This is a genomic window from Conexibacter sp. W3-3-2 (assembly GCF_009707605.1).
GTDB lineage: Bacteria > Actinomycetota > Thermoleophilia > Solirubrobacterales > Solirubrobacteraceae > Paraconexibacter > Paraconexibacter algicola.
In genome coordinates, this window is sequence record NZ_WLYW01000001.1 from 4103936 (window position 1) to 4552759 (window position 448824).

General features: G+C 74.1%; 427 protein-coding genes, 4 tRNA genes, 12 pseudogenes and 2 riboswitches (2 of these 445 only partly in view). Of the genes and pseudogenes, 287 read left to right on the plus strand and 156 right to left on the minus strand.

Annotated features, from left to right (window positions below; translation table 11 throughout):
* Positions 1-126: the beginning of a TetR/AcrR family transcriptional regulator gene (locus GKE82_RS19640; RefSeq protein WP_309233718.1), read on the minus strand. The gene continues 462 nt to the left of window position 1, outside the view; only the first 126 of its 588 coding nucleotides appear in the window; it begins with the start codon at positions 124-126; its stop codon lies off the left edge, out of view.
* Positions 127-199: 73 nt separating this feature from the next.
* Between GKE82_RS19640 and GKE82_RS19645 the strand changes: the two genes are divergently transcribed.
* The 3 genes from GKE82_RS19645 (at position 200) to GKE82_RS19655 (ending at position 4514) form a co-directional block, all read left to right on the plus strand.
* The gene (locus tag GKE82_RS19645; protein ID WP_154734483.1) at positions 200-1117 is read left to right on the plus strand and encodes an oxidoreductase; all 918 of its coding nucleotides are present in this window, start codon (positions 200-202) and stop codon (positions 1115-1117) included.
* Between the two features lie 39 nt (positions 1118-1156).
* Positions 1157-3310, plus strand: coding sequence for an alkaline phosphatase family protein (locus GKE82_RS19650; RefSeq protein ID WP_107568731.1), 2154 nt, complete (start codon positions 1157-1159; stop codon positions 3308-3310).
* A gap of 94 nt (positions 3311-3404) precedes the next feature.
* Complete coding sequence (locus tag GKE82_RS19655; RefSeq protein ID WP_196189345.1) at positions 3405-4514, plus strand: YibE/F family protein; 1110 nt, start codon at positions 3405-3407, stop codon at positions 4512-4514.
* Positions 4515-4517: 3 nt separating this feature from the next.
* Here GKE82_RS19655 and GKE82_RS19660 read toward each other — a convergent pair whose 3' ends face one another.
* Positions 4518-4706, minus strand: coding sequence for a hypothetical protein (locus tag GKE82_RS19660; RefSeq protein WP_107568732.1), 189 nt, complete (start codon positions 4704-4706; stop codon positions 4518-4520).
* 134 nt (positions 4707-4840) lie between these two features.
* Between GKE82_RS19660 and GKE82_RS19665 the strand changes: the two genes are divergently transcribed.
* Positions 4841-5014: a hypothetical protein gene (locus GKE82_RS19665; protein WP_154734485.1), complete on the plus strand. Its 174-nt coding sequence runs from the start codon at positions 4841-4843 to the stop codon at positions 5012-5014.
* 66 nt (positions 5015-5080) lie between these two features.
* On the opposite strand, the gene GKE82_RS27335 is transcribed toward GKE82_RS19665, so the two are convergent.
* Entirely contained in the window at positions 5081-5725 is a 645-nt protein-coding gene (locus GKE82_RS27335) for a hypothetical protein (protein WP_196189346.1), read from the minus strand.
* Positions 5653-6765 (minus strand): aldose 1-epimerase, encoded by a 1113-nt coding sequence (locus GKE82_RS19670; RefSeq protein WP_154734486.1) that lies wholly within the window; start codon positions 6763-6765, stop codon positions 5653-5655. Before GKE82_RS19670 ends, GKE82_RS27335 begins: the two co-directional genes overlap by 73 nt.
* A gap of 57 nt (positions 6766-6822) precedes the next feature.
* Here GKE82_RS19670 and GKE82_RS27340 point away from each other — a divergent pair, with 57 nt between their 5' ends.
* Genes GKE82_RS27340 through GKE82_RS19680 form a run of 3 tightly spaced genes read left to right on the plus strand, consistent with a single transcriptional unit; the run spans position 6823 to position 9496 of the window.
* Positions 6823-7215, plus strand: coding sequence for a hypothetical protein (locus GKE82_RS27340; RefSeq protein WP_107568735.1), 393 nt, complete (start codon positions 6823-6825; stop codon positions 7213-7215).
* On the plus strand, positions 7212-9242 hold the full coding sequence (locus GKE82_RS19675; protein ID WP_196189347.1) for a SpoIIE family protein phosphatase: 2031 nt from the start codon (positions 7212-7214) through the stop codon (positions 9240-9242). Before GKE82_RS27340 ends, GKE82_RS19675 begins: the two co-directional genes overlap by 4 nt.
* A gap of 59 nt (positions 9243-9301) precedes the next feature.
* Positions 9302-9496 carry a hypothetical protein gene (locus GKE82_RS19680; RefSeq protein WP_107568737.1) on the plus strand — a complete coding sequence of 65 codons (195 nt, stop codon included), beginning with the start codon at positions 9302-9304 and terminating at the stop codon, positions 9494-9496.
* Positions 9497-9503: 7 nt separating this feature from the next.
* Here GKE82_RS19680 and GKE82_RS19685 read toward each other — a convergent pair whose 3' ends face one another.
* Positions 9504-10835: a calcium-binding protein gene (locus tag GKE82_RS19685; protein ID WP_196189348.1), complete on the minus strand. Its 1332-nt coding sequence runs from the start codon at positions 10833-10835 to the stop codon at positions 9504-9506.
* Between the two features lie 249 nt (positions 10836-11084).
* Here GKE82_RS19685 and GKE82_RS19690 point away from each other — a divergent pair, with 249 nt between their 5' ends.
* Entirely contained in the window at positions 11085-12230 is a 1146-nt protein-coding gene (locus GKE82_RS19690) for an acyl-CoA desaturase (RefSeq protein WP_154734489.1), read from the plus strand.
* Positions 12231-12242: 12 nt separating this feature from the next.
* Here GKE82_RS19690 and GKE82_RS19695 read toward each other — a convergent pair whose 3' ends face one another.
* Together GKE82_RS19695 and GKE82_RS19700 are read right to left on the minus strand one after the other, a co-directional pair.
* Positions 12243-13445 (minus strand): amidohydrolase family protein, encoded by a 1203-nt coding sequence (locus tag GKE82_RS19695; protein ID WP_154734490.1) that lies wholly within the window; start codon positions 13443-13445, stop codon positions 12243-12245.
* 33 nt (positions 13446-13478) lie between these two features.
* Positions 13479-14150 carry a gamma-glutamyl-gamma-aminobutyrate hydrolase family protein gene (locus GKE82_RS19700; RefSeq protein WP_196189349.1) on the minus strand — a complete coding sequence of 224 codons (672 nt, stop codon included), beginning with the start codon at positions 14148-14150 and terminating at the stop codon, positions 13479-13481.
* Positions 14151-14178: 28 nt separating this feature from the next.
* Between GKE82_RS19700 and GKE82_RS19705 the strand changes: the two genes are divergently transcribed.
* The 6 genes from GKE82_RS19705 (at position 14179) to GKE82_RS19730 (ending at position 18635) form a co-directional block, all read left to right on the plus strand.
* The gene (locus tag GKE82_RS19705) at positions 14179-15135 is read left to right on the plus strand and encodes an aldo/keto reductase (protein WP_107568742.1); all 957 of its coding nucleotides are present in this window, start codon (positions 14179-14181) and stop codon (positions 15133-15135) included.
* 11 nt (positions 15136-15146) lie between these two features.
* On the plus strand, positions 15147-15395 hold the full coding sequence (locus GKE82_RS19710) for an Ada metal-binding domain-containing protein (protein WP_309233719.1): 249 nt from the start codon (positions 15147-15149) through the stop codon (positions 15393-15395).
* A gap of 10 nt (positions 15396-15405) precedes the next feature.
* On the plus strand, positions 15406-16065 hold the full coding sequence (locus GKE82_RS19715; RefSeq protein WP_154734492.1) for a metallophosphoesterase: 660 nt from the start codon (positions 15406-15408) through the stop codon (positions 16063-16065).
* A 772-nt stretch (positions 16066-16837) separates the two neighbouring features.
* Positions 16838-17605, plus strand: coding sequence for a hypothetical protein (locus tag GKE82_RS19720; protein WP_154734493.1), 768 nt, complete (start codon positions 16838-16840; stop codon positions 17603-17605).
* 40 nt (positions 17606-17645) lie between these two features.
* Complete coding sequence (locus GKE82_RS19725; RefSeq protein WP_107568746.1) at positions 17646-17897, plus strand: hypothetical protein; 252 nt, start codon at positions 17646-17648, stop codon at positions 17895-17897.
* 60 nt (positions 17898-17957) lie between these two features.
* On the plus strand, positions 17958-18635 hold the full coding sequence (locus GKE82_RS19730) for a hypothetical protein (protein WP_154734494.1): 678 nt from the start codon (positions 17958-17960) through the stop codon (positions 18633-18635).
* A 7-nt stretch (positions 18636-18642) separates the two neighbouring features.
* Here GKE82_RS19730 and GKE82_RS19735 read toward each other — a convergent pair whose 3' ends face one another.
* Positions 18643-19566, minus strand: a complete 924-nt coding sequence (locus GKE82_RS19735; RefSeq protein ID WP_154734495.1) for a hypothetical protein — start codon at positions 19564-19566, stop codon at positions 18643-18645.
* Here GKE82_RS19735 and hrpA point away from each other — a divergent pair.
* The gene (hrpA, locus tag GKE82_RS19740; protein ID WP_375337010.1) at positions 19454-23431 is read left to right on the plus strand and encodes an ATP-dependent RNA helicase HrpA; all 3978 of its coding nucleotides are present in this window, start codon (positions 19454-19456) and stop codon (positions 23429-23431) included. The two genes, GKE82_RS19735 and hrpA, sit on opposite strands and share 113 nt — an antisense overlap.
* A gap of 36 nt (positions 23432-23467) precedes the next feature.
* Here the strand turns inward: hrpA and GKE82_RS19745 are convergent, their stop codons facing one another.
* Positions 23468-26284 (minus strand): M14 family zinc carboxypeptidase, encoded by a 2817-nt coding sequence (locus GKE82_RS19745; protein WP_154734497.1) that lies wholly within the window; start codon positions 26282-26284, stop codon positions 23468-23470.
* 116 nt (positions 26285-26400) lie between these two features.
* Between GKE82_RS19745 and GKE82_RS19750 the strand changes: the two genes are divergently transcribed.
* Positions 26401-27873 carry a TIGR03032 family protein gene (locus GKE82_RS19750; RefSeq protein WP_154734498.1) on the plus strand — a complete coding sequence of 491 codons (1473 nt, stop codon included), beginning with the start codon at positions 26401-26403 and terminating at the stop codon, positions 27871-27873.
* A gap of 12 nt (positions 27874-27885) precedes the next feature.
* Positions 27886-30684: a right-handed parallel beta-helix repeat-containing protein gene (locus GKE82_RS19755; protein WP_154734499.1), complete on the plus strand. Its 2799-nt coding sequence runs from the start codon at positions 27886-27888 to the stop codon at positions 30682-30684.
* Positions 30685-30724: 40 nt separating this feature from the next.
* Here GKE82_RS19755 and GKE82_RS19760 read toward each other — a convergent pair whose 3' ends face one another.
* Entirely contained in the window at positions 30725-31435 is a 711-nt protein-coding gene (locus GKE82_RS19760; RefSeq protein WP_154734500.1) for a flavodoxin family protein, read from the minus strand.
* 77 nt (positions 31436-31512) lie between these two features.
* On the opposite strand from GKE82_RS19760, the gene GKE82_RS19765 reads away from it, so the two are divergent.
* The gene (locus GKE82_RS19765) at positions 31513-32337 is read left to right on the plus strand and encodes an SDR family oxidoreductase (RefSeq protein ID WP_107568753.1); all 825 of its coding nucleotides are present in this window, start codon (positions 31513-31515) and stop codon (positions 32335-32337) included.
* Positions 32338-32373: 36 nt separating this feature from the next.
* Here GKE82_RS19765 and GKE82_RS19770 read toward each other — a convergent pair whose 3' ends face one another.
* From GKE82_RS19770 to GKE82_RS19780, 3 genes are read right to left on the minus strand one after another with little or no spacing between them, the layout of a single operon-like run.
* Positions 32374-32814: a group III truncated hemoglobin gene (locus GKE82_RS19770; RefSeq protein WP_107568754.1), complete on the minus strand. Its 441-nt coding sequence runs from the start codon at positions 32812-32814 to the stop codon at positions 32374-32376.
* Complete coding sequence (locus GKE82_RS19775; RefSeq protein WP_154734501.1) at positions 32814-33881, minus strand: hypothetical protein; 1068 nt, start codon at positions 33879-33881, stop codon at positions 32814-32816. The genes GKE82_RS19770 and GKE82_RS19775 overlap by 1 nt, the downstream gene beginning before the upstream one ends.
* A gap of 58 nt (positions 33882-33939) precedes the next feature.
* Positions 33940-34629, minus strand: a complete 690-nt coding sequence (locus GKE82_RS19780; protein WP_107568756.1) for a hypothetical protein — start codon at positions 34627-34629, stop codon at positions 33940-33942.
* Between the two features lie 127 nt (positions 34630-34756).
* On the opposite strand from GKE82_RS19780, the gene GKE82_RS19785 reads away from it, so the two are divergent.
* Positions 34757-35164, plus strand: a complete 408-nt coding sequence (locus GKE82_RS19785; RefSeq protein ID WP_154734502.1) for an SRPBCC domain-containing protein — start codon at positions 34757-34759, stop codon at positions 35162-35164.
* Positions 35165-35180: 16 nt separating this feature from the next.
* On the opposite strand, the gene GKE82_RS19790 is transcribed toward GKE82_RS19785, so the two are convergent.
* Positions 35181-36215: a DUF5995 family protein gene (locus GKE82_RS19790; protein ID WP_154734503.1), complete on the minus strand. Its 1035-nt coding sequence runs from the start codon at positions 36213-36215 to the stop codon at positions 35181-35183.
* 75 nt (positions 36216-36290) lie between these two features.
* Here GKE82_RS19790 and GKE82_RS19795 point away from each other — a divergent pair, with 75 nt between their 5' ends.
* The 3 genes from GKE82_RS19795 (at position 36291) to GKE82_RS19805 (ending at position 40974) form a co-directional block, all read left to right on the plus strand.
* Entirely contained in the window at positions 36291-37286 is a 996-nt protein-coding gene (locus tag GKE82_RS19795) for an asparaginase (protein ID WP_154734504.1), read from the plus strand.
* A 55-nt stretch (positions 37287-37341) separates the two neighbouring features.
* Positions 37342-39201 (plus strand): S9 family peptidase, encoded by a 1860-nt coding sequence (locus GKE82_RS19800; RefSeq protein WP_154734505.1) that lies wholly within the window; start codon positions 37342-37344, stop codon positions 39199-39201.
* Positions 39202-39270: 69 nt separating this feature from the next.
* Positions 39271-40974: an SCP2 sterol-binding domain-containing protein gene (locus GKE82_RS19805; protein ID WP_154734506.1), complete on the plus strand. Its 1704-nt coding sequence runs from the start codon at positions 39271-39273 to the stop codon at positions 40972-40974.
* A 4-nt stretch (positions 40975-40978) separates the two neighbouring features.
* Here GKE82_RS19805 and GKE82_RS19810 read toward each other — a convergent pair whose 3' ends face one another.
* The 3 genes from GKE82_RS19810 to GKE82_RS19820 all read right to left on the minus strand — a co-directional run bounded on the left by GKE82_RS19810 (position 40979) and on the right by GKE82_RS19820 (position 43740).
* Entirely contained in the window at positions 40979-41437 is a 459-nt protein-coding gene (locus GKE82_RS19810) for a YbjN domain-containing protein (protein WP_154734507.1), read from the minus strand.
* Between the two features lie 303 nt (positions 41438-41740).
* A complete protein-coding gene (locus GKE82_RS19815; protein WP_154734508.1) occupies positions 41741-42610 on the minus strand; it encodes a DsbA family protein in 870 nt (289 codons plus the stop codon).
* Complete coding sequence (locus tag GKE82_RS19820; RefSeq protein ID WP_154734509.1) at positions 42607-43740, minus strand: aldo/keto reductase; 1134 nt, start codon at positions 43738-43740, stop codon at positions 42607-42609. Before GKE82_RS19820 ends, GKE82_RS19815 begins: the two co-directional genes overlap by 4 nt.
* A gap of 18 nt (positions 43741-43758) precedes the next feature.
* Here GKE82_RS19820 and GKE82_RS19825 point away from each other — a divergent pair, with 18 nt between their 5' ends.
* From GKE82_RS19825 to GKE82_RS19835, 3 genes are read left to right on the plus strand one after another with little or no spacing between them, the layout of a single operon-like run.
* Positions 43759-44376 (plus strand): leucyl/phenylalanyl-tRNA--protein transferase, encoded by a 618-nt coding sequence (locus GKE82_RS19825; RefSeq protein ID WP_196189350.1) that lies wholly within the window; start codon positions 43759-43761, stop codon positions 44374-44376.
* Positions 44377-44403: 27 nt separating this feature from the next.
* Positions 44404-44937: a PH domain-containing protein gene (locus tag GKE82_RS19830; RefSeq protein WP_107568766.1), complete on the plus strand. Its 534-nt coding sequence runs from the start codon at positions 44404-44406 to the stop codon at positions 44935-44937.
* A 10-nt stretch (positions 44938-44947) separates the two neighbouring features.
* Positions 44948-45925 carry an FAD-dependent oxidoreductase gene (locus tag GKE82_RS19835; RefSeq protein WP_154734511.1) on the plus strand — a complete coding sequence of 326 codons (978 nt, stop codon included), beginning with the start codon at positions 44948-44950 and terminating at the stop codon, positions 45923-45925.
* An 18-nt stretch (positions 45926-45943) separates the two neighbouring features.
* On the opposite strand, the gene GKE82_RS19840 is transcribed toward GKE82_RS19835, so the two are convergent.
* From GKE82_RS19840 to GKE82_RS19855, 4 genes are read right to left on the minus strand one after another with little or no spacing between them, the layout of a single operon-like run.
* Positions 45944-46495, minus strand: a complete 552-nt coding sequence (locus tag GKE82_RS19840) for a YqgE/AlgH family protein (RefSeq protein ID WP_154734512.1) — start codon at positions 46493-46495, stop codon at positions 45944-45946.
* Between the two features lie 33 nt (positions 46496-46528).
* Entirely contained in the window at positions 46529-48214 is a 1686-nt protein-coding gene (locus GKE82_RS19845) for an MFS transporter (protein WP_107568769.1), read from the minus strand.
* 12 nt (positions 48215-48226) lie between these two features.
* A complete protein-coding gene (locus tag GKE82_RS19850) occupies positions 48227-49528 on the minus strand; it encodes a TIM44-like domain-containing protein (RefSeq protein WP_154734513.1) in 1302 nt (433 codons plus the stop codon).
* Between the two features lie 42 nt (positions 49529-49570).
* The gene (locus GKE82_RS19855) at positions 49571-50248 is read right to left on the minus strand and encodes a PilZ domain-containing protein (protein ID WP_196189351.1); all 678 of its coding nucleotides are present in this window, start codon (positions 50246-50248) and stop codon (positions 49571-49573) included.
* 57 nt (positions 50249-50305) lie between these two features.
* Here GKE82_RS19855 and GKE82_RS19860 point away from each other — a divergent pair, with 57 nt between their 5' ends.
* Entirely contained in the window at positions 50306-50764 is a 459-nt protein-coding gene (locus GKE82_RS19860; protein WP_154734515.1) for a MaoC family dehydratase, read from the plus strand.
* 10 nt (positions 50765-50774) lie between these two features.
* Here the strand turns inward: GKE82_RS19860 and GKE82_RS19865 are convergent, their stop codons facing one another.
* Entirely contained in the window at positions 50775-52340 is a 1566-nt protein-coding gene (locus tag GKE82_RS19865) for a hypothetical protein (RefSeq protein ID WP_154734516.1), read from the minus strand.
* Positions 52341-52511: 171 nt separating this feature from the next.
* Between GKE82_RS19865 and GKE82_RS19870 the strand changes: the two genes are divergently transcribed.
* From GKE82_RS19870 to GKE82_RS19880, 3 genes are all read left to right on the plus strand, one after another.
* Positions 52512-53363: an alpha/beta fold hydrolase gene (locus GKE82_RS19870; RefSeq protein WP_158276799.1), complete on the plus strand. Its 852-nt coding sequence runs from the start codon at positions 52512-52514 to the stop codon at positions 53361-53363.
* Between the two features lie 118 nt (positions 53364-53481).
* Positions 53482-54321: a hypothetical protein gene (locus GKE82_RS19875; RefSeq protein WP_154734517.1), complete on the plus strand. Its 840-nt coding sequence runs from the start codon at positions 53482-53484 to the stop codon at positions 54319-54321.
* 17 nt (positions 54322-54338) lie between these two features.
* Positions 54339-55127, plus strand: coding sequence for a fumarylacetoacetate hydrolase family protein (locus tag GKE82_RS19880; RefSeq protein WP_107568776.1), 789 nt, complete (start codon positions 54339-54341; stop codon positions 55125-55127).
* 43 nt (positions 55128-55170) lie between these two features.
* Here the strand turns inward: GKE82_RS19880 and GKE82_RS19885 are convergent, their stop codons facing one another.
* Positions 55171-55755: an ATP-dependent Clp protease proteolytic subunit gene (locus tag GKE82_RS19885; protein ID WP_154734518.1), complete on the minus strand. Its 585-nt coding sequence runs from the start codon at positions 55753-55755 to the stop codon at positions 55171-55173.
* A 49-nt stretch (positions 55756-55804) separates the two neighbouring features.
* Positions 55805-56446 carry a TetR/AcrR family transcriptional regulator gene (locus tag GKE82_RS19890; RefSeq protein ID WP_107568778.1) on the minus strand — a complete coding sequence of 214 codons (642 nt, stop codon included), beginning with the start codon at positions 56444-56446 and terminating at the stop codon, positions 55805-55807.
* Positions 56447-56569: 123 nt separating this feature from the next.
* Between GKE82_RS19890 and GKE82_RS19895 the strand changes: the two genes are divergently transcribed.
* From GKE82_RS19895 to GKE82_RS19915, 5 genes are read left to right on the plus strand one after another with little or no spacing between them, the layout of a single operon-like run.
* The gene (locus GKE82_RS19895) at positions 56570-57100 is read left to right on the plus strand and encodes a YceI family protein (RefSeq protein ID WP_107568779.1); all 531 of its coding nucleotides are present in this window, start codon (positions 56570-56572) and stop codon (positions 57098-57100) included.
* Between the two features lie 2 nt (positions 57101-57102).
* On the plus strand, positions 57103-57660 hold the full coding sequence (locus GKE82_RS19900; RefSeq protein ID WP_154734519.1) for an NADPH-dependent FMN reductase: 558 nt from the start codon (positions 57103-57105) through the stop codon (positions 57658-57660).
* A 38-nt stretch (positions 57661-57698) separates the two neighbouring features.
* Complete coding sequence (locus GKE82_RS19905) at positions 57699-58574, plus strand: DMT family transporter (protein WP_309233721.1); 876 nt, start codon at positions 57699-57701, stop codon at positions 58572-58574.
* Positions 58575-58615: 41 nt separating this feature from the next.
* A complete protein-coding gene (gene pgsA, locus GKE82_RS19910; RefSeq protein ID WP_107569759.1) occupies positions 58616-59182 on the plus strand; it encodes a CDP-diacylglycerol--glycerol-3-phosphate 3-phosphatidyltransferase in 567 nt (188 codons plus the stop codon).
* Positions 59179-59589, plus strand: a complete 411-nt coding sequence (locus GKE82_RS19915; protein ID WP_107568781.1) for a hypothetical protein — start codon at positions 59179-59181, stop codon at positions 59587-59589. Before pgsA ends, GKE82_RS19915 begins: the two co-directional genes overlap by 4 nt.
* A 7-nt stretch (positions 59590-59596) precedes the next feature.
* Here the strand turns inward: GKE82_RS19915 and mptA are convergent, their stop codons facing one another.
* On the minus strand, positions 59597-60604 hold the full coding sequence (mptA, locus tag GKE82_RS19920) for a GTP cyclohydrolase MptA (protein ID WP_154734521.1): 1008 nt from the start codon (positions 60602-60604) through the stop codon (positions 59597-59599).
* Positions 60605-60830: 226 nt separating this feature from the next.
* On the opposite strand from mptA, the gene rpoD reads away from it, so the two are divergent.
* From rpoD to GKE82_RS19940, 4 genes are all read left to right on the plus strand, one after another.
* Complete coding sequence (gene rpoD, locus GKE82_RS19925; protein ID WP_196189352.1) at positions 60831-61991, plus strand: RNA polymerase sigma factor RpoD; 1161 nt, start codon at positions 60831-60833, stop codon at positions 61989-61991.
* A 32-nt stretch (positions 61992-62023) separates the two neighbouring features.
* Positions 62024-62641 carry a glutathione peroxidase gene (locus tag GKE82_RS19930; RefSeq protein WP_154734522.1) on the plus strand — a complete coding sequence of 206 codons (618 nt, stop codon included), beginning with the start codon at positions 62024-62026 and terminating at the stop codon, positions 62639-62641.
* Positions 62642-62675: 34 nt separating this feature from the next.
* Positions 62676-63086, plus strand: a complete 411-nt coding sequence (locus tag GKE82_RS19935; protein ID WP_154734523.1) for a group I intron-associated PD-(D/E)XK endonuclease — start codon at positions 62676-62678, stop codon at positions 63084-63086.
* A gap of 20 nt (positions 63087-63106) precedes the next feature.
* A tRNA-Tyr gene (locus GKE82_RS19940) sits at positions 63107-63188 on the plus strand.
* A gap of 42 nt (positions 63189-63230) precedes the next feature.
* On the opposite strand, the gene GKE82_RS19945 is transcribed toward GKE82_RS19940, so the two are convergent.
* Together GKE82_RS19945 and GKE82_RS19950 are read right to left on the minus strand one after the other, a co-directional pair.
* Positions 63231-63686, minus strand: a complete 456-nt coding sequence (locus GKE82_RS19945) for a nucleoside 2-deoxyribosyltransferase (RefSeq protein WP_154734524.1) — start codon at positions 63684-63686, stop codon at positions 63231-63233.
* Complete coding sequence (locus GKE82_RS19950) at positions 63683-64813, minus strand: aromatic acid exporter family protein (protein WP_146175336.1); 1131 nt, start codon at positions 64811-64813, stop codon at positions 63683-63685. The genes GKE82_RS19945 and GKE82_RS19950 overlap by 4 nt, the downstream gene beginning before the upstream one ends.
* 201 nt (positions 64814-65014) lie before the next feature.
* Between GKE82_RS19950 and GKE82_RS19955 the strand changes: the two genes are divergently transcribed.
* From GKE82_RS19955 to GKE82_RS30970, 3 genes are all read left to right on the plus strand, one after another.
* Positions 65015-65425 carry an FKBP-type peptidyl-prolyl cis-trans isomerase gene (locus GKE82_RS19955; protein WP_375337051.1) on the plus strand — a complete coding sequence of 137 codons (411 nt, stop codon included), beginning with the start codon at positions 65015-65017 and terminating at the stop codon, positions 65423-65425.
* 149 nt (positions 65426-65574) lie between these two features.
* Positions 65575-65961: a response regulator transcription factor gene (locus tag GKE82_RS19960; protein ID WP_154734525.1), complete on the plus strand. Its 387-nt coding sequence runs from the start codon at positions 65575-65577 to the stop codon at positions 65959-65961.
* Positions 65962-66015: 54 nt separating this feature from the next.
* A complete protein-coding gene (locus tag GKE82_RS30970) occupies positions 66016-66654 on the plus strand; it encodes a response regulator transcription factor (RefSeq protein ID WP_107568788.1) in 639 nt (212 codons plus the stop codon).
* 304 nt (positions 66655-66958) lie between these two features.
* On the opposite strand, the gene GKE82_RS19970 is transcribed toward GKE82_RS30970, so the two are convergent.
* Positions 66959-67285: a hypothetical protein gene (locus tag GKE82_RS19970; RefSeq protein WP_154734526.1), complete on the minus strand. Its 327-nt coding sequence runs from the start codon at positions 67283-67285 to the stop codon at positions 66959-66961.
* Between the two features lie 87 nt (positions 67286-67372).
* Here GKE82_RS19970 and GKE82_RS19975 point away from each other — a divergent pair, with 87 nt between their 5' ends.
* Both GKE82_RS19975 and GKE82_RS30975 read left to right on the plus strand, forming a co-directional pair.
* On the plus strand, positions 67373-68326 hold the full coding sequence (locus tag GKE82_RS19975; RefSeq protein WP_154734527.1) for a sensor histidine kinase: 954 nt from the start codon (positions 67373-67375) through the stop codon (positions 68324-68326).
* Entirely contained in the window at positions 68323-68982 is a 660-nt protein-coding gene (locus tag GKE82_RS30975; protein ID WP_309233722.1) for a response regulator transcription factor, read from the plus strand. Before GKE82_RS19975 ends, GKE82_RS30975 begins: the two co-directional genes overlap by 4 nt.
* Here the strand turns inward: GKE82_RS30975 and GKE82_RS19985 are convergent.
* On the minus strand, positions 68949-69497 hold the full coding sequence (locus GKE82_RS19985) for an NUDIX hydrolase (RefSeq protein ID WP_154734528.1): 549 nt from the start codon (positions 69495-69497) through the stop codon (positions 68949-68951). The genes GKE82_RS30975 and GKE82_RS19985 overlap by 34 nt on opposite strands.
* 49 nt (positions 69498-69546) lie before the next feature.
* Between GKE82_RS19985 and GKE82_RS19990 the strand changes: the two genes are divergently transcribed.
* Both GKE82_RS19990 and GKE82_RS19995 read left to right on the plus strand, forming a co-directional pair.
* Positions 69547-69619 (plus strand) — tRNA-Thr (locus tag GKE82_RS19990).
* Between the two features lie 84 nt (positions 69620-69703).
* On the plus strand, positions 69704-71110 hold the full coding sequence (locus tag GKE82_RS19995; RefSeq protein ID WP_154734529.1) for a hypothetical protein: 1407 nt from the start codon (positions 69704-69706) through the stop codon (positions 71108-71110).
* A gap of 18 nt (positions 71111-71128) precedes the next feature.
* Here the strand turns inward: GKE82_RS19995 and GKE82_RS20000 are convergent, their stop codons facing one another.
* Positions 71129-71635: a hypothetical protein gene (locus tag GKE82_RS20000; protein ID WP_196189353.1), complete on the minus strand. Its 507-nt coding sequence runs from the start codon at positions 71633-71635 to the stop codon at positions 71129-71131.
* Positions 71636-71693: 58 nt separating this feature from the next.
* On the opposite strand from GKE82_RS20000, the gene GKE82_RS20005 reads away from it, so the two are divergent.
* From GKE82_RS20005 to GKE82_RS20015, 3 genes are all read left to right on the plus strand, one after another.
* Positions 71694-72716, plus strand: a complete 1023-nt coding sequence (locus tag GKE82_RS20005; RefSeq protein WP_196189354.1) for a radical SAM protein — start codon at positions 71694-71696, stop codon at positions 72714-72716.
* Positions 72717-72813: 97 nt separating this feature from the next.
* Positions 72814-73131, plus strand: a complete 318-nt coding sequence (locus tag GKE82_RS20010) for a lipopolysaccharide assembly protein LapA domain-containing protein (RefSeq protein WP_154734532.1) — start codon at positions 72814-72816, stop codon at positions 73129-73131.
* A 27-nt stretch (positions 73132-73158) separates the two neighbouring features.
* Entirely contained in the window at positions 73159-73632 is a 474-nt protein-coding gene (locus tag GKE82_RS20015) for a hypothetical protein (RefSeq protein ID WP_154734533.1), read from the plus strand.
* A 14-nt stretch (positions 73633-73646) separates the two neighbouring features.
* On the opposite strand, the gene GKE82_RS20020 is transcribed toward GKE82_RS20015, so the two are convergent.
* From GKE82_RS20020 to GKE82_RS20030, 3 genes are all read right to left on the minus strand, one after another.
* Complete coding sequence (locus GKE82_RS20020) at positions 73647-75155, minus strand: FAD-dependent oxidoreductase (protein ID WP_309233723.1); 1509 nt, start codon at positions 75153-75155, stop codon at positions 73647-73649.
* Positions 75156-75159: 4 nt separating this feature from the next.
* Positions 75160-76134 (minus strand): diiron oxygenase, encoded by a 975-nt coding sequence (locus GKE82_RS20025; RefSeq protein WP_107569764.1) that lies wholly within the window; start codon positions 76132-76134, stop codon positions 75160-75162.
* A gap of 103 nt (positions 76135-76237) precedes the next feature.
* Positions 76238-76981, minus strand: a complete 744-nt coding sequence (locus GKE82_RS20030; RefSeq protein WP_196189355.1) for a GAF domain-containing protein — start codon at positions 76979-76981, stop codon at positions 76238-76240.
* Positions 76982-77124: 143 nt separating this feature from the next.
* Here GKE82_RS20030 and GKE82_RS20035 point away from each other — a divergent pair, with 143 nt between their 5' ends.
* Both GKE82_RS20035 and sppA read left to right on the plus strand, forming a co-directional pair.
* Positions 77125-77706: an RNA polymerase sigma factor gene (locus tag GKE82_RS20035; protein WP_154734535.1), complete on the plus strand. Its 582-nt coding sequence runs from the start codon at positions 77125-77127 to the stop codon at positions 77704-77706.
* 74 nt (positions 77707-77780) lie between these two features.
* Positions 77781-79454 carry a signal peptide peptidase SppA gene (gene sppA / locus GKE82_RS20040; RefSeq protein WP_154734536.1) on the plus strand — a complete coding sequence of 558 codons (1674 nt, stop codon included), beginning with the start codon at positions 77781-77783 and terminating at the stop codon, positions 79452-79454.
* Between the two features lie 17 nt (positions 79455-79471).
* Here sppA and GKE82_RS20045 read toward each other — a convergent pair whose 3' ends face one another.
* Positions 79472-80110, minus strand: coding sequence for a TetR/AcrR family transcriptional regulator (locus GKE82_RS20045; RefSeq protein ID WP_154734537.1), 639 nt, complete (start codon positions 80108-80110; stop codon positions 79472-79474).
* Positions 80111-80261: 151 nt separating this feature from the next.
* Complete coding sequence (locus tag GKE82_RS20050; protein WP_309233724.1) at positions 80262-80891, minus strand: TetR/AcrR family transcriptional regulator; 630 nt, start codon at positions 80889-80891, stop codon at positions 80262-80264.
* A gap of 137 nt (positions 80892-81028) precedes the next feature.
* On the opposite strand from GKE82_RS20050, the gene GKE82_RS20055 reads away from it, so the two are divergent.
* Genes GKE82_RS20055 through GKE82_RS20075 form a run of 5 tightly spaced genes read left to right on the plus strand, consistent with a single transcriptional unit; the run spans position 81029 to position 84531 of the window.
* On the plus strand, positions 81029-82711 hold the full coding sequence (locus GKE82_RS20055; protein ID WP_154734538.1) for an NAD(P)/FAD-dependent oxidoreductase: 1683 nt from the start codon (positions 81029-81031) through the stop codon (positions 82709-82711).
* A complete protein-coding gene (locus GKE82_RS20060; protein WP_154734539.1) occupies positions 82711-82974 on the plus strand; it encodes a hypothetical protein in 264 nt (87 codons plus the stop codon). The genes GKE82_RS20055 and GKE82_RS20060 overlap by 1 nt, the downstream gene beginning before the upstream one ends.
* Positions 82971-83699: a hypothetical protein gene (locus tag GKE82_RS20065; RefSeq protein ID WP_154734540.1), complete on the plus strand. Its 729-nt coding sequence runs from the start codon at positions 82971-82973 to the stop codon at positions 83697-83699. The genes GKE82_RS20060 and GKE82_RS20065 overlap by 4 nt, the downstream gene beginning before the upstream one ends.
* Entirely contained in the window at positions 83696-84259 is a 564-nt protein-coding gene (locus GKE82_RS20070) for a cytochrome c oxidase subunit 3 (RefSeq protein ID WP_154734541.1), read from the plus strand. The genes GKE82_RS20065 and GKE82_RS20070 overlap by 4 nt, the downstream gene beginning before the upstream one ends.
* Before the next feature lie 2 nt (positions 84260-84261).
* Positions 84262-84531, plus strand: a complete 270-nt coding sequence (locus tag GKE82_RS20075; protein ID WP_230316236.1) for a cytochrome C oxidase subunit IV family protein — start codon at positions 84262-84264, stop codon at positions 84529-84531.
* Between the two features lie 6 nt (positions 84532-84537).
* Here the strand turns inward: GKE82_RS20075 and GKE82_RS20080 are convergent, their stop codons facing one another.
* Genes GKE82_RS20080 through GKE82_RS20090 form a run of 4 tightly spaced genes read right to left on the minus strand, consistent with a single transcriptional unit; the run spans position 84538 to position 86558 of the window.
* Positions 84538-85086 carry a GNAT family N-acetyltransferase gene (locus tag GKE82_RS20080; RefSeq protein ID WP_158276802.1) on the minus strand — a complete coding sequence of 183 codons (549 nt, stop codon included), beginning with the start codon at positions 85084-85086 and terminating at the stop codon, positions 84538-84540.
* A 56-nt stretch (positions 85087-85142) separates the two neighbouring features.
* Positions 85143-85598 carry an SRPBCC family protein gene (locus GKE82_RS20085; protein WP_107568808.1) on the minus strand — a complete coding sequence of 152 codons (456 nt, stop codon included), beginning with the start codon at positions 85596-85598 and terminating at the stop codon, positions 85143-85145.
* Positions 85599-85647: 49 nt separating this feature from the next.
* Entirely contained in the window at positions 85648-85920 is a 273-nt protein-coding gene (locus tag GKE82_RS29095) for a hypothetical protein (protein ID WP_230316237.1), read from the minus strand.
* Positions 85917-86558 (minus strand): NAD(P)H-binding protein, encoded by a 642-nt coding sequence (locus GKE82_RS20090; RefSeq protein ID WP_230316238.1) that lies wholly within the window; start codon positions 86556-86558, stop codon positions 85917-85919. The genes GKE82_RS29095 and GKE82_RS20090 overlap by 4 nt, the downstream gene beginning before the upstream one ends.
* Before the next feature lie 63 nt (positions 86559-86621).
* Here GKE82_RS20090 and GKE82_RS20095 point away from each other — a divergent pair, with 63 nt between their 5' ends.
* From GKE82_RS20095 to GKE82_RS27345, 11 genes are all read left to right on the plus strand, one after another.
* Entirely contained in the window at positions 86622-87704 is a 1083-nt protein-coding gene (locus tag GKE82_RS20095) for an alpha-hydroxy acid oxidase (protein ID WP_154734543.1), read from the plus strand.
* 219 nt (positions 87705-87923) lie between these two features.
* The gene (locus GKE82_RS20100) at positions 87924-88154 is read left to right on the plus strand and encodes a hypothetical protein (protein ID WP_107568811.1); all 231 of its coding nucleotides are present in this window, start codon (positions 87924-87926) and stop codon (positions 88152-88154) included.
* A 41-nt stretch (positions 88155-88195) separates the two neighbouring features.
* Positions 88196-88993, plus strand: coding sequence for an MBL fold metallo-hydrolase (locus GKE82_RS20105; RefSeq protein ID WP_196189356.1), 798 nt, complete (start codon positions 88196-88198; stop codon positions 88991-88993).
* A gap of 118 nt (positions 88994-89111) precedes the next feature.
* Positions 89112-89624, plus strand: coding sequence for an Hsp20/alpha crystallin family protein (locus GKE82_RS20110; protein ID WP_107568813.1), 513 nt, complete (start codon positions 89112-89114; stop codon positions 89622-89624).
* A complete protein-coding gene (gene lon / locus GKE82_RS20115; protein WP_154734545.1) occupies positions 89621-92038 on the plus strand; it encodes an endopeptidase La in 2418 nt (805 codons plus the stop codon). The genes GKE82_RS20110 and lon overlap by 4 nt, the downstream gene beginning before the upstream one ends.
* On the plus strand, positions 92035-92235 hold the full coding sequence (locus GKE82_RS20120; RefSeq protein ID WP_154734546.1) for a hypothetical protein: 201 nt from the start codon (positions 92035-92037) through the stop codon (positions 92233-92235). Before lon ends, GKE82_RS20120 begins: the two co-directional genes overlap by 4 nt.
* A complete protein-coding gene (locus GKE82_RS20125) occupies positions 92189-92887 on the plus strand; it encodes an SMP-30/gluconolactonase/LRE family protein (protein ID WP_154734547.1) in 699 nt (232 codons plus the stop codon). The genes GKE82_RS20120 and GKE82_RS20125 overlap by 47 nt, the downstream gene beginning before the upstream one ends.
* Before the next feature lie 54 nt (positions 92888-92941).
* Positions 92942-93457, plus strand: a complete 516-nt coding sequence (locus GKE82_RS20130) for a hypothetical protein (protein ID WP_146175337.1) — start codon at positions 92942-92944, stop codon at positions 93455-93457.
* Positions 93458-93535: 78 nt separating this feature from the next.
* Positions 93536-94144 carry a TetR/AcrR family transcriptional regulator gene (locus GKE82_RS20135; protein WP_107568817.1) on the plus strand — a complete coding sequence of 203 codons (609 nt, stop codon included), beginning with the start codon at positions 93536-93538 and terminating at the stop codon, positions 94142-94144.
* Between the two features lie 139 nt (positions 94145-94283).
* A complete protein-coding gene (locus GKE82_RS20140) occupies positions 94284-96581 on the plus strand; it encodes an MMPL family transporter (protein WP_154734548.1) in 2298 nt (765 codons plus the stop codon).
* Positions 96582-96613: 32 nt separating this feature from the next.
* Positions 96614-97591 (plus strand): class I SAM-dependent methyltransferase, encoded by a 978-nt coding sequence (locus GKE82_RS27345; RefSeq protein ID WP_196189357.1) that lies wholly within the window; start codon positions 96614-96616, stop codon positions 97589-97591.
* Here the strand turns inward: GKE82_RS27345 and GKE82_RS29100 are convergent.
* Positions 97588-98385, minus strand: coding sequence for a S9 family peptidase (locus GKE82_RS29100; RefSeq protein ID WP_154734550.1), 798 nt, complete (start codon positions 98383-98385; stop codon positions 97588-97590). The genes GKE82_RS27345 and GKE82_RS29100 overlap by 4 nt on opposite strands.
* A 24-nt stretch (positions 98386-98409) precedes the next feature.
* A complete protein-coding gene (locus tag GKE82_RS20155; RefSeq protein ID WP_230316239.1) occupies positions 98410-99786 on the minus strand; it encodes a glycine--tRNA ligase in 1377 nt (458 codons plus the stop codon).
* A gap of 109 nt (positions 99787-99895) precedes the next feature.
* Between GKE82_RS20155 and GKE82_RS20160 the strand changes: the two genes are divergently transcribed.
* Positions 99896-100243: an FmdB family zinc ribbon protein gene (locus GKE82_RS20160; RefSeq protein ID WP_107568820.1), complete on the plus strand. Its 348-nt coding sequence runs from the start codon at positions 99896-99898 to the stop codon at positions 100241-100243.
* 72 nt (positions 100244-100315) lie between these two features.
* On the opposite strand, the gene GKE82_RS20165 is transcribed toward GKE82_RS20160, so the two are convergent.
* Positions 100316-101200 carry an LCP family protein gene (locus tag GKE82_RS20165; RefSeq protein WP_154734551.1) on the minus strand — a complete coding sequence of 295 codons (885 nt, stop codon included), beginning with the start codon at positions 101198-101200 and terminating at the stop codon, positions 100316-100318.
* Between the two features lie 299 nt (positions 101201-101499).
* On the opposite strand from GKE82_RS20165, the gene rsmI reads away from it, so the two are divergent.
* Positions 101500-102309: a 16S rRNA (cytidine(1402)-2'-O)-methyltransferase gene (gene rsmI / locus GKE82_RS20170; protein WP_154734552.1), complete on the plus strand. Its 810-nt coding sequence runs from the start codon at positions 101500-101502 to the stop codon at positions 102307-102309.
* Here rsmI and GKE82_RS20175 read toward each other — a convergent pair.
* Positions 102296-102667, minus strand: a complete 372-nt coding sequence (locus tag GKE82_RS20175) for a hypothetical protein (protein WP_154734553.1) — start codon at positions 102665-102667, stop codon at positions 102296-102298. The genes rsmI and GKE82_RS20175 overlap by 14 nt on opposite strands.
* Before the next feature lie 130 nt (positions 102668-102797).
* Between GKE82_RS20175 and GKE82_RS20180 the strand changes: the two genes are divergently transcribed.
* From GKE82_RS20180 to GKE82_RS20240, 14 genes and pseudogenes are all read left to right on the plus strand, one after another.
* Positions 102798-103541: a M23 family metallopeptidase gene (locus tag GKE82_RS20180; RefSeq protein ID WP_196189358.1), complete on the plus strand. Its 744-nt coding sequence runs from the start codon at positions 102798-102800 to the stop codon at positions 103539-103541.
* Between the two features lie 27 nt (positions 103542-103568).
* Complete coding sequence (gene metG / locus GKE82_RS20185; protein ID WP_154734555.1) at positions 103569-105068, plus strand: methionine--tRNA ligase; 1500 nt, start codon at positions 103569-103571, stop codon at positions 105066-105068.
* Complete coding sequence (locus GKE82_RS20190; RefSeq protein ID WP_309233725.1) at positions 105065-105814, plus strand: TatD family hydrolase; 750 nt, start codon at positions 105065-105067, stop codon at positions 105812-105814. Before metG ends, GKE82_RS20190 begins: the two co-directional genes overlap by 4 nt.
* Positions 105811-106116 (plus strand): annotated as a pseudogene (locus tag GKE82_RS30095) (rRNA adenine N-6-methyltransferase family protein); the annotation flags it as partial. The gene GKE82_RS20190 and the pseudogene GKE82_RS30095, both read left to right, overlap by 4 nt.
* A gap of 97 nt (positions 106117-106213) precedes the next feature.
* On the plus strand, positions 106214-106663 hold the full coding sequence (locus GKE82_RS30100; RefSeq protein ID WP_309233825.1) for an rRNA adenine N-6-methyltransferase family protein: 450 nt from the start codon (positions 106214-106216) through the stop codon (positions 106661-106663).
* The gene (locus tag GKE82_RS20200; protein ID WP_154734556.1) at positions 106660-107601 is read left to right on the plus strand and encodes a 4-(cytidine 5'-diphospho)-2-C-methyl-D-erythritol kinase; all 942 of its coding nucleotides are present in this window, start codon (positions 106660-106662) and stop codon (positions 107599-107601) included. Before GKE82_RS30100 ends, GKE82_RS20200 begins: the two co-directional genes overlap by 4 nt.
* Positions 107598-109142: a VTT domain-containing protein gene (locus GKE82_RS20205; RefSeq protein WP_154734557.1), complete on the plus strand. Its 1545-nt coding sequence runs from the start codon at positions 107598-107600 to the stop codon at positions 109140-109142. The genes GKE82_RS20200 and GKE82_RS20205 overlap by 4 nt, the downstream gene beginning before the upstream one ends.
* On the plus strand, positions 109139-109363 hold the full coding sequence (locus GKE82_RS20210; protein ID WP_107568830.1) for a hypothetical protein: 225 nt from the start codon (positions 109139-109141) through the stop codon (positions 109361-109363). Before GKE82_RS20205 ends, GKE82_RS20210 begins: the two co-directional genes overlap by 4 nt.
* A 64-nt stretch (positions 109364-109427) precedes the next feature.
* A complete protein-coding gene (locus GKE82_RS20215) occupies positions 109428-110672 on the plus strand; it encodes a CdaR family transcriptional regulator (RefSeq protein WP_107568831.1) in 1245 nt (414 codons plus the stop codon).
* 191 nt (positions 110673-110863) lie between these two features.
* Positions 110864-111976, plus strand: coding sequence for a thrombospondin type 3 repeat-containing protein (locus tag GKE82_RS30415; protein ID WP_154734558.1), 1113 nt, complete (start codon positions 110864-110866; stop codon positions 111974-111976).
* A gap of 11 nt (positions 111977-111987) precedes the next feature.
* Complete coding sequence (locus tag GKE82_RS20225; RefSeq protein ID WP_154734559.1) at positions 111988-112779, plus strand: MTAP family purine nucleoside phosphorylase; 792 nt, start codon at positions 111988-111990, stop codon at positions 112777-112779.
* A gap of 4 nt (positions 112780-112783) precedes the next feature.
* Positions 112784-113353, plus strand: a complete 570-nt coding sequence (locus GKE82_RS20230; RefSeq protein ID WP_154734560.1) for a DUF2064 domain-containing protein — start codon at positions 112784-112786, stop codon at positions 113351-113353.
* Between the two features lie 54 nt (positions 113354-113407).
* On the plus strand, positions 113408-114571 hold the full coding sequence (locus GKE82_RS20235; protein WP_107568834.1) for an EAL domain-containing protein: 1164 nt from the start codon (positions 113408-113410) through the stop codon (positions 114569-114571).
* 294 nt (positions 114572-114865) lie between these two features.
* Positions 114866-115405: a hypothetical protein gene (locus GKE82_RS20240; RefSeq protein WP_107568835.1), complete on the plus strand. Its 540-nt coding sequence runs from the start codon at positions 114866-114868 to the stop codon at positions 115403-115405.
* Positions 115406-115564: 159 nt separating this feature from the next.
* Here GKE82_RS20240 and GKE82_RS20245 read toward each other — a convergent pair whose 3' ends face one another.
* Positions 115565-115741, minus strand: coding sequence for a DUF1059 domain-containing protein (locus tag GKE82_RS20245; protein WP_154734561.1), 177 nt, complete (start codon positions 115739-115741; stop codon positions 115565-115567).
* A 91-nt stretch (positions 115742-115832) separates the two neighbouring features.
* On the opposite strand from GKE82_RS20245, the gene GKE82_RS20255 reads away from it, so the two are divergent.
* The 5 genes from GKE82_RS20255 (at position 115833) to GKE82_RS20275 (ending at position 119837) form a co-directional block, all read left to right on the plus strand.
* Positions 115833-115904, plus strand: a tRNA-Gln gene (locus tag GKE82_RS20255).
* Between the two features lie 62 nt (positions 115905-115966).
* On the plus strand, positions 115967-117343 hold the full coding sequence (glmU, locus tag GKE82_RS20260) for a bifunctional UDP-N-acetylglucosamine diphosphorylase/glucosamine-1-phosphate N-acetyltransferase GlmU (RefSeq protein ID WP_309233726.1): 1377 nt from the start codon (positions 115967-115969) through the stop codon (positions 117341-117343).
* A 113-nt stretch (positions 117344-117456) separates the two neighbouring features.
* Positions 117457-118434 (plus strand): ribose-phosphate pyrophosphokinase, encoded by a 978-nt coding sequence (locus GKE82_RS20265; protein ID WP_107569766.1) that lies wholly within the window; start codon positions 117457-117459, stop codon positions 118432-118434.
* Entirely contained in the window at positions 118434-118748 is a 315-nt protein-coding gene (locus tag GKE82_RS20270; protein ID WP_233243811.1) for a hypothetical protein, read from the plus strand. Before GKE82_RS20265 ends, GKE82_RS20270 begins: the two co-directional genes overlap by 1 nt.
* 66 nt (positions 118749-118814) lie before the next feature.
* Positions 118815-119837 carry a transglycosylase family protein gene (locus GKE82_RS20275; protein ID WP_154734563.1) on the plus strand — a complete coding sequence of 341 codons (1023 nt, stop codon included), beginning with the start codon at positions 118815-118817 and terminating at the stop codon, positions 119835-119837.
* Between the two features lie 30 nt (positions 119838-119867).
* On the opposite strand, the gene GKE82_RS20280 is transcribed toward GKE82_RS20275, so the two are convergent.
* A complete protein-coding gene (locus GKE82_RS20280) occupies positions 119868-120161 on the minus strand; it encodes a DUF4235 domain-containing protein (RefSeq protein WP_107568840.1) in 294 nt (97 codons plus the stop codon).
* A gap of 137 nt (positions 120162-120298) precedes the next feature.
* Between GKE82_RS20280 and GKE82_RS20285 the strand changes: the two genes are divergently transcribed.
* The 7 genes from GKE82_RS20285 (at position 120299) to GKE82_RS20315 (ending at position 127331) form a co-directional block, all read left to right on the plus strand.
* The gene (locus GKE82_RS20285) at positions 120299-121021 is read left to right on the plus strand and encodes a hypothetical protein (RefSeq protein WP_107568841.1); all 723 of its coding nucleotides are present in this window, start codon (positions 120299-120301) and stop codon (positions 121019-121021) included.
* A gap of 37 nt (positions 121022-121058) precedes the next feature.
* On the plus strand, positions 121059-121511 hold the full coding sequence (locus GKE82_RS20290) for a hypothetical protein (RefSeq protein WP_154734564.1): 453 nt from the start codon (positions 121059-121061) through the stop codon (positions 121509-121511).
* A 56-nt stretch (positions 121512-121567) separates the two neighbouring features.
* Positions 121568-123496 carry a glycoside hydrolase family 2 protein gene (locus tag GKE82_RS20295; RefSeq protein ID WP_154734565.1) on the plus strand — a complete coding sequence of 643 codons (1929 nt, stop codon included), beginning with the start codon at positions 121568-121570 and terminating at the stop codon, positions 123494-123496.
* 118 nt (positions 123497-123614) lie between these two features.
* Positions 123615-124310 carry a 50S ribosomal protein L25 gene (locus tag GKE82_RS20300; RefSeq protein WP_107568844.1) on the plus strand — a complete coding sequence of 232 codons (696 nt, stop codon included), beginning with the start codon at positions 123615-123617 and terminating at the stop codon, positions 124308-124310.
* Positions 124311-124316: 6 nt separating this feature from the next.
* On the plus strand, positions 124317-124928 hold the full coding sequence (gene pth / locus GKE82_RS20305) for an aminoacyl-tRNA hydrolase (protein WP_107568845.1): 612 nt from the start codon (positions 124317-124319) through the stop codon (positions 124926-124928).
* A 31-nt stretch (positions 124929-124959) separates the two neighbouring features.
* Positions 124960-125715, plus strand: a complete 756-nt coding sequence (locus GKE82_RS20310; RefSeq protein WP_154734566.1) for a trans-aconitate 2-methyltransferase — start codon at positions 124960-124962, stop codon at positions 125713-125715.
* Between the two features lie 53 nt (positions 125716-125768).
* A complete protein-coding gene (locus GKE82_RS20315) occupies positions 125769-127331 on the plus strand; it encodes an alkaline phosphatase (protein ID WP_107568847.1) in 1563 nt (520 codons plus the stop codon).
* Between the two features lie 33 nt (positions 127332-127364).
* Here the strand turns inward: GKE82_RS20315 and GKE82_RS20320 are convergent, their stop codons facing one another.
* Positions 127365-127739: a hypothetical protein gene (locus tag GKE82_RS20320; protein ID WP_154734567.1), complete on the minus strand. Its 375-nt coding sequence runs from the start codon at positions 127737-127739 to the stop codon at positions 127365-127367.
* Between the two features lie 155 nt (positions 127740-127894).
* On the opposite strand from GKE82_RS20320, the gene GKE82_RS20325 reads away from it, so the two are divergent.
* The 7 genes from GKE82_RS20325 to GKE82_RS20355 all read left to right on the plus strand — a co-directional run bounded on the left by GKE82_RS20325 (position 127895) and on the right by GKE82_RS20355 (position 136049).
* Entirely contained in the window at positions 127895-128287 is a 393-nt protein-coding gene (locus GKE82_RS20325; RefSeq protein ID WP_154734568.1) for a hypothetical protein, read from the plus strand.
* Positions 128288-128455: 168 nt separating this feature from the next.
* Positions 128456-131866 carry a transcription-repair coupling factor gene (gene mfd / locus GKE82_RS20330; RefSeq protein ID WP_154734569.1) on the plus strand — a complete coding sequence of 1137 codons (3411 nt, stop codon included), beginning with the start codon at positions 128456-128458 and terminating at the stop codon, positions 131864-131866.
* Positions 131867-131904: 38 nt separating this feature from the next.
* On the plus strand, positions 131905-133083 hold the full coding sequence (locus GKE82_RS20335) for a peptidyl-prolyl cis-trans isomerase (RefSeq protein WP_154734570.1): 1179 nt from the start codon (positions 131905-131907) through the stop codon (positions 133081-133083).
* Positions 133084-133162: 79 nt separating this feature from the next.
* Positions 133163-133945 (plus strand): MazG family protein, encoded by a 783-nt coding sequence (locus GKE82_RS20340; RefSeq protein ID WP_230317124.1) that lies wholly within the window; start codon positions 133163-133165, stop codon positions 133943-133945.
* Between the two features lie 55 nt (positions 133946-134000).
* Positions 134001-135278 (plus strand): phosphopyruvate hydratase, encoded by a 1278-nt coding sequence (gene eno / locus GKE82_RS20345; protein WP_107568851.1) that lies wholly within the window; start codon positions 134001-134003, stop codon positions 135276-135278.
* Between the two features lie 99 nt (positions 135279-135377).
* The gene (locus tag GKE82_RS20350) at positions 135378-135677 is read left to right on the plus strand and encodes a septum formation initiator family protein (protein WP_154734572.1); all 300 of its coding nucleotides are present in this window, start codon (positions 135378-135380) and stop codon (positions 135675-135677) included.
* 39 nt (positions 135678-135716) lie between these two features.
* On the plus strand, positions 135717-136049 hold the full coding sequence (locus GKE82_RS20355; RefSeq protein WP_107568853.1) for a hypothetical protein: 333 nt from the start codon (positions 135717-135719) through the stop codon (positions 136047-136049).
* 10 nt (positions 136050-136059) lie between these two features.
* Here the strand turns inward: GKE82_RS20355 and GKE82_RS30980 are convergent, their stop codons facing one another.
* Together GKE82_RS30980 and GKE82_RS20365 are read right to left on the minus strand one after the other, a co-directional pair.
* Positions 136060-136833: a GNAT family N-acetyltransferase gene (locus GKE82_RS30980; RefSeq protein ID WP_154734573.1), complete on the minus strand. Its 774-nt coding sequence runs from the start codon at positions 136831-136833 to the stop codon at positions 136060-136062.
* The gene (locus tag GKE82_RS20365) at positions 136830-137411 is read right to left on the minus strand and encodes a hypothetical protein (protein ID WP_154734574.1); all 582 of its coding nucleotides are present in this window, start codon (positions 137409-137411) and stop codon (positions 136830-136832) included. The genes GKE82_RS30980 and GKE82_RS20365 overlap by 4 nt, the downstream gene beginning before the upstream one ends.
* A 148-nt stretch (positions 137412-137559) precedes the next feature.
* On the opposite strand from GKE82_RS20365, the gene csrA reads away from it, so the two are divergent.
* On the plus strand, positions 137560-137799 hold the full coding sequence (gene csrA, locus GKE82_RS20370; protein WP_107568856.1) for a carbon storage regulator CsrA: 240 nt from the start codon (positions 137560-137562) through the stop codon (positions 137797-137799).
* 61 nt (positions 137800-137860) lie between these two features.
* Entirely contained in the window at positions 137861-141388 is a 3528-nt protein-coding gene (locus tag GKE82_RS20375; RefSeq protein ID WP_154734575.1) for a hypothetical protein, read from the plus strand.
* A 16-nt stretch (positions 141389-141404) separates the two neighbouring features.
* Here the strand turns inward: GKE82_RS20375 and GKE82_RS20380 are convergent, their stop codons facing one another.
* The 3 genes from GKE82_RS20380 to GKE82_RS20390 form a co-directional block, all read right to left on the minus strand.
* Complete coding sequence (locus GKE82_RS20380) at positions 141405-141638, minus strand: hypothetical protein (RefSeq protein ID WP_146175341.1); 234 nt, start codon at positions 141636-141638, stop codon at positions 141405-141407.
* 35 nt (positions 141639-141673) lie between these two features.
* Positions 141674-142162: a thermonuclease family protein gene (locus GKE82_RS30985; RefSeq protein WP_154734576.1), complete on the minus strand. Its 489-nt coding sequence runs from the start codon at positions 142160-142162 to the stop codon at positions 141674-141676.
* Positions 142163-142270: 108 nt separating this feature from the next.
* The gene (locus tag GKE82_RS20390; RefSeq protein ID WP_154734577.1) at positions 142271-143338 is read right to left on the minus strand and encodes a class I fructose-bisphosphate aldolase; all 1068 of its coding nucleotides are present in this window, start codon (positions 143336-143338) and stop codon (positions 142271-142273) included.
* Between the two features lie 43 nt (positions 143339-143381).
* Between GKE82_RS20390 and GKE82_RS20395 the strand changes: the two genes are divergently transcribed.
* Positions 143382-144506, plus strand: coding sequence for a carboxylate-amine ligase (locus GKE82_RS20395; protein WP_107568861.1), 1125 nt, complete (start codon positions 143382-143384; stop codon positions 144504-144506).
* Here the strand turns inward: GKE82_RS20395 and GKE82_RS20400 are convergent.
* Both GKE82_RS20400 and GKE82_RS20405 read right to left on the minus strand, forming a co-directional pair.
* On the minus strand, positions 144503-145741 hold the full coding sequence (locus tag GKE82_RS20400; RefSeq protein WP_154734578.1) for an ATP-binding protein: 1239 nt from the start codon (positions 145739-145741) through the stop codon (positions 144503-144505). The genes GKE82_RS20395 and GKE82_RS20400 overlap by 4 nt on opposite strands.
* Before the next feature lies 1 nt (position 145742).
* Positions 145743-146432 (minus strand): response regulator transcription factor, encoded by a 690-nt coding sequence (locus GKE82_RS20405; protein ID WP_154734579.1) that lies wholly within the window; start codon positions 146430-146432, stop codon positions 145743-145745.
* A 131-nt stretch (positions 146433-146563) separates the two neighbouring features.
* Here GKE82_RS20405 and GKE82_RS20410 point away from each other — a divergent pair, with 131 nt between their 5' ends.
* The 6 genes from GKE82_RS20410 to GKE82_RS20435 all read left to right on the plus strand — a co-directional run bounded on the left by GKE82_RS20410 (position 146564) and on the right by GKE82_RS20435 (position 151303).
* Positions 146564-146941: a hypothetical protein gene (locus GKE82_RS20410; RefSeq protein WP_107568864.1), complete on the plus strand. Its 378-nt coding sequence runs from the start codon at positions 146564-146566 to the stop codon at positions 146939-146941.
* A 69-nt stretch (positions 146942-147010) separates the two neighbouring features.
* A complete protein-coding gene (locus GKE82_RS30990; RefSeq protein WP_107568865.1) occupies positions 147011-147817 on the plus strand; it encodes a rhomboid family intramembrane serine protease in 807 nt (268 codons plus the stop codon).
* Between the two features lie 5 nt (positions 147818-147822).
* Positions 147823-150006: a hypothetical protein gene (locus GKE82_RS20420; RefSeq protein ID WP_154734580.1), complete on the plus strand. Its 2184-nt coding sequence runs from the start codon at positions 147823-147825 to the stop codon at positions 150004-150006.
* Positions 150007-150012: 6 nt separating this feature from the next.
* Positions 150013-150354 (plus strand): hypothetical protein, encoded by a 342-nt coding sequence (locus GKE82_RS20425; protein ID WP_107568867.1) that lies wholly within the window; start codon positions 150013-150015, stop codon positions 150352-150354.
* Complete coding sequence (locus GKE82_RS20430) at positions 150354-151031, plus strand: metal-dependent hydrolase (RefSeq protein ID WP_154734581.1); 678 nt, start codon at positions 150354-150356, stop codon at positions 151029-151031. Before GKE82_RS20425 ends, GKE82_RS20430 begins: the two co-directional genes overlap by 1 nt.
* Positions 151028-151303 (plus strand): Lrp/AsnC family transcriptional regulator, encoded by a 276-nt coding sequence (locus GKE82_RS20435; RefSeq protein ID WP_107568869.1) that lies wholly within the window; start codon positions 151028-151030, stop codon positions 151301-151303. The genes GKE82_RS20430 and GKE82_RS20435 overlap by 4 nt, the downstream gene beginning before the upstream one ends.
* A 42-nt stretch (positions 151304-151345) precedes the next feature.
* Here GKE82_RS20435 and GKE82_RS20440 read toward each other — a convergent pair whose 3' ends face one another.
* Entirely contained in the window at positions 151346-151657 is a 312-nt protein-coding gene (locus GKE82_RS20440; RefSeq protein ID WP_154734582.1) for a hypothetical protein, read from the minus strand.
* 15 nt (positions 151658-151672) lie between these two features.
* On the opposite strand from GKE82_RS20440, the gene GKE82_RS20445 reads away from it, so the two are divergent.
* The 4 genes from GKE82_RS20445 to GKE82_RS20460 all read left to right on the plus strand — a co-directional run bounded on the left by GKE82_RS20445 (position 151673) and on the right by GKE82_RS20460 (position 153838).
* Entirely contained in the window at positions 151673-152218 is a 546-nt protein-coding gene (locus tag GKE82_RS20445) for a hypothetical protein (RefSeq protein WP_154734583.1), read from the plus strand.
* A 126-nt stretch (positions 152219-152344) separates the two neighbouring features.
* Complete coding sequence (locus tag GKE82_RS20450) at positions 152345-152758, plus strand: hypothetical protein (RefSeq protein WP_107568871.1); 414 nt, start codon at positions 152345-152347, stop codon at positions 152756-152758.
* Positions 152759-152807: 49 nt separating this feature from the next.
* On the plus strand, positions 152808-153500 hold the full coding sequence (locus GKE82_RS20455; protein WP_107568872.1) for a hypothetical protein: 693 nt from the start codon (positions 152808-152810) through the stop codon (positions 153498-153500).
* A complete protein-coding gene (locus GKE82_RS20460; protein ID WP_309233727.1) occupies positions 153497-153838 on the plus strand; it encodes a tRNA-binding protein in 342 nt (113 codons plus the stop codon). The genes GKE82_RS20455 and GKE82_RS20460 overlap by 4 nt, the downstream gene beginning before the upstream one ends.
* Before the next feature lie 13 nt (positions 153839-153851).
* On the opposite strand, the gene GKE82_RS20465 is transcribed toward GKE82_RS20460, so the two are convergent.
* Positions 153852-155480 carry an RNA polymerase sigma factor gene (locus tag GKE82_RS20465; RefSeq protein ID WP_196189359.1) on the minus strand — a complete coding sequence of 543 codons (1629 nt, stop codon included), beginning with the start codon at positions 155478-155480 and terminating at the stop codon, positions 153852-153854.
* 264 nt (positions 155481-155744) lie between these two features.
* Here GKE82_RS20465 and GKE82_RS20470 point away from each other — a divergent pair, with 264 nt between their 5' ends.
* The 6 genes from GKE82_RS20470 to GKE82_RS20495 are packed head-to-tail and all read left to right on the plus strand — an operon-like array spanning position 155745 to position 164684.
* Positions 155745-157118 carry an MlaD family protein gene (locus tag GKE82_RS20470; RefSeq protein WP_154734585.1) on the plus strand — a complete coding sequence of 458 codons (1374 nt, stop codon included), beginning with the start codon at positions 155745-155747 and terminating at the stop codon, positions 157116-157118.
* Positions 157115-158707 carry an MlaD family protein gene (locus tag GKE82_RS20475; protein ID WP_154734586.1) on the plus strand — a complete coding sequence of 531 codons (1593 nt, stop codon included), beginning with the start codon at positions 157115-157117 and terminating at the stop codon, positions 158705-158707. The genes GKE82_RS20470 and GKE82_RS20475 overlap by 4 nt, the downstream gene beginning before the upstream one ends.
* A complete protein-coding gene (locus GKE82_RS20480; protein WP_154734587.1) occupies positions 158704-160326 on the plus strand; it encodes an MlaD family protein in 1623 nt (540 codons plus the stop codon). The genes GKE82_RS20475 and GKE82_RS20480 overlap by 4 nt, the downstream gene beginning before the upstream one ends.
* On the plus strand, positions 160323-161897 hold the full coding sequence (locus GKE82_RS20485; RefSeq protein WP_154734588.1) for an MlaD family protein: 1575 nt from the start codon (positions 160323-160325) through the stop codon (positions 161895-161897). The genes GKE82_RS20480 and GKE82_RS20485 overlap by 4 nt, the downstream gene beginning before the upstream one ends.
* Complete coding sequence (locus tag GKE82_RS20490) at positions 161894-163216, plus strand: MlaD family protein (protein ID WP_154734589.1); 1323 nt, start codon at positions 161894-161896, stop codon at positions 163214-163216. Before GKE82_RS20485 ends, GKE82_RS20490 begins: the two co-directional genes overlap by 4 nt.
* Positions 163217-163226: 10 nt before the next feature.
* Entirely contained in the window at positions 163227-164684 is a 1458-nt protein-coding gene (locus GKE82_RS20495; RefSeq protein WP_154734590.1) for an MlaD family protein, read from the plus strand.
* 87 nt (positions 164685-164771) lie between these two features.
* On the opposite strand, the gene GKE82_RS27350 is transcribed toward GKE82_RS20495, so the two are convergent.
* Positions 164772-165551, minus strand: coding sequence for a helix-turn-helix domain-containing protein (locus GKE82_RS27350; RefSeq protein ID WP_196189417.1), 780 nt, complete (start codon positions 165549-165551; stop codon positions 164772-164774).
* Between the two features lie 205 nt (positions 165552-165756).
* On the opposite strand from GKE82_RS27350, the gene GKE82_RS20505 reads away from it, so the two are divergent.
* From GKE82_RS20505 to GKE82_RS20515, 3 genes are all read left to right on the plus strand, one after another.
* A complete protein-coding gene (locus GKE82_RS20505; protein ID WP_154734591.1) occupies positions 165757-166467 on the plus strand; it encodes a DsbA family protein in 711 nt (236 codons plus the stop codon).
* Positions 166468-166546: 79 nt separating this feature from the next.
* A complete protein-coding gene (locus tag GKE82_RS20510; RefSeq protein WP_154734592.1) occupies positions 166547-168130 on the plus strand; it encodes an adenylate/guanylate cyclase domain-containing protein in 1584 nt (527 codons plus the stop codon).
* Entirely contained in the window at positions 168127-169776 is a 1650-nt protein-coding gene (locus tag GKE82_RS20515; RefSeq protein ID WP_107568883.1) for an acetolactate synthase, read from the plus strand. The genes GKE82_RS20510 and GKE82_RS20515 overlap by 4 nt, the downstream gene beginning before the upstream one ends.
* A 296-nt stretch (positions 169777-170072) precedes the next feature.
* Here the strand turns inward: GKE82_RS20515 and GKE82_RS20520 are convergent, their stop codons facing one another.
* Together GKE82_RS20520 and GKE82_RS20525 are read right to left on the minus strand one after the other, a co-directional pair.
* Positions 170073-171002, minus strand: a complete 930-nt coding sequence (locus GKE82_RS20520) for a Ppx/GppA phosphatase family protein (protein ID WP_154734593.1) — start codon at positions 171000-171002, stop codon at positions 170073-170075.
* 21 nt (positions 171003-171023) lie between these two features.
* Complete coding sequence (locus GKE82_RS20525) at positions 171024-171956, minus strand: D-glycerate dehydrogenase (protein WP_309233728.1); 933 nt, start codon at positions 171954-171956, stop codon at positions 171024-171026.
* 111 nt (positions 171957-172067) lie between these two features.
* On the opposite strand from GKE82_RS20525, the gene GKE82_RS20530 reads away from it, so the two are divergent.
* The gene (locus GKE82_RS20530; protein ID WP_154734594.1) at positions 172068-173924 is read left to right on the plus strand and encodes a methyl-accepting chemotaxis protein; all 1857 of its coding nucleotides are present in this window, start codon (positions 172068-172070) and stop codon (positions 173922-173924) included.
* A 117-nt stretch (positions 173925-174041) separates the two neighbouring features.
* Here GKE82_RS20530 and GKE82_RS29130 read toward each other — a convergent pair whose 3' ends face one another.
* A complete protein-coding gene (locus GKE82_RS29130; RefSeq protein WP_309233826.1) occupies positions 174042-174929 on the minus strand; it encodes a D-glucuronyl C5-epimerase family protein in 888 nt (295 codons plus the stop codon).
* A gap of 887 nt (positions 174930-175816) precedes the next feature.
* Between GKE82_RS29130 and GKE82_RS20540 the strand changes: the two genes are divergently transcribed.
* Positions 175817-176452 carry a hypothetical protein gene (locus tag GKE82_RS20540; RefSeq protein ID WP_154734596.1) on the plus strand — a complete coding sequence of 212 codons (636 nt, stop codon included), beginning with the start codon at positions 175817-175819 and terminating at the stop codon, positions 176450-176452.
* Here GKE82_RS20540 and GKE82_RS20545 read toward each other — a convergent pair.
* The 3 genes from GKE82_RS20545 to GKE82_RS20555 are packed head-to-tail and all read right to left on the minus strand — an operon-like array spanning position 176436 to position 178597.
* Complete coding sequence (locus tag GKE82_RS20545) at positions 176436-177089, minus strand: DsbA family oxidoreductase (RefSeq protein WP_154734597.1); 654 nt, start codon at positions 177087-177089, stop codon at positions 176436-176438. The genes GKE82_RS20540 and GKE82_RS20545 overlap by 17 nt on opposite strands.
* Before the next feature lie 4 nt (positions 177090-177093).
* Positions 177094-178122, minus strand: coding sequence for an LLM class flavin-dependent oxidoreductase (locus GKE82_RS20550; RefSeq protein WP_154734598.1), 1029 nt, complete (start codon positions 178120-178122; stop codon positions 177094-177096).
* Positions 178123-178150: 28 nt separating this feature from the next.
* A complete protein-coding gene (locus GKE82_RS20555) occupies positions 178151-178597 on the minus strand; it encodes a PaaI family thioesterase (RefSeq protein ID WP_107568890.1) in 447 nt (148 codons plus the stop codon).
* 46 nt (positions 178598-178643) lie between these two features.
* Between GKE82_RS20555 and GKE82_RS20560 the strand changes: the two genes are divergently transcribed.
* From GKE82_RS20560 to GKE82_RS20570, 3 genes and pseudogenes are all read left to right on the plus strand, one after another.
* A tRNA-Met gene (locus tag GKE82_RS20560) sits at positions 178644-178717 on the plus strand.
* 269 nt (positions 178718-178986) lie between these two features.
* A pseudogene (locus GKE82_RS20565) lies at positions 178987-180133 on the plus strand (thiolase family protein).
* A gap of 7 nt (positions 180134-180140) precedes the next feature.
* Entirely contained in the window at positions 180141-180920 is a 780-nt protein-coding gene (locus GKE82_RS20570; protein WP_154734599.1) for an SDR family NAD(P)-dependent oxidoreductase, read from the plus strand.
* Between the two features lie 135 nt (positions 180921-181055).
* Here GKE82_RS20570 and GKE82_RS20575 read toward each other — a convergent pair whose 3' ends face one another.
* The 3 genes from GKE82_RS20575 to GKE82_RS20585 form a co-directional block, all read right to left on the minus strand.
* The gene (locus tag GKE82_RS20575) at positions 181056-181475 is read right to left on the minus strand and encodes a YccF domain-containing protein (RefSeq protein ID WP_309233730.1); all 420 of its coding nucleotides are present in this window, start codon (positions 181473-181475) and stop codon (positions 181056-181058) included.
* An 11-nt stretch (positions 181476-181486) separates the two neighbouring features.
* Positions 181487-181924, minus strand: a complete 438-nt coding sequence (locus GKE82_RS20580) for a ribosomal protein L7/L12 (RefSeq protein ID WP_154734601.1) — start codon at positions 181922-181924, stop codon at positions 181487-181489.
* Positions 181925-182182: 258 nt separating this feature from the next.
* Positions 182183-182386, minus strand: coding sequence for a hypothetical protein (locus GKE82_RS20585; RefSeq protein ID WP_107568980.1), 204 nt, complete (start codon positions 182384-182386; stop codon positions 182183-182185).
* 180 nt (positions 182387-182566) lie between these two features.
* Here GKE82_RS20585 and GKE82_RS20590 point away from each other — a divergent pair, with 180 nt between their 5' ends.
* Positions 182567-183208 carry a response regulator transcription factor gene (locus GKE82_RS20590; RefSeq protein WP_154734602.1) on the plus strand — a complete coding sequence of 214 codons (642 nt, stop codon included), beginning with the start codon at positions 182567-182569 and terminating at the stop codon, positions 183206-183208.
* Positions 183205-184392, plus strand: coding sequence for a sensor histidine kinase (locus tag GKE82_RS20595; RefSeq protein WP_107568982.1), 1188 nt, complete (start codon positions 183205-183207; stop codon positions 184390-184392). The genes GKE82_RS20590 and GKE82_RS20595 overlap by 4 nt, the downstream gene beginning before the upstream one ends.
* On the opposite strand, the gene GKE82_RS20600 is transcribed toward GKE82_RS20595, so the two are convergent.
* On the minus strand, positions 184365-184550 hold the full coding sequence (locus GKE82_RS20600) for a hypothetical protein (RefSeq protein ID WP_107568983.1): 186 nt from the start codon (positions 184548-184550) through the stop codon (positions 184365-184367). The genes GKE82_RS20595 and GKE82_RS20600 overlap by 28 nt on opposite strands.
* Positions 184551-184746: 196 nt before the next feature.
* Between GKE82_RS20600 and GKE82_RS20605 the strand changes: the two genes are divergently transcribed.
* Positions 184747-186369 carry an AMP-binding protein gene (locus GKE82_RS20605; protein ID WP_154734603.1) on the plus strand — a complete coding sequence of 541 codons (1623 nt, stop codon included), beginning with the start codon at positions 184747-184749 and terminating at the stop codon, positions 186367-186369.
* Positions 186370-186373: 4 nt separating this feature from the next.
* On the opposite strand, the gene GKE82_RS20610 is transcribed toward GKE82_RS20605, so the two are convergent.
* Positions 186374-186820 carry a MarR family winged helix-turn-helix transcriptional regulator gene (locus GKE82_RS20610; protein WP_154734604.1) on the minus strand — a complete coding sequence of 149 codons (447 nt, stop codon included), beginning with the start codon at positions 186818-186820 and terminating at the stop codon, positions 186374-186376.
* Between the two features lie 96 nt (positions 186821-186916).
* On the opposite strand from GKE82_RS20610, the gene GKE82_RS20615 reads away from it, so the two are divergent.
* Together GKE82_RS20615 and GKE82_RS31630 are read left to right on the plus strand one after the other, a co-directional pair.
* Positions 186917-187750, plus strand: coding sequence for an alpha/beta fold hydrolase (locus tag GKE82_RS20615; protein ID WP_154734605.1), 834 nt, complete (start codon positions 186917-186919; stop codon positions 187748-187750).
* A gap of 273 nt (positions 187751-188023) precedes the next feature.
* Positions 188024-188440, plus strand: a pseudogene (locus tag GKE82_RS31630) (RNA polymerase sigma factor); the annotation flags it as partial.
* On the opposite strand, the gene GKE82_RS30110 reads toward GKE82_RS31630, so the two are convergent.
* Positions 188422-188544 carry a hypothetical protein gene (locus tag GKE82_RS30110; RefSeq protein ID WP_255450729.1) on the minus strand — a complete coding sequence of 41 codons (123 nt, stop codon included), beginning with the start codon at positions 188542-188544 and terminating at the stop codon, positions 188422-188424. The pseudogene GKE82_RS31630 and the gene GKE82_RS30110 sit on opposite strands and share 19 nt — an antisense overlap.
* A gap of 122 nt (positions 188545-188666) precedes the next feature.
* Between GKE82_RS30110 and GKE82_RS29135 the strand changes: the two genes are divergently transcribed.
* The 4 genes from GKE82_RS29135 to GKE82_RS20635 all read left to right on the plus strand — a co-directional run bounded on the left by GKE82_RS29135 (position 188667) and on the right by GKE82_RS20635 (position 191464).
* Entirely contained in the window at positions 188667-189284 is a 618-nt protein-coding gene (locus GKE82_RS29135) for a hypothetical protein (RefSeq protein ID WP_230316240.1), read from the plus strand.
* 340 nt (positions 189285-189624) lie between these two features.
* A complete protein-coding gene (locus GKE82_RS20625; RefSeq protein WP_154734607.1) occupies positions 189625-190575 on the plus strand; it encodes a hypothetical protein in 951 nt (316 codons plus the stop codon).
* A gap of 58 nt (positions 190576-190633) precedes the next feature.
* Positions 190634-190981, plus strand: a complete 348-nt coding sequence (locus GKE82_RS20630; protein WP_107568989.1) for a hypothetical protein — start codon at positions 190634-190636, stop codon at positions 190979-190981.
* Between the two features lie 51 nt (positions 190982-191032).
* Complete coding sequence (locus GKE82_RS20635; RefSeq protein WP_107568990.1) at positions 191033-191464, plus strand: VOC family protein; 432 nt, start codon at positions 191033-191035, stop codon at positions 191462-191464.
* A gap of 7 nt (positions 191465-191471) precedes the next feature.
* On the opposite strand, the gene GKE82_RS20640 is transcribed toward GKE82_RS20635, so the two are convergent.
* The gene (locus GKE82_RS20640) at positions 191472-192437 is read right to left on the minus strand and encodes a hypothetical protein (RefSeq protein WP_154734608.1); all 966 of its coding nucleotides are present in this window, start codon (positions 192435-192437) and stop codon (positions 191472-191474) included.
* A gap of 50 nt (positions 192438-192487) precedes the next feature.
* Positions 192488-193987: a serine protease gene (locus tag GKE82_RS20645; protein ID WP_154734609.1), complete on the minus strand. Its 1500-nt coding sequence runs from the start codon at positions 193985-193987 to the stop codon at positions 192488-192490.
* Positions 193988-194074: 87 nt separating this feature from the next.
* On the opposite strand from GKE82_RS20645, the gene GKE82_RS20650 reads away from it, so the two are divergent.
* From GKE82_RS20650 to GKE82_RS30120, 3 genes and pseudogenes are all read left to right on the plus strand, one after another.
* Positions 194075-196090 carry an FAD-dependent oxidoreductase gene (locus tag GKE82_RS20650; RefSeq protein WP_309233731.1) on the plus strand — a complete coding sequence of 672 codons (2016 nt, stop codon included), beginning with the start codon at positions 194075-194077 and terminating at the stop codon, positions 196088-196090.
* Positions 196091-196150: 60 nt separating this feature from the next.
* A pseudogene (locus tag GKE82_RS30115) lies at positions 196151-197719 on the plus strand (phosphoenolpyruvate carboxylase); the annotation flags it as partial.
* A gap of 62 nt (positions 197720-197781) precedes the next feature.
* Positions 197782-198876 carry a phosphoenolpyruvate carboxylase gene (locus GKE82_RS30120; RefSeq protein WP_255450730.1) on the plus strand — a complete coding sequence of 365 codons (1095 nt, stop codon included), beginning with the start codon at positions 197782-197784 and terminating at the stop codon, positions 198874-198876.
* Positions 198877-198995: 119 nt separating this feature from the next.
* On the opposite strand, the gene GKE82_RS20665 is transcribed toward GKE82_RS30120, so the two are convergent.
* Positions 198996-199712: an SGNH/GDSL hydrolase family protein gene (locus GKE82_RS20665; protein ID WP_154734612.1), complete on the minus strand. Its 717-nt coding sequence runs from the start codon at positions 199710-199712 to the stop codon at positions 198996-198998.
* Positions 199713-199834: 122 nt separating this feature from the next.
* On the opposite strand from GKE82_RS20665, the gene GKE82_RS20670 reads away from it, so the two are divergent.
* The gene (locus tag GKE82_RS20670; RefSeq protein ID WP_154734613.1) at positions 199835-202678 is read left to right on the plus strand and encodes an AAA family ATPase; all 2844 of its coding nucleotides are present in this window, start codon (positions 199835-199837) and stop codon (positions 202676-202678) included.
* 323 nt (positions 202679-203001) lie between these two features.
* Here GKE82_RS20670 and GKE82_RS20675 read toward each other — a convergent pair whose 3' ends face one another.
* The gene (locus GKE82_RS20675) at positions 203002-205284 is read right to left on the minus strand and encodes a 6-bladed beta-propeller (RefSeq protein WP_154734614.1); all 2283 of its coding nucleotides are present in this window, start codon (positions 205282-205284) and stop codon (positions 203002-203004) included.
* Positions 205285-205565: 281 nt separating this feature from the next.
* Here GKE82_RS20675 and GKE82_RS20680 point away from each other — a divergent pair, with 281 nt between their 5' ends.
* From GKE82_RS20680 to GKE82_RS20690, 3 genes are all read left to right on the plus strand, one after another.
* Positions 205566-206216, plus strand: coding sequence for a hypothetical protein (locus GKE82_RS20680; protein ID WP_107568999.1), 651 nt, complete (start codon positions 205566-205568; stop codon positions 206214-206216).
* Between the two features lie 9 nt (positions 206217-206225).
* Complete coding sequence (locus GKE82_RS20685) at positions 206226-207101, plus strand: FAD-dependent oxidoreductase (protein ID WP_154734615.1); 876 nt, start codon at positions 206226-206228, stop codon at positions 207099-207101.
* 94 nt (positions 207102-207195) lie between these two features.
* Positions 207196-208662: a calcium-binding protein gene (locus GKE82_RS20690; protein ID WP_154734616.1), complete on the plus strand. Its 1467-nt coding sequence runs from the start codon at positions 207196-207198 to the stop codon at positions 208660-208662.
* On the opposite strand, the gene atzF is transcribed toward GKE82_RS20690, so the two are convergent.
* The 6 genes and pseudogenes from atzF to GKE82_RS20720 all read right to left on the minus strand — a co-directional run bounded on the left by atzF (position 208641) and on the right by GKE82_RS20720 (position 215093).
* Positions 208641-210374 (minus strand): allophanate hydrolase, encoded by a 1734-nt coding sequence (atzF, locus tag GKE82_RS20695; protein ID WP_309233732.1) that lies wholly within the window; start codon positions 210372-210374, stop codon positions 208641-208643. The two genes, GKE82_RS20690 and atzF, sit on opposite strands and share 22 nt — an antisense overlap.
* Before the next feature lie 5 nt (positions 210375-210379).
* Positions 210380-211099: a cysteine hydrolase family protein gene (locus GKE82_RS20700; protein WP_107569003.1), complete on the minus strand. Its 720-nt coding sequence runs from the start codon at positions 211097-211099 to the stop codon at positions 210380-210382.
* Complete coding sequence (locus GKE82_RS27360; RefSeq protein ID WP_196189360.1) at positions 211096-211860, minus strand: alpha/beta fold hydrolase; 765 nt, start codon at positions 211858-211860, stop codon at positions 211096-211098. The genes GKE82_RS20700 and GKE82_RS27360 overlap by 4 nt, the downstream gene beginning before the upstream one ends.
* Positions 211857-213520 (minus strand): annotated as a pseudogene (locus tag GKE82_RS27365) (regulator). The gene GKE82_RS27360 and the pseudogene GKE82_RS27365 overlap by 4 nt, the downstream one beginning before the upstream one ends.
* The gene (locus tag GKE82_RS20715) at positions 213517-214221 is read right to left on the minus strand and encodes a cysteine hydrolase family protein (protein WP_107569004.1); all 705 of its coding nucleotides are present in this window, start codon (positions 214219-214221) and stop codon (positions 213517-213519) included. Before GKE82_RS20715 ends, GKE82_RS27365 begins: the two are co-directional and overlap by 4 nt.
* Positions 214222-214382: 161 nt before the next feature.
* Complete coding sequence (locus tag GKE82_RS20720; protein WP_107569005.1) at positions 214383-215093, minus strand: glutathione S-transferase N-terminal domain-containing protein; 711 nt, start codon at positions 215091-215093, stop codon at positions 214383-214385.
* A 116-nt stretch (positions 215094-215209) separates the two neighbouring features.
* Between GKE82_RS20720 and GKE82_RS20725 the strand changes: the two genes are divergently transcribed.
* Together GKE82_RS20725 and GKE82_RS20730 are read left to right on the plus strand one after the other, a co-directional pair.
* Complete coding sequence (locus GKE82_RS20725; protein WP_107569006.1) at positions 215210-215743, plus strand: hypothetical protein; 534 nt, start codon at positions 215210-215212, stop codon at positions 215741-215743.
* A gap of 48 nt (positions 215744-215791) precedes the next feature.
* Entirely contained in the window at positions 215792-216475 is a 684-nt protein-coding gene (locus GKE82_RS20730) for a GntR family transcriptional regulator (RefSeq protein WP_107569007.1), read from the plus strand.
* Between the two features lie 33 nt (positions 216476-216508).
* Here GKE82_RS20730 and GKE82_RS20735 read toward each other — a convergent pair whose 3' ends face one another.
* The gene (locus tag GKE82_RS20735) at positions 216509-216937 is read right to left on the minus strand and encodes a hypothetical protein (protein ID WP_107569008.1); all 429 of its coding nucleotides are present in this window, start codon (positions 216935-216937) and stop codon (positions 216509-216511) included.
* 127 nt (positions 216938-217064) lie between these two features.
* Here GKE82_RS20735 and GKE82_RS20740 point away from each other — a divergent pair, with 127 nt between their 5' ends.
* On the plus strand, positions 217065-219569 hold the full coding sequence (locus GKE82_RS20740) for a hypothetical protein (protein WP_154734618.1): 2505 nt from the start codon (positions 217065-217067) through the stop codon (positions 219567-219569).
* On the opposite strand, the gene GKE82_RS20745 is transcribed toward GKE82_RS20740, so the two are convergent.
* Entirely contained in the window at positions 219566-220894 is a 1329-nt protein-coding gene (locus GKE82_RS20745; protein WP_230316242.1) for a M20/M25/M40 family metallo-hydrolase, read from the minus strand. The genes GKE82_RS20740 and GKE82_RS20745 overlap by 4 nt on opposite strands.
* Before the next feature lie 104 nt (positions 220895-220998).
* Here GKE82_RS20745 and GKE82_RS20750 point away from each other — a divergent pair, with 104 nt between their 5' ends.
* Both GKE82_RS20750 and GKE82_RS20755 read left to right on the plus strand, forming a co-directional pair.
* Positions 220999-221781: an alpha/beta fold hydrolase gene (locus GKE82_RS20750; protein ID WP_154734619.1), complete on the plus strand. Its 783-nt coding sequence runs from the start codon at positions 220999-221001 to the stop codon at positions 221779-221781.
* A gap of 45 nt (positions 221782-221826) precedes the next feature.
* Positions 221827-222927 carry a 1-acyl-sn-glycerol-3-phosphate acyltransferase gene (locus tag GKE82_RS20755; RefSeq protein WP_154734620.1) on the plus strand — a complete coding sequence of 367 codons (1101 nt, stop codon included), beginning with the start codon at positions 221827-221829 and terminating at the stop codon, positions 222925-222927.
* A 16-nt stretch (positions 222928-222943) separates the two neighbouring features.
* Here GKE82_RS20755 and GKE82_RS20760 read toward each other — a convergent pair whose 3' ends face one another.
* Positions 222944-223996, minus strand: coding sequence for a hypothetical protein (locus tag GKE82_RS20760; protein WP_154734621.1), 1053 nt, complete (start codon positions 223994-223996; stop codon positions 222944-222946).
* 186 nt (positions 223997-224182) lie between these two features.
* On the opposite strand from GKE82_RS20760, the pseudogene GKE82_RS31635 reads away from it, so the two are divergent.
* The 8 genes and pseudogenes from GKE82_RS31635 to GKE82_RS20800 all read left to right on the plus strand — a co-directional run bounded on the left by GKE82_RS31635 (position 224183) and on the right by GKE82_RS20800 (position 232224).
* Positions 224183-224675, plus strand: a pseudogene (locus GKE82_RS31635) ((2Fe-2S)-binding protein).
* Entirely contained in the window at positions 224672-227053 is a 2382-nt protein-coding gene (locus GKE82_RS20770) for a xanthine dehydrogenase family protein molybdopterin-binding subunit (RefSeq protein WP_154734622.1), read from the plus strand. Before GKE82_RS31635 ends, GKE82_RS20770 begins: the two are co-directional and overlap by 4 nt.
* Positions 227050-227895, plus strand: a complete 846-nt coding sequence (locus tag GKE82_RS20775) for a xanthine dehydrogenase family protein subunit M (RefSeq protein ID WP_107569016.1) — start codon at positions 227050-227052, stop codon at positions 227893-227895. The genes GKE82_RS20770 and GKE82_RS20775 overlap by 4 nt, the downstream gene beginning before the upstream one ends.
* A gap of 11 nt (positions 227896-227906) precedes the next feature.
* Positions 227907-228734, plus strand: a complete 828-nt coding sequence (locus GKE82_RS20780) for a MoxR family ATPase (protein WP_154734623.1) — start codon at positions 227907-227909, stop codon at positions 228732-228734.
* Positions 228724-229860 (plus strand): VWA domain-containing protein, encoded by a 1137-nt coding sequence (locus GKE82_RS20785; RefSeq protein WP_154734624.1) that lies wholly within the window; start codon positions 228724-228726, stop codon positions 229858-229860. The genes GKE82_RS20780 and GKE82_RS20785 overlap by 11 nt, the downstream gene beginning before the upstream one ends.
* Positions 229857-230924: an XdhC family protein gene (locus GKE82_RS20790; RefSeq protein WP_107569019.1), complete on the plus strand. Its 1068-nt coding sequence runs from the start codon at positions 229857-229859 to the stop codon at positions 230922-230924. Before GKE82_RS20785 ends, GKE82_RS20790 begins: the two co-directional genes overlap by 4 nt.
* Positions 230921-231502, plus strand: a complete 582-nt coding sequence (locus GKE82_RS20795) for an NTP transferase domain-containing protein (RefSeq protein ID WP_154734625.1) — start codon at positions 230921-230923, stop codon at positions 231500-231502. Before GKE82_RS20790 ends, GKE82_RS20795 begins: the two co-directional genes overlap by 4 nt.
* Positions 231499-232224, plus strand: coding sequence for an SRPBCC family protein (locus GKE82_RS20800; RefSeq protein WP_154734626.1), 726 nt, complete (start codon positions 231499-231501; stop codon positions 232222-232224). The genes GKE82_RS20795 and GKE82_RS20800 overlap by 4 nt, the downstream gene beginning before the upstream one ends.
* A 15-nt stretch (positions 232225-232239) precedes the next feature.
* Here GKE82_RS20800 and GKE82_RS30995 read toward each other — a convergent pair whose 3' ends face one another.
* Together GKE82_RS30995 and GKE82_RS31000 are read right to left on the minus strand one after the other, a co-directional pair.
* On the minus strand, positions 232240-232551 hold the full coding sequence (locus GKE82_RS30995) for an AzlD domain-containing protein (RefSeq protein ID WP_107569022.1): 312 nt from the start codon (positions 232549-232551) through the stop codon (positions 232240-232242).
* Positions 232548-233288 carry an AzlC family ABC transporter permease gene (locus GKE82_RS31000; protein WP_309233733.1) on the minus strand — a complete coding sequence of 247 codons (741 nt, stop codon included), beginning with the start codon at positions 233286-233288 and terminating at the stop codon, positions 232548-232550. Before GKE82_RS31000 ends, GKE82_RS30995 begins: the two co-directional genes overlap by 4 nt.
* Before the next feature lie 237 nt (positions 233289-233525).
* On the opposite strand from GKE82_RS31000, the gene GKE82_RS20815 reads away from it, so the two are divergent.
* Positions 233526-234998: a DEAD/DEAH box helicase gene (locus GKE82_RS20815; protein WP_154734628.1), complete on the plus strand. Its 1473-nt coding sequence runs from the start codon at positions 233526-233528 to the stop codon at positions 234996-234998.
* Here GKE82_RS20815 and GKE82_RS20820 read toward each other — a convergent pair.
* Entirely contained in the window at positions 234970-236004 is a 1035-nt protein-coding gene (locus tag GKE82_RS20820) for a peptidoglycan-binding protein (protein WP_154734629.1), read from the minus strand. The two genes, GKE82_RS20815 and GKE82_RS20820, sit on opposite strands and share 29 nt — an antisense overlap.
* A 101-nt stretch (positions 236005-236105) precedes the next feature.
* Between GKE82_RS20820 and GKE82_RS20825 the strand changes: the two genes are divergently transcribed.
* Positions 236106-236414, plus strand: coding sequence for a hypothetical protein (locus tag GKE82_RS20825; protein WP_154734630.1), 309 nt, complete (start codon positions 236106-236108; stop codon positions 236412-236414).
* 8 nt (positions 236415-236422) lie between these two features.
* Here the strand turns inward: GKE82_RS20825 and GKE82_RS20830 are convergent, their stop codons facing one another.
* Positions 236423-237295: a hypothetical protein gene (locus GKE82_RS20830; protein WP_154734631.1), complete on the minus strand. Its 873-nt coding sequence runs from the start codon at positions 237293-237295 to the stop codon at positions 236423-236425.
* A gap of 51 nt (positions 237296-237346) precedes the next feature.
* Entirely contained in the window at positions 237347-239506 is a 2160-nt protein-coding gene (locus GKE82_RS20835; RefSeq protein ID WP_154734632.1) for a DEAD/DEAH box helicase, read from the minus strand.
* A gap of 182 nt (positions 239507-239688) precedes the next feature.
* Here GKE82_RS20835 and GKE82_RS20840 point away from each other — a divergent pair, with 182 nt between their 5' ends.
* A complete protein-coding gene (locus tag GKE82_RS20840) occupies positions 239689-239892 on the plus strand; it encodes a cold-shock protein (protein WP_107569029.1) in 204 nt (67 codons plus the stop codon).
* A gap of 69 nt (positions 239893-239961) precedes the next feature.
* Here GKE82_RS20840 and GKE82_RS29140 read toward each other — a convergent pair whose 3' ends face one another.
* On the minus strand, positions 239962-240636 hold the full coding sequence (locus GKE82_RS29140; protein WP_309233734.1) for a TetR family transcriptional regulator: 675 nt from the start codon (positions 240634-240636) through the stop codon (positions 239962-239964).
* 83 nt (positions 240637-240719) lie between these two features.
* Here GKE82_RS29140 and GKE82_RS20850 point away from each other — a divergent pair, with 83 nt between their 5' ends.
* Both GKE82_RS20850 and GKE82_RS20855 read left to right on the plus strand, forming a co-directional pair.
* Positions 240720-241691 carry an ATP-binding cassette domain-containing protein gene (locus tag GKE82_RS20850; RefSeq protein ID WP_107569031.1) on the plus strand — a complete coding sequence of 324 codons (972 nt, stop codon included), beginning with the start codon at positions 240720-240722 and terminating at the stop codon, positions 241689-241691.
* Positions 241688-242488, plus strand: coding sequence for an ABC transporter permease (locus GKE82_RS20855; protein ID WP_107569032.1), 801 nt, complete (start codon positions 241688-241690; stop codon positions 242486-242488). Before GKE82_RS20850 ends, GKE82_RS20855 begins: the two co-directional genes overlap by 4 nt.
* On the opposite strand, the gene GKE82_RS30130 is transcribed toward GKE82_RS20855, so the two are convergent.
* From GKE82_RS30130 to GKE82_RS20870, 3 genes and pseudogenes are all read right to left on the minus strand, one after another.
* Complete coding sequence (locus GKE82_RS30130; protein WP_309233827.1) at positions 242478-243299, minus strand: acyltransferase; 822 nt, start codon at positions 243297-243299, stop codon at positions 242478-242480. The two genes, GKE82_RS20855 and GKE82_RS30130, sit on opposite strands and share 11 nt — an antisense overlap.
* A gap of 97 nt (positions 243300-243396) precedes the next feature.
* Positions 243397-243681: pseudogene (locus GKE82_RS31640) on the minus strand (acyltransferase family protein); the annotation flags it as partial.
* Positions 243682-243716: 35 nt separating this feature from the next.
* Positions 243717-244859, minus strand: coding sequence for a PrsW family intramembrane metalloprotease (locus GKE82_RS20870; RefSeq protein ID WP_196189362.1), 1143 nt, complete (start codon positions 244857-244859; stop codon positions 243717-243719).
* A 25-nt stretch (positions 244860-244884) separates the two neighbouring features.
* On the opposite strand from GKE82_RS20870, the gene GKE82_RS20875 reads away from it, so the two are divergent.
* The 3 genes from GKE82_RS20875 (at position 244885) to GKE82_RS20885 (ending at position 247601) form a co-directional block, all read left to right on the plus strand.
* Positions 244885-246108 carry a triacylglycerol lipase gene (locus tag GKE82_RS20875; protein ID WP_154734635.1) on the plus strand — a complete coding sequence of 408 codons (1224 nt, stop codon included), beginning with the start codon at positions 244885-244887 and terminating at the stop codon, positions 246106-246108.
* 70 nt (positions 246109-246178) lie between these two features.
* Positions 246179-247417: an NAD(P)/FAD-dependent oxidoreductase gene (locus GKE82_RS20880; protein WP_154734636.1), complete on the plus strand. Its 1239-nt coding sequence runs from the start codon at positions 246179-246181 to the stop codon at positions 247415-247417.
* Positions 247418-247439: 22 nt separating this feature from the next.
* Positions 247440-247601, plus strand: a complete 162-nt coding sequence (locus GKE82_RS20885; RefSeq protein ID WP_154734637.1) for a hypothetical protein — start codon at positions 247440-247442, stop codon at positions 247599-247601.
* A 68-nt stretch (positions 247602-247669) separates the two neighbouring features.
* On the opposite strand, the gene GKE82_RS20890 is transcribed toward GKE82_RS20885, so the two are convergent.
* Positions 247670-247960, minus strand: a complete 291-nt coding sequence (locus GKE82_RS20890; RefSeq protein WP_154734638.1) for a hypothetical protein — start codon at positions 247958-247960, stop codon at positions 247670-247672.
* A 19-nt stretch (positions 247961-247979) separates the two neighbouring features.
* Here GKE82_RS20890 and GKE82_RS20895 point away from each other — a divergent pair, with 19 nt between their 5' ends.
* Positions 247980-249077: a M20/M25/M40 family metallo-hydrolase gene (locus GKE82_RS20895; RefSeq protein WP_309233735.1), complete on the plus strand. Its 1098-nt coding sequence runs from the start codon at positions 247980-247982 to the stop codon at positions 249075-249077.
* Here the strand turns inward: GKE82_RS20895 and typA are convergent.
* Positions 249074-250957, minus strand: coding sequence for a translational GTPase TypA (gene typA, locus GKE82_RS20900; RefSeq protein ID WP_154734640.1), 1884 nt, complete (start codon positions 250955-250957; stop codon positions 249074-249076). The genes GKE82_RS20895 and typA overlap by 4 nt on opposite strands.
* Positions 250958-251029: 72 nt before the next feature.
* Here typA and GKE82_RS20905 point away from each other — a divergent pair, with 72 nt between their 5' ends.
* The 5 genes from GKE82_RS20905 to GKE82_RS20925 all read left to right on the plus strand — a co-directional run bounded on the left by GKE82_RS20905 (position 251030) and on the right by GKE82_RS20925 (position 258944).
* Positions 251030-251665, plus strand: coding sequence for a class I SAM-dependent methyltransferase (locus tag GKE82_RS20905; protein ID WP_107569040.1), 636 nt, complete (start codon positions 251030-251032; stop codon positions 251663-251665).
* Between the two features lie 117 nt (positions 251666-251782).
* Positions 251783-255046 (plus strand): calcium-binding protein, encoded by a 3264-nt coding sequence (locus GKE82_RS20910; RefSeq protein WP_154734641.1) that lies wholly within the window; start codon positions 251783-251785, stop codon positions 255044-255046.
* A gap of 121 nt (positions 255047-255167) precedes the next feature.
* Entirely contained in the window at positions 255168-256094 is a 927-nt protein-coding gene (locus tag GKE82_RS20915; RefSeq protein WP_107569042.1) for a class II glutamine amidotransferase, read from the plus strand.
* Complete coding sequence (locus GKE82_RS20920; protein WP_107569043.1) at positions 256091-257062, plus strand: cyclic nucleotide-binding domain-containing protein; 972 nt, start codon at positions 256091-256093, stop codon at positions 257060-257062. The genes GKE82_RS20915 and GKE82_RS20920 overlap by 4 nt, the downstream gene beginning before the upstream one ends.
* 7 nt (positions 257063-257069) lie before the next feature.
* Positions 257070-258944, plus strand: coding sequence for a CHASE2 domain-containing protein (locus tag GKE82_RS20925; protein WP_154734642.1), 1875 nt, complete (start codon positions 257070-257072; stop codon positions 258942-258944).
* Here the strand turns inward: GKE82_RS20925 and GKE82_RS20930 are convergent.
* Entirely contained in the window at positions 258917-259903 is a 987-nt protein-coding gene (locus GKE82_RS20930) for a hypothetical protein (RefSeq protein WP_107569045.1), read from the minus strand. The genes GKE82_RS20925 and GKE82_RS20930 overlap by 28 nt on opposite strands.
* 186 nt (positions 259904-260089) lie before the next feature.
* Between GKE82_RS20930 and GKE82_RS20935 the strand changes: the two genes are divergently transcribed.
* Positions 260090-262243 carry a choice-of-anchor D domain-containing protein gene (locus GKE82_RS20935; RefSeq protein ID WP_196189363.1) on the plus strand — a complete coding sequence of 718 codons (2154 nt, stop codon included), beginning with the start codon at positions 260090-260092 and terminating at the stop codon, positions 262241-262243.
* On the plus strand, positions 262240-262866 hold the full coding sequence (locus tag GKE82_RS20940; RefSeq protein WP_154734644.1) for a LysE family transporter: 627 nt from the start codon (positions 262240-262242) through the stop codon (positions 262864-262866). The genes GKE82_RS20935 and GKE82_RS20940 overlap by 4 nt, the downstream gene beginning before the upstream one ends.
* 37 nt (positions 262867-262903) lie before the next feature.
* Here GKE82_RS20940 and GKE82_RS30430 read toward each other — a convergent pair whose 3' ends face one another.
* Complete coding sequence (locus tag GKE82_RS30430; RefSeq protein ID WP_230317223.1) at positions 262904-265798, minus strand: hypothetical protein; 2895 nt, start codon at positions 265796-265798, stop codon at positions 262904-262906.
* A 166-nt stretch (positions 265799-265964) separates the two neighbouring features.
* Between GKE82_RS30430 and GKE82_RS20950 the strand changes: the two genes are divergently transcribed.
* From GKE82_RS20950 to GKE82_RS20985, 8 genes are all read left to right on the plus strand, one after another.
* On the plus strand, positions 265965-266468 hold the full coding sequence (locus GKE82_RS20950) for an Rrf2 family transcriptional regulator (RefSeq protein WP_107569048.1): 504 nt from the start codon (positions 265965-265967) through the stop codon (positions 266466-266468).
* A 47-nt stretch (positions 266469-266515) separates the two neighbouring features.
* Complete coding sequence (sufC, locus tag GKE82_RS20955; protein WP_154734645.1) at positions 266516-267286, plus strand: Fe-S cluster assembly ATPase SufC; 771 nt, start codon at positions 266516-266518, stop codon at positions 267284-267286.
* Positions 267287-267288: 2 nt separating this feature from the next.
* Complete coding sequence (locus GKE82_RS20960) at positions 267289-268509, plus strand: SufS family cysteine desulfurase (protein WP_154734646.1); 1221 nt, start codon at positions 267289-267291, stop codon at positions 268507-268509.
* Positions 268510-268511: 2 nt separating this feature from the next.
* Entirely contained in the window at positions 268512-268946 is a 435-nt protein-coding gene (locus tag GKE82_RS20965; RefSeq protein ID WP_107569051.1) for an iron-sulfur cluster assembly scaffold protein, read from the plus strand.
* A gap of 67 nt (positions 268947-269013) precedes the next feature.
* Positions 269014-270984 carry an ATP-binding protein gene (locus GKE82_RS20970; RefSeq protein ID WP_154734647.1) on the plus strand — a complete coding sequence of 657 codons (1971 nt, stop codon included), beginning with the start codon at positions 269014-269016 and terminating at the stop codon, positions 270982-270984.
* 79 nt (positions 270985-271063) lie between these two features.
* A complete protein-coding gene (locus tag GKE82_RS27370) occupies positions 271064-271612 on the plus strand; it encodes a helix-turn-helix domain-containing protein (RefSeq protein WP_196189364.1) in 549 nt (182 codons plus the stop codon).
* A gap of 108 nt (positions 271613-271720) precedes the next feature.
* Positions 271721-272245 carry a PadR family transcriptional regulator gene (locus GKE82_RS20980; RefSeq protein WP_154734648.1) on the plus strand — a complete coding sequence of 175 codons (525 nt, stop codon included), beginning with the start codon at positions 271721-271723 and terminating at the stop codon, positions 272243-272245.
* A complete protein-coding gene (locus tag GKE82_RS20985; RefSeq protein ID WP_154734649.1) occupies positions 272238-273281 on the plus strand; it encodes a BtrH N-terminal domain-containing protein in 1044 nt (347 codons plus the stop codon). Before GKE82_RS20980 ends, GKE82_RS20985 begins: the two co-directional genes overlap by 8 nt.
* 40 nt (positions 273282-273321) lie before the next feature.
* Here GKE82_RS20985 and GKE82_RS20990 read toward each other — a convergent pair whose 3' ends face one another.
* The 5 genes from GKE82_RS20990 to GKE82_RS21010 all read right to left on the minus strand — a co-directional run bounded on the left by GKE82_RS20990 (position 273322) and on the right by GKE82_RS21010 (position 283518).
* Positions 273322-274215 carry a DNA adenine methylase gene (locus GKE82_RS20990; protein WP_309233736.1) on the minus strand — a complete coding sequence of 298 codons (894 nt, stop codon included), beginning with the start codon at positions 274213-274215 and terminating at the stop codon, positions 273322-273324.
* Positions 274212-275702 (minus strand): hypothetical protein, encoded by a 1491-nt coding sequence (locus GKE82_RS20995; protein WP_154734650.1) that lies wholly within the window; start codon positions 275700-275702, stop codon positions 274212-274214. Before GKE82_RS20995 ends, GKE82_RS20990 begins: the two co-directional genes overlap by 4 nt.
* A 164-nt stretch (positions 275703-275866) precedes the next feature.
* Positions 275867-278668 (minus strand): TrlF family AAA-like ATPase, encoded by a 2802-nt coding sequence (locus GKE82_RS21000; protein WP_154734651.1) that lies wholly within the window; start codon positions 278666-278668, stop codon positions 275867-275869.
* A complete protein-coding gene (locus GKE82_RS21005; protein ID WP_309233737.1) occupies positions 278661-281456 on the minus strand; it encodes a DEAD/DEAH box helicase family protein in 2796 nt (931 codons plus the stop codon). Before GKE82_RS21005 ends, GKE82_RS21000 begins: the two co-directional genes overlap by 8 nt.
* Positions 281440-283518 carry a site-specific DNA-methyltransferase gene (locus GKE82_RS21010; protein ID WP_309233738.1) on the minus strand — a complete coding sequence of 693 codons (2079 nt, stop codon included), beginning with the start codon at positions 283516-283518 and terminating at the stop codon, positions 281440-281442. Before GKE82_RS21010 ends, GKE82_RS21005 begins: the two co-directional genes overlap by 17 nt.
* A gap of 362 nt (positions 283519-283880) precedes the next feature.
* On the opposite strand from GKE82_RS21010, the gene GKE82_RS21015 reads away from it, so the two are divergent.
* Together GKE82_RS21015 and GKE82_RS21020 are read left to right on the plus strand one after the other, a co-directional pair.
* Complete coding sequence (locus tag GKE82_RS21015) at positions 283881-284222, plus strand: ribbon-helix-helix protein, CopG family (protein WP_154734653.1); 342 nt, start codon at positions 283881-283883, stop codon at positions 284220-284222.
* A 130-nt stretch (positions 284223-284352) separates the two neighbouring features.
* Positions 284353-284835, plus strand: coding sequence for a DUF3846 domain-containing protein (locus GKE82_RS21020; protein ID WP_196189365.1), 483 nt, complete (start codon positions 284353-284355; stop codon positions 284833-284835).
* Positions 284836-285383: 548 nt separating this feature from the next.
* Here GKE82_RS21020 and GKE82_RS21025 read toward each other — a convergent pair.
* Positions 285384-286427 (minus strand): hypothetical protein, encoded by a 1044-nt coding sequence (locus GKE82_RS21025; RefSeq protein WP_154734655.1) that lies wholly within the window; start codon positions 286425-286427, stop codon positions 285384-285386.
* Positions 286428-286492: 65 nt separating this feature from the next.
* Here GKE82_RS21025 and GKE82_RS21030 point away from each other — a divergent pair, with 65 nt between their 5' ends.
* The 18 genes from GKE82_RS21030 (at position 286493) to sufD (ending at position 304647) form a co-directional block, all read left to right on the plus strand.
* Positions 286493-286723 (plus strand): hypothetical protein, encoded by a 231-nt coding sequence (locus tag GKE82_RS21030; protein ID WP_154734656.1) that lies wholly within the window; start codon positions 286493-286495, stop codon positions 286721-286723.
* On the plus strand, positions 286720-286926 hold the full coding sequence (locus tag GKE82_RS21035) for a hypothetical protein (protein ID WP_154734657.1): 207 nt from the start codon (positions 286720-286722) through the stop codon (positions 286924-286926). Before GKE82_RS21030 ends, GKE82_RS21035 begins: the two co-directional genes overlap by 4 nt.
* Before the next feature lie 89 nt (positions 286927-287015).
* Positions 287016-287807 carry a hypothetical protein gene (locus tag GKE82_RS21040; protein WP_154734658.1) on the plus strand — a complete coding sequence of 264 codons (792 nt, stop codon included), beginning with the start codon at positions 287016-287018 and terminating at the stop codon, positions 287805-287807.
* Entirely contained in the window at positions 287807-289003 is a 1197-nt protein-coding gene (locus GKE82_RS21045) for a hypothetical protein (protein ID WP_154734659.1), read from the plus strand. Before GKE82_RS21040 ends, GKE82_RS21045 begins: the two co-directional genes overlap by 1 nt.
* Before the next feature lie 34 nt (positions 289004-289037).
* Positions 289038-289631: an MT-A70 family methyltransferase gene (locus GKE82_RS21050; protein ID WP_154734660.1), complete on the plus strand. Its 594-nt coding sequence runs from the start codon at positions 289038-289040 to the stop codon at positions 289629-289631.
* The gene (locus GKE82_RS21055; RefSeq protein ID WP_154734661.1) at positions 289631-289849 is read left to right on the plus strand and encodes a hypothetical protein; all 219 of its coding nucleotides are present in this window, start codon (positions 289631-289633) and stop codon (positions 289847-289849) included. The genes GKE82_RS21050 and GKE82_RS21055 overlap by 1 nt, the downstream gene beginning before the upstream one ends.
* Before the next feature lie 38 nt (positions 289850-289887).
* Positions 289888-290079: a hypothetical protein gene (locus tag GKE82_RS21060; RefSeq protein ID WP_154734662.1), complete on the plus strand. Its 192-nt coding sequence runs from the start codon at positions 289888-289890 to the stop codon at positions 290077-290079.
* Positions 290066-292225 carry a type IV secretory system conjugative DNA transfer family protein gene (locus tag GKE82_RS21065; protein WP_154734663.1) on the plus strand — a complete coding sequence of 720 codons (2160 nt, stop codon included), beginning with the start codon at positions 290066-290068 and terminating at the stop codon, positions 292223-292225. Before GKE82_RS21060 ends, GKE82_RS21065 begins: the two co-directional genes overlap by 14 nt.
* A gap of 178 nt (positions 292226-292403) precedes the next feature.
* Positions 292404-293237, plus strand: coding sequence for a replication-relaxation family protein (locus GKE82_RS21070; protein ID WP_154734664.1), 834 nt, complete (start codon positions 292404-292406; stop codon positions 293235-293237).
* Positions 293234-293557 (plus strand): hypothetical protein, encoded by a 324-nt coding sequence (locus GKE82_RS21075; RefSeq protein ID WP_154734665.1) that lies wholly within the window; start codon positions 293234-293236, stop codon positions 293555-293557. Before GKE82_RS21070 ends, GKE82_RS21075 begins: the two co-directional genes overlap by 4 nt.
* Positions 293544-294647 carry a recombinase family protein gene (locus GKE82_RS21080; protein WP_154734666.1) on the plus strand — a complete coding sequence of 368 codons (1104 nt, stop codon included), beginning with the start codon at positions 293544-293546 and terminating at the stop codon, positions 294645-294647. Before GKE82_RS21075 ends, GKE82_RS21080 begins: the two co-directional genes overlap by 14 nt.
* A 136-nt stretch (positions 294648-294783) precedes the next feature.
* Positions 294784-295179, plus strand: coding sequence for a helix-turn-helix transcriptional regulator (locus tag GKE82_RS21085; RefSeq protein ID WP_196189366.1), 396 nt, complete (start codon positions 294784-294786; stop codon positions 295177-295179).
* A 144-nt stretch (positions 295180-295323) separates the two neighbouring features.
* Positions 295324-295632: a hypothetical protein gene (locus tag GKE82_RS21090; protein ID WP_154734668.1), complete on the plus strand. Its 309-nt coding sequence runs from the start codon at positions 295324-295326 to the stop codon at positions 295630-295632.
* Positions 295633-295679: 47 nt separating this feature from the next.
* On the plus strand, positions 295680-299504 hold the full coding sequence (locus tag GKE82_RS21095; RefSeq protein WP_196189367.1) for a recombinase family protein: 3825 nt from the start codon (positions 295680-295682) through the stop codon (positions 299502-299504).
* 50 nt (positions 299505-299554) lie between these two features.
* Positions 299555-299872 (plus strand): non-heme iron oxygenase ferredoxin subunit, encoded by a 318-nt coding sequence (locus tag GKE82_RS21100; RefSeq protein ID WP_107569054.1) that lies wholly within the window; start codon positions 299555-299557, stop codon positions 299870-299872.
* A 4-nt stretch (positions 299873-299876) separates the two neighbouring features.
* Positions 299877-301817: a PD40 domain-containing protein gene (locus GKE82_RS21105; RefSeq protein WP_154734670.1), complete on the plus strand. Its 1941-nt coding sequence runs from the start codon at positions 299877-299879 to the stop codon at positions 301815-301817.
* A 145-nt stretch (positions 301818-301962) separates the two neighbouring features.
* Positions 301963-303411, plus strand: a complete 1449-nt coding sequence (sufB, locus tag GKE82_RS21110; protein WP_107569056.1) for a Fe-S cluster assembly protein SufB — start codon at positions 301963-301965, stop codon at positions 303409-303411.
* Positions 303412-304647, plus strand: coding sequence for a Fe-S cluster assembly protein SufD (gene sufD / locus GKE82_RS21115; protein WP_107569057.1), 1236 nt, complete (start codon positions 303412-303414; stop codon positions 304645-304647).
* Between the two features lie 492 nt (positions 304648-305139).
* On the opposite strand, the gene GKE82_RS21120 is transcribed toward sufD, so the two are convergent.
* A complete protein-coding gene (locus GKE82_RS21120) occupies positions 305140-305613 on the minus strand; it encodes a peroxiredoxin (protein ID WP_154734671.1) in 474 nt (157 codons plus the stop codon).
* Between the two features lie 22 nt (positions 305614-305635).
* Here GKE82_RS21120 and GKE82_RS29155 point away from each other — a divergent pair, with 22 nt between their 5' ends.
* The 6 genes from GKE82_RS29155 to arfB all read left to right on the plus strand — a co-directional run bounded on the left by GKE82_RS29155 (position 305636) and on the right by arfB (position 309759).
* Complete coding sequence (locus tag GKE82_RS29155; RefSeq protein WP_230316244.1) at positions 305636-305980, plus strand: hypothetical protein; 345 nt, start codon at positions 305636-305638, stop codon at positions 305978-305980.
* Positions 305977-306810: a M20/M25/M40 family metallo-hydrolase gene (locus tag GKE82_RS21125; RefSeq protein WP_230316245.1), complete on the plus strand. Its 834-nt coding sequence runs from the start codon at positions 305977-305979 to the stop codon at positions 306808-306810. The genes GKE82_RS29155 and GKE82_RS21125 overlap by 4 nt, the downstream gene beginning before the upstream one ends.
* A gap of 53 nt (positions 306811-306863) precedes the next feature.
* A riboswitch (cyclic di-AMP (ydaO/yuaA leader) is annotated at positions 306864-307013 on the plus strand.
* A gap of 7 nt (positions 307014-307020) precedes the next feature.
* On the plus strand, positions 307021-308118 hold the full coding sequence (locus GKE82_RS21130) for a peptidoglycan-binding protein (protein WP_154734672.1): 1098 nt from the start codon (positions 307021-307023) through the stop codon (positions 308116-308118).
* 40 nt (positions 308119-308158) lie between these two features.
* The gene (locus tag GKE82_RS21135; protein WP_196189368.1) at positions 308159-308605 is read left to right on the plus strand and encodes a DCC1-like thiol-disulfide oxidoreductase family protein; all 447 of its coding nucleotides are present in this window, start codon (positions 308159-308161) and stop codon (positions 308603-308605) included.
* Positions 308606-308618: 13 nt separating this feature from the next.
* Positions 308619-309341 carry a TIGR00730 family Rossman fold protein gene (locus GKE82_RS21140; RefSeq protein ID WP_154734674.1) on the plus strand — a complete coding sequence of 241 codons (723 nt, stop codon included), beginning with the start codon at positions 308619-308621 and terminating at the stop codon, positions 309339-309341.
* Between the two features lie 4 nt (positions 309342-309345).
* Positions 309346-309759 (plus strand): alternative ribosome rescue aminoacyl-tRNA hydrolase ArfB, encoded by a 414-nt coding sequence (gene arfB / locus GKE82_RS21145; RefSeq protein ID WP_309233739.1) that lies wholly within the window; start codon positions 309346-309348, stop codon positions 309757-309759.
* Here the strand turns inward: arfB and GKE82_RS21150 are convergent.
* The gene (locus GKE82_RS21150; RefSeq protein WP_154734675.1) at positions 309722-310075 is read right to left on the minus strand and encodes a hypothetical protein; all 354 of its coding nucleotides are present in this window, start codon (positions 310073-310075) and stop codon (positions 309722-309724) included. The genes arfB and GKE82_RS21150 overlap by 38 nt on opposite strands.
* A 123-nt stretch (positions 310076-310198) precedes the next feature.
* On the opposite strand from GKE82_RS21150, the pseudogene GKE82_RS31645 reads away from it, so the two are divergent.
* Positions 310199-310660, plus strand: a pseudogene (locus tag GKE82_RS31645) (response regulator transcription factor); the annotation flags it as partial.
* 73 nt (positions 310661-310733) lie between these two features.
* Entirely contained in the window at positions 310734-310856 is a 123-nt protein-coding gene (locus tag GKE82_RS31650) for a hypothetical protein (protein WP_375337052.1), read from the plus strand.
* Positions 310857-310862: 6 nt separating this feature from the next.
* On the opposite strand, the gene GKE82_RS21160 is transcribed toward GKE82_RS31650, so the two are convergent.
* Together GKE82_RS21160 and GKE82_RS21165 are read right to left on the minus strand one after the other, a co-directional pair.
* Positions 310863-311228: a response regulator transcription factor gene (locus GKE82_RS21160; RefSeq protein ID WP_107569065.1), complete on the minus strand. Its 366-nt coding sequence runs from the start codon at positions 311226-311228 to the stop codon at positions 310863-310865.
* Complete coding sequence (locus GKE82_RS21165; RefSeq protein WP_154734677.1) at positions 311225-312772, minus strand: ATP-binding protein; 1548 nt, start codon at positions 312770-312772, stop codon at positions 311225-311227. The genes GKE82_RS21160 and GKE82_RS21165 overlap by 4 nt, the downstream gene beginning before the upstream one ends.
* 299 nt (positions 312773-313071) lie before the next feature.
* Between GKE82_RS21165 and GKE82_RS21170 the strand changes: the two genes are divergently transcribed.
* From GKE82_RS21170 to GKE82_RS21180, 3 genes are read left to right on the plus strand one after another with little or no spacing between them, the layout of a single operon-like run.
* Positions 313072-314220: a trypsin-like serine protease gene (locus GKE82_RS21170; RefSeq protein ID WP_154734678.1), complete on the plus strand. Its 1149-nt coding sequence runs from the start codon at positions 313072-313074 to the stop codon at positions 314218-314220.
* 48 nt (positions 314221-314268) lie between these two features.
* A complete protein-coding gene (locus GKE82_RS21175; protein WP_154734679.1) occupies positions 314269-314532 on the plus strand; it encodes a hypothetical protein in 264 nt (87 codons plus the stop codon).
* On the plus strand, positions 314532-314864 hold the full coding sequence (locus tag GKE82_RS21180; RefSeq protein WP_107569069.1) for a translation initiation factor: 333 nt from the start codon (positions 314532-314534) through the stop codon (positions 314862-314864). Before GKE82_RS21175 ends, GKE82_RS21180 begins: the two co-directional genes overlap by 1 nt.
* Positions 314865-314921: 57 nt before the next feature.
* Here GKE82_RS21180 and GKE82_RS21185 read toward each other — a convergent pair whose 3' ends face one another.
* Positions 314922-315323 (minus strand): hypothetical protein, encoded by a 402-nt coding sequence (locus GKE82_RS21185; protein WP_107569070.1) that lies wholly within the window; start codon positions 315321-315323, stop codon positions 314922-314924.
* Between the two features lie 94 nt (positions 315324-315417).
* Here GKE82_RS21185 and GKE82_RS21190 point away from each other — a divergent pair, with 94 nt between their 5' ends.
* The 7 genes from GKE82_RS21190 to GKE82_RS21220 all read left to right on the plus strand — a co-directional run bounded on the left by GKE82_RS21190 (position 315418) and on the right by GKE82_RS21220 (position 323003).
* Positions 315418-316569 carry an ATP-binding protein gene (locus tag GKE82_RS21190; protein ID WP_154734680.1) on the plus strand — a complete coding sequence of 384 codons (1152 nt, stop codon included), beginning with the start codon at positions 315418-315420 and terminating at the stop codon, positions 316567-316569.
* The gene (locus tag GKE82_RS21195; protein WP_107569072.1) at positions 316566-317270 is read left to right on the plus strand and encodes a response regulator; all 705 of its coding nucleotides are present in this window, start codon (positions 316566-316568) and stop codon (positions 317268-317270) included. The genes GKE82_RS21190 and GKE82_RS21195 overlap by 4 nt, the downstream gene beginning before the upstream one ends.
* A gap of 172 nt (positions 317271-317442) precedes the next feature.
* On the plus strand, positions 317443-317532 hold the full coding sequence (gene kdpF, locus GKE82_RS21200) for a K(+)-transporting ATPase subunit F (protein ID WP_107569073.1): 90 nt from the start codon (positions 317443-317445) through the stop codon (positions 317530-317532).
* Positions 317529-319262, plus strand: a complete 1734-nt coding sequence (gene kdpA / locus GKE82_RS21205; protein ID WP_309233740.1) for a potassium-transporting ATPase subunit KdpA — start codon at positions 317529-317531, stop codon at positions 319260-319262. Before kdpF ends, kdpA begins: the two co-directional genes overlap by 4 nt.
* 13 nt (positions 319263-319275) lie before the next feature.
* Positions 319276-319854, plus strand: coding sequence for a potassium-transporting ATPase subunit KdpC (gene kdpC, locus GKE82_RS21210; protein WP_154734681.1), 579 nt, complete (start codon positions 319276-319278; stop codon positions 319852-319854).
* A complete protein-coding gene (gene kdpB / locus GKE82_RS21215) occupies positions 319855-321876 on the plus strand; it encodes a potassium-transporting ATPase subunit KdpB (RefSeq protein ID WP_107569076.1) in 2022 nt (673 codons plus the stop codon).
* Between the two features lie 2 nt (positions 321877-321878).
* On the plus strand, positions 321879-323003 hold the full coding sequence (locus GKE82_RS21220; protein WP_154734682.1) for a histidine kinase: 1125 nt from the start codon (positions 321879-321881) through the stop codon (positions 323001-323003).
* A gap of 445 nt (positions 323004-323448) precedes the next feature.
* On the opposite strand, the gene GKE82_RS27375 is transcribed toward GKE82_RS21220, so the two are convergent.
* Positions 323449-324621 (minus strand): glycoside hydrolase TIM-barrel-like domain-containing protein, encoded by a 1173-nt coding sequence (locus tag GKE82_RS27375; RefSeq protein WP_196189369.1) that lies wholly within the window; start codon positions 324619-324621, stop codon positions 323449-323451.
* Between the two features lie 16 nt (positions 324622-324637).
* Positions 324638-324988, minus strand: coding sequence for a rhodanese-like domain-containing protein (locus GKE82_RS21230; protein ID WP_107569079.1), 351 nt, complete (start codon positions 324986-324988; stop codon positions 324638-324640).
* 80 nt (positions 324989-325068) lie between these two features.
* Between GKE82_RS21230 and GKE82_RS21235 the strand changes: the two genes are divergently transcribed.
* Complete coding sequence (locus GKE82_RS21235; RefSeq protein WP_154734683.1) at positions 325069-326190, plus strand: glycerophosphodiester phosphodiesterase; 1122 nt, start codon at positions 325069-325071, stop codon at positions 326188-326190.
* Positions 326191-326221: 31 nt separating this feature from the next.
* Here GKE82_RS21235 and GKE82_RS21240 read toward each other — a convergent pair whose 3' ends face one another.
* Positions 326222-327433 carry an alanine racemase gene (locus tag GKE82_RS21240; protein ID WP_309233741.1) on the minus strand — a complete coding sequence of 404 codons (1212 nt, stop codon included), beginning with the start codon at positions 327431-327433 and terminating at the stop codon, positions 326222-326224.
* 22 nt (positions 327434-327455) lie between these two features.
* Here GKE82_RS21240 and GKE82_RS21245 point away from each other — a divergent pair, with 22 nt between their 5' ends.
* Positions 327456-328067: a hypothetical protein gene (locus GKE82_RS21245; RefSeq protein WP_154734684.1), complete on the plus strand. Its 612-nt coding sequence runs from the start codon at positions 327456-327458 to the stop codon at positions 328065-328067.
* A 24-nt stretch (positions 328068-328091) separates the two neighbouring features.
* Here the strand turns inward: GKE82_RS21245 and GKE82_RS21250 are convergent, their stop codons facing one another.
* Complete coding sequence (locus tag GKE82_RS21250) at positions 328092-328295, minus strand: DUF6458 family protein (protein WP_107569082.1); 204 nt, start codon at positions 328293-328295, stop codon at positions 328092-328094.
* Between the two features lie 40 nt (positions 328296-328335).
* Here GKE82_RS21250 and GKE82_RS21255 point away from each other — a divergent pair, with 40 nt between their 5' ends.
* From GKE82_RS21255 to GKE82_RS21265, 3 genes are all read left to right on the plus strand, one after another.
* Positions 328336-329490 (plus strand): acyl-CoA dehydrogenase family protein, encoded by a 1155-nt coding sequence (locus GKE82_RS21255; protein ID WP_154734685.1) that lies wholly within the window; start codon positions 328336-328338, stop codon positions 329488-329490.
* Positions 329491-329512: 22 nt separating this feature from the next.
* A complete protein-coding gene (locus tag GKE82_RS21260) occupies positions 329513-330166 on the plus strand; it encodes a metallopeptidase family protein (protein WP_309233742.1) in 654 nt (217 codons plus the stop codon).
* A 91-nt stretch (positions 330167-330257) separates the two neighbouring features.
* Positions 330258-331112, plus strand: a complete 855-nt coding sequence (locus GKE82_RS21265) for a hypothetical protein (RefSeq protein WP_154734686.1) — start codon at positions 330258-330260, stop codon at positions 331110-331112.
* Positions 331113-331183: 71 nt separating this feature from the next.
* On the opposite strand, the pseudogene GKE82_RS31655 reads toward GKE82_RS21265, so the two are convergent.
* Positions 331184-332771, minus strand: a pseudogene (locus tag GKE82_RS31655) (class II 3-deoxy-7-phosphoheptulonate synthase).
* Here GKE82_RS31655 and GKE82_RS21275 point away from each other — a divergent pair.
* The 6 genes from GKE82_RS21275 (at position 332685) to GKE82_RS21300 (ending at position 340726) form a co-directional block, all read left to right on the plus strand.
* The gene (locus GKE82_RS21275; RefSeq protein ID WP_154734687.1) at positions 332685-335390 is read left to right on the plus strand and encodes a TIM-barrel domain-containing protein; all 2706 of its coding nucleotides are present in this window, start codon (positions 332685-332687) and stop codon (positions 335388-335390) included. The pseudogene GKE82_RS31655 and the gene GKE82_RS21275 sit on opposite strands and share 87 nt — an antisense overlap.
* Before the next feature lie 126 nt (positions 335391-335516).
* Positions 335517-336683, plus strand: coding sequence for an acetyl-CoA C-acyltransferase (locus tag GKE82_RS21280; RefSeq protein ID WP_107569087.1), 1167 nt, complete (start codon positions 335517-335519; stop codon positions 336681-336683).
* A gap of 61 nt (positions 336684-336744) precedes the next feature.
* Positions 336745-337650 (plus strand): ABC transporter ATP-binding protein, encoded by a 906-nt coding sequence (locus GKE82_RS21285; RefSeq protein ID WP_107569088.1) that lies wholly within the window; start codon positions 336745-336747, stop codon positions 337648-337650.
* Between the two features lie 213 nt (positions 337651-337863).
* The gene (locus tag GKE82_RS21290; protein WP_309233743.1) at positions 337864-338421 is read left to right on the plus strand and encodes an ABC transporter permease; all 558 of its coding nucleotides are present in this window, start codon (positions 337864-337866) and stop codon (positions 338419-338421) included.
* Complete coding sequence (locus tag GKE82_RS21295; protein ID WP_309233744.1) at positions 338418-340010, plus strand: NAD(P)/FAD-dependent oxidoreductase; 1593 nt, start codon at positions 338418-338420, stop codon at positions 340008-340010. Before GKE82_RS21290 ends, GKE82_RS21295 begins: the two co-directional genes overlap by 4 nt.
* A 98-nt stretch (positions 340011-340108) precedes the next feature.
* A complete protein-coding gene (locus tag GKE82_RS21300; protein WP_146175362.1) occupies positions 340109-340726 on the plus strand; it encodes a hypothetical protein in 618 nt (205 codons plus the stop codon).
* 15 nt (positions 340727-340741) lie between these two features.
* Here the strand turns inward: GKE82_RS21300 and GKE82_RS21305 are convergent, their stop codons facing one another.
* The 5 genes from GKE82_RS21305 to GKE82_RS21325 all read right to left on the minus strand — a co-directional run bounded on the left by GKE82_RS21305 (position 340742) and on the right by GKE82_RS21325 (position 347381).
* A complete protein-coding gene (locus GKE82_RS21305) occupies positions 340742-342133 on the minus strand; it encodes a wax ester/triacylglycerol synthase family O-acyltransferase (RefSeq protein WP_107569092.1) in 1392 nt (463 codons plus the stop codon).
* Positions 342134-342194: 61 nt separating this feature from the next.
* Complete coding sequence (locus GKE82_RS21310) at positions 342195-342965, minus strand: SDR family NAD(P)-dependent oxidoreductase (RefSeq protein WP_107569093.1); 771 nt, start codon at positions 342963-342965, stop codon at positions 342195-342197.
* Positions 342966-343050: 85 nt separating this feature from the next.
* The gene (gene egtD / locus GKE82_RS21315) at positions 343051-344076 is read right to left on the minus strand and encodes an L-histidine N(alpha)-methyltransferase (RefSeq protein ID WP_230316247.1); all 1026 of its coding nucleotides are present in this window, start codon (positions 344074-344076) and stop codon (positions 343051-343053) included.
* Positions 344077-344083: 7 nt separating this feature from the next.
* Entirely contained in the window at positions 344084-345157 is a 1074-nt protein-coding gene (locus GKE82_RS21320) for an SUMF1/EgtB/PvdO family nonheme iron enzyme (RefSeq protein ID WP_309233745.1), read from the minus strand.
* Between the two features lie 289 nt (positions 345158-345446).
* Positions 345447-347381, minus strand: a complete 1935-nt coding sequence (locus GKE82_RS21325) for a glycoside hydrolase family 15 protein (RefSeq protein WP_375337054.1) — start codon at positions 347379-347381, stop codon at positions 345447-345449.
* A 174-nt stretch (positions 347382-347555) separates the two neighbouring features.
* Here GKE82_RS21325 and GKE82_RS21330 point away from each other — a divergent pair, with 174 nt between their 5' ends.
* From GKE82_RS21330 to GKE82_RS21340, 3 genes are all read left to right on the plus strand, one after another.
* Positions 347556-350378, plus strand: coding sequence for a LuxR family transcriptional regulator (locus tag GKE82_RS21330; RefSeq protein ID WP_154734689.1), 2823 nt, complete (start codon positions 347556-347558; stop codon positions 350376-350378).
* A 74-nt stretch (positions 350379-350452) separates the two neighbouring features.
* Positions 350453-350638, plus strand: a complete 186-nt coding sequence (locus GKE82_RS21335; RefSeq protein ID WP_154734690.1) for a hypothetical protein — start codon at positions 350453-350455, stop codon at positions 350636-350638.
* Positions 350635-351489 carry a hypothetical protein gene (locus GKE82_RS21340; protein WP_154734691.1) on the plus strand — a complete coding sequence of 285 codons (855 nt, stop codon included), beginning with the start codon at positions 350635-350637 and terminating at the stop codon, positions 351487-351489. Before GKE82_RS21335 ends, GKE82_RS21340 begins: the two co-directional genes overlap by 4 nt.
* A gap of 12 nt (positions 351490-351501) precedes the next feature.
* Here the strand turns inward: GKE82_RS21340 and GKE82_RS21345 are convergent, their stop codons facing one another.
* From GKE82_RS21345 to GKE82_RS21385, 11 genes and pseudogenes are all read right to left on the minus strand, one after another.
* Positions 351502-352863 carry a DUF1501 domain-containing protein gene (locus GKE82_RS21345; protein WP_154734692.1) on the minus strand — a complete coding sequence of 454 codons (1362 nt, stop codon included), beginning with the start codon at positions 352861-352863 and terminating at the stop codon, positions 351502-351504.
* Between the two features lies 1 nt (position 352864).
* Positions 352865-353998: a DUF1800 family protein gene (locus tag GKE82_RS21350; RefSeq protein WP_154734693.1), complete on the minus strand. Its 1134-nt coding sequence runs from the start codon at positions 353996-353998 to the stop codon at positions 352865-352867.
* Between the two features lie 649 nt (positions 353999-354647).
* A complete protein-coding gene (pgl, locus tag GKE82_RS21355; RefSeq protein WP_309233747.1) occupies positions 354648-355349 on the minus strand; it encodes a 6-phosphogluconolactonase in 702 nt (233 codons plus the stop codon).
* Complete coding sequence (locus GKE82_RS21360) at positions 355330-357270, minus strand: glycoside hydrolase family 15 protein (protein WP_309233748.1); 1941 nt, start codon at positions 357268-357270, stop codon at positions 355330-355332. The genes pgl and GKE82_RS21360 overlap by 20 nt, the downstream gene beginning before the upstream one ends.
* A complete protein-coding gene (locus GKE82_RS21365) occupies positions 357267-357452 on the minus strand; it encodes a hypothetical protein (protein ID WP_154734694.1) in 186 nt (61 codons plus the stop codon). Before GKE82_RS21365 ends, GKE82_RS21360 begins: the two co-directional genes overlap by 4 nt.
* Positions 357436-357669 carry an AbrB/MazE/SpoVT family DNA-binding domain-containing protein gene (locus GKE82_RS21370; RefSeq protein WP_154734695.1) on the minus strand — a complete coding sequence of 78 codons (234 nt, stop codon included), beginning with the start codon at positions 357667-357669 and terminating at the stop codon, positions 357436-357438. Before GKE82_RS21370 ends, GKE82_RS21365 begins: the two co-directional genes overlap by 17 nt.
* A gap of 24 nt (positions 357670-357693) precedes the next feature.
* Positions 357694-358761 carry a glucose-6-phosphate dehydrogenase assembly protein OpcA gene (locus tag GKE82_RS21375; protein ID WP_154734696.1) on the minus strand — a complete coding sequence of 356 codons (1068 nt, stop codon included), beginning with the start codon at positions 358759-358761 and terminating at the stop codon, positions 357694-357696.
* Positions 358762-358765: 4 nt separating this feature from the next.
* Complete coding sequence (gene zwf, locus GKE82_RS21380; RefSeq protein ID WP_309233828.1) at positions 358766-360310, minus strand: glucose-6-phosphate dehydrogenase; 1545 nt, start codon at positions 360308-360310, stop codon at positions 358766-358768.
* Positions 360307-360735 carry a hypothetical protein gene (locus tag GKE82_RS29165; protein WP_230317156.1) on the minus strand — a complete coding sequence of 143 codons (429 nt, stop codon included), beginning with the start codon at positions 360733-360735 and terminating at the stop codon, positions 360307-360309. Before GKE82_RS29165 ends, zwf begins: the two co-directional genes overlap by 4 nt.
* 100 nt (positions 360736-360835) lie before the next feature.
* Positions 360836-361240 (minus strand): annotated as a pseudogene (locus GKE82_RS29170) (NAD(P)-binding domain-containing protein); the annotation flags it as partial.
* Positions 361241-361242: 2 nt separating this feature from the next.
* The gene (locus GKE82_RS21385; RefSeq protein WP_154734697.1) at positions 361243-364011 is read right to left on the minus strand and encodes a bifunctional transaldolase/phosoglucose isomerase; all 2769 of its coding nucleotides are present in this window, start codon (positions 364009-364011) and stop codon (positions 361243-361245) included.
* Between the two features lie 69 nt (positions 364012-364080).
* Here GKE82_RS21385 and GKE82_RS21390 point away from each other — a divergent pair, with 69 nt between their 5' ends.
* The 4 genes from GKE82_RS21390 (at position 364081) to glpX (ending at position 367093) form a co-directional block, all read left to right on the plus strand.
* Positions 364081-365070 (plus strand): NADPH:quinone oxidoreductase family protein, encoded by a 990-nt coding sequence (locus GKE82_RS21390; protein ID WP_154734698.1) that lies wholly within the window; start codon positions 364081-364083, stop codon positions 365068-365070.
* A gap of 72 nt (positions 365071-365142) precedes the next feature.
* Entirely contained in the window at positions 365143-365571 is a 429-nt protein-coding gene (locus GKE82_RS21395; RefSeq protein WP_154734699.1) for a hypothetical protein, read from the plus strand.
* 40 nt (positions 365572-365611) lie between these two features.
* Entirely contained in the window at positions 365612-366070 is a 459-nt protein-coding gene (locus GKE82_RS21400) for a hypothetical protein (protein ID WP_107569106.1), read from the plus strand.
* Positions 366071-366094: 24 nt separating this feature from the next.
* Positions 366095-367093, plus strand: coding sequence for a class II fructose-bisphosphatase (gene glpX, locus GKE82_RS21405; protein WP_309233749.1), 999 nt, complete (start codon positions 366095-366097; stop codon positions 367091-367093).
* Here glpX and GKE82_RS21410 read toward each other — a convergent pair.
* Entirely contained in the window at positions 367071-367634 is a 564-nt protein-coding gene (locus tag GKE82_RS21410; RefSeq protein ID WP_230316249.1) for a hypothetical protein, read from the minus strand. The two genes, glpX and GKE82_RS21410, sit on opposite strands and share 23 nt — an antisense overlap.
* A 39-nt stretch (positions 367635-367673) precedes the next feature.
* Here GKE82_RS21410 and GKE82_RS21415 point away from each other — a divergent pair, with 39 nt between their 5' ends.
* A complete protein-coding gene (locus tag GKE82_RS21415) occupies positions 367674-368219 on the plus strand; it encodes a TetR/AcrR family transcriptional regulator (RefSeq protein WP_154734700.1) in 546 nt (181 codons plus the stop codon).
* Here GKE82_RS21415 and GKE82_RS21420 read toward each other — a convergent pair.
* Positions 368216-368971 carry a hypothetical protein gene (locus tag GKE82_RS21420; protein WP_107569110.1) on the minus strand — a complete coding sequence of 252 codons (756 nt, stop codon included), beginning with the start codon at positions 368969-368971 and terminating at the stop codon, positions 368216-368218. The two genes, GKE82_RS21415 and GKE82_RS21420, sit on opposite strands and share 4 nt — an antisense overlap.
* A 23-nt stretch (positions 368972-368994) precedes the next feature.
* Entirely contained in the window at positions 368995-369891 is an 897-nt protein-coding gene (locus GKE82_RS21425; RefSeq protein WP_309233829.1) for an NAD(P)H-binding protein, read from the minus strand.
* Between the two features lie 149 nt (positions 369892-370040).
* Between GKE82_RS21425 and GKE82_RS30145 the strand changes: the two genes are divergently transcribed.
* Complete coding sequence (locus GKE82_RS30145) at positions 370041-370931, plus strand: DICT sensory domain-containing protein (protein WP_107569114.1); 891 nt, start codon at positions 370041-370043, stop codon at positions 370929-370931.
* A gap of 5 nt (positions 370932-370936) precedes the next feature.
* Here the strand turns inward: GKE82_RS30145 and glp are convergent, their stop codons facing one another.
* Entirely contained in the window at positions 370937-372118 is a 1182-nt protein-coding gene (gene glp, locus GKE82_RS21435; RefSeq protein ID WP_154734702.1) for a gephyrin-like molybdotransferase Glp, read from the minus strand.
* A gap of 50 nt (positions 372119-372168) precedes the next feature.
* On the opposite strand from glp, the gene GKE82_RS21440 reads away from it, so the two are divergent.
* Positions 372169-373158, plus strand: a complete 990-nt coding sequence (locus GKE82_RS21440; RefSeq protein WP_154734703.1) for a diguanylate cyclase domain-containing protein — start codon at positions 372169-372171, stop codon at positions 373156-373158.
* Here the strand turns inward: GKE82_RS21440 and GKE82_RS21445 are convergent.
* Together GKE82_RS21445 and GKE82_RS21450 are read right to left on the minus strand one after the other, a co-directional pair.
* Positions 373148-373855: a septal ring lytic transglycosylase RlpA family protein gene (locus GKE82_RS21445; protein ID WP_154734704.1), complete on the minus strand. Its 708-nt coding sequence runs from the start codon at positions 373853-373855 to the stop codon at positions 373148-373150. The genes GKE82_RS21440 and GKE82_RS21445 overlap by 11 nt on opposite strands.
* Before the next feature lie 75 nt (positions 373856-373930).
* Positions 373931-374638 carry a hypothetical protein gene (locus tag GKE82_RS21450; RefSeq protein WP_154734705.1) on the minus strand — a complete coding sequence of 236 codons (708 nt, stop codon included), beginning with the start codon at positions 374636-374638 and terminating at the stop codon, positions 373931-373933.
* A gap of 306 nt (positions 374639-374944) precedes the next feature.
* Between GKE82_RS21450 and GKE82_RS21455 the strand changes: the two genes are divergently transcribed.
* The 4 genes from GKE82_RS21455 (at position 374945) to GKE82_RS21470 (ending at position 380073) form a co-directional block, all read left to right on the plus strand.
* Positions 374945-376048, plus strand: coding sequence for an RNA polymerase sigma factor RpoD/SigA (locus GKE82_RS21455; RefSeq protein ID WP_107569124.1), 1104 nt, complete (start codon positions 374945-374947; stop codon positions 376046-376048).
* A gap of 118 nt (positions 376049-376166) precedes the next feature.
* A complete protein-coding gene (locus GKE82_RS21460) occupies positions 376167-378092 on the plus strand; it encodes an alpha/beta hydrolase (RefSeq protein ID WP_154734706.1) in 1926 nt (641 codons plus the stop codon).
* Between the two features lie 136 nt (positions 378093-378228).
* Positions 378229-379305: a PilT/PilU family type 4a pilus ATPase gene (locus tag GKE82_RS21465; RefSeq protein ID WP_154734707.1), complete on the plus strand. Its 1077-nt coding sequence runs from the start codon at positions 378229-378231 to the stop codon at positions 379303-379305.
* 57 nt (positions 379306-379362) lie between these two features.
* A complete protein-coding gene (locus tag GKE82_RS21470; RefSeq protein WP_107569132.1) occupies positions 379363-380073 on the plus strand; it encodes an AIM24 family protein in 711 nt (236 codons plus the stop codon).
* A 13-nt stretch (positions 380074-380086) separates the two neighbouring features.
* On the opposite strand, the gene GKE82_RS21475 is transcribed toward GKE82_RS21470, so the two are convergent.
* Positions 380087-380455 (minus strand): helix-turn-helix domain-containing protein, encoded by a 369-nt coding sequence (locus tag GKE82_RS21475; protein ID WP_107569133.1) that lies wholly within the window; start codon positions 380453-380455, stop codon positions 380087-380089.
* A gap of 104 nt (positions 380456-380559) precedes the next feature.
* Here GKE82_RS21475 and GKE82_RS21480 point away from each other — a divergent pair, with 104 nt between their 5' ends.
* Entirely contained in the window at positions 380560-382374 is a 1815-nt protein-coding gene (locus GKE82_RS21480) for an N-acetylmuramoyl-L-alanine amidase (RefSeq protein ID WP_154734708.1), read from the plus strand.
* Here the strand turns inward: GKE82_RS21480 and GKE82_RS21485 are convergent.
* Both GKE82_RS21485 and GKE82_RS29185 read right to left on the minus strand, forming a co-directional pair.
* Complete coding sequence (locus GKE82_RS21485; protein ID WP_154734709.1) at positions 382358-382537, minus strand: hypothetical protein; 180 nt, start codon at positions 382535-382537, stop codon at positions 382358-382360. The two genes, GKE82_RS21480 and GKE82_RS21485, sit on opposite strands and share 17 nt — an antisense overlap.
* 26 nt (positions 382538-382563) lie before the next feature.
* The gene (locus GKE82_RS29185) at positions 382564-383748 is read right to left on the minus strand and encodes a YibE/F family protein (protein WP_196189370.1); all 1185 of its coding nucleotides are present in this window, start codon (positions 383746-383748) and stop codon (positions 382564-382566) included.
* Positions 383749-383824: 76 nt separating this feature from the next.
* Between GKE82_RS29185 and GKE82_RS21495 the strand changes: the two genes are divergently transcribed.
* Genes GKE82_RS21495 through GKE82_RS21515 form a run of 5 tightly spaced genes read left to right on the plus strand, consistent with a single transcriptional unit; the run spans position 383825 to position 388752 of the window.
* Positions 383825-384691, plus strand: a complete 867-nt coding sequence (locus GKE82_RS21495) for a metal ABC transporter permease (protein ID WP_196189371.1) — start codon at positions 383825-383827, stop codon at positions 384689-384691.
* Positions 384688-385515 carry a metal ABC transporter ATP-binding protein gene (locus GKE82_RS21500; protein ID WP_154734712.1) on the plus strand — a complete coding sequence of 276 codons (828 nt, stop codon included), beginning with the start codon at positions 384688-384690 and terminating at the stop codon, positions 385513-385515. Before GKE82_RS21495 ends, GKE82_RS21500 begins: the two co-directional genes overlap by 4 nt.
* Positions 385512-386339, plus strand: coding sequence for a metal ABC transporter permease (locus GKE82_RS21505; protein ID WP_233243830.1), 828 nt, complete (start codon positions 385512-385514; stop codon positions 386337-386339). Before GKE82_RS21500 ends, GKE82_RS21505 begins: the two co-directional genes overlap by 4 nt.
* Before the next feature lie 13 nt (positions 386340-386352).
* Positions 386353-387756 carry a fenitrothion hydrolase gene (locus tag GKE82_RS21510; protein WP_154734713.1) on the plus strand — a complete coding sequence of 468 codons (1404 nt, stop codon included), beginning with the start codon at positions 386353-386355 and terminating at the stop codon, positions 387754-387756.
* A 36-nt stretch (positions 387757-387792) separates the two neighbouring features.
* Positions 387793-388752: a cation diffusion facilitator family transporter gene (locus GKE82_RS21515; RefSeq protein WP_107569145.1), complete on the plus strand. Its 960-nt coding sequence runs from the start codon at positions 387793-387795 to the stop codon at positions 388750-388752.
* Between the two features lie 36 nt (positions 388753-388788).
* Here the strand turns inward: GKE82_RS21515 and GKE82_RS21520 are convergent, their stop codons facing one another.
* On the minus strand, positions 388789-389244 hold the full coding sequence (locus tag GKE82_RS21520) for a Fur family transcriptional regulator (protein WP_107569147.1): 456 nt from the start codon (positions 389242-389244) through the stop codon (positions 388789-388791).
* Positions 389245-389265: 21 nt separating this feature from the next.
* Positions 389266-390126 (minus strand): peptidoglycan-binding protein, encoded by an 861-nt coding sequence (locus tag GKE82_RS21525; protein WP_154734714.1) that lies wholly within the window; start codon positions 390124-390126, stop codon positions 389266-389268.
* Positions 390127-390292: 166 nt separating this feature from the next.
* On the opposite strand from GKE82_RS21525, the gene GKE82_RS21530 reads away from it, so the two are divergent.
* The gene (locus GKE82_RS21530) at positions 390293-391567 is read left to right on the plus strand and encodes a hypothetical protein (RefSeq protein WP_154734715.1); all 1275 of its coding nucleotides are present in this window, start codon (positions 390293-390295) and stop codon (positions 391565-391567) included.
* Between the two features lie 13 nt (positions 391568-391580).
* On the opposite strand, the gene GKE82_RS21535 is transcribed toward GKE82_RS21530, so the two are convergent.
* From GKE82_RS21535 to GKE82_RS21550, 4 genes are read right to left on the minus strand one after another with little or no spacing between them, the layout of a single operon-like run.
* Positions 391581-392738, minus strand: coding sequence for an AI-2E family transporter (locus GKE82_RS21535; protein ID WP_154734716.1), 1158 nt, complete (start codon positions 392736-392738; stop codon positions 391581-391583).
* A 29-nt stretch (positions 392739-392767) separates the two neighbouring features.
* Positions 392768-393922 (minus strand): ArsA-related P-loop ATPase, encoded by a 1155-nt coding sequence (locus GKE82_RS21540; protein ID WP_154734717.1) that lies wholly within the window; start codon positions 393920-393922, stop codon positions 392768-392770.
* Entirely contained in the window at positions 393919-394875 is a 957-nt protein-coding gene (locus GKE82_RS21545; protein WP_196189372.1) for an ArsA-related P-loop ATPase, read from the minus strand. The genes GKE82_RS21540 and GKE82_RS21545 overlap by 4 nt, the downstream gene beginning before the upstream one ends.
* The gene (locus tag GKE82_RS21550) at positions 394872-395807 is read right to left on the minus strand and encodes a cupin domain-containing protein (protein WP_154734719.1); all 936 of its coding nucleotides are present in this window, start codon (positions 395805-395807) and stop codon (positions 394872-394874) included. Before GKE82_RS21550 ends, GKE82_RS21545 begins: the two co-directional genes overlap by 4 nt.
* Before the next feature lie 126 nt (positions 395808-395933).
* Here GKE82_RS21550 and GKE82_RS21555 point away from each other — a divergent pair, with 126 nt between their 5' ends.
* The 5 genes from GKE82_RS21555 (at position 395934) to GKE82_RS21575 (ending at position 401366) form a co-directional block, all read left to right on the plus strand.
* Positions 395934-396701, plus strand: coding sequence for a ParA family protein (locus tag GKE82_RS21555; RefSeq protein ID WP_233243832.1), 768 nt, complete (start codon positions 395934-395936; stop codon positions 396699-396701).
* Complete coding sequence (gene ftsZ / locus GKE82_RS21560; protein ID WP_154734720.1) at positions 396688-398298, plus strand: cell division protein FtsZ; 1611 nt, start codon at positions 396688-396690, stop codon at positions 398296-398298. Before GKE82_RS21555 ends, ftsZ begins: the two co-directional genes overlap by 14 nt.
* A 150-nt stretch (positions 398299-398448) precedes the next feature.
* Complete coding sequence (locus GKE82_RS21565; protein ID WP_154734721.1) at positions 398449-399933, plus strand: gamma-glutamyltransferase; 1485 nt, start codon at positions 398449-398451, stop codon at positions 399931-399933.
* Entirely contained in the window at positions 399930-400370 is a 441-nt protein-coding gene (locus GKE82_RS21570; RefSeq protein WP_154734722.1) for a hypothetical protein, read from the plus strand. The genes GKE82_RS21565 and GKE82_RS21570 overlap by 4 nt, the downstream gene beginning before the upstream one ends.
* 75 nt (positions 400371-400445) lie before the next feature.
* Positions 400446-401366 carry a DMT family transporter gene (locus GKE82_RS21575; protein WP_154734723.1) on the plus strand — a complete coding sequence of 307 codons (921 nt, stop codon included), beginning with the start codon at positions 400446-400448 and terminating at the stop codon, positions 401364-401366.
* On the opposite strand, the gene GKE82_RS21580 is transcribed toward GKE82_RS21575, so the two are convergent.
* Entirely contained in the window at positions 401311-401937 is a 627-nt protein-coding gene (locus tag GKE82_RS21580) for an LON peptidase substrate-binding domain-containing protein (protein ID WP_154734724.1), read from the minus strand. The two genes, GKE82_RS21575 and GKE82_RS21580, sit on opposite strands and share 56 nt — an antisense overlap.
* Positions 401938-401971: 34 nt before the next feature.
* Between GKE82_RS21580 and GKE82_RS21585 the strand changes: the two genes are divergently transcribed.
* Genes GKE82_RS21585 through GKE82_RS21600 form a run of 4 tightly spaced genes read left to right on the plus strand, consistent with a single transcriptional unit; the run spans position 401972 to position 407319 of the window.
* Positions 401972-403393 carry a deoxyribodipyrimidine photo-lyase gene (locus GKE82_RS21585; protein WP_154734725.1) on the plus strand — a complete coding sequence of 474 codons (1422 nt, stop codon included), beginning with the start codon at positions 401972-401974 and terminating at the stop codon, positions 403391-403393.
* A gap of 20 nt (positions 403394-403413) precedes the next feature.
* Positions 403414-404517: a hypothetical protein gene (locus GKE82_RS21590; protein WP_233243834.1), complete on the plus strand. Its 1104-nt coding sequence runs from the start codon at positions 403414-403416 to the stop codon at positions 404515-404517.
* 46 nt (positions 404518-404563) lie between these two features.
* Positions 404564-406075: a cryptochrome/photolyase family protein gene (locus GKE82_RS21595; RefSeq protein ID WP_154734726.1), complete on the plus strand. Its 1512-nt coding sequence runs from the start codon at positions 404564-404566 to the stop codon at positions 406073-406075.
* An 11-nt stretch (positions 406076-406086) separates the two neighbouring features.
* Positions 406087-407319 carry a low temperature requirement protein A gene (locus GKE82_RS21600; protein ID WP_154734727.1) on the plus strand — a complete coding sequence of 411 codons (1233 nt, stop codon included), beginning with the start codon at positions 406087-406089 and terminating at the stop codon, positions 407317-407319.
* Here GKE82_RS21600 and GKE82_RS21605 read toward each other — a convergent pair.
* Entirely contained in the window at positions 407316-408233 is a 918-nt protein-coding gene (locus GKE82_RS21605) for a class I SAM-dependent methyltransferase (protein ID WP_154734728.1), read from the minus strand. The genes GKE82_RS21600 and GKE82_RS21605 overlap by 4 nt on opposite strands.
* A gap of 39 nt (positions 408234-408272) precedes the next feature.
* Here GKE82_RS21605 and GKE82_RS21610 point away from each other — a divergent pair, with 39 nt between their 5' ends.
* The 4 genes from GKE82_RS21610 to GKE82_RS29190 all read left to right on the plus strand — a co-directional run bounded on the left by GKE82_RS21610 (position 408273) and on the right by GKE82_RS29190 (position 412885).
* Entirely contained in the window at positions 408273-409073 is an 801-nt protein-coding gene (locus GKE82_RS21610) for a bifunctional 2-polyprenyl-6-hydroxyphenol methylase/3-demethylubiquinol 3-O-methyltransferase UbiG (protein WP_107569177.1), read from the plus strand.
* Positions 409070-410494, plus strand: coding sequence for a 1,4-alpha-glucan branching protein domain-containing protein (locus tag GKE82_RS21615; RefSeq protein ID WP_154734729.1), 1425 nt, complete (start codon positions 409070-409072; stop codon positions 410492-410494). Before GKE82_RS21610 ends, GKE82_RS21615 begins: the two co-directional genes overlap by 4 nt.
* Entirely contained in the window at positions 410494-411699 is a 1206-nt protein-coding gene (locus tag GKE82_RS21620) for a glycosyltransferase family 4 protein (protein WP_154734730.1), read from the plus strand. Before GKE82_RS21615 ends, GKE82_RS21620 begins: the two co-directional genes overlap by 1 nt.
* A gap of 298 nt (positions 411700-411997) precedes the next feature.
* Positions 411998-412150: riboswitch (cyclic di-AMP (ydaO/yuaA leader) on the plus strand.
* 3 nt (positions 412151-412153) lie between these two features.
* Positions 412154-412885 carry a transglycosylase family protein gene (locus GKE82_RS29190; protein ID WP_309233750.1) on the plus strand — a complete coding sequence of 244 codons (732 nt, stop codon included), beginning with the start codon at positions 412154-412156 and terminating at the stop codon, positions 412883-412885.
* 25 nt (positions 412886-412910) lie between these two features.
* On the opposite strand, the gene GKE82_RS21630 is transcribed toward GKE82_RS29190, so the two are convergent.
* Together GKE82_RS21630 and GKE82_RS30435 are read right to left on the minus strand one after the other, a co-directional pair.
* On the minus strand, positions 412911-413183 hold the full coding sequence (locus GKE82_RS21630) for a DUF3253 domain-containing protein (RefSeq protein WP_309233751.1): 273 nt from the start codon (positions 413181-413183) through the stop codon (positions 412911-412913).
* On the minus strand, positions 413180-413863 hold the full coding sequence (locus tag GKE82_RS30435; RefSeq protein WP_309233752.1) for an acyltransferase: 684 nt from the start codon (positions 413861-413863) through the stop codon (positions 413180-413182). Before GKE82_RS30435 ends, GKE82_RS21630 begins: the two co-directional genes overlap by 4 nt.
* A gap of 26 nt (positions 413864-413889) precedes the next feature.
* On the opposite strand from GKE82_RS30435, the gene meaB reads away from it, so the two are divergent.
* Positions 413890-414870 (plus strand): methylmalonyl Co-A mutase-associated GTPase MeaB, encoded by a 981-nt coding sequence (gene meaB, locus GKE82_RS21640; RefSeq protein ID WP_107569188.1) that lies wholly within the window; start codon positions 413890-413892, stop codon positions 414868-414870.
* Between the two features lie 3 nt (positions 414871-414873).
* On the opposite strand, the gene GKE82_RS31005 is transcribed toward meaB, so the two are convergent.
* From GKE82_RS31005 to GKE82_RS21660, 4 genes are all read right to left on the minus strand, one after another.
* Positions 414874-417312, minus strand: a complete 2439-nt coding sequence (locus GKE82_RS31005; protein ID WP_154734732.1) for an FTR1 family protein — start codon at positions 417310-417312, stop codon at positions 414874-414876.
* 3 nt (positions 417313-417315) lie between these two features.
* Entirely contained in the window at positions 417316-418428 is a 1113-nt protein-coding gene (locus tag GKE82_RS21650) for an imelysin family protein (RefSeq protein WP_154734733.1), read from the minus strand.
* 119 nt (positions 418429-418547) lie between these two features.
* Positions 418548-419654, minus strand: a complete 1107-nt coding sequence (locus tag GKE82_RS21655) for a hypothetical protein (RefSeq protein WP_154734734.1) — start codon at positions 419652-419654, stop codon at positions 418548-418550.
* Between the two features lie 10 nt (positions 419655-419664).
* Positions 419665-421110 carry a leucyl aminopeptidase gene (locus GKE82_RS21660; protein WP_158276842.1) on the minus strand — a complete coding sequence of 482 codons (1446 nt, stop codon included), beginning with the start codon at positions 421108-421110 and terminating at the stop codon, positions 419665-419667.
* 58 nt (positions 421111-421168) lie between these two features.
* Here GKE82_RS21660 and GKE82_RS21665 point away from each other — a divergent pair, with 58 nt between their 5' ends.
* The 9 genes and pseudogenes from GKE82_RS21665 to GKE82_RS21705 all read left to right on the plus strand — a co-directional run bounded on the left by GKE82_RS21665 (position 421169) and on the right by GKE82_RS21705 (position 429297).
* A complete protein-coding gene (locus tag GKE82_RS21665; RefSeq protein ID WP_107569793.1) occupies positions 421169-422353 on the plus strand; it encodes an acetyl-CoA C-acetyltransferase in 1185 nt (394 codons plus the stop codon).
* On the plus strand, positions 422353-423162 hold the full coding sequence (locus GKE82_RS21670; protein WP_107569198.1) for an HAD family phosphatase: 810 nt from the start codon (positions 422353-422355) through the stop codon (positions 423160-423162). The genes GKE82_RS21665 and GKE82_RS21670 overlap by 1 nt, the downstream gene beginning before the upstream one ends.
* Before the next feature lie 64 nt (positions 423163-423226).
* Positions 423227-423910, plus strand: a complete 684-nt coding sequence (locus GKE82_RS21675) for a response regulator transcription factor (protein ID WP_107569200.1) — start codon at positions 423227-423229, stop codon at positions 423908-423910.
* Entirely contained in the window at positions 423907-424851 is a 945-nt protein-coding gene (locus GKE82_RS21680; RefSeq protein ID WP_309233753.1) for an ATP-binding protein, read from the plus strand. Before GKE82_RS21675 ends, GKE82_RS21680 begins: the two co-directional genes overlap by 4 nt.
* Before the next feature lie 75 nt (positions 424852-424926).
* The gene (locus tag GKE82_RS21685; RefSeq protein WP_154734735.1) at positions 424927-426252 is read left to right on the plus strand and encodes a DUF4153 domain-containing protein; all 1326 of its coding nucleotides are present in this window, start codon (positions 424927-424929) and stop codon (positions 426250-426252) included.
* Complete coding sequence (locus tag GKE82_RS21690) at positions 426249-426647, plus strand: DUF6518 family protein (protein WP_154734736.1); 399 nt, start codon at positions 426249-426251, stop codon at positions 426645-426647. Before GKE82_RS21685 ends, GKE82_RS21690 begins: the two co-directional genes overlap by 4 nt.
* 18 nt (positions 426648-426665) lie before the next feature.
* Positions 426666-427165 (plus strand): annotated as a pseudogene (locus tag GKE82_RS21695) (MarR family winged helix-turn-helix transcriptional regulator).
* Between the two features lie 107 nt (positions 427166-427272).
* On the plus strand, positions 427273-428940 hold the full coding sequence (locus tag GKE82_RS21700; RefSeq protein ID WP_154734737.1) for a methylmalonyl-CoA mutase: 1668 nt from the start codon (positions 427273-427275) through the stop codon (positions 428938-428940).
* An 18-nt stretch (positions 428941-428958) separates the two neighbouring features.
* The gene (locus tag GKE82_RS21705; RefSeq protein WP_154734738.1) at positions 428959-429297 is read left to right on the plus strand and encodes a plastocyanin/azurin family copper-binding protein; all 339 of its coding nucleotides are present in this window, start codon (positions 428959-428961) and stop codon (positions 429295-429297) included.
* A 24-nt stretch (positions 429298-429321) separates the two neighbouring features.
* Here GKE82_RS21705 and GKE82_RS21710 read toward each other — a convergent pair whose 3' ends face one another.
* Complete coding sequence (locus GKE82_RS21710; protein WP_154734739.1) at positions 429322-430752, minus strand: wax ester/triacylglycerol synthase family O-acyltransferase; 1431 nt, start codon at positions 430750-430752, stop codon at positions 429322-429324.
* 204 nt (positions 430753-430956) lie between these two features.
* On the opposite strand from GKE82_RS21710, the gene GKE82_RS21715 reads away from it, so the two are divergent.
* The 11 genes from GKE82_RS21715 to GKE82_RS21765 all read left to right on the plus strand — a co-directional run bounded on the left by GKE82_RS21715 (position 430957) and on the right by GKE82_RS21765 (position 441989).
* A complete protein-coding gene (locus tag GKE82_RS21715; RefSeq protein ID WP_107569211.1) occupies positions 430957-431373 on the plus strand; it encodes a cobalamin B12-binding domain-containing protein in 417 nt (138 codons plus the stop codon).
* A gap of 195 nt (positions 431374-431568) precedes the next feature.
* Entirely contained in the window at positions 431569-432282 is a 714-nt protein-coding gene (locus tag GKE82_RS21720; protein WP_230316250.1) for an electron transfer flavoprotein subunit beta/FixA family protein, read from the plus strand.
* 12 nt (positions 432283-432294) lie between these two features.
* Positions 432295-433266: an electron transfer flavoprotein subunit alpha/FixB family protein gene (locus GKE82_RS21725; RefSeq protein ID WP_154734740.1), complete on the plus strand. Its 972-nt coding sequence runs from the start codon at positions 432295-432297 to the stop codon at positions 433264-433266.
* 10 nt (positions 433267-433276) lie between these two features.
* Entirely contained in the window at positions 433277-435028 is a 1752-nt protein-coding gene (locus tag GKE82_RS21730; RefSeq protein WP_107569216.1) for an electron-transfer flavoprotein:ubiquinone oxidoreductase, read from the plus strand.
* Between the two features lie 76 nt (positions 435029-435104).
* On the plus strand, positions 435105-435878 hold the full coding sequence (locus GKE82_RS21735; protein WP_154734741.1) for a CARDB domain-containing protein: 774 nt from the start codon (positions 435105-435107) through the stop codon (positions 435876-435878).
* Positions 435879-435915: 37 nt separating this feature from the next.
* Positions 435916-436143, plus strand: coding sequence for a 50S ribosomal protein L31 (gene rpmE, locus GKE82_RS21740; RefSeq protein WP_107569220.1), 228 nt, complete (start codon positions 435916-435918; stop codon positions 436141-436143).
* A 131-nt stretch (positions 436144-436274) separates the two neighbouring features.
* The gene (prfA, locus tag GKE82_RS21745) at positions 436275-437333 is read left to right on the plus strand and encodes a peptide chain release factor 1 (RefSeq protein ID WP_309233754.1); all 1059 of its coding nucleotides are present in this window, start codon (positions 436275-436277) and stop codon (positions 437331-437333) included.
* Positions 437330-438172, plus strand: coding sequence for a peptide chain release factor N(5)-glutamine methyltransferase (gene prmC, locus GKE82_RS21750; RefSeq protein WP_196189373.1), 843 nt, complete (start codon positions 437330-437332; stop codon positions 438170-438172). Before prfA ends, prmC begins: the two co-directional genes overlap by 4 nt.
* Positions 438173-438192: 20 nt before the next feature.
* Positions 438193-439266: a ribose 5-phosphate isomerase B gene (rpiB, locus tag GKE82_RS21755; RefSeq protein ID WP_154734742.1), complete on the plus strand. Its 1074-nt coding sequence runs from the start codon at positions 438193-438195 to the stop codon at positions 439264-439266.
* Between the two features lie 170 nt (positions 439267-439436).
* A complete protein-coding gene (gene glyA / locus GKE82_RS21760) occupies positions 439437-440735 on the plus strand; it encodes a serine hydroxymethyltransferase (protein ID WP_107569228.1) in 1299 nt (432 codons plus the stop codon).
* A gap of 57 nt (positions 440736-440792) precedes the next feature.
* Positions 440793-441989: a glycosyltransferase family 4 protein gene (locus GKE82_RS21765; RefSeq protein ID WP_154734743.1), complete on the plus strand. Its 1197-nt coding sequence runs from the start codon at positions 440793-440795 to the stop codon at positions 441987-441989.
* On the opposite strand, the gene GKE82_RS21770 is transcribed toward GKE82_RS21765, so the two are convergent.
* Entirely contained in the window at positions 441961-442239 is a 279-nt protein-coding gene (locus GKE82_RS21770) for a hypothetical protein (protein WP_154734744.1), read from the minus strand. The two genes, GKE82_RS21765 and GKE82_RS21770, sit on opposite strands and share 29 nt — an antisense overlap.
* 153 nt (positions 442240-442392) lie before the next feature.
* Between GKE82_RS21770 and GKE82_RS21775 the strand changes: the two genes are divergently transcribed.
* Complete coding sequence (locus GKE82_RS21775) at positions 442393-443718, plus strand: IS256 family transposase (RefSeq protein ID WP_196189050.1); 1326 nt, start codon at positions 442393-442395, stop codon at positions 443716-443718.
* Between the two features lie 48 nt (positions 443719-443766).
* Positions 443767-443940, plus strand: a complete 174-nt coding sequence (locus GKE82_RS31660; protein ID WP_154735304.1) for a helix-turn-helix transcriptional regulator — start codon at positions 443767-443769, stop codon at positions 443938-443940.
* A 17-nt stretch (positions 443941-443957) separates the two neighbouring features.
* Here the strand turns inward: GKE82_RS31660 and GKE82_RS21785 are convergent, their stop codons facing one another.
* The 5 genes and pseudogenes from GKE82_RS21785 to GKE82_RS21805 form a co-directional block, all read right to left on the minus strand.
* The gene (locus GKE82_RS21785; protein WP_154734745.1) at positions 443958-444491 is read right to left on the minus strand and encodes a hypothetical protein; all 534 of its coding nucleotides are present in this window, start codon (positions 444489-444491) and stop codon (positions 443958-443960) included.
* Positions 444484-445359 (minus strand): hypothetical protein, encoded by an 876-nt coding sequence (locus GKE82_RS21790; protein ID WP_230316251.1) that lies wholly within the window; start codon positions 445357-445359, stop codon positions 444484-444486. The genes GKE82_RS21785 and GKE82_RS21790 overlap by 8 nt, the downstream gene beginning before the upstream one ends.
* A 36-nt stretch (positions 445360-445395) precedes the next feature.
* Positions 445396-446562, minus strand: coding sequence for a DUF262 domain-containing protein (locus tag GKE82_RS21795; protein WP_309233755.1), 1167 nt, complete (start codon positions 446560-446562; stop codon positions 445396-445398).
* Positions 446559-447777, minus strand: a pseudogene (locus GKE82_RS31665) (adenine-specific methyltransferase EcoRI family protein). Before GKE82_RS31665 ends, GKE82_RS21795 begins: the two are co-directional and overlap by 4 nt.
* Before the next feature lie 267 nt (positions 447778-448044).
* Positions 448045-448824: the 3' portion of a glutamine synthetase type III gene (locus GKE82_RS21805; RefSeq protein WP_230316253.1), read on the minus strand. Its footprint extends 801 nt past the window's final position; the window shows 780 of its 1581 coding nt (coding positions 802-1581); the start codon falls outside the window, past its right edge — the gene reads right to left on this strand; the stop codon is at positions 448045-448047.

Here is a 448824-nt window from a genome sequence, read left to right on the forward strand (position 1 = left end):
GACCCCGGCGTCACGGGCGACCTCGCGCAGCGACAGCGCGGCGACCCCGCGGTCGCGCACCGTGTCCAGCGCGCGGTCGAGCAGCTCCTCGCGGAGGTTGCCGTGGTGGTAGGGGCGGGTCGCCACGTCGGGCAGTTTACCGCGCGGGGCTCTGAAGTTGTCATTGACACCATTGTTTGCAGTGGCTACATTGGCGGCCATGTCCACCTCCTCCTGGCTCTCCGCCAATCTCCCCGACCAGTCCGGCCGCACCATCGTCGTCACCGGCGCCAGCAGCGGCATCGGCGCCACCGCCGCCCGCCACCTCGCCGCCGCCGGCGCGCACGTCGTCCTCGCCGTCCGCGACGTCGCCAAGGGGCAGGCCGTCGCCGACACCCTCCCCGGCTCGACCGAGGTCCGCCGGCTCGACCTCGCCGACCTCGCCTCCGTCCGCGCGTTCGCCGAGGGCTTCGGGGACGGCGACACGATCGACGTGCTCGTCAACAACGCCGGCGTCATGGCGCTGCCCGAGCAGCGCACCGCCGACGGCTTCGAGATGCAGATCGGCACCAACCACCTCGGGCACTTCGCGCTGACGAACCTGCTGCTGGGACGCGTGACCGCCCGCGTCGTCTCCGTCGCCTCCTCCGCCCACCGCGCCGGGCGCATCCGCCTCGACGACCTCAACTGGGAGGAGCCGGGCAGCTACGACCGCTGGCGCGCCTACGGCCAGTCGAAGCTCGCCAACCTGCTGTTCACCAGCGAGCTGCAGCGCCGCCTCGCCGCCGCGGGCTCGCCCGTCATCGCGACCGCCGCGCACCCGGGCTACAGCGCGACGCACCTGCAGGGCCACACCGGCAGCCGCCTGCAGGGCGCGCTGATGGCGATCGGCAACCGCATCGTCGCCCAGGACGACGCCGCCGGCGCCCTGCCCACCGTGCACGCCGCCGTCGCCGACATCCCCGGCGACAGCTACGTCGGCCCCAACGGCCCGTTCGAGCTGCGCGGCACGCCGAAGCTCGTCGGCCGCACCGACGCCGCCAAGGACGCCGACGTCGCCGCGCGCCTGTGGACGCTGTCGGAGGAGCTGACCGGCGTGCGCTGGCCGCTGGACGCGGCGTCCCGGATCACGGTGTGATCACCACGTGAGCCTGCCGGGGCGGGATACTCCCGTCCCGTGGCCCGTCTCCTGCTCCCGCTCCTGGCCGTCCTGGCCCTCGTGGCGCTCGCCGTCGGCGTGCCGCCGGACCGCTCCGGCCCGCGCAGCGCCGACGCGCAGGGCCAGGGCCCGCAGGACGACGCGACCCGCCCGCTCGTCTACGTCTTCTCCTTCGACGCCACCGACGGCGACCGCGCGATCGACCAGGGCCGCGCCCCGTTCCTCGCCTCGATGGTCCGCGGCGAGGAGGGCGCCCGCTCGACCTACTACCGCGACTCGCGCGGGATCATGGTCTCGGAGACGAACCCCAACCACACCGCCATGGCCACCGGCGCCTACGGCGAGCGGTCCGGCATCCCCGGCAACACGTTCGCCGTCTACGACGAGGCCGCGCGCCGGACCTGCCCGGCGGAGGGCGGCGACCCGAACGGCCCGATGGTCACCAGCGGCGAGGCGTCCACCTGCCTGCTGGCCGAGACGTTCTTCGCGGCGCTCAAGCGCCAGGCGCCCGACGTCGTCACCGCCGGGATCTTCGGCAAGCCCAAGCTCGGCCGGATCTTCTCGACCCGCACCGTCGACCCGCAGGCCTACGACGCCGACCACCTGTGGGCGCCCTGCGAGGGCTCATCCGACGATCCCCCGTACTGCCGCAGCGTCGCCGTCGACCCGGTGCAGCGCTACACCAACGACGTCGTCGTCATGGACGAGGTCCTGCGCACCGTCCGCGAGGGCGTCCCCGCCGACGGCGCCACGCGCCGCCCGAACCTCACGTTCGTGAACTTCCCCACGATCGACCAGCTCGGCCACTTCACCGGTGCGGGCCCCGTGTACGAGACCGCGATCGGCAACGCCGACCAGCAGCTGCGCCGCTTCGTCGCCCAGCAGAAGCAGCTCGGCCTGTGGGACCGCACGACGATCTTCGTCGTCTCCGACCACTCGATGGACACGACCACGAAGCTCGCGCCCAACGCGATCGCCTCGTCGTTCGGCGCCGACGCCGACGCCGTCGAGATCGTCCTCAACGGCAGCGTCAACATGGTCTACCTCAAGGACCGCAACCGGCCCGACCGCGACGCGCTGCTCGCCCGCCTGCGCGCCGCCGCCCTGACCAACCCGCGCGTCGACGAGGCGCTGTACCGGCTGCCCAACGCCGCCGACGGGGACACCCGCCACACCCTCGACGGCGTCCACCCGGGCTGGAAGATCGCCGGCGAGCGGACCGGTGACCTGCTCGTCACCGCCAAGCCCACCGAGAAGTTCGGGGACGGGATCCCGGGCGGCATCAACCCGCTCAGCGGCAACCACGGCGCGCCGCAGACGCTCGACCACATGTTCGCGATCGTCGGCGGCGACCCGCGCATCCGCCAGCAGGCGATCGCCTCCGAGAAGGTCGACCCCGTCCGCTTCAGCGACACGGTCGAGAACCCTGGGTCCTCCGAGCAGGTCGACGTCGCCCCGACCGTCATGGCCCTGTTCGGCAGCCGCCCGCCCGCGCAGGCGCAGGGCCGCGTGCTCGACGAGGCGTTCTCGTCGCTGCCGCGCGTCGCCGGCTCGTGCACGGTGCCGACCGCGCTGCGCGGCTTCGCCGTCCTGCCCGACGGGCGCGGCGTCCGCGTCACGCTGCCGCGCACCGCCGGGACCACCTTCGCGGTCGACGTGTTCCGCCAGTCCGCGGGCCGTCGCGCGATCGCCAACGCCCCCGCGGCCCGCTTCCGGCGCAGCGCGAGCTTCCGCTGGGACGGGCGCGGCGCGCTCGACGGCTCCTACCTCGTGCGCGTGCGCGCGCTGCGCGGGACGACGACGGTCGACACCCGACGGATCGCGCTCGTGCGCCGCGCCGGGCGGTTCGTCGGCGCCGCCGCCCCCGAGGCGCCGCGCTCGTGCGGCACGATCGCCAAGGCGAAGCTCGACCGCACCGCGTTCGGCGGGACGCGCGGCACCGCCCTGCGGGTGAGCCTGCGCCTCAACCGCGACGCGCGCGTGCGCGTCGAGCTGCGCGACGCACGCGACCGCGTCGTGCGCACGCTCGGCGACCGCACCCGCCGGGCCGGCGCCACGCAGCGCCTGACGGTCCGCGCCGCCGGGCTGCGCCCCGGGACCTACCTGGTCCGGATCCGGGCGACCGCCGGCGGGCGCACCGTCACGCGCAATCTCGGCGCGACCCGCCTGTGATCGCCCGCCTGCGGCGCGCGCTCGACGCGCGCGCCGGGCGCTGCGCGCGCTGTGGGCGATCCCGGCCGGCCGGCTCGCGCTCACCGCGGTCGGGGTGATCGCCGCCGCCACCGCCCTCGGGCTGTTCGTCCTGTGGCCCGGTGACGGCGCGGTCGCGGGCTCGAGCCCCGGGGCGGACGCGCGCGGCGCGGAGGTGGTGGCGGTCGGCACCGACGGCTGCCGTCCGGAGCTCGGCCCGGGCTGCCGCACGCTGCGCATCGAGCTCGACGGGCGCGCGAGCACCGCGACGTTCGCGGGCGACGCGCTGACCCCGCTGCCCGAGCCGGGCGCGCGGATCCGCGTCGTGCCCGCCGTCCCCGTCGGGGCGGGGGAGGGGGCGACGCCGCCCTGGGTGTTCCTCGACTACGACCGGCGCGCGCCGCTGCTGCTGCTGTCGCTGCTGTTCGCCGTCGTGATCGTCCTGCTCGCGCGCCGCCGCGGGCTGCTCGCGCTGATCGGCCTGGGGGCGAGCCTCGCGCTGCTCGCGACCTTCGTCGTCCCCGCGATCCTCGACGGGCGGCCGCCGATCGCGGTCGCGCTCGTCGGGGCGGTGGCGATCCTGCTCGTCACGCTCGCGCTCGCGCACGGCGCCAGCTCGATGACGCTCGCGGCGATCATCGGCTCGGCCTGCACGCTGGTGCTGACCGCGCTGCTCGCGACGCTCGCGGTCGACGCCGTGCAGCTCACCGGCCTGGTCTCCGAGCAGGCGTTCGTGCTGCGCGTCGCCTCCGACGGGGAGATCGAGCCGCAGGGGCTGCTGCTCGCCGGCATGGTCATCGGGGCGCTCGGCGTGCTCGACGACGTCACCGTCAGCCAGGCGTCCGTCGTCGCGGCGCTGCGCCGGGCCGCCCCGTCGATGCCCGCGCGCACCCTCTACGCCGAGGCGCTGCGCGTCGGCCGCGACCACCTCGCCGCGACGGTCAACACGCTCGCGCTGGCCTACGCGGGGGCGGCGCTGCCGATCCTGCTCGTGTTCTCCACGGTCGGCACGAGCCTCGGCGACGCGGTGAACCGCGAGATCGTGGCCCAGGAGGTCACGGCGCTGCTCGTCGGCTCGATCGGGCTGGCGTGCGCCGTGCCGCTGACGACCGCGGTCGCGGTCGCGCTCGCACGGCGCGTGCCGACCGAGCTGCTGGGCGACGCCCACGCCGGGCACGCCCATTGACGGTCAGCTGCGGCGCCCCCGGCGCTTCTTCTCGCCCTCGGGACGCGGCTCGGGCTTGGGGTACTTCGCCCGCTCCTCGGGGGTCATCTGACGGACGGTGAGGGAGCCGCTCTCGATCTGCGCCTCCATCTCCTCGAGCTTCTTGGCCCGGGCGTCCGCCTGTCGCTGCTGCTGGGGGCTGAGCTTCGTCATGATCCGCACAATCCTAGCGCGTCGCCGCGGTGTTCCCGAACCGCTTTTCGGCGCGTCGGGCGGCCACCGGGGGTCTTGAGGTGGGTGGACGGACGTCCGATGCACCGTTCACCACTTCTGACGATCAACGGGGCATGCCCCCCGAAGAGCCGTTCCCCCTCACCCCCGACGAGGAGCTCGCCGCCGACCGACTGCTCGTCGAGCTGCTCGCCGAGCGCCTCAACACCGTCGACCTCGGAGCCGGTACGGCGGCCCGCGACGACGCACCGGCGCACGAGCTGCGGCCTCCGGCCGCGGCCGCCGGCTGACGACGCACGGCGGCGCCGCGCCGGACCGCCTGGGGGCAGGCAGGTCCGGCGTGGCGCCGCACGGCGTCAGAGCCCGGCGGGATGGCGGCTCGTGAAACCGCCGCGCCGCCCGATGACCGGGCGCCAGCGCACGCCCTTGCGCCCGCCGCGGTCCCCGACCGCGCTCGTGTCCAGGCGCAGCCCGGCGACCTCGAGGTACACGTGCCCGCGGTTGGCGTGCACCGACACCCAGCGGCCCGCGCCCCGGCTGCCCCAGCGCGCCAGCGACCCGCTCACCAGCGGCGCGCGCAACAGCCCGGTGCGGATCAGCGCGTAGCTCACCGCGCCGCTGCAGTCGTAGCCGCGGTCCCTCAGCTTCGCGTGGCCGCCGCCCCACTTGTACGGCTTGCCGACGATCTCGTTGGCCGCCGCGATCAGCTGCCGCACGCGCTTCGGGGCGCCGCGCGGGATCGCCGCCTTCCCGTCCCGGCGCACGTACGCGACCGTCCCGGGGATGGTCTTCGTCGTCGGCACCGGGATCGTCGGCAGCAGCGGCTCGGGGTCGACCTCCGGCTCGTCGTCGACCGGCAGGTCGCCGTCGGTGACGCCGGGCAGCGGCAGGTCGTCCAGGCCCGTCCCCGGGTCGCTCTGCGGGGGCGTCACGTCCTGGACGGGCGCGTCGGGGTCGTCCTCCTCCCACCACGGGATCTCCGCGCCGGGATCGTCGGGCACGTGCCGCTGCGCAGAGGCGACGGCGGCCGGACCGAGCAGGCCGAGCAGGAGAACGGCGACGAGCAGCGCGGTTGCGCGGGAGAGCATGAGGAGGTCCTCGGCACGAGGCGCCCGTGGCTGGAGTCGCGGTCCAGGCGGCCTGGACGCGTTCTTCGCCCGCGCTTCAGGAGATCGAGCGCACCGCGACCGAGAAGGTGGCGGTGTACCGCTCGCCGGGCGCCGCGTGCTGCAGCCCGACGCCGCTGACGAGCGCGTTCGTCGGCGCGGTCATCGGCTCCCAGGCGAGGAAGTCCTCGCCGCGGGGGGGCCCACAGGTGGCCGATCGGGTAGCCGTCCGCCGCCGCGAACCGCACCCGCAGCTCGCGGCCGCCACCGCGCAGCACGACGTCCCCGTCCCAGCCGTCGTACTCGGCGTCCAGGTCGCGGCCGTCCAGCGGCCCCGGGGCGATCACGACGGTCTGCCGGTCGCCGGTCGGGATCCCGCGGTCGTCCAGGACCAGCTCGCGACTCAGCGGCAGCCGGACCTGCAGCGCGCCGCGCGGCACGCCGGGCAGCGTGAACAGCGGGTGCCAGCCGAAGGCCACCGGCACCGGCACGTCCCCCGTCGCGGTCAGCACGGTGATCACCTCGAGGCCCGTGCCGCGCAGCTCGACCGTCACCTCGAGCTCGTGCGGGAACGGGAACACCGCCAGCAGCGCCTGGTCCGCGGTCACGGCGGCACGCAGCCGCTGCTCGCTGCGCTCCCGCACCGTCCACTCCTGGCCGACGAGCACCCCGCCGCCGTCCTTGGGCAGCCCGACGTCCCCGCCCTTGACGGTCGCCGCGTCGAGCGCCACGTCCCCGTAGCGCAGCCCGTCGAGCCGGTTGGCCCACGGGGCCAGCAGCGGGATCCCGAACGCCGACCCCTTCGCCAGGTACGCGTCGAGGCCGCCGCGCTGGCCGAGCAGCTCGCCGCCCCGGTGGCGCAGCGAGGCGCCGACCATCCCGTGCTCCGGCAGCCAGGTGGTCTCGAGGTCGCCGCAGCGCAGGGTGACGGGCACGCCGCGAGTCTCGCGTACGCGCGCGCAGATCGACAACCCCGGTAGCCTCGATGCAGCATGGGTTGGAGAGCCGACCTCACGCGCGACCTGTTCCGCGTCTACGAGACCGAGGGCGCGTCCGCCTTCTTCGACCGGGTCCCGGAGGACGTCGTGTGGACGCCGATGGTCCCCGGCCGCAGCTTCGTCGGCCGCGAGTTCATGGAGTTCCTCCAGGAGGAGGGCCGCCGCGGCGAGGCCCGCGAGCACCAGGTCCTCGAGATCGACGAGCTCGGCGAGCACCACGTGCTCGTCAGCGGCGCCCTGCAGGTCCGCTCCCGCGACCTGCACGTCGACGTCCAGCCCTGCTGGCTGTTCCGCTTCGCCGACCGCCGGCTGCGCGCCATGACCTCCTACCCGACGCGCGGCGCGGCGCTCGCGGCGTTCGACGCCCTCCCGCCCCAGGAGCGATGAGCACGCGGGAGCGGTTCGGCGTCCTCGCCGAGCTCACGACGATCTTCACCTGGTCGGGGACGGCCGACGGGCACCTCGAGTTCTGCAACGAGGCGTGGCTCGCGTTCCGCGGTCGCACGCTCGAGCAGGAGCTCGGCCTCGGCTGGATGGAGGGCGTGCACCCCGACGAGGTGCAGCGCGTGCGGGCGCTCGCGCTCGAGGCCTACCGGCGCGAGCTGCCGTTCGACCACGAGTACCGGATCCTCGACGCGACCGGCCGCTACCGCTGGATCCTCGACCGCGGCGAGCCCCGCCGGGATGCCGACGGCACCGTCATCGGCTACCACGGCACCGCGCTGTCGATCGACGACCGGGTCCGCGCCGAGCAGGCCACCTCGATCCTCTCCGAGGTCGGGCGCCTCGCCGCCGCCGCCGAGCACCCGACCGACGCGCTCGAGGAGATCGCCCGCGCGACGATCCCGTGGCTCGGCGACGTCTGCGTCATCGACCTGCTCGACGGGAAGGGGGGCCTGGACCGTGCCGTGCTCGCGCACCGCGACCCCGAGCGCGAGAAGGTCGCCCGGCGCCTGGCCGGCCCGCAGCAGCACTCGCCGCTGTTCGACGTGCTCCGCGCCGGGCAGGCCGTCCTGCTGCGCCACGACGCCGAGACGTTCGCCGACGCGGGCGCCCCCGAGGACCGGGAGTCCCGGCTGGGCTTCGCGCTGCGCAGCAGCATCGTCGCTCCGATCAGCGCGCGCGGTCATGACCACGGGGTGATGACGTTCGGCTCCCACGAGCCCGACTTCCACGAGGGCACCGACGACCTCGCGCTCGCCGAGGAGGTCGCGCGCCGCGTCGCGCTGGCGCTCGACCACGCCGCCTCGCTGCAGGCCGCGGTCGCGGCGCGGGAGACGGGGGAGGCCACCCGCGTGGACCTCCAGACCGCCCTGGACCGCGCGAGCCTGCTCGCCGACATCAGCGGCGTCCTGGAGTCCTCGCTGACGCTCGACCCGACGCTCGACCACGTCGCCGAGCTCGTCGCGGGCCGGCTCGCCGACGCGGTCGCCATCGACGTCGTCGACCTCGCCGGGCGCACCGCCCGGCGCGGGGCAGCGTCCGTCCTCCCGCACCTGCTCGACCCCGCCCGCGAGGCGGCCCGCGACGGCCGGCGGCTGCTGACGCTGCCGCTCGCGCGCTCCGAGCGCGCGCTCGGGGCCATGACGTTCGTCTGGCGGCCCGGCCGCGGGCCGCGCAGCGGCGACCTCGCCCTGCTCGACGAGATCGCGCGCCGCGTCGCGCTGGCCGTCGACGCCGCGCTGCTGTTCGCCGACCGCGTCCAGGCCGCCCGCACGCTCCAGAAGTCGCTGCTGCCCGAGCGGCTGCCGCGGATCCCCGACGTCGCGCTCGCGGTCCGCTACCTGCCCGCCGCCGGCGGCGAGGTCAGCGGCGACTTCTACGACGTGTTCGCGCTGCCGGACGGCACCTGGCTGCTCGTCGTCGGCGACGTCTGCGGCAAGGGCGTCGAGGCGGCCGCGCTGACCGCCCAGGCCCGCTACACGGTGCGGGCGCTCGCCCCCTGGCTGATCGACCCGGCGGCCGTGCTGATCGGCCTCAACGCGTCGCTGCGCCAGCAGCGTGACGACGACCGCTTCGTCACGCTCGCGATCCTGCGCCTGGACCCGCGTGACGGGACGCTCACCCACTCGACCGCGGGGCATCCCGCCCCGTTCGTGCTGCGCGCCGACGGCGTGGAGGTGCTCGAGCACACGGGGCCGGTCGTGGGCGTGCTCGACGAGATCGAGCCCGAGCAGGGCCGCACCACGCTCGCTCCCGGGGACGTGGTGGCGATCTTCACCGACGGGATCACCGAGGCCAGCCGCTCCGCGGTCCGCGGCAGCGCCGGGCTCGCCCAGGACGTGCTGTCCGCCCGCTCCGGCGGACCGCACGGCGTCACCCGGGCGCTCGAGGAGATCGCCCGTCTCGCCGCGGCGGGCGCGCCGCGCGACGACGTCGCGATCCTCGCGGCCGCGCTCGACCCGCGCCGCTGACCGGGCCGGGCGCACGGCCGGTCGAGGCGGCGGGCGCGGTGGCGTAGCCTCCGTGGACCATGGCCAACATCACCCGTCGCCAGCGCGAGAAGCGCGCCTACCAGCTGACGCTCGCCTCGGGCGGCTTCAGTCTCGCCTCCGTCGTGCTGTTCGTCACCTCGCTCGTCGGCGTGACGGGCTTCGGGCTGTTCGTGCTCGCGCTCGTCGGCGCCGCGCTGTCGGTGCTCGCGCTGCGTCGCACGATGGGCAGCTGAGCCGCCCCTACTTGCGGCGCAGGACCTTCTTGCGCGACCGCGCGGTGATCTCGCAGTTGCGCACCCGGTCGGTCGAGTCGACGTAGGCCTTGTCGCGACCCGGGCCGCAGTCGACCACGTCGGCGCCGCCGCCCATCGCCACGACGATGTCGTCGCCGCGGCCGCCGTAGATGCGGTCGCCGTGGATGCCGCCGTTCAGCCGGTCGCGCCCGTCGCCACCGCGGAGGATGTCGTGGCCGCGTCCGCCCTCGAGCAGGTCGTCGCCCGGGCCGCCGTCGAGCCGGTCGTTGCCGGTGCGCCCGTAGAGGAGGTCGTCCCCGAGGCCGCCGAGCAGCAGGTCGTTGCCCGGCTCGCCCTCGAGGTGGTCGTTGCCGCCGAGCCCCTCGAGGATGTCGTCGCCGCCGCCGCCCAGCAGCAGGTCGGCGCTCGGCAGCAGGTCGGTCTCGCGGTCGGTGCCGATGATGTGGTCGCGGTTCGGGCCGCCGGGGAGGATGTTCTGCGTCAGCCCGCCCGACAGCGACCCGGAGCTGCCGGCCTGCGGGCCGCCCGTGTCGAAGCCCGCGTTGCGGGGGCCGAACAGCAGCGGGTCGGTCGGCAGGTCGACCCGCGCCGGGTGGAAGACCGTCTCGCAGTCGACGAGCTCCGCGCGCGACCCGGCCTGCAGCGTGACGCGGTCGGCCCCCGGGCCGCAGTCGATCCGCAGCGCGTCGGTGGCGAGGATCTCGTCGTCGCCCGTCCCGCCGAGGACGACGTCGCCCTCCCCGGAGGCGAAGAGGTGGTCGTCGCCGTCCCCGCCGTCGACGAGGTCCGGGGCGCTGCCGCCGTCCAGCCGGTCGGCGCCCGGGCCGCCGTAGAGCTTGTCGGCGCCGCGCCCGCCGCGCAGGACGTCGTCGCCCTCGCCCCCGAGGATCAGCGGGTCGTCGCCGCGGTGGCCATCGATGTAGTCGTCGCCCGGGCCGCCGTCCAGGAGCTTGTCGTTGCCCTGGCCCTGCTCGACCACGAAGTCGTCCCCGAAGCCCGCCCGCAGGACGTCGTCCCCGTCGCCGCCGTCGAGGATGTCGTTGCCGTGGCCGCCCTCGACGCGGTCGTTGCCGGACCCGCCGTTGAGCCGGTCGGCACCGGAGCTGCCCGACAGCCGGTCGTTGCCGGAGTCCCCGTAGAGCTCGTCGTCGCCGCGCAGGCCGAACAGCCGGTCGTCGTTGAAGCCGCCCGCGAGCACGTCCGCGAGGTCGGTCCCGTACAGGAGATCGGGCCGCTCGGAGCCGGCCGAGACGCGGCCGCCGAGCGCCGGTCCGCCGATCGCGAGGGCGGGCGCGAGCAGGGCCAGCACGGCCAGCACGACCGCCGTCCCTGACGCCCCTCTCGAGAACCCCCGACCCACGGGGCGCATGCTCCCACAGCGGAGCGGCCAGGTGAAGCGGTTCTCGTGCGAGGTGCCGGGCATCGGTCGCTCACCGCTGCAACGCGGGAGCGCGCCAGAACCGGCGGGAATCCGCGCCAACCGTCGCGGAGGGGGTCCGACGGTCGGGGGAGACCGGGGGTCAGCCCCAGCGCGCGCGAGCGTCCTCGTCGCTAGCGTCCGGCCGCGATGCGCCACCTGAGCCCTGAGGACCTCGACCAGATCGCCCGCGAGCTCGACGCCATCGGCGACGCCGTCCGCGCCGATCTCGGCACGCGCGACGCGACGTACATCCGCCGCGTCGTCGCCACCCAGCGCGGCCTCGAGGTCGCCGGCCGCGCGCTCGTGCTCGGGGCCCGCTGGCGGCCCGCCGCGGTCGCCGGGGCCGCCGTCCTGGCCGTCGCCAAGGCGCTGGAGAACATGGAGATCGGCCACAACGTGATGCACGGCCAGTACGACTTCATGAACGACCCGGCGATCCACTCGACCACCTGGGAGTGGGACGCCGCCTCGACCGCGGAGTCGTGGAAGCACAGCCACAACTTCCAGCACCACACGTACACGAACGTCCTCGGCAAGGACCGCGACCTCGGCTACAGCGCGATGCGCGTCGACCCCGAGCAGCCGTGGCACCCGGTCTACCTGCTCCAGCCGCTGTACGGGATCGGCATGGCGCTGACGTTCCAGTGGGGCATCGCCCTGTACGACATGGAGCTCGACGCCGTCCGCGACGGGCGCAAGACGCGCGAGCGCGCCCGCGAGGAGATCCGCGCGTTCGTGCGCAAGGCCGCCGCGCAGGTCGCCAAGGACTACGTCGTCTTCCCCGCGCTCGCCGGCCGCCGCGGGTTCCGGCGCGCGGTCGCCGCCAACCTCGCCGCCAACGCGGCCCGCAACGTGTGGGTCCACACGATCGTGTTCATGGGGCACATCCCCGAGCCCGCCTCGACGTTCACGTTCACCGAGGAGGAGTTCGAGACCGAGTCGCGCGGCGGCTGGTACGTGCGGCAGCTGCTGGGCTCCTGCAACCTCGAGGGCAGCCCGCTCTTCCACGTGATGACCGGCAACCTCTCCCACCAGATCGAGCACCACCTGTTCCCGGACATCCCCGCGTCCCGCTACGCGTCGATGGCCCCCCAGGTCCGCGCGGTCTGCGAGCGGTGGGGGCTGCCGTACCACTCGGGGCGGCTCGGGCCGCAGTACCGGTCGGTCGGGAAGAAGATCCTGCGCCTGTCGTTCCCCGGGGGCGGTGGCGTCGCGGCCCGGTCGGGGCAGCCGCGTCCCGGCACCGCGCCGGACGGCGCGGCCCCCGCGCCGCGCGAGCCCGCCCTGGCGTAGGTCGGGTCGCGGTCAGGCCCCGGCGCGCGGCGTGCCGGCGACGATGCCCGCCGCGAGCAGCGCGGCGATCCCGGGCGCGTGGCCCGGCAGGTGCGGGCGGGCCTGCTCGCCGACCGGCTCGGGCGTCGGCCCGGCGGCGGCGATCCGCTCCTGCGCGCGCTCGCACAGGGCGTCGACGAGGGCGAGGACCGGATCCCCGGTGTCGGTGGCGCACGCCAATCGCGCGAGCGACAGCGGCTCCTCGACCGGACCGCCGTGGAACGAGCCCAGCGACGCGATCCCCAGGTAGGAGATCGCGCGCCGCGACGCGAGCCGGGCGATCAGCGGCCGGTCGTCGGCGAGGACCGCCTCGCCCGGCGCGGGCCCGAGGTCCAGCGGCGGCTCGCCGTCGAGGACCCGCTGCAGCTGCGCGCCCGCCATCGCGGCGACCACGTCCGGGCCGTGCCCGGCCTGCACGGCGCAGCGCATCAGCGCCAGCGACGCGAACACGCCACCGCCGTAGGGCATGTCGGACGCGTAGTGGATCTGCCCGGGCGGGATCGTCGCGTACATCTGCAGCATGTCGTCGACCTGCCACCAGGAGGTGTCGAAGCAGAGGTTCGGCAGCCGCGACGCGGGCTCGGCGACGAGTCCGAGGTCGGACACGCCCGTGTGGGCGAGGATCAGCCGCACGTTCGGGTGGCGCTCCGCCAGCGCCACCGCCGACGGGCCGAGCGCCGGGATCCCGCGGCCCGCGTGGAACAGCAGGATCGGGTCGCGGCCGCTGCGCACGCCCCATTCGCCGAGCAGGTCGCCGAGCGCGTCGACCGTCGGGTGCGGCAGGCCGAAGGCGTCCGAGCGCGGGTGGAGCTTCACGCCCACCGCGCCCGCCTCCAGCCCGGCGCGGGCCTCCTCGACGGCGTCCGGGTGGCCGGGATCGACGCGGACGAGCGTGCGCAGCCGGCCGCCGGAGGCCGCGGCGTCCGCGCGGACCGCGGCGTTGAACGCCGCGTAGCCGTCCGGCTCGTGCGTGGGGAAGACGACGGCGCCCGCGTGCCCGGCGCGGTCCAGGCCGGCCAGCAGCTCCGCGCGCGTGCAGGTCACGCCGTCCGGGTCGTTCTGGCCGATGTGCGTGTGCGCGTCCAGCCAGACCGTGCCCTCCGGCACGCTCGCCGCCAGCGTCCGGGCGTGCAGCTCGAGGAGGTCGTCGTCCTGCGGGGCGCCGGGGATGAGCATCGCCCGGACGCTACCGGGCGCCCGGTCCCGCCCTCAGCCGACCGGGCCGAGCCAGCGCGAGAACAGCCGCAGCGCGGCGCGCGCCGCGGCCGGGCCGTGCGTCGCGAACCCGGCGCGCACCCGGTCCGGGTCGTACGGGCGAGGGTCACGACGGTCGGCCGCGATCCAGCCGTCGAGGATCTCCGCGGTCGCCTCGGGGTGGAACTGCACGCCCAGGTGCGGTCCCGCCGCGAACGCCTGCACGCCGCCCGCGTCCTGCGCGAGCACGCGGGCGCGCGGCGGCGGGGTCACCGCGTCCTCGTGGAACGCGAGCCACGGGCCCGGCGGCACCGCCTGCGGGTCGGCGCTGGCCAGCGTCACCCAGTCGACCTGCGGGCGGTCGAGCCGGTGCACGGCACCGCCGAGCGCGGCGGCGAGCGCCTGGTGGCCGAAGCAGATGCCGAGGATCGGCACCCCGGCCAGCGCGGCGCGGCGCAGGAACAGGACCTCGTCGGCGACCCACGGCTGCGAGCCTTTCCCGACCGCGGAGGCGTAGGAGCCCAGCACGACGATCCGCTCCCCGGCGGTGGGGGAGGGCAGCGGCTCGGCGTCGACGCGAACCGTCCGCACGCGCGCGCCGCCCGCCGCCTCGCGCGCGGCGAGGACGCCGCCGAGCAGTCCGGGCGGGACGTCGTCCTGGTGCTGGAGGAGGAGCAGGTCGGGCACGTGCAGCGCGCACGGTAGCGTCCGCGGCATGCCCGCACTCGCCTCCACCGGTCTCGACGTCCATCCGCTGTGCCTCGGCGGCAACGTGTTCGGCTGGACCGCCGACGAGGACGCGTCGTTCGCCGTCCTGGACCGCTACGTCGCCGCGGGCGGCACGTTCGTCGACACCGCCGACGTCTACTCCTCGTGGGTGCCCGACCATCCGGGCGGCGAGTCCGAGGCGGTCCTCGGCCGCTGGCTGGCCGCGCGCGGCGGCCGCGAGGACCTCGTCATCGCCACGAAGGTCGGCATGCACTTCAAGGCCGACCTCGCGAACCTGCGGCCGGAGTCGATCCTGCGCGCCTGCGACGCGTCGCTGGAGCGGCTCGGGGTCGAGACGATCGACCTCTACTACCAGCACCGCGACGACGAGGACGTGCCGCTGCAGGAGAGCCTCGGCGCGTTCGACGAGCTCGTCCGCGCCGGGAAGATCAAGCACGTCGGCCTCTCGAACTTCAGCGCCGCGCGACTGCGCGAGGCGGTCGCCGTCACGCAGGAGCACGGGTACGCGCCGATCAGCGTGCTGCAGCCCCAGTACAACCTCCTGGACCGGGCCGGGTTCGAGGGCGAGCTGCAGGACGTCTGCGTCGAGCACGGCATCGCCGTCGTGCCCTTCTACGGCCTGGCGATGGGGTTCCTCACCGGCAAGTACACGCGCGAGAGCGAGGCCGCGGACATGGGCACGCCGCGCGCGAAGGGCGCGATCAAGACCTACGGCGGGCAGGAGCGCTCGTGGGCCACGCTGGACGCGCTGCGCGCGGTCGCCGCCGAGCACGGCACGAGCGTCAGCGCGGTCGCGCTCGCCTGGCTGCGCGCCCGCGACGCGGTCGTCGCCCCGATCGCCAGCGCCCGCACCGTCGAGCAGCTCGAGGAGCTCCTGCCGATGGCCGAGCTGCAGCTGCGCGACGAGGACCTCGCGGCCCTGGACGCCGCCTCCGCCGGCTGACCGGCCGGGCCGTGTACACGCTGCTGGGACCCGACGGCCCGTACCGCAGCGCCACCCCGGGGACGCTCGGCGGCACCCGTCGCGGGCGCCTCTACGGCCGCCTGGACTGCCCGAGCGCGCTGCGCGCCCTCGCCCGCGGCGACACGTACGCGGCGGGCCGCGTCTTCTTCGCCGACGAGGCCGCGGCAATCGCCTGCGGGTACCGGCCGTGCGCCCGCTGCCTGCCGCAGGCGTACGCCGCCTGGAAGGCGGGCGGGTAGCGTGGCCTCCATGCGCCTCGCGGTGACCGCTGACCTCCACGGCTTCCTGCCCGACGTCCCCCCGTGCGACGTGCTCGTGATCGCCGGGGACCTCACGCCCGCCCACGACCACGACGTCGGCTTCCAGGCCCGGTGGCTCGACACGACCTTCCGCGCCTGGCTGCAGGCGGTCCCCGCCGAGCACGTCGTCGCGATCGCCGGCAACCACGACTTCGTCTTCGAGCGCGCCCCGGAGACGGTGCCGACCGACCTGCCCTGGACGTACCTGCAGGACACGGGGACGACGATCGACGGCGTGCGGTTCTGGGGCTCGCCGTGGCAGCCGTGGTTCTTCGACTGGGCGTTCAACGCCCCCAAGGGCGACACCGACGAGACGTTCCTGCGCGAGCGCTTCGCCGTCGTGCCCGACGACACCGACGTGCTCGTCGTCCACGGGCCGCCCGCCGGGTACGGGGACCGCACGAGCACCGGGATGAGCGTCGGCTCCGCCGCGCAGCTCGACCTCGTCCGGCGGACCGCCGCGCAGCTGTGCGTCTTCGGGCACATCCACGAGGGCCGCGGCGACTGGCAGCTCGGCCCCACGCGGCTGATCAACGCCAGCGCGGTGACGCTCGAGTACGCGCTCGTCGACGAGCCGGTCCAGCTCGTCGAGCTCTCCCGGCCGGACTGAGACCGACCTGAGACGGACCTGCGACGCCCGGCGTGCATGCTGGCGGGCATGCGTCCCACGTCCCGCACGCTCGGCCTCGCCACCACCCTCCTGGCCGCCGGGCTCCTGACCCTCCCGACCACCGCCGGGGCCGCCGCCTCGGTCGCCTACGTCGACGACGGCGCGGTCTGGGTCGCGGCGCTGGACGGCACGAGCAAGACCCGGATCGGCCCGCAGTTCACGTTCACCGACAGCTCCGGCGCCCCGGTCACCCAGAAGTACCTCGACGTCGCGATGGCCGACGGCGGCCGGATCGTCGGCGTGCGCAACGAGCCCGGCAAGATCGCGAACCTCAGCCGTTTCCGCGTGTGGGAGCCCAACGGCCAGGTCGCCCGGGGCAGCGGCGGGCAGGAGCTCGACGGCGCGCTGGGCAACGACGGCGCCGGACCGTTCTACGTGTATCCGCTGTCGCTCGACCTCACCCCGGACGGCGCGCTGATCCTCAACAGCTTCCAGAAGACCGCGTTCAACTTCAGCTCGCAGACCTACGGCTACTACGCCCAGCCCGTCACGAACCTCACGGGCCTGCAGCCGGTCAGCGTCACCGGGAACAAGTACGCGACGCTGTTCGGCCGGCGCACCCTCGTGCTCGCGTCCTCCACGCAGATCGCGCTGCAGCAGAACGTCCCGTCGGCGCCCGTCAGCCAGTCCGGCGAGTTCGACCCGTTCCTGACGCTCCAGGCGCCCGCCGGGGGAGGACCTCACCCGCAGCGAGCTGTCCGCCGACGGCAAGGTGCTCGCCGTCGCGCGGCAGCGGTTCGACGGCGGCACGCTCGTCTCGCAGGCGATCGACGTCCTGCCGATCAGCGTGTTCGGCCCGCCCGCCACCGGGGACTTCGCCGCCGGCTGCACGATCCCCGCGACCGGGAAGGCCGACCACGTGTCGATCTCGCCGGATTCGACGCGCATCGCCTGGCACGACGAGGGCGGCGTGAAGGTCGCGCCGATCCCGACGTTCACCGGGGCGGACGCCTGCCAGTTCAGCTCCCCGCCGGTCGTGATCTCCCCGACCGGCAGCGCACCCTCGATCGGCGGTGCCGACGCCGCGGTGATCAGCGCGACGATCGACCCGCGGCCCGCGCCGACCACCCCGACGACGCCCGGGACGCCGACCACTCCGACCCCGATCCCGGGCGGCGGCGGGCCCACGACGACCCCGACGCCGACCTCGACCGCGCCGACCGTCACGGTGCCGTCGGCCGGCCTCAGCGCCGCGACGCTCACCTCGGGGCGCGGGCTGCCGCTCACCGTCACCGTCCGGCGCGCCGGGCGCGTCACCGCGCGCCTCGCCGTCCCGGCCCGCGTCCTCGGCCGGTCGGGCCGCCGTGCGGTCACCATCGCCACCGGCAGCGCGACCGCGCGCGCGGCGGGCCGCCTCACCGTGCGGCTGACCCGCACCGCCGCCGCGAAGGGCAAGGCGCGGCGCCTGCGCCGGGCGCGCGCGACGCTCACCGTCACCCAGGCGGGCCGGACCACCACGCGGACGGTCACGCTGCGGTAGGCCGCCGGTTCGCGGCGTGCGCCCCGGGTAGCCGCAGGACATGTCTGCTCCCGCGCCTGTCCCGCCCCCGGAGCGCGCGTCGCGATTCCCGTTCCACTTCGCGCTCCTCCTCCTCGCCGTCCCGGCGACCGTCACGCTGCTCGGCGCCCTCCTGGGCGGCGGCCCGGTCGTCGCGGTCGGCCTCGCGCTGCTCGTGCTCGCGCTCGTGTTCCTCGGCGTCGGCGGCCTGCTGCGCCGCCGCGGCTTCGAGGAGCGCCCCGGCCGCCACCCCGTGCGGCCACCGTCGGCCTGAGCGGTCTCGACCCGGTCTCGGGGCGTGGCACCGGGCGAACCTGCACCGTAGGTTCGCCCGATGGGCATCCTCGCGGACGTCGTCGACAGCGTCTTTTTCGACGTCTTCACGCCCGGGGGCCGCGACCGCGGGCTGGCGCGGCTCGTCGCCCACGGCGAGGCCCGCCCCGCGACGGTGGACGGATACCGCGTGCGCTCCGGAGGCGACAGCACCGACGAGCACTGGATCTCGCTCACGGTCCACGGGGACGCCGGCCCGTTCCGCGCCACCGTCCGCCAGCAGCTGCTGCCTTACCCCGAGCGCGCGCCGCTCGGCACGCCCGTCACGGCCCTGCACCTCCGCGACCGCGTCGCCGTCGACTGGGGCGCGACGCTGCGCGCCCAGGGCGTCGACCCGGGCGACCGGGCGACCGTGCTGGCCGGTCGCACGCTGCGCCAACCGCTGCCCCAGGGGATCGACGACGCGCGGATCGATCGACGGCGCCTCGAGCGCGGCACGGCCGCGGAGGCCGCCGTCGTCGCGGTCGAGCCCGTCGAGGTGTTCGGCATGCCGACCGAGAACGTCGACCTGCACCTGCAGCTCGAAGGCCGTGCGGTCACGGTGCGCCGCGCGGTGCTGCCGCACTACGCCGTCGCGCTGACCGTCCCCGGCGCGATCCTCCCGGTCGCCGTCGACCGCAAGGACCCCACCCGGGTCACGGTCGACTGGGCGGCGGCCGCGGAGCGCGCGGCCGCCTGAGTCCCGGTCAGTCGCAGCCCTGGATCGCCTTCGCGGTCCGCTGCGAGAGCTCGGTCAGCACGGCCTTGTCCTGGCCGACCGCCGCGACGATCTCGTCCTCGCTGATCGTCGAGCGCAGCTCCTTGAGCACGCAGTCGATCTGCTCGGCGCTCGCGCCGTCGCGCTCGGCCGACTGCCGGATGCCCGACTCGAACTGGCTGCGCAGCAGCGACACGTCCTCGTCGGAGGAGCCCGAGGCGTCCTCGGACGATGCGGACGAGTCCTCCTCGGCGCCCGAGGCGCCGGTGCTCGCGCCCGAGCCGCCCGCCTGCGCCGCGCAGTCGGTGATGACCTTCACGAAGTTCGCGTCCGGCTCCTTGTCGCCGATCGCCGCGTAGGCCAGCTTCTTGAACGCGGCGTCGTCGAGCTTCTGGAACCCGGCGCCGACGCAGTCGCGCACGGACTTCTCCGCCAGCGGCCCGTCGCTCGCGTCGAAGCTGCCCTGCTCGATCGAGGTCGTCAGCTGGGACCGCAGGAACGAGACGCCGAGGTCGCTGACCTTCCAGTCCCCGTCGGCCTTCTCGAAGCTGATCTCGCCCTTCGCGCCGTCGCTGTCGCCGCCCTGCACCGTCACCTGCGCGGTGGCCTTGTCGCCGTCGACCTGCACGTCCGAGACCGACGCGCCGGTCGGGCGCGGATCGTCGTCGGGCTTCGGGGTCTCCGCCGTGCGGCAGGCGTCGACCGACCCGTACACGGCCGTGACGAAGCCGCTCGTCACCGTCTCGACGCACTTGACCTCGGGGTCGGTCGTGCTCAGCGCCTTGCTGACGACCGCCTCGATGTCCTGCTCGTCCCCGCCTCCGCCGCTCTCGCCGTCGTCGCCGCAGCCGGCGATCGCCAGGGCCGCGGTCCCGGCGAGCAGTGCCGCCGTCCTCGTGAAGTTCCTGTTCATGCCCGCATCCTCGCTGGTCGGGCGGCGGCGCGCCAGCCCGGCTCGCCGGACCGGCTTTTCTATCCTCGGTGCAGTGCCCGCGTCGTCCACCGCCGCCCGGGCGGCCCGGCGGGCCGCATCGGTGCCCCCGATCACCTATCCGCCGCAGCTGCCGGTCAGTGCCCGGCACGACGAGCTGCTCGAGGCCATCCGCGACCACCAGGTCGTCATCGTCGCGGGGGAGACCGGCTCGGGCAAGACGACGCAGCTGCCGAAGATCTGCCTCGAGCTCGGGCGCGGGGTGGAGGGCACGATCGCCCACACGCAGCCGCGGCGGATCGCCGCGCGCACCGTCGCCGCCCGCATCGCCGAGGAGCTCGGCACCCCGCTGGGCGGGGTCGTCGGCTACGCGGTGCGGTTCGAGCGCAAGGCCACCGACGAGACGCTCGTGCGGCTCATGACCGACGGCCTGCTGCTCGCCGAGATCGAGCACGACCGGCTGCTGCGCCGCTACGACACGATCATCGTCGACGAGGCGCACGAGCGGTCGCTGAACATCGACTTCCTCCTCGGCTACCTCGCGCGGATCCTGCCGCAGCGCCCCGACCTCAAGCTCATCATCACCAGCGCCACGATCGACGCGGACCGCTTCGGCGCGCACTTCGGCGGCGCCCCGGTGATCGAGGTGTCGGGCCGCACCTACCCCGTCGAGGTCCGCTACCGCCCGCTGGGGGAGGACGAGGACCCGTCGCCCGACGGCGACGAGGACGACGAGGACGCCGGGCGCACCCGCGACCGCGACCAGACCGAGGCGATCGGCGACGCGATCGAGGAGCTCCCCCGCCAGGGCGACGTGCTCGTGTTCCTCTCCGGGGAGCGCGAGATCCGCGACACCGCCGACTACCTCGCCGGCCGGCTCGGGGACCGCGTCGACCTGCTGCCGCTCTACGCGCGGCTCTCGACCGCCGAGCAGCAGCGCGTCTTCCGCCGCGGCCCGCAGGAGACCAACCGCCGGGTCGTGCTCGCCACCAACGTCGCCGAGACCTCGCTGACCGTGCCGGGCATCCGCTACGTCGTCGACACCGGCACCGCGCGGATCAGCCGCTACAGCTCGCGGCTGAAGGTCCAGCGGCTGCCGATCGAGCCGATCAGCCAGGCGTCCGCCAAGCAGCGCGCCGGCCGCTGCGGCCGCGTCGCGGACGGCATCGCGATCCGCCTCTACAGCGAGCGCGACCACGACGCGCGGCCCGCCTACACCGACCCGGAGATCCTGCGGACCTCGCTCGCCGCGGTGATCCTGCAGATGGCGGCGCTCGGGCTCGGGCAGGTCGCCGACTTCCCGTTCCTCGACCCGCCCGACGCCCGCCGGGTCCGCGACGGCGTGCTGCTGCTCGAGGAGCTCGGCGCGCTCGTCCCGCGCGGCCGCGACGAGCGCGCACCGCTGCAGCTCACCCCGCTGGGCCGCCGCCTCGCGCAGCTCCCGGTCGACCCGCGGATGGGCCGCATGGTCCTGGAGGCCGACCGGCTCGACGCGCTCGACGAGGTCATCGTCATCGTCGCCGCCCTGTCGATCCAGGACCCGCGCGTGCGTCCCGCCGATCTGCGCGCCCAGGCCGACCAGCAGCACGCCCGCTTCAAGGACGAGGACTCCGACTTCCTCGCGTTCCTCAACCTCTGGCGCTACCTCGAGGACCTCCAGCGCGAGGTCTCCCGCAGCGCCTTCCGCCGCCGCTGCCGCGACGAGTACCTGCACTTCCTGCGGGTGCGCGAGTGGCAGGACCTCGTCGCCCGCCTGCGCCAGGCCACCCGGCAGATGAAGCTGCGCATCAACGCGACGCCCGCGCACCGCAACCACGTGCACCAGGCGCTGCTCGCCGGCCTGCTCTCCCACGTCGGCATGCGCGACGCGGCCCGTCGCGAGTACGCCGGGGCGCGCGGCGCGCGCTTCGCGGTCTTCCCCGGCAGCGCCCTGTCACGCCGCCAGCCCGACTGGGTCATGGCCGCCGAGCTCGTCGAGACCTCGCGGCTGTTCGCGCGCGAGGTCGCCCGGATCGACCCGAAGTGGATCGAGCCGCTCGCCGACCACCTCGTCAAGCGCACGTACTCCGAGCCGCGCTGGGACCGTCGTCGCGGCGGCGCGGTCGCCACCGAGCGCGTGACGCTCTACGGCCTGCCGATCGTCGCCGGCCGCACCGTCCCCTACGGTGGCGTCGACCCGGAGGTCGCGCGCCAGCTGTTCATCCAGCACGCGCTCGTGCAGGGCGAGTGGGACACCCACCACGCGTTCGTCGCGGCGAACGCCGCCGCCGTCGAGCAGGTGGAGCGCCTGGAGGACCGCTCCCGCCGCCGCGGCCTGCTCGTCGGCGACGACGTCCGCTACGCGTTCTTCGCCTCCCGGATCCCGCTGGAGGTCCACTCCGCCCGTCACTTCGACCGCTGGTGGAAGGACGCCCGGCGCACCGACCCCGACCGGCTCACGCTCACCACCGAGGAGCTGATCGACCCCGCCGCGCGGGCCGCGCTGGACCCGCAGGCGTTCCCGACCGGCTGGAAGCAGGGTGAGCACGTCCTGCGGCTGAGCTACCGCTTCGAGCCCGGCGCGGCCGACGACGGCATCACCGTGCACGTGCCGCTGGACGCGGTCGGCCAGATCCGTCCGCGCGAGTTCGAGTGGCTCGTCCCCGGCCTGCGGGAGGAGCTCGTCACGACGCTCCTGCGCGGCCTGCCGAAGGAGCTGCGCCGCCCGCTCGTCCCGATCCCGGAGAGCGCGACCGCGGTCCTCGACGGCCTGCGCCCGCGGCGCGAGCCGCTGCACGCCGCGGTCCGTCGCGAGCTCGAGGCGCGCCGCGGGGTGCGCGTGCCCGACGGGGTGCTCGAGGCGATCGCGCTCCCCGACCACCTGCGCGTCACGTTCCTCGTGCAGGACGCCGACGGGAAGATCGTCGCGGGCGGCAAGGACCTCGACGCGCTGCGCGAGCGCGCCCGGCCGAAGCTCGCCGACGAGATCGCCGCGCAGACCCCGGCGCTCCAGCGCAGCGGCCTGAAGGCCTGGACGATCGGGACGCTCCCCCGGGAGGTCCCGGTCCGCGACGGAGCGGCGACCGCCTACCCGGCGCTGGTCGACGAGGGCGCGACCGCCGGCGTGCGCGTGTTCGACAGCCGCGACGCGCAGGCCCAGGCGATGCGCGCGGGCACGCGCCGGCTGCTGCTGCTCAGCGCGCCGTCCCCGGTGCGCTGGGTCAAGGACCAGCTCGACCTCTGGCAGCAGGTCACGCTCGCCGACGCCCCGCTGGGCGGCACCGACGCGGTCCTCGCCGACGCGGCGGGCGCCGCCGTCGACGCGCTCGTGGCGACCGGCGGCGGCCCCGCCTGGGACGAGGCGTCGTTCGCGCGCCTGCGCGGCCACGTCGCCGGGTCGCTCGCCGAGGAGACCGCCGCGATCGTCACCGTGCTCGTCGACCTGCTCGCCCGCCGCGGCGAGGTGATCGAGCGCGCGGCCCGCCTGGAGTCCCCGGCGGTCGCGCCGCTGCGCGCCGACGTGCTGGCGCAGCTCGGGTTCCTCGTGCATCCGGGCTTCCTCACCGCCGCGGGCGCGGCCCGCCTGGGGGACATCGATCGCTACCTGCGCGCGATCCTGCACCGCCTCGCGCGGCTGGCGCAGTCCGACGCCCGCCACCGCGAGCTCGTGCAGGGGCTCGAGGCGGAGATCGCCGCCGTGCGGGCCGGATGGCCGGCCGGGCGGCCCGTCCCGACCGCGCTGCTGGAGCTGCCGTGGCTGGTGCAGGAGCTGCGCGTCAGCCTGTTCGCGCAGTCGATCGGCACCCGCGCCCCGGTCTCGGAGAAGCGGATCCGCGCGGTGCTCGCGCAGGTCACCGCGCAGCGCTGAGCGTCCCTGCTCCCGCCCGGCCGCGCGGCGCGGCGCTCAGAGCGCGAGGAGCTGCGGGCGCACGCCCTGGCGGCGCAGCGCGTCGAGCAGCCGCACGAGGCGCTCGTCGGGATGCCCGTCACCGCGGCGGGCACCGGGGACGCGCAGCTCCGCGCCTCCGCGCAGCTGGGCCGTCACGCGCGCGGCCGGGCCGAGGTCGAGCGTGCGGACCGCGGCGCGCAGCCGGGCCTCGTCCGCGGGACCGACGCGCACGACCGCGTCGGTGGCCCCGGCGGCCGCCCCGAGCGTCCGCGCGACGAGCTCCGGGCGGACCGGCACGGGCGGCGTCGCCGTCCGGGGACGGGCGCGGGCGCCGAGCCCCGGCGGGGCGAGCACGGCGTTCGCGAGCATCCGCTCGGTGCCCTCGACCGACCCGCGGAACGCGGCGTCGACCGTGAAGATCACCGCGCGGCCCGCGCCGAACCGCTCGTCGAGCACGACCGGGGTGCCCGCGAGCACCTCGGTGCCCTCCGCGTACCCGGAGATCACCAGCGCGCCGGCCGGCGCGTAGGCGACCGCCTCGCTGCCGCGCGAGCTGCCGCGCTCGACGATCGGGTCGCCGGTGTTGAACACCCAGCTGCGCCCGCCCAGACCCCAGGTGACGGGGGAGCGGTCGTCGACCCGGACCGCGATCGAGACGCCGGGCACCTGGAAGCCGCGCGGCGCCGCGACGGTGCGCGCACTGGTCAGGCCCGCCGCCTGCGCGACCCCGAGACCCTGCGCGCGCAGCCCCACGTAGGTGCCGCCCGCACGGACGAAGTCCTGCACCGCGCGCAGCCCGAGCGCCGTCAGCGTCGGTGCTCGGAGCGCCGCGTCGGGGACGACGAGCGTCGTGATCCCGCGAGAGGCGAGCGTGCCCAGCTCGGTCTCGGCGACGCGCACGACCTCGACGCCGAGCTCGCGCTCCAGCAGCCAGCGGACCCAGCCCTCGCTCGGGGCCAGGGCGGCCGCCGCCCCCGGGCCGCCGAGCGGCAGCCCGACGTCCGGGACGGTCGTGTCCCCGACGGTCCCCGTCGGATCGCGCAGGACCGCGACCTTCGGCGCGGGCACGGTGACCGGCGCCGCACCGGCCGGGGACGCGGTCGAGAGCGCGGTCACCGCCGTGTGGTGCCGGCCCGCGCCGCGGCGCAGCAGCGCCCGCGTCGTGCTGCCGCCCGCCACGATCGCGGTGCCGCGCCGGTGGCGACGCCCGCGGTCGCGAAACGGGGCGCTCGCGCGCCGGACCGTCACGCCGGCGCGCTGCAGGGCGAGCACGAGCCGCAGGCTCTCCAGCGCGTCGGCGTCGACCGCGTAGGCCGGGGCGGCGGGCAGCGACGGTGCGGGCGACGCCCCGACGCCGACGGGGCGCAGCAGCCGCCGGTCGGCCGCGCGCAGCGGGGCGTGCAGGACCCCGCCGTCGAGGCCCATCAGCAGCGGGTTGGACCAGCCGCTGACGTCGTAGAAGTACGGGAACGGCACGTGCGCGTCGTCGGCCAGGAGCGCCTGCACCCAGTGCTTGCGCGACTGGTCCATCGGCACGACGTACGTGCCGGCGGGCAGCGTCACCGTGGTGGCGCGCGGGGCGCCGAGTGCCCGCATCCGCGTGCGCAGCGGGCCGCGCAGGCGCAGGACCTCGACCCCGACGGTCCGCAGGCGCCGGGCGAGCACCGCGACGTCGGCGGCGTGCCGGCCGGCGCGCAGCACGTGCGCGTACACGCGCTCCCGGGGCACCGGGAACCGCACCGTGTTGGTCGGCTGCACCACGACGTTCGGCTCCAGGACGCCGCGCGCGCCCTGCCGCCGCGCCGCCGTCCACTGCGCCGCCCATTCGCGCAGCAGCGCGGTCCGGCCCTGTGCGGCGACCGCCAGGACGGTGTCGGCGAGCAGGCCGTGCTCCTGCACCTTGGCGGGGTAGACGTCCTGCCCGCCCTTCTCGAACGTCATGCCCGCCGCGCCGTAGAGCGTCGTGGGCACCGTGTCCCCGAAGCCCATGAAGAACAGGTCGTAGGTCGTGTAGTTCGTGTAGTCGCGGCCCGCCGCGTCCATCGCCGCACGCAGCGCCGGCCCGTACACCGCGTTGATCTGGCGCAGCGGGCCGTCGGGGATCTCGTGGTGGATCGGGTCCGCGTTGGGCGGGAAGAACGCGCCGTCCCCGGCCTGCTCGTGCCCGTCGACGAACGCGATCGGCGGGTAGCGCTCCAGCAGGTCGATCTTCACCCGCGTCTCGGGCTGCGTGCGCGCGAACCAGTCGCGGTTGAGGTCGAAGCGGTAGCCGTTCGTGCGCTGCCCGAGCACGCGGCCGTCCGGGTTCTGCAGCGGGAACAGGACCGTCAGCAGCCGGTCCAGCCGCACGGTCCGCGCGCAGTCCGTCGTCGACGCGAGGTCGTACAGGATCCGCATGTGCGCGTCGGTCGCGCTCGGCTCGTTGCCGTGGACCCCGGCGGCGATCCAGACGATCGCGGTGTCGTCCGGTCGCACGCGCGGCGTACCGGGCCGCGCGTCGCGCAGCGCCCGGGCCCGCGCCCCGATCCGCCGGCGCCCGGCGGGCGTCACGTGCTCGGGCGCGCCGACGTGGACGACCGGCAGCGCGCGCCCGTCGACCGAGCGGCCGGCGATCCCGGCGTCCACCCGGTCGCTGGCGGCGTCGACCGCGGCGACGTACCGCTCGATCTCGGCGTTCGTCGCCTGCCGCTCGCCGAGCGGGAAGCCGTTGACGGCCTCCCAGGTCGGGACCGCGGGGAGCGGCGCCCCGCCGGGCGTGCAGGGCACGGCGGCGGCCGCGACACCGGGGAGCGCGAGGGCGAGCAGGAGAGCGAGGAGGAGCCACCGGCGCATCGTCAGGGGCCGAACGGTATCCGGCGGAGGCCGGTACGCGGCGGCCTCACGAGCGCGTGCGACGGCCGTCGCCGTTTCGGCGGCGACCCGTCGCGAACGGCGCTAGGGTGGCGCGGATGGCGTTGCACGCGGTGTTCCTCGTCGGCGCGGGCGCACCGCGGCTCCTCGCGGCCCTGCGCCGCGGCCGATCGGTCTGGACGGCCGATCTCGCGGGCCACGACGACAGCGACCCGGAGGTCCGCGAGCGCTTCGCCGCGGCGCTCCGCGACCGGGAGGGCCGCCCGCCGGACGCGCACGCGGCCGGGCTCGCGCTCGCGACGGCCCCCGCCGCGCTGGTCCCGGCACTCGCGAGCGCGTTCCCGGGCGCGCGGTTCGTGCTGCTCGACGGGCTCCGCGACGACCTCGCGCCCGCGCGACAGGTCGCGGTGGACGGCGAGGCGCTGCTGGCCCGACCCCGCGCGGTGCTCATCGAGCTGTGCGCCTGGCTCGGCACCGACTACGACCAGGCCCTGCTGGGCCCGCTCGAGCAGGCGGCGCGCGAGGTCCGCGCCGGGCAGCCGCTTGCCAGCGGTGCCACCGACAGCGTGCCGGAGACGCTCACGCGCCTGGGCGGCTCGCTGCTCGTCTCGACGTACCAGGCGGGCAAGCTCGTCTGCGCGCGGGCGCAGCCGGACGGCACGCTCAACACGCACTTCCGCGACCACGACAAGCCGATGGGTCTCGCGCTCGGCCCCGACGGGCGCCTCGCGCTCGGCACGCGGACGGAGGTCTGGGACTACCGCGACGTCCCCGACGCCGCCGCGAAGCTCGAGCCGCCCGACGTCCACGACGCGTGCTTCGTCCTGCGCAACCGTCACGTCACCGGGGATGTCGCCATCCACGAGATGGGCTTCGCGGGGGACGAGCTGTGGATCGTCGCGACGGGCTTCTCGTGCCTGGCGACGCTCGACGCGGACCACAGCTTCGTGCCGCGCTGGCACCCGTCGTGGATCACCGAGCTGGCACCGGGCGACCGCTGTCACCTCAACGGCCTGGAGATCGTCGACGGCGTGCCGCGCTACGTGACCGCGCTGGGCACCGGGGACACCCCCGGCAGCTGGCGCGCAGGGAAGGCCACCGGCGGCGTCCTGCTCGACGTGCCCAGCGGCGAGGTCGTGGCGTCCGGCCTGTCGATGCCGCACTCGCCGCGCTGGCACGACGGCGAGCTGCTGGTGCTTGAGTCCGGGCGCGGGCACCTCTCGCGGGTGGACCCGGCGACCGGCGAGACGACCTGCGTGGCCGAGCTGCCCGGGTTCACCCGCGGGCTCGCGCTCGTCGGCCGGACCGCGTTCGTCGGGCTGTCGCAGATCCGGGAGTCGTCCACCTTCGGCGACCTGCCGCTCACGCAGCGGCTGCGAGAGCGCCAGTGCGGCGTCTGGATGGTCGACCTCGACAGTGGCGAGACGACCGGGCTGCTGCGGTTCGCGGATCTCGTCCAGGAGGTCTTCGACGTGCTCTGGCTCCCGGATCGCCGCTTCCCGGAGATCGCCGAGGTCGGGTCGGTGTCCACTTCGGACACTTATGTGCTCAAAGCCGGAGGATTGAGGTAGAAGTGCGCCCTCATGTCGCAATCGCGTGCCTTCCTCCGTGCCCAGCAGCGTCGTCGTGACGCCGAGCAGCGCCGCGAGGTGCGACTGCGCCGCGCCGCGCTCGGCGCCCTGGTCGTCGCCGGCGCCGCCGCGCCGTCCGCGTCCGCCGCGACGTTCCCGGTCTCCAACCTCGCCGATGCCGGAGCGGGCTCGCTGCGCCAGGCGATCCTCGACGCCAACGCGGCCCCCGGCGCCGACGAGGTCACGTTCGCGGCCGGGCTCACCGGGCAGATCTCGCTCGCGTCGCAGATCCCGGTCGCGGACGCGCTGACGATCACCGGCCCGTCCGCGGGCGGCATCGTCCTGGACGGGGGCGGGACGACGCGGCTGCTCGACGCCACGGCAGCGCTCACCGTGTCGGACCTGACGCTGCGCAACGGCGACGCAGGTGGCGGCAGCGGCGGCGCGATCGCGGTCTCCGGCGGCGCGCTGCGCCTGACGGACGTGACCGTCACCGGCAGCACCGCCTCGCGCGGTGGCGGCGTCTACGTGAGCGGCAACTCCGTGGAGATCTCCGGCACGACGATGACCGGGAACACCGCCACCTACAGCGGTGGCGCGCTCACCACCGACGGCAACTCGTCCGCGGTCGCCTCGGACCGCCTGACGATCTCCGACAGCGTCTTCAGCGGCAACACCTCCGCCACCAACGGCGGCGGCGTCGCGCTGTACGACAACTACGTCGACACGCTCGTCCAGCGGACGACCATCGACGGCAACACCGTCACGGGCAGCGGCTCGAGCTTCGAGGACGGCGGCGGCATCTGGATCGAGGACACCTACAACGGCCGCTCGACGACCGTCCGCGACTCGACGATCACGGGGAACACGACGCCGGACGCCGGCGGCGGGATCGCCTTCGGGGAGAACTTCTACGGCCCCACCGAGGTCGTCGGCAGCACCATCACCGGCAACACCGCGGCCGTGGGCGGCGGCGTCAGCATGGCCGACGACGAGCCGCTCGCAGGACTGACGGCCTTCGCCGTCCGGAGCTCCACGATCACGGGCAACACGGCGACCCAGACCGGCGGCGGCCTCTCCATCGGCTACGCGTCCGGGGGGTCCGACGGGGACACGGCCGTGGTCGGCACCGTGCTCGCCGGCAACACCGCGTCCGGCGGCGCGCCCGACCTCGTCCGCCAGCCGGGGCACACCGGCACCATCACGGTCGGCAACAGCCTCCTCCAGGACCCGACGGGTGCGACCTTCACCGAGGCCCCGGCGGGCACGGTCATCACCGGTGTCGACCCGCGGCTCGGCGCACTCGCGGACAACGGCGGGCCGACGCGCACGCGCCTGCCCCTGGCGGGCAGCCCGCTTCGCGACGCGGGCGTCGCGAGCGGCCTGACGGCCGACCAGCGCGGACGGGCCCGCACGGTGGACATCCCCGGGGTCACCGACGCGACCGGATCGGACGGGACCGACATCGGCGCGGCCGAGCTGCAGGTCAACGCGATCCCGACGATCGCCGGGCCGGCGAGCGCGGCGGTCGACGAGGACACCCCCGTCACGATCGCCGGCCTCTCGGTCACCGACCCCGACGACACGGGCGCCGCGGGGACCGCGACGTTCGCCGTCGACCGCGGGACCGTGTCGCTCGCGCTGGCGGGTGCGACCGGCAACGGGACCGGGACGGTCACGGTCAGCGCGACCCGCGCGGCCCTGAACGCCGCGCTCGCCAGCGGCGCGCTCACGTACGCCCCGGCACCGGACAGCACGGCCGGCGCGACCCTCACGGTCACCTACGACGACGGCGTCACCGACGAGACGGGGACCCGCGGCACCGCGGTCCCCCGCACGGTGACCCTCGACGTGCGGGCGATCAACGACGCCCCGACGCTCGCCGTCCCGGGAGCGCAGCGCACCGTCGCCGGGGGCTCGTTCGCGTTCGGCACCCTCGGCGGCAACGCGATCCGGGTCGCCGACGTCGACGCCACCGCCGTCTCGGTCACCCTGGTGACCGGTGGCGGCACGCTGCGGCTCCCGACGGCCGACGGTCTCGCCTTCCAGGAGGGCGCGCCGTCCGGCGCGACGCGGCTGCGGTTCACCGGTGCCGTCGCCGCCGTCAACGCCGCACTCGACGGCCTCGCGTACACCGCGCCCGCCGGCCGCAGCGCGCCGGACCGGGTGGACGTGACGGTCGACGACCAGGGTGGGACCGGGGCCGGCGGTGTGCTCTCCGCGGCGGCCGCCGTCCCGGTCACGATCGCCCCGACCGTGACCCCGGCGGGCTCGCCGGTCCTCTGCGGCGAACCGGTGGTGCTCCGTCCCGTCCTCACCGGCACCCGCGTGCAGTTCACCGGCGTGACCCTGCCGGCGTACGCGGGCCGCCAGGTCGAGGTGCGCTCCGGCTCGACGGTCGTCGCCCGGACCACGGTCGCGGCCGACGGCACGTTCAGCCGGACGATCAAGGCGCCGCCGAAGCGCCGCCAGGCGTCCGTGACCTACAAGGCCGTCGTGGCGAACACCGGCTCGCCGACCTACCGGCTCGTGCGCCGCGTCACGATGACCCAGGAGGGCACGAGGCTCACCGGGCGCCTGCGGCTCTCGCGGCAGATCCGCCGGGGCACGACCGGCATCCTCTACGTCGACACCTCGTGCGGGGGACGCAAGCGCGCGGCGAAGATCACGCTCGCGCGCGACGGCCGCTTCACGGCCACGGTGAGTCGCCCCTCGCAGGGCTTCGCGGTCTACCGCGTGCGCATTCGCGTGTCCCGCACCCTCGTGACCTGGACGGCGCCGCTGATCGTGCTGCCCGGGCCCGCGCGGTAGCGGTCGGCGCCGCGCGCCGCCCGCGCTCGCGGGCGGCGCCTCAGCGGTACTCCGGGTTGGGATGCCCGAAGTCGCAGCCGGCGTCCCACTGCTCGCGCTGGTTGCCGTAGGCGGGCATGCCGCCGGCCCGCTTGAGCAGCGCGGCGAGGTGCATGAGGTTCCAGGCCATGAAGACCGTGTTGCGCTGGGTGAACTCGTTCTGGGGGCCGCCCGACCCCTCGTCGGAGTACGACGGTCCGGGGCCGGCCTCGCCCAGCCAGCAGCTGTCGGCCTGGGGCGGCACCGCGTAGCCGAGGTGCTGCAGCGAGTACAGGGTCTCCATCGCGCAGTGCTTGGCGCCGTCCTCGTTGCCGGTGACGATGCAGCCGCCCGCGCGCCCGTAGTAGATCCACTGTCCCTGCTCGTTGAGCTGCCCGCTGTTGCCGTACAGCCGCTCGATCACGCGCGTGGCGACGCTCGACTTCTGCCCGAGCCAGATCGGCGTGCCGAGCACGAGGATGTCGGCGGCGAGGACCTGCTCGAAGAAGGCGGGCCAGCCGTCGGTCGCGGCGCCGTGCTCGCGCATGTCGGGGTAGACGCCGGGCGGCAGGTCGAGGTCGACCGCGCGGGCCACCTCGACGGTCACGCCGGCGCTGCGCATCACGGCGATCGCCACGTCCATGAGCGCCTGGGTGTGCGAGTGCGCCGGGGCGGGCTTGAGCGTGCAGTTGACGAACAGCGCGCGGAGGTCGGAGTAGTCGGGCCGGTCCATGGCGCGACGCTACCGCGCGGCCGGTGACGGGTCGGTGAACATGCACGTCGACCGGCCGGTCAGTAGCCTGCCGCGCCATGGCTACACCTGTGAAGCTTTCCGGCCGGACGGCCGTCGTGACCGGCGCCGCCTCGGGGATCGGCCGGGCCAGCGCCCGCCTGCTGGCGCAGCGCGGCTGCCCGCTCGTGCTCGTGGACAAGGACGAGGAGGGCCTCGCGGGCACCGCCGAGGGCCTGCGCGTCCCCGTGATGACCAAGGTCATGGACGTCAGCGACCGCTGGGCTCACCAGCAGCTCGCCGCCGAGGTCAAGGACTGGAACGGCCCGATCGGCCTCGTGCTGAACAACGCCGGGGTCACCGTCTCGCAGACGATCGCCGAGTCCTCCCCGGAGGACCTCGAGTGGCTCATGGGGATCAACTTCTGGGGCGTCGTCCACGGCACCCAGGCCTACCTGCCGATCCTGCTCGAGCAGGACTCCGGCGTCATCGCCAACGTCTCGAGCATCTTCGGGATCATCGCCTGGCCGACCCAGGGCATCTACAACGCGTCGAAGTTCGCGGTCAAGGGCTTCACGGAGTCGCTGCGCCACGAGCTGCACGGGACGAACGTGTCGGCGGTCTGCATCCACCCGGGCGGCATCGACACGAACATCGTCAACAACGCGCGCATCCACGTCGACGACCTCGGTCGCACCGACCCGGAGGCGCTCAAGCGCGACTTCAAGAAGGTCGCCCGCACTTCCCCCGACAAGGCCGCGAAGACGATCGTCGAGGGGATCGAGAAGGGCAAGGTCAAGATCCTCATCGGCCCCGACGCGGTCGCCACCGACTGGCTGCAGCGCACGGTGCCGGTGAACTACTACAGCGTGATCCGGCGCCTGCAGCCGCTGCTGCGCCGCTAGCGCGACGCCCCGGACCGGTGGGCCCGCCGCGTCGCGTCAGCCGCGCGGCGGGATGATGTCCAGCAGGCCGCCGGGCGCCACGTCGCGCTCCACCGGCACGCCCTGCAGCCGCCGGTGGAACGCGGCGGCCACGCGCGTGGCGTGCCGCTTGGCCTCGTCGGCGCGCTCCCCGGCGAACAGCTCGTCGACGGTCTGGGTCCACAGCGTCAGCCAGCGGTTGAAGTGCCCGCCGCGCAGCGGCGAGCGCGCGTGCAGCTGCGCGTGCACGGCGAACGCCCCGCCGCGGTACGCCTCGCCGCCGAGCAGGATCGTCTCCCAGAAGTCGGTGATGTCCGGGAGGTGCGCCTCGAGGTCGAGCTGCGCGACGTCGGTGAACAGGTAGCCGATCATCGTGTCCGCCAGCGCCTTCTCGTAGAACGCGCGCGTGAGTCGCTCGATGTCGGCGCGGGTGGCGATGTCGGTGGCCGGGGCGGGCACTAGAAGACAAGGTACTGCTGCGTGACCGGCGCCAGCCGGCCGCCGAACAGCAGCGCCAGCAGGCCGCCCTGCAGCCGCTCGCCGAGGTCGCGGACCTCGTGCCAGAGGAGGTCGTCGCCGCGGCGCTCGCGCGTCAGCGCCTGCAGCCGGGCGCGCGCGTCGCCGTCGCCGAGGATCCCGATCCAGCGGTCGTACGCGGCGAGCGTCCGCGCCCCGGTGTCCAGCGCGCCCTGCGTGCCCGCGGCGAGGAACGCGTCGGCGATCCGGTCGGTGGGCGGGGCGGCCAGCTGCGCGACGAGCACGTCGGCCATCGCGTCGGCCGCGTGCTCGTGGCAGCGCAGCACGGGCACGAGCCCACCGGCGAACAGGAGCTTGCGCGACAGCCGCAGCTTCGCGTTGCGCATGACCCACTTGCCGGTCCCGTCGCCGTCGGGCTCGCGGTGCTTGCCCTCGAAGTCGACGGCGATCGTGCGCCAGTAGCGCACGAGGTCGTTCAGCAGGAACCGCGGCGGCCGGTGGTCGCCGCCGTCGGCGGTCGGGTCCAGGTACGCGCCGAGCACGCGGCGCACCGCGCGCGCGTGCACCTCCGGCTGCGCGACGGCGACCGACTCGAGCAGCAGCAGCATGCGGCGCGTGAGGTTGAGGTTCGTGTCCTCCTGCAGGCCGATGCGGGCCGCGAGCTTCTCGGCGCTCACGACCTCCCCGAACGTCCCGGTGGCGCCCGGGACCGCGTCACCGGTGCCGAGCGCGTCGCCGACCCAGCTGAGCAGCTGCTGGCGCTCCCCGAGGTCCTCGCCGCCGGAGTCCACGACGAGCGCCCAGTCGTCGTCGCTGTGCTCGGTGAGCTCGGCGCGTCCCCAGGAGCCGAACAGGACGACCGCCTCGCGCGGGCCGTCCTGGTCGGCCAGCAGCGAGGTGGCGGGCCCGTCCTCCAGGCGGGGGCGCAGGGCAGCGAGGCGCTCGCGCGTCAGGGCGCGTGCGGCGAGCAGGTGCGGGAAGGGCGTCCCGGTGCGCTCGGACAGCAGCTCGAGCGCGCCGGACGGCCCGTGGGCGGGATCGGCGTCCACGACGCCGCGCAGCGTATGCGATGGCGGCGGCCGGACCGCCCGTGGGCGGCGGCCCGCCTCAGACCGGACGCAGCGGCGCCTCGAGGATCCACGGCACGTCGCGGCAGCGGTCCAGGAGCGGCGCGAGGTGCGCCTCGTCCGCCGCGGTGGTCGGCCGGTGCTTGCCGCGCTCGTCGAGCGCGCTGACGTGCACGTGGCGCAGCCGCGAGCCGAAGCGGTCGAGGATCTCGTGGCCGGCGGCGAGCGTCGGGTCGACCTGGGCGGCGTGCGCGACGTCGAAGCAGAGCTGCGCCTGCGGGAGCGTCGCGAGGATCGGGGCGAGCTCGTCCGCGGTCCGGCCGGTCGGCTTGCGCAGGTCCATGTTCTCGACCGTGAGCGTCCGGCCGAGCGGGATCCACGCCCCGAGGTCCTGCATCGTGTCCGGGTGCACGACGATCGCCTCGACGCGGCCGACGAGCGGCTCGAGCAGCGCGACGAGCTCGGCCTCGGGCAGCTCGCGGTGCTTGGACGGCGCGTGCACGCTGAGGAACCGGAACGGCAGCGCCGGGGACGACCCGAGGAACGCCAGGAGGCCCGGCAGCTCCCGCTCGCTGAGCGCGGCCAGCTCGATCGCCTCCGTGCTGGTCGCGCGGGCGCGGGTGACCATGTCGGTCCAGTCGTCGCCGCCGTCGCGCAGGAAGCCCGTCGAGCACCCCAGGCGGGGATGGGCGGCGAGCGCGGAGACGTGCTGGGTGGTGGAGGTGACCATCGAGGGTGGACCACGGTAGCGGGGCGCCCCGACGGCGTGACAGCCGCCTTGCAGGATCGCGGCGACGGTCCCGCACGTTCCGGGAAACAGGTCACGCCCTGACCGCGTGGCGCGGTACACCTGGTCGATGACCTCGATCGGCAGGACTCGGGACGCGGGCTGGCAGTGCGGCGTGCGGCGCACCGTCGCGGGCGTCGACCCCACCGGCGCCTGGGCGCGGCTGGCGTCCGCCGAGGGCACCGCCATCTGGCTCGGCGGCCCCGTCGCGCTCGAGCCCGGGCCCTACGCGCTGGCCGACGGCCGGGAGGGCGAGATCCGCGTGGTGCGACCGGGCTCGCACGTGCGGCTGACCTGGCAGGCCGCCCCCGGGGACCCGGACACGACCCTGCAGCTGCGGGTGCTGCCCGCCCGGACCGGGACGACCGTCGCGGTTCACCAGGAGCGCCTCGCCGACGCCGAGCAGCGCGCGCAGATGCTCGCGCACTGGGAGGGCGTGCTCGACGCGCTGCGCCCCGTCCTCGCGGGCGGGGCCTGACGCCGCGCGCCCCGGGTCAGCGGGCGGCGCGGCGCGCCGCGGCCCGCCGGGCGGCGCTGCGGCGCGCCGCGGCCCGGGCCGCCGCGGCCTGCCGCTCCGCGCGCCGGGTCGCCGTCCGGGCGGCGGCGGCCTGCGCGCCCGCGCCCGGCCGCTGCCCGCCGTGCTCGGCGCACCAGGCGTCGCGCGCGTCCGCGCCCGCGGGTGGGATCGCCGTCGCCACCGCGATCCCGCGCCCGACGACCTCGGCGTACGCCTCGATCTGGCGCGCGACGCGCGCCTTCGCCGCCGGGGTGCGCGCCAGCAGGAGCCGCTCGGCGTTGCGCCACACGACCTCGCGCCAGGACTGCAGGATCGTCGTGGCGAGCAGGTTGTCGACGACGCCGAGCTCGACGTCGTCGGCGGTCGGGTCGAAGCGCTGGGCGACCTCGCGCAGCACCGGCTCGTAGAGCGCGGCGAGCCGCCGGTTGTAGGCGTCGTGGTCGGGCTTGCGGGTCGTGCCGTCCGGCGCGGTGATCCCGATCGCGGCCAGCAGGAACGGGAAGTCCCGGTTGATGTGGGCGTTCATCGCCATGAGGAAGTTGCCCAGCGCGCTGACCTTTCGGTCGCGGGCGGCGTCGAACGCCAGCAGCCAGGCGGGGGAGAGGCCCGCGCGGCGCCCGGCGGCCCAGTCGTCGTAGGCGGTGAAGTACATGCGCGCGAAGACCGCGTCCTCCTGCGCGAGCCAGACGCGGTCGCGGAACACCCCGGCCTTCGACGCGTCGCGCACGTCCTCGGTCACCCGCTGGTAGGCGAGCGCGAACACCGCGTTGTGCGAGCAGCGACCGACGACGTCGTCCAGGCGTCGCTGCATCTCGACGATCGTCGCGTCGATGCACGCGTCGGACCCGTCGGCGCAGTCGGGCTCCGTGTTGGCCGTGTGCGGCACGGGCAGGGCCGGCAGCAGCGCCGGCCAGTCGACGTACGGCGCCTCCTGCGCGGACGCGGCGGCGGGCGCGACGAGCGCCAGTGCCCCGGCGGCGAGCGCGGCGGCGAGGTTCCTCCCGAGACCCATCGCGCGAGCGTACTGCCGCCGTCGACGGCGGGCCAGTCCGCCCGGCGAGCGCCGGGAAGTACCCTGGGGATCGACATGGCCGCGAGCTCCCAGTCCCAGACCTACCGACGCGTGCGGATCCTGTCCGCGGGCGGCACGATCGGCATGACCGGCGGGGGTGGCGCGACGCCCGAGCTCGACGCCGACGAGCTCGTCGCCGCGGTGCCCGGCCTCGCGGGCCGCCAGGGCCTGACGGCGGAGACCGTGGCGAACAAGCCCTCCGCGCACCTGACGCTCGACGACCAGCTGCGGATCTGCCGGGCGGCGCGCGACGCCGCCCGTCGCGGCATCGGCGTCGTCGTCACCCACGGCACCGACGTGCTCGAGGAGACGGCGATGCTCGCCGACGTCATCCACGGCGGGGAGGCGCCGATCGTCTTCACCGGCGCGATCCGGCCGGCGAGCGCCCCGGGCGCCGACGGTCCCGCGAACCTCGTCGACGCGGTGGCGGTCGCGGCCTCCGAGGAGGCCGCGGGCCTCGGCGTGCTCGTCGTCTTCGGCGGCGAGATCCACCACGCGCGCTGCGCCCGCAAGACGGACACCACCTCGCTCGTCGCGTTCTCCTCCCCGCAGACCGGCCCGCTCGGCCGCGTCACCGAGGGCCATCCGACGATCTGGTCGCAGCTGCCGCGCAACCCGCCGCTGGACCCGCCCGACCTCGACCGGCGCGTGCTGATCGTGCCCGCCATGTCCGGGGACGACGGGGCGCTCGCGCGCGCGGCGCTGGACACCGACCCGCACGGCGTCGTCATCGGCACGCTCGGCGCCGGCCACCTGGCGCCGGACATCCTCGCGCTGTGGGCCGACGTCGCCACGCGCATCCCCGTGGTCGCGTACTGCCGTCCCGAGCGCGGCGTGGTCCTCAACTCGACCTACGGCTACGCGGGCTCGGAGATCGACCTGCGCGGCACCGACATCATCCCCTGCGGGTTCCTGTCGCCCCAGGCGGCGCGGATGAAGCTGCTGGCGTGCCTGGCCTCGGGCCTCTCGATCGACGAGGTCCGCTGGGCGTTCCGGCAGGACGACGGGTAGCCCCGGGCCGCGCGGGCCTTGAGTTCGCGCGGGGGAGCGCCGATAGTGGACGCGGATGCGCAGAGGTTCCCCGTCGTCGCTGTCCGCCTGGTCCTGCGGTCTGCTGGTGCTGCTCCTGATGGTGGCGGGCCCGTCGGTGGCCGCGACGCCCCGGGCGACCGCGACCGTCACGGTGGACGCGGGCGGCACCGTCCGCGCGGTCGTCGCCGTCGGTGCACGCGACGCGCGCGGCCTGCCCCGCCGCGTCGAGCTGCGCCGGGGGCGCACCGTCCTGGTGCTGACCCGCCGGGGCGCGTGGCGCCCGACCGCCGGTGGCCGCCGGTCGGCCACCTGGACCCGCACCGCGGGCGGCTCCGCGACGCGTCGCTCGACCGCGCTCGCGCTCGCCGGCACCCGCGCCGAGCTGCGGCTGCTCTGGCGGTCCGCGCGGGCCGCCCGGATCACCGTGCGCGTCGGCGGCCCGCCGCGCCCGGGCGTCGCGACGCCGAGCCCGTCCGCGTCGGTCACCGCCACCGGCACGGTCACGGCGCCGTCCCCAACCGCTCCGGCATCCGCGACCGCTCCCGCATCCGCGCCCGCCGCCGACGCCCCGGCCCCCGCGCCACCGGTCGTCGTGGTCGGGACCCGCGACCTGCCGGTCCTCGCGGGCGAGCAGCCGCTGGGCGGCGCCCGGCTGGGCAGCAGCTTCGCCGACGGCGGCGTGCGCGCCGCGATCCGCGCCGACGCCCTGACGCTCCAGCCCGGCCGCTTCTACCGGCTGACCACCTGCCTGCGGATCGAGGGCCCGTCCGTCGCCGGTGCGCGCCGCTGCACCCGGACCGTCGAGGACCGCACGACGGCCGAGACGGTCACCACCGCCGCCGCCCCCGAGGTCGCGCTCACGGTCCCGGTCGATGGCGAGCGGGCGGCGTCCCTGCTCGCGCACGGCCTCGTCACCGTCGAGGTGCCCGGACCGGCCGACTGGGAGGTCCTCGCCTCCAGCCCGACCGCGAGCGTGTCCGCGGCGGCCGTCCGCCCGGCCGACGCCACGCCGGTGCAGCCGCTGCCCGACCTGCTCGGCGTCCCGTTCGTCGCCGGGCCGCAGAAGCGCGGTGGCGTCGACACCGGCTCCCCCGACTCGTTCTGCGCCGGCTTCGACGCCGGACCCGCCCCGCCGACCGCCGAGGGCGTCACCGCCGACGGCCTCGGGCCCGGCCTCCCCGCCTACCACGAGGTCGGCGAGCCGACCGTCCCGGGGCCGGTCCGCGGCGTCATGGTGCTGCTGCACGGCAGCGGCTGGCTCGCGCACGGGCCCAACGCGGCGGCCAGCCTGCGCCCCGTCGCCGACCGCTGGCGGGCGCGCGGCTTCCGCACCGTCGCCGCGACCCACCGGCCCTGCGCCATGAGCCTGCCCGACACGCTCGCCGTCGTCGACCGGGTGCTCGGGCAGGACGGGGCGTCGCTGCCGGTCTGCGTCTCCGGCGCCTCCGCCGGCGGGCACCTGGCGCTGATGGCCGCCGCCCTGCGCCCCGCCGTGGACTGCGCGATCGGGGAGGGCGCCCCGACCGACCTGCTGACGCTGCGCGACCAGCAGCCCGACGGCTACACCAGCCCGGTCGACGGGCCGCGCTGGGCGACGAACCTCGCGATCGCCGCGTTCGGCGCCTCGCGCCTGGAGGAGCTCAGCCCCGCCCGGTACCCGATCGCCGCGCGCGTCCTGCTCGCCGTGTCGGCCGACGACTGGGCCGTGCCCTACGCGCAGCTGACCGGGCTGCGGGACGCCCAGCACGCCCGCGATCCCGCCGCGGTCGTCGACCTCGTGCGGCTGGAGACCGGCTCGGAGCCGTGGGTCCACGGCGGCGTGTCGAGCGCGGCGCTGGAGCGCCTCCACGCGCGCGAGGAGGCGCTCGTGGACGGGCTCACCGCCGGCCCCTGAGGCCCCGCCCGCGCCCGCGGCACGATCGCGCCCGCGCCGTCCGGCCCCGGCGGTACCGTGCGCGCGCCCGTGACCGTCGTCCTGCCCGCCCCGACCGCCCTCGACCTGCCCGGTCCGTCGCGCCGCGTCCGCGTCGAGCCGCTGGAGTTGCCGCTCCCTGCGCGACCGCCCGAGCCCGCGCGCGAGCGCGCCCCGAACCCGGCCCCCCGCCCCGCCCGCCCCGGCCCCCGAGCGCGAGCCCGTCCCGGCGTGACCCCGTCGGACACCCCCGACTTCCTCGAGCCGGTCGTCGGCTACCGCGCCTGGCGCCTGGCCGATGACGGCGAGCTCGTTCCCTGGACCGTCGCGCGCGCCGGCGCCTGGGTGCCGGGGGTCAACACCGCGGCCTGCCACCTGTCGCATTTCATGGTCGCGATGGGGGAGGGCGCCCGGCGCACCCCACGCCACCGGCCGCCGTCCCCGACGTGCATGTGCGGGCTCTACGCCCTGCACGACGCCGCCGACCCGCGGATCGCGCCCGGGGGCGGCAGCGCGCTCGGGGCGATCGTCGCGTGGGGCGACCTCGAGGTGCACGCCACCGGGTTCCGGGCCGAGCACGCCTGCGTCGTGGCGCTCGCGCTGCCCCACCGCTGCGGCGAGCAGGAGCGCGTCCGCCTCGAGCTCGCCGCCGCCCGCTACCGCGTGCCGCTCGTCCCGCAGGAGCAGCTCGTCGCCGCCGCGCACGAGCACGGCGCCCCGCTGCCCGACTACGACCGGCTCCCGGCGCGTCGCCGCGGCGTCGGACTGGGGGAGCGGCCTCCGTGGGCGTTCCCCGCGCCCGACCTCGCCCCGGGCGGGGAGGTCGGCTTCGACTTCAGCGCGCACGTCTGGGCGGAGACCGCGGTCGACCACGTCCTCGTCGGCGTCACGAAGCCGTTCGCCGACCTGTTCGGGGACGACCCGGACGCCGTCCACGTCGCCGTCGCCGAGCCGGGCACCGCGCTCGCGGCCGGGGACGTCCTCGCCCGCGTCACCGTGGGCGGTGAGACGTTCCTCGTCTGGACGCCGGTCGCCGGCACGGTCCGGGAGACGGCGGCGCAGCCGCAGCGGCTGCTCGGCGCCCCGGAGGGTGCGGGGTGGCTCGCGGCGGTCGTCCCGTCGGCCTGGGCGACGGATCGCGACGGGCTGCGCTGGGGCCCCGAGGCCCGCCGCGCCTACCGGGTCGACGCGGGCCGCCACCAGGACGGCGTCGACGCGTTCGCCGACGTGCGCGCCGAGCGCATCACCGCGCTGCCGCGCGTCGCCTCCTGGGGGGACGTCCTGGTCGAGCTGCGCGCCGCCCGGGCCCGCGAGCTGCCGCGGTTCGCCGACACCGCCGAGCTCTACGACCGTCTCGGCGTGGACCTCGGCTGCTCGCTGCACGACGACCCGCGGGTCGCCGACCGGCTCGGACGCCTGGACACGACGCTCGCGCTCGAGCTGCGCGAGCCCGCCGCCCGGCTGACGCTCGAGCTGCGCGGCGGCGCACCCCGCCTGCGCCTGGGCGCCACCGAGGCGGCCGCGGACGTCACGCTGGACTGCACCGCGGAGGACGCGCACCGCCTGCTGCGCGGGGACCTCGACGCCGCGGCCGCCCTGCGCTGCGGCGACCTGCGCTCCAGCGCCCCGGACGGGCGGACGCTCGCGCTCCTCAGCGTCCTCAAGGGCCTGGCCCCGGGCTACGCGCGCCGCGCCGCGCCCGATCCGGGCCCGCGCGAGCTCGCCGCGCGCCGGCTCGGTCTCGCCGCGGGCTGAGCGGTCAGTCGTCCTCGCCCGAGGACTCGCGCTCCTCGAGCAGGGTGACGTACGGCTTGCCGCCGATCCGGTCGACGAGCTCGTCGTCGAGCACCTCCGCGGAGGTCGCCACGACGCTCAGGGCGTTCATCAGCTCGTCGGCCTGCAGACGGTCGGCGAGCAGGTCGTACTCGACGATGAGCGCCCCGTCGACGAACGTGAACTTCGTGAAGAACGAGTTCGTGTTCAGCCCGTTGATCATGTTCAGGGCGGCGGCCGCACCCGGGCTGTCCTCGTCGATGCCCTGCAGGATCGGGCTGCTGAGCGTGATCACCGTGCCGTCCTTCCACGGCGAGAAGCCGATGAAGACCGCCGCGGAGTCGAAGATCATGCGGCAGCCGCGGCCGTCGTCCGCGGTCTCGAAGGCGAGCCCCTCGCGGACCAGGATCCCGGCGACCTGCTCGATGCTCGTCTCGATGTCCATGTGGCGCGGAGCCTATCTGCGCGGCGACGCGCCCACGCGACCGGACCGCGAAAAGTTTTTTCTGCGAAGAGGTGTCGCGGATGAGCGACGGGGGTATCCGACTCGTACCGGCGCACTCCACCGTGTGTGTCGGCGGGAGGCCCACCGCACAACCACCCACCGGTCCCCCGGGTGGACTGCGGTCGGGCCTTCCCTGTACCCCTGGGGCCCGGTGACCCCCACCGGGCCCGACCAGGCCGCTTCACGCCTCCGGACCGAGCACGCCCCCCACCGCCGGTCCGGAGGCGGGCCTGGTCCTCGCCGTCAGGCCGCGTGCCAGAGCGCGTCGTGCCCGAGCGGCTCGCGTCGCGCGCGCCCGGCGGCCGCCGCGCGGATCAGCGTGTCCTCGGCGCTCGCGTCGTCCGGTGCGTCGTTGTCGGCGGCGAGGACCTGCGCGACCTCGCGGGTCGTCAGACCGTGCGGGAAGGCGCGCAGCAGCTCCGTGACGTCGTCCGGGCGTGGCCGGCGCTCGAGCGTCCGGTCGAGGTTCATGACGCAGACGTCGTACACCTGCAGCGACTGGAAGCCGCCGGCCTCGAGGCCGCGCCCGTCGGCGGTCGTGAGCAGCAGCGACGGCGCCGTGTAGCGGACCGGCCCGTCGGTGGCGGCGGACTTGCCCTGCGCTTCGGTGACGCTGCCGGCAGCGGCCCGCGCCTGCGCGCGGTGCTCCTCGTAGGTCGCGACGGTCGCCTCGTCGTCCAGCGCGGCGACGACCGCCCCGACGTCCAGGCCGGGGACGCGGGCGAGCGCGTCGGCGATCGCCTCGTCGGTGTCCATCAGCCGGTCGGTCGTGAACCAGCCGAACTGCAGGGCGCGGAACGCGGCGAGCTGCAGCTGCGGCGCCTGCGCCCCGACCGCGACGACCGCCCGGCAGGCCCGCGAGGTCGCCATCACGCGCGACCGCGGACCGGTCGCGAACGGCATCCCGCGCGAGCGGAACGACCGGTAGCCCAGCGCGCCGCGCTCGGGCGTGTAGCCGTCGCGGACGTAGCGGTCCGGCGTCTCGGCCAGCCCGATCATCACCAGGCGCCAGCGCAGCTGGTCGCCGTAGCGCCACTGCAGCGCCGTCAGGTGCGGCCACGCCGAGTACGCCCACGGGCAGCCCGGGTCGCTGAAGTGGACGACGTCGATCATGCGTGCAGGTGGCGCAGGTCGCGCTCGGCGACGACGCCCCAGCGCTCACCCGCCGCGGCGAGGTCCTCGTCGACCGGCCAGCGGTCGGTCAGCACCTCGGCCTGGTCGGGGTTGGCGCCCTTCAGCGCCATGCAGCCGGCGTTGTCGCCGATCGTGCGCAGGGCGAGGATCTCCTCCGCGCTCAGCACGACCTCGCGCGGGGTCGCGGCGAGCTCGGCGCGCTTGTCCTCGACCGGTCGCGCGTCCGGGCCCGCCTCCTGGATCAGGGTCGGGACGACCATCTCGACGGCCGGATGGGCGAGGTTCCACTGCGAGGCGAGCTGGATCGGCGTGAGGCCGTGCCGGTCGGCGATCGCGCGCATCTCCTCGAGGCGCTCGACGCCGCGGTCGATCCAGCCCTCCGGCCGGAACTTGCGGTGGTCGAAGTCGCGGAACGGGTGGCCGGGGCGGACGTCGTCCCAGAAGATCCCGCCGTAGTCGACGACCCGCGTGATGACCTTCACGTCGGCGGCCGCGGCGGCGGGCAGCACGTACTCGCCCGGCCAGGGCTCCATCGGGTTGAGGATGACCATCGCCCAGTCGAGGAGCTCGCCGAAGCGCTCCAGGCACGCGAGCAGGTCGAGCGTGAAGCCGTTGGCGGGACCGGGCGCGACGCCGATCGCGTCGGTCAGGCCCGCCGCCTTCAGCGCCGCCATGCCCTCCCAGACGCGCGGGTCGTGGTAGCCGCTGCGGTCGGGGTTGTGCAGCATCAGGAGGTCGAAGCGGTCGATGCCGATCCGCTCCAGCGACCGCTCGGCCGCGGCGCGCAGGTAGTCCGCCCACGCCTCGGGGCCGCGCAGCCGCGCGTCGGTGAAGCGGGGGAAGCCCTTCGCGCCCTCCCGCTCGCCCTCGTAGAAGTCGTGGCCCACGGCGCCCGCGATCCAGACGTCGTCGCGGGTGGTCCCGGCGAGCGCGCGGCCGAGCACGCGGTCCGCCTCCCCGGTCCCGTAGGTGTCGGCGGTGATGACCGCGGGGATCGCGGCGTCGGGCCGCAGCAGGGCCTCCAGACGCGCGTCGTCGAGCGGCTCCCCGAAGTGCATGAAGCGGCCCCCGCTCCAGGTGCCGAGGGCGAGATGACCCGGATCGTCCATGCCTTCAAGATACGGGACGTGTCCGGCCGGCCCGACGACGACCTCCCGCTCGAGGACGTGCTGGGCATGTACGCCGCCGGCTGGTTCCCGATGGACGACGACGAGTCCCCGGACGAGCCGCTGCCCTGGTACTCGCCGGAGGAGCGCGGCGTGTTCGACCTCGATCCGGAGGCGCTGGCGCACACGCGCCGCGTCGTGCGCCGCAGCCTGGCGCGCCCGGAGGCGCAGGAGTGGCGGCTGGTCTTCGACGTCGCGTTCGCGCAGACGCTCGCGTGGTGCGCGCGCCCGCGCGCCGACGGCGACGGCGTCTGGCTGACGCCGCGGATGGTGCGGCTGTACGCGCGCCTGAACGCGGTGGGCCTCTGCCACACGATCGAGCTGCACGACCGCGACGGCGAGCTGATCGCGGGCTGCGTGGCGGTGACGATCCGCCGGGCGGCGTTCCTGGAGTCGATGTTCCACCGCGTCCCGCACGCGGGCAACGTCATGCTCTACCGCACGCTGGAGCTGCTGCACGACCGCGGGGCGCTGCTGTGCGACATCCAGATGACGACGCCGCACACCGAGCGGCTGGGGGCGCGCGACATCTCCCGCTGGCAGTACCTCGCGCGGCTCCAGGAGGCCGTGGCCGACTGAGCGCCGGGCCGGGTAGATTTCCCGCCCATGGACCTCAGCGCGGGCGAGTCGATCATCTACCAGGGCCACCCGTCCTGGCGGGCCACGATCGGCCTCTACATCAAGGGCGTGCTGCTCTGCGCGGTGCTCGCGGCGATCGCCGCCGGCGTCACGCGCGTCACCGGGGACGAGGTCGACGTGGCGGTCACCGTCGTCGTGTTCCTCGTCGCCTTCCTCGTGGTGCTCGCCGTCGGCTACCTCAAGCGGATGGGCACCGAGTACACGATCACCACGCGCCGCCTGCACATCCGCCGCGGGATCCTCAACCGCCAGACCGAGGAGACCCGGGTCGAGCGGATCCAGAACGCCAACACGACGCAGTCGCTGCTGCAGCGCCTGCTGAAGGTCGGGACCGTCGACTTCGACGTCGCCAGCGACGAGCGCGCCGGCCTGTTCAAGTTCGAGGGCGTCGAGGACCCGCAGTCGGTCGTCCGCGCGGTCGACCGCGCCGTGACCGGCGAGGCCCGCACGGGCGCCACGCCCGCCCCGGGCGCGCCGACCGCCGCCGACGAGGGTCTGTAGGCCGCACGCCGTGCGCGTCGCGGTCATCGGGGCCGGTGTCACCGGCCTCACGTGCGCCCGCGCGCTGGACGCGGCGGGCGTCGAGGTCGTCGTGCTGGAGAAGGCGCGGGGCGCGGGCGGGCGGCTGTCGAGCCGCCGGACCGACCACGGGGGCTTCGACCACGGCGGCGCGGTCCTGCGCCGCGACGAGGTCCGCGACGTGGCGGGGGTCGAGCTCGCCTCGTTCGCGCCGCGGCTGGCCGGCGTGGAGGCCGCGCTCGGGTGGCAGCCCGTCGGGGTCGTGCCCGTCCCCACGGCCAGCGCGCTGCCCAAGGCGCTCGCGGCCGGGCTGACGCTGCGGGCGGCCACGCACCTCGCGCCGCTGCCCGCCGACGGGCCGCTGACGTTGCGCGGTCTCGACGGGAGCACGATCGACACGGTCGACCACGTCGTGGTCACCGCCCCCGCACCCCAGGTGGCCGAGCTGCTGGCGCACCGCGCCCCCGGCCTGGCGGAGCGCGCGGCCGCCGCGGAGATGACGCCGTGCTGGACGGCGATGATCGCGCTGCACGAGCCCGCCGGCCTGCCGTTCGACGCGATCCGCGAGCGCGGCCCGGTCCACTGGGCGGTCGCCGAGAGCGCGAAGCCCGGCCGTGACGGCGGGGAGCGCTGGACAGTCCAGGCGACCGCCGCGTTCTCGGCCGAGCACCTCGAGGACCCGCCGGAGACCGTCGGCGCCGCCCTGCTGGCCGCGCTCGGCCAGATCGCGCTGGAGGAGGACGTGCCCGCCAACGCCCTGGCGCTGCGCCAGCCCGCGCTGCTGCAGGCGCACCGCTGGCGCTACGCGCGCGTCGCCCGGGCGCTGCCGGAGCCGCTGCTGCACGACGCCCCCGCCGGCGTGCTGGCCGCGGGCGACTGGTGCACCCCGCACGACGCCGGGATCACGCCCGGGACGGTCGCGGCCGCGCAGGCGGCGGGTGCCGCGCTGGCGGCGGCCCTGCTGCCCTGACCGCGGGCCGCGAGCCCGTCAGTTGACGCTCGGGTCGTCGGGCATCCGGGCGAGGACCGCGTAGGGCCCGCCCTTGCGCTCGAGCACCAGCGACCACAGGCTCTCCGGGTCGTCGCTGAAGACGTCGTCGCGGTCGGCGTCGACGACGATCCACGAGCCCTCCTCGAGCTCCCCGTCGAGCTGCCCGGGACCCCAGCCGGCGTGACCGGCGAACACGCGGGCGCGCCGCGTCGCGGTCGCGATCCGCTCGAGGTCGCTGTCGGCGGGCAGGAAGCCGAGGTCGCCGAGGATGAGGTCGGCGGCGAGCTCGGGCTCGTCGAACTCGGCGACGACCATGACGGCCTCCTCGCCGACCGGTCCGCCGCCGAAGACCGCGTCGTCCTCGTCGACGATCGGCGCGAGCTCGTCGACCGCCTCGCCGACGAGCGTGTCGGTCGGCCGGTTCAGCACGAGGCCCAGCGCACCCTCGTCCCCGTGCTCGGCGACGAGCACGACGGTCCGCACGAAGTTCGGGTCCACCAGTGCCGGGGACGCGAGGAGGAGCTTGCCCTTGAGCGAGACGGGGGCCATCGGAGAACGGATTCTACGCCTCCCGGCTGCGCGTCAACCGCCGAACAGGAGCGAGGTGATGATGTTCCCGGCGCTGGGCCGGCGCCCGTAGCGCTCCTCGAAGCGGTCCGCGTCCTGCGGGTCGGCGAGGGCGAGGACCAGCTCCTCGCGGGAGGACCCGAGCTCGCAGGCGCTGGTGTCGAGCGCCTCGAGCGCCCGGTCCTGCACGAAGCCCGAGAGGCCGCCGCTGCCCGGCAGCTGGCGCTCGGCGGTGCACGGGTCCAGCAGCGCGATCGGGGTCGGGCGGCGGTCGTCCTGCTCGCGCGCGTAGAGCGCCGGTGCGGCAGCGGTCACCACGAGCGTGACGCCGAGCAGCGCGCCGGTCCGCACGGACGGGGGCGGCGCCTTCGGCGCGAGCACGAGCGCGGCCAGCACCGCGAGGCCGCCGGTGACGAGGAACGCGACGTCGAACGACTCGCCGACCGCGGCGATCAGCGTCTCGTCGACCCGGCTGGCCATGCGGTCGTACTCGGGCAGGTCCTCAGGGTCGAGGCTCGCCCGCTCGCGATCGAGCGCCTCGAGCAGCGCGCCGCGCGGGTCGGCCGCGTCGACGCTGCCCAGCAGCGCGGGCGCCAGCGACACCTTCTGCTGCGGCGGCAGGCGCGCGTCGAGCGCGACCGCGACGCCGCGCTCCCGGGCGCGCTGGGTGGCGTCCTCGAGCCGCGTGGCGGTGATCGACCCGAGCACGGCGATGATCGCGAAGATGCCGACGTGCCGGGTGGTCAGCAGCCACGCGGCGTCGCGGCCGGTGCGCTCGGGCAGCAGCTCGCCCCCGAGGGCCGGGAGCGCGAGGCCCATGCCGAGCCCGGCGAGCACCTGCGGCGCGACGGTCCACAGCAGCCGGTCGTCGGGAAGGAAGGCGAGCGCGAGCGTGCCGGCGCCGATCAGCAGCGATCCGGCCGCCGCCCGGTGGGTCGCGTCGCCGCCGATCCGCGACCCGACGAGCGCGGCCGCGGGCAGCACCGACACGGTCAGCGCGGCCCGGAGCGGGTCGACGCTCCAGCCCGCGACGAGCAGCAGCACGAGCAGGAACAGCACCGCGGTGAGCGCCGCGGACACGAGCGCGAGCGCGACGGTCGGCTGGGCGGCCCAGCGCGGGCCGGGCGCGTCGTCGTCGGCGGCGAGCACCGCCGGGTCACGCGTCGGGGTGGTGCGGCAGACCCACGCGGCGGCGAGCGCCACCGGGGTCTGGAAGAGGAAGATCGCGCGCCAGTCGAACGCCTGCGTGAGCGCGCCGCCGAGCGCGGGGCCGACCGCGGCGGACAGCACGGCGGCGCCGAGCCACAGCCGCTTGGCGTGGGCGCGGTCGGCGCCGTGCCCGTCCTCCAGCAGCGCGAACACCGCGATCAGGGTGGCGGCGCCGCCGACCGCCTGCAGCGCCCGGCCGACGAGCAGCAGCACGACGGAGCCCGCGACGCCGCACAGCAGCGACGCGAGGCCGAACAGCGCCATGCCGGCCGCCCCGACGAGCGGTGCGCCGTGCGTGCGCTGCAGGCGCTCGACGGGCACGAGCGCGACCGCGAGCACGAGGGCGTAGACGCCGATGACGGCGGCGACCCCCTCGACGGAGGTGTCGAGCTGGACGAGGACCTCGGGCAGGGCGAGCGTCACGATCGACGCGTCGGCCAGGGCGAGTCCGGCGGCGATCGCCAGGACGATCGAGCGCGTGCGCGGGGACATGGGTCGCCCAGGCTATCCGGCGGGCGAGCCGTCGACGCCGATCAGCCGCCACGGCGTCTCGTCGTCGCCGTCCACGACCGCCATCGTCCAGCGCTCGGTGAACGAGGTCGCGCGGTCCTTGCTGCCGGCGACGACCGCGGCGGTGTCGCGGTTCTCGACGTAGCGACGGCCGGTCACCTGGACGGTGACGGTCATGCTGGCGGGCGTGTCGTCGTCGCCGGGGTCGAGGCCGTCGATGCCGATGCTCGTCACGGTGGCGCCGCGGACGACCACGCGCGTGCTGCCGCTGCCGTCACCGCCGTAGAGCAGCACCGCGGCGGCCTGCGGGTCGGCGAGGGCCAGCAGGGCGGCGTCGTCGCCGTCGACCGCCTCGATCCACGCGGCGACCGCGCGACGCGCGACGACCTCGAGCACGTCGGGCGCGAAGCGACCGTCGGCGAGCGACAGGTCGAGCGCCTGCGCGCGCGCACCGCCGGCGAGGTCGACGTCGACGAGGTCCCGGGTGGTGAAGCCGGCGAGCGCCCGGTCGGCGACGGCGGCCTCGACGAGCGTCTCGCCCTGCAGCTGTCCGGTGTCCGCCCACGGGCTGGCGATGATCGCGGCGTCGAGCTGGTGCACGCCCTCGGTGTCGGACTCGATCGAGAGCAGCTTCCAGGTGCCGTCGCGGTGCTCGAGCGTCCAGTACTCGGCGTGCTCCACGGTCGTGGAGGTCTTGCCGTCGCGGGTGAGGCGCCTGCCGCCGCCGGTCTCGACGTAGTCCAGCAGCGTCGCGGTGACGCGCACGCAGACCCGGTCCTCGGCGTCGTCCTCGCGGTTGACCAGGCCCACGTACTCGACCCGCGGGCCGGACTGCACCTCGACGACGTTGTGCCAGCCCTTGCGCTCGAAGTCGCGCAGCCGCCGCTCCCACTCGACCATCAGGTCGCGGCCGACGAGCCCGGCGAGCGTCGTGACGTCGTTGCGGCCCCAGGCGTGCTGGATCGTCGTGAAGAGCTCGGCGGCCTGCGCGGTGACGACGTCGGCGGCGAAGTACGCGTCGTCCTGGCTGGCCTCGGCGCTGGCGGTGGTGACCCGCTGCACGCGGGCGGCGCGCCGCTGGCGCAGGCGGTAGGCGCTGATCCAGCCGATGACGGTGACGATCAGGAACAGCACGACGATCACGACGATGATCCAGGGGCTGCCGCCGCCGCTGCCGCTGCTCGAGCCGCCGCCGGAGAACGAGCTGCCGCCCCCGCCGCCGCCCCCGCCGCTGAAGCCGGAGGTGCCGCCACCGGCGGCGGCGATGATCGAGAACGCGTCGAGGAGCAGCTGCACGTCGCCGATGGTCGCAGGGCGCCCCGACCGACGCCACCGCTCTTACGCGAGCGCGCGCAGTTCCGCGAGCGCGGCGGCCTGCCGGGCGCGCAGGTACCGGTCCAGGACGGCGCGGTCGCGCGCCGAGAGGCGGTCCAGGCGGACGCCGGCCCGGCCGTCCCCGTCGCGGTGCACGACCTCGCCGCCGCCGTCGAGCAGGGCCCCGGGGCCGAGCTCCAGCAGCAGGCGCAGCCGGTCGCCGGCGCGCAGCGACGGCACGTCGACGAGGGCGGCGCCCCCGGCGGAGAGGTCGGCGGTCCGCGCGTCGATCCAGCCGTTCCCGGTCCGGGTCGGCACGACGAGCACGGGCCGCTCGAGCACGATCCGCTCGGACGCGCGGCGCTGGCGCTCCGGGGCGTGGGGGCGCACGGCGGTGTACGCGGCGGCGCCCCCGGCGTAGCGGGGTGCGGCGGCCGCGACCGGGTCCAGGACGAGGTGGACGACGTCGTCGCGGACGCTGCCGTCCGGTCGCGGGGCGGCGAGCAGCGTGCCGGCCCCCGCGGGCGTGCGGCAGCGGCGCCCGGCGAGGTAGCGGCCGGGCGGGACGCCGGGAACGACCGCGGGCGCGAGCTCGGCGGCGCCGGGCACGGTGCGCAGCACGAGCGCGGCGACGGGCCCGAGGCCCGCGACCGTCAGCTCGACGGTCTGCTCCGGCCGCAGCCGCGTGTCGTCGTCCCACATCCCCCCGGTCATCGGCCGCGCCCGCGGGGACCTGAGCCGTGCGAGGATCGCACCGTGATGAGCGTCGAGGAGCTGCAGGCCCGCGTCGGGGACACGTTCGGCCCGACCGCGTGGCGGACCGTCGACCAGGACATGGTCGACACGTTCGCGACGCTCAGCGGCGACCGGCAGTGGATCCACACCGACGTCGAGCGGGCGGCGCGCGAGAGCCCGTTCGGGACGACGATCGCGCACGGCAACCTGACGCTGTCGATGATCGACGGGTTCCGCGACGAGCTCGTCGGCCTCGACGGCTTCGAGCTGGGGGTGAACCTCGGCTACGACCGGGTGCGGTTCCCGTCCCCGGTCCCGGTCGGGGCGCGGGTCCGCGCGGTGCTCGAGCTCGCGGCGGTCAGCGACCGCGGCGACGGCTGGTGGCAGGTCGTGCAGCGGTTCACCGTCGAGGTCGAGGGCGGCACCCGGCCCGCCTGCGTCGCGGACTCGGTCATCCGCGTGCGCCCGCGCCCCGACGCCTGAGCGGCCGCGCTCAGCGCACGGTGACGCGACCGCCCTCGGGCTGCCAGCCCCAGAGCGTCTGCCAGTCCGGGTCGAAGACCCCGACCTTGACGCGCCACGTCCCGGTCCGGGCGGTGCGCGGGATGCGGAACGTCGCGACGTAGCGGCGGGCGATCCCGCCGCGCAGGCGCTGCGCGCGGAAGGCGTGCTGGCGCAGCGGCGTGCGGCCGCCCGGCTGGTAGAGCTGCGCGACGACCGTCGTCAGCGCGGTCGAGGAGGCGGTTACGCGGACGTCGACCTTCAGGGTGCCCCCGCGGCGGACGGTGCGCACGCGCGGGGCGGACCGGATCCGCAGCCGCGGCCGGCTCGTGCGGACCGGCGCGGCGGCCGACGGCCGCCCGGTGGCGCCGGGCAGCGGGGTCGCGCCGCGCTGCACGTAGCCGCGCGCGAGCCGCGCGAACACGCCGCCGTCGTCCGGTCGCCCGTCGCCGTCGTCGTCGCAGGCGCACGTGGCGTCCGGGAACGCCTTGCCGAAGAGGATCGCCAGGACGCCGGCGTCGAGGTACTGGCGGCGGCGCTCCCCGCCGCCGGGTCCGAGCAGCCACTCGACGCGGTTGTCCCGGTAGCGGCCCGGCGTGTCGTCCAGCGTCGAGTTGCCCAGGGGCGTCTGCCACAGCACGGTCCGCAGCCCGGTGGCGGCGCCGACGTGCCCGATGAACCGCGCGTGGCGGCGGAAGTCGGCGTCGGTCCAGACGCTCGCGCCCCCGTCGCCGTCGCGGACCCGGCGGTAGCCGTTGTCGCGGTCGGCGAACTCGGCGAACAGGAGGTCCCAGCGGGCGCCGAGCCGGCGCAGGAAGGTCGAGGACTTCGCGGCGAGCTCGTCGACGCGCGCGTCGGAGGAGTCGCTGGCGGTGACGTCGTCGCCGCTGCCCCACACGGACAGGTGGTAGCCGAGCAGCACGTTGCGGGCGTAGCGGTCGCGCAGCCGCACGACGGCCTGCGCGAGGCCCGCAGCGGTGTCGGGCAGGCCGCGCAGCTCCGCGAGGCCCGTGCGGCCCACGGCGACGGTGACGGTCGTCGGGTCGTCGTCGCGGGCGTCGCGCTGCAGGTAGCCCCACAGGTCGGGCTCGACGTGCAGGACGGTCCGGGCCCCGGTCGAGCCCATCCGCTGCAGCGCGAGCCGCAGGTCGGTGAGCCACGAGCGCATGGTGGCGGTGCTGCCCCAGTTGGCGCGGAAGCCCGCGAGCTCCTCCATGTCGCGCCCGGGCCGCGTCTCGCGCAGCTGGTAGAGGCTGAAGACGGGCGTCATGCCGTGGTCGACGCTGTCGGCGATGAACGCGGGGACGAACGAGCCGTCCCCCTTCGTCCACGACGTCCAGCCGCTGCCGGTGTTCGCGCCGCCGGAGAGGTAGTGGTAGCGCAGCCCCAGCGGCGCCAGGTCGCGCAGTGCGCCCGCGCCACCTTCGGCGTCGCGCATCCCGAGCTGCAACGTGGCGTACGGCCACCCTCCCGGCACGGGGGCCTGCGCGGCGCGGGCGGGCGCCGCGCCGAGCGCGAGCAGGCAGAGGAGCAGGAGCAGTGCGGGGAAGCGGACCATCGACGCCGGGTACTTGTATCGGCACGGGACACGCGCTGCGCAAGTCCCTGTCGTGTGACCACGACGCACTCCGGGTAGCCCGGCGGGCAGAATCCAGGTCGGTCGCACTCAAGCTTCGGCACCCACGGTGCCGAAAGGGGGGTCATGTCGGGTCAGCAGCAGGAGCGTCAGATGACGATCGAGGAGGTGCGCCTCTCCGGAGGGCGCCGTCTGCGGGTCCGCCGCTGGGGCGGCACGGGGCGCCCGCTCGTCCTCCTGCACGGCCTGCTGGACGACAGCGAGGGCTGGAACCAGCTCGCGCGGGACACGCACCGGCCCTGCGTGGCGATCGACCTGCCGGGCTTCGGCGGCTCGGACCTGCCGACGCGCCCGCGGATCAGCGGCTACGCGGAGGCGGTCGTCGAGGGGATGGAGCAGCTCGACGTGGGCGGCTGCACGCTCGTCGGCCACTCGCTCGGCGGCGCGGTCGCGACCGCGGTGGCGGAGCGCAGCCACGACGTCCACGCGCTGGCGCTGCTGGCGCCGGCCGGCTACGGCCGCATCTACCTCAGCGAGCTCGTGACGCTCCCCTTCGTCCGGCAGGCCGCGGAGGCGGCGCTGCCGCTCGCGCTGGTCAACCCGCTGACCGTCACCGCCGCGTACACGACCTTCGTCGCCCACCACCGCCTGCCGTCGAAGGACCTGATGGACCGCGTGCGTCGCCGCGCGTTCAAGTCGGGGCCGGGCGTGAGCACCGCGTGCGAGGCGATCGCGGCCGCGGGCCGGTCGGAGAACGGCTTCCCGAAGCGCCCCGTGAAGTTCGCCGGACCGGTCGCGGCGCTGTGGGGCCAGCACGACGCGCTCGTGCCGCCCGCGCACGCGTACGCGCTCCAGCGCGCCCTCCCGCAGGCGCACGTGGAGATCTGGAAGGGCATGGGCCACCACCCGCAGCGCGAGCGGCCCGCCGACCTCGCGCGCTACATCGAGCGGCACGCCGCCCGGGGCCGCAAGGCCGCGCGCTCGCGGCACCTGCGCGCGGCCTGAGCCGCGCGTCGTCCCGCCCGCTGCCGGGTACCCTTCGCCTACGCTGAGCGCGACGCGTCCCACCCCGTCGTCGCGCCCGGCCGCCCGTCCCACGATCCCGCCCCCGGAGGCGCCCGTCATGTCCCGTCCACGGATGGTCTGCGCCGCGACCGCGTGCGCCGCGCTGCTCGCCCTGCCCACCGCCGCGTCGGGTGCCACGACCGTCCGTGGCACCGTCGTGGGGGAGCCCACGGTCAGCGGCACCACGGCCACGGTGCCGGTGCTGGTCGGGGAGACCGGCCGCCGCGCCCTGCGCGTCGCCACGCCGCTCGTGCGCGTGCGCGTGCCGCAGGCGCGCGGCATCCGCGCGAGCACCGGGGTCCTGAAGCCCGGGGGACTGCGGATCGGGGACCGCGTGCGCGCCGCGCTCGGCCGCGTCCGCGACGGGCGCGCCTCGACCGCGGTGCTGCGCGTGACCGCCCGCGGCGGCACCGCCTCCTTCGACCGCCTCGACGCGTCCCGCAGCCGCGCCCGCAGCCAGGCGCAGGCCGCCGCCGACGCGGTCGCGCGGCTCGACGCCACCGCCTCCGGGGTCGTCGGCGCCCCCGCGGAGACCCCGGCGCAGCTGCGTCGCTTCCTGCTCGACCTGCGCTACGACCTCAACGTCCTCGTCGCCGACCTGCGCGCGAGCGGGCAGCAGACCGCCGACGCCGTCGCCCGGATCGAGCGCGAGCGGCCCGCCGACGCGCGCCGGCGTGCCGCCGTCGAGCGCCGCCAGCGCCCGCTGCTCGACGCCCTGCGCCGCTCGCAGGGCGACCTCGACCGGACCCGCACCGCGCTCGAGGACGCGGTCACGCGGCTCGACGAGGCGATCCTCGACGTCGGCGGCGTCAGCGCCCCGTCGCTGCCGGTCGGCACGGTCGGAACGGTCAGCGACCTCGTCCAGGGGATCCTCGCGATCATCGGCCTGGACGGGTAGCCGCTAGCCTCGCGGGCATGAAGCTCGCGACGTTCGTGCCGCCCGGCGGCGACCCGCTGGCCGGGGAGGTCCGCGGCGAGGAGGTCATCGCCTTCGACGACGGCACCACGGTGCTGGACCGGCTCGCCAGCGGGGACCGCACCCCCGCCGCCGGTGCCGCGTTCCCGCTCGCGCAGGTGACCCTGCTGGCCCCGCACCGGCCGCGGATCCTGTTCGGGATCGGGCTGAACTACCGCGCCCACGCGGAGGAGCAGGGCCTGCAGACCCCGGAGTTCCCGATCGTCTTCACGATGTCGCCGTCGAGCGCCGCGAACCCGTCGGACACCGTGGTGTGCCCGTCGGTCGTGCGGCGGCTCGACTACGAGGGCGAGCTCGCGATCGTCATGGGCGCCGACGGCGTCGTGGCCGGCTACGCGGTCGCCGACGACGTCAGCGCGCGCGACCTGCAGCGCCGTGAGCCGCAGTGGACGCGCGCCAAGGGGTTCGACGGCGCGTGCCCGTTCGGGCCGTGGGTGACGACGGCCGACGAGATCCCGGACCCGGGCGCGCTGCGGCTGCGGACCTGGGTCAACGGCGACCTGCGGCAGGACACGAGCACCGACGACCTCGTCTTCGACGTCCCGACGCTCGTGGCGTTCCTGCAGGAGACCAACACGCTCGAGCCGGGGGACCTGATCCTCACGGGCACGCCGAGTGGCGTGGGCTCGGCGATGGACCCGCGCGTCTTCCTCGCCGACGGCGACGTCGTGCGGATCGAGATCGAGGGGCTCGGCGCGATCGAGCACCCCGTCGCCGTCCCGGGCTGACCGGGACGGGCGCGCCCCGGACGTCCCGGGGCGCCCGGCGGGGTCAGTGCTGGGAGATGACCCGGTCGATGAGGCCGTAGTCCTTGGCCTCCTCGGGCTTGAAGAAGCGGTCGCGCTCCATGTCCTCGTGGATGCGCTCGAGGCTCTGGCCGGTGTGCTTGACGTAGATCTCCTCGAGGCGCGCGCGCGTCTTGAGGATCTCCTTGGCGTGGATCTCGATGTCGGAGGCCTGGCCCTCGTAGCCCGGGGAGGACGGCTGGTGGATGAGGATGCGGCTGTTGGGCAGCGACATCCGCTTGCCGGGGGCGCCGCCCATCAGCAGCAGCGAGCCCATCGACATCGCGATGCCGCAGCAGATCGTGGCGACCTGCGGCTTGATGAAGTTCATCGTGTCGTAGATCGCGAGGCCCGCCGACACCGACCCGCCGGGCGAGTTGATGTACAGCGAGATGTCCTTGTCGGGGTCCGAGGACTCCAGGTGCAGGAGCTGCGCGACGATGAGGTTCGCGATCTGGTCGTCGACCTGCTGTCCGAGGAAGATGATCCGCTCGTTGAGCAGCCGGGAGAAGATGTCGTACTCGCGCTCGCCTCGGGCGGAGCGCTCGACCACCGTGGGTACCAGAGGCATACCGGCACCCTAGATCATCGGGTCGGCCGGTCCGGGAGCGGGCCCGGGTTCAGGCGCCGAGCAGCGCGGCGGCGTGCTGCGTCCAGCCCGCCGAGAGGCGCTCGAGCTCCATGCCGCGGTCGTCGCGCTGGTGCATCATGAACCCGGCCGAGACGGAGGCCAGCAGCACGTCGGCGTGGTAGTCGGCGTCGAGCGCGGGGGCGGCGGCGCGCAGCAGCAGCGTGAGGTGCGTGCGGTAGACCTGGTAGGGCGCGCTGCGCATCCGCATGGCGGGGTCGTGGCTGGCCTCGACCGCGGCGAGCAGCTCGGCGTAGCCCTGCAGCTCGCGCAGGTAGGCAGGCCCGAAGGCGAGCAGGCGCTCGGCGGGTGGCGCGCCCGGCCCGAGCGGTGGCTCGCCGCGGATGAGCTCCTCCTGGAACGCGGCCTCGCGGTCGCTGAGCAGGGCGCGCAGCAGCCCCGCGCGATCGCCGAAGCGGCGGAACAGGGTGCCCTTGCCGACACCGGCGGCGGCGGCGATGCGATCCATCGAGACGGCCGCGGCGCCCTCGCGGGCGACGAGCTGCTCGGCCGCGGCGAGGATCCGCCGCCGGTTGCGGGCGGCGTCGCAGCGCTCGCGGACCTCGCCCCCGGCGAGGGGGAGGTCGCGCTCGTCGCGCAGGGGCAGCGGGGTGACGACGGGGAGGTCGGACATGGGCTTCACAGCTCCTTCACCGCAGGAGCTTGACAAACGGACTGCGGTCCGCCTACTCTACCGCAAGAACGGACCACGGTCCACTTTCTGAAACCCCGTCTGAGCCCCCGAGAGGAACCCCCAATGAGCACCGCCACCACCCCGATCACCGGCACCTGGACGATCGACGCCGTCCACTCGTCCGTCGGCTTCTCCGTGAAGCACATCGTCAGCCGGTTCCGGGCCGGCTTCGAGCAGGTCGAGGGCAGCTTCGACGCCGACGCGGGCGTCCTCGTCGGCCGCGCGCCGGTCGAGTCCATCGACGTCACCCAGCCGGACTTCCGCGGCCACCTGCTGTCGCCCGACTTCTTCGACGTCGCCAACCACCCGACGATCGACTTCGTCTCCCGCGAGCTGACCCTCTCGCCCGACGGCACCGCGACCGCCACCGGCGAGCTCACGCTCCTGGGCGTCACGAAGCCCGTCGTCGCGACCGGCGAGTACACCGAGACCACCGAGGGCCCGGCCGGCACGATCTTCGGCCTCGAGCTCGAGGCCAAGGTCGACCGCCACGACTTCGGCCTCAGCTGGAACATGGAGGCTCCCGGCGGCCGCAAGGTCGTCGGCGACGAGGTCACGATCACGGTCTCCCTCGAGCTGCTCCAGCAGGCCTAGTCATGCGCGTCCTCGGCCTCGCCGGCAGCCTCCGCGCCGGCTCCCACAGCGCTCGGCTCCTCGCCCTCGCCGGCTCGGCCCTGCCGGCGGGTGCCGAGCTCGTCACCTGGTCGCGGCTCGGCGAGCTGCCGCTCTACGACCCCGACGTCGACGCTCGCGAGACCCACCCCGTCGTCGAGTCCCTCCGGGACGCGATCCGCGAGGCGGACGCGCTGGTGATCGTCACCCCCGAGTACAACGCGTCGGTCTCCGGCGTCCTGAAGAACGCGATCGACTGGGCCTCCCGGCCGCGCGCCACGACGGCGCTGCAGTCCAAGCCCGTGGCCGTCGTGTCGCAGAGCCCCGGCCAGTTCGGCGGGCTCTGGGCCGCCGACGACCTCAAGCGGATCCTCAAGATCACCGGCGCCCGCCCGCTCGAGGAGGCCGTCAGCGTCGCGCAGATCGACACGGTCCTGCCCGACGGTGCGCCCGCGCTCCAGGACGAGGAGCTCCACGACGCGCTCGTCGCCCAGCTCGCGGCGCTCGTGCAGGCGGCGCAGACCGCCACCGTCGCGGCCTGAGCGCCGGCCCACCCTGACGTGGCATCGTGCGGTGCGCCGTGAGCGCGCCGCACGACAGCCCGTTCGACCGGGTGCCCCCGGTCACGCTCGTCCTCTTCGCCGTCTCGTCGATCCAGTTCGGGGCCGCGCTCGCCGCGACCGTCTTCGACGAGATCGGCCCGGGCGGCACGTCGTTCCTGCGGCTCGGCCTGGCCGCGCTCATCATGGCCGTGATCTGGCGGCCCGACCCACGCCGGCACAGCCGCGAGGAGCTGCGCCTCGTGCTCGTGCTCGGCCTGATGCTCGGCGGCATGAACTACAGCTTCTACGAGGCGCTCGACCGGATCCCGCTCGGGATCGCGGTCACGATCGAGTTCCTCGGCCCGCTCGGCGTCGCGGTCCGCACGTCGCGCCGGCGCCTAGACCTCGTGTGGGCCGCGGTGGCGGGCGCCGGGATCGTCCTGCTCGCCCGGCCGGGCGGTGACGGGATCGACCCCGTCGGTCTCGTCCTCGTGCTGATCGCGGCCGCGTGCTGGGCCGCCTACATCCTCGCCGCGCGCCGCGCGGGCGAGCTCTTCGGCGGTGCGCGCGGCCTCGCGATGGCCATGGGGGTCGCCTTCCTCGTACCGCTGGTGCCCGGCCTGCACCAGGGCGGCACGCAGCTGCTCGAGCCGGGGTTCCTGCTCATCGGGCTCGGCGTCGCGGTGCTCTCGAGCGTCATCCCGTACACGCTCGAGACCGAGGCGCTGCGCCGCATCCCGACGAACGTCTTCGGGGTCCTCATGTCGCTCGAGCCGGCCGTCGCGGCCCTCGCGGGCTTCCTCGTCCTGGACCAGGCGCTCGACGCGGTCGAGCTGTCCGCGATCGCGCTCGTGGTCGCCGCGTCGATCGGCGTGACGCGGACCCGCGCCGTCCCGATGGTCGCCGAGGGGTAACCGGGATGCGGCGCAGGGGATACTCCAGGGACGTGTTCCCCGTGAACCTCCCCAACGTCCTGACCGTCGTCCGGATCCTGCTGGTCCCGGTGCTCGTCGTCGCCCTGCTCGCCGAGGCCGAGGGGGGCGACTACATCGCGGCCGCCGTGTTCGCGCTCGCGTCGCTCACCGACATGATGGACGGCTACCTCGCGCGCTCGCGCGGCCAGATCACGACGTTCGGCAAGCTCATGGACCCGATCGCCGACAAGCTGCTCGTCGTCGCGGCGCTCGTCTCGCTCGTGTCGCTGGACCGGCTCGCCGCCTGGGTCGCGATGGTCATCATCGCCCGCGAGTTCGCGGTCACCGCCACGCGCATGGCCGCGACCCAGCAGGGCGTCGTCATCGCCGCCAACTGGTGGGGCAAGGCCAAGACGATCGTGCAGGTGCAGGCGATCTTCTTCCTCATCGCCATGGGCACGCCCACGCCGCTGTGGGTGGACATCTGGGTCTACGCGGCCGTCGCGATCACCGTGGCCAGCGGCATCGACTACTTCTTCGGGCTGCGCCGCCACCTCGGCGAGGCCGAGCGGCGCGCCACGGGCCCCGCTGGCAGGGCGGCGGCGTGAAGGGCATCGCCGCCCTGGTCGCGATCGGCGTCGCGGTGACGATCACCGTGCTCGTCCTCGCGATCATCCGCACGCACGACGACGTCAGCGACGACCTCGCCCGCTGCATCGAGCAGGGCGACGCCGCGATCGTCCGCGGCCCGGACCTGCTGGGGCCGCTGCGCGCCGACCTCGCCAACGGCTTCGCGCCGCGGGTGCTGCGGCGCTACCGGCTGGGCGAGAACGGGGCGGTGCTGCTCGAGGGCACCGGCTACCGCGTCCTCGCCCTCGACGGGCGCAACGGCCCGTCGCTGGAGGGCGAGGTCGCGCTGCGGATCTTCCGCGACCCCAGCGAGTTCGCCGTCGTCGGGGTCGAGCGCGACCCGATGAAGGGCGTCCTCGCCGGCTGCGCGTCGCTGCAGGAGTAGCGGTCGCTCAGACCGTCGGGCGCCCGGCGCCGTCGAGCCACTCGCGCATCGACGTGTGGTGCGGCAGGTGGTCGCCCGACCCGATCTCCTGGCGCAGCTCGCCGAGGAGGCCGAAGCGCTCCGCGACGACGTTGTGCTGGTGGATCGACTCGAGGTTCTCCTGGCGCGAGGAGACGAACACGTCGGCGGGCAGGTCCGGGTAGCGGTCGATGACGCCGCGGATCGCCTCGCGCACGCAGTCCTCGACGAAGCGGGGCCGGCGGTGCGCCTTCTCGACGACGGTGCCCTCGTCGCTGCGCTTCATCAGCTCGTAGATCTCCGAGCTCATCGACTCCTCGACGATCGCGACGAGGTCCGTCGCGTCGAGCTCGACGTCCGAGCCCTCGGGCAGGCCGATGTGCAGCGTGCCGAGGCCGCGCTGGTTGTGCGTGGCGACCGGGACCGCGGCGAAGATCTTCTCGATCTCCTCCTCGTTGAAGTCCGCGCCGAGCCGCTCACGGGCCTTCGCGGCGACGAGCTCCTGCGCGCACGGGCAGGCGGTCATCCCCTGGGCGGTGACGCCGATCATCCGGCGGGTGCCGTGCTCGCTGGCCACCGCGGCGCCGAGCATCGTGTAGATCTCCTGCGTGCGGATCCCGGAGACCGGCGCCGGCTTCTCCTCCGGGTAGCGCGCCTTGATCGTGACCTCCGCGCGTAGCGCCTGCTGGCGCTCGCGGACGATCTCGGCGATCCGCTCGGCGAGGGTCTCGGCCCGGAAGGCGGCGTCGCCGAGGATGACCTCGCCGATCGCGCCGTTGACGTCCTCCTCGAACCGGCTCATGTGCGCGCCCTTCTGGCGCGGGCCGAGGTCGACGAAGCACTCGAGCTCCGCGGAGAACAGCTGCTGCCCGCCCTCGCGCTCCAGTCGGATGATCTTCTCGACGCCCGTCACGCCGACGCGCGAGAGGCTGACGTGGAGGGTGGGCACCCGGTTCTGGACGTCGGGTCCGGGGCTGGTTGCGCTGGCGTGGTTCATGGGATGTGCCTTGAACGGTAGAGGGTCTGGGTGTCCGGCCCGAGCCTGTGCTATCACTCGGGGCCTGGCGAGCCACCCCCTCTACGAGGACGGGACCCAGAAGGCTCAGCCCCTCGCGGCACACGTCGCGGCCCGCACCACGGTGCACTGCTGGTCATGAGGTGAGAGAGGGAGGGACTCCGGCGACGGAGGTCCTCCGGAGTGCCTGACAGCGAGGGCAAGAGGGTTGAGCACCAAGACTGAAGGACTGCTGGCGGACGAGGCTCCGATCCACGAGTTGGACGAGCTGCAGCCGCTCATCAAGGAGGGCCAGGAGAAGGGACTCCTGACCTTCGCGCAGATCGCGAGCTGCCTCGAGGAGGTCGAGGTCACGAAGGAGCAGGTGGTGGAGCTCCACCACTGGATGGAGGAGCACGGCATCGCCGTCGTCGGGAACGACGGCAAGCTGGCGACCTCCGAGAACGGCAAGCTCGAGGCCGCCGCCGAGGCGCGCCGCGAGCAGAAGGCCGGTGGCGGGGACGGCGGCGCGGCGAAGAAGCCGCAGATCGACCTGACGGTCGAGCCGTCGCTCGACTCGCTGCGGCTGTACCTGCGCTCGATCGGGCGCGTGTCGCTGCTGACCGCCGAGCAGGAGGTGTCGCTCGCCAAGCGCATCGAGCGCGGCGACATGGACGCCAAGCAGCAGATGGTCGAGGCGAACCTGCGCCTCGTCGTGTCGATCGCCAAGGGCTACCTGGGCCGCGGCCTCACGTTCCTGGACCTGATCCAGGAGGGCTCGCTCGGGCTCATCCGCGCGGTCGAGAAGTTCGACTACCGCCGGGGCTACAAGTTCTCCACCTACGCCACGTGGTGGATCCGGCAGGCGGTCACCCGCGCGATCGCGGACAAGGGCCGGACGATCCGGATCCCCGTCCACATGGTCGAGAAGCTCAACAAGGTCGTGCACGTCGAGCGCCAGCTCGTGCAGTCGCTCGGCCGCGAGCCCTCGCCGGAGGAGATCGCCAAGGAGCTCGAGTGCACCGCGCGCGAGGTCCGCGACATCCTGCGGATGAGCCAGCAGCCGATCTCGCTGGAGAAGCCGATCGGCGAGGAGGAGGAGTCCGAGCTCGGCGACTTCGTCGAGGACCAGAACGCGGAGTCCCCGTTCGAGCTCGCGTCGGAGAACCTCCGCAAGGAGAACGTGCACCGCGCGCTCGCGGCGCTGCCGCAGCGGGAGCGCGAGGTCATCGAGATGCGGTTCGGCCTCACCGGTGGCCGGCCGCGCACGCTGGAGGAGGTCGGCCGGGCGTTCAACGTGACGCGCGAGCGGATCCGCCAGATCGAGAACCACACGCTGAAGAAGCTCGAGTCGCTGCCCGAGGCGCAGCGGCTGCGCGACGCCTCCTGAGCCATTCCTGACGCGCCTGCGTAGAACGGGACATGCGTTCCCGTCTCTGCGCAGGCGCCGTCGTGCTGCTCGGCCTCGCCGGCTGTGGCTCGTCCGAGGACACGACGACCGAGCGGTCGTCCTCGCCGACGGTCGTCGCGACGCCGGCGGCCGGCACCGCGCCGGAGCGGTCCGCGCCCGCCGCGAAGGGGTCGTCGGTCCTCACCGGGACGGCCGAGCGCCTGACCGGCGGCCGCGACGACCTCGCCGACTACCGTGGCGACGTCGTCCTCGTGGTGAACACGGCGTCGCAGTGCGGCTTCACCGGGCAGTTCGCGGACCTGCAGGAGCTCTACGCGGCGCGCAAGGACCGGGGGTTCACGATCCTCGGCTTCCCGTCGGACTCCTTCGACCAGGAGCTCGACGACGCGCAGGCCATCAGGGAGGTCTGCGAGAAGAACTTCGGCGTCGAGTTCCCGATGTTCGCGAAGACCGCGGTGACCGGGGACGACGCGGCGCCGCTGTTCAAGCGCCTGGCGGCCGCCACCGGCGAGCAGCCGTCCTGGAACTTCAACAAGTACCTGCTGGACCGCGAAGGCCGCGTGGTCGGCAAGTTCGACTCGGGCGACATCCCGACCGATCAGATCGACGAGCTGCTCGCAGCCACCTAGACGTCCCGTCCGGGGTCGAACGTATGTTCTCCCCATGGGGCCCCGGCAGCAGGGAGACATCGGCGAGGTGTCGGCCATCGAGTGGTTCACGCACCGCGGTCAGACGGTCTTCGTCCCGATCACCCACAGCCCCGACGTCGACCTGATCGTCCTCGCGGACGGTGTGCCGCTCCGTGTCCAGGTGAAGACGTCGACGCAGATCGTCGATGGCCGTCACGTGGTGACGGTCTGCACCCGCGGGGGGAATCAGAGCTGGAACCGGATCACGTCGCGATTCGATCCGACGCGATGCGACCTGCTGTTCGTCCTGGTCGGGACGGGACGGCGCTGGTGCATCCCGGCGTCGCGCGTCGGTGGCGCGACGTCGATCGTCGTGAGCGCGGACAAGTACGCCGAGTTCGAGATCGACCCTGGGCGCCCCTTCGCTGCCGCCTCCGGCGCGTAGTCGCTAGACTCCGCAGCCCCGGCGGGATAGCGAAGCGGTCAAACGCACAGCGCTGTAAACGCTGCCTCTCTGAGTTCCCAGGTTCGAATCCTGGTCCCGCCACCTGCACACGGCCCGCGCTGCACAGCGCGGGCCGTCGTCGTCCTAGACCCCGTCTCGCAGGAGCGCCACGAGGGCGTCGAGCGAGTCGGCGATCCGGCCACCGGAGGCCTCGACGAAGTACTGGACCTGCAGGTTCACGGTCGCGCCGGCCTCGCCGGCCTCGCGCCAGTCGGTCCGCAGCCCGTCGATGCGCAGGCCCAGGCCGGCGGCGTACCCGATCTCCGCGCACGTGCCCGCGTCGGGCTCCTGCCCGTCGAGGACGGCGACGAGCCGCGTGCACGAGCGGATCGCCTCGGCGTTGCGCGCCCCGATGAGGGTGTTGAGCTCGGCGTGGCGGCCGGCGGCCTGCAGGCGCTCGACCTCCTCGGGGGCGGTGAGGGCCCACGGGTCGACGACCTCGACGACGGTCGCGAGGGTCGGCAGCAGGGTCTGCGCGTAGTAGGCGCGGCCGGCCTCGGTGAACCCCAGCGGCGAGGCCACGTAGGTCCTCGGGGTCATCGGTGGGCCTCGGCGGCGGCCGCTCCGGCGGCGGCCTGTCGGATGGCGTCGGCGGCGGCGTCCTGGGTGGTGCCCAGCGCGCGCAGGAGGTCGGTCGCGATCGATCGCACCTGCCCGATGATGACGCTCACGCTGAGGTTCGAGGTCCGTTCGAGCGCGAGGGTCGCCCCGGCGGCGGCCTGCAGTGCGGTGCCGCGCGCATCGACGACGAGCGCCGGGTCCTCGAGCGCCGCGCGCAGCGCACGGACCGCAGCGGCGAGGTCGCGCACTCCGCCGGGCGCCTCCGGCGGGATGTGCGCCTCGAGGTCGGCTGCGCGCACGACGCCGCGGGCGAGCACGCGCGCGTTGCGCACCGCCAGGTCGATCTCCGGGGCGGCGATCGCGTAGCGCTTCACGACGGTCCGCTCGCGTCGCCGCAGCGGCGAGTAGCGCGCGGTCTCGACCCCGCTCACCGTCGCCTCGCCGAACGCGGTGACGGCCCCCTCGAGGTCCCGCATCGCGACGAGCGCCTCGACGGCGGCGTCGTGGTCGGCGCGATCGAGCGCGGCGGCGACCTCGTCCAGCGCGAGCGCGAAGCGGTCGAGCAGTGGTCCGGCGTGCCGCCGCGCCAGGCGCACCGGGTCGATCGGGAGCAGGTAGTGCACGAGCACCGCGACGCCGCCCCCGACCAGCGCGTCGATCGGCCGCGCGACGTCGAACGAGGTCGGCACGTCGATCGTGGCGACGAGCACGGCGCTCGAGGCGGCCTGGCCCACGACCAGGCGCGTGCCGCCGAGCGCGACCGCGCTGAGCATCGCGATCGCCACGACCAGCGCGATCTGCAGGGTGCCGGAGCCGAGCAGGATCACGAGGGCGTCGGCCACCGCGACCCCGACGGCGACGCCGAGCGTCAGCTCGGCCGCGCGCCGCGCGCGCTGCCCCACGACGATCCCGAGCGCGATGATCGCGGAGACCGGCGCGAAGAACGGCGCGGGGTGCCCGACCAGCTCGGTGGCCGCGAACCAGGCGAGCGCGGCCGCGATCGCGGTCTGCGCGATGGCGGGCGCGGTCGCGCGCAGGCGCCGCCCGCGCGAGAGCCCGGCGGCGCGGATCGCGGCGGCGGTGGGGTGGGCGTCGGGCGTGGACACGGCTCGGCGCAGCATCGCACGCGCTAGATTGCCGCCTCTATGACGCCGACCAAGCTGAGCGCCCTGCTCGCCGCCGCGCTGATGACGTTCGCGCTGGCCGCCTGCGGGGAGGAGCGCACGAACGAGGACATCAGCGACGAGCCCGTCGCGGGGGAGACCACCGAGGCCGCGGCGCCCGCCGCGGACGTCGACGTCGGGGAGATCTCGACCGACACCTCGAAGAAGCCGGAGATCGCCAAGCCGAAGGGCGACCCGCCGCCGGCCCTGGTGCAGAAGGACATCGTCGTCGGCAAGGGCGAGGCCGCCAAGGCGGGCGACACGCTCTCGATGCAGTACGTCGGCGTGTCGTTCTCCACCGGCAAGCAGTTCGACGCGAGCTGGGACCGCGGCGGTGAGCCGTTCACGTTCCCGCTCGGCCAGGGCCAGGTCATCCAGGGCTGGGACCAGGGGATCGTCGGGATGAAGCCGGGCGGCCGCCGCCTGCTCGTCATCCCGCCCGCGCAGGGCTACGGCGAGGCGGGGTCCCCGCCGGACATCCTCCCGAACGAGACGCTCGTGTTCGTCGTCGACCTCGAGAAGGTCGAGCCGGGGAGCGGGGCGCTCGGCGGCTGACCGTCGTACGGGGCGCCCGGCGCTCCGACGTAGGCGCGCCCTCGTCCGATCGGACAGGGGCGCTCCTCCGATCGTGGCGGAGGTCCGGCGGGCCGCTCGTCCGCCGCGATGATGGAGCCGGGAACCGCCCGGGCGCATCCTCGGGAGGGATGCGCCCCGGTCGCCCGTACACCGTCGTGCTCGTCGACGACTCGACGCCCTACCGCCGCGGCATCGCCCGCGCGATCGACGCCCACGACGAGCTCGTGCTCGTGGGGGAGTGCGACGGCGGCGAGGCCGGCCTCGCGGCGATCGAGGCCCTGCGCCCGGACGTCGCGGTCCTGGACGTGCGGATGCCCGGCGTCGACGGCCTCACGATCTGCCGGCGCCTGCGTGACGAGCCCGGGACGCGGACGCGGGCGGTCGTGATCAGCGCCGGGATGGACGACGTCGTCCGCGGGCTGGCGCTGGCCGCCGGCGCGGCCGCCACGCTGAGCAAGACCGCCACCCGGCGGGAGATCTGCTCGGCCGCGGTTCGCGTGGCGCGCGCGGGATAGACTGCGCTGATCCGACAAATGCCCCGCCTGCTGCGGGGCTGAGGGGAACGCGCAGTGAGTCAACGGACCACCGTCTACGTCGCCGACGACCATCCCGTGTACCGGGAGGGGGTGGCCCGTGCGGTGAAGGCGCGGCCGGAGTTCGAGCTCGTGGGCGAGGGGGCCGACGGGCGCGAGGCGCTCGCCGCGATCCAGGAGATCCTCCCGACCGTCGCGGTCCTCGACGTGCACATGCCGGGCCTCCAGGGGCCGGAGATCCTCAACGCGATCAAGCGCGACGGGCTGCCGACGCGCGTGGTGCTGCTCAGCGCGCACCTCGACAGCGAGACCGTGTACCGCGCGGTCGCGGCGGGTGCGGGCGCGTACCTCTCCAAGGAGTCCTCGCGCGAGCGGATCTGCGACGCGGTCGCCGCCGTCGCCCGCGGCGAGGTCGTCCTCAGCGCCGAGGTGCAGGCCGGCCTGGCGACCGAGATCGTCATGCGCGAGCGCGAGGAGCGCCCCGCGCTGACGCCGCGAGAGCACGAGATCCTCGTCCTCACCGCCGGGGGCTACAGCGCCCCCGCGATCGGCGAGCAGCTGCACCTGAGCCAGAGCACGGTCAAGACGCACCTCAAGAGCCTCTACGAGAAGCTCGGCGTCTCCGACCGGGCGGCCGCCGTGGCCGAGGCGATGCGCCGCGGCCTCCTCGAGTAGCCCCGCCGTTCCCCTCCGGCCCGGCTCCGTCGGTGGCGCGTCGGCGCCACTGGCGATGCACCGGATTCTCGGATAGGGTCCTCCCGTCGGGGGAGATGGACCTCCTCCGATCGAGGAGTCGCAGCTCATCCTGCGGACCGCACTCCCGTCCGGTGTCTGACGTGGGGGAGAGTGGGCAGGATGGTCTGTGCGTGACCGGACGAACCCTGCCCCCGGGCGACTGAAACCCCCTCGGTCGCCCCGTCCGGGATCGTGAGGGCCCGCCGGTCGGATGCGCAAGCACCCGGCCGGTGGGACCCTCACGCTACGCCGCACTCCTGGAGCGCTCGTGCAGCTCCTCGGCGGCCAGCTCCGCCGCGAGGTCCGCGGCACGCTGGGGCTCGCGTCGCGCACCGCTCCACCACGACGCCGCGAGCGCGAGCAGCGATCCAGGGATCGCGTACAGCGCCTCGTCGACCCCGGGCGGGTTGTCGGCCGGCAGTCCCGGCGTGGGCAGCAGCAGCCCGGAGGCGATCGCGCCGGCGATCGCGGTGAAGAACGCGCCGATGATGCCGCCCCGGAAGCGGTCGGGCACGAGGACCGCGAAGTGCCAGAAGCCGATGCCCATCATCGTCCAGACCAGGATGCTCATGCCGACGAGGCTCCCGGGACGCGGGCGCCACCGGTATGGGGGCGCGCTCCCATCCCGCCGGCGGGCCGGCCTCGCGATGATGCACCCATGTCGCTGCTGCAGCGCGTCGTGCTCGTCGACGCCGCCCTCGTGTTCCTCGCGGTGGCGCTGCTGGTCGTGTCCCCGGCGACCGTCAGTCGCAGCACGACCACGGCCGAGGTCGCGATCCTGCTGCTCGGCGCGACCGCCCTGCTGACGCTGACCACGGTGATGACGCGCCGGGCGCTCGCGCCGCTGCGGCTGCTCGCGGAGCTGATGGGGCGCGCCGACCCGGCCAGCGGCACCCACGCCCCGGTGCCCGGTGCCGGTCCCGGCACCGCTCGGGAGGTCGCGGACCTCGCCGCCGCGTTCGACGCGATGCTCACCCGCCTGGAGGACGAACGGCGACGGGCGACCCGCCTGGCGATCGACGCGCAGGAGGCCGAGCGCGCGCGGCTCGCCCGCGAGCTGCACGACGAGGTCGCGCAGCTCCTCACCGCGATGACCCTGCAGCTGCAGGGCGCCGAGCGGCTCGACGGCCCCGCGCTTGAGGCCCGCGTGACGGCGCTGCGGGAGGCCGCCCACGGCGGATCCGACGCCGTGCGGGAGATCATGCGCGGCCTGCGCCCCGAGGCGCTCGAGGACTTCGGACTGCGGGCCGCGCTCGTCGCGTTGGCCTCCGGGGTCACCGAGCGCACCGGTGTCCCCGTGCGGCGCGCGCTCGCCGCCCAGCTCCCCCCGCTCACGCCGGAGGTCGAGCTCGTCGTCTACCGCGTCGCGCAGGAGGCGCTCGCCAACGTGGTGCGCCACGCCGACGCGGCCACGGTCGACCTCGTCCTCGCGGTCGATCCGGGCCGCCTCGTCCTCGAGGTCCGCGACGACGGGCGCGGCGTCGGCGACGCGCCGGCGGGCAGCGGCCGCCAGGGGATGCGCGAGCGCGCGCTGCTCGTCGGCGGCCGCCTCGCCGTCGGACGCGGCCCGCAGGGCGTGGGTACCACCGTCCGGCTGGAGGTCCCGCGGTGACCGTGCCGCTCGTGGCGGGCGTGCTCGTCGCCGACGACCACCGGCTCATGCGCGACGGGCTGCGGCTGATGCTCGACGCGGCGCCCGATCTGCGCGTGGTCGCCGAGGCGGACGACGGCGTCGAGGCGGTGACGGCCGCGCGTGCGGCCACGGTCGACCTCGCGATCCTCGACGTCTCGATGCCCCGCCGCACCGGCCTGCACGCCGCGCGCGAGATCCTGGCCCACCGGCCGGGCCTGCCGATCCTCATGCTGTCGATGCACGAGGACGACCAGTACTTCTTCCAGGCGCTGCGGATCGGGGCCGCGGGCTACGTCCTGAAGTCCGCGGCGGACCGCGACCTGCTCGACGCGTGCCGCAGCGCGCTGCGCGGCGAGCCGTTCCTCTATCCGCCCGCCGTCCGGGCGCTGCTGCGCGAGCACCTCGCCGCCGTGGCGGCGGGCGAGCGCGACGACGCCGAGGTCCTCACGCCGCGCGAGCAGGAGGTCGTGAAGCTCGTCGCCGAGGCGCACACGAACGAGCAGATCGCGGCGGCCCTGACGATCAGCGTGCGGACGGTCGAGCGCCATCGCGAGAACGTGCTCGCGAAGCTCGGGATGCGGGACCGGGTCGAGCTGACGCGCTACGCGATCCGGCGCGGGCTCGTCGAGCCCTGAGGGCCGTCGAGGAGGTCGCGCAGCGCCTGCTCGGTCGACCAGAACGCGAGGTCCTCCCACGGGACCTCGTCGGGCGCGAAGGCGCGGACCTCGGTCGCCTCGGGCGTCGTGCGCGGCGTCTCGTCCGTGCGCGCGGCGTAGACGATCAGGATCACCCGGTCGGTCGGCTGCGAGTAGATCCCCACGAGCGGGCCGAGCGTGATCGCCACGTCGAGCTCCTCGCGCGTCTCGCGGTGCGCCGCGTCCTCGACGGACTCGCCGAGGTCGACGAACCCGCCGGGGAACGTCCAGCGCCCCCGGCCCGGGTCGAAGCCCCGCTTCAGCAGCCAGATCCGCCCGTCCGCGGTCCGCGGGATCGCGGACGCGACCGGCTTGGGGTTGTAGTACGCCAGGTAGCCGCAGGCGCCGCAGCGGATCGAGCGGGGATGGTCCACCTGCGGATCGGGCGCGCCGCACCGGGGGCAGTGGTGGACGTCGTCCAGCGCGGGGTTGAGCGAGGTCGGATCGAACGGCACGGTCGACCAAGCATGCCCGACCGGCCCGCTGCTACGCTCCCTCGCGCACGCCCTCTTAGCTCAGCTGGTAGAGCACTTCCATGGTAAGGAAGGGGTCAGCGGTTCGAGTCCGCTAGAGGGCTTGCTCGGGACCCCGCGGCGCGGGGTCCTCGTCGTTGCGGGGGCGATGCGCCGTAACTCGGGCCGGGCTGCGCCGTTGGGGGAGCATGCGCACACCGTCCGCCGTCCTGTCGGCCGCCACCCTCCTCGCCGCCGCTCCCGCGGTGCACGCCGCCCCGATCACCTCGGTCGCGGCCGACCAGCAGATCCTCGACGGGCCGGTCTTCGCCGGCGACACCGTCGCCTGGGCGGCGGGCACGCGACCGCAGCGGCTGCGGGCCGTCGTCGCGGGCGGCGCGCCGCGCACCCTCGCCCGCACGCCCGCGTTCCCGGAGGGCGGCGAGGCGTTCACGTTCGGCCTGGAGGGCTCGCCGACGCGCCTGGCCTGGGGCTTCGGCGAGGGGGTCGCCGTCGACCCCGACGGCTACACGACCCGCGAGCAGGTCGTCGCCGGGCCGCCCGGCGGGCCGCTCGTGCGCGTCGCGGGCGACGGAGCCGACGCGGTCCGCGCGACCGCGATGGACCTCGACGGGGACCGGCTCGTGACCTCGGAGGACCTCGTCGCGGAAGGTCAGCGACCGACCTCGGTGCGCGGCTACGACCTCGCGGCCGGCGGCGACCCGACGGCGCTCGCGCCACAGGGCAGCGCCGAGCTCGCGACGGCGGGCCCGTACGTCGCCTACCGCTCGGCGAGCACCACCGGTGGCGCACTGGCCCGCATCGTCGTCGCCGACGCGGCGACCGGCACGCCCGTCTACGGGGTCGACGTGCCCACGGTGCCGCCGATCGGCTACGGCTTCGGCTTCGACCTGCAGGCCGACGGCACCCTCGCGGTCCTCACCGCCAACCCGGCCGCGACCGGCAGCGACCCCGTCCTGGACCTCGCCTGGGCGTCGGTCGCCGACCCGACCCTGCACGTGATCGTGCCGGACGTGACGCCGTTCAACCTGCGCATCGCCGCCGACCGGATCGTCTACGGCCGCGAGCTCGACCGCCGCAGCAGCCGGCTGTTCGTCACCGACCTGGCCGGTGTCGGCCATCCGGTGACGCCGGTCGTCGACTCCGTCACCGGCGTCGACTTCGACGGCACGCGCCTGGGCTGGTCGACCGAGGGCTGCGTGTACGCGGGCGACCTGCCCGCCGTCGCGGTCGACACCCTGCCCGGCGGTCGCTGCGCCGGGCAGGACTACCGGCTCGTCACCGGGACGCTGAACCGCCGCGCCGCCCGCGCGCTCGTGCGCTGCGTCGCCGGTCCGGCCGCCGGCTGCACCGGGACCGCGAAGCTGACGCGCGCCGGCGGCGGCCCGACGCTCGCCCGGACGACGTTCACGGTGGGCGCCCGCAAGCAGACCTCGATCGTGCTGCCGCTGCGGCCCGCGGTCCTGCGCGCCCTGCAGCGCAGCGCGCGCCGCAAGAAGGCCCGCTTCGCGACGCTGCGGATCGTGACGTCGGTGACCGACGGCGCGGGGAACGTCAACACCCGGTCGATCCCGGCGACCGGCCGGGTGCGCTGAGCCGGGCGCGCCGCGCGCTCAGCCGCCGACGAACCCGCCCTCGATCTCCTCGTCCTGCACGTAGGGGACCTCGACGGTGCGGCGCCGGCCCTCGGGGTCCACGACGACGAGCGTCGCGACGTCGCCGGGCGCCTTCGTCGTGTCGGCGCCGGCGAGCAGCTCCTCGGTCGCAGGGCGGCCGTCGACCGAGACGACGATGTCGCTGTCGGTCACCGCGTTGCGCGTGCGGCTCGCAGAGTCGCGCAGGCCGGCGTCGTCGGCGACGGAGCGCCCGGTGAAGTCCATGACCGCCACGCCGCTGTCCGGGACACCGGGTCGCCCGACGGTCCGGGCGACCGCGCGGAAGGACTCGTCGATCGCCTCGCCGACGATGCCGAGCCGCACCGGTGCGGTGCTGCCCTGCTCGCCGTCCCCGCCGCCGCCACCGCACGCGGCGAGCGCGAGCGCGCAGGCCGCCGCGGCGAGCCCGGCTCCCGCGCGTGCCCACGGGCGATCGAGGGTGGCGGCGGTCCCCGGCGCGCTCATGGCCCGCAGGGTGCCCGAACCGTCCGGCGCCGTCAACCGCGTATGCGAACATGTGTTCGTGCGCTGGTCCGCTCTCCGCCTCGACGTCGACGCCGCCCGCCCCACGCTCCCAGGGACGCTCGACGATGCCGTCGTGCGCCGGTTCGACGCGCCCGAGGCGCTCGACACGCGCTTCCACGAGGTGCGGGCCCGCTCGGCGCTCAACCGCGTGCCCGCCGGGTCGCGGATGCCGTTCCGCTGGACGGTCAACCCGTACCGCGGCTGCGCGCACGCGTGCGTCTACTGCTTCGCCCGCCCGACGCACACCTACCTGGGCTTCGACGCCGGACGCGACTTCGACCGCGAGATCGTCGTGAAGGTGAACGTCCCCGAGCTCGTCCGGGCGGAGCTCGCGCGCCCGTCGTGGGCGCGGGAGCACGTCGCGCTGGGCACGAACACCGACCCGTACCAGTGGGTCGAGGGCCGCTATCGGCTGACGCGCGACGTGCTCGCCGCCCTCGGGGCGTCACGGACGCCGTGCTCGGTGCTGACGAAGTCGCCGCTCGTGCTCCGTGACCTCGACCTGCTCGCGCCGATGGCGGCCGACGGGCGGTTCTCCGCGAACCTGTCGGTGCCGACGCTCGACGAGCGCGCCTGGCGGGCGACCGAGCCGCGGACCCCGAACCCGCGCGCCCGTCTGGAGGCGATCGCCGCGCTCAACGCCGCCGGGGTGCCGTGCGGCATCCTCGTCGCGCCGCTGATGCCGGGGATCAACGACGACCCGCGCCAGGTCGAGGCGATCCTCGACGCCGCGACGGCTGCGGGCGCGGTGAGCGTCGGCGGGATCGCGCTGTACCTGCGCGGCGAGACGCGCGGCGTCTTCCTCGACTGGCTGCGCACCGCCCGCCCGGACCTCGTGGACCGCTACGAGGAGCTCTACGCCCGCTCGGCCCACGTCCCCGAGGTCGAGCAGCGGCGGGTCGCCGGGCTGCTGCACCGTCCCGGTGGTCCGCCGCCGTCGCGGTTCGACGAGGCCGCGCGCGCCGCGCGGGCCGAGCGTGCGCGCCCGGCAGGGCCGCCGGCGCAGATCGCGTTGTTCTGACGCCCGCGACCCGACGGGAGTGTTCCCGCGCCGAGACCGGCTGGCGCGCCGCCGCCCGCGGTTGCTTGCGGGTGCAACCGGGAACCACTCTGGTGTCATGAGCACCGAGACGATCCCCACTCCCCGAGCCGACGCGGACACCCCGGACCAGCCGGTCCTGGAGAAGCCGACGGGCTCGCGGACGAGCGCCGCGATGTGGTTCGCCGTCCTGGGCGGCGTCGTGCTCGCGTTCCTGCTCGTCTTCATCCTGCAGAACCTCGACCGCGTCCCCGTCCAGTTCCTCTGGATGGAGACCGACCTGCCGGTCGGCGTCGCGCTGCTCGGCGCCGCCATCGCCGGCGGAGCGATCGTCGCGATCGCCGCCGGGGCGCGCATCCTGCAGCTGCGCCGCCGCGCCACCGGCTGGAAGCGCTGACCGCCAGCAGGTCGTACCGTGCCGGGGATGCCGTCCCCGGCCACCGACCTGCGCCGCGTCTGCCGTCTCCTGCTGCCCGCGCTCGCGACGGCGCTCGTGGCGGCCGGGTGCGGGGACGAGGAGCCGACGGCTCCCGCCTCGCTGGAGCGCGACGCGCTCGTCGTGCTCGACTGGGCACGCGCCGATCCGCCCGCCCTGTGCGACACGCCCGAGCGCGCCGCCGACCGGGAGCCGGGGCGTCGCGTCCTGCGGACCGTCGGGCGGATCGGCGGGCGGCCCTGCCACGTCGCGGTCCGCGCCGACCGGCCCGTGGCGACCGGTGCCGACGTGACCGCGATCGAGACGACCGCCGACGGGCGCGTCGAGCTGCGCCTCGGACCCGCGGCCCGCGCCCGGCTGCGGGCGCTCGGGCCGGACGCCCACGTCGGCGTCGTCCACGACGACCGGCTGCTCGACGTCGTCTTCCCGGCGGACGGGCGCATCGCGATCGACGCGCCCTGACCGCCGGGCGGCGCTCAGCGGCCGCGGGCGACGCGCAGCAGCCCGCGCGGCCGCGTCCCGGCCGCGCCGCGGCCCGGACCCGCGCCGCGGGGCGCGTCGGGCGGCGGGACGAGCCGGCCCGCGTTGTAGTCGGCGACGAGCGCGGCGACGGTGTCCTGCGAGCACCCGCGGTTGGTGCCGATGAAGCCGCTCGGGCCGCGCTTGATCCAGCCCGCGACGTACGTGCCGGGGACGGCCGCGCCGGTCGCCGGGTCGACGACCCGACCGTCCTCGTTGGGCACGACGCCGCGCGCGTCGTCGAACGGCAGCTGGCCCAGCGGCGTGCCGCGGTAGCCGATCGAGGTCACGAGCAGGCCCGCGTCGATCGTCTCCGTGCCGCCACCGCCGGTGCGGTCGAAGTTCACGGCCGACACGCTCCCGGCGTCCCCACGGACCGCGACGGGGGTGAGGCCGTAGCGCAGCGTCACCCGGCGACCGGACGCGTCGGGCGCGAGGTCGCGCAGCAGCTCGATCTTCGGGTCGCCGTCGGGGGCGCCGGCGAGGTCCTCGGGCAGGACGTGCAGCGCGACGCCGGGGGTGCCGCGCAGGCCGACGAGCTCGGGCAGCGTGAACGCGCTGCGCTCCGGGCCCCGCCGTGCGACCACGACGACCTCCTCGATGCGGCTGGCGCGCAGCGCCCGCAGCGCCGCGGGGGCGACCTCGCTGTCGACGAGCGCCTCGGGGTCCATCGTGAGGATCCGGGCGATGTCGAGCGCCACGTTGCCGTTGCCGATCACCACGGCGCGCCGGGCGGACAGGTCGACCGCGCGCTCGGCGTGGTCGGGATGGCCGGTGTACCAGCCGACGATCTGCGTCGCGGTCATCGCGCCCGGCAGGTCCGCGCCGGGGATGTCGAGCCGCCGGTCGACCGCGGCGCCGACGGCGTAGATCACGGCGTGGTGGGTGCGCAGGAGCGCCTCGTGCGTGACGTCGCGGCCGATCTCGACCCCGAGGTGCATCGTGAGACCGGGGTGGCGGCGCACGGCGTCGAGCTGGCGGCTGACCCGGCGGGTGCGCCGGTGGTCCGGCGCGACGCCGGTGCGGACGAGGCCGTACGGGGTGGGCATCCGCTCGTAGACGGACACCTGCGCGCCCGGCACCGTGAGGACCTCCTCGGCCGCGTACATCGCGGCCGGCCCCGAGCCGACGATCGCGACCCGCAGCGCCTCGCCGCGGTCGCGCACCTCGAGCACCGGGCGGACCGGGGCCATCTTCGCGCGCGGCCCGCGGGCCTGCGCGTGGTAGGAGGCGTTGATGACCTCGAAGGCCCGCTCCTCCTCGGTCAGCCGCGTGTGCGGCTTGATCGCGTCGACGGGGCACGCGGTCGTGCACGCCCCGCAGTCGACGCACGTCGTCGGGTCGACGTGGAGCATCTCGGCGAGCTCGAACGCAGGATCGTCCGGGGTCGGCTGGATGCAGTTGACCGGGCAGGCGTAGACGCACGAGCCGTCGCCCACGCAGGACTGGGTGACGACGTGCGGCACGGCGCTACCCCAGGACCCGCGCGGTGCGGTCGGGCTCGCCGCGGAAGCGGGACGGCTCGCCGTCGATGCCGCACCACTTCCACACGCGCCGACCCAGCGGCGTCATCAGCCCCGTGTCGGTCGCGAGCGCGCGCATGTCGCCGAAGTAGGAGGCCATGATCTCCTGGGACTTCGGGCTCTTCCAGAACGCCTCGCGCCAGACGTCGTCGGGGATGTCGAAGCGGCGCTTCAGCTCCTTCGGCGAGGTCATGATCTCGCCCGCGAGCCACCGCATCGTGATCGGGAAGATCACCGACAGGGCGCGGCGCTCCCAGCGCTTCACGCGCGGGATCCGCAGGCGCAGCCACTCGCCCGCGAAGGAGATGTGGCGGGCCTCCTCGGCGATGTGGATCTCCATGGTGCGGAGCACGGCCGGGGGCATGTCGATGCCCTCGCGCATGATCGCCTTCTGGTAGTGGTCGATCGGCTCCTCGCCGGCGAGGATCCCGATCATGAGGATCATCGGGGTGTAGCCGCCCGCGACGCCGATCAGCGGGGAGGTGACGCGGAAGAGCTTGCGCATGCCCGGCACGTCGGTGCCGCTGCGGTTCACGAGCTCCTGGAACATCTGGATGTGGTTGCACTCCTCGGTCATCTCGTGGAGGCAGTAGCGGAACTCGGGGGAGCCGTTGGGCAGCGCCATCGCGTACTGCATCAGGCCGCGGATGAGGATGCTCTCGAAGGCGCCGCCGACCTTCATCGCGTTCATCATGCGCCAGCGGCCGATCTCGATCTGGCGGTCGAGCGGCTGGGCCTGGTACCAGGCGGTGGCGCCGAGCGGGTCGAGCGTGGGGGAGAGGACCCAGCGCGGGTCCTTCGGGTCGACCGCCATCTCGGGGGCGTCCCACTCGATGTCCTCGTAGGGATCGAAGTGGACGTGCACCGACCCCTCGGAGAGGGTGCGCAGCATGGCCTCGTAGGCCTCGTCCTGCAGGGGCATCGTCGGGGTGCTCACAACCTTCTCCTCGCGTCGGTTCAACCTGACCAGTCGGTAAGGTACACAACTGTAGGTACACCAACGTTACATCGGCGTGTGCGACCCGTCACACGGCGGCGGTGGCCTCGATGATCCGACGGTCCAGGTGCAGGGCCGCGGCCTCGGCGAGGTCCGTGATCGCGAGCACGTCGCTGCGGCTCCACACGCGCGGGACGTGGTCGATGACGCAGAGCGAGCCGAGCACGATGCCCTCGGAGGTCGTCAGCGGGATGCCGAGGTAGGCGATCACCCCGAGGTCGTGGATCGAGGGGTTGTCGCGCAGGTCCGGATGGCGGCGCGCATCCTCGACCACCAGTGGGGCGCGTCGGGCGACGACGTGCCGGCAGAAGCTCTGGTCCGACGGGGTCTGGCCGAGCTCGGCCCAGGGGGACGGCAGGCCGATCGAGCACGCGAACACCTGCCGCTCGTGGTCGACGAGGGAGACGAGCGCCATCGGGGCGTCGAGCAGCTTCCCGGCGGTCCGCGCGAGGCGGTCGAGCGTCGCGTCCTTCTGCCCGTCCATCAGGCCGGTGTGCGCGAGGGCGGCGAGGCGCCGCGGCTCGGCGAGCACCGGGTCGGGGACGGCGGGGTCCGGCACGGGGCGGCCGTTCGCGCGCAGGGCTCCCCGGGCGACCTCCTCGAGCTCGGCCATCTCGTCCCCGTGGCCGCGGCGACCGATCAGCACCGCCGCGCGCAGGAGCGCCGCGTCGCGGATGAACTGGGCGGCCGAGATGCCCTGCGCGGTGGCCTCGTGCTCCACGAGGTTCCACACGTCGTCGCTGAACCGGACCGTCGTCGCTCGCATCCCCATGGCGCGCATGCTACCCGCTCCGCGCGACCGCGGCCCGAGATGCGATTGCGGAACCGATATCGAATGGCCGCGTAGCGAGTAGTTGTGCGCCAGGATATGACGCTGCGCGTGCGTAAGCGACACCGTTCAGGCACGATCCCGCTATGCCGTTGCCCGAGGTTCCACCCCCGTCCGTCGACCACGACGTGCTGCTCGTGCGGCGGGCGCTCGACGGCGACGACGCCGCCTTCACCGCCCTCGTCACCCGACACCGCGCGCTCGTCGAGCGCGTCATCCGCCCGCTCGTCCCCCACGGCGTCTCCGACGTCGCCCAGACGACCTTCCTGAGCGCCTGGCTCGGCCTGCCGCGCTTCGACCCGGCCGCCGGGACGTTCGCCAACTGGGTCTGCGCGATCGCCCGCAACCGCGCGCTCGACGCGCTGCGCGCCGAGCGCCGTCACCGCGCGCTGCGCCCCGTCCCGCTGGAGGCCGTCCACGCGGACCTGCTCGTCGATCCCGCCGCGCGCCCGCACGCGGTCGCCGAGCGGCACAGCGACGCGCGCGACCTCCGCGTCGCGCTGCGTGCGCTGGACGCCGACCAGCGCACCGTCATCGGCCTCTCCTACGTCGGTGGCCTGTCCCAGGGAGAGATCCAGCGCCACCTCGGCGTCCCGCTCGGCACGGTCAAGGGGCGGACCCGCCGCGGCCTGGCGGTGCTTCGGCGCGAGCTCGCCGCGCACGCCTGAGCGCCCGGACCGCACGGTGTGACACCGTGCGGTGATGGATCCCCGCTCGCTCCCGCTGCTCCGCAAGCTCCCCGGTGGCGCCCCCGCGTCGCCGCTCGTCCTCGAGGTCGACCTCACCGGCGGGGTCCTCACCGAGGCGCCGGGCGATCCCCCTCACCGCGCTGCGGCAGCGCAACACCCCGAACCTCGACGCGCTGCTGGGCGGCCTGCGGGAGGCAGCGGGCGACGACGCGGTCGTCGCCGTGGTCCTGCTCGGCGGCGAGGGCCTGACCGCCGCGCAGGCCGACGAGCTCGGCGCCGGGATCGACGCGGTCCGCGCAGCCGGCAAGGCCACCTACGCGTACGCGAGCACCTACGGCGAGCTCGCGGCGGGCACCGTGCCGTACGCGCTGGCGGCGCGCTGCGAGCACGTCTGGCTGCAGCCCTCGGGCCAGATCGGGCTGACCGGCGTCAGTCTCGGGCTGACCCTCGTCCGCGGGGCGCTGGAGAAGCTCGGCGTGGAGCCGCAGTTCGGGCAGCGCCACGAGTACAAGACCGCCGCCGACCTCTTCAGCGCGCGCGAGGTCAGCGAGCCGAGCCGCGAGATGGCCCAGCGGCTCGCAGCGTCGGTGATGGAGCGGCTGACCGGCCTGGTCGCCACCCACCGCGGCCTCGACGCCGAGACCGTCACGGCGCTCGTGGACCGCGCGCCCCTCTCGGCGGCGGAGGCGCTCGACGCCGGCCTCGTCGACCGGCTCGGCTTCCGCGACGAGCTCGACGCGGCGCTGCGGGACGCCCACGGCGAGCACGAGCTCCGCTACCTGCACCGCTACGTCCGCGGCCGCCCGGAGCGCACGCCGGTCGAGCAGCTGCGCCGCCGCGGCGCCCGGCAGATCGCCGTCGTGCCGGTCCACGGCGCGATCGTCGACGGGCGCGGCCGGCCCGGCGGACCGGGGCCCGGATCCGGTCCGCGCGCCGGGGCCGATGCCGTGGTCCGCGCGCTACTCAGCGCCGGCGAGAGCGACCGCGTCGCCGCGGTGGTCCTGCACGTCGACTCGCCCGGCGGGTCCTACATCGCCTCCGACGCGATCCGTCACGCGGTGCTGCAGCTGCGTGCCGCCGGTCGGCCGGTCGTCGCGTCGATGGGCAGCGTCGCGGCCTCCGGCGGCTACTTCGCCGCGATGCCGACCGCGCGGATCTTCGCGCTGCCGACGACGATCACCGGCTCGATCGGCGTGCTGGCCGGCAAGTTCGTCGTCGGCGGCCTCGTCGAGCGGCTCGGCATCGTGCGCGAGCTCGTCGACGTCGGCGCCAACGCCTCGATGTTCGCGCCCGACACGCCGTTCACCGATGCGCAGCGCGCGCGCCTCGAGGCGTGGCTCGACGAGGTCTACGAGGACTTCACGCGCAAGGCGGCCGAGGACCGCGGAATGCCGTGGGAGCAGCTCGAGCCCCTCGCCCGCGGCCGGGTCTGGACCGGCGCCGACGCGCTCGAGCGCGGGCTCGTGGACGAGCTCGGCGGTCGCGGCGCGGCGATCGACCACGCCTGCGAGCTCGCCGGGGTCCGGCGCGCGGACGTCGACGTCGTCGGCTGGCCGCAGGTCCCGTTCCTGGAGCGGCTGAAGCCGGCGGAGTCCAGTCGCAGCGCGGTGTCCGCCCTCGTGCCCGCCGGGCTCGGCCTGCCGACGACCCCCGAGGACCTGCTCGCGCTCGTCGCGGGCACGCCCGCGGGCGTGCTGTCGCTGCCCGGGGACTGGCGCGTGCGCTGACCCTCCCCGCGGCCGGGTCAGTCGTGGAAGCCGGCGTACAGCGTGCGCCACACGAGGTCGACCATCGCGTCGAGGAGCTTGTGCACCTCGCGCGCGGACGCGCTCGGGACCATCTGGTAGAGGCCACGCTCGTGCATCCAGGTCAGCCAGAGGGCGGTCCGCTGCGCGTCGAGCTCGGCCGGGGCGCCGCCGGCCCGCTGCTGCAGCTCGATCTGCGCCTTCAGCCCGTCGACCGCCTGGCCCACCAGCGCGAGGTGCTGCTCGCGCACGCGCGGGTCGTAGGCGGCCGCCTCCGTGATCGCGCCGAGCAGCAGCTGGTGGCGGCGGTAGGTCTCGAACAGCGGCCGGATGGCCTCGCGCAGGTCGTCCTTCGTGGCGTCGACGGGGAACTCGAACCAGCCGGAGCCGGCCTGCGCGAGATCGCGGGTGACGTCCTGGGCCATCGCCCCGAGCAGGTCGCCCTTGTCGTCGAAGTAGACGTAGAACGTCGACCGCGAGATGTCGACCGCCTTGATCAGCCGCTCGACGCTGATGTCCGCGTAGGTCTCCCCGGCCTCCAGCAGTGGCTCGACGGCCTCGACGAAGTGGCGGGCCAGCAGCGTCCGCCGCTCGGCCCTGGGGGGCTGCTGGAGGGGGCGCGGGGAGCCGGCGGGCATCACGCCAGTCTACAAGTCGTCCGACCGGCGAACGGCGTGTCCGATCAGCGGCCGGAGTCGTCGCCGACGAGCGGCGCGACCTCGGCCTCACCGGCGACTCGGTCGCCGACCTGCCGTCGTACGTGCTGCCCGGCGACTGACGCCCCGGGGGTCAGCTGCGGCCGGGGGCGCCCTCGTAGAGCGTGTACCAGACGATCGCGCTCTGGGCCTTGGCGAGCTTCGTGAGCTCGGCCTTCGTGGCGCCGGCGGCGAGCTGGTGGTGCCCGCGCTCGGTCATCCACGTCAGCCAGTCGGCCGTGCGCCGGGGGTCGAGATCGGGGCGGACCGACCCGGCCTTCTGGCCCTCGCGGATGTGCCGGGCGAGCTGGCTGCTGGCCAGGCCGACGATCTCGTGGAACGACGCGCGCACGTTGGGGTCGTAGGCCGCCGCGTCGACGAGGGCCTGCCACATCGCGTCGTGCGCGCGATAGACCTCCATGATCTGCCGCAGCGCCTGCTCGACGTCCTGGCGCGTCGCGTCCGGCGGCAGCTCCCACCAGCCGCTCGCGGTGTCGACGAGCTTGGCGACGACGTCCTCCGCGAGGGCGAGCAGGAGCGCGCCCTTGTCCTCGAAGTACACGTAGAAGGTGGAGCGCGAGATGCCGGCCGCGGTGATGAGCCGCTCGACGCTGATGTCGGTGTAGAGCTCGCCGGCGTCGAGCAGCTCCTCGACGACCTCGAGCAGGCCGGCGACGACCGCTGCGCGACGGGCGCTGCGGCGTTTGGAGGGGTTGCGGGTCACGGACGGCACGGTGGTGCGGGGCAGTCTACGAGGCGCGGCGCCACGGATCGAACATCCCGTTTGCACGCCAATCGAACACTGTGTACGATCGACCTGTTCGGCGCTGGTCACGGCGCGATCGCAGAGGAGGAGCCGCAATGACCGAGACCGTCGACGTCATCGTGGTGGGGGCGGGCCACAACGGCCTGATCTCCGCCGCGTACCTCGCCAAGGCCGGGCTGAAGGTCAAGGTCGTCGAGGCCTACCCGACGCCGGGGGGGATGACCTCCACGACCGAGGTCGAGGAGATGCCCGGCCACAAGGTCAACGACGCCTCGATCCAGCCGTCGCTCTTCCGGACGACCACGATCATGAAGGACCTCCAGCTCGAGGAGCGCTACGGGCTGAAGATGAAGGTGATCGACCCGGTCCACCTGCAGCTCAACTACGACGGCTCGTCGCTGGGCCTGTGGCGCGACGCGCAGAAGACCGCCGACGAGCTCGCGCACTGGTCCCGCAAGGACGCCCGCGAGCTGCTCGAGCTCTACCGCGTCGTGCACGCCGCGGTCGAGATCGGCGTGCCGATGATGCAGACCAACCCGGTGCGGCCGGACATCAAGCAGATCCTCAAGGCGACGAAGGCGACGCTCAAGCACCGCGGCGAGCTGCTGGCGATCGGCCGCTGGATGCGCTGCACCCAGATCGAGGCGCTCGAGGACTCCTTCGAGAGCGACCCGATCAAGGCCTGCCTGCTCATCGGGCTGCCGTTCATGTCCTACGACTCCGACCTCTCCGGCTGGTCGATGATCTACATGGGGATCATCACCAAGTACGGGGTCGCGATGTTCGAGGGCGGCACCGGCGAGCTGCCGGCGGCGCTGATCCGGCTGATCGAGGACCACGGCGGGAGCGTGCAGTGCGGCACGCCCGTCGAGGAGCTCGTCGTGCGCGGCGGCCGCGTCGTCGGCGTGCGGACCGACGACGGCGAGGAGCTGTACGCCCGCCGCGGGGTGCTCACCGCCTTCAGCCCGAAGAAGGTCCTGCGCGACCTGCTGCCCGCGGGCACGCTGCCCCCGGCGCTCGAGCGTCGCGTCCGGCACATCCCGACGCGCTCGCGCGGGTTCGCCGACATGAAGCTCGACGTCCTCTGCCGCGGCCGGATCCGCATGGACCGGATCGAGAAGTGGCGCGGCGACGGGCTGGACTGCCGGCTGCCCGCCAACGGCTACCACGCCTACGAGGAGGTCGTCGCCGCACAGGCCGCGTGCAAGCGCGGCGAGGTGCCCGCGCACGTGCCGGGCCTCATGCAGATCTCCACGGCGCTGCCCTCCAACCGGCACTTCGCCCCGGAGGGCCACGACGTCGCCTGGTTCTGGTCGGGCCTGACGCCCAGCGACCCCAAGGTCGGGTGGGACGCCGCCCGCGCGGAGATCGCCCGGACGGTCATCAGCCAGAGCGACCACTTCTACGAGGGGATCGAGGAGCTCGACGTCTACCACCGCGTGCGGCTCCTGCCCGACATCGAGGAGCGGCACTTCGCGCTGGACGGCAGCGTCTACCACGTCGACCCGCTGATCACCCGCTTCGGGCCGCTGAAGCCTGCCGCCGGGTTCGCGGGCTACTCGACGCCCGTCCCGGGCCTCTTCCTCACGGGCTCCGGGACCCACCCGGTCGCCGGGATCAGCGGGATGCCCGGCCAGAACGCGGCGCGCACGATGCTGAAGCTCTTCCGCCGCGAGGACAAGAAGGGCACCGCCGCGCACGCGGTCGAGGAGGCCCGCCACTGGGACCGCGTCGTCGAGGCCGACGAGTCCGGTGCGCTGCCGGAGCCGGTGCGCTGATGGCCCCCGTCGTCAGGCCGGCGCTCGACAGCGCCGTCGACGAGACCGGCCAGCTGATCTCTGCGGGCGGCGCCCGGCTCGGCTTCGACGAGGCGTGGCCGGCCTGGCGACGCCAGATGTTCCACGGCTTCGTCTTCTGGACGGACACGATCGGCGTGCAGCGGATCGCGCCCGAGCTGCAGCCCGACGCGCACTGCCGCCTGCTCATCGGGCGGATCGCTCAGGCGATGATCGACCTCGACTCCGTGGGAAGCCTGCGATGACCTCCACCCGTGTCCAGCTGTGGTGCGCCTGGAGCGGCCCGGCGTTCATCGTCCTGTTCTTCAGCGGCATGCTCGTCGCGTCGCTGCTGCCGCCGCCCGAGCCCGACTGGACCGCGCAGCGGACCGCCGAGTTCTGGCGCAGCGACCCGGACCTCAAGCGTCTGGGCCTGTCGCTGATGATGGCCTCGACGACGTTCCTCGCCCCGTTCGGCGTCGCGATCTTCCTGCAGCTGCGACGGATCCCCGGCGCGATCGCACCGGCCTACACCGCGCTCGCCGGGGCGGCCGTCGGCATGGTCGCGGTCGTCGTGCCGACGATCATGATGCTGTCGATCGCGCTGCGCCCCGAACGCGACCCGGAGATCACGCAGGCGCTGACCGACCTCGCGTTCGTCCCGTTCGTCGTCAACTGGCCGCCCGCGCTCGTCCAGGCCCTCGGGCTGGGCGTCGGGGTGCTCATGGACCGCCGCCGGGAGGATCCGGTGCTGCCGCGCTGGCTCGGCTACTACGCCCTGTGGACCGGCTTCCTGTTCCTGCCCGGCACGCTGCTCGTCTTCTTCCTCGACGGCGTGTGGGCGTGGAACGGCATCCTCAGCTTCTGGGTCGTCGCGGTGCTGTTCGGGATGTTCCAGCTCGTCGTGTTCGTCCAGGTCCGCGCGGCGATCCTGCGCGCCGCCGCCACGCCGGCGTCCGCGGAGCCCGCGCCCGAGGCGGTGCCCGCATGAGGGCCGAGCGACGGATGCCCGGCGAGGCCGGGATCTGGCTGTTCATCCTCGGCGACATGGTCGTGTTCGCGGTCGTCTTCGGCGTGCTCGTCCACAGCCGCGGGCAGGACCCGGCCGCCTACGAGCTCGGGCAGGGCCGGCTGCACATCGGGCTCGGGATCGTCAACACCGTGCTGCTGCTGACGAGCTCGCTGCTGGTCGCGGCCGGGGTCCGGGCCTCGCGCGGCCTCGACGCGCGGCAGGCGCGGCCGTTCTTCCTCGGCGCGATCGGCTGCGCGCTGGCCTTCGTCGCGCTCAAGGCGGTCGAGTACACCGACCTGGCGTCGAGCGGGCACGGTCCGGCGACCAGCGAGTTCTCGCAGCTGTTCTTCACCTTCACGGGCCTGCACCTGCTGCACGTGGCGATCGGTCTCGCGGTCCTCGGCGGCGTGGTGCGCCTGGTCCGCCGTCCGGCGCTCGACGAGCACGACGCGATGATGCTCGAGACGGGTGCCAGCTACTGGCACATGGTCGACCTGCTGTGGATCGTCCTGTTCGCCCTCCTCTACCTGCTGGGATGACGATGAGCTCCGCGATCACCCGTCCGCTCGCGATCGTCTGGGTCGTGCTCGTCGCCTCGACCGCCGTGTCGTGGCTCGTCGGGGACGACCACGGGTTCGGGAGCGGGGACGCCGCGGCGTTCACCGTCATCGCGATCGCGTTCGCGAAGGTCTGGCTCGTCGGCCTGCACTTCATGGAGCTGCGCCACGCGCCGCCGCGGCTGCGGCGGCTGTTCGAGGCGTGGGTCGTCGTCGTGCCGGTGGTGCTCGCCGCGATGTACGCAGCGGGCTGAGCGGCGTCAGGCGCGGGCGGAGCCGGCCGCCGGGCCGACCACCCGCGGCGAGGCCTCGGCGGCCCAGCGCATCGCACTGAGCTCGCGGCCCGAGCAGAGCTCGTCGACCGGGATCGTCACGACGATCGTGTCGTCGACGTCGCAGACGCGCCCGCCCTGGAGCGTGTGGTCCTCGATCTCCTGCAGCAGCTTCGGCGACCGCGCGACGCGCAGCTCGAGCTTCTTGACGCCCGCCTTGTGCGCCTCGCGGCGCAGTCCGCCGAGCAGCGCGGTGCCCAGGCCGCGGTTCTCGTACTCCTTGGCGACGACGACGGCCATGTCCGCGCGCGGCGCGGTCGTCGTCGGGCGGACCCAGTGGGCGTACCCGACCACGCGCTCGTCGACCACCGCCACGACGCCGCGGTGGGTGAAGTCGCAGCGGCACAGCCGCGGCGATCCCTCCTGCGGGATCGCGGGGTCGGCGGACCGCTCCTCCAGACGGGCGAGCAGCTGGACGACCTGGTCGAGGTCCTCCTCGGTGACCCGGCGGATGACGTGCGACTGAAGACTCGTCATGCCCATACCGGGAGGTGTACAGCACCGGCGCGTCGGACGCGCCGCGGGGCGGCGCGTCAGCGTTCGAGCAGCGCCTTCAGCGCGTCGAGCGAGGCGAGCGCCTCGCGCTCCGGCACGCCGCCAACGAGCGCGCGGCTGGCGACCGAGCCGAGCGGTCCCAGCGGGGCCTTGAAGTCGTTGCGGTAGTCGAAGCGGGTCGCCGCGCCGCCGTCGATCGGCGTCAGCACGTACTCGGTCTCCGCGTGCGAGCGGGCCGGGCCGCGCCCGTGCCACTCGGCGCGGGCCGCGTCCTCGCAGGCGACGAGCTCCCACTTCACGGTGAACGGAGCGCCGCGCAGCACGAGCACCTGCTCCATCGTCGCGCCGGTGCGCGGCGGGACCGCGTCGTGGCCCTTCAGCTTCTTGTGGATCGAGACCCAGTCGGCGAGCCGCTCCGGGTCCATCACCACGTCCCAGACCGCCCGGGGCGGCGCCGGGAGATCGATCGAGACGCGGACCTCGCTGCTGCTCATGCGCCCGATCCTCGCAGGACGGGGCGCCCGGCGCGGGCCCGGCGGCCGGTCAGCGCGCCGCGAGGGCCTCGACGGCCTCCCACTCGCGCAGCGCGCGCTCGACCGCCGCGTCGAAGCCGTGCAGCGGCACGTCGAACAGCTCCTGCGCGCGCTCGTCGCGGGGCAGCAGGGTGCTGTCGAGGCTCTCCATCAGCGGCTGGATCAGACCGACGTCCTCGCCGGCGATCGCGGCAGCGACGGGGGCCGCGATCGGGGTCAGCGAGAACGGCAGGTGCAGCGCCGGACGCGCGACCATCATGAGGTCGCGGATGCGCTCGATCATCCCCCCGTAGGTGAGCGTGTCGGGGCCGGGGATGTCGAGCGACAGCGGCCCGGTGACCGCGTCGCTGGTGCCCGCCTCGCGCAGGTAGGCGAGGACGTCGCGCTCGTCGATCGGCCGCGTGCGGCCCGAGTGCCAGGCCGGCAGCGGCAGCAGGGGGAGCGCTCCACCAGCCGCACGAGGAAGCGGAACGAGCGGCTGCCGCGGCCGATCACGAGGCTCGCGCGGAACGCGACCGACTCCGGGGCGGCCTCCAGCAGGATCTCCTCGACCGCGACGCGGCTGGCCAGGTGCCGGGAGGCCTCCTTGCCCTCGGGCACCGGACCGCCCATGTAGACGATGCGCCGCACCCCGGCCCGCCGGGCCGCGTCCGCGAAGTTCTCCGCGCTGCGCCGCTCCAGGGCGTCGAAGTCGGCGCTGCCGCCCTCCATCGAGTGCACGAGGTAGTAGGCGACCTCGATCCCGTCGAGCGCGGCGTCGAGCCCCTCGCCGGTCACCACGTCGCCCTGCACGATCGGGATGTCGTGACGGACCTTGGCGGGGGTCCGCGCGAACGCGCGCACGTCGTGGTCGTCCTGCTGCAGGACGGGGACGAGCACGTCGCCGAGGTAGCCGGAGGCGCCGGTGACGAGGGTCTGCATACCTCCACGGTACGGGCGGGACGGCCGCGGGGACCTTCCGGCCCGGCCCGTAGGGTGGCCCGCATGCTGCTCCTGCGCGAGCTCGAGGACCGGACGCGCGCCCGCGTCCCGGCGGCCGTCTACGACTACTACGCGGGGGCCGCGGGCGACGAGCGGACGGTCGCCGAGAACGCCGAGGCCTGGCAGCACGTCTGGCTGCGCCCGCGGGCGCTCGTGGACGTCGGCGCGGTCGACCCGTCGGTCGAGCTGCTCGGCACGCGCCTGCGCGCGCCGGTCCTGCTCGCCCCGGTCGCCGCCCAGCGCCTGCTGCACCCCGACGGCGAGCTGGCGAGCGCCCGGGCCGCCGCGGCCGCAGGCAGCCTCTACTGCCTCTCGACCCGCGCCACGGCGGACCTCGCGGAGGTCGCGCAGGCCGCCGACGCGGCCGGGCCGCCGGCCCGCTGGTTCCAGCTCTACGTGCAGCCCGACCGGGAGCGCACCGTGGCGGTGCTGCGCCGCGTCGCCGCCCACGGCTACTCGCGCGTCGTCGTCACGGTCGACGTGGCGGTGCCCGGACGCCGCGAGCGCGAGCTTGCGCACGGTCCGGTCCCGCTGCCCGAGGGCGTGACGATGACCACGCACCTGGACGGCGACGACGGCCCGACGGCCAAGCCGATGGTCGGCGGCTGGGACGCACGGCTGCGCTGGGAGGACCTCGCGTGGATCCGCGAGGCGTCGGGGCTCGGCGTCGTCGTCAAGGGCGTGCTCGACCCCGCCGACGCGCTGCTGGCGATCGAGCACGGGGCCGACGCCGTCGTCGTGTCCAACCACGGGGGCCGCCAGCTCGACGGCGCGATCCCGACGGCGGTCGCGCTGCGCGAGGTCGCGGCCGCGGTCGCCGGGCGCATCCCCGTCCTCGTCGACGGCGGCGTGCGCTGCGGCGCCGACGTCGTGCGAGCGCTCGCGCTCGGCGCCGACGCGGTGCTCGTCGGGCGGCCGTACGTCTGGGGGCTCGCCGCGGGCGGGCCGGACGGTCGGGGCGGTCAGGCGGGGGTCGCCGAGGTGCTCGAGGCGCTGATCGACGACACCGCCCGGGCGCTCGCCCTCGTGGGGGCGACGCGGTGCGCCGACCTCGGGCCGGGCCACGTGCACCTGCGGGGCTGGTGAGCCGCCGCGGTTTTCTGCGGAGAGAGCGGGATCTTCGTCGGCGAAGGGAGAGAAACCCCAGGATCTGCCGCCTATTCGTCGAAGGGTCCGGGAAAACCCGGCATTTGCGGGATCCGTTTTCGGGAACCCTGCTCCTAGCGGAAAACCGTCGTTGCACGGCCTCGCCACGCGTGGTTCCATGCCGCCTCCACACGACGACCGGGGAGGTCTGGGCGGCACATGAAGAAGGGTCGGACGACAGCGAAGAACGTGTCCTGCGAGGACTGCTTCTTCAAGAACAACCTGCTGTGCGCGCTGTCGTGCGACGAGCCGTGTGCCACGTTCCGCCCCGACTCGCCGGAGGGCCTGCGGCCCCCGCGGCAGATGCGGTTCCACTTCCGCTCGCAGGAGCGCACGCACGCCTCGTGGGCGTTCCCCACGGCGCAGGAGCAGGCCGCGCTGCACGCCTGAGCGGCCGTCCCGTTAGGCTCCTCGACGGAGAGGAGGCGCCGGTGCGGATCACCGTGTTGGGCAAGTCGCCGTCGTGGCAGGACGCCGACGGAGCGTGCAGTGGGTACCTGGTCGAGGAGGGCGACACCGCCCTCCTGCTGGACTGCGGCAACGGGGTCTTCTCGAAGCTGCGCCGCTACCGCGACTACGTCGCGCTCGACGCGGTCGTGATCAGCCACCTGCACGCCGACCACTTCCTCGACCTCGTGCCGTTCAGCTACGCGCTGACGTACGCGCCCCGGCAGCAGCCCGTCCCGGTCGACCGCTGGCCGGGCACGGACACGCCGTCGCGCCCGAGGCTCTACGCGCCCGACGGCGCCACCGAGACGTTCCGCCGGGTCGTCGGCGCGTGGGGGAACGACGACCTGATCGAGAACGCGTTCGACCTCGTCGAGTACGAGCCCGCCGACGAGCTCGAGGTCGGGCCGCTGCGCGTGCGCTTCCACCCGGTGCCGCACTATCTCCCGACCTGCGCGATCGACGTGCGCTCCACGGTCCCCGGCTCCGGTCGCTTCACCTACGGCGCCGACTGCGCGCCCAACGACGCGCTGATCGAGTTCGCCGACGGCACCGACCTGCTGATGGTCGAGGCGACGCTGCCGCGGCCCGAGCGCGGCGGCCTGCGCGGCCACCTCACCCCGCAGGAGGCGGCCGAGCACGGCGCGAAGGCGAACGTCGGCCGGCTCGTGCTCACGCACATCTCCGACGAGCTCGACGTCCTCTGGGCCCGGGGCGAGGCCGAGAAGGCGTTCGGCGGCCCGGTCTCGGTCGCGCGCGAGGGCGCCGTCTACACGGTCTGACCCGGCCCGGCGCGACCGCCGTGCGAACACCGCGCCGGATGCGGGGGTTCGTACGGCGGTCACGCCGGTCGCCGCCGCGTCGGCGGTCCCGCGGGCAGCGCCGGGCTACGATCGGCCCATGCGACCCGACCGGGACCTCTTCGCGAACTTCGAGCGCATGCGCCGCGAGATGGACGAGCTGTTCGGCGACGTCATCGGCGGGGTGAGCCCGCGCCGGCGCGGCGGCTTCACCCCCGCCGTCGACGTGTTCTACGAGACGCCCGGCGGCGGCGAGCCGTCCCGCGCCGTCGTGCACGCCGAGCTCGCCGGCATCGACATCGAGGAGATCGGCCTCGAGATCCAGGGTCGCGAGCTCGTGCTCGCCGGGCACCGGCGTCCCGCCGACAGCCCCGACCGCGTCTACCAGCAGCTCGAGATCGACTTCGGCCCGTTCCGGCGCGTCATCCCGCTGGGCGCCGACGTCGTCGCCGACGCCGCCCGCGCCACCTACAAGGACGGCATCCTGCGCGTCGAGCTGCCGCTCGTGCGACCGGTCAAGCGGACCGTGAAGATCGAGACCGAGACGACGATCGAGGTGCTCGAGCACGACGAGGACGACGATCTCCCGCCGCTCCCCGGGGGCCGCGCATGATCGAGATCGCCACGGACCCGGCGCACCAGGACGTCACGGTCGGCGTGTCGGCGCGCGACCTCCCCGACCGGCTGCCGGTGCTGCCGCTGCGCGAGACCGTGCCGCTGCCGGACTCGCTGACACCGCTGGCGATCGGCCAGGAGCGCAGCGTCCAGCTCGTCAACGACGTGCTCGCCGGGGACCGGACGCTCGTCATGGTCGCCAGCCGCAAGCCCGAGCTCGACACGCCCGGTCCCGAGGACCTCTACGAGGTGGGCGTCGTCGGCCAGGTCGCGCGGATGCTCAAGGTGCCCGACGGCACGCTGCGGATCCTCGTGCAGGGCCAGCAGCGCGTCCGCATCGACGAGTGGGTCCGCGAGACCCCCTACCTCGTCGGCGCGATCAGCCCGCTGCCGGACCAGGTCGAGGAGACCCCCCAGCTCACGGCGCTCACCCGCAACGTCCAGGAGACGTTCAACACGATCGTCGAGGAGGTCCCGTACCTCCCGGAGGAGCTGCAGCTCGCGGTCGCCAACATCGAGGACCCGAGCGCGCTGACGCACCTGATCACCGGGTCGCTGCGGCTGAAGACCGAGGAGAAGCAGGAGCTGCTCGAGGAGCCCGACGTCGCCAAGCGGCTGCGGCGCCTGTCCGAGATCCTCGCCCGCGAGCTCGAGGTCATCTCGATCGGGTCGGAGATCCAGTCGCAGGTGCAGTCCGAGCTCGACAAGAACCAGCGCGAGTACGTGCTGCGCCAGCAGCTCGAGGCGATCCGCAAGGAGCTCGGCGAGTTCGACGAGTCGGCGGCGGAGGCCGGGCAGCTGCGCGAGCGGCTCGCCGCGCTGAGGCTCCCCGACGACGTCCGCAAGCAGGCCGAGCGGGAGCTGAAGCGCCTCGAGGCGCTGCCCCCGCAGGCGGCCGAGCACGGCGTCATCCGCACCTACCTGGAGTGGATCGCCGAGCTGCCGTGGGACACCTCCACCGAGGACAACCTCGACCTCGTCCACGCGCGCGAGATCCTCGACGCCGACCACTACGACATCGAGCAGGTCAAGGACCGCATCCTCGAGTTCCTCGCGGTGCGCAAGCTCATGGGGGACAAGGCGGCGACGAACCCCAGCGGCTCGATCATCTGCTTCGTCGGCCCGCCCGGCGTCGGCAAGACCTCGCTGGGCCGGTCGATCGCCCGCGCGCTCGGGCGGTCGTTCCAGCGCGTCAGCGCCGGCGGCATGCGCGACGAGTCCGAGATCCGCGGCCACCGGCGCACGTACATCGGCGCGATGCCCGGCACGATCATCCGCTCGGTCCGCGACGCGGGGTCCAACAACCCGCTGCTGATGATCGACGAGATCGACAAGATGGGCTCGGACTGGCGAGGGGACCCGTCCAGCGCGATGCTCGAGGTCCTCGACCCCGAGCAGAACGCCTCGTTCCGCGACCACTACCTCGACGTGCCGTTCGACCTCTCGAAGGTCATGTTCATCACGACGGCCAACACGCTGGACACGATCCCGGGGCCGCTGCGCGACCGCATGGAGGTCATCCAGCTCGCCGGCTACACCGAGGACGAGAAGCTCCAGATCGCCAAGCGCTACCTCGTCCCGCGCCAGATCGAGCGCAACGGCCTGAAGAAGTCGTGGATCGCGATCAGCGACGCGGCGCTGCGTGCGGTGATCGCCGACTACACGCGCGAGGCCGGCGTCCGCAACCTCGAGCGCGAGATCGGCACGATCTGCCGCAAGGTCGCGCGGCAGATCGCGGAGGCCGACGGGGACGGCAAGGTCAAGAAGGTCAGCGTCGGCGAGGACCGCGCCCGCGAGCTGCTCGGCCGCCAGCGGTTCTTCAGCGAGCAGCAGCGCCGCACCCGCGTGCCGGGCGTGGCGACCGGGCTCGCCTGGACGCCGGTCGGCGGCGACGTGCTGTTCGTCGAGTGGCGGGCGATGGAGGGCAGCGGCAAGCTCGTCATCACCGGGCAGCTCGGCGACGTCATGCGTGAGAGCGCGCAGGCGGCGCTCAGCCACGTCCGCGGTCGCCGCGCGGAGCTCGCGCCCGACCTCGCCGACGACTGGTTCGCCACCCACGACCTGCACGTCCACGTCCCCGCGGGCGCGATCCCCAAGGACGGACCGAGCGCCGGCATCACGATGGCGACCGCGCTCGTGTCGCTGCTCACCGGCCGGCCGGTCCGCGACGACGTCGCGATGACCGGCGAGGTCACCCTGACCGGGCAGGTGCTGCCGATCGGGGGCCTGAAGGAGAAGGCGCTCGCCGCGCAGCGCCACGGCGTGAGGACCGTCGTCGCGCCGCTGCGCAACGAGGCGGACACCGAGGAGATCGCCGAGCACCTGCGCAAGCAGCTGGACTTCCGCTTCGTCGGCGAGCTCGACGAGGTGCTGGAGATCGCGCTCGAGCCCGCGAAGGCGACCCGGCGGTGAGCGATCCGTTCGGCCTCGAGCCGCTGGCCTCGGGCGGCTACGGCCTGACCGAGGCGCCCCGCATCGGCCGCGACGGCACCGTCTGGTTCAGCGACGTCACCGGGGGCGGCGTCCACCGCATCGCCCCGGGCGGCGAGGGAGGTCGAGGTGGTGCTCGAGCGCCGCCGCGGGATCGGCGGCCTCGTCCTGCACCGTGACGGGATCGTCGTCAGCGGCCGGGACCTGCTGCAGATCCGCGCGGACGGCAGCCAGCACGTGCTGTTCGCCCCTGACGAGGAGCTCGGGATCACCGGCTTCAACGACCTCCACGTCGACCGGAACGGCTGGCTCCTGGCCGGGGCGCTGCGGTTCCGCCCGATGGCGGGGGAGGAGCCGCAGGCCGGCCGGCTCGTCGTCGTCGGGCCGCGGTTCGTCGCGGCCGCGGTCGAGGACGGCCTGACCTGGCCCAACGGCATCGGCCTGGCGCCGGACGGACGCACCGCGTACGTCTGCGACCACCAGCACCACCGGGTGCTCGCCACCGCGGTCGACCGGGACGGGGCGCTGCACCACGAGGTCCGGACGTTCGCCCAGGCCCCCGAGGGGCACGGGGTCGACGGCCTCGCGGTCGACGCCGAGGGCGGGATCTGGGTCGCCACCGCCCACGGCGGCGGGCTCGTGCGCTTCGCGCCCGACGGGACCGTCGACCGGGTCGTCGAGGGCCTCGCCCCGTTCGTCGCCAGCCTCGCGTTCGGCGGGCCCGACGGGCGCGACGTCGTGGTCTGCGCGGTCCGCGGCGAGGAGGGCGGCGCGGTCCTGCGCGGGCGCAGCGACGTGCCCGGGCTGCCGACCCCGCCGTGCCTCGTGTGAGGACACGGGGGCCTGGGTATGCTCGGAGCCCCGACCCAGAATCGACGGAGGACCATGGCTTCGAAGAGAAAGGCCGCCAAGCAGGCGGCGAAGGCAGCGCCGGTGACGGTCGCCGAGGCCGTCGAGGCCGTGAAGGACAACGCCTACGTGCAGCGCGTCGCCACCGACGACGAGCTCCGCGACAACGCCCGGGTCGCCTTCGAGGCCGCCCGTGACGCGTACGACCGCGTCAGCAAGGCGAAGAAGGGCAAGGTCACGAAGACCCTCACCGGCGACAAGCAGCTGCACCACTCCCTCCAGGAGGCGGCGGCGGCGCTCAAGGACGTCGGCAGCGCGCTGAAGGAGCCCGCGCCGGTCCAGAAGGGCAAGGCGAAGGTCGCCAAGGCGAAGAAGCAGGGTGGCGGCGGGCGAAAGCTCGTGGTCCTGCTCGTCGGCGCCGGCCTCGCGCTCGCGCTCTCCAGCGACCTGCGCGACAAGGTGCTCGACCTGCTGTTCGGCGCCGAGGAGGAGTTCGACTACACCTCCTCGACCGCGCCGTCCACGCCCGCGCCGTCGCCCGCCGCGGCGTAGCGCCGGCCGACACGACCGACTCGTCCGACGGGCGCCCTCCGGGGCGCCCGTCCTCGTGTGGGCCTAGGCTTGTCGGTGATGCCGACGCCCGCCACGCCCCGAGCCATCGACGGAGAGAAGGCGCAGCGCATCGTCGAGGCCATGCGGCGCAGCGTGGCCCAGCGCGGCGTCGCCGGGTCGACGTTCGACCACGTCGCGGGGGAGGCGGGGGTCAGCCGTGGGCTGCTGCACTACTACTTCGGCACCAAGGAGGCGCTCCTCGCCGAGGTGGTGCGGCGCGAGTGCGACCTGCGGATGACGTTGCTCGAGGCGCAGCTCCAGGGCGCGGGGAGCCCGGACGACTTCGTCGAGCTCCTGCGGCTGACGCTGCAGCAGCTCCACGACGAGGACCCGGACTTCGTGGCGCTGCTGTTCGAGCTGTTCACGATGGCCCGCCGCAACGACGAGCTGGCCGAGGGCTTCCGCGCGGTGCTGCAGCGCACGCGCGAGCACGTCGCCGCCGTGCTGCAGGCCAAGCACGACGAGGGCGTGCTGACGATCCACGCGCCGGCGGAGGCGATCGTGGACGTGATCTTCGCGGTCGGCGACGGGCTGGCGCTGCGGATGCTGTCCGAGCCCGAGCGGGACTTCGGGGCGTCGATCGGCGCGGCCGCGCAGGCCGTCCGGTCGCTCATCGCGGCACCCTGATCCCGACGGACCCGCATCCTGTGTGATGCGTCTCACACGGGTGCGATCCCGGAGGCGGCACAGTCCCGCGCAGTCCTGACTGGCCAGCCAGCCAGGACGCTGCTCCGCTCCTCAGCGCACCCTCGGAAGGACGACCGCCATGCAGGCCTTCATGCTCCGCCTCGACGCCGCCGTCCACCGGCACCGGCGCGCGGTCCTCGCGCTCTGGGCGATCGCGCTGGTCGCCGCCGTCCCGTTCGCGCTGCGGCAGTCCGAGAACCTCACCGGCGGCGGCTTCGCCGTCCCGGGATCGCAGTCCCGCGCCGTCGAGGAGGCGCTCGCCCGCGACCTGCCGCAGGCCGGGCACGCCACGCTCGCCGCGGTCCTCGCGCCGCAGCCCGGCGCCACCCGCGCGCAGGGCCGCGCCGCGCTGGACCGCGTCGACCGCGCCGCCGCCACCGTCGCGGACGTCTCGCTCGCCCCGGCCGCGCGCGCCGCCGCGCTACGCCGCATCGACGCCGCCCCCGGCCGGCCGCTGCTCGTCCCCCTGGCGGCGACCGTCGACGACCTCGAGTCCTCCGACGTCGCCGCCGACCTCCGCGACGAGCTCGGCCTCGCCGACGAGCGCGCGGGGGAGCCCGTCCGCGTCGGCCTCGTCGGTCAGGGCGCCCTCTGGGCCGGACTGCAGGACGTCTCCAAGGAGGGCCTCGAGAAGGCCGAGGCCACCGGCTTCCCGATCGTCCTGCTGATCCTGCTCGTCGTCTTCGGCTCGCTCGCCGCCGCGACGCTGCCGCTCGCGCTCGGCGTGTTCAGCGTGCTCATCACCGGTGGCCTGATCTACGGGATCTCGCTGCAGCTCCAGATGAGCGTGTTCGTCACGAACATGGCCTCGATGATCGGCATCGGCGTCGCCGTCGACTACTCGCTGTTCGTCCTCGCGCGCTACCGCGAGGAGGTCCGCGGCGGCGCGACGCCCGAGGCCGCGCGCGCCACCGCGATGGCCACCTCCGGGATCGCGGTCCTGTTCTCCGGCCTGACCGTGATCGTCTCGCTGGCGGGCCTCTACATGGTCGACACGACCGCGATCCGCTCGATGGCCCTCGGGGCGATCCTCGTCGTCGCCGTCTCGATGCTCGCCTCGGCGACGCTGCTCCCCGCGCTCATCGGCGCGCTCGGCCGCCGCGCCTACGCGCGTGGCCGCCTGTTCACCGCCGCCCCGCTCGTGCTGCGCTCGTGGCGGCGCCGGGCGCCCGGCTCCACGCACCCCGACGCGCCGGCCCCGGTCCCGTTCTGGGAGCGCTGGACCGCGCGCGTGACCCGCCGGCCCGTGCTGTCGCTCGTCGCCGCCACCGGCGTGCTGCTCGCCCTCGCGGTCCCGGCGCTCTCGCTGCAGACCGGCAACGGCGCGCTGCGCCAGTTCCCCGACGGCGACCCGACCCGGGCGGCGTTCGAGGTCGCCGCGTCGCTCTCGAGCCCGGGGGCCAGCGCCCCGGTCCGCGTGCTCACCCGGTTCGAGCAGGGCACCGCCCGCGACCCGCAGAACGCCGCGCTGGTGCGCCGCGCCGCCGCGACACTGCGCGAGGACCCGCGCGTCGCCGCCGTCGCCGACCCGCTGTCCACCCGCGACGGGCGCGGCGTGCTGCTCGTCGCCACCCCGCGGGCCGACGGGGAGTCCGAGACGACCAAGGGGCTCGTCGAGGACCTCCGGCGCGAGCTGCCCGCCGTCGCCCGGACCGCGGACGTGCAGGTCGGCGGGACCACCGCGGCGCTCGTGGACTTCCGCGACGAGGTCTCCTCGTCGATGTGGAAGGTCGTCCTCTTCGTCCTCGGCCTCAGCTACCTCGTGCTGATGGTGCTGCTGCGCTCGGTGCTGCTGCCGCTGAAGGCGGTGATCGCCAACCTGCTCAGCGTCGGTGCCGCGTACGGCGTCCTCGTCGCGGTCTTCCAGTGGGGCTGGGTCGACGGGTTCCTCGGCTTCCAGAGCCCCGGGTACATCGACACGATCACGCCGCCGCTGATCCTCGCGGTCGTCTTCGGCCTCTCGATGGACTACGAGGTGTTCCTGCTCAGCCGCATCCGCGAGCGCTTCGACGCCACCGGGGACACCCGCCGCGCGGTCGCCGAGGGCATCGCCACCAGCGCCCGGACGATCACCAGCGCGGCGCTGATCATGGTCGCCGTGTTCCTCGTGTTCGTCGGCACCGGCGTCCCCTCGATCACGCAGCTCGGCCTCGGCAACGCGGTCGCCATCGCGGTCGACGCGACGCTCGTGCGGCTCGTGCTCGTGCCCGCCGTCATGGAGCTGCTCGGCCGCTGGAGCTGGTGGCTGCCGCGGCCGCTGGACCGGCTGCTGCCCGCCGTCGACATGGAGCAGCTGCACGTCCCGGCCGAGGCGCAGACCCCGCTCGGGGCGCGGCGCGTGGGCGAGGAGGACCGCGAGCCCGCCGGGGTCGCGTAGCTGCGCCGCCGCGCGCAGGTAGCGTTCGGCGGGTGCCACTGTCCGCCGCCCTCGTCGACCGCTACGCCACCTTGCTCGCGGCGCCCGACGCCCCGCCCCAGTGGCAGGCGTCCGCGCCCGCGGCGGGGTCGCTGCTGCGGCTGGCCGACGACCTGCTGGGGCTCGGGCCGTGGCGCGAGCCGCCGGCCGTGGCGCTCGACGCGGGCTGCGGCGACGGCTCGCCGCTCCTGGGGCTCGTGCTGCTCGGCGTCGGGGCCGGGGTCGGCGTCGACCTCGATCCGCAGCGCGTCGGCCACGGTCGCGCGGGCCTCGCGAGCCTGCCGTCCGAGCTGGCCGCGCGGATCGACCTGCAGGTCGGGGACGTCGGCGCGCTGCCCGTGGCCGACGGGTCGGTCGATCTGCTGCTGTCGCTGGAGGGCGTCGGCGTCTACCTCGACCTCGACGCGTTCCTGCGCGAGGCCGCGCGCGTCGTGCGCCCGGGCGGGGCGGTGGTGATCTCCGAGCTGAACAACGCGCGCAACCCGCGACTGCGGCAGAGCACCCACGACCTGTGGGAGGCCTACGAGCAGGGCCCGGTGCCCGTGGACCTGCACGGGCACCGGATCGAGACGAGCTACCGCGACCGTCGGGCCGCGCTCGTCGCCGAGCTGCTCCCCGACACCGACCCGGCGACCGTCGACCGCCTCGCCGCGGCGACCACCGGCCTGCAGGCCGACGCGATCCGGGCGGCGTGCGCCGCCCACGCGGCCGACGGCACGGTGCCCCCGGGCGCCTACCGGCGCGGCACGATGCCGATCGCCCCCGACGGCATGGTCGTCGAGCGGCCGGTCGACCCGCTGGAGCTCGTCGCCCGGCTCGGGGAGCTCGGGTTCGCCGCGCGTGCCCGCGGCTACTGGGGTGGCGCCGGCGGCGGGCGCGCCGTGCGGACCGCGAACGCGGTGCTCGCCGCGGGCGGACGACTGACCCTCGGGCGCGCCCCGAGCTTCCGCGTCGTCGGCGTGCGTCGCTAGACCGTCGCGCGCAGCCGGTCGAGCCGCTCGCCCGCGGCACGCCAGGCTGCGTGGCCGGGGTCGATCACCTCGCGGTGCCCGCCGGTGGCGGGCTCGAGCAGCTCGACGTCCGCTCCCGCCGCGCGAGCCGCGGTGACGTACTCGCGGGAGCGCGCGACCGGCACGGTCGCGTCGGCGACCGGGTGCACGATCGTCACCGGCACCCCGAGCGGGAGCCGGCGCATCGGGTCGGCCTGGGCGAAGTGGTCGGGCACGTCCTGCACCGTCCCGCCGAGCACCGCGGCCGCCGGGGCGCCCGCGCGGACCATGTCGGTCACGGGAGAGAGCGCGACGACGTGCGCGACCGTGAGCGCCGGGTCGGCGCCGACCGCCCCGACCGGCAGCCCGGCCCGCCCGCCGATCCACAGCGCCAGCTGGCCGCCGGCGCTGTGCCCCACCACGACGACCCGGGAGAGGTCCAGGCGCTCGTCCGCGAGCCGGGTCAGGTGGTCGACCATCGCGGCGACGTCGGTGAACGTCGTCGGCCAGCCGCCGCGGCCGCCCCGCCCGATCCGGCCGTACTCGATGTTCCAGGTCGCCCAGCCGCGCCGGCGCAGGTCCGCGCACAGCGGCCGCATGATGAGGCTCCCGTACTGGGTGCGCCAGTAGCCGCCGTGGACGACGATCGCCACCGGGTGCGGTCCGGGACCGGTCGGCACGAGCAGCTCGGCCCGCCCGTCCTTGTGGTCGGCGATGCGGCGGCGCTGCGGGTGCTGCAGCAGCGCGTGGCGGACGACCTGCGTGGTGATCGACACGACGGGCCCGGTCGGCGCGGCGGCTCAGCCGAGCTTCGGCGTCGTCCACGGCGCCGCGAGCCGGCCCGCCAGCAGCGCCGGGAGGTCGTCGATGGCGACGCGCTCCTGCTCCAGCGAGTCGCGGTCGCGCAGCGTGACGGTGCGGTCCTCGAGCGTCTGGTGGTCGACGGTGACGCACCAGGGGGTGCCGATCTCGTCCTGACGGCGGTAGCGCTTGCCGATCGAGCCGCCCTCGTCGTACTCGGCCTGCATCTGGCCGCGGAGCGTGGTGAAGATCTCGCGGGCGAGCTCGGGCTGGCCGTCCTTCTTCACCAGCGGGCAGACCGCGACCTTCACGGGCGCCAGGCGCGGATGGAGCTTCAGGACGGTGCGCACGTCGCCCTCGGCGACCTCCTCCTCCTCGTAGGCGTCGACGAGGAACGCGAGCGTCGCGCGGTCGGCGCCGGCCGCCGGCTCGATCACGTGCGGGACGTAGCGCTCCTTGGTCTGCGGGTCGAAGTACTCGAGCTTCTCGCCGGAGTGCGAGGCGTGCTGGGTGAGGTCGAAGCTGCCGCGGTTGGCGATGCCCTCGAGCTCCTTCCAGCCGATCGGGAAGAGGTACTCGACGTCCGCGGTGCCGGAGGAGTAGTGGGAGAGCTCGTCGGCGTCGTGGTCGCGCATCCGCAGGTGGTCGGGGCGGATGCCGAGCTTCACGTACCAGTCGAACCGTGCGTCGCGCCACTCCTGGTAGAAGCGATCGACCTCGTCCGGCGGGCAGAAGAACTCCATCTCCATCTGCTCGAACTCGCGCGTGCGGAAGATGAAGTTGCCGGGGGTGATCTCATTGCGGAACGACTTGCCGACCTGGGCGATGCCGAACGGCGGCTTCTTGCGCGCGAACTGCAGGACGTTCTTGAAGTTGATGAAGATGCCCTGCGCGGTCTCGGGCCGCAGGTAGGCGACCGAGCCCGAGTCCTTGACCGGGCCGACCGTCGTCTCGAACATGAGGTTGAAGTCGCGCGCCTCGGTGAGGTCGCACTCGCCGCCCTCGCCGGGCAGCTTCGACGGCTTGCGCGGGCACGCCAGCGACGCGTCGCGCTCCTCGATGTGGTCGGCGCGGAAGCGGCCCTTGCAGACGCGGCAGTCGACCATCGGGTCGCTGAAGCCCGCGAGGTGGCCGCTGGCCTCCCACACCTTGGGGTGCTGGAGGATCGCGCTGTCGAGCGCCACGACGTCGTCGCGCTCCTGCAGCATCGCGCGCCACCACTCGTTCTTGACGTTGGTCTTCAGCAGGACGCCGTAGTGGCCGTAGTCGTAGGTCGAGCCGACGCCACCGTAGATCTCCGAGGAGGCGAAGATGAAGCCGCGGCGCTTGCACAGCGCCACGATCTTGTCCATGGTCACGACGTCCTCGGCGGGCATGACCGCAGGGTATTCGCCGCGCGTCGCCGTCGTCGCCCGCCGTCGGCTGGCACTCTCGGGTCGAGAGTGCCAGTAACCGCCGGCCGGGCGTGACATACTTCCTCTCGATATGCCGATCTACGAGTACCGCCGCCCCGACGGGTCCACGTTCGAGGTGATCCAGAAGTTCAGCGACGACGCGCTGACCAAGGATCCGGAGACCGGCGTCCCCGTCGAGCGCGTCCTCCACGCGCCGGCCATCCACTTCAAGGGCAAGGGCTTCCACAACACCGACTACGGCACGCGGCGCCGCAACCGCGAGCTGGAGAAGTCGGCGGAGAAGGGGGCCGACGACCACACGGGCAAGATGCAGGACAAGCGCGAGGCGAAGGCCAAGGAGTCCAAGCCCGCCGCCGAGAAGAAGTCCTCGTCGTCGTCCTCGAAGTCCGAGGGCAAGAAGAAGCCGAAGGCCGCGTAGCGCGCCGCGCGCGACACGCACCGTCCGTCGAGGGGCTTCGGGAGACCGGGGCCCCTCGTCGTTCGCGGCGGCTCAGCCGCCGAGGAACCGCTCGACGGCGCGGCGCTTGGCCTCGTCGTTGACGACGAGGCCGGCGCCCCCGTCGGGCAGCGTCTCGGCGCCGGTGGGCTTGAGGATCCGGGTGGGCGGCGAGCCGCCGGCGACCGTCGCGGCCGCGAAGCCCATCAGCGTCGGGCCGCTCATGTCGGTCACCAGCGCGCTCGGGGCCTTCCACGCGATCCACGGCAGCCGCACGAACCCGGTCGGGGAGAGGACGCGGGAGCGCATCGCCTGCGTGATCTTCTGCTGGCGCGACGCGCGCGTGAGGTCCGACTCCTTGGGGTTGCAGTCGTTCTTGCGCGTCCGCGCCAGCGCGAGGGCCTGCTTGCCGTCGATCGTCGTCTTGCCGGCCCGCAGCCGCAGCGTGTAGCCGCCGTTGCGGAAGCCGCCGTTGATGCGGCTGACGACGCAGCCGCCGCGGTAGACGACGCCGCCCATGGCGTCGATGAGCTCCGGGAAGTTCTCGAAGCTCACCTCGATCACGTGGTTGACCTCGATCCCGAGGAACGACTCGATCGTCTCCGCCATCTTCCCGGCGCCGCCGATCGCGTAGGCCGCGTTGATCTTCTGGCGCCCTGCGCCGGGGATGTCGACGACGGTGTCGCGCGGGATGCTCAGGCGCGCGGCCTTCCCGCCGCCGAAGCGCATCAGGACGATCGAGTCCGCGCGCGACGGGCCGCTCGTGGAGCCGCCGGGCTCCTTCGTGTCGGCGCTGCGCTTGTCCGAGCCGAGCACGAGCACGTTCGTGGCCCCGAACGGCGGCACGCCCCCGCCACCGAGGACCGCGTCGGCGCCGTCGTCGACGCCACCGCCGTGGATGGTGGCGCTGACGACGAACAGCACGACCGACAGGGCCACCCACGCGACCGCGGCGAGCAGCAGCCGCCAGGCGATCCGTCCGGGGAGAGGCGCCGTCCGCCGCGGCGGCGGCGTCCGGGCAGGCCGGGCAGCCCGCGACGCGGCCCGTCCGGCGCCGGGCCCGGCTCGCCACTGCGCACGGCAGGTCCCGGGTCGAGCCGGTCGAGGAACCGCGGGCGGGCGCGGAACACGGGGTAGTCGGGCGGACCCTGCTGCGGGTCGCGCGGGCGGGGATCTCTCGGCGTGCGCTGCCGGGGGCGGTCGTGGGGATCGTCCATCCGCGGGATATGGTGGCTCAGATGCCCGTCGGCCGCCTCGTCGTCTGTCCCACGCCCATCGGGAACCTCGAGGACGTGACGCTGCGCGTGCTCAGCGCCCTGCGGGACGCGCACGTCGTCGCGTGCGAGGACACGCGCCGCACGCGCGTGCTCCTGGACCGCTACGGGGTCGACGCGCAGCTCGTCAGCTATCACGAGCACAACGAGCAGTCCCGGGCCGCGGAGCTGGTGCGCCGGATGGCCGACGGCGAGACCGTGGCGCTGTGCTCCGACGCGGGGATGCCGCTGGTCTCCGATCCCGGCTTCGTGCTCGTCCAGGCGTGCGTCGGGGCCGGGCTCGCCGTCGAGGTCCTGCCGGGGCCGTCCGCGGCGCTCGCGGCGCTGGTGGCGAGCGCGCTGCCCGCCGAGACGTGGCGGTTCGTCGGCTTCCTGCCGCGCAAGAAGGGGGAGCAGACCGCGCTCTTCGCGGCGACCGAGACGCTCGTCGGGTTCGAGTCCCCGCGACGGGTCGGCGCGACCCTCGCGGTGCTCGCCGCGGTCGACCCGGACCGCCCCGTCGCGGTCTGCCGGGAGCTGACGAAGGTCCACGAGGAGGTCGTGCGCGGAACCGCCGGGGAGCTCGCGGCGCGCTACGCGGACGCGGAGGTCAAGGGGGAGGTCGTCCTCGTCGTCGGCGGGGCGCCCCCGGTCGACGGCGACCTCCAGGCCGGCGTGCGCGCGCTGCGCGAGCTCGTCGCCGCCGGGGCGAAGGCCCGGCCCGCCGCCGCGGTCGTCGCGGAGCTGACGGGCACGAGCGCCAACGCGCTCTACGCCGCGCTCACGGCGCGCTGAGGCCGCTCGCGGGGAGCTGCTCGCGCAGCCGCCGGACCTCCGCCTCGATCTGGCGCTGCGCGCGGGCGACCTCGTCCTCGATGTCCTGCTGGATCGTCGAGATCTCCGAGTTGATCTCGCGGTCGACCTCGTCGGCGGTCGCGGCGAGCAGGGCGGTGACCGAGCCGACGGTCGCGACCGCCCCGAGCGCGATCGCGACGACGATCGCCGCCGTGTTGGAGCGGCGGTGGAACGAGCGGCGGCAGAACGGGCAGTCGCGCGCGGTCGTCTGCGAGACGGTCGAGCAGTGCGGGCAGACCCGCTGCGGCTGCGGCGGGGCGCCGGGGGGGCCCGGAACGGGAGGGAGATCGGTCGCCATCGTCGGGCGAGCCTAGGTGGCGGGCCGTCACGTCCGCGTCAGTCCGAGGGGGGAGAGTCCGCGCCGGTGCGCCCTAGTGGGAGCGATGCCGCGCCGCCCGCCCACCGCGACCGCCGCTCCCCGTCCCCGGGTGCTCCGGCGATCGGGGCCGATCGCGTTCCTCAGCGCGCTGGTCCTGCTCTCGCCGGTCCCCACCGCCCGGGCCGGAGTCGGCTGGCGCCTGCCCGTCGACGAGCCCCGGCTCGTCGGCGGGTTCCGGGTGACGCCGGGCGCCCCCTACGCCGCGGGCCAGCGGCGCGGCATCGACCTGCTCGCGCGACCCGGCACGGCGGTCCGCGCCGCGTGCACGGGGCGCGTCACGTTCGCGGGGCCGCTGCCCGGCCGCGGCGCCGGCCACGGCGTCTCCGTCCGCTGCGGTCGCCTGGTGGCGACCCACCTCGGGCTCCGGTCGCTCGCGGTGCGCCGCGGGGGCACCGTCGCCCGGGGCGCCGTGCTGGGCCGGGTCACCGCGCGCGGCGTCGTGCGCCTGGGCGCCCGCCGGGCGGCCGACCGCGACGGGTACCTCGACCCGCTCGCGCTGCTGGAGCGCGCGGCGCCCGCGGCACCGGTGGCGCCGGGCCCGCCCGCCGCCGTCCGCGCCCCCGGGCGCCCCGCCGCGCCCGGGCGGCCCGCCGGCCCCAGGGGTCGACCCGTCCGTCCGCCCGTCCGCGCGCTGGTCCGGCCCGCCGTCCGTCCGGCGCCCGCGACGGTCCCGGCCGTCGTCTGGGGCGGGTTGGCGCTCGCAGCGGCCGCGGTGCCGGTCGGCGCGCTGGCCCAGCGGCGGCGCCGTCGCCGCGACGCGGCCACCCGCGCGCGGGCGCTCGCCGCGGGCTGAGCCCGGTCGCGTAGCCTGCCGGGGAGGATGTCCTTCTACGTCACCACCCCGATCTACTACGTCAACGCGGCCCCGCACCTGGGTCACGCGTACACCACGATCGCGGCCGACGTCATGGCGCGCCACCACCGCCAGCGCGCCGAGGACGTGTTCTTCCTCACCGGCACCGACGAGCACGGCGAGCCCGTCGCCCTCGCCGCCGAGGCGGCCGGCCGGACCCCGAAGGAGCACGCCGACCTCAACGCCGCGCACTTCGAGGCGCTGACCCCGCGGCTCAACGCGACGAACGACTTCTTCATCCGCACCTCCGACCCGCGCCACGTGCGCGCCGTCCAGGACGTCCTGCAGCGCGTCAAGGACAACGGCTACGTCTACGAGGGCGAGTACGAGGGCTGGTACTGCCCTCGCTGCGCCGACTTCAAGAACGACACCGAGATCGCCGATGGCAACCGCTGCCCGATCCACGAGATCGAGCTGACGCGCGAGAAGGAGACCAACTGGTTCTTCGCGCTCAGCCGCTTCCAGGAGCAGCTCGAGGAGCTGTTCGCGGAGCGCGAGGACTTCGTGCTGCCGACGAGCCGCCGCAACGAGGCGCTCGCGTTCATCCGCAGCGGCCTGCACGACGTGTCGCTCAGCCGCAGCACGCTCACCTGGGGCGTGCCGGTCCCTTGGGACCCCGAGCAGGTCTTCTACGTCTGGTTCGACGCGCTCCTGAACTACGTGACCGCGCTGCAGTTCGCCGACCCCGGCCAGGACCTGACCGAGCGCTTCTGGCCCGCCGACGTGCACATCGTCGGCAAGGACATCCTGAAGTTCCACACCGTCTACTGGCCCGCGCTGCTGCTGGCCGCCGGCCTGCCGGTCCCGCGGCGCGTCTTCGTCCACGGGTTCCTCCTGGGCAGCGACGGCCGCAAGATGAGCAAGTCGCTGGGCAACGGCCTGGACCCGTTCGAGGTCATGGACCTCTACGGCGTCGACGCGCTGCGCTACTACCTCCTGCGCGACGTCGCGTTCGGCGCCGACGGCTCCGTGTCGATGGACGGCGTCAAGGCCCGCTTCGAGGGCGAGCTCGCCAACGAGTTCGGCAACCTCGCCAGCCGCACGATCGCGATGGTCCTGAAGTACCGCGACGGGGCGGTCCCCGGCGTCGACGTCGATCCCGCGCTGCTCGACGCGTTCGCGTCGCTGCCGCAGACCGTCGCCGACCGCGTCGACGCGCTCGAGCTCACGCCCGCGCTCGACGCGATCTGGGAGCTCGTGAAGCGCCTGAACCGCTACGTCGAGGAGACCACGCCCTGGGTGCTCGCCAAGGACGAGGCCCGCGCCGGCGAGCTCGACACCGCGCTCGCGTCGCTCGTCGCCGGCGTCCGGTCGCTCGCCGTGCTGCTGCACCCGTGGCTGCCCGAGGCGACCGAGAAGCTCCGCGGCGCCCTCGGCGCCCCGTCGACCGCCTACGCCGACGCCGCGCTCGTCGCCGGCCGCGTCACCCAGGTCGAGAAGCTCGCCCCGCTCTTCCCGAAGCAGTGATCGACTCCCACACGCACCTCGACTCCTGCGCGCCGCCCAACGCGGAGCTCGTGCAGGCCGCGCGCGACGCGGGCATCACGCGGATCCTCACCGTCGGCATGGACGAGGAGACCAACCGCGCCGCGCTGCGCGCCGCCGAGGAGTTCCCCGAGGTGTGGGCCGCGGTCGGCCGCCACCCCAACGCCGCCGAGGGCTTCGACGAGGCCGCCTTCGAGGACCTGGTGGAGCTCGCGCGGCACCCGCGCTGCGCGGCGATCGGCGAGACCGGCCTCGACGACTACCGGGAGTACGCGCCCCGCGCCGACCAGGAGCGCGCCTTCGTCGCGCAGATGGAGCTCGCGCACGAGGTCGACAAGCCGCTGGTCATCCACACCCGCGCCGCCGAGGACGACACGATCCGGATGCTGCGCGCCCACGCGGGCGGGCTCGACGTCGTCCTCCACTGCTTCTCGATGCCCGACCGCTGGGAGGAGTGCGCCGCCGAGGGCTGGTGGTTCAGCTTCGCGGGCAACGTCACCTACCCGAAGGCGCTCGACCTCGCGCACGCCGCCGCGCGGGTCCCCGCCGACCGCCTGCTGGTGGAGACCGACGCCCCGTACCTGTCCCCGCAGGCCGTGCGCAAGCACCGCAACCGGCCCGACCACGTCGTCCACACCGCCCGGTTCGTCGCCGAGTGCCGCGGCGTGTCCTACGAGGAGCTCGACGCCCTCGTCACCGCCAACGCCGCCACCCTGTTCCGCTGGTGACCGACGCGCTCCCCGCCCAGCCGACGCTGCGACGCGTCAAGGCGTTCGGCATCCGTCCCAAGCGGGACCTCGGCCAGAACTTCCTGATCGACTCGAACATCCTCGGGGTCATCGAGCGGGCCGCCGAGCTCACCGGCGACGACGTCGTGCTGGAGGTCGGCGGGGGCGTCGGCGTCCTCACCGAGCACCTCGCGCCGCTCGTCGCGCACACGCACGTCGTCGAGCTCGACCGCTCCCTGGAGCCCGCGCTGCGCGACGCGCTCGCCCCGTACGAGGACCGCAGCACCCTGCACCTCGCGGACGCCATGGCACTCGACCTCGTCGCGCTGGATCCCGCCCCGACGAAGGTCGTCGCGAACCTCCCCGTACGGGATCGCGGCCGGCGCGATCCTGCGGACGATCGAGGACCTCCCGCACGTCACGCGCTGGGTCGCGATGGTGCAGAAGGAGGTGGGGGAGCGGTTCGCCGCCGGCGCGGGCACGCCCGCCTACGGCGTCCCGAGCGTGCTCGCGCAGCTGGCCTGCGACGTGCGCGTGCACCGGGCGGTCGCCCGCACCGTCTTCTATCCCGTGCCGAACGTCGACAGCGTCCTCGTGCTGCTGGAGCGCACCGGGCCGGCCCCGGCGCGCGGCCTGCGCGAGCTGGTCCAGCGCGGCTTCGCGCACCGGCGCAAGACGCTCGTGAAGTCCGTGTCGATGGCCGGCGGCCTGCCGGCGGGGGCGTCGGCCGACGGCGATCCGCGCGAGCGGCTGCGCGCGGCGGTCGTCGCGCTGGGTCACCCCGCCGACGTGCGTGCCGAGCGGCTCGCGCCCGCCGAGTTCCGCGCGCTCTGGGAGGCGCTGACGTGAGCCGCGGCCTGCAGACGATCGCGCCGTCGAAGGTCAACGTCTGCCTGCTGCTCGGCCCGACCCGCGCGGACGGCCGGCACGAGCTCGTCACCGTCTTCCAGGCGCTCGACCTCGCCGACGACGTCCACCTGCTCGAGACGCTCGACGTCCGCGACGACGAGGTCGTCTGCGACCCGCCCGTCGAGGGGGAGAACCTGGCGCTGCGCGCGATCCGGGCGTTCCGTGCGGCGACCGGCTGGAACGGCCCGCCGGTCCGCGTGACGATCACCAAGCGCATCCCCGTCGCGGGCGGGATGGCCGGGGGCTCCTCCGACGCCGCCGCCACCCTGCGGCTGCTCGCCACGCACGCCGCACCGCACCTCGGTCGCACCGGGCGGACCGTCCCGGACGCCGACGACCTGCGCGCGATCGCCGCGACGCTCGGGGCGGACGTCCCGGCGCTCGTGGAGCCGGGCCGCTGGCTCGGGACCGCGGCGGGCGAGCGCGTCGAGCGCCTCCCGCTGCTGGCCGACGGCCGCACCGCCTACGTCGTCGTGACCAGCCCCACCGGTCTGTCGACCCCGGACGTCTTCCGCGAGGCCGACCGCCTGGGCCTGCCGCGCAGCAGCTCGCAGCTCGCGCTCGGTGGCCGTGACGTGCGCGCCCGCGCCGGCGACCTGCCGCGGGTCCTGTGCGTCAACGAGCTCGAGCCCGCCGCCCTGTCGCTGCGCCCCGACCTGCGCGACACGCTCGCCGCGCTGCGCGCCGTCGGCGCCGAGGTCGCGATGGTCAGCGGCAGCGGCCCGACCTGCGTCGGCCTGTACGACAACCCGGCGCGCGCCCGCCAGGCCGCGCCCGTGCTCGCCGAGCGGTTCGGGGCGGAGCACGTCCGGCTGGCCGGGGCGCTCCCGCGCGAGCAGGTCGCCGCGCTCGAGCTGCCGCGGGTGGCCGGCGCGTGAAGCCGGCGTTCTTCGTCGGGGCGGCGGCCGCCGCCACCCTCGCGTGGGTGCGCCGCCGCCACCTCGAGCCGCCGCTGCTCGTCGGGCTGGCGATCATCGCCATCGGCAGCGCCGTCTACGGGACCGGGCTGATCCACCCGCCCGACCTCGAGCAGCTGCTCGAGGACCTCGGTGAGCGCCTGGGGAAGTGGACCTACCTCGTCGTCGGGCTCCTCGCGTTCCTGGAGACCGGCGCGTTCGTCGGCCTGCTCGCCCCCGGCGAGACCGCGATCATGGTCGGCGGCCTCGTCGCCGGGCAGGGCCGGATCGACATCGTCACGCTGATCGCGATCGTCTGGACGGCCGCGATCGCCGGGGACGTCACGAGCTTCTTCATCGGCCGCAAGCTCGGACGCGACTTCCTCGTCAAGCACGGCCCGCGCGTGCAGATCACCCCGGCCCGCCTGGAGCAGGTCGAGGGCTTCTTCGAGCGTCACGGCGGCAAGGCGGTCCTGATCGGGCGCTTCGTCGGGCTCGTCCGCGCGGTCGCGCCGTTCCTGGCCGGGTCCTCGGGGATGAGCCTCAAGCGGTTCCTGCCCTACGACGTGATCGGCGCCGGGATCTGGGCCGCGACCTTCTCGATCCTCGGCTACGTCTTCTGGCAGTCCTTCGACCAGCTCGTGAGCGCCGCCAAGCAGGGGGCGTTCGCGCTCGGCACGACGATCACGGTCATCGTGGGCGTGGTCGTCGCGTACCGCTGGCTGAAGGTCGAGGCCAACCGCGCGCGGCTGCGTGCGTTCGTGCACGAGCAGGAGCGCCGGCCCGTCGTCGGTCCGGTCGTGCGGCTCGCCGTCCGGGCGTGGCACCGGGTCCGCGGCCCCGTCCGCTTCCTCTGGGACCGCGTCACCCCTGGCCAGCTGGGGCTCGAGCTCACGACGCTGCTCGCGATCACGGTCGTCGGCGTCTTCAACCTCGTCGGCCCGCTGCTGACGCTCGGCGACGACCGCGCGCTCGTCGCGGGGGACGCCCGCAGCTTCGAGATCGCCGAGAACCTGCGTCGCGCCTGGCTCGACGACGCCGCGATGATCGTCAGCGACGTCGGGCAGCTCGCGGTGACCGGGACGCTCCTGGTCGTCGTGGCGCTCGTGCTGCTGGCGCGGCGGCGGGTCGTCGACGCGGTGGTGCTGCTCAGCGGGATGGCGGCCACGGTGCTCGTCGTGAACGTCGTCAAGGACGCCCAGGAGCGGGCGCGGCCGCTCGGGGCGCTCGTCGACACCGGCGACTCGTTCGCGTACCCGAGCGGGCACGCCGCGTACGGGGTCGCGTTCGTCGCGATCGCGGTCGCGGTCTCCCGGGCGCTCCCGGGCGTCGTGTCGCGGGCGGCGCTCGTGGCGGTCTCCGTGGTGCTGGCGGCCGCGGTCGCCCTGTCGCGGGTCTACCTGCGCGCCCACTACCTCAGCGACGTGCTCGGCGGGGTGGGCACGGCGCTCGCCTGCTTCGGCCTCTGCGGCATGGTCGGGCTCGTCGTCGCCTTCGTGCGGCAGAATGGGCGGACCCCATGAGCAACGAGGCGGTCACCTATCTCGTCGGCGGCATCTGCGGCGTCTTCGCGCTCGCCGCGTACGTCGGCCTGATCCTGGTCCCGGCGTGGGGGTCGTACACCCGCACGTGGGAGCGCATCGCGGCGTCGTTCCTGTCCCTCTACGTGCTGGCGGCCTTCGTGCTCGTCGGGCTCGGCGGCGGGGCGGCGATCGTCTACTTCTGGGACCGCATCAGCACCTGATGGCGCTGACGTCGTCCCGCCGACGTGCAACCCGCACGCCTGCGCGTCGTACTCTTCACCGCTGATGTCGACGCCGCCCGACACCGAGGCCCCCGAGGGACTCGACCTCTCCGCCCTGGACGCGGTGACCGACGCGGTCGAATCCGGCGCCGGGCTGCCCGAGGTCGTCCGTGCCGCCGCCCGGGCGCTCGGGGCGAGCCTCGTCCTCGCCGACCGCGCCGGTGCGACGCTCGCGGTCGCGGCCCGCTCGACCGCGGACGAGCGCGCCCTGGTGGCCGGGGCGTCGGGGGTCGAGATCGTCGACCTGCGCGTCGCGGACGAGGCCGTCGGCACGCTGCGCCTGCGCGTGCGCGGCAGCGAGGACCCGATGCGCCCCGCGGTCGTGCGGCTGGTGACGACGCTGATCGCCGGCGAGGTCGAGCGCCTGCGCGCACCCGAGCGCGCCTCCCAGGAGGCCGCGAGCCTGTTCCTGCGCGACGTCCTGGACCGCACGCTCACCGAGCCGGACGAGATCAGCGAGCGCGCCGCCGAGCTGGGCGTCGATCTGGTCGCGGGCGCCACCGTGCTCGTGGCCCGGGCGCGCCCGCACGTCACGACCGAGGACGGCTGGCGCGCCCGCGTGCTGGCGATCGCCGAGCGCGGCGCGCGCGCCGTCAGCGCCGGGACGCTCGCCGCCCTGAACGAGGCGCGCGACGCCCCCGGGGCGGAGGTCGTCCTGCTGCTGCCGGGACTCGAGGAGGCGGACGCCCAGCGGGCCGCCGACGGGGTCCTGCGGGAGCTGCAGGCGTCGCTGCAGGGCCACAGCTTCGCGGTCGGGCGCAGCCGTCCGGCGGTCGAGCCGGGAGACCTGCACCGGGCGGGCAGCGAGGCGCTGCTGGCGGCCAACGTCGCGGAGGGCGGCGAGCAGCCGCTGCTGGCGTTCGAGGAGACCGGCGCCTACCGGCTGCTGCTGAGCGCGATGAGCGAGGACCCGGCCGAGCTGCAGCGCTTCTACGCCGAGACCGTCGAGCCGCTGGTGGCCTACGACGAGCAGTACGAGACCGACCTGGTGCAGACGGTCGAGGCGTTCCTCGAGGCCGACGGCAACGTCGCGGGGACCGCGCAGCGGCTGTTCACGCACCGCCACACGATCCGGTACCGGCTCGAGCGGGTGCGGGACCTGTCGGGCCTGGACGTCGGCTCCACCGACGGGCGCGAGAAGCTCTCGCTCGGCCTGAAGGCGATGCGCGTGCTGGGCATCGCGCACCGTGGCGGGCCGGCCAGCGAGGCCGGCAGCAGCGGGGGTCGGGTCCCGCGGCGCGGCGCCTGAACGTCCACCTTTAGACCGCAGACGCGCCAGCTTCAACACGCCGTCGTACAGCGTGTCCGATGTCGACGCGACCGACCGGAAAGCGGTCGCTCCTGCGTGACGGCCATCACTCAAGGCACGGCGCCGCTCACCCGATGCCCGGACGGATGGACGCCGCGCCACCACCCCGGTCCCGTCGCGACGCAGCGCTGATGCTCCTCGGCGCGCTCTGCGCCCTGGGACTCATCGCCTCGAGCCTCGCCTCGCTGAACACGCACGCGCTGGTCTTCCGCGACTGGCCGATGGGCGGGGTCTCGCAGCCGCGCACGGCGGTCATCCCGGACGCCCCGGCGGTCCCGCTGCCCGAGACGGCGAGCGCGCTGGCGGTCTCGACCCCGCCGCGCGGGACCGTCCCCGCAACGGCGACGTCGCCGGGCGACCCCGCGGACGACGCGGAGCTCGCCACCGTGCGCCTGGGCGTCTCGTCCGGACTCGGGTCCGGGGCGGTCTCGGTCGGTGCCGCCGGCCCGGCGATCGCCTCCCGGCGCGACACCGACGGCGACGGCATCACCGACGAGGACGAGCGGCTCCTCGGCACGGACCCGCGGGCCACCGACTCCGACAGCGACGGCACCCCGGACGGCTGGGAGCAGGAGAACGGCCTCGACCCGCTCCAGGCGGCCGACGCGCTCCAGGACGGGGACGGGGACGGGCTCGTCAACGCGGTGGAGTTCCAGGCGCAGTCCCGGCCCGGCGAGCGCGACAGCAACGCCGACGGCCGGCTCGACGGCGCCGACGACGCGGACGGCGACGGGGTCCCGAACCTCGTCGAGCAGGCGCTCGACAGCGACGTCGCCAAGGGGGACAGCAACGACGACGGGGTCCCGGACGGCGCCGACGACCCCGACCGCGACGGGACCAGCACCGCCGACGAGCTCGCGGCCGGCACGAACCCGGCGGTGCCCGACACCCCCGCGGAGCCGACGCCCGAGCCGACGCCCACGCCCGAGCCGACGCCGACGCCCGAGCCGACGCCCACCCCGGAGCCGACGCCCTCACCCGAGCCCACCCCGGGTGACACGGTCGACGGCGCCACCGTGCCCACGCCCGAGCCGACCCCGACCCCCGAGCCGACCCCGACCCCCGAGCCGACGGCCAGCCCGGAGTCGGAACCGACCGCGCAGCCCGATCCCGCGGCGTCCGCGCCGGTCGACGCGACGCCCGGGCAGCCCACGCCGCCCGTCCCGCTGCCCGAGCCGTCCGCCGCCGCCGTCCCGACCCCGGTCGTGCCGCCGCACGAGGTGCCTGCGCCCGACGCCCCGTAGCATCCGCGCACATGCGGATCGGGATCATCACGGGGTCGGGCACCTACGCCCTGGCCGATCAGGAACGCGAGCCGACCGAGGTCGCCACCCCGTTCGGTCCCGCCCAGGTCACCGTCGGCGCCTTCGCGGGGGCCGAGGTCCTGCACATCGCCCGCCACGGCGACGGCCACGCGCGGCTCTCCAGCGGCGTCACCCACCAGGCCAACCTCTGGGCCCTGCGCGAGCTCGGCGCCCAGGCGATCCTCGGCGTCACCGTCTGCGGAGCGACCGACCTCACCGTGCCGCTCGGCTCGCTGATCGTCTTCGACGACCTGCACTTCCTCGCCAACCGGCTGCCCGACGGCTCCCTCTGCACGCTGCACACCGAGCCCGGTCAGCCGGGGCGCGGCCACTGGATCTTCGACGGGCCCTTCCACCCCGAGCTCCGCACGATCCTGCTCGACGCGGCCCGCGAGGTCGGTCACGAGGTCCGGGACGGCGGCTGCTACGGCCACGTCGACGGCCCCCGCTTCAACACGCGCACCGAGATCCGCCAGCTGCAGCAGGCCGGGGTCACCGCCGTCTCGCAGACCGCCGGGCCGGAGACGACGCTCGCCGGCGAGGCGAAGATCCCGTACGCGCTGCTCGGCTACGCGACCGACTACGCCAACGGCGTCGCGCCGGACCCGACGCCGGTGGAGGAGCTGATCCGGCTGGTGGGGGAGAGCAGCGGCACGTTCGGGCGCACGCTCGCCGCCGCCGTGCCGCGGCTGCTCGCCCACGGCGCGCCCGCCCAGAACGGGACGCACTTCGAGTGGGACTGACCGCGTGAGCGGCGTCGCCGCCGTCGTCCTCTACGCGCTCGCGGCGCCCCGCGACCGCGGCCTCGACGACCTGCTCGGCGCCCCCGGGGCGACGGCCCTGCGCGAGGAGCTCGCGCTCGGCGCACGGCGCTGGGCGAGCCGCGTCTCGCCCGACGTCGCGTTCGAGGCGACGACGATCGGCGCCGCCAGCATGGCGCTGCACGACCACGACGGCCCGGTGCTGCTCGTCGCGCCGGACGTCCCGCGCCTCGACGAGGCCCTCGCCCGCGCGGCGCTCGCCGACCTCGAGGACGGCGCGCTCGTCGTGATGGCGCCGACCGCCGACGGGACCCCGTACCTCGTCGGGGTCCCGCGCGCCGATCCGGAGCTGCTCGACCGTGTCGGCGCGCCGTTCGAGGGGTTCGCCGACGACCCCGCGCTGCGCGACGCGGGAGTCGGCATGCTGCGCAGCGAACGGCGCCTCGTCACCCCCGACGACGCCCGCGCGTACGCGGCCGATCCGTGCGCGCACGAGGACCTCCTGCGCCATCTGCAACCGCTGCTTCAGTTTCCGGGGTCGGCCGCCGATAGGTGAGGCAGCCCGGTCCGGTCGCCTCCCGGCACCGCCCCTCCCCGGGTCTCCCCACCGATGACCGATCTCCGCGTTCCGACCGGGCCCGCGCCCGCCACCCTCGACCCGCACGACGAGGAGTGGGCGGCCGCGCTCGCGCGCATCCTCGACGACCCGCGACGCGTCCGCGTCCACTACCAGCCGATCGTCGACCTCCAGCGCGGCGTCGTCCGCGGCTACGAGGCGCTCGCCCGGTTCCCGGAGGCGCCCGAGGTGCCGACCGCCGCGTGGTTCGAGGCCGCTGCGCGGCTCGGCTGCGCCGGCGAGCTGGAGGCGCAGGTGGTGACCGCCGCGCTCGTCGCGCGGCCGCTGCTGGTCCGCAACCGCTTCATCGCCGTCAACCTGTCGGCGGGCGCCCTGCTCAGCGACGAGGTCGCCGCCGCCCTGCGTGACGCACCGCGCCTGGACAGCATCGTCGTCGAGCTCGGCGACCGCCCGGGCGGCCCGGACACGGCGGAGCTGCGCGTGGCGGTCGACGCCCTGCGCGCCCGCGGCGCGGGGCTGGCCGTCGACGACGGCGGCGCCGGCTACGACAACCTCGACCGCATCGCCGGGCTGCGGCCGCAGTTCCTGAAGCTCGACGGCGCGCTGACGCTCGGGATGCCCGACGACGAGTCCCGCACGGCGCTCGTGCGGACCTTCTGCGACCTCGCGGCCCGCTTCGACGCGTGGATCGTCGCCGAGGGGATCGAGCGCGCGGAGCAGCTCGACGCCCTCGCGCGCCTCGGCGTGCCGCTCGGTCAGGGCTACGCGCTCGGCCGTCCCGCCCCCGCGATGGCGGAGATCGACCGCGACCTCGTGCGTCGCCTGCGCCAGCGCGCCCTGGTCGGCGTGCGCGGCACGGGCGTCGAGGGGCTGGTCGAGCGCCTCCCCGCCGTCGCCGCCGACCCGACGGCGGTCCGCGTGGTCCTCGACGCGCAGCCGCACCTGGAGCACGTCGTCACCGTCGACGCGGCCGGGCGCCCCCTCGGCGTCCTGGACCGTGCCGCGTTCGAGCGCGGCGAGGCCCCGCGCGAGCCGCTGTGCCTGCGCGCCCAGGCGACGCCGGGGGACCTCGCGCGGCGCGCGATGACCCGGCCGCTGGCCCAGCGCTGGGACCCCGTGGTGTGCGTCGACGACGCCGGCGCCTACGTCGGGGTCGTGCCGCTGGAGCGCGTCGTGGGCGTCCTCGCGGGCGCCTGAGCGCGCCGTCGTCGGCGGACGCCCCGGCGTCGCCCGAACACCCGTCCACGGGGCTTGCACCCGGGGGCGCGGTGACCGATCCTTCAGCTTGCCCAGCGACCGATCACGGAAGATCAGGAGGGCGCACGGATGCATGTTGCAGCGACCGACCTGGCCGCGTTCGGCGGGTCGACAACCTTCACCTTTCACGGCACCCTCGGCGGGGCGCCGTCCGCCCGCGACGGATCGCGGCCGGGCGACGAACGGCCGGCGGCCACCGCGACCCCCGTCCAGGCTCCCGAGCAGGGAGGCCGGATGGATCTCGTCCGGGCGGTCGTCGAGCAGATCGTCGGCCGGACGCTCGGAGCGGCGGAGATCGACGCGATCGCCGCGTCCGCCCAGCCGATCGCGCTCGCGTTCGACCGTGCCCGCCAGGGCCGGGCCGAGCAGGCCCGCGTGCAGGCCGCCCGCGAGGCGGTCTCCTGGGGCGCGACGCTCGACCTGCGCGAGACCGCGTCGGGCGAGGGCGTCTTCGCGGTCAGCGGCTCGTTCGTCGCCGACGGGCGCGAGATCGCCGTCGAGGTCCGGCTGCTCGGCGACGGGACCGCCGGCGTGATGCCGCTGCGGCTCGACGTCGACGTCGACGCGCAGGGCCGCACGACCCGGCTCGGCTTCGCCGGACGCGCCACCGCGTCCGACGGGGCGGCGGGCACCGGCGCGGCGGCGTCCGCGGCCGCGTGGGCGGGCCTGCCGGTCCGCGTGCACGGACCCGACGGACGCATGGACGTCACCACGCTCGCGGACGCGCGCGGAGCGCGCCCGGGCGGCGGCCACCTGGTGGATCTCGTGGCCTAGAGACTTGGCTGCCGGTTGAGGGACCGGTCGGACAGGACCGGGCACGGTGGAGGAGGGTCCACCGGCCCGACGGGAAGGGCGGAGGAGGGTCCGCCCGCCCCACACGGACGGTAGAGCTCGCGGGTGCGGTTGAGGGACCGCCCCGCGAGCCGTCCGTCGCTACGCCGCCTCGGAGATGTTCGCGCGGACCTGCGCGACGACCTCGTCGGGGACCGCGTCCATGCCGTGGTCCTCACGGGCGTGGGCGGCGACCTGGGTCAGGATGCCGTGCTCGTCCTCGGCCTCGAACGTGGCGGTGCAGCCGGGCACCACGGCGCCACAGGAGAACTGCTTCATGTCGGAACGCTCCTCGGGTGGGGAAAGGGGATCGGGGACACCATCGGCAGGTTGGGACGTGAGCGCAAGTGCGGCATGATGATCGGGCCACTGGGGAGTGATGTAATGGTCAGCATTCGGGCCTTTGAAGCCTGCCGTCCCGGTTCGAGTCCGGGCTCCCCAGCTGACCGCCGGGTCAGCGTCCCGCAGGCACGGAGGGGGGCCTTGCGCGTAGCATCCACCCACGTGAGCGCACCCGTCGTCGTGGTGATGGCCGCTGGGAAGGGCACCCGCATGCGGTCGAAGACGCCGAAGGTCCTGCACGACCTCTGTGGCCGGCCGATGGTGTCGTGGCCGATCGCGGCCGCGCTGCAGGCCGGTGCCGCCCGCGTCGTCGTCGTCGACGGGCCCGACCGCCGCCTCGCCGACCACCTGCCGCCGGGCGTGCAGCACGCCGTGCAGGAGGTCGCCGACGGGACCGGCGGCGCGGTCCTGGCCGCCGCCGACCACCTCGATCCCGACGCCCCCGTCGTCGTGCTCTCCGGCGACGTGCCGCTCGTGCGGCCGGAGGTCGTCGCCGAGCTCGTCGCCGCCCACGCCGCGGCGGGCGCCGCCGCCACGATGGCCACGACCGTGCTGCCGGACGCGAGCGGCTACGGACGCGTCGTCCGCGACGCCGACGGGCGCTTCGAGCGCGTGGTGGAGACGAAGACCGCGGGCGACGCGCTGCCCGAGCACCTCGCCATCCGCGAGATCAACACGGGCATCTTCGTCTTCTCCGGTGCCGCGCTGCTCGACGCGCTCCCCCGGATCGGGACCGACAACGCGCAGGGCGAGAAGTACCTGCCCGAGGCGCTGCCGCTGATCGCCGCGGCGGGCGGCACCGTGCTCGCGCACGTCGTGGAGGACCACGACGTCGTGCTCGGCGTCAACGACCTGGTCGACCTCGACCGCGTCCGCGCGATCGCGCAGCGGCGGATCCTCGAGGACCTGATGCGCTCCGGCGTGACGATCGTCGACCCCGGCTCCACGGTCGTCGACGTCGGCGTGACGCTCGGCCGCGACACGCGCGTCGAGCCGTCCTGCGTGCTGCGCGGGGCCACGAGTGCCGGCGAGGACTGCGTCATCGGGCCCGCCACGACGCTCGTGGACGTCACGCTCGGCGACGGCGCGCGCGTCGTCCACTCCTACGCGACCGACTGCACCGTCCACGACGGCGTCAGCGTCGGCCCGTTCGGCTACCTGCGGCCTGGCACGGTGCTGCGCGAGAACAGCAAGGTCGGCACGTTCGTCGAGATCAAGAACTCCGACATCGGCCCGGGGGCGAAGGTCCCGCACCTCTCCTACATCGGGGACGCCGACGTGGGGGAGGCCTCGAACCTCGGGGCGGGCACGATCACCGCCAACTACGACGGCACCTCCAAGCACCGCACGACGATCGGCAAGCGGGTGAAGGGGAGCGTCGACACGTCGTTCGTCGCGCCCGTCACCGTCGGGGACGACGCCTGGACGGCGGCCGGCTCCGTGATCACGAAGGACATCCCGCCGGGCGCCCTGGGCGTCGCGCGGGCCCGGCAGACCAACATCGACGGCTTCTCCCAGCGCCAGGACGAAGGAGCGTAGGACCCATGACGATCCAGCAGACCATGGACCTTGCGGGAAACATCGTGCCCGTCCCCGGCACGCAGCAGGCGCCGGGCCGTAGACTCGCGCCCTCCGTGAGCACGAGCCTGCCGATCGACTACGACAAGAAGCTGATGCTCTTCAGCGGCCGCTCCAACCCGGAGCTCGCCGCGAAGATCGCCGACAAGCTCGGCGTGGACCTCGGTCCCGTCACGCTGAAGACCTTCAGCAACGGCGAGGTCTACTGCCGCTACGAGGAGTCGATCCGCGGTGCGGACGTCTTCATCGTGCAGCCGACCTGCGGCAACCCGGAGACCGGGGTGACCGCCAACGACGCGCTGATGGAGCTGCTGTGCATGATCGACGCGGCCGTCGGCGCGTCCGCGCACCGCGTCATCGCCGTCACCCCGTGGTTCGGCTACAGCCGCCAGGACAAGAAGAGCGCGCCGCGCGAGCCGATCACCGCGCGGCTCGTCGCCCGCATGCTCGAGGCCGCCGGTGCGGACCGCGTCCTGACCATGGACCTGCACGCCGGCCAGGTGCAGGGCTTCTTCAGCGTCCCGGTCGACCACATGACCGCGCTGATGATGCTCAGCAACTACTTCAACGACATGCAGCTGCAGGACCTCGTGGTCGTCGCCCCCGACGCGGGCCGCGTGAAGCTCAACAAGAAGTTCGCGGTGAAGCTCGGCGCCGAGCTCGCGATCCTCGACAAGGAGCGTCCCGCCCAGCAGGTCGCGGAGATCGGCTACGTCATCGGTGACGTGAAGGACAAGACCGCGATCATCCTCGACGACATGATCGACACGGCGGGCACGCTGCGCGCCGCCGGGCAGACCGTGCTCGACGCGGGCGCCTCGCGCGTCTTCGCGGCGGCGACGCACCCGGTGCTGTCGGGGCGCGCGTTCGACAACCTCGCCGAGAGCGGCTTCGAGCAGATCGTCGTCACCGACACGATCCCGCTGCGCGCGGGCGCCCCGGACACGATCCGGGTGCTGAGCTGCGCCGAGCTGCTGACCGACTCGATCCGGCGGATCTTCACCGACGACTCGGTCTCCGAGGTCTTCGGCGGCGAGAACCAGCTGTTCTAGTGACGGCGACCGCCGCAGCGGTCCTCATGGACCGCCTCGGCCTCACCGACGAGGAGCTCTGCACGACGCTCGGCGTCGCGCCGCTGGAGGTCATCGGCGGGGCGCTGGAGCACAAGCCGCAGCTGCCGCTGCTGCTGACGCTGACCGCCGAGGCGGCCGAGCGCGTGCACCCCGACGCGCTGCGGCGCTGGGTCCGCACCGCGGGCCCCGCCGGCCGGCCGCTGGACGCCCTGCTGCGCCAGGACTACGCCGCGTTCGAGGACGCGCTCGAGGCGCTGGGCAGCCGCGGGTTCGTCGTGCGCGCCGCACGCTGAGTTGCAGCCGCGACCGCGGTCGTGTCCTACCGTGGGGACCCGCCGTGCGTCCGCGCGGCCGCCGTCATGCTCCGCCGTCTGCGCCTGCCATCCCTCGCCGTGCTGCTGCTCGCCCTCGCGGCCGTGGCGATCGTCGTCCCCGCGGGCTCGGCCCAGCAGGACACCGGTCAGCTGGAGCGGGAGATCGAGCAGCGCGAGGCCCGTGAGGCGCAGCTGGGCAGCCAGGCCGAGCGTCTGGGCCGCCTGGAGCGCAAGATCGACCGGCAGGTCGCGCTGCTGCAGGCGCGGCTCACCGAGGCGCAGATCGAGCTGAACGGGGCGCAGACCCGCCTCGCCCGCACCCAGGGCCAGGTCAAGGCCGAGCGGGCCCGCGCGCTGCGGCTGCGCAAGCGGCTCGCCCAGGCCCGCAAGGCGCTCGCCGACCACCTCGAGGCGCAGTACAAGGCGGCCCGCCCGGACCTCGTGAGCGTCGTGCTGAACGCCAAGGGGTTCGAGGACCTGCTGGAGCGCAGCGAGTTCCTGCGCCGCGCCCAGGACGCGGGCACCGAGGTCGTGGACGTCATGCGCGACGCGCGCGCCGACGCGAAGGCCGAGGTCCGCCGTCTCGCGCGGCTGGAGCGCCGCCGCGAGGAGGAGGCCGTCGCCGTGCAGCGCCGCCGCGACGCGATCGCCTCGATCGCCTCCGCCGTCGCGCGCCGCCGCGAGGCGGTCGCGCAGGCGCGGGCGGCGCGGCTGGCGCTCAAGCGCTCGAGCGCCCGTGCCCGCACGCGCGCGGCCCGCACGCTGAAGAAGCTGCAGGCCGAGCAGGCGAAGGCGCGCGTGTCCTCCGCCGGTCCCGGCGGCCCGTGGGCGATCCCGTGGGCGATCGTCCAGTGCGAGTCCGGCGGCCAGAACCTGCCGCCCAACGCGGGCGCGCGGGCGTCCGGCTACTACCAGTTCATCCCGTCGACCTGGAAGGGCCTGGGCGGCAGCACGCCGCACGCGTACCTCGCGCCGAAGGCCGAGCAGGACCGGCTGGCCGCGAAGCTCTGGGCCGGCGGTGCGGGCGCCCGCAACTGGGACTGCGCCGCGATCGTCGGCATCCTCTGACCGGCCGCCGCGGCGCCACCGTGGCGACGGTCAGCGCTTGGACTTCGGGGGCTTCGGGCCCGCCCAGACCCCGGTGAGGTAGTGGAAGGTCCGCACGCCCGCCCGGTCGAATGCCGCGCGCGTGCCCGCGTAGGTCGCGGCCTCGATCGCGGTCGCGGCGATCGCCTTGCCGACGGGGGCGTTCGGCTCGGTCGGACGCGGCGGCCTGCCGTCGCTGGCGTCCTTGTCGAGCGCGGCCCAGATCGCCGTGAAGAGCTTCGCGGCGATCTTCCCCGCGAGGACGCTGAAGACGATGCCGAACGGCTTGTAGAGGAGACGGCCCATGGCCCGGAGCCTACCCGGCGCGCCCGCCGGTCCACCGGGGACTGCGGCGAACCGTCCTGTCGGTCGATAACCATGGGGCAGGCTCGTCGCCAGGATCCGGGGCGACGGCACGCATCACCGGAGGAAGGAGTTCCGACATGGACCAGCAGCACGATCCGCACGACGGCGCCGAGGAGCTCCTGCGGCGCGCGCTGATCGACCCGGACACGTCGGCGGCGCTCGCGCTGCGCGTGGACGGCCTGTCGCTCGCCGAGGCGCTCACCGTGATCTTCCACGGGCGGCTGGATCTCGGCACCGTCCAGACCTATGTCGCGCCCGGCGGCTTCGGCGCCGGTGCCGCGGTCGCGCCGTCGGCGCTGCTGCGCGTGCCGTGCGACCTGGACCTCGCCGACGCCCCCGACGCCGAGGGCGCGCACGACCTGTACGCCGAGCAGGCCCGTGCGCTGCGTGACGCGCTGCTCGCCGCCGACACGGTGCTCGCGCTGTGGAAGGACGCGCTGGAGGCGCTCGCGGACGCCCCGGTCGGGGTCGACCGCTCGATCGAGCTCGGGGTGCGGCTGCCCGCCCACCGGCTGATGCCCGTCGCGCTCGTCGCGCCGGAGCAGCGGCTGACCGTCGTGCCGGTCTGCGGCGCGCGGACGCTGGCCGAGGGGCGGCCGCCGCTGGGCATCGCCTGCGCCCAGCAGGACGTCGCGCACGTCTACCCGCTCCCCGACGACCCGGAGCGCTGCCTCGAGGACTTCCGCGAGCGCGCGGCCGACCACGCCCGGCGGCTCGCCGACCAGCTCGAGCACCAGGAGCAGTCCGTGCGCCGGTTCCTGGAGATCTCCGGCGTCGACGACCTGCCCGAGGCCTGCTGACCCGCGGGGACCGCCCGGGCGCGTAGGCTCGCGCCCGATGCGCCGTCCCCGCCCGCTCGTGCTCGTGCTGGTCCTCGTGGCGTTCGTCGCCGTCTCGGTCGGCCTCGCGCGCTTCCTCACCGCCGAGAGCCGCGAGCGCGACGCGCTCGTCGACGTGCTCACCGCGCAGGCGGCGGGTGACCCCGGGGCGATGCTCGACGCGATGGACCCGTCGTGCCGGCGGGCGCCGGCGTGCGTCGCGCAGGTGCGGCGCAACGCGCGCGCCCAGCGCCTGCCGGGCGAGGTGAAGATCATCAACGTGCAGTCGCAGACCGCGTACGCGCTCGGGGCCGCGACGGGGACCACCCGCGTGGTCTGGGCGGTCGTCGACCGCGGGCTGCCGACCGTCCAGTGCGTGGAGATCCGGCGCAAGGGGAGCGCGCTGGCCGGTCGATCGATTAGCGTTCTGCGGGTCAGCGCGCCGATCGACCGCGAGTCGTCGTGTCCCTGACGGCGTCGTCCGCCCGCAACTCGGCGCCGTCTCCCGTGTCCTTCAGCCCCGGAACCATGCGCCGAATCCTGTCCGTCCTCACCCTTGCCCTCGTGGCCGCCGCCCCGGCCGCCGCGCAGACCACCGACCCCGCGGTGACGACCCCGCCGGCGCCCGCGCCGACGCCGAAGGTCGAGACCCCGAAGAAGGGCGCGCTCTACACGCAGGGCCCGTCCGGGCGCTACCTGCTGGCCGGCACGTGGCTGTTCCGCCTCGACAAGGCGGAGGTCGGGCTGACCCAGGGCTTCCAGCGCCAGACGACGACGGACGGCTGGACGACCACGACCGTGCCGAACGCGTGGAACGCGACCGACGAGTCCGTCGAGTCGATGCAGGGCACCGTCGGCTGGTATCGCAAGGACTTCCGGCTGCCGAGCGCGTCGAAGCGGTTCGGCTACGTCGTGCGCTTCGAGTCCGTGAACTACCGGTCGCGGATCTGGCTCAACGGGCGGCCGATCGGCAAGAACACCGGCGCGTACCTGCCGTTCGAGGTCCGGCTCCCGGCCGGGCTGCTGAAGCGCAGCGGCACGAACCGCCTCGTCGTGCGCGTCGACAACCGCCGCTACCCGACGGACTTCCCGCCCTCCGGCCTGTCGGTCACCGGCAACCCCACGGGCGGCTGGTGGAACTACGGCGGCCTGCTGCGCGAGGTGTACCTGCGCCGGGTCGACCGGATCGACTTCTCGACCGTGCAGGTCCGCCCGGTCCTTCCCTGCGCGACCTGCGCGGCGGACGTCCAGTACAAGGTCGTCGTCCGCAACGACAGCACCTCGGCCGCGCGCGTGCGCGTCACCAGCCGCTTCGGCGCGCGGGCGGTGAACCTCGGCACGCAGCTGGTCGGGCCGAAGAAGTTCGCGGCGTTCACGCGCACGATCCGGATCGCCCGGCCGCGCCTGTGGTCGCCGTCCAGCCCGACGCTCTACGACGCGCCGATCACCGTGCGCGTCGGCAAGCGCACGGTCGCGCGCTACGCGTTGCGCACCGGCGTGCGCTCGATCAAGGTCGTCGGTGGCCGCTGGCTGCTGAACGGGCGGCCGCTGAACTTCCGCGGCGTCGGCCTGCACGAGGACTCCAAGGACCGCGGCTTCGCGATCGACGACGCCGACCGCCGGCGGATCGTCGCCGAGACGAAGGAGCTCGGCGCGACGGTCATGCGCTCGCACTACCCGCTGCACCCGCGGATGCACGAGCTCGCCGACGAGCAGGGCCTGATGATCTGGTCGGAGATCCCCGTCTACGCGGTGAAGACCGAGCACCTCGCCAAGAAGGTCGTGCGCGAGCTGGCGGCGCGCGAGCTCGAGTCGAACATCCTCACCAACCAGAACCACCCGTCGGTGATCGTCTGGTCGGTCGGCAACGAGCTCAGCTCGCGACCCGGCCAGGTGCAGGGCTTCTACCTCGCCAACGCGGCCCGGCGCGCGAAGGCGCTCGACCCGACCCGACCGGTCGGCTACGCGGTCGCCGGCTATCCGGCGGCGGGCTGCCAGCCCGAGTACGCGCCGCTCGACGTCATCGGGGTGAACGAGTACTTCGGCTGGTACCCCGGCCCCAACGGGCAGATCGCCGACCGCACGCTCCTCTCCCAGTACCTCGACTCGGTGCACCAGTGCTACCCCGAGAAGGCGGTGCTCGTGAGCGAGTTCGGCGCCGAGGCGAACCGCAGCGGCCCGGTCGAGGAGAAGGGCACGTTCGAGTTCCAGTCGGACTTCGTGAACTACCACCTCGGCGTGTACGCGACGAAGCCGTGGCTGGCGGGCGCGATCTACTGGGCGCTGGAGGAGTTCCGCGTGCGGCCGAACTGGGACGGCGGCAACCCGCGGCCCAACTCGCCGATCCACGAGAAGGGCCTGATCTCCTTCAGCGGCGTGCGCAAGCCGGCGTTCTTCGACGTCCAGCGCCTGTTCCGCGCGACGAAGCAGATCGGCGGGCCGACCGGCGGTCGCTGACGGCGGGCGGTCCCGGGCTGCCGGGACCGCAACGCGCCGGACGCGGCCCGTCCGCTACCCTTCCTCGCCGCTGTTGGGCCCGCCTGCGCGTGCCCGGACCCGACCGAGATCGACGATCATGGCCAAGACCGAAGCAACCAAGCTCGACGTTTCCTCCCGCACCCCGGGGCACTCCCGCGAGACGCGCCGTCTGCGTCGCGAGGGGCTCGTGCCCGGCGTCGTCTACGGCGGCGGCGAGGACCCCGTCTCCTTCCAGATCGGTGCCCGCGACCTGCGCCTGGCGCTCGCGACCACCGGCGCGGTCTTCGAGGTCGTCGTCGACGGCGGCTCCGCGGTCCCGGCGATCCTCAAGGACGCCCAGCGCCACCCGGTCCGCGGCGAGATCATGCACGTCGACTTCCTGCGCGTCGACCTCAACAAGCCGATCCAGGCGCCGGTGCTCGTCGAGCTCGTCGGTGGCGACGACGCCCCCGGCGTGGTCGAGGGCGGCATCCTGACCCAGGTCGTCTCGGAGCTCAACGTCGAGGCGCGCCCGGCGGACATCCCGGACGTCATCACCGTCGACGTGTCGGCGATGGTCGAGGGCGACACGCTGCTGCTGTCGGCGATCGAGGCGCCCGCGGGCGTCACGCTGCTCGACGATCCCGAGGAGACCGTCCTGGCGACCATCGTCGCGCCGGCCGTCGTCGAGACCGACGACGAGATCGAGGGCGAGACCGAGGTCATCGGCGAGGGCGGCGACGACGCCGAGGGGTCCGAGGAGGACGGCGAGGACGCCGGCTCCGAGGACGGCGGCGACGACGCCGGCGAGTAGCTCCCGGTGCGCCTGCGCGGCGCATCGTCCACGCCGGTCGACTGGCTCATCGTCGCCCTGGGCAACCCGGGCGACCGCTACGCCCGGACCCCGCACAACGTGGGGTTCGAGGTCGCCGAGCACCTGATCGAGCGCTGGGGGCTGTCGAAGCCCAAGGCGAAGTTCTCCGGCCTGTACACCGACGGCCGGGTCGGGACGCCGGGCGGGGTGACCGCCCGGGTCGGCCTGCTGCTGCCGCAGACGTACATGAACGAGTCGGGGCGCGCTGCGGGCCCGGCGCGCGGCGCGCTGAAGGTCGAGCTCGATCGCGTGCTCGTGCTGCACGACGAGATCGACCTGCGCTTCGGGGACGTCCGCTCCCGCTTCGGCGGCGGGCTGGCGGGGCACAACGGGCTGAAGTCGCTGAAGGCGCACTTCGGCTCCCCGGACTTCCATCGCGTGCGGATCGGCGTCGGCCGGCCGGACTCGACGGACCCCGACATCGTCGCGGGCTACGTGCTGGGGCGGTGGAAGCAGACCGCCCGGGAGGTCGAGGAGCTCGTGTACGAGGCCGCCGACCAGGCCGAGCGGCTGATCCTCGCCCCACCGCCCGACGAGCAAGAACAGACAAGCGTTTGAAATAACGTACAAGGCGCGCTAGGCTGCTCCCATGACCAATCGAGCATGGGACGGGACGAGCTACGACCGCATCAGCGCGCCGATGGAGGTCATGGGCCTCAAGGTCCTCGAGCGCCTCGAGCTCCGCGGCGACGAGACCGTCGTCGACGCGGGCTGCGGCAGCGGTCGCGTGACGCAGGCGCTCGTCGCGCAGCTGCCCGACGGCCACGTCGTCGGCGTCGACGGGTCGGCGGACATGATCGAGGCCGCCCACACCCGCCTCGGTCCGCAGGCCGACCTCCGCGTCCAGGACCTGCTGGAGCTCGACGTCGCCGACGTCGGTCCGGTCGACGCGATCCTCTCGACCGCGACCTTCCACTGGATCAGCGACCACGACGCGCTGTTCCGCGCGCTGCGCGCCCAGCTGAAGCCCGGCGGCGTGCTCGTCGCGCAGTGCGGCGGCGTGGGCAACGTGTCGCGCGTGCACGCCGCCGCGCAGGCCGTGGGGGAGATGCCGCCGTTCGCGCAGTACCTCGACGGCTGGGACGACCCGACGAACTTCTACGGGCCCGAGGAGACCGAGGAGCGGCTGCTGGCGGCGGGCTTCTCCGACGCGCGCTGCTGGCTCGTCCCGCAGCCGGTGCGGCCGCCGGACCCGGTCGAGTACCTCTCGACGATCGTGCTCGGCGCGTTCCTGCAGCGGATGCCGCAGGAGCTGCGGCGGCCGTTCGTCGAGTCGACGATCGCCGGGCTCGGCGAGCCGGTCACGATCGACTACGTGCGGCTGAACATCGACGCCACCGCGTAGCACTTCACGCCGCCTTCACCACGCGGTCACGCCGATCGGCGAGACTCCGGTGCATGGCCGCGTTCCGCCCCGACGACCCCGCGCTGACCCGTCGCGAGCTGCTGCTCGCCGGGGGCGCGGCGGCGACCACCACGATCGCGCTCGGCGCGCTGAACCCGGCGCAGACCGCGGCCGCCAAGCGGCTCGCGCGCGAGGCGGCGCTCCCCGCCGGCACGTTCCCCTCCGGCGTCGCCTCCGGGCAGCCGTTCGAGCACGGCATCACGCTCTGGACCCGGGTCGGCGACGTCGAGCGCTCCGGCCGCCTGCGGCTGGAGATCGCGCGCGACGCCGACTTCGCTCGCGTCGTGCACCGCCAGGACGTCCGTGCCGCCGCGGTGCGCGACCACACCGCGCGCGCCCGCGTCCTGCAGCCACGGGTCCTGGAGCCCGGCGAGCAGTACTTCTACCGCTTCGCCACCCGGTCCACGAGCAGCCCGGTCGGCCGCTTCCGCACCGCGCTGCCCGCCGACAGCCGCGAGCCCGTCCGGATCGGGTTCTTCTCCTGCCAGAACTGGCGGGCCGGCTACTACAACGCGCACGCCGGACTGGCGGCCGAGCCCGATCTCGACCTCGTCGTCAGCCTCGGCGACTACATGTACGAGACCTGCGGCGCCTCCGCGGTCCCCGGCCGGGACGACCGCACGAGCTCGGGCGAGAACAACCAGACCGAGACGCTCGCCGACTACCGCGCGAAGTACCGGCTCTACCGCTCGGACCCCAACCTCCAGGCCGTCCACGCCAACCACCCGTTCGTGGCGATCTGGGACGACCACGAGTTCGAGAACGACCAGGAGGGACCCAAGGGGGAGGGGACCACCGCGGTGCGGCGCATCCCCTACGCCGAGCGGCGCCGCAACGCCTACCTGGGCTTCTTCGAGAACATGCCGCTGCAGCGCATCGGCTCCGACCGCGACCGGATCTACCGCAAGCTGCGGCTTGGCGCCAACGCCGACCTGTTCCTGCTCGACACGCGCACCTACCGGGAGCCGGACAACTCGACGATCCTCGGCGCCGCGCAGAAGCAGTGGCTGAAGGCGGGACTCGAGCGCTCCCGCGCGGCCTGGAAGGTGCTCGGCAACCAGGTCATGCTCATGTCCCTGGACGTCCCGACCGGCAACCCGGTCAACCCCGACGCCTGGGACGGCTACGAGGCCGAGCGGCGCGAGGTCGTCCAGCACGTCCTCGACAAGGGCATCCGCGACGTCACCGTCATCACCGGGGACATCCACACCTTCTTCGCCGGGACGGTCACGACCACCGGTCGCACCGGCGGGCGGCCCGGGATGACCGAGTTCGTCGGCGGCTCGATCACCAGCGACAGCCTCGACGGCGACCTGGGCGGCGAGGACGCCCGCCCGATCACCGAGCCCGTGTTCCAGGCCGCGCAGCTGCTGAACCCCCACTACGCGTTCGCGAACTTCAACCGCCGCGGCTACGGCGTCATGGAGTGCCGTCCCGGCGAGCTGACGGTCGACTTCAAGGCCGTCGACTCGGTGCGCCGGCGCGACCGCCCGGTCACGACGCTCGCGAGCTTCCGCGTCGAGGCGGGCTCGACCGCGGTCCAGCGCACGCGCTGAGCCGGGTCGAGAGCCCGCCTGGACGGGCGACCGCTAGGCGATCGCGATGGTGTTGACGTCCGGGTCCTTCGGGGTCCGGGCCGCGACCTCGTCGTAGTTGTAGGCGGTGCCCGGCACGCTGCCCGGCTTGCCGAAGCCGAAGCCGACCGACTCGAGCGTGGCGACCGCGTCGAGGATCCGGAAGAAGCCCGGCTTGCCCGTCGTCGGCAGGCCCGGGACGTCCTCGCGCTGGCTGAACTTCGCGTAGACGCGGTCGTTGCCCAGCCGACCCAGCGACTGGAGCGCGAGCGCGCGGTGCACGGCCTCGGTGGCCATGATCTCCGCGGTGTAGCGGGCGAACTTCGAGCCCGAGAGCGTCCCCTGCCGCGCGAACACCGTCGTCGCCAGGAGGTACGCGTTGATGAACACCTGGTCGCCGACGACCAGCGCGCCGAGCAGGTTCTCCGGGGAGGCGAAGATCGAGTCCGGGACGTAGATCGTCTTCGTGACCTCCCTTGCCGCCGACGGCGGAGGAGGTGAGCAGCTCGTAGTGGTTCTTCTCCTGCTGCGCGGCCGCGGCCACGTTGCGCCGCGTCGTCGCGTCCATCCGCGAGCCGAGCTTCTCGACGCCGACCGTGTTGACGATCGTCGCGAGCACCTCGGCGGTCGCGGCGACGGCCGCGATCGTCTCGATGTTGTTGGCCTCGCCGGTGCGGACCGCGGCGTCGGCGTCGCGGCTGGTCGCGAAGCCGAGCAGGCCCATCGTGCCCATCGCCGCCGCCGTGCCCTTGACGAGCTGGCGGCGCGTGGAGGCGGGCAGCTCGCGGTTCTGGCGGTCGATCGTGTCGAAGAGGTGGGTGTTGACGTCCGACATGGGGTGTCCTTCCTGGTGGGGATCTCCCTGCTACTACGCAGCGTGGCCGTCGGTGAACGTGTCTTCGGCGCCGATGCGCTCGGTGCCCACAACTGCGCCATAGGTCGTCGATCCGCGATTGGGACGGGCGGATCCCGGGAACGCGCGCGAAGAACTCCCGGCGTCCCGGCGCGCCCGCACCCGAACGGAGGTTCGCCGCTCGCTAAGGTGGGGCGCCCGGCCGCGCGACCCCTCGCGCGGCCGTCCTGCGTCCCCCGCCGCCGAGAAGAGCATGTCGTCGCTTCGCCCCCTCCTGCACCACCTGAACACCTCCGACGACGCGGTGCGGCTCGCCGGCGCGGGCGGCAGCGCGTTCGTCTCGCAGTCGCTGCGCCCGTACCTGCTCGCCGGCCTGCTCGACGGGGTCGACGGGTCGGCCGCCGCCGGCCGGCCCGCGGTCGTCGTCGCCGGGGACGACCGGCAGGCCAAGGAGCTCGCCGCCGACCTGCGCGCGTGGCTGCACCCGCGCCCGGTGCGGTTCTGCCCCTCGCGCGGCGTCGCGTACGAGTCGCACCTCGCCCCGCCCGCGCACCTCGTGGGCCTGCGGGTCGCCGCGATGGACGCGCTCGTCTCCTGGGACCCGGACGCCGACGCCGAGCCGCCCGTCGTGGTCGTCAGCGCGGTCGCGCTCAGCGAGAAGGTCCCGGATCCGGCGCTGCGGCCGACGAGCTTCACGCTCCGCGTCGGCGACCTCGTCGACCTCGACGAGCTCGCGCAGGACCTCGTCGACGCCGGCTACGAGCGGGTCGACCAGGTCGACGACCGCGGCCAGTTCGCGGTCCGCGGCGGCATCCTCGACGTCTACCCGGCGACCGAGGACCGGGCGGTGCGCGTCGACCTCTTCGACATCGAGATCGAGTCCCTGCGCGGCTTCAGCACCTTCACCCAGCGCAGCCTCGACGACCTCACCGAGATCGAGATCGCCCCCGCCGCCGAGCTCGCCGCCGAGCACCGCGCCGACGCCGAGACCGCGACCGTCCTGGACGGCGACGAGCGGCCCGACATCGCGCAGCTGCTGCCCGTCGACCGCTTCCACGCCTTCCTCGACCTCGCCCCGCAGGACACCGTCGTGCTGCTCGCCGCCGAGGAGGAGGTCGCGCCGGCGCTCGCCGACCACTGGCAGGACGTCTGCGCCGCCTTCCACGACACCGACGCCCACCACCTCTACGTCGCGCCCGACCCGATCGTCGCGACGCTCGCCCAGCGCGCCCACGTGCGCCTGTCGAGCATCAGCACCGACCACGACATGGAGTTCCGCGCCCAGGCCGCGGACACCGCGGCGCGCACGCTCAAGGAGGCCGAGCCCGAGCTCGAGAAGCTCGTGCGCTCCGGCTACCGGACCGTCGTGGCGTTCCCGCGGCGTGGCGACGGCGAGCGCTCCGCCTACAACTTCGCGCGGCTGAAGGCCGAGTGGATCGTGCCCGGCGACACCGACCTGCGCGACCGCGGCGACACCGGCGCCGAGCGGGCCCCGACCGTGCACTTCGTGCAGGCCCGCCTGCGCGACGGGTTCGTCGCCCCCGGGATCAACCTCGCCGTCATCCCCGACCACCGGCTGTTCCGCCGGCGCAAGCAGCAGCGCGAGGACGCCGCCCGCGGCGGCGGCAAGGGGATCGTCAAGCGCGGCGCGCTGCGTTCGTTCGCGGACCTGCGCACCGGCGACATCGTCGTGCACGAGGACCACGGCCTCGCCCGCTTCGCCGGCTTCGACACCAAGACGGTCGCCGGGGTCACCCGCGACTACCTCGAGCTCGAGTACGCCGGCAGCGACAAGGTCTTCCTCCCCGTCGACCAGCTCGCCAAGATCAGCCGCTACGTCGGCGCGGGCGGCAGCCACCCGCCGCTGTCCAAGCTCGGCGGCAAGAGCTGGGAGACGCTGAAGTCGCGCGCCCGCCGCGCCGCGCAGGAGCTCGCGGGCGAGCTGCTGAACCTCTACGCCGAGCGCCGCCGCCGCACCGGGCACGCGTTCCCCGAGGACTCGCAGTGGATGCGCGAGTTCGAGGACAAGTTCCCCTGGACCGAGACCGCCGACCAGAAGGACGCGATCGAGGCGGTCAAGGGCGACATGGAGGCGCCGCGGCCGATGGACCGCCTGATCTGCGGCGACGTCGGCTACGGCAAGACCGAGGTCGCGTTGCGCGCCGCGTTCAAGTGCGCCGACGACGGCAAGCAGGTCCTCATGCTCGCCCCGACGACGATCCTCGCCCAGCAGCACTACGGCAGCTTCGCCGAGCGCATGAAGGACTACCCGTTCACCGTCGCGCACGTCAGCCGCTTCCGCACCCCGGCCGAGCAGAAGGAGGCGATCGCCGGGTTCAACGAGGGCCGCGTCGACGTCCTCATCGGCACGCACCGCCTGCTCGGCCGCGACGTCCGCGGCAAGGACCTCGGCCTGCTCGTCGTCGACGAGGAGCAGCGCTTCGGGGTCAAGCAGAAGGAGCTGCTGCGCCAGCTGAAGCTCAAGGTCGACGTCATCGCGATGAGCGCGACGCCGATCCCGCGGACGCTGCAGATGTCGCTGGCGGGCCTGCGCGACATCACCGTCATCGAGACGCCGCCGGAGGGACGGCGTCCGGTCAAGACCTACGTGGGCGAGTACGACGAGGAGCTCGTCAAGCAGGCGCTCACGCGCGAGAAGGACCGCGGCGGCCAGGCGTTCTTCCTGCACAACCGCGTCGAGACGATCGACGAGACCGCCGAGCGGCTGCGCGGCCTGTGCCCCGGCATGACCTTCGAGGTCGCGCACGGGCAGCTCGACGAGCAGGAGCTCGAGCGGCGCATGGTCTCGTTCCTGCGCGGCGAGGCGGACGTCCTCGTCGCCACGAGCATCATCGAGAGCGGCATCGACATCCCGCAGGCCAACACGCTGATCGTCGAGCGGGCCGACATGTTCGGCCTGTCGCAGCTCTACCAGATCCGCGGGCGCGTCGGACGCTCCAGCCAGCGCGCCTACGCCTACCTCCTGTACCCGGCGGCCGCCGCGCTGACCGAGGAGGCGACCAAGCGCCTCAGCGCCCTCTCCGACTACACCGAGCTCGGCGCCGGCTTCAAGGTCGCGATGCGCGACCTCGAGCTGCGCGGCGCCGGCAACCTGCTCGGCGACGAGCAGTCCGGTCACGTCGCGGCGCTCGGCTTCGAGCTCTACATGTCGATGCTCGAGGAGGCCGTCGAGGCCGCGGGCGGCGGCGACCCGGACGACGCGTTCGAGCCCGTGCGCCTCGACGTCAGCGTCGACGCGTACATCCCCGCGAACTACATCCCCTACGAGCAGGCGAAGATCGACGTGCACCGGCGGATCGCCGGCGCGCGCGAGGTCGCGGACCTCGGCATGCTCCAGGACGAGCTCGCCGACCGCTTCGGCGAGGTGCCCGAGCCGCTGTCGAACCTCATCGCGCTGCAGATCGCGCGCGTGAAGCTCGGACAGGCGGGCGCGCGCAACGTGTCGTTCCGCGGTGGCCTGCTGACCGTCACGCCGATCGACCTCGAGGACGACCAGCAGGCCCAGCTGCGCGAGCGCGCCGACGACGTGAAGATCGAGCCGGGCCGCTCCCAGGTCAGCTTCCGGGTGCCGACCGCCCCCGCCGAGCGGTTCCCCGCCGTGCTGAAGGCGGCGGACGACCTCCTGGCGGTGACGCGGGGGTGACGCGGGCGTGACGGCGTAGGGGCTACCATGCGCGCCACATGAGCTCTGTCAAGGCCCGTCTCATCGCCGCGCCCGCGGCCATCGCGCTGTCGGCCTTCGCCCTCGCCGCCTGCGGGGACGACGCCGTCCCCGGCAACGCCGTCGCGAAGGTCGGGGACGCGTCGATCTCCAAGACGAACTTCAACCACTGGATGGAGGTCGCCGCGATCTCCTCGCAGGGCGCCGCGAACCCGCAGCTGGCCGCCCAGGGCAAGAAGCCTGCCGTGTCGATCCCGCAGCCCCCGGACTTCACCGCGTGCATCGCGAAGAAGACCAAGGAGGCGCCCAAGCCGGCCAAGGGGCAGCCGAAGCCCACCGCCGCGCAGTTCAAGACGCAGTGCAAGCAGGAGTACGAGGGCCTGCGCGACCAGGTGCTGCAGTTCCTGATCTCCTCGGAGTGGATCCAGGGCGAGGCCAAGGACCGCGACGTCAAGGTCTCCGACGCCGAGGTCAAGAAGCAGTTCGAGACGACGAAGAAGCAGTCGTTCCCGAAGGAGAAGGACTTCCAGAACTTCCTGAAGTCGTCCGGCATGACCATGGACGACCTGCTGTTCCGCGTCGAGCTCGACACGCTCTCCAACAAGCTGCGCGAGAGCGTCACCAAGGGCAAGGACAAGGTCACCGACAAGGAGATCTCCGACTACTACGCCAAGAACAAGGCGCGCTTCGCGCAGCCCGAGCGGCGTGACCTGCGGATCGTCCTGACGAAGACCGAGGCGAAGGCGAACGAGGCCCGCGCGGCGATCGCCTCCGGCCAGTCGTTCAAGACGGTCGCGAAGAAGTTCTCGATCGACCAGGCCTCCAAGGACCAGGGCGGCGTGCTGCTCGCGGTCGCCAAGGGCCAGCAGGAGAAGGCGTTCGACGACGCGATCTTCTCGGCCAAGACCGGCGCGCTCGAGGGCCCCGTCAAGACGCAGTTCGGCTTCTACGTCTTCCGCGTCCAGAAGGTCACCAAGGCCTCGCAGCAGACGCTCGCCCAGGCGAAGGAGACGATCAAGCAGCTGCTGGCCTCCCAGAACCAGCAGAAGGCGCTCGACGACTTCGTCAAGGACTTCCGCGACAAGTGGAAGGGCAAGACCGACTGCCGCGACGGCTTCGTGATCCAGGACTGCAAGAACGCCCCGAAGCCCAAGACGAACACCGGCCAGCAGGGCGTCGCCACGACGCCCGCCAACTAGCCGGCGGACGCCCCGGCCGGGTGGCCTCCCCCAGGAGATCCAGGAGGCCCTCGGCCGGCTCGACGCGCTGACCCGCGAACTGCGGGTCGCGTGTCCGTGGGACCGCGAGCAGGACGCCCGCTCGATCGTGCCGCACACGGTCGAGGAGGCGTTCGAGCTCGCCGACGCCGCGAACGCGAGCGACGACGCCAAGCAGGTCGACGAGCTCGGCGACGTCCTCTTCCAGGTCCACTTCCTGTCGCTCCTGCTGGAGGAGCGCGGGGTCGCGTCGCTCGCCGACGTCGCGGAGGCGTGCCGGCAGAAGCTCATCCGCCGCCATCCGCACGTCTACCCCGACCCGGACTCGGCGATCGCCGGGCCCGACGGCACCGTGCAGGCCTCGACCGCGGGCGAGGTCCTCGCCAACTGGGACGAGATCAAGAAGTCCGAGGCGGGCCGCGCACCGGGGATCTTCGGGGAGGTCCCGGAGAACCTGCCGGGCACGCTCTACGCCCGCAAGGTGCAGCGCCGCACCGCCTCCACCGGCTTCGACTTCGACGGCGTCCCGCTGGAGGCGGTCGCGGGCGAGCTGCAGGAGCTCGCCGAGGCCGTCGAGCAGGCCGACGGGGACCTCTCGCCGACGGGTCCGGCCCGCGACGCGCTCTTCCACGAGGTCGGCGACGTGCTCTTCGCGGCGGTGAACGTCGCGCGCAAGCTGAAGGTCGACCCGGAGCTCGCGCTGCGGGCCGCCGCCGAGCGCTTCCGCGGCCGGATCGAGGCCGCCGAGGCGCAGGCGACCGCCGCCGGCGAGGAGTGGGCGTCGCTGACGCCCGACCGGCAGCTGCAGCACTACGCGCAGGCACGCCTGCGCGAGCACGGCTGAGCCGCGCCGCCACCCGCACGACACGTCGCGCGCGGGCGCGCGAGAATCCCGGGCCATGAGCGCGATCCAGTCCGTCCACGCCCGCCAGATCCTCGACAGCCGCGGCAACCCGACCGTGGAGGTCGAGCTGACGCTCGCGTCCGGCGCGCACGGCCGCGCCGCGGTCCCGTCCGGCGCCTCCACCGGCGAGTTCGAGGCGACCGAGCTGCGCGACGGCGGCGACGCCTACCTCGGCAAGGGCGTCACGAACGCGGTCGCCAACGTCAACGGCGAGATCGCCGGCGCGATCACCGGCCGCGACGGTGGCGACCAGGCGGGCCTCGACGGCGCGCTGATCGAGCTCGACGGCACCCCGAACAAGTCGCGCCTGGGCGCCAACGCGATCCTCGGCGTGTCGCTCGCCGCCGCGCACGCGGCCGCGGCCGAGGCCGGCGAGCCGCTCTGGCGGCACCTCGGCGGCCCGTCGGCGAACGTCCTGCCGGTCCCGATGATGAACGTGCTCAACGGCGGCGCGCACGCCGACAACTCGGTCGACTTCCAGGAGTTCATGGTCGTCCCGTGCGGCGCGGCCTCGTTCTCGGAGGGCCTGCGCACCGGCGCCGAGGTCTTCCACAGCCTCAAGAAGATCCTGCACCAGCGCGGCCTCGCGACCGCGGTCGGCGACGAGGGCGGCTTCGCGCCGAACCTCGGCTCCAACGAGGAGGCGCTGCAGGTCCTCGTCGACGGCATCGAGGCCGCGGGCTACACCCCGGGCACCGACGTCGCGATCGCCCTGGACCCCGCCACCAGCGAGATCCACGGCGACGACGGCCTCTACGACCTCGAGCACGAGGGCCGCAAGCTCACCGCGCAGCAGCTCGCCGAGTACTGGGCCGAGATGGCGGGCAAGTACCCGATCCTCTCGATCGAGGACGGCATGAACGAGGAGGACTGGGACGGCTGGAAGGTCCTGACCGACCTCGTCGGCGACACGGTCCAGCTCGTCGGCGACGACCTCTTCGTCACGAACCCGGCGCGCCTGACGCGCGGCATCGAGGCCGGCGTCGGCAACTCGATCCTCATCAAGGTCAACCAGATCGGCACGCTGACCGAGACGCTGGAGGCGATCCGCATCGCCACCGAGGCCGGGTACACCGCGGTCATGTCGCACCGCTCGGGCGAGACCGAGGACGTCACGATCGCCGACCTCGCCGTCGCCACCGGCTGCGGCCAGATCAAGACCGGTGCCCCGTCCCGCTCGGACCGCGTCGCGAAGTACAACCAGCTGCTGCGCATCGAGGAGGCCCTCGGCGCCGCCGCCACGTACCCGGGCCGCTCGGTCTTCCGCTCCTAGCGTCCGGGCCGCGGCACGCGGCCACCCGGTGCGTGGTGGCCGCGTTGCACGTCCGTCCAGCGGGCAGGAACCGTCGGGTCGGGGGCGAACCTTCGCGGTGTGAGCTCCCACCGCCGCCCGGGAATCCGCCTCGACCGCGTCTCGCGTCTCGCCTTCCTCGTCGTCACCGTCGGGGTGCTCGCGCTGTACGTCGGGCCGCTGCACTCCTACGTCACCACGCGCGGCGAGGCCGCGCAGAAGCGCCAGGACGTCGCGGGGCTGCGCAAGGAGAACCGCGAGCTGCGCGCCCGCCGCGCGGCGCTGAAGGACCGCGGGGCGCTCGAGCAGGAGGCCCGCAAGCTCGGCATGGTCCGGCCCGGCGAGCGCTCCTACGTGCTGCGCGGCCTGCCGTCGGAGTAGTCCGGGGCCCGCGGTGCGCGGGTGCTAGCGTCGGGACGGATGTCGACGTTCGAGACCGCCGTGCAGCAGTGGCGCGAGGGACAGCGCCGGATCGACCAGCTCGAGGACGCGCAGCAGATCGCCGCCGAGCGCGTCGTCGAGCGCACGGTGCAGGAGCTGCGCCGCCGCCTGGGGTCCTCGTTCACCACCGAGGAGCTCGTCGACCTCTACGACCGGGGCACCTCCTGGGTGCTCGATCTCGCGGTCGCGACCGCGCCGGGCGCGCCGTGGGCGTGGGAGCAGCGGCTCGTCGCCGACGCCGCCTTCCACCGCTACGTGCGCGAGGCCAGCGACTACGCGGGCGGCCGGCGGCTCGACCTCGACGCCGACTGACGCGCCGGGGTTACAGCACCTCGCGCTGCACGACCCAGAGCTGGGCGACCGGGGCGAACCCCATCCGCGCGTAGAGCTCGCGCGGGGAGTCGTCGGCGTCGGCGACGATCACGACGAGCTCGGCCCCCTGCGCGCGGGCCTCCCGAACGCACGAGGCGATGACGCGGCGGGCGAGGCCACGGCCGCGGTACGGCGGGAGCGTCACGACGTCCTCGATCTGGAAGACCGGACCGGTGCGGTGCAGCGTGGCGTGGGCGGCGTCCTGCCCGTCGACCGCGACGACGACGCCCCGGGCGCCCCGGGCGGCGCGCTCGCGGGCCCGGACGCGCGCGAGCTGCTCGGCGACCGCGGGCTCGAGCCCCGACGCGACGTCGGAGCGCAGCCCGACCGCCCGGACGCGGGCCTCCGGAGCGACCGGCACGTCGGCGACGCCGATCGCGGCCGGCGGCGCATCGGGCGCGAGCACCATCACGACCTGGGCCCCGCCGCCCCAGCCGTGGGGGAGCAGCGCCGCGTGCAGGCGCGCGCCCTCCGCGTCGTCGGTGATCACCGCGCGGCGATGCCCGAAGCCGTCCAGCGCCTCGTCGAGGACCGCGATCAGCCCGCGGGCGTCGAGGTCGGCGCTGCGGTCCAGCAGCAGCTGGTTGGCGACGAACGCCCGCGGCTCGTCAGGGCTGCGCAGCAGCGTGCCGCGCGGGTGGGGGAGCGCCTGTGCGGCGCCGCCGATCGTGAGGGCGCGGACCGCGTCCAGGGCCCGGGCGGCGGCGTCCGCCGCCGCGCTCACTCCTCGGTGTCGCCGCCGACGCGGCGGATGACGATCTGGTCCTCCTCGACGGTGACCTCGATCGCGCGGTGCCCGGCCCAGTGCTCGGCGTACACCGCGTTGTCCTGCACGCTGGGATCGAGCCACAGGCCGTAGCCCTCGTCGCCGTGGTCGAACGTGCCCTCGTACGGGCCGGTCGACGCCCCGCGCCGGCGGCCGCGGCCACCGCGACGGCCGCGACGACGCGCGGGCTTGTCGTCCTCGTCGTCCTCGTCGCCGGCCTCGGCCTTGCGCTTGGCCTCCTCGGCGGCGCGCTCGGCCTCCTCCGCCTCGCGCTTGAGCCGCTCGGCCTCGGCGGCCTCCAGCTCCTCGGCGATGCGCGCGTCGTCCTGCGCGCGCAGATCGAACTCGTCCTCGAGGATGTCGGCGCCCTCGGTCTCGGGGGCGGGCTCGGCCGGGGCGAGGTCGTTGTCGCGCTTGAACGCGGCGATCTGCTGGACCGTGACCTCGAGCTGGTGGGCGATCCACGCGTCGGTACGGCCCTGCTGCACCCACGTGCGGATCTGGTTGAGCTGCGGACGGAGCGATCGGCGTGCCATAGTCGCGGACAACCTATCGGAAGGCCACGTCAGGAGCCCGGGTGGCGGCTCTTCTGGAGAATCGCTGCGTACACCGGGTTGCGGCGCTTCGGCGAGCCTGGCAAAGTGCGCGGCACCGGCAGGGGAACCACGGAGGCCACAGAGCGTCATGCTCGTACTGACACGCAAGTCCAACCAGAGCATCATGATCGGCGACGACATCGAGGTGTCCGTCCTGTCGATCATGGGCGAGAAGGTCCGCATCGGCATCCAGGCGCCGCGGGACATCCCGGTGTTCCGCAAGGAGGTCTACCTGGAGATCCAGGAGGAGCGCGCGATCGAGGCGGGGGCCGGTCAGTCGTTCCGCGCCGAGGTCGACGACGCCCTCAGCAAGCTCGGCGAGAGCTGAGCGACCGCGCCGTCCGCGGCGCGCAGGTGGCACATCGTGTCGCACATCCCTAGGGTCGGGGGTGCGCACAACCCGAATCCTGCTCGTCGCCGTCGCGACGAGCGTCGCCGTGTCGGCCGCCGGGCCGGCGGTGGTCACGGCGAAACCACGGGTCGCGAGCACCCCGGCGTTCACCGGGCCCGCCAAGAAGGTCCGCACCGGGACGCCCACGGGCACGACCCCGGCACGCCCCGTCCGCCCGTCGCTGAAGCTCGCCGACGCCGTCGGGCGCCCGACCCCGCACGTCGCCGTCGACGACGCCGGCACCGCGTACGTCACCTGGCTGCTGGCGACCGACCCGACGAGCGGCACCGAGGGCGGCATCGGCTTCTGCCGCCTGCCGCGCGGGGCGACCGCGTGCGACAACCCGCCCGGCAGCCGCGTCCTGCGCCCGCAGAAGGCCGCCTACGGGCCCGGCGACGACCCCGCCTTCAACCAGGACGCCGGCGGCGGCGCCTACCCGCTCGTGCTCGGCGACCAGCTGTTCGTCCTCAGCACGCGGTCCGTCACGACGTACGCGACCCCGGCCGGGGACTCCACGACCACGACGATCGCGTTCGCCTCCACCGACGGCGGCGCCACCTTCAGCGGCGGCCTGCCGGTCGCCGCCGACCTGGCCCTGGCGACGCGGCCCGTCCAGTTCGGGCCGGGCGACAACCCGCTCATCGGCCTGCTCGGCGCGACCGGCGGGTCGCTGGCGGGCGGCGGCAGCGTCGCGTTCACGTCGCTGCAGGGCGGCAGCTTCTCCACCGACCGCATCGTTTTCCCGACCGCGACCGCCGGGGTCCTCGCCCCGCTGCCGGGCGGCGGCATCGCCGTCGGCTACCCGAGCGCGGGCGGCGCCGCCGTCCAGCGCGCCGCGGCGGCCACACGCCCGTCCGGCCCCGAGAGCTTCTCCGCCCCGCAGCGCGTGCCGGGCACCGCGCTCACCGGGCTCGGCGCCGGACCCGCCGGGCTGACCGCCTTCGCGCTGGGCGGCGCCACCGCCGCGCTGAACGAGCGCGTCGTCGCGACGCCGCTGGACGGGGGAGGGGCGCCGGTCGCCCTGACCGCCGACAGCGCGCAGGAGCCGATCGCGACCACCGCGGGCGCGGCGCCGGGCGCGCAGCTCGTCACCGCCTACAAGGACGTCGGCGATCCGGTGAGCGCGAACGGCCTCTACGTCCGGCGCAGCCCCGACGGGCGCAGCTTCACCGCCCCGGAGCGCCTCACGGCGGCGAGCGAGGGGGTCTTCCTCCCGGACGTCGCGGCCGCGCCGGACGGCGGCGGCGTCGCGGTCTGGCAGAGCGGCGAGACCGACGGCGAGGTGCGCGCGGCGACGTTCGGGCCACAGGGCCGCCTGACCGCCCCCGGCCTGCCCGGGACCACCCCGGGGGCGGGGAGCGCCACCGGCGACGGCGGCGTCACGCGCGAGTGCCAGCGGATCGCGGTCGCCGCCGTCCAGGTCACGACGGCCGACGGCGTCGGCTGCTTCCTGCCGGGGATCGGCGCCGACAAGGGCTCCTCGGTCTCCAACGGTCCCGTGCTCTACAACGGGCTGCGCATCACGCCGCTGGGCGGATCGCAGATCGTGCTGCGCACCGACCGCGCCGCGAAGTCCGTGACGCTGTACTCCACCGGGACCGTCACGGTCGACATCCCCGGCAACGAGGCCGGCGACATCCGCATCTTCCAGGGCCAGCTCAAGCAGAAGCTGACCGCCAAGGTCGGCCAGCCCGTCCTGGACCTCCCGAAGTTCCCGACGCAGGTCCGCGGGTTCCGGGTCGCCAACGCGCTCGCGCCGCTCGCGACCGCGGGCTTCGGCGTCTCGATCCCCGTCGACGTCGACCTCGGTCCCCAGTTCTTCGGGCTGACCGGCCACGCCGACCTCGTCGTCACCCCGACGGGCGGCCTGCGGCTCGACACGCTGCGCATCCGCCAGGGGACGCTGCCGCTCGGCCCGGTCGTCGTCGAGGGGCTCGACGTCACCTGGACCCGCGACGGGAACCGCTGGTCGGGCACCGGCGCGGTCACGATCCCCGGCGGCGCGCGGCTCGCCCTGCAGGCGCAGTTCGACGGCACCTCGTTCGCCGCGACCGCCACCTACGACCTGCCCTTCCCCGGGGTGCAGCTGTTCCCCAGCCCGCCGGTGTTCCTGCACCGGGTCGCCGCGGGGCTCGAGGTCAACCGCAACAACCGCCCGCTCGTCGTCAACGGGGGTGTGGGCGTCGGCGCCGTCCCGGTCTCGCCGGGCCGCTACCTGCTGGACCTCGACGGCACGATCGCGCTGACGTTCGCGAACCCGTTCGTGGTCCAGGTCCGCGGCAGCCTCGCGGTCCTCGGGCTGTTCGACGTCGCGAACGCCTCGCTGCGGGCGGGCTCCGACGGCGTCGTGCTCGCCGACCTCGAGGTCGGCGCGATCGACAAGAACTTCCTCTACGTCGGCGCGAAGGTCCGGGCCGGGGTCTCCGCCGCCGGCTTCGAGGGCAAGGGCCAAGGCGAGGTCTGCATCGGGATCTTCGTCGTCGGTGCGTGCAAGGACCTGCCCGAGGGCTACGTCTCCAGCCGCGGCATCGCCGGCTGCGCCTCCTTCGACGACGAGGCGTACACCGTCACCTACCGGTGGGGCGGCCCGATCCGCAAGCACGCCGGACCGACCTGCTTCTACGACGACATCTCCGTCGGCCTGATCAGCCGCACCGCGCTGCGGCAGGCGGGCGGCGGACTGACCGTGCCCGCCGGGGCCAGGTCGGTGTCGATCGACGTCCAGTCCGCGACGGGGGCGCCGCAGGTCGACGTGCTCGACCCCGCCGGCGTCCCCGTGCCGCTGGACGCGGCGTTCGTCGAGGTCGGCTCCTCGGAGACCGTCCACGCCACGACGATCCAGATCAACCAGGCCGCCCCGGGGCTCTACCGCGTCGTGCCACGCCCGGGGACGCCCGCGCTCACCGGCGTCCAGGCCAGCGTCCCCGCGCCCGCGCCGACGGTCACCGGCAGCGTCTCCCGGGCCCGCGGCAGCCGGCGGACCGTGTCCTTCCGGGTGCGCGGCAACGCCGACGCGACCGTGGCGCTCGTCGAGCGCACCCGCACCGGCGACGTGCCGCTGAAGGCCGGGGGCCGGGGCGGCACGGTGTCCTTCACGCCCAACGCGCTCGTCGCCGGACGTCACCAGATCGTCGCGCGCGTCAGCAGCGGCGACGGCTTCGTGCTGCAGGAGAAGGTCATCGCGAGCTTCATGCAGCCCACGCCGCGCGGTCCGGCGACGCCGCGGCGCGTGCGCGTGCGCCGTGCCGGGACGGCGGTCCAGGTGCGCGTCACGCGCGGCCGGGGACCGGCGACGCGGCTGATCGTCACCGGCCGCTACGGAGACGGTGCGCGCGCCTCCGCGGTCGTCCCGCCCGGTCGGAGCACCGCACGGCTGCCCGCCCCGGCACGGAGCCTCGACGCCCCCGGCCCGCTGCGGGTGACCGTCGTCGCGATCAGCACCGCGGGCGTGCGCAGCGGCACGCGGTCGGGCTCGCTGACCGTGCGGGGCTCGCAGCGCGCTCCCCGCACGCAGCGGCGGCGCTGACGCGCCGCCCGCGGACTCAGCCCATCACGAGGTAGAGCGTCTCGAACATCGCGACCGTCACCAGGGCGGCGGTCGCGAACAGCACGAGGCAGAGGCTCACGAAGCGCAGCTTGCCGTTGCGGTGGATGCGGTCGACCTCACGGCGACGGGCACGGATCTCCGTGCTCCGGGCTAGCGCCTCACGGCGCTGACGGTCCGCTTCGGCCTCCTCGAAGAACTGCCGCTCGAGGTCCGCGATGGTCTGTCGCATGCGCATGGACGCTCCATAGCCTAGCTCAGAACCGGTTATGGACACCGACCCCACAGCCCCGCGGCCGCTCGTCTGGCGGCCGCGAGGAGCGCGTCGAAGCGGCCGTCGAACGCGACGTTCGGCGGGATCCGCAGCCGCCGCGCGTACCCCCGGCGCAGCAGCTCGCCGTTGAACAGGACGGTGCCCGGGCGGCGCAGGTAGACCAGGGCGCGGCCGTAGCGGTCCCGCGGCTCGACGCCGGCGCGCACCAGCACCGCGCGGCCCCGCAGCGACCGCGTCGTGAACGCGGCCGCCGCCGGCCCGAAGCACTCGACGCCGCCGTGCGTCTCGGGCGTGTCGACGCCGATCAGCCGCGCGGGACCCAGGCCGCGCAGCACGACGGTGTCCCCGTCGACCACGCGCTCCACCCGTGTGCGCTGCCAGCCCGCCGCGGCGTCCGGGCCGCGCGGGGCGAGCTGCGCGCCCGCGGCGCCGGCGAGCACGGCGACGAGCAGCAGCAGGGGCAGGAGGGTGGCGCGGGACACGACCCCGACGCTAGGGCCGCCGGCGGCCCGCGGCCCGGTCCGTGACACGAGACGGGGCGGCCCGTGGCCGCCCCGTGACGAAGTGCGTGTCGGCGGTGACGCCGGGCGCTACGCGATCGTGATCGCGTCGTCCAGGTACACGTCCTGGATCGCGTGCAGCAGCTCGACGCCCTCGGCGCGCGGACGCTGGAACGCCTTGCGGCCGGAGATCAGGCCCGTGCCGCCCGCGCGCTTGTTGATGACCGCGGTGCGGACCGCCTCGGCGAGGTCGGTCGCGCCCGAGGACGCGCCACCGGAGTTGATCAGCCCGGCGCGACCCATGTAGCAGTTCGCCAGCTGGTAGCGGGTGAGGTCGATCGGGTTGTCGGTCGTCAGCTCGTCGTAGACCTTCTTGTGGGTCTTGCCGTACGAGCCGCTCTGGTTGAGCGCCGTGTAGCCGCCGTTCACCTCGGGCAGCTTCTGCTTGATGATGTCCGCCTCGATCGTCGTGCCGAGGTGGTTGGCCTGGCCCGTGAGGTCCGCGGCCGTGTGGTAGTCGACCCCGTCGACCTTGAAGCCGCTGTTGCGCAGGTAGCACCACAGGACCGTGAACATGCCGAGGCGGTGCGCCTCCTCGAAGGCCGCGGCGACCTCGACGATCTGACGGCGCGACTCGTCGGAGCCGAAGTAGATCGTCGCGCCGACGCCGGCCGCGCCGAGCTCGTAGGCCTTGCGCACCGACGAGAACATGATCTGGTCGAACGCGTTCGGGTAGCCCAGGAACTCGTTGTGGTTGATCTTCACGATGAACGGGATCTTGTGCGCGTACTTGCGCGACGTCGCCCCGAGGACGCCGACGGTCGACGCGACCGCGTTGCAGCCGCCCTCGATCGCGAGCTCGACGATGTTCGACGGATCGAAGTAGTCCGGGTTCGGCGCGAAGCTCGCACCACCCGAGTGCTCGATGCCCTGGTCGACCGGGAGGATCGACACGTAGCCCGTGCCGGAGAGCCGACCCGACTGCTGCAGCCACGAGAGGTTCTGCAGGACCTGCGGGGTGCGGTCGCTGTCCAGCCAGACGCGATCGATGAAGTCGGGACCGGGCAGGTGCAGCTTGGACTTGTCGATCGTGGTCGACGTGTGCGTCAGCAGGCCGGCGTCGTCGCCGAGGAGCTCTTCGATTCGCGAGGTGGACATGGCGCGCACGATACCGGCGATGGGTCCCGTAGGCTGCTGCGGAATGGACCACGCGTTTCGCAGGGCGAACGGGTCGCAGTACACGATCGGGCTCGAGGAGGAGCTGATGATCGTGGACCGGGAGAGCTACGACCTGGTCAACGCGATCGAGTCGCTGCTCGAGGACGCGGCCGACGGCGAGATCAAGCCCGAGCTCATGGAGTCGGTCCTCGAGATCGCCACCAAGCCCTGCGCGAACACGCGCGAGGCCGGGGTGCAGCTGCGCGCGCTGCGCGCCCAGGTCGCCCGGACGGCGGCGGCCCACGACCTGCTCATCGGGTCCGCGGGCACCCACCCGTTCGCGATGTGGGAGGACCAGCGGATCGTCGCGCGGCCCCGCTACCGCGACCTCATCAGCGCGCTGCGGTTCGTCGCCCGGCAGGAGCTGATCTTCGGCCTGCACGTGCACGTCGCGGTCGACGACCCGGACAAGGCGATCCACGTCGCCAACGGCATGCGGGTGCACGTCCCGGTCCTGCAGGCGCTGTCGTGCAACTCGCCGTTCTGGCGGGCGGACCGCTCGGGCCTGATGAGCACGCGGGTCCCGATCTTCCGCGCCTTCCCGCGCGTGGGCATCCCCCCGGCCTACGACGACTGGGACCACTACTGCCGCGAGATCGACTTCATGGTCCGCAGCGGGGTGATGGAGGACTACACCTACCTCTGGTACGACGTGCGCCCCCACGCGCGGTTCGGCACCGTCGAGATCCGCGCCTGCGACGCGCAGACGCGCGTCGAGCACACGCTCGCGCTCGCCGCCCTGATCCAGGCGATGGTCAAGGAGCTCGCCGAGCATCACGACGCCGGCAAGCAGCTCACGCCCTACCCGTGGCAGATGCTCGACGAGAACAAGTGGCTGGCCTCCCGCCACGGCCTCGACGGTGAGCTCGTCGACCTGCCGTCCAGCGAGCGGATCCCGACCAAGGCGCTCGCCCGGCGGCTGCTCGACCGGCTGCGCGAGCACGCGCAGGACCTCGGGTCCGCCGACGACCTCGAGGGCATCGAGGACCTGCTCGCGCGCGGCAACGGCGCCAGCCGCCAGGTCGTCGTCTACGAGGCCAACCATGACCTCCGCGAGGTCATGGCGGAGATCGTCGACGCGACCGTCCCGGGCCTCCAGGCCTCCTAGGCCACCCCGCCCGCCGGGGTGAGGACGAGCTCGAAGCGCGCCGGGCGCGGGACGGCGAGCACCAGCCGGCCCCCCTGCGCCTCGACGAGCGCGCGGGCGAGCGGGAGTCCCAGCCCCGAGCCGTGCGGCCCCGGCGCCCCGGCGGCGATGCGCGCCGCGGTCGGCTCGTCCACGCCGTCCCCGTGGTCCTCGACGGCGATCACCGGCCGGTCGTTGCGGCGCAGCAGCTGCACCCGGACCGCGCCGCCGCCGTGGGCCAGCGCGTTGTCGAGCAGCACCCCGAGCGCCTGCAGCAGCGCGCCGCGGTCGACACGGGCGACGAGGCCCGGCGCGTCGTCCTGCACCGTCGCGGTCCGGCCGGCGGCCGCGAACGCCGCCGCACGGACGGCGAGCGCCTCGTCCACCAGCGGCGCCAGCGGCAGGTCCTGGGCACGCGCGGCGCGGCCCTCGCGGGCGATCGCCAGCAGGTCGGTGATCGTCGTCTCGAGCCGGTCGGCCTGCGTCAGCGCCGCCGCGATCTCCGCCTCCACCTCCGGGGTGGTGCCGCGCAGCTGGAGGTCCTCCAGGCGCAGGCGCAGCGCGGTCAGCGGCGTGCGCAGCTGGTGGCTGGCCGCGGCCGAGAACGCGCGCTCGCGCTGGACGATCTCCGCCAGGCGCGCCGCGCCGTCCTCGAGGCTCAGCCGCACCGCGTCGACCTCCGGCAGGTCCGACGGCCGGGCGCGGGCGTCGAGGTCCCCGTCGCCCATCCGGCGCGCCACCGCGGCGAGGTCCTCCAGCGGGGCGGCGAACCGCCGGGCCTCCCGGCGGGCGAGCGCGAGCGCCCCGCCGAGCCCGACGAGCGCGGCGAGCACGATCGTCAGCCACACGCCGCCGATCCGCTCCGAGGTCTCCTCGCCCTCCTCGAGCACCGTCACGCGCGCACCGTCGGCCGCCTCGACCGTGACCCGGCGGCCGTCACCCGGCAGCGGGCCCGAGGTGCTGCGGCGGCCGCGCCGGTCGACCACCTCGATCGCCTGGTGGTCGCCCGCCAGCGCGCGCAGCTGCCGGGCGCCGATCGGGCGGCCCGCCTCGAGGTCGTCGTCGAGCGTGCGCGCCACGCGGTCCGCGGTCGCCGCGACCCGCCGGTCGGCCTCCGCCCCGAGCAGCCGGGTGGCGACGATCCCCAGCGGCACGCCGAGCACGAGCACGGCCAGCGCGGCGACGAGGAACGACGAGACGAGCAGGCGGCGGCGCACGTCAGGCGGGCTCGTCGGACTCGAACCGCAACCCGACGCCGCGGACCGTCGTGAGCAGGCGGGGGGCCTGCCCGTCGTCGCCGAGCTTGCGGCGCAACGCGGCGACGTGCACGTCCAGCGTCTTCGTCGACCCGAACCAGTTGACGTCCCAGACCTCGTCCATGATCTGCTGGCGCGGGACCGCGTCCCCGGTGCGCGCGACGAGGTAGGCGAGCAGGTCGAACTCCTTCGGGGTCAGCGCGAGCTCCTCCTCGCCGACCCACGCGCGACGCGCCGCCGGATCGACCCGCACGCCACCCGCGGGCGCCCGCGCGGGCGCCGCCTGCGGCGCGCCGCGACGCAGCAGCGCGCGGATCCGCGCGAGCAGCTCCGCCAGCCGGAACGGCTTGGCCACGTAGTCGTCGGCGCCCGCGTCGAGTCCGACCACCGCGTCGATCTCCTCGCTGCGGGCGGTGAGCATCAGCAGCGGCACGTCCGGGCGCGCCACCCGGATCCGGCGGCAGACCTCCAGGCCGTCGAGCCCCGGCAGCCCGAGGTCCAGCAGCACGAGCTCGTGGCGGCCGTGCGTCCCCGCCGCCGCGCCGGCCAGCCCGTCGGCCGCGTGCTCGACGACGTGGCCCTCGCGCTCCAGCGCCCGCGTCAGCGGCTCCGCGATCGCGGCGTCGTCCTCGACCAGCAGCACCAGGGCCATACGCCGATCCTAGGCGTCCGCGCGCCCGTCCCGACGGTCTTTGCCGAACCTTTGCCCGACGCTTCCGGGACCCTCGCCGGCCCCCGCCTACGGTGGAGCCACCTCATCCCCCACCCCCTGCGGAGGTCACCATGATCACCGACTCCACCCGGCGCATCGGCGCCGGCGCCCTCATCGCCACCGGCGTCCTGCACCTCGTCCTCGCCCCCGAGTACCTCGGCGAGCAGGCCTACATCGGCGTCCTCTTCATCCTCGGCGGCCTCACCGCCGCCGCGATCGGCGCGCGCCTGTGGACGCGCGACGACGCGAGCGCCTGGATCGCCGGAGCGCTCGTCGCCGTCGGCATGGCCGTCGGGTTCGTGCTCAGCCGCACCGTCGGCCTGCCGGGCTTCCACGAGAGCGAGTGGGAGCTCAGCGGCCTGATCTCGGTCGTCCTCGAGCTCGGGGTCGCCGGGATCGCGGCAGCGGCCCTTCGCGCCCCGCGCCACCACGGCGCCGTCACCGCCTGAGCGCCCACACCGGAGGTTCCGCCCCGGGCCGTCGCCGCCGACGGTCCGGGGCATCTAGACTCGTGGGCAGTGTCCACCGGCGGTCCCGATCTGTTCGTCGTCTGCAAGAGCTGCGGCTCGGAGGTCAGCCCGTACATCACGGAGTGCCCGTACTGCGGGCAGCGCCTGCGCAAGCGGGCCCCGAAGATCGAGCGGGACATCAGCGGCGACGCGAAGCCCCCGAAGGCCCCGCGGTCGGCGAAGGTCCGCAAGCCCCCCGCGCCGCCGTCGCTGCCCAAGCCCCGCAAGGAGCGGCGCAGCGGCGGCCTCTTCCACGGCGACGAGTTCCGCCGGCCCACCGCCACGATCGCGCTCGTCGTCCTGTCGGCGATCGGCGCGATCGTCCTGGCGATCGCCGGCCGCACCGACACCGCCGTGATCGGCCCCGTGGGCGACGAGTACTGGCGCCTCGCCTCGACGGTCTTCCTCTACGGGAACGGCTGGTACCAGTTCGTCGCGTTGCTCGCGGTCGGCCTCTACGGCTGGCGGCTGGAGCTGCGCCACGGGCCCGTCCTCGTCGTGTCCCTGTTCCTCGCCTGCGCCATCGGCGGCACCGCCGTCGCCGCTCAGCTCGAGGACGTCCCGATCGCCCTCGGCGCGATCGGCGGCGGGCTCGGCCTGCTCGCCGCCTGGGCGGTCCCCGTCCTGCGCGCCCGCAAGCGCACCGGGGACGACGACGACGACACCGACATGCTCGGCACGTTCGTCATCGGCGCCGTGCTCGCCCTGATGCCGATCGCGACCGTCGACGCCAACCCGATCGCCGCCGCCGTCGGACTCGTCCTCGGCGGCCTCGTCGGCCTGATGCTCGACCGCGTCGCCCCGCGCGACGCCTGACGGCCGTGGCCGGTGGTCCCGGCCGTCCCGCCGCCCGCGCGGTCCTGTCCCGGATCCTCGCGGTCCTCGGCGCGGTCGTGCTCGTCGCGGGCGTCCTGGCGACCTACCTGCGCGAGGAGGTCGTCGACCAGCGCGCCTTCGTCGCGCACGCGGTCGACGCCCTCGACGAGCCGGCGGTCCGCGACCTGGTCTCCGGGCAGGTCGTCCAGCAGCTCGTCGACGAGGGCGGCACCGACCTCATCGCCGCCCGCCCGCTCGTGCGCCCGCTCGTCGACGCGCTCGTCTCCACCGAGGCGTTCGGGGAGCTCTTCGAGGTCGCCGCGCGCGACACGCACCGGCTGCTGTTCACCCGCGACGACGACGTCTCCTTCGCGGTCGCCGACGCCGGCACGCTGGCGATCGAAGCGGTCAGGGCCGCCGCGCCCGGCCTCGCCGAGAGCCTTCCGGCGACCGTCGACGTCGATGTCGTCGCGCTGCGCGACGAGGACCTGCTGGCGGGCCTCGCGCGTGCGGGCGAGCGCGCCCGCACGCTCGCGCTCGTCCTGCCCCCGCTCGGGCTCCTGCTGGTGCTCGCGGGCGTCGCCGTCGCGCGCGACCGGCGGGCCGCACTCGTGCGCGGCGGCCTCAGCGTCGCCGTCGCGTGCGGGCTGCTCGTCGCCGCGCTCACCGTCTGGCGCGCCCGGCTCGGGGCCGGCGCGGTCGCCCCGTCGGACCTGCGCGACGAGGACGTGCGCGCCGCGGTCGACGCCGCCTGGGGCGTCTACTTCGCCGGACTGCGCGACTGGCTCGTCGCGATCGGCCTCGCCGGGGTCATGACCGCGGCGCTCGCCGCCGGACGCGTGACCGCCGCGACCGCCACGCAGCGGCTGCGCGCGCTCGTCGCGCGGGCCGGCGGCACGCCGGCGGGAGCGCCCGCCCGCACGCTGCGCGGCGTCGCGCTCGTGGCGCTCGGCGGCCTGCTGCTGTGGCAGCCCGCGGGCGTCGTGGCGGCGGTCGCGCTGTTGCTCGGCGGCACGCTCGTCTACGTCGGGGTGGGGGAGCTGGCCGCGCTGCTGCCCGACCGCCTGACCCGCGACGAGCCCGCCCGCACCGGCGGCGCGGGCGGCCGCGGGACGGGGCCGCTGCCGTGGCTCGCGGCGGTCGGCGTGCTGCTGCTCGGCGCGGTCGTGGCCGGGGCGGCGGTCGGCGGGGACGGGCCCGCGCCCGAGCGCGCCTCCCTGAGCCCCCCGACCCCCGAGCAGGCGACCTCGACCGGGTGCAACGGCTCGCGGGCGCTGTGCGACCGGCGGCTGGACGAGGTCGTCTTCCCCGGCACCCACAACTCGTTCTCCGCGGCGCTCGAGCCGGGCTGGCTGTTCGCCAACCAGCGGACCGGGATCCGCCGCCAGCTGCAGGACGGCATCCGGCTGCTGCTGCTCGACCCCCACCACGGGATCCGGGACGGCTCCCGCGTGCGGACCGACCTCGAGGCCGACGGCTCGGACCGCAACCGCGTCGCCGCGCAGCTCAGCCCCGGCGCGGTCCGGGCGGCCGAGCGGCTCGGCGGCCGCGTCGGCCTCGGCGACCTCAAGGGCCGCCGTGACGTGTTCCTCTGCCACAGCCTCTGCGAGCTCGGGGCGGAGTCGTTCGTCGCCGAGCTCGGCGTCGTCCGCGACTTCCTCGCCGCCAACCGCGGGGAGGTCGTCGTGCTGCTGATCGAGCCGAGCGTCTCGCCGCAGCTCGTCGCGGGGGCGCTGCGCCGCGCCCGGCTGCTCGACGCGCTCGCGGTGCTCGACCGCGACGAGCCGCTGCCGACGCTCGGCCAGCTGCTGCGCCGCGGCGACCGGCTCGTCGTGCTCACCGAGCGCGACGGCGGCGCCTACGACTGGTACCACCCGGCGTTCTCGTTCGTGCAGGACACGCCGCTGGGCGCCCGCAAGGCGTCGGAGTTCTCCTGCGCGCCCAACCGCGGCGACGAGGACAGCCCGCTGCTGATGCTCAACCACTGGATCGACCGCTTCCCGCCCCCGTTCTCCGCCAACCGGCGCGCCTCGACCGCGGCGGCGCTGCGCGAGCGCGTCGCCCGCTGCGAGCAGGAGCGCGGCCGCCCCGTGAACCTCATCGCCGTGGACTTCGGCGACGCGAGCGGGGTCGTGGAGGTCGCGCGCGAGCTGAACGCCCGGGCCGACGATCCCGGTGACGTAGGCTGACGGACGATGCCCGCCGACCGCACGTTCACCGCCGAGGAGGTCGACGCCGCCGTCGCCGCCCTGTCCCAGGAGGGACGGCTCGACCACGCCCAGGACGTCATCACGCACGCCGCGCCCTCGCTCCAGCGCATCCTCAACGCCGCGCTCGAGGAGGGCGGCTGGTTCGGCGGCGCCCACGAGCAGGAGGTGGCGCGGGTGGCGGCGATCGAGGACCCGCAGCAGCGGGTACTCGAACTGCGCACGCTGCTCGCCGAGGAGACCCGGATCGGGATGCTCGTCGGCGCCGCGGTGGGCTTCCAGCTCGCCCGTGAGCTCGACACGACCCCCGACACCCCAGGAGACACCTGATGGAGATCCGCTGGCTCGGCCACTCGGCCTTCGCCCTGACCCACGACGGCACGACCGTCCTGGTCGACCCGTTCCTCACCGGCAACCCGAAGGGCGTCGTGTCCGCCGAGGAGGTGGAGGCCGACGCGATCCTGCTGACCCACGGGCACCAGGACCACGGCCCCGAGGACGCGGTGGCGATCGCCAAGCGGACCGGCGCGACGATCCAGGCGATCACCGAGATCGCCGGGGAGCTCGGGGAGGAGGGCGTCACGACGATCGACACGAACGTCGGCGGCACCGCCACCTACGACTGGGGCAGCTGCCGCCTGACGCCGGCCTTCCACACGTCCACGACGCCGAAGGGCACCGTCACCCCCGCGGCCGGTCTCGTCATCGAGCTCGGCGGCGTCCGCGTCTACCACCTCGGGGACACGGCGCTGTTCAGCGATCTCGCCCTGCCGTCGCAGCGCGATCCGATCGACGTCGCGATCATCCCGGTCGGCGGCCACTACACGATGGACCGCACCGACGCGGTCGTCGCGGCGAAGCTCGTCGGCGCCAAGGTCGTCATCCCCTGCCACTACGGCACGTTCCCGCCGATCGAGACCGACGTGGCCGCGTACAAGTCCGAGGTCGAGGCCGCGGGCCACGCCGAGGTCGTCGTGCTCGAGCCCGGGGAGAGCTGGTCGGCGTGAACCACGCGATCGTCCTCATCAAGGCCGACCGGGACGCGATGGCCACGCTCGGCTCCGCCCTGGTCGAGCTCGAGGGCGTCGCCGAGGCGTACACGGTCACCGGCGAGTGGGACTTCGTCGCCGTCGTGCGCGTGCGGCGCCACGAGCAGCTCGCCGAGACGATCACCGGCAAGCTCCTGCAGCTCCCCGGTGTGGCGGTGACCCAGACGATGGTGGCCTTCGAGGCGTTCTCCCGCCACGACCTCGAGGCGATGTTCAGCGTCGGCAGCTAGGTCCGGCGGACGTCGGCGGCCTGCGGGTCGCCGACGCCCCGGTCACGGCTGGTTCTGCCAGCCGCGCTCGAACCAGATCGGGCGGTCGTGCCAGTCGTCGGCCATCAGCACGCAGCCCGTGGCCGCGAGCGCGAGCAGGCCGGTGGGCCGCAGCCTCGCGGCGAGGAGGCCGACGGTGGCGGCGGCGGTCAGGAGCGCGCCCGTCGCGCCGTGGTGGCAGCGCTGGCCCGCGATCCACAGACGGCGGCGGTCCGCGTCATAGTGAATGAGGTGAGCATGCGTGGACATGGTGATCGTGGTGGTCGGTGGACGGTGCCCTGCATCCCGGGTATCGGCAGGACGTTCGTGCGACATCACACGATCTTCGTCTTGATCGGCTGTTCGTCGATCGGCCTCGCGGCCTGCGGGGACGACGGCGACCGGGCGGGCGCGACGACTCCGGCGGGCGCCGGCACCGGGACGACCGCGACGTCGGTCGCGACCCCGCCGCCCGCCGCGACGGCGGCGCCGACCGCGACCGCCACGCCGGGACCGACCGGCCCGGCGGGCGCCGGGACGACCGGTCCCGCGGGCACGACGACCACCGAGATCGGTCCCGCGCCCGGGGAGGAGGAGGGCCCCGGGAACGACGAGGCCGCCCGCACCCCGGCGGACTTCCGGGTCGGCGCGGGCCTCGAGCCGTCGCGCATCACCGTCGCCGCGTTCCTCACCGTCGAGCTCGCCGCGACGTCGACCGACGGGCGCGCGCACACGCTGCGGCTGACGACGCCGGCGGGCCCGGTGACGCTGAACGTCCCGGCGGGCGGCCGCGCCACCGTCGACGTGCCCGGGATGCCGGAGGGCGAGTACGCGATCACGCTCGACGGCCGCTCGGGCGCGGGGACGCTCGTCGTGGGCGGAGAGCCGGGGCCCTAGCGAACGGCGACGATCCTGAGGGTCTCTCACGCTCCATGAGGACTCCGTGAGGGCGGGGGGCGGCCCGGTGCGCGGCGGGGCAGGACCGACCCAGATCAGCCAACGAGCCCCCCACGGAGGAGCCCAATGTCGCGCAGCACCCGCACCCGCAGGACCATCGCCGCCTCGCTCGCCGCCGTCGCCGGTGTCGGTGCCCTGGGCGGTGCCGTCGGGGTCGGGCCGGCGACCGCCCGCCCGACCTGCGACGACCTCAACGTCCTCTGCCCGCCGCCGCCGTCGCCGCCCAAGAGCGCGCCCGGCACGGTCAACGTCGCCGCCGGCTACACCCTGTCGGTCCGCGCGCGGCCGACGAGCGCCTCGGCGAAGGTCCGCTCGCTGCCCGACGGCGCGCGCGTGCGCATCGTCTGCCAGACCATCGGCAGGAAGATGACCGGGACCTACGGCACGTCGCGCCTGTGGAACAAGCTCTCCAAGGGCGGCTACGTCGCCGACGTCTACGTCTACACCGGCTCGGACGGTCGCGTCGCGCGCACCTGCTGACGCACGCGCCACACCACGCCGGACCGGGGAGGGCACCTACACTGCGTGGGTGTCCTCTCCCGTTCGTGAGGGGCTCGGGCCGACGCTGCCGGAGCTCCTCTCCGCCCGCACCGGCCGCCCGGCGCGCACCTGGACCCGGCTGCTGATCGGCGCGGCCGTCGTGCTGCTCCTCGTCGCGGTCGGCGTGCGGCTCGCCCAGCGCGAGGCCGCGGAGAAGACCGGGGTCGTCGTCACCGGCGGCCTGTTCCCGTTCAACCTCGCCTACGACGAGACGCGCCTGGAGCGCGTCGACCCGCAGCGCGGCGAGCGGCTGCGCCTCGTCTCCCCGCCGGACGCCCCGACGCTGCTGGAGTTCACCGTCGCGCAGCGGCGCCTGGACGCGTATCCCGGTGACGCGGCCGGCTACGTGCCGGTGCTCGCCAGCGTCGTCGCCGACGAGCTCGCCGCCGCCGACCCGGACTTCCGCCTGCGCGGCGAGGGACGCGCCCGCATCAACGACAACCCGGGCTACCAGATCACCTTCCAGACCAAGCGCGACGGCCGCACGGTCTACGGCAAGCGGTTCCTGCTCTACGACGATCCCGACGACGACGAGGCCACGGTCAACCGGCCGACCGTCGTCGCGGTCGTGACGCTCCTCAACGGCCGCTCGGACGCCGTGCCGCGGGCGGACGCGGTCGGCGGCAACGGGCCCCTCAAGACGCCGCTGCGGTCGTTCCGCTTCGGCGCGTCGCGGCCGTGAGCGGCACCCCGCTCGCCTGGGAGGAGTTCACCCGCGTCGACATGCGGGTCGGCCGCATCGTCGAGGTCGAGGCGTTCCCGCAGGCGCGCCGGCCGGCCTGGAAGCTGCGGGTCGACTTCGGCGCGGAGATCGGCGTGCGCCGCTCGAGCGCCCAGATCACGAACTACGCGGCCTCCGAGCTGCAGGACCGCCTCGTCGTCGGCGTCGTGAACTTCCCGCCCAAGCAGATCGGCCCGGTGCGCTCCGAGTGCCTGGTGCTGGGCACGTACACGGCCGACGGGACCGTGCTGCTGCTGAACCCCGAGCCGGACGCGCGGCCGGGCGACCGCGTCGGCTGACGCGGGACGGCGCTCAGCCCGCCGGGGCGGCGGGCGGCGTGGCGACCGGATCGGCCGGCACGGACGGGGCCGGGACGGGCGCCGGGTCCGCGGCGGGCGCGGGGTCCGGGGCGGGCGCAGGGTCCGGGGCGGGCGTGGCGGCCGGGGCGGGCGCGGGCTCGGGGGCGGGGACCGGCGCAGGTGCAGGCGCCGGAGCCGGGGAGGGAGCCGCGGGAGCGGGGGCCGGCGCCGAGGAGGCCGGGGCCGGGACGGGCCGCGTCTCGTCGGGGCCGACGAGCCCGCCGGTGCCCTGCGGCAGCGGCTGGCCCGGCAGGCGCACGGTGTCGGACCCCTGTTGGGTCGGGAGCACGGCCGGGGCGCCGGCGACGCCGGTCGGGCCGGTCGGCGCGGCGGCGCCGGGGACGGGCGTCGTCCCGGGCGGGACGACCGGCGCGGCGTCGTCGGCGGGCGCGTCGTCGTCGCGCGCGGCGCCGGCGGTCGGACCGGCCTCGTCGCCGGGCTCGGTCTCGGCGAGCAGGCCGCCCGCGTCCGACGGCGAGGTGGCGCTCTCCTCCTGGGCGGAGCTCGAGACGACGACCGGCGGCGCGGCGGGCGCGGCCACGGCGGGCGCGGGCGGCGCGATCGCCGCGACGGCGGGCGCGCGCTCGACCGTGGAGCGGCGGTGGTGGTCGACCTCGACGGCGCCCGCGGCGACGATCGCGGCGGCGGTGAGCCCGGCGGCGGCCTTCGTTCCGATCGCGGTGATCCCGGCGCCCAGCGCCGAGCCGGCCGCGGCGGAGCCCGCCGCCCCGCCCGCGACGGCCGCACCGCCGGCCGCCGCCCCGGCGGCGGACGTGCCGGCCGCGCCCTGGGCGATGAGGAACTTCTTCAGCAGCAGCAGCGGGCCGACCGGGAAGACCGCGGCGAGCGTGCGGTCGGTCTGGCGCAGGTGCTTCTTGAACGCGGCGCAGCGCTCGCACTGGCGCACGTGCCGCCGGACCGGCGGCGTCGAGCGCTTCAGCCCCTCGGCGACCTCGGCGAGCTCGTCCCGCGCCTCCTCGCAGGTGAGCAGGCGCGCCTCGGCCGCCTCGGCGAGCGAGACCCGGGCCCGCACGAGCAGCGACTTCACCGACGGGATCGTCGTCTCCATCGCCTCGGCGATCTGGTCGTAGGAGAGCGCGTCGATCTCGCGCAGCAGCAAGGCCGTGCGCTGCGTCTCCGGCAGGTCCTGGACGTCGGCGACGAGCTGGCGGAACTCCTCGCGCTTGTGGACCTTGTCGGCCGTCGTCGTGCCGTGCTCGGCGAGGTGCACGTCCATCGAGTCCACGCCGATCGCCGTCTGGCGGCGCAGGTGGTTCAGGCAGCGGTTGCGGGCGATCCGGTAGAGCCACGGGCGGGCGTTGATCGGCCGCTCGTCGGCGAGCATCGCGTTGTAGGCGGCAGCGAACACCTCCTGCAGCACGTCCTCGGCGTCCTCGCGCGAGGACAGCATGTGGCGGCAGAAGGCCAGCAGCCGTGCCTGGTAGCGGCCCACGAGCGCCTCGTACGCGCCCTGGTTGCCGCGGCGGGTGAGCGCGATCAGGCGGTCGTCGCTCTGCAGGCGCAGCAGCGGCGTGGGGCCCCGGAGCCCGGGGGCGTGATCGAGCGTCGTGGAGAAGTCCATGGACGAGGCGGTCCCAGAAGACCGAACACCAGGGTCGCACGGAAGTTGTCCTGCGCGACAGGGTGCTCTCACGATCCCCTCACGTTCGGGTCCGGAAACCTCGTGGCGAACACCGCAAGTTTCCGCGCACATCGTCGTTGGCTCCCTCAGGAGCCGGTTCGCGCTTGACGGACCGGAACGCGGGGCATTAGCGTGCGCCGCCGTGCCGGGTCTGGGGAGGCCGGGCGGAGCGGGTCGGAGCAGGGAGAGGGAGCGCAGCGAGCAGTGCGGCACTCGAGGACCATCGGCAGGGCAGTCGCGCTCGGCGCCGGCGTCGTCGTGCTCGCCGCCGTGGCCGTCGCCCTGCTCGCCGGCGGCGGGTCCGACTACACCGTCACCGCCCGCTTCATCAACGCCGGGCAGCTCGTGAAGGGCAACCTCGTCCAGGTCGCCGGACGGCCGGTCGGCGAGGTCACCGAGATCGACCTCTCCGACGACGGCCAGGCCGAGGTGACCCTCGCGATCACCGACGACGGCTACGCGCCGCTGCGCCGCGGGACCACCGCGACCGTCCGGCAGGCCTCGCTCTCCGGGGTCGCCAACCGCTACGTCGACCTGCGCCTCGGTCCCGCCGACGGCGCCGAGGTCGCCGACGGGGCCGTCCTGCGGACCGACGAGACCACCACCGCCGTCGACCTCGACCAGCTCTTCGACACCTTCGACGCCGACACCCGCAAGGGCCTGCAGCGCGTCGTCCAGGGCTTCGGCACCAGCAACGAGGGCCGCAGCCGCGAGATCAACCGCGGCTTCCTCTACCTCAACCCCTCGCTGGCCGCGTCCAGCCGCCTGTTCAGCGAGCTGAACCGCGACACCCCGTTCCTGCGCCGCTTCGTCGTCGACAGCAGCCGGCTCGTCACCGACCTCGCCGACCGCCGCGACGACCTCGCCGGCCTCGTCGACCGCCTCGCGGTCACCACTCGGGCGATCGGCAGCCGCAAGACCGAGCTGCGCGACGCGATCGGGCAGCTGCCCGACTTCATGCGGCGCTCCAACACGACGTTCGTGAACCTCCGCCAGGCGCTCGACGACCTCGCGCCGCTCGTCGACGAGAGCACGCCGGTCGCCCGCAAGCTGCGGCCGTTCCTCGCCGAGCTGCGCCCGCTCGCCCGCGACGCCCGCCCGACGCTGCGCGACCTCAGCCGCCTGCTGCGCCGCGACGGCGCCGGCAACGACCTGATCGAGCTGACGCGCGCCGCCATCCCGCTCGACGCGGCCGCCACCCGCGACACGCAGCGCAACGGCGCGACCCGGCAGGGTGCGTTCCCCGCCACCGTCGACGCGCTGAAGGTCGCCACCCCCGAGCTCGCCTACGCCCGCCCGTACGCGCCCGAGCTGACCGGCTGGTTCGACGACTTCGGGCACTCCGGCATCTACGACGCGCTCGGCGGCGCCAGCCGCGCCGCCCTGCACGTCAACGCGTTCACGCTCGTCGGCGGCCAGCTGCAGCCGATCCCGCCCGAGCTGCGCCAGCAGGCCTTCGCCGCCGGCGCGCAGACGCGGCAGCTCAACCGCTGCCCCGGCTCGATCGAGCGCGGCGCGGTCTGGAAGCCGACGCCCGACTACAACTGCGACGAGACGATGGTGCCCCCGGGGCCATGAGGCGCATCGCGGCCACCCTCCTCGTCTGCTGCGCCGGTGCGCTCGCGCTCCTCGCCACCGGTGCCGGTGACGGCGACGCCCCCGACACGCGCTCCTACAGCGCGGTGCTCGACAACGCCTTCGGGCTCGTCGAGGGCGGCGACCTGAAGATCGCCGGCGTGCGCGCCGGCAAGATCACCGACCTGCGGCTGGACCTGCGCACCAACCGCGCGGTCGTCGACTTCGACGTCACCGAGAACGGCTTCGGCTCACTGCGCACCGACGTGCGCTGCGAGGCCCGCCCGCAGTCGCTCATCGGCGAGTACTTCCTCGACTGCCTCCCGGGCACCGCGCCGCGGGAGCTGCCGGTCGGGTCGACGATCCCGGTCGAGCGGACCACCTCGACGATCGCCGGCGACCTCGTCAACAACGTGCTGCGCCGGCCGTACCGGGAGCGCCTCGCGATCATCCTCGGCGAGCTCGGCGCCGGGGTGGCGGGCAACGGCGAGAACCTCAACGCGGCGATCCGCCGGGCCAGCCCCGCGCTGCGCCAGACCAACCGCGTCCTGCGGACGCTCGCCGGCCAGAACCGGATCCTCGCCGACCTCGTCGTCAACGCCGACGAGGTGCTCACCGACCTCGCCGCCAACCGCGACGACGTCGGCCGCTTCGTCACCGAGGCGGGGGAGACCGCCACCGCGTCCGCCGAACGCCGCGACGACATCGCCGCCGGGCTGCGCAAGCTCCCGGGCTTCCTCGCGCAGCTCGAGCCGACGATGGCCGCGCTCGGCCGCACCGCCGACGCGCAGACCCCGGCGCTGCGCAACCTCCAGGCCTCGGCCGGCCAGCTCGAGCGCCTGCTCGACAACCTCGGGCCGCTCGCCCAGGCGTCCCGGCCCGCGGTCCGCAGCCTCGCCGCGGCCGCCGTCCCCGGCCGCGAGGCGGTCCTCTCCGCGCGCCCCTCCGTGCGGCAGCTGTCGACGTTCACCGACACCGCTCCCGAGGTCGGCACGAACCTCCGCTTCGTCCTCGAGCACCTCAACGACCGCGACAAGGCCGTCGAGGACGACCCGCGCAGCCCCGGCGGCAAGGGCTACACCGGCTTCGAGGCGCTGCTGCAGTACGTCTACGACCAGGTCCTCTCGGTCAACATCTACGACCAGAACGCGCACGTCCTGAACATCTCGGCGATCCCGCCGACCGACCCGTGCGCCAGCTACGCCGACGTCAAGCGCGCGAAGGACCCCGCGACCAAGGACTGCCAGAGCGCCCTGGGCCCCAACCAGCCCGGCATCAACTTCGTCGACCCCAGCGCCGGCGACGCGCCCGCCCTCGCGCAGGTGCGCAAGCGCACCGACGGCCAGCAGGCCCCCGCGCCCGGCGAGACCGTCCCCGCGCACAGCCTGCCGAGCACCGACCAGGCCCCGGCGCCCGCGCCCGCCCAGACCCCGCAGACGCCGCTGCTGCCGGGCCTGCCGAAGATCGAGCTGCCGTCGCTGCCCGGCCTGCCCGGCCTCACCATCGGCGGCGGCCGGACCGACGGCCTGCTCGGCCGCGCGCAGACGCCGCAGGCACGCACCGCCCTCCTCGACTACCTCCTGGGCCGATGACCCCGCGCCGGCGCAACCGCTCCTCGATCGTCGCGAACCCCGTCCTCGTCGGAGCGGTCACCACGCTCATCGTCGTCGTCGCCGTGTTCCTCGCCTACAACGCGAACAACGGCCTGCCGTTCGTGCCGACCCGCGCGCTGGAGGTCCAGCTCCCCAACGGCGCGAACCTCGTGCCCGGCAACGAGGTCCGCTCGGGCGGCTTCCGCGTCGGCGTCGTCGAGGAGATGGAGCCGGTCGCGCTCCCCGGCGGCCGCACCGGCGCGCTGCTGCGGCTGAAGCTCGACGAGAAGCTCGGCGCGGTCCCCGTCGACTCCACCGTCGTCGTGCGGCCGCGCTCCGCGCTGGGCCTGAAGTACGTGGAGCTGACCCTCGGCCGCAGCGCCCGCACGATCGCCGACGGCGGCACGCTGCCCGCCAGCCAGTCCTCCGCCTCGACCGAGCTCGACGAGGTCCTCAGCACCTTCGACGAGCCGACCCGCGCCGCCAGCCAGGTGAACCTCGAGGAGTTCGGGGACGCGTTCACGGGGCGGGGCGCCGGGCTCAACGAGACGATCCGCATCGCCCCCGAGCTGCTCGGCCGCCTCGAGCGCGTCGCGGGCAACCTCGCCGACCCGCGCAGCCGCCTGCCGCGCCTCTTCGCCGAGCTCGGTGACGCCGCCCGCGTCGTGGCCCCGCTGTCGGCGGTCAACGCGCAGACGTTCACGTTCCTGGCGAACACCTTCGAGGCGATCGGCCGCGATCCGCAGGCGCTGAAGGAGACGATCACGAAGTCGGTCGGCACGCTCGAGGTCGGCACCCGCTCGCTGCGCGCCCAGCGCCCGTTCCTCGTGCGGTTCGCCGGCCTCTCCGAGGACCTCGACGCGGCGAGCGCCGAGCTGCGCGCGTCGCTGCCGACGATCAACCGCGCGGTCGAGACCGGCACCCCGGTGCTGCGCCGCTCCGTGCCGCTGAACGAGGACCTCGGGGCCACGATGGTCGCCCTGCGCGACCTCGCGCGCACCCCGACCACGCTCGGTGCGCTGCGCGGCCTCACCGCCACCGTGCAGACGCTGAACCCGACGCTGCGGTTCCTCGGCCCGTACGTGACCGTCTGCAACAGCTGGAACGTGTTCTGGACCTTCGCCGCCGAGCACCTCAGCTCCCCGACCGCCACCGGCGGCCAGCAGCGCGCGCTGCTCAACCAGGCCCCGCAGAACCTCCCGGGCGGCGACGGCGTCGGCCAGATGGGCGCCAACGAGTTCGCGCACGGCAAGGAGAGCCCCGAGCCCGGCTCGACCAAGACCTACCTGCACAACGCGTTCTTCGGCCCGGCGATCACGAAGGACGGCCTGGCCAACTGCGGCACCGGTCAGCAGGGCTACGCCCAGAGCCAGAACCCGTACCGCGACCGCACGATCCCCGGGGACCCGTACCGCGACGTGTTCGTCGACACGCCCGACGTCGACGACGTCCCGCGCGTCGGCCCGAGCTACGCGAAGTACAACCGCGAGGGCCGCGGCATCGCGCTCAACCCCGACCGGGTCCCGAGCGGGCAGACCTTCAGCTACCGCCCAGAGGGCCGCGGCGTCGACGTGCCGCGCGCGAAGCCCGAGAAGGCCGCGGGGGTGCCGGCCAAGTGAGACGCAACCAGCAGCCGCGCCTGAGCTACTTCGCCACCGGCCTGCTCGTCCTGGCGCTCGTCGGGATCGGCACCTACCTGGGCTTCAGCAAGGACATCCCGCTGGTCAACCAGCCCTACGAGGTGCGGGCCGTGTTCTCCAGCGCGAACAACATCCGCACGAACTCGCCGGTCCGCGTGGCGGGCGTCAACGTCGGCAAGGTCACCGCGATCGAGCGCGTGCGGCCCGGGGCGGAGGCGGCGCGCGTGGTCATGGCGATCGAGCGCAAGGGGCTGCCGCTGCACACCGACGCGCGGATGACGATCCGGCCGCGGATCTTCCTCGAGGGCAACTTCTTCGTCGACGTGAAGCCCGGGTCCCCGTCGGCCCCGGAGCTCCGGGACGGCGACACGATCCCGATCAACCAGACCGCGACGCCCGTGCAGCTCGACCAGATCCTCACGGCGCTGCAGGACGACACCCGCGAGGACCTCCGCTCGCTCCTGCAGCAGCTCGGCGACGGCTTCGCCGACGGCGGCGCCGCCGCGAACAACCGCACCACCCGGTGGTGGGAGCCCGCCTACCGGGACTCGGCAATCGTCAACGACGCGACGCTCGGGCAGGCCCAGCGCGACCTCAGCGACTACGTCCGCGACGCCGGCGCCACCGCCGCCGCCCTCGACGCGGACCGCGACGCGCTCAAGTCGCTGATCACCGACTTCAACGGCACCGCGCGGGCGTTCGCCGCCCGGGACACGGCGCTGCAGCAGGCGGTCGCCGAGCTGCCGCGCACCCTGCGCGCCGCGCTCCCCGCGTTCGCCGCGCTCAACCGCGCGTTCCCGCCGCTGCGGCGCTTCATCGCCGACGCCCGCCCGGGCGTGCGGTCCTCCGGGCCCGCGCTCGACGCCGGCCTGCCGTTCGTGCGGCAGGTCCGCGGGCTCGTGCAGCCCGCCGAGCTGCGCGGCCTGAGCGCCGACCTGCGGACGGTCGTCCCGTCGCTGACGCGGCTGTCGCAGCGCACCGTCCCGCTGCTGACCCAGACCGCGCTCGCCTCGAGCTGCCAGAACGAGGTCATCCTGCCCTGGTCCAAGGACACCATCCAGGACAAGGACTTCCCCGCGGTCGGCCCGGTCTTCCAGGACTCGCTCAAGGCGCTGCCGGGCCTGGCGGGCGAGAGCCGCTCGGGCGACGCCAACGGCCAGTGGTTCCGCGTCCTGGTGTCCGGCGGCAGCTACGTCACCCCGCTCGGGCAGGGCCAGCTGCTGCTCACCGACACGCCCGTCGGCGGCGTCAACCCGATGCCGCCCACCGGCGGCCGCTCGCCGCTGCGCGCCGACGTGCCCTGCGAGACGCAGGAGGCGCCCGACCTGCGCTCGACCCCCGGCCGGCTGCAGAGCCGCAAGGTCACCGTCCCCGCGTCCGGGCCCGGCCGCGAGCTCTACGACCGCTACGTCGCAAAGGCCGTGAAAAGCCTGCGCGGCGAGGCGAAGGCCCGCAAGCTGCCGCTGACCGTCACCGCCCGCGAGGCGACCACCGAGACCATCGCGAAGGTCCGCGCCGCCGCGCAGCGGGCCCGGAAGGGCGGACGATGAAGCGCGCGATCCGCAAGTCGTTCAAGGACTTCGCCGCGGTCATCGGCCTGATGGTCATCGCGGCCGTCGTCGGCGGCTACATCCTCAGCCAGCAGCGGCTGCGCTTCCCGCTCGTCGAGGACGCGCCGTTCACGCTGAAGGCCGAGTTCTCCACCGCGCAGGCCGTGACCCCCGGCCAGGGGCAGACCGTCCGCGTCTCCGGGGTGCGCATCGGCGACATCGGCAAGGTCGAGCTGCGTGACGGCGTCGCCGTCGTCTCGATGGACATCGACCAGCAGTACCGCGAGGTCGTCCACACCGACGCGAAGGCGCTGCTGCGGCCCAAGACCGGGCTGAAGGACATGTTCATCGAGCTCGACCCGGGCAGCCGCTCCGCCCCGGTCGCGCGCGAGGGCTGGACGATGCCGGTCGCCAACACGCTCCCGGACGTCAACCCGGACGAGATCTTCGCCGCGCTGGACGCCGACACCCGCGACTACCTCACGCTGCTGGTCGACGGCGCGGGCAAGGGGCTGGCCGACCGCGGCGACGACCTGCGCGAGGTCTTCCGCCGCTTCGAGCCGACCCACCGCGACCTCGCGAAGGTCACGGGCCTCGTCGCGCAGCGCGACGAGCACCTGCGGCGGCTCGTCAACCGGCTCGCGCGCCTCAACGGCGCGCTCGCCGACAAGGACGACGAGCTCACCCGGCTGGTCTCCTCCAGCGCCTCGGTCCTGCGCGCGTTCTCCAGCGAGCAGGCCGGGATCACGCAGGCGGTCGGACGCCTGCCCGGCACGCTGCGGCAGACCACCGCGACGCTCGGGAAGGTGCAGCGGCTCGCCGACACGCTCGGCCCGGCGACCAACGCGCTGCGACCCGCCGTCCGCCGGCTCGACGACGCCAACCGCGCGGTCACCCCGTTCGTGACCGAGGCGGCGCCGCTGCTGCGCACCCGCGTGCGGCCGTTCGTGCGGGCCGCGCGCCCCACGGTCGCCGACCTGGCGGTGCCCGCCCGGCGCCTGGCCGAGACGACCCCCGACCTGACCCGCGCGTTCACCGCCCTGAACGCGCTGCTGAACCTCGCCGCCTACAACCAGAACGGCAAGGAGGGCCCGGGCGTCAAGGACCGCGACGAGGGCTACCTGTTCTGGGCGGCGTGGCTGCAGCACGTCGGCAACGCCCTGTTCTCCACCGGGGACGCCAACGGCCCGTTCCGCCCGGTGTCGGTCGGCGGCAGCTGCGGCACGATCTCGCAGGTCGCGAACTCCACGCCGCTGCTCGGCATGGTCCTCGCGCCGGTCCTCGCCGATCCGACCGTCTGCAAGGGCGTCCTGGGGTGATGCGCGCGTGGTGAAGCAGGCCCCGACCTTCGGCCGCCTCATGACGATGGTGCTGTTCGCGCTGTCGTGCTTCGGGCTGCTCCTGTTCCTCTGGGTGAGCTTCGGCGGCTCGACGCCGCTGAAGCCCGAGGGCTACCGCTTCCGGGTCGCGCTCCCGGAGGCCACCCAGCTGGGCCTCGAGGCGGACGTGCGCACCGCGGGCGTCTCGATCGGCAAGGTCCGCAAGAAGGACATCGACGTCGCCGGGCACCCCAACGCGACCGTCGCGACCGTCGAGGTCGACCCGCGGTTCGCGCCGATCGCCTCCGACGCCCGCGTCGTGCTGCGCCAGAAGACGCTGCTCGGGGAGACCTACCTGGAGATCACCCCCGGCACGCGGCGTGCGCCGCGCGTGCCCGAGGGCGGCTGGCTGCCCGACGCGCAGGTGCAGGACAGCACCCAGCTCGACGAGATCTTCGACGCCCTGGACCCGAAGACCCGCCAGGCGTTCAAGACCTGGCAGCAGGACCTCGCCGGCGGGGCGGCGGGCCGCGGACGCGACCTCAACGACGCGCTCGGCAACCTGCCCGCGTTCGCCGCGGACGCCGACGACGTGCTCGGGGTGCTGGACACCCAGGCCGGGGTCGTGCGGCGCCTCGTGCGCAACACCGGCGTCGTGTTCGGCGCGCTGACCGAGCGCGAGGACCAGCTCGCCACCCTGATCCGCTCGAGCAACGACGTGTTCTCGGCCACGAGCGCCCAGCAGGAGGCGCTGGCCACGAGCTTCCGGATCTTCCCGACGTTCCTGGACGAGTCCAAGGCGACCTTCGCGCGCCTGGAGCGGTTCGCCGACGACACCGGCCCGCTGGTGCGCGAGCTGGCGCCCGCCCTGCGCGACCTGCGGCCCGCCGTCGCGGACCTGCGCGCCGCGAGCCCCGACCTCGAGCGCTTCTTCCGGGACCTGTCGCCGCTCATCACCGTCGCGCGGCGCGGACTGCCCGCGACGCGCAACGTCCTCGCCGGGACCACGCCGCTGCTCGGCGAGCTGCAGCCGTTCCTGGAGGAGCTCAACCCGATCCTCGAGTGGCTCGAGTACCACCAGATCACGATCGGGGACTTCATCTCCAACGGGGCGGGCGCGCTCGCGGACACGATCCCGACGCGCAACGCGTTCGAGCGCGGCCACTACCTGCGGCAGTTCGGCCCCGTCGGCGCCGAGACCGCGGCGATGTACACGACGCGGCCGCCGGCCTCGCGCGGCAACGCGTACCTGAACCCGGGCGCGATCCAGGGGATCGAGCGCGGCAAGCGGATGATCTTCGGGAACTTCGACTGCGCGAACACCGGCAAGGGCGGTGACGGCACCTACCAGACGAAGGTGCCCGACACGAACGACATGCCGTCCTGCTGGGTGCAGCCCGCCCCGCAGGTGCCCGCGGGCAACACCCGCAAGTACCCGCGGATCGTCAAGGCCGACTACTCGCGCTGAGCGGGGCCCGCGCGGGACCCCGCCGACGACAACGGCCGCCGGGGTGGGCGGCCGCTCTGGACGTGTCGGATGGGGCGGGGGGAGGGGTCAGGCGACCTGCGCCTCGGCGACCGCGACCGGGCTCAGCACGTCGAGCAGGGCGTTCGCGAGCCGGGCGTCACCGCTGAGCTCGAGCTCGCCGCGGTCCTGGTCGGGGCCGAGCGCCTCGACCCAGGCGCGCTCGGCGCCGGCGATGCGCGCGTCCGCGTCGGGCGCGGACCGCTCCTCGTAGGTGAGCGTGCCGCCCGCCGCCGTGAGCACGTAGCGCTTCAGCTGGCCGTCACGGCGCTCCGCGGTGATCTCCACGACGCCGGAGACCGACGCGGGGACCGCGAGGCCGGGGCTCGAGCGGAACACGGCGCCGATGTCGATCGCCTCGTCGGGACGCGGCGGGCTCCACGCCCACTGCGAGCCCCAACGGGCGAGCGCGCCGATGACGGGCAGGAGGTCCCGCGCGCGCTCGGTCAGCTCGTAGTCGACGCGCGGCGGCACCTCGCGGTAGCGCTGGCGGGTGAGCAGGCCGTCGGCGACCATGCGGTTCAGCCGCGACCGCAGCTGCTCGGTCGAGATGCCGGGCAGGACGCGCTGGAGCTCGACGAAGCGGCGGGGACCGCCGACGAGATCACGGACGATCAGCAGCGTCCACTTGTCCCCGACCAGGTCGAGCGCGCGTGCATCGGGCGCCCACTGGTCGTAGGGGTGACGCTTGGGTGGGGGTACGGTGGGAATGGGGGTGCTCCTCGGAAATCGTGGGACGAAGTGCGACCTGACGGTGGACCTTAGCGGGGGTGGCCGACCGACGCGCCGGTTTTTCGGGCAAGACGGCAGCGCGTCCCGTCCTACGTGCGCCGTTCCGGTGTATCCCGTTCGCGTCGGCCTGAATCATCGTCGCCGCGCCACGCGGACGAGTGTTTGATCAATCGCCGCCAGTTTCCGCCCGATCCTGCGTTTCAGCGCCTCAGGGACCCCGTGACCGGCAGGTGTCGCGGTGGGGGTAGCAGCGATCGGTTCCAGGAGGCAGACAGTGGGTGACGTGATCAACTTGGCGGAGCGACGGGCACGGCGCGGCAGCGAGCCGCTCGCCGCGGTCCCGGAGTACGTGGCGGAGGCGGACGTCGTGCTGCCCGCGATCGGGCGCTTCGACGGACACGCGACCGGCCCGTACGGCACCGCCGCCCGCCGCCCGGTGACCTTCTACTTCGACCCGGCGTCGCCCGAGGCCTACCTCGCCGCCGAGCGCGTGGACCGCGCCGGCCCGGCCGTGACCTGGGTGCCCGTGGGCGCGCTGGGCGTCGCGGCCCCCGCCGCGCAGGAGGCGCGCCGCCGCACGATCGCCGCGCGCGCCGCCGCGCTGCGCCTGCCGCTGGTGTGGCCGGACCCGAGCCCGGGTCCCGTCCGCGCGATCCGCGTCGCGACGCTCGCGGCCGAGCACGGTGCGCTGCCCGCGTTCGCGCTCGCCGCCGGGCGGCTCGCCTACTGCGGCGGCTACGACCTCGACGACCCCGAGATCCTCGCCGAGGCGGCCGCGGCCGCCGGCCTGGGCGTCGATGCGGTCCTGCGGGCCGCCGGGGACGCGCTGCGCGACATCGCGCCGCAGCGCACCGCCGCCGCGCTCGCATCGCGCGGGGCCGACGTGCTGCCGTGCTTCGAGGTCGGCGGCACGCTGTTCCACGGCGAGGCGCGCCTGCCCGAGGCGCTCGCCGCCGCGCGGACGCCCGCGCGCCCGCGTCCGCGCAGCCACTAGGACGGTCCGGGGGACAGCCCCGGGCGCCCGGCGGGCCGCCCGCCTGTACGGCGGGGGCCCGTGCCGTCACCATTCCTCCATGTTCCGGGCGCCCCTGCGCTTCGCGTTCCGCCGGCTGGGACGCCGCTACCCGCGCATCGCGATGGTCGTGCAGTTCCAGTTCGCCCACGCGATCGTCATGGGCGGCGTCGGCCTGCTGCTCCTGTACGTGCCGATGAGCGGCGGCGAGTTCGGGCGGATCGTCGCGGTCTCGCAGGGCCTGCTGCTGCTGGAGAACGTGCTCGCCGTCCGGGCTGCGTGGGCGCTCGTGCGGCCCGCCGACCCGTGGCTGCGCGGCGACCGCTCCCCGTCCGCGGCGGTCGCGGCGTTCCGGGCGCTCGCCGGGCTGCCGGTCGCGTTCCTGCGCTCGCGCCGCTGGTGGCTCGTGTGGAGCCTGCTGCCGGTCAGCGCCTACATCACCTGGGAGATCGACGAGGGCTGGTGGCCGACGCTGCCGATCATCGTGGCGGGCGCCGCGGTGGTCCTGCTCTACGGCGCGCTGCTGCGGCTGCTGGCGCTCGAGCTGATGCTGCGGCCCGTGCTGGAGCGGCTCTCGCGGGACCTGCCCGACGACGCGCCGCTGGGCCGCGCGACGCTGCCGCTGCAGCGCCGGCTGCTGCTCGTCCTCCCGGCGATCAACATCATCACCGGGGTCGTGGTGAGCGGGCTCGCGTCGCCCGGACAGGACGGGCTGCTCGCGCTGGGCTTCGGCGTGGTGCTCGCCGTCGGCGTCGCGTTCACGCTGAGCTTCGAGCTGTCGCTGCTGCTCGCCCGCTCGATCGTCGAGCCGCTGAGCGACCTGCGGGCCGGGGCCGACGCGGTGGCGCGCGGGGACCTCGACGTGCACGTCCCGGTGCTCGGCACCGACGAGGCGGGTGCGCTGGCGATGTCGTTCAACCGGATGGTCGCGGGCCTGCGGGAGCGGGAGCGGCTGCACGGGGCGCTGGCGGCGTTCGTGGACCCGCAGCTGACCGACCGCGTCCTCGCGGAGGGGCACGAGCTGCCGGGGGAGGAGGTCGAGGTCAGCGTCCTGTTCCTCGACATCCGCGGCTTCACGCAGTTCGCGGAGCGGGCCAGCGCCGCCGAGGTCGTCGCGCGGCTGAACGACTTCTACGGGGTGGTCGTGCCCGAGCTGCTCGCCCACGGCGGGCACGTCAACGCGTTCATGGGTGACGGGCTGCTCGCCGTCTTCGGGGCGCCCACGCCGCTGCCGGACCACGCCGACCGGGCCGTGGCGGCGGCCCTGCGCGTCGCGGAGCTCGTGCGCGACCGCTACGGCGAGGAGCTGCGCATCGGGGTGGGCGTCAACAGCGGGCCGGTCGTGGCGGGCACGATCGGCGGCGGGGGACGCGTCGACTTCACCGTCATCGGCGACCCCGTCAACACGGCGGCGCGCGTGGAGGAGGCGACCCGGACGACCGGGGACGACGTGCTGCTCACCGCGGGGACACGGGCCCTGCTGACCCGTGACCACGGCCCGTTCGTCGCGCGGGAGGAGATCGCGCTGAAGGGCAAGCGCGATCCGGTCACGCTCTACGCGCCGTCCGAGGACCTCACGGCTGAACGAGAGCGTTCAATGGGGCGCCATGGCGTCGCTGACCCCGCTAGGGTGGCCCGACCATGAGCACGGACACCGAGCCCACCACCCAGCTGCACGGAGGCCGGCTCGTCGCGCGCCGCCTCAAGGCCCACGGCGTGACGAAGCTGTTCACCCTCTCGGGTGGCCATCTCTTCTCGATCTACGACGGCTGCCGCGAGGAGGGCATCGACCTCGTCGACGTCCGCCACGAGCAGGCCGCCGCGTTCGCCGCCGAGGGCTGGGCGAAGGTCACCCGGCAGCCCGGCGTCGCCGCGCTGACCGCCGGTCCCGGCGTCACCAACGGCATGAGCGCGCTCGGCTCCGCGCAGATGAACAACTCCCCGATGGTCGTGCTCGGCGGCCGTGCGCCCGCGCTGCGCTGGGGGCAGGGCTCGCTGCAGGAGATCGACCACGTGCCGTTCGTCGCGCCGCTGACGAAGTTCGCGGCGACCCCGCAGTCGACGGCCGAGATCCCCGGGCTCGTCGACCGCGCGCTCGCGACCGCGGTGGCGCCGCACAGCGGTCCGACGTTCGTGGACTTCCCGCTCGACTACGTGTTCATGGAGGGCGACGACGCCGGCGTCGAGCCCGTCACGCTGTCGATGGCCGACGGCCCGCAGCCGGACGGCGACGCGATGGAGCGCGCGATCGCGCTGCTGCGCGGCGCCGAGCGCCCGGTCGTCATGGCCGGCACCAACCTCTACTGGGGGCACGGGGAGCAGGCGCTGCTCGCGCTCATCGAGGAGCTGCGGATCCCGACGTTCGTCAACGGCCTCGGCCGCGGCTGCGTGCCCGCCGACCACGAGCTGTACTTCTCGCGGGCCCGTGGCACCGGCCTCAAGGGCGCGGACGTCGCGCTGGTGATCGGCGTGCCGATGGACTTCCGGCTGGGCTTCGGCGGCTCGTTCGGGGAGGACACGAAGCTCGTCGTGGTCGACCGCGCCGAGCCCGTCCGTCCGCACCCGCGGCCGGTCGAGGCCGAGCTGTACGGCGGCATCCCGGCGATCCTCGAGGGGCTGCGCACCGGCGCGACCGGCGGCCCGGACCGCTCCGCCTGGGTGTCGACCGTCCGCGCCGACGAGACGGAGAAGCGCGCCGCCGAGGACGAGGAGCGCAACGACCCGCGCGGGCCGCTGCACCCGATGCGCCTCTACAAGGAGCTCTCCGAGGTCCTGGACCGCAACGCGATCATCATCGGCGACGGCGGCGACTTCGTCTCCTACGCGGGCCGCGTCATCGACTCCTACGAGCCCGGCTGCTGGCTGGACCCGGGCCCGTTCGGCTGCCTGGGCTGCGGCCCCGGCTACGCGATCGCCGCGAAGGTCGCGCACCCCGACCGGCAGGTCGTGCTGCTCCAGGGCGACGGCGCGTTCGGCTTCAGCGCCATGGAGTACGACACGATGGCGCGCCTGGGGATCAACGTCGTGGGCGTGATGGGCAACAACGGCATCTGGGCGCTGGAGAAGCACCCGATGGAGTTCCTCTACGGCTACTCGGTCGCCGCCGACCTGCGGCCCGAGACCCGGTACGACCAGGTCATCGAGGCGCTCGGCGGCCACGGCGAGTTCGTCACGACCCCCGAGGAGGTCAAGCCGGCGCTGGCCCGCGCGTTCGCGGCCGGCAGGCCCGCGATGGTGAACATCTCCACGGACCCGACCGTCGTCTACCCGCGCAAGTCGAACCTCGCCTGACCCGGAAAGGTTGAGAGCCACCCGAAGGTGGCTCTCAAAGGGTGGCCCCGACAGGACGGGCAGGGGTACGTGCCATGCAGGGCCGATTCGGGTGATCCGAGCGGCGGGAGGCGCCGTTTGGGTACGGCTACGCCCGGATCTATGAGGCCGGTTGGACGGTGTTCGTCTGTTCGACGGACACCAGGTTGGACCCGGCTCGAGAAGTATCGGGCGTGGACGGTCTCCGGACAATCAGACACCTGTCCACGTCCGTCCCCCGGAACTGGGGAGGGGCGGCTGCGCCAGAACGCCGCGGCTCACCCGCCGCGCGTCGCGAGCTCCAGCGCCGCCCCGCGCAGGATGTCGTGCTCGCTGACCTCGATCTCGTCGAGGTCGTAGGCGCGCATCGCCTCGAGCAGCAGCAGCACGCCCTGGACGATCGTGGGCGCCCGGTCGGGGTGCAGGCCGGGCACGTCGCGGCGCTCCTGCACGTCCATCGTCGCCAGGCGCGCGAGCAGCAGCTCGCACGTCGCGCGGGCGAGCCGGTGCCCGTGCACGCGGTCCGGGTCGTACGGCTCGAGCTCGAGTTCCATCGCCGCGCACGACGTCGCCGTGCCGGCCACGCCGATCCCGGCGGCGACCGCCGCCCGCAGCTCGGCGGGGACCGCGCCCGCGAAGATGCCGCGCACCTCCTCGGCGACGGTCGCGAGCTCCTCGGGCTGCGGCGGGTCGTGACGGATGTGGCGCTCGCCCTGCCGCACGACGCCCGCCTGGGTGGAGACGTGGAAGCGCAGGCCGTCGCGGTCGCCGACGACGAACTCGGTGGAGCCGCCGCCGATGTCGATCACCACGACCGGGCCGGGGGCGTCGCCGGGGCGCTCGCTCGTCGCGCCGAGGTAGGTCATGCGGGCCTCCTCGTCGCCGCTGAGCGTCCGGGCGTCGAGGCCGAACCGCTCGCGCACGGTCGCGGTGAACGCGGCGCCGTTGGTCGCGTCCCGGACGGCGCTGGTGAGCACGGCGAGGTTCGCGGTGACGCCGTGGTCGTCCGTCGCCCGCCGGTAGTCGGCCAGGCAGTCGACGACCCGGGCGATCGCGTCCGGGTGCAGCTCCCCAGTGGCGTCGACGCCCTGGCCCAGGCGCGTCACGGTGGAGCGGCGGTCCAGCTCGGTGACCCGGCCCGCGGCGGTGACGTCGGCGACGAGCAGCCGGGTCGAGTTCGTGCCGATGTCGATGATCGCGACGCGCATCGCGCGGACTGTAGTCCGTCGTCAGCGGCGGTCGGCCGGGTAGGGCATCGGCCGCCCGTCGAGCGCGGCGAGGAGGTTGTCGACGGCCCGGTCGGCCATCCGGCCGCGCGCGGCGTGGGTCGCCGAGCCGACGTGGGGGAGGACGAGCAGGTTCGGGGCGTCGAGCAATGGGTGGTCGTGGGGGAGCGGCTCGGGGTCGGTCACGTCCAGCGCGGCGGCGCCGAGCTGCCCGTCGTGCAGCGCCGCGGCCAGCGCGTCCTGGTCGACGAGCGCGCCGCGGGCGGTGTTGACGAGCAGGGCGCCCTGCGGCAGCCGGCGCAGCAGGGCGGCGTCGACGAGCCCGCGGGTGCGCTCCGTGAGCGGGCAGTGGAGGCTCACGACGTCGGCCCGGGCCGCGGCGGCGTGCAGGTCGTCGCCGCGGCCGACCGGGAGCACGTCCATGCCGAAGGCGGCGGCCCGCTCGTGCACGGCGCGCCCGATGCGGCCCGCGCCCCCGACGAGCACGAGCCGCGCGCCGCGGAGCTCCAGGCCCAGCCAGCCGGCGGGCTCCCACGTGCGCCAGCCGCCGGGACGGCGGACGGCCGCCGCAGCGTCGGGCAGCCCGCGGGCCGCGGCGAGCAGCAGCGCCATCGTCAGGTCCGCGGTCGCGTCGGTGAGCACGTCGGGCGTGTTGCCGACCGGGATCCCGCGACGGGCGGTCGCGTCCAGGTCGACGTTGTCGACCCCGACCGCGTAGTTCGCGACGGCGCGAAGCCCCGGGGCGGCGTCCAGCAGCGCGTCGTCGACGCGATCGGTGAGCAGGCACAGCAGGCCCTCCGCGCCCGCCACGAGGGCGCGCAGCTCCGTGGCGGAGGGCGGCAGCGGGCCCGGCCAGACGCGCAGCTCGTGCCCGGCGGCGACGAGCCGGTCGAGTGCGTCACCGGGCAGGCGGCGGGTCACGGCGACGAGGGCCACGCGGCCGATGCTCGCAGTTCAAGCGCGTCGGCGCCCGGCCGACTATCGCGTGGGACGCGCATTCCGCCGGCGGCGGCCCGCGCACATGAGACCACCGCAGAAGGGAACGAATTGTTCAACAGGAAGAAGGCCGGAAGCGACCCCGCCTTCCGTGACCTCAAGGCCCGGCTCGAGAGCCTCGACCAGAACTGCCTGTCCGGGCTGCAGCGCGGCCTGGCGGCGATGAGCACCGGTGACCTCACGGTCGAGGTGACCCCGGTGACGACCCCGATCGAGACGCGGTCGTCCGACCCCGACGTGCAGGCGCTCGTCGACCTCTTCAACACGATGCTGTCGCGCGCCCAGTCGACGCTCGGCTCCTACAACGCGACCCGCGGCGAGCTGCGCGAGGCGCTGGGCGACCAGTCGTGCCTCGGCGACCTGCGGGCACGGCTGCGCTCGCTCAACGACAACTGCCTGACCGACCTCGAGGCGGGCGTGCGCGCGATGCAGTCCGGTGACCTGACCGTCCAGGTCGACCCGGTCACCACGCCGATCACGGCGGCGGACGGCGCCGCCGTGGGCGAGCTCGCCGTCGTGTTCAACTCGATGCTCAGCCGCGCGCAGAGCGCCCTCGTCGCCTACAACGCCACCCGCGAGGACCTGCGCGGCGCGCTCGGCGACCACTCGGTCCTCGAGCAGCTGCGCAGCCGCCTGGCGAGCCTCAACAGCAACTGCCTGACGAACCTCCAGGTCGGCCTGCAGGCGATGAGCGAGCACGGCGACCTGTCGATCGAGGTCCACCCGGTCACCACCCCGGTGGAGAGCGAGACCGGCGCCCCGATCGGGGAGCTCGGCGAGATCTTCAACGGCATGCTCGGCCGCGCGCAGAGCTCGCTGGAGGCCTACAACGTCATGCGGTCGCAGCTGTCCGGCTTCGCGGACTCGGTCGCGCTCGTCGCCGACGGCGACCTGTCGGTGAGCGTCGCCACGAAGGGCGAGGCGGACGTGCTCGGCCACGCCTTCCACGACATGACCGACCGGCTCGGGGAGCTCGTCGGCGAGCTGACCGAGATGGCCGCCGAGCTCGGCGGCGCGTCGCAGCGGATGGCGCAGACCAGCGACGAGGCCGGCCGGGCGATCGGTGAGATCGCGCAGGCGGTCGGCGAGGTCGCGCACGGTGCCGAGCGGCAGGTCCGCACGGTCGAGAGCGCGCAGCGGATGACCGAGGAGATGGTCACGGCGACGCAGTCCAGCGCCGAGAGCGCCGACGAGGCGACGAGCGCGGCCCGCGCGGCGCGCGACGTCGCGCACGAGGGTGCGCAGGCGGTCACGCAGGCGACCGAGGCGATGAGCGCGGTGCGCGAGTCCTCGGAGGCGGTGAGCGGCGTGATGGGCGATCTGGCGAAGAAGAGCGACCAGATCGGTGGGATCGTCGACACGATCACGAACATCGCGGAGCAGACGAACCTGCTGGCGCTGAACGCGGCGATCGAGGCCGCGCGGGCCGGGGACATGGGTCGCGGGTTCGCGGTCGTCGCCGAGGAGGTCCGCAAGCTCGCCGAGGAGTCCCAGCGGGCGGCCGCGTCGATCGGCGGGCTGATCACCGAGATCCAGGGCGAGACCCAGCGGGCGATCACCGCGGTGCGCGACGGTGCGCAGGCGACGGCGTCGGGGGCCTCGACGGTCGAGCAGGCGCGCGAGTCGTTCCTGCGGATCGGCGGGTCGGTCGACGACATGAACGACCGCGTCACGCAGATCGCCGCGGCGATCAAGCAGATCGCGGACGCCTCCAGCCGGATGCAGGCGGACATGAGCGACGTCGCGAGCGTCGCCGAGCAGTCCTCCGCCAGCGCCCAGCAGGTCTCGGCGTCCACCCAGCAGACGAGCGCCTCCGCCCAGGAGATCGCGACGAGCGCCGCCGAGCTTGCGGGGCGCGCGACCACCCTGGAGCAGCTCGTCGGCCGCTTCAAGCTCGCGTCGGTCTAGCCACCGACGCGCGGGGGAGTACCGCGTTCCTCGGGTGGTCCAGGCGCGTCCCCCGGTCCCATCGGGCCCGTCCTCTCCTCGTGAGGGCGGGCCCGACGCGTGCCTGCGCCCGGCGCCTCAGCGGCCGGCGCGCAGGGCGGCGCGGCGCTGGCGCGCGGCGCGGCGGTCGTCGGCCGCGCGGCGCTGCTCCTGCGCGCGCCTGACGGCCGCCCGGCGGCGGGCCAGTGCGCGCCGGCGGGCCGCGGCGCGGCGGCGCTCGACGGCCCGTGCGATCTCCGCGCGCGAGCGCAGCACCCGGACCGTCCGCGCGCCACGGCCGACGGGGGGCGAGCCCGGCCCGGTCGCGGCGGCCCGCACCGTGTAGCGGCCGCGACGCGCCGGCGTCCAGGCGATGCGGTGCCGGCCGCGCGGCAGCGTGGTGCGGCGCGACAGCACCACCCGTCCGCGCGCGTCGCGGACGGTCACCGACACGGCGGAGACCTTCGAGATCCACACCGCGACCCCGGTCGCGTCGCGCGCCCGTGGCCGCGACGGGACGCGCACCGTCACGCGGGTCGGCTCGCGCTCGTAGCGGCGGAACCGCCGTGCCGCGCTGCAGTAGCGTCGTCCGGCGTCGCGCTCGCAGAGATCGGCGAGGAAGCCGGTGACGAGCCGGTGGTAGCCGAGGCTCGCCTCGCGACCCCCGTCGCTGTAGCGCGACCATGCCCCCGTGTCCGCCTCGCGCAGCTCGACGCGCGCGGCCCGCTCCCCGCGCCGGTACAGGCGCAGCGCCTCCCCGGACTCGGCGAGCGAGGCGAGGTCCCGCAGCCCGGTCAGGGCGCGCAGGTGCCCGTTGAGGATCCGCAGGCTCGGCTCGGTCGAGTACATGACGAAGTGCGACCCGCCCGGTGCGCGCGTGGAGACGCCGAACGGCGCGCGGCGGTCGAACGCCCGCAGCGCCGCGCGCGCCCGCCGGGTGTCCGGGCGCGAGCGCAGGACCGTGCCGGTGCGGGTGAGCGCCTGGATGGCGGTCCCCCTGCGTCATCGCGCTGATCCACGGGGCGCGCGCGCCGCCCCAGCGGAAGTAGCTCTCGAACCGCAGCACGCCGTCACGCCGCACGCCGAGCGCGAGCAGCCGGTCGACCGCGGCGCGCAACCGCCGGCGCGGGCAGTGCGCGCGGTCGCGCAGGCAGTGGCCGGAGAGCGCCGCGACGCGCCCCCAGCTGGCGAGCTGGTGCAGGACGAGGCCGCGGCCGGGCACGTAGCGCATCGTCACCGGGTCGCCGCCGCGCACGAGCGAGCGGCCGACGGCGGGGGCGCCACGGCGGGTCCACCAGTCCGTGTTGCGGCGCAGCGTCAGCAGCACGGCGGGCAGCCGGTCGGTGGTCAGGACCCCGTCGGCCGCGAGGTCTTGCGCGACCCGCAGCGCGGCACGCTGCTCGGCGCCGCGCGGCCCGCCGAGCCACCGGGCCGCGGCGCGGGCGTCGGCGAGCACGCGGCGCTGGGCTGCGTACCCGGCGCGGTCGGTGCGGCGGGTCAGCCAGGCGCGGCGGATCACCGCGTCGACGGTCGCCGACCCGCGCAGCCGTCGCAACTCGGTGCGACGCACGCGCCGGTCGACCGCGCGCGCCGCGGTGGCGACGTCGCGCAGCGCCTCGGTCGTCGCGGTCACGGTGGCGGGCAGCAGCGGCAGCGGCAGCGGCCGGGGCGCGTCGGGGGACGGCTCGGGGCCCGCGCCGAGAAGCGCGAGCGAGCACAGGGCCAGGAGGAGCAGGTGGAGCGGGCGCCGACGGGACACGACGATCTGCGAGTCCTATCGGCAGGTGCGACGTGGTGCGCCAGTCCGTCCCCGTTCGTGAGAGGACTCTCATGGAAGAGGCGTGACCTCCGGGGCCCGAGCCCGTCTCAGGGACATGCCCCACGTGCGAACCACCCTCACCTCCGCCGCCGCGATCGCCGCGGTCGGCCTCGCCGGCGCCGGCGTCACCGGCGCACTCGGCGCGTCCTCGACCCAGTCCCCCCGCTCCGCCCCGATCTCCGCGACCGTCGACGGCTTCGCCGCGGTCAAGGGACAGGGATCGGTCCGGCTGATCTTCCCCACCCGCTGGACGGCGAAAGCGTCGAAGACCGCCCTGACCGTCACGAAGGCCAGCGACACCTGCACGTACACGGTGACCGCGAAGGCCGACTTCGTGCTCGTCGACCGCGGCGCCGACGCGCAGGCGCTCGTGCAGGCGGCCACTCCCGGCACCGGCCCCTACGTGCTCGACGCGGGCACGCGCGGCACCAGCGCCTGGCGGGTCGTCCGGCGGCCCCGGACCGACGGCCGGACCGAGCTGCAGGCGATGCGGATCACCCCGACGGGCGTGACCGCCGGGCGCCAGACCCCGACGCCGGCGGGCAAGCAGGTCTACCTGCGCACGACCGTCCGCGCGCTCGACCGCCCGTCCGACGAGTGCCACACCGGGACCTACCGGGAGTCGCTCGGTCCCGCGATCGGGGACGCGCTGGCGACCCAGACGTACCAGGGCTTCATCCAGAAGCGCTAGCGCCCGCGCGCTCGTGCGCGGTGCGCAGCCCCTGGAGCAGCACCTCCGGGGGCTGGGCGCCCGTGAGGCCCATGCGCCGGTCCAGCACGAACGCGGGCACGCCCTGCAGGCCGAACTCGACGGCCTGCTCGATGTCCGCGTCGACGGCGGCGGCGAACTCGTCGGAGCCGAGCACCGCGTCGACGCGCTCGGGCGGGAGCCCGGCGTCGACCGCGAGGCGCCGCAGCGTCGCCGGGTCGCCGAGGTGCTCGCCGTCGGCGTGGTAGGCCTGCAGGAACGCCTCCTTGAGCGCGTCCTGCCGACCGCTCTCGTGGGCGAGCTGCAGCAGGCGGTGCGCGTCGCGCGTGTTGGTCATGCGCACGCGGTCGGGGTGCATCTCGATGCCGGCCTCGGCGGCCATGGCGACCATCCGCTCCTGCATCTGGCCGGCCTCCTCGAGCGACCGGCCGTACTTGCGGGCGAGGTACTCGGTCGAGGTCGCCTGCGTCGTCAGCGGCGCGTCGGGCGCGAGCTGGAAGCTGCGCCAGCGCACCTCCACCTGGTCGGCGTGCTCGAACTGCGCGAGCGCGGCCTCGAGGTTGCGCTTGCCGACGAAGCAGAACGGGCAGGCGACGTCCGACCAGATCTCCAGGAGCATCGGCTCATCGTGACAGCTGCCCGACCTCGCCCTGGGCGATCGCGCGGCGCACCGCGGGCAGCACCTCGTCGCCGTAGAGCTCGATCGTCCCGAGCGGGTCGGCGCCTGCGACGTTCTGCAGGCAGACGATGTCCGCCCCGAGCTCGACGAGCTGCAGGACGCGCTCGACGTGCACGGTCGGATCCGTGCTGAGGATCAGCTTCTCGCGCAGGTCGTCGTCGCCGATCTGCGGGGCGGCGACCGCCTGGATCTCCTCCGGGGTGCCGACCGCGTCGCGGTAGACCTCGGGCGGCTGCGGGCCGCGCCAGCCGCGCGACCCGTCCAGCAGCGCCGTCTCGTCCCGGGCGTAGGCGATGAGGCCCTGGAGGATGAGCTTCCCGGGGTCGCGGCCGTGGCGCTGCGCGGACTCGCGGTGGGCGGCGAGGATCTCCGGCACCCGGTCGGGATCCCCCAGCGTCCACAGCCCGTCGCCGTGACGGCCGGAGATCTCCGCCGCCTGCGGCCCGAACGCGGAGACGTAGAGGTCCGGCCGGCGGTCGGCGCGCGAGTAGAGCTTCGCGTCGCGGACGGCGAACCAGCCGTGGTCGGCGGTGACCCGCTCCCCGGCCCACAGGCGGCGGATGACGTCGAGCGCCTGGTCCATGCGCTCGATCTGCTCGGCGGGGGAGGGCCAGTCCGCGCCGCAGGGGATCTCGTTGAGCGCCTCGCCGGACCCGACCCCGAGGAACACGCGACCGGGGAAGAGGTCCTCGAGCGTCATGAACGTCTGCGCGACGACCGCCGGGTGGTAGCGGTGCACGAGCGCGGTCACGCCCGTGCCGAGCCGCCGGGACGACGTCGCCTGGCCTGCGGCGCCGAGCCACGCCCACGCCTGACCGGACTCCCCCTCCGGCCACCACGGGGCGAAGTGGTCCGAGCAGCCGATGCCGTCGAAGCCGGCGGCGTCCGCGGCGATCGCCTGCTGCAGCAGCTGGGACGGGGTGAACTGCTCGTGGGACGCGGCGAAGACGAACTCTGGGGTGGAGGGGGTCATGTCCCGGGGGTGCCCGGGCACGCACCGCCTACGCGTCGCGCGCGCTGCCGTCGGGGAGCGGGACGATCGACTTCACCAGCGTGCCGGTGGCCACGAGCCGGTCGCCGTCGTAGGCGCGCGCGCCGCAGAACGCGAGCGTGCGCCCGATGCGGTCCAGGTGCCCGACGAACCGCACGGTCGCCCCCTCCGGCACCGCGCGGGCCAGTGACGCCTGCGCCGTGTGCGTGACCGCGTTGGTCCCCGGTCGCAGGTGCGGCACCACGGTCAGGTACGCGGCGACGTCCAGCAGCGTCGGCACGAGCCCGCCGTGCAGCACCCGCTGCGGGTTCAGGGCCAGGCCGCGCACCGGCAGCAGCAGCCCCTGCGTCGGATCGTCCGGGTCGGCGAACCGCACCTCGAGCGCCCGGTGGACGGGGACCTCGAGCACGGTCGCGAAGCGCGCGGCGAGCGCCGCCGGGTCGGGACGATCGGTCATCCGGGCATCCTCGCCGATCCCGGCTTTGCTATCGTCCTCTGTCCGCCGCGGGGTGGAGCAGTCTGGTAGCTCGTCGGGCTCATAACCCGAAGGTCGCAGGTTCGAATCCTGCCCCCGCTACTTGGTTCGTTCCTCAGAACGAACCAGCACGGAAGCCGCCTCTCGCCGGGCGGCTTTCGCCGTTCTGGGGTCTGCCCGGGGCTGTGAGGGCTGCTGCGATCGGATCCATCCGCCGCCGACCGCGAGGGTCGCGCCCCTGCTGTCGTCGTCCGTCGCGCGCGTACCCGCCGAACTTCGGACGATGTGTACGAGGTGCGCTACGCTGGGTCCATGACTGAGGCAACATGCTGTCCGGACGGACTGTCCTGCCGCGCGCTCGGGGGCCGTCCATGAGGGACGCGGTGATCGTGGAGGCGGTTCGCACGCCGGTCGGCAAGCGTGGCGGTGGCCTGTCCACCGTCCACCCCGTCGACCTGTCGGCGCACCTCCTCGGTGCGCTCGTCGATCGCACGGGGGTGGATCCGGCCGTGGTCGACGACGTCATCTGGGGGGTCGGGGCGCAGGTCGGTGACCAGTCCTTCAACGTCGCGCGGAGCGCGGTCCCTCGCGGCGGGCTGGCCGGAGGAGGTGCCGGGCGTGTCGCTGGACCGGCAGTGCGGCTCCTCGCAGCAGGCGGTGCACTTCGCCGCCGCCGGGCTCGTGAGCGGCCAGTACGACGTGGTCGTCGCGGGTGGGATGGAGTCGATGTCGCGGGTGCCGATGGGTGTCTCGGCGGAGGGCGGCGAGCCGTACGGGCCCGGTCTCCTCGCGCGCTACGACGGCATCGTCCCCAACCAGGGCGTCGGCGCCGAGATGATCGCCGAGCGCTGGTCGCTCTCGCGCACGCAGCTCGACGAGTACGCGCTGTCCTCCCATGAGCGCGCGGCCGCGGCGATCGACGCGGGGCGCTTCGCGGCCCAGATCGCGCCCGTGACGCTGGGCGACGGGACGGTCATCGACACCGACGAGGGCGTGCGCCGCGGCGGCACGGTCGAGAAGCTCGCCCAGATCCGCTCCGCCTTCACGGAGGACGGCACGGTGACGGCGGGGAACGCCTCGCAGATCAGCGACGGGGGCGGCGCGCTGCTGATGACGACGAGCGAGCGCGCGCGCGAGCTCGGGCTGACGCCGCTGGCGCGCGTCCACACCGCGGTGATGGCCGCCACCGACCCGGTGATCATGCTCACGGCGCCGATCCCGGCGACGGCGAAGGCGCTCGCGAAGGCCGGGCTGGGTCTCGAGGACATCGACGTCTTCGAGGTCAACGAGGCCTTCGCGTCCGTCGCGCTGGCGTGGCTCGCCGAGACCGGCGCCGACCGCGAGAAGCTCAACCCCAACGGCGGCGCGATCGCGCTCGGGCATCCGATCGGCGGCTCGGGCGCGCGGATCATGACGACGCTGATCCACCACCTGCGGGACACCGGCGGCCGCTACGGGCTGCAGACCATGTGCGAGGGCGGCGGCATGGCCAACGCCACCATCATCGAGATCCTCTAGGAGGGGCATGTCCCAGGAACTGCAGGGCAAGGTCGCGATCGTCACCGGCGCCGGACGCGGCATCGGCGAGCAGGCCGCGCTGAAGCTGGCCGCCGCCGGGGCGCACGTCGTGGTGAGCGACCGCGACGGGGACGAGGCGGGCGCGGTCGCCGCGGCGCTGGCGACGCCGGGGAGCGCGCACGTCGGGGACCTCACCGCCGACGGCGTCTGCGACGCCCTCGTGCAGCACGCGGTCGACACGTTCGGCCGTCTCGACATCGTCGTCAACAACGCGGGCTACGCGTGGGACGGTCCGATCCACAAGGTCACCGACGAGCAGTTCCAGGCGATGCTCGACATCCACACGGTCGTGCCGTTCCGGATCCTGCGGGCGGCGGCGCCGCATCTGCGCGAGCCGGCGAAGCAGGAGCGCGCGGAAGGGATCGAGGTCTTCCGCAAGGTCGTCAACGTCGTGTCCCTCGCCGGCGTGATGGGCAACGCCGGCCAGGTCGCGTACGCGGCGGCCAAGGGCGGGGCGGTCGGCCTCACCCGGGCGCTGGCCAAGGAGTGGGGCGGCCACAAGATCAACGTCAACGCGATCGCGTTCGGGCTCATCGAGACCCGGCTGACCGCCGACCTCCCCGAGGCCGCGCGCCAGGGGCTCGCGACGCACATCCCGCTCGGTCGCGGAGCCACCGCCGACGAGGCCGCGCGCGGGATCTACTACCTGTGCTCCCCGGCCTCCGACTACGTCCACGGGCAGACCCTGAACGTGTCCGGCGGCCTGAGCGTGGGCATGACCGGCTGACCGCCGGTATCGACGCTGCGTCCTCGCGGGTGTCCCCGCGGAGACCGGACGACGGAGCGCGTCGGCGAGCACTGCGCTCCCGTGTGTCCGGGACGGTCGAGACGATCTGAGGCAGGTCCGGGCGCCCCGGGGGAGTCAGGTGCCGAACCCTGCCTCGCCGGTCAGTCCGCGCGCGCGGGCCTCCTCGATGCTGACGATCTCCCGGCCGAACGGCCGCAGGCTGACCGTCAGCAGCTTGAGGTTCGCGACGCCGAGCGGGATCCCGATGACCGTGAGGCACAGGAGCAGGCCGGTCAGGAGGTGGACCAGGGCGAGCCACCAGCCGCCGAGGGCGAACCAGAGCAGGTTGCCGGCCGTCGAGCCGGCCGTCTTCCCGGGTTGGGGGACGACGGTGCGGCCGAAGGGCCAGAGGGCGTAGAAGGCCATACGGAAGGACGCGACCCCGAACGGGATCGTGATGATGAAGACGAAGCAGACGAGTCCCGCGAAGGCGTAGCCCACGAACAGCCAGAAGCCGGCGAGGACCAGCCAGATGAGGTTGAGGGCCAGGCGCACGGCGGTTCGGTTCAGGCGCCGAGGATGCGCTGCTTCTCCCGGGCGAACTCCTCTTCGGTCAGCGCGCCGCGATCGCGAAGGGCGACGAGGCGCTCCAGCAGCTCGACGGTGTCGGCAGCGGCCGGCTCGGGCGTGCTGCCGCCGGTCGCCCGCCTGACGCTTGCGCGGCCGCCGGCGGCGACGATCTGCGCCCGCAGCCGTTCGGCGTCGGCCGCGGAGAAGGAGCCGAGCGAGGACGGGGCACGGTCAGCCAGGTCCTTGGCCTCCTTCAGCCCGAGTCCGGTGGCCTCACGGCAGACCTTGATGATCCGGATCTGCTGCTCGCCCGCGGCCTCGAGGACCAGCTCGTGGTCCCCCCGCGCCGGAAGGAACGCCGCCGAGGGCGTGGGGACGACCATTGCGCCGCCGCCGAAGGGATCGTCGCTCCGCTGCTTCCTGCGCCAGAACACGGCCCTGACCTTAGCCTGCGGGCACCAGCGATCGTGGACGTCGGCGAACCGCGCGGGAAACTCGGTCGGCGGCCGGGCTGGTCGGCCAGCATCTGCACGAGCTGCCACCAGGTTTGCGGCAATGTCCGAGGACGCGTCTTCCGACGCGACGAGACGGTCCCGGCGAGTACGTGCCGGACATCCCCGCCCCGAGGTCGTGAGGGACCGGCACCGCACCTGGATGGCTTCTCGCGACGAGCCGCTCCGCGGGGCCCGGGCCTACCGGTGCGCGGACAGCCGGTGGCGCGTGCCCGGCCGGCGGGCCCGGTGGCGCAGCTCGACGAGCCCGTCGCGCAGGCGCCGCATCGGCGGCGTCGCGCGGCGGCGGCGCTCGGCGTCGAGATCGGCGCCGCAGTAGGCGCAGCCCGCGGCGAACGGAGTGACGCGGCCCCCGCAGTGCGGGCAGGTGTAGGCGTCGTGCACGGAACGGCCCTCCAAGGGTGGGGTGACAGGACGGTGCCCGCAGCGTCGCGCGCCGCGCCCGGCCGCGGAAGGGGCCCATCGGGGTGCGTGGGGGACCGTCCGCGGTCGGCCGATCGACCGACGCTCGCGCGCCGACCGGCGGCGTCGTCCACGGCCGCGGTCGGTGGTAGACATCCGCGGATGAGCCAGCGCGTCCGGGTCGTGGTCGCCGACGACCATCCGCTGTTCCGCGACGGGATGGTCCGCGCGATCGAGCTGCGCCCGTCACTGGAGCTCGTCGGCGAGGCGACCGACGGCCGCCAGGCGCTCGAGCTCGCCCGCGAGCTGGCGCCCGACGTGCTGCTGCTCGATGCGCGGATGCCGGAGCTCGACGGCCTCCAGGTCCTGCAGGCCCTGCGCCGCGAGCAGCGGCCGGTGCGCGTCGTCATGTTCTCCGCCTTCGTCGACGGCCCCGTGGTGCACCAGGCGCTGGCGGGCGGTGCGGTCGGCTACCTGCCCAAGAGCGCCGAGCGCGACGAGGTCTGCGAGGCGATCGAGGCGGCCGCCCGGGGCGACTCGACGCTGCACCCGAGCCTCCAGGGCGTCCTGCTCGAGCAGCTGCGCGCCCAGGGCGTCGACGACGACCGTCCCGTCCTGACCGACCGCGAGCAGGAGATCCTCGTGCTGATCGCCGAGGGCCTCAGCGCCCCGGGGGTCGCGGCGCGGCTGCACCTCGCGCCCGGCACGGTGAAGACCCATCTGGGCCACCTCTACGAGAAGCTCGGCGTCTCCGACCGCGCGGCGTGCGTCGCCGAGGCGATGCGTCGCGGCCTGCTGGAATGACCGCCGACCGGGCCTCCGAGGTCCGCGGGATCGCGCTGCTGCGGCTCGCGCTCGTGCCGGTCGCGCTGCTGGGGACCGCCACCGCCGAGCCCGACGCCACCACGGGCGCGTATCCGTGGGTGATGGCGGCGTTCGCGCTCTACGCCCTCGCCGGCCTCGTGGTCGTCCTCGCCCGGCGCGGGGCGGCGTTCACCGGGACCGGTCAGGCGTTCCTCGACCTCGTGCTGCTGGCGCTCGTCGTCTACACCAGCGGCGGTCCCGCCTCGCCCCTCACCTACGTGTTCTTCGTGCTGCCGATCGCCGCGGCGCTGCGGCTGTCCCCGCGGCTGACCGCCGCCTGGTCGGGGCTCGCCGTCCTCGCCTACCTCGCGGTGACGCTGCCGCATCCGCGCACGACCCTGCCGGGGGACTGGCAGCTCGTCGCCGCCGACAGCGCCGCGCTGCTCTGGGTCGCGGGCGCGGCCGTGATGCTCTCGGTGCTCGTCGGGCTGCGCCAGCGGGCGCTCGCCGAGCTCGCCGCCACCCGCCGCGCGCTCGTGCAGCAGACCCTCGACGCCGAGGCCCGCGAGCGCCGCCGCCTCGCCGAGCAGCTGCACGACCACGCGATCCAGAACGTGCTGCTCGCCCGCCAGGAGGTCACCGACCTCGCGCGCGGCGTGCCCGGCGCGCAGGAGCGCCTGCGCGCGGCGCTCGACGAGACCGACCGGCAGCTGCGCCGGGAGGTCTTCCAGATGCACCCGCTCGGGCTCGAGCGGGCGGGGTTGACCGCGGTGCTCGAGAGCCTCGCCGACGAGGCCGCCGAGCGCGGGAGCTTCGCGGCGACCGTGACGGTCGCGCCGGAGGTCGAGCGCACGGGAGCGTCGGAGCTGCTCGTCAGCGCCGCGCGCGAGCTGCTCGGCAACGCGGCCAAGCACGCGCACGCGACCGCCGTCCGCGTGACCGTGGCGCCGGAGGGGGAGGACCTGGCGCTGACGGTGGCGGACGACGGTCGCGGCATCCCGGACGGCCGCCTGGAGTCGGCGGTCCGGGACCGGCACATCGGCGTGGCCGCGTTGATCGAACGGGTGCGGGCCGCGGGCGGGGAGCTGCGGATCGTCACCGCCGAGGAGACCGGGACGACGGTGCAGGTCCGGGTGCCACCCGGTGGCCCGGACGCTCAGGCGGGACGGCGGCGCGGCGGATAGACCGCGTCGTGGGCCCGCCGGGCCTGCTGGATGTGCGAGCCGAGCTCCGCGAGCCGCTGCTGCAGCGGCCGGGCGCCGGAGACGAGCGCGCGACCGTCGCGACGGATCGCGAGGCGGTTGCGGTCGAGGCGATCGGCGATGGCGTCGGGGAGGGGCATGGGGGGCGTCCTTTCGGGAGGAGGTGGACGGTCACAGCCTCCCGCCGGCGCACCCGGTCCGGCATCCGCCGATCGGCAGATCCTCCGGGGTGCGCGGCGTCGGTCGATCGGCCGACGATCGTCGCGTCCGGGGCGGGCCGGGCGGCCCGGTCGGCCTCGTGCGGGGCGAGGACCGGTGCGTGATACTCGCCCGACGATGCGCCTGACCCCGCCCACCGGCCCGCTCGGTCCCCTGCTCGGCGCGGGCGGCACGGTCGCGCGCAGCGGGGCGCTGCGCCCCGTGCGACCGGACCGCCCGCTGCGCGCCGCGCTCGCCGTCCGCGGGGCCGGCGGGGCGCTGGCGTCCGCCGCCGCGCTCGGCGCGGCGCTGTGGGCGCCGCGTGCCGCGCTGCACGACGAGCGTGGGACGCTCACGCAGGAGGAGCTCGACGCCGACGTGCGCGCGCTGGCCGCCGCGCTGGCGGTCCGGCTGCCCGCCGCCGACGCCCGCGTGGGCGTGCTGTGTCGCAACCACCGGGGCTTCGTCGTCGCGGCGCTCGCCGCGTCCCGGGTCGGTGCCGACCTCGTGCCGCTGAACACCGACTTCGCCGGCCCGCAGCTGCGCGCCGTGCTCGATCGGGAGGGCGTGCAGCTCGTCGTCCACGACGAGGAGTTCGCCGGACTGCTGGACGGCTTCGCCGGCGCGCGGGTCGTCGCCTGGCACGACGGCCCGGTCGCGGGGGAGACCGTCGACGACCTGCTCGTCGAGGGCGCGGGCCTCCCGGCGCCGCGGGGCGCGCGCGGGAGCGGCCGCGTCGTGCTCTTGACCTCGGGCACGACCGGGGTGCCCAAGGGGGCGCCGCGCACCTCGTCGGCGACCCCGCTCGCGCTGCTCGCCGCGGCGCCCGCCGCGGTCGACCTGCTGGCCCGGATCCGGCCGGTGCCCCGGGCCGGCGCGCCGCTGCTCGTCGCGCCGCCGCTGAACCACATGTTCGGGCTCGCGGCGATGGTGGCCGGGCTCGCCGCCGGGTCCCCGCTGGTGCTGCAGCGGCGCTTCGACCCCGCCGCGGTGCTGGCGGCGCTCGCCGACCACCGTGTCGGGGTGCTGTGCGCCGTGCCGACGATGCTGCGCCGGCTCGTCGACGTCGACGACGCGCGGCCGCTGCCCGAGCTGCGGGTCGTCGCGTCGGGGGCGGCGCCGCTCTCCCCGGACCTCGCCGGCCGGGTCATGGACCGCTTCGGGGCGGTCCTCTACAACGGCTACGGCTCCAGCGAGGTCGGGGGCGTGTCGCTCGCGACCCCGTCGGACCTGCGCGCGGCGCCCGGCACGGTGGGGCGACCGGTCCCCGGCGTGCGGGTGCGGATCCTCGACGCGGACGGTCGCGCGGTCCCGCCCGGGACGACGGGCCGGATCTTCGTCGGCAGCACGCAGCTCTTCGAGGGGTACACCGGGGGCGGAGGACGACCGGTGGTCGACGGCCTGATGGGCATCGGCGACCTCGGCCACCTCGACGACGAGGGCCGCCTGTTCGTCGACGGCCGCGACGACGAGATGATCGTGTCCGGCGGCGAGAACGTCTTCCCGCAGGAGGTCGAGGCGACGCTCGCCGCGCATCCGGCGGTCGCGGACGCCGCGGCGGTCGGCGTGGCCGACGAGGAGTTCGGCCAGCGGCTCGTCGCGTTCGTCGTCCTGCGCGGCCCGGTCACGGAGGAGGCGCTGAAGGACCACGTCCGCGCGCACCTCGCGCGCTACAAGGTGCCGCGCGCGATCACCGTCGTGGAGGCGCTGCCGCGCACCGCGACCGGGAAGATCCGGCGGGCGGCGCTCCCGCGCGACTGAGCGCTCAGGCGGCGGGGGGCTCGCGCACCGCGCGCGCGAGGTCCTGGAGCGTGCCGCGCAGCCGCTCGAAGTCACCCGGCGTGAGCCCCATCGCGGTCGCGACGCGATCGGGGACGCACGCCGCGGACTCCCGCAGCTCCTGCCCGGCGGCGGTGAGCTGCACGAGCACCGAGCGCTCGTCCTCGGGGCGGCGGTGGCGCTCCACCAGGCCCGTCGCCTCGAGCCGCTTGAGGAGCGGGGACAGCGTGCCGTAGTCGAGCTGCAGCGCGTCGGCGAGCTCCCGCACCGTGCGCGCGTCGCGCTCCCAGAGCGCGAGCATCACGAGGTACTGCGGGTAGGTCAGGCCCAGCGGGTCCAGCAGTGGCCGATACAGCGTCGTGACCGCGCGTGAGGCGGAGTAGAGCGCGAAGCACAGGGCCTCGTCGAGGGTGAGCGGTGGCGGGGCGGCCATCCCCGTATGGTACCTCCACGATTACATCGTGCACGATTGGATCGTGTGATAGGTTCTGACCCGCGCACCACCCACCCCCACGAAAGGCCTTCCCCGATGTCCGCACTCCAGATCCCCGGCTCCGACGTCGAGCTCCACTACGAGGTCGTCGGCGCCGGCAAGCCCGTCGTCCTGATCCACGGCTGGCCGCTGAGCGGCCGCTCGTGGGAGCCGCAGATCGCCCCGCTCGTCGACGCCGGCTTCCAGGTCATCACCTACGACCGCCGCGGCTTCGGCGACTCCTCCCAGCCGTGGGACGGCTACGACTACGACACCTTCGCCGGGGACCTCGACGCGCTGCTCACGCACCTCGACGTCCGCGACGCCGCGCTCGTCGGCTTCTCGATGGGCGGCGGCGAGGTCGCCCGCTACCTCGGCACCCGCGGCAGCGAGCGCGTCCGTGCCGCCGTGTTCGCCGCCGCGGTCCCGCCGTACCTCTACAAGAGCGACGACAACCCCGACGGTGGCCTCGACGACGCGACGATCGCCGAGTTCGAGGGCGGCGTCACCGGGGACCGGCTCGCGTTCCTCGAGGGTTTCGTGTCGAACTTCTTCGCCGTCGGCGACCGCACCGATCTCGTCTCCGAGCCGCTGAAGCACTACCTCTGGCGGATCGCCTCCGGCGCCTCGCCCAAGGGCACGCTCGACTGCATCGCCGCGTTCGGCCGCACCGACTTCCGCGACGACATCGCGAAGATCGACGTGCCGACGCTCGTCATCCACGGCGACAGCGACGCCATCGTCCCGTTCGAGGTCTCCGGCAAGCGCACCCACGAGACGATCGACGGCGCGCAGCTCGCGCTGATCGAGGGCGGCCCGCACGGGCTCAACGCCACGCACGCCGACGCGTTCAACGAGGCGCTGATCTCGTTCCTGCGCACGCTCGGCTGAGCCCGCGCGGCGAGTCGGCCGGCGCGCGTGCCCGCTCGCCCGGGCTCGGACCGGGCAGGCCGCCGTGCCCGCTGCTCGCGGGACCACGTCTGCGACGAGCTGGCGCAGCAACTGGCGGAGACGGTCAGCGCGCCATAGCGCGCAATCCACGGTTGCTTTCTCAAAAATTCCCCCCGTATATTCGTCCGTATGGGGGAGATGACCTACTCTGGAGAGGGATGCGGTCGGCTCGGCAAGGCGCTCCGCGCCCTCCCGGACGAGACGCTGGCACGGATGGTCGCCGCCGGGAACGACGACGCCTTCGCCGCCATCTACGCGCGCTACCTGCCGCGGCTGGAGCGCTACTGCCGAACGCTGCTGCGTGACGCCGAGGAGTCCCGCGACGTCGCGCAGGACGCGATGCTCTCGGCCTACCGGGCGCTGCCCGGCGCCTCGCGCGACATGACCTTGCGGCCCTGGCTCTACCGGATCGCGCACAACGCGGCCGTCGACGTGCTGCGGCGCCGCCGCGACGCGGTCTCCGTCGACCTCGTCGTGGACGAGATCGCGGTCACCGCCGTCGAGGAGACGGCGGACGTGCGCGACCGCCTGCGCGAGCTCGTCGGCGACCTGCGCCGGCTGCCGACGCAGCAGCGGGGCGCGCTCGTCATGCGCGAGCTCGACGGGCTCGGCTACACCGACATCGGCGACGTGCTCGGCGTCTCGCCGTCGGCCGCCCGCCGCGCGGTCGCCGACGGCCGCGCCGCGCTCGTCGACTTCCGCGAGGCGCGGTCGGCGAGCTGCGACGTCGTCATGTCGCGGATCAGCTCCGACGGGCGCACCGCGCACGGCCGCGTGATCCGCGCCCACCTCACCGGCTGCACCGACTGTCGCGACGCCGCGCGTCGCCCTCGCGACGCGGCGGCGCGACCTGCGGGTGCTCTTCCCGCTCGGCCCCGCGCTGGCCCTGCCCGTCCTGCTCGGGGCGGGCGCGGGCGGCGGCGCCGTCGCCACCGGCGGGGCGCTCACGCTCGGCACCGGGCTCAGCGCGAAGCTCGCCGCGGTCGTCGCGGTCACCGCCGGGGTCGGCGTCGGCGTCAACGCGCTGGAGTCCGAGCGCTTCGCGCCGCCCGTGCCGAAGGCCGCGGCCCCCGCCGCCACGCCGCGACCGGCGCCCGCCGTCCCGCGGAGCATCCTCGCGACCGCCACCCCGCTGGACAGCTCCTCGCACGAGCGCGCATCCGTCGCCCCGGCGCAGCACCGGGCGAAGGCGCGCACGCGACGCCGCGCGGTCGCCAAGCAGCGGACGGCCGCGAAGGCCCGGCGGGTGCGCGCCGTCGCGCGTCCGCGCTCCGCGCCGCGTCAGCCGGCGGTCACCGCCGTGCGCAGCGCCCGGCAGATCACGCGATCGAGCCTCCAGACCGCCCGCAAGGCGGCGGCCGCGACCGGCAACCCGACCGCCCGCAAGGCGACCGACTTCGGCACGCAGATCGCCGAGAAGGCCAGCGGCGACGCGCTGAAGCTCGTCGAGTCGATCCTCGGCGGCAGGCCCTAGAAGGCGGGCGGCGCAGGACGCCGCCCCCTCCGACGTTCGTCCAGCACGGGCGCGCCCACGGCGCGCCCGTCGTCGTCGTGTGGCCGGGGCGTCGGGGTGCGGAGGCCCACCACCACTGGACGTTCCCCGGGGACCTGCGACAGCCATCGCGGGTCCCGGCTCGGCGGTCGTGCGGCACCGTGAAGTACGGACTCCGAGCATCGGAGTCCGCAGGTGCCAAGTGCCACAAACCCCCTCACAGCGGGCGTGGCCGTTCGTGGTGGAAGGCAGTCGACCCCGCCCAAGGGTCGGCGGAACCCGCGGACCGCAGGATGCGGTCCAGTCCCAACGGAGGTCCACCATGAGGTCCAAGTCCCTGATCGCCGCGCTCAGCATCGGCGCAGCGCTCGTCCCGGCCGCCACGGCGCACGCGGCGACCCCGTCGACGTCCAGCCGGTCGGACGTCGCGAGCATCACCACGGCGCTGGAGCGCGCCGACCAGCAGGCGACCGCGCTGCGCCGCGCGGTGCGCCTCGGCGCCACCGCGCGCATCCGCATCACCCTGCGCGCCACCCAGGCCGCCGCCGCCCGCGCCGAGCAGGAGGTCCGCCGCCTGTCCGTCGCCCGTGACGGAGCCGACGCACCCGCCGCGGCCGACCTCGCGGTCGGCGCTCTCCTCGTCGTCGAGCAGCACACCGACGACGCGGTCCTGTTCACCGACCTCCTCGACGACGTCCGCGGCCGGCTGTCCGCGTCCTTCGCCGACGCGGTCGCGACCGCGATCGCCCGGCGGGAGGCGCTGCTCGCGCTCGTCGCCGAGCTCCAGCGGTCCGCCCCGCAGGACGTCCGCCCGCAGATCGCCGAGGCGGTCGTCGGGCTCACCGTCCGCGTGAAGGACCTGGCCGCCGCGCTCGCGCGCGTCATGCCCCGCACCGACCTCCCGACGCGGGTCAGCGCCAAGATCCAGGCGATCATCACCGGCCTGCCCGCCCGCGTGGACCGCGAGGCCCAGGTCTGGGGGAAGGTCATGGTCGACGTCCGCGCCGACCTGAAGACCCGCGTCTGGACGGTCATGGACGACCTCGCCCGCGCCATGGAGCGCCTCGGCGACCGCATGGACCGCATGGTCCGCACGGGCGCCAAGGCCACCGCCACCCTCCTGACGGGGCTCACCGCCTCGCTGGCGAAGGTCTCGGCGCTCCTCACCACCCCGCCCGCCCCGGCGGTCACACCGGCGCCCGCCACGGAGGGCGCGCCGGTGTCCGACGCCACCCTGGAGCTGCTGGCCTCGCTCCTGGTCCGCGTCGGCTGAGATGCGCACCGTGCCGGGCGGCCCCCGCCGCCCGGCACCGCGCAGGGGAGAGCACGTCGTGTCCATCCAACTCGTCGTCATCGACCGGGCCCAGCTCCTGTCCCACGCGCTCGGACGCGTGCTGCGGGACTGCCCCGACATCACGCTCGCGGGAAGCTGGCGTTCCGTCGCCGAAGCCCGGGCCGGGCTCACCTACCGGCCCGACGCCGTCGTCCTGATCGGCGCCGACCTGCTGGACCAGGAGCTGCCGGCGGCCCTCGAGGGCCGCACCGTCATCGCCTGGGTCAGCGAGCACGGCCCCGCCCCGGCGGCCCGGACCGTCTCCGCGGTCGCCCACAAGCGCGACGGCCCGGGAGCGGTGCCGTGCGCCGTCGCCCGCGCCGTCGGGCGCCGCCGTCCCTGGTAGGCCGGGACGGCACGTCGCAGGGCGAGGATCGCGATTTGCGATCCTCGCTGCATGTCCCCCCTCAAGCTCGTCCACACCTGCGTTCGCGTCCGCGACATCGACGCGTCGGTCCGCTTCTACGAGACGCTCGGCTTCGAGCGCCGCGGCCAGCTGAACTTCGACAGCGCCTACAACGTCTACCTCGGCCTCCCCGGGGAGGGGGACCAGCTCGAGCTCACCGTGAACGTCGGCCGCGAGGAGCCCTACGACCTCGGCGAGGGCTACAACCACGTCGCGCTGACCGTCGACGACCTCGACGCGACGCTCGCCACGCTGCGCGAGCAGCTCGGCGTCGAGCCCGAGAAGCCCGCCTACCGGCCGGGGGACCGCGACGACCTGCCGCGCATCGCGTTCGTCGCCGACCCCGACGGGTACCGGATCGAGCTCATCGACGGCGGCGCGTTCGCGACCCCGCAGGACGGGCCGCACCCCTCGGCGGGGTGACGGCGGCTCAGTCGCCGGAGCGGGCGCCGGCGAGCTTCGCGCTCGGGGCGCCCGCCAGGCGGATCCGGCCGACCTCGTCGCGGTCGAACAGGCCGCCGCCGTCGAGCGTCGACCCGGGCAGCTCCACGGCGCCCTGCTGCAGCGCGGTCCGCGCGGCGTCCTGCGGGATGTCGTAGAGGAGCGTCAGCGTCGCGCTGCCCCCGGGCTGCAGCGGGTAGATGTCGCGGTCGCCGTAGCGGAAGCCGGCGGAGCTCTCGGCGTAGGTGTTCTGGCCGATGACGAGGCTCGAGCGCACGGAGTTGACCGGCCGCGTCGTCTGGTTGGTCACGGTCACGCGGGCGACCACGAAGCGGCCGCGGGCGCGCTCGGGCTCGAGGAAGGACTCCGCCCGCGGCAGCACCTGGCGCGTCGACGCGCCCTCGAGCTTCGCGCGCAGCGCCGAGGTCTGCAGCACGGTGCCCGCGTTGGCCACCGTGATCCGGCGGCCGTCCTGCCAGCACGAGCCCTCGCGCGCACCGGTGAGGTCCAGGCGCTGCTGGGCGCACGTGCGGTCGCCGACGGGCACCTGCCGTCCGGCCAGCGCGGCGCGCACCGCACGGTCCAGGCGCTCGAGCACCTCCGGGTTGCGCGGGCCGGAGTAGGAGGACAGCTCGACCCCCTTCGGATACGTGCGCGTGCTCGCGCCGCCGGTGGCGACGGCGATCGCGCGGTCGTCGTCGTCCTCGTCGGTGATCCGGATCGCGAACGAGCCGTAGCGGGCGTCGGGGCGGTCGTCGACCCGTCGCAGGTTCGTCGTGCCGCCGTAGCTGCTGGAGACCGAGAGCTGCACGCCGGTCGCCTGCTCGAACGCGCGGCTGAAGGCCGCCGGGTCCACGGTCGACGGCGGGTCGTCCCCGTCGTCGCCGCAGCCGGCGACGGCGAGCGAGGCCCCGAGGAGGGCGAGCAGGAACGGGCGGTGCAGCGACGTGCGCATGCGGGCCGGAATTCCCTGGTGGAGGGGCGGGGAAACCCGCCCGGCGGGGCTCAGCGCGTGGCGCGACCGGTCACCGCGGCGGTCCGGGAGAGCGTCCGGCCGTCCGCGCGGACCCGGATGCGCAGCTCGCCGCGCAGGACGCGCGGCGCCAGGAGCTTCCGCCGCACCGCGGTCGGCACGCGCACGGTGACGTCCGCGACCCGGGCACCGGCGAGCTTCGCGGTGCCGGTGCCGATCGTGCGGGAACGCAGCCCCAGCGACCGGGCGGTCGCGGCGCTCACGACGAGCGTCGCGCGCGCGGAGCACGCCGTCGCGCAGGCGATCGTCGCGCGCAGCCGGCTGCCGCGCAGGCGCGGCAGCGCGAAGGTCCGGGCCGGGCGCGCGATCTGCGTGCGCAGGAGTGCGGCGCCGCCCGCCGGGGCGGCGAACGGGTCCGGGATCGCGGCGAGCGTGCGGCCGTTCGCGGCGACGCCCGCGGGCACGGTGCGGGCCGGGCGGACCTCGATCGTGGTGCGCGCGACGGCGCGGTCCCCGTCGGGCAGCGCGACCGCGGCGCGGACGGTCCGCCGGCCGGCGGCGAACAGCACCGGCGCGGTGGCCCCGGTGGCGTCGTCGAAGGCGCCGTCGCCGTCGAGGTCCCAGACGATCTGGCCGGCGGCCGCGGTGGCCGCACCGGAGGCGTCGGCGGTGAGCGTCACCGCGGTGCCCGCGCGCGGGCCGGCGACCGACGGGCGGATGCGCAACGTCGGGACGCGCGCGCGGATCCACTGGTTCAGGGCGGGGGCGCCGATGCGCGTGTAGACGCTCGGGATGCCCGGCGTCGCGCAGCCCTCGGAGGTGCCGTAGGAGACGATGCCGACGGTCGCGAAGCCGTCGCCCCGCGGGACGAGCAGCGGTCCGCCCGAGTCGCCCTGGCAGCTGTCGGTGCTGCCGCCGCCCGCGCAGACCTGGTTGGCGGGCTTGAACGTGTCGTTCCACGCGCGCGCGCACTCGTCGTCGGAGACCATCGGCAGCGGCGCCTCGAGCAGGACGTCGGAGCCCTGTCCGTTGGTCGAGGTGAGGCCCCAGCCGATGACCTTCGCGGCGGTCCCGGGCGCCCACAGGGCGGTCTCGTCCTCGGCGATGAGCGTCTGCGGCTCCTGCGGGGCGGGCGGGGCGAGGTGCAGCAGCGCGAGGTCGTTCTCGGTCGTGCTGGAGGTCCAGCCCTCGTGGCGGGTGACCGCGTCGACCGCGTAGGTCTGCCCGCCGCGGTCGGCCATGTCGCTGCCGAGCCGCACGGTGAACGCCGACGGGGCGAGGACCGCCCCGAACGCGTTGCCGACGCAGTGCGCGGCGGTGAGCACGTAGCGCGCGCTCACGAGCGTGCCGCCGCAGCCCGTGGCGACGAGCCCCTGGTCGCCGGTGACGTGGGCCTGCGCCGGCCAGGCTCCCGACGCGGACGGCGTGCCGCCGACGATCCGTGCGCTGTGGTCGGCCGCGCGTGCGTCCGTCGCGCCCAGGGCGCAGACGGCGAGCAGCGCGGCGGCGACCCGACCCGTGGTCCCGCTCATGGCCTCCCATGATGCCGGGCGCCGGCAACCGCCGCGCCGCACCGGGCACCACGACGGCCAAAGCTACATGGCCGTAACATTTGCGCGGTGAGCGACTACCCGCACCTCCTCGCCCCGCTGGACCTCGGCTTCGCCACCCTGCGCAACCGCGTCGTGATGGGCTCCATGCACACCGGCCTGGAGGACCGCCGCGCCGACCTGCCGAAGCTCGCCGCCTACCTCGCCGAGCGCGCCCGCGGCGAGGTCGGGCTCGTCGTCACCGGCGGCTACGCCCCCAACCGCCAAGGCTGGCTGCTGCCGCTGGCCTCGCGCATGACCGACAGCGCCCACGCCCGCCGGCACCGCCAGGTCACCGACGCGGTCCACGCCGAGGGCGGCCGGATCGCGCTGCAGATCCTCCACGCCGGCCGCTACGGCTACCACCCCTGGAACGTCAGCGCGTCGGCCACCAAGGCGCCGATCAGCCCGTTCCGCGCGAGCGCCCTGTCGACCGACGGCGTCCGCGACGTCGTCGAGGACTTCGCCCGCTGCGCCGCGCTCGCCCGCGAGGCCGGCTACGACGGCGTCGAGATCATGGGCTCCGAGGGCTACCTCATCAACCAGTTCCTCGCGCCGCGCACGAACCACCGCGACGACGAGTACGGCGGCGACGCGGAGGGCCGCATGCGGCTCCCGATCGAGATCCTGCTGCGCACCCGCGAGCTCGTCGGCGACGACTTCATCGTCATGTACCGCCTGTCGATGCTCGACCTCGTCCCCGACGGCCAGCGCTGGGAGGAGATCGTCGAGCTCGCCCGCGCCGTGCAGGCCGCCGGGGCCACGATCATCAACACGGGCATCGGCTGGCACGAGGCCCGCGTGCCCACGATCGTCAGCTCCGTGCCGCGCGGCGCGTTCACCTGGGTGACCCGCAAGCTGCGCGAGCACGTCGACCTGCCGCTCGTCACCTCCAACCGGATCAACATGCCCGACCTCGCCGAGCGGCTCGTCGCCGACGGCACCGCCGACCTCGTCTCGATGGCGCGCCCGCTGCTGGCCGACCCGGACTGGGTCGCCAAGGCCCGCACCGGGCGCAGCGACGAGATCAACACCTGCGTCGCGTGCAACCAGGCCTGCCTGGACCACGTCTTCCGCAAGAAGCGCGCCAGCTGCCTCGTCAACCCGCGCGCCGCCCACGAGACCGAGCTGCGGATCGAGCCCGCCGCGACCCCCGCCCGCCACGCCGTCGTGGGGGCCGGGCCCGCGGGCCTGGCCGCCGCCGTGACGCTCGCCGAGCGCGGTCACGCCGTCGACCTGTACGAGGCCGGCGAGCAGATCGGCGGCCAGTGGGACCTCGCCCGGCGCGTCCCCGGCAAGGAGGAGTTCGCGGAGACGCTGCGCTACTACGCCCGGCGCATCGAACTGCTCGCCCCACGGCTCACCCTCCACCTCGGGCACGAGGTCACCGCCGCGCAGCTGCGCGCCGCCGGCCACGCCGCGATCGTCCTCGCCACCGGCGTGCGGCCGCGCGTCCCCGCGATCCCCGGCATCGACCATTCCAGCGTGCTCGGCTACACCGACGTCCTGCGCGGGGCGCCCGTCGGCGAGCGCGTCGCCGTCGTCGGCGCGGGCGGCATCGGCGTCGACGTCACCGCCTTCCTCACCCACACCCGGTCGCCGACCCTCGACCCCGCGGCCTGGGCCGCCGAGTGGGGCGTCGCCGACCCGCAGGAGCACCCCGGCGGCCTCACCGCCGCGGCCGTCGAGCCGTCCCCCCGCCGCGTCACGCTGCTGCAGCGCACCGACGGGCGGATCGGCCGCGGCCTGGGCAAGACCTCCGGCTGGGTGCACCGCGCCGCGCTCGTGCACAAGGGCGTCGAGCAGCTCGCGGCCGTCACCTACGAGCGCATCGACGACGACGGCCTGCACGTCACCGTCGCCGGGGCGCCGCGCACGCTCGCGGTCGACCACGTCGTCGTCTGCGCCGGCCAGGAGTCCCGCACCGACCTGCTCGCGGGGCTCGACGGCCTCGAGGTCCACGTCGTCGGCGGTGCCGAGCGCGCGCAGGAGATCGACGCCAAGCGCGCGATCGACGGGGCGACACGGCTGGCCGCCCGGCTCTGAGCACCGGATCCGACCGGCGGTCCAGGGTGGCGCCCGGACCGCTCCCGTAGCCTGCGGCGGGTGACCACGAGGACGTTCTCCGACGACGAGCAGCTCATCCGTGGCGTGCTCGAGGACGTGATCCGCGAGGCCGAGGGGGAGGGCGCGCTGACGCTCCACCGGCGCGCGGTCGCGCTCGGCGACCGGCTGCGCGGCGGCGACGACGCGGCCGCCGACGAGCTCGCCGCGCTCGTCGCGGGCCTCGCGCCGGACGAGCTGCAGGTGCTGATCCGCTCGCTGACCCGGTGGTTCCAGCTCACGAACCTCGCCGAGGACAACGAGCGCGTGCGGCGCATCCGCGCCCGCGAGCTCGCCGAGGCCCCGGGCCCGCGGCGCGGGTCGCTGCGCGACGCGGTCGGCCGCCTGGCCGCCGACGGGGTCGATGCCGACGTCCTGCGGCGGCTGCTCGGCCGCGCCCAGGTGCAGCTCGTGATGACCGCACACCCGACCGAGGCGCGGCGCCGCACGACGCTCGAGAAGCTCGCCCGCGTGTTCGCCGTGCTCCGCGGACTCGACGAGCGGCGCCCGACCGTCGAGTCCGAGGCGGTCGCCGCGATGCAGCTCGCCTCCGCCGTCCAGGAGCTGTGGGGCTCCGACGAGATCCGCGCGGTCTCGCCGACCGTCCTGGACGAGGTCCGCACCGGCCTGCTGTACGTCACCTCGACGCTCGCGGACGTCGTGCCCCAGCTCTACCGCGAGCTCGAGGCCGCGATCGCCGAGACCTACCCGGACGAGGACATCGACGTGCCGCCGCTGCTGCGGTTCGGCTCCTGGATGGGCGGCGACCGCGACGGCAACCCGTTCGTGACGCCCGACGTGACCGTGCAGGCGCTCGCCGACATGCGCGAGGCGTGCCTGCGGTTCCTGCGCGACCGCGCGATGGACCTCGCCGCGCGCGTGTCGCTCAGCTCGCGGCTGGTCGGCGACCCGCCCGCGCTCGCCGACGTCCTCGCCGACGGCACCGAGCGGTTCCCGGAGCTCGCCGAGGGCCTGCGCCTGCGCAACCCCGAGGAGCCCTACCGGCGGGCGTTCACCCTGATCGCGCGGCGGCTCCGGGCCACCTGGGAGGGCGACCTCGAGGGCTACCGCGGTCCCGACGAGCTGCTCGCGGACCTCCGCGCCTGCCGCGACGCGCTCCAGGACGGCAACGGCCGCCACGTCGCCGCGGGGGAGCTGCAGGACGTCATCCGCCAGGTCGAGGTCTTCGGCTTCCACTTCATGCGCCTCGACGTCCGCGAGCACGCGGGCATCCACCGGCACGCGATCGGGGAGATCCTTGCCGAGCTCGGGCTCGAGCAGGACTACGCGCAGCGCTCGGTGGCCGACCGCTGCGCGATCCTCGAGCGCGAGATCGAGGCCCGCCGGCCCCTGATCCCCGCGGACACCTCGGGCTTCAGCGCCTCGACGCAGGAGACGGTCGAGACGTTCCGGATGCTCTACGCGCAGCGCACCGGGGAGCACGCGGACGCGCTGCTGACCTACATCGTCTCCGGCACCGAGACCCCGGCGGACCTGCTCGAGGTGCTGCTGCTGATGAAGGAGTGCCGGCTGACGAAGGCCGGGGGCGCCGGTGCGCTGATGCGCGTCGTCCCGCTGTTCGAGGCGGGGAGACGCTCGCCGCCGCGGGCGAGACGATGCGCACGCTCGTGCGGATGCCCTGCTACCGGCGGGCGCTCGCGGCGCTCGGCGACGAGCAGGAGATCATGGTCGGGTACTCCGACTCCAACAAGGACGTCGGCTACGTCGCGTCGGGCTGGGCGGTGTACCGCGCGCAGCTCCAGCTGGTCGAGGTGCTGCGCGAGCACGGGCTGCGGTGGACGTTCTTCCACGGCCGCGGCGGGGCCGTCGGCCGCGGCGGCGGGCCGAGCAACGTCGCGATCCTCGCGCAGCCGCCCGGCACGGTCGGGGGCCGGCTGAAGGTGACCGAGCAGGGCGAGGTCCTCTCGGACAAGTACTCGGTGCCGGAGATCGCCCATCGCGAGCTCGAGCTGACGACCTCGGCGGCGCTCCTGCGCGGCGCGGGACCCGGGGACGCCCAGCTGTCCGCGCAGCAGCGCGCGCGCTTCGAGCCGGTCCTCGAGGCGATGGCGGAGCGCTCGGCGGGCGTCTACCGCGACCTCGTCTACGGGGATCCCGACTTCGTGGCGTTCTTCCGCGCGGCGACGCCGGTCGACGAGATCTCGCGCCTGCGGCTCGGCTCGCGGCCGGCGAAGCGCCGGCAGACCGACCGGATCGAGGACTTCCGCGCGATCCCGTGGGTGTTCAGCTGGACGCAGGCGCGGATCGTGCTGCCCGCCTGGTTCGGGCTCGGCACCGCGTTGCGCGCCGCCCGCGAGGAGCACGGCGTCGAGCTGCTGCGCGAGATGGAGGCCGGCTGGCCGTTCTTCGCCGCGCTGCTGTCCAACGCGGAGATGGCGTGCGCGAAGGCCGATCCGGTGATCGCCGCGCGCTACGCGGCGCTCGTGCAGGACGCGGCGCTGCGGGAGCGGCTGTGGCCGCGCATCCGCGAGGAGCTGGAGCGCACGATCGCGGAGCTGCTGGCGGTGACCGGGCAGGACGCGCTGCTGTCGCGCGACCCGGTGCTGCAGCGGTCGATCGCGCGCCGCAACCCGTCGGTCGACCCGCTGTCGTTCGTGCAGGTGGAGCTGCTGCGTCGCCGCCGTGCCGGCGACGAGGACCCGGAGCTCGCGCGGGCGAGCTTCCTGGCGATCAACGGGATCGCCGGCGGGCTGCGGAACACCGGCTGATCCGGGATTCCGTCAACCGGCGAGCAACCCTCGAGCACGGGTCGAGGGTCGGGTCGCGGCGGGTCGGTGACCGCGGGATCGCCGTCCGGTGCTGGGATCTCCGGGTCGTCGCGAACCCTCTACCCATGATCGAGGGTTCCGGCGGTGGAGAACGACCGTGTCCCCTGGCGCACCGCGCGCACCAGCGGGTCCGTGAACGTCCGCGCGAGCCGCGCGTAGGCGCGGTCGTCGGGGTGGAAGCGGTCCTGCGCGACCTCGCCGCGCCCGAAGCTCAGCGGCACCGGCACGAGCGCCGGGTGCGCCTTCACGAGCGTCGCGACCTCGCCGAGCCGCCCGTACCCGGGGGTCGTCGCCACGAGCGTCCCGTGGGGGAGGGCGTCGAGCAGCTCGCGCGAGCGGTCGAGCAGCTCCGCGCGCAGGCTGCGGCGCAGCAGGTCGTTGCTGCCGATCAGCAGCGTCACGACGTCCGGCTCGACCGCGGCGTCCCGCAGCGCCGGGAGCTGGCGCTCGAGCACGTCGGCGGTCCGCGCCCCGCTGAAGGAGAGGTTCAGCACCCGCGTGTCCAGCCCGCGGTCGCGCAGCGCCACCTGCGCGCGCGGCACCCAGCCGCCCTGGACCGAGGACGCGCCGATGCCCTGCGACATCGAGTCGCCCAGCACGACCCACAGTGGCGCGGGATCCCGCTCGGCGAGCGTCTCGAGGTTCTGCGCGCGCCACCAGGCCGCGTACGGCCGCGTCTGCGCGGCGACCAGCCGCACGCCCGGCAGCGTGGCCTTCAGCGTCCGGCCCAGCAGCGTCGGGGACCGGTGGTTGAGGTTGTCGTACGCGAACTCCATCGCACGATGTTCGGGCGAGACGGCCCCGCGGCTCACCCGGCGGGCGCCCGGGCGTTCCGACACCCTGCCGCCGCGGCCCGTATCGTCAACCGCTGTCGCACCTCGTCCGGGCGACGCCGGTCATGCACGCACCGCTGCTGCTGCACCGCGACGCCGAGCTCGCGGCCCTCTCCGACGCCCTGCACCGCGCTCGACGCGGCAGCGGGGGCCTCGCCGTGGTCCGGGGCGAGCCCGGGGCGGGCAAGAGCGCGCTCGCGGCGGCCCTGGCGACCGCCGCCCGCGCCGCCGGCGTGGCCGTCGGGACCGGGCGCGCCACCGAGCTCGCCGCGCGCCGCCCCTTCGCGCCCGCGACGGCGGCGATCGGCGACGGCGCCCCCGACCTGCCTCGGCTCGCGGAGGCCCGGCGCGTGCTCGCGGCCGCCCCGCCCGGCGTCCTCGACGGCAGCGCCGACGGCGGCGACCGCGAGCTGTGGGTCGTGGACCAGCTCGGCGCCGCCGTCGAGGACCGCTGCGCCGGCGGCCCGCTGCTGCTCGTCCTCGACGACCTGCAGTGGGCGGACGCCTCCTCGCTGCGCGTGGTCGGACACCTCGCCGACGCCGCGCCGGGCCTGCCGCTGCTGCTCCTCGTGCTGACGCGACCGCCCGCGCACGACACGCCGGTCGCCCGCCTGCTGGCCGCCGGCCGCGCCCACGCGACCGTCGATCTGGCGCTCGAGCCGCTCCCGCCCCAGGGCGCGGTCGAGCTCACCGCCGCACTCACCGGCGGCGACCCCGGTCCGGCGCTCCGCGCCCACGTGGCCGGCTGCGGCGGCAACCCCCTCTACGTGCGGGAGCTCGTCGACGGGCTGCGCGCCGCCGGGCGGCTCGTCCGCGACGGCGACCGCGTCGAGCTCGCCGATGGCGACGGGCCGCTGCCCGCGACCCTCGCCGACCTCGTGCGCGCCCGGCTCGCCGCGCTCGACGGCGCGACCGTCCGCCTGCTCGAGCTCGCCGCGCTGCTGGGCACCCGGTTCTCCGCCGCGGACCTCGCGCTCCTGGCCGACCGGCCCGCCGCGCGGCTCTGGGAGGAGCTCGAGCCCGCGACCCGCGCCGGGCTGCTCACCGCCGAGGGCGAAGGGCTCGCGTTCCGCCACGACCTCGTCCGCGACGTCGTCGCCGACCAGCTCCCCGCCTCAGCGCGCGCCGCGCTGCACCTGGAGCTCGGCCGCGCGCTCGCCGCCGTCGGGGCGCCCGCGGGCCGCGTCGCCGAGCACCTCGCGCTCGGGGCCGAGCCCGGGGACCGCGAGGCGGTCGCCTGGCTGGCGCGCGCCGCCTCCGAAGCGGCCTTCGCCGGCCCGGACGTCGCCGTGGGCCTGCGCCGCACCGCCCTGCAGCTCGCGGCCCCCGGGGACCCCCTGCGGGGCCTGCTCACCGCGCAGCTCGCGTTTGACGTGATCGCCGCCGGTGACCGCGACGAGGGCGAGGCGCTCTGCCGCGCTGCGCTGGAGGAGGGCGTCCATCCCGACGGCGAGGGCGCACTGCGCCTCGGCCTGATGGAGTCGATGATGCTCCGCGGCCGGCTCCCCGAGGTGCTCGACCAGGCCCGCACCACCCTGGCGTCCCCGGGCGTCATGCCCGCCGACCGGGCGGTCGCGCTCTCCTGGCTGGCGATCGGCGCGATGTTCCTCGAGGGCGCCGACGTCGCCGACGCCGCGGCCGAGCGGGCCCGACGGGCCGCGGTGGAGAGTGGCGCGATCCCCGCCGAGATCAAGGCGCTGAACGTCCGCGGCCTGCTGGCCCGCCAGCGCGGCGACCTCGTCGCGCACGAGCGGTTCACCGCGGCCGCGGTCGCCGCGGGCGCCCGCGAGCCGACGCGGCCCGTGCTCGCGAGCCATCCGCACCTGCACCACGCGGTCGCGCTCGCCGACCTCGACCGCTTCGACGAGGCCCGCGCCCGGCTCGGGGAGGCGCACCGCGCCTACGAGCGGCTCGGCATGCGCGCCCCGGCGACTTTCCTGCACGTCTTCGGCGCCGCGGTGCTGCAGGCCGCCGGGGCCTGGGACGACGCGGTGACCGAGCACGTCGCCGCGATCGCGGCGGCGCGCGCGACCGGGGCCGGCTGGCAGCTGGACACGCTCGGTGCGCTCGCGGTCCTGCACGCCCGCCGCGACGAGCTGCCCGCGGCCCGCGAGCGCCTGGCCGAGATCGCGCGTCTGGAGGCGGCGGGCGCGGTCGCCCACGACGTCGCGGGTGCGACGCTCGCGCACGCGCTCGTGCTGGAGGCCTCCGGGAACGCAGACGCCGCGCTCGTGCTCCTCGACGCGCTGTGGGACGAGCTCGCCGCGGCGGAGCGCCCCGCGCTGCGCCGCCCGTTCGCGGTCGACCTCGTCCGCATGCTCGTCGCCCGGGGATCCACCAGCCGCGCCCTCGCGGTCGCCGAGGACGTCGCGTCGCTGGCGGCCGGGACCCCGCAGAGCGCGTCGCTGGCCGCGCTGGCGGACCACTGCGCCGCCCTGGCCCGCGGCGACGTCGACGGCCTGGTGGCCGCGGCGGCGCGCGCGAGCGCGGCCCCGCGGCCGTTCGAGGCGCTCGCCGCGTGCGCGGACGCCGTCGTCGCGCTGGCCGCGGCGGGACGCGCGGACGACGCCTCGCGGCTGGCCGACACGGGACTCGCCCACGCCGAGAGCCTCGGCGCCGCCCGTGAGGCGACCCGCATCGGCGGGGCGCTGCGCGCCGCCGGCCTGCGGCGCGGCGCGCGCGGGCCGCGGACACGGCCCGCCACCGGCTGGGAGTCGCTGACCACCGCCGAGCGGCGGGTCGCCGAGCTCGTCGCGGAGGGCCTGTCGAACCCGCAGATCGCCGACCGGCTCGTCGTCTCGCGCCGCACCGTGTCGACCCACGTCTCGAACATCCTGCGCAAGCTCGAGGTCGGCTCGCGCGTGCAGCTCGCCACGATCGCGGCCCGCCGCGACCGCCCCGCCTCCTGACCGCACCGAAAAGCGGACAGGGCGACGCCGGCCGCGTCCCCGACGGCCTGCGACGCCCCCTGGTCCGCGCCGACCCCCTGCCGGCACGGAAGCGTGTGCGCCGGGAGCCCGGACCACACGGGTGCTGACCCGCGATGGCGCCCGGGTCCCGCTGGACCACGCACTCCGGTGCGTCCGGGCACGCTCACCGGACGCCAAACTGGTCCACGGGACGCACCGAGGGGGGCCGGGCGCGTGCCGTGGAGCCGGGAGTATCGGGGCGGTCGCGCGGCGAGACATCGTACGGCTGACGTATCCGGCGGCCCCCCGGCCGCCCCGGGGCGTCAGCCGGTCGCGTCGAGGGTCTGCGGCACGGTCGTGAGCTCCCCCGAGGCGGAGGTCGCGGTGACGTTTAGGCCGACGCTCAGGCCCCGGCGGCCGGCGAGCGCGCGGCGGAGCCTCGCCGCCTGCGTGGCGCCCAGCGCGACCCGGCCGATCTGGGACTGCGCCGCGGTGAGCTCGAGCTTCAGCGGCGTGAGCGGCACCGACACGACCTTGCGGGCCTTCGCGCCCTTCTTCGTCGGTCGCGGCGCGGTCCGCTCGCGCACGGTGCCGGTGATCGCCACGGAGCAGACGGTGTCGCAGCGCAGCCGCAGCGGCAGGCTGCGGGTCCGCAGGATGCCGCTGGTCCGCAGCGCCGTGACCTGGAGGTCGGGGCCGGGGGGCGGGGGCAGCGTCGGCGCCTTCGGGGTCGGCGGGGTGCCGAGCGCCGGCAGCTGGCCGCACCCGGGCGGGGTGGCCGGGGCCGCGAGCGCGAACTGCTGGACGCGGTTGTTGCCGTTGTCGGTGACCGTCAGCAGGCCGTTGCAGTCGACGCTGACCCCGGTCGGGAAGATGAACTGCCCGGTGCCGGTCCCGCGCTCGCCGAGGGTCAGCAGCCGCTCGCCGTCCGGGCCGAACTGCTGGACGCGGTTGTTGCCGCGGTCGGCGACCCAGAGGTTGCCGGCCCCGTCGAGCGTCATCTGCGCGGGCGCGTTGAGCTTGCCGAGCTTGTTGCCGGTGCCGCCGAACTGCGCGGTCTCGGTCCCGGCCGCGTCGTAGACGGTGATCGCGTTGGCGCCGTTGGCGGCGTAGATGCGGTCCCCGGCGGGCGTCACGGCGACGCCGCGGACGGTGCCGGTCCCGGTGATCGCCCCGAGATAGGTGCCGCCGGTCGAGAACCGGGCCAGGCGGCGGTTGCCGGTGTCGGCGACGGTGATCGTGCCCTGCGCGTCGATCGCGAGCGCCGACGGGTCGAGCAGGCGGCCGGGACCGCTGCCCTGCGAGGCGATCGACCGCGACGGCTGCCCGGTCCCGCGCGGGAACACGAGGATCCGCGCCCGGCGCTGGTCGAGCACGTAGGCGTCGCCGGCGGCGTCGAACGCGACGGCGACCGGTCGCGGGAGCACGGTCGGTCCCGGGTTCGGGGAGCCCCAGCTCGTCACGACCCGACCGGTCGGGTCGAGGAACTCGACGCGGCCGTTGATGGCGTCCGTGACCGCGCGGAACCCGGCGGCGTCGGCCGCGACGCCCGACGGCTGGTTGAACTGGCCCGGCGCGCGGCCGCTGCGCCCGAAGCTCCGCAGCAGCCGCCCGCCGCGGTCGAACACGTCGATCCGGTCGTTGCCGGTGTTCGCGACGTAGACGTTCCCGGTGCCGTCGACCGCCAGGGCGCGGACGTAGGCAAGTCGCCCGGGCAGCGTGCCGAACGTGCCCCAGCGCGCGACGTAGCGGTAGTCCGGCGCGGTCCCGAACCGCACGATCCGGTGGTTGAGGTTGTCGGCGACGAACAGGCGTCCGGCGGTGTCGAGCGCGACGCCGTAGGGGAAGCTCAGCTGGCCGGGGCCGGCGCCCGAGCCGGCGCCGATCGTGGCGAGGAAGCGCCCGCCGGTGTCGTAGGCCTGGACCCGGTGGTTCTGGTCGTCGGCCACGAGCAGCCGGGTCTTGCGGACCGCGAGGCCCTTCGGGTAGGCGAGCTGGCCGGGCGGCACGATCTCGACGCCGTTGCCACCGTCGTAGGTGAAGCGCTGGACGCGGTCGTTGCCGCTGTCGGCGACGAACAGGTGCGTGGCGCTGGCCGCGAGCCCGCCGCCGGCGCCCGCGTCGTTGCCGCCGCCGCCGCCGAAGCGGAACTGGCCGACCGCGGTGCCGGAGCGGCCGAAGGAGGACAGCAGGCGGCCGTCGGGCGCGAAGCGGTCGATCCGGTTGCTGCCGTCGCCCACGAACAGCGTGCCGTCGGGGGCGGTGGCGAGCGCCCCGACCGCGGTCAGCTCGCCGGGCCGGGTGCCGGGGACGCCGATCTCGCGCTTGAACGTCCCGTCGGGGGCGAAGGCGTGGACGACGCGCGAGTGCTGGTCGCCGACGTAGACGGTGCCGTCGGGGGCGACGGCGATCGACTGCGGGAAGCGCAGCACGCCGCCGGAGCGCTGGCCGATCTCGGCGGCCGCGGTGTACGGGCACGGCGAGGCGCCCGGGCAGTCCGCGGCCCGGGCGCCCGGTGCCGCGACGGCGGGCGCCAGCAGGGCGGGGGCGGCGAGCAGCGCGAGCAGGCGCCGGCGTGACGGACGGGCGGACGGGCGGGGAGGCACGTCCTCCGCAACCCCACGGGGCCCGTCCGGTTGCGGCCCGCAACGTTCCGTGCAGCACCCGGAATCCGGAACAGCGACTGATGGTCGCGTTTTTCCAGGGACCGGTGCGGGTAGGCCACGTGCTGCCCGAGACCTCCGGTCCAGCGCCACTGGGCGGGCCGCCATGACGGCGACCCGTCGGCGGGCGGGAGGTCGGGTGGGCCCACCCCGGGCAGGCTCCCGGATCGGGTCTCGGCGGCGCGGTGACGCCGCCGAGACGGCCGATCCGTCAGGATCGGTGCATGTCCACTCCTGACGGCACCACCCGCAGCGTCCGCATCGGCGAGGACGAGCGGGGCGGATGGTCCTCGGACCGCCCGCGCCGGGACGGCAAGGCCCCCGAGGAGCGCGGACCCCAGGTCGCGGTCCGCTGCCGTGTGCTGCCCCCGTCGGACCGCCAGCGCTACACGCCCGGCAGCCTCGTCGTGGTCGTCACCGCCGGGGACCCGGCCGCGCTCGAGCGCTTCGCCGACGTCCGCATCGAGGAGAAGAACGCCGTCCTGTCGATGGCCCGCGTGCGCGAGCTCATCACCGGTCGCGTCGCCGACGACCAGCTCGAGGAGTCCGCCGCGAAGCTCCTCGACGCGGCCGTCGCCAAGCGCCTCGCCGCCGGCAACTCGACGGTCGTCCTGCTCGAGGACCTCACCCCGGAGTCGCGGCGACGATTCGTCGTGCCCGCCGCGAAGGTCCGCAAGCCCCGGCACCTGATCTTCGTCGACGTCCCGAAGGACCAGGTCGCCGAGGAGGACCGCGACACGGTCAACGCGCTGCGGCGCGCCGTCGACGGCGCCGACCTCGGCGAGGAGGGCTTCATGACCGTCCTGCGGCTCGGCGGCAGCGCGATCCACGAGCTCAACCGCATCGTCTTCCGCCCGCCGCCCAGCGACGACTGACCTGCCGCGATGGTCACGGTCCTCGGCGCCGGGGTCCTCGGCCTCAGCTGCGCCCGGGCCCTGACCGACGCCGGCCACGAGGTCCGGGTGCTGACCGACGGCGCCCCCACCGTGTCGGCGATCGCGGGCGGCCTGTGGCTCCCGTACGCGACCGGGACCGACGAGCGCGTCGCCGGCTGGGCGCTCGAGACGCTCGAGCGGCTCGTCGCCGACGGCCACCCGGTCGTCGACCACCTGCACCTCGAGCGCCGCGAGCCGTGGTGGGTCGACGTGCTGCCCGCGGACCACGTCCGGCCCGCGACCCGGTCGGAGCTGCCCGAGGGGCACGCGCGCGGCTGGGTCGCGCGGGTCCCCCTCGTGGAGATGCCCCGCCACCTCGCCGCGCTCGCCGACGGCCTGCGGATCGAGCGGGCGACCGTGACCGCGCTCGACGACCCGGTCCTCGGGGACGGCCCGGTCGTGCTCTGCACCGGCCTGGCGACCCGCCGGCTCGTCGACGACCCCGCGCTGCACGCGATCCGCGGCCAGGTCGTGCACCTCGACGCCCGCGGCCGCGACGTCCCGTGCGTCTGCGACGAGGACGCGCTCACCTACGTGCTGCCGCGCGCCGACGTCTGCGTCGTCGGCGGCACGCACGAGCCCGGCGACGAGGACGACCGCGTCCGGCCCGCGCAGACCCGCGACATCGTCGCGCGCGCGGTCGCGCTGGCGCCCGCCCTGGCCGGGGCGCCGGTGCTCGGCGCCCGCGCCGGGCTGCGGCCCGCGCGGCACGGCGGACCGCGCGTGGAGCGCGACGGACGGGTGGTGCACTGCTACGGCCACGGGGGCGGCGGACTGACGCTCTCGTGGGGGTGTGCGCGCACCGTCACCGATCTTCTGGTCTGACGACATCCGTCCGCCGTATGGCGCAGGGAAGTTCTGAATCGGGGCGAACCGGGAAGGTGCGTCCCACGTCCATCACGCATCAGGAGCACCATCAATGACCTCGGTTCCTCAGGCAGGGAGCGCCCGAACGCTGCTCGCACTCCTCGTGGGTGCGCTCTTCAGCGCCGTTCTGCTGACCCCGGCGCCCGCCGACGCCTTCACCTCGAGCCCGGTGTGGAAGTGCCGGGCCAGCGCCGTCTACGCCTCGGTCGCGGGCAACAACCGCGTCGAGCCGCTCGTCGCCAACGGCAACCCGTCCACGGCGAACAACAAGAGCCCCGACCGCGCCCAGTGCTCCAACGAGGAGGCCGGTGCCGACAACCTCGCCACCCCGCTCGGCATCCCGTCCACGGTCCTCGGCGCCCAGTCCGCGTCGGCGAAGACGACGATCGACCCGGAGCTCGGCCGCGCGATCGACCAGAAGGTCGACGCGACCGCGAAGGTCGAGAACCTCGGCCTGCCGCTCGGCACCGGCACGAACCTCCTCGGCGTCACCGCCGCGACGTCCACGACGACCGGGTCGTGCGCCAACGGCCAGCCGCAGCTGCAGGGCACGAGCCAGGTGCTCGGCCTCACCCTCGGCGGCCAGGCGATCTCGCTCGACGCGCTCCCCGCCGCGCTGCAGACGATCCTCGCGCCGCTGAGCGCGGTCGCCGACGTGAAGTTCAACGAGCAGGTCCGCGAGGGCTCGAGCCTCATCACCCGCGCGGCCCACATCAAGATCTTCCCGGCCGCCGGTGGCAGCCCGCTCGTCGACCTCGTGGTCGCCGAGACGAAGGTCGACGCCGAGCAGTTCACCTGCGACCCCGACAAGCAGATCCCCGGCTTCGACGGGAAGATCTGCCCGGACGGCTCGACCTTCGACGTGCTGCGCGGCGTCTGCGTCATCCCGGCGACGGGCCAGAGCCAGCTGATCATCGTCGGCCTGCCGTTCGCGGGCCCGAGCGGCGGCACCGTGCTGCCGCTCCCGGTCGCGATCCAGCGCTACGGCCGCCTCTTCTGCCTCACCGTCAAGGGCGGGGGCTACCGCGCCTACGCGGTGGTCGGCACCAACGGCCGCGACCGCATCACCGGCACCAACGGTCGTGACCGCATCCTCGGCCTCGGCGGCAACGACTCGCTCGACGGCGGCCGCGGCGCGGACTGCATCGACGGCGGCACCGGCGCGGACCGCGTGACCGGCGGCGTCGGCAGCGACCGGATCTACGGCCGCGACGGCAGCGACACCCTGACCGGCAACCTCGACAACGACCGCATCATCGGCGGCACGGGCAACGACAAGATCAACGGCGGCCCCGGCATCGACTACCTCGACGGCGGGACGGGCGCGGACACGATCGCGGCCGGCTACAACGCCGACCGCGTCATCGGTGGCCCGGGCAACGACGCGATCAACATCGCCCAGCAGGGTCCCGCGGCGCGCGCCAACTGCGGCACCGGCGTCGACAAGATCCGGCTCAACGGCAAGGAGCGCCGGCGGATCTTCAACTGCGAGATCCGCTACGAGCTGAAGGACAAGTAGTCCGACGCGAGGTACGCGCGCCAGCCGCCGAAGTCCGTGATGTCGCGGGCACCGGCGGCGGCGTGCGCCTCGCAGAGGAACCCGGCGACGGCGCGGCCGTCGTCCAGGACGACGGTCCCCAGTCCCAGCGGGGCGGGGATCGTCGTCAGCAGGGCGCCGACCCCCTCCAGCGAGATCCGCACGACCTCCAGCTCGATCCCGGGGCCGGTCGTGCCCGGCTCGCGGACGAGTCCCGGCCGCGCCGGCGGCCCGCCCGGCAGGGCGTAGAGCCGGTAGTCGGGGGCGGTCCGCGCCTCGCGCACGAACGTCGCGCCGAGCTCCTGCAGCTGCGGCTCGAGCGGCTGACCGCGCAGGTGCGCGCCCACGACCGCGAGCTCGACCGTCCCCGCCTGCGGCTCCGGTCCCGCGTCCGGGTGCTCCTCCCCGCACCAGGCCGCGCCGACCGCGGTCAGCACGTCCTCCGCGAAGGCGTCGGCGACGAGCGTCACGCCGAACGGCAGGCCGTCCCGGCCGAGGCCGGCGGGCACGCTCAGGGCGCAGCGGTCGAGCAGGTTGACGCCGTTGGTCCAGCGGCCGAGCCGCCGGTTGACGGTGACCGGCTCGAGCGCGACCTCGGCAGGCGTCGGCACGGTCGGGGCGGTCGGCAGCAGCAGCACGTCGACGTCGGCGGTCGCCGCGTCGGCGGCGATCCGCAGCTCCGCGAGCCGGTGCACGGCGGCGAACACGTCGGTGCCGCTGCGCTGCGCGCCCGCGCGCACGACCGCGGCGACGACCGGGTCGAGGCCCGCGACGCCGCGCTCGACGGGCTCCCGCAGGGCCAGCCAGCGCTCGGCCAGCCACGGACCCTCGTACAGCAGGGCGGCGGCCTCGAGGAACGGGGTGAGGTCGACCTCGACGAGCGGTGCCGCGCTGAGCCGGCCGGCGTGGGCGACCGCGTCGTGCCAGGCGTCGTGCAGGCGCGGGTCGAGCTCCTCGAGGACCTGCCGGGCGACGGGGACGCCGAGCCGCGGGCCGGCGGCCCTGGCGCCCGGGCGCCGCGCCCGTGCGCCCGCGCTGCGCCGCGACCACGGGTCGGCGGGGTCGTGCCCGGCGACGACGTCGAGGACGGCTCGCGCGTCGCCGACCGTCCGCGCGAACACCGACACGCAGTCCAGCGACCGCGAGGCGGGGACCACGCCGCGGGTGGGGACGAGCCCCCGGGTGGGCTTCAGCCCGACGATGCCGTTGAACGCGGCGGGCACCCGGCCGCTGCCCGCGGTGTCGGTGCCCAGCGCGAACGGCACGGTGCCGTCGGCGACCGCCACGGCCGAGCCCGAGCTGGACCCGCCGGAGACGAAGCGGTCGTCCAGCGCGCTGCGCGGCGCGCCGTACGGGCTGCGGGTGCCGACGAGGCCGGTGGCGAACTGGTCGAGGTTCGTCTTGCCGACGAGGACCGCGCCGGCGTCGAGCAGGCGCTGCACCGCCGGGGCGGTCGCGGTCGCGGTGTAGGCGAACCCCGGGCAGCCCGCGGTGGTGACGAGGCCCGCCACGTCGAGGTTGTCCTTCACGGCGAACGGGACGCCCGCCAGCGGCAGCGTCGGGTCGACCGCGGCCGCGCGCGCGAGCGCCTCGGCGCGCGGCACGACGGAGATCCACGCCGGGCCGGGCCCGCCGTCGGCCTCGAGGCGGTCGAGCGCCGCGGCGACGGCGGCCTGCGGGTCGGTCGGGCGCACCCGGATCACGCCGCGGCCGGCGGGAGGGCGGCCAGCAGCATCTCGCTGTCGGCGACCGCGCCGAAGACCCCGCCCTGCATCGTCACCATCTTCAGGGCGGCCGTGTGGTTGCCCGGGTCGGTGGCCCCGGTGCAGTCGGAGAGGATCAGGCACTCGTAGCCGAGGTCGTTGCCCTCGCGCATCGTCGTGCTGACGCAGACGTCGGTGGTGATGCCGGTGAAGACGAGGCTGTGGACGCCCTTGGAGCGCAGCACGAGGTCCAGCGAGGTCTGGCAGAACGCGCCCTTGCCGGGCTTGTCGATCACGACCTCGCCGTCGATCGGGGCGAGCTCGTCGATGATCTCCCAGCCCGGTTCGCCGCGGACGAGGATCCGCCCGCACGGCCCGGCCTGCCCGATGCCGGCCCCGATGCGCTGGGAGCGCCAGAGCTTGTTCGGCGGGCAGTCCGACAGGTCCGGGGCGTGCCCCTCGCGGGTGTGGACGACCGGGGCGCCGTGCGCGCGCCAGGCGGCGAGCACCCGCTGGGTCGCGGCGATCCCGGCCCGGGTGAGGCCGATGTCGTAGCCCATCGTGTCGACGTAGCCGCCCGGCCCGCAGAAGTCCTGCTGCCAGTCGATGAGGATCAGCGCGGTGTGGGCCATGTCGATGCAGCCCGTGTAGGGCCACGGGTACGGGTCGGCGGCGGCGACGAGTCCGGGGGTGGAGGTGACGGGCGTGGCGCTCATGCGGTGCTCCTCGGGGTCGAGGTCGGTGTGGGGGCGGGCTGGGCCGCGCGGGCGACCGCGGCGGCGAAGGTGGCGGGGGCGTCGAGCTGGGCGAGGTGCCCGCAGTCGGGCAGGACCTCGACGGGGGCGTCGAGCAGGTGCCCGAGACGGCGGGCGATGTCGTGGCGCAGCGGCGGGCTGCGGTCGCCGACGGTGCAGACGACCGGTGCGGCGAGCAGCGTGCGGCCGAGCGGCGGCTCCCAGGCGAGGAAGGCCGGGGCGTCACGCTCCACGAGCGCCGCGCGGGCGCTGACCGCGGCGCGCCGCTCCTCGTCGAGCGCCTCCCAGGTCGTCGCGCCGGCGAGGGCCCGGACGAGGCCGAGGCCGCCGCCGTCCTGCAGCGCGCCGCGGACGAGACGCCGCAGGTCGGGGGAGAGGGTGCCGACGGCCGGCTCGTGGACGACCGCGCGGGCGACCCGCCCCGGGGCCAGGAGCGCGGCGGCCAGCGCGACGGTGGCGCCGCCACTGGTCCCGGCCACGACCGCCCGGTCGACGCCGTGCGCGTCGAGCAGCTCGACGAGGTCGTCGACGTGCTCCCCGACGGTGGCGGCGGGCACGGCGGCGGCGCGCGCGCCGTAGCCGCGTCGCTCGAGTACGAGCACGCGCTCGACGCCCGCCGCCGGACCCAGGAAGGCGGCGACGGGCGCGAGCGTGTCCGGCCCGAAGCCGACGCCGTGGACGAGGACCACGGCGTCGGTCGGGAGGCTGCGGGCGTCGCTCACGCGGGCGCCGGGGCCTCCGCCGCCCCGCCGGGCGGGGTGAACCGCGCGGGCGCGGACGGTCGGGTGGGCTCGGCGCCGCCCTCGAACACCGCGTCGGCGGTGTCGAGCGGGTCGGCGGGGTCGTGCTCGCGCACCGGCGCCCGCAGGGCGTGGGCGGCGAGGCAGACGATCGCGCCGAGCCCGTAGCCGAGGGCGACGCGCGGCTCGGAGGTGAACCAGACGACCTCCTCGCCGTGGATCAGCCCGACGAGCGTGAGGACGCCGCCGACCGCGAACGCGATGGCGGCCAGGAGGAAGGTGCGGTCGATGAGGAAGACCGCGATCGCCCCGAGCACCATGCCGGAGAGCACCGCGCCCTGGCCGAGCGTCTGCAGGCCGTCGTAGATGACCCCGGCGTTGCCGAGCGCCTCGGCCCCGACCTCGCTCGCGCTGGTGCCGGCGGCGCCGAGCGCGTTGTCCACGAGCCCGTAGCCCCAGGCCGCGATGTTCGGGATCATCGCGAGCACGATCGCGGGGTAGTGCGCCTTCGGCACCGCGGTGAACGCCTGCGCGCCGATCACGAGGCCGATGAACAGGAGCACGGGGACGATCGCCGGGATCGGCAGCAGCGCCGACAGCAGCGGGAACATGCCGAGCGTGCAGAGCAGGAAGATCAGCGCGCCGGTGGCCAGCGAGTAGGAGATCCGGCCGCCGGCCTCCTTCCAGCCGGGCTGGCCGATGTACACGGCGGGCGGGAACGGGCAGCCCATCGCGGAGCCGACGACCGCGCCGGTGCCGTCGGCGAGCAGCACGTGCCGGAGGTTGTAGTCGTCCCCGGCGGAGGCGGCGCTCTCGACGTTGCTCATCGCCTCGGAGAAGTTGTAGATCCCCAACGGGATGGCGGTGGCCAGCAGTGGGCTGATGCCCTCGAGGCCGTCGAGGAGCTTGTCGAGCTCGAAGCCCGGGAGGCCGATCGCGATGTCCTTGGCGGCCTGCTCGACGTCGGGGGCGGACATGTAGCCGCCGATCCAGGCGATCGAGGTGCCGAACAGCAGGGCGACGAGCCCGACCGGGACGTTGCCCGGGAGCTTCACTCCGGCGATGAAGCCGATGATGATGATCGCCAGGACGGGCAGCGCGATCCACGCGGCCTCCCACATCTGCGCGGCGGGCCGCATCGAGATGAAGGTCAGCGAGATGCCGGCGAGCATGCCGAGCATGGCGGCCCGGGGGTGAAGCGGCGGATCGCGGGCCCGACGAACGCGCCGATGAGGATGATCACGCCGATGATGAACGCCCAGGCGATGCCCGCGGACCACGCCTGGATCGGATCCTTCGTCTGGATCGCGATCGGCAGCATGATCACGAGCGTCACGATGAACATGTGCGGGACGCTCGGGCCGTAGGGCATCGCGGTGACGTCGGTGCGGCCCTCCTTCTGGGCCAGGCGTCGGGCGAGCGTGAAGTAGAAGACGTTGCCGAGCAGCAGCTGGATGCCGAGCGCGGGGAGGATGACGCCGGTGACGTCGCCGGCGGGGATGCCGACGACCGCGATGGCGAGCCCGGTGAGCACCAGGACGTTCACCAGCATGTTGATGAAGAAGCCGAAGAAGGCGTTGAGGTCGCCGCGGGTCCACAGCGGGACGGCGACGGGGGCGGCGGGGGCGGACACGGGCCTCACGCTCCGGCCGCGGCGGTCGCGGGGACGAGGCCGTCGAGGAACGCGCCGGACGGCGCGACCCAGCCGAAGATGCCGCCCTGTGCGGCGATCATCTTCAGGCCGACCTCGTGGAACTCGGGGAAGTAGCTGCCGCAGCAGTCCTCCAGCACGAGGCACTCGAAGCCGCGGTCGTTGGCCTCGCGCACGGTGGTGTGGACGCAGACCTCGGTGGTGACGCCGGTGACGACGAGGCTGCGGATGCCCGCGTTGCGCAGGATCGCCTCGAGGTCGGTGGCGTAGAAAGCGCCCTTGCCGGGCTTGTCGAGCACGATCTCGTCGCCGACGGGGGCGAGCTCGTCGACGATGTCGTGGCCCTCCTCGCCGCGGACGAGGATGCGCCCGCGCGGGCCGGGGTCGCCGATGCGGGTGTCGCCGCCGCCGCGGACGAGCTTGGCCGGCGGGCAGTCGCTGAGGTCGGGCCGGTGTCCCTCGCGGGTGTGGATGACGAGCATCCCCGCCGCCCGGCACGCCGCGAGCGTGGCGCTCAGCGGGGCGACGACGCGCTGCAGCTGCGAGACGTCGTTGCCGAGCATCTCGCCGAAGCCCCCGGGCTCGAGGAAGTCGCGCTGCATGTCGATGACGACCAGCGCCGTGGTGGCGGGGTCGTGCGTGAAGGCGTAGGGCGTCGCCGGTACTGCTCTGGGCCCGGACGGGTACGGCATGGAACCTCCGCAGGAGAAGCCGAGTAGAAGGGTTGTACGCAACGTGGTCGACTATCTGCGCCGACGGACGACAGCTTGCGGGCCGGGGAGCCTGCGCGCATTGGACCGGCGGGAGAAAGCGAAGGGGGTTCCGGATGGACCATCTGGCCGTCGGGGCTCGGTCAGCTCGGCACGTCCGGGTAGGCGGGGGCGATCCGCTGCGCCAGCGACCAGGCGGGGCCATGGGCCCGGACGCGGTCGCGCAGGTGCGCGAACGCCCCCAGGAAGCGCAGGCTCGGCGCGATCTGGAAGTCGGCCGCGTTGGGCGTCTCGCCGCCGAGCACGCCGTCCTGCACGAGCGCGTCGACGCGGTGCAGGAGCGCGTCGAGCCCGGCCTCGTCGGCGGCCCGCTGCGCCCGGTCGGCGCCCGCCATGCGCGCGAACAGCAGGACCGTCGGGGTCAGCACCGCGCCGCTCACGCGCGGCGCCGGGAACGGCGTCGCCTCGCGCGCGAACCACTGCCGCAGCGCCAGAGAGTCCGCCATGCAGCGGCGGATCATCCGCCGCGGCACGGGCTGCAGGACCTGCTCGCCCCACAGCTCGGCCTCCTCGACCGCCGCGCGCGCGGCCGGGGCGTCCGGGTAGAGCGGCGCGCCGCCCGGCACCTCGCGGTCCAGGTGCGTCGAGATCGCCAGCGAGCCCTGCACGCGCCGGCCGTCGGCGAACCGCACGGCCGGCACCGTGGTGGGCCGGAAGCCGTGCGCGGCGAGCATCGCCGGGTGCAGGCCGGCGACCAGCTCGCGCTCGCGGACCGCGACGCCCTTGTGGGCGAGCATCAGCCGGGCGCTGATCACCGGATGGGACATCGGGATGCCGTAGAGCGTCGCGTGCACGGGGAGCGGGCGACGGCGGGGGATGCGGCGGGCGTGGGCCCGGGGTCCCGCCGAGCCCCGCAAGCGTACGCGCTGGGACCGGGGCGCGCAGCGGCTGGCGCGCTAGCCTCGGCCGGGTGCCGCTCGTCGCGCAGCACCGCTTCGTCGCGATCCTCCGCGCCCGCGGCTGGCGCGCACCGCTGATCGGCACCTGGACCCCGGACGGGCGCGGCGTCGCGCGCGGCCCGGCGGGCGCGACGTGCGCGTACGGGGCGCCGCCCGACAGCGACGACCGCAACGAGAAGGGCACCTGGAGCAGCGTCTGGGTCGCCGCGCCGGCGCTCCAGCACGCGGACGTCGCGATGGCGGTCGAGGTCGCCGGGCTCGGCGACGACGTCCTCGACGGCCCGCTCGGGCCGCAGGGCCGCTACCGCCGGCGGGGCCTCGAGATCCTCCTGCGCCGCGTCGGCCTCGAAGGCCGCGCGCAGGTCGCGGACCGCCACCTGCTCGTCGCGGGGTACCGCGTCCACCTGGGGTCCGGCGCGGTCCGCGCGCCCGACGGTCGCCTGCGCCCACGGGACGCGGATCTCGCCCCGCTGGCGGTGACCGACGATCCCGGACTGGGACGGATCCTGGCGCAGGCGGTCCGGCTCGCCGACGCGGACGTCTGACCGATCCGTCTGCGTCCCGCTGTCGCGGCTTCGTATGCTTCGGCCGCATTGCCCAGGAAACCCGCACAGACCGAGCGCGTGTACCTCGAGCTCCGCGAGCTGCTCATCCGTGGCGAGATGCCGCTGGGGGCCCGGCTCGTCGAGCAGCAGCTCGCCGAGCGGTTCGAGACGAGCCGCACCCCGATCCGCGAGGCGCTCAAGCGCCTGGAGGGCGACGGGCATCTCGCCCGCGACGACGCCGGTGGCCTGCGCCCGCGGCTGCCGAGCGTCCGCTCGATGCGCGAGCTCTACGACGTGCGGATCGTGCTCGAGGACCTCGTCATCCGCGCCGCCACCACCGGCGGCGATCGCGGCATCCTCGAGGCGCTCGAGCAGGACTGGCGCACGCTGGCGGCCGAGTTCCGCGGCAAAGCGGCGGGACCGGAGTTCGTGACCCGCGACGAGGACTTCCACCTGCGGGTCGCGGCGGCCAGCGGCAACCAGGTCGCCGCGGGCATGCTCAAGGACCTCAACGAGCGGATCCGCGTCCTGCGCGTCCACGACTTCACGCGGCAGGACCGCACCGAGGCGACGATCGCCGAGCATCTGGAGATCGTCGGTGCGGCGCTCGCCGGGGACCAGGACGCCGCCGCGAGCTTCATGCGCTCGCACGTGCAGCGCAGCGCCGGCGTGGTGCGCGAGCAGATCGGGGAGATCCTCACGAAGATGGTCGACGGCGGCGCGGCGGACTGAGCCGCGCCGACGGGCCGTCGGGAGACCGGGCGCTCAGCGGCAGACCGCGTAGACGACGCCCTCGGAGGTCGCGCCCCGCGCGGGCGTGCTGAGGACCCACACGGCCTGCTTGCCGACGTAGGAGGACGTGCCGGTCGCCTGGAACCCGGCCTGGCCGGTGGTGACGAAGGAGCGCAGGCGCTTGGAGCCGACGCAGGTGAAGCGCAGCGCGGCGCCGGCGGTGGTGGTGCCCTTCGTGATGACGACGCGGCGGCCGACCAGCTCGTAGCCGGCGGGGATCGGCTTGCCGCGGCGCAGGGCCTTGACGCCGGGGACGTCGGCAGGGGAGGTGTCTCCTGCGGTGAGGGTCTGCACGCCGTTGACGGCGACGGTGGTGGTCGTGCCGGCGGCGATCGCCCCGGCGCCGGAGGCGACGAGGACGGTGGCGGCGGCGGTGGTGAGGAGGGTGCGGGTGCGGGGCATGGGCGGACCTTCGCGCACCACGTGTCGCACGTGGGCACACCTGGGTGGACGGTTCCCACACCCGCCTGCGATCCCGACTGAACGGTCGCGTTCGCACGAGTCCGCGAATCGTGGTTTGATGCCGCCCATGGGATTCCCCGGGAGAGGCCGCGCAGGGCTGCGCGCACCGCTGCTCGCGCTCGTCGCGCTCGCCGTCGCCGGTCCGGCGGCCGGCTCCGCCGGTGCCGCCGTCGACCAGACGCCGGCCTACGAGCTCGTCCACGGCTGCTACGCCCTGCAGGCCAAGGGGGGCGGCTTCCTCGCCCAGAACGGCTCGACCTGGCGCGCCTCCGCGAAGGACGCGGCGTCCGCCGAGCCGCTGCGAATGCAGGCGACCGCGCTCGGGCGCTACCTCCTCTACGGAAAGGACCGGGACTTCCTCGCCGTCGCGGGCCGCGGGACGACCACGACGACGACCCCCGGGCCGGCCGCCGACTGGCGGGTCGTGGCGCAGGAGGGCGGCGGCTTCCGGCTCGCCACGCTCGACGGCACGAAGGGCCTCGTCGCCCCCGGCGACGGCGCGCTCGCCCTCGCCGACGGCGCGGACTCGGGCACGCCGTTCCTCGCCGTGCGCCGCGACGGCTGCGCGGTCTTCCCCGAGATCGAGACCGGCGTCACCGGCGAGCCGTCCCGCGGCAGCGCCCCACAGGCCGAGACCCGCGGGCTGATCGACGAGCACCTGCACCACATGGCCTTCCAGTTCCTCGGCGGCTCGGTCCACTGCGGCGCGCCCTGGAGCCCGTACGGCGTCACCGTCGCGCTGCCGGACTGCAGCAAGGAGCCGCTCGCCAACGCCGAGACCGGGCTCGCCGGCACCGTGCTCGGCGGCGACCCGCTCGCCGACCCGGTCGGCTGGCCGACCTTCAAGAGCTGGCCCGCCCACGACATGCTCGCCCACGAGGGCACCTACTGGAAGTGGATGGAGCGGGCCTGGCGGGCGGGCCTGCGCCACACCACCGTGCTGCTGGTCGAGAACGCCTTCCTCTGCAACGTGCTGCCGGTGAAGAAGTACGGCTGCAACGAGATGGACACCGTCAAGCGCCAGTACGACACCTTCCACGACTACGTCGACTACATCGACGCGCAGTTCGGCGGGCCCGGCAAGGGCTTCATGCGGATCGTCACCGATCCGTTCGAGGCCCGCGAGGCGATCAACGACGGCAAGCTCGCCGTGACGCTCGGCATCGAGGTCTCCAAGCTCTTCGACTGCGGCGTCTACAACGGCCAGCCCTCCTGCGACAACGGCTGGGTCGACAAGCAGCTCGACTACTGGTGGGACCGCGGCATCCGCCAGATGGAGATCGTCAACAAGTTCGACAACGGCTTCACCGGCGTCGCCGGGGACTCCGGCGAGGTCGGGCTCGCGATCAACGCCGCCAACCGGATCGAGACCGGCTCGTTCTGGGACATGAAGCCCTGCGCCGACGGGCACAACCACGACCGCGAGCAGATCGGCGTCCCCGGCACCGGCCGCGGCGAGCTGCTCGGCAGCCTCCTCGGGGCGATCGTGCCGCCCGGCCAGGTGCCGATCTACGACCCGGGCCCGATGTGCAACCAGGCCGGCCTCAGCCCGGTCGGCGCGTACCTCGTGCGCCGCATGGCGGAGAAGGGCATGATCTTCGACCCCGACCACATGAGCGTCGTCGCCCGCGACCAGGCGCTGACGATCATGGAGGCGCTCGACTACCCGGGCGTCATGTCGAGCCACAGCTGGAGCGACCCGTCGGCGCTGCCGCGGATCCTGAAGCTCGGCGGCTACGTCACGCCCTACGCGGGGAACACCACCTCGTTCGTGCGCCAGTGGCGCGAGACCAAGCGGGTCCGCAGCGACCGCTACCGCTTCGGCTTCGGCTTCGGCTCGGACATCAACGGGTTCGGCGCGCAGGGCGGACCGCGCGTGGGCGCGGCGACCGACAGCCCGGTGACGTACCCGTTCACGAGCTTCGACGGCAAGCAGCGCATCGAGCGGCAGGTCAGCGGCGAGCGCGTCTACGACATCAACCGCGACGGCCTCGCCCACTACGGCCTCTACCCCGACTGGCTCGAGGACCTGCGTCAGCTCGCCGGCCAGGAGATCATCGACGACATGGCCCGCGGCACCGAGACGCTGCTGCTCACGTGGGAGCGGGCGGTCGGGGTCCCCGCCGACGGCACGCGGCCCAAGGGCGCGACGTTCTCGCGCCGCGGCCTCGGCGCGGTGCGCCTGCACGACCGCTGGACCGACCTGCTGCGCCGCGGCGGCCAGCCGGACGCGCGCACCGGCCGCGTCTTCAGCTACCGCGTCGCGGGGGCGAAGAACCGCCGGGCCCGCGTCCGCGCGCTGTTCACCTCCCGCGGCCGCGTCGGCCTGGTCGCGTCGACCGCGGCCGGCCACACCGCCGGCGGCCTCGGGGTCGGGGACCGGGCGACCCGCCTGCAGGGACGCACCGAGGCGTTCGGCGCGAACGTCCGCGCCCGGCGCCTGCCCGGCGGCGGTCGGATCCTCTACGGGATCCGCGACGGGCGCGTCCGCTTCACCGCGGTGGCGGCCGCGTCGGTCGCCCGCACCCCGGCGCAGGCGGCGCGCGCCCTCAGGCAGGCGGGGCTGCGCTAGCGAGCTCCTGCAGCAGCAGCGCCTGCGCGAGCGTCGCGCGCTCGAGGTCCCCGAGGTCGACGGACTCGTTGGCCGCGTGGATCCGGGCGCCGTCGTCGCAGGCGCCCCAGAGGACGATGTCGGCGTCCGGCAGCGTCTTGGCGAGCGTCACGCACAGCGGGATCGCGCCGCCGCTGCCGACCGCCACCGCCTCCTTGCCGTAGGCGCCGTGCAGCGCGCGGCGGGCGGCCCGGGCGCCCGGGCCGTCCGCGGCGAGGACCGCGCCGCGGGCGATCTCCCCGGGGACGCAGGGAGACCTGCACGCCCCACGGGGCGTGCTCCATCAGGTGCGCCATCACCGTCCGCTGGGCGGCGGCCGGGTCCGTCTCGGTCGGGGCGAGCCGCACGCTCACGCGCGCGCGGGCCACGGGAACGATCGCGTTGGTCGCGCCCTCCATCGCGGGAGCGTCGATCCCGATCGCGGTGATCGACGGGCGCGTGTACAGCCGCGCGGCGATCGAGTCGGTCCCGACGAGGTCGACGCCCTCGAGCACCCGCGCGCCCTCGCGCAGGACCTCCTCCTCCACGGGCCGGCCGTCCCACGGGCCGCCGGCGAGCCCGACGACCGCGACGTCGCCGTGCTCGTCGTGCAGCGAGGCGAGCACGCGCGAGAGCGCGATCAGCGCGTCGGGGACCGCCCCGCCGTAGAGGCCGGAGTGGACCGGGCCCTCGAGCGTGCGCACCTCGACGTCGATCTGGCAGATGCCGCGCAGGGTCGTCGTCAGCGTCGGCTCGCCGACCTTCCAGTTGCCGCCGTCGGCGACCACGACGACGTCGGCCGCGAACCGCTCGGGGTGGGCGGCGACGTAGTCCATGAACGAGCCGCCGCCGGTCTCCTCCTCGCCCTCGATCACGACCTTCACGGTCACCGGGGGCGTGCCGCCGAACGCGCGCAGCGTCCCGGCGTGCAGCGCGACCCCGCACTTGTCGTCGGCGGTGCCGCGACCGTAGAGGCGGCCGTCACGCTCGGTCGGCTCGAACGGCGGCGAGTCCCAGGCGGCCTCGTCCCCCGCGGGCTGGATGTCGTAGTGGGCGTAGAGCAGCACGGTCGGGGCGCCCGGAGGACCGTCGACCTGGGCCCAGACCGCCGGCGGTGCACCCGGGATCTCCAGGAGCTCGGCCGGTGCGCCCGCGTCGCGGAGGATCTCCAGCGTGGCCTGCGCGGCCTCGTGCACGGGCGCGGCGGGAAAGCCGGGGAAGGCGACGGACGGGATCCGGACGAGCCGCTCGAGATCGGCCCGCACGATCGGCATCAGCTCGGCGACGACGGCGGCGAGGTCGGACATGCCCCGAGGCTACCGACGGTGCCCGGCCGCTCGAGGGCGACCCGACGCGCCAACTGTTCGACAGGGTGTCAAGTCGAGGCGGCGCGAGCGGTACCGTGCCAGGCATGGAGCTTCACCACATCCGTCGCGGCGCCGGCGCGCCGCTCGTCCTCGTCCACGGGATCGGCGGGACCTGGCGGTCGTGGTCCCCGGTCCTGGACGCCCTCGCCGCCGAGCGCGAGGTCGTCGCCGTCGACCTGCCCGGCTTCGGCGAGACCCCTGCGGCCCACGACGGCGGCAGCATCGCGTCGCTGGCCGACGCCCTCACCGGCTTCCTCGAGGCGCAGGGCCTGCGCGACGCCGCGCTCGTCGGCAGCTCGATGGGCGCCCGGCTCGTCATGGAGCTCGCGCGCCGCGGCGTGGGCGGCGACGTCGTCGCGCTCGACCCGGGCGGGTTCTGGACGCCCGGGCAGAAGCGCGTCTTCGGCGGCACGCTCAAGGCGTCGATCCGGCTCGTGCGCCTGTTGCAGCCCGTCGCCCCGGCGCTCAGCGCGACCCCGGTCACCCGCGCCGCGCTGCTGGCCCAGCTGTCCCGCCGTCCGTGGGCGCTCCCGCGCGAGCTCGTGCTCCAGGAGCTGCGCAGCCTCGCCGACGGCCCCGCGTTCGACGCGGTCCTTCACCAGCTCCTGCACGGTCCCGCGCAGGAGGGGGCGCCGGCCGGCAGCCTGCCCGGGCGGATGACGATCGGCTGGGGCCGCAACGACCTCGTCACGCTCCCCAGCCAGGTCGCGCGCGCCCAGGAGCTCTTCCCGGACGCCACGGTCCACTGGTTCGAGCGCTGCGGGCACTTCCCGCACTGGGACCAGCCGCGGGAGACCGTGGAGGTCGTCCTGGCCGCCACCGCCTGACGGCGCCCGGCGGCGGGGCGGTCCCGCGGATAGGGTCACGGCCCCATGCGCCTGCACCCGTCGGACACGCCCCTGCCCAAGCGCCTGCTGCGCAACGTCCGCACGATCACGATCGAGGCGCTGCTGTTCGTCGTCTGGACGGTGCTGCTGCCGCTGACGCTGCCGCTGGCGTTGCTCGTCGACCTCGTGCGCGGCCTCGTCCGCGGCACGCCGTGGACCGGGAGCCGCCTCGTGCTGATGGGCTGGTGGTTCCTGTTCGGGGAGATGCGGGGCCTCTCCGGGCTCGCCCTGACCTGGCTGCTCACCGGCGGCCCGTTCAGCCGCGACTCGCCGCGCCGCCGCGAGCGCACCTGGTTCCTGCAGTCGCAGTGGGCCGGCGGCCACATGGACGGGGTGCGCCGGATCTTCGGGCTGCGCGTCGAGATCGACGGGGCCGAGCTCATCGAGCCCGGCCCGTTCGTCGCGCTCGTGCGGCACGCGTCGATCATCGACAACGCGCTGCCCGCCGCGTTCGTGTCGCGCGGTCGCGGCCTGCAGCTGCGCTACGTGCTCAAGCACGAGCTGCAGGCGCTCCCGACGCTCGACTGGGGCGGCCACTGGGTGCCGACGTGCTTCGTGCGCCGGGCGACCGACGACGCGACGCAGGAGATCGCCAACGTCCGCTCGCTGGCCGAGGGGCTCGACGGCGAGCTCGAGGGCGCGCTGATCTTCCCCGAGGGCACGCGCTGGACGGCGCGCAAGCTCGCCGCCGTGCAGGAGAAGCTGCTGGCCTCCGACCCGGAGGTCGGCGCGCTCGCCGCCTCGCTGCGGTGGGTGCTGCCGCCGCGCCTGGGCGGGCCGATCGCGCTGCTCGACGAGGGGCGCCCGGCCGACGTGCTCGTCGTCGGCCACGTCGGCTTCGACGGCTTCGAGACGGTCGGCGACATCTGGTCCGGGCGCCTCGTCGGGCGCACCGTGCGGATCAAGATCTGGCGTCACGACGGCGCGACGGTGCCGACCGACCGCGACGGCCAGGTCCGCTGGCTCTACGCACGCTGGCAGGAGCTCGACGACTGGATCGACGAGCAGCGCCGCCTGGACCCCAGCTCGACGCTGGGCCCCAAGGCGGCGCGGGAGGCCGGCGTGGCGCAGCCCTCCAGGGGCTGAGCCACGCGGCCGGGGCTCACGGCTTGAACAGCTTCGACTTCTCGACGGTGCTCTTCACGCGGGCGTAGCCCGGGCGCAGGGAGCCGTCGAGGCGGGTCAGGCCGCTGTCGAAGCGGACCTCGTCGACGCAGCTGGTGCCGGTCCACTTGTAGATGTAGAGCCGGTCGACGTCCTTCTTGTAGTCGGTCGCCAGGCGGAACATCCAGCTGATCGCGCTGCTGGCGCGCGACTCGGCGCGCTGCACGCTCGAGGCGCTGGCGGGGTTGCAGGTGAACGAGCCGGTGTTGCCGATCTTCAGCACGCCGCCGGTCTCGGTCAGCCAGATCCGCGGGCTCTTGACGTACTTCTTGACGGTCGAGATGGCGTTCTTCGTGCCGCCGCGCTTCTTGCGGTTCGTGTCGGAGTAGTTGTGCACGCCGACGATCCGCGCGCGCTTGTCCCAGGTCGGGCTCAGGCGCGAGTAGAACCGCTTGATGAAGCTGCGCGTGTTGCCCAGCTGCGAGGAGGTCGAGCCGTCGAGGACGTCGAGCGCGACGATCCGGCAGCGGCTCGTGACCTTCGAGCCGCAGCGGTTGCTGTTGTCCAGCAGCCGCCACATCTCCTTGAAGAAGTCGGCGGTGCGGGCGGGGTTCTTGTAGGTCGGCTGGGTGCGGTCGTTGGCCTCGTTCCAGACGCCCCAGTCGCGCACGCCCTTGGGGTAGTAGCGCGAGACGAGGGCACCGACCTTCTTGCGGTAGGTCGCGGTGGAGGGCAGCTTCCCCTTGCCGATGGTGAAGTTGTCGGTCGAGATGTGCAGCAGCACCTCGACGCGGTTGGCGCGGGCCGTGTCGACGAACTGGTCGATCGCGCGGATCTGGTCGGGGTGGTCGATCGCGTCCCACTTCACGACGTGGCGGGTGCGCTTCATCTTGAGCGCCTGCCAGGCCGGGGCACCGAACATGTCGGTGTTCTGGTTGGCGATCCCGACGCGCACCGTGCTGCTGCTGGCGGACGCCGGGCCCGCGAGGGCCGTGCCGCCCGCGAGCGTCGCGAGCAGGGTGAGGATGAGGGTTCGGGAGAATCGTGGCATCACCGTTGTATCCCCGAAGTGCGCCAGAAGTAGCGCCTCGTGCCCCTTCTCACAGTCCTCTCACGGCGCGACGTTGCGGCGACGTTGCACGCAGCTGGCGCTTTGACGCTCAAGGTTGCATAGGCGTTCCGGACGGGCGTAGTGTCGCCCGCAGGGTCTGGAGAGTCTCGAACCAAGGAGTCGCGCGTGGGCACCACCACGAAGGTCGCAGTCGAGGTCACGGTCAACGGACAGCGCCGATCCCTGGAGGTGGAGCCGAGAGCGCTGCTCGTCCACGTCGTCCGCGAGGACCTCGGCCTCACCGGCACCCACGTGGGGTGCGACACCGGCAACTGCGGGGCCTGCACGCTGCACCTCGACGGGGAGTCGGTGAAGAGCTGCACGGTGCTCGCCGTCCAGGCCGACGGGGCACAGGTCACCACGATCGAGGGCCTCGGTCGCGAGGGGGGACCTCCACCCGCTGCAGGAGGCGTTCTGGGCCAAGCACGGCCTGCAGTGCGGCTACTGCACGCCCGGCATGATCATGGCCGCGGCCGACCTGCTGGAGCGCAATCCCGACCCGACCGAGGACGAGATCCGCACCGGTCTGGAGGGCAACCTCTGTCGCTGCACCGGCTACCACAACATCGTGGCCGCGGTGCAGGAGGCCGCCGCGACGAGGAACGGGGCCACGGCATGAGCCTCGTCGAGCAGTCCCACGCCGCCGGCGGGCACGTCGGCAGGCCGCTGCGCCGCAAGGAGGACCCGCGGCTCATCACCGGTCGCGCCACCTACGTCGACGACATGGTGCTCCCCGGCATGCTCCACGCCGTGCTGGTGCGCTCGCCCGAGGCGCACGCCAAGATCGTCTCGATCGACACCAGCGCCGCCGAGGCCCGTGACGACGTCGTCGCCGTGTTCACCGGCGAGGACCTCGCCGACCTCGCCTCCGCGCTGCCCTGTGCCTGGGCACCGGAGGGCGTCGAGCTGCGCCAGGTCGAGCACTGGCCGCTCGCCCGCGGCGAGGTCAAGCACGTCGGCGACCCGGTCGCGGTCGTCCTCTGCGAGGACCGCGGCGCCGCGTTCGACGCCGCCGAGGACGTGTTCGTCGAGTACGAGCCGCTCCCCGCGGTGACCGACGCGCGCGCCGCGCTGGCCGACGGCAGCCCGCTCGTCCACGAGTCCCTCGGCACGAACGAGAGCCACCAGTGGTCGCTCGGCGGCGGCGACCTCGAGGGCGGCTTCGCGGCCGCCGACGTCATCGTCGAGCGGACGGTCGAGAACCACCGCGTCTCGGGCGCGCCGATCGAGCCGCGCGGCCTGCTCGCCGACTACCGCGCCGGGCACCTGACGATCCACAGCTCCACCCAGGTGCCGCACTTCGTGCGCCTGTTCCTCGGCCTGATGCTCGGGATGAGCGAGGAGCGCATCCGGGTCGTCGCCCCCGAGGTCGGCGGCGGCTTCGGCGCGAAGCTGCAGATGACCGGGGAGGAGGCGCTCTGCTCCTGGGTCTCCCGCCGGCTGCAGCGGCCGGTCAAGTGGATCGAGACCCGCTCGGAGCACATGGCGACCTGCCACCACGGCCGCGCCCAGACCGCGGACTGCCGGATGGGCCTGACGAAGGACGGGAAGATCACCGCCTTCCACGTGAAGATCACGCAGGACCTCGGCGCGTACCTCATGCTCCTGACGCCGACGATCCCGTCGCTCGGCGCGTTCGTCATGAACGGCGTGTACGACATGCCGGCCGTCCACACGGACATCGTCGGCGCCTACACCAACACCTGCCCGACGGACGCGATCCGCGGCGCCGGGCGCCCCGAGGCCACCCACATGATCGAGGTCATGATGGACCAGGCCGCAGCCGAGCTCGGCATGGACCGGCTGGAGCTGCGCCGGAAGAACTTCATCCCCAAGGAGCGGTTCCCGGCGGAGACCGCGATCGGCATCGTCTACGACTCCGGCGACTACCACGCGTCGCTCGACAAGCTGCTCGAGCACGTCGACGTCGCCGCGATCGAGGCCGAGAAGGAGGAGCTGCGTGCGCAGGGCATCCTGCGCGGCATCGGGTTCTCCACCTACACGGAGATCTGCGGCCTCGCGCCGTCCCGCATCACCGGCCCCGCGGGCTTCGGCCTGCAGACCGGCCTGTGGGAGTCGGCGATCGTCCGCGTCACCGTCACCGGCGCCGTGACCGTCTACACCGGCACCTCCCCGCACGGACAGGGCCACGAGACGACGATGGCGCAGGTCGTCGCCGACCAGCTCGGCGTCGACCCCGAGAACGTCGAGATCCTCCACGGCGACACGGGCACCGGCGCGATGGGCCTCGGGACCTACGGCTCGCGGTCGACCGCGGTCGGCACCGAGTCGATCTCCCGGGCGGCGGCGAAGGTCGCCAAGAAGGTCCGCGAGATCGTCGCGCACACGCTCGAGGCCAGCCCCGACGACATCGTCGTCCAGGACGGCAAGTTCGTCGTGCAGGGCTCGCCCGACAAGGGCATGGCCCTCGCCGACGTGGCCGGCATGGCGCACGTCCGGCCCGAGCTACTGCCCGAGGGCATGGAGCCCGCGCTGGAGGAGTCCTCCTTCTACGACCCGGAGAACTTCGTCTTCCCGTTCGGCGCGCACGCGTGCATCGTCGACGTGGAGGCCGACACCGGGAAGGTGAAGGTCGTCCGCCACGTCGCGGTCGACGACTGCGGCCCGGCGATCAACCCGCTGCTCATCGACGGCCAGGTGCACGGCGGGATCGCGCAGGCGATCGGCCAGGCGCTCTACGAGCACGTCGCCTACGACGAGGACGGCCAGCTCGTGACGGGCACGTTCGTCGACTACGCGCTCCCGACCGCGGCGGAGCTCCCGTCGTTCGAGACCGACCGCACCGAGACGCCGTCCCCGGTCAACACGCTCGGCGTGAAGGGCATCGGGGAGGCGGGCACGATCGCTGCGACCCCGGCGATCCTCAACGCCGTCGTGGACGCCCTGCGGCCGACCGGCGTCACGTACCTGCAGATGCCGCTGTTCCCCGAGCGGATCTGGCGAGCCATGACCGACGCGAAGGGCGGTGCCGCATGATCCCCGCGGCGTTCGACTACACCCGGCCGAGCACGCTCGACGAGGCGCTCGGCGCGCTGCGCGACGGCGGCGAGGACGCGAAGCTCCTCGCGGGCGGGCACTCGCTCGTGCCGCTGATGAAGCTGCGGCTCGCCGCCCCGTCGCTGCTCGTCGACCTGCGCGACGTGCCCGGGCTCGGCGGCATCCAGCGCGAGAACGGCCACTGGCGGATCGGGGCGATGACCCGGCACGTCGAGCTCCAGAACGCCGACGAACTCGGCCTGCTGCAGCGGGTCGCGTCGCTGATCGCCGACCAGCAGGTCCGCAACCGCGGCACGATCGGCGGCTCGCTCGCCCACGGCGACTCGGCCTCGGACCTGCCGACCGCGCTCGTCGCGGCGGAGGGGACGGTCACCGCCACCGGCGCGGACGGCCCGCGGGAGATCGCCGCGGCCGACCTGTTCCAGGACTACCTCACGACCGCGCTGGACCCGGTGGAGGTGCTCACCGAGGTGCGCGTGCCCGCGCTCGACGGCTACGGCTGGGGGTACCGCAAGTTCACCCGCCGCGCCGAGGACTGGGCGATGGTCGGCGTCGTCGCCCTGGTCAAGCGCGGTGCCGACGGCAGCTGCGAGGACGTCCGCGTCGCGTTCACGAACATGGGCTCGACACCCCTGCGCGCCACCGCCACGGAGGCGGCGCTGCGCGGTGGCCCGCTCGACGAGGCGTCGATCGCCGCGGCCGCCGAGCAGGCCGCGGAGGGCACCGACCCGCCCGCCGACCGCAACGCGTCGGCCGACTACAAGCGCCACCTCGCGCGCGTGCTGACCCGGCAGGCGCTCACCGAGGCCGCGGGCCGCTGAGGGCCCCGGGCATGGACGGCGCCGACGGGGTCGCGGGCGCGCTCGCCGGCCAGGGGTACCTGGCCGACCGGGCGCTCGCGACCGCCGTCCACCTCGCCCGCACGCTGCGGCTGCCGCTGCTGCTGGAGGGCGAGGCGGGGGTCGGCAAGACCGAGGTGGCGCGGGCGCTCGCCGCCGCCACCGGCGCCGAGCTCGTGCGGCTGCAGTGCCACGAGGGCATCGACGTCCACCACGCGCTCTACGACTGGGACCACGCGCGGCAGCTGCTCGCCGTGCGCGCCGAGCAGGACGTCGACCTGTGGTCCGAGCGGTTCCTGCTGGAGCGGCCGCTGCTGCGGGCGCTGCGGGCGAGCGACGACGGGCCGGTGGTGCTGCTGGTCGACGAGGTCGACCGGGCCGACGACGCCTTCGAGGCGTTCCTGCTGGAGCTGCTCTCCGACCACGCGGTCTCGATCCCGGAGCTCGGCACCGTCCGCGCGGCGCAGCCGCCGACGGTGATCCTGACCTCCAACCGCACGCGCGAGCTGCACGACGCGCTGAAGCGCCGCTGCCTCTACCACTGGATCGACTACCCGACGCCCGAGCGGGAGCTCGAGGTCGTGCGCGTCCGGGCGCCCGAGGTCGCCGACGAGGTCGCGCAGCGGGTGTGCGCCGCGGTCGCGCGGCTGCGCGGCGAGGAGCTCTACAAGCTGCCCGGCGTGGGGGAGACGATCGCCTGGGCCCGGGCGCTCGGCGCCCTCGGGCCGGACGCGGCGCCCGACGACGCCCTGGGTGCCGTGCTGAAGGTCCGCGAGGATCTCGATCGCGTCCGCGCCCTGGGGGTGCTCGATGGGGCCTGACGGGCGCGTCGTCGCGCTCGCCGGCGCGCTGCGCGCCCGCGGCGTGCGCGTCGGCAGCGGCGAGGTCGTGACCGCGGTGCGCGCGCTCGGCGTGGTCGACGCCGGCTCCCGGGACGACGTGCGCCTGGCCCTGCGCGCCGTGCTCTGCGGCCGGCCCGGCGACCTGCCGGCCTTCGACGCCGCGTTCGCCGAGGTCTTCGGCGCCGCGGTGCCCGACGCCCGGATCGCCCCCGTCGACCTCGGCGGCGGCTCGACGCTCGCGCTGCCGCGCGTCGCGGTCCCGGACGCGCCGCCCGCGCCCCGGACCGCGGGGCTCGAGCCGGTCGTCGTGCCCGCGGCGTTCAGCGACGTCGAGCTGCTGCACGACAAGGACTTCGCCGACTACACCGACGCCGAGCGCGCCGCCGCGCGCACCGTCCTGCGCGAGCTCGCCCGGCGCGGTCCGACCCGTCTCGGACGCCGCACCCGCCCGTCCCACGGGCGCGGGCGTCCCGATCCGGCGGCGACGCTGCGGGCGGCGCTGCGCACCGGCGGGGAGCCGCTGCGGCTGGCGCGCCGCCGGCGCACCCCGGCTCCGCGGGCGCTCGTCCTCGTCCTCGACGTGTCGGGCTCGATGGCCCCGTACGCGCGGATGCTGCTCCAGTACGCGCAGGCCGCGGCGGCGGCCCGCTCGCGCGTGGAGGTGTTCGCGTTCGGCACGCGCCTGACGCGCCTGACGCTCGAGCTGCGCAGCAGCCGGGATCCCGACCGGGCGCTGGAGCGGGCCGCGGAGGCGGTCGACGACTGGGCGGGCGGCACCCGCATCGGCGCGTCCCTGGGCACGCTCAACCGCGAGCACGGCCGGCGGCTCGGGCGGGGCGCGGTCGTCGTACTGCTGTCCGACGGCTGGGACCGCGGAGAGCCCGAGCTGCTGGCCGCCGAGATGGCCCGGCTGCGCCGCAGCGCCCACCGGGTCGTGTGGCTCAACCCGCTGAAGGCGACGCCCGGCTACGCGCCGCTCGCCGCGGGGATGGCGGCCGCGCTCCCGCACACCGACCACTTCATCCCCGGGCACTCGCTCGGCTCCGTCGCGGAGCTCGCGGCGCTGCTGTCCGGCGGCCTGCACACGACCCCCGGAGGAGCATGAGGGACGTCATCGACCAGCTCGACGCCTGGACGGCGGACGGCCGCCGCAGCGCGGTCGCGACCGTGGTCAGCGTGAAGCGCTCGGCGCCACGCCCGCCCGGCGCGAAGATGGCGGTCGCCGACGACGGCGCGGTCGCCGGGGCGGTCAGCGGTGGCTGCGTCGAGGGCGCGGTCGTCGCCGTCGCCGAGGAGGTCCTGGCGGGCGGGCCGCCGCGGCTGCTGCACTTCGGGATCGCCGACGAGGAGGCGTGGGACGTCGGGCTGCCGTGCGGCGGCGAGATCGACGTCTGGGTCGGCACGCTGGACGACGCGCCCGGGCGCGCGTTCGCCCAGCTCGCCCGCGAGGACGGCCGTGGCGCGCTCGTCACCCGCCTGGACGACGGCGCCCACCTGCTCGTGCGCCCCGGGGCGCAGCGCCTCGGCGGGCTCGGCGACGCCGCGCTCGACGACGAGGCGGCGCTCGTCGCCGAGGAGCTGGCGTGGGCGGAGCGCAGCGAGCGCCGCACGCTCACGGGCGACGTCGAGGTCCTCGTCGACGTCACCGCGCCCGCGCCGCGCCTGATCATCTTCGGGGCGGTCGACCACTCCGCGGCGCTGTGCACGCTCGCCCGGGCGGCGCGCTGGCGCCCGTTCGTCGTCGACCCGCGCGGGCGCTTCGCGACCCGTGAGCGGTTCCCGGACGCGGAGGCGATCGTCGTCAAGTGGCCGGCCGAGGCGTTCGCGGAGCTCGGCGGGATCGACCGGGCGACGTCGATCGCGGTCCTCACGCACGACCCGAAGCTCGACGACGCGGCGCTGGAGATCGCGCTCGCCTCCGACGCGGGCTACATCGGGGCGATGGGCTCGCGTCGCGCGCAGGAGGCCCGGCGCGAGCGGCTGCTGGAGCGTGGCCTGACCGACGAGGACCTCGAGCGCATCAGCGCCCCGATCGGCCTGGACCTCGGGGGCGTGACCGCGGAGGAGACGGCGCTCTCGATCATGGCCGAGCTCGTCGCGGTCCGTCGCGGCCACCCGGGCGGTCGGCTGCGCGACGCGTCCGGTCGCATCCACGAGGTCGGCGCGTGAGGACCGGCGCGATCGTCCTGGCGGCGGGCGCGTCACGGCGCTTCGGCTCCCCGAAGCAGCTGGCCGAGCTCGACGGCCGGCCGCTGCTCGCCCACGTCCTCGACGCGGTCACCGCGGTCCCCGCGCTGGATCCCGTGATCCTCGTCCTCGGCGCCCATCACGAGCCGATCCGCGAGCGCGTGGATCCCGGTCGCGCGCAGGTGGCGCTGTGCCTGGGCTGGGAGGAGGGGATGGCCGCCTCGCTGCGCGCGGGGCTCGCCGCGGCGACCGCGGAGCACGACCTCGACGCCGTGCTCGTGGTGCTCGGCGACACGCCCCGCCTGGAGACCGACGTCGTCCGGGAGGTCCTCGCCGCCGCGCGCGCCGCGCCGCCCGCCGTCCCGGTCCGGGCGCTCTACGACGGGCGCCCGGGGCATCCGGTGGTCCTGCCCCGGCAGCTGTTCGCCGCGGTCGGCGAGCTCACCGGGGACGAGGGTGCCCGTGAGCTGCTGGACGGCGCGCCCGTCGTGCTGGTGGCCGCCGGAGGTCCCGGCGGCCTGGACGTCGACACCCCCGAGAGCCTGGAGGCCCTGCGATGAAGCTCGAGCAGTCGTTCACCGTGTCCGCGCCCGTCGAGACGGTCTGGGAGGCGCTCATCGACGTGGAGCGGGTCGCCCCCTGCATGCCCGGCGCGGAGGTGACCGAGGTCGTCGGCGACGGGTCGTTCAAGGGCGCGTTCGTCGTGAAGCTCGGCCCGACGACCGCGTCCTACGCCGGCACGCTGAAGATGGACGACGTCGACGCCGACGCGCACGTCGCGACGATGAGCGCGCGCGGCACCGACCGGCGCGGGCAGGGCGGGGCGAGCGCCACGATCGTGTCGCGTGTCGCGGAGGACCCGGACGGCGGCGGCACCCGCGTCGACGTGGACACCGACTTCACGATCACCGGGAAGCTCGCGCGGTTCGGGCGCGGCGGGATGATCCAGGACGTCGCGAACCGGATGCTCAAGGAGTTCGCCGCGAACCTCGAGGAGGAGGTGCAGGCGGGGACCCCGGCACCCGCGCCCGCCGCGGTCCCCGACCCCGGAGACTCCGAGCACCCAGCGACCTCGGTCGACCCGCTGGCGGTCGCGACCGATCCGGGGGCGGCTGCGGCCGCCGTCCCGGTCGGGGCGGACGCGCCGCCCGCCCCTCAGGCGCCGCCCGTCGCGGCCGCGCCGCGCGCGACGCGGGCGCCCGCGAAGCCGGTCTCGGGGTTCTCGCTCGTGCTCGGCGCGCTGCTCGACCGCCTGCGGCGCCTGTTCGGCCGGCGCGGCTGACCGGCGGCGCCGGGCTCAGCCGAGCAGCCGCAGGCCCGCGGTGATCCCGGCCGCGAGACCGACGCCGACGAGCACCGAGGCGCCACGCCAGAGCGCGACGCCGGCCACCGCCACGCCGGCCGTGTCCGCCCCGACGTGCAGGTCCCGTCCGTCGGCGAGCGCGCTCGCCACGATCAGCGCCGCGAGCAGGGCGGGGGCGAGCAGGACGACGACGCCGCGGAAGCGCGGCGGCAGGTCCCGCCCGCCGAACGCCACCGGCCCGACGCCCTTGATCAGCGCGGTGACGACGGTGCAGCCGGCGATCGTCGCCCAGGCGGTGCCGGTCACGGCCCGGCCTCCGCGGCGGTCGGGACCGGCGCCGTGCCGCGCGCGTCGCGCAGGCCGACGAGCGCGACGACGCTCGCGGCGAGCACCGGCACGCCCGGGGGCGTCAGCGGCACGAGCACCAGCGCGACGAGCGCCCCGGCCGCCGCGACGCGCGGGGCGCGCCCGCCGCCGTCGCGCTCCGCGCGCAGCTCCGCGATGAGGATCGCGAGGAAGAAGGCCGGGTAGATCGCGTCGAGCCCGAGCGCGGACGGGTCGCCCACGAGGTCGCCGCCGACGACGCCCGCGACCGCGCCCAGCGCCCAGGTCACGTACTGGACGCCGGAGCAGCCGAACAGGAACGCCCGGTCGAACGTCCCGTCGCCGCGGTTGGCCAGGGCCCACGAGGAGTCGACGACGGTCTGGCCCTGCGCCGCCCGCCACCAGGCGCGGCCGGGGAGCGAGGGGGCGAGCGCGACGCCCATCGGGAGGAATCGGGCGTTCATCAGCGCCGCCGCCCCGACCGCGGCGCCGACCCCGCCGCCCGCGGCGAGGATCGACACCGCCGCGAACTGCGCGGACCCGGCGAAGACCACGAGCGACATCACCACGGCGGCGACCGCCGGGAAGCCGGCGTCGCGGGCGAGGACCCCGAAGGACAGGGACAGCAGGAAGCCCGCGAGGGCGAACGGCACACCGGCACGGACGCCCGCCGCGAACGCGTCGTCGCGGGGAGGATCCTGGTCCGCCGGGTGGGCCACGCACGCCAGCGTTCCACCGCGACGGGGGGGCGCGCAACGAGCATCGCTGGGGACGGCCATCAGCGCCGCTGATGGTCGCCGCGGCGGCGCGCTGCTACCGTCAACGGCACGGAGGGCGCCGTCCTCCGCGAGGTTCTCCGTTCTGCGGGTGCTCCACGAGGAGCGTTTTCGGGTTCTGAGGCAGCCTCCCCGAAGACGCCGCGGCACCGACGCCGCGCGCAGAAGGAGCAGTACGACATGACCAGCTTCGCCGATCTCGGCATCTCCGAGACCGTCGCCCGCGCGCTCGACGGCGCGGGCATCACCAGCCCGTTCCCCGTCCAGGCCGCGGTCATCCCCGACGCCCTGGAGGGTGCGGACGTCCTCGTCCAGTCGCCCACCGGCTCGGGCAAGACGATCGCCTTCGGCCTGCCGCTCGTCGAGCGGATCGAGGCGACCGACCGCCGTGCCGCCGCGCTCGTGCTCGCCCCGACGCGCGAGCTCGCCACCCAGATCGTGGACGACCTGCTGCCGCTCGCGCACGCCCGTGCGCTCTCCGTCGCGGCCGTCTACGGCGGCGTCGGCATCGTCGCGCAGGCCAAGCGCGCCGCGAAGGCGCACATCATCGTCGCGACGCCGGGGCGCCTGATCGACCTGCTCGACCGCGGTGACGTCGACCTGCGCCACGTCCGCATCGCGGTGCTCGACGAGGCCGACCGGATGCTCGACATGGGCTTCAAGCCCGCGGTCGACCGGATCCTGCGCGAGGTCCCGTCCGACCGCCAGATGCTGTTCTTCAGCGCGACGCTCGACGGGGCGCCGCGCGCGTTCGCCGACGCGTTCACCCGCGACGCCCGTGAGCACAAGCTCGCGGCTCCCGTCTCGCAGCGCAGCGGGGAGATCGTGCACCGCTTCGTGGCGGTGCCGCACGAGGACAAGCTCGACCTCCTCGCGACGCTCCTGCATCGGGAGGAGCGCGGGCTGGCCGTCGTCTTCGTGCGCACCAAGCGCGGCGCCGACCGGCTCGTCAAGCGGCTCTCCCGCAGCGGCGTCAACGCGGTCGCGATGCACGGCGACAAGAGCCAGGGCCAGCGCGAGAAGGCGCTCGCGCGGTTCGAGGAGGGGACGGTCGACACGCTCGTCGCGACCGACGTCGCCGCACGCGGCCTCGACGTCCGCGACGTCACGCACGTGCTGAACTTCGACATCCCCGAGGACCGCGAGACCTACGTGCACCGCTCCGGTCGCACCGGTCGCGCCGGCCGTGAGGGCACGGCGATCACGCTCGTGTCGCCCGACCAGCACAAGGACATCGTCGCGATCGCCCGCGAGCTGCAGCTCGAGGACCAGCTGCGCGACGCCGGCATCACCGCCGCCAACGGCGGTCCGCCGCGCCCGAAGCCCCAGCGCGGCCAGCGCCCGGCGGGTGCCGGCGGCGGGCAGCGTCGCGGCGGCCAGGGCGGCGGCGGCGCGCGGCGGCCACGGCGCGGGCTCCGCGTCGGGCGGCAACGGCGGCGGCGGGGCGAAGAAGCGCTCCGGTCGCGGCGGCTCCGGTGGCGGCTCGGGCTCGGGGTCCGGTGGCGGCTCGGGGCGCAAGACGACCTTCTCGGGCGGCACGTTCGGCGCCGCCCCGGGCGGGCGCCGCGGCCGCTAGGCGCGCGTCGTCACCCGCCGACGCGCGGTCCGGCCGTCCGGGCCGCCGTCAGCGGTCGGCCCGCGCCCAGGCCTTGAGGTCCGGGAGCGGGTCGCGGGAGGCCCCGCCGGTGTACCAGCCCGGCGCGGTCCAGATCTCGAAGTGCAGGTGGCAGGCGGTCGCGTTGCCGGTGCGGCCGACCGCCCCGAACACCTCGCCGGTGGCGATCGTGTCGCCCTTGTCCTGGGTGACCGCGCGCTGCAGGTGCATGTACGCGTGGTCCTCGCCGCTCTCGGCCCCGCGGATCACGACGTAGTTGCCGGCGCGGCCGTCGGTCGCCTTGAAGACGACCTTGCCGCCCTCGGCGGCGGCCATCGGCACGCCGCAGCTCGCGAACACGTCGACGCCCTTGTGCGCCCCGCCGCGGTCGCCGTAGAAGGTGCCCTCGTCCCCGAACTTCCAGCTGCCCCGGATCGGGAACACGCGGCTGCCGGGGGCGACGGTCGCGGCGACCGGCTGCGGGTCGACCGTCGGCGCCGCGGCCCCGGTGGGGGTCGGAGCGGGCGCCAGCGTGCGGATCCGCCGGGCCTCCGAGCGCGTCACCCTGCCGTCGGCGCGGAGCTTCGCGCGGCGCTCCAGCGTTCGCACGGCCTTCACGGTCGCCGGCCCGAAGTCGCCGTCGGGCGTCACCTTCACGCCGTGGTCGATGAGGAACCGCTGCAGCCCGCGGACGTCGGTGCCGGTCAGGCCGCTGCGCAGCGTCCGCGAAGCGTAGGTGACGGTCCGCACCCGCGGGCGGGCGCGGCGGCGCATCTGCCGGGCCTGCTCGCGGTCGACGACCGCGTCCTCGGGCAGGCCCTCCTCGCGCTCGTAGCGGCGGACGGCGAGCTCGGTCTCGCGGCCGTAGCGGCCGTCACGGCCGACGGGGAGACCGAGCCGCTCGAGCCAGGCCTGCAGCTGCTCGACGTCGCGGCCCTGCGCGCCGGGGGCGAGCGGGCGCTCGCCGAGGTCGGCGGCGACGGCCGCTGAGGGGGCGAGAGCGCCCGCACAGGCGACCAGGGCGGCGGCGGGAAGGAGGGTACGAATCCGTCCGACGATGCGCATTGGATATCGCAACACGGCGTCGCGTGTCGAGCTGCGGTGCCGCGCAAGATCCTCTGCGGGGGCAGGATCTCCCGCATCGTGGGCGAAAACCGTAGGTCACCGTGCAGATCGGCGTGGCGCACATGGACCATCCCGCGGTGCACGAGATCGTGCCCTCCGCCCACTGCGTCCAGCGGTTCCGCCAGCGCATGCCCGTCCGGGCGCCGGGGATCGCGGAGGTCGCGGCGGCGCTGCTGGCGGCGCTCGAGGCGTGCGACGTGTCCGGCTGGCCGCCGGGCTGGGCGGCGACCGGCGAGTCCGCGCCCCTGTGGGCGGCCGGGCCGGACATCGCGTTCCCGCTGCAGCCGACCGGGACGCCCGGCCGCTGGCTGGCGGTGACCTGCCTGCGGCGCCCGGGACCCCGGCGCTGACCGGCGGGTCAGAGCTGCCGGACGATGCGGCCGCGGCTGTCGCCCTGGAACGTCGTGCCGTCGCGGAACGTCACGCCCCAGACGAGCCCGCCCACGAAGTCCTCGCCGTAGTAGGAGACGTAGTCGACCTCCGCGGTGGGCCGGCCCAGGCGGTTCGCCGCGGCGACCGTCAGCCGGTACGGGGCGGCGGTGTTGATCGGGGCGACCGGGATCGTCTGCGCGCCGCCGAAACCGGGAGGACCGAGGCTGACCTGCTCGACCTTCCCGCCGGGGAGGAACTCGACGTTGCGCAGGCGCCCGCCGCCGGTGAGGAACTGCGCGTCGATGCGGGCGGGGCGGAGGCTGAGGTTCTTCAGGCGCCCGAAGCGGCCGCTGCGCATCGTGGCCTTCGCGGCGGCGAAGCTCGAGCGCAGGAGCATCGAGCCGCGCTCGAGCCCGACGGGGGCCTCGCCGTCGGGGCCCGCGGGCGTCTGCGGCGTGGGGGGCACGGGTGCCGTGAACCGCGGGACGGTGACGTCGGGGCCGTCGATCGCGTCGGTGATCGACCCGACGACGGCGCTCATCACGCCGCCGAGCAGGGCGAACAGGATCCCGATCGAGACCAGCGCGCGCACGAGCCGCGCGCCCGCGGACGGGCCGGCGGCGTCGGTCGTCCCGGCCTGGCGGGCGCGGCGCTCGGGGAAGGACCGGGGCGGTGGCCCGTGCGTGCCGGGGATGCCCTCGCGCTCGGTTCCCGGCTCCATGCCGGGCAGCGTCGTCGCCGAGGCGGTCACGGCCGGCACGGCCGCCTCGCGCCGCTCGCGGGTCGGCGGCGTGGCCCAGCCCATCGCCGCCAGCGGGTCCTCGTCCTGCTCGCGGCCGAAGGCGTCGCGCTCACCCATGCGCCGAGTCCACCACGTCCCGCGGCGGAACGCCAGCGCCCGAGACCGGGTTCAGACCGCGCGTAGACGGCTGAACGCGGGTCGCTCGCGCAGCGCGCGCACGACCGCGTCGACGGTCGCCTCGCTGTCGTCCTCGAGCCCGTCGGTGACCGCGCCGACGAGGCCGCGCTTGCGCTCGAGCACCTGCGAGAGGTCCTCGTCGACGGTGTGCGCGGCCAGCAGGTACCAGGCGGTCACGGCGTCGTGCTGGCCGATGCGGTGCACGCGGTCCTCGGCCTGGTCCATCAGCGCCGGGGTCCACTCGAGCTCGAGGAACGCGACGTTCGACGCGCGCGTGAGCGTGATGCCCTGCGCCGCGACCCCGGTCGAGGCGATCAGCAGCCCGGGGCCGTCGGGGTCCTGGAAGGCGTCGACCGCCGCCTGACGGGCGCGGCTCGAGTCGCGGCCGAGCAGGTGCAGCGCGTCGGGGTTGCGGGCGACGAGGGTCTCGAGGACGTCGACGTGGTGGGCGAACACGACCAGCGCCTCGCCGGACTGCCGGAAGTCGTGGATCCACGAGATCGCGGCGGCGAGCTTGCCGTGGGCGGCGAGCATCCGCAACGTCCCGAGCTGCGCCAGGCGCTCGGCGCGCAGCGTCGCCGCGATCTTCGCCTCCAGCTCGCGCAGGTCCAGCGGCTGCTGGCGCAGCCACGCGATCACGTCCTCCTCCGCGGTCCGGTACTCGGTGCGGTTGCTCAGCTCGATCGGCACGACGACGCGCGCCTTCTGCGGCAGCTGCGGGAGCACGTCCTGCTTGAGCCGCCGCACGAAGCAGCGCCGCCGCAGGTGCCAGTGCAGCCGCGCCTCGCGCTCGCTGCCCTCGAACAGGCGGTGGAAGCGCGCGCCGCTGCCGAAGTCGCCCAGCCGCCCGAGCACCCGCAGCTGGCTGATGAGCTCGTCGGGGTGGTTGAGGACCGGGGTGCCGGAGAGCGCGAGCCGCAGCCCGGTCCGCGGCAGCGCGTCGGCCAGGCGCCGCACCGCCTTGGTGCGCTTGGCGCGCGGGTTCTTGACGTAGTGGCTCTCGTCGAGCACGAGGGCGCGCGGGCCGAGCCGCCCGAGCGACTGGGCGTGGGCCTCGACGATGTCGTAGTTGACGATCGTGATGTCGGCGGGACGGATGGCGCCCGAGCGGCCCTCGAGGACCTGCAGCGAGCGGTGGCCGACCCAGATGCCCGCCTCGCGCTCCCAGACGAGCTTCAGGCTCGCCGGGCAGACCACGACGGCGGGGTACGCGCCGTCGGCCTCGAGCGTGGCGAGCGCCTGCACGGTCTTGCCGAGGCCCTGCTCGTCCGCGAGGAACGCCTGGCGCTGGGCCAGCAAGTAACGCACGCCCGCGACCTGGAACGGGCGCAGCGTGCCGCCGAGGCGCACGTCGTCCCCCAGCGGCTCGGCGTCCTGCGCGCGGGACCGCTCGATCGCGTCGACCGCCGCGGCGTGCTCGGCCCGCATCTCCTCGAGCACCGGGATCGCGGCCGCACCCGGGGTCACGCCGTGCGCGGCGCAGAAGGCGTCGAGGTCGGCGGCGACGTACGGGTCGGCCGGCAGCGTGCCGGTGGCGACGTCGGCGCCGGGGAGGGCGAGGAACAGCGCGGCGAGGTCGGGCCGCCAGAGCACGTCGAGCCGCAGCTTCGGGCCGTCGACGCTGGGGACGAGCGTCAGCTGCGCCGGCGGCGGGTCGAGATCGACGCGCGCGTAGGTCGCGCAGCGCGTCGCCCGGCCGTCCAGGCGCGCGCCGCGTTCCTCCATCAGCGCATCGGCGACCGCCGCGGTCACCGGTGCGAGGTGGACGTCGCGGCGCAGCTCGCGGGCCAGCGCGGCGATCGCGCCGGGCAGCGTGCCGAGCCGGGTGGTGAGCTCGAACGCGGGGCCGCCCTCGTGCTCGACCGCGGTGACGGTGCCGGTCCAGCGGCTGCTGACGCCACGCAGCCACTCGGTGACGTCGCCGCTGGGGAGCAGCTCGGGGAACCGCGCGATGAGGTCGGCGACGTGGGCGCCCGCCCAGTCCCCGGCGGGGGCCGACCACTCCTTCGTGTCCCAGTCGAAGCGGCGGTCGGGGATGCGCCGGACGGCGTCGACGATCTCGGGCCGGTAGGGGAAGGCGAGCACGACCTCGAGGTCCCCGGACGGGGTCGGCCGCAGCTCGATGTTCGGGCGGCCGGGGACGAGATCCACGCCCCGCACCGTACGACACCCGGCGGCGCGGTCCGGCGTGCCGTGACGAGTTCGTGAAGTTCCTTGCAATCAGGGTGCTGAGTGCTGCTAGCGTTCGCGCCGTAACCCAAGCAGTGCCGGGCCGTCGTTGCTTCATTTGCACCTTCGCGCGCAGCACACAACATCCCGTGGAGGAACACCAAATGGCCACCGGAACCGTGAAGTGGTTCAGTGACGACAAGGGCTTCGGCTTCATCACGCCGGACGACCCGGGCAAGGATCTGTTCGTGCATCACAGCGCGATCCAGGCCGACGGCTTCCGCACCCTCGCCGAGGGCGCGAAGGTCGAGTTCGACGCCGAGCCGGGCGAGAAGGGCCCCAAGGCCGTCAACGTCCGCACCGTCTAGCGACGGAGCCGCTTCAGCACTGCGTGGGGCCCGGGAGACCGGGCCCTTCGTCGTTCTCGGCCCCGACGCTCAGGGCCGCGGTCGGTCCACGTCGGCGAAGGCGCGCGCGGCCCGGCCGAACGTCTCGTCCATGACGGCGTGGACCTGGCGGCGGACGGTGCGCGGCGCGCGGCCGGCCAGCACCGCCTGGCCGAGCGTCCGCTCGCGCGCGTCGAGCGCGGCGCCGAGCGTGGCGGCGAGGCCGACCGCCCGGGGGTCGTCGGGGCGCAGCCCGAGGTCGCGCGCGATCGTCTCCTGCAGCGCGGCGGTCCAGTCCTCGGCGATCACGAGCCGGCGGGCGCGCAGCGCGGGCGAGCCGGCGAGCGTGCGCCGGAACGCGACGAAGCGCCGCGACAGCTCCGGGTCCTCGAGCGCCGCCCAAGTGAATCCGGGGACGGGGGCGACGGTCGGGCGCAGCAGCGCGTCGACGGCGCCGAGGATCGTCTGGCCGCAGGGGCGCTCCTCGATCGTCGTGCGCAGGCGGTCGAGCAGCTCGTCCGCGCGGTCGAAGAAGAGGTCCTCCTTCGCCGGGAAGTAGTTGAAGACCGTGCCGACCGAGACCTCGGCGGCCGCGGCGATCTCGGCGACGGTGACGGCCTCGAACCCGCGCCGGGCGAACAGCTCGGTGGCGATGTCGGAGATCGCCTGACGGGTGCGGAGCTTCTTGCGCTCGCGCAGGCCGGGTGCGGGCTGGTCCTCGTCCACGGATCCGAACCCTAGCCGAACGTGAACCTGTGACAAAATTGTAGTCGTTGCAAAATTCCCGCGGATGTGATCCTCTATGCGCCATGACCGCCACCGCCATCCACGCCCGCGGACTCGTGAAGCGCTACGGCACCACCACCGCCCTGAAGGGCGTCGACCTCGACGTGCCGCAGGGCTCCGTGTGCGGCGTGCTCGGCCCCAACGGCGCCGGCAAGACGACGGCGGTGCGCATCCTCACCACCCTGACCGCCGCGACCGAGGGCACCGCCACGGTCGCCGGGTTCGACGTCGCCACCCAGGCCGACGACGTGCGCCGGCGCATCGGGCTGGCCGCGCAGGACGCCACCGTCGATCCGCTGCTCACCGGCCGGGAGAACCTCGTCATGATCGGCGAGCTGCACAAGCTCGGCCGGGCCGCCGCCCACGCGCGCGCCGACGAGCTGCTCGAGCAGTTCACCCTCACCGACGCCGGTGGGCGCCTCGCCAAGGAGTACTCCGGCGGCATGCGCCGTCGCCTCGACCTCGCGGCCACGCTCGTCGCGCGGCCCGACGTGCTGTTCCTCGACGAGCCCACCACGGGACTCGACCCGCGTGCCCGCAACGACCTCTGGGACGTCCTGGACCAGCTGGTCGGCGGCGGTGCGACGATCCTGCTGACGACCCAGTACCTCGAAGAGGCCGACCGGCTCGCCGACGAGATCGTCGTCATCGACCACGGCACCGCGATCGCCCGCGGCGACGCGCGCTCGCTGAAGCGGCAGATCGGCGGCGAGCAGCTCGAGGTCGTGCCGCTCGACGCCGCCCACCTGCCCGCGGTCGCCGCGCTGCTCGAGCGCATCGGCGGCAGCCCCGCCACCGTCGACGCCGGGACGCGCCGCGTCACCGCCCGCAGCAGCACCGGGGTCGCGGCGGTCGCCGAGGTCGCGGCGGCGCTGCGCGCCGAGGGCATCGCCGTCGAGGACCTCGGTCTGCACCAGCCGTCGCTGGACGACGTCTTCCTGACGCTCACGGGCCAGCCGGCCGAACCCACCCCCGACGAGGAGGCCGTCGCATGAGCTCCCCCCTGCTGTCCGACGTCTGGGTCATCGCCCGGCGTGGCCTGCTGCACATGCGCCGCCAGCCCGAGGTGCTCGCGGACGCCACCTTCCAGCCGATCATGTTCGTCCTGCTGTTCGCCTACGTCTTCGGCGGGGCGATCGCGGTGCCGGGCGGCGGCGACTACAAGGAGTTCCTGATGGGCGGCATCTTCGCCCAGACGCTCGTGTTCAGCTGCTTCGGCGTCGCCATGGGCCTCGCCGCCGACCGCGGCAACGGCGCGGTCGACCGCTTCCGCTCGCTGCCGATCAGCCGCGGTGCAGTGCTCGGCGGGCACGCGCTGGCGAACATGATCAAGACCGTCCTGCCGATCACGCTGATGGCGATCTGCGGCCTGATCGTCGGCTGGACGCCCAACGGGCCGCTGCTCGACACCGTGGCCGGCTTCGGCCTCATGTTCCTGTTCTCGTTCGCGATGATCTGGGTGGGGGTGCTGCTCGGCAGCACGCTCGCGACGCCCGAGGCGGTGCAGGGCGTGACGTTCACGGTCCTGTTCCCGCTGACCTTCATCGCCAGCACGTTCGTGCCGACCGACACGCTGCCGGGGGTCCTGCGGACGATCGCCGAGTGGAACCCGACGACGACGCTCGCGGACGCGCTGCGCCGGCTGTTCGACAACCCGGGCGCGGTCGCCCCCGCGGACGTGCCGTGGTCGCTGGCGCACCCGATCGCCTACACGCTCATCTGGATCGCCGCCATCGTCGCGATCTGCGCCCCGCTGGCGGTGAGCCGCTACCAGCGGTCGATCACCGACTGACCGACGCGCCGGCCATCGCCGGACGGCCGGACGTGCGCGGCGCGGCCGCGGGACGACCGGGCGCGCTGCGCGGGCGCGACGCTCCGCGGCGGCCCGCGGTGAGCAGCGGCCGCTCGACCCGCGTCCACGAGAGATGCGCGACCGGCAGCACGACGGCGAGGACCGCGAGCGTGGCCGCGGTCGTGCGGCCCTCCGGGAAGAGACCCGCCCCGCGCAGCGCGAAGATCGCGGGCATGTGCCACAGGTACACGCCGTAGCTGCGCTCCCCGAGCCACGCCAGCGGCCGCGCCTCGAGCGCCCGCAGGGGCCGCGCGGCCTGCGCGACCGCGACGAGCAGGAGCGCGAAGCCGGCGGCGGCGATCGCATCGCGCCAGATGCGGCCGGCGTCGGTGGCGCCCGCCGTGCCGCTGCCGTGCCACCAGCCGTTGAGCGCCACGAGGCCCGCCGCCGCGGTCAGGAGCGCGAGCACCGAGGGACGGCCGAGGCGGCGGCCGTGGCCGAGCGCCGCGGCCGCCATCCCCGCGGCGAAGCACGGCGCGAGTGCCGGCAGCGCCGAGGCGAGCACGAGATCGGCCGGGCGACCCGCCAGCCAGACGTTCCAGGCCGTCCCGGCGGCCGCGAGCAGCACGGCGGGCAGCAGCAGCGCGGCGCGCGACGGGCGCCGGCGCGCCGCGAGCACGGCCAGGCCGGCGAGCACCGGCAGCACGAGGTAGAAGGTCGCCTCGACCGTCAGCGTCCACATCGGCGGGTTCAGCTCCGCGACGGTCTCGGGGTGCAGCGCCTGCGCGAAGACCGCGAACAGGGGCAGCAGCTCGGCCGAGGGGGACCCCGACCCCGCGGACGTGGTCGAGCGCGAGGAGCAGCGGCACGGTCACCACCAGGCACAGCCACGCCCCCGGCACGAGCCGCCGCACGCGGGCGTCGAGGTAGCGGCGCAGGTCCGGCAGCGGCCGCCCGTCGAGGACGGCGGCCACCCAGGCGCGGTAGATGAGGAACCCGGACAGGACGAAGAACAGCGGCAGCGCGAGCCGCAGCTCGTGCAGGACGGCCGCGACGGGTCCGTCGTCGTCGGAGCGGGTGTACAGCCAGACGTGCAGGACGAGGATGGCGAGGGCCGCGAGCCCGCGCAGGGCGTCGAGGCCGGCCAGCCGCCGCGTCCCGCTCGCCGGCGGCTGGGCGCGCAGCGGGGACATCGAACAGGACGTTCCCGTCACGCCCCGCCGAAAACCTAAGGAGTTCCTGAGAGATCGCCGGGAACGGCCGGCCCGGCGGTGGCGGCACGCAGCTGCTCCAGCAGCGTCGCCTCGTGCGCCTGCCAGGCATCGTCGGTGAGGCCGCGCTCGCGGCGGTCGCGCAGGAACGCGAGCTCGGTGGCGATGAGCTGCTGGTCGGCGACGGCGCGGCGCGCGCGCCGCCCGCCCTGCGCCTTCGCGCGCTTTCGGGCACGCCGTCGGGCGGGCAGCGAGGCGAGCTCGCCGACCGCGCCGGCCGGCAGCCAGCCCGCCTGCACGTACGCGGGCAGGTGCCGCTCGATCGCCTTGCGCTCCCGGCGCCGGTCGAGCCGCGCGACCAGCAGGATCCCGAAGAAGATCGGCACCATGAACAGCAGGTAGACGCCGAAGAACGCGCCGGTCGACGCCGACGTGTTCCACAGCGAGTGCAGGCCGATCGCCACGAGCAGCCCGACGACCGGCGCGACGCGGCGCACGAACCCGCTGCGCGAGCGGGCCGCCAGGCCGAAGCCGATGCCGGTCGCCGCGGTGAAGACCGGATGGGCGAACGGGCTCATCACGCCGCGCACGACGAACGTCGCGAGCGCGCCGACGAGGCCCTCCTCGACCGCACCGCGCCCGTAGTAGAGGACGTTCTCGGTCGCCGCGAAGCCGAGGCCGACCATCGCGGCGTAGACGATGCCGTCCAGGACGCCGTCGAGCTCGGTGCGCCGGCGCCGCACGATGACCCAGATCGCGGCGGCCTTCGCGGTCTCCTCGACGACCGGCGCGGAGATCGAGCCGCCGTAGATCTCGCCCGCCTCGGCGCCGAGGCTGCTGCCGACGACCGCCTGCCCGATCGTGTTGAGCACGAGCGCGACGAAGCACGCCACGGTCGCGCCCCACGCGAACGTGAAGACGAGCATCCGCCGCGGCTCCGGCTCGTAGCGGTCGAGCCACAGGACCCCGGCCGCCAGCAGCGGCACCGGCGCGATCGCGAGCATGACCGCGAGCACGAAGATCACCGGGGTCGTCTCCAGGCCCGCCGCCGCGAGCACGAGCGCCCCGCTCAACGTCATGCCCAGGATGCCCGCGGTCCCGACCAGCCGCCGGGAGACATCGCGCGTGACCCGGGGGTCGGGAAGCGGGGGTGTGGCCATGGCGCAGCAGGGTACGCTTGCGGGCATGAGGACGCCGGGGAGAGCTCTCGCGGTCGCCGCGCTGGGCGCGGCCGCGCTCGCGTCGGCCCTCGCCGCCCCGGCCGTCGCGACCGCGCAGATCCAGGCCGTCCCGGTGCTCGGCGTCGCCCCGCCCGGCACCAACGACTTCGGCTGCCGTCCGCGCGAGGACCGGCCCCCGATCGTGCTCGTGCACGGCACCTTCCTCGACATGACGACGAGCTGGCAGGCGCTCGCCCCGCTGCTGCGCCGCGACGGCTTCTGCGTCTTCGCGCTCGACTACGGCCGCCGCGGCACCGACCCGGTCGACCGCTCCGCCGACGAGCTCGCCGCCTTCACGCGGCGTGTGCTCGACGCCACCGGCGCGCCGAAGGTGAGCTTCGTCGGGCACAGCCAGGGCGGGCTGCTGGCCCGCTGGACGGTCCGCAGCCGCGGCCTGCTCGACCGCACCGAGGAGATCGTCGGGCTCGCGCCCTCCCACCACGGCACCACGCAGGTGCTCGCCGGGCCGCTGTCGCGCGTCGGCTGCCTGTCGTGCGCCGACCAGGCCGTCGGCTCCCCGTTCCTGGCCCGCGCCAACGCCGCCCCCGAGGCCCCGGCGGAGATCGACCACACGGTCATCTCGACCCGCAACGACGTCGTCGTCACGCCGCCGTCCTCGCAGGCGCTCGACGGCCCGACCGCCACCGCGGTGATGCTCCAGGACCGCTGCCCGGGCGACCTCGCCGAGCACGTCTCGATCCTCTACGACCCGGTCGCCCTCGGCTGGGTGCGCCACGCGCTGCTGCGCGACGGGCCCGCCGACCCGGCCGCGATCGTCGACTGCACGGGCGCGACCCCGCCGCGCTCGCCCGGTGTCGCACTCCCGGACGCGTCCGAGGACCCCGCGCCGAGCCCGGCGCCGGAGCCCCGCGCGGTCCGGCTGAGCGTCCTGTCGGACGTGCTGCGCCTGTCGCGGGCCTCGACCGTCGGGCTGCTCGTGCGCTGCGACGGCCCGGAGGGCGCGCGGTGCGTGAGCCTCGTGCGGCTGCGCCGTGGCGCACGCGCGCTGGGCACGGTGCGCATCAGCGTCCCGGTCGGCGGTGACCGCCTCGTGCGGCTGCGCGTGACGAAGGAGGGCCGCGCCCTGCTGCGGTCCGCCGACGGGGCGGTGCGCGTGACCGTCCGCGCGACGACCGCCGACGGGGATCCGCGGGTCGCCACGCACGCGGCGACGCTGCAGCGCAGCTGAACCCCGTCGGCCCGGGGGCGCGCAAGCGAGGCGGACGACGCGGATCCTGACACCGTGTCAGGATCGGGCGATGGCCGACCGACACGTGGACTTCCTGCTCATCGGGGGTGGCGTCGCCTCCGCGACCGCCGCGAAGACGCTGCGCGAGGAGGGGGCCACCGGCTCGATCACGATCGTCAGCCGCGAGATCGACCCGCCCTACCACCGGCCGCCCGCGACCAAGGGCTATCTGCAGGGCGCGGAGAGCAAGGACGACGCGCTCGTCCATCCCGCCGACTGGTACGCCGAGAACGACGTCGAGCTGCTCAGCCGCGTCAGCGTCATGGGGCTCGACACCGACGCCCACACCGCGACGCTCTCGAACAAGCAGACGCTCTCCTACGGCAAGGCGCTGATCGCGACCGGCGCCATGGTCCGCCGGCTGGGCGGCGTGGACGGGGCGCAGCTCGACGGCATCCACTACGTCCGCGCACTCGGCAACAGCGACGCGATCCGCCGCGACGTCGAGGACGTCGACCGCGTCGTCTGCATCGGTGGCAGCTACATCGGCTGCGAGGTCGCCGCGTCGCTGACGGCGCTCGGCAAGCGCGTCGCGATCGTCCTGCAGGAGGCCGAGCCGCTGTCCGGGGGCTTCGGGCTGCGCGCGGGCGTCTTCTTCCGCGACGTGCTCGAGCGCCACGGCGTCGAGATCTTCGGCAGCGACGAGATCGAGGCGTTCCTCGGCGACGGGGACGCCGACGACGCGCGCGTGCGCGCGGTCACGACGCGCAACGGCCGCGAGCTGGCGGCGGGCGCGGTCGTCTGCGGCGTCGGCGCCACCCCGGACGTCATGCTCGCCCGCAAGGCGGGCCTGGCCCTGGGCGAGGCGGGCGGCGTGCTCTGCGACGCGCGGCTGAAGACCTCCGCCGACGACGTCTACGCCGCCGGCGACATGTGCGAGTACGACAGCGTCGTGCACGGCCATGCGCTGCGCATCGAGCACGAGGACGTCGCGATGACCCAGGGGGCGACCGCGGCCCGGAACATGCTCGGGCAGGACGTCCCGTACGACACGGTCCCGTACTTCTTCAGCGACCTCGCGGACTGGACCTCGCTCGAGTACGTCGGCCCGGCCCGCTCGTGGAACGAGGAGCTCGTCGTCGGCTCGATCCCCGACGGGCGCTTCACGATCTACTACGTCGACAGCGGCATCGTGCGGGGCGCGCTGACCGTCGGCGGCCACGACGACCTGGAGCGCGCGCGCCAGCTCATCCGCAGCGGCGAGCGCGTGAGCGCCGGGGACCTCGGGGCCGAGAGCTATCCGGCCTGATTCTGGATAGGATCAGCAGACGATGATCGCCATGGATGCCTTCGCCGCGACCTTCGGGCTCGTGATCGTGTTCTTCGTCGCCTTCCCGGCGCTCGCCCACGTGCTGATCGGCTTCGCCGTCGCGCAGGCGCTCGGCGAGAAGGAGCAGAACGACCGCTACGCCGCGGGCCTCGACGACGAGTAGCCCGCCGGACCGCCGCGCCCCGCGCGCGGCCGGTCCCCGGGCTCCCCGTCGAGCGGGAGCCCGTCGTCTCAGCCCAGGTCGGCGGCGAGGCCGACCGTGATGGCCACGAGCGCGACCGCCCCGAGCCCGCGGCGGAACGCGTTGACGCCGTAGCGCAGCTCGTCGTAGGCCCAGCACGCGAGCGCCACCCGGCCGAGCGCGTCGAACGCCGTGCGCGTGTCGCCGTCGCTGAGCTGCCGCCCGAGCCACGCCGCGAGGTACACGAGCAGCGGCGCGTTCGGGAACTGCGCCACGGGGTAGGACCGCGGCCAGCCGTGCTGTCCCCGGTCCCACAGCTGCCGCAGTCGCGCGCGATCCATGCCCCGTAGCGTCCCACGCGTGACCGACGAGCAGCTCCGCGCCGCCACCCTCACCCGCCTGCACGAGCTGGCGGTCGTGCCGGCGCCGCTGGAGCAGGAGGCGGCGCGCGCCGCGATCGTGCAGGGCTGGTGGCGGGCCGACGGGCTCGGCGACGTGCACGTCGACGCGGTCGGCAACGTCCTCGCGCGGCTGCGGCGCGGCACGACCGGCCGCCGGGTCCTCGTCGCCGCCCACCTCGACACCGTCTTCCCCGCCGACGTCGACCACGCGCTGCGCACCGGGACCGACGGCCGCCTGCACGGGCCGGGAGTGGGGGACAACACGGTCGCGGTCGCCGCGCTGGCCGAGCTGCGCCACCTCGTCCCCGGCGAGGGCGACGGGCACGACGTCTGGCTCGTGGCGACCGTCGGCGAGGAGGGGCTGGGCAACCTCCGCGGCGCCAAGCACCTGGTGGCGACCCACGACGACCTCGCCGCGTTCGTCGCGGTCGAGGGCGCGATGCTCGGCCGGATCAGCCTCGCCGGCAACGGCTCCGTGCGGGCCCGCGTCGACGTGCACGGTCCGGGCGGGCACTCCTGGAGCGACCGGGACCGCGACTCCGCCGTGCACGCGGCGGCGCGCGCCATCGCGCTGCTCGCCGCGGAGCGCCCGACGCGCGAGGAGGCCTGGTCCTGGCACGTCGCCTCCGTCACCGGCGGCGGCGACATCAACGTGCTCGCCGCGCACGCGTCGTTCACGCTCGAGATCCGGGCGCCCGGCACGTTCGTGCTCGCCGCGCTCGAGACCCGGGCCCGGGAGCTCGTCGCCGCCGGCGCCGCCGGGCTCGCGTGGGAGTGGACCGAGCTGGGCCGCCGGCCCGGCGGGGCGATCGCCACCGACCACCCGCTCGCCCGCGCGGCGACGGCCGCCCACGACGCGCACGGCTGCGCGTGGATCCTCGAGGACGCGGGGACCGACGCCAACGCGGCGCTGGGAGCCGGGCTGGCCGCCCTCACCGTCGGGCTCGCGGACGGCGAGGGCCTGCACACGCTCGAGGAGTGGCTGGACCCGGCGCGGATCCCGCTCGGCCTGCGGGTCCTCGCCGACCTCCTCGTCGTGGCGGCCGCCGCGGACTAGGACTTCTCGGCGTTGCGCGCCTGGCGCGCGGCGCGGACGCGGTCGGTCTGCGCGAGGTTCACCTTGCGCAGCCGCACGTGGTCGGGGGTCACCTCGACGCACTCGTCCTCACGCAGGAACTCCATCGCCCCGTCGAGCGACAGCGGCTTGGCCGGCGTCAGCCGGACGAGCTCGTCCGCGGTCGAGGAGCGGATGTTGTTCAGCTGCTTCTCGCGCACCGCGTTGACGTCGAGGTCCTCCGAGCGGGAGTTCTCGCCGACGACCATGCCCTCGTAGACCTCGTCGCCGGGCGACACGAACAGGATCCCGCGCTCCTGCAGGTTGAAGCACGAGAACGACGTGACCGTGCCGCGCCGGTCGGCGACCAGCGAGCCCGACGGCCGCGTGCGGATCTCGCCCTGCCACGGCTCGTAGCGCTCGAAGACGTGGTGCATGAGCCCGGTGCCGCGCGTCTCGGTGAGGAACTCGGTGCGGAAGCCGATCAGGCCGCGGGCGGGGACGAGGTAGTCCATGCGGACCCAGCCCGTGCCGTGGTTGATCATCTGCTCGAGGCGGCCCTTGCGCAGCGCGAGCAGCTGCGTGACGACGCCGACGTAGTCCTCGGGCACGTCGATCGTCATCCGCTCGATCGGCTCGTGGACCTTGCCGTCGATCTCGCGCGTGACGACCTGCGGCTTGCCGACCGTCAGCTCGTAGCTCTCGCGGCGCATCATCTCGACGAGCACCGCGAGCTGCAGCTCGCCGCGGCCCTGGACCTCCCAGGTGTCGGGGCGCTCGGTGTCGTTGACGCGCAGCGACACGTTGCCGATCAGCTCGCGGTCGAGGCGGTCCTTGACCTGACGGGCGGTGAGGAACTTGCCCGACTGGCCGGCCAGCGGCGAGGTGTTGATCCCGATCGTGACGCTCAGGGACGGCTCGTCGACGCTGATGACCGGCAGCGGCCGGGCGTCGGCGGCGTCGGCGAGCGTCTCGCCGATCGTGACGTCCGGCAGGCCGGCGATCGCGACGATCTCGCCCGGGCCCGCCTCGGCGGCGTCGACCCGCTCGAGCCCGTCGGTGACGTACAGCTCGGTGACCTTGGCGCGGGAGACGATCCGGTTGCCCTCGGCGTCCGTCTCGGCGCGGCACCAGGCGATGTCCTGGCCCTTGCGGACGGTGCCCTCCTTGACGCGGCAGATCGCGAGGCGACCGACGTACGGGGAGGCGGCGAGGTTCGTGACGAGGGCCTGGAACGGGTGGCCCTCCTCGTAGGTCGGTGCGGGGATCGTCTCGACCAGCAGGTCCATCAGCGGACGGAGGTCGGTGCCCGGGACCGCCTGGTCCCCGTCGAGCTCCAGCGACGCCCAGCCCTGCTTGGCGTTCGTGTAGACGATCGGGAACTCGATCTGGTCCTCGTCGGCGTCGAGGTCGAGGAACAGGTCGTAGACCTCGTCCACGACCTCCTTGATGCGGGCGTCGTCGCGGTCGACCTTGTTGATCACGAGGATCACCGGCAGGCGACCGGCGAGCGCCTTGCGCAGCACGAAGCGCGTCTGCGGCAGCGGCCCCTCGGAGGCGTCGACGAGCAGCAGCACGCCGTCGACCATCGTCAGGCCGCGCTCGACCTCGCCGCCGAAGTCCGCGTGGCCCGGGGTGTCGATGATGTTGAGCTTCACGTCCCCGTACTGGACCGAGGTGTTCTTCGCGAGGATCGTGATGCCCTTCTCGCGCTCGAGGTCCATCGAGTCCATGACCCGGTCGGCGACCTCCTGGTTCTCCCTAAAGGTGCCCGCCTGGTGCAGCATGGCGTCGACCAGCGTGGTCTTCCCGTGGTCGACGTGGGCGACGATCGCGACGTTGCGCAGATCGGAGCGGATGGCGGTGGCGGCGGCTGTGGTCATGCGGCAACGGAGGGTACGGGGTTCGGGGATCGCACCACCCGCCCCGCCCCGGGCGCCACTAGGCTCGCCCGCATGATCCTCGACCGCCTGTTCGCCGCCGGCTACGACGTCATCTTCCAGCGCGCCGAGCGCGGCGGGCTCACCGCGATGCGCGCCGAGGCGATCGGCGACCTCTCCGGCACGGTCGTCGAGCTCGGCGCGGGAACCGGGCTGAACCTCGCGCACTACCCCGCCGCGGTCGACCGGCTGATCGCCACCGAGCCCGACCCGCACATGGTCAAGCGCCTGCGCGCGAAGGTCGCGGCGGGCGAGGGTGGCGGCCCCGAGCGGGTGACCGTGGCGCAGGCGGGCGGCGAGCGCCTGCCGCTGCAGGACGGCGAGGCGGACGCGATCGTCTGCACGCTCGTGCTCTGCACCGCCCCCGACGTGCCCGGCGTGCTCGCCGAGGCGGTCCGGGTCCTGAAGCCGGGCGGCCGCTTTCGCTTCGTCGAGCACGTCCGCGCCGACGGGCACCGCCACGCCGCCTGGCAGGACCGGCTCAACCGGCCCTGGGGGGCCCTCGCCGGTGGGTGCAACGCCAACCGGGACACGCTCGCGGCGCTGCGCGCGGCCCCGGGCCTCGAGGTGCGCGGGGTGCGCGACGACAGCTTCCCGGGCGTCCCGGCGCTCGTGCGGCCGCTGATCCGCGGCGAGGCCGTGCGCGTCTGATCCGCCGGAAGCGGGGGTGTCGGCGGCGCGCGCTGCTAGCGTCGTGTGTGCACGCGCACGTCCGGTGTGCGTGCAGGTCACACAACGACCGGGCCCGGGGGCGGGATGGTGGGGGGCATGGAGAGACTGCACACGTGGCTGCTCGCGGCGAGCGCCCTCATCGTCGGCCTGACGGCCGCCGCACCGGCGTCCGCGGACGTCCTCATCGACGCGGTCCCCTCGGGGACGACCTACGGGCTCACGGTGACGGTGACCGGCGCGCCCGCGGAGGCGGTGGACCTGCGCACCCGACCGCTGCAGGCCCAGGGCGTCGACATCGACGCCGACGGTGCGGTGGCCTTCACCGCGGCCGGCGCGGACGTCTGCTCGCCGACCGGCGACGAGACGGTGGCGACCTGCTTCTTCGGCCCCGACGGGTCGGCCCGCACGTTCGACGACACGATCGCGCTGACCGGCGGACCGGGCGCCGACACGCTGCGCAACCAGTACTCCAACGCGCTGAACGTCGTCACCGTGACGTTCTCGGGCGGCCCCGGGGTCGTCGCCGACACGCTGCGCGGCGGGCTCGCCGACCGCGACGTCGTCACCTACGCCGACCGCGTCGCGCCGATCACGGCGACGCTCGCCACCCCGGCCGCCTCCGTCTCGGGCGCCGGCGAGGCGGGGGAGAACGACACGCTGAGCGGCCTCAAGCGCGTGATCGGCGGCAGCGGCGCGGACACGCTGAGCGCGACGGCCGGCGGTCGCGTCCTGGACGGCGGGCCGGGCGCGGACGTGCTCTCGGGAAACCAGAGCGAGGCCACGACGATGCTCGGCGGACCGGGCGACGACGTGCTCCACGGGCGCGGCGGCGGTGACACCGCCGACGGGGGCGCCGACACCGACCTCTACCGCTACCTCGGCACGCCGAGCACGGTCGTCGCGTCGCTCGCCACCGGCACGGGCAACGCGGGCGTCGGCTCGCCGACCGACACGTTCACGGCGATCGAGCACCTCGAGGGCAGCACGGCCTCCGACACGCTCACCGGGGACGGCGGCCCCAACCACCTGATCGGGGGCGACTCCGGCGACACCCTCGTCGGCGGAGGCGGCGCGGACGAGCTGCAGGGGGACGGCGGCAACGACAGCCTGGACGGCGGTGCGGGCGAGGACGTCCTGCGGGGCGGGGCCGACAGCGACACGCTCGTCGGCGGGCCTGACGCGGACGACCTGCAGGGGGATGCGGGCACGGACGTGGCGGGCTTCGGCGGGGCGGCGGGGCCGGTCGACGTGGACCTCGCCGCGGGGACCGCGACGGGGGAGGGGACCGACACGCTGACCGCGGTCGAGCAGGTGCTCGGCAGCGCGTTCGGGGACACGCTGCGCGGCAGCGCGGGCCCGGACACGTTGACCGGCGGCGACGGCGACGACCTCCTGCAGGGCCGCGGCGACAACGACACCCTCGCGGGGGGCCCGGGAGCGGACACCGTCTCGTTCGCCGACCGGTCGCAGGCGGTGAGCCTCGGGCTCACCGATGCCGGCACCGGGTTCGCGGTCATCGGCGGGGCGGAGTTCGACAGCGTCAGCGCGGTCGAGCACGTCACGGGCGGCAGCGGTCCCGACTCGCTGGTGGGGAACGCCGCCGCGAACGAGCTGCGCGGCGGTCCGGGCGACGACATGCTCGTCGGCAACGGCGGCGACGACCTGCTCGACGGCGGGGCGGACGCGGACACCGCGAACTTCGCCTCCGCCACGGACGCGATCACCGCGGACCTGGCGGCGGGGACCGCGATGGGCGCGGGCAGCGACCAGCTCGTGGCGATCGAGCGGCTCTTCGGGGGCGCGGGCGCCGACCGTCTGAGCGGCGACGGCGGAGCGAACCAGCTCGTGGGCGGTGCCGGTGACGACGAGCTGCAGGGCCGCGGCGGCGCGGACCTGCTCGTCGGTGGCGCCGACGCGGACACCGCGCGCTACGACGAGGCGCCCGGCCCGGTCGTCGCCAGCCTCGCGTCCGGGGCGGCCACCCTCGACGGGTACGGAGCGGAGGACCAGCTCGCGGTCGAGCACCTCGTCGGCGGGCCGCAGGCGGACACGCTCACCGGTGACGCGGCCGCCAACGACCTGGCCGGAGGCGGCGGGGACGACGTGCTCGTCGGGGCCGGCGGCGCCGACCGGCTCGACGGCGGTCCCGGCCGCGACCGGGCCTCCTACGCCGCGGCAGCCGCCCCGGTGACGGCGGATCTCGCCGCGGGCACGACGACCGACGACGGCACGGGCGCGACCGACACGCTCACCACGGTCGAGGGACTCGAGGGCGGCACGGCCGCTGACACCCTCTCCGGCAGCGACGCCGCGGACCTCCTGATCGGCGGGGACGGGCCCGACGTCCTCACCGGTCGCGCCGGCGCCGATGACCTGCGCGGCGACGCGGGCGCCGACACCCTCGACGGCGGTGCGGGCGAGGACGACCTCGACGCCGGCGCCGACGACGACACGCTGCAGGCCCGCGACGGCGGGCGCGACCGGCTGATCTGCGGCACCGGGACCGACGGCGGGCTGCGCGACACCGACGAGACGCTCGTCTCCGCCGACTGCGAAGCCGTCCGCGCCCCGGACCCGGCGCCCGCCGACCCGACGCCGGCGCCCACCGGCCCGACGCCCGCCCCGCCGGCAGAGACCACGCCGCCCTCCTCCACGCCCGACCCGGCGCCGACGACCGCGAACCTCGAGCCGACCGCGGGGACCGTCCTCGTGCGGCTGCCCGGCAGCTCCACGTTCGTGCGGATCGAGGAGGCCACCTCGATCCCGACCGGCACGATCGTCGACGCCACCCAGGGCCGCGCGACGCTCGTGCGCGTCACCGCCACCGGCGTCGTCCAGCGCATGGAGTTCTACGACGGCGTGTTCCTCGTCCGCCAGCCGACCGCGCGCAACCCGTTCGTCGACGCCGAGCTCGTCGGCGGCGACCTGTCCGGCTGCCCCCGCACGAGCCCCGGCTACAAGGACTGGATCAGCGAGCAGCGCCGGCTCTTCCCGTCCACCCGCACCCGCGCACTGGCCCCGACCGCCACCGTGGCCGCGAAGAAGCGCAAGCGCGGCAAGGTCCGCAAGCTCTGGGGATCCGGCAAGGGCGACTACCGCACGGTCGGGCGCGACGGTGCCGCCTCCGTCCGCGGGACCCGCTGGCTGACCGAGGACACCTGCACGGTCACCCGGATCACGGTCCGGGAGGGCGTCGTCAGCGTCCGCGACAGCGCGACCGGGGCGACGATCCTCGTGCGCGCCGGCCAGTCGGTGACCACGCCGTTCACGCTCGCCACGCTGCGGCGCATCGCCCGTGGCGGCCCCAGCGTCGGAACGCTCACCGCCAAGGCCAGGAAGCGGCTCGCGCGGCGCCGCTGACCCTGGACCGGGGTGACAACCGGTTTGTGGTGAATGGAGGTTTCGGGCGGCCCCGGCGCGTGACACGCTGCGCGACGGCGGCGTCACCCGACGCCGGGGGGTTCCACGATGGAGGCAGGCGATGTGCAGGGTCACGGCGTATCTCGGTGACGAGGCGGTGGTCGACGACCTCCTCTTCGGCGCGGACCGCGCGCTGGTGCGGCAGACGGTCGACTCGGAGCTCATGTCGCTCCTGAACCTCGGCGGCTTCGGGCTCGCCGCCTGGGACGCGGGCAGCCACGACCCGGCCCGGCCGTTCACCTACCGCGTGCCGACGCTGCCGAACTTCGACCGCAACCTGCGCGCGCTGACCCGCAAGGTCCGCGCCCGCGCGCTCCTCGCCCACGTCCGCGGCGTCGTCTACGACGAGCGCGAGCGGATCGGCCCGCACAACCTGCACCCGTTCTGCTTCGACGGGGCGCACGTCGCGCTCGCCCAGAACGGCGACCTCTACGACTTCGGCGCCATGCGCTACGACCTGCTCGAGCACGTCGGTCCCGACCTCGCCAACCGCATCGAGGGCACCACGGACACCGAGTGGGTCTACGCGCTCGTGCTCTCCGGCCTGCCCGACCCGCTCGGCCCGGCGACGATCGACGACGCGACCGTCGCGGTCGAGCGCGCGCTCACCGTCCTGCGGGGGATCCGCGAGCGCCGCGGGATCCGCACGCAGTCCCCGGTGAACCTCGTCCTCTCCGACGGGGAGTGGCTGCTGACGACGCGCTTCGCCTACGACTACGGCTGGTACCCCGACGACGACTCGTTCTTCGCCGGCGAGCGCGAGCACGACTTCACGACCCTCTGGTACACGACCGGTGGCGCGTTCGCCGGGCGCGACGGCACCTACGCGATGGGGGACGGACCGACTACCTCGATCGTCGTGGCCTCCGAGCCGCTCACGCGCGACCACACCGGCTGGATCGAGGTGCCGGAGTACTCGATGCTCCGTGCGTTCCCGGACCCGGCCACCGCCGAGCTGACCATCGAGACGCGGGAGCTCCCGCTGTGAGCGGCCTGGTGCAGGAGCGGATGGCGTCGCTGCGCGACGACGTCCCGAGCTTCGCCGACATGGGCGACGAGGAGGCGGCGGTCGTCGCCGCGCTCGTGCGCCCCTTCTCCGCCCCCGCCGGGCAGCTGCTGCTGCGGCAGGGCGCCGCCGCCGGGGACCTCCACGTGCTCCGCTCCGGCCGGGTCGAGATCTCCTACCGCAGCGCCGGCGGTGCCCGCGTCGCCGTCGGCGAGGTCGGCCCGGGCGGCGTGCTCGGCGAGACCTCGCTGATCGGGCGGCGCCGGCGCTTCGCCGACGCGATCGCGCTCGAGGACGTCGAGGGCTGGGTCCTGCACGGTGGCGCGTTCGAGCAGCTGCGCACCGACGTGCGGCCCGGGGCCGTCGCGTTCACGCGGCGCATCGGCGACGTCGCGGTCCGGCGGCTGCGCGAGCGCTACGCCGCGCTCCAGCTCGCGGCCGGCGGCCCGTCCTACCCCGAGCCGCAGGACGTCGCGCTCCCGTCGCCGACCGCGCCCGAGTCCGCCGAGTACCTGCGCGGGCTGCTGTGCTTCCGCTCGTTCGCGGACCCCGGCATGGTCGCCGACCTCTGCGACGGGCTGCGGCGCACCGAGCTGGCCCGCGGCACCACGCTGATCCCGCACGACCACGTGCCCGCGCACCTGCTGCTCGTCGTCCGCGGCGCGGTCGAGGTCAGCGTGCGCGGCGGCGAGGGCGCGCAGCGGGTGCGCCTCGCCGGGCCCGGGCGCTTCGTCGGCCACAACGGCGTCCTCGACGACGGGCCGAGCCCCGTCATGTGCCGGGCCCGCGAGCGGGTGGTCCTGCTCGGGCTGCCGCGCGAGCTCGTCCGGGCGGCGCTCGACTCGCCCGAGCCGCGCGACCGCGCGCTCACGCGGGCCGTGCACGAGGACGTCGTGCGCGCGCAGGCGCAGGCGGAGCGGCCGATGGCCCGCACCGCTGTGCGAAGCTGACGCGTGCGTGGGACCGCAGGGGGGCACAACCGGGGGACCGGGCCGGCTGGGCCGTGCGCGCGCGAGCCTGCGCGCGCAGCGCCTGCTCGTGCTGCCGCTGCTCGGCACGATCGCCGTCGCGGTCGTGCTCGCCGCGACCCCGGTGCTCGATGGCCTCGAGCGCGCCTCGGGGGACGTCCGCTTCGCGGTCCGCGGCGAGCAGACGCCGCGCGAGGACCTCGTCGTCGTCGCGGTCGACGACCGGACCTTCAGCGACCTCGACCAGCGCTGGCCGTTCCCGCGCTCGCTGCACGCACGGGCGATCGAGCGGATCGCCGCCGACCGGCCCCGGGCGATCGTCTACGACGTGCAGTTCAGCGAGGAGACCGATCCGGACTGCGACCCCGACGACCCGGACATCACCGACGCGTGCATCGAGGCGATCGAGTCCGACAACGCGCTGCTGCTCGCGCTGCGCGAGGCGGGCGACGTGGTGCTCGCCACCACCGAGGTCTCGGCGGCCGGGCGACCGAACCTGCTCGGCGGCGACCCGGAGGCGCTCGCGTTCTCGCGCGCCCGCCCCGGGATCGCGCTGTTCCCGATCGACCCGGGCGGCGTGTACCGGCGCGGCCGCGTGCGGCAGGCGGGCCTGCCGACGCTCGCCGTCGCGACCGCCGAGGTCGTCCGCGGCCGGCGCCTGGACCCCACGACGGTCCCGCAGGACCCGTTCCTGATCGACTACGCGGGCCCCCCGGGCACCGTCCCGCAGGTGTCGTTCTCCTCCGTCGTCGGGCCGCGCCCGGTGCCCCGCGGCACGTTCCGCGACCGGATCGTCGTCGTCGGCCCGGTCGCCACGACGCTGCAGGACGTGCACCCGACGTCGTTCGCGTCGGCCGGCGAGATGTCCGGGGCGGAGATCCAGGCCAACGCGATCGCGACCGTCCTGGACGGCTTCCCGCTGCGCACCGCGCCGCGCTGGCTCGCGGTCCTGCTCGCCGCGCTGCTCGCCGGCCTCCCCGTCGCGGCCGGGGCGCGGCTGGGCGGCGGGGCGCGCAACGCCGCGATCCTCGCGGCGGTCGCGCTCGCCGCCGCCGGGCTCCTCGTCGGCGCGGCGCTGCTCGCCTTCTCCGGCGGCTTCGTGCTGCCCGTCGCGGCGCCGCTGGTCGCGCTCGCGCTCGGCACCGTCGTGGCGCTCGTGACCGGCTCGGTCCGCGAGGCGGTCGAGCGCGAGTTCACCCGGCGCGTGTTCGCCCGGTTCGTCAGCGACGACGTCGTCGACCAGGTCCTCGCGCGCGCCGAGCGCGACGGCTCGCTGCGGCTCGGCGGCGAGCGGATGGAGACGACCGTGCTGCTCAGCGACATCCGCGGCTTCACGACCTTCAGCGAGCGCAACCGGCCCGAGGTCGTGCTCGAGCTCCTCAACCGCTACCTCTCGACGATGACCGAGGCGATCCTCGACCGCGGCGGCACCGTGACCGGCTTCCTCGGCGACGGCATCATCGCGGTCTTCGGGGCGCCCGTCCCGCACCCCGACCACGCCGACCGGGCGGTGCGGGCCGCCCAGGACATGCTCGTGCGCTGCGCCGCGTTCAACGCCGAGCTCGCCGCGGAGGGCCGCGACGTCGAGTTCCGCATGGGCATCGGGCTCAACAGCGGCCCGGTGATGGCCGGCAACGTCGGCAGCCAGCGGCGCCTCGACTACACGGTGATCGGGGACGTGGTGAACACCGCCGCCCGGCTCGAGGGCGCGACGAAGGGGACCCCGCACGACCTGTTCGTCGCCGGGGCCACGTACCAGGCGCTCCTCGAGGACCACCCCGAGCTCGTGTTCCACGACACGATCGCGCTGCGCGGCCGTGCGGCCGGCGTGCCGGTCTACGTGCCGCGGCCGACGGCGGAGTAGCCCCCGCCGTACGGGTTCTCGGGCGGCTGCACGTCGCCCTCGGTCGGCACCGGGTCGGTCGCGGTGCGCGGGGGCGCCCCGGCCCGCACCGTCGGGCAGCCGCGGCGGCCGCCGGACCCGCGCCACGGCAGCCGCACGCTGACGGCCGAGGCGTTGTTGCGCTCGTCGAGCTCGACGAAGCGGTTGGACGGGTCCGCCTTGTGGACGTACGCGAAGCAGCCCGAGAACCCGGTCACGTCGATCCAGTTCTGCGGGTAGCGCCACGGGTAGATGTCCGCCCAGCCGACCGAGGTGCCGAGCGTCACGCGGCTGATCGGCCCCTTCTGCGAGCAGGCGCCGTACTGCCGCGTCCGCGGCGAGCCGCGGTAGGGGCGGCGGGTGGCGAGCGACCGCACCCGCGTGAGGTCCCGGTAGCAGTAGAAGATCTTCGGCCCGGTGCGCACGAGACGGGTGCGGAAGCCCTGCGCGTCGAGCGCCCAGAGCTCGAAGCCCGCCGCGTCCTCGAACTTCCAGTACGTGCCGCGGGTCCGCGTGTCGAAGAAGCGGATGCTGCCGTTGGGCGGCTGCACGCGGGTCGTCGCGGCGGTCCGGCCGCGCAGCACCTGCCGGGCGGACATCCGCGTGCGGGTGATCCGCCGGCCGCGCACCTCCAGCGGCCCGTCCCCGACGTTCACGATCGCGTTGGTCGTCGCCAGCAGCGACCGGCCCTTCTTCGTGCGCAGCAGGTGGAAGCCGTAGGGCGTGCGCATCACGAGGTCCGGGCAGCGCAGCCGCAGCTCCGGGCGCCGGCACGGGTTCGGATCCACCGCGGGCGCCGGCGTCGGGGTCGGCGTGGGCGTCGCGACCGGGGTCGGCGCCGGTGTCGGAGCGGGGTCCTGGGCGACGGCGGACGCCGCCACGGAGCCGCCGAGGGCGACGAGGGCCAGGGGGAGCAGGAGCGGGCGGGACAGGCGCGACATCGAGCGCGGGAATCATGGCGGTCCGGGGTCACGGATGCGCCGCGCCCCGCGAACGTGGCACCCTGACGCGCGCCGGGACCCGGCGCTGTGTGCGGCATGTCCGGCACGCCGCCGGGGCGGACGCGTAGGCTCGTCGGTGTTCCAGGGACCGGCGGTGGCGTCGGCCCGACACGGGGGAGAGGTCTCATGCGGCGATCGATCGCGTCGTCCATCGGCGTGCTGCTGCTCGCACTCGGCGGGCTGACGGCGGCGCCCGCGTCCGCGGCGCCCGCGCTCACGGCCGCGCCGGCGACGCTCGACTTCGGGTCGGTGTCGACGACCTCCTACCTCGTCAGCCGCACGACGACCCTGACGAACACCGGGGACGCGCCCTACGCGATCGCCTCGATCACGATCCCCGACGCGGGGACGACGGGCTTCCAGCTGGGCGGGGGCACCTGCTCCGCCGGGACCAGCGTGCCCGTCGGGTCCTCGTGCACCGTGACCGCGCTGCTGCGACCGCAGGCCACGGGGCCGCTGCAGGCGACCCTGCGGGTCACCGGGACCGGCGCGCCGACCCGCGACGTCCCGCTCGCCGCGACCGGGACCCCGGCCGAGCTGGCCGTGGACCCGGCGGGATCCGTCGGACTCGACGCCGGCAACGTCCTCGTCAGCGGGACGAGCGCGCCGCTCACGCTCACCTTCAGCGCCGTCGGCGAGCGCGACCTGACCGGCGTGCGCTTCGTCAGCGCGTCGACGCGGGTCCGTCGCCTCGCCGGAGTCGACGGCGGGACGTGCGGGGCCACGCTTCCGCGCGGGGCGTCCTGCACCGTCGTCGTCGTCTTCGAGCCGACGCAGGAGGGTGGCGTGGGGGTCGGTCTCGACCTGCTCGCGGCCGAGGGGAGCGTCGGCACGAGCCTGCGCGGCGCCGGGGTCCTCGACCGACGGATCGCCGTCGACGACATCGACCTCGGGGAGTGGTCCATCGTGCGCGGAGCGAGCGCCGTGCGCACCGTCACGGTCCGCAGCACCGGGACGCTGCCGCTCACCCTCGACGGGATCGACGTGACGAGCACCGCGATCGGCGAGTTCACCCGCGCCCCGGGCGCGGACGCCGGGACGTGCACCACCGCGGTCGAGATCCCGCCCGGCGGCAGCTGCACGGTCGGCGTGCGCTTCGACCCGGGAGCCGTCGGCGCGCGGTCCGGCGCGGTGCGCGTGCGCTCGAACGCCGGGAACGTGACGCCGTTTCGCAACGGCAACGCGATCGGGGCCCTCACCGGCACGGGCATCGAGCCGGCCGCCACGCTCACGCCCTCGCCGCTGGCCTTCGGCGGACAGCCGGTCACCGCGGGCGCCTCGCCGACGCGGACCGTGACGCTCACGAGCTCCGGGACGACCCGCCTGGAGCTCACGGCGCTCGCCGTGGTGGGCGCGCGCGCCGCGGAGTACCCGCTGGCCGGGGGCACGTGCACGGCCACGACCACGCTGGACCCCGGCGCCAGCTGTACGGTGGCGATCGCGTTCGACCCGGCGGCGACCGGCAGCCGGACCGCGACGCTCGAGCTGCTCGGCAACGTGGGCCGGAGCACGGTGGCGCTCACCGGCACGGGCACCGCACCCCTGCTCGAGGCGGGGCCGGCCCGGCTCGACCTCGGCGCGCGGGCGGTCGGCAGCGGGCCGTCCGCCGGGGAGGACGTGACGATCGCCAACCGCGGTGACGCCCCGCTGGAGGTGACCGCGCTGGAGCTGTCCCCGGCCGGGGCGCCGTACGTCCTGGACCCCGGCAGCTGCCGCAGCGGCCCGGTCGCGGCGGGCGGCAGCTGCCGGGTGACGGTGGCGTTCGCACCCGTCGCCGTCGGCGACGCGCCGGCGACGCTGGTCGTCCGCACGGCCGACGCCGCGGCGGCCGTGCAGCTGACCGGGCGGGGGACGGCGCCCGCCCCGGCGCCCGTCGAGCCGACCCCGACCGCCACCCCGACCCCGACGCCCGATCCGCCGGCGCCCACGGCTCCGGCCGGCGACGCGCCGGCGCCGGCCGCTCCCGCCGCCGTCGTGCCGGTCGCGCCGCAGGCCACGGCCCCGCTGCTGCCGACGATCCGGCGCTGCGTGAGCCGCCGCAGCTTCGTCCTGCGGATCCTTCGGACCGCCGGACGGACGCCGCGGTCGATCGAGGTCCGCTACGCGGGGCGGGTGCTGCGGCGCAGCGGCCGGTCGCTGCGCAGCCGCATCGACCTGCGCGGCCTGCCGAAGGGCCGCTTCACGGTCCGGATCGTCGTCCGCTTCACCGACGGCACGACGCTGCGGGACAGCCGCCAGTACCGGACGTGCACCCCGAAGCGGTCCGGCGGTCGGGCATGAGCGACGCGCTCGTCCTCGGCTTCGGCCTCGGGTTCGTCGTGGCCGCCGCGATCGGCCCGATCTCGCTGCTGTGCATGCGCACGGTGCTGCGCGGCTCGCTGGGCGGCGGCGTGGCCATCGGTGCGGGGGCTGCCGTGGTCGACGCGACCTACGCCCTGCTCGGGGCGCTCGGCGCCGGCCAGGTGCTGCAGATCGACGCGCTGGCGCTCGCGCTCGGGCTCCTCGGCGCCGCCGTGATCGCCACGCTCGGCCTGCGGACGCTGTGGTCGGCGTTCCGCGTGCGGATGGGAGGCGAGGCGACCGAGGAGGTCGCCGGCCCGCGCGCCGCGTTCGCGACCGCCCTGGCGGCGACGGCGTCCAACCCGATGACGATCGCCTCGTGGGCGGCGGTGTTCGCCGCCGCCTCGACGGCCGGAGCGGCCGACGGCCCGGGCGCCACCGCCCTGCTCGTGGCGGGCGTGGGGCTCGGGACGCTGACGTGGTTCACGGTCCTGTCGCTCGCGCTCGCCGTGGCGCGCCGCCGGGTGGGGGAGCGGCTGCTGCGCGCGATCGACGTCGGCAGCGGCCTCGGGCTGCTGCTGTGCGCCGGCCTGCTCGGCCGACGCACGCTGCAGGACGGGTGACGCGCCCGCCGGACCGGCGGGCGCCCTCCCCGGCGGTCTAGCGGGTCAGGCGCCGCCCGGCGACGGTGACGACGAGGCGACCCGATCCCGTCGGCACCGTGAAGGTCACCGACCCGCGGCGGCCGACCGTGGCGCGGCGCACGACCTTGCCGCCGCGCTTGGCGACGACCGGGGAGGAGGCGCGGGCCCGGGTCACCGTGCACCGGACGCGGCGGCCGATGACGCGGCACGTCACGCGCGCGTCGCGCCCGGCCGGGCCGGTGGCCCCGCGCTCACCCTGCGGCCCGACGGGACCCTGCGGTCCGACGGGACCCTGCGCGCCCGCCGGGCCCTGGGCTCCGCCCGACCCCTGCGGCCCGGCGACGCCCTGCGGACCGACCGGGCCCTGCGGACCGACCGGACCCTGGGCGCCGGCCGCGCCCGTCTGACCGGTCGCGCCCGTCTGACCGGTCGCGCCGGTCTGGCCCGTCGCGCCCGTCGCGCCGGTGGCGCCCGTCGGCCCGGTCGCCCCGGTCGGGCCCTGCGCCCCGGTCGGACCGGTGGCCCCGTCGCGGACCGCGACGACCGCCTCCGAGGACGCGCTCGTCGCACCGTCCGGGCTCGTGGCGGTGACCCGGCAGGTCACCGCGCGGCCCACGTCGGCGTCGACCAGCTCGTAGCTCGTGCCCGTCGCCCCGGCGATCGCGGTGCTGCCGCGGAACCACTGGCGCGTGAACACCGGCGACCCGCTCCAGCTGCCGGTGTCGCAGGTCATCGTCGACCCGACGGACCCGGCGCCCGAGAGGCTCGGGGCGACGCTCACCGCGGGCGGTGCCAGGGTGGCGATGCGGCGCAGGTCCGAGGTCCCCAGGTGGTTGCCCGCGTCGATCGAGCCGCTCACGGCCCACAGCTCGCCGCCGGGCAGCAGCGCCAGACCGGTCATGTCCCGCGAGGAGCGGCTGTCGGCCACCGGCACCGTCGCGACGACCGAGCGGTCGCCCGCCGCGAGCGTCGTCTTCGCGGCCGGTGCGTCGAGCCGGATCACGGTCGCCGCCGAGACGCTCGCGTTCGGGTCGGTCTCGACCGCGAGGAGGTCCCCGTCGAAGGCGACCGCCAGGTCCGTCAGGCGCGCGGTCGCGGTCGAGAACGACAGCGTCACCTCGGTGAACGCGTCGGTCGCCACGTCGTAGCGGTAGAGCCGGTCGGTGTCGCTCGTCGACACGTAGACCGTGCCGCCGTCCGGGCTCGTCGCCACGCCCGACGGGGCGCCGCTCCCCGGGACCGTCTCCGTCTGGACGACGTTGCCCGCCGCGTCGAGCCGGGCGAGCCGCAGCGACGCGTTGGTGCTCACGACCCAGGCGCCGCCCGCGGCGATCGGCGCCACGTCCTCGAGCGTCGCCGCCGCCGGCGCGCCCGTCAGGTCGGTGTCGACCGACAGCGGCGCGTAGCCGCGGCCGCCCAGGCCGACGCGCAGGGTGCGCGCCGGCACCGTGCCGTCGACGAGGCTCAGCGACGAGGAGGAGGTCCCGGCACCGAGCCCGCGGACGTTGAAGTACGGCGTGCCCTGGCCGCGCGGGGTCAGGCGGTCGGCCGGCAGCGTGGCCGGGTCGACGAAGCGGTGCAGCGTGAAGAAGCCGGGCAGGCCGACCGCTCCGGCGGACTCCTCGTTGGCGACGACGACGAGCCGCCGGGCCGCGTTCACCGAGATCCCCTCCGGCGCCTCGCCGGTCGGGACGTGGGAGATCAGCCGCGGCGCGTCGGGCGACGTGATGTCCCAGGTCGACAGGGACTCCGAGCGCTCGCCGAGCACGAGCAGGTACTCGGTCCCGCCGATCGTCACGACGTCCATGCCCTCCGGCTCCGAGCCCTTGTCGGGGACGTCGTTGCGGGTGTCGTCGAGCATCCCGTAGTCCGCCGTCGCGCGGTCGAACGCCGAACCGATCCGGCTCACGAGCGTCCCGTCGGGCTGGTGGATCGAGAAGTCCCGCGTGCCGCCGATCGCGCCGTTCTCGCCCTCGTTGGCGATCGCCAGCAGCGTGCCGTTGGCCACCCACTTCACCGTGTCGGGCTGGCGCTCGCGCACCAGCGGGGTCTTGAACTGGAAGGTGGCCGGGACGTCGTTGGTGACGTCGGCCAGGAAGGAGGAGCTGCCGGCGCTGACGATCGCGGAGTCCGGCAGCGGGGAGGTTGCGGTGTCGAGGTCGAACACGGCGATCGCGTTGGCCTCCTGGATCGTGCCGGCGACCGTGTTGTCCGCGCGGACGTCGACGAACTCGGGCTGCGCGTCGACGCCCTCGGCGGCGAGGAAGCTCGCGGGCAGGGCCAGGAGGTCGGCGGTCCAGAGCGCCGGGTCGGCGGCGGACGTGTCGATGCGCACGAACCCGGGCACGCCGCCGGACGGCTCCCCGACCTCGCGGTCGTTCTCCACGGCGACGACCGCCCGGGTGCCGTCCGGGCTGACGCTCACCGAGTCCGGGACCTCCAGCAGCGGGGTCGTGCCGGGCGTGCCCGTGGGGGCGCCGGCCACCGCGCCGCCGTTGAAGGAGATGGTGCGCACGACCGCCAGGGTCGCGGCGTCGAGGACGTGGATGCCGTCGACCGGGTCGGTGCCCGTCTGGTTGTTGTCGTTGAACGGGACGAGCACGTACTGGTCGCGGACCAGGGCGACCGAGGTCGGGCCGGGCTCGTTGTCGCCCGTGCCGTCGCCGGTCACGAGGGTGGCGGACGTGGCGGCGAGCGTCGGGCTCGCGGGGTTCGCGAGATCCCACCGCACGACCGTCTTGCCCTGGGTGGCGACGAGGAACTGACCAGAGGACGCCAGGTCCACGATCTCGTTCGGTGCGGCGCCGAACCGCTCGCCGTGGGTGAGGTCGAGCGCGGCGGACGCGGAGGTCGGGGCGGCGAGGGCGGCGGCGGCGAGCACGCCGGCCGACGCGAGGGAGCGGCGGGGCACGGATGGTCCTCCTGGTGGTGACGGGAGCGGGCGACGCTAGGCCGCCGCGATGCACCGGCACCAGGGGCGTTCTCAGGATCGTCACGCCCCGGCAACACCGTCTTCACGAGCGGACGGCCCCGCGCCCGGCCGGGGCCAACTCCGACCGCGTTGGTAGGATTCGCACATGATCTTCACGACGAAGGCGGAGTACGGCGTGCGCCTGCTCGTCGAGCTGGGTCGGCACGCCGCCGAGCCGCAGCCGACCCCGACGTCGCTGAAGGCGATCGCCGAGGCCGAGGGCCTGCCGCTCGCCTACCTGGAGCGCATCGTCGCGCTGCTGAAGAAGGCCGGCCTCGTCGAGAGCACCCGGGGCGCGCACGGCGGCTACCGCCTGGCCCGCCCCGCCGACGACATCCGCATGGACGAGGCGGTGCTGGCGCTCGAGGGCGCGGTCGCCCCCATGACGTGCTTCGTCGACGACAGCGAGAGCGGTCGCGTGCTCTGCAACCACGAGGCCGACCGCGGCCACGGGTGCGCCACGAAGATCCTCTGGATGCGCGTGCAGGGCGGCGTCGTCAAGGCGCTGCAGGGCACGACCCTCGCGGATCTCGTCGCGTTCTCCGAGCGTCCCGGCCTCGCCGGGCTCGGCGAGCCGACCGGTGCCGCGCTCCCGCTCGCCGCGGGCTGACCGACCTTCCCCCTCCACCACCACGAAACCGGAAACCGCACACGCACATGGCTGACCTCGTTATCCGCAACCTCCACGTCCAGGTCGAGGACAAGCAGATCCTCAAGGGTCTGGACCTCACGGTGAACAAGGGCGAGGTCCACGCGCTCATGGGCCCCAACGGCGCCGGCAAGAGCACGCTCGCAAACGTGATCATGGGGCACCCCAGCCTCGAGGTCACCGAGGGCGAGATCCTCTACAAGGGCGAGAACATCGTCGAGGCGGATCCCGACGAGCGCGCGCGGCTCGGCCTCTTCATGGCCTTCCAGTACCCGGTCGCCATCCCGGGCGTGACGATCGCGAAGTACCTGCGCATGGTCATGAACGCCCACCGCCAGGCGCGCGGCGAGGACGACATCTCGCTGAAGGACTTCCGCAAGACCGTCGAGGCCGCGATGGCGCTCACGAACGTGCCGAAGGAGTTCTCCTCCCGCTACCTGAACGACGGCTTCTCCGGCGGCGAGAAGAAGCGCCTCGAGACGCTCCAGCTGGCGCTCCAGAAGCCCGAGATCGCGATCCTCGACGAAACCGACTCCGGCTTGGACATCGACGCCCTGAACGTCGTCGCGGGCGGCGTCAACGAGGTCGCGAAGGCCAACGGCACCGGCGTCCTGATCATCACCCACTACCAGCGCATCCTGCACCTCGTGCAGCCGAGCAAGGTGTCGATCCTCTACGGCGGCAGGATCGTCCACGAGGGCGGTCCCGAGCTCGTCGAGAAGCTCGAGTCCGAGGGCTACGGCTGGATCACCGGCACGGCCGAGGCGGCCACGGTCTGACCATGGCCCTCGCCGCCGACCGCCCCGCCGCCTCCGACTTCCCGACCCTCGACCGGGAGGGCGTCGTCTACCTCGACAGCGCCGCCACGTCGCAGACGCACCGGGCCGCGATCGCGGCGATGGACGCCTACTACGAGCAGCACCGGGCGAGCGTCCACCGGGGCGTCTACCGGATCGCCGTGGAGGCGACCGAGCTCTACGAGGGCGCCCGCGAGCGCGTCGCCGCGTGGCTCAACACGTCGGCGCGCTCCACGGTGTTCACGAAGAACGCGTCGGAGGCGATCAACCTCGTCGCCTACGCCTGGGGCGGCGCGAACGTCGGCCCCGGCGACACCGTCGTGGTGACCGAGATGGAGCACCACTCCAACCTCGTGCCGTGGCAGCTGCTGTGCGAGCGCAGCGGTGCGACGTTCGCGTACGTGCCGATCGACGACGAGGGCCGCCTGCAGCTCGACGAGCTCGATCGGCTGCTGCAGACCGGCACCGTGAAGGTCGTCGCCGTCGCGCACGTCTCCAACGTGCTGGGCACGATCAACCCGGTCGCCGACATCGTCGCCCGCGCCCACGCCGCCGGGGCGATCGCGGTCGTCGACGGGACCCAGGCCGTCCCGCAGCTGCCCGTGGACGTCGCCGCGCTCGGCGCCGACTTCTACGTCTGGACCGGGCACAAGGCGTACGGCCCGACCGGCATCGGCATCCTGCACGCCGACCCGGCGGTGCTCGAGGCCACGCCGCCGTTCCTCGGCGGCGGCCACATGATCTCCAACGTGACCCTCGACGGCTCGCGCTGGGCGGAGATCCCCGCGAAGTTCGAGGCGGGCACCTCGCCGATCGCCGAGGCCGCCGGTCTCGGCGCCGCGATCGCCTACCTGCAGGACCTCGGCATGGACACGCTGCGCGCCCACGAGCTCGACGTCACCGCCTACGCGCTCGAGCGCCTGCGGACCGTCCCGGGCCTCACGATCGACGGCCCGGCCGACGCCGCCGACCGCGGCGCGCTGGTGTCGTTCACGCTCGACTGCGCGCACCCGCACGACGTCGCCGAGATCGTCGCGCGACGCGGCGTCTGCGTGCGCGCCGGCCACCACTGCGCGCAGCCGCTGATGCAGCGCCTCGGCGTCGCCGCGACCACGCGCGCGTCGTTCGCCATCCACACCACCCGCGACGACGTCGACCAGCTCGTCACCGCCCTGGGCGACGTCGTCGACCTGTTCGGAGACTGACGATGGACGACCTCTACCGCGAGTACATCCTCGAGCACTACAAGCGCCCCCACAACTGGGGCCCGATGGAGTCGCCCGACCTCGAGGCCAGCGACAACAACCCGCTCTGCGGCGACCAGCTGACGGTCATGCTGCGCGTCGGGGACGGTGGCGTGATCGAGGACATCCGCTTCGACGGGCACGGCTGCGCGATCAGCCAGGCCAGCGCCTCGATGGCCTCCGACGAGGTCAAGGGCATGAAGGTCGACGACCTGCTGAAGCTCGACCGCGACTTCATCCTGGACCTGCTCGGCATCGACGTCTCCGCCACCCGGATGAAGTGCGCGCTGCTCTCGCTGAAGGTGCTCAAGAGCGCCGCGCTGGGCGACCACGTGGACTGGGAACCGGCCACCCCCGAGCCCGCGGCCCCGCCCGCCGGCTCCCGCGACGCCCTCTAGGGCGGTCGTTCGGGCGGACCGCGCCCGCGCCCTACCCCCGACCGGACCGTCGGCCTACGCTCGACCCATGGCCGACACGGCGGACCGCCCCCTGCCCGGGACCGAGGACCCCACCGCCCCGGAGCTCGACAGCGCTCTGCGCTACGCGCTCTCGCTCGCGGCCGCCTGGGACGGGTCCGACCAGCTCGACGGCGCGCTCACCGAGGACCTCACGCTGCGGTTCGCCGACCTCGTCAGCACCGTGGAGGACCGGTTCGCGCTCGTCGCGGAGCGCGCCGACCTGGACTGGGGCGACCAGGTCGTCCTCGGCCTGATCGCGCTCGCCGACCTCGCGCCCGAGCACGCGCTCGCCGTCGCCTCGACCGACCCGGCCGACCGCGGGCACGCCAGCGCCCGCGCGATGGCCCGCCTGCTCGTCGTCCGGGGCGCCGCCGAGGGGGAGACCTACCGCTGCGTCGCCGCCGACGGGGCGCTGCGCCGCAAGGGCCTCGTCCGGGCGCTCCCCGCCGGCCCCGAGGTGCCGCTGGCCGCGCGCGCGTTCGCGCTGACGGAGCCGACCGCCGCGTTCCTGCTGGCGGCCGACCTGCACGACCCGACCCGTGGCGGGCGGCTGCGGCGCGTCGGCCGCAGCGACCTGCCCGTCGGGCGCGCGGCGACCGTCGAGGCGCTCGAGGACGCCCTGCGCACCGCGGCGGTGACGCCGCTGTTCGTGCACGGACCCGACGCCACGCTCCTGCTCGCGGAGGCGTCCGGGGGCGGCGTGACGCTGATCCGCGCCCGCGACCTCGACGACGCCGCGCTGCTGCGTGACGCGCTCGCGGTCTGCGTCCTGGAGCACCGCGTCCTCGTCGTCGAGGGCGTCGAGGACCTCGAGCCCGAGCAGGCGCTCGCCCTGCCCGAGCAGCTGCGCGCGTACCCCGGCACCGTCGTGCTCGGCCACACGGGCCGCGAGCTGGCCGGCCTCGACGATCTCGCCGTGCGCGAGCTGCGCGTGCCCGCCCCGGGCCCCGACGACCGCCGCGCCGCGTGGACCGCCGGGCTCGGCGAGGTCCCCGGCATCGACGAGGTCGCGCAGCTGCACCGGCTGCCGGTCGCGCGGATCGCCGACGCGGTGCAGGACGTCCTCGCGGTCGTGGACCGCTCCGGCACGCTGCCGGACGCCGCGCTGCTGGCGCGCGCCGCGCGCAACGCGTCAGGGGCGCGGGTGGACGAGACGGCGCGCCGCACGCGCACCGACCTCGGCTGGGACGACCTCGTGCTGCCCGCCCGCCCGATGGGCCTGCTGCGGTCGGTGAGCGCGTTCCTGCGCCACCGCGAGCAGGTCCTCGACGACTGGGGCTTCGCCGCCGGGTCCGGTCGCGCGCACGGGGTCGTGGCGATGTTCACCGGTCCGTCCGGGACCGGCAAGACGCTCGCCGCGCGCGTGATCGCCGCCGAGCTCGGGCTCGAGCTGCTGCGCGTCGACCTGTCGACGCTCGTGTCGAAGTGGCTGGGGGAGACCGAGCGCAACCTCGACCGCATCTTCACCGCCGCCGAGGGCTCGAGCGCCGTCCTGTTCTTCGACGAGGCCGACGCGGTGTTCGGCAAGCGCGCCGGCGTGCAGGACGCGCGCGACCGCTACGCGAACCTCGAGGTCGCCTACCTGCTGCAGCGGATCGAGGCGCACGACGGACCGGTGCTGCTCGCGACGAACCTGCGCGGCAACATCGACGAGGCGTTCCTGCGCCGGCTCGACGCCGTGATCGAGTTCCCCGAGCCCGACGAGGCGGGCCGCCGTCGCCTGTGGGAGGTCCTGATCCCGCCGGGCGCCCCGCGCCACGACGACATCGACCTCGACTTCCTCGCCGCGCGCTTCGAGCTCACCGGCGGTGGCATCCGTAACGCCGCGCTCGCGGCGGCGGTGATGGCCGCCGAGGCGGGCGGGGCGATCCGCATGGAGCACCTCGTCCGCGGGGTCGCAATCGAGTACGCGAAGCTCGGCCGACTCGTGCTCGTCGCCGACTTCGAGCGCTTCCACGAGACCGTCCGCGAGCGCTGACTTCCCGTTCGCCCCGCCGTTCGGGCGGTCCTGCCGCGGGCCCTTCCCGCGCGCGCGAGGCCGCTCTACGGTGCGGCGCATGAGCGGCAAGGGCACGAAGAAGAAGGGCACCAAGAAGGCGCCGCCGAGCCGCACCCGGTTCGACGAGCTGCGCGACCAGAAGATCCAGCGGGATCTCGGGAGCGCCTCGTCCACCATGGTGGTCCTAAGTGGACAACTTTCGAACCCCCCTCGACCCCTGTTGCGGATGCTCCGGGGCGAGGGCGCCCAGGTCACGACGCATCCGAAGCAGACCGGTTCCGTCCCGCAGCGCCAACGCCAGGTTCATCTACCCGCGCAACATCAGCGCGACCTAATCGAGCGGTACAAGGCTGGCGCCACGCAGCGTGAGCTCGCCGGCCACTACGGCGTCCACCGGACCACTGTCAGCAAGATCCTGCAGCGCCACGGAGTTGAATCGCAGCGCGGCCTGCATCCCGATCTGATCGACGAAGCGGTCCGGCGCTACAACGAGGGCCAATCCCTAGCAACCGTCGGACGGGCTCTCGGCGCGGACCCCGGCACGGTCAGGGCGCGCCTGCTGGAACGCGGGGTAGCCATGCGCGACACGCATGGGCGGCAAACGTGATGGTCCAGCAACTTTCAACTCCTGAGGCACGACCAGCGCCGCTGGGGCGAATGTCCTCTCGCCCATGAGGTCTTCCGTTGGCTCTATTCTAGTGCTAGAATAGAGCCAATGGACTTGACCCCCGCAGAACTAACAATCCTCGGCCTCCTCGTTGAGCAGCCCCGGCACGGCTATGACCTGGAACAGGTCATCGAGCAGCGAGGGATCCGTCGGTGGACGGATATCGGCTTCTCGTCGATCTACTACGTGCTCGCGAAACTCGAGAAGGCGGGCCTTATCCATGGCGACAGCGATCGCCCGGGAGCCAAGTCAAGGAGGGTCTTCAAGGCCACTCCTGAAGGCGTCGAGGTCGCGACCAACGAGACATGCGCATTCATCGCCAGCCTTCGAGTACTTCCGCACCCGATCTTGGTCGGCTTGGCGAATCTGACCCTAATCGGCGATGACGACTACACCACCGCCCTGCAGAGCCGGCTTACACAACTTGAGTCTCGGCTGTCCGCAGTCAGGGCGGCCGAGCAGTCGCAAGCTCCGCTCCCACTACCCGCACGGGAGGTCTTCTCGTACACCCTCAACCATCTTGAGGCCGAAAAGGCATGGATCACGGAGCGGATCGGGGTGGCTCATGCGTAACAACGCGACGCCGGAGAGCCACGTCGTCGACGGCGTCTCCAAGGTCGGCGGCGCGCACTGCGAAACGACGGCGCTCGGCGTCCTCCTCAGCCACGCGGGGATCGCACTCTCGGAGCCGATGCGCTTCGGGCTTGGCTCCGGGTTGTCATTCGTCTATTGGGACTCGAAGCAGCAGACACTGCCGTTCCTGGGCGGCAGGGTTAAGCCGTTCGTACTCACCCAGAACTTGACGCGCCTGTTGGGCTTGGACTTGCGCGTGCATGAGACGACCTCCTCGCGACTCGCCTGGGAGCACGCACGCGAGGCGATCGATCGTGGGGTCCCCGTGGGCCTTCAACTCGACAGCTATGACCTCGAGTACTTCAACACCCGGGTGCACTTCGCTGGGCATGTCGTTGCGATGTACGGCTACGACGAGGAGCGCGCCTACCTGATTGACACCCAGCAGCAGGGCGGAGCTGTGTCCACGAGCCTTGAGAGCCTGGCACGAGCACGTGCGGCGAGAGGACCGATGGCGGCACGCCACCGGTCCTTCATCGTGGAGAAGTCGTCGGCCGAGGTGGACCACGAGCGGCTAGCAGTGGCCATCCCTCCAGCGATCACGACCTGCGCGGAAGCCTTCCTCAACCCGCCCATCGCCAACCTCGGCAACCAGGGCATCCTCACTGCCGCCAAGCGCATGCGGACTTGGTTCGACCGGGTCGATGACCCTCGCCAGGACCTGCCCGTCATCGCCTTGCTAATGGAACGGGCGGGCACCGGCGGCGCGCTCTTCCGAAACCTGTACCGCGACTTCCTCACCGAATGCTGCCAGCTACTCGAAGGGACGGCGGCCGCAGAAGTATTGACGGAGGGCCGGGATCTTTTCGCCGAGTCGGCGACGCTCTGGACGAGCGTTGCCGGGTTGGTAGAAGCAGCGGGCACGACCGGCGACACCAAGTACCTAGTCGCCGCAAGCCAACAGGTGGAGGACATTGCGGCAATTGAGACGCGCGCGATGGAGGCGCTCAGGTTGCTATCCGAAGTCTCCGCCTGAGCACGTCCGATGGAGAGCGTTGACGCGGAGGCCCGCTGCGCTACTTGGTGCTTGCGGTCCGCGCGGGAACCCAGACGCCCTCGTCGCGCATCACGTGCAAGTCCGGCACGCGGAGGCCCCGGCCGAAGAACATGAACTCACGGCCAACCTTCTGTACCTGCGCTGTGTGTGAGATGCCGAAGCGGAGGCAGCGGAAGTCTCTATATAGATCACGCGTGCGATCGTCGGCGTCGTACGACAATAGCCAGGGGTGCGGGGACTTCGTCAGGACTTGTGCGAGCTTCTGATGTTCGCTCCATGAGTGGTCGGTCATGTAGAGCTCCTCGCCGGGAACCACGTACGGCGGGTCCACGTAGAGAAGCACGGGCCGCGTGCGCCTGTTCAGCGTTCGGATCAAGTCGATCGCCCGCTCCTGTCGCACGTCGACGTGCGGTGCCAGCGTCTTGAGGGTCCGAAGTCGATTGATCAGGTCAGGCTTGTTGAAGCGCGCGTCGATCAACCAGTTGCCGGTTTGCTCGAGGCCGCCGATCGGGCGGGCACTGAGGATGCCCGACCGATTCGTTCGATTGAGGTAGAAGGTCGCGAATCCCAGGGAGAGGTCATCCTGACCGTCGGGCGCGAGATAGATGGCTCGCTGCGAGTGCCAAGTCTCAATGTCGACGGCGCAGTGCTCGACAAGCTTAATGAACCGGTCCGTGTCAAAGAAGACGGAGCGCCAGAACGCTGCGATGCCAGGGTTGAGATCGTTGATGATGAGCTTGTCCACGTGCCCATCTGCGAGCAGATGCAGACCGGCTCCTGCGCCACCAGCGTAAGGCTCGCAGTAGGTATCGACGGTCATGGTCTGGCTGGCCAGAACTCGCGCGAGATACGGGGCGAGTCGTGCCTTTCCGCCGGGATACCGCAGTGGCGATAGGTAGGCCGGCGTGCTCACTTCACCGACTCATTGATGCTGTTCAAAAGTGGGGTGTAGACCGCGCTGAAGTGTCGAGCCACGTGAGGACTCGCCTTTGCCGAAGGGTTGTGCATGTACTGATGCAGGTACACGACGCCGATGTCCTTGACGTCAAGGTTCGCCTGGACCAGATCCTTGCGTGTGCGCTTGGGCGTCTCGATGTCCGGGTCGAGCTTCAGGATGCAGCCCCGGATCTTCTTGGCAAGGGTGTCGCCCTCCTTCTTGCCCGACCACTTGAGGACCTTCTCGTCCGATACGGCCAGCTCAAGAATGACGCGCGCAAGGACACACGCTACCGCGTAGTTGTCGTTGATCGGGAACTGCTTCGCCTCCTTGAGGAGGCGCTGGATATTGGGCGACAGGTTGGTCAGCTTGACGCTGGAATAGAGGCAACGCTCGTCCTTCTGGTCACGCTTGCGACCACCGCCGTTGTCCGACTCCGATGAGCCGTCGGCGTTTGACTCGTCGTCGACGTCGTCCCTCTGATCGGGGTCGTCCTCGTCCGCGTCGGGATGCGGTGCTCCGGTCGTCGCGTCGGTCTCGTCTTCCCCGCCGGGAGCGTCCTCATCGTCCTCCGAAGCCTCGGCGTCAGGCGAATATGGGTGATCGGCGATACGTACGTGGTCGGGGAGGGATTCGCCAGCGTCTGGAACCAGATCAGCTTGTTCGTTCAGCAGGTGTCCGCGAAGGGTGTCGTTCTTGAAGGCGTCCACCGAGTTCTTCGCCAGAAAGTCGAACGCCCAGCTGAAGTAGGGATGCAATTGGTCAGCCGTGTGCTTCGCCCAGAGCGTCTGCGGCCCGGCGTCGGTGACCTGCTTCATCACGAACTGCATGCGCGTGAGCGTGACGCCACTGAAGAAGCGACCGATGTTAGTGAGCTTATCGGTGCGCACCCGCTTGATCAGCTCAACCAGCGCGGTGTCAGCTTGGTAGGCCTCAGTGAGTTCGTCAGCGATCGCGATGGAGCGCAGGGTGCCGCTATCGACGGGTGCCTTCATGCGCTTGCGATGCCGAGCGGTTTGCTCCGCACTCCATACGCGAACGCCCACACCGTCGTTCGCGCCAGTGTGCCGCAACGTCAACCATGGGTCTGCTTCTTCGCGGTCGTTCGCTACCGCGCAGTAGAGCGACTTCGGCGGTGAGCCGTTGCTCTTCTTGATCCGCTCGAAGGCGGCCTGATGCGCTTTGTCATCGGCCAACTTGGGGTCAGCCAGGAGCTTCAGTGCCGCGAACCGGCGATTCCCCTCCAGTACAACAAACTTCGAGCCGTCCTTCATGACAATTGGTAGCTCGGTGGGGTTTCCCTCCCCGCGCTCCACCAGATCGCGGGCGAGCGCAAGCATCTGACTGTAGCCATCGGCCAGGAGCCGGTTGATCGCCTCTCGGTCGTTCGAAGTACCGTCCGGGAGACGCGGGTTCTCGGGATCCAGAAGTGCCTGCGCGGGCCGGATCTGCTTGTAGTCCACGCTTCCCCTTCCTCAGGCCGACTGATCTGCAGGTAGCAGGTTAGCGTCGGGCGTCTTGTCCCGTTCCCGGTTTCATGTCACGTGGCATGAAACCGGCTGGCCCAGCACAGCACTACCAACGCCCGCGAGAGCTCCTCTGGACGGACCCGTGAATGTAGTCACCATCAGAACCCGTACTTCTCCTTCCGGAGGCGGAACGCCTTCTCGCCACCCTCCATTACGCGCGTGATCTCGTCGCGCACGGCGGGCACGTCAATAGCACCTTCCAGCTTGATCCGGCCACCGGACTGGTCGCCTTGCTTTCGGTAGTCGCACGCGATGACCAGCTCGGCGTCTCCATTGACGACAAGGTTCGCGTTGTGGCTGGCGAAGATGATCTGGCGCTTCTTCTTCGCTTCCCAGATGCGCGCGACGACGTCCTGTACGACCTGGCTGTCGAGATCTTCCTCGGGCTGATCGATGATCAGGGGCATCCCGGCCTGAGACAATAGGACGCGCAGCAGGGCGGTCGCCTGCTGGCCGGCCGAGGCAGCGCTGAAAGCGATGTACTCCTGCTCCTTGGTCTGGTATTCGAACTCGGGCTCATCCTTGATCGGTGTCAAGGCTAGATCGAGCCACCCATCCGCGGTGATCCTGCTGCGGATGCGCTGCTGGTCCGCAAGCGGGAACTCCAGGCGACTAAGCACGGGGGTCGCCTCGGTCGTGTGCTCGGCGTCCTCCTCCAGAAGCATGATTGCCTCCAGCTCGCCAAGGACCGCTTCCCACGTACCCAAGGGATCGGACTCCTTGGCGAGCATCATGAAGAGCTGCTCGACCTTGCCGCTGCGGACTCCGGAGCCCTGAATGAACCCCTTGAACTTCTGCTCGACCGCCGCGAGGCCTCGTCCGCGGTTGATCGAGGAACGAAGGAGGCCATCAGACAGGTTGGACAGCCGCTCACTCTCCTCGACCAGGAGTTGCGTTCGCTGGCGATAGAGATCGACAAGGTCCGCGCGCAGTTTGGCGTGCGTTGCGATCGGGTCTCCTAGGCCCTTTCGGTCCTCCCGGTGCCTGGCAAGCAGTTGAGCACTGTCCTCGCGTCGGCGCTCAACGCCAGCGAGCTCGTCCAACTTCGCCTGGTGGGCAGTCGACCTGCCCGTCACTTCTGCATACAGAACGTTGAATTCGGCTAGCGACGTGCGGGCCGCCTGCTCCAAACCTGCTAGCTCGGACTCAGGCTCGCGAGCCCCTTCGATCGCCTTCAGAGCGTCGGCGACGGTGCGGGTGAGGTCGTCGAGGAGCCTCTGGCGACCGGATGCGAGCGCCATGAGCACGTCCGTAAGGTCGTCCGGCGACTCCCCGGCAATGGACTGTTCCTTGGTGGACTCGATCTGGCCGAGGAAACGCTGGCCAAGTTCCTCCAGCGCATCGAGGTCACGTTGCTGGGCGTCCAGCCTCTGACGCACCGAGTCGTACATCGGCTTCAAGTCAAGGATCTTGCGATCGTCTTCGGAGAGATCGGCGAGCGAGCTACGGAGATTGGCGGCTTGCTCGGCGAGTGAGCGCTCTGCCAGACGCTGACGTTCGACAGCAAGGTCGAGGTCGCGAGCGCGCTGAACCTTTGCGTAGTTCTCCCGGAGGCGTCCGGCGAGTTCGGTGATCTTCTGTTCCAGCCCATCAAGGCTGCGCTGGATGGGGGCGGTGACGAAGCGGGTCAGTTCGTCGACTTTGAGAGCGACGCTGCTGAGCTGCTTCTGGCTGTAGGCATGGATCGGCAGCAGGGACCGAACGTGGTCTTCGCGGACCTTGGTGAATTCCTCTGGGCCCACCTTGAGGAGGATCTCGCCGCTCGCCGAGTCTCGTCGTACGACGTGGGGGATCTCGTTGATCGAGAAGTGGACCTCGACCTGGCCAGCCATGGGCTTGAGGGTGTTCTCGATCAGTCGCTCCCGACGAACGGTCGGGTTCGCGAGTTCCTCGTCGCCGGCCTGTGCCGCCTGGTCGCACAAGCCCCATCGCAAGTAGTCGAGGATCGTGGACTTGCCGGTTCCACGGCCACCGATCACGGCGTTGTACTGCGCGTTGAACGCGACATCGATCGGACCGAGGAACTTGCTGTTCGAGACCGTCAGCCGCGAGATGAGGACAGATGGGAGTTCAGGCTCGGCATGGGCGATGCGTGATTCCGGCCCGAGACAGGCTTGCCTGACCGCCTCCGCCGTCGGCTCAGCCCACTTGACCCACGTGGAGGGTGTTCCAAGAGTCGTGAAGTCGTCGCTGCGAGCATCGGAGGTCTGGAAGATTGCGATTGACTTGTTGCCCCACGACGCGTCTTTGCCCGCGAACTTGGTGGCGTTCCCCGTCCCGATCTTGTCGACGGTGCCGTCGAGATAGCCGCCAACGCAGGGCATCTCCTTGTACTTCGTCGCCATTCCGCTGCGCATGAGCGTCTGATGACCCTTATCGGTCACGTTTGGCAGGACGATGAAGTGATCCCGCAGCCAGTCACGCCGGTTGAGGATGTCGTAGAGGTCGCGGAGGCTCGTGATGTGCTCGAGCACCTTCACATCGGGAAGCTTGTCCGCAGCCGGGTCATGAGCCTCGCAGTCGAGTGCTTCAAGCACCTGTGGCAGGCGGTCGTCGGGGAGGTCCGCGTCGAGGATGAGCAACGCCTGGCACGGAACGCCGAGCGTCAGTTCTACGCCCGGGAACACCACGAGCTGCTGATCCGCCGGCAGCACGTTGCCGTCCGCATCGGTCTCCGCCCTCGCGGCCGCCCGAATGACGGGCGCCATCACAAGGTCATGATGATCCGTAATGGCCACGGCATGAAGGCCGAGGACGCGGCACTGTCGAACGAACCGCTCGGCGTACGCCTGCCTCTCAGCCTCGTTCTTGGGTCGCTGGCCCTTCCATCGCGCGTCGCGCGGAGTGTGGACTTGAAAGTCGGTGCGGTGGAAGTGGGCACCATGGTCGCGATCAGTCACCCGAGCCCTCCGCCCAGTCCTCAGCAACGCGCAGACCAGCTTCCGCCGTGGTGAAGAAGTAGTCGACCTTGCCGGCCGGCGCCGCGGCGAAATGATGGCGTGCGAACCGAATGCGCATCGCCTCGTCCCAGTCGAGATCGTCGAGGTTGATCGTGCCCTTCGTCTCGCGGACGAGGTAGAGCCGCTCGGTGCCGTTGTCGTCGTAGACGATCGCCCAGTCCGGCGAGTACTCGCCAACCGGGGTGCGAACCTTGAAACGACGGGGAAGCTTGGTGAACAGCTTGACGTTGTCGGAGCTGTTCTCGAGCTTGGCGGCGAACTCGCGTTCGACATGGCTGTCGTAGATGACGTGGTCGAACAGGTTCAGGCCGCCCTCGGGGGCCTTGACGACACCGTTCTTGGGATCGGTTCCGCCACGGGCTGGCGGCGGGTTCTGCTCTTCGGCTTCGAGGAACACGACCTCGGCATCCCACCAATCGTCTTCGTTCTCGGGTTCGTAGCCGACGTGCTTGACCATCTCCTCGATGGTGACGGTCCGGATGGCGTGCGCGACGATGCGCGCCCAGCGCTCAGGGTCGTCGATGGCCCGGGCCTTCAGCTTCGCGGGCACCTCCGCGATGATCGCCGCGATGGTCGGGCGTGTCAGGTGCAGCGGAAACTTGGTGGCCAGGAGCTGGTCCTCGACCAGGCGAACCACGTCAGGGAGCCGCTGGCCGACGATGGTGATGGAGGTTCCGGCGCTCTCGGCGACCTCTGTGTCGGTGGTGATGACCTTGCCGTCATCGTCGTACTGCAGCTCGGCCGACTGGACGATGTTGGTGCGCTTGGCGAGGAAGCGGATGTCGTCGAGGTGCTCCGAGTCCGCAACGGCGGCAGGCAGCACCGAGGGATCGATCGTGACGCGGTAGCGCGCCTTGTAGCGAATCCGGCCCCAGAGCTCCTTGAACTCGGGGCTGAGGAACTTGTCGTTGCGGCGCTTGACGGTGACGGTGTTGTCGGCGTCGTCAGGCTCGGGGCCTCCGCCGCCACCGGCTGCGGCGTACTCCTTGTTCAGGCCGTCGCGGAACTCGCTGAACGTCTCGTCGACCACGAGAGTGAGCCGGCAGACTGCCGGATCGGTGACGCGTCGCCCCGTCTCGTCGACAGGCAGACGCAGCCCGCGTCCAATCTGCTGACGCCTCTCCACCTCTGAACCGCTGTGGCGGAGGAACCCGACCTGGAAGACGTTCGGGTTGTCCCAGCCCTCCTTGAGCGCTGAGTGGCTGAAGATGAACGCCCTCGGGTTGTCCTTGGTCAGGATGAGTTCCTTGTTGGCAACGATCTCCTCATAGGCGCGAGCCTGCTGCTCCTGCGCATCCTTCGAAGCGCCGGTTGCGTCCTTGAAGATGCCCGTCTTGGTCGACGGGAAGTAGTGCACCCGAAGCGTTGCGGGGTCCGGGCACGCGGCCGGATCGTTGCCTGCCCGCTGCCACTCCTCGCGGTAGAGGGCATCGAAGATGTCCGGAAGCACTGGTGCCGGCTGGTCCTCGACCCGCCAGTAGTCAGCAACGCGCTCCACGAAGAACAGAGAGAGCACCTTGACGTCGTGGCCCGCGGCGTCGATGTGGGACTGACGCTGGATGTGGGCGCGGATCGTGTGACGGATCTGGTCCTGCCAGACGGTGAGGCGATCGACGCCCGTCTCCTCGCCCATACGGAGTTCCATACCGTTCTCGAAGATGACGCGGTCGGGCTTGCGCTCGAAGCGATCGACGACCATGCCCCGGTACTGGTCGAGGCCGTTGGAGACGTCGTAGAGATCGTCGCCGTTCTGCAGGACGGCCTCGGTGCGCTTCGGCCCGTTTGCGGAGTCGACGTCGATCATGACCTCAGCAAAGAGGCGGCGCGCTTTGGAGCGGAGCTTGTCGATGCGCAGGTATGGCTTGCCGGAGTCTCCGGCAGCGATTCCTTTGACGGAGACGCGCTTTACGAGGCCGAGCTCGGTTGCGGCCTTAGGACCGAGGCGGTGAACGAGGTTGAACTTCTCGGCGTGGGTTGCGCTGTAGCGGAGCACGACCAGGGGGTTCAGCGTCGCGATGGCCTTCTTGCGAAGGTCCGTCTTAAAGTTCTGCGGCTCATCGACGATGACGACAGGGTTCACGCCCGCGATGGACGCCATGCCTGAGCCCGACTCGCCCCAGAGCTGAGGCTGCTCGGCCTCCTGGTAGACAACACCGGTGTCGGGCTTGTCGATCGCCTGAACGCTGGCTACAAGGAACTGCACAGTGCTGCTGGGCTCGAGGAAGTCATCTAGCGCGGGGCCTTCACCAAGCACACCCCATCGGTATTGGAGCCCAGGGAACTTCGCTCGGAAGTGTTCCTCGGTCTGCTCGAAGGTTTTGATCACCCCGGCGCGAATGGCGACGGAGTGGACGAGGATTACGAACTTGCGCAGGCCGTGGGCCTGGGCCATTTGGAGCGCCGTCGCGATGTAGACGTAAGTCTTTCCCGTGCCGGTCTCCATCTCGACCGAGAAGTTCGGGAAGTCGCGCGACTCGCCCTGAAGGTCGTCGTCCACTTCGAGGAGCTGCAGCTCGGTCTGCTTGTCAACCCCGTCTTCGCGTGAAGTCACTTCTGCCAGCCGGTCGACGAGTGTCGCCCGATCGAGCTTGAACCCAGCGTGGCCACTGGCGCCCGGCGCCTGGCCGACAATGCCTCCCGCGGGTGGAGTCAGTGCTCCCTCAAAGAGATCGGTGACTGCCGCGATAGCGCTCGCCTGGTGTGGCTGATCTTCAAAGCGAAACTTCACGGGCCACCCGCTCCAGGAGCACGAGGTTCTTCTGCATGCGAGGCGCAAGAGTCAGGGTGGTGGCGTCATCGACCTTGTCGCCACGCAGGATCAGGGTGTCGTCGACACCGACCCCGAGCTTGTCAGCGGTCTCCACAGTGAACGCATCGAGAGAGACGAGGAGCCGGCCGGTGCCCTTGCCGTCGGCCTGCACGAACTCGAACACGGAAACGCCGTCGATGTCATGCTCCGTGACCTGCGAGTCGAGCTTGGACCCAGTCGACTTCAGGACAAGCTCCCACGCCACGGAAGCATCGTCCGCACCCTCAACAACGGGCGCCTGCTGAACATTGACGAGCGATGCCTGCACGTAATCCTCGCCCGTCAAACCCGCCTCGGCCACGATCGGCTTCTCAATGATCAGGTTGGTTTCGCGCGCACGGAAGATCCGGAAGCCGAGCGAGTCGTCCCCGATCGCCTTGGCTGCGCGCCTGAGACGCTCAGCAGTGATCTCAAAGATGGTCTCGTAGCCAGCCTTGATGGCGGCCTTGCCCGTCTTCTCTGTCTCGTCCGGCTTCTCTGGGGCCTGAACGAGTACCCAGTTTCGGGTCCTGCCGTCCCTGGGGTTCTGTTCCCACACAGCGTGCCCTGTTGAGCCTGATCCGGCGAAGAAGTCGATGATCAAGTCGCCGTCTCCAGTGAGCGAGTGGATGAGGCGCCCGAGCACGTCGGTGTTCTTAGGATTGTCGAAGACGGACGCGCCCATCAGGTCCTTCACCGCCCGGGATGCTGCGCGTCGGTCGCGGTAAAAGACGGACGGCGGCGCCCATTCCTCGTGCTCCTTGAGGAACCGCTTGACGGTGATCCGCTTCTCGAGCGAGTCTGGGTAGATGAGTCGGTCGTCGGCATCGAGCTCAGCCATCTTCGATTCTTGGTAACGCCATCCGTTCTCCGGAACGGCGTACCCCTTCCAGTCGAAAACGAGGTTGGGGCGAGGATTCGGGCTCGCGATGTCGCCTGCGTAGTAGACGCCGCGGCGCTCAATGAGGCAGTAGTGCTCGTGCTCCTTCGACGGATCCTCGTCCGAAAGGGTCTTGTACCAAGCCTTCATGTCTGCGGTCGCGGCCGCGTAGTCCTCGCCATGCTTCGCCATCAGCTGGTCGACCTTGGCGTAGATCGGCTCGAGTCCGTTCTTTCGCTCACGCCAGCGGGTATCGAGCTGCTTCAGATATTCACGGTCGCGGGCGTACAGGAGGATGTAGTCCTGGCCCCCACCCGTGAGTTTGGCGTCGCCCTTGCGGGCGCCTCGCCACGTCATCATGTCGACGAAGTTCGCAGCCCCGAACACTGCGTCGAGCAGCAACCTCAGGTGGTGCACCTCGTTGTCGTCGATCGAGACAAGGATGACCCCGTCACGTCGAAGGAGGTGTCTTGCCACCGCGAGTCGTGGAAACATCATGCTCAGCCACGGCGCATGCTTCTTGCCAGCCTTTTCCAGCTTGCTGGTGGTCACGTTGCCCTGCTCGTCGACCTGGCCCGTGGCCTTCAGGTACTCGCTCTCAGGGACCGAGTAGTCGTCGTTGTAAGTGAAGGTGTCGCCTGTGTTGTACGGCGGGTCGATGTAGACGAGCTTTGCCGCGCCGGAGTAGCCAGACTTCAGGAGCTTGAGCACCTGTAGGTTGTCGCCCTCGATGAGGACGTCGCGGGCTGTGTCCCAGTTCAGGGAGGCATCGGGATCAGGCACAAGCGTCGCGGTCGTTGCGGCTCGCGCATCAGCGCGCGCCTGTTCGATACCGGGCCACGTGAAGGAGAAGGACGCGGCCGACTGATCCCCGTCGCCTAGTGCGGCGAGAAGCAGGCCCGCGTCGAGATCGCCGTCCGGGAACGCAGATGGCACAAGGTCACGAAGGGCGGCGAGCAACACTTCCCGCTCGTCCGTCGTCGCACCCTGCACCTGTGAAGCGTCCGTCATGCCCCCTACCTCATCCTCGACTGGATTGAGCCAGGCCACCCCAGCACGGGTGGGCTCTGGCTCAGGCAGAACCCTACCGACCAGGGCCGACAGTCGGAGGGCGTTGTGCACACCACGGCGCTGGCAAGACGGGCGCGCGCCCCACGCGACACCAGCCACCGCGGGACGGACACCTTCGCCACAATATTCACTTTTCATACCGTTTCATTATAGCAATTTTCGCACCCAGAGTTCTGTTGTCTATTTCACTACGCCGTGCGCGATCTGTCCCACCTCTGTTAATTGCAGGCTATATGGTGTCAATGGCTGCCGAATTGACGCTATATGTGTTGACTTTTCCCAACAATCATTCATAATGATGGGCGAAATCAACAGTCAATGCGCCTCCGGCTGTTGGTTTCGCTCCTCGTCGATGTACTGCGGCTTTCAGAGCACCATCCGGTGATCGGCCGCACGCACCGAGGAGGTACGCCATGACTGGCGACATCCCGCCCACGACGGTGGGCAACGGCGGCCAGCTTCGAACGCTGGCTGTCCGGATCACGGAGGATCTGCGCGCCCAGTTGGACGTTCTCGCCCAACTCACCGGCCGCAGCACCACCGAAGAGATCCGCCTGGCGCTGGAGCACTGGATCGCGAAAAACAAAAGCGATCCGTCCGTGCTCAAGCAGGCCGAGGCGGTCAAGGCTGAGATCGAGCGTGAAGCTCAGACTCGCCGCAACGCTATCGCCGCGATCTTCGAAGGTGATGGCACCACCGGAGGAACCAAGAGTTCCCCGACCCGGTCGACTGGTACGAGCAAGCGCTCCCAGTGACCACCTTGGTGGGGCCCCGGGCAGACGTCTATGTGCGCTGCCCGGGGCCCCACTCCCTTCCGGACTTCGTAGCCGGACTCTCCAGCCAACCGCTGGCTGGAGAGCAACGCCTACGAAAGAGGTGATCGCGATGCCGACTGGCATCTACTTCCCGCTCGACGAGCGGCAACCCTTGGCCCTCCATGAGTACGACGCTCTCGAGGACTACCAAGCCGCAGTCGGCGGCCACGTCGAATCCATCGACGCCGGCGAACGGGGCATGTCCTTCTTCGCCAATGACGAGGCCAAGCTGATTGGCCTCGGGATCAACCGCAGAGCGACCATCTACTGGTGGCTGCACCTGGCCGCGTCCTACCAGCGGGATTTCCTCGCGGGCGACGTCGTCCTGGTCGGTCCGACCCACCCGAGTGGGTCAACGCTGAGCGTGCCGCGCTCGATCCAGCAACTCCTGTTTACGCCCTCCACCTTCGCGGTCGAGGTCAGAGTCATGGGATCGAACAAGTGGCACCGGAACCCGGCCGGCTTCGACGACTACTTCGAGGCAGGCAGCTGGGCACTGGACCTCAGCATCCGCCGTCAGGAAGTCGAGAAGGTCCGCGTGATCGCCGCGTAGGCAGTGGGCAACCACACCACCTCCAACACGACGGACCCACCGACTCACCGGGGGCTCAGACATCGCGAGCACCGGGAGCGGTGGGCCCGTCGAAGAAACGCACATCACGAGAAGGAGTCGCCCGAGCGACTCCTTCTTGCGTTGTCGAGGTGCGAAATGAAGAAGGCCCGGAGCCGCAGACGAATGTCTGGGCCCCGGGCCGGTCGTGACGCCTCAGGCCTCCGCGGAAGACCTCAGCCGCTCGCGGTACTCCATCAGTTCGTCAAGCAGGCCCAGGATCTCCGCGCGAGATTCGACGGGCCACTCGTCGGGACTCCGCGAAGCCATGTATACGGCTTCGACAAAGCACACCTTTCCCGGGACACCGTCGAGCGACGTGCACCCCGAGCGCTGGCGGGTTGCGCAATTCGGCTCCTTCGCCATGACAGCCCCTCTCGTTGTTGGAATTGGGCGCTGCATCCGCGAGCTGAGCTCCCAGCGGGAACGCCGAATTCCAACGAGATTGGCTAGTTCAAATATGCCATAAATGCGTCGATATTGCAAATAGGCTAGAAATCTACGTTCATTTGCATTTCCGCCCGGGCATCGCCCTGAAGGATAACCCAGCCCTGGGCTTGAGCCGTCTCGAAGCCTCGCGCAAGGAGCAGAAGCGACGCAGCCCAGACCTCGCTCGTCGCATCCGCGTCTTCCTGACCATGGGGAATGTAGGAACGGGCTGGCGCAGAGACGCGCCCATCGTGAAAGAAGTTCGCGACCACAGAGATCGGAAAGTACCGGGATCCGCCTCGCCTCTCCAACTCGTAATAGGTGTCGAGCACACGGGTGACGATTAGTGCGAAGGCGATTTCGTCGCCCATGGCGGGGCCGAAGTGGTCGAAGGCGACGGGAAACCTCTCACGAATCTGGCGAAGGATGTCGCGGTCAGCGTCCGTGAGCTGCGCCCCGCGCCGATGGAGACCCTCAAGTTGTTCGAACTTGCGGGCAAGCTCCTCAATAACGTCTCGGAGGCTCTCGTTTAGAAGACTCTGAAAAAGGGGATCGATGCCGTCCTCACAACGGGACCGGTCCCGTCGAACGAGGTCGATTGCGAGATGTCCGAAAGCATCTCGCCACTCCCCTTCCAGCCAAGTCATCGAGTTGGGTGATCGGTGCAGGGCCTTGAGCACCTCCCCCTTGCGCTTCTCGATGGTCAACGCCTGCAGCTCGTCGTTGATCTCAATCTTGAGCGCGAACTGCAACGAGACCCGCCAGACCTCTCTGGGTGCGGCCTTCACCGCGCACTCGATCACGTTCATAGCCGCAGTGATGCGCATGGCTGGTCCCCGGTAGCGAAGCCGCCGAACCTCGTTCGCCACGATCGGCAGAGCGATCAGGTTCTCTCCATGCGTCTGGACCGACCACGGGTCAAGCCCCCGGGTTTGCATCGCCATGAGCTCCGCGCGAATGGTGCCTTCGAGGCTGTCTTTGGGAACGTCGAGGGGCTTACGACCTGGCACGAGGACAACAACACCACATAGCGACATCGCACGCGGACGAACACCCCTCAATATCCGGCACACCTGCCCAAGCAAAGAGGCGTACTGCAGCCGCACGCGCGATGTCACGCTCGATCCACCGGCCGAGAACGAACCTCAGCCACGACGGTCAGGAGCTAGTGATGGAGGACATCCTCGACTATCTGCAGGAGGCAGCCTTCGGGCTGTCCGACCTGCGCCAGCGCATTAGCGCGGAAGGCCACAGCACGATCGGCATGGCGGGACTGCTTGCGAACGTGGAGCGCCTGCTTGCCGACGCCACGTTCGAGGTGTCTGCGATGCGCGCGGTTCTGGAGCCCAACCCCCAGACCACGGTCTTCGCCACGGTGCTCACGAAGGCGGCCCAAGCATGAGCACCGACGACTGGCTCTTCATCGGCCTGATCCTCGGAGTGCTCTTCAGTGCTGTCGCCGCAATCTGGCTGGGCACCGAACTGCCCGGTCAGGACGCCACCGACGGAGCCGGACCCATCGAGCGCTGGCGAACGAAGGCGCATCGCGAGTTCGCTCGCGGCGTCGCCGTCGCGAAGCAGATCGGCGAGAACGCGAAGAAGTAGCCGACCAGGGCGGGTGGCCTGCAGGTGCAACTGCAGGCCACCCCGATCACCCAAACCCCCACTCCCAGCAGAGAGATCAGGAGAACGAGATGACCAACACTCACGTTAGCCGTCTTCGGCACGCCATCAGCATGTTGCTCGGGCTCGTGCTCGCGGTTGGATCGCTGACCGCGTGCCAGCTGTCCGCCGGGTCCGAAGGTGCGGCGTACGCCGAGAACTGCCCGAAGCACTCCAAGCTCGCCACGGCGGTCCACCTCGACGTGTCGGGCAGCTTCGTCACCGACCAGGTTGATGGCCAGCGCCTGGGCATCGTTCGCGATGCGATCGGCAGGACCGCTGCCTGCGGTGGCCACCTGCAGATCCGAGCCTTCGCCGGGTCGGGCGCAGGGACTGCCGTGCTGTACGACGACGAGCTCCACCTCAAGGGCTCGACCGAGACCGCTCGACTCCGCCGCATCCCCGCGCTCATCGACTCGATCACGAAGCAGGTCTCGGAGGGCTACACCAATCTCCCCACGATGACCGGCGGCACGGACGTCGTCGGCCAGCTCCGGGGCGATCAGGAGTACGCGGCGCAGCTGGGTAGCGGCTACTCGTTGTGGTCGATCACCGCGACCGATGGCCTCCAGACGGCCGGCGTTCAGTGGCGCAAGCTCACGGAGTCCGGCACCGCGGAGGCGCAGGCGAAGGGCCTTGCCCTCGCGGACCTGTCGGGCACGAACGCCGAGGTGCTCTTCGTCGGCATCGGCAACACGACCGACAGCGACGCCCCGCCCACCGCCGTGGTTGAGGCCGTCAAGTCGTTCTACCGGGTCATCTGCGACCGCCTTGCAGCCAAGCGATGCGACGTCGCGACCGACTACACCCCGATCGGCGGCTGATGAACATGCGCATCGCAGATTGGATGACCAAGGTGTTCGGACCCCGGCCTGATCGACCGCGTCGACGCATCAAGGATCTCGGCGACCACGCCGAGAACATCCGGATCGAACGCCCCGAGAAGCCGTCCGGCATGTCGATCCGCCCGAGCAACGCGACGTCGTACGTCGAGCGCGAGTTCGACCTGTACGGCAAGGAGCAGCTGGACAAGCACCAGGCCGACGGCACCGCGGCAGCGCGCAGTTCACGAGCCCAAGCGGCCAGCCTCACGCTGCCAGCCGAGATGGCGCAGAGCCGGGCGCGCGACAACTACAAGCGGCTCCTGCAGACCGAGGCAGATCGCGACCACGCCCAGCACTGGCTCGGCCCGTTCGCTCGACGCGCTCCCGGCGCGCACCGGATGTACCTCACGTGGTTCGGCCTGCTGATGCTCGGCGACGCCGTCGGAGTGCTCGGTGCCGCTCTCATGTGGGGCGAGATCTGGCTCCTCGCCATCGGCCAAGGCGTCGCCTCCGGCGCGGCTGCTGTGGCGGCAGGCTGGGTCGGGGCCGACGTCCGTGACCGCCGAGAGGCCACCGCGCGCGCCCAGCTCGCCGAACACGCCGATCTCGCGGACGACCTGACCTTGCGCTACCCGGCGCTGTTTGCGCCGGTTCCCAGCGAACGGCACACGTACGGGCTCACGGTCGCGGTAGCGGCTGTCATCGCCGCCTCGCTGGCATCGGCGATCTTCGCGCTCCGAGCGGCCGTCGAGGGCAGCCTGCTCGCGGGCCTCGTCTTCGGAGGCCTGGCGCTGGCCACCTGCCTCGCATCCTTCGTGAACTCGTGGACCCACGCAGATCGAGTCGCGGACCTACTTGAGCGCTACGAGGTCGCCTACCGAACGGCCGAAGCCCAGCACGAGCAGCTCGCCCAGCACCCAGCACCCACCACCCGCGACGGCGCAATCCAAACCGCCGAGTCGATCGAACTGGAGCACCTGCTCCGGGGCGCTGCAGCCAAGGCAGGCGTCCACGCCCTCGCCGAGGGCGTCATGCGCCGCCACCCAGAGATCTTCGGCCACGCCGTCGACCCCCGGACCCCGACCGGCCCCGTCGGACGTCGCTGGCTTCGCACCGAGTCCTCCAACGGACACCGCCACCTCCACAGCGTGCCGCCGACGGACGACTGGCCGGCCACCGGCGAAGTGCCCTTCTGATCCCTCACCAACACCGCCAACGAAAGGAACCACCATGACCACCACCCCCTCCCCGAAGAAGAAGTTCAAGACCCTGCTGGCTGATCCGCCGTGGGACATCCAGCAGAAGGGCGCCCGCGGCGCCGAGCAGCACTACGACCTGATGACGCTCGACCGGATCAAGGCGATGCCGATCTCCGACCTCATGGAAGACGACGCCCACCTCTGGCTCTGGGTGACGAACGCGACACTGCGCGACGGATACGACGTCGCCGAGGCGTGGGGCTTCACGGTCCGCTCGCCGCTCACCTGGGTGAAATTCCGGCTCGGCCTGGGCAACTACCTGCGCAACAGCACCGAGCACCTGCTGTTCGCGACGCGGGGAAAGGCACCTGTCCAGTACCGGGCCCAGCCGACGTGGATCAACGCCCCCGTAACCGACCACAGCCACAAGCCCGAGGAGCAGTACGCCCTCATCGAGCGGGTGAGCCCCGGACCGTACCTCGAGCTGTTCGCCAGGCGCCAGCCACTCAGCACCTCCGACTGGAGCGTCTGGGGCAACCAGATCGCGTCCGGCGTCGTGATCCCCGGCTACCCCGTGCCGACCTACAGCTTCGCCGTCGCTGGCGCAAGCGATGAGGCGGCGTGATGAGCGGCCGACGTCGCGACAAGGAGGACGTCGTGAAGCGCGGGCCGTTCGAGTGGCTGTTCAACGCCGCGTTGCTCGTCCTGGGCACCGCCATCGCGCTGACCCTCGCGCTCCAGATGTTGGCCGCTATCTGGCCGTGGCTCGTCGCCGGCGCGCTCGTCATCGGAGGCGTGGCGCTGGCGATCCACATAGCGATCCTTCGCCGGCGTCAGTGGTGACCACCGAAATCAACTCTCACCCAGAAAGGACACTGATCATGGCTAAGAGCCCCCAGCGCAGGAACCTGCGCCAGAGCGACTTCCGCGTCGTGGCCCGTGGCATCCACCGCCCGCAGCCCGACATCTCGCGCCTGATGCGCGCATCGCTCGAGTACTACCTCGCCCTTCAGGAGGCGGAACAGGCGAAGACCAAGATCGTCAACGAGGAGCGAACCGATGAGGCGGCCTGAGTTCGTCTGGACGCGGCTGCATCTGCCTCGGCCGCTCGATGGCGGACGCGTCCTGGCATTGCTGACCAACCTCGCCAGCGACCGGCGCTCCCCTCCGCTCGCGTTCGAGGTCCGCGCAGACCGAGATGGCGTACAGCATCTGCTCGGCTGCGAGGCCACCGCCGTGCAGCGCATCAAGCGCGTGCTGGGTGACCACCTCCCCGGCATCGCCATGCAGGGCGTCGAGACTCGCCAACCCGTGCAGGAGGCCGGTCGCCTGATGTTGCAGCCACCCGGTATGCCGCTTCGAGTCGACGCCCCCGAGCAGAGCGTGACGTCGCTCCTGTCGGCCGTCGGCGCGCGACTGCAGGCCGACGAGGTGCAGGTCGTGCAGATCCTGCTCGGTCCGCGCCGCCCGCCTCGCACGGTCCCACACAACGCCGTCGCCCCGAACATCGGCTGGTGGGAGCTGCTCACCCGCGGAACCCGCCCGCCGACCTCTGACGAGCGCCGCCAACTACGACAGCGGGCTGAGGACGCCGGGTTCGCTGCCTGCGTGCGCGTGGGCACGACGGGTTCCGGTCGTGACCGGACACGGCACCTCACCGTCGCCCTGCAGAGCGCGCTGGCCACGACGAAGAGCACCGGCACACGCATGGAGTTCGCGCACGAGGATCCCCGGCTGATCAACTCCGCCGCACTGCCGCGCCGCTGGTCGCCGGAACTGAGTGTGACCGAACTCCTCGGCGTGCTGGCCTGGCCACTCGGCGACGGCGAGTACCCAGGCATGCCCCCGTTGCACCCCAAGCCGTTGCGGCCCACGCCCAGCGTGCACACCAAGGATCGCGTGTTCGCCGCATCGCTGGCTCCGGGCGATGACCGGCAGGTCGGCGTCGCGCCCAGTGACGCGCTGCTGCACGGGGTCGCCTACGGCCCGACGAGTTCCGGCAAGACCACCGCGATGTTGCACCTGATCGAAGCCGATATGAGAGCCGGGCGTGCCATCGCGGTCCTCGACCCCAAGCGACAGCTGATCGATGATGTGCTGGCTCGGGTTCCAGCAGAGCGCCTGGACGACGTTGTCGTGCTGGACGTGAGTGCCGACAACCCGATCGGCTTCAACCCACTCGACGTCACCGGCCGCGACGCCGATGTCGTGGTGGACGGCATCATGGCTGTCCTGGGCGGGCTGTTCACCGATGGGTGGGGACCCCGAACCCTCGACATCTTTTCCGGCACGCTCCGTACCCTTGCCCGCGCGAGCGCCGTCACCGGACAGCCTGCCACGCTGGCCGACATCCCGCGCGTGCTCACCAAGGCGCCGTTCCGTCGCGAACTGCTCTCGCACCTACGCCACGACGAGGCGCTTCTCGAGTTCTGGGCGTGGTACGAGAACCAGTCGCCCGCCGCACAGGCAGCCGCCATCGCAGCACCGCTGAACAAGCTCCGCCAACTGCTCCTTCGACCGGGCCTCGTCCGAATGCTCGATCAGCGCGAAACGCCCTTCCGGCTTCGCGACATCTGGCGGGAGAACCGCATCGTTCTGGTGCCCCTCAACGAGGCCCTGATCGGCTCCGGCACCGCCGAGATGATCGGCAGCTTGATCGTCGCCGACCTGTGGCAGGCCGTGCAGGAGCGAGCCAGCGAGCGTAGACCCGAGTCCCGGCCTGGCTTCGTCTACGTCGATGAAGCGCCGCGGTTCCTCCACCTCCCGGCCTCCATGGCCGACGCCTTGGCAGTCAGTCGGTCGATGGGCGTCGGGTGGTGGCTCGCGGCGCAGTTCGCCGGCCAGTTCCCTCGGGAGCTTCGCTCGGCCATCGACATGAACGCGCGCACGAAGCTCGTCTTCGGCACGGAGTACGACGACGCCGCCCACTTCGCTCGCGGCAGCAAAGACCTGATCGCTCAGGACTTCCTGTCGCTGGGCAAGTACCAGGCGTACGCCAACCTGGTTGCTGCCGGTCGTCCCCAAGGGTGGGCTCTGGTCCAGACGTTGCCTCCGTCGGCTCGCACGTCGCGCCCTGAGTGCGTTTCGGCGCACTCGACGGCTCGCTGGGCCACCCCGAAGCCGAGCGGCCCGAATAGCGGCCCTGAGCGGCACGGACAGGTCGAAGGCGCTGGCCGACCGGAGCGACAGGTCGTGGGCCGGAAGCGGAGGTCTCGATGAGCGCCTGGCGCCGTCGCGGACGCCGCGAAGACCCGCGGATTGCGGGTCAGTCCCATCTGGCAGGCGAACGTATGCGCCGGTCAGGGGCTGGTTTCGAGCGATTCGAGTCGATGTGGAACGAACGCCGAAACGATCGACGGAACGATCACGAGCCATCACCCACCCGAGGTGTGCTGCCATGAGGGATCTCGATCCGCTGACCCTCGCGAAGGAGCTGAACGAGCGCGATCTCCGAGTTCTTCGGACGCTCCGCGCCCATCGGCTGGCGACCACCCGGCAGCTTCAGCGGTGGCACTACACCGACGGCTTCGGGGACTCTGCAACGGCGCTGCGGAGCGCCCAACGAGCACTGCGTCGGCTGGCGGGCCACCGACTCATCGCTCGGCTCTACTACCGGATCGGCGGGCAGCAGCGCGGAGCGGACAGTGTCGTTTGGCAGCTCGATGTGGCTGGCGATCGCCTCTTGGCGGTGCTCAATGCCGAGAAGCGGCGGCGCTACATCGAGCCGCGACGGGCGTTCATCGAGCACACAGTCGGCGTGACCGAACTCGCCGTGCAGCTGATCGAGGCACAGCGTCGCGGTGCCCTCGCCGAGCTTGCGCTGACGAGTGAGCCCGCCAACTGGCAGCGCTTCCTCGGACAGCACGGACGGTCCGAGATCCTCAAGCCCGACCTGCTGGCCGTGACCGCCTCGGACGAGTTCGAAGACCACTGGATGTTCGAGTGGGACACCGGCAGCGAGCACCAAAGCGTGATCACCCGCAAGGCCCTCGTGTACGAGCGCTTCGCAGCCGCCGGGACGTACCAACAGGCGCACGGCGGAGTCCTGCCCGCCGTGCTCTGGATCGTGCCCAGCGAGGTGCGCCGCGAACAGATCGAGCAGGCGCTGCGCAACGCCCGCAACCTCACGGCCGACGTCCACCGGGTCGTCACTGCCGAGCAGTTCCTGCCCACCGTCTTAGCGGGCAGCGAACCAATGACAACTACAGAGGAAAGGAACTCACGTTCATGACAACCATCAACACGAAGGGAGCAATCACCGCCCCGGTCAACGAGCCGGAGAACGAGCGCGTTGCCCACGAACTCATCAACCGTGCGATCAAGCAGGCCGGTCCCGACGGCACGATCGGACCAGCCACCGCGCGACTGATCGCCGCCACCATCCACCGGGGCGAGACGACAGCCCTCGGGCGCTTCGCCGCTACAGGCGTCCTGAACCCGCTGGAGGCCAGCGTCGAACTCTGGGACGGCTCGATCAACGAGCTCCCGCCCGCCTGGTGGCGTGCCCTCGACATGTACCTCGATCAGGAGTCCGGCGATGGAGCGCGCTAAGCCGGTCGCAGCGGTCTACGCCCGGGTCGCCCGGAACGAGTCAGATGACGAGCAAGTGAGCATCAATCGGCAGCAGCAGGAGTGCGCCGCCGCCGCGACCCGCCTCGGCATCGACGTCGTCGCCGGGTTCGTCGACACCGACGACAGCGGCACCTCCCTCCTCCGCCCTGGGCTCGGGAAGCTCTTCGGCTGGCTGGACTGGGAAGCCAACGAGGGTCGTGTCACCGACTACGTCGCCGTGGCATCGACCGAGCGCCTCGCCCAGCGCAGCGAAGACCTCACCGAGGTCCTCCGCCAACTTGGCAAGCGTGGCATCCGTCTTCTCATCGCCGAGAACGACAGCACCGTCGAGACCAGTGCGGCCAACACCACCAACAAGGAACTGACCATCCGCGACGTGCAGGAGGAGACTCCCGCCACGGCGGAGCAACCCGAGCACGACCAACTCGACGAGAGCGAAATCGATCTGACCGGCGTCGTGGAGCAGACGGAGTCGCTGATGGACGTGATCGGTGACGCGCTCATCGAGGCTGGCGACGACGGCGAGGTCCCTGAGTGGGGAGCACGCGCGATGGCGCGTCTCCTGGCGAACCTGCTTGGTGAATCCGGGTCCGCTCTCCACCACTTCGCCGTCACTGGACAGGGCACCTTCGAACAGATCGGCCAAGACCTCGACGTCCTCTGGGAAGACCCGGATCGAACTGAGGTCACGAGCGAGGTCATCAACCGGCTTGCGACCTACCTGATCACTGTCGAGCGCAAAGCCCACCAGGAGCGCGCCGGCAACTTCTCCGAGACCACTCGGGCCCTGATCGCCGAGCACGGCCCTGCCTTCGAGGCGTTCCTCCAGCTGCCGGACGTCACCGAGAACAACGCACTGCACGGCTTCCACGAGGTCTACTACCGATCATTCGACAGCCTCGAAGCCGTCGCCCAAGACGTCGCGGAGAGCCACGAGGTCTACCAACTATTGGAAGAAGCGTCACTGAGCCACGTGGCCAGCCCAGACCAGCGTCTGCTCCTCAAGCTCGCCCGACAGCGCTGGGACATCGTCCCCCACAACAAGCGCTTATATCTGTTCGAGAAATAGGAGCATCAATATTCAAGAGTCGATATTCAGTCATATTCACAAAGTGTTGTAATAAACGCCTTTTCGCTGGCATTTCCCCTCATATTCCCGTAAAATAGGAGCGTAAACAGGAGTATTTATGACTAAAGATGAGAGCGTGAAGAATATCGAGCTTGCCCAGCTCGTCGTCCGTCACCGCCTTGCTGCGGATCTGACCCAGCGCCAGGCGGCCAAAGCGGCAGGCGTCGACAGCCACACGATGAACAAGCTCGAGCGAGGCGGCTACGCCTCGCCGAGCCCCAAGACCCTTATCGGCGTCGCTCGCGCACTCAACATCCCACTGCTGGAGATCTTCCGCGCCGCTGGCTACCTGACCCCGTACGACGTCATCGACATCGTGCGCGGCTACGAGCCCGACGCGGAGCCAGCACCAGTTCTCATCGAGGCATCGAGCTTCGACGAAGAGCGAAACCGCTACATCGAGCGGCTCATCGAGGAACACGGCCTCGACTACATCGAGCCCGACTACGAGGCGCCGAACCCAGACCATTAATGCCCTCGCGGCGGAAAGGAAGCAGATCCGATGCCAACACCCACAGCCTCCCCACCAACAGATCTGCTCTCTCTCCTTCGCGGGGTCGAGTCGGCACCCGCCGGCGACCTGGGATGGGCCGAGCACTGCACACGCCAGCAAGCCGTGATCCTGCTTCTACAGACCGGCCGACGGGTCGACCTAGAGGTGCTTGCCGAAGCCCTCGATCTCACGATCTACATCGACACCGCCATGCCAGTTGACGGCACCGCCTTCTGGACCCGCCTTGGTTGGCGGATCCATGTCTCGGACGCGCTGGAGCCCAAGGCCCAGCTGCGCACTGCCCTGCACGAGATCAAGCACGTGATCGACCACGGCATGCGTGCCCCACGACGCTCCGCAAAGGATCACATGCACTTCGAGTACCTCGCGGACCTCTTCGCCGAGCTCGTGCTCGCAGGAACAGCCACATGAACGACCTCGCACCTCGACAGAACGCACTACTAGCCCAGGAGTCGCCCATGTCCGCCTCGCCGCCGACGCCCATCCGCACCGCCGTCGCCTACCTGCGCGTGTCGACCTCCGACCAGGCGACCCGAGGCGGCCTGAGCGAGGGACTCTCGATCCCGGCTCAGCGACAGGCCATCTATACGAAGGCCCAATCAATGCGCGCCACTGTCGTCGAGGAGTTCATCGACGCCGGAGAGTCCGCAAAGACCGCAGACCGGCCGGAGCTACAGCGCATGCTCCGCTACATCCGCGAGAACCGCGTCGACACGGTCTACGTCCACAAGATCGACCGGCTCGCTCGTAACCGAGCCGACGACGTCGCTATCACCGCCGAAATCCGATCGGCAGGCGCGACACTGGTGTCAGTCAGCGAGAACGTCGACGAGACCCCGCAGGGCCAATTGATGCACGGCATCTTCAGTGCGTTCGCCGAGTTCTACTCGAAGAACCTCGCGGCCGAGGTCATGAAGGGCATGGAGGAGAAGGTTCGACGCGGCGGCGCTGTGAACCGCGCGCCCGTCGGCTACGTCAATCACCGCGGCCTCGTGAACGGCGTGGAGAGCCGCACTATCGAGATCGACGAGGAACGCGCACACCACGTGCAGTGGGCCTTCACTGAGTACGCCACCAACCCGGACATGACCGTCACGCGCATGACGGAGCTGCTGCAGGATCGCGGACTCACGGTTCGCGCAACAGCGAAGCAGCCGGAGAGGATCGTCCAGCGCTCCCAAGTCCACCGGATGCTGACCAACCCGTTCTACACGGGCGTCGTTCGCTTCAAGAGCGTCGAGTACCCCGGCGCCCACACTCCGCTCATCAGCAAGGAGACCTTCGATGCCGTGCAGGAGCGGCTCGACAAGAACCGCCACACCGGCAACCGCGAGTTCAAGCACCTGCACTACCTCGCAGGCTCTCTGTACTGCGGCCGCTGCCAGTCGCGCATGATCTACACGGCGAACACCGGCCGACGCGGCATCACCTACGAGTACTTCGTATGCGGCGGTCGCCTGTCGAAGTCCAACGACTGCCAGGCACCCTACGTCGCGATCGAGACCGTTGAGGGCGCCGTCGCGCGCACATGGAGAAGCGAACACGCGCGCTGGCACAACGAGGCATTCCAGCCGATCCGCGCCGAACTCCGTGAACGGCTCCGCGAAATCCGCAGTTCGTCGGACCGCGAAGCCAGCTCGCTACAGAAGCGAGCAGACAAGCTCCGCCGCGACCGATACAAGTGGGCCGAGCACGCCATGGAAGGCACGATCCCGGCCGATATCGCCCGCGAAAAGCAGGCACAGCTTGCCCGCCAGTTGGCGACACTTGAAGCCGAGATGGCCTCAATCTTGCGAGCCGGGATCGACACCGAAGCCACGCTCGACGCGATCCTCAATCTGATCTACGAGCCCGCCTACGCGTACCTGGGTCTGGAACCCGGCCAGCGTCGGACCTACAACCAGGCTTGGTGGAGCCGCATCTACATCGACACGATCGAGCTGCTGCCGGCCGAGGTCGTGTGCGAAACCACGCGTACCACGATCGCCGATGCGCTCGAAGCCAGCCGCCAGATCGCCGTTGAGGCTCTTGAGGCGCGGGGCGAGATCCGGGCTACCGCCCCAAGAAACGTTCGAACCCCCGCCACGGAAAGTGACGGGGGTTCGAACAATCAACCACTGGTGGACCCCGCGATCTTCGAGAGCCTCCCGAAGTCCGTCGACCTCACCAACCCGGTCGGCTACCTCTTCAGCAGCTCACCGGGCCGCCGGAAGGTCGAGCGGTCGGCCACGATCGAGGAGCTCCGCAGGGCCGGAGAGGTCGTCCAGCAGGCCGCCACGGTCGCGAACCTCGCCTACGCGCACGTGATCGAGTCCGCCGGCGTCTCGGACGAGCGGACGCTCGCGGCCACGAAGGTCGCCGCCGCGAAGGCCCGCCAGGAGGTCTGGAACCTCTCGGGCGTGCCGGAGCAGTTCCGGCCGATGCGGGCGACGGCGCTGGGCTCGCAGATCTCCGAGAACCGCCAGCAGTTCTCCGACGAGCGCACCGAGGCGCTCCAGGACATCATGGTCGCCTCGCGCAAGCGCCGCGCAGAGCTCATCACCTGGGGCAGCCTCATCGACGCGGGGCTCCTCTCGGAGGAGAAGTACCGCCGCACCAAGCAGATCTTCCGCGTCCTCTCGGGCAAGTCGAAGTTCAAGGCGATGCTCGTGATCAGCCGCGGCTCCTCGATCGGCCTGCTCGCCGACTGGCTCGTGCGCCACCCGGAGATCGGGCCGTCGGTGGGCAAGCCCGGCACCACGGTCGCGCAGTCCACCGAGACGGGCAAGGCGATCACCGAGATCATCGAGACCGTCATGGGCGTCCTCGGCGGCCTCGGCCTCGGGGTCGCCGCGCTCGGCGAGAACGGGCAGAAGCTCGCCGAGCTCCTGGACATCGACGGCATGAACTTCCAGGAGTCCCACTACACCGAGCACATCGGCAAGTTCATCGGCGGCGGGATGAAGGGCCTCGGCGGTCTGACCGGCATGACCACCGGCATCCTCGACTCGATCAACGCCGGCGAGCAGATCAAGCTCGGCGGCGTCCACCGCTCGCAGGGCATCGACCAGATGTACAACGCGGTCACGAAGACCATGCAGAGCACGGTCACCACCGGGCAGGGCGGCGTCGACATCGCGCGGACCGTGCAGTCGTTCAACCACGGCGACAAGATCCCGGCGCTCGAGCAGGCCTTCCAGGGCCTCGGCGGCACCGTCGCCGTCCTCTCGGCGATGATGCACGTGAAGGACACGGCGCGTCAGGGGGCCTACTCCCACGGGATGCTCGCCGGCATGGGCGTCAAGGAGGAGGACGAGGCCCGCTGGCTCAGCGCGCTCGGCCGCCGCGAGGTCCACGGCGGCAAGGCGACCGCGTCGGGGATCAAGGCCGCCGGCTCGGTCCTCACCGCCATCGGCACGTTCATGGGACCGACCCCCGCCGGACCGATCCTGAAGATCGTCGGCATGGCGATCACCGGCGCCGCCGACGCCGTCGAGACGATCGTCGACCTGTCGGTCGGCGGCAAGTCGCGCGCCAAGGAGCTCGAGGCGATGTACGGCGACGGCTCGCCCGAGGCGCTCGAGTACGTCCTGAAGTTCCACAGCGAGCACTCCGCCCAGACGATCGTGCAGAAGGCCCTGGACGGGGACGCGAACGCCAAGCAGGCGCTGGCCTCCTACGGCGTCACCGAGCTCGACCTCAAGACCAAGAGCGCCAAGGTCATCCGCGAGCTGATCAACAAGGCGATGCGCCGCGGCGACGGCCGCAACCTCGGCCAGAAGGTCTCCGAGGGCGTCGGCACGATCAGCCGCTACTTCGGGGCCGGCGGCCACGCGGAGAAGCAGCACAACCGCGACGAGATCGCCTGGCGCACCGCGCAGGCCAAGAACCTCGTCGGGTACAAGAAGAAGGTCCGCACGCGCGGCGAGGTGATGGCCGCCGCGCAGTTCCGTCGCGCCGACCAGGTCGAGAACGAGCGCAAGCGGATGATCGAGCTGCTCGAGCGGATGAAGAAGAAGGGCCTCGTCACCGACGAGCAGTACCGGCAGGCCAGTGAGCTGCTGATGCCCTGGCGCCAGTTCCAGGAGAAGCAGATGCAGGAGCGGCGCAACCAGCACAACGACCGCCGCAACAAGGCGTTCTTCGAGGAGAAGGGCGGAGACCTCGCCCAGGTCAACTTCGAGCGCCGGGCCGAGCAGAAGCGCCAGCAGATGCGCGAGCAGTACGAGAAGCAGTACGGGATCAAGCTCAAGCCGCTGAGCGAGGTCGTCAACGACGAGACGGTGAAGTACCGCGGCCTCTGACCGGCCGCGGCGCCGGGGCCGTCCGCCCGCCGGGTAGGGTCCGGGCGACCATGAGCCCGATCATCGACGTCTGCCCGCTCGCGGACCTCCCGCCCGGGACGTGCCGCATCGTCACCCACGACGACCTCGAGATCGGCGTCTTCAACTGCGCCGGCGAGCTGCTGGCGATCGAGGACCGCTGCTCGCACGACGACGGACCGCTGGCGGAGGGCGAGCTCGACGAGCGCGCCTGCACGGTCGAGTGCCCCCGGCACGGCTCCGTCTTCGACCTGCGCACCGGGGCGCCGAAGAACCTCCCGGCCTACGAGGCCGTCGAGCGGTTCGAGGTCCTCGTCGAGGACGGCGTCGTCAAGGTCGACGTGGACTGACGCCGTGCGCCGCGCCGTGCTCGCGGCGCTCGCCGCGCTCCTGCTCCTCGCCCCGACCGCGGTCGCGCAGGACTCCGACGCCCCGGCGGGCGCCCTGCCGCACTGGCTGCCGACCGAGCAGTGGGTCTACCAGCACTGGCTGCCCTACGACGAGGCACGGCTCTACGCGGTGCTCGGCACGACCCGGGCACGGATCTGGCGCCACCTGCGCGACGACCGCGCCCACACCCTCGGCCAGCTCGCGACCCGCCGCGGCCTCACGCTCGACCGGGCCGCCCGCGCGCTCGTCGCCCCACGCCTGCGCACCGCCTCCCCGGCGCTCGCCTCGCGGCTGCTCGCCCGGGCGCGCCGGACGCTCGACCAGGGCCATCTCAGCCAGCACCTGCTGTTCCACTCCCTGCACCAGCTCGCGATCCCGGACCGGGCCACGACCATCTTCGGCGCGCCGTCGAAGGCCCGCTACCTCGCGCTGCGCCGTGCCGAGCTCAGCCCCAACGAGATCGGGCGGCTCTATGGCCGCACGCAGGCGAGTGTCCAGCGTGCGGCCGCCCGGGCGCTCCGCGACGCCGCCGCGGCGGGGACCCGCTCCGGCGCGTTCACGTCCCGGCAGGCGGCGATCCTCCTGGACCGCCAGCTGCGCCAGCTGCCCCGCTTCCTCGGGCAGCGCCGCTACAACGGGCCGCCCCGGACCGGACCCGGGTCGCGGCCGCTGCTGCCGCCCAACGACTACGCGAACCGCCCGACGATCACCGCCGACGGCGCCACGGTCGTGTTCGACGCCTACCGCGCGACGATCCCGCAGGCCACCGCGCTCGGCGAGATCCACGTGCAGGCCGCCGCCCTCGCCGACCCCGCGTCCACGCCCGCCGAGCTGACGCCCCCGGCACGGCTGCCGCAGTCCACCTACAACAGCCAGGTCTCCGCGGACGGGAGCACGGTCGTCGCCGAGCGCGCCGCGGGCAACCTCACGTTCGCCAAGCGCTACGGCCACATGCGCGTCATCGGCATCGACCGGGTCACGAACACGCGCTTCGAAATCAGCCACCGGGACGGTCCGTCCGCCTCGCGTACGGCGTACAACCCGTCGGTCAGCGGTGACGGCCGGCGGGTCGTCTTCGAAATGTCCCAGGACGGTGGGCCGGGCGGCCGCTCCACGAACGCGCTGCTCCTGTTCGACCGGGCGACCGGGAAGACACGCCGGATCGCGGGCGGCAGCGGCTACGGGACCGTGTACGAGCCGTCGATCACCGCCGACGGCCGGTTCGTCACGCTCACGGCGGGCGACGCCGGCGCCGACGGGCGGGCCCTCGTCTACCGCCGCTCGCTCGCCACCGGGCAGACCGTGCTGGTGAGCCGGGCGGACGGCCCCGACGGGCGGGCGGCCGACGGCGACGCCCGCGAGCCGTCGGCGAGCGCCGACGGACGGCTCGTCGCGTTCGCGAGCACGGCGGGCAATCTCGGTGGCGGCCCGCGCGGCGCCTCCCGCATCTACCTGCGCGACGTCGTCGCCGGGACCACGCGTCTCGTCGCCGCGGTCGCCGGGCGCGTCGCGCTGGACCCGGCGCTCTCGGCGGACGGCCGGGCGCTCGTGTTCACCGCGCGCGAGCGCGGCGACGGGCGCCGCTCGACCGTGCTGCACGTCGATCTCCCGACGGGACGCACCACGGTCGTCTCGCGCGGGCGGACCGGCGGCGCGGGGGAGCCCGTCCTCTCGGGCGACGGCCGGGTGCTCGCCTACACGACCACCGCCGGGGTGCTCGGGAAGCCCGCCGGGGTGCCGGGCGTCGTCGTGCGCGACCTGCAGACGGGCACCGACCGGCTGCTGAGCAGCCACGCGCCGATCAGCGCCGGGCCGGGCGCGCGGCCGGCGGCGGCCGCGGCGGCCCGTCGCGCGGGGCGTGCGCGCGCCACGAGCGCGCACTACGTCTGCGACCTGGCGGGCTGAACGCGATCGCGGGCGCCGATGCGCCCGTACCAGCTGACAGAATCGCCGGGCGCGAGGGGGCCGAGAGGGACACGGCGCTACAATGAAATGCCGACTCCACGAGTCGGTATTCGCACGGAAACGACTTGCGAGGAAGCACGCACTTATGGCCACGCCCGAGATCAGCACGAAGGTCCTCACCGAGGAAGAGGCCGCGCTCAAGGGGTTCGGTGCCGACTACACCGAGCGCTACGGCTTCCGCGACGCGGAGAACTACCTCTACAAGGCCCCCAAGGGCCTGAACCGCGAGATCGTGGAGAAGATCTCCGAGTTCAAGAGCGAGCCGGAGTGGATGCGCGAGTTCCGCCTGAAGGCCTACGAGTACTTCGAGGCGCGGCCCCAGCCCACCTGGGGCTCCCCGATGCTCGCCGAGGTCGACTACGACGACATCCACTACTTCGTCCGCGCGTCCGAGCGCGCCGAGCGCTCGTGGGACGACGTGCCCGAGGACGTCAAGAACACCTTCGACCGGCTCGGCATCCCGGAGGCGGAGCGCAAGTTCCTCGCCGGTGTCGGCGCCCAGTACGAGTCCGAGGTCGTCTACCACCAGGTCAACGAGGAGCTCGAGAAGCAGGGCGTGATCTTCCTCGACATGGACACCGCGCTCCGTGAGCACGAGGACCTCGTCCGCGAGCACTTCGCGACCGTCATCCCGCCGAACGACAACAAGCTCGCTGCGCTGAACAGCTCCGTGTGGTCGGGCGGCTCGTTCGTCTACGTCCCGCCGGGCGTCCACGTCGAGATGCCGCTGCAGGCCTACTTCCGCATCAACACGGAGAACATGGGCCAGTTCGAGCGCACGCTCATCATCGCCGACGAGGGCAGCTACGTGCACTACGTCGAGGGCTGCACCGCCCCGACGTACTCCGGTGACTCGCTGCACTCCGCCGTCGTCGAGCTCATCGCCAAGCCGGGCGCGCGGATCCGGTACACGACCGTGCAGAACTGGTCGCAGAACGTCTTCAACCTCGTCACCAAGCGCGCGGTCGCCCAGAAGGACGCGACCGTCGAGTGGGTCGACTGCAACCTCGGCTCGAAGCTGACGATGAAGTACCCGGCCGTCTACCTCATGGGCGAGCGCGCCCACGGGGAGATCCTGTCGATCGCGTTCGCCGGCAAGGGCCAGCACCAGGACGCGGGCGGCAAGATCATCCACGCCGCGCCGAACACGACGTCGAACATCTTCGCCAAGTCGATCTCCAAGGACGGCGGCCGGTCCTCGTACCGCGGCCTGCTCGAGGTCGCCAAGGGCGCCCACGGCGCGAAGTCGAAGGTCGTCTGCGACGCGCTGCTGCTCGACCCGCAGTCCCGGACCGACACGTACCCGACGATCCGCATCGGCGAGGACGACGTGGACATCGGACACGAGGCCTCGGTCACGAAGGTCGGCGAGGAGCAGCTCTTCTACCTCCAGGCCCACGGGCTCGAGGAGGAGGAGGCCGCGAAGCTGATCGTCAACGGCTTCATCGAGCCGATCGTCAAGGAGCTGCCGATGGAGTACGCGGTCGAGATGAACCGCCTCATCGAGCTGCAGATGGAAGGGAGCATCGGCTAGATGGCCACCGCGATCACCGAGCCGGACTGGCTCACCGCCCGCCGGGTCGGCGCGGTGGAGCGGGCGGGCGAGCTGGAGCTCCCGAGCTTCCGCGGCGTCCCCGGCTGGGAGTTCACCCCGATCGACGGGCTCGACCTCGACGGCTTCGCTCCGGCGCGGTCGGGTGAGGCGCCGGACCGCTCCGTGTTCGACTTCGACGGCGCGGTCCGCGTCGGCGGCGGCGCCGTCGCCTCGAGCGCGGACGCCACGTCGGAGGGCCCGATCGTGCTGCCGATCGCCGAGGCGGCCGCGCGCCACCCCGAGCTCGTCGAGCGCCATCTGGGCACGCTGGTCGCGGACTCGCCGTTCGTCGCGCGCAACGACGCGCACTGGAGCGACGGGGTCTTCGTGTACGTGCCGCGCGGCGTGCAGATCGAGGCCCCGATCCTCGTCACCGCCGTGCACGAGCAGGCCGGGAGCGCGCTCTACACGCGCACGCTCGTGGTCCTCGAGGACGGCGCGGAGGCAGAGGTCTGGGACCAGCTCGTGAGCGCCGACGACGAGGCCGACGGGCTCGTCAACGGGGTCGTCGAGCTGATCGTCGGCCAGAACGCGCGGCTGCGCTACGTGTCCGCGCAGGAGCTCAACGAGAAGACCTGGGTCTTCGGCGCGCAGCGGGCGGAGGTCGCCCGCGACGGGCACGTCGACTGGGTCACGCTCGGCTTCGGCTCCAAGAACGGCAAGGTGTTCCTCGAGACGACGCTGTCGGGCCCGGGTGCGCACGCCTCGGTGACCGGCGCGTACGCGTCGCGCGGTCGCCAGCACCTCGACGTCGACACGCTGCAGGAGCACGCGGCGGAGAACACGACGTCGGACCTCGCGTTCCGCGGGATCCTCAACGACCGGTCGTCCACCGTCTGGCGCGGAATGATCAAGGTCGACGAGGGCGCCCAGCAGACCGACGCCTTCCAGGAGTCGCGCAACCTCATCGTGTCGAAGAAGGCGCACGCCGACGCGATCCCGGGCCTGGAGATCCTCGCCGACGACGTGCGCTGCACGCACGCGGCCGCGATCGCCCAGATCGACCCGGACCAGCTGTTCTACCTGCGCTCCCGCGGTCTCTCGACCGCGCAGGCCCGCCGGCTCGTCATCGAGGGCTTCCTCGAGGCGACCGTCGAGCGGCTGGAGCAGGGCCCGATCCGCGAGCAGGTCACCGGCGCGATCGAGTCCCGCCTCGCCGCCGTGCTCGGCGCCTGACCCGCGCGCCCCACCTCACGCTGCACCGTGCGCCCCGGCTCTGCCGGGGCGCACGTCGTCGTGGCCCCCGCCCGGGGGCGTTCTGGGTGATCCGAGTGCCATATCCGGGGCCCGGATCACCCAGTTCGGGCGCGGTCGGCGGGTGGGCCCGGTCTGGCGGGGCGTGCGGGGTGTGCGCACGGTCGCGCCGGGGCCGCGCCGGCCAGCACCGCCAAGCGCGGCCCGGCGCCGTCCGCGCCGCCCCGCCCCGGGCGTTCTGGGTGATCTGGATGCCATATCTGGGTCCCCGATCACCCAGTTCGGGCGTGGTGGCGGACCGGGTGGGAGGGGACCGCGGGGTTATGGCGCCCGGCGCGCCGCGCTCAACCCTCGATCAGTGCTCGAGGGTTCAGGGTGACCCGGGGATCCGAGCGGGCGTCGGCGATCCCGTGGTCACCTCGCGGCCGCGACCGACCCTCGACCCGTGGTCGAGGGTTGCTCGGTGGCCGGCGCTCAGGTTGACGGAATCCCGGGGGCCGGGAGCTGCTCGAGGATCTCGCGCAGGTCGTCGACCGTCTTGTACTTCAGGGCGAAGCGGAAGCTGTGCACGTACGCGACCGTGCCGGTCTCGTCGACGATCACCGTGCCGCGCTTGACGCCCATGACCTTCGAGTCCATGTCGTAGGCGGCGGCGACCGCGCCGTCCTCGTCCGCCAGCAGGGGGACGTTGAGGTCGTACTTGCGGTGGAACGCGTCCTTGGACGCCTTGTCGGCGCCGCTGATCCCGACGACGACCGCCGGCAGCGCCGCGAGGTCCTCCGCGTGGTCGCGGTAGTCGCAGAACTGCTTCGTGCAGACGCTCGTGTCGTCGCCGGGGTAGAAGAGCAGCACGACCCGCCGGCCGCGGTGCTCGGAGAGGGTGAAGGCGCCGTCCGTGCCGGGGAGCGTGAAGTCCGGGGCGGCGTCACCGACGGAGAGATGGCCCATGGATCTACTGTACGCCCCTCGCATGCCCGACTGGACCCGCTCGCACGCCGCCCGGATCGCCGCCACGGCCGTCCACGAACTCGAGGCGCTGGTGGGCATCAGCTCGCCCTCCGGCGACCGTGCCGGCGCGGAGCGGTGCGTCGCGGCCCTCACCGCCGACCTGCCCGCCGACGCGCTCGTCGAGCGCCTGACGTGCTCGACCGCCGGCAACGCCGACGACCTCCTGATCCGCGTGCCCGGCACCGGATCCCGCCGGATCGTGCTCGTCGGGCACGTCGACACGGTGATCTCGCACGAGCTCCACCAGCCGCTGCACCCCGACCCCGACGTCCAGGGGCGCTCCGCGGCTCGGGGGCGATCGACATGAAGGGCGGCGACGTCCTCGCGCTCGGCGTCCTGCGCGCACTTGCGCACGACCGCCGCGACGAGCTCGCCGAGGTCGCGCTGCTGCTCGTGACCGACGAGGAGTGGCGCACCGCGCCGTTCGCCCACGCCGCGCGCTTCGCGGGCTGGGACGCCTGCCTGTGCTTCGAGGCGGGCGAGCTCGACGCCGACGGCCGCGACGCGGTCGTCGTGCGGCGGAAGGCCGCCGGGACCCTCGAGATCACCGCCACCGGCGTCGCCGCCCACAGCGGCGCCCGTCCGGACGACGGCCGCAACGCCCTCCTGGCGCTCGCCGAGGCCGCCCGCGTCGTCGCCGCGCACCACGACCCGGCCGGCTCCGACCGCCTGACCGCCGTGCCGACCGTGCTGCACAGCGGCGAGGCCCTCAACGTCGTCCCCGCCGGCGGGCAGCTGCTCTGCGACGTCCGCGCCGACCGGCTCGACGCGTTCGACCCGGTGATGGCGGCGATCCCGCGCGAGGTCGGCGGCGCCACCCTCGCCGTGCGCAACCTGCGCGCCTGGCCCGGCATGGACGCCCGCGAGCCCGCCGCGCCGGTCCTCGCGCGCGCGGGCGCGGCACTGGGTCGCCCGATCGTGCCCGCGTCCCGCGGTGGCGCGAGCGACGCGAGCCACCTCGCGACCGTGATCCCGCTGACGATCGACGGTCTCGGGCCGCTCGGGGGCGGCGCGCACGCGCCGGACGAGCACGTGCTGGAGGACTCGCTGCGGTCGCGCGCGGAGGTCGCCCTGGCCGTCGCCGACGCGGTGCTGCGCCAGCAGCAGCCCGATGCTCCGGGTCCCGGAGTCGGTTGACGTAACCCCCCGCCGCGGGATTCTGTAGCCTTCCCGCCCAGCCGAACAGCAACCAGCCGAGCTCGCCCCACGCCAGTGGAGCGGGACGGGGGACCCAACGGACCGAGCGATCGGTCGGGGGCGAATCCCGGGAACCACCCGGGTAGCGCAGCACTCAGCGCGAGCCCGACAGCTAACCCCGTAGGCGTCGAGAGCAAAGGGTTACCTGCCGTGCCGAAGCCGTACCGCCGCCGTACCGGAAGTCTCCGTCAGATCGCCGTCACCGTCGTCGCGTCCTGCGTGGGCGTGGGGGCGGGCACCGCCCTCGTCGTCCCGGTCGCGCAGGCCGCGACCGCGTCGGCCGCGTCCTCCAAGCTCGGGGACCGCGCCCTGCGCGTCGGCGCCAAGGGCGCGGACGTCAAGCAGCTCCAGAAGCTGTTGGTGCAGATCGGCATCAAGACGTCGACCGACGGGGTCTTCGGCTCGGGCACGAAGTCCGCGGTGCAGAAGTTCCAGCGGGCCGCCGGCCTGGAGGCCAGCGGCACCGTCGGCCGCAAGACGGTCACCGCGCTGCGCAAGGCGACCACCGGCGGCGGCGCGAACCTCGCCTCCGGCGGCTTCGACTCGCAGGGCAACGCGAGCACCGACCGGCTCGGCGAGCGCATCCCCGTCAAGCGGGGCATGAGCGGCCGTGACGTGAAGATGCTCCAGGACTTCCTCACCCGCACCGGCACCCGCACGACGATCGACGGCGAGTTCGGCACCGGCACCTACAAGGCCGTCCGGACCTTCGAGCGCGGCAACGGCCTGACGATCGACGGAATCGTCGACGCGAACGACATCGCCGTCCTGCGCGGCCAGCTCGACGCCGGCCCGAACGCCGCCGTCGGCGCGCAGCCGCTCGAGCTCGCCCCCGGCGACCGCGCGAAGGTCGGACCGGACGGCAAGGCGATCGCCCCCGCGAACGCCCCGCAGGCGGTCAAGGACTTCATCGCCGCCGGCAACGCCATCTCGCACAAGCCGTACATCTACGGTGGCGGTCACGGCAAGTGGGAGGACAAGGGCTACGACTGCTCCGGCTCCGTGAGCTACGCGCTCTACAAGGCGGGCCTCGTGAAGTCCTCGATGCCGTCCGGCGGCTACGAGACCTGGGGCGAGGACGGCCCCGGCCAGTGGATCACGATCTACGCCAACGGCGGCCACATGTACGCGGTCGTCGCGGGCATCCGCTTCGACACGAGCGGCATGAAGGACGACGGCGGCTCGCGCTGGCACACCTCCAGCCGCCCGACGAAGGGCTACGAGGTCCGCCACCCCGAGGGTCTCTAGGCCCGAGGGCCCGCTGCGGCGGTCATCTACGCTCCGGGGCGTGAGCGATCGCGCCCTGACGGTCCTGTACGACGCCGACTGCGGCTTCTGCCGCTGGTCGGTGGCGTGGATCCTGCGCCACGTGCCGGCCGGCTCGATCGTGCCGCGCACGATCCAGTCGCCAGAGGGCCAGGCGCTGCTCGAGGCGGCGGGTGTGCCCCCGCAGGACCGCCTCCGTGCTGCGCACGCCCACCGCGCCGGCGACCCGCCACAGGCCCTGCGCAGCGGCGGCGACGTGGCGCCGATGGTGGCGCCGCTGCTGCGCGGCCGCACGGGGCGCGCAGCGGGGCTCGGCGCCCGCGCGCTCCCCGGCCCGGTGCGCCGGCTCCTCTACGGGCAGGTCGCGACGAACCGCGTCGCGATCGGCCGGCTCGTCAGCCAGCGGCGGCGCGCCGAGGCGGACGCGCTGCTCGCCGCCGCCGGCGACGGGCCGCGCCGCGACGGATAGCCTCCGCGGTCGCATGAGCCTCCCCGACGTCCCCGCCCGCGCGCCCCGCAGCCCCGACGAGGAGCTGCTCGGCGCGCAGCTGCCGACGGTCCGCGCCGACCTCGACGACGGGCAGCGGACCGCGCGCGCCACGGAGGAGCTGGAGACCGGCTTCCGCACCCTCGCCGACCTCGGGCGCGCGATCTCGATCTTCGGGTCGGCGCGCGTGCCGCAGGACGCGCCCGAGTACGCGCTGGCCCGCGAGACCGCCCGGCGGCTCGGGGAGGCCGGCTGCGCGATCATCACCGGCGGCGGCCCCGGCCTCATGGAGGCGGCCAACCGCGGCGCCCAGGACGCCGGCGCCACGTCGGTCGGCCTCAACATCGTCCTGCCGTTCGAGCAGGCCCCGAACCCCTACCAGGACATCGGGCTGCTGTTCGACTTCTTCTTCACGCGGAAGGTCATGTTCGTGCGCTACTCCAGCGCGTTCGTGGTCTTCCCCGGCGGGTACGGCACGCTCGACGAGCTGTTCGAGGCGCTCGTCCTCATCCAGACCGAGAAGATCGACAACTTCCCCGTGGTCCTCGTCGGCGTCGACTTCTGGTCGCCGCTGGTCGACTGGATCCGCGGGCGGCTCGTCGACGACGCGCTGATCTCCGCCGACGACCCCGCGCTGTTCGTCGTCACCGACGACGTCGAGGAGATCGTCCGGACCGTCGTCCACGGCTGCGCGCAGCAGTGGGCGCTGCCGGAGTGAGCCCGTGCCGGACGACCTGCGCATCAGCGGCGCGCTGACGATCCCCGCGCAGGAGATCGTCGTCCGCGTCTCGCGCTCGTCCGGGCCCGGCGGCCAGCACGCGAACGTCACCGCCTCCCGGGTCGAGGTGGCCTTCGACGTGCGCGCCTCGGCGACGCTCAGCGCCGCGCAGCGCGCGCGGCTGCTGGAGCGCGTCGGGCCGGTCGTCCGCGCGGTCGCCCAGGACGCGCGCAGTCAGGCCCGCAACCGCGAGCTCGCGCTCCAGCGGCTCGCCGCCCGGATCGCCGCCGGCCTGCACGTCCCGCGGTCGCGGACCCCGACCCGCCCGACGAAGGCGTCCAAGCGCCGTCGCGTCGAGGCGAAGGCGCGCCGCGGCGAGATCAAGCGCGGGCGCTCGCGGCCGTCGCAGGACGACTGAGCGCCACGCTGACGGCCCGCCCCAGCTGGGCGGGGGAGAACGGCTGCACCAGCAGCTCCAGCGGTGCGAGCCCGGCGACCCCGTGGGGCTGCGGCACCGGGCTGCAGGCGACGAGCGCGACGTCCGGGCGGGCGGCGCGCAGCAGCCGGGCCAGCGCGACCCCGGAGGCGCAGCCCGCCTCGAACACGAGCGCGTCGGCGTCCGCGGGGTCCAGGGCGGCGTCCGCGGTGACGGTCTCGTGGCCGTGACGGCGCAGCAGGCGCTCCAGCAGCTCCCGCGTCTCCTGCACCGGCTCGAAGATCGCGACCCTCGCCATACGGCCGTCAGCGTTCCATCCGTGGGAGGGAACGGTGCGAGCGTCTGGTATGAGACGGGTATGACCGGCGCCCGGATCCTCGTGGTCGACGACGAGCCCGACGTCCGCGGCCTCCTGCGCGAGATGCTCGAGCGGGCGGGCATGACGGTCCGGGAGGCGGCCGACGGCCGCGAGGCGCTGCGGGTCCTCTTCGACGCGCGGCCCGAGTGCATCGTGCTCGACGTGACGATGCCCGGCCTCGACGGCTGGGCGACGCTCGAGCGGATCCGCGACATGACCGACGTGCCCGTCCTGATGCTCACCGCGCGCGCCGGCGAGATGGAGAAGGTCCGGGGCCTGCAGGCGGGCGCCGACGACTACGTCACCAAGCCGTTCGGCCGCCAGGAGCTGCTCGCCCGGATCGGGGCGCTGCTGCGCCGCGCCTCGACGACCGGCCGCGCCGCCGAGGCGGCACCCCGGGAGACCTACGAGGACGCGCTCGTGCGCATCGACGTGGCCAACGCCGAGGTCCGCGTGCTCGACCAGCCGGTGTCGCTGACGCCCCTGGAGTTCCGGCTGCTGACCGCGTTCGTGCGGCACCCCGACCAGGTCCTCAGCCGCGACCAGCTGCTCGAGCTCGTGTGGGGGGGACGCGACCGGGGGCGTCGCCGGCGAGCAGGTGAAGCTCTACGTCGGCTACCTGCGCCGCAAGCTGCACGCGGTCCTCGGGGACGACGACGGGCCGATCGAGACGGTCCGCGGCTTTGGCTACCGCTGGCGGCCGTCGGCGCCCGACGCCTGAGCCGGCTCAGCGGCGCAGCAGCGCGTCGACCTGCGCGACGAGCGACTTCGGGCTGAACGGCTTGCGGACGTGCCCGTCGGCGCCGGCCTCGCGCGCGGCGCGCAGGTCGCGGTCCTGCACCGCCGCGCTGACGACGAGCACCGGGAGCGTCGCGGTCGGCGGGTGCGCCCGCAGGCGCCGGGTCAGCGCGAGGCCGTCGAGGCGCGGCATCATGACGTCGAGCACGGCGATGTCCGGGGTCCGGTCCCGGACCACCTCCCAGGCGGCCTCCCCGTCGTGGGCGACAACCACCTCGTGCCCGGCCCGCTCGAGCGCGATCTGCACGAGCAGCACGATGTCGCGGTCGTCGTCGGCGACGAGCACGAGGCTCACGACGCCCTCCCGGACGGGTCGTACGGCAGCCGGACGGTCACGGTGGTGCCGGCGCCCTCGGTGGAGCGCAGGGCGATCGTGCCGTGGTGCGCCTCGGCGATCGTGCGGCAGATCGCCAGGCCGAGCCCGGCGCCCGGCATCGCGGCGCTGACCGCGTTGGAGGACCGGTAGAAGCGCTCGAACAGGTGCACCTGGTCCCCGGCGGGGACGCCGACGCCGTCGTCGGCGACCTCGATGACCGCGGCGTCCCCGTCGTCGCGCAGCGCCACGGTGACGTGGCCGCCCTCGGGCGTGAACTTCAGCGCGTTGCTCAGCAGGTTGTCGACGAGCTGCCCGAGCCGATCGGGGTCGCCGGCGAGCGCGGGCACGTCGGCGAGGTCAGCGCCGAGCTCGATGCGGCCGCGCTCGGCCGCCGGCCGCGCCGCCTCCGCGCTCTGCGTCACGACCGCCGCGAGCGTCACGTCGGTGCGCTCCAGCGACAGTCGCCCGGCCTCGACCTGGGCGACGAACAGGAGGTCCCCGACGAGGCGCAGGAGCCGGTTGGCGTTGCGGTCGACGACCCCGAGGAACCGTCGCGCGTCCGGGGGCAGGTCGTCCTCCTCGTCGCGGACGAGCTCGAGGTAGCCGATGATCGACGTCAGCGGCGTGCGCAGCTCGTGGCTGACGAGCGCGAAGAACTCGTCCTTCAGCCGCTCGGACTCGCGCTCGGAGGTGATGTCGTGCAGCGCGACGAGGCGCCCCATGCGCTCCCCTTCGCTGTCGCGGACGGGCGCGGCGTAGCGGCGGTAGGTGCGCTCGTCGAAGACGGCCTCGTCGCGGACCTCGCGGTCGGGGTCCAGGCCGGGCGCGTCGACGCGCGCGTGGCGCTGCCAGAGCGTCGCCATCGCGGCGTTCTCGGCGACGAGCTGCCCGTCACGGTCGAGCAGGCCGATCGGGTCGGGGGTCGCGTCGAGGACGGCGCGGTTGACGCGCGAGGCGACCTCGATCCGTCGGGTCTCGGCGGCCAGCGCGGCGTTCTGCTCCTCGAGCCGGGCCTGGGTGGCCTGGAGGTTCGTGGCCATCGCGTTGAACGAGCGGGCGAGCTCGACCGGCTCGGCGTCGCCCTCCTCGGCGACGCGCGCGTCGAGGTCGCCGCCGGCGAGCGCGGACGCCGCACGGTTGACGCGCCGCAGGGGCACGACGATGTAGCGGGTCAGGTACGAGGTGAGCGCGAACAGCAGCAGCGTGGCGAGCACCATGCCCGCGACCCCGATGACCGTCGCGCGCCGGACGTCGTCCTCGGCGTCCCGGCGCAGCCGCTCGGCGTCCCGGGAGCGGGCACGGATCGCCGTGAGCGCGGCCGCCCGTGCGGCGGGCGAGCGGTCGGCGGTCGGGGAGAGCGCGCGCGACGCCTCGCGCACGACGAGCGCCTCGGCCGCCCGGACCCGGTCGGTCGCGCGGTCGGACTCGCGGACCGCCTGCAGCAGCACGCCGAAGACGAGCGCGACCAGGGCCGCGACGACGCCCGACGCCGTCCCGAGGCGCGTGATGAGGTTGCGGTTCACCGGCGGCGAGCGTAGCGCCGGGCTCGGCGACGGCGCCCGCAGGTCGGGCGGGCGACGGGCCTGCGGACGGCTCGCCCGGAGCCGACGACGGGGGCGCTCGTGGGCGCACGCGCCGTCGTCGGCCTCGGGGAGGACGCGACTGCTGCGGGTGGCGGGGCCGGGGCCCCGGGTCGCGCAACCCCCGTCGCGTCGTTGGTCACGACGGGCAGCATGCGACGTCCCGGGTGGGGGACGGGAAGGCCCGGGGAGGAATTCGGTAGGAGGCGCGCGGACGCGAGGGGCGGTGCGAGAATCGCGGGGTGCCCGCACGGATGCCCGCCCGCCCGTCCGCCCGCCGCGCGCTGCTCGCCGCGGCGCCCGTCGTGCTCGGCCTGCTGCTGCCGGCGGCCGCCTCCGCCGCCGCGACTCCGCGCGTGGTGAACGGCAGCCCGGCGGCCGTCGACCAGGCGCCGTGGACGGTCGCGCTCGTCCAGCGCGGCGTCCCCGCGACCCGCGGGCAGTTCTGCGGCGGCACGCTGATCGGTCCGGCCACGGTCGTGACCGCCGCGCACTGCGTCGCCGGGGAGGTCCCGCGCGCGATCGAGGTGCTCGCCGGCCGGCGGTTCCTCAGCGGCAGTGGCGGGCGCCGGGTCGCCGCGTCCCGGATCGCGCTGGCGCCCGGGTGGACGCCGCGACGGGAGAGCCCGGACATCGCGGTGCTGACGCTCGCCGAGCCGGTCGAGGGCGTGCCCCTCGCGACGCTCCCGGAGGCCGACGACGCCGCCGCGACCCGTCCCGGCCGGCGGCTGCAGGTCAGCGGCTGGGGCATGCGCTCCAACCGCACGGGCTCGACCGCGGACGCGCTGCAGGCCGCCGAGGTGACGGCCCGCTCCGACCGGGCCTGCCTGCGCGCCTACCTGTTCCTGTTCTCGCCACGCGAGATGGTCTGCGCCAACGACGTGCGGTCCGCCCGGGACGCCTGCCGCGGCGACAGCGGCGGCCCGCTCGTCGGCGACCCTGCCGGGACCGCCACCCTCGTCGGCGTCGTGAGCTTCGGCGGCGAGCGCTGCGCGGACCCCGACGCCCCCGGCGTGTACGCGGAGGTGGCGCCGCTCGTCCCCTGGATCCTGACGCAGGCCGCGCTCCCCGCGGGCTCCACCGACGACGGGGCGACCGCCACCGGGACGCCGGTCGCGCGGATCGAGCGGATCACCTGCCGGCGGCTGTGCCGTGTCGAGGCCGCGGTCCGCGGGCGCCGCCCCAGCACGGTCGTGCTGCGGATCGTCCGGTCGGGCGGCGCGGGGCGGCGCGCCGTCGACCGCACGGTGCGGATGGCCCGCACCTCGGTCGGGCGCTACCGCGCGCAGGTCGACCTGCCGCTGGGCTCCGTGCGCCTGTCGGTGAGCCCGCGCAGCTCGTCCGGACGCCCGACGGGCCGCGCGGACGTCGTGCGGATCCGGGTGGTCTGAGCGGGCGGCCGGCAGGGGCCCGCCGCCCGGTGTGGAAGGATCGGCCCGATGAGCGAGACGGGCGAGGTCGAGGTGCGCAGCGGGGACGTCGTCCTCGTGCGCGGGCTCGGGGCCGCGGCCCCGTACCTGGCGCAGGTGACCGGGAGCCGGCTGGGCCGGCTCGTCGTCGAGCGCGCCGACGGGCGCGCGGCAGGACCGGTCGCGCTGCGCGACGTGCTGTGCGTCTACAAGCCCGCCGGAGCGCCGTCGAGCGGCGGCCTCGCACCCACGGAGCGGCGCCGCCCGACCGCGCAGATGAAGCTGGAGCTGTGATGAGCAACCGCGTCGTGTACTCCTCCGACGACGGGGACCTGCGCAAGCGCCGGGCGCCCGACGTCGTCCGGGCGCGGGAGCTCGCCGCCGCGGGCGGCCGCGTGAAGGTGCGCCGCGAGACGGCGGGCCGCAAGGGCAAGGGCGCCACGACGATCACCGGCGTCCCGCTCGACGACGCGGGCCTGAAGCAGCTCGCCGGGAAGCTGAAGAAGCGCTGCGGCGTCGGCGGGTCCGTCAAGGACGGCGTGATCGAGCTGCAGGGCGACCACCGCGACGTGGTGGTCGAGGTCCTCCGCGCCGAGGGCCACGACGTGGTCCTCGCCGGCGGCTGAGAACGCGGCGCGCCCCGGCGGCCGCGCGGGCCGGCGGGGCACCGCCTCGGCGGGGCGCTACGGCGTCGCGCCCTCGAGCTGCTTCTGGGCCTCCTCGAGCGCCTTCTTGGCCTCCTCCTGGGAGCCGGCCGGCAGGTCCTCGATCGCGTCCTTCGCGGCCTCGGTCGCCTCGCCCGCGAGCTGGCCGGCCTCCTCCTGGAGCTTGCGGCTCTCCTCGGCGGCCTCCTCCGGCGTCAGCTCGCCGGACTGCACCTTCTTGCTGATCTCCGCCGCCTTCTCCTGCAGCGCCTGGCCCTTCTCCTGGAGGTCGGTCGCGGTGGAGTTGCCGGTCGTGGTCTGGGTCGTCTGGGTCGTCTGCCCGTCGGACTGGTCGCTGCTGCTGTCGTTGTCGTCACCGCAGGCCGAGAGGCCGAGGGCGGCGGTCGCGGCGAGGAGCGCAGCGAGGCGTCGGGTGGTCATGTGGTCTCCTGGGACGGGTGCGCGCGGTGCGCACGGGAACGGACGGGCGTGACGCTAGCGACACCGGCCTACCCACTGGTGTCATCTTGATGTCATGCCGGTCCGCGCCTTCCGCCTGCTGCTGCGTGACCGCCCGGCCGGGATCGCGTCGGGTGCGGTCGTCGCGCTGGCCTCGATCGCCGCGATCACGCTGCTGATCTACCCGGTGCGCACGGTCGCGCCCGCGGTCAGCACCGGGGTGCTCTACCTGCTGGCGGTACTCATCGTCTCCACCGGCTGGGGGCTGCCGCTGGGGCTCGCCACGGCCCTCGGCGGTGCGCTGGCCTTCAACTTCTTCCACATCGAGCCGACGGGGCGGTTCACGATCGCCGACGGGGAGAACTGGGTCGCGCTCGTCGTCTTCCTGCTCGCCGCGGTGATCGTCTCCTCGGTCGCGGACGTCGCCCGCGACCGCGCGGCGGAGGCCGAGCGCCGCCGTCGCGAGGCCGAGTTCGCGGTCCGCGCGCTGCTGCTCGCCGGACTCGAGCGCGAGCACCTGCAGGGCGAGCTCGTCGAGGCGCAGGCGCTGCGGCGCAGCGACGCGATGAAGACCGCGATCCTGCGGTCGGTGTCCCACGACCTGCGCAGCCCGCTGACCGCGATCCTCGCCGCCGGCGAGGCGCTCGGCTCCGCCACCCTGGACGACGAGGACCGCACCGCGCTGGCGGCGACCGTCGCGGGCGAGACCGACCGGCTCGCCCGCCTCGTCGACAAGCTCCTGGACCTCTCCAAGCTCGAGGCCGGCGCGGCACCGCCGCGGCCGGACTGGTGCGCCCTGGACGAGGTCGTCGACGCCGCCGTGCAGGGACAGGCCGACCCGTCGCGCTTCCAGGTGTCGGTCGCCGACGAGCTGCCGCTGCTGCGGGTCGACGGCGCGCAGCTGGAGCGGGCGCTCGCGAACCTGCTGGAGAACGCGGCGCGCCACAGCGCCCCGCACACCGTGCAGGTCCGGGCGCGCGTCGTCGGCGCGCGGATGGTCGTCCGCGTGGTCGACCGCGGCCCGGGGATCTCCCAGCGCGACCGGCGCCTGATCTTCGAGCCGTTCCATCGCGTCGGCGGGGACGGGCACCAGGGCAGCGGCCTGGGCCTGGCGATCGTCAAGGGCTTCGTCGAGGCCAACGGCGGCACCGTCGACGTCGAGTCGCTCCCCGGGCAGGGCACGACGTTCGTGCTCGAGTTCCCGCTCTCCGCGCCGGTGCCCGCATGAGCGCCCCGGCCCCCCGACGCGTGCTGATCTGCGATGACGAGCTGCAGATCCTCCGGGCGCTGAAGGTCGTGCTGCGCGACGCCGGCTACGAGCCCGTGGCGGTCGCCACCGCCACCGAGGCGCTCGACGTCGCGGCGGTCCGGCCGCCCGACGCGGCGATCGTCGACCTCGTCCTCCCCGACGGGGACGGCATCGAGGTCTGCGCCCGGCTGCGTGAGTGGAGCGCGATGCCGATCATCGTCCTGTCCGCCGTCGGCGACGAGGACGAGAAGGTCCGCGCGCTGGAGGCGGGCGCCGACGACTACGTCGTGAAGCCGTTCGGCCCGCGCGAGCTCGTCGCGCGCCTCGGCGCCGCGCTGCGCCGGGCGGGCGCGGCCGCCGCCAGCGACGAGCCGGCCGTCGTCGCCGGGGACCTCGAGGTCGACCTCGCCGCGCGGATCGTGCGGCGCGGCGGCGAGGAGGTCCACCTCACCCCGATCGAGTACGACCTGCTGCGCACGCTCGTGCTGCACCGCGGCCGCCTGCTCACGCACCGCCAGCTGCTCACCGAGGTGTGGGGTCCCGCCTACGCCGACGACACCGCGACCCTGCGCACGCACGTCGCGAACCTGCGGCGCAAGATCGAGTCCCGGGACGCCGAGGGCGGCTTCCGGCACATCCGCACGGACCCGGGCGTCGGGTACCGCTTCACGGAATCTTGATGGCGCCCGGGGGAATCCCCACGGGGACTTGACGGACGGGGACCGACAGTGTCCCCATGACCTTTCTCGCCTTCGCCGGGATCCCCGACTCGGCCGGTGACGCGATCTCCGTCGTGCTGCTGGTCCTGATGATGGGACTCCTGGGGCTCGCCCTGCGCGGACTGGACCGGGTGTGAGCGCCCTCGACCTCGTCGGGCTGCTCCTCTCGGTCGCGCTCATCGGCTACCTCTTCTACGCGCTCGTCCGCGGGGAGGACCTGTGACCGCCGCCGGCTGGATCCAGATCGCCGTCTACTGCGCGCTGCTCGTCGCGCTGACGCCCGTCCTGGGCCGCTACCTGGCCCGCGTCTACGGTGGCGAGCGCGTCGCGCTCGCCACGGTCCTCGGACCGGTGGAGCGCGGCGTCTACCGGCTGCTCGGCGTCCGCGCCGACGACGACATGCCGTGGCGCGCCTACGCGCGCGCCGCCCTCTGGTTCACCGCGACCTCGCTGGCCGCCGTGTACCTCGTGATGCGCACGCAGAGCGTGCACCCGCTCAACCACACGGACCTCACGAGCCCCACCTGGGACCTGAGCTTCAACACCGCCATCTCGTTCGTGACGAACACGAACTGGCAGTTCTACGGCGGCGAGACCACGATGACCCAGGTCACCCAGATGACCGGCCTGGCCGTGCAGAACTTCACCTCGGCCGCCGTCGGCATCGCCGTCGCGGTCGCCGTCGTGCGCGGCCTCGCCCGCCGCGGGGGCGGCACCGGCCTGGGCTCGTTCTGGGCGGACCTCGTGCGCTCGGTCCTGTACGTCCTGCTGCCGCTGGCGATCGTCGCCGCCGTCGCCCTCATGGGCCTGGGCGTCGTGCAGTCGCTCGGCGGCCCGACCACGGTCCGAACGCTCGCGGGCGCCGACCAGCTCATCACCGTCGGACCGGTCGCCTCGCAGGAGGCGATCAAGCTCCTGGGCACCAACGGCGGCGGCTACTTCAACGTCAACTCGGCGATGCCGTTCGAGAACCCGACCGCGTTCGCGAACCTGCTCGAGATGCTGCTGATCCTCGTGATCCCGGCGGCGCTCACGGCGATGTACGGGACGATGGTCGGCAGCCGCCGGCAGGGCTGGGCGATCTTCGGCGCGATGTTCGCGATGTTCGTCGTCGCGGTGGTCGTCGTCTACGCGGCGGAGGCCCAGTCCTCCCCGGCGATGCAGGCCGCCGGCCTGCACGGCGCGAACCTCGAGGGCAAGGACGTGCGCTTCGGCACCGGCTCCTCGGCGCTGTTCGCCGCGATCACCACGGTCGCCTCGTGCGGGGCGGTGAACGCCGCGATGGACTCGCTCACCGGGCTCGGCGGGGCGGTCCCGCTGGCGAACATGATGACCGGCGAGGTCATCTTCGGCGGGGTCGGCTCCGGCCTCTACGGGATGCTCATGTACGTGGTGCTCGCGGTCTTCCTCGCGGGCCTCATGGTCGGCCGCACGCCCGAGCTGCTCGGCAAGAAGATCGAGGCGCGCGAGGTCAAGCTCGTCGCCATCGGGACGCTCGCCGTGCCGCTGCTCGTGCTCGTCTGCACCGGGATCGCCGTCGCAGTGAAGTGGGGGGACCCGTCGGTCTACAACGCCGGCCCCCAGGGCTTCGCCGAGAGCCTCTACGCCTACGTCTCGCAGGCGAACAACAACGGCTCCGCGTTCGCCGGCTTCACCGGCTACCTGCAGCCCGACGGGACGAACGAGGGCGCGTTCGCGATCACGTTCGCGAACCTGCTCGGTGGAGCCGCCATGCTGTTCGGCCGCTTCCTGCCGATGCTCGTCGTGCTCGCCGTCGGCGGCGCGCTCGCCGGCAAGCGGGTGACCCCCGCGGGCCCGGGCACGATGCGCACCGACACGGCGACGTTCGCCGCGCTGCTCATCGCGACGATCGTGCTCGTCGCGCTGCTCACGTTCGTCCCCGCGCTGCTGCTCGGGCCGATCGTCCAGTCCCTCACCGACCAGCTCTTCTAGGGGGTTGCGCACCATGCTCAAGGAGCTCCGCGCCGCCGTCGTCGCGATCGTCGTCCTGACGGTCCTGCTCGGCGTCGGCTACCCGCTCGCGATGACCGCGGTCGGCCAGACCGTCTTCCCCGGCAAGGCCGACGGCTCGCTCGTGGAGCGCGACGACCGCGTCGTCGGCTCCTCGCTCATCGGGCAGGACCACGACGGCGACCCGCGGTTCTTCCAGGATCGCCCGTCGGCGACCGGCTACGCGCCGAGCGCCACGTTCTTCAACAACCTCGGCCCCAACAGCGCCGATCTCGCCGCCCAGCTGAAGGAGGCCGCGGCCGCGTACCTGAAGCGCGAGCGGCCGACCTCGCCCGGGCTGACCGTCGGGGACATCCCGCCGGACGCCGTGACGACCTCCGCCTCCGGCGTGGACCCGCACATCTCCCCGGAGAACGCGGAGATCCAGGCCCGGCGCGTCGCGGCCGCGCGCGGCCTGCCGCTGGCCACCGTCATGGACCTCGTGGCGGACGCCACCGACCAGGCGTTCCTCGGCTTCGCCGGCGAGGACGGCGTGAACGTCCTCGAGCTCAACCTGGCCTTGGAGGGCCGCTAAGTGCTGACCGACCTGCCTCTCCTGCGCGCGGCGCTGCTGCAGTCGCTGCGCAAGCTCGACCCGCGGGCGATGGTCCGCAACCCCGTCATGTTCGTCGTCGAGGTCGGGGCCGTCTTCACGACGATCCTGTGGCTCGTCGGGACCGACGGCGACCCCGGCTGGTTCACGTTCACCGTCGCGGTCTTCCTCTGGCTCACGGTCGTGTTCGGCAACCTCGCCGAGGCGATCGCCGAGGGGCGCGGCAAGGCGCAGGCCGACGCGTTGCGCTCGCTGCGCACCACGACCGACGCGACGCTGCGCGACGGGCGCACCGTCGCCGCCGCCGACCTGCGCCCCGGGGACGTCGTCGTCGTCGTCGCCGGCGAGGCGATCCCCGGGGACGGCACCGTCATCGAGGGGATCGCGTCGGTCGACGAGTCGGCGATCACCGGCGAATCGGCCCCGGTCATCCGCGAGTCCGGCGGCGACCGCAGCGCGGTCACGGGCGGCACGAAGGTGCTCTCCGACCGGATCGTCGTCGAGATCACGCAGGAGCCCGGCCAGAGCTTCCTCGACCGGATGATCTCGCTGGTGGAGGGCGCCGACCGGCGCAAGACCCCCAACGAGGTCGCGCTCGGCATCCTGCTCAGCGGCCTGACGATCGTGTTCCTCGTGGTCGTCGTGACGCTGAAGCCGTTCGCCGCCGAGGCGGGGACCGACATCTCCACCACGACCCTCGTCGCGCTGCTCGTCGCGCTGATCCCGACGACGATCGGCGCCCTGCTCAGCGCGATCGGCATCGCGGGCATGGACCGGCTCGTGCGCCGCAACGTCCTGGCGCTGTCCGGCCGCGCGGTCGAGGCGTCCGGCGACGTCGACGTCCTGCTGCTCGACAAGACCGGCACGATCACGCTCGGCAACCGGCAGGCGGCCGCGTTCCACCCGATGCCCGGGGTCGACGAGGAGGAGCTCGCGCGCGCCGCGCAGCTCTCGTCGCTGGCCGACGAGACGCCGGAGGGCCGGTCGATCGTCGTGCTCGCCAAGGAGCGCTTCGACATCCGCGAGGAGGCCGTGGCGGGCGCGCACCCCGAGTTCGTGCCGTTCACCGCCGAGACCCGCATGAGCGGTGTCGACGTCGGCGGCCACCGCATCCGCAAGGGCGCGGGTGACGCGATCCTGCGCTGGGTCGACGACGAGGGCGGCCAGGCGCCGCCGGAGCTGACCGCGACGCTCGAGGCGGTCGCCCGCGAGGGCGCCACCCCGCTGGCGGTCGCGCGCGACAGCCAGGTGCTCGGCGTCGTCGAGCTGAAGGACATCGTCAAGGACGGCATGCGCGAGCGGTTCGACCGCCTGCGGGCGATGGGCATCCGCACCGTCATGGTCACGGGCGACAACCGGCTGACCGCCGCGAAGATCGCGGAGGAGTCCGGGGTCGACGACTTCCTCGCCGAGGCGACGCCGGAGCGCAAGCTCGAGCTGATCCGCGCCGAGCAGGACGGCGGCCGGCTCGTCGCGATGACCGGGGACGGCACCAACGACGCGCCCGCGCTCGCGCAGGCCGACGTCGGCGTGGCGATGAACACGGGCACCCAGGCGGCGCGCGAGGCGGGCAACATGGTCGACCTCGACAGCGACCCGACGAAGCTCATCGAGATCGTCGAGGTCGGCAAGCAGCTGCTGATCACCCGCGGTGCGCTGACGACGTTCTCGATCGCCAACGACATCGCGAAGTACTTCGCGATCCTGCCCGCGATCTTCGCCTCGACCTACGCGGCGAACGCCGGGTCGACGGGGCCGCTCGACCAGCTGAACGTCATGTCGCTGGGCACGCCGGAGTCGGCGATCATCAGCGCGATCGTGTTCAACGCGCTGATCATCCCGGCGCTCGTCCCGCTCGCCCTGCGCGGCGTGCGCTACGTCCCCTCCGGCGCGGACGCGCTGCTGCGACGCAACCTGCTGATCTACGGCCTCGGCGGCCTGATCGCGCCGTTCGTCGGGATCAAGCTCATCGACCTCGTCGTCCACGGGCTGCTGGGAGCCTGACGATGGTGGCGGCGCCCGGCCGCGGCCGGCACAAGGTGTTCCTCGGGATGGCGGCGGGCGTCGGCAAGACCTACCGCATGCTCCAGGAGGGACACGCCGAGGCCGAGGCCGGGCGCGACGTCGTGATCGGGTACCTCGAGCCGCACGACCGGCCGGCCACCTCGGCGCAGGCTGCCGGCCTGGAGGTCGTGCCGCGCCGCCGCGTGGTGCACGGCGCGATCGAGCTGCAGGAGCTCGACGTCGACGCGGTGCTCGCCCGCGCCCCGGAGCTGTGCCTGATCGACGAGCTCGCGCACACCAACGCCGCGGGCTCGGAGCGGCCCAAGCGCCACGAGGACGTGGCGGTCGTCCTGTCCGCCGGCATCGACGTGTTCTCGACGGTGAACGTCCAGCACCTCGAGTCGCTCAACGACCAGATCGCCGACCTGACCGCGACCCGGGTGCGCGAGACGTTCCCCGACGCGGTCCTGCGCGACGCCGACGAGGTCGTGCTCGTCGACCTCACCCCCGAGGCGCTGATCGCCCGCCTGCGCCGCGGCGAGGTCTACCCGGCCGAGCGGATCGAGGCGGCGCTGCGGGGCTTCTTCAAGATCGAGCAGCTCGCGTCGCTGCGCGAGGTCGCGCTGCGGCAGGCGGCCGAGGTCGTCGAGGCGCGCCGTCGCGTGCCGGGCGCGGCCGTGCCCGACGCGCGCCGCGAGGACCGCATCGCCCGCACCGCCGGGCCGCAGTCGGTCGGCGAGCGGTGCCTGGCGCTCGTGCAGCCGCACCTCGGGGCGCAGCGGGTCGTGCGGCGCGCGTGGCGCAGCGCACGCCGCCTGGGCGCCGAGCTCGACCTCCTCTACGTGCCCGCACCCGGCCGGCCCCCGACGCCGGCCGAGCAGGAGGCGCTCGACGCGCTGCGGCGGCTGGCGAGCGTGCTCGGCGCGCACCTGCTGGTCGAGCCCGGCGACGACCTCGTGGCGGTCTGCCGCCGGGTCGCCGACGAGCGCGGCACGACCTACCTGCTGCTCGGGGTGCCGGACCCGCCGCGCGGGCTGCGACGCCTGCGACCGAGCCTGCTCGACCGGCTGGTGGTCGCGCTGCCGGGGATCGACGTCCGAGTCGTCGCGGATCGGGCGCGCCGATGATCGGGATGACCGTCGACGTCGAGATCGTCGTCCTGCTCGTCCTCGCCGCCGCGGTGGCGGGGGTCGCGGCGGGCGTGCACCGCCGCCGCACGCAGACCGCGGAGGCGCTCGGCCGCGCGCCGCGCCGGATCCTCTTCCCGTTCGTCGGGACGACGCTGTCGGAACGGGCGCTGGAGGCCGCGCTGCGGCTCGCGCACGGGGAGGGAGCGGTGCTCGTGCCCGTCTACCTCGCCGAGCTGCCCCGCCACCTCGCGCTCGACGCGCCGATCGAGCGACGCGCCGAGACGGCGGTGGCGCTGCTGGAGGCGGTGGAGATCCGCGGGAGCCGGGCCGGGGTGCCGGTCGACGGGCGGATCGTGCGCGGTCGCACCGTGCGGCACGCCTGCCGCCTGCTGTTCGAGGACGAGCGGTTCGACCGGATGCTCGTGGCGGCCGCGACCGCCGGTCAGGACGACGGGCTCGACGCCGACGACGTCGCCTGGCTGCTGCGCTGCGCGCCCGGGGAGGTGCTCGTCGTCCGGCCCGGGGACGCGCCCGCGCCCGACCGCCCGGCGGACGGCCGCGCCGCGGTCCCGGCGAACCGGCGCAGCACCGCCTCCGCGCTCGTCCCGCGCGGCGTGTAGCCGCCGGTCGCGCCGTCGCCGTGGCGGCCGTCCAGCGACCAGTCCCACCACCAGATCCCGACGAACCACGGCACGCGGCGGAAGGCGCGCAGCGCCGCCGTGTACGCGATCGACTGGATCCCGGGATCGACCGGGGCGTCGCGGTCCTCGCGCGAGGGCTCGGCGGTCGCGCCGCGGCGGGCCGCGTAGCCGAGCTCGGTGAAGCGGACGGGCTTGTCGCCGCCGACGCGGCGGCGCAGCGCGGCGAGGCGCCGTTCCCAGGGCCGCCACGCCCGGACGAGCTCCGCGGTGGTCGGCGTCCGGTCGCGGTCGGCGGTGAGCGGCATGTAGGCGTCGACGCCGATGCTGTCCAGGTCGTCCCAGAAGCCGATCCGCTCGGCGTCCTGCACCCAGTTGGCGGCGTAGGTGAGCTCGCCGTCGTAGACCCGGCGGACCGCGGCGATCAGGGTCCGGAAGCGGTCGGTCTCGCGCGCCATCGTGACGAGCTCGGTCCCGACGACGAACGTGTCGGCCCGGACCCGGTCGGCGAGCCGCGCGTAGTGGAGGACCATCCGCGTGTAGGAGGCGAACCAGGCGTCGACGTCGACCGGGGTGAGCTCGCCGCGGAAGCCCTCGTCGAGGCGGTCGACGTGCGGCTTGACGACGACGCGCAGCCCGAGCGAGCGCGCCGTCCGGGCGGCCTGCAGGAGCCCGGCGTCGTCGGGGGACTTCAGCGGGGACGGGTCGATGTCGGCGCTGAACGCGTTCTCCTGGTACCAGACCGGGACCAGCACGGCGTGGGTGGTCCCGGTGTCGCGCAGCGCCCGGAGCGCGTCGCCGGCGCGGGGGCCGGAGAAGCCGTCGGGCACGTACGCGGTGAGGTTCATGCCCTGCTCCCAGCGCGGGCCGAGCAGGGGACCCTCGCGGACGGTCACGTCGATCCGCTCGGTCGTCGTGCCGCAGCCGCCGAGCGCCACGAGCAGCACCGCCACGAGGGCGGCGGGACGCGGACGCACGCGCGGGCGCCGACGGTCAGTGGTCGGCGACCGTGCCGCCCTCGGGCTGCAGCGGCCGGCCCTCGTCGTGCCACTGCTGGATGCCGCCGGCCATCGAGTACGCCTCGAACCCGGCGCGGCGGAACGCCTGAGCGGCCATCAGCGAGCGCACGCCGCCGCGGCACTGGAACACGATCGGCGTGTCCTTGTCGAAGCTGTCGGCCGAGGAGGCCAGCCGCTCCAGCTCGACGTGCCGGGACCCCTCGATGTAGCCCGCGTCGACCTCGTACTGCTCGCGCACGTCGACGAGGACGGCGCCCTGGGCGATCTTCTCGACCGCGCCCTCGGGCGTGACCTCGATGTCCGGGTCGGAGAGGGGATGGCTCATGCGCCGAAGGATACGGGCCGCCCGCGGGACCGTCACCGGACGTTCACGAGCTGCGACTCGTCGCGCGATTGGGTTGGGGCATGACCAGGATCCCCACCCGTGTCGCCGGCCTGCTGGCCGGGGCGACCCTCATCATCACCGGCGTGACCGTCGGCTCCTCGATCGCCGCCCCCGGCGACGCCGATCGCGGCGACCGCGGCCCCGACCGCGGCGACCGCCGGCCGCTGGTCATCGGCCACCGCGGCGCCTCCGGCTACCGGCCCGAGCACACGCTCGCCGCCTACGAGCTCGCCGCGCGTCAGGGCGCCGACTACATCGAGCCCGACCTCGTCTCCACGAAGGACGGCGTGCTCGTCGCCCGGCACGAGAACGAGATCGGCGGCACCACCGACGTCGCCGACCACCCGGAGTTCGCGGACCGCCGCACGACGAAGACGATCGACGGCGTGTCGCTGACCGGCTGGTTCACCGAGGACTTCACGCTGCGTGAGCTCAAGACGCTGCGCGCGAAGGAGCGCATCCCCGCGGTCCGCCAGGAGAACACGATCTTCGACGGCCGCTTCGAGGTCCCGACGCTCCAGGAGGTGCTGACGCTGCGCGCCCGCCTGTCGCGCGAGCTCGGCCGCGAGATCGGCGTCTACCCCGAGACGAAGCACCCGACGTACTTCCGCTCGATCGGCCTGCCGCTCGAGGAGCCGCTCGTGCGCACGCTGCGCGCGAACCGCCTCGACGGCCGCCGCGCCCCGGTGTTCCTGCAGTCCTTCGAGGTCGGCAACCTGCAGCGGCTCGACCGCATGATCGACGTGCCGCTCGTCCAGCTGCTCGGTGGCGCCACGTCGCGGCCGGCGGACGTCGGCGCCGACGGCCCGACCTACGGGCAGCTCGCGACCGCCGAGGGCCTGCGCGGCGTCGCGCGCTACGCCGACGGCGTCGGCCCGTCCAAGGACTACGTGATCCCGCGGGACGCGGCCGGTCGCTCGCTCCCGGCGACCGGCTTCGTCCGCGACGCGCACCGCGCCGGCCTGCTCGTGCACCCGTACACGTTCCGCGCCGAGAACCAGTTCCTGCCGGTCGAGCTGCGCCGCGGCACCGACCCGGCGGCCTACGGGGACGTGCTCGCCGAGCTCGCCGCGTTCTACGCGGCCGGGGTCGACGGCGTGTTCGCCGACCAGCCGGACCTCGCGGTCGAGGCGCGCCCGTAGCGCGGGCTCGCCTGCGCCCGCGGCCGCGGGCTCACGCGAACGTGCGGCCCTCGCCCCGGTAGGTCGGCACGCTGCGCTCCACCACGTCCCCGCGGACGAGGTGGAGCGTGTCGAACCGCTCGCACAGCTCGCCCGCCTTCGTGTGGCGGAACCAGACCCGGTCGCCGACCGCCAGCCGGTCGGCGACCGCGCCGAGCAGCGGGGTCTGCACCTCGCCCGCGCCCTCGCGGCCGTCGAGCCGCAAGCCGGCGGGCAGCACCGGGGTGGGGAGCCGGTCGGCACCCGCCGCCCCGGAGGCGTGGTACCCGCCGCCGAGCACCGTCGCGATCCCCGGGGCGGGACGGCGCACGACCGGCAGCGCGAACAGCGCCGCGGGCCGGCCGACCCAGCCCGCGTAGGTGTCGAAGAGCGTCGGGGCGTAGAGGCCGCTGCCGGCGGCGAGCTCGGTGACGGCGGTCTCGCGCGCGGTCCGCTCCAGCGACCCGGTGCCGCCGCCGTTGACGAACTCCAGCGGGGCCACCGCCCGGACGGCGGCGACGACCGCGGCCCGGCGGCGGGCGAGCTCGCGTGCGCTGCCGCGCTGCATCAGCCGGATCGCCGCGGCGGCGAGGCGGCTCGGCGGCGCGTCGCCGACCCCGGCGATCTGCGCCTCGTAGCTCATGAGGCCGACGAGGCGCGCCCCCGGATGGGCGACGACCGCCCGGGCGAGCGCGGTCGCCGCGCCGGCGTCGTGGACGGGGGAGCGGCGCACCCCGAGGTGCACGCGCCCGCCGAGCGGCCGCCAGGACGCGTCGAGGTCCAAGGCCACCCGGATCGGGTACGCGCCGTCGACGGGCAGCAGTCCCAGCTGCGCGACGTCGTCGACCATGATCGTCACCCGGCCCGCCGCGACCGGGTCGGCGGCGAGCGCGGCGAGCGCGTGGCGGTCCGCGGTCGGGTAGGCGACGAGGACGTCCTCGTGTCCCGCGCCGGCGAGCCACAGCGCCTCGGGCAGCGTGAACGCCATGACGCCCGCGAAGCCGTCGCGGGCGAGCACGTCGTCGAGGATCGCGCGGCAGCGCACGGACTTGCTCGCCACGCGGATCGGCCGGCCGCCCGCGCGCGCGACGAGATCGCGGGCGTTGGCCTCCAGGGCGTCGAGGTCGACGATCGCCAGCGGCGGCTCGAGCTCCGCGGTCGCCCGGTCGTAGCGGGCGCGCAGCGCGTCGGGGGATGGCGCGGGGACGGTCGGGGAGGAGCTCACCGCCTGCGATCATCCCAGGGGCATGCGCCGCTCGCCCGCCCTGCTCGCCGTGGCCCTGAGCCTGACGCTCGTCGCGTGCGGCGGGGACGAGGACGACGGCGGGCGCGCCGCCGCCCCGCCCGCCGCGGCCGCGACGCCGACGCCCGACCCGGGCACCACGACACCGCGCGCGCCGCGCGGGCGCAGCCCGCTGGAGCTGCCGCCGGGCGTGCCGAGCACGCCGCGCAGGCCGCGGACCTCCCAGGAGGACCGGGACGTCATCACCGGCTGGGCGCGCGCGCTCGCCGCGGGCGACGTCGCCGGGGCCGCCCGCTTCTTCGCGCGGCCGTCGCTGGTGCAGAACGGGACGCCGGTCGTGCGGCTGGACTCGTTCCGCTCGCGCGTCGCGTTCAACCTCGCGCTGCCGTGCGGCGCCCGCCCCGTCCGCTTCGGGTCGGGGGACGGCTACAGCATCGTCGAGTTCGCGCTCTCCGACCGGCCGGGCGGGGACTGCGGGGGCGCCACCGGGCAGCGCGCCCGGTGCGCCATCAAGGTCGACGACGGGCGCATCACCGAGTGGTACCGGCTCGCCGACGACCCCGCCGACGACGCGCCGGCGCTGCCGGAGTTCGACGGGGACGTCAGCGAGGCCTGAGCGGCCACGCGCCCGGACGAGCGGTCAGTACACGTCGCGACGGTCGCGCACGACGACGGCGTCGCGGCGACGTCCCATGTCGAAGAGCGCGAGGAGGATCCCGAGCACGCCGACGGCGGTGAGGATCGTGCCGACGGTCGTCAGGTCGACGCCGTCGATCCGGTCGGTGACCGCGAAGCGCAGGATCAGGCCGGCGGTGAGGAGGAAGAGGGCGGGTCCGAGAGGCATGTGGGCGGGATTGCCCGGATCCTCCCCGTACCATGCAGGGATGACCGCCACCGCGTTCCCCGATCTCTACGACATCCCGCAGGAGCTCCTGGACTTCCGGGATCTCGTCCGGCAGCTGGCGCAGGAGCAGATCGCGCCGCGCGCGGGGGACATCGACCGCACCGGCGAGTACCCGTGGGACATCCGCAAGCTCCTGGGCGAGCAGGACGTCCTGGGCCTCCCGTTCGAGGCCGAGTACGGCGGTACCGGCACCGGCACCCTGATGCTGCAGATGGCGGTCGAGGAGATCGCGAAGGTCTGCGCGTCGAGCTCGCTGATCCTCATGATCCAGGAGCTCGGCTCGCTCCCGATCACGCTGTTCGGCAACGAGGAGCAGAAGCAGCGCTTCCTGCCGCGGCTGGCCACCGGCGAGATCTCCCCGGCGTTCGCGCTGTCGGAGCCCGAGGCGGGCTCGGACCCGGCGTCGATGCGCACGTTCGCCAAGCGCGACGGCGACGACTGGATCCTCAACGGCACGAAGAACTGGATCACCAACGCCGGGATCGCCGACTACTACATCGTGTTCGCGAAGACCGACCGCGACAACAACCGGATCAGCGCCTTCATCGTCGAGTCCGACCGCGACGGCGTCGACCCCGGCAAGAAGGAGCACAAGCTCGGCATCAAGGGCTCGCCGACCGGCTCCCCGACCTTCACCGACGTCCGCATCCCGGCCGAGAACCTGCTCGGCGTCGAGGGCAAGGGCCTGTCGGTGGCGCTCGGCACGCTGGAGCGCACGCGGCTGGGTGCGGCGGCGCAGGCGGTGGGGATCGCGCAGGGTGCGACGGACTACGCCAACGAGTACGCGAAGGAGCGGATCGCGTTCGGCAAGCCGATCAACCAGCTGCAGGGCCTGCAGTTCAAGCTCGCCGACATGGAGACCGGGACGGCCGCTGCGCGCGAGCTGCTCTACAAGGCCTGCACGATGGTCGACCGGGGCGTCCCGGGCGTGGGGAAGTACACGTCGATGGCGAAGCTGTTCGCGTCCGACAACGCGATGAAGGTCACGGTCGAGGCGATCCAGGTGCTGGGCGGCTACGGCTACGTGAACGAGTACCCCGTCGAGCGGATGATGCGAGATGCGAAGATCACGCAGATCTACGAGGGGACCAACGAGATCCAGCGCGTCGTCATCGCCCGCGCGATGGCGAAGTGACGAGCCAGGGAGCGAGAGTGCCGTGAAGTTCCGCCGACCGTCAGAGCTGTTCCCCGTCCAGCGGACGCTGCTGGCGGCCGGTGTCGCCCTGTCGCTGGGGCTGACCGCGATCGTGTTGCTCGACGGGTGGCACCCCAACGGGGCGATCCGTCTCGTCGAGGGGGTCGCGGTCGTGGTCGTCCTCGCCTCGGCGCTGTTCGGCGCGATGGGCATGATCGGCCTGAAGCTCGCCGACTGGCAGGAGCCCGCCGACGAGGACGAGTTCGAGCGGGTCGTCCAGGAGGCCGAGCGGCTGGCCCGCCAGGGCACGGCCGCCGAGCCCGACGAGTCGGAGTTCCTCGACCTCGACCCGTACGACGACCAGGACTTCGAGGAGCTCGTCCGCGACGCCCTGGACGACCTGCCGGACCTGCTGCGCCCGCTGCTGGAGAACCACAACGTCGCGGTGGTCATCTCCGACGGTGGCCGGCGCAACAAGGCGTACGGCCTCTACCACGGGGACGGGGCGACCCGTGACGAGGTCCCGGACCGCATCGTCATCTACCGCGACACGCTGCGCCGGGACTTCGGGCACGACGCGGACCTGCTGCGCGAGCAGGTGACGATCACCGTCCGGCACGAGCTCGCCCACCACGTCGGCTTCGACGAGCTCGGCGTCCGCGACCTCGGCCTCTAGCCGCCCCCGGCGCCCCCCCGCCGCCGCCGTCGAACAGGGAGTTCTTCGGCCCAGGGGGGAGCAACTCCCTGTTCGGCGGCCTAGAGGGGGCATGGATCCCCTCAGGGCTCGCGCGTCGAGGCAGCTCGGACTCGTCGCGCGCTGGCAGCTGCTCGCCGACGGCGTCCCGCGGAGCACGATCGACGGCCGGGTGGCGGAGCTGCGGGCGCTGCACGCCGGGGTCTACCTGACCGGTTGGGCGCCGGTGACCCCCGAGCAGCGCCGGTGGGCGGCGACGCTCACCGCGCCGTGGACCGTGCTCAGCCACGAGTCCGCCTGCCTGCAGTGGCGCCTGCTCGACCGTCTCCCGGGGCGGGACGTCGTCACGCGGCCGGGCGCGCACGGCGTCGAGCTCCACGACGGCCTGCGTGTCCACTACTCGACGCTGCTGCGCGGCAACGTCGCGCGGGTCGCGGGCTTCGCGATCACGACGCCGGAGCGGACGATCATCGACTGCTGGCCCCGCCTGGGGGCCTGGCAGCGCCGCACGATGCTGCGCGAGGCGCTGCGGACGCGCAGGACCACGGTCGCGCGGCTGCAGCTCGTGCTGCGCGGGCACCGGGGCCGCCGGGGCGTCGGGCAGCTGCGGCGGCTGCTGCGGGAGTGGTCGGCGCTCCCGTTCGATCGCTGCCGGTCCGACGCCGAGGCGTACGCCCTGACCGTGTTCGCCAGGCACGGGATCCCGATCCCGCTCGTCAACACCCGCGTCGCCGGGGAGGAGGCGGACTTCCACTGGCCGGACCGCAGGCTGATCCTCGAGCTCGACGGTCCGCAGTGGCACCGCTTCAAGGAGCTCGACGCCCGCAAGACCGCGGCCTGGGTCCGTGCGGGTCAGACCGTCCGCCGCCTCCCGACCGACCTCGTCTTCGCCCCCGACGAGGCTCCCCTCCTCGCCGCCGCCACCTGACCCCACCCGTCGAACAGGGAGAAGTTCGGCCTCACGGCGCAGAACTCCCTGTTCGGCGCGTGGACCGAGCGTCAGGCGCGGGCGCTCGGGCGCTCCTCGCGCAGCATCTCGGCGACGAGGAACGCGAGCTCGAGCGACTGCTGCGTGTTCAGCCGCGGGTCGCAGGCGGTCTCGTAGCGCGAGCCGAGCATCTCGTCGGAGATGTCCTGCGCGCCGCCGAGGCACTCGGTGACGTCCTCGCCGGTGTGCTCGACGTGGATGCCGCCCGGGTGCGTGCCGAGCCGGCGGTGCACCTCGAAGAACCCCTTGACCTCGTCGACCACGCGGTCGAAGCGTCGGGTCTTGTAGCCGCTGGGCGACTCCTCGGTGTTCGCGTGCATCGGGTCGCACTGCCAGACGACGAGGTGGCCGCTGTCGCGGACCGCCTCGACGATCGGGCCGAGCGTGTCCCGGACCTTGTCGTTGCCCATGCGGGAGACGAGCGTCACGCGGCCGTCGACGCGGTGCGGGTCGAGCTGCTCGACCAGCGCCACGGCGTCCTGCGGCGTCGTCGTCGGGCCGATCTTCACGCCGACCGGGTTGGCGATCAGCGACGCGAACGCGACGTGCGCGCCGTCGAGCTGGCGCGTGCGCTCCCCGATCCACAGCTGGTGGGCGGACAGGTCGTACAAGCGCCCGCCGTCGAGGCGCAGCATCGCGCGCTCGTAGTCGAGCACGAGCATCTCGTGCGAGCAGTACATCTCGACGGTGCGCAGCGAGGAGTCGTCGACCCCGCAGGCGGTCATGAACCGCAGCGACCGGTCGATGTCCTGCGCGACGCGCTCGTAGCGCTCGCCCGCCGCCGACTCGGCGACGAAGTCCATGTTCCACTCGTGGACGTGGTGGAGGTCGGCGAGGCCCGCGCCGGTGATCGCCCGGGTGAGGTTGAGCGCCGCCGACGCGTTCGCGTAGGCACGCAGCATCCGGACGGGGTCCGGGCGGCGCGCCTCGGGGGTCGCCTCGAACGCGTTGACCATGTCCCCGCGGTAGGAGGGGGAGGCCCAGCGCGTCGGTGTCGGAGGACCGCGGCTTGGCGTACTGGCCCGCGATGCGGCCGACCTTCACGACCGGCATCGACGTGCCGTAGGTGAGGACGACCGACATCTGCAGCAGCGTGCGGATCGTCCCGCGGATGTGCGGCTCGGTGTTGTCGACGAACGTCTCGGCGCAGTCCCCGCCCTGCAGCAGGAACGCCTCGCCGCGGGCGACCGACGCGAGCCGCTCCTGGAGCCGGTCCACCTCGGTCGCGACCGTGATCGGCGGGACGCTCTCGAGCAGCGCGCGGACGCGCGCCGTGTAGTCCGGGTCGGGCCACGACGGCTGCTGGAGCGCGGGCCGGGAGAGGGCGTCGTCGAGCGCGGACCGCAGGTGCGGCGGGAGCGGGGGGAGGTCCGGGAGGGTCTCGACCGGGATGTCGACGGTCCAGTTCACCCACGGGAATCTAGGGGTCCGGCCGTCCGGGCGGCTCGCCCGTCCCCCGACGGGCGTACGCCAGCGTTCATCTGAGGGGTGGGATCTGTCACGATCGCCCGCATGCTTCGGGGGACGTGGCGGGGTGGACCGGCCCGGTGGGCGTGCTGCGGCGCGCTCGCGCTGGGCCTGCTGGGCGCGGGGCCGCAGACGGCCCTCGCCGCACCGGTGATCGACGACGACCGCATCGCCGTCACCGGGCTCGGGCCCCGGCCCGCGACCCTCGTCGTCGACCGCGCCCCGCTGCGCCTGACCGTCCGCGACGCGGACGGGACCGTGCTGCTGCGCTCCACCGCCGCCGACGGCCGCGGCCCGACGCCCGTGCTCGCGCTCGCCGACCCGCAGCCGCTCGGCTCGAACCCGCTGCTGCCGACCGCCACGCGCTACGCCCCGCTCGTCGTGACGCTCGGCGCGCGACTGGGGACCGAGTGGCCCGCCGGCCCGTGGGAGGCCAACACGCTCACCGGCACGCTCGCGGGCACGCGGGTCGCCGCCACGCGCGTCGTCGCCGCCCGCGCCGAGGGCGACGGGGCCGCGCTCGAGCTCGCGACCGACGACCCCGGCGGCACGACCGTCGAGCTGCGGCTGCTGCCCGCCGCCGACGGTGCGGTGCGGATGCGCGTCCGTGCGCTCGGCCGCGCGCTGCCGGTCGCCGCGGTCGCCGCGAGCTTCGCCAGCCCCGACCGCGACGAGCGGTTCCGCGGCTTCGGCGGCCGCCACAACGCGCTGGACCAGCGCGGACAGGCGCTGCTCGGCTGGATCCAGCAGCAGAACCTCGGGGCGGGCCCGCTCGGCCCCGGGGTCGCCGCCGTCCCGGGCACCGGCGGCGACCGCTACCTCTTCCCCAACGGGCCGACCGCCGCGTACAGCGTCAGCCCGTCGTTCCTCAGCAGCCGCGGGTACGGCTTCCTGCTCGAGCGCGACGAGCTCTCCAACTGGCGGATGGCGTCCGACCGACCGGACGCCTGGCAGGTCGAGGTCGACGGCAGCGCGCTCGACGCCCGCGTCGTCCCCGGCGACGCGCCGCGCGCGATCGCCGCGCTGACGACCGTCACAGGCCGCCAGCGCGTCCCGCCGCGCTGGGCGGTCGAGCCGATGCTCGACCGCTCCACCGTCGCGTTCACCGGCAACGCCGCCCAGTACCTGCGCAGCGTCCGTGACGACCTGCGCCGGCTCGCCGAGCTCGACATCCCGATCGGCGCGTACCGCATCGAGGGCGCCGCCCAGCTGGCCCCGCAGGACCTGCGCGAGCTCGTCGCCGAGCTGCGGCGCCGCGGGATCCGGCCGATCGTCTACTTCCGCCCGTTCGTCAGCCAGGACGGGGCCGGCACCGAGCAGCCGGAGGTCTACGACGAGGCGATCCGGCGCGGCCTCGTCGTCCGCAACGGGCTCGGGCAGCCGTACCTCTTCCCCGGGAACTTCCTCGGGGTCAGCGCCCTGCTGGACTTCACCAACCCGGAGACCGTGCGGTGGTGGACCGCCCGCATCCACGCGGCGCTCGACGCGGGCGCCCAGGGGTTCATGCAGGACTTCGGCGAGCAGGTCCTCAGCGACATGGTCTTCCACGACGGCCGCCGCGGCGACGTGCTCCACAACCGCTACCCGGAGCTGTTCCACGGCGTCACCCGCCGGGCGCTCGACTCCTGGGAGCGCGCGAACCCGGACCGCGGACCCGTCTGGTTCTTCACGCGCGCCGGGTACCTCGGCCTCGACGGCAGCGCCCGGCACGAGCACGGCAGCTTCGCCGGCGACGGCAACACCGACTTCAGCCGCTCCAGCGGCCTCGCCTCGCAGGCGCCGGACATGCTCAACCGCGGCATCGCCGGCCAGTACGGCTTCACGACCGACATCGGCGGCTACTTCGACTTCGTCACCCCGGAGACGACGAAGGAGCTGCTGCTGCGCTGGGCGCAGTGGGCGGTCTTCTCGCCGTACTTCCGCCTGCACGGGTCGATCAACAGCGGCACGCACGTGCCGTGGAACTACGACGAGGAGACCGTCGCGCGCTACCGCGACCTGTCGCGGCTGCGCGTCCGCGCCGCCCCGCTGCTGCACGAGCAGTTCCGGCGCGCCGCGCGCACCGGGCGCCCGGTCGCGGCCCCGCTGTGGCTCGCGGCGCCGGACGCGCCCGGTGCGGCGACCGCCGACCAGGAGTGGATGGTCGGACCCGACCTGCTCGTCGCCCCGGTCGTGACCGAGGGCGCCACCACCCGGCAGGTGCCCGTCCCGTCCGGCTGCTGGGAGCACGGGGAGACCGGGGAGCGGCTCGACGGCCCAGCGCTGAGGACCGTCGACGCCCCGCTCGGCCGCCTGCCGTGGTTCGTGCGCTGCGGCACCGCGCCGCTGGAGGCCGCCGCCGCGCGCGAGCGCGCGGGCTGCCGCGACCGCCGCGCCCCGGCCTCGCGGATCACCACGGTGCGCCTCGCCCGCGGCCGGGTCGCCGTGCGCGGCACGGCGACCGACCCGGGCTGCGCGCGCCGTCGCGGGGTGCAGCGGGTCGCGGTCGCGGTCGCGCTCGAGACCACGGGCCGGTGTCGCTTCCTCACCGCGGCGGGACGCCTGGAGCGTCCGCGCGACTGCCGCCGGATCGCCTACCTGCCCGCGACCGGGACCGCCCGGTTCGCGCTGGACCGGCGGGTCCGGTCGCTGCCGGCGGGCCGCTACCGCGTCTGGGCGCGGGCGACCGACCGGTCGGGCAACGTCGAGCGCACGGGCGTCGGGGACGCCCGCCGCGCGCGCTTGCGTCCTTCCGCACAAGCGCTGCGCTAGCATCGGGGACGGGCCGCGATCGCAGCGACGACCGGCCCGTCGGACCCCGTGGAGTGAGACCGCCGGGGACACCAACGCCCGTGGAGTGAGACCGCCGGGCATCACCACCGAAAGGACACACCCCTCATGTCACATGCCGTCATCGTCGATGCGGTCCGGACGCCCGTCGGGCGCGCGTTCAAGGGCTCCATGGCGAGCCTGCGCCCCGACGAGACCCTCGCGTTCGTCATCGACGCGCTCCTGGAGCGCACCCCCGGCGTGGATCCGGCCTCCGTGGAGGAGGTCGTCGCGGGCTGCGGCCTGCCGCAGGGCCTGCAGGCCAACAACATCGCGCGGCTCGCCGTGCTGCTGAGCGACAAGCTCGGCCAGGAGACCAACGGCTCGACGATCAGCCGCTACTGCGCCTCCGGTCTGGACGCCATCCGCATCGCGGCCAACAACGTCGTCGCCGGTCAGGGCGACGTGTACGTCGCGGGCGGCGTGGAGTTCGTCTCGCGCTACAACGCCGCGCAGGAGGCGGCGCACCCCGAGGACCAGAACGAGAAGCTCCAGGGCCGCGAGCCCGGCCAGCCCAACGCGTACATCGCGATGGGCCTCACGGCCGAGAACGTCGCCGAGAAGTACGGCGTCACCCGCGAGCAGCAGGACGCCTACGCGAAGACCTCGCAGGACCGCGCGGTCGCCGCCCAGGAGTCCGGCTTCTTCGACCGCGAGATCGTCCCGGTGACGCTCGCCGACGGCACCGTCGTCAGCAAGGACGACGGCCCCCGTCCGGGCACGACGCTCGAGAAGCTCGGGTCGCTGAAGCCCGCGTTCCGCGAGGACGGCACCGTCACCGCGGGCAACGCCTGCCCGCTCAACGACGGGGCGGCCGCCGCGCTGATCATGAGCGAGGAGAAGGCCCGCGAGCTCGGCCTGCAGCCGCGCGCCCGGATCATCACCGCGGCCACCTGGGGCAACGAGCCCGAGCTCATGGGCGTCGCGCCGATCGGGGCGATCAAGAAGGCCCTGCAGCGCGCCGGCATGACGATCGGCGACGTCGACCTCTACGAGCTCAACGAGGCGTTCGCCGCGCAGGTCATCCCGATCGCCGACGAGGTCGGGTTCGACTACGACAAGCTCAACCCGCACGGGGGCGCGATCGCCCTCGGGCACCCGTTCGGCATGACCGGCGTCCGCATCATGACGACGCTGCTGAACGGCCTGGAGGCCACCGACGGCACGATCGGCCTCGAGACCATGTGCGTGGCGCAGGGCCAGGGCGAGGCCCTGATCGTCGAGCGCCTGCGCTGATCCGCGCCCGACCGGCCGGGCCCGGCATCGCCGGGTCCGGCCGCGGGTAGGGTGGCGGGCGGTGTCCTCCCCGTCCGCAATCCACCTCCGCGGCGTCGTCAAGACCTTCGGCCCGATCCGCGCGGTCGACGGCCTCGACCTCGACGTCCCCGCCGGCACCTGCGTCGGCCTGCTCGGCCCCAACGGCGCCGGCAAGTCCACCACGATGAAGCTGCTCACCGCGCAGGCGATCGCCGACGCGGGCGAGCTGCGGATCCTCGACCACGTGCTGCCCGGCGACTCGAAGCTCGCCCGGGCCGAGATGGGCGTCGTGCCGCAGCTCGACAACCTCGACACGACGCTCACGGTCGAGCAGAACCTCCGCGTCTTCACGCACCTCTACCGCGTCCCGCGCGGCGAGCGTCAGGCGGCGATCGCCCGGGCGCTCGAGATCGCGAACCTCACGCAGCGGGCGGGCGCGAAGGTCACCGAGCTGTCGGGCGGCATGCGCCGGCGGCTGCTCGTCGCCCGCGCGCTCGTGCACCGCCCGCGCGTCGTGCTGCTCGACGAGCCGACCGTCGGCCTGGACCCGCAGATCCGGCAGGAGCTGTGGGCGCTGATCGACCGGCTGCGGAGCGAGGGCGTCTCGATCCTCATGAGCACGCACTACATCGAGGAGGCGGAGCGGCTCGCCGACACCGTCGTGGTGATGGCCGCGGGCCGCGCCGTCGACGCCGGGATCCCGCGCGACCTCGTCGCCAAGCACGCGGGCCGCGAGGCCGTCGAGGTCTACGGCCCACCCGACCGGTTGACCGCCGTCGAGCGCGCCGCGCGCGAGGCGGGCGTCGCCACGCGCCGCACCGGCACGAGCGTGTCGCTGCTGCGCGCCGAGGACGCGCCCGCCGGGGTCGTGCCGCCGGAGGGGATCCGCCGCGCGACCGCCCTGGAGGACGTGTTCGTGATGCTGACCGGGGAGGAGGTCGAATGAGGACCCGCCGACTGGAGTGGGCGGCCCTGTCGGGCGTGCTCGTGCGCGAGACCATCAACTTCCGCTCGTACTGGCGCAGCGCGACGTTCAGCGCCACCGTCGAGCCGACCGTGTACCTGCTCGCCTTCGGGCTGGGCTTCCGGGGCGCTCGTCAACGAGGTCGGCGGCCTCGAGTACATCCAGTTCGTCGGGACCGGCTCGGTCGCCACCGCCGTGCTGTTCAGCGCCGCGTTCGGCGCGATGTACGGCTCGTTCATCAAGCGCGAGTTCCAGCGGACCTACGACGCGATCCTGTCGACGCCGGTCGACACCGAGGAGCTCGTCACCGCCGAGATCCTCTGGACGGGGGCGCGGGCCGGGATCTACGGCTGCGTGCCGGTGCTCGTCGCGATGCTGTTCGGGCTCGACCCGGCGTTCGGGATGCTGCTGATCCCGATCATCGGCATGGTCGCGGGCTTCGGCTGGGCGGCGTTCGGCACCACGATCAGCGCGTCGGCCTCGTCGATCGAGAACTTCAGCTACGTGCAGAGCGCCGTGCTCACGCCCCTGTTCCTCACCGCGGGCACGTTCTTCCCGCTCGACGAGCTGCCGCGGGGCATCGAGATCGCCGCGTACTTCAACCCGCTCTACCACTGCGTCGAGCTCGTGCGCGACGTGACCTTCGGCATCGACCTCGGCCCCGACCTCCTGCACTTCGGCGCGTTGCTGCTGTTCGGCACCGTCTGCTGGCGCCTGGCGGTCCGCCAGACCGAGAAGCGCCTCGTCTCGTGACCGCCCGCTACGACGCTGTGATCGTCGGCGGCGGGCACAACGGGCTCGTCGCCGCCGCGTACCTGGCCCGCGCCGGCCGCTCGGTGCTCGTGCTCGAGCGCGGCCGCGAGGTCGGGGGCGCCGCCGTCAGCGTGCGCGCGTTCCCCGGGCTCGACGCGCGTCTGTCGCGGTACTCCTACCTGGTCAGCCTCCTGCCCGGGCGGATCGTCGACGAGCTCGACCTCGACTTCGCGGTGCGGCGGCGGCGGATCAGCTCCTACACGCCGGTCGCGGGAACCGACCGCGGACTGCTCGTCGACGCGCAGGACGCGGCCCGCACGCGCGCGTCGATGCGCGCGCTCACCGGCGGGGACGCCGACCACGACGGCTGGACGGCGCTGGCGCGCGACACGGTCCGGCTCGCCGAGGCCGTCTGGCCGACGCTGCTCGAGCCGCTGCCGACCCGCGAGGCGGTCCGCGCGGCGGTCGGCGACGACGCCGTCTGGGACGCGTTCGTGGAGCGGCCGCTGGGCGAGACGCTCGCCGCCCGGCTGCCCCACGACCTCGTGCGCGGCGTCGCGCTCACCGACGGGCTGATCGGCACGTTCGCCACCGCCGACGAGCCGTCGCTGCGGCAGAACCGCTGCTTCCTCTACCACGTGATCGGCGGCGGGACCGGCGACTGGGACGTGCCCGTCGGCGGCATGGGCGCGCTCACCGGCGCGCTCGCGCACGCCGCCCGGCGCGCCGGCGCCGCGCTCTTCCCCGGCGCGGAGGTCACCGCGATCGCGGTCGACGACGACGGTGGCGAGGTGACCTACCGTGGCGCCGACGGCACCGTGCGGACCGTCGCGGCGGGGGCGGTGCTCGGTGGCTGTGCGCCCGCGGTCCTGGACCGGCTCCTGGAGGCCGGTGGCACGGCGGTGCGCGCGACGCGGGCCGGGGACCCGGCGCCCGAGGGCGCCCAGCTGAAGATCAACCTGCTGCTGTCGCGCCTTCCCCGGCTGCGCGACACCGCGGTCGACCCGCGCGACGCGTTCTCCGGCACGTTCCACGTCGGCGAGTCCGCGAGCGCGCTGCAGACCGCCTACGAGGAGGCCGCACGCGGCGCGGTGCCGACGCGGCCGCCGAGCGAGATCTACTGCCACTCGCTGACCGACCCGTCGATCCTCGGGCCCGAGCTGCTCGCCTCCGGCGCGCAGACGCTGACGCTGTTCGGCCTGCACCTGCCCGCCCGCCTGTTCGCCGATCCGGCGACGCACGACGAGCGCAAGGCCCTGGCCGTCCGGCGCACGCTCGACGAGCTCGACCGCCACCTCGCCGAGCCGCTCGCCGACTGCCTGCTCACCGACGCCGACGGCGCCCCGTGCGTCGAGGCGAAGACCCCGCAGGAGCTCGACCGCGACCTCGGCCTGCCCGCCGGCAACATCTTCCACCGCGACCTGCAGTGGCCGTGGGCCGACCCCGGTCGCGGCATCGCCCCCGGCTCGTGGGGGGTCGAGACCGACTGTGCCGCCCTCCTGCTCTGCGGGGCCGGGGCGGTGCGTGGCGGCGGCGTCTCCGGCGTGCCCGGGCACAACGCGGCACGGGCCCTGCTGCAGCGCGGCTGAGCGCCGCACGCGCGCCGTCGCGCCCGGTCCGGCGACGGGGGCGCGTCGGCGCTCCGGAGCACCGCCGACGGCCCCGGCGGTGCGCTTCCATGGAGCACGTGGACGACGGGACCCTCGTCGGCGTGATCAGCCCCGCCTCCGGGCGGCGCCGGGTCGTGCTCCGCGACGCGGCCGGGGAGGAGCGTCCGCTCGGCGTGCCCGGGGTCTGGTGGGGCTGGGAATCCTCCGCCACCCGGGTGCTCGCCGATGCCGTGCTGGAGCTGCTCGCCGGCCAGGTCCCGCTGCCGCAGATGGCGTGGGACCTCGGCGCCGAGGTGTTCGGCAACGCGGCCGTCTGCCCGCCGCAGGACGACTGGGAGCTGCCGCTCGCCGAGCTCGACGCGTGGCGGCGCGGCTGGCTGCGCCGCCCGTCCTCCCGGATCCCGCTGGAGCGCGCGCTCGCCGGGATCCTGCTGCGCCGCCCCGCCGCCGTGGAGCTCGACCCGGCCACCGTCCGGGACCGCCGCGAGCGGCTCGCCTGCGTGCACGCGATCGCCGCTGCCCACGACGGCCGGCCGGTCGACCTCGTCGCCGTGCAGCTCGCGGTCGAGGCGCTCGGCCTCGGCGACCCGCCCGACTACGTGCGCCGGCTCGTCGACGAGGCGCCCGCCGGCCCCGGCCCGCACTGGTGGGCTGCGCAGCTCGCCGCGCTGACCCGCGCTCCCGCGGCGCGCTGACCCGCGTCGACCCGGCTACGGGGCCAGCGCGAGGAGCTCGTCGACGGCCTCGCGCAGCGCAGCGGCGGCCACCGGCAGGCCCGGCTCCAGGCCGGCGTGCGCGGTCAGGCCGAAGCAGACGCCCCCGTCGTAGCTCAGCACCCCGACGTTCAGGCCCTGCGTCGAGGGGTTCAGCGGCACCGACGGGTGCACCGCCAGCAGGCGCCGCCCGTGCAGGTAGAACGGCATCTGCGGGCCCGGGACGTTGGAGACGACGAGGTTGAAGGCCCGCACGCCGCTCATCGCCCGCGCCAGCTGCGAGGACAGCAGCGGCGGCGCGAGACCGCCCGCGTGGACCATCAGCGCCCCGGCGCGCACGGCCGCCGAGTCCTTGATGCGGGTCATCGTGTCGTGGACCTGCGCGATCCGCTCCGCCGGATCCGGCACGTCGCCGGGCAGGTCGACGAGCACCGTGGAGATCCGGTTGCCGCCCTCGTCGCCGTCGCGGCGGACGCTGACCGGGACGAGCGCGACCGGGTCCCCGTCGGGCACGAACCCGGCGGCCGCGAAGTACCGCGAGAGCATCCCGGCGACGATCGCGAGGATCGCGTCGTTGACGGTGCCCCCGGACGCCCTGGCGGCCGCCTTCAGCGGCGCGAGCTCGGCGCGCAGCAGCGTGTAGCGGCGGTTGCGGCCGATCGGGTGGTTCAGCGGCGTCATCGGCGCCGCGGGGCGCTGGCGGGCGAGCTCGGTCAGCAGCTCGGTCGCGCGTCGCAGGTCCGACGCGGCCTCGCTGACCGCCCGGACGGGCTGCACGAGCCGCGTCGAGCGGCGCGTGCCCTCGCGCAGCACCCGGCCGGTGGTGTCGCGGGTGAGGTCCAGCGGGAGCCGCGCCAGGTGCCGGCGGCGGTCGTAGCGGCGCGGCGACCAGGGCTCTCCCGGCGCGAGGTCCAGCGGCTCCGGGGACGGGTCGAGGATCACGGTGCCGATGTCGACCGCGGCCATCCCGTCCACCAGCGCGTGGTGCATCTTCGGGATCAGCGCGGTGCGCCCGCCCTCCAGGCCGGTGACGAGCGTCATCTCCCACAGCGGCCGCTCGCGGTCGAGCTTGCGCGACATCTCGTGCCCGACGACCTCCCCGAGCTCCTCCGTCGTGCCGGTCGCGAGCGCCACCTGCTTGACGTGCCAGCCGGTGTCGTAGTGCTCGTCGTCGACCCACACCGGGTTCGTCAGCCCGGGGGCGGGCGACGCGAGCCGCTGGCGGTAGCGCGGGATCAGGTGCAGCCGCTCGTCCAGGCGCGCGATCAGCGACGCCCGGTCGATCCCCGGGCCCGCCTCGAAGACGAGGACGCCGCCGACGGCCATGTTGATCGGGCCCTGCTCGGCGGCGAGGGACGAGCGGTCCGCGGGGGAGAGCGCGTCGGCCATGGCGCCACCCTAACCACGAACGCGGTCGGGGTGGCGCCCGGCCCGGGGCGGGCGGCTCAGCTCACTTCGGGGCCATGCGGATGGCGCCGTCGAGGCGGATGACCTCGCCGTTGAGCATCTGGTTCTCGGCGATGTGCGCGACGAGCGCCGCGTACTCGGCCGGGTCGCCCAGGCGCGACGGGAACGGCACCGAGGCGCCGAGCGACTGGCGGGCGTTCTCCGGCAGCGCGGCGAGCAGCGGCGTGTCGAAGAGCCCGGGCGCGATCGTCACGACGCGGACGCCGACGGTCGAGAGGTCGCGCGCCGCGGGCAGCGTCATGCCGACGACGCCGCCCTTGGAGGCCGAGTAGGCGATCTGGCCGATCTGCCCGTCGAACGCGGCGACCGAGGCGGTGTTGACGACGACCCCGCGCTCCCCGGACTCGCCGGGCTCGTTGGCGACCATCGCCTGCGCGGCGTGGCGCAGCACGTTGAAGGTGCCGATGAGGTTGACCTGGATGACGGTCTCGAACGGGCGCAGCGGGTGCATGCCCTTCGTGCCGGCGACCTTCTGCGCCCAGCCGATCCCGGCGCACGCGGCGGCGATCCGCAGCCCGCCGTCGTCCTTGCTGGCCTCGACGGCCGCCGCGACGGCGGCCTCGACCTGCTCCTCCTTGGTGACGTCCGTGAGGACGAAGCCGACGCCGAGCTCGTCGGCGAGCTGCTTGCCCTTCTCCTCGTTGATGTCCGCGATCGTCACGATCGCGCCGGCGCTCGCGAGCCGCCGCGAGGTCGCCTCGCCGAGTCCGGAGGCGCCGCCGACGACGAGTGCTCCACTGCCTTCGATGTTCATGTCCGCGACCCTAGTGCGCGCCCGGCCGCGGAGGATGCCCCGCCCCTCGTTCGGGATGGGGCAATCCCCAGATCGTCGGGGTGGCTCAGCCGGGTCGGCGCGCCAGCGTCAGCGCGAACAGCCCGTCCGGGTCGGTGTACTGCTCGGCCAGCTCGAGGCCGGAGGCGGCGAGGTCGGCGATCAGCCGCTCGCGCGTGAACTTCGCGCTGATCTCGGTGCGCAGCTCCTCGCGCGGGGCGAACTCGACCTCGAGGCCGAGCGCGCGGACCGCCACGGTCTGCTGGCGCACCGAGCGCAGCCGCATCTCGATCCACTCGTGCTCGCGGTCGTAGAAGGCGACGTGCTCGAACGCGTCGAGGTCGAAGTCGGCGTCGAGCTCGCGGTTGAGCACGCGCAGCACGTTGCGGTTGAACGCGGCGGTCACGCCCGCGGCGTCGTCGTAGGCGGCCTCGATGATCGCGGGGTCCTTCACGAGGTCGGTGCCGAGCAGCAGGTGGTCGCCGGGCGCGAGCATCGCCGCGATGCGGCGGAGGAAGCGGCGGCGGCTGCCGGGCGTGAAGTTGCCGATCGTGCCGCCGAGGAACGCCACGACCCGGCGGTCCCCGGGGGTCGGCGCGGGCACGCGGTCGAGGTGGCGCTCGAAGTCGCCGACGATCCCGTGGACGCTGAGGTCCGCGTACTCGTCGAGCAGCGCGGCGGCGACGTCGCGGACCATCGACTCGGTCACGTCGAACGGCACGTAGCGGCGCAGCGTCCCGGCGCGCTCCATGGCGTCGAGCAGCACCCGGGTCTTCGCCGCCGTGCCCGACCCGAGCTCGACGAGCTCGGTCGCCCCGGTCTCGGCGACGATCGCGTCCGCGTCGGCCTGGAGGATCGCGCGCTCGGTGCGGGTCGGGTAGTACTCCGGCTGCTCGCAGATGCGGTCGAACAGGACCGCGCCGTGGGCGTCGTAGAAGTGCTTGGGCGGCAGCTCCTTGAACGGCCGCGTCAGGCCGTCGAGCACGTCGTCGGCGAGCGCGCGCTCACCGCCGCTCGTGCCGTCCAGGAACGACTCGACGACCATCCGCCGGGTCGGCGGCGCGACGAGCGCCGGGTCGGTGATCGGCTCCATGCGGGTCCTACCTCTCGTCCTGTGCCAGCCGGACGCCGGCGAAGATCTGCCTGCGCTCACGCAGGTCCCAGTTGCGGAACGTCGTCGTCGCGACCCGCGGGTCGGCGGCCCAGGAGCCGCCGCGCAGCACGCGGTAGTCGCGGTCGAAGAAGACCTCGGAGTACTCCGGGTACGGGTGCGCCCGGAACCCCGGGTAGCCGTGGAAGACCGTCGACGTCCACTCCCAGACGGAGCCGCGCCCGTCGAGCACGCCGTCCTGCCCCCAGGTCGCCGCCTGCTCCCACTCTGCCTCGGTCGGCAGGCGCGCTCCGTGCGCGCGGGCGTAGGCGTCGGCCTCGAACCAGGAGACGTGGCACACCGGTGCGTCGGGGTGCCCGTCCCTGATCGCCCGGTGACACGTGGAGTCGTCGTCCTCCTTCCACGCCCAGCCCTCGTCGGACCACCACTCGCGCCGCTCGTAGCCGCCGCCCTCGGCGAAGCGCAGCCAGCTGGCGTTGGTGACGGGCCGCGAGGCGATCCGGAACGCGGGGACCTCGACGGCGTGGCGGGGACGCTCGTTGTCGTAGGCGAACGGCCCGTCGGCGGCGCCCTGGTGCAGGACGCCCGCGGGGACGGACACCCAGGTGCCCTCGCCGCCGGCGGCCGGGCCGGGGAGTCCGGGGGGCACGAGGCCCGCGTGGTGCATCGCCTGCAGCATCGTCTCGGTGTGCTGCAGCTCGTGGCGCAGGACCATCTCGTGCAGGACGCCGTCGCCGATGCCGACACGGTCGATGACCGCGAGGGTCCGCTCGCGGACGGCGGCCATCTCGGCCTCGGCGGCGTCGCGGCCGAGGATCTCGAGGTCGCCGCGAACGGCGCGCGGCGTCTCGAACGCGTCGTACAGCGCGGCGAGATCGGGGCGGCGCAGCGGCTCGCCGCCGTGGCGGTGCACGAGCCAGAGGTCCTCGTAGGCGGCGATGTGCCCGAGGTCCCAGGCCAGCGGCGAGAGGATCGGGTCGATCTGGCGCTCGCAGTCGGCGACCGACAGGTGCGCCACCAGGGAGAGGGTCCGCGCCCGGACCGCGGCCAGGTCGGCCGTCACGGACTCGGGGGTCGCGACCGCCGGGGCGACGGGTGCGTGCGCTGGGATGCTGGGTGACGCCATGGAGAACGCGGGCCGGGGCCCGTCGGGAAGCCTATGCCCGGATCCGGCGTCCGCCAACACTCCGCGGACCGCGTTCACCGGCTGTTCACCGGTCGGTCGTGGCCGGGCGCCCCGCGGACCGACCGCCACCGGGGCAGGCGCCACGGGCGGTTTCGGTGCCCGCGGCACGTCGGGCCGCGCCCGCCCGCCGGCGGCAGCCCGGTCCTGCCGCTTGGCGCGCGGGCGCTCAGTGGTCGTGCGGGTGCGCCGTCTCGGAGACCGGCGCGTGCTCCTCGTCGCGGATGACGTGCATGACCGCGTTGATGAGCGCGAGGTGCGTGAACGCCTGCGGGAAGTTGCCCAGGTGCCGGCCGGTCGCCGCCTCGAGCTCCTCCGCGTAGAGGTCCAGGGGCGAGGAGAGCGACAGCAGCCGCTCGCAGAGCTGCCGGCCGCGGGTGCGCTCCCCGATCTCCAGCAGCGCGCTGACGAGCCAGAACGAGCAGATCAGGAACGTGCCCTCCTCGCCGCTGAGGCCGTCGTCGGTCTCCTCGACCTTGTAGCGCAGGACGAGGCCGTTCTCGGTCAGCTCGTCGGCGATCGCGAGCACGGTGTTGCGCACGCGCGGGTCGTCGTGGGGGAGGAACCGCACGAGCGGCATCAGCAGGTTCGAGGCGTCGAGCGCGTCGGTGTCGTAGTGCTGGGTGAAGACCCCGCGCCCGTCGACCCCCTTTTCGCAGATCTCCGCGTGGATCTCGTTGGCGATCTCGCGCCACTCGTCGGCCAGCGCGTCCTTGCCGCGACGGGACGCCAGCCGCGCCCCGCGGTCCAGCGCCACCCAGCACATGAGCTTCGAGGACGTGTAGTGCTTCGGCTCGCCGCGAGCCTCCCAGATGCCCTGGTCCGGCAGTCGCCAGGTCTCGATCGCGCGCCGGACCTGGTCCTCGATCACCGGCCACAGCCGCTGGGAGTTGTGCCCGTACTCCTTCGTGTGCAGGTACAGCGAGTCGAGCACCGCGCCGTAGACGTCGTTCTGGCGCTGGTCGTGCGCGCCGTTGCCGATCCGCACGGGCCGTGCGCCCTCGTAGCCGGACAGGTGCTCGAGCGTCTGCTCGTGCAGGTCGCGCTCGCCCCCGATCCCGTACATGATCTGCAGCGAGCCGTCGGCGTTGCGCTCGGCGTCGGCGACGAACTGGATGAAGTCGTCGGCCTCCCAGTTGAGGCCCAGCGAGTTCAGGGCGCTGAGCGTGAACGTCGCGTCGCGCATCCAGGTGTAGCGGTAGTCCCAGTTGCGCTCCCCGCCCGGCGTCTCCGGAAGCGACGTGGTCGCGGCCGCGACCATCGCCCCGGTCGGTGCGTAGGTCAGGCCCTTGAGGACCAGCGCGCTGCGCTGCAGGTGCCCGCGCCAGCGGTGGTCGGGGAACTTCCCGTCGGCCAGCCAGCCGCGCCAGAACTCCGAGGTCGTCTGCAGCGCGATCTCGGCCTCCAGCACGCTGCGCGGGCCGTCGAGCAGCCGCGACCACGACAGCGCGCAGAAGCGCGTCTCGCCGGTCTCCAGGCGGTGCCGGGCGCGGGCGCAGCCGCCCTCGATCCCCAGGCGCAGGTCGCTGATCAGCCGCATCCGGCGCTCGCCGCCGTCGGTGCAGTCGACCGCCATCGGATCGCCCTCGGCGCGCTCCCAGGTGGCGGGGAGCGCCCCGTAGTCCCACATCGGCTCGCACAGCAGCTCGATCTGCGCCTGCCCGTGGATGCAGGTGATCGTCCGCACGAGGACGTGGTGGGCCTCGAAGTCCGTCGGGGGGCGCGTGTGCGCGGTCGCCGCGCCCTGCGTGCGCTCGCGCCAGTGGCCGATCACGAGCGCGTCGCGGACGACGAGCCAGCCCGTCGGGGTCATCCACGTCGTCTCGAGGATGTTCGTGCCCGGCTCGTAGCGCCGGCCGGCGGGCACGCCCATCGACGACGGGCCCAGGCGGAAGCCGCCCGCGCTGCGGTCGAGGATCGCGGCGAAGACGCTGGGGGCGTCGAACCGCGGCGGGCACAGCCACTCGACGGTGCCGTCCGGGGCGACCAGCGCGGCGGTGTGGCAGTCCGACAGGAACCCGTAGTCGGCGATCGGCGGGAACGGCGACTGCGTCGGCAGTCGCTCCACGAACGGGGTCGGCTCCGCCTCGAAGCTCTCGTCCATGAACGGGTCCATGGCGCCGCGGCGCGGCGGATGGGCGGCGAAGCCGTCTGGCGTCAAGGTCACGCCCCAAGGATGGCGGACCGCGACGGCCGGCTCAACGGGCGGGCGGCGACGTGCGGGAACGCCGACACGCCGGATTCCCGCAGAGCGCAGTCGCGGGGGTAAGCTCGCGCCATGGGGGGATCCCGACTCGTCGACCGGGCTGGTGACGAGGCGGGACTGGTCGAGCGCGCCGATGCGCTCGCGACGCTCCAGCGGCTGCTCGACGACACCGGGACCGGTCGCTGCGGGGTGGTGGTCCTGCGGGCCCCGGCGGGCATGGGCAAGTCGAGCCTGCTGGCGGTCGGCTGCGACGTCGCCGCCCGCAGCGGCCTGCGGGTCCTGCGGGCCCGTGGGCTCGACCTCGAGGCCGCCGTCGCCTACGGCGCACTGGCGCAGCTCCTCACGCCGGTCCTGCGCGAGCTCGACGCCGCCGCGCGCGACGCCGCGTTCCTCGGGCCGCTCGGTGCGATCGCCGCGCCGCGTCCGGTGCCGCTGGCCCCCGACCCCGACATGGCCCACGCCGTCCACGTCGCCGCGGCCGAGCTGCTCGCGGCCGCGGCGCAGCGGCAGCCGCTGCTGCTCGCGCTCGACGACGCCCAGTGGGCCGACGAGGCGACGCTCCGGGCCCTGACCGCCCTGCTGGCCCGGCTGTCCGACGCGCCCGTCGGGCTCCTCCTCGCCGCCCGTGACGAGCCCGGTCCCAGGAGCACGGCGATCGACGCGATCTGCGCCGACCCTCGGTGTCTCGTACAGGCGCTCCGACCGCTGTCGGCAGACGGCGTCGCGGCGGTCGTCGCCGCCCACACCGCCGTCCCGCTCGACGCGTCGACGCTCGCGGCGTGCACCGAGGTCACCGCGGGCACGCCGTTCTTCGCCGTCGCGCTCGCCCAGGAGCTGGACGGGCACCGGAGTCCGTCGGCCCCGATGGTCCACGCCTTGACCCCCGCGGCGGTGCGCCGCAGCGTCGGGCTGCGGATCGGCGCGCTCGGTCCCGCGGCCGCCGCTGCGGTCCGGGCGCTCGCGGTGCTGGACGACGGTGCGCCCCTGCGGCGACTGCGCCGGCTCGCGGACCTCGACGCGGCCGTCTGCGTCGAGGCGGTCGAGGCGCTCGTCGGCGCGGGGATCGTGCGACTGGAGCCCGGCGACCGCCTCGCGTTCGTCCATCCGATCGTCGCCGCCGGCGTCCGCGAGGACCTCGGTCCGGCGCGAGCCGCCGCCGCGCACGGCCGGGCCGCCGAACTCCTGCGGGCGGACGGGGAGCGGCCCGCCCGCATCGCCGCGCACCTGCTGCGATCGCCGGCGGGCGAGGACCCGCACGCTGCCGCCGACCTGCTTGCCGCCGGTGAGGATGCGCTCGCGCGCGGCGCCCCGGCCGAGGCCATCACGGTCCTCGAGCGCGCGCTGCGCGAGCCGCCGCCGGGCGCGCTGCGGTGCCCCGTCCTCCTCACCCTGGGGGGTGCCGAGCTGCTGGGCGGTCAGGCGACGTCGGCGGCCGGCCACCTGCGCGCGGCGCTGGAGGCGGCGACGGATCCGGGGGCGGCCGTGGCCGCCGTCGTGGCGCTCGTCACCGCGCTCAACGCGACCGGCGAGCACGCGCAGGCGGCGGCCGTCTGCCGCGACGCCGCGGAGCGCGGCCTGCCACCCGCGCTGCTCCTGGAGCTGGACGCCCACGTCGCCCTCACGGCCCGGTCCGTGGTCGCGACGACCGATCTCGCGCTCGAGAGCGTCGCCCGGCTCCGCGCCGCCCGGGATCCGGGCGCGCTGGTCTCCCTGGCACTGGCGATGAACCTGATCGCGATGCTCGACGACGGGGACGACCCGGTGCAGGACGCGATCGCGCTGGCGCGCGCGGCGCTCGCCCACCCGGCGCCGCTCACCGCCCCCGAACTGCTCATCGGGCACCTGTCGGTGCTGGTCATGGCGCTCGGCGAGCGCTTCGACGAGGCGGCCGAGGCGCTCGTCGACTACGAGCGGCGGGTCGCCGTCGCCGGGTCCCGCTCCGGCATCGTCGCCGCAGCGCAGGTCCGGACCCGGATCGAGCTGGCCCGCGGCGACATCGTCCGTGCGCGAGAGGCCGGGACGTTCACGCGCGAGACCGGCATGGAGCTGGGCTGGAGCGTCGGCCTGACCCTCGCCAGCGGCTGGCTCGCGGCCGCCGAGATCGAGGCCGGCGAGCCGGATCTCGCGGCCGCGACCCTGGCCCACCCGGCCGCCTCGGCGATGCCCGCGGGCTCGGGGCAGCTGCTGGTGCCCGAGATCGTCCGCGCCCGGCTGCGGCGCCACCGCGGTGACCCGGCCGGCGCGCTCGAACGCCTGCTCCGCGTCGGTGCCGGCGCCGAGGAGTGGCGCTGGCACAACGTCGGCGAGATGCCGTGGCGGTCGGAGGCTGCCCTGTGCCTCCATGAGCTCGACCGCTCGACGGAGGCGCTGGCGCTCGTCGACGAGGAGATCGCCGTCGCGCGCGCCGCGGGGCTGCCGGCGGCCCTGGGCCGCGCGCTGACCCGGCGGGCGGTCGTCACCGGCGACGGCGCCGGCCTCGAGGAGGCGACCGAGCTGCTGCGGGGCGCGGACGCCCGCGTGGAGCTGGCGCGCACCCTCACCGTCCGCGGACGCCGGGCGCTCGAGGACGGCGACCTCGAGGGCGGCCGCGGGCAGCTGCGGGAGGCGCTGGACCTCTCCGCGGCGGGCGGGGCCGCACTCGTCGCGAGCCGGGCACGGGCGGCGCTCGTCGCCTCGGGCGCCCGACCGCGCCGGGCGGCCGTCAGCGGTCTCGCGTCGCTCACCGAGCGCGAGCGGCGGGTCGCGACGCTCGCCGCCGAGGGGCGGTCCAACCGGGAGATCGCCGAGGCCGAGTTCTGCACGGTGAAGACCGTCGAGGTCCACCTCACCAACGCGTACCGCAAGCTCGGAGTCCCGGGTCGCGCCCAGCTTCCGGACGCCTTGGCGGACGGCTGAGACCCAAAACCCTGGGGGCGCGTTTCGGGTTGCGCGGGTTGGCGCGGCCCGCGGCAGCGTCGAGCCTGCGCGACGTGGCGCACGCCCAGGAGCTCGGTCTGAGCATCACCCTCGAGAACGGTCTGCCCTGTGGGCGGATCACGGCGGGAGACGGGACCCGCTGGTCGTTCACGGGCTGGACCGAGCTCGCCCTGGCCGTCGTCGAGGCGACGACGCCGCCGCACGACCCTCCACCAACCACGGGAGCACCATCACCATGAGGACCACGGACAAGCGCAGGGGAACCGCGCTGCTCGCCGTCCTGGCCGTCGCCATGACCCCGGCGGCCGCCGAGGCGCAGAAGAAGAAGGCCAAGGCGCTGACGAAGGCCCAGATCACCAAGCTCATCCGGGCCGAGATCAAGAAGACCAAGGGCCCGGCGGGCCCGGCGGGGACCGGCGGTCCGAGCGGTGCCGCGGGCGCCGCCGGCCCGGCAGGCCCGACCGGTCCGGCCGGGCCGTCCACGCCGCAGACCATCGCGGACGGCTCGATCACCACGGCCAAGCTCGCGGACGGCTCGGTCCTGACCGGCAAGATCGGCGACAACACGGTCACGCTGGCCAAGCTGGCGGACGACAGCGTCGGCTCGGCGGAGATCGTCGACGGGAGCGTCGCCGTCGCCGACCTCGCGCCGGAGGCGCGGACCTCGGCGGCCGGAGTCTTCCGCAACGCGGTCTCCGGCGACACGATCACCCTCACGTCGACGACCCCGACGGTCGTCGCGACCTTGACGCTGCCGGTCGGCGGTCCCTACGTGGTCTTCGGCAAGGCGCTGGCGTCCGCCACCTCCGGGGAGCCGGGGAAGATCACGTGTGACCTGGTCGGGGTCGCGCTCTCCGCGAGCGACACCGCCACCGCCGGACCGCTCAGCGACAACGCGCTGGCGGGCACCGTCGACGCGGTGGCCCTGAACACGCAGATGCTCGTGGCGAACTCGAACCCGGGCGCGCAGGTCACGCTCACGTGCGCACCGGAGGCCGGCGGCGTCGTCGCCCCGACCACCCGCCTGACGCACATCAAGATCATCGCCGTCCACCTCGCCTCGCAGGTGAACGGGCCCGTGACAGGCTGACGGCTCCTGCGCTCAGCGCAGCAGCTGGTACCGGCCCATCGACGTCGCCCCGGGGATGATCGGGGCGGCGTCGACGTCGAACCACTGCTCCAGCAGCGACGCGTACAGGCTGCGGAAGTCGGTGGTCGAGCGCAGGTTGTCCTGGGCGTCGAGCGTCGCGAGCCCGGGGAACTCCCCGATCATCGCTCCGCGTGCCCGGGTGCCGAGCAGGAAGCCGATGCCCCCGGCGCCGTGGTCGGTGCCGTCGCCGTTCTGCTGCGGGCGGCGCCCGAACTCCGACCAGACGTGGACGAGGACGCGGTCGGCGATCCCCCGGGCCTCGAGGTCGCGCTGGAAGGCGAGCAGCCCGTCGCACGTCTCCCGCAGGTCGTCGGGGAACGTCTGCAGCTGGCCGGCGTGGGTGTCGTAGCCGCCCGGGGCGTCGATCGCGACGCAGCGCAGCGGCAGCCCGCCGGCGATCCCGGCGGCGACGCCGCGCAGCCGGGCGCCGAACTGCCCGGCCGGGTAGGTGATCGAGGAGGTGACGCCGTCCTGGTAGGGCGCGAGCGAGCGGCGGATGTCGTCGACCTGGGACGCGACGGTCCTGGCGACGCGGCGCTGCGGGTCGTCGGTCGGGAGCCGGCCGAGCGTGCCGATCGCCTCGAACATGGCGTCGTCGACGCCGTCGTACACGCCGGGGTGCCACATGCCGAAGTCGTCGACGCGGTTGACGCACGCGACCGGATTCGTCGACGCGGCCAGCGCGGGGGAGAGCGACCAGCCGACGCTCAGACCCTGGAGCGGGTTGGTGGCGCTGCCGTGCCGGTCGAGGTAGCGGCCCATCCAGCCGTGGCGGGCGTGGACGTCGAGCGCCCCGACCTCCCAGTAGTGCTGCGAGGTGAAGTGCGACTGGTCCGGCCCGGCGTAGCCGATCGCCGGGAGGACGGAGAGCTTGCCCTCGCCGTGGAGGGTCCGCAGCCCGTCGGCATGGGGCGCCCACATCAGCCGCGTGTCCTCGCCGAACCGGGGGCGCTCGCCGTCGAGGAGGCGCAGCGTCGGACGGAGCGTCGCGTAGCGCGGGTCCCCTACGGGCGCGAGGACGCTCAGGGAGTCGACGCCACCGGCCATGAAGACGCTGACGAGCACGCGGCCGTCTCCCATGGCCGCCTCGGCGATGCCCTCCTCGAAGGCCCCGACGCCGAGCTTCGACGCCCCGTAGACCGCGAGCCCGGCCCCGAAGCCCCGGACCATCAGGGACCGGCGCGTGAGTCCGGTACCGGCGGGCGCGGGCATGCCCGGCTCGATCTGCGGGAGGCCCTTGCCGGCCTCCGCGACGCCGTTGCGGAGCATCTCGGCGCGGGTGAACCCGGTGCAGCAGCGGGAGGGGGAGCTCATGTCAGGAGGTCTGGACGTCGGACGAGGACAGGATGAGGAGCCGCAGCGCGTTCTGTCGCAGTCCGCGCCGGGGGCCCTGCGCCCAGCCCGGCAGCCCCGCCGGGATCACCGTCGTCGCGAACTGCACGAGCGCCGTGCGGGTCTCGACGGTCAGCGGCGGCCGCCCGCAGTGCTGGTGGGCCCGGTCGACCGCCTGGGCGGGCGTCTCCAGCGGGTCGTACGGGCTCGTCGCGCTCCACGGGTCGACGGTGGTCGGGGACAGCGCAGCGGCGATGGTGTCCCAGCGGGAGCGCCAGCGCGACGTGTCCAGCCAGTCGCCGCCCCAGCCGGACACGTTGGGCGGGTGGAACAGCTGCTGACCGGCGTTGTCGCCCAGCCAGGACCACGAGGTCGTGTCGATGCCGCGCCCCAGCGCCCGCAGCAGCCCGGCCTGCTGGACGACCGGCGGCTTCACCATCGCGGGTCCGCGCAGGAGCGCCGGGTGGCGCAGGATCGCCTCGACGACGGGCGCGACCTCGTGGCCGCTGCCGACGTAGAGCGCCTGGAGCGCCGCCTGCGTCGCGCCGTCCGGGGGCTCCGGGACGAAGTAGGACCACAGCTTCGTGACGAAGAAGCTGGCGTGCATCGGGTGGTCGACGCAGAGGTCCGCGGCGTCGCGCCAGCCGAACGCGCCGGTGCGCCCGAAGATCGTCTTGCTGCCCGCGACGTGGTGGTTGGGGTCGAAGCGGAAGCTGTTCCAGCCGATCGGGTCCGTCCAGCTGCCGCGCCAGCCGCTGAACGCCTTGGCGGCCTCACGGACGTCCTGCTCCGTGTACGCGCCCCGGTTCGCGCCGAGGGTGAACAGCTCCATGACCTCGCGGGCGTAGTTCTCGTTGAGGTGCCAGCGGTTGTTCGAGACGCCGTCCAGGAACACGAGCATTGCGGGGTCCGCGGTCACCGCGCGCAGGAGCGTGCGGAAGTTCCCGAGCGCGTTGGTGCGGAGCGTCTGGTTCTGCGCGAGCATCAGCGACGCGGTGCTGACCTTGCCCTGGGATGTCGCGAACCAGTCGTGCCAGATCAGGGTCATCCGCTCGACGAGCGGCTGGTCGGTGCGGACCATGCGGTCCAGCCACCAGGCGTGGTCGTGGCCCCACAGGTCTTCGGGGGGCCAGCGCGCCTCCGTCCTCGTCCCGGGGCTCCGGTCCCGTCAGCGTCGCCGGGCCGGACGGGTGGACCAGGGCGCGGACGGCCGCGTCCAGCCCGCCGGCCGCGAGCGCCTCCGCCTGGCCGGGCCGGGGTCCGAACCCGGCGCGCCACAGCAGCCGGTGGGCGTCGGCGACCGAGAAGTCCCCGGGGGACGCCGGCAGCTCGCCCGGAAGCGGCTCCGGGTCGGGAGCCGGGGGGACGGCGGGTGCGGGCAGCGGGGCCGGGGCCGCGCCGGGGGCGGTCGGGGTGGGGGTGAAGACGGCCGGGCCCGGGGCGGGCGCGGCGCCGGCGGGCCGCTTAGCGGGGACGGGCTTCTTCTTCGTGGTGCAGACCTTGACGGTCTTCTTCCTGCCGCTCTTGGTGGTCACCCGCCGGGTGCGACAGGTGGTCGCCTTCGGCTTGGTGAGCTTCTTCTTGGCGGGGCTCGACGGCTTGCGCTTCTGCGCCGCCTTCTTCTTCGCGGCAGCCCGCTTGCGGGCTTTGGCCCGGGCCTGCTTCACGCTGCTGGACGACGACGCCACCCTGCAGGTCTCGGCAGGTCTGGACGATCGGTGTAGCGCTCCCTGGGGGTGGGTCGAACGACCGTCCAGCGCCGCCCGTCAGCCGACGGCGCGACCGAGGGCGTCGGCGTCGGCCAGCACCGTGAGCCGGTCCCGCCGCAGCAGCGACGCCGGTGTCGCGGGCGAGGGGGACCCGAGCGCCTTGCGCAGCGCGTCGCGCTTGCCCTCGCCCGATGCGGCGAGCACCAGCGCACGGGCCTTGCCGAGCGTCTCGAGCGTCAGCGTCACCCGGTTGGGCGGCGGCTTGGGGGCGTCGCGCACCGCCAGCACGCGCGGTCCGCCGGTGAACGTGTCGAGCTCGGTCGAGTAGGGGAAGAGCGATGCGGTGTGACCGTCCTCCCCGAGCCCGAGCAGGACGACGTCGAGGATCGTCGAGCGCAGCTCGCCCGCGTACGCGCGCGCGGCCGAGTCGGGATCGTCGAGCTCGCCGAGGATCCGGTGCTCGGTCACGCCGGCGGGGTCCTGCGCCAGGAGGGTCTCGACGACGAGCCGATGGGTCGACTCGGGGTCGTCGGGCGGCACGCAGCGCTCATCGGCGTACCAGAGGTGCGTGTCCCGCCAGCCGCTCGCGCGCTCGGCGAGCAGCTCGTAGGCACGGCGGTAGGTGCGGCCGCCCGACAGCGCCACGTTCGCGACGCCACGGGCCGACACGGCGGCGCGGACCTCGCGGTCGAGGCGGTCCGCGACCGCGACGGCCAGCGACTCCGCGTCGGGGAAGGACTCAGGGGTGATCCGCGTCACGGCGCTCCTGGCGGGCGGCGTCGAGGTGTGGGTGCTCGGCCGCGAGCTGCGTGTCCGCCCGGATCACGTGCAGCACGGCGTTGATGAGTGCGAGATGGGTGAAGGCCTGGGGGAAGTTGCCGAGGTGCCGACCGTTGCGCGCGTCGATCTCCTCGGCGTAGAGCAGCAGCGGCGAGGCGTACCCGAGGAGCTTCTCGCAGAGGGCGCGCGCCCGGTGCGTCTGGCCGATCTCGGCGAGCGCGCTGACGAGCCAGAACGAGCAGATGACGAACGCCCCCTCCTCGCCGTGCAGGCCGTCGTCGGTCTCGTCGACCTTGTACCGCAGCAGCAGCCCGTCGACGGCGAGCTCCTGGGCGATCGCCTCGACCGTCGCGACGATCCGCTCGTCGTCGGGCGGCAGGAAGCGCAGCAGCGGCAGCAGCAGGCAGCTGGCGTCCAGCGCGTCGGTGTCGTAGTGCTGGGTGAAGACCCCGCGGTCGTCGGTTCCGTGCGTCAGGACGTCCTCGCGGATCTCGTCGGCGGCGCGCTGCCACCGCTCGGCGGTCTCGCCGTCCTGGCGCAGCCGTGCGAGCCGTGCCCCACGGTCGCAGGCGACCCAGCAGAAGACCTTGGAGCTGACGAAGTGCTTCGGCTCCCCGCGGACCTCCCAGATCCCCCGGTCGGGCTCGCGCCAGTGCTCGATCGCGCACTCGACCTGGTGCGAGAGCACCGGCCACAGCGACTCCGGGAGCTGGTCGCGCGACTTCGTGTGGATGTAGACCGAGTCGAGGTAGACGCCCCAGACGTCGTGCTGACGCTGGTCGAAGGCCCCGTTGCCGATGCGCACGGGCTTGGCGCCCTCGTACCCGTCGAGGTGGTCGAGGGTCGTCTCGGTGAGGGTGCGCTCGCCGCCGATGCCGTACATGACCTGCAGGTCCTCGTCCTCGGACGCGACGTCCTTGATGAACGCGAAGAAGTCGCTGGCCTCCCAGTCGAACCCCAGCGAGTAGAGCGCCCACAGCGAGAAGGTGGAGTCGCGGATCCAGGCGTAGCGGTAGTCCCAGTTGCGCTCGCCGCCCGGGGTCTCCGGCAGCGACGTGGTGGTCGCGGCGGTCAGCGCGCCCGTCGGCGCGTAGCTCAGGCCCTTGAGCGTCAGCGCGCTGCGCTGCAGGTGCGCGCGCCACGGATGGTCGGGGAACTCACCGCGGGACAGCCAGTCGTGCCAGAAGTCGGCCGTGCCCACGAGCCGCGCGTACGCGTCCGCGTAGTCGGTCGGGGCGGCGTGCTCGGTCCACGAGAGGGCGACGAACCGCTCGTCGCCGTCGTGCAGGGTCGTGCGGACGATCGCATGGCCGCCCTCGATGCCCAGGCGCAGGTCGGTCGTGAGCCGCAGCTCCAGGTCGTGGCCGTCGGCCGTCCCGACGACCGCGCCGTAGCCGTCACCGTCGTACTCCCACTCCACGCGCGCCCGACCGTAGTCGAGCTTCGGGTCGCAGTCGGCGGTCATCTCGACCTGGCCGTTGACGCAGCGGATCGTGCGCAGCAGGACGTGGTCGGCGTCGTGGTCGTTGGGTGCGCGGCGGTGCGTGCGCGAGCGCTCCTGCTCGTGGTGCCACGGCCCCACGAGCAGGACGTCGCGGACGATCGCCCACCCGGTCCGCGTCTGCCAGGTCGTCTCGAGGATCATCGTGCCGGGGACGTAGCGCCGGCCGGCGGGAACGGCGACGCCGGTCGGGGCGACGCGGAAGTACCCCGCGTCGCGGTCGAGGATCGCCCCGAAGACCGAGGGCCCGTCCATCCGCGGCAGGCACATCCACTCGACGTTGCCACCGGGGGCGATCAACGCCGTGACCTCGCAGTCCGAGAGGAACGCGTAGTCGCCGATCGGCGGGAACGGGCTGCCGCCCAGGGGGACGTCCACACCGGTGGCCAGGCGCCTCACGTCGTCATCCCAGCAGCTCGACGTCGACGTCCGGCACACGGGAGCGCGCCGACGAGTCCGTCGTAGACCGCGCCGCCCCCGATCTCCGCTTCGGCGAGCTCGCCGAGCAGCGTCGCGGCTGCATCGGGGGAGAGCTGGGCGGGGAGCGGGAAGGTCGCGGCCCGGTCAGCCGCGGTCGGCATCCAGCAGCGCCTGCACGTCGTCATCGCTCACCGCGGTGCCGGTAACCGGGATGACGAGCCGATCGCCCGCTCCCCCGAGCGTGTCGTCGGCCACGGAGCGGACGCGGAGGTCGGTGCCGTCGGCGAGGACCTCGATCGGCCCGGGACGAAGGCCGAGGTGGTCGCGCAGCTGCTTGGGCATCACCAGCGGTCCTGCCTGATCGATGGTTGCGCGCATGGCTCGACGCTACCACCGCGATGGTCAGCGCACCAGGGCCTCCGCGACCCGCAGGGCGGGCAGGTACGTGCGGTCGCGCAGGAGCGCCTGGCGGATGCCCTCACCGAGGATCCCGGACTCGCCGCGTGAGGCGCCGAGCACGGTCCAGTCCTGGGTGCTGCCGTCCCGGCGGGTGAGCCGCGCGGACAGGCCGCCAGGACCCCGGTCCAGCGTGCGGGTCTCGCCGCGCGCGGTCTCGACGGTGATGCCCGCCAGGCCCGGCACGGTCAACGACCGGTCGGGCACGAGGTCGAGCGTCACGTCCTGCCGGCGGGCGTGGAGCCTGCCGCGCCAGCCGCCGCCGTGGTGCACGAGCGCGCTGGGCTCCCAGCCCAGGCGGGAGGCGAGCCAGCCGGCGAGCAGCAGCCCGGCGGCGAGCGAGTCGGGGTGGTGGCGGATCTCCAGCCGGGTCAGCGCGCCGAGGTCGCGCCGGCGGTTTGCCGGATCGAACGTGCCGGCGATCCGCTCGCGCCAGGGGGTGGACCGCAGCCAGGCGAGGTCGACGAGGTAGCTCCGCTCGGTGAGCGCGAGCGCCCGTCGGATCGCCTCGCCGGGCTCAGGCTCGTCGACCGAGTCGAGCAGCACGATCTGCGACAGCTCCAGCAGCTGCTCGACCGCGTCGTGGTGGCCGTGCGGCGCCCAGACGAGCGTCGGGAGATCGGTCTTGACGAGCGGGTCGACGATCGTGTCGATGCCGGGCACGTGCCGCGACCCCATCTCCACGACGACGGTCTCGCGGGTCGGCGCGATCTCGCCGTCGCGCAGGTCGCCGGGAGCGGCGACGGTGACCAGCGCGTCGAGCGAGGTCTGCCGGGGGCCGATCGAGCAGACGATCGTGCGGGACGGGTGGAACCGGCCGACCTTCCGCAGCCGGTTGGCGATCTCGCCGCTCCACTCGCGGTCGACGACGAGCACGAGGTTGAGCACGCGCGACTGGACGTAGCCCGGGTGCTCCTGGACGCGGTCGTGCTCGAGCTGCCGGATCGCCGCCTCGATCGCGGTCGGCGTGGTGTCCTGCTCGCGCCAGACGTTGTCGGTCGTGCTCCCGGCCATCGCGCTAGATCCGCCGCCAGCTGTCGATCTCGCGCAGCAGCGATGCCGCCTCGACGGGCCCTTGCGAGCCGGCCTCGTACTGCGGCAGCGGCCCGGGCGTCGCCTCCCAGGTGGAGACGATGGGGTCGCAGATGCGCCACTGCGCCTCGGCCTCGTCGTTGCGGGTGAAGAGCGTCGCGTCGCCGCGCATCGCGTCCATGATCAGCCGCTCGTAGGCCTCGGGGGACTGCGACACGAACGCGGTCCCGTACTGGAAGTCCATCTGCACGGGCCGGATCCGCATGCGCGTCCCGGGGATCTTCGCGCCGAGCGACAGCGAGACGCCCTCGTTGGGCTGCATGGTCAGCACGAGCTGGTTGGGCATGAGCGTGGTGGGGTGGGCGGGGTCCGATCCGCCGAACGCGACGTGCGGGACGGGCTTGAGCGTCACCGCGATCTCCGTCACCTTGCGCGCCAACCGCTTGCCGGTGCGCAGGTAGAACGGCACGCCCGCCCAGCGCCAGTTCTGCACGTGCAGCCGCAGGGCCGCGTAGGTCTCGGTGTTGGAGTCCGCCGGGACGTCGGCCTCGTCGAGGTAGCCGGGCACGTCCTCGCCGCCGGCGCTGCCCTTCGCGTACTGCGCGCGGACCGCCATCTGGTCGACCTCGTCGGGCGCGGGCGGCCGGATCGCCTTGAGGACCTTGACCTTCTCGTTGCGGACCTCGTCGGCGCCGAGGTCGATGGGCGGCTCCATGCAGAGCAGGCAGAGCAGCTGCATCATGTGGTTCTGGACGAGGTCGCGCAGCGCACCCGCCTGGTCGTAGTACCCCGCCCGCGAGCCGATCCCGATGTCCTCCGACGCGGTGATCTGCACCGACTGGATGTGGTCGCGGTTCCAGACCGGCTCGAACATCCGGTTCGCGAACCGGAAGGCCAGCATGTTCTGGACCGTCTCCTTGCCGAGGTAGTGGTCGATCCGGAAGACCTGCTGCTCGGAGAACACCGACAGGACCTTCTGGTTCAGGTCGATCGCGCTGGCGAGCGTCGTGCCGAACGGCTTCTCGATGATGATCCGCACCTCGCCCTCGTCGGGCAGCTCGTGCAGGCCATGGGCGCCGAGCTGCTCGACGATCACGGGGAAGAAGTCGGGCGCGGTCGACAGGTAGAACGCGCGGTTCAGCGTCAGGGCGCCCGCGCCCTCGTCGAACTCGCCCAGGACCTTCGCGATGCCCTCGTAGACGGAGGCCGAGTCGAACGTGCCCGCGACCCAGCGGACGTCCGCGAGCAGCGCCTCGAGCACGGTCTCGTCCGGCTCGCGCCGCGAGTGCTCGCGGATCGCCTCCGCGGCCTCCTTGCGGAACTCCTCGTCGGTCATCTCGCTGCGCGAGGTCCCGACGAGGTGGAAGCGCTCGGGCAGCGCGCCCTCGTGCGCGAGGTTGTAGAGGGCGGGGAGGAGCTTGCGCTTGGCGAGGTCGCCGAGGCCGCCGAAGATGACGAGCGACGTGGGGTGGACCGGCAGGCGCTCCAGCCCCTCGACGAGCGGGTTCTCGTCCGGACCGGGGGTGCTCACTTCTTCGCGGCCTTCACGGTCGCGTGGCCGCCGAACTGGGCGCGCAGGGCGCTCAGCATCCGGTGGGTGAAGTCGCCGTTGCCGCGCGAGTAGAAGCGGGCGTGCAGCGAGGCGGTGATGACCGGGGTGGGGACGTCCTTGTCCATCGCGTCCTCGAGCGTCCAGCGGCCCTCGCCGGAATCGGCGGTGAAGCCGTCGAGCGAGGCGAGGTCGTTGCCCTCCTGCTCGAAGGCGCGGGCGGCGAGCTCGCACAGCCAGGACCGCACGACGCTCCCCTGCATCCACAGGTGCGCGATCTTCGCGTTGTCGAGGTCGTACTCGCTCTTGTCGAAGAGGTCGAAGCCCTCGGCGTAGGCCTGCATGAGGCCGTACTCGATGCCGTTGTGGACCATCTTCACGTAGTGGCCGGCGCCGACGGGGCCCATGTGCTGCCAGCCGGGCCCGTGCTCCCTCGTCGGGCTTCGGGGCGAGCACGTCGAGGATCGGGGAGAGCCGCTTCACCGCGGTCTTCGGGCCGCCGACCATCATGCAGTAGCCGACCTCCAGGCCCCAGACGCCGCCGGAGGTGCCGACGTCGACGTAGGAGATCCCGGACGGCTTGAGTGCGGCGGCGCGGGCCTTGTCGTCGGTCCACTTGGAGTTGCCGCCGTCGATGATCGTGTCGCCCTTCTCGAGCAGCTTCTCGAGCTTGTCGATCGTCTGCTGGGTCGGGTCGCCGGCGGGGACCATGATCCACACCAGGCGCGGCGCGGGGAGCTTCTTGACGAGGTCGGCGAGCGAGGACGCGCCGATCGCGCCGTGCTCGACCGCCTTCTTCACCGCGGCCTTGTCGAAGTCGAACGCGACCACCTCGTGGTCGGAGTCGCGCTTGATGCGGGCGACCATGTTGCCGCCCATGCGGCCGAGGCCGACGAACCCGATCGATGCCATGGCTAGAGGAGCTCCTTCAGTCGTGCGGTGACGGCCCGCAGGGCGGCGACGGGATCGTCGCCCTCCAGGGTGAGACGTTCGGCCGGCCGGCCGTGGGCGCGCAGCGTGCGCAGGTCACCCAGCGCCTGCGCGTGCTTGAGCGTCGTGAAGCCGAAGGTCTGCCCGGGGATCGCGACGTCCTCGCCGCGGTCGTGCACGAGCTGCAGGAACGACCCCACGGCCGGGCCGCCCTTGTGGAACTGGCCGGTGGAGTGCAGGAACCGGGGCCCATAGCCGAAGGTCGTCGTTCGGGCCGTCGCGTCGCGGACCGTCGCGCGCAGCTCGGCGACGGCGTCGTCGAAGGCCGCGGACGGCTCGAGGTAGCCCATGATCGCGAGGTACCCGCCGTCCTGGTCGCGCAGGCCCGCGAGCAGCGCGCCGAGGGCGGCGTCGTCGGCGTCGGCCTCGGGGGCGCCGTCGAGCCCGTCGGCGAGCACGGCCTTCGTCGCCTCCTTCGCCTCGGCGACGTTGGGCTGGTCGAACGGGTTGATCCCGAGCGCCCAGCCGGCGACGGCGGTCGCGAACTCCCACAGCAGGAAGATGCGCCCGAGGTCCCCGGGCCCGTGGACGGGCATCGTCAGCACCGGGTGCCCGGCGGCGGCGAGCGCGGCGAGCCGCCCGTCGTGGGCGCCGTCACCGCCGTCGGCGCGCAGGTGCACGAGCACGCGGTCGGGCCCGTAGGCGTCGGCGTCGCCGAGCGGCTCGTCGGCGACCGGCAGGATGCCGCGCCCCTCCTTGCCGGTCGACTCGGCGATGAGCTGCTCGACCCACAGGCCGAACGCCTCCAGCGGCGGGTCGACGACGAACGTCAGCTTGTCGCGGCCGTGCTGGGCGAGCTCGCCGATCGCGCAGCCCAGCCAGCCGCCGCCGCCCGGTGCGGGCGGCGTGGCGCGACAGTCGCGCGCCGCGGCGCTCGCGCCGTCCACGAGCGCGGGCAGGTCGGCGCCCATCAGGGCGGCGGGCACGAGCCCGAAGTACGAGAGCGCGCTGTAGCGGCCGCCGATGTCGGGGTCGTTGAGGAACGTGCGGCGGAAGCCGCGCGCGGCCGCGAGGTCGACGAGCGAGGACCCCGGGTCGGTGATCGCGACGAAGTGTCGGCCGGCGGCCTCGGCGCCGACCGTGTCGTACATGACCGCGTGGAAGTGCTCGAACGCGCTGAGCGTCTCGATCGTGCCGCCCGACTTCGTCGACACGACGAACAGCGTGCGGCGCAGGTCGACCGCGTCCTGCGCGCGGCGCACGGCGGTCGCGTCGGTGGAGTCGAGCATCAGCAGCGCGGGCCAGCCGGCCTGGTCGCCGAAGCTGCGGCGCACGACCTCGGGCGCCAACGAGGAGCCGCCCATGCCGAGCAGCACGACGTGCTCGATGCCGTCGTCGCGCACGCCCCGCGCGAAGCCGACGAGCTCGCCGACCTCGTCGGCGAGCCGGTCGGCGATCGTCAGCCAGCCGAGCCGGTCGGCGACCTCCGGCTGTCCGGCGGGGCCGAAGACGGTGTCGTCGATCGCCCAGATCCGCGCGATGACGTCGGCCTCGACGGCCCGGGCGACGCGCTCCTCGACGGCCTGCGCCAGCGCGTCGGGCAGCTGCGCGCCGACGGCGGGGACCGGGTCGGCGGCCGCGGCGGCGCGCGCCTCCTCGATCCCGGCGAGCAGCTGCTCCATCGGCGTGACGAACGCGGCGATGCCCTCGCGCAGGAGCGTGTCGGTGACGTCGTCGAGGTCGATCCCGGCCTCGGCGAGGGCGGCGAGGTCGGCGCTGGGGTCCAGCGCGGCGGTCGGCGTCCCGTCGACGGCGAACGCGGCCGGGTCCGAGCGCTTCGCGGCCGCCTCGAGCGTCGCGAGCGGCATCGTGTTGACGGTGTCGGGGCCGACGAGCCCGTCGACGTACAGGGTGTCGGGGTAGGCGGGGTCCTTGACGCCGGTCGACGCCCACAGCGGCCGCTGGACCGCGGCGCCCGCCGCCCGCAGCGGGGCGAAGCGGTCCCCGTCGAAGAGCGCGCGGAAGCGGTGGTAGGCGGCGCGGGCGTTGGCCAGGCCGGCCCGTCCGGCGAGGTCCTCGCGGCCGCGCTCGCGCAGGCGGCGGTCGACCTCGGTGTCGACGCGGGAGACGAAGAACGAGGCGACCGAGTGCACGTCGAGCGGCAGGCCCTCGGCGTGGCGGCGCTCGAGGCCCCGCAGGTACGCGTCGGCGACGCGCTCGTAGGCGGCGACGCTGAAGAGGAGCGTGACGTTGACGTTGATGCCCTCGTAGATCGCCTGCTCGATCGCGGGCACGCACGCGTCGGTCCCCGGGATCTTGATCATCGCGTTGGGGCGGTCCAGCGCCTCCCAGTAGGCGCGGGCCTGCACGATCGTGCCGTCGGCGTCGTGGGCGAGCCCGGGGTCGACCTCGAGCGACACGAAGCCGTCGGCGCCACCGCTGGCGGCGTGCACGGGGCCCAGGACGTCGCAGGCGTCCCGCACGTCCTGGAGGGCGATCGCCTCGTAGATCGCGTGCGCGTCGGCGCCGTCCCGGGCCAGCGACCGGATCTGCTCGTCGTAGTCGTCGGAGCCGAGGATCGCCTTCTCGAAGATCGCCGGGTTGGAGGTGACGCCGCGCAGCGAGTAGGCCTGCGCCATCCGCCCGAGCTCCCCGTCGGCGAGGAGGTCCCGCCGGATCTGGTCGAGCCACGCGCTCGTCCCGGCGGCGGTCAGGGCGGAGAGTCGTTCGTTGGCGGGCACCGTCTGGCTCATGGCGCAACCCTTTCATGCGCCGCAAGGCGGGTCTTCGGACCGGGGGGCGGTGGGGTAGCGTCCGCCTTCATGAAGGCCGTCCAGATCGTCGAGTTGACCGGACCCTCGACCGCGCTGCGCGTGGTCGACGTCCCCGAGCCGGAGCCCTCCCACTTCATGTCGCCGGGCGCGGGCGTCGTGATCGACGTGCGTGCCGCCGGGGTGTCGTTCCCGGAGCTGCTGCAGACCCGCGGCCAGTACCAGATGAAGCCCGACCTGCCGTTCGTGCCGGGCAGCGAGGTCGGCGGCGTGGTGCGCAGCGCGCCCGAGGGCAGCGGGTTCGCGCCGGGCGACCGGGTCGCGGGCTTCTGCGTGCTCGGCGGCTGGGCGGAGGTGGCGGTCGCGCCGGTCGCGATGACGTTCGCGCTGCCCGACGCGCTCGACTTCGCGCAGGGCGCGGCGCTCGTCCTGAACTACCACACGGCCTACTTCTCGCTCGTGACCCGCGGGCGGCTGGCGGCGGGTGAGACGGTGCTCGTCCACGGCGCCGCGGGCGGCGTCGGCACCGCGACGCTCCAGGTCGCCAAGGGCCTCGGAGCGCGGACGATCGCGGTCGTCTCCAGCGACGAGAAGGAGCGCGTCGCCCGCGAGGCGGGCGCCGACGAGGTCGTGCGCTCCGACGGGGCCTGGAAGGACGAGGCGCTCGCGCTCACCGAGGGCCGCGGGGTCGACGTCGTCATCGACCCGGTCGGCGGGGACCGCTTCACCGACAGCCTGCGGTCGCTGGCGCGGACCGGCCGGGCCGTGGTCGTCGGCTTCACCGCCGGCTCGATCCCGGAGGTGAAGGTCAACCGGCTGCTGCTGCGCAACACCGAGGTCGTCGGTGCGGGCTGGGGCGAGTACCTGTTCTCGGGCGGGATGGCCTACGCGGCCGAGGCGGGCGACGTGCTCGCGCGGCTGATGGACGAGGGCCACGTGCGCCCGCCGGTCGGCGCCCGCTTCGGCCTGGAGGAGGCCGGCCGCGCGCTGGAGCTGCTCGAGGGGCGGGGCGCGCTGGGCAAGGTCGTCCTCGAGCTCTGAGTCCCGCGGCCGGACGTCCCTGCGGGTGGGACGTCCGGCGACCGGCGGCCGGGCAGGACTAGGGTGGGGGGGATGGAGCCCCTCTCCGGGATCGCCGAGGCGGACGCCGCCCTCGGTCGCCGCTTCCCCCTGCCGACGGCGGCGCTGCCGCTGGCGCGCTGGGTCGAGGTGCGCCGCCTCCCGGGTGCGGGCGTCGAGATCGAGTGGAACCTCGACGACACCCGCGAGGGCAGCCCCGGCCGGCTGGCGCTCTACGCGGGCCACGAGCCGCCCCCCGGGCAGCTGCCCGACGACGAGGTCGACGCGACCCGGATCGAGCTCGCCGGCCGGCACGTCACCGTGCGCCGCGCGCCGCTGCCGGAGGCGATCGTGTCGCTGCGCCCGGTCTGGGAGCTGCGCTGGCGCACCACGAGCCTGCACCTGCGGCTGACGGCGCAGGGACCCTGGGAGCTGCCCGCCGTCCTGGCGATCGCCGCGTCCGTCGATCTCGAAACCGGCTGATCGACGCGGGACGGTCGGGCGCTCGGATAGGGTCGCCCGCATGGATCTCAAGCGGGTCAGCCGGGGCGAGTACATCGCGGTCGCGGGAGGGCTGCTGCTCCTGCTGGGCGTGTTCCTCAAGTGGTACGCGGGCGGCAACGAGAACGCGGAGCTCGCCGGGCGCACCGGCATGTTCGAGCTGTCGGCGTGGCAGACCTTCGGGATCCTCAAGTGGCTGTTCCTCGCCGCCGCGGTCGCCCCGCTGGTGCTCGCCTACATCATCGCCCGCGACCACGAGCTGTCGTGGCCGCGCGGCCAGGTGACCTCGATCGTCGGGATCGCGGCGATCGGCATCCTCGCCTACATCGGCCTGATCGACCGGCCGGGGCAGCCCTCGGGGCAGATCGACCTGAAGTTCGGCTGGTTCGTGGCCTTCCTCGGGGCGGTCCTGATGCTCGCCGGGTCGGTGATGCGCCAGCAGGAGAGCGAGATGCGGCGCAAGCCGCCCGGCACGCTCTGAGCGTCACCCCATAGGCTCCGCGTCGTGACCACGACGACGAACCGTCCCGACAGAAACCTCGCCCTCGAGCTGGTCCGCGTGACCGAGGCCGGTGCGCTCGCCGCCGCGAAGCTCGCCGGCAAGGGCGACAAGATCGCCGCCGACCAGGCCGCCGTCGACGCCATGCGCGGCGTGCTCGACGGGGTCGCGATGAACGGCGTCGTCGTCATCGGCGAGGGCGAGAAGGACGAGGCCCCGATGCTGTTCAACGGCGAGTCCGTCGGCGACGGGACCGGTCCCGAGATGGAGATCGCGGTCGACCCGCTGGAGGGCACGACCCTGTGCGCGAAGGGCATGCCCAACGCGCTGTCGGTGATCGCGCTGTCGCCGAAGGGCACGATGTTCGATCCGGGCCCGTGCGTCTACATGGAGAAGCTCGCGGCGGGCGCGGACGTGGCCGACCTGCTCGACCTCGACCGGCCGATCGGCGAGACGCTGAAGCTCATGGCGCAGCGCCGCGCGTGCGCGGTGAACGACCTGACGGTGATCGTCCTGGACCGTCCGCGCCACGAGGACGGCATCAAGGAGATCCGCGACGCGGGTGCGCGCGTGCGCCTGATCTCCGACGGCGACGTCAGCGCGGTGCTCGTCGCGGTCAGCCCCGACCGCCCGATCGACCTCCTCTGGGGCGTCGGCGGCACGCCCGAGGGCGTCCTGGCGGCGGCCGCGGTGAAGTGCATCGGCGGCGGGCTGATCGGTCGCCTGTGGCCGCGCGACGAGGGCGAGAAGCAGGCGGCGATCGACGCCGGCTACGACCTCGACCGCCAGCTCAGCCAGGACGACCTGGTGACCGGGGACGACTGCTTCTTCAGCGCCACCGGCGTGACCGACGGCGACCTGCTGCAGGGCGTGCGCTCCCAGGGCGCGGGCTCGTGGACGACGGAGTCGCTGGTGATGCGCTCCCGCTCGGGCACGGTGCGGCGGATCATGGCCCAGCACAACCGGGCCAAGCTGCGCGACCTCAACCCGGAGATGTACGGCTAGGCGGACGGTCGCGGTCGGCGCCGGGGAAGAGCACGTAGCTCAGCGCGATCACGCCCCAGACGCCGACGACCGTCCCGACGCGCGGGAACCAGGACTCGAGCTCCTCGGTGCGGGCGGCGTCGCCGACGAGCGCGATCGCACCGGCGATCAGCGCGCAGGTGATCGCCCCCGCGAGGACGGCGTGCAGCCACAGCCGCCACTCGTACGCGGCCCGCGCGGGGCCGCCGCGCGGCGGCTTCGGCGGCTTCGGGCCGTCGGCCAGGCGGTGGGCGGCGTGCGCGTCGGCGCGCCGCACGAGCCGGTGCCCGAAGGCGATCGAGAAGCCGATGTAGGCGGCGGCGAGCCCGTGGGAGGCGTTGGCGGTGGCGCCGCCGCGCAGGTCGGCGACGGTGGCGGCCAGGAGGACGACGTCGACGAGCGGGGCGGCGACGAGCAGCGCGGTCGAGAGCCGGCGGCGGCGCAGAGCGTAGCGGGCAAGGAGCCCGGCGGCGAGGACGACCCAGAAGCCGATCTCGCAGGCGATGATGACGGCGTAGAGCACGACCCTGTTCTAGCACGACTGCGCTAAAAAGAAACCCGGATGCCGAAGATCGTCGACCACGACGCCCGCCGCCGCGAGATCGCGCAGGCGCTCTGGGCGCTCCTGCGCCGCGAGGGACCGGCCGCCGTGACGTTGCGCCGCGTCGCCGCCGAGGCGGGCTGGTCCCTGGGTGCCGTGCGCCACTACTTCGCCTCCCACGACGCGCTGCTCGTCCACGCGATGGAGCTCGTCATCACCCGCGTGGGGGAGCGGATCGCCGCGCTCGGGCCCGACCCCGACCCGGTCGCGATCCTCGAGGAGACGCTGCCGCTGGACGACGAGCGTCGCGCGGAGGCGCAGGTCTGGCTGGCCTTCACCGCGGTCGCGCTGAGCGACCCCGATCTGCGGGCGCTGCGCGATCGCACCCACGTCGCGCTGCGCGGGCTGTGCGTCCGCGTCGCGGGCGGCGACGCGGCCCGTGGCGAGCTGCTGCACGCCGCCGTCGACGGGCTCGCCCTGCACGCCCTGCTCGACCCGGCGGTGACCGCGCCGGACCGCCAGCGGGCGCTGCTGCGCGCGGCCGTCGCCCGCGCGCAGGAGGCCTAGACGGCCGAGGTCGCCTTCTCGCGCTCGGGCACGGGATCCGGCGTCTCCTCCGGCGTCGCGGGCACCGCGAACCGCCCGGCGACCGACTCCGAGAGCTTCCCCTTCGCCAGCGAGCGCAGGAAGCCGTGCGTGACGATCACGTGGATCCGCGACTGCGTGTTGGCGTACAGGAACTTGCTGAGGCTGTGGGCGATCGCCGGGTAGAAGTTCGCGACCTCGACGTCGACGTGCATCATCGACTTCCCCGGCAGGACCGACGGCAGCCGCTGGACGTCGAGCTCGAGGTAGCCGTCGCCGCCGCGGCCGCCCGGTGCGACGAGGATGCCCTTCTCGATGCGCCACCGCACGATCCCGCGGTTGCTGTCCATCTCGTACTCGGGGGCGCAGAAGCTCAGCAGCCGCAGCGGCGAGCGCACGAGCACGACGTGCCGCTCGCGCTCGGTGTACTCGACGCGGATCAGGCCGAGCGACACGCGCGTCAGGAACGCCCAGTACGTGCGGGCGAGCCGCTCGAGGTGCACCGGGTTCCACAGCCGCGCGAAGTCCTCGTCGCTGAGCGTGACGTCGGCGCCCTGGATCGAGCGCACGGCGCCGGACGGCGCGATCTCGGTGCGGTCGTAGGGCCGGCCGATCACGGTGCTGCCGAACCGCTTCTCCCGGTTGAGGATGCGGCTCGCGCCGAGCACGAAGACGACGAAGGCCCCGACGAGGGAGCCGACGAGGGCGAGCAGGACCGCGTACGGGCGTCGCATCGCTCTCGAGGCTACAACGCCCCTCACGCCTCCTGCAGTGCCGCCCGGACCGCGGCGTCGAACCCGAGCGGCGCGTCGTTGAGCCCGGCGGGGGGCGGCCGCCGCACGACCGTCTCCGCGCTGAGGCCGTCGACGAGCGGCCGGACCAGCCCGGTCTCGATCGGCGTGAACAGGCTGACCCAGTAGGAGGAGAGCCGTGGCGTCATCACCGGGATCGGCACGATCGTCGGCGGACGGCGGTCCGCGACGTCGGCGAAGCGGCGCATCATCTCCCGGTAGCTGAGGACGTCGGCGCCGCCGAGCTCGACCTCGGCGGGCGGGTCCTCCCAGGTGGCGAGGCGCGCGAGCGTCGCGGTGACGTCCGCGATCGCGACGGGCTGCGAGCGCGTCTCGACCCAGCGCGGGGTGAGCATCACCGGCAGGCGGCGCGCGAGGTGGCTGAGGATCTCGAACGACGCGCTGCCCGACCCGATGACCATCGCGGCGCGCACGTGCACGACGCCGGGCACGTGGCGGCGCAGGGCGACGGCGGTGTCGGCGCGGCTGCGCAGGTGCTCGGAGTCCTCGGTGTCCCCGCCCTCGAGTCCTCCGAGGTAGACGACGCGGTCGACGCCCGCCTGCGCGGCGGCGCGGCCGAAGGTGTCGGCGGCGCGCTTGTCGCGGTCGGCGAACGAGCTCGTGGAGCCGCTCCCGCGGCCCATCGAGTGCACGAGGTAGTAGGCGGCGTCGACCCCGTCCAGCGCGGCGTCGAGGCCGACCCCGGTGAGGACGTCGCCCTCGACGACCTCCACCTGCTCGGGGAACCGCGAACGGCGCTGCGGTGACGCGTCGCGCACGAGGCAGCGGACGTGGTGGCCCGCCTCGAGGAGGACGGGCAGTAGCTGTCCGCCGACGTAGCCGGTGGCGCCGGTGAGCAGGATGGTCTGGGGGGGAGGTCACAGGGGCGGTACGTGGCGGGGCGCCACGTCGATGACCCCGGTTCCCGGAGTGCGCGTACCGCAATCACGAGGTGGATCGGTACGCTGACCTTCCACATCGCGTTGAAGCTTTCGTTGATGTCTGAGGAGCCATGACGCACGCCCGCACTGCCCAGGACGACGAGTCGCCCGTCGAGATCGGCCACGGTCTCGCCATCAAGGACGTGGCCGAGGCCACCGGACTCGCCGCGGGCACCATCCGGATGTGGGAGCAGCGCTACGACTTCCCGGTCCCGCGCCGCACCGCCTCCGGGTACCGCCGCTACAGCACCGCGGACGTCGAGACGCTCAAGACCGTCGTCGCCCTGCGCCAGCGCGGCCTGTCGGTGCCCGCCGCGATCGCGCGGGCCCGGGACACCGGTGGACCGTCCGACCGGCCGTCGATCTACGCGGCGGTCGCCGGCAGTGACCCGTCGGCCCGGCCGCAGACCCTGCGCAAGTCGACCCTGATCGCGCTCTCGCGGGCGATCGAGCACGAGGCGCTCGCCCGCGCCGCCGGCCCGATCCTCGTCGGCGCGTTCCAGCGCACCCCGTTCTACCGGGACGTCGAGCCGCGCTACTCGCGGATCGCCGGCCAGGCCGACGCCGCGTTCGTGTTCGCCGACTTCGACGAGGTCCGTCACGAGCAGGGCCGGCCGTCGGAGATCCCGATCGACCCCCAGGACGCCCTGGGCAACGAGTGGGCGGTCATCGTCGACTCGCCCGGCTACGCGGCGTGCCTGCTGGCCTGGGAGATCCCGGGCGACACGCAGCCCGGCGGGCCGCACGACCTCGGTCGCCGCTACGAGTCGCTGTGGACCGTCGACCCGGAGGTCACGCGGCGCGCGACGCACGTCGCCGCCCGGCTGGCCGGCCGCGCCGACCCGGCGTACGGGGCGCGGCTGGAGGAGCTCCTGCACGACCGGCCGATGGCGGTCGAGCAGCCCGCGCCGGCGCTCACGTCGCTGACCAACCGCGTGGTCGCGTATCTCGAGGAGGCCTGAGCGCCCTAGAGGCGCTCGACGGCCACCTCCGCGCCCGCGGGCAGCTCCCCCTCGCCCATCGGCACGAGCGCGAGCGCGTCCGCGGCGAGCATCGACGTCATCACGTGCGATCCCTGCGGCCCGGTCGGGGTCGCGCGGTCGCCGTCGAGCGTCACGCGCACCATCTCGTCGCGGACCGCGTGCCGGGGCACCGCCCGGGTCAGGACCGCGGTGTCGCGCGGCGCCAGGGCCGGAGCCCCCTGGAGGGCCAGCAGCGCCGGCCGTGCGAACAGCAGGAACGTGACCATCGCCGAGACCGGGTTGCCCGGCAGCCCGAGCACCAGCTGCTCCCCGCGCACGCCGAACCACGTGGGCTTGCCGGGACGGAGCGCCACGCGCCAGAACCGCTCCTCGACGCCGGCGGCGGCGAGCGCGTCCTTGACGTGGTCGTGCGCGCCGACCGACACGCCCCCGGTCGAGATCAGCACGTCGGCGTCGGCGAGCGCCTCGCGGATCGCGGCGCGCGTCGCCTCCGCGGTGTCCGGGGTGCGGGTGCGGGAGACGACCTCGCCGCCCGCCAGGGCGACGTACCCGGCCAGGGCGACGGCGTTGGAGTCGTGGATGCCGCCGGGCGGGAGCGGCTCGCCGATCGGGACGAGCTCGTCCCCGGTCGCGAGCAGCGCGACGCGCGGCCGCCGCGCGCACGTGACGTGCGCGACGCCCGCGGTGGCCGCGACGCCGAGCGCGGCGGGACCGAGCGTCGTGCCGGCCGGCACCGCGACGGTCCCGGCGCGCAGGTCCTCGCCGGCGCCGCGGACGTTGCGGTCGGGGGTCGCCTCGTCGTGGACGGTCACGGTGCCGTCCGGGTGCTCCTCGGTGCGCTCGACCATGACGACGGCGTCGGCGCCGTCGGGGACCGCCGCACCGGTGGAGATCCGCACGGCGTCCCCGGGCCCGAGGGCGACCGCGGCGGGCGAGCCGGCGCGCGACTCGCCGACGATGCGCAGCCGGCGGTCGGCGGGCCCGGCGGCGACCGCGAAGCCGTCCATGGCGCTGTTGCGGAACGGCGGGACGTCCCCGCCGGCGCGCACGTCCCGGGCGAGCACGCGTCCGAGCGCCTGCGCGAGCGGCACCTCCTCGGTGCCCAGCGGGGTGACGGCGGCGAGCACCGCGGCGCGCGCCGCGTCGACGGGCAGGAGCGAGGTCATCTGCGCAATCTAGTGGCGCTCCGACCGCCCAGGCCGGTAGAACCCCCGCGATGCGCGACGCGGACGCGAGCACCCGACGGCGTCCCCGCCCGGTCCCGGACGCGCCCGTCGCACCGTACGCGCGCGGGACCGGCCTCGCGAAGGCGTGGCTGCTGGCGCTGGTGCAGGCGCTGCCGCTGCAGGACGCGGGCCGCGTCCCCGCCGCGACGCTCGGGGACGAGGCGCCCGCGCTGTGCCGGGCGATCTGCGCGGCGGTCACGGGCGACGAGGGCCTGCGCCGCCTCGACCTCGCCGGCGCCGACGCGGGGCTCGCCGCGCGCGTCCCCGCGATGACGGGCGCGCGGACGCCCGCCGCGCTGCACGAGGCGGTCGACGTGCTGCGGGAGGTGGTCCTGGGCGCGCTGCTCGGCGAGCTGCGCTCGCCGTCGGGCGCGGAGGTCGCGGCGCTCGCCGAGCGCGTGGCGCACGTCACCGCGGTCGTGACCGCCGGCGCGCTGGAGGCGCTGGAGGCGCCGGTCGCGCCGCCGCAGGAGGCCGAGGACCCGGTCGCCGCCGCGCCGCCGGAGGGGGTCGTCTCGCTCCAGGACGTGCGGGGCGCGCGCTCCTCGTGGCGCGCGGCGGTCGAGCGGCGGCTCGAGCACCACGTCCGGGATCGCCGCCCGTTCACGCTGCTGCTGCTGGAGCTCGACGACCTGCACGTGCTGCTGGCGGCCCATGAGGCGGACGAGCTCGTCGGCGTCATCCACGAGCTGGAGCGCACGGTGCAGGCGCGCCTGTCACCGGGCGACCAGCTGGTCCGGGAGGAGCCGGGCCGCTACTGGGTGCTGCTGGGCGAGCCGGACGAGGCCGCGGCTCGCGAGATCGCGCGCGAGCTCGCCGCGGCGATCCGCGTCGGCGCCGTCCTGCAGGGTGCGGGGCTGACGGTGTCGGTCGGGGTGGCGGCGTGCCCGCGCGACGGCACGGCGGTCGACGCGCTGGCCGAGCGGGCCGACGAGGGCGTGTTCCTGGCGCGCGCCGCGGGCCTGCCCGTCACGGGCTGACGGGCGGCTCGTCGCGGACGCGGACCGCGCCGATGGTGTCGCTCGTGGTGAAGCCGAGCTCGCGCGCGGTCGCCGCGGTGAGGTCCCAGGAGTGGCCGGCCCGGAACGGCCCGCGGTCGACGACCGGCACGGTGGCGGTCCGGCCGGCGTAGAGGAGGTCGACGAGCGTCCCGCAGGGCAGGGTCCGGTGCGCGACCCCGGCCAGGCGTGGGGTGAGCGTCTGCCCGCACGCGGTCTGCCGGCCGTAGAGGCCGGGCCCGAAGAACGTCGCCCGTGCCGGCCGGTAGACGGTGATGCGCCGGGGGGCGGTGGCGGGGGAGGGCGCGCCGTCGGCGGCGATCGGCAGGGCGCGGACGTCGAGGCGGCCGATGCGGTCGGTCCGCCAGCCGGTGCGGAACGCCGCGGAGGCGTCGGCGACCGTGCGGGCGAGCTCGACCCAGCCGCCCTCGGGCAGGCGGCGCTGCAGCACCACGGTGCGGCCGGCGAACCGCTCCTCGAGCGTGCCCTTGAACGTGAGGCGCCTGCCGAGCAGCTCGCTGCGGCGGGAGAGCAGGACGCCCGCGGTGACCCCGTCGAGTGCCGGCGGGGCGGGCTCGTAGGAGATGCCGCCGGCGGGCTCCTGGGCGCGGGCGGGGCACGGCGTCGCGGCGACGGCCGCGAGGGCGAGGCAGGACGACAGGGTGCGACGGCGTGTCATGGGTCCCCGCGGACGCGCCCGCGGGGGCCGGTCCGACCGGGCCAGCCTATCGGCGCCGCGGACGGCGCCGGTGGCTCAGGGGCGCGGGAGGCGGGACAGCACGCCCTTGGCGACCTGCCGCCCGATCCCGACGCCGAGCGTGGCGACCTCGCCGGCGGCCTGGATGGCCTGCGCGACGAGCTCGACGCCGCTCGGCGGCTCGGCGCGCGCGGGGGCGGGCGGCGGCGTGTCCTTCGGCGCGGGGGCGGGCTCGGGGCGGGCCATGACCGGCTCGACGCGCTTCGGGGTCGCGGTCGCGCGCCCGGGCGCCGCGGTGGCGCGGCGGCTGGTCGGGGCGGGCTTGCGCTTCGGGGCCGTGCTCGGGCTGGCCTTCGCGGTGGGGGCGGGCTTGGCCTTGGCGGCGCCTGCGGCCGGCTTGGCCTTGGCGGCCGGCTTGGCCTTCGCGGTGGCGGCGGGCTTGGCCTTCGCGGTGGCGGTCGGCTTGGCCTTGGCGGTCGGGGCGGGCTTGGCCTTCGCGGCGGCCGCGGCGGTCTTGGCCTTCGCAGCAGCGGCCGGCTTGGCCTTCGCGGCGGCCGCCGGCTTGGCCTTCGCGGCGCCGGCGGCGGGCTTGGCCGTCGCCGCGCGCGCCGGGCGGCGGGCGGCGGGCGCGGCGGCCGGCTCCGCGGCGTCCTGCGCCGGACCGGACCCCGGGCGCTTGGTGCTGCGCCGCTGCGGACGCGTCCGGGAGAGCCCGGACAGGACGCCCGGCTGATCGTCGGGACTCGGGGTCTTCGGCGGGGTCACGCGGTGCATGTTCCCATGCGCAGCGGGTATCCGCACGGCTCAAGACGCAGCGGCGCGGTGCCGAAACCGCGGGAAGGGCAGAACTCGTCCCCGCGACCTGAAACGAACCCGCGCGTTGGACGTAGAAGTCGATGAGGACGTGCGCGGCCAGGGCAGCGACGCCTTGACTTCACAAAGTAAAGCGGTACCATGGAACATACGTTTGAGGTCTACGTTGGGCCACGTGACGGCCGAGCCGCCCTCGAACCAGTCGCACAGAGCACCATCCCGGGTCTCGCAGGACCCCGGTGAACGAAACGGACACTCATGTCAGTAGTGGAACTGCAGGAACTCGAAGAGATCAAGAACCTCCTGGCCAAGGGCCAGCAGGTCGGCGTGCTCACGTTCGCCGAGATCGCCAAGGCGGTCGCGGAGATCGACCTCGACGAGTCCGACGTCGAGGAGCTCCACAACTTCCTCGAGAAGTCGGAGATCGAGCTGGTCGAGGAGATCGACCCCGCGACGACCGCGGCGAACGCCGTCGAGCGCGCGCCCGACAAGCGGCGCGGCCGCAAGAAGTCGACGGCGCTCGACCTCAAGCCGGACATGACGACGGACTCGCTGCAGCTGTTCCTCAAGGACATCGGCAAGGTCCGCCTGCTCACCGCCCAGGAGGAGGTCGACCTCGCCAAGCGCATCGAGCGCGGTGACCTCGACGCGAAGCAGAAGATGGTCGAGTCCAACCTGCGACTCGTCGTCTCGATCGCGAAGAACTACCGCAACCAGGGCCTGCCGTTCCTGGACCTCATCCAGGAGGGCACGCTCGGCCTCGTCCGCGCGGCGGAGAAGTTCGACTACCGCAAGGGCTTCAAGTTCTCCACGTACGCCACCTGGTGGATCCGCCAGGCGATCGCCCGCGCGCTCGCCGACAAGGCGCGCACGATCCGCATCCCGGTGCACGTCGTCGAGAAGCTGAACAAGATCGGCCGCGCCGAGCGCAAGCTCGTCACGGAGCTCGGTCGCGAGCCCACGGCGGACGAGATCGCCGAGGTCACCGGCATCGATCCCGAGGAGGTGGAGTCGATCAAGCGCTCGGCGCAGGCTCCCGTCTCGCTCGAGAAGCCGGTCGGTGACGAGGAGGAGTCGGAGTTCGGCCAGTTCATCGCCGACGAGCGTGCGGAGTCCCCGTACGAGCGCGCGGCGGAGATCCTGACCAAGGAGGCGCTGCGCGAGGCGCTGGAGAACCTCTCCTACCGCGAGCGTCGCGTCCTCGAGCTCCGCTACGGCCTCGGCGGCGAGCACCCCCGCACGCTCGACGAGGTCGGCCGCACGTTCAACGTGACGCGCGAGCGGATCCGCCAGATCGAGAACCAGTCGCTGAAGAAGCTCCAGTCGCTCGCGGAGGCCCAGAAGCTCCGCGACGTCGCCTAGGCGCGACGCGACACCAGGCAGCACCGAGGGCCCCGGGAGACCGGGGCCCTCGCCGTTCGCGCGGCGCCCCGCCGGACTGGTGTGAACGTCGACGTTCATCCCAGGTAAGGTGCGTTCCATGGGAGCTCGTGGGAGGGTGCTCGCGGCGGTCGCCGCGGTCGCGACGACGCTGATCGCCGCGCCGCTGCCGGCGCACGCCGCGACGGAGATGCGCCAGTCGTTCGACCTCGGCTACGAGCTGCGCAACTTCGCCAAGACGAACGAGCGCGCGCTCGCGCTGACGCTCCTGCCCGACTACCAGGTCCCGCTGCGGACGATCGGGCTGCGCAAGCAGGTCGAGGGCACGCAGATCCTGCTCGAGGACGGCCCGGGTCGCCCGTTCGGCCGCAACTTCCTCGGCAACCTCTGCGGCAACCACATGGACGGCTGCGCCGGCGACGTGCGCCTGGACGACTGGGAGGCCCAGGGCCACGGCACGGTCGAGCCGGTCCTGTGGACGGCGCGCAACGGCTCGACGATCTCCGGGCACGTCTGGGCCACGAAGGCCGGCCCGGCGAAGCGGCCCGGCGTCGTCATCACCAACGGCTCGGTGCAGGCGCCCGAGGAGCTCTACTGGTTCGCCGCCCAGACCCTCGCCAAGGCGGGCTACGTCGTCCTCACCTGGGACCCGCAGGGACAGGGCTACTCCGACACCTTCGGCGAGGGCGCCGACGCCCGCGACGGCTTCCCCTCCCAGGAGGGGCGCCCGTTCTTCGACGGCACCGAGGACGCCCTCGACTTCTTCGTCTCCGGGCCGGCCTCGCCGTACCGGCCGCGCCCCTCCTGCACCACCGGCACCGACCACGGACCCAAGCAGCAGGCGCGGGTCGCCGACGGTCGCAACCCGGCGTTCAACCCGTACCACGCGCTGCTGGACACCAGCCGCATCGGCCTGCTCGGCCAGTCGCTCGGCGCCGGCGCCGTCTCCTACGTCGGCCAGATCGACCCGCGCGTCTCCGCGATCGTCGCGATGGACAACCTCCGCGCCCCGACCAGCGGCCCGGTCTGCACCTCGGCCCCGCAGACGCGCCCGAAGGACCCGCCGCTGACGAAGCCCGCGCTCGGCCTCACCAACGACTACGCGCTGTTCGAGCAGGCCAAGACGAAGCTGCCCGACCCGCGCGCCAAGCAGCAGGCCTCCGAGAAGCTCAGCGCGCTCGGCGTCGACACCGGGTCGCTCGTCGTCCGCGGCGGCACGCACTTCGAGGGCGCGTTCATCCCGAACGCCGCGTTCACCGCGACCCTGCGCGGCAACGACCTCTACGCCTGGTACCTGCGGGCCTGGTTCGACCGCTACCTCAAGGGCGCCCCGGCGGCGGAGCGCGCGCTGACCACCGACCGCTGGCGCGCCGACCCGCTCGCCGCGGCGGTCGACGGGGCCCGCGACGGCAACCAGTTCAGCCAGTACTACTTCAGCCGGCTCGACATCGCCGCGCTCGACGGCCGCGGCCGGATCGCCTGCGAGAACCTCCGCGACGGCTGCGCGACGATCACGCCCGACGGGCTCGCCCCGCGCGACTGGGGCTTCCTGCGCGCCGTGAAGACCCCCGACGGGACCACGGCCCCGGACGCGCCGGTCGACGCCCTCCCGGACGCCGGCGGCCCGCGCGCCGCGAGCAGCTGCCGCGACACCCGGGCGCCCGTGGCGCGGATCACCGCGTCGCGGACGACCGTCACCCGCCGTGGCGTGACCGTGCGCGGCACCGCCCGCGACCGCGGCTGCGGCCCGCGCGGCACCGGCACGGTCGCGATCGTCCGCGTCAGCGTCGCGCGCGTCGTCGGCTCGCGCTGCCGCTCGCTGCGTCAGGACGGCAGCTTCGGCCCGGCCGCCCCGTGCGCCCGCGCGACGTTCCTGCCCGCGACCGGCACCACCAGCTGGCGGTTCGTGCGCCGTGGCCGGCTGCCGCGCGGCAGCTACCGGATCGCGGTGCAGGCGACGGACGCCGCCGGGCGCACCCGGCGCGCCGCCGACCGCGGCAGCGTCCGGCGCCTGCGCGTGCGCTGAGCGCGCCGGCCGCGGGCCTCAAGGATCGGTGCACGCGCGCCGATCCCTGACCCGTGGCCTTCGACATCGACACCGCCCTCGTCCGTCTCGTGGAGTCCGGGGGTCGGACCTGCACCTGAAGGTGCCCTCGGCCCCGATGGTCCGCGTCGACGGCGATCTGCGCCCCCTCGAGGGCCTCCCGGCGCTGGCCGAGGCGGACACGCTCGCCGCGGTCGACCACATGCTCGGCGCCGACGAGACCCGCCGCGCCGAGTTCGCCGCCGACGGCGAGGTCGACTTCTCCTACGCGATCCCGGGCCTCGCGCGGTTCCGCGTCAACGCCTTCCGCCAGCGCGGCTGGTGCTCGATCGTCTGCCGCGCGATCCCGGTCTCGATCCGCACGATCGACGAGCTCGACCTGCCGCCGGTCATCCGCGAGCTCGCCGAGGAGGAGCGCGGGATCGTCCTGCTCACCGGCACGACCGGCTCGGGCAAGTCGACGACGCTCGCGGCGATGATCGACCACATCAACGCCACCCGCCACCGGCACGTGGTGACGATCGAGGACCCGATCGAGTTCCTGCACCAGGACAAGCGGTCGGTCATCAACCAGCGCGAGGTCGGCGTCGACACCGCCTCCTTCAAGCGCGCGCTGCGGCGCGTGCTGCGCCAGGACCCCGACGTGATCCTCATCGGCGAGATGCGCGACGAGGAGACCGTCCAGACCGCGCTGAGCGCCGCGGAGACCGGGCATCTCGTGTTCTCGACGGTCCACACCGTCGACGCCCCGGAGACGGTCAACCGCCTGATCGAGTTCTTCCCGCCGCACATGCACCAGCAGGTCCGGGCGATGATCGCCTCGACGCTGAAGGGCGCGGTGTCGCAGCGGCTCGTCCCCGCCGCGGACGGTCGCGGCCGCGTCGCGGTCTGCGAGGTGCTGCGGATGACCGGGCGCGTGCGCGACATGATCATGGACCCGACCCAGACCGGGAAGCTCGGGGAGGTCATCGCCGACGGCGGCTACTACGGGATGCAGACCTTCGACCAGGCGCTGTTCCACCACCTGCAGGCCGGGCGCATCACGATGGACCAGGCGATGGCGGCCGCCAGCGCGCCGCACGACTTCAAGCTGCTCGTCGCCTCCGACGGGCGCCGCGGAACGACGATGGACGACCTCGCCCAGGCGCAGGCGGCGCGCGACACGCCCGTGGACGCCGCCGCCTCGTTGCGGTGATGTGATCGAGACCGGATCGAGCTTGACCCGGGGATCGCGCCGCGCCACGCTGCGGGCATGAAGACGACGCTGTCGCAGTTCAACGAGATCGAGTCCACGGAGTCCTTCCACCTCCAGAACAGCAAGCTGCTGAAGGTGGAGCTCAACCAGGTGACGATCCAGGCCAAGCTCGGCTCCATGGTCGCCTACCAGGGCGACGTGAGCTTCGAGCACGCCGGGTCCGGTGGCCTGGGCAAGTTCATGAAGAAGGCCGTCACCGGCGAGGGCCAGAGCCTCATGAAGATGAGCGGCAGCGGTGAGGTGTTCCTCGCCGACACCGCCCAGGACATCCACCTGCTCTACCTCGAGAACGACAAGATCACGGTCAACGGCCCGAACCTCCTGGCGTTCGACTCCGGCATCGACTGGGACATCGAGCGGGTCCAGGGCGCCGGCAGCATGATGGGCGGCGGCCTCTTCAACACGTCGCTGAAGGGCACCGGCTGGGTCGCGGTCCTGACCGACGGGCCGCCGGTGCTGCTCGACGTCTCCGCCGCCCCGACGTTCGCCGACGCGCAGGCGGTCGTCACCTGGTCCAGCGGCGTCAGCACGTCGATGAAGACCGACTTCAAGATGAAGAACCTCATCGGCAAGGGCTCGGGCGAGACCGTGCAGATGGCGTTCAGCGGCCAGGGCTGGGTGCTGGTGCAGCCGTCGGAGGGCCGGATCTACGCGCCGCCGACGAGCGGCGGGAGCAACAGCCCGCTCGGCAACCTGCTGGGCAACTAGGCGGGTCCGCGGCTCACGCCGTCGCCGGGGTCACGTCGAGCGTGAACTCCCCGGCGTCGGCGCCGCAGTCGCCGGCGTCCAGCCACGTGGTGCCGTACTCGCGCATCCCCTCGATGATGGGGAGCAGCGCGCGGCCCTTCTCGGTCAGCGCGTACTCGACGCGCGGCGGCACCTCGGGGAACGTGCAGCGCTCGACGATCCCCTCCTCCTCGAGCGCCCGCAGGCGCAGCGAGAGGGTCCGCGGGCTGATGCCCGCGAGCGAGCGCTCGAGCTCGCAGAACCGGGAGCGCCCCTCGGACAGGTCACGCACGAGCAGGAGGGTCCACTTCCCGCAGACGATCTCCGCGGTACGGCAGACGGGACAGGTCTCGTCGACGGCCATGACTCCTAAGACTTTACCAAGTGAAGTGGCGCGCCGGGCCGCGCAGCCTTCGTTGCAGGGGTGGGGAACGCAACCCCGGCCGTCGAAGCGGGTTGGAGGCACTGATGCCGGACCGCCTGACACGCCGACGCCTGCTCGCCACCGGTGCTCTCGCCGGGGCCGCCGCCGTCGTGCCGTCGTTCGGGGCGCCCGGTCCGCTGTGGGCGGCGATGCGCGGCCGCCCGTCGAGCTTCTCGATGGACGTGACCGGCGCCGCCTTCGCCGGCGGCCGCACGACGCGCGTGCTGCGCGCCCCGCACCGCTTCGACCTGCTGGGCGTCCGCGGCGCCGGGGTGCGCGGGGCGGGGCTCGAGGTGCGCGCGCGGCCCCTCGGCGGCGCGTGGTCGCGCTGGGCGCCGCTGGACGTCGCCCGGCACGGCCCCGACGACCGCGGCCCGCTCGCGGCCACCGAGCCGGTCTGGGTCGGTGGCGCGCAGGAGCTGCAGCTGCGCGCCCGCCGGCCGCTGGGCGGCCTGACCGTGTCGTTCGTCGCCGTGCCCGCGGCCGCGCGCTCGGCCGCGACGGCCCGCGCCGCGCGCGTGTCGGCCACCGCCAGCCAGGCCTCCGGCGCGCCGCCGATCATCGGCCGTGACGTCTGGGAGGCGGGCCGCTGCCCGCCGCGCACCGACCCGAGCTACGGCGAGGTCCAGCTGGCGTTCGTGCACCACACGGTCTCCGCGAACGAGTACACCGCCGCGGACTCCGCCGGGATCGTCCTGTCGATCTGCAAGTACCACCGCGACACCAACGGCTGGAACGACCTCGGCTACAACTTCATCGTCGACCGCTTCGGCCAGATCTTCGAGGGCCGCGCGGGCGGGGTCGACCAGGCGGTCATCGGCGCGCAGGCCGAGGGCTACAACCGCGTCTCGACCGGGATCGCGAACCTCGGGACGTTCAGCGACGTGCCGCAGTCCCCGGCGGCGCTCGACGCGATGGCCCGGCTGATCGGCTGGAAGCTCGCGATCCACGGCGCTCCCGTGTCGGGGACCGTGACGGTGACCAGCGGCGGCGGGCGCACCAACCGCTTCCCCAGCGGGCGCGCGGTGACGTTCCAGCGGATCGCGGGCCACCGCGACGGCTGCTCGACCGCCTGCCCGGGCAACGCGCTGTACGCGCAGCTGCCGGAGATCCGCTCGCGCGCCGCGAAGGTCGCACCGAGCCCCGCCGCCGCGGCTGCCGCGCGGCTGACCGTCGCCGCGGCCACTCGGCAGGTCCCGTACGGGCGCAGCGCGCAGTTCTCCGGACGGCTGCTGGGCGCGGACGGCCGGCCGGTCTCCGGCGTGCGGGTCAACCTGCAGAAGCAGGGGGGCTCCGGGTCGTTCACCACGATCGCGCGCGCGACGACCGACGGCGACGGGCGCTGGCAGGCCAGCGCCCTGTGGCGCGCCTCCGGTGCCGTGCGGGCCACCGCGCGCCCGGCGCCCGGTGCCGCGTCGGTGCGCTCGCCGCAGACCACGGTGACGGTCGGGGCGCTCGTGACCGCGAAGGCGGCGACGACCCGCATCCAGGCCGGGCGCACGGTCGCGATCGCCGGGCAGGTCCGGCCGCAGGCGGCGGCGCGCGTCCTGGTCGAGCGGGACGCCGGAAACGGCCGCTACGTCCGCGTCGCCGAGACCGCCCTGCGGGTCCGTCGCGGACGCTTCGCGCAGGCGGTGCGGCTGGCGAAGCCCGGCCTCTACCGGCTCACGGTGCGGACGGGGCCGGCGCGCACCCCGACGAGCGCCGAGCCGCTGTTCGTGCGCGCGGTGCGCGACATCCGCCGGACGCCCGCGCCGACCTCCACGGGCGGCACGGGGGCGACGGCGGGCGGGACGACCGGACCGTCGACGGGCGCCGGGCCGACGGGCAGCTCCGGCGGGGTCAGCCCGAGCCGCTGACCAGCAGGGCGGAGGCCAGCAGGCCGCTGCCGAGCAGGACGACAGTCAGGCGGTGCAGCCGCTCCCGCGTCAGCCACGACCAGCGACGCGTCGCGAGCCACGACCGCATGCCGGTCGCCGCCGTCGCGGCCGTCGCCGCTCCCATCATGCACTGGGCGCACATCGTCGCCCGAGTATTCCAGGCCCGCCTCAGTGGGCGTGATGGTGGTGGTGCCCGCCGCCCGCGGGCAGGGCGTCGACCGGCATCCGCGCCACGAGGACGCTGCTCAGCGCCGTGGTCAGCGGCACGCTGAGGAGCAGGGCGATCGAGCCGACGAGCGTGGCGACGACCGGCTCGGCGATCTCCGGGCTGTTGAGCAGGTCGGCGCCCGAGACCCCGCCCGCGTCGAGCAGCAGCAGCAGCGGCAGCGAGGCGCCGACGTAGGCGAGGACGAGCGTGTGGGTCGTCGCGACGAGGTGGTCACGGCCGACCGAGAAGGCCCCGGCGTAGAGGCCGCGCGCGGTCAGGTCCGGGTTGGCGCGCCGCAGCGCGAGCACGGCGGAGGCCTGGGTGACGGCGGTGTCGGCCAGGACGCCCAGGGCGCCGAGCACCATGCCCGCCAGCACGATCCCCTGGAGCGAGACGCCGCCGGCGGCGAACGCCAGCGCGTTGGCGGTGTCGCCGCCGCGACCGTCGAGGCCGGTGAGGTCGACGAGCAGCTGTCCGAGCAGCGCGGCGACGGCGAGCGAGGCGGCGATCCCCAGGATCGCCGCGAGGCTCTGTGCGGCGAGGCCGTAGGTCAGCAGCACGGTGAGGAACATCACCGCCAGCGCGCCGACGAGGGCGACGAGCAGCGGGGCGGTCCCCTCGAGCATCGCGGGGACGAGGAACTCGACGACGAGCGCGAGGCTCGCGGCGAAGCCGAGCAGCGCCCACAGGCCCTGCACGCGGGCCATGCCGACGAGCAGGACGGCGAAGACGATCGCCAGCCACAGCTGCGGGCCACGGCGCTCCCGGTCGACGTAGGCGTAGGCCTCGGCGGTCGCGCCCTCCGGGATCTCGGCGCGGCTGACGCGGATCCCGTCGCCGGGGTCGAGGTCCGGGGTGACCTCGACCGGGCCGAGCGTGATCCGCGTGCGCTCGCCGCGGTCGGGGCCCTCGTCGACGCGCGCGACGATCGAGCGGCAGGCCTGCCGGGTGCCCGGGCACGCCTCCTCGCGGACCGACACGACCTCGGCCGCGAGCGTCGTGACGCGCTGCACGCGCGGGTCGCCGCCGCGGTCGTCGGGCGCCCACAGCGCGACGAGCCCGACGAGGGTCGCGAGGAACAGCACGAGGACCGCGCCGGCCATCAGCCGGCCCGGACGGGTGTGCAGGAGCAGGCGCCGGGACACGGATCCGTCTTCGCGGTCGGTGGACCCGCCCCTGCATAAAGCGAGAACCGTTCTCATTCCCGCTACGATGGTCGGCGTGTTCGAGGTCTTCGAGCTGCCGTTCGTGCAGCGTGGCGTCTGGGAGGTCCTGCTCCTCGCGATCGGCGCCGGGCTCATCGGCACCTGGGTCGTCCTGCGCGGGCTGGCGTTCTACGCCCACGCCGTCGGCACCGCCACCTTCCCCGGCCTCGTGCTCGCCGACGGGCTCGGCTTCGCCGCGACGCTCGGCGCCGCCGGGACCGGGCTGCTCGTCGCCCTGGGCGTCGGCGCGCTCGGCCGCCAGGCGGCCCGCAGCGGCCGCGACGCCGAGCGCCACGACGCCACCACCGCGCTCGTGCTCTGCGGTGCGCTCGCCATCGGCGTGCTGCTCGCCTCCGACGTCTTCGGCTCCGCCGCGAGCGTCGAGACGCTGCTGTTCGGCAGCCTCCTCGTCATCGACGACGGCGACCTCGTCCTCGCCGGGGTCACGAGCGCCGTCGTGCTCCTCGCCACCGTGCTGCTCGAGCCGCGCTGGCTGGCCACCGGCTTCGACCCGGCGTCCGCCCGTGCCCTCGGCGTCCGCTCCGCGCTCCCCGACGTGCTGCTGCTCGCGCTCGTCGGGCTCGTCGCGCTGTCCGTGCTCTCCGCGGTCGGCGCGCTGCTCGCCACCGCGCTGATCGTCGTCCCGGCCGCCACCACGCGGCTGCTCGTCCGGCGGGTGCGGGCCTGGCAGGTCGCCACCGTGCTGCTCGTCGCCGTCGAGGGGGTCGCCGGACTCTGGCTCTCGGTCGAGACCAACGCGCCCCCCGGTGCGACCATCGCCGTCCTGTCCGGCGGCGCGTTCGTCCTCGCCGCCCTGCTGCGCGCCGGGCTGCGCCGCGGCGTCGTCCGCGCCCGCCCGCTCCCGGAGGTCGCCCGCGCATGAGGACCGTCAGCCCCGCCGAGCCCACCGTCGGCGCCGCTCCCGGCGTGCCGCTGCTGGCCGTCCGCGGCGTCACCGCGGGCTACCGGCCCGCGCCGGCGCCCCCGATCCTCGACGGGATCGACTTCACCGTCGGGGCCGGGAGGCGCGTCGCCGTGCTCGGCCCCAACGGCGGCGGCAAGACCACGCTGTTCCGCGTCCTGCTCGGCGAGCTCGCGCCCCGGGCGGGCACCGTCGAGCTCGCCCGCGCCGCCGTCGTGCCCCAGACCGAGCGCTCGCGGCTGGACTTCCCGGTCAGCGCGCTCGACGTCGCGCTCATGGGCGCGATCTCCCGGCTGCCCTGGTGGCGGCGCCCGGGCCGCGCCGAGCGCGCCCAGGCCCGCGAGGCGCTCGCCGCCGTCGGGCTCGGCGAGCACGTCGACCGGACCTTCGGCGACCTCTCCGGCGGGCAGCGCCAGCGCGTGCTCGTCGCGCGCGCCCTCGTCCAGGACGCGCCGGTGATCCTGCTCGACGAGCCGTTCAGCGGGCTCGACGCCACGAGCGCCGCCCTGCTGGAGGACGTCCTCGCCCGGCTCGCCGCCGAGGGCCGCACGCTCCTCATCGCCACCCACGACGTGCAGCAGGCGCGCGGCTGGAACGACCTCGTGCTCTGCCTCAACCAGCAGCAGATCGCGTTCGGCGCCCCGTCGCTGCTGACCCGCGACGTGCTCGAGCGCACCTACGGCGCCGACCTCGTGGACATCGACTGCGCCCAGCACGGGCCCGAGCGGACCGTCCTGCCCGCACACCACTGCGACCACGACCACGGGCACGACCACCGGCCGTGATCGAGCCGTGGCAGGACCCGCTGATGCAGCGGGCGTTCCTCGAGGTCGTCCTGCTCGGCATCGCCGGCGGGCTGCTCGGCTGCTGGGTCATCCAGTACGAGCTGTCCTACAGCGCCGAGTCGCTGGCGCACGCCCTGCTGCCCGGGCTCGTCCTGTCCGCGCTGACCGGCCTGCCGCTGCTGCTCGGCGGGGCCGCGGGACTCGCGGCCGCCGCGCTCGCCGTCGCGCTCGCCGGCCGGATCCCCGAGCTCGGCCGCGACACCGCGGTCGCGGTCGTCGTGACCGCGATGCTCGGGCTCGGGGTCCTGCTCGCCCTGTCCCCGGACGCACCCCCGCGCCTGCAGGACCTCCTCTTCGGCGACGTCCTGGGCGTGTCCGACACCGACCTGCTCCTCGCCGGCGTGCTCGTCCTCGGGGCGGTGCTCGCGCTCGTCCTCCTGCACGGGCGGCTGCTGGCCGTGGGCTTCGACCGCCTCAGCGCCTCCGCGCTCGGCGTCCGGCCGCTGGCCGTGGACGCGGCGCTGCTGCTGCTGCTCGCCGTCGTGCTGCTCGTCGCCGTGCAGGGCCTGGGCAACCTGCTCGTCATCAGCATCCTCATCGCGCCCGCCACCGCGGCGCGCGCCGTCGGCCGCCGGATGGCGCCGATGATGCTCGCCTCGGCCGCGGTCGCCGTCGTCGGCGGGATCGCCGGCCTGTACGTCAGCTACTACGCGGAGACCGCGGCGGGCGCGTCGATCACGGCCTGCCTCGTGCTCCTCGCCCTCGGCGCCTCGGCGGCCCGGGCGCTGCGCCGCGTGACGGTCGCGCGACCACGCGCCGTCTAGCATCCAGTCGGTGATGTGCCGACGCCGCGCCGCCCTGGGCGCCGGGCTGCTCGCCGCGGTCCTGCTCCCTGCCACCCCCGCCGTCGCGCACGGCATCGACGCCGCCCCGGACCTGCCGGTCCCGTCGTGGCTCTTCGGCTGGGCGGCCGCCATCGTGCTCGTCGTCTCGTTCGTCTGGCTGGGGACCGCCTGGCGCACCCCCAAGCTGCGGCCCGCCGGCCCCGACGCCCCGGGCGCCGACCGCGCGCCGGACGCCGCGGACCCCGTGCCGCTCGCCGTGCAGATCCCGGTCGGGGCGCTCGCCGTCGTGCTGTGGCTGGTGACGATGTGGGCGGGCTGGTCGGGCACCGAGGTCCCGGAGGCGAACCTCGCGCCGACGCTCGTCTTCGTCGTCTTCTGGGTCGGGGTGGCGGTCGCCTCGATCCTGTTCGGCGACGTCTGGTCGACGCTCAGCCCGTTCCGCGCCCTCGGCCGCGGGGTCGGCGCGCTGACCCGCCGGCTCGGGGTGGAGGGCCCGCCCGCCGTCGACTACCCGCAGCGCCTCGGCGCGTGGCCGGCGGCGCTGGGGGTGCTCGCGTTCGCCTGGCTGGAGCTTGTCGCGTCCTCCGGGGACCGGCCCGCGAACATCGCGACCGCCACCGCGATCTACTCCGGCGTGACGTTCGTCGGCATGGCGGTCTACGGCGTCGAGACCTGGCACCGGCGGGCGGAGGCCTTCTCGGTCCTGTTCGGGCTGCTCGCGCGCATCCGCCGGCGCCCCGTGCTGCGCGGACTGGGCGGCTACGACGCCACCCCGGGCATCACCGCCGTCGTGCTCGTCGCGATCGGGACGACGACCTACGACGGGCTCTCGGGCGGCTCGATCTACGCCGACACCGCCCCCGACGTCACGCGCTGGCTCGTGCGCCGCGGGCTCTCCAGCGACTTCTCGTACACGGTCTACGCCGCCGTGCTGATCGTCGTCTGCATCGCGCTGATCAGCGGCCTGTACTGGCTGGCCTGCCGGTCGGCGGAGCGCACCCGCGGCTGGCCGGCCGGGCGCTCCGCCTGGGACGCGTTCTCGCCCTCGCTCGTCCCGATCGCCGCCGCGTACCTCGTCGCCCACTACCTGTCGCTGCTGCTGATCAACGGGCAGCGGCTCCCGGCGCTGCTGTCCGACCCGCGCGGCGCCGGCACCGACTACTTCGGGACCGCGGGGTGGACCGCCGACCCGGGCGTCCTGCCGCCCGAGCGCAACTGGTACGTGCAGGTCGCGATCCTCATCGCGGGTCACGTCGCCGCGATCGTGCTCGCCCACGACCGCGCGCTCGAGCTGTTCGGCGGCGACCACCGCGCCGCCGCCCGCTCCCAGCAGGTGATGCTCGTCGTCATGGTCGGCTTCACCGCACTGGGCCTCTGGCTGCTGTCGAGCCTGTAGGACGCTGTCTCACGACGGTCCCGCTACCGTCGGGGCGTGGCCCACGACCACCACGCCCACGGCGCGCACGACCACGGCCACGACCATGGGCACGGCGGGCACTCGCACGCGATCGATCGCGACGCGGACCGCCGGCTGCTGTGGATCGCGCTGGTCCTGAACCTCGGCTTCGCGCTCGTCGAGGTCGTCGCCGGCGTGCTCGCCGACTCGGTGGCGCTGCTGTCCGACGCCGCCCACATGGTCACCGACGCGGGCGCGATCGCCATTGCGCTCGTCGCCGCCCGGATCGCCGCCCGCCCGCCCGGCGGCCGCTACACCTTCGGGCTCGGCCGCAGCGAGATCCTCAGCGCCCAGCTCAACGGGGCCGCGATGCTCGTGCTCGCCGCGGTGATCGGCACCGAGGCGATCGGCCGGATCACCGACCCGCCCGACGTCGAGGGCGGGATCGTCATCGCCATCGGGGTGGCCGGTGCGCTCGTCAACGGGATCGTCGCCTGGGTGCTCGCGCGGGCCAGCCGGGCCAGCCTGAACGTGCGCGGCGCCGCGCTGCACAACCTCGCCGACCTGTGGTCCTCGATCGGGGCGGCGATCGCCGGCGTGCTCGTCGTCACCGCCGGCTGGGCGGCGGCCGACGGCGTCGCCGCGCTCACCGTCTGCGTGCTCATGCTCTGGGGCGGCTGGGGGCTGCTGCGCGACAGCAGCCGGGTGCTGCTGGAGGGGGCGCCCGACGGCATCGACCCCGACGAGGTCGGACGCGCGCTCGCCGCCCGCCCGGGCGTGCGCGAGGTGCACGACCTCCACGTCTGGGAGGTCACCTCGGGCTTCACCGCGCTCGCCGCGCACGTGCGGGTCGCCCCGGGGGACGACTGCCACGCCCTGCGCCGCGAGCTCCAGGCGTTCCTGCGCGACCGCTACGGCCTCGAGCACACGACGCTGCAGGTCGACCACGAGCACCGCGACGAGCTCGTGCAGATCGACGGCCTGCCGCGGCACTGACCGCGCCGCCACCGCGATGCGCGGCGAGCGACCCGCTCAGCCGTCGGTGCAGTCGCCGCAGGTGCCGTGCAGCACGATCTCGTGCTCGGTGACGTCGAACGCGACGCGGTCGGCGACGCGGTGGATCGCGCGCTCCAGCTCGTCGTCCTCGAACGGCGTCACGTCACCGCAGCCGTCGCAGACGAGGTGGTGATGGTGGTGGTGCCCGTCGGGATGGTGCGCCTCGTACCGGGTGATGCCCTGCCCGACCTCGATCCGCTGCACGAGCTTCAGCTTCTCGAGCTCGTCGAGCACGCGGTACACGCTCGCCCGGGCCACGCGCCGGGAGCCGTCGCGCAGCCGGTCCTCGATCTCGAACGCCGACAGCGCACACGGCTGGCGCCCCAGCAGGTCGATCACGGCCTGTCGCGCCCCGCCACGGCGGTACCCGGCGTCGGCGAGCCGGTCGGCCGCGAGCTGCGCCCAGGGGATCTCGGGGACGGGATGACCCATCCCCTGATGGTAGGCGACCCGTCAGAGGCCCGGCCAGCGGCGGGTCACGAAGCCGTCCGTGCCGCGGTCCATCGGCTGCCAGCGCGTCCCGGCGCGCTTCTGGCCCGAGGTGTCGAACCGGATGCCGGCGACGACGAGGAACGTGTGGTCGGCGTTGGCGTACACGGTCAGCCACGACCCGGTCCCCGCCGCCCCCCACGACTCGAGCTCGCCCGAGGTCATGGTGCGCTCGAGCAGGCCCGCGCCGCGCAGCGCGTAGCCGACGGAGCCCGAGCAGTCGTAGGCGTCGTCCTCGAAGCTGCGGTGCCCGCCCCCGTAGCGGTAGGGGGTCCGGGCGATCGCGTTGCCCGCGGCGATCAGGTCGACCACCGCCTGCGGCGCCCCGGCGGGCGCCACGGCGAGTCCCTCCGCGGTGATCGTCGCGACCTGGGCGGGCGTGCGCGGCGCCCCGGCCGCGGCGGCGGGGGAGGCGGTCGTCGTCTCCGGCGGCACCGCGATCGGCGCCGCCCCGCCGCTGGACGCGGCGGCCCGCAGCGCGGTGATCGTGCGGCGGCCCGCGACGCCGCTGGGGTCCAGTCCGGCCGCGCGCTGGAACGCCTGCACCGAGCGGACCGTGTGGCGCGCGTAGGTGCCGGTGATCGGCGTGCGGAACCCGGCACGGTTCAGCAGCCGCTGCAGCTCGCGGACGTCGCGGCCGCGGACGCCGTGGCGCAGGCCGCGGCTGCCGAGCGTCGACGGGGTGGCGGCGACCGCGCTCGCCACGGGCGAGCCGACGACCGCGACGAGCGGCCCGGGGGCCGGGACGGCGAGTGCCGCGCCGGACACGGCGAGCCCCGCCAGCAGGGCGAGGGGACGGCGGCAGAGGACGCGCGGGCGGACCATGGTCGGGGCTTCGTCGGACCCCTCCCGGCTCCCGGCGGGGTCCGCGCTCTGCACGGGGTCATCGGCCCGAACCTGCAGCCACGCAGGGAAAAGCTGCAGCCCGGACGGACTGCAACGACCGTTGCAGTCGGCAGGAAGGTGTCCGCGTCACGCAGAACCGCCCACCATGCGCAACCGCCAGCTGCACGCCGCGCTCGCGGCGTTCGCCGAGGAGGCCGCCTGGCAGCTCGCCGCGGCGGCCCAGGACGGCGCGGAGGTCCCGTTCGAGATCGTCGAGTCCGGCGGGCACCGTCGCGACACGCCGCTCTACTGCTACCGGCCGCTCACCGCCGACTTCATCCGCGAGCGGCTCGGCCTGCTCGGGCGGCTCCCGAGCTACCTGCCCGCCGTCCACGCGCTGTCGGCCGCGGGCGGTCTCGACGCGTACCTGGCGGCGCACGGGGAGGAGCGCTGCGCCGCGGGCGGCCGCGCCCGCGCCGAGACCGCGCTGCGCGTCTTCCTCACGACCGTGTTCGCGGACTCCACGGACTTCCAGCTCCTGCCCGAGCGGCTCGACCGCGCGGTCGAGGACCTGGTGCGCCGCAGCGGCGAGGGACGCACGCTCACCGAGGTCGCCGTCCCGATCCTCGGGCTGCGCCTGCTCGGCGAGGAGCTGGCCCTCGGGGACGGGCTGCTGCTCGCGCGCGGCGATCTGCTCGAGGACGTGCCCTCCGACGCCGCGTGGCCGCGCAGCGGCGACGAGCCGCACACGGTCGCGCTGCTGAGCTGGGAGGCCGCGCCCGGGGACGACGCGCCGCTGGACCACGCGCGGGTGCGGCTGCGCCGCCTGCTCGTCGCCCTGCGCCTGTACGACGACGCCGCGTTCGCGTGCGGCGCGGCCGCGTGGGCGCGGACCGGTGGCGGCGCCTGGCACGGCGTCCCGCTGGGCCTGCCCGGCCGTCCACCCGCCGCGGTCGGCACGCTGCCCTGCACGGTCACGCCCGACGAGGAGGACGAGCTGCGCGCGTTCTGCAGCCTCGTCTCGCGGCGCACGCCGCGCAGCGGCCCGCTCGCGTGGTCGCTGGCGCGCTTCGAGCAGGGCTGCCTGCAGGCCGATCCGGCCCACGCGCTGACCGATCACCTGCTGGCGCTGCGCGCCCTGCTGGAGCCCGAGGGCCCGTCCGCCGGACGGCTGGCGCCGCGCGTCGCGGTGCTCTGCGCCGACGCGGCCGGCCGGACCGCGCTGCGCGACCGGATCGCCGCGATCGTCGACCTCGAGCGCGCGGCGGTCGCCGGGACCGCGCCCGCGGCCCTGGACCTCGGGGGCGTCGCCGCCGAGCTCGCCGAGCACCTGCGCGCGATCCTGCGCGACGTGCTCTGCGGCCACCTCGACCCCGAGCTGCGCGAGCTCGCCGAGCGGCTGCTGGCCCAGGACGGCTTCGAGCAGCCGACCGTGGCCTGACCCGGCCGCGCGCTCAGCGCGTGCCGGGAGCGGGCGCGGGGGCGCCCGGCCCCTCCAGCGGTCGCACCGGGGGCCGCGGCGCGATCGCGCGCGAGCGGCGCTCGGTCCGCACGCCCGCGACCGCCGCGACGACGGGCACGGCGACGACCGCCCCGCCGACCCCGGCGAGCGTGCCGCCGCAGCCCAGCGCGACGAGCACGACGACCGGGTGCAGCGAGACGCTGCGGCCGACCAGCAGCGGGAACAGCGCGTTGCCCTCCAGCTGCTGCACGAGCACGACCGCGCCGAGCACGATCAGCGCGTCCGTGAGGCCGCCGAAGCCCAGCGCGACGAGCACGGCGACGAGCCCGGAGACGATCGCCCCGACGACGGGGACGAACGCGAGCACGAACGTCAGGACCGCGATCGGCAGCGCCAGCGGCGCCCCGACGAGCGCGACGGCGAGCCCGATCCCGATCGCGTCGACCGTCGCCACGAGCGCCTGGGCGCGGATGAACCCCGACAGCGACGCGAACGCGGCTCGTCCGTCCTGGTCGATCTCCAGCCGCCGCTCCGGGGGCAGCAGCCGCACGAGCGAGCCCCACAGGCGCGGGCCGTCCTTGAGGAAGAAGAAGACGAGCACGAGCGCGAAGATCGCCGCGCCGACGAGGCTCGCGGCCGCGAGCGCGACCCGGAACGCGCCCGAGCCGATCTCCCGGGCGTTGTCGTGCAGCGCGTCGGCCGCCCCGTCGACCGCCCGCTGCGCGTCCTCGCGGGTGATGCCCAGGCCGCCGAGCTCCGACGGCAGGTTCGCGGCGCCCGAGCGCACGCTGTCCTCGAGGTCGCCGGCCTGCGTGACCGCCGGCACGACGACGAGCGCGAGCAGCAGCGCGAGGCCCGCGAGGAGCAGCAGGAACGTCGCGGTCGCCGCGCCCGCCGCGCCCCAGCCGCGCCGGCGCAGCGCGGCGGTCAGCGGCCACAGCGCCGAGGTGACGAGCAGCGCGACGACGAGCGGCAGCGTCACGACCTGCAGCCGGAACGCCACCCAGCCGAGCGCGACGACCGCGGCCGCCAGGACGAGCAGCCGCCACGCCCAGGCGGCGGCCACGTCCAGGCGCGGCGGGACCGCCGGACGGGCCGCGATGGTCCCGTCGCCCGCGGCCCCCTCGGGGGGCGTCGGCTCGTGCAGCACGCCCCCAGGATGCCCGGGACCGAGCGCCGCTACGCCAGACCGGCGGCCTGCGCGAGCAGTCGCTCGCGCTCGGCGTCGCTGGCGAACAGGTGCTGCTGCACCCGTGCGAGCCCGCCGATGTCGTGCACGTCGCCGTCGAGCTGCGGGACGAGCACGGGGTCGCTGACCCGCAGCTCCTCCTGCAGCCGGGCGATCGCGCGGCGGTCGCGGCGGGCGAGCGCCTGCGCCTCCGCGTAGGTCTTGGCGACCTTGCCGGCGAGCGAGCCGCCGAGCCCCTCGGTCAGGGACGCGGTCAGCGCCGGGACGTCGACCTCCTCGTCGCCGGCACCGGGCGTCACGCGATTGACGATCAGCCCCCCGAACGGCATCCGCGCCTCGTCGAGCTTGCCGCGGAAGAAGATCGCCTCGTCGACCGGCTCGCGCTGGGGGGAGGTGACGATGAGGAACGTCGTGCCCGGGTCGGCGAGCAGGGCCTTCACCCCGGACGCCCGCTCGGTGAAGCCGTCGATGATCCCGCCGAGCGCCCGGAAGAAGACGCTGAGGTCCTGGAGCAGGTCGACGCCGGTGACGCGCTTGAGCACGCTGAAGACGACCCCGGTGCCGCGCGCGGCGACCTTCGCCGCGATCCCGGACGGGGCGAGGAAGAGCTTCAGCGCCCGGCCCTCGAAGAAGCTCGTGAGCCGGTCCGGGGCGTCGAGGAAGTCCAGCGCGTTGCGCGACGGCGGCGTGTCGAGGATCACCACGTCGTAGTTGCCGTCGCGGTCGAGCTCGTAGAGCTTCGCGATCGCGGTGAACTCCTGGGTGCCCGCGACCGCCCCGGAGAGCTCCTGGTAGATGCGGTTGTCGAGGATCTCGCGGCGGGTGCGCTCGTCGGGGGAGAGGCGCTCGATCAGCTCGTCGAAGGTCCGCTTGGCGTCGAGCATCATCGCCCACAGCTCGCCCTGGACCTCGACACCGGCCTGCGCGAACAGCGCCGGGTCGACGCGGTGCGGCTCGTTGCCGAGCTCCTCGAGCCCGAGCGCGCTCGCGAGCCGCCGGGCGGGATCGATCGTCACGACGGCGACCCGCTTGCCCTCGGCGGCGAGGCCGAGCGCGATCGCGGCGGACGTCGTCGTCTTGCCGACCCCGCCGGAGCCCGCGACGATGCAGACCCGCTTGCCCTCGAGGCGGCGCGCGACGCTCACGACGCCACCGCCGCGGCCGTCCGCTCCAGCCGACGGCCGAGCAGCCCGCCGAGGCCGTCGAGCTGGGCGGGGGAGAGGTCGCCGTCGCCGGCGAACGGCAGCGTCACCACGGGCACGTCGCTGCCCTGCAGCGCGCGACGCAGCCGCCCGAGCTGGGCCTGCTGCTCGCGGCTGACGTCGTGCGCCCGGCGCACGGCCCGCGCGACCGGGGCCGGCGCGGCGGCGCTCGCGCGCTCCACCTCGGGGCCGGTCAGGCGCGCGGCGCGCACCGCGTTGGCGACGACGAGCGCGGGCTCGGCGCCCAGGACGCGGCGCAGGTCGTCGCGGAGCATGAGCGTCTCGCCGACGGGCAGCTCCTCCGCGGTGGTGACGGCGAGCACGGCGGTGCGGCGGGGATCGAGCAGCATCTCGCTGATCGTACGGCCCTGTCGGGCGATCGGACCGACGCGCGCGGCGTCCGCGAACGTGCGGGGGGCGTCGAGCAGCGCGACGGCGTGCCCCGTGGCCGGTGCGTCGACGACGACGAGGTCGTACGGGCGGGCGCCGGGCGTGCGGCGCGTGTCCTGCGCGAGCTCCCAGATCTTCCCGACGGTCAGCAGCTCCCGGAACCCCGGCGTGGCGGCGGCCAGGTAGGCGAACGCGCGGCTGCCGGTCAGCACGTCGGCCATCGCGCGCACCGGCAGCTGGTCGGCGAGGTACTCGCGCAGCGCGGGCTCGGCGTCCACGGAGACGTGCGCGAGCCCGTCGGTCAGCGGGCGCTCGCGGAAGACGTCGGCGGGGCCGAGGCCGAAAGCGCGGGAGACGTGGTCGCGGGCGGCGACCTCGACCAGCGCGACCCGCCGGCCACGCCGCGCCGCGTGCAGCGCGAACGCGGTCGCGACCGTCGTCTTGCCGACCCCGCCCTTGCCCGTGACGACCACGAGCCGCCGGTCCAGCAGCGGCAGGTCGCTCACTCGCCGTCCCAGTAGTCGACGGGCTCGACGCGGAAGCACTGCCCGGCGATCGCGATCTTCCCCGAGCGCGGGTAGTGCACGACGTCCGCCGGGACCCGCGTGCCCCACGACAGGTACGTCATGCCCTGCGGCCCGCCGCGCAGCGCGTGCGCGACCGTGGTGCCGGGCGGGCGGGCCAGCACCGAGCCGGCGCGCAGCGGCACCTCGTCGTCGCCGAGCAGCGCGTGCCCGTCGCCGTCGAGCACGACGAACAGCTCCTCCTCGGCGCTGTGCCAGTGCGGCGGGCAGCTCAGGGCCCCGGGCGCGATCCACGTGTGCCGCAGGCCGGTGCTGCGGGCGCCGAGATGCTCGCCCAGGCGCCGCTCGACGCCCTCGTACCCGGGGCGGTCGTAGCGCTCGGCCGCGACGTCGTCGCGGTGCGCGACGGTCGCGGGCCGCGTCAGCTCGGGCCCGCCGGCGGGCATCGGCAGCGGACCCGCCGCCACCTCCGCGGCGTACGGGTCGGCGACCTCGGCGGGCAGCCAGCGCGGCCCGACGCGCATCACGCCCGCGTGGGGGAGCCAGGTGAGGTTCGTGTCGCTCGCGGGCCCGAACACGAGCACGTCGAGGCCGTCGGGGCCGGCGATCAGCGTGTGCGCCTCCGCGTGGACGCGGTGCAGCAGCACGTCGCCGTCCGCGATCGCGTGCGTGCGGCCGTCCTGCCAGCTCAGCCCGCCGCCCGCGAGCACGTAGACGAGCTCCTCCTCGTCGCCGTGCACGTGCGCCGGGGTCGTCCGGCCGCCGGGCGGGACGACGAACCGCGTGACGCCCGCGCCCACCGCACCGATGTCCCGCGCGAGCCGCTGCTCGTGGCAGCGCAGCTCGCCGGCGGCGACGGCGACGGTCGCGACGGCGTCCCGGTGCGTGACGTTGGGATGCCCCTCGCACTCCATCCGGCGCCGACGCTATCGCACGCGTCACGGAAGGAAACATCGCGTGCAGGGCGAAAACACGGGGCGGAGCAGCCTCCAGCCGGGGGGCTGCGCACCGTTTCAGCCATCGGAGCCACCGTGGAGAGCGTGGAGCACAAGCCCAAGGTCATCGTCTTCGCGAACCAGAAGGGCGGCGTCGCGAAGACGACGACGACCCTGAACCTCGCCGTCGCGTTCGCGGAGCGCGGCCACCGCGTCCTGTGCGTGGACATGGACCCGCAGGGCAACCTGACGATGTCGCAGGGCATCGACCCCGACGGGCTCGAGCAGTCGATGTTCGACGTCCTCGTCCACCAGCTGCCGATCCGCGAGATCATCCGCAAGCGCGAGATCGACGTCGCGTGCGCCTCGATCGACCTCGCCGGGGCGGAGATCGCGATGTCGACGATGATCGGTCGCGAGCGCGCCCTGGAGAAGGCGTTCCGCGCGATCAAGGACGACTACGACTTCATCTGCATCGACACGCCGCCGAGCCTCGGGCTGCTCACGATCAACGCCCTGACGGCCGCGGACAAGGTGATCGTCCCCGTCCAGTGCGAGTATCTCTCCATGCGCGGGCTGATCCAGCTCCAGAACACCCTCGCGATGATCCGCGAGAACCTCAATCCGCACGTCGAGATCGAGGGGATCCTCCCCACGCTGATGGACACCCGCACGGTGCACGCCAAGGAGGCGATCGAGATCCTCGAGGAGAACTTCGGGGATCGCGTCTTCGCCTCGCGGATCAAGAAGACGGTCCGCTTCGCCGAGGCGCCCGTGAAGGGGATGTCGGTGCTCAAGTACGAACCGGACGGCATGGCCGCCCAGTCCTATCGCGATCTCGCGAAGGAGGTCCTCACCCATGGAGAGCGGTAAGCGCGCGTCGATGCGGGAGGGCCCCCTCGCGGCCCTGTTCCGCAAGACCGAAGAGGTCCAGGAGAACATCGCGCGCGCCGAGGGCGCCGCGACCGAGCCGCAGGCGCCGCAGGCGTCCGCGCCCGTCCCGCCGCCGCAGGCCGCGGTGCCGGCGCCCGCGCCGGCCGCGCCCGCGCCGATCCCCGGACAGCAGGAGCTCGCTCCCGCCCCGGCGACGCCGGCGGCCCGCGCCCAGGCCGGTGCGCGGGGGGACTACCCGCACCCCTCGCTCGGCGCCGTCCCGGCCGAGCCGCAGGCGCTGCCCGTCCCCGAGCCCGCGCCGCTGCCCGTCGCCGAGCCGTTCGCGGCCGCCGACCCGTACGCGCGGCAGCCCGCCACGCAGGCGCCGCACACCGTGGCCCCGGACGTGACGCCGCCGCCCGCCCCGATCCAGCACGACCCGTACGCCCGCGACCGCGGCTCGGCGTGGGGCTCGGCGCAGCCGGTCGGCCAGCCGGTCATCCGCGTGGTCGGCGTCGGTGGCGCCGGCGTCAACGCGGTCAACCGCATGGTCGAGGCGGAGGTCGAGGGCGTCGAGTTCATCGCCGTCAACACCGACGTGCAGTCGCTGCAGCAGTCGACCGCCGACATCACCCTGCACATCGGCCCGCAGATCACGCGTGGCCTCGGTGCGGGCTCCAACCCGGAGCTCGGTCGGGCCTCCGCGATGGAGGAGTACGACAAGGTCAAGGCGCTGCTCAAGGGCTCCGACATGGTCTTCATCGCGGCCGGTGCCGGTGGCGGCACGGGCACGGGCGCCGCGCCGGTCGTGGCGCGCATCGCGCGGGAGATCGGGGCCCTCACGGTCGGGATCGTCACGAAGCCGTTCGGCTTCGAGGGCAACCGCCGGATGAAGGCCGCCGACATGGGCGTCGAGGCGCTCGGCGACGAGGTCGACACGCTGATCGTGGTGCCGAACAACCGGCTCCTCGACGTCCTCGACAAGAAGATCTCGATGGTCGACGCGTTCCGGGTCGCCGACGACGTGCTGCGTCAGGGCGTCCAGGGCATCTCCGATCTCGTCACCCTGCCCGGGCTCATCAACCTCGACTTCGCGGACGTCCGCACGATCATGTCGGAGGCCGGCAACGCGCTGCTGGGCATCGGCATGGGCGACGGGGAGGACCGCGCGCTCGAGGCCGCCCAGCAGGCGGTCAGCTCGCCGCTGCTGGAGACGAGCATGGAGGGCGCCCGCAAGATCCTGCTGTCGATCACCGCCGGCCGGGACCTCTCGCTGTGGGAGGTCAACGAGGCCGCCAAGGCGGTGGCCGAGGCCGCGCACCCGGAGGCGAACATCATCTTCGGCGCGATGGTCGACGAGAAGCTCGAGGACCAGGTCTGGGTCACGGTCGTGGCGACCGGCTTCGGCGACACGCCGGGGCGGCCCGCCGCCCGCCGTCCGATCGAGGAGCCGCGGGGCGAGCCGCGCGTCGAGCGCCGCACGGCGAGCGGTCGCACCGGCGAGTTCCGCGCGGTCGACACGCGCCGTCCCGGGCGCAGCTCGGGAGGCCTCGGCGTCGGCGAGCTCGACGTCCCGGAGTTCATCCCCCGCGGGTGATCTGACCGGACGGTCAGTCGCGACGCACGCCGCGACGGATCCGGCTATATTCACAGTCCGTCTCCTGAGGGGGAGAGCGTGCCGTCGGCCCCGGAACCCGCGTTCCGGGGCCGATGTCGTTCCGGGACGGTTTCCTGGGAGGATGCCGCGATGCCCAGCCGCGGAGTCGTCGCCGCCGGACACCCGCTCAGCGCGGAGGCCGGTGCGCGCGTGCTGCGCGAGGGCGGCAACGCGGTGGACGCCGCGGTCGCCTCGATGCTCACCTCGTTCACGGCCGAGCCGCTGCTCACCGGGCCGGGGGCGGGCGGCTACCTGCTGGTGGCCGGACCGGGGGTCGAGCCGGTGCTGCTGGACTTCTTCGTCGCCGCGCCCGGGCAGGGCGGTGGTGACGCGCCGCGCGCCGCGCTGCTGCCGGTCCACGTCTCGTTCGGCGACGCGGAGCAGGTCTTCAACGTCGGGCCCGCGTCGATCGGCGCGTGGGGCATGCCCGCCGGGCTGGCGACCGCGATCGACCGCTGGGGCACCGTGCCGCTGGCGGACCTGTGCGCCCCGGCGGCCGCACACGCCCGCGCCGGCGTGCCGCTGAACGCGCCGCAGGGCTACGTGTCGGAGATCCTCGAGGCGATCCTCGTCTCGACGCCCGAGGCCGCGGCGCTGTTCGCCCCCGGGGGCCGGGCGCTGCGCGAGGGCGACGTGTTCGCGTTCCCGGAGCTCGGCGACGCGATCGAGCGGCTGGGGGCCGAGGGCGCGGAGCCGTTCTACACCGGGGAGATCGCCCGGCGCGTGCTCGCGTGGCTGGCCGACCGCGGGGCAGTGCTCACCGCGCAGGACCTCGCCGACTACGGTGCGATCGCCCGCGAGCCGGTGCGGGTCGCCTACCGGGGCCGGGAGATCGCGACGAACCCGCCGCCGTCGGCGGGCGGGGCGCTGATCGCGCTGGCCCTCGCGACGCTCGAGCGCGACGACCGCGCCGGGGCACCCGGGCCGGCCCGGCTCGTCGAGGTGATGGAGGCCGTGCAGGCGCGGCGCACGCCCGCCTTCGTGGAGGGCCTGGACCGTCCCGGCTTCGCGGAGGAGCTGCTCGCCACGCAGCTCGGCTCCACCACGCACGTCTCGGTCCTCGACGGCGACGGACTGGCGTGCGCGATCACCGCCACCAACGGGGAGGGCTCGGGGATCGTCGTCCCGGGCACCGGCATGCACCCGAACAACATGATGGGCGAGGAGGACCTCAACCCGCTGGGCTTCCACGCCTTCCCACCCGGGCGGCGGATGCCGTCGATGATGGCGCCGACCGTGGTCCGCGGCGACCGCGGCGTCGAGCTGGTCCTCGGCAGCGCCGGGTCCAACCGCATCCGCTCGGCGATCCTCCAGACGGTGATCGGGGTCGTCGACCGCGGCCTCGACGCGCAGGAGGCGGTGGTCGCGCCGCGGCTGCACTTCGAGGACGACACCGTCTACGCGGAGCCGGGGATCGACCTCGACGCGCTGCGCGCCGCGGGCCGCACCGTCGCCCCGTTCCGGGCGCGCAACCTCTTCTTCGGGGGCGTGCAGGCGGTCCAGCACGACCCGGACAGCGGTCGCACGACCGCGGGCGGCGACCCGCGCCGCGGCGGCGCGGCGGTGCACGCATGACCCGTCGGGGGCTCGTCGCCGCGCTGGCGCTGGGCGCCGTGCTCGCCGGGTGCGCGGGCGGCACGCCGTCCCCCGACCTCTTCGTCGTCGAGCGCAGCGGCACCAACCCCGGGGCGCAGCTGCGCCTGCGCGTGACCGACGGCGGCTTCGTCAGCTGCAACGGCGGCCCGGAGCGGGCGATCAGCTCCGACCAGCTGATCGACGCGCGCGACATCGTCCGCGACCTCAACGACGACGACCGCGAGGACACCCCGGGCCTGCTGCGCACCCGCCCGTCGCTGCCGCCGCGTCCCGGGTCGCAGCTGCGCTACGTCGTGCGCGCCGAGGACGGCAGCGCCCGCTTCGCCGACAACGCCGCCGACGCCCCGGAGGCGTACCTGAAGCTCGCGGCGCTCGTGCGCGCCCTCGCCAAGGGCCCCTGCGGCCTGCCGCGCTAGGGCCATCAGCGCGGCTTCTCCCCGTCCCCAGAAGACCGACTGGCGCCGCCGGTCGCGCGGTGGGATCGTGCACCGGTGTCCCGCCGCCACCTGTTCGTGCTCGCCGTCCTGGCCGCGACCTGGGGTGCCTCCTACCTGTTCATCAAGGTCGGGCTGCGGGACTTCTCCAGCTCGTTCCTCGTCTTCGCCCGCACCGCGCTCGCCGCCGCCGTGCTCGCGCCGATCGCGTACCGGCGCGGGGCGCTGCGCGAGCTGCAGGGCGCGTGGGGCGCGATCGTCGTGCTCGCCGTCGTCCAGGTCGCGGTGCCGTTCCTGCTCATCACCGAGGGCGAGCACCACATCCCCAGCGCGCTCGCCGGGATCCTCGTGGCGTCCGCCCCGATCTACACGGCGCTGCTGGCGCTGCGCTTCGCCGAGAGCGAGCGCGTCACCGGCTGGGCGCTGGTCGGGATCCTCGTCGGGATCGTCGGGGTCGTGCTGCTGTTCGGCGTCGACCTGTCGGGGGACACGGAGACGCTGCTCGGCGGCCTGATGGTGCTCGTGGCCAGCCTCGGCTACTCGGTCGGCGCGCTCTACCTCAAGGCGCGGCTCGGGACGCTCCAGCCCGCCGGCATCGCGACCGCGACGATGGGCGTCAGCGCCCTGCTGCTGGCGCCGTTCGCGCTCGTGTCGTTCCCGAGCACCGCGGGCGCCGACAGCGTCGCGGCGGTGCTCGCGCTCGGCGTCCTCGGGACCGGCGTGGCGTTCCTGCTCTTCTACTCGCTGATCAGCGAGCTGGGCGCGTCGAAGGCCTCGCTCGTGGCCTACCTGGCGCCGGTCTTCGCGGTCCTCTACGGCGTGACGCTGCTGGGCGAGGCGATCTCCGTCGCGACGGTCGCCGGGCTGGCCCTGATCCTCGGCGGCAGCTACCTCGGGGCGGGCGGTCGGCCGCCCCGGTGGCTCAGCCGAACCGGACCTTCCCGTTCGACTTCGCCCGGACCTGCGCGCGCTCGATGAAGTCCAGGCGCTTGGTCGCCGCGCGGAACAGGCGCGTGACGAGCCGCAGCCGGGCGTTCTCGGAGCGCAGCTCCAGCAGCGCCTGCTTGGCCTCGAGGCCGAAGTCGACGGTCGCCGCCATCTCGTAGGCGTCCATCGCGTCGAGCTCGTCGCGCTCGAGCTCCTTCTCGGTCGCCTCGCGGACGAGCTCGGCGTACGCCTCGTGCGCGGCGGCGGCCGCGTCGGCGTCCGCGTCCTCGGGCTCCTCCTCCTCGAACCGCACGTCCCCGGTCGGGTAGGGCACGTCGGCGGTGCGCTCCAGCAGCTCGAACACGCGCGTGCCGCGGGTGAGGATGTTCACGCGGCCGTCGTCGAACCGCTCGAGCACCTGCTCGATCCGCATCGCGCAGCCCGCGGTCCGCAGCCCGTCGTCGCCGGACCAGACGATCCCGAACTCGCCCTCGCCCTCCAGGCACTGGGCGATCATCGTCCGGTAGCGCTCCTCGAAGATGTGGAGCGGGACGAGCTCGTTCGGCAGGGCGACCATGCCGAGCGGGAAGAGCGGGAATTGGTGCTGGACGTCTCCGGGCATGACCTCCGCACCGAGTCTAGTCGTAGGACCCATGATGTCTTCGCGCCCATCCACCGCCATCGTCTGGTTCCGCCGTGAGCTGCGGGTCCACGACCTGCCCGCGCTGCACGACGCGCGCGCCGACCACGACCGCGTCGTGCCGGTGTTCGTGCTCGACCCGCGCCTGATCGGCGGGCGCTTCGCGTCCGGTCCGCGGACGCGGTTCATGCTCGACTGCCTCGCCGAGCTCGACGACGCGCTCGGGCAGCGCAACTCCGGGCTCGTCGTCCGCGAGGGCGACCCGGCGACGGAGCTCGTCGACGTCGCCCGCGAGGCGGGGGCCGACGCGGTGCTGTGGACGAGCGACGCGGCGCCGTACGCCCGGGCGCGCGACCGTCGGGTCACCGAGGCGCTGCGCGAGGCGGGCATCGAGCCGGTCCCGTGCCCGGGCAGCTACTGCGCCGACGTGTCGAAGCCCCGCACCGGGGGTGGCAAGCCGTACGCGGTCTTCACGCCGTTCTCGAAGGTGTGGGAGACGCTCCCGCGTCGCGAGGTCCACGGCACCCCGCGCGATCTCGGCGGGCTGCCGTCGGGCCTGCGCAAGGGCCGGCTGCCATCGCTCCAGGCGCTGGGCCTGACCGACGAGGTCCCCGAGCCCGTCGTCGCCCCCGGCGAGCGCGCCGCGCGGGCGGCGATGCACGACTGGCTGCGCGGGCCCGTCGACGACTACGCCGACCTGCACGACCGGCTCAGCGGTGGCACGAGCGTCATGTCGCCGTACCTGCGCTGGGGCTGCGTCTCGCCGCGCGAGATGGAGGTCCTCGCCCGCGAGCGCGACACCGACGGGGCGCGCGCGTACGTGCGCCAGCTCGCCTGGCGGGACTTCTACGCCCACGTGCTGCTGCACCACCCGGACAACCTGCGCCACGAGTACCAGGAGCGGTTCCGCAAGCTCAGCTGGGACGACGACGAGGAGCTGCTCGACGCCTGGCGCGAGGGCCGCACCGGCTTCCCGATCGTCGACGCCGGCATGCGCCAGCTGGCGCGCACCGGCTGGATGCACAACCGCGCCCGCATGGTCGTCGGCTCGTTCCTGACGAAGGACCTGCACCTCGACTGGCGCGCCGGGGAAGCGCACTTCGAGCGGCTCCTGCTCGACGCCGAGCCGTCGCAGAACAACGGCAACTGGCAGTGGATCGCCTCCACCGGCGTCGACCCCGCCCCGTACTTCCGCCGCATCTTCAACCCGGTGCTGCAGTCCAAGAAGTTCGATCCTGACGGCGACTACCTGCGCCGCTGGGTGCCCGAGCTCGCCGACGTCCCGGACGCCCGGATCCACGAGCCGTGGACGATGAGCGACGCCGAGCAGGAGCGCGCGGGCTGCGTCATCGGCCGCGACTACCCGTCCCCGGTCGTCGACCACAAGCACGAGCGGCAGGTCGCGATGGACCGCTACCGCGCGGTGGGCGAGGGCTGAGCGGCGTAGTCTTCCGCGCCGTGCGCGCGGAGTACGAGCAGCAGTTCCACCGGGCCGGCCTCCCGCTGCTGATCGAGGACCGGGAGGCCGACACCGACATCTGGAACCGCGCGTTCCCCCTGCTGGCGCTCGTGTTCCTCGCGCAGGTGTTCAACGGCCTGAACTTCGACTGGGGCGTCGCCGCGAACATCGCGTCGGTCTTCGGATCGCTCGCCGTGATCCTCGTCGGGGTCGCGCTCGTCAACCGCTTCCGCGGCCGCGAGATGCTCGCGATCCCCGAGTCGCTCGGCCGCGCCGAGCTCGCCGCGTTCGTCGTCCTGCCGTCGCTGCTGCCGCTGATCTTCGGCGGCCAGGTGGTCAGCGCGGTGGTCACGCTCGTCGGCAACACCGTCCTGCTGGCCCTGGTCTACGGGGTGCTCGGCCTCGGCTTCGTGTCGATCGTCGTGTGGGCGGCGCGGCGCCTCGTCGGCCAGCTCGGCCGGTCGGTGATGCTCCTGGCCCGCGCGGTCCCGCTGCTGCTGCTGTTCAGCGTCGTCCTGTTCATCAACACCGAGATGTGGCAGGTGTTCTCGGCCATGAGCGACCCGTCGCTGGGCGCGATGGTCGGGCTGCTCGTCCTCATCGGCACCGGCTTCCTCGTCGCGCGGATCCCCCGCGAGGTCGCGGCGATCGAGCGCGAGGCAGGCGGGGAGGGGCCGCCGCTGCGCCGCTCCCAGCTGTTCAACGTCGGGCTCGTCCTGTTCGTCAGCCAGGCGCTGCAGGTGCTCGTCGTGTCGCTGGCGATCGCCGGGTTCTTCGTCGTCTTCGGGCTGCTGGCGATCTCCCCGGAGGTGCTCGAGAGCTGGACCGGCAGCCGCGGCAGCCCGGTCCCCGTGCTCGGCGACACCGAGATCCTCGGGATCGAGATCCACCTGACCGAGGAGCTGCTGCGGGTCGCCACCGCGATCGCCTCGTTCAGCGGCCTCTACTACTCGATCGCGGTGCTGACCGACTCGACCTACCGCGAGGAGTTCCTCGAGGAGGTCACCGAGGAGATGCGCGAGACGTTCACCGCGCGCAGCGCCTACCTCGCCGAGCGGGACGCCGAGCTCGCCGCCGCCGGCGGGGCCGCCACGCCCGACTGACCGGGCGCCCGGAAGCCCGCGCGCCGTCGCGGCCCGTACCCCGGCCATGGGTCACACCGCGGTCATCCTCGGCGATCAGCTGCTGCGCGACCACCCCGCGCTCGACGGGGCGTCGCGCGCGGTGCTCGTCGAGTCCACCGCCCTCATGGGGCGGCGTCCCGTGCACCGCCGCCGCCTGCACGCGGTGCTCGTCGCGCTGCGCGCCTACGCGCAGGAGCTGCGCGAGCGCCACCCGGACCTCGAGGTCGTCGAGCACCGCGGCGCGGCGAGCTTCGCCGACGCGCTGGCGGCCCACGAGGGGGAGCGGCTCGTCGCCGCGCACCCCAACCGGCGCAGCGCCGTCCGGCACCTGCGCGACGACCTCGGGGTCGAGCTCGTCGACTCGACCCAGTTCCTCGTCGGACCGGAGCGGTTCGCCGCCTACGCCCGCGGCCGGCGCACGCTGACGATGGAGCACTTCTACCGCGAGATGCGCCGCGAGCACCGGGTCCTGCTCGACGACGCCGGCGAGCCGCTGGGCGGACGCTGGAACTTCGACGCGGAGAACCGGCGCCCGCCGAAGGAGGGCCTGTCGGCGCCCGCCCCGTACCGTCCGCGCGAGGGCGAGCTCGACGCCGCGGTCCGCGACGACCTCGACCGGCTCGTCGCCGCCGGGGCGATCACGACGATCGGGCAGGACGGTCCGCGGCACGTCGCCGTCACCCACGACGAGGCCCGCCGGGCGCTGCGGTCGTTCGTCGACGAGCGGCTCCGCGACTTCGGTCCGTGGCAGGACGCGATGGTCCCGGGCGAGCGGATGCTCTTCCACGCGAACCTGTCGGCGCCCCTGAACCTCGGGGTGCTCGACCCGCTGACCGTCGTGCGGGCGGCCGAGCGCGCGCACCGCGAGGACGGCGTGCCGCTGCAGAGCGTCGAGGGGTTCGTCCGCCAGATCATCGGCTGGCGCGAGTACGTGTGGGGCATGTACTGGCTGCGCGCCGACGAGTGGCCGCAGCGCAACGCCCTGGAGGCCGACCGGCCGCTCCCGGTCGCGATCGCGGCGCCCGGCGAGCACGAGACGGGCTGGAACTGCCTGGACACGACGCTCACCGCGGTGGGGGAGGACGCCTACGCGCACCACATCGAGCGGCTGATGGTGCTCGGCAACATCATGCTCCTGCACGGCACCCGGCCGGTCGAGGCGCTGCGCTGGTTCGAGACCGCGTTCATCGACGGGGCGGAGTGGGTGATGGCCCCCAACGCGATGGGCATGGCGCTCTACGCGGACGGCGGCGAGATGATGACCAAGCCGTACGCGGCGGGCGGCAACTACGTCTCGAAGATGAGCCGCCACTGCCCGTCGTGCCGCTACGACCCCAAGCAGCGGACCGGGCCGGACGCCTGCCCGCTGTCGGCGCTCTACTGGGACTTCCTGGACCGCCACCGCGACCGCTTCACCGGGAACCACCGCATGGCGATGCCGCTGAAGACGCTCGGGCGCTTCGACCCGGCGGAGCTCGCCGCGATCCGCGCCCGGGCCGACGACGCGCGCGAGGAGCTCGACACCGGCGGCGGCTAGGCTGCGCGGCCATGAGCACGGCCGCCCGCCCGCGCGGACGTCAGCGCCTGACCGGCCGCGACCCGGGCGAGACGCACCGCACCGCGACGCCGCTGGAGCTCCTCTACGACCTGACGTTCGTCGTCGCGTTCGGCGTGGCCGCCGACGAGTTCGCCCACTACGTGGCCGACGACCACGTGCGGACCGCCCTGCTGAGCTTCGTGTTCGCGGTCTTCGCGGTCAGCTGGGCGTGGATCAACTACTCCTGGTTCGCCTCCGCGTACGACACCGACGACTGGATCTGCCGGCTGGCGGTGATGGTCCAGATGGCCGGGGTCGTCGTCGTCGCACTCGGGATCGAGTCCGTGTTCGACTCGATCGACGAGGGCGACACGCTCGACAACACCGTGCTCGTCCTCGGGTACGTCGTCATGCGCGTGGCGCTGCTCTTCCTGTGGCTGCAGGCCGCCCGGCACGACCCCGCGCGCCGGCCGACGATCATGGTCTACGTGCGGACGCTGGCGCTCGCCCAGGTCGGCTGGGTCGCGCTGATCGTGCTCGAGCTGCCGCTGGCCACCGCGTTCGCCGCGAGCGCCGTCCTGATCGCCGTCGAGGTCAGCGGCCCGACGCTCGCCGAGCGCCGGGGTGGCACCCCGTGGCACGCCCACCACATCGCCGAGCGCTACGGCCTGCTGGTCATCATCACGCTCGGGGAGGGGATCATCGGCACGGTCGCGGCGATGAACGCCGTCGTCCACGGCGAGGACGGCTGGACCACGACCGCCGCCGTCGTCGTGTTCGCCGGGATCGGGATGACGTTCGCCGCCTGGTGGGCGTACTTCTCGGTCCCGTGGGCGCAGGCGCTCGAGCGCCACCGCGACCGATCCTTCGGCTGGGGCTACGGGCACATCGCGGTGTTCGGCGGGCTGGCCGCGATGGGCGGCGGGCTGCACGTCGTCGCCTACCTGCTGGAGGGCAAGGCGAAGATCGGCGAGGTCGGCGTCGTGCTCAGCGTGGCGCTGCCGCTGGCCCTGTTCCTGCTGGCGCTCTACGCGATGGTCACGGCGATCTTCCGCTCGCACGACCCGCTGCACCTGCTGCTCGTCGCGCTGACCGTCGTCGTCCTGCTGGCCGGGGTCGGGCTGGCGGCGGCCGGCGTGAGCGTCGCGGTCTGCCTCGTGGTCCTGATGCTCGCCCCGATCGTCACGGTCGTGGGCTACGAGGTGGCGGGGCACCGCCACCTCGCCACGCAGCTCGCGGACTAGTCGGGCTTGCGGGCGCTGACGATCAGGTTGTAGAAGATCTGCGGCGGCAGCCGCGACTCGAGCAGCGCGCGGTCGACGGCCTGGAACGCGAGGTAGCCGCGGTAGGCGTACTGGCGCCACAGCCACGGCACGTCCTCCTGCTCGGCGGAGGACTCCAGCGCCCGGTTGGCCCAGCCGAACCAGTTGGCCAGCAGCTCCTCGCCGCGGACCTTCACCGCGCTGAAGCCGGCCTGGGTCGCGTGGCCGCGCAGGTCGTCGGGGACGAACGCGTGGACGTCGACGACGCTCTCGAGCTGGTGGTTCTCGGCGCCGCCGTCGGTGTGGCCCTCCGGCGCCTTGCGGGCGCGCAGCACCGCGCGCCACAGCGGCGCGACGCGGGTCGCGCCGCGCTTGGGGTAGGCGGCGATCCGGTCGCCGATCTCCGAGGGCTCCCCGGCGAAGTAGAGGGTGCCACCCGGCTTCAGGACGCGGAAGAACTCGCGGAACGCCTGGTCGAGGTCGGGCAGGTGGTGCAGCACCGCGTGGCCGAGCACGAGGTCGAACGACGCGTCCTCGAACGGCAGCTTCTCGGCGTCGGTGACGACCGTCTCCACGTCGAGCCCGAGGCGCGCGGCGTTGCCCGCGCACGTGTCCATCATCCCCTGCGAGATGTCGCTGCAGACCGCGGCGCGCACGACGCCCGCCTGCATGAGGTTCAGCGTGAAGTAGCCGGTGCCGGCGCCGATCTCCAGCGCCCGGTCGTACACGGGCAGCGGGGCGCCGAGCGCCTTCTCGAGCTTGCCGAGCACCTGGCGCTGGCCGATCGCGCCGAAGTCGATGCCCCACTTGGCGTCGTACTGCGCGGCGGCGCCGTCGTGGTAGCGGGTGTTGACGTCCCGGATCTCCTCGGGCGTCGCGGTGGCGGGGGACGGCATGAGGCCGCTGAGGGTAGCGGGGCTCTACCCTTCGCCGCCATGTCGTCGCCGACCGTCTACCTCCAGCAGGACCAGCCCGAGGGCGTCCCGCCGCTGGCCCTCACCGGGGAGCGCACGCTGCCCGACGTGCCGGAGGAGAACTACTGGTTCCGTCGGCACCTGATCGTCTACGAGCACATCCGCGCCCGCGTCGGCGGCCGCCGGGTCGTCGACATGGCCTGCGGCGAGGGCTACGGCACCGCGACGCTCGGCCGCACCGCGGCGTCGGCCGTCGGCGTCGACGCCAACCCGGAGGCGCACGAGCACGCGCGCCTGAAGTACACGACCCCGGACGGCCGCGTGCGCTTCGCGCGCGACCTCGTCGAGACGTTCTCCGAGCCCTGCGACGACGTCGTCTTCCTGCAGACGATCGAGCACGTCCAGGACCCGGGCGCGATCCTCGAGCACTTCAAGACGCTGCTGGCCGACAGCCCCGCCGGGGTGGCCTGGATCTCGACGCCGAACCTCCTGACGCTCGCGCCCGAGGGGGCGGAGAAGTCGGAGAACCCGTGGCACGTCAAGGAGTACCGCGCGCACGAGTTCCGGGCGCTGTGCGAGGCGCACTTCCCGCACGTCGAGCTGCTCGGGCTGTTCCACGCGCGCAAGCTCGCGGTGCACGCGTTCGCGATCGAGCACCTCTTCTGGGACGAGCTGCACAAGGCGCTGCGGTTCACCAAGCCGTTCTACGACCGCTTCACCCCGGCGATCAGCGAGCGCGACTTCGTGCTCCGCCCGGCGGGGACGTGCGACCTCGACGCGGCGCTCGACTTCGTCGCGGTCTGCCGCACCGCCGCCCCATGAGCGGTCGCCTGGCGATCGTCCTGCACTCCCACATGCCCTACGTGGAGGGCTTCGGGACGTGGCCGTTCGGCGAGGAGTGGCTGTGGGAGGCGATGGCCACCTCCTACCTGCCGCTGCTCGACGTCCTCGACGGGGTGCCGGGCGGGCGCGACGTGACGCTGTCCTTGACCCCGGTCCTGTGCGACCAGCTCGCGGCGCCGGGGGCGGGGGAGCGGTTCCTGGCGTTCCTGCGGGACGTGCGCCGCGCCTCCCACCGGCTCGACGTCGACGGCTGCCGGGCCAGCGGCCGCGACGACCTCGCCGACGAGCTCGCCCGGGCCGCCGGGGACTACGAGTGGGCCGCGGACCGCTTCCGGGCGCTCCCCGGGCAGGACCTGCTCGCGGCGCTCGCGCCGCACGCGGCCTGGTGCAGCAGCGCGACCCACGCGGTGCTGCCGCTGGTGGCCACCGACGGGGGCGTGCGGCTGCAGCTGCGCGCCGGGATCGACGCGCACCGCCGCCGCTTCGACGCCGCCGTCCGCGGCGGCCACGGCTGGCGCGGCGGGCTGTGGCTGCCGGAGTGCGCGCACGCCTCCTGGCTCGATCCGCTGCTCGAGGAGGCCGGGGTCCACGCGACCTGCGTCGATCTCACCGACGTGTTCGGGTACGGCGACCCGCGCCACCTGCGGCCGCTGCGCACCGACGCCGGCCCGCTGCTCGTGCCGATCGACCGGCAGACGATGGAGCTCGTCTGGAGCGCGGACGGCTACCCCGCCCACGGCCACTACCGCGACTACCACCACCGCACCACGCACGACCACCATCCCTGGGCGGTGGACGGCAGCGTCTACGACCCGGAGCGCGCGCGGGCGCGGGTGCGCGTCGACGCCGCCGACTTCGTCGCCCGCACCCGCGAGCGGGTCGCCGGCGGCGGCCTGGCGGTCTGCGCGCTGGACACCGAGCTGCTCGGCCACTGGTGGTACGAGGGCGTCTGGTGGCTGCGCGCGGTGCTCGAGGAGTGCGTCGCGCAGGGCCTGGGGCTCGTCCACCTCGACGACGCGCTGGCCCAGGGAGATCCCGGGCCTGCGGCCCCGCTGCCGCCGGACGACCGGCGGGTCACGAGCTGGGGGACCCCGCGGGACCTGTCCACCTGGGACGCCCCGGGGGTCGCGGAGCTCGCCTGGCAGATGCGCGAGGCGGAGCTGCGGGTCGTTGCGGCAGGGGCCGACGCGGACCCCCGCGCGGTCCGGGAGCTGCTGGCGCTGCAGTCCAGCGACTGGGCCTTCATGGTGACCCGCGAGCTCGCCGGGACCTACCCGCTGGAGCGTGCCGCGGGCCATCGCGAGGCGCTCGACACCGCGCTCGGGTCGGTAGGCTCGTCCGAGCCGACCGTGCGGCACCTGGCGCCGCACGCCACCGCAGCACCCCTGCTCGAGCCCTGATGTCCGCGCTGCGCACCCTCATCCTGTCCTGGGAGTTCCCGCCGGTCGTCGAGGGCGGCCTCGCCCGCCACGTGCGCAAGCTGACCGAGCAGCTCGTGCCCGCCGACGTCGAGGTGCACGTGCTCACGCGCGGGGACGAGACGATGCCGGCCGAGGAGCTCGTCGCGGGCGTGCACGTGCACCGCGTGCGCGAGCCGATTCGCCCGCGCGACCTCGGCGAGTTCGTCACGTGGATCGAGCACATGAACGCGGACATGCTCGCCGCGGGCGTCGAGCTCGGCGACCGCTACACGTTCGACGTCGTCCACGGCCACGACTGGCTCGTCGCGAACGCGTGCGACCACCTCGCCAAGCGGTTCGGCTGCCCGATGGTCATGACCGTCCACGCGACGGAGCACGGCCGCCACCAGGGCTGGGTCGACCAGCACCCCCAGAGCTACATCCACGGCGTCGAGCAGTGGATGACGCACCGCGCGCAGCACGTGATCACCTGCTCCCACTACATGCGCGAGCACGTCCTGGACGTCTACGGGCTCGACGAGGGCCACGTCAGCGTCATCGCCAACGGGATCGACCCCCACGACCTGCAGCCGATCGAGGACCTCGACACGCTGCGTGCCCGTTTCGCCGCGCCGGACGAGAAGCTCGTCCTGCTCGTCGGCCGCCTCGACTACTACAAGGGCTTCCAGCTGGCGCTCGAGGCGATCGCGGGGGTCATCGAGCGGCTCGGGGACGGCGTGCGCACGCGCTACCTCGTCGCGGGCTCCGGGCCGCACGAGGCGGAGCTGAAGGCGCAGGCGGCCGCGCTGGGGATCGACGGGGCCGGCACGTTCCTGGGCTGGATCGGGGACGACGTGCTGCACTCGCTCTACCGCATCGCCGACCTCTGCGTGGTGCCGTCGCTGTACGAGCCGTTCGGGCTCGTGGCGCTGGAGGCGATGGCCTCGGGCTGCGCCTGCATCGTGGCCGACACCGGCGGGCTGCGCGAGGTCGTCCCGGCCGACGAGCGCGTGGGCCTGCGGTTCAACGGCGGCGACGCCGAGCACCTCGGCGTGATGGTCGAGCGGCTGCTCACCGACGAGCCGCTGCGCGAGCGTCTCGTGGGGGAGGCGATGGAGCACGTCCGTCGCTTCGACTGGGCGGACATCGCCCGGCAGACCGCCGCGGTGTACCGCGCCGCGGTCGACGCCCACGCCCGCGCCTAGGCGCTCGCGACCCGCCGAGGACCCGTCCGCGCAGCCCGCGGCGGTAAGCGTCCACGCGCCATGGTCGCGGGTGGTTATGTCGCCGTCGACCGCGAACGCCGAAACCCTCCAGCAATGGTCGAGAGTTGACCGAACTCCCGTGATGATCACGGAATTTCCGACCCTCACGGGGTCGGACATCGTGTCCGTAACCCTCAAGCTCGACATGAGGTCGAGCTATCTGGATGTGGATCCGTAACGCGACGGGGTCGCGAACCCGCGTTCGGTTGCTACTGTTCTCGGCGGCCGTCAGAGGCGGCCGAACCAGACGCCGAGTCCCCGCCGCCCTGTGCCGCGGGGAACGGGGGACCCAGTGGACCACGGTCCTGGGGCGAATCGCCGCACGATGCGGCGTAGCGCAGTCTCACGCGCGAGCCCGACAGCTAACCCCGTAGGCGACGAGACAACCCAAGGGGTGCTGGACGTCGTGACAACGCTGCTCAACCGCCGGACCGCCGGACCGCTGCTCGCCCTCGCGTGCGCCTTCGCCGTCCCGGGCGCCGCCCAGGCGCAGACCGAGGCCCCGGCCAACACCGGGGGTGCGACGCCGCAGGCCGCGCCGGCGCCCGCCACCACGCAGGCCGCGACGCCTGCGACCACGACGCCGGCCGCCGGCCCGTCGGCGGTGCGCACGCTCAAGCCCGGCTCGCGCGGCCGCCGCGTGCGCTCGCTGCAGCGCCGCCTGAAGATCCGCGTCGACGGCGTCTACGGGCGCACGACGAAGATCGCCGTCATGCGGTTCCAGCGCCGCAAGAAGCTCACGGTCGACGGCATCGCCGGCCCCGCGACGCTGCGCGCGCTCGGGCTCGTCCCGACGTCCGCCTCCGCCGGCCCGGTGGGCTCGAAGAACCCGCCGGCGAAGGTCACGCTCCCCGACACCATCCCCGCCAAGGCGATGCGCGTCCTCGAGCAGATCGCCGAGTGCGAGTCCGGGGGCGATCCGACGATCGTCTCGCCCGACGGCACCTACCGCGGCAAGTACCAGTTCCACGTCGACACGTGGGCCGCGATGGGCGGCTCCGGTGATCCCGCCGCCGCGCCCGAGGACGAGCAGGACAAGCGCGCCTACGTGCTCTACGACCGCCAGGGCGTCGACCCCTGGCCGGTCTGCGGCCCGAAGGCCGCCGCCGCGGCCCGCCGCGGCTGACCGACCGCAGCACCCCGCGCCGTCCTCAGGCCTCCGGGGGCCGGCGCAGCCGGATCGGTCCGCGCGCCGCGCGACCGTCCACCACCCGACCGCGCTGCGTGACCTGCACGACGCCCCGGTCGGCCAGGGCGAACGCCACCGCGCGCACCGGCTCCATGAGCGGGCGGAAGCCGTCGTCGCCCGCGAGCGCCCGCGCGGCCTCCGACGGGCAGATCGTCCTGCCGCTCGTCGCGCTCCCGCGCGCGTCGAGCAGCGCGAGGATCGTCTCCTCGATCGCCCGGTCCGACGGGCCGCTCACGACCAGCGCAGCCGCGTCGGTGCGTCCCGCATGCGCAGCACGCGGGCGGGGACCCCGCCCGAGACCGCGTTGGCGGGCACGTCGCGGGTGACGACGCTGTTGGTGCCGACGACCGCGTTGTCGCCGACCGTCACGCCGCGCAGGAAGCAGGCCCCGTAGCCGACCCAGACGTTGTGCCCGACGCGCACGTCGCGCATGTAGATGCCCTGGGCGCGGATCGGACGCTCCACGTCGACGACGCCGTGGTCGAAGTCGATGAACATCGCCCGGTCGGCGACGATGCACTCCCGGCCGATCGACACGTGCTGGTAGCAGCTGACCGTGCACTCCTGGCCGAGAACGGTCTTCGCGCCGATCCGCACCTCGCCCTCGTGCGCGCGGACCTTCGTGCCGTGGCCCAGCCACGACCAGCGCCCGAGGTGCACGACGGCGTTCGGCCCGATCTCGAACGTGACCTTCGGGCACACGAACGCGACCCCGTCGAGCTGCAGCCGCTCGCCGAAGCGGAGCTTCAGCCACGCGAGCCGCAGGCCCATCCGCAGGTACTGGGGGCGGAACATCCCGTGCTCGCGCGCGAACCGCAGGAACGTGCCGATCCCGCCGCGCAGGGGCGGCGGCTCGCCGCGGACCGTCGGCGGCGACGCGTCGGTCGCCACGGGAGGGGAGAGGGCGGGATCCACAGGCGCAAGGGTAATCTGCCCCGTCCATGTCCGATGCGCCGAACCCCACCGAGAAGCGGTCGCTGGCCCAGCGGCTGCTCGACGGCGACAAGCGCGCGCTCGCCCGCGCGATCACGCTCGTCGAGAACGACGACCCGGCCGGCTGGGAGCTGGTGCGCGAGGTGTACCCGCACACCGGCAGGGCGGCGATCGTCGGCCTCACCGGGGCGCCGGGCGCGGGCAAGTCGACGCTCATCAGCGCGCTGACGAAGCTGCGCCGCGAGCAGGACCGGCAGGTCGCCGTGCTGTCGATCGACCCGTCGTCCCCGTTCACGAAGGGCGCGCTGCTCGGCGACCGCATCCGCCTGACCGAGCACTTCCTCGACCCCGGGGTGTTCATCCGCTCGATGGCCAACCGCGGTGCCCTGGGCGGCCTCTCGGAGGCCGCCCTGCAGGGGGCGCTGCTCATGGACGCGGCGGGCAAGCAGGACGTGCTGCTCGAGACCGTCGGGGTCGGCCAGGCCGAGATCGACGTCATCGACCACGCGGACACCGTCGTGCTCGTGCTGATGCCGGGCTCGGGTGACTCGATCCAGGCGCTGAAGGCCGGCGTCATGGAGATCCCGGACATCATCGTCGTCAACAAGGCCGACCACCCGATGACCGACACGATGGTCCGGGAGATCCGGTCGGTCCTGTCGCTGGCGCCCGAGAGCGGCTGGCGCGTCCCGATCGTCAAGACCGAGGCCGCGTTCGGCAAGGGCGTCGACGAGCTGCTCGAGCAGCTCGACGCGCACCGCTCCTACATCGAGGAGGAGGGGACGCTCAGCGAGCGCCGCACGCGCAACCTCCGCAACGAGGTCCTCGCGATCTGCACCGCGCGGATGCGCCGCGCGCTCGAGGAGCGCCTCGCCGCCGACGAGCGGTTCCAGGCGATGCTCGACGAGGTCGTCGCGCGCAAGCTCGACCCCGCCACCGCGGCGACCCGCGTGCTGGCCGAGCTCGACGCGCCCGACGCGCGGGCCTAGGGCTCAGCGGTCGCCGATGACCGCCGGCTCGGCGGGCACGCCGCCCGCACCGATCTCCGGGTCGGCCTCGGCGGCCTTGGCGTCCTCGGCGCGCAGATCACCGCGCTCGACGGCCTTGCGGACCGGGCGCTTCACCTTGACCTCGCGCGCGAGGTAGTAGGAGCCGATCACGAACACCGCGGCGATCACCTGGGCGCCGACGGTCTCCCACGTGGGGTAGACGCCGAACCAGAGGCCGGACCAGTAGGGCATGTCCACGTCGAGCGGCGTGATCGGCAGCCAGCCGGTGCCCTGCATCGTGCGGGCGGTCTGGCCGACCATCACGACGAGCACGAAGCCGATCATCACCCCGGTGACGATCAGCATCTTCTTGTAGGGGAGCTTGCGCTGCAGGGCGAAGGTCACGACCGCGACGAGGAACGTGAGGGCGAGGCCGAGCCCGGCGCCCTCGACGACCGCGGCGGTCCCGGCGCTGAGCTGCAGCGACTGCAGGAACAGGACGGTCTCGAAGCCCTCACGGTAGACGCTCGTCAGCCCGAGCAGCCCCAGGCCGAGGACCTGGGCCGAGAAGAACCCGACCTTGTCCATCGTCTCGATCTTCTTGCGCTGCCGGTGGAACTTGCCGATCCACTCGCTCCAGTAGACGCGGTGGAAGAACCAGTTGGTGATCAGCAGCAGCACGCCGATCGCGATCAGGCCGACGACCGCCTCGAGCTTCTCGCCGTACTGGTCCAGGGACCGCAGCAGCGTCTGCGCGAGCACCCAGGTGATCAGCGAGACGAGCAGGCCCAGCAGCGCCCCGACGAACACGGGACGGCGGTTGCGGCGCCGCACGCCGACGAACGACGCGGTGATCGCGGCGAGGATGAGGACGCCCTCGAGACCCTCGCGGAACACGATGATCGCGGCGTTGGTGACGACGGTCGCGCGGTTGGCGGAGTCGCCGAGCGTGGCGGCGGCGTCGCCGAGGCGCTTGTCGAGCTGCACGCGCGTCTCGCGGATCTGCCGGCGCGGGGCGCGGTCGGCGATCAGCGTCGCGAGGCCGTCCTTGTCGTCGGCGCCGAACCAGATCAGCCCTTCGACGGTGAGCGCGAGGCCCTGGTCGAAGGACTTCAGCCGGCGCTCGGGGCCGAACTCGAAGAACGCGTAGGCCTCCAGGCGGGCCTGCTCGGCCTGGCGGTACTGCCCGGCGCCGACCGCCGCCTCCATGCGGTCGAGCGTCAGCGCGATCAGGTCGTAGTCGGACTCGTCGGTCGGCTCGGTCCAGGCGTCGGGCATGATCGCGCGCAGGCCGTCGTCGATGCGGTCCTCGACGTCCTCGACCTCGTCGGCGGTGGGGACGCCCCGGGTCGTCGTCGCCGCGCGATCGACCATCGTCCCGAGGGTCTCGAGGTCCGCCTTGGCGCGCAGCGTCTGCGCGCGCCCGCGGCGGGTCAGCTGGTCCTGGAGGTCGGCGAACGCGGCGACCGCGCCCGCCTGGAAGGCGACGGCCTCCTGGATCTCGAAGTCCTTGGTGACCTCGTCGTCCTTCGTGCCGCGGCGGTACTCGACCGGGATCAGGGCGACGAACCGCAGCAGCTGCTGGGCGCGGCGGGCGGACTCCTGCGCCGTGAACGGGGCGGCCGTGAAGCCGTCCAGGGCAGCGGCGACGCGCCGCTGGGCCGTGGCCGCGGCGGTCGCGTCGCCCGCGGACGCGGCGCGCCGCAGCGCGGCGAAGGCGCGGTCGGCGGTCTGCGTGGCGGCCTCGCCGCGGTCCTCGCGGTAGCGGCCGGCGAGGATGCGCCAGGAGCCGTCGGCCTGGGCGGCCGCCTCGGCCCACGGGGCGCGGAAGCCGCGCTGGGCGTTGCGCGCGGCGTCGGCGAGCAGCTCGCGCAGCCGGCCCTGGTAGGCGTCCAGGAGGTCCTTGCGGACGGCCTGCTCGGCCTTCGCGGGGGAGAGCTTCCCGGTGTCGAGCTGCTCGACGGCGAGCGTGCCGTCGGCCCCCGCGCGGGTGAAGCGCGTGGCGGTGCGGAACTCGCGCAGCAGCAGCCACTCGCGGGCGGTGTCGGCGTCTCCCGCGCGCACGGCGCGCAGCGTCACGGTGGCGCTGCCGCGCAGGAGCGCGGCGCGGATGGCGCCGCGCGCGGCCGCGAGCACCGGGGCGTCGCCGTCGGCCGCCGCGCGGCGGGCGGCGGCGAGCTCGGAGCGGACGGTCCGGTCGGCGGCGGGATCCGCCTGCGCGATGCCGTCGCGCAGGGCGCCGGCGTACGCGTCGGCCGCGGCGTCGGCGGCCTTCGCCGCCTCGCGCGGGCCGTCGAGAATCAGCGCCTGCTGGGCGTCGAAGAGGCGGTCGCGGACCTGCTCGGCGGTCCGCCACGCCGGATCGGCGGCGCGCGCCGGGCCGGCGAGCGCCAGGAGCGACAGCAGCGCGGCGAGTGCCGCGACGATCGTCCGGGACCGCACGGCTCAGTCCTCCAGCGTGATGCCAAGCTTGCCCGCGGCCTGCGAGACCTGGCCGGCGACCGCCTCCGCGCGCGTCTGCGCCTCGCCGCCGAGCGTCTCGGCGTCCTCGGCGGTGAACGTCCTGCCGGCCTGCTCCTCCTTGCGGAGCTTGGCGGCGAAGTCGCGCAGGTCGGTCAGCGCCCGCCCGGTCTGCTCGGCCTGCGACGGGTCGACGGTGCCGATCGCCGGCTCGATGCTGTCGTAGACGAGGACGAGGCCGGAGAGGATGTCGGTGATGTCGGCCAGGCGCGACGTCGCGACGAAGCCCTTCTCCGACGCGTCGTCGCCGGCGATGAAGCGCGAGTTCTTCCATGCCTCGAAGTACTCGCTCATCGTCGGCGTCATCACGACGACGGCGGTGAACGCGTCGGCCGGTGCGGGCGTCCACGCCTTCGCCGCGGCGTCGAGCTCCTTGGCGTTCTTCTCGAAGTCGCGTGCGGCGGCAACGTAGAAGTCGGCGTCGGGGAGCGCCTCGCCGAACTCGACCGTGCCGTCGCCGTCGAGGTCGGGCGTCACGTCCTTGGCGGCGAACCTCGGCTCGGTGCCGAACAGCGAGGACTCGAGCAGGAAGAAGAAGTTGCCGGGCTGCTCGTAGGTCCTGCCCGCGGGCGTCTCGATCGAGAACGGCACGGCGCTCGCGGGGTCGCTCGCGTCGCTGCCGGCGTCGAGGATGACGTCGTAGTCGGCGAGGACGGGCACGCCCGCGACGACGCCCTCGGCCTGCTCGTAGGCCGGGTTGGCCCGGCGGAACGTCGCCTGCGCGTCGCGCAGCAGCGTGCGGACCTCGGCGCGCCGGGTGCGCAGCAGGCGGGCGTGGTCGAAGTCGACGGCGGCGGCGAGCGCGTGGTAGCGCTCGGCCTGGGTGCGCAGCGTGCCGGTCTCGCGCACGAGCTCGCGGGTGTGGTCGAGCAGGTAGGTCTTGACCGCGCCGAGGTCGGCGCCGGCGGCGGCACCCGTGGTGGCCGGGCGTGCGGCGGTGTCGTCGCCGTCGTCGCCGCATCCGGCGGCGAGCAGGGCGGTGGCGACGAGGGCGCAGGCGAGGGTTGCGCGACGGCGCGCGGGGCGGGGACGGCTCATGGTGCGATGACTCCGTGGGGGCTGATGTAGGGGCGGCCGCTTGCGCTAAGTAAGGGCCACCTGCCGTTGGTGGTCGCAAGCGTACGGCATTCCGACCGTGGACGTCGGAGATGGCGCGTTCAGGTCAGCGGGCCGGCGGCGAGCAGCCACACGGAGCCCACCGCCGTCAGTGCGACCAGCCCCCGGGCCGTCCGCGGCACCCGCCGCGCGGACCAGGCGGCGAGCGCCGCCGCGACCGGGAGCGCGGCGACCGGCTGCAGCACGCACGCCGCCACCACGAGCAGCAGCAGCGTGACCGCGATCTCGACATCGAGCTGCTCCGGCAGCGCCACCGCGAGCCGCTCGCGACGCGACCGCACGAGCAGCCCCGCCGCGACGAGCACGAGCGCGAGCACCGGGGCCCGCAGCAGCTCGCCCGCCTGCTCGAGGTCCCACACGCCGACCGGCGGGGCGCCCGTCGCCCGCGCCGCGTCGGGCACGGCGCCGCCGAACAGCCGGTCGTTCACCGCCACGAAGAACACGCCGCTGGTCAGCACGACCTCCAGCGCGGTGAACCCCACCAGCCCGCGGCTGCGCCGTCGCAGCCAGCGCGCGAGCGCGAGCGCCACGACGAGCGCCGGCAGCAGCAGCCCGATCGCCAGCCAGGGCAGCAGCGCCACGAGCGCCGCGCAGCCCGCGGTCGGCGCCAGCCGCGGACGGTCGCGGACCCGCAGGGCGAGCGCCACCGCCGCGATCAGCAGCAGCGCCGCGGGCGTCGCGGGCGCGACGGTCCCGGCGGCCAGCAACGCCGGCGGCGACAGCCCGACCGCCAGCGTCAGGCCGGTCGGCCACGGGTCGGGCACGAGCCGCCGCGCGACCCCGGCCGCGACGACGAACGCGGCCGCCAGCAGGGCCGCGAGCAGCAGCTCCGCGCCCAGCGCCCCGCCGAGCGCGTACGCGGGCGCGACGAGCGCCCCGAGCGCGACCCCGTAGGGCTCGTGCAGGCGCCCGTTCGTCAGCGTGCCGGCGGGCTCCACCGGGCCGTCGGTGAACGCCCGCCACGCCCGCGCGCGGTACTCGTCGCGCAGGTCGACGTCGCCGTCGGAGACGATCGACTCCGCGACGAGCAGGACGTGCGCCTCGTCGTCGGTGCGCGCGTCGCGGCCGCCCGTGCTCAGGGCCAGGGTCGCCCCGTAGGCCCCGAGCAGGACGGCGAACAGCAGCAGCCGACGGCGCCAGCGGCCCATCGGCCCGCGCTCAGTCCTGGGCGGCGTGCGCCCGCGCGAGCTCGACGAGCAGCCGCACGCCGACCCCGTTGCCGCCCTTCGGCGCGTACGCCCGACCGGTGTTCCAGGCGGTCCCGGCGATGTCCAGGTGCGCCCACGGCACGTCGCCGACGAACCGGCGCAGGAACTCCGCGGCGGTGATCGAGCCCGCCTTGCGGTTCTCGACGGCGTTGACGATGTCCGCGTACTGGCCCTTGATGAGGTCCGCGTACTCCTGGTGCAGCGGCAGCCGCCAGGCGAGCTCGCCCGCGCGGTCCGCCGCCGCGCCGACCGTCGACGCCCAGTCGTCGTCGTTGCTCATCAGGCCGATGTAGGTCGACCCCAGCGCCGACACGATCGCGCCGGTCAGCGTCGCGAGGTCGATGATCCGCTCGGCGCCCTGCGCGACCGCGTGGGCCAGGCAGTCGGCCAGCACGAGCCGGCCCTCGGCGTCGGTGTTGTTGATCTCGATCGTCGTGCCGTTCATCGCGGTGACGACGTCACCGGGCTTCATCGAGCGGCCCGACGGCATGTTCTCGGTCGCGCCGACCACGGCGATCACGTCGATCGGCAGCCGCAGCGAGGCGATCGCGCCCATCGCCTCGATCACCGCGGCGCCGCCCGACATGTCGAACTTCATCTCGTGCATCTTCCCTGCGGGCTTCAGCGAGATCCCGCCGGTGTCGAACGTCACCGCCTTGCCGACGAGGCCCAGGCGGGGACCCGTCGCGTCCGGGTCCGCGTAGCGCAGCACGATGAGCTTCGGGTCCTCGTAGGAGCCCTGCGCGACGGCGCCGAACGCGCCCATGCCGCGGCCGACGATCTCCTCGCGGCCCTCGACCTCGACGACGAGGCCGCCGACCTCGGTCGACAGGGTCCGCGCCCGCTCGGCCAGGAGCGACGGCGTCATGTGGTTGGCGGGCGTGTTCTGCAGGTCGCGCGCGGCGTTCACCGCGCGGGCGACCACGGCGGCCGCCGCGACCGCCTGGCCGCGGTCGTGGTGGTCGCTGAACACGAGCCGGCCGATCGAGCCGCCGCCGTCGTCGGAGGACTTGAACGCGGTGAACCGGTAGAGGCTCATGACCGTGCCCTCGACGAGCCCGGCGACGACGTCGTCGCCGACGTGGTGGGGGATCTCCCAGCACAGGGAGGAGGTCCCGAGCTCCTTCGCGCGCCCGACGACCTTCGCCGCCGCGACCCGGGCGCGCTCGGCCGTGAGGCCGTCGCGGGCGCCGAGCCCGACGAGGATCCAGCGGGCGCCGGCCGCGTGGGTCACCGCGAGGTGGTTGCGGGTCGTCTTCGCCTCGCCCGCGGCCAGCAGCGCGCCGAGCTCGCCGCCCTCGAGGTCGTGGGGGACGCCCTCGCCCTCGACGAGGCCGACGACGATCGTGTCGGCGCCGGTCTCCAGCGGGGCGGACGTGGTCGGGGTGATCTCCATGCCGTCCAACCTACCCTGCGGGTGCCGCGGCGCCACATGGGCGTACCATCCCGCCTCTATGCCCAAGACCGTCATCCTCGGCACCGCCCGCACCCCCATCGGCAAGATGGGCGGCGGCCTGTCCACCCTCCGCGCTCCCGAGCTGGGCGCGGTCGCCATCTCCGCGGCCCTCGAGCGCGCGGACGTCGCTCCCGAGCAGGTCGACCACGTCGTGATGGGCCAGGTCCTGCAGGCCGGCGAGGGGCAGATCCCCTCGCGTCAGGCGCAGATCAAGGCCGGCATCCCGAAGGAGGTCTCCTCCGAGACGATCAACAAGGTGTGCGCCTCCTCCGTGCGCGCCGCGGTGATCCTCGACCAGGCGATCCGCGCCGGGGACGTCACGGTCGGCGTCGGCGGCGGCCAGGAGTCGATGAGCCAGGCCCCGTACCTGCTCCCCAACGCGCGCTTCGGCTACCGCATGGGCGACGCCAAGACCCTCGACGCGATGGTCCACGACGGGCTCACCAACGCCTTCACCGGCAAGCAGATGTTCGTCGAGGCGACCGAGGTCGGCGACGAGATGGAGATCACCCGTCCCGACCTCGACCGCTGGGCGCTGCGCTCCCACGAGCTCGCGCTGCAGTCGATCGACGAGGGCAAGATGGCCGAGGAGATCGTCCCGGTCACCGTCAAGGGCCGCAAGGGCGACACGGTCGTCGACACCGACGAGGCGCCGCGCCGCGGCTCCACGCTCGAGTCGCTCGCCGGTCTGCCGGGCCTCGTCTCCAAGGAGGGCTCGCACACGGCCGGCAACTCGCCGGGGGTCAACGACGGCGCGGGCGCCCTCGTGTTCGCCTCCGACGAGTGGGCGGCCGCGAACGGCAAGGAGGTCCTCGCCGAGATCGTCACGCACGCGCAGTCGGCCAACGAGTTCCACATCCTCGGCACGACGCCCGCGACCGCGGCGCTCAAGGCGCTCGACCGGGCGGGCCTGCAGCCCTCGGACATCGACCTCTGGGAGATCAACGAGGCGTTCGCCTCGGTCGCCCTGCACTCCTCGCGGATGCTGAACCTCGACGAGGACCGCGTGAACGTCAACGGCGGCGCGGTGGCCCTCGGGCACCCGATCGGCGCGTCCGGCGCCCGCATCATCGGGGCGCTCGTGCTCGAGCTGCGCCGTCGCGGCGGCGGCCTGGGCTGCGCGGCGATCTGCTCCGGCGGCGGCCAGGGCGACGCGATCATCGTGCGGGTGCCGGCCGCCTGATGACGAGCGGTCCGGGTGAGGAGATCGCGGCGACGCCGGACGCCCGGCGTCCAGCCGCCTTCTTCGACCTCGACCGGACGCTGATGGCCGGGTCGTCCGGGCTCTTCTGGGCCCGGGCGGCCTACGAGACCGGCGTCATCGGCCGCCGGCAGCTCGCCTCCGACGGCTGGGCGAACGTCAAGTTCCGCCTCAACGGCTCCACCGACGCGGCGACCGACGAGGTCCGCGAGCGGGTCTGCCGCATGATCGAGGGGCACCACGAGAAGGAGTTCGCGCGGCTCGCGCCGCGCGTGCTCGCCGGGGTGCTGCCGCGGATCTACCCGCAGATGCTCGAGGTCGCCTACGGGCACCAGGACGCGGGCCGGCAGGTCTACATCGCCACGGCCGCCTCGCAGGGCCTGGCCGAGCTGCTCGCCCAGGTGCTCGCGTTCGACGGCGGCCTGGGCTCCCGCTACGAGGTCGACGCCGACGGCGTCTACACGGGCCGCGAGGACGGCCCGTTCTCCTACCGCGAGGGCAAGGCCCAGCGGGTCCGCGAGCTGGCGGCCGCCGAGGGCATCGACCTCGCCGCGTCGTACGCGTACTCCGACTCGGAGAGCGACCTGCCGCTGCTGCGCGCGGTCGGCAACCCCGTCGCCGTCAACCCCGACGTCCCGCTCGGCCGGATCGCCGAGCAGGAGGGCTGGGAGGTCCTGCGCTTCGAGCAGCTCGGCCGTCGGCTCAAGGCGTTCGGGGCGGTCGGCGCGGCCGCGCTCGTCGGGACCGCGGGCGCCACGGCGGCACGCGGCCGCCGCGTGCCGCCGGCCTGACCTGCACACGATCCGCACACGTGCGCGACACGACGCGCACCTGCGGCGCCTAGCATCGTCGGCGATGAGCGGCGCGACGATCGTGGTGATCGAGGACGAGGAGCAGATCGCGGACGCGGTCGCCGCCCGGCTGCGCGCCGAGGGGCACCGGGTCGAGGTCGCCCACAGCGGCCCGGCCGGGGTCGAGGCCTGTGCCGCGCACGCCCCGGACCTCGTCGTGCTGGACTGGATGCTGCCGGGCTTCGACGGGATCGAGGTCTGCCGCCGGATCCAGTCCGAGCGCCCGGTCGCGGTCCTCTTCCTCACCGCGCGCGACGCGGAGGCCGACCTGCTGGTGGGACTGGGGGTCGGGGCCGACGACTACCTCACGAAGCCGTTCAGCATGCGCGAGCTGGTCGCGCGCGTCACCGCGGTGCTGCGTCGCAGCGCCCGGGCCGCCTCCACGCCGGACGGACCGCTGCGCCTCGGCGCGGTGACCGTGGACCTTGACGGCCGGCGGGTGCTGCGCGACGACCGCGAGATCCACCTGACGCCGACCGAGTTCGACCTCCTGGCGACGCTCGCGCGCCGGCCGTCGCGCGCGTTCTCCCGCGAGGAGCTGCTGGCGGAGGTGTGGGACTGGCACGGCGCGGGCGGCACCACCCGGACGGTCGACTCGCACGTCGCCGGCCTGCGCCGCAAGGTCGGCGCCGGGATCGTCCGCACGGTGCAGCGCCACGGCTACGCGCTCGGGGACGGCTCGACGTGAGCCCGCTGGCCCGCATCGCCTCGCTGAAGCTGAAGCTCGGGCTCGTCATCGTCCTGGCGATCCTCGTGACGCTGGCGACGATGGTGGTCGCCGCGAAGCTCGGCCTGCGGCTGCGCTGGGGCGCGCTCGCGGCCCTGGTCCTGTCGCTCGTCTCCGTCCAGCTCGTCGCCCGCGGGCTGACGTCGCCGCTGCGCGCGATGGCCCGCGCGGCGGAGGCGATGGCGCGCGGCGAGCACGGCCAGCGCGTGCCGGAGACCTCCCGCGACGAGGTCGGGCAGCTCGCGGCCGCCTTCAACGTCATGGCCGCCGAGCTCGAGACGCTGGACCGTGCCCGCCGCGATCTCGTGGCGGACGCCGCACACGAGCTGCGCACGCCCATCAGCGCCCTGCGCGCCGCGCTGGAGAACGCGGTCGACGGGGTCCAGCCCGCCGACCTCCCGGCGCTGCTCGCGCAGGTCGAGCGGCTCGGGCGGCTCGCCGACCAGCTGCTGGACCTGTCCGCGCTCGAGGCCGGCTCGGTCGCGCTGCGCCGTCGGCCGTTCCCGGTGGGGGAGCTCGTGGCCGGCCGCGACGTCGCGCTGGAGGCGCCCGCCGACCTCGTGCTGCACGGCGACGCCGACCGGCTGCTGCAGGTCGTCGACAACCTGCTGGAGAACGCGGCCCGCCACGCGCCGGGCAGCCCGGTCGTGGTGCGGGCGCAGCCCGCGGGGGACGGGGTCCGCGTGGAGGTGGAGGACCGTGGCCCGGGGCTGCCGCCGGGCGACGCCGAGCGGCTCTTCGACCGCTTCGCGCGCGCCGACCGGTCACGGACCGTCGCGGGCTCCGGGCTGGGCCTCGCGATCTCGCGCTCGATCGTCGAGCTGCACGGCGGCGCGCTGCGCGCCGAGCCCGTCGCCCCGCACGGGTGCCGCATGGTGCTCGAGCTGCCCGCGGCGCGCTAGCCCCGCCGGCGGCCGGTCTCGCCCGCCGCCCGTCCCGTCGTCCGTCGAACCCGACCCCTTCAGGGAGGTCCCCGCATGTCCCGTCCCGTCCTGTGCCGCTCGCTCGCGGCCGCGCTGCTGGCCGCCGTCGCGGTCGCCCATCACCGCGTCGGCCTCGCGCTGGCCGTCGTGCTCCTGCTCGTGCTCGGCGCCGCGCTGGCGGCGGCGCCGCGGCGGTCCGTCGGCCTCGGCGCGATCGCGGCCCTGCTGGCGGTCCAGCCGGTCCTGCGCGACGCCGCATGGGTGCTCGCCCTGACCGTCCCGGCGTTCGCGCTCGCCTGCGCCGCCATCGTGCGGCCGCCGGGCGGCTGGGCGGCGCTGCGCGCGCTGCCCGCGGTCCCGCTGCGGTGGGGGCGGGGTGGTGCGCTCGTCGCGGGTGCGCTGCGGCGGGCGCTGCCGGACGGGTCGGGCGCGGCCGGGACCGTCGGGCCGCTGCTGCGCGGCGCCGCGCTCGCGGCCGCCCTGGTGGCCGCGTTCGGGACGCTGCTCGTCTCGGCCGACGGGGCGTTCGCGCAGCTCGCGGGCGGGCTCGCGGACGTCGAGGTCCGCACCGGCGTGCTGGTCGCCCGGGGGGTGCTCGCGGTGGTCGTGCTCGCGACGTGCGGGGCGCTGGCGCACGCCGCCGCCCGTGGGACCGAGCACGGGCCGGCGCCGCGGGGCCCGGCACCCGGGCGGATCGAGCTGCGGGTCGCGCTGGGGGCGCTGACGCTGCTGTTCGCCCTGTTCGTCGCGGTCCAGCTGCGCGTGCTGTTCGGGGGCGCGGAGTACGTGCGGCGGACCACCGGGCTGGGCTACGGCGACTACGCCCGCCAGGGGGTCGTCCAGCTGCTGCTCGTGGCGGCGCTCACGCTCGCCGTCGTCGCGGTGGCGGCGCGGCGCCGCGATCCCGTCGTCCGGGCGCTGCTGGGCACGATCTGCCTGCTCGTCCTCGTCGTCCTGGCCAGCGCCCTGCACCGGGTCGTCCTGGTCCAGGACGCCTACGGCCTCACGCGCGTGCGGCTCGCGGGCGGCGCGCTCGTCGTCTGGCTCGGGGCGCTCGTCGGCCTCGTGCTCGCCGCCGGGACCGGTCCCCGCGTGGCGCGGCACGCTCCCCGTGCGGCGCTGCTGCTGACGCTCGGGTCCGTCGCCGCGTTCTCGCTGGCGAACCCGGACAGGCGCATCGCGCAGCGCGCGGCCGACCGCGCCCGTGCGGGGGAGCCCGTCGACCTGCCGTTCCTGCAGTCCCTCAGCGCGGACGCGCTGCCGGCGCTGCGCACGCTGCCGGTCGGCCTGCGCGCGGCGGCGGTCGCGCCGCTCCAGGCCCGTCTGCGCCGCCCCGACGGGGCCGCGGGCTGGAACCTCGCCCGGTGGCGCGCGCGGTGAGGGTCCTCCTGCCGGCGGGCCTCCTGCTCGGGGTGCTCAGCCGCCTCGACGAGACGACGCCGACCGCGGTCCCGCTGAGCGACAACGCGACCTGGGTGGGGGCCGCCGTGCTGGCGGGGCTCCTGCTGCCGGCGGCCGGGGCGCGGGCCGGGGTGCTCGTCCTGACGGCCGCGAACGGCGCGTACTACGCGTGGATCGCCGCCACCGAGCCGGGGACGCCGCTGGGCGCCCCGCTGCACTGGCTGCTGCTGGGCGTGCTCACCGGCGTGGTCTTCGGGACCGCGGGGGCGGTGGCCCGGCGGGCGGCGCCGCCCGCCCGCGCGCTGGCGCTCGCCGCCCCGCTGCTGGCCGTCGCCCTGGACCGCGCCGGGCTGCTCGCGGCGCTGCTGCCGTGAGCGCCTATCCTGCGGGCCGTGACCCTGCGGATCGATCCGATCGCCGAGGCGCGCCGCCACTGGGAGGCGCGCTGGGGGCCGAGCCCGGCCGCGCGATGGCGGCGATCACCTCGATCGTCCGCGCCCAGCAGCTGCTGCTGGCGCGCTACGACGAGCTGCTGAAGCCGTTCGGGATCACGTTCGCCCGCTACGAGGCGCTGATGCTGCTGCTGTTCACGCGCAGCGGCGAGCTGCCGGTGGGGAAGATCGGCGAGCGGCTGCAGGTGCACCGCAGCTCGGTGACCAACGCGGTCGACAAGCTCGCGGGCGACGGGCTCGTGGAGCGCGTGCCGCACCCGACCGACGGGCGCACGACGCTCATCCGGATCACCGACGCGGGGCGTGACGTGGCGACGCGGGCGACCGAGGTCCTCAACGCCGAGGACTTCGCGGTCGGGGCGCTGAGCGTCGAGGAGCGCGAGGCGCTCACGCGCGTGCTGACCACGCTGCGCGCGGACGCCGGCGACTTCGCCGCCTGACCGGCCCCGCCGCGGTTGGTGGACGTCCACCTATCCGGTACCATTGTCGCCGTCGAGATAGGCGGACTTCCACCTATCTCCCTGGAACCCGATCCCGGAGCCTCCTCATGGCCACGCCCACGAGCACCCCGACGACCCTCGACGAGTGGAAGGCCGCCTACGGCCTCGCCGGGGAGCGCGACGTCCCGTTCACGACGCTCAGCGCCGAGCCGGTCAAGCCGCTCTACACCGCGCAGGACCGGGCCGGCAAGGACGACGAGGCGGGCCTGGGCCTGCCGGGCCAGTACCCCTTCACCCGTGGCGTCTACCCGTCGATGTACCGCACGCGGCTGTGGACGATGCGGCAGTTCGCGGGCTTCGGCACGGCCGAGGAGACCAACGAGCGGTTCCGCTACCTCCTCGACCACGGCCAGACCGGCCTGTCGACCGCGTTCGACATGCCGTCGCTCATGGGCCACGACTCCGATTCGCCGCTGTCGCTGGGCGAGGTCGGCCGCGAGGGCGTCGCCGTCGACACCGTCGACGACATGCAGACGCTGTTCCAGGGCATCAACCTCGGCGACGTCTCGGTGTCGATGACGATCAACGCCCCGGCCGCGATCATGCTCGCCTACTACGTCGTCGCCGCGGAGCGGCAGGCGGGCGGGGCGATCACGCCGGACAAGCTCAACGGCACGATCCAGGCGGACATCCTCAAGGAGTACATCGCCCAGAAGGAGTGGTGCTTCCCGATCGACCCGGCGATGCGCCTGCTGGGGGACATGATCGAGTACTCCACGCAGAACATGCCGCGCTGGAACTCGGTGTCGGTCTCCGGATACCACATCCGCGAGGCGGGGGCGACCGCCGCGCAGGAGCTCGCCTTCACGCTCAAGGACGGCCTGACCTACGTCGAGCAGGCGATCGACCGCGGCCTCGACGTCGACGACTTCGCGCCGCGTCTGAGCTTCTTCTTCAACGCCCAGATCGACTTCTTCGAGGAGATCGCCAAGTACCGCGCCGCCCGCCGGATCTGGGCGCGCGAGCTGCGCGAGACCTACGGCGCCAAGAACCCGAAGTCGTGGCTGATGCGCTTCCACACGCAGACGGCCGGTGTCTCCCTGACCGCGCAGCAGCCGCTGAACAACATCACCCGCACGGCGATCGAGGCGCTCGCCGGCGTGCTCGGTGGCACCCAGTCACTGCACACCAACTCCTACGACGAGGCGCTCGCGCTCCCGACCGAGGACGCGGTCCGCATCGCGCTGCGCACGCAGCAGATCATCGCCCACGAGACGGGCGTCACGAACACGATCGACCCGCTCGGCGGCAGCTACTTCGTGGAGTCCCTGACGGACCGCATGGAGGAGATGGCCTACGAGTACTTCGCGAAGATCGACGAGCTCGGCGGCATGGTCGAGGCCGTCAAGCGCAACTACCCGCAGCGCGAGATCGCCGACGCGAGCTTCGACCTGCAGGTCGAGATCGAGGCCCAGAAGCGGATCGTCGTCGGCGTCAACCGCTACACCGAGGGCGACGACGGCGACACCCCGATCCTCAAGGTCGATCCGGCGCTGGAGCGCAAGCAGGTCGACCGCCTGCAGGGAGTCCGCGCGCGCCGGGATTCCGGTGCGGTGGAGGCGGCACTGATCCGATTGAAGGAACTCGCCGCACAGGACGATGCCAACCTGATGCCGCCGATCATCGAGGCGGCCCGGGTGCACGCGACGGAGGGCGAGATGATCGAGGCCCTCCAGGACGTGTTCGGGAAGTACACCGAGGCGCCCGTCTTCTAACACCACACAGGAGTCCACATGACCAAGCCGTCCCTCGTCGCCGCGGCCGCGCTCGTCGCCGCCGGCGCCGGCGTCGTCGCCATCCCTGCCATGGCCGCGACGAAGACCGTCAAGGCCACCTCGGCGAACACCTGGTCGCCGAAGAGCCTGAGCGTCAAGAAGGGCGACACGGTCCGATTCACGTGGAGCACCTCCGCGCCGCACAACGTCCGCAAGACCTCCGGCGCGGGCAAGGCGCTGCGCACCGGCATCTCGCAGAAGGGCAGCGGCTCGTTCAAGGTGCCCGCCAAGGGGACCTACCGCTTCGTGTGCGACGTGCACCCGGGCACGATGAAGATCACCGTCAAGGCCTCCTGAGCCGCCCCGTCGCGGGTCCGCGGTTCAGGCCGCGTCCGCGCTGCGGGCGCGGCGCGGGCCTGCGATGGCGCCGACCTCGAGCGCCGCGGCGCTGAGCGCCTGCGGCAGCTCGAGCGCCTGCGGCAGCGCCGTCGGATCGAGGTAGACGCTGAAGGTCACCTCGTCACGGACCGTGAAGATGCCGATCGACAGCGCGTGGCCGTCGGTGATCGGGATGACCGGTGCCGCCTCGATCAGCTCCGCCCCGAGCAGGTAGACGGGCATCCGGGGCCCGGGCACGTTGGACACGGTCAGGTTGTAGGTCCGCGGGCTCGCCGCGAGCCGGGCGGCCGCCTCCTTCAGCGGCTCCGGGAGGACGCCGAGCGCCCCCATCAGCGTCTCGCCGCCGCCCGCACGACCCTGGTCCTTGAATCGCGAGGTCTCCGCGTGGATCGCCGCGAGCCGCTCCGCCGGCCGGTGCAACTGCACCGGCAGCTCGACGAACACGAACGAGATCCGGTTGCCCAGGTCGCCCGCCTCCTCCGCGGCGCGCGTGCTCACCGGCACCATGACCTTCAGCGGGGCCGGCACCCGGCCGGCGCGCATCGACAGCTCGCGCAGCGCCCCGCTGACAACGCACAGCGCGACGTCGTTGAGCGTCACGCCGTGGCGGCGCTTGACGTCCAGCAGCGGCCCGATCGCCGTCGTGTGGTGCACGAGGGCACGGTGCGCGGTGATCGGGCGGTTGACGTAGGAGGACGGTGCGGGCTTCAGCACGTCCTCGCCGACCGAGAGCGCCGCGCGGCGCAGCGTGTCCGCCAGCCGCACGCCGGAGCGCAGGCCCCCGGGTCCGCTGCGCGCCATCCGCGCCAGGCCACCCGCGGCCCGCAGTGACTCGAGGCCGCCGTCGGCGAGCGCCTCGAGCGCCAGGCGCGTCGGTCCGGGCGCGGCCCGGGCGGTCCACTCGTCCGGGTCGCCGTGGTCGGCGTCGGCGCTGACGTCGAGCAGCAGCAGCGCGAGCTCGACCGCGCTCTTGCCGTCGACCATCGCGTGGTGGATCTTCATGACCATGCCGATCGTGCCGTCCTCGAGCTGCGGCGCGAGCTCGATGCGCCACAGCGCGCGGGCGCGGTCCAGCGGCGTCGAGAGGCAGCGGTCGACGAGCTCGTCGAAGCGGGCCCGCGACAGCGGCTCGTCCGGGGCCGACATCGGGACGACGTGCGCGGCGATGTCGAACCGCTCGTCGTCGATCCAGACCGGCTCCCCGAAGCCGGCGGGCGGGAACGCGACGCGCTGACGGAACCGCTCGGCGTACCGCAGCCGGGCCGACACCGACGCGCGCAGCGCCTCGATCGTCACCGGTCGCCCGTCGGCGCGCGGGGCGAAGCGCCCCTTCCAGGCGACGTGCATGTGCGCGCTCGCCGTCTCGACCCGGAAGAACGACGCGTCGAGGGTGGAGAGGCGGGAGCGGGGCATGGTGGGACGATCGTCGCGCCGGCGCGGCCCGCGCGCCACGGACACCCGGTCCAGATCCGCGGCCCCGTGCCCGTCCGCCGCGTCGAGCCGTGCGACGTCGGCGCGGCCTACCTAGTAACACGCGCGCGCGCCCAGCCGTCACGTGGACGTCCACCTGACTAGACTTCCGACCGCGCCCGTCCGCCCGCCGAGGAGCTCCATCGCATGTCCACCAGCACCGCCCAGAAGAAGATCCGCGTCGTCGTCGCCAAGCCGGGACTCGACGGCCACGACCGTGGCGCGAAGATCATCGCCCGGGCGTTGCGGGACGCGGGCATGGAGGTCATCTACACCGGCCTCCACCAGACGCCGGAGCAGATCGTCGAGACGGTCATCCAGGAGGACGCCGACGCGGTCGGTCTGTCCATCCTGTCGGGCGCGCACATGACGCTGGTGCCGCGCATCGTCGAGCTGCTGAAGGAGCAGGGCATCGACGACGTGCTCGTCACCGTCGGCGGGACGATTCCCGCCGACGACATCCCGGAGCTGAAGAAGCTCGGTGTGGCGGAGGTGTTCACCCCCGGCGCGCCCACGAGCGACATCATCGACTTCATCCAGGGCGCCGTCGCCGAGCGGGAGTAGATCCCGCTCGTAACGTCGCCCATGGCGCGGGGGTATGTCATGCCGTCGCGCCTCGATTGACTCGTCAGTCAATCACGCAGGTACACTCCCGAACGTTCGTTTCCCCCCGAGGAGGCCGCAGTGAAGATCGCCGTCCTGGTCAAAGAGGTCCCGGACGCCGCTGTCCAGAAGCGTGTCGACCCCAGCACGGGTCGCATGGATCGCAGTGGTGAGAAGAACCTGAACCCGTACGACACGCACGCCATCGAGGCCGCGATGCAGATCAAGGAAGGCGGCGTCGCCGTCGACGAGATCGTCGCCGTCACGATGGGCCCGGAGTCCGCCGTCCGCGCGCTCCACAAGGCCGTGTCCCTGGGTGCCGACCGCTCCGTCCACCTGACCGACCCGGCCGTCGCCGGCTCGGACGTGGCCGCGACCGGCTACGCGCTCGCGCAGACGCTCAAGCGCGAGAACCCCGACCTCGTCCTGCTGGGTCAGCAGTCCGACGACGGCGAGTGCTACACGATCGGCGCCGTCGTCGCCGAGCACCTGGGCGCCCCCTCGCTGACGCAGGTCATCAAGCTCGACGTCGAGGGCGAGACCCTCGTGTGCGAGCGTCAGGCCGAGTACGGCTACGACACCGTCGAGGTCGGCCTCCCGGCCGTCATCTCCGTCGGTGACGCCATCAACGAGCCGCGCTACCCGTCGCTGAAGGCGATCATGGGCGCGAAGAAGAAGCCGCTCGACACCGTCGCCACCGGCGATGTCGACATCGACACCTCGAAGGTCGGCGCCGACAACTCCGCCGCCCAGTGGACCGCCGCGAAGGCCCCGCCGCAGAAGGCCGCCGGCACCATCATCGAGGACGAGGACACCGCCGAGACGGTCGAGAAGATCGTCGCCTGGCTCGACGAGCGCAAGCTCATCTAAGGAGACATCACCATGGCGAACATCCTGGTCTACGCGCTCCACTACGAGGGCGCGGTCAACAAGAACTCCCTCGGCGCCGTGTCGGAGGCCGCGAAGCTCGCGGGCGAGCTCGGCGGCGAGGCGCACGCGATCCTGATCGGCGACGGCGCGGCCGACGTCGCGGGCTCGCTCGGCGCGTACGGCGCCAAGAAGGTCTTCGTGGCGGACGCCCCGGCCGGCCTGGCCGGTCCGGCGATCGACGCGATGGCGGGCGTCCTGAACGGCGGCGACTACAAGTACGTCCTGTTCGGCGGCGGCCTCCTGGGCTTCGAGATCGGCGCCGGCCTCGCCGCGCGCCTCGGCGCGGGCGTCGCGATGGAGGTCACCGCGGTGACCGTCCAGGGCGGCGAGCTCGTCGCGGAGCGTCCGATCCTCGGCGACTCCTCGATCTCCGAGATCAAGTTCCGCTCGGACATCGGCATCATCATCGGCCGCCTCAACGCGTTCGAGATCAAGCAGTCCGGCGGCGACGCGGCCGTCGAGAACGTCGCGGTCGAGCTGTCCCCGCAGGCCGGCAAGGCCACCCTGCGTACCCGTGGCGAGCAGCGCGGCGCCGACGTCGACATCGAGGGCGCGGACGTCCTCGTCGCCGGCGGTCGCGGCCTGGGCAAGGCGGAGGGCTTCGACCTCTGCGACCAGCTCGCCGCCGCGTTCGGTGGCAACTCCGCCGTCGCCGCGACCCGCGCGGTCGTCGACGCCGGCTGGTACCCCTACGCCGCCCAGATCGGCCAGACCGGCAAGACGGTCGCGCCGAAGCTGTACCTCGCGGCCGGCATCTCCGGCGCGATCCAGCACAAGGTCGGCATGCAGTCCTCGGAGAACATCGTCGCGATCAACAAGGACGCGAACGCCCCGATCTTCGAGTTCAGCGACCTCGGCATCGTCGGCGATCTGAACAAGATCCTCCCGAAGCTGACCGAGGCCATCAAGGCGAAGAAGGGCTAAGGAGCACGGCATGGCCGCCACCACGAAGAACGGGAAGACCGCGCCCGCGGCCTACCCGCCGCCGGTGAACACCCAGCAGGAGTTCATCAAGCGGGAGGTCGACCCCGAGGACGAGATCATCGAGGTCGGCGTCGCCATCGTCGGTGGCGGCACCGCCGGTCTCGCGACCGCGAACCGGCTCCTGCAGCTGCTGCACGAGGACGCCGAGAACGGCGGCGACGTGATGGAGCGCCTCGGCGAGGTGCCCGTCGCGATCGTCGAGAAGGCGAAGGTCTGCGGTGGGCACACGCTGTCCGGCGCGGTCGTCCGCCCCGACCCGCTGCTCGAGCTCTTCCCGGACATGACCCGGGAGGACTGGCGCAAGGAGGGCTTCGCCTACGGCGAGGTCACGAAGGAGGCGGTCTACGCGACGCCCACCTCGAAGATCTCCCTGCGCGTCCCGACGCCGCCGAACTTCAAGAACCACGGCAACGAGGTCATCTCGGTCTCGGCGCTCGCCCGCTACCAGGCGCGCGTCGCCGAGGAGGCCGGCGCGTACATCCTCACCGAGACCGCGGCGACCCAGCTGCTCGTCGAGGACGGCCGCGTCCGCGGCGTCCGCTCGGGCGACAAGGGCCGCGGCAAGGAGGGCCAGGAGCTCGGCAACTTCGAGCCCGGCACCGACATCGTCGCCCAGCACACGGTCCTCGCCGAGGGCTGCTGGGGCCACCTGACCGGTGCGGCGATCCGCGAGTTCGACCTCGCGGAGAACCGCGAGCCCCAGGTCTGGGAGCTCGGCGTCAAGGAGGTCTGGAAGGTCCCGAAGCCGCTGGACCGCCTGATCCACACGCTCGGCCCGTGGCCGCTGGCGATCAGCCCGAAGTACGGGCAGGTCGGCGGCACCTGGATCTACCCGATGAAGGACGAGAAGACCGGGGAGGACCTGGTCTCGATCGGCTTCGTCGTCGAGCTCGAGTACGCGGACGCCACCACGTCCCCGCACGACATGCTCCAGACGTTCAAGACGCACCCGCTGGTCCGCAAGATCCTCGAGGGCGGCGAGCGCGTCGCGTGGGGCGCCAAGGCGCTCCCGGGCGGCGGCTACTGGTCGATGCCGAAGCTCAGCATGCCCGGCGCGCTGATCGTCGGCGACGCGGGCGGCATGGTCGACACGCTGGCGCTCAAGGGCGTCCACCACTGCATCAAGTCCGGCATCCTCGCGGGTGAGGCGATCTTCAACGCGCTGAAGACCGGCGAGAGCAGCCTCGAGTCCTACGAGCAGGCGATCGAGGAGTCGACGGTCGGCAAGGAGCTGTGGGAGGTGCGCAACGCGCGCCAGCCGCTGCAGAAGGGCCTGCTGATCGGCGGCCCGATCTCCGGCCTGCACCAGGTCACCAAGGGCAAGCTGCCCGGGCGCCTGGCGTGGCACCGCAACGACCACAAGCCGATGTTCATCGGCAAGACGAAGGACCGCTACGTCAAGCCGGACGGGAAGTACACGTTCGACAAGCTGTCCTCGGTCTACATCACGGGCAACGCGACCCGTGACGACGCGCCGAACCACATCCGCGTCCAGAAGAACGTCCCCCGCGAGGTCGCGGAGACGTGGGTCTGGATGTGCCCGGCCGGCGTGTACGAGATCCCCGAGGACGAGCCCGAGACGGGCAAGGTCAACGTCGTCGTGAACTACACGAACTGCGTGCAGTGCGGTGCGATCACCGCCAAGGGCGGTCGCCTCACCACCCCCGAGGGTGGCGACGGCCCGCTCTACCAGATCACCTGATCCGGGCACGAGCACGATCGAGCAGGACCGCGAGGGGCGCAACATCTGCGCCCCTCGCCTGTTCGTGGGGGTGACCATGCCGTTCCGTCCCCCCGTCCTGGGCGCCGTCGCCGGCGCCGTCGCGCTGCTGGCGCCCGCCGTGGCGTCCGCCGCGACCCCGACGTCGGCCGCGACCGATCCCGGGCCGCGGCCGACGCTCGCCGCGAAGCTCACCGCCTGCGAGCCGGCGACGGACGTCGCGGGCGGCAGCGCCGCGTTCACCGCGTCGATGCCGGCACGCCGGGGCGCCTCGCGCCTGTGGATCCGCTTCGCGCTCGAGCGCCAGGCGCCCGGTCGCCGCGGCTGGGAGCGGGTCGCCGCCCCGACCTTCGGCGAGTGGGAGAAGTCGCGGCCCGGCGTCTCCGGGTTCGTCTACGCCAAGCGGGTCGAGGGGCTCGCCCCCGGGGCCTACCGGGCGGTCGTCCGCTTCCGCTGGGTCGACGCGGAGGGCCGCACGGTCCGCCGCGCCCAGCGCACGACGCCCGCCTGCCGGCAGCCGGACCCGCGGCCGAACCTCGAGCTCGTGCGGCTGCGGCCCGCCATGGGCGACGGCGGCCCGGTCGCCGAGGTCACCGTCCGCAACGGCGGTCGCACCGACACGCTCGCCCCCGCGGTGGTGACGCTGCGCGTGGCCGGCGTCGAGCAGCCGTCGCAGACCGTGCCGCCGCTGGGGCCGGGCGTCACCGCGATCGTGACGTTCCCGCTGGCCGGCTGCGCGCCCGGCCAGGAGCTGCGGGCCGAGGTCGATCCGGCCGACGGCATCGACGAGGTCTCCGAGACCGACAACGTCGCCGTCCGTCCGTGCGGCTGACCGCCCGCTGGACGCGTTCCCTACACTCGTAGATGAGATGAAGACCGCAATCCACCCCGAGTACGTCGAGGCGCACGTCCGCTGCACGTGCGGCAACGAGTTCACGACGCGCTCCACCATGCCCGAGATCCACGTGGAGATCTGCTCCAACTGTCACCCGTTCTACACGGGCCGGCAGAAGCTGGTCGACACCGGCGGTCGCGTCGAGCGCTTCAAGCGCCGCGCCGCCAAGCGCGCTGCCGATCAGCGCGTCTCGCAGGGCTAGCGCCCACCGCACACCGCGACACCACGCGCCCGTCGGGACCACCCCGGCGGGCCGTTCGTCGTCCGGGGCCCTGACGGGCCGGTCCCGGGCGGCGGACGCCCGCGCGCGCGGGTTCCCTCTACGCTCGTGGGGTGATCGAGCAGCTGGTCGGGCAGATCGAGGCGCGCTTCGCGGACCTCGAGCGGATGATGGTCGACCCCGAGGTGATCGGGGACCGGCAGCGCTACGCCGAGACCGGCCGCGAGTACCGCCAGCTCGAGGTCGCCGCGAAGCTCGCCGAGGAGTGGCGCCGCGCGTCCGACGACGTCGCCGGCGCCCAGGAGCTGCTGGCCGAGGGCGAGGACGACGAGGTCCGCGAGATGCTGAACGCCGGCCGCGCGCGCCTCGAGGAGCTCGAGGAGGAGCTGCGCCTGGCGATGGTCGAGCGCGACCCCAACGACGAGAAGAACGTCATCGTCGAGATCCAGGGCGGCGCCGGCGGGGAGGAGGCCGGCCTGTGGGCGGGCGACCTCTACCGGATGCTCACGAAGTACGGGGAGCGGCTGAAGTTCACGGTCGAGCCGATGGACGTCGGCGACGGCAAGTACACCTTCGCGGTCAAGGGCGACGGCGCGTTCAGCGTCTACAAGTTCGAGGGCGGCACGCACCGCGTCCAGCGCGTGCCCGCGACCGAGACCCAGGGCCGCATCCACACCTCGACCGCCACGGTCGCGGTGCTGCCCGAGGCCGAGGAGGTCGACGTGCAGATCCACCAGTCCGACCTCCAGATCGACGTGTACCGCTCCGGCGGCCCGGGCGGCCAGTCGGTCAACACGACCGACTCGGCGGTGCGGATCACGCACAAGCCCACGGGGATCGTCGTGGCGATGCAGGACGAGAAGAGCCAGCTGCAGAACCGCGAGAAGGCGATGCGCGTGCTGCGCGCCCGGATCTACGAGGCGGCGCTCGCCGAGCAGCAGGCCGCCTGGTCGGCCGACCGCAAGGCCCAGGTCGGCACCGGCGACCGCGCCGAGAAGATCCGCACCTACAACTACGGCGAGCGCCGGGTCACCGACCACCGCATCAAGCTCACCGCCCACAACCTCGACGCGGTCCTCGAGGGCGAGCTCGACGAGTTCACCGCCGCGCTCACCGCCGACGAGAAGCGCCGCCGGCTCGAGGCGCAGACCACCGCCGGCGCCGGGTCGTGAGCTTCGCGGGCGTCCCGGTCCGGGAGGCCCTCGACAGCGCGCTCGTCGCGCTGCGTGGCAGCGGCTCGGCGACGCCGGAGCTCGACGCCGAGCTGCTGCTCGCCCACGCGCTGGGCTGGGACCGCACGCGGCTGTTCCTCGAGCGCGACACCCCGGTCGAGGGGGCGGCGATCCGGGTCTTCCGCGACCTCGTGCGGCGCCGCACCGTGCTGCGCGAGCCCGTCGCCTACCTGCTGGGCACGCGCGGCTTCCGCCACCTCGACCTCGCGGTCGACCCGCGCGTGCTGATCCCGCGGCCGGAGACCGAGCTGCTGGTGGAGCTCGCGGTCGCCGCGCTGCCGCCCGGGGCCCGCGTGCTCGACGTCGGCACCGGCAGCGGCGCGATCGCGCTCGCGCTGAAGGACGAGCGGCCCGACCTGGAGGTGCACGCCGTCGACGCCAGCGCCGCGGCGCTCGAGGTCGCGCGGGCGAACGCGCGGCGGCTGCGCCTCGACGTCGCGTTCGCGCCGGCCGACCTCCTGGACGGGGCGCCCGACGGCCCGTGGGACGCGGTCGTCTCCAACCCGCCCTACGTGCCCGACGGCGACCGGGCGACGATGATGCACGACGTCGTCCAGCACGAGCCCGGGGACGCGCTGTTCGCCGGGCCGGACGGGCTCGACGTGCTGCGCCGGCTGCTCCCGGCGTGCGCGGCGGTGGCCGTGCCGTGGGTCGCGGTCGAGCACGGCATCGGGCAGCGCGGCGCGGTCGTCGGACTCGCCCGGGGGGCCGGCTACCCGCACGCCGACGTGCACGACGACCTCGCGGGGATCGACCGCGTGGTGGTCGCCCGGCGCTGAGCGGTCCGTACCCTCGGCAGATGGCCCTCACCTCCGCCGACGCCCAGACCTTCGAGCGCTGCATGAGCGTGGCCGGCGTCGCCGTGTTCCCGGCCGACACGGTCTACGGCCTGGCGTGCGACGCCGACGAGAAGGAGGCGGTCCGCCGCCTCTACGCGCTCAAGCGCCGCCGCCCGGACAAGCCCGCCGCGGTCATGTTCTTCCAGAGCGAGCTCGCGCTCACCGCCCTGCCGGAGCTCGGCGACCGCACCCGTGAGGCGGTCCGCCGGCTGACCCCGGGCGGGGTGACGCTGCTGCTGCCCAACCCGGCGCACCGCTTCCCGCTGGCCTGCGGGCCGTCCCCGGACGTGCTGGGCCTGCGGATCCCCGCGCTCGGCCTGGAGGCCGCGGCGCTGCACGAGGTCCGCTGGCCGGTGCTGCAGTCCAGTGCCAACCTCGCCGGGGGGGCCGGACGCGCGCCGTCTGGACGAGGTCGACCCGGTGCTGCGCGAGGAGGCCGATCTCGTCCTCGACGCCGGGGAGCTGCCGGGCACGCCGTCGACCGTGGTCGACCTCACGACCTACGAGCAGGACGGCGACCACCGGATCGTCCGGCAGGGCCTGGTCGCCGCCGACGAGGTCGCCGCCGCGCTGGTCTGAGCACTACGATCGCGCCCATGCGCATCGCCGTCGGCTCCGACCACGCCGGGTTCCACCTCAAGGAGCACGTCGCCGCGACGCTGCGTGCCGCCGGGCACGAGGTCGTCGACGTGGGCACCACCTCGCCGGACTCCGTCGACTACCCGGGCTTCGCGCGCGACGCCGCCGCCCTCGTCGCCGGCGGCGAGGCCGAGCGCGGCGTGCTGGCCTGCGGGTCGGGCGTCGGGGTCGCGATCGTCGCGAACAAGGTCGGCGGCATCCGGGCGGTCAACGCGCACGACCCGCAGGAGGCGGAGATGTCGCGGCGCCACAACGACGCGAACGTCGTGACGCTGTCGGGCGCCCGGCTCGAGCCCGGCACGGCCGACGAGATCGTCCGCACCTTCCTCGACACCGACTTCGAGGGCGGCCGTCACGCCCGCCGCGTCGGGCAGATCGCCGACATCGAGGCGTAGGAGCACGCACCCCCAGGTGGTACCTTGGGGGCGTCGCGACTGGCGCAGCCGCGGCCGGACGGCGTCCGGTCGACGAGGTGGAGACGACCACCGGGGAGCGACGAGAGCCACACCGCCGCGCGCCTGGGCACCACCCGCAACGTCCGCCGCCACCGCAAGGGAGCACGCCCGTGTCCGACCTGCCGTCCGACTTCTTCAACCGCCCGATCGCCGAGGTCGACCCCGAGGTCGCGCACGCGATCGGCCTCGAGCTCGAGCGCCAGCAGCGCACGCTCGAGATGATCGCCAGCGAGAACTTCGTCCCGCAGGCGATCCTCGACGCGCAGGGCAGCGTGCTGACCAACAAGTACGCCGAGGGCTACCCGGGCCGCCGCTACTACGGCGGCTGCGAGCACGTCGACGTCATCGAGCAGCTGGCGATCGACCGCGCCAAGCAGCTGTTCGGCGCCGAGCACGCCAACGTCCAGCCGCACGCGGGCGCCCAGACCAACACCGCCGTCTACCACGCGCTGCTGCAGCCCGGGGACACCGTCATGGGCCTCGCGCTCCCGCACGGCGGCCACCTCTCGCACGGCATGAAGCTCAACGTCTCGGGTCGCCTGTACGACATCGCCCCGTACGAGGTCTCGGCCGAGACCGGGCTCGTGGACATGGACGCCGTCGAGCGGATCGCGCACGAGCGCAAGCCGAAGATGATCGTCGCGGGCTGGTCCGCGTACCCGCGCCACCTCGACTTCGCGCGCTTCCGCGAGATCGCCGACGCGGTCGGCGCCTACCTGCTCGTGGACATGGCGCACTTCGCCGGCCTCGTCGCCGCGGGCGTGCACCCGAGCCCCGTCCCGCACGCGGACGTCGTGACGACCACCGTCCACAAGACCCTCGGCGGCGCCCGTGGCGGCCTCATCCTCTGCCGCGAGGAGCACCAGAAGAAGATCGACAGCGCCGTCTTCCCGGGCCAGCAGGGCGGCCCGCTGGAGCACGTCGTCGCCGGCAAGGCCGTCGCGTTCAAGATCGCGATGAGCGAGCAGTTCAAGGAGCGCCAGGTCCGCACCATCGCCGGCGCCCGCGCGGTCGCCGACGCGCTGCTGGCCGAGGGGCCGCGCAGCCACGGCGTGAACGTCCTGACCGGGGGCACCGACGTGCACCTCGTGCTCGCCGACCTGCGCGAGAGCGAGATCGACGGCCAGCAGAGCGAGGACCGCCTGCACGAGATCGGCATCACGGTCAACCGCAACTCGGTCCCGTTCGACCCGCGCCCGCCGATGGTCACGAGCGGCCTGCGCGTCGGCGCGTCGGCGCTCGCCACCCGGGGCCTGTCGGTCGAGGACTTCGCCGAGGTCGGCGAGATCATCGCGACCGCGCTGACCCCCGAGTTCGCGGACCGCAAGGCGGAGCTCGCCGAGCGCGTCGTCGCGATCGCCGACAAGCACCCGCTCTACGAGCACCTGGGCGCCCGCGCCGCGGTCTGAGCCCCACGCCGCCCCGGGGCCGCCTGGCCGCTCCGGGGCGTAGGCTTCCCGGCGGCCATGACCGTCGAAGACGCCATCCTCGCCCTGGTGGCGGCCTTCGTGGTCGCGGCCCTGGCGACCCCGCTGACGTCCCGGCTGGCCCGGGCCGTCGGGGCGGTCGACCGGCCGCGCGACCGCGGACTGGCCGCCGGTGGCACGCCGCTGCTCGGCGGCCTGGCGATGCTCGCGGCGGTCCTCGTCGCGGGCCTGCTGTTCCTCGACTTCGGCGGCATCCTCGGCGACCGCCTGCACGGCATCCTCGCCGGGGCGGTCGTGATCGCGCTCGTCGGCGCGCTGGACGACCGCTTCGACCTGCACCCGGCGGTCAAGCTGCTCGGCCAGGTCGGGGCGGCGAGCGTGCCGGTCGCCGCCGGCGTCGAGGTCACGAACATCACGTTCCCGTTCCTCGGCGCGGTCGACTTCGGCAGCGCGGGCGCGCCCCTGACCGTGGTCGGGCTGGTGGCGGTGATGAACGTCGTGAACCTCTCCGACGGCATCGACGGCCTCGCGGCCGGGGTCTGCGCGATCGCCGCGGCGGCGTTCGCGATCATCGCGTTCGACCTGCAGCGCGACCACGCGGGCGTGCTCGCGGCGATCACCTGCGGGGCGGCGCTCGGCTTCCTCGTGCACAACTTCCACCCGGCGAGCGCCTTCATGGGCGACTGCGGGTCGAACCTGCTCGGGCTGCTGCTGGGCTGCGTCGCGGTGGAGGGCGCGGTCAAGACGCAGGCGATCCTCGCCCTGCTGTTCCCGCTCGTCGTCCTGGCGGTGCCGTTCCTGGACACGACCTTCGTCGTCCTGAAGCGGCTGAAGTACCGCCGGCCGATCTACGCGGCGGACACCAACCACTTCCACCACCGCTTCAGCGCGATCGGCTTCAGCCAGCGGCGGACGGTCCTGTACCTCTACGCGTGGACGGTCTGCCTGGCGGGGTTCGCGGTGGCGCTGCGGTTCGTCCCCTACTCCGACAACGGCGGCAGCTTCGACCCCGGCTGGACGGCGGTGATGGCCGGGCTCGGGCTGCTCGTGCTCGCCGCCAGCGTGTACCTCGTCTACACGCTCGAGATCCTGAAGTTCCGGGTGACGCTGCGGCGGCGCACGGGCCGGGCGGCCGCGGACGTCGACGCCGAGGTGGCGCGGGCGATGGAGACCGGCGAGTTCCAGGCGCTGCGGGCGGACGACGGTCCTAGCGGACCCCGTACACCGTCCGCATGAAGATCCCGCAGAGCGCGTCGACGAGCTCCTCGGGCGCGTACGGCTCGCCCTGGGCGAGCTGCTCGTAGAAGGCGCGCTCGACCATCCACACGAGCGCGAACGCGGTCGGGTGCGGGGCCCCGAGGACCGTCCCCTCCGGGCGCTCGGCGGCGATCCGCTCGGCGGCCGCGTCGACGAAGCGGCCGAGCAGCGAGCGCCAGAACGCGGCGACCTCCGGACCGCCGGCCGCCGCCTCGACGACCGCGCGCACGAGCGACGCGTGGTCGCGGTAGACCCCCTGGATCGCGGTGAGGAGGTTGTCCCGTAGCTCGTAGAACTTTGTAGGCGGCGGTTCTCCCGCCTCGTCCGCTCCCGTTGGGAGCGTGACGGGTGCTTGAAGTCCATCCGAGACAGGAGAACCGCCGTGAGGAACGTAGAGCAGGACCCCGACGGCCGCGAGCTCGCGCTGCCGCCCGCTGTGCAGGAGGCGCTCGGAGAGCTCGTCAATGCCGCCAAGGACGGGCTGCTGGCGTTGAGCGTCGGCGTCGGGCTCGGCGTGCTGGACACGCTGATGGAAGAAGAGGTCACCGAGGTCGTCGGCCCGAAAGGCCGACGCGACCCGGACCGCGTCGCGGTGCGCCACGGCCACGAACCGGGCGAGGTCACCTTGGGCGGCCGGCGTGTCGGCGTGCAACGCCCGCGGGTGCGGGCCGCTGACGGCAGCGGCGAGATCCGCCTTCAGACCTACGCGCACTTCGCCGACCGTGACCCACTCACCCGGGTCGTGCTCGAGCAGATGCTCGCCGGCGTCTCCACGCGACGGTTCGCGCGCACCCGGGAGCCGGTCGGCGAGCACGTGACCGCGGCCGAGCGGTCGACCTCCAAGAGCGCGGTCAGCCGCGAGTTCGTCGGGCGCACGACCGAGCACCTGCGCGCGCTCATGTCGCGCGACCTGGGCGACGTGCGGTTGGCGGCGCTGATGCTCGACGGGATCGAGCTCAAAGGCCGCTGCTGCGTCGTCGCCCTCGGGGTCACGACCGATGGGGTGAAGGTCCCGCTCGGCCTCTGGGACGGCAGCACCGAGAACCAGACGGTCGCCCGGCACCTCCTCGCCGACCTCGTCGACCGTGGCCTGGACCTCGACCAGGGCGTCCTGGTCGTCCTGGACGGCGGAAAGGCGCTGCGCGCGGCGGTCGACCAGGTCCTCGGCCCGGTCCCCGTCCAGCGATGCATCCGCCACAAGGAGAGGAACGTCCTGGACCACCTCCCCGAGGCCGATCGCGACCTCGTCAAGCGCAGGTTGCGCACCGCCTGGAAGCAGTCCAACTACGAGCTCGCGCTCGACGGCCTCAACCGGCTCGCCGACGAACTCGCCCACTCCCATCCCGGAGCCGCGGCGTCGCTGCGCGAAGGCCTCCCCGAGACGCTCACACTGCAGCGCCTCGGCTGCCCCGAGCAACTCCGCCGCACCCTCGCCTCGACGAACCCGATCGAGTCGATGATCGAGTTCGTCCGCCGCACCTCCAGGAACGTGAAGCGCTGGCAGTCCGGCGACATGTGCCTCAGATGGACCGCCGCCGGCATGCTCGAAGCCGAACAGCAGTTCCGGAAAATCATCGGCGTCGACCACCTCGCCACACTCACGATCGCCGTCGAGCGCGACCTCGCCGCCCGACGCTCCGCAACCGCCTCGCCGACCATGTCCACCACGACCCCCGAGCCGGCCGCTACGCTCGCACCCGCTCACTGATCACCGAACCGCCGCCGAGAAGTTCCACGGCGACCGGGACATCCTCCGCTGCGGGTCGAGCACGGTCTGACTCAAGACGAGCTTGCCGACCGCGCCGACATGGACGCAGCCGAGATCAGGCGCTTGGAGACGGCGCGACGTGATCCGGGCGTACGGGTGCTTCATCGTCTCGCTGAGGGCCTCGGGGTTCCCGCTGCGGACCTGCTGCGCATCGGCGACTGATCGACCGCCACGACGGCTCAGCGCGGGTTAGCGCGTCGTGCGAGTTGCCACGCGCGCGTGACGCCTTGCTGCGCGACGAAGGCCACGAGGTTCACGGTCGCTGCGACCGCGTAGACGGACAAGAATGTGGTCACGCCGAACACGGCGCGTCGGGCGCATGGCACCTGCTCGGCGACGATCAGCCCGGCCCCGGCGCACACGACGGCGGACGCAGCAATTGCCGCGACGAACCAAAAGGGCCAGAACTCCGCGATTGGGCCTTCGGTGTCGCGGTCCAAGACCACGGCGTACTCACGCGAGAGGAATGCCACCACGATTGCCAGCCCCGCCACGACGACGCCGAGGACGGCACCGATCAACCCGAACTCGGCGATCAGCAGGTTGGGCAACGTCGCACTGAGCGTGCTCGACTTCACGAGCGTTGTCCCCGCGGCGGTCACGATGACGGCGACAGCGAGGTCCCATCCCAGAAGATGCTGCCGCTGCTCCCACGTCGTGGCGAATAGGTTCTTGACGGGTGGCGGCGTGTCGCTCGCGATGTCCTCAGACATCGCCGTCAGGGTGGGCGTCTTCGTCGGGGCGATGCCTCGGGACCTCCGGCGCGATCTCGTTCATCAGGTCCCGGATCTTGGATCCGATGGTCTGAGCGGAGTCGCCCTGAACCACCTCGATGACCCCGGAGACGAATCGCTTGGCTGAGTCGAAGAAGCGGCGCTTGTCGCCAACGAAGCCCGTCGCCCTATACGAGCCGTTGCCTAGCGACGCGGTGTCGGCAGCGCCGTCTAGCAATGTGTCGCGGACGTTGAGCCCGGCGCTTGACTCGGCCTCAATCGTGAGACGCTCGGCCTCGACCTCGCCGGCCAACTCGCGAACTTGGCGGGCTCGCTTACTGTAGCCGGGGTTTGGCTGCCGCAACGTGACGCGGAATCGAGTCACGCGGTCGACCTCGCTGAGCCATGCCTCGAACTCGCGCGCGTCCGAAAGGAGATTGGCTTCCAGGCCCGCCTTCGCCAAGAACTGCTTGAGGACGTGAAGGAAGGAATCGCGCTTGAGATCGGTCCCACGATCTTCGAAGGCGAGAAGTTGCGAGTTCAAGTCGATGACGAAGTGCGCGAAGTTGCCTTGCCGCGCCGGAGACTCTGAGCTGATCCAGACGTGCTTTTCGTCGTCGTAGTCGATCTCGGCATGCCGAGTACGGCGACGAAACCCGAGCTGCGCGTAGACAACGCCGTCGCGCTCGTCCCAGGCTGGTTCCGACAGGCGCCATTCTCGACCGTAGTAGGACTCCTGGCGGTCGGCATCGAGTGCGCGTTCCAGGGCCTCCGGGAACCGCTCGTGCATCAACGCGAGCTGCGAAGGACGGCGGTCGATGAAGCTCACCTTGGCCAACCAGATGGTTCGGGAGCTGCGACGTGGCATCGCACGACTGTACGGCCACCTCCCGACGGAGCCGCCCTACCGGTTGCCCTTCGCTCGGTTGTGCGTGACGCACAACATCTCGCAGTTCTTCAGGTCGGTGTCGCCGCCCTTGGACCACGCCGTTACGTGGTCGGCTTCCATCTCGCCGATGGCGTAAATCCGCGTCTTGTTGGCGTTGTCTCCGACTGCGCAGAGCGGGCAGTTCGACACGCCGTCCTTCTTGGCCTTGTCCGTCTGACGCTTGTACGCGGCGTGCTTCGTTGGGTCATCGAAGAGGCGGATCCCGAGAAGCTGCGTAGCGGTCTTGCCGCCCAGGACGTACTCGTAGATCGCCTTCCTGTCGCGGACGGCAGGATCCCCACGAAGCTCTTCGACGTCCGCGTCTAGCGCTGCCGCGTTGTAGGCGGTCGAGTGGAAACGCTCGTAGAGACTGCCCCAGGGGAGCCCCCGCATCTCCTTGTCGGGCGCTCGCGGAAAGACGCTGCCGATCCAGTCGATAACCGACGTGAAATAGGTCTTCAGCTCTGCGATGTCGGTGTCCCATCGGTGCTGAGCAAGGTAGGAGTCGACCGCGATCCCGTCGGACTCGGAAACCCAACCCAGCGCGACCGCAAGAACCTCCTGTCGCTTCGGGTCACCCTTCACGTACCACGACCACTTCTGCATGTTCGCGTTCTGCGAGTTGCTGAACTCCGCCTTGGCCTTCGTGACGAACGGCCCGGAGTAGATCGCGTTTAGAAGCTCTTGCGGCTTCAGCTCGACGCCGGAGATGTTGATGGTGCGAAACCAGTCCTTGATCTCCTTCTCGGTTCCTCGGCACTCCCACACGAGCAGCACGCTGTTGAGGAGCTTCTCTTGCTCGTCGACCGGCAGCGAGGAGAACGTCTGCTCCTTGCCGTCCTGGCGAATCGCGAACTTGCCAGTCACGAACCGCCCGACGCTCGTGATCCGCTGCTGCCCGTCGAGCACTTCGAGGCTGTCGCCGACAACGTTGAAGTAGATGAGCCCGAGCGGATAGCCCTTCAGCAGCGAGTCGATGACGGCGACGTCCTTCTTGCCGTCGTTGTAGATGTAGTTGCGCTGGTATTCGGGTTGGATCACGAGCTTGCCGGCCAAGCCGAACAAGCCCTTCCCTTCAAGCTCGTTGTAGACGAATCCGTCGATGACTTCTGCGACGGTGTAGTGCTTCAGGTCGGTTTTCACGAGCCAGCTTTCCGTCGGATGAACAGCCGCTTGTAGATGCGCTTGACGGGATACCCAACATCGAAGTACGTCCCAGGGCCGAAAGAATCCGTGCGGACGAAGCAACCGAGCGTTCCGGTCTTCGACTTCATGTGGACACCGTCGACGACCTTCTCCTTCGGGCCGTAGGTTCGCGATGGCGCGTAGTCACCCTCGCTGCTGCCGACGATCTCGAACTGGTCCGGGTTGTATCTGTCCAAGAACGTGATTGGGACGCCCATCAGGCCGTCGTGGTCGCTCGGGATCGCGTCAACGAACGGAACCTCGATGGCCTCGAAGTTGTCGTACATCGGGTAGCCGACGCCACGCACTTCCTTGTGCTTGCTGAACTTGACGTTGTCTGCCTTCGTCATGAGCTGCAACGGCTCGTGACGCCGACCGTGATCGATGTTCGTGAACCAGCACGAGTTCCCCAGTCGCGTGTAGTCGCGCTCAGCGTCAGGCGGGTAGCCGAGCTTCTCTGCCTTGAGCCGGTCGGCGTCACTGACGTTCGCGCCCTTCGGGACGCCGAACACCATGTCACTGCTGTTGCCCGTGGCCCCCCTTCCATAGCTCGTTCGCCATGATGTGCGGGAAGACTTCGTTGTAGGTGATCGCGTTGTTGCTCCCGATGACCGAGACTTTTCGCCCGCCTCCCAGTACCCACGTCATGAAGGAGCGGAAGAGACTGAACGGCGGATTCGTGATGATGAAGTCAGCCTCATCACGCAGTGCCGTGACCTCAGGGCTGCGGAAGTCCCCGTCGCCGTCGAGGTACTCCCACTGAAGGTCGTCGATGTTGATGACGCCGTCGCCGCTGATGTCCTTGGCCTCCAACGTGAACTTCTTGCCGTTGGTGCGCGTCTTGTTGGCGTCGAAGGCCGGGCTCTCCGACTCGAACAACGTCGGCTGGTAGTTGATCTTGGCCGGGTTGCTGTCCGGGGCGTAGGACGTCGAGATCAACTTCTTCAGGCCGAAGTCCATGAAGTGCAGCGCGAAGAACTTCGCGAAGTTGCTCCACTCGGGGTCGTCGCACGGGAGCAGCACGACCTTGTCTCGGAAGACATCGGGGTCGTACTCTAGGTAGGCGTTCATCTCGCGCTCGATGTCGGCCCACTGCGTGTAGAACTCGTCGTTCTTGGCAGCCTTCGCAGCGCCGAGGTGGCTGTTCTTCGATCCGTCGTTCTGCGTCGACACGGGCACGACCCTAGAGAAGGCAGCCGACGGGCAAGGCGCGGCGCAGGCAGCGCGGCCCTTATGAACATACGAAGGGGCGAACGCGGCTGCTCGACACCGGGGGAGGACCGTCCGGGCGGTTGCCACAGCGGAGTCCCGCGACAGGAAACGGGCCGGGGGTGCTCACGCTGCCATAACCGGCTGCCATCGTGGCGATGAACCCTGCCGAGAACGCACGAGAGCCCCATTTCTGGGGCTCTCGTGTCCGACGAAGGTCCTGCTGAAGCGCTACTTGATGAACAGCATCTCCGAGTACTTCGGGATCGGCCACAGGTCGTCGGCGACGACCTTCTCGAGCTTGTCCGCCGCGACGCGCACGTCGTTGGCGGCCGCGAGCACGACGTCGCGCATGTAGGCCGCGTGCTTCACGCCGCCGTCGGGGCCGTCGTGGTCGTTGGCCTTCTCGAGCGCGAAGATCGCCTCCACCAGCTCGGTGATGAGTCCGTCGAGCTCCTCCTTGAGCTTCTCGATCGCGGGGCTGTCGCCACCGTCGTCGAGCAGCTCCGCGTGGCGCAGGGCCGCCGGCAGGATCATCGTCCGCGCCATCGAGGCCGCGGTCTCCGCCTCGATGTTCGCCTTCGACGAGTACTGCTCGACGAAGACCTCGTAGCGGGACTCGAGCTCGCGCTTGGAGAGGACCTTGAACTTCTTGAACGTGTCGACCGTCTGCTTGTTGACGATCCACGGCAGGGCGTCGGGGGTCGTCGGCAGGTTCAGCAGGCCGCGCTTCTCGGCCTCCTTGTGCCACGCCTCGGAGTAGCCGTCACCGTCGAAGACGATGTGGCCGTCCTCCTCCCAGACCGTCTTGACGACCGCGGACACCGCCGCGAAGACGTCGCCCTTGGCGGCCTTCAGCTCCTTGGCCAGCTGGCCGCTGAGCTCGGAGATCGCCTCGGCGGTGATCGTGTTGAGGACCGTGTTGACGAAGCCCAGCGACATGCTGGAGCCGACCGCGCGGAACTCGAAGCGGTTACCGGTGAACGCGAACGGCGAGGTGCGGTTGCGGTC

Excerpts from the sequence above, each read along its gene's own strand:
- GKE82_RS19645 (WP_154734483.1), top strand. The coding sequence starts at position 200 with ATGTCCACCTCCTCCTGGCTCTCCGCCAATCTCCCCGACCAGTCCGGC.
- GKE82_RS19660 (WP_107568732.1), bottom strand. The coding sequence starts at position 4,706 with ATGACGAAGCTCAGCCCCCAGCAGCAGCGACAGGCGGACGCCCGGGCC.
- GKE82_RS19665 (WP_154734485.1), top strand. The coding sequence starts at position 4,841 with ATGCCCCCCGAAGAGCCGTTCCCCCTCACCCCCGACGAGGAGCTCGCC.
- GKE82_RS27340 (WP_107568735.1), top strand. The coding sequence starts at position 6,823 with ATGGGTTGGAGAGCCGACCTCACGCGCGACCTGTTCCGCGTCTACGAG.
- GKE82_RS19675 (WP_196189347.1), top strand. The coding sequence starts at position 7,212 with ATGAGCACGCGGGAGCGGTTCGGCGTCCTCGCCGAGCTCACGACGATC.
- GKE82_RS19680 (WP_107568737.1), top strand. The coding sequence starts at position 9,302 with ATGGCCAACATCACCCGTCGCCAGCGCGAGAAGCGCGCCTACCAGCTG.
- GKE82_RS19690 (WP_154734489.1), top strand. The coding sequence starts at position 11,085 with ATGCGCCACCTGAGCCCTGAGGACCTCGACCAGATCGCCCGCGAGCTC.
- GKE82_RS19695 (WP_154734490.1), bottom strand. The coding sequence starts at position 13,445 with ATGCTCATCCCCGGCGCCCCGCAGGACGACGACCTCCTCGAGCTGCAC.
- GKE82_RS19705 (WP_107568742.1), top strand. The coding sequence starts at position 14,179 with ATGCCCGCACTCGCCTCCACCGGTCTCGACGTCCATCCGCTGTGCCTC.
- GKE82_RS19715 (WP_154734492.1), top strand. The coding sequence starts at position 15,406 with ATGCGCCTCGCGGTGACCGCTGACCTCCACGGCTTCCTGCCCGACGTC.
- GKE82_RS19725 (WP_107568746.1), top strand. The coding sequence starts at position 17,646 with ATGTCTGCTCCCGCGCCTGTCCCGCCCCCGGAGCGCGCGTCGCGATTC.
- GKE82_RS19730 (WP_154734494.1), top strand. The coding sequence starts at position 17,958 with ATGGGCATCCTCGCGGACGTCGTCGACAGCGTCTTTTTCGACGTCTTC.
- hrpA (WP_375337010.1), top strand. The coding sequence starts at position 19,454 with ATGTCCTGCTCGTCCCCGCCTCCGCCGCTCTCGCCGTCGTCGCCGCAG.
- GKE82_RS19735 (WP_154734495.1), bottom strand. The coding sequence starts at position 19,566 with ATGAACAGGAACTTCACGAGGACGGCGGCACTGCTCGCCGGGACCGCG.
- GKE82_RS19745 (WP_154734497.1), bottom strand. The coding sequence starts at position 26,284 with ATGCGCCGGTGGCTCCTCCTCGCTCTCCTGCTCGCCCTCGCGCTCCCC.
- GKE82_RS19750 (WP_154734498.1), top strand. The coding sequence starts at position 26,401 with ATGGCGTTGCACGCGGTGTTCCTCGTCGGCGCGGGCGCACCGCGGCTC.
- GKE82_RS19755 (WP_154734499.1), top strand. The coding sequence starts at position 27,886 with ATGTCGCAATCGCGTGCCTTCCTCCGTGCCCAGCAGCGTCGTCGTGAC.
- GKE82_RS19760 (WP_154734500.1), bottom strand. The coding sequence starts at position 31,435 with ATGGACCGGCCCGACTACTCCGACCTCCGCGCGCTGTTCGTCAACTGC.
- GKE82_RS19765 (WP_107568753.1), top strand. The coding sequence starts at position 31,513 with ATGGCTACACCTGTGAAGCTTTCCGGCCGGACGGCCGTCGTGACCGGC.
- GKE82_RS19780 (WP_107568756.1), bottom strand. The coding sequence starts at position 34,629 with ATGGTCACCTCCACCACCCAGCACGTCTCCGCGCTCGCCGCCCATCCC.
- GKE82_RS19785 (WP_154734502.1), top strand. The coding sequence starts at position 34,757 with ATGACCTCGATCGGCAGGACTCGGGACGCGGGCTGGCAGTGCGGCGTG.
- GKE82_RS19790 (WP_154734503.1), bottom strand. The coding sequence starts at position 36,215 with ATGGGTCTCGGGAGGAACCTCGCCGCCGCGCTCGCCGCCGGGGCACTG.
- GKE82_RS19795 (WP_154734504.1), top strand. The coding sequence starts at position 36,291 with ATGGCCGCGAGCTCCCAGTCCCAGACCTACCGACGCGTGCGGATCCTG.
- GKE82_RS19800 (WP_154734505.1), top strand. The coding sequence starts at position 37,342 with ATGCGCAGAGGTTCCCCGTCGTCGCTGTCCGCCTGGTCCTGCGGTCTG.
- GKE82_RS19810 (WP_154734507.1), bottom strand. The coding sequence starts at position 41,437 with ATGGACATCGAGACGAGCATCGAGCAGGTCGCCGGGATCCTGGTCCGC.
- GKE82_RS19815 (WP_154734508.1), bottom strand. The coding sequence starts at position 42,610 with ATGATCGACGTCGTCCACTTCAGCGACCCGGGCTGCCCGTGGGCGTAC.
- GKE82_RS19820 (WP_154734509.1), bottom strand. The coding sequence starts at position 43,740 with ATGGACGATCCGGGTCATCTCGCCCTCGGCACCTGGAGCGGGGGCCGC.
- GKE82_RS19830 (WP_107568766.1), top strand. The coding sequence starts at position 44,404 with ATGGACCTCAGCGCGGGCGAGTCGATCATCTACCAGGGCCACCCGTCC.
- GKE82_RS19840 (WP_154734512.1), bottom strand. The coding sequence starts at position 46,495 with ATGGCCCCCGTCTCGCTCAAGGGCAAGCTCCTCCTCGCGTCCCCGGCA.
- GKE82_RS19845 (WP_107568769.1), bottom strand. The coding sequence starts at position 48,214 with ATGTCCCCGCGCACGCGCTCGATCGTCCTGGCGATCGCCGCCGGACTC.
- GKE82_RS19855 (WP_196189351.1), bottom strand. The coding sequence starts at position 50,248 with ATGTGGGACGACGACACGCGGCTGCGGCCGGAGCAGACCGTCGAGCTG.
- GKE82_RS19860 (WP_154734515.1), top strand. The coding sequence starts at position 50,306 with ATGAGCGTCGAGGAGCTGCAGGCCCGCGTCGGGGACACGTTCGGCCCG.
- GKE82_RS19865 (WP_154734516.1), bottom strand. The coding sequence starts at position 52,340 with ATGGTCCGCTTCCCCGCACTGCTCCTGCTCCTCTGCCTGCTCGCGCTC.
- GKE82_RS19870 (WP_158276799.1), top strand. The coding sequence starts at position 52,512 with ATGACGATCGAGGAGGTGCGCCTCTCCGGAGGGCGCCGTCTGCGGGTC.
- GKE82_RS19875 (WP_154734517.1), top strand. The coding sequence starts at position 53,482 with ATGTCCCGTCCACGGATGGTCTGCGCCGCGACCGCGTGCGCCGCGCTG.
- GKE82_RS19880 (WP_107568776.1), top strand. The coding sequence starts at position 54,339 with ATGAAGCTCGCGACGTTCGTGCCGCCCGGCGGCGACCCGCTGGCCGGG.
- GKE82_RS19885 (WP_154734518.1), bottom strand. The coding sequence starts at position 55,755 with ATGCCTCTGGTACCCACGGTGGTCGAGCGCTCCGCCCGAGGCGAGCGC.
- GKE82_RS19890 (WP_107568778.1), bottom strand. The coding sequence starts at position 56,446 with ATGTCCGACCTCCCCGTCGTCACCCCGCTGCCCCTGCGCGACGAGCGC.
- GKE82_RS19895 (WP_107568779.1), top strand. The coding sequence starts at position 56,570 with ATGAGCACCGCCACCACCCCGATCACCGGCACCTGGACGATCGACGCC.
- GKE82_RS19900 (WP_154734519.1), top strand. The coding sequence starts at position 57,103 with ATGCGCGTCCTCGGCCTCGCCGGCAGCCTCCGCGCCGGCTCCCACAGC.
- mptA (WP_154734521.1), bottom strand. The coding sequence starts at position 60,604 with ATGAACCACGCCAGCGCAACCAGCCCCGGACCCGACGTCCAGAACCGG.
- GKE82_RS19930 (WP_154734522.1), top strand. The coding sequence starts at position 62,024 with ATGCGTTCCCGTCTCTGCGCAGGCGCCGTCGTGCTGCTCGGCCTCGCC.
- GKE82_RS19935 (WP_154734523.1), top strand. The coding sequence starts at position 62,676 with ATGGGGCCCCGGCAGCAGGGAGACATCGGCGAGGTGTCGGCCATCGAG.
- GKE82_RS19945 (WP_154734524.1), bottom strand. The coding sequence starts at position 63,686 with ATGACCCCGAGGACCTACGTGGCCTCGCCGCTGGGGTTCACCGAGGCC.
- GKE82_RS19960 (WP_154734525.1), top strand. The coding sequence starts at position 65,575 with ATGCGCCCCGGTCGCCCGTACACCGTCGTGCTCGTCGACGACTCGACG.
- GKE82_RS19970 (WP_154734526.1), bottom strand. The coding sequence starts at position 67,285 with ATGAGCATCCTGGTCTGGACGATGATGGGCATCGGCTTCTGGCACTTC.
- GKE82_RS19975 (WP_154734527.1), top strand. The coding sequence starts at position 67,373 with ATGTCGCTGCTGCAGCGCGTCGTGCTCGTCGACGCCGCCCTCGTGTTC.
- GKE82_RS19995 (WP_154734529.1), top strand. The coding sequence starts at position 69,704 with ATGCGCACACCGTCCGCCGTCCTGTCGGCCGCCACCCTCCTCGCCGCC.
- GKE82_RS20000 (WP_196189353.1), bottom strand. The coding sequence starts at position 71,635 with ATGAGCGCGCCGGGGACCGCCGCCACCCTCGATCGCCCGTGGGCACGC.
- GKE82_RS20010 (WP_154734532.1), top strand. The coding sequence starts at position 72,814 with ATGAGCACCGAGACGATCCCCACTCCCCGAGCCGACGCGGACACCCCG.
- GKE82_RS20015 (WP_154734533.1), top strand. The coding sequence starts at position 73,159 with ATGCCGTCCCCGGCCACCGACCTGCGCCGCGTCTGCCGTCTCCTGCTG.
- GKE82_RS20025 (WP_107569764.1), bottom strand. The coding sequence starts at position 76,134 with ATGCCCCTGCAGGACGAGGCCTACGAGGCCATGCTGCGCACCCTCTCC.
- GKE82_RS20030 (WP_196189355.1), bottom strand. The coding sequence starts at position 76,981 with ATGGGGATGCGAGCGACGACGGTCCGGTTCAGCGACGACGTGTGGAAC.
- GKE82_RS20035 (WP_154734535.1), top strand. The coding sequence starts at position 77,125 with ATGCCGTTGCCCGAGGTTCCACCCCCGTCCGTCGACCACGACGTGCTG.
- GKE82_RS20045 (WP_154734537.1), bottom strand. The coding sequence starts at position 80,110 with ATGCCCGCCGGCTCCCCGCGCCCCCTCCAGCAGCCCCCCAGGGCCGAG.
- GKE82_RS20055 (WP_154734538.1), top strand. The coding sequence starts at position 81,029 with ATGACCGAGACCGTCGACGTCATCGTGGTGGGGGCGGGCCACAACGGC.
- GKE82_RS20060 (WP_154734539.1), top strand. The coding sequence starts at position 82,711 with ATGGCCCCCGTCGTCAGGCCGGCGCTCGACAGCGCCGTCGACGAGACC.
- GKE82_RS20065 (WP_154734540.1), top strand. The coding sequence starts at position 82,971 with ATGACCTCCACCCGTGTCCAGCTGTGGTGCGCCTGGAGCGGCCCGGCG.
- GKE82_RS20070 (WP_154734541.1), top strand. The coding sequence starts at position 83,696 with ATGAGGGCCGAGCGACGGATGCCCGGCGAGGCCGGGATCTGGCTGTTC.
- GKE82_RS20075 (WP_230316236.1), top strand. The coding sequence starts at position 84,262 with ATGAGCTCCGCGATCACCCGTCCGCTCGCGATCGTCTGGGTCGTGCTC.
- GKE82_RS20080 (WP_158276802.1), bottom strand. The coding sequence starts at position 85,086 with ATGACGAGTCTTCAGTCGCACGTCATCCGCCGGGTCACCGAGGAGGAC.
- GKE82_RS20085 (WP_107568808.1), bottom strand. The coding sequence starts at position 85,598 with ATGAGCAGCAGCGAGGTCCGCGTCTCGATCGATCTCCCGGCGCCGCCC.
- GKE82_RS29095 (WP_230316237.1), bottom strand. The coding sequence starts at position 85,920 with ATGATCGAGCGCATCCGCGACCTCATGATGGTCGCGCGTCCGGCGCTG.
- GKE82_RS20090 (WP_230316238.1), bottom strand. The coding sequence starts at position 86,558 with ATGCAGACCCTCGTCACCGGCGCCTCCGGCTACCTCGGCGACGTGCTC.
- GKE82_RS20095 (WP_154734543.1), top strand. The coding sequence starts at position 86,622 with ATGCTGCTCCTGCGCGAGCTCGAGGACCGGACGCGCGCCCGCGTCCCG.
- GKE82_RS20100 (WP_107568811.1), top strand. The coding sequence starts at position 87,924 with ATGAAGAAGGGTCGGACGACAGCGAAGAACGTGTCCTGCGAGGACTGC.
- GKE82_RS20110 (WP_107568813.1), top strand. The coding sequence starts at position 89,112 with ATGCGACCCGACCGGGACCTCTTCGCGAACTTCGAGCGCATGCGCCGC.
- lon (WP_154734545.1), top strand. The coding sequence starts at position 89,621 with ATGATCGAGATCGCCACGGACCCGGCGCACCAGGACGTCACGGTCGGC.
- GKE82_RS20130 (WP_146175337.1), top strand. The coding sequence starts at position 92,942 with ATGGCTTCGAAGAGAAAGGCCGCCAAGCAGGCGGCGAAGGCAGCGCCG.
- GKE82_RS20135 (WP_107568817.1), top strand. The coding sequence starts at position 93,536 with ATGCCGACGCCCGCCACGCCCCGAGCCATCGACGGAGAGAAGGCGCAG.
- GKE82_RS20140 (WP_154734548.1), top strand. The coding sequence starts at position 94,284 with ATGCAGGCCTTCATGCTCCGCCTCGACGCCGCCGTCCACCGGCACCGG.
- GKE82_RS20155 (WP_230316239.1), bottom strand. The coding sequence starts at position 99,786 with ATGCCCGCCGAGGACGTCGTGACCATGGACAAGATCGTGGCGCTGTGC.
- GKE82_RS20160 (WP_107568820.1), top strand. The coding sequence starts at position 99,896 with ATGCCGATCTACGAGTACCGCCGCCCCGACGGGTCCACGTTCGAGGTG.
- rsmI (WP_154734552.1), top strand. The coding sequence starts at position 101,500 with ATGCCCGTCGGCCGCCTCGTCGTCTGTCCCACGCCCATCGGGAACCTC.
- GKE82_RS20175 (WP_154734553.1), bottom strand. The coding sequence starts at position 102,667 with ATGGCGACCGATCTCCCTCCCGTTCCGGGCCCCCCCGGCGCCCCGCCG.
- metG (WP_154734555.1), top strand. The coding sequence starts at position 103,569 with ATGTCCTTCTACGTCACCACCCCGATCTACTACGTCAACGCGGCCCCG.
- GKE82_RS20210 (WP_107568830.1), top strand. The coding sequence starts at position 109,139 with ATGAGCAACGAGGCGGTCACCTATCTCGTCGGCGGCATCTGCGGCGTC.
- GKE82_RS20215 (WP_107568831.1), top strand. The coding sequence starts at position 109,428 with ATGTCGACGCCGCCCGACACCGAGGCCCCCGAGGGACTCGACCTCTCC.
- GKE82_RS30415 (WP_154734558.1), top strand. The coding sequence starts at position 110,864 with ATGCTCCTCGGCGCGCTCTGCGCCCTGGGACTCATCGCCTCGAGCCTC.
- GKE82_RS20225 (WP_154734559.1), top strand. The coding sequence starts at position 111,988 with ATGCGGATCGGGATCATCACGGGGTCGGGCACCTACGCCCTGGCCGAT.
- GKE82_RS20235 (WP_107568834.1), top strand. The coding sequence starts at position 113,408 with ATGACCGATCTCCGCGTTCCGACCGGGCCCGCGCCCGCCACCCTCGAC.
- GKE82_RS20240 (WP_107568835.1), top strand. The coding sequence starts at position 114,866 with ATGGATCTCGTCCGGGCGGTCGTCGAGCAGATCGTCGGCCGGACGCTC.
- GKE82_RS20245 (WP_154734561.1), bottom strand. The coding sequence starts at position 115,741 with ATGAAGCAGTTCTCCTGTGGCGCCGTGGTGCCCGGCTGCACCGCCACG.
- GKE82_RS20275 (WP_154734563.1), top strand. The coding sequence starts at position 118,815 with ATGCTCCGCCGTCTGCGCCTGCCATCCCTCGCCGTGCTGCTGCTCGCC.
- GKE82_RS20280 (WP_107568840.1), bottom strand. The coding sequence starts at position 120,161 with ATGGGCCGTCTCCTCTACAAGCCGTTCGGCATCGTCTTCAGCGTCCTC.
- GKE82_RS20285 (WP_107568841.1), top strand. The coding sequence starts at position 120,299 with ATGGACCAGCAGCACGATCCGCACGACGGCGCCGAGGAGCTCCTGCGG.
- GKE82_RS20290 (WP_154734564.1), top strand. The coding sequence starts at position 121,059 with ATGCGCCGTCCCCGCCCGCTCGTGCTCGTGCTGGTCCTCGTGGCGTTC.
- GKE82_RS20295 (WP_154734565.1), top strand. The coding sequence starts at position 121,568 with ATGCGCCGAATCCTGTCCGTCCTCACCCTTGCCCTCGTGGCCGCCGCC.
- GKE82_RS20300 (WP_107568844.1), top strand. The coding sequence starts at position 123,615 with ATGGCCAAGACCGAAGCAACCAAGCTCGACGTTTCCTCCCGCACCCCG.
- GKE82_RS20310 (WP_154734566.1), top strand. The coding sequence starts at position 124,960 with ATGACCAATCGAGCATGGGACGGGACGAGCTACGACCGCATCAGCGCG.
- GKE82_RS20315 (WP_107568847.1), top strand. The coding sequence starts at position 125,769 with ATGGCCGCGTTCCGCCCCGACGACCCCGCGCTGACCCGTCGCGAGCTG.
- mfd (WP_154734569.1), top strand. The coding sequence starts at position 128,456 with ATGTCGTCGCTTCGCCCCCTCCTGCACCACCTGAACACCTCCGACGAC.
- GKE82_RS20335 (WP_154734570.1), top strand. The coding sequence starts at position 131,905 with ATGAGCTCTGTCAAGGCCCGTCTCATCGCCGCGCCCGCGGCCATCGCG.
- eno (WP_107568851.1), top strand. The coding sequence starts at position 134,001 with ATGAGCGCGATCCAGTCCGTCCACGCCCGCCAGATCCTCGACAGCCGC.
- GKE82_RS20355 (WP_107568853.1), top strand. The coding sequence starts at position 135,717 with ATGTCGACGTTCGAGACCGCCGTGCAGCAGTGGCGCGAGGGACAGCGC.
- GKE82_RS20365 (WP_154734574.1), bottom strand. The coding sequence starts at position 137,411 with ATGGCACGCCGATCGCTCCGTCCGCAGCTCAACCAGATCCGCACGTGG.
- csrA (WP_107568856.1), top strand. The coding sequence starts at position 137,560 with ATGCTCGTACTGACACGCAAGTCCAACCAGAGCATCATGATCGGCGAC.
- GKE82_RS20380 (WP_146175341.1), bottom strand. The coding sequence starts at position 141,638 with ATGCGACAGACCATCGCGGACCTCGAGCGGCAGTTCTTCGAGGAGGCC.
- GKE82_RS20390 (WP_154734577.1), bottom strand. The coding sequence starts at position 143,338 with ATGTCCACCTCGCGAATCGAAGAGCTCCTCGGCGACGACGCCGGCCTG.
- GKE82_RS20395 (WP_107568861.1), top strand. The coding sequence starts at position 143,382 with ATGGACCACGCGTTTCGCAGGGCGAACGGGTCGCAGTACACGATCGGG.
- GKE82_RS20405 (WP_154734579.1), bottom strand. The coding sequence starts at position 146,432 with ATGGCCCTGGTGCTGCTGGTCGAGGACGACGCCGCGATCGCGGAGCCG.
- GKE82_RS20410 (WP_107568864.1), top strand. The coding sequence starts at position 146,564 with ATGATCACCGACTCCACCCGGCGCATCGGCGCCGGCGCCCTCATCGCC.
- GKE82_RS20425 (WP_107568867.1), top strand. The coding sequence starts at position 150,013 with ATGCCCGCCGACCGCACGTTCACCGCCGAGGAGGTCGACGCCGCCGTC.
- GKE82_RS20430 (WP_154734581.1), top strand. The coding sequence starts at position 150,354 with ATGGAGATCCGCTGGCTCGGCCACTCGGCCTTCGCCCTGACCCACGAC.
- GKE82_RS20440 (WP_154734582.1), bottom strand. The coding sequence starts at position 151,657 with ATGTCGCACGAACGTCCTGCCGATACCCGGGATGCAGGGCACCGTCCA.
- GKE82_RS20450 (WP_107568871.1), top strand. The coding sequence starts at position 152,345 with ATGTCGCGCAGCACCCGCACCCGCAGGACCATCGCCGCCTCGCTCGCC.
- GKE82_RS20465 (WP_196189359.1), bottom strand. The coding sequence starts at position 155,480 with ATGGACTTCTCCACGACGCTCGATCACGCCCCCGGGCTCCGGGGCCCC.
- GKE82_RS20475 (WP_154734586.1), top strand. The coding sequence starts at position 157,115 with ATGAGGCGCATCGCGGCCACCCTCCTCGTCTGCTGCGCCGGTGCGCTC.
- GKE82_RS20480 (WP_154734587.1), top strand. The coding sequence starts at position 158,704 with ATGACCCCGCGCCGGCGCAACCGCTCCTCGATCGTCGCGAACCCCGTC.
- GKE82_RS20490 (WP_154734589.1), top strand. The coding sequence starts at position 161,894 with ATGAAGCGCGCGATCCGCAAGTCGTTCAAGGACTTCGCCGCGGTCATC.
- GKE82_RS20510 (WP_154734592.1), top strand. The coding sequence starts at position 166,547 with ATGTTCCGGGCGCCCCTGCGCTTCGCGTTCCGCCGGCTGGGACGCCGC.
- GKE82_RS20515 (WP_107568883.1), top strand. The coding sequence starts at position 168,127 with ATGAGCACGGACACCGAGCCCACCACCCAGCTGCACGGAGGCCGGCTC.
- GKE82_RS20520 (WP_154734593.1), bottom strand. The coding sequence starts at position 171,002 with ATGCGCGTCGCGATCATCGACATCGGCACGAACTCGACCCGGCTGCTC.
- GKE82_RS20540 (WP_154734596.1), top strand. The coding sequence starts at position 175,817 with ATGCCCCACGTGCGAACCACCCTCACCTCCGCCGCCGCGATCGCCGCG.
- GKE82_RS20545 (WP_154734597.1), bottom strand. The coding sequence starts at position 177,089 with ATGCTCCTGGAGATCTGGTCGGACGTCGCCTGCCCGTTCTGCTTCGTC.
- GKE82_RS20550 (WP_154734598.1), bottom strand. The coding sequence starts at position 178,122 with ATGACCCCCTCCACCCCAGAGTTCGTCTTCGCCGCGTCCCACGAGCAG.
- GKE82_RS20555 (WP_107568890.1), bottom strand. The coding sequence starts at position 178,597 with ATGACCGATCGTCCCGACCCGGCGGCGCTCGCCGCGCGCTTCGCGACC.
- GKE82_RS20570 (WP_154734599.1), top strand. The coding sequence starts at position 180,141 with ATGTCCCAGGAACTGCAGGGCAAGGTCGCGATCGTCACCGGCGCCGGA.
- GKE82_RS20590 (WP_154734602.1), top strand. The coding sequence starts at position 182,567 with ATGAGCCAGCGCGTCCGGGTCGTGGTCGCCGACGACCATCCGCTGTTC.
- GKE82_RS20595 (WP_107568982.1), top strand. The coding sequence starts at position 183,205 with ATGACCGCCGACCGGGCCTCCGAGGTCCGCGGGATCGCGCTGCTGCGG.
- GKE82_RS20600 (WP_107568983.1), bottom strand. The coding sequence starts at position 184,550 with ATGCCCCTCCCCGACGCCATCGCCGATCGCCTCGACCGCAACCGCCTC.
- GKE82_RS20605 (WP_154734603.1), top strand. The coding sequence starts at position 184,747 with ATGCGCCTGACCCCGCCCACCGGCCCGCTCGGTCCCCTGCTCGGCGCG.
- GKE82_RS20610 (WP_154734604.1), bottom strand. The coding sequence starts at position 186,820 with ATGGCCGCCCCGCCACCGCTCACCCTCGACGAGGCCCTGTGCTTCGCG.
- GKE82_RS20615 (WP_154734605.1), top strand. The coding sequence starts at position 186,917 with ATGTCCGCACTCCAGATCCCCGGCTCCGACGTCGAGCTCCACTACGAG.
- GKE82_RS30110 (WP_255450729.1), bottom strand. The coding sequence starts at position 188,544 with ATGACGACGTCGCAGCTCGCCGACCGCGCCTCGCGGAAGTCGACGAGC.
- GKE82_RS20625 (WP_154734607.1), top strand. The coding sequence starts at position 189,625 with ATGAGGTCCAAGTCCCTGATCGCCGCGCTCAGCATCGGCGCAGCGCTC.
- GKE82_RS20635 (WP_107568990.1), top strand. The coding sequence starts at position 191,033 with ATGTCCCCCCTCAAGCTCGTCCACACCTGCGTTCGCGTCCGCGACATC.
- GKE82_RS20640 (WP_154734608.1), bottom strand. The coding sequence starts at position 192,437 with ATGCGCACGTCGCTGCACCGCCCGTTCCTGCTCGCCCTCCTCGGGGCC.
- GKE82_RS20645 (WP_154734609.1), bottom strand. The coding sequence starts at position 193,987 with ATGAGCGGGACCACGGGTCGGGTCGCCGCCGCGCTGCTCGCCGTCTGC.
- GKE82_RS30120 (WP_255450730.1), top strand. The coding sequence starts at position 197,782 with ATGCCCTGCTACCGGCGGGCGCTCGCGGCGCTCGGCGACGAGCAGGAG.
- GKE82_RS20665 (WP_154734612.1), bottom strand. The coding sequence starts at position 199,712 with ATGGAGTTCGCGTACGACAACCTCAACCACCGGTCCCCGACGCTGCTG.
- GKE82_RS20670 (WP_154734613.1), top strand. The coding sequence starts at position 199,835 with ATGCACGCACCGCTGCTGCTGCACCGCGACGCCGAGCTCGCGGCCCTC.
- GKE82_RS20680 (WP_107568999.1), top strand. The coding sequence starts at position 205,566 with ATGTCCACTCCTGACGGCACCACCCGCAGCGTCCGCATCGGCGAGGAC.
- GKE82_RS20685 (WP_154734615.1), top strand. The coding sequence starts at position 206,226 with ATGGTCACGGTCCTCGGCGCCGGGGTCCTCGGCCTCAGCTGCGCCCGG.
- GKE82_RS20690 (WP_154734616.1), top strand. The coding sequence starts at position 207,196 with ATGACCTCGGTTCCTCAGGCAGGGAGCGCCCGAACGCTGCTCGCACTC.
- GKE82_RS20700 (WP_107569003.1), bottom strand. The coding sequence starts at position 211,099 with ATGAGCGCCACGCCCGTCACCTCCACCCCCGGACTCGTCGCCGCCGCC.
- GKE82_RS20715 (WP_107569004.1), bottom strand. The coding sequence starts at position 214,221 with ATGCCGTACCCGTCCGGGCCCAGAGCAGTACCGGCGACGCCCTACGCC.
- GKE82_RS20735 (WP_107569008.1), bottom strand. The coding sequence starts at position 216,937 with ATGCCCCGCACCCGCACCCTCCTCACCACCGCCGCCGCCACCGTCCTC.
- GKE82_RS20740 (WP_154734618.1), top strand. The coding sequence starts at position 217,065 with ATGGGATTCCCCGGGAGAGGCCGCGCAGGGCTGCGCGCACCGCTGCTC.
- GKE82_RS20745 (WP_230316242.1), bottom strand. The coding sequence starts at position 220,894 with ATGTCCGACCTCGCCGCCGTCGTCGCCGAGCTGATGCCGATCGTGCGG.
- GKE82_RS20750 (WP_154734619.1), top strand. The coding sequence starts at position 220,999 with ATGGAGCTTCACCACATCCGTCGCGGCGCCGGCGCGCCGCTCGTCCTC.
- GKE82_RS20755 (WP_154734620.1), top strand. The coding sequence starts at position 221,827 with ATGCGCCTGCACCCGTCGGACACGCCCCTGCCCAAGCGCCTGCTGCGC.
- GKE82_RS20760 (WP_154734621.1), bottom strand. The coding sequence starts at position 223,996 with ATGCCACGATTCTCCCGAACCCTCATCCTCACCCTGCTCGCGACGCTC.
- GKE82_RS20770 (WP_154734622.1), top strand. The coding sequence starts at position 224,672 with ATGAGCCTCGTCGAGCAGTCCCACGCCGCCGGCGGGCACGTCGGCAGG.
- GKE82_RS20775 (WP_107569016.1), top strand. The coding sequence starts at position 227,050 with ATGATCCCCGCGGCGTTCGACTACACCCGGCCGAGCACGCTCGACGAG.
- GKE82_RS20780 (WP_154734623.1), top strand. The coding sequence starts at position 227,907 with ATGGACGGCGCCGACGGGGTCGCGGGCGCGCTCGCCGGCCAGGGGTAC.
- GKE82_RS20785 (WP_154734624.1), top strand. The coding sequence starts at position 228,724 with ATGGGGCCTGACGGGCGCGTCGTCGCGCTCGCCGGCGCGCTGCGCGCC.
- GKE82_RS20790 (WP_107569019.1), top strand. The coding sequence starts at position 229,857 with ATGAGGGACGTCATCGACCAGCTCGACGCCTGGACGGCGGACGGCCGC.
- GKE82_RS20800 (WP_154734626.1), top strand. The coding sequence starts at position 231,499 with ATGAAGCTCGAGCAGTCGTTCACCGTGTCCGCGCCCGTCGAGACGGTC.
- GKE82_RS20815 (WP_154734628.1), top strand. The coding sequence starts at position 233,526 with ATGACCAGCTTCGCCGATCTCGGCATCTCCGAGACCGTCGCCCGCGCG.
- GKE82_RS20820 (WP_154734629.1), bottom strand. The coding sequence starts at position 236,004 with ATGCGCATCGTCGGACGGATTCGTACCCTCCTTCCCGCCGCCGCCCTG.
- GKE82_RS20830 (WP_154734631.1), bottom strand. The coding sequence starts at position 237,295 with ATGGGTGAGCGCGACGCCTTCGGCCGCGAGCAGGACGAGGACCCGCTG.
- GKE82_RS20840 (WP_107569029.1), top strand. The coding sequence starts at position 239,689 with ATGGCCACCGGAACCGTGAAGTGGTTCAGTGACGACAAGGGCTTCGGC.
- GKE82_RS20850 (WP_107569031.1), top strand. The coding sequence starts at position 240,720 with ATGACCGCCACCGCCATCCACGCCCGCGGACTCGTGAAGCGCTACGGC.
- GKE82_RS20855 (WP_107569032.1), top strand. The coding sequence starts at position 241,688 with ATGAGCTCCCCCCTGCTGTCCGACGTCTGGGTCATCGCCCGGCGTGGC.
- GKE82_RS20870 (WP_196189362.1), bottom strand. The coding sequence starts at position 244,859 with ATGGCCACACCCCCGCTTCCCGACCCCCGGGTCACGCGCGATGTCTCC.
- GKE82_RS20875 (WP_154734635.1), top strand. The coding sequence starts at position 244,885 with ATGAGGACGCCGGGGAGAGCTCTCGCGGTCGCCGCGCTGGGCGCGGCC.
- GKE82_RS20880 (WP_154734636.1), top strand. The coding sequence starts at position 246,179 with ATGGCCGACCGACACGTGGACTTCCTGCTCATCGGGGGTGGCGTCGCC.
- GKE82_RS20885 (WP_154734637.1), top strand. The coding sequence starts at position 247,440 with ATGATCGCCATGGATGCCTTCGCCGCGACCTTCGGGCTCGTGATCGTG.
- GKE82_RS20890 (WP_154734638.1), bottom strand. The coding sequence starts at position 247,960 with ATGGATCGCGCGCGACTGCGGCAGCTGTGGGACCGGGGACAGCACGGC.
- typA (WP_154734640.1), bottom strand. The coding sequence starts at position 250,957 with ATGACCACAGCCGCCGCCACCGCCATCCGCTCCGATCTGCGCAACGTC.
- GKE82_RS20905 (WP_107569040.1), top strand. The coding sequence starts at position 251,030 with ATGATCCTCGACCGCCTGTTCGCCGCCGGCTACGACGTCATCTTCCAG.
- GKE82_RS20910 (WP_154734641.1), top strand. The coding sequence starts at position 251,783 with ATGGAGAGACTGCACACGTGGCTGCTCGCGGCGAGCGCCCTCATCGTC.
- GKE82_RS20915 (WP_107569042.1), top strand. The coding sequence starts at position 255,168 with ATGTGCAGGGTCACGGCGTATCTCGGTGACGAGGCGGTGGTCGACGAC.
- GKE82_RS20930 (WP_107569045.1), bottom strand. The coding sequence starts at position 259,903 with ATGTCGCGCCTGTCCCGCCCGCTCCTGCTCCCCCTGGCCCTCGTCGCC.
- GKE82_RS20935 (WP_196189363.1), top strand. The coding sequence starts at position 260,090 with ATGCGGCGATCGATCGCGTCGTCCATCGGCGTGCTGCTGCTCGCACTC.
- GKE82_RS20940 (WP_154734644.1), top strand. The coding sequence starts at position 262,240 with ATGAGCGACGCGCTCGTCCTCGGCTTCGGCCTCGGGTTCGTCGTGGCC.
- GKE82_RS20950 (WP_107569048.1), top strand. The coding sequence starts at position 265,965 with ATGATCTTCACGACGAAGGCGGAGTACGGCGTGCGCCTGCTCGTCGAG.
- sufC (WP_154734645.1), top strand. The coding sequence starts at position 266,516 with ATGGCTGACCTCGTTATCCGCAACCTCCACGTCCAGGTCGAGGACAAG.
- GKE82_RS20960 (WP_154734646.1), top strand. The coding sequence starts at position 267,289 with ATGGCCCTCGCCGCCGACCGCCCCGCCGCCTCCGACTTCCCGACCCTC.
- GKE82_RS20965 (WP_107569051.1), top strand. The coding sequence starts at position 268,512 with ATGGACGACCTCTACCGCGAGTACATCCTCGAGCACTACAAGCGCCCC.
- GKE82_RS20970 (WP_154734647.1), top strand. The coding sequence starts at position 269,014 with ATGGCCGACACGGCGGACCGCCCCCTGCCCGGGACCGAGGACCCCACC.
- GKE82_RS27370 (WP_196189364.1), top strand. The coding sequence starts at position 271,064 with ATGAGCGGCAAGGGCACGAAGAAGAAGGGCACCAAGAAGGCGCCGCCG.
- GKE82_RS20980 (WP_154734648.1), top strand. The coding sequence starts at position 271,721 with ATGGACTTGACCCCCGCAGAACTAACAATCCTCGGCCTCCTCGTTGAG.
- GKE82_RS20985 (WP_154734649.1), top strand. The coding sequence starts at position 272,238 with ATGCGTAACAACGCGACGCCGGAGAGCCACGTCGTCGACGGCGTCTCC.
- GKE82_RS21015 (WP_154734653.1), top strand. The coding sequence starts at position 283,881 with ATGACTGGCGACATCCCGCCCACGACGGTGGGCAACGGCGGCCAGCTT.
- GKE82_RS21020 (WP_196189365.1), top strand. The coding sequence starts at position 284,353 with ATGCCGACTGGCATCTACTTCCCGCTCGACGAGCGGCAACCCTTGGCC.
- GKE82_RS21030 (WP_154734656.1), top strand. The coding sequence starts at position 286,493 with ATGGAGGACATCCTCGACTATCTGCAGGAGGCAGCCTTCGGGCTGTCC.
- GKE82_RS21035 (WP_154734657.1), top strand. The coding sequence starts at position 286,720 with ATGAGCACCGACGACTGGCTCTTCATCGGCCTGATCCTCGGAGTGCTC.
- GKE82_RS21040 (WP_154734658.1), top strand. The coding sequence starts at position 287,016 with ATGACCAACACTCACGTTAGCCGTCTTCGGCACGCCATCAGCATGTTG.
- GKE82_RS21045 (WP_154734659.1), top strand. The coding sequence starts at position 287,807 with ATGAACATGCGCATCGCAGATTGGATGACCAAGGTGTTCGGACCCCGG.
- GKE82_RS21050 (WP_154734660.1), top strand. The coding sequence starts at position 289,038 with ATGACCACCACCCCCTCCCCGAAGAAGAAGTTCAAGACCCTGCTGGCT.
- GKE82_RS21055 (WP_154734661.1), top strand. The coding sequence starts at position 289,631 with ATGAGCGGCCGACGTCGCGACAAGGAGGACGTCGTGAAGCGCGGGCCG.
- GKE82_RS21060 (WP_154734662.1), top strand. The coding sequence starts at position 289,888 with ATGGCTAAGAGCCCCCAGCGCAGGAACCTGCGCCAGAGCGACTTCCGC.
- GKE82_RS21065 (WP_154734663.1), top strand. The coding sequence starts at position 290,066 with ATGAGGCGGCCTGAGTTCGTCTGGACGCGGCTGCATCTGCCTCGGCCG.
- GKE82_RS21070 (WP_154734664.1), top strand. The coding sequence starts at position 292,404 with ATGAGGGATCTCGATCCGCTGACCCTCGCGAAGGAGCTGAACGAGCGC.
- GKE82_RS21075 (WP_154734665.1), top strand. The coding sequence starts at position 293,234 with ATGACAACCATCAACACGAAGGGAGCAATCACCGCCCCGGTCAACGAG.
- GKE82_RS21080 (WP_154734666.1), top strand. The coding sequence starts at position 293,544 with ATGGAGCGCGCTAAGCCGGTCGCAGCGGTCTACGCCCGGGTCGCCCGG.
- GKE82_RS21095 (WP_196189367.1), top strand. The coding sequence starts at position 295,680 with ATGTCCGCCTCGCCGCCGACGCCCATCCGCACCGCCGTCGCCTACCTG.
- GKE82_RS21100 (WP_107569054.1), top strand. The coding sequence starts at position 299,555 with ATGAGCCCGATCATCGACGTCTGCCCGCTCGCGGACCTCCCGCCCGGG.
- sufB (WP_107569056.1), top strand. The coding sequence starts at position 301,963 with ATGGCCACGCCCGAGATCAGCACGAAGGTCCTCACCGAGGAAGAGGCC.
- sufD (WP_107569057.1), top strand. The coding sequence starts at position 303,412 with ATGGCCACCGCGATCACCGAGCCGGACTGGCTCACCGCCCGCCGGGTC.
- GKE82_RS21120 (WP_154734671.1), bottom strand. The coding sequence starts at position 305,613 with ATGGGCCATCTCTCCGTCGGTGACGCCGCCCCGGACTTCACGCTCCCC.
- GKE82_RS29155 (WP_230316244.1), top strand. The coding sequence starts at position 305,636 with ATGCCCGACTGGACCCGCTCGCACGCCGCCCGGATCGCCGCCACGGCC.
- GKE82_RS21125 (WP_230316245.1), top strand. The coding sequence starts at position 305,977 with ATGAAGGGCGGCGACGTCCTCGCGCTCGGCGTCCTGCGCGCACTTGCG.
- GKE82_RS21140 (WP_154734674.1), top strand. The coding sequence starts at position 308,619 with ATGAGCCTCCCCGACGTCCCCGCCCGCGCGCCCCGCAGCCCCGACGAG.
- GKE82_RS21150 (WP_154734675.1), bottom strand. The coding sequence starts at position 310,075 with ATGGCGAGGGTCGCGATCTTCGAGCCGGTGCAGGAGACGCGGGAGCTG.
- GKE82_RS21175 (WP_154734679.1), top strand. The coding sequence starts at position 314,269 with ATGAGCGAGACGGGCGAGGTCGAGGTGCGCAGCGGGGACGTCGTCCTC.
- GKE82_RS21180 (WP_107569069.1), top strand. The coding sequence starts at position 314,532 with ATGAGCAACCGCGTCGTGTACTCCTCCGACGACGGGGACCTGCGCAAG.
- GKE82_RS21185 (WP_107569070.1), bottom strand. The coding sequence starts at position 315,323 with ATGACCACCCGACGCCTCGCTGCGCTCCTCGCCGCGACCGCCGCCCTC.
- GKE82_RS21190 (WP_154734680.1), top strand. The coding sequence starts at position 315,418 with ATGCCGGTCCGCGCCTTCCGCCTGCTGCTGCGTGACCGCCCGGCCGGG.
- GKE82_RS21195 (WP_107569072.1), top strand. The coding sequence starts at position 316,566 with ATGAGCGCCCCGGCCCCCCGACGCGTGCTGATCTGCGATGACGAGCTG.
- kdpC (WP_154734681.1), top strand. The coding sequence starts at position 319,276 with ATGCTCAAGGAGCTCCGCGCCGCCGTCGTCGCGATCGTCGTCCTGACG.
- GKE82_RS21220 (WP_154734682.1), top strand. The coding sequence starts at position 321,879 with ATGGTGGCGGCGCCCGGCCGCGGCCGGCACAAGGTGTTCCTCGGGATG.
- GKE82_RS21230 (WP_107569079.1), bottom strand. The coding sequence starts at position 324,988 with ATGAGCCATCCCCTCTCCGACCCGGACATCGAGGTCACGCCCGAGGGC.
- GKE82_RS21235 (WP_154734683.1), top strand. The coding sequence starts at position 325,069 with ATGACCAGGATCCCCACCCGTGTCGCCGGCCTGCTGGCCGGGGCGACC.
- GKE82_RS21245 (WP_154734684.1), top strand. The coding sequence starts at position 327,456 with ATGCGCCGCTCGCCCGCCCTGCTCGCCGTGGCCCTGAGCCTGACGCTC.
- GKE82_RS21250 (WP_107569082.1), bottom strand. The coding sequence starts at position 328,295 with ATGCCTCTCGGACCCGCCCTCTTCCTCCTCACCGCCGGCCTGATCCTG.
- GKE82_RS21255 (WP_154734685.1), top strand. The coding sequence starts at position 328,336 with ATGACCGCCACCGCGTTCCCCGATCTCTACGACATCCCGCAGGAGCTC.
- GKE82_RS21265 (WP_154734686.1), top strand. The coding sequence starts at position 330,258 with ATGGATCCCCTCAGGGCTCGCGCGTCGAGGCAGCTCGGACTCGTCGCG.
- GKE82_RS21275 (WP_154734687.1), top strand. The coding sequence starts at position 332,685 with ATGCTTCGGGGGACGTGGCGGGGTGGACCGGCCCGGTGGGCGTGCTGC.
- GKE82_RS21280 (WP_107569087.1), top strand. The coding sequence starts at position 335,517 with ATGTCACATGCCGTCATCGTCGATGCGGTCCGGACGCCCGTCGGGCGC.
- GKE82_RS21305 (WP_107569092.1), bottom strand. The coding sequence starts at position 342,133 with ATGGCCGACGCGCTCTCCCCCGCGGACCGCTCGTCCCTCGCCGCCGAG.
- GKE82_RS21310 (WP_107569093.1), bottom strand. The coding sequence starts at position 342,965 with ATGAACATCGAAGGCAGTGGAGCACTCGTCGTCGGCGGCGCCTCCGGA.
- egtD (WP_230316247.1), bottom strand. The coding sequence starts at position 344,076 with ATGGAGCCGATCACCGACCCGGCGCTCGTCGCGCCGCCGACCCGGCGG.
- GKE82_RS21325 (WP_375337054.1), bottom strand. The coding sequence starts at position 347,381 with ATGGACGAGAGCTTCGAGGCGGAGCCGACCCCGTTCGTGGAGCGACTG.
- GKE82_RS21330 (WP_154734689.1), top strand. The coding sequence starts at position 347,556 with ATGGGGGGATCCCGACTCGTCGACCGGGCTGGTGACGAGGCGGGACTG.
- GKE82_RS21340 (WP_154734691.1), top strand. The coding sequence starts at position 350,635 with ATGAGGACCACGGACAAGCGCAGGGGAACCGCGCTGCTCGCCGTCCTG.
- GKE82_RS21345 (WP_154734692.1), bottom strand. The coding sequence starts at position 352,863 with ATGAGCTCCCCCTCCCGCTGCTGCACCGGGTTCACCCGCGCCGAGATG.
- GKE82_RS21365 (WP_154734694.1), bottom strand. The coding sequence starts at position 357,452 with ATGCCGACCGCGGCTGACCGGGCCGCGACCTTCCCGCTCCCCGCCCAG.
- GKE82_RS21370 (WP_154734695.1), bottom strand. The coding sequence starts at position 357,669 with ATGCGCGCAACCATCGATCAGGCAGGACCGCTGGTGATGCCCAAGCAG.
- GKE82_RS21375 (WP_154734696.1), bottom strand. The coding sequence starts at position 358,761 with ATGGCCGGGAGCACGACCGACAACGTCTGGCGCGAGCAGGACACCACG.
- GKE82_RS29165 (WP_230317156.1), bottom strand. The coding sequence starts at position 360,735 with ATGGGCCCCGTCGGCGCCGGCCACTACGTGAAGATGGTCCACAACGGC.
- GKE82_RS21385 (WP_154734697.1), bottom strand. The coding sequence starts at position 364,011 with ATGAGCCAGACGGTGCCCGCCAACGAACGACTCTCCGCCCTGACCGCC.
- GKE82_RS21390 (WP_154734698.1), top strand. The coding sequence starts at position 364,081 with ATGAAGGCCGTCCAGATCGTCGAGTTGACCGGACCCTCGACCGCGCTG.
- GKE82_RS21395 (WP_154734699.1), top strand. The coding sequence starts at position 365,143 with ATGGAGCCCCTCTCCGGGATCGCCGAGGCGGACGCCGCCCTCGGTCGC.
- GKE82_RS21400 (WP_107569106.1), top strand. The coding sequence starts at position 365,612 with ATGGATCTCAAGCGGGTCAGCCGGGGCGAGTACATCGCGGTCGCGGGA.
- GKE82_RS21415 (WP_154734700.1), top strand. The coding sequence starts at position 367,674 with ATGCCGAAGATCGTCGACCACGACGCCCGCCGCCGCGAGATCGCGCAG.
- GKE82_RS21420 (WP_107569110.1), bottom strand. The coding sequence starts at position 368,971 with ATGCGACGCCCGTACGCGGTCCTGCTCGCCCTCGTCGGCTCCCTCGTC.
- GKE82_RS30145 (WP_107569114.1), top strand. The coding sequence starts at position 370,041 with ATGACGCACGCCCGCACTGCCCAGGACGACGAGTCGCCCGTCGAGATC.
- glp (WP_154734702.1), bottom strand. The coding sequence starts at position 372,118 with ATGACCTCGCTCCTGCCCGTCGACGCGGCGCGCGCCGCGGTGCTCGCC.
- GKE82_RS21440 (WP_154734703.1), top strand. The coding sequence starts at position 372,169 with ATGCGCGACGCGGACGCGAGCACCCGACGGCGTCCCCGCCCGGTCCCG.
- GKE82_RS21445 (WP_154734704.1), bottom strand. The coding sequence starts at position 373,855 with ATGACACGCCGTCGCACCCTGTCGTCCTGCCTCGCCCTCGCGGCCGTC.
- GKE82_RS21455 (WP_107569124.1), top strand. The coding sequence starts at position 374,945 with ATGTCAGTAGTGGAACTGCAGGAACTCGAAGAGATCAAGAACCTCCTG.
- GKE82_RS21460 (WP_154734706.1), top strand. The coding sequence starts at position 376,167 with ATGGGAGCTCGTGGGAGGGTGCTCGCGGCGGTCGCCGCGGTCGCGACG.
- GKE82_RS21465 (WP_154734707.1), top strand. The coding sequence starts at position 378,229 with ATGGTCCGCGTCGACGGCGATCTGCGCCCCCTCGAGGGCCTCCCGGCG.
- GKE82_RS21470 (WP_107569132.1), top strand. The coding sequence starts at position 379,363 with ATGAAGACGACGCTGTCGCAGTTCAACGAGATCGAGTCCACGGAGTCC.
- GKE82_RS21475 (WP_107569133.1), bottom strand. The coding sequence starts at position 380,455 with ATGGCCGTCGACGAGACCTGTCCCGTCTGCCGTACCGCGGAGATCGTC.
- GKE82_RS21480 (WP_154734708.1), top strand. The coding sequence starts at position 380,560 with ATGCCGGACCGCCTGACACGCCGACGCCTGCTCGCCACCGGTGCTCTC.
- GKE82_RS21485 (WP_154734709.1), bottom strand. The coding sequence starts at position 382,537 with ATGTGCGCCCAGTGCATGATGGGAGCGGCGACGGCCGCGACGGCGGCG.
- GKE82_RS21500 (WP_154734712.1), top strand. The coding sequence starts at position 384,688 with ATGAGGACCGTCAGCCCCGCCGAGCCCACCGTCGGCGCCGCTCCCGGC.
- GKE82_RS21510 (WP_154734713.1), top strand. The coding sequence starts at position 386,353 with ATGTGCCGACGCCGCGCCGCCCTGGGCGCCGGGCTGCTCGCCGCGGTC.
- GKE82_RS21520 (WP_107569147.1), bottom strand. The coding sequence starts at position 389,244 with ATGGGTCATCCCGTCCCCGAGATCCCCTGGGCGCAGCTCGCGGCCGAC.
- GKE82_RS21525 (WP_154734714.1), bottom strand. The coding sequence starts at position 390,126 with ATGGTCCGCCCGCGCGTCCTCTGCCGCCGTCCCCTCGCCCTGCTGGCG.
- GKE82_RS21530 (WP_154734715.1), top strand. The coding sequence starts at position 390,293 with ATGCGCAACCGCCAGCTGCACGCCGCGCTCGCGGCGTTCGCCGAGGAG.
- GKE82_RS21550 (WP_154734719.1), bottom strand. The coding sequence starts at position 395,807 with ATGGAGTGCGAGGGGCATCCCAACGTCACGCACCGGGACGCCGTCGCG.
- ftsZ (WP_154734720.1), top strand. The coding sequence starts at position 396,688 with ATGGAGAGCGGTAAGCGCGCGTCGATGCGGGAGGGCCCCCTCGCGGCC.
- GKE82_RS21565 (WP_154734721.1), top strand. The coding sequence starts at position 398,449 with ATGCCCAGCCGCGGAGTCGTCGCCGCCGGACACCCGCTCAGCGCGGAG.
- GKE82_RS21570 (WP_154734722.1), top strand. The coding sequence starts at position 399,930 with ATGACCCGTCGGGGGCTCGTCGCCGCGCTGGCGCTGGGCGCCGTGCTC.
- GKE82_RS21580 (WP_154734724.1), bottom strand. The coding sequence starts at position 401,937 with ATGCCCGGAGACGTCCAGCACCAATTCCCGCTCTTCCCGCTCGGCATG.
- GKE82_RS21585 (WP_154734725.1), top strand. The coding sequence starts at position 401,972 with ATGTCTTCGCGCCCATCCACCGCCATCGTCTGGTTCCGCCGTGAGCTG.
- GKE82_RS21595 (WP_154734726.1), top strand. The coding sequence starts at position 404,564 with ATGGGTCACACCGCGGTCATCCTCGGCGATCAGCTGCTGCGCGACCAC.
- GKE82_RS21600 (WP_154734727.1), top strand. The coding sequence starts at position 406,087 with ATGAGCACGGCCGCCCGCCCGCGCGGACGTCAGCGCCTGACCGGCCGC.
- GKE82_RS21605 (WP_154734728.1), bottom strand. The coding sequence starts at position 408,233 with ATGCCGTCCCCCGCCACCGCGACGCCCGAGGAGATCCGGGACGTCAAC.
- GKE82_RS21610 (WP_107569177.1), top strand. The coding sequence starts at position 408,273 with ATGTCGTCGCCGACCGTCTACCTCCAGCAGGACCAGCCCGAGGGCGTC.
- GKE82_RS21615 (WP_154734729.1), top strand. The coding sequence starts at position 409,070 with ATGAGCGGTCGCCTGGCGATCGTCCTGCACTCCCACATGCCCTACGTG.
- GKE82_RS21620 (WP_154734730.1), top strand. The coding sequence starts at position 410,494 with ATGTCCGCGCTGCGCACCCTCATCCTGTCCTGGGAGTTCCCGCCGGTC.
- meaB (WP_107569188.1), top strand. The coding sequence starts at position 413,890 with ATGTCCGATGCGCCGAACCCCACCGAGAAGCGGTCGCTGGCCCAGCGG.
- GKE82_RS21650 (WP_154734733.1), bottom strand. The coding sequence starts at position 418,428 with ATGAGCCGTCCCCGCCCCGCGCGCCGTCGCGCAACCCTCGCCTGCGCC.
- GKE82_RS21655 (WP_154734734.1), bottom strand. The coding sequence starts at position 419,654 with ATGGGCCGCTGGCGCCGTCGGCTGCTGCTGTTCGCCGTCCTGCTCGGG.
- GKE82_RS21660 (WP_158276842.1), bottom strand. The coding sequence starts at position 421,110 with ATGGAGATCACCCCGACCACGTCCGCCCCGCTGGAGACCGGCGCCGAC.
- GKE82_RS21665 (WP_107569793.1), top strand. The coding sequence starts at position 421,169 with ATGCCCAAGACCGTCATCCTCGGCACCGCCCGCACCCCCATCGGCAAG.
- GKE82_RS21670 (WP_107569198.1), top strand. The coding sequence starts at position 422,353 with ATGACGAGCGGTCCGGGTGAGGAGATCGCGGCGACGCCGGACGCCCGG.
- GKE82_RS21675 (WP_107569200.1), top strand. The coding sequence starts at position 423,227 with ATGAGCGGCGCGACGATCGTGGTGATCGAGGACGAGGAGCAGATCGCG.
- GKE82_RS21685 (WP_154734735.1), top strand. The coding sequence starts at position 424,927 with ATGTCCCGTCCCGTCCTGTGCCGCTCGCTCGCGGCCGCGCTGCTGGCC.
- GKE82_RS21700 (WP_154734737.1), top strand. The coding sequence starts at position 427,273 with ATGGCCACGCCCACGAGCACCCCGACGACCCTCGACGAGTGGAAGGCC.
- GKE82_RS21705 (WP_154734738.1), top strand. The coding sequence starts at position 428,959 with ATGACCAAGCCGTCCCTCGTCGCCGCGGCCGCGCTCGTCGCCGCCGGC.
- GKE82_RS21710 (WP_154734739.1), bottom strand. The coding sequence starts at position 430,752 with ATGCCCCGCTCCCGCCTCTCCACCCTCGACGCGTCGTTCTTCCGGGTC.
- GKE82_RS21715 (WP_107569211.1), top strand. The coding sequence starts at position 430,957 with ATGTCCACCAGCACCGCCCAGAAGAAGATCCGCGTCGTCGTCGCCAAG.
- GKE82_RS21720 (WP_230316250.1), top strand. The coding sequence starts at position 431,569 with ATGGATCGCAGTGGTGAGAAGAACCTGAACCCGTACGACACGCACGCC.
- GKE82_RS21725 (WP_154734740.1), top strand. The coding sequence starts at position 432,295 with ATGGCGAACATCCTGGTCTACGCGCTCCACTACGAGGGCGCGGTCAAC.
- GKE82_RS21730 (WP_107569216.1), top strand. The coding sequence starts at position 433,277 with ATGGCCGCCACCACGAAGAACGGGAAGACCGCGCCCGCGGCCTACCCG.
- GKE82_RS21735 (WP_154734741.1), top strand. The coding sequence starts at position 435,105 with ATGCCGTTCCGTCCCCCCGTCCTGGGCGCCGTCGCCGGCGCCGTCGCG.
- rpmE (WP_107569220.1), top strand. The coding sequence starts at position 435,916 with ATGAAGACCGCAATCCACCCCGAGTACGTCGAGGCGCACGTCCGCTGC.
- rpiB (WP_154734742.1), top strand. The coding sequence starts at position 438,193 with ATGGCCCTCACCTCCGCCGACGCCCAGACCTTCGAGCGCTGCATGAGC.
- GKE82_RS21765 (WP_154734743.1), top strand. The coding sequence starts at position 440,793 with ATGACCGTCGAAGACGCCATCCTCGCCCTGGTGGCGGCCTTCGTGGTC.
- GKE82_RS21785 (WP_154734745.1), bottom strand. The coding sequence starts at position 444,491 with ATGTCTGAGGACATCGCGAGCGACACGCCGCCACCCGTCAAGAACCTA.
- GKE82_RS21790 (WP_230316251.1), bottom strand. The coding sequence starts at position 445,359 with ATGCCACGTCGCAGCTCCCGAACCATCTGGTTGGCCAAGGTGAGCTTC.